This window comes from Roseobacter sp. N2S (assembly GCF_031454055.1).
In the GTDB taxonomy this organism is placed as follows: domain Bacteria; phylum Pseudomonadota; class Alphaproteobacteria; order Rhodobacterales; family Rhodobacteraceae; genus Amylibacter.
On sequence record NZ_JAVDQB010000001.1, the window covers coordinates 340461 to 800508 of the forward strand.

The following is a 460048-nucleotide window of genomic DNA, read 5'->3' on the forward strand; positions in this document are numbered from 1 at the left end:
GCCCAAGGGCCGCGCGGCCCTTTTCAGATTGGAAATAACCTTCCAGATCGTGGGAGGCGATGGCGGCCTGAATGCCGGGTTTTGCCAAAACATTGATTAAAACCAAACCTTTAGCCGTGCTTGTGTTCGACGTTGTATCGCAAGGCCCCATCACAACAAATGCACCCGTGGTAGAAGCCCCGCTTTGCGTGTTGTTGAAGCAATAGCCCGCAGCCTGCCCCAAAGTGACCGCCTGCCCCGCCACGGTGACGACTTTGGTGTCTTGTGCCACCTCTGACGCCGAGGCAGACAGGCCGAAATTATTCGCATCAACACAGCCACACAACAGGGCGGCTGTCAGGCAGGCAATGCCAAAACGCATCTGGCGCAAGCAGTTGATTGTCATGATGTCACCCTCTAAACCACAGGCATACAGCAGGATCGCTGACGGCACCGGCGGAGGAATACAGCAGATGCTGCCACAAATGAATGACAAATTTGACGCATTTATTGCGCCTGCCCGCGAACACAAAGGTGGTTTGCTGTTTCTTGGGGCCGTGCTGTTTTTGATGCTGGTCTATACGGAACTGACTTTTGGCATTGTGGGCCTGTTCGGACTAGGCCTGTCGGTGTTGGGCGGAACAGACGTAGCGCAGGGGTTATCCTCGGTTTCCACTAATATTTCGGACCCCGTCACACCGCAAAGCATGATTGTGCTGTTGGTGACTTTCGTCAGTATGCTGGCGGCGGTCTGGCTGACGGTTGGTCTGTTTCGCGGCCAATCCATTCGTACGCTTCTGGGGCCGGGGGCGGTGCTGCGGAATTTCTTGACCACTTGCGCCCTTATCGCGCCCGTTGTTGTTGTGTTCTTTGTGATTACGCTGGTCGGGACCAGTGCGACCCCCAATCTGTCGCTGTCCGAATGGGTTTTCTGGATGCTACCCGCCCTGCCGTTGTTGTTGCTACAGGTGTCTTCTGAAGAGCTGGTGTTTCGGGGATATCTGATGCAGGAACTGGCCTCGCGGTTTTCCTCCCGCTGGATCTGGATTTTTCTCCCTTCGGTGATCTTTGGCAGTTTGCATTTCGATCCCAGTAAATTTGGCGCAAATGGTTTCCTTGTGGTGGCGGCCACAACGCTGTTCGGGGTGATAGCGTCTGATCTGACGATCCGCACCGGCAACCTTGGCGCGGCGATCGGGCTGCACTTTATGAATAACTTTATGGCGATGATGCTGGTGTCACTGGATGGCACTATGAACGGGTTGTCCTTGTTCGTAACCGAAACACATGTGTCAGAACATTCTGAGGTACGGGGCTTTTTGCTGACGGACATCGGGTCCATCATCGTTTTATACGCGATCTACCTGCTGGTGATGCGCTGGTTGGAAAGACGCCGTAAACGCCAGTATGAATAGCGGTGATTGCAATCAGCGGCGCACAGACTTAAATATGGACAACAGGCAAATCAGGACCAACCCATGAACTGGATTTCGAACTACGTTCGCCCCAAGATCAATTCTTTGTTTTCGCGCCGCGAAGTGCCCGACAATCTGTGGACCAAATGCCCCGAGTGCGACACCATGTTGTTCCACCGAGAGCTGTCGGACAATCTGAACGTCTGCTCTAGCTGTGATCACCACATGCTGATTACGCCGCGGGACAGGTTTCATACGCTTTACGACGGAGGTTTGTTTACCGAGGTGAAAGTCCCCGTGCCAAACGCCGATCCGCTGGGGTTCAAAGACCAGAAACGCTATCCTGAACGGATGAAAACCGCGCTGAAACAGACCGGTGAAAAAGAGGCGATGTTGGTTGCCGAGGGTTTGATCGGCCGTACCGAGGTTGTGACTGCGGCACAGGACTTTTCCTTTATGGGCGGGTCGATGGGCATGTATGTGGGCAATGCGATTATTGCCGCGGCTGAACGGGCTGTAAAAAAGAAATGCCCGCTGATCCTGTTTTCCGCAGCAGGTGGCGCGCGGATGCAAGAAGGTATCTTATCCCTGATGCAGATGCCGCGCACCACTGTAGCGGTGCAAATGCTGAAAGAGGCGGGGCTGCCCTATATCGTGGTGCTGACCCATCCCACAACAGGCGGTGTGACGGCCAGTTACGCCATGCTGGGGGATGTGCAGATTGCCGAACCCAATGCGTTGATCTGTTTTGCAGGGCCGCGTGTGATTGAACAAACCATCCGTGAAAAACTGCCCGAAGGGTTCCAGCGCGCTGAATATTTGCTGGATCACGGGATGCTGGATCGGGTGACCCACCGCAAAGCCATGCGCGACGAATTGATCAGCATTGTGCGGATGCTGACCCGTCAAACGCCGCCTGTCGCGGCGGATCTGCCGGCCCCTGTGCCCGCTCCGAAAGAAGCTGCAACCACAGAGGTCGCGACCAAGTGACCTCTGCCCCATCCGAGCCTATTCACAGTGACATCGTACTTGAACGGTTGATGTCGCTGCATCCGAAAATTATCGACCTGACGCTGGATCGCATGACCCATCTGCTGGCCGCGCTGGGCCATCCCGAACGGCACCTGCCGCCTGTGATCCATATTGCAGGGACCAATGGCAAAGGTTCGACCCAAGCCATGTTGCGCGCAGGGTTGGAAGCCGAGGGAAACAGCGTTCACGCCTATACCTCGCCCCATCTGGCGCGGTTTCACGAACGGATTCGTGTGGCGGGTGAATTGATCAGCGAAGACGACTTGATCAAGACCCTTGAAGCCTGCGAAACCGCCAATGGCGAAACGCCAATTACCTATTTCGAAATAACCACTTGCGCTGCATTGCTTGCCTTTTCGCAAACTCCGGCGGATTACACCCTTTTAGAGGTGGGTTTGGGCGGGCGTTTGGACGCCACCAATGTGATCGACAAGCCGGAAATCTGTGTGATCACGCCGATTTCCATCGACCACGAGGCTTATCTAGGCGACACGCTGGCCAAGATTGCTTTTGAAAAAGCGGGCATTCTAAAGCGGAACACGTTTTGCGTGGTTGGCCCGCAACAGGACGAAGCCCTTGAAGTGATCGAGCGTCAGGCCGCCAAGGTCGGCGCGACGCTGAAAATCTATGGCCAGCACTGGCATGTCTGGGAAGAAAACGGCCGCCTGTTGTATCAGGATGAAAACGGTCTGTGGGATTTGCCGATGCCCGCGTTGATCGGGGCCCATCAGGTGCAAAATGCTGGGGCGGTCATCGCCACTCTGCGCAATCTGGGCAAATCCGAAGACGCCGCCATAGATGCCATGTTGAACGCAGAATGGCCTGCGCGGTTGCAGCAGTTGAAATTCGGCCCCCTGATTCAAGAAGCTGGCGCTTGCGAGGTTTGGCTGGACGGTGGCCACAACCCCGCCGCGGGCTCCGCTCTGGCCGAGGCATTGGCCCGCCTGCCAAACCGCCCGCTGCATATGATCACCGGCATGCTGAACACCAAAGACGTGACAGGCTATTTGCGCCCCTTGGCCCAAAGCGCGGTGTCTTTACACGGGGTGTCTATTCCCGGGGAATCCGCCACGCTGTCTGCACAAGAAACCGTTGATGCGGCGCTGTCTGTGGGGATGGATGCGCATGTGGCCGATAGCGTGTCAGCCGCCATTGCCGATATCACCGCCCGCGATCCCGCCGCGCGGATATTGATCTGCGGATCCCTGTATCTGGCAGGTCGGATTCTGCGCGACAACGGCTAGGGCCAATCACGCAAGTGCATTAAAAAAGGGGCGCAGATGCGCCCCGATTTTAGTCAATGCGGTCAGCAGATTAGATGCCTTCGTTGATCCAGCTTTGCAGCGCAGCCTTGGGTGCCGCGCCGGTTTTGTTGGATACGACCGCACCGTCTTTGAACAGGAACAGCGCTGGAATACCGCGCACGCCCAGTTGTGCAGGCGAACCAGGGTTTTCATCCACGTTCACTTTGACGATTTTCACTTTGCCGGCCAGCTCTTCTGACAGTTCTTCCAGTGACGGACCGATCTGTTTGCAAGGACCGCACCATTCAGCCCAAAAATCGACCACAACAGGCAGGTCGGAATTGGTGACTTCGGCTTCAAAAGTTGCGTCTGTTACAGCTACAGTTGCCATTTTCTTTCTCCATAAGGGGATTCTTCACGTTACCCGCAACCTAAGAAGCGCAGGCGTTGAGGTCAAGATGTGGTAGGTGATTGCAAGTAATTCATCACAATGTCGTGCGGCACCGCCATGATCTGGCGGTTTATCGTCCACAGCACCGCAACCTCTACGTCGTGGTTGGGATAGATTTGCACCAGTGCTGCGCGGTAGGCGGCAAGCTGGCGCAAGATGCCATCCGGGATGGTTTCTGGGCTGTCAGGAAGGGTTGCGTTGGTCTTGAAATCTATAGCCAAAACCCGATCTTTTGCCACGATCAGACGGTCGATAATCCCGTCAATCCGCTGCCCGTCCAATTCGGCGATTTCAGCAGAAACCCCGACTTCAGCCAGAACATCACTGGTAAAAATATGGGCCAAATCGGGATCATCCAACACAGCGCTTGCTTCGGCCAAAACGCGGGTGAATTCCCCGTCATCCAGCGGCGTGCAATCCCCAACCAGCAACTGCTGCGCCTTTGTATGGCGATTCGCTGGCGGCGTTTTAGCCAGATGTTCCAGCAATAAATGCACCTGCCGCCCCTTGCGCAGAGCCGTGTCCTTATCCGCACCATCCAAACCGCCAAAGACGATCTTTGCCCCGCCCAATTCAGACGGAGACAGCGTTGCGGGCGGCTTTTCAACCGTTGGCGCTTGGGTATTAGCCCAGTCGGGCAGGGATGGCAGATCCGCTGTCGCGGTTTGTTCTACTTTGACCGGATTTTCGAACCAGTTGTGATGCACCGTCAAGCAGGCACCTACCTGCGGGACGTCTTCGGTGGTGACGGGCATCCAGTCGCTTTGCTCCATCGCCTCGGCCACCAGATTGTACCAGCTTGCGCCCTCTTTCCCGCGATCCCCCGCACCGGCCACAACCAGCCATTGTTCCGCCCGCGTTAACGCTACATAAAGCAGCCGCATCCGTTCCTGATCGGCGAATTCCTTGGCGGCCTCTTTGGCGTCATTTTGAACGGCTGGGGCCAAATCTTCGGGCGATTTCCACAGAAAACCGCCTTCTTTCAAAGCCATAATCTGCGAGGAGTCACTGTTCCCCTTGCGTACTTCGGTGTCTGGCAGAATCACAATCGGCGCTTCAAGACCCTTGGACCCATGCACGGTCATCACACGGATTTGCCCCGCGCCACTGTCCATTTCCCGCTTGATTTCCACCTTGCCCGCTGCGAACCAGTTCAGGAACCCGGGCAGGCTCGGGGCCTCTAACTGTTCGTACCGCATGGCTTGGGACAGAAGTTCGTCGATCCCGTCCTCGGCCTCTGATCCCAGCCGCGCAAGGATGTTTTCACGACCCTTGTGCAGGGTTAAAATCCGCTCGATCAATTCATAGGGGCGCATGAAATCCGCCTGTTTCAGCACATCGCGTAGAATTGCCAGTTGCGCGGGATAGCGCGTTTCGGCGGCGCGCATGGCCTGCCACAAAGACTCTTTCTCGCGGGGTTGGGCGACGCGGAACAGGTCGTCTTCGGAAAAGCCGAGAAGGGGGGAGCGCAGTGCTTCGGCGAGGGAAAGATCATCCTCTGGCAGGTCGGCAAATTTCAATAGTGACAGCATATCGCGCACGGCCAGTTCTTGGCCCACGTCCAGCCTGTCGGCCCCTGCAACTGGCAGATCAAGAAGTTTCAGCTCCTTGATAATATTGTGGAAAATCGGTCGACGCCCCTGAACAAGGATCAAAAAGTCACTTGCCCGAACAGCCCGACCTTGGCCCGGTAGTTCCTGTTTACGATCCAGAATGTGTTTAATCCAGCCTGCAATCTTACGGGCCAGAACCGTCTGGGGATTGTCTGGCGCTGGGGTGTCCACGGGCTTGAACCAAGGGGTGTCATCCTTGGTTTTTTCGGTCTCTTCAAACGGCCATAAATCTACGCGCCCCGGCAATTCGGTTTTGAAAGGCCGGTGCAAGGCGCGTTTCAGGAAACCAGTTCCCGCAGGCCCGTCAAACACCTTATCCACTAGGCGCAAAATCGGATCGGAGGAGCGGAAGGAATAGGTTAACTCCACCTCCTCCAGCCGTTTTTCCACACTGTTCAGCCGTTCGGAAAACCGTTGGCGCATCACATCGAATTCGGCAGGGTCAGCCCCTTGGAAGGAATAGATCGACTGCTTTTCATCGCCCACCACAAACACCGTGCGATTGGTGTCTTTGCCCGCATCGCCTGCGGTGAATTCGTCGGTCAACAACTTGACCACGTCCCACTGGCTGGGGCTGGTGTCTTGGGCTTCGTCCACCAACACGTGATCAATGCCGCCGTCCAGTTTGTACAGCACCCACTCTGCCGCTTTTGACCCAGACAACAGCCGCCCCGCGCGGGCGATCAAATCGTCATAGTCCAGCCGCCCCGTTTGGGTTTTCAACAGGTCATAACGGTCCAGAAAGGCGGTGGAAAAGGCGGCCATCGCCTCGGCCCGTTCCAGTGCAAGATGGTTAACGTACAGCCAGTAAACCTCTTCTGTGCGTTCCATAATTTCATTCAGCGCCTCAACCAATTCGGGATGGGCTTCACGGGTCGGCTTTTGCGATGGTAACTTGTCGAGCTTAGCGGAATAGGGTCCTGCCTTGGCGGTTCCGCCATATAATAACAACCCGCCCGCCACTTTCAAAAACGCCTCGATGCTATTGGCGGTGGCCAGTTTTTCCAGTTTGGGCGCATCTGTCTTGGTGGTTTGCTCGGCTTGAATAACCCGCGCGGCTTCAAGCAAAACTTCGCGGCTGTCGCGATCCAGAACATGCCCCAACATGGCAGAGGTGTCTTCATCGTGGGCGGTCGGGAATAAGGCGCGCACAAGGTTAATATCAAGCGCTTTGCGTTTGGAGGCGATTTCCGCCAGCAAGGCATCAGGTTCCAAGCCAGACATGAAACGCGCCAGACGATCCACAGCCGTGACCCCCGTGCCATCGGCCAGTTCTTCGAGGATTTCAGCCCGCATCAATTTGGCTTGGCGGTCCTCTAGCACTTCAAACTGTGGCGATACGCCAGCTTCCAGCGGAAAGCGGCGCAAAAGTTTGTCACAAAAGGAATGGATGGTCTGGATTTTCAGCCCGCCCGGGGTTTCCAGCGCATTGGCAAACAGGGTTCGGGCCTTGCGCATGGCCACCGCGTCCAGCGCCATGCCTTCGCCCAATTCGGACAGGGCAGCACGCAAATCATCGTCGGGCATCATCGCCCATTCGCCCAACCGCTTGAACAGGCGGTTTTGCATTTCGGCAGCGGCGGCTTTGGTGTAGGTCAGGCACAGAATTTTCTGCGGTTGGGTGCCATTCAGCAGCAAGCGGGCCACACGGTCGGTCAGCACGCGGGTCTTGCCAGACCCCGCATTCGCCGCCACCCAAGTGGATGCCTCGGGATCAGCCGCACGCACCTGTGCAAGGGTCGCATCGTCCATCGGTTTCGGGGTCATCACAGATCCCCCCCGACTGGAATATCTACGGGCGCATCGCTTTCTTCCCATTCGCCTTTGCGGGAAAGGTGATCAAATTCATAGGCATAGCTCATTTGTTGCATCCGTGTTCGGGCGGGAAACCCTTTGGTGTCGGATTGATAGGATTGCACCAGTTCGACAAATTCCTGCCAGACCTGATCAATATCCGCAGGGGTTATTTCCAGATCAAGGGTCTTGCCCACCGTGTCCTGCGCCGATCCGCTAAGCCCGATATATTCCAGCGTGACAGCGGTGCCCCTGCCAATTTTTTCAAAGCCACCCACCGCGGCTATCGCGGCTTCAAGCTGAAGTTGTTTGTTGAAAAATTCGGTCTGCGGGCGCGTGGGCGGAGAGCCTGATTTATAGTCGTAGATCAGGAAATTTCCAGCCGCGTCGGTGTCAATCCGGTCAGCTTTGGCAACCAGTTCGAAATCCAGATTTTCGATTGCGCGCAGGCCTTTGATTTCCTGTTTTGGAGACCCGCCTTTTTTACGGCGTTTGGTTTCTTCTTCGACAAACCAACCTGCAATCCGCGCCAGTCGGGCCAACCAGATCCGTTGCATGGCGGGCCAAGGTACCTCGTTGCGCAGCACCTCTTCGGCAATGCGCAGCAGGGCGCTGCGCGCCTTTTCGGGCAGGGTATCAGGATAGGCGGTGACGAATTCTTCGACAACTTTATGCAGGGCAATGCCACGGATCAGCGCGTCAGGTTCACGCCCCAAAGGGTCCAGCTGTTTGAGATGCAAAATCTTTTGCGCATAGACGGCATAGGGATCGCGGATCAGCCGTTCGACCTGTGTCACAGACAGTTGTTTCAGCCGTTTATCGGCGGGCGGCACGGGGGCAGGGCGCGGCGCGGCAGGCAGTGTTTCGGCGGGGCGATCCATTTGGCGGGCCAGTTGGACCCAGTGATAGCCATTGGCAATAAGGGTCTTTACCGCCTCTTTTCCAGAGTCGCCAAGCCCGTTCATCAGGTTCAAAATCCGCACGATCCAACGGGACGCCACAGTGGGAGCATCCCCATCGCGCACTGAATGGCTAAGCACCAGTTCACGCGCGCCGCAGCCTTGTTGAAAGTCATGGGCGGACAGGCCGATCAGCCGTTCGGGGGGCGGCAGGCCGATCTGTTTGCGCATGGCGCGGTTCAGCCACGGATCGGGGCTTTCGACACCAGGCCAAATCGGGTCATTCAGCCCGCCAAGGATCACCACATCTGCGGTTTCAACGCGGGCCTCCAGCGTGCCCCAGATGGCGATGGTCGGGTGTGATGCGCGGGCTTCGCGGGCGGTTTCGCCGCCCAGAACGTTGGAAAATAACGCGCGGTAGTCGGAAACGGATAAGGGGCCAGCTGCATCTGCATCGGCTTGTAACTTTTTGAAAACCTGTGCAGATTTTTCACCGGTTTCCAGTTTCCACAATTCGTGTTCTGCGGTTGCTGACGGGCCAGCAGCTAGAGATTCAGCAGTGTGTAGATGCAGCGCCAGCATGTCGGCCAAGTCCCCACCTGCCATGGTTTCCAGCGGTGCAAAACACCGTTCGATCCAGTCGGCCCAAAGGCGGCGTTCGGGGTTTTTCGTGTCTTTATCCACCCAATCCCGCAGGGCGTCGAAATCTACAAAGGGTGCGCCGCCGCGCAGTTTTTTCTTTTCGTATTCGCGGGCAAAACGGCGGCTGTCCCCTGCGGAAATGCCGCTGTCTGTCAGCGGGTGTTTCAGCAGTGCAATCAGGTCCAGCGGGGTCAGACGTTGCCCCATACAATTGGCCACCAGTCGCAGAAAAATACCCGGAGGTGTCAGGTGCAGAGGCCGACCTGCACTGTCATCGGGCAGGATATTCCAACGGTGCAACACGGCTGTCACCCGCCGCGTCAAGGTGCGGTCAGGTGTGATTAGGACTGCGCGTTTGCCTTGTTCGGCGGCTTCGCGCAGACGCAGGGCCAACGCCATTGCCTCTTCTTTCGGGGTTTCAGCCTCTATCAGGGACCAACCTGTGATGGCATCCGTCAAATCGGGCGCAAGTTTCGGGCCTTCGTCAAGCCATTGATCGGTAAAAGGCGCGGGGCGCATGGCCAGTGAAATCAACGCGTTGCGGGCCGGGTTTGCGGGCGGGTGATCGGACCAATCGGCAATATCCGCCAGCGCGACGCCAGCCTGTTTACAAAAGCCCGCCAAGGCGGATTGCGGGTTGTCCACGGATACGTTTTCGCGGGTCAGCGCGTCCCAGTTTTCGTCAGTTAACGCACGATCAAGACCGGGAAGGACCACCGCCCCTTGGGGCAGGGCTGCCACCGCCCGCATGAACAGCGCAGTTTCGCCCCGCGATGCGGTCGATCCGATGGCAAGGATCGGATGGGTCGGCGGGGTTTCCGCCCATTTCGCGGCAAAAGCAAGCGCAGCGGCCCGTTGGCGATCTTGGGGATCGGTGGGGGTTTCTATGTCCCAATGCTGGGCCAGAATGTTCAGGAAATCCAATGACCGCTGCCAGTGGCCGGATTGATCATCCACAGAAATATCGGCGAGCGCTGAAAGCGGGACACCCTCGCCCTGCATTTCATCCATCACGGCAGCCAGTGATTGTGCCAGATCGAATTTGGCGGATTGCGGCGCGATTGACCCGTCTGCGGCCAGCAAACCGCCCACCAGTTGCGCTAGCGTAAGTTGGCGGCGCAGTTTGGACACGGGATCGGGCAGGGTGATCGGCAGATCGGGGTGGCTGGCGATATTGGTGATGACGCGGATTTTGGGCAACAGCAGCGCCCCGTCTGCGATCAGCAGCTCTTTCAAACGGCGGGCCATCCGCTGGGTGTTCACAAAAATCTCTGTCTGGCCCAGTTTTTCGGGGCCGAACCCTGCCAGCCGTGTTTGCAGGCCTGTCACAAAATTGCGCGAGAAATCACAGCCCACAGGAATGGCGAAAACACGGGGTTTGTCGGTTGGGTCAAACATCCGCTAAGGCCTTTTCTGCAGCGGTAATGCCTGCGGGGCGGCCCACATCAACCCATTTTCCATCGTAAACCAGCCCAAAGGCGCGACCCTCGGCGATCATTTGATCCCAGAGCAGGTTAAGCGAAAACGCGGTTTCTTTGATGGCGGCCAATCGGTCGGTTTTCAGGATTTGCACGCCCGTATAAACATAGGGTGCAGCTGGGTTTTTGCCCCTTCGGGACAGTTGGCCAGCCGAGTTACAAACGAAATCACCTGCGCCTTTATGTTCGATGGTGTTGGCAATGGGCACAAGGATCAGCAGCGCGTCCATTTTGGCGGGGTCCCAATGGGATAGCAGCGCAGGGATCGGGGAATCGCCCACAAAGACCGCATCAGAATTAAGCACGATTACAGGATCGGCCCCCAACAGCGGTAGGGCGTTTTTCAGGCCGCCGCCGGTTTCCAGAATGTCAGGGCTTTCGCGCAGGCAGGTCACATGGGGTGTATCGCGCAGATGGTTTTCCAGATGATCGGCCAGATAATGGGTGTTCACCACGATATTTTCGATGCCATCCAGCAGGTCTAAACTATGATTTATCAGCGGCTTACCTGCCACAGGCAACATGGGTTTGGGTGTGCGATCTGTCAGTGGGGCCATGCGGGTGCCAAAACCTGCGGCGAAGACCATTGCGGATTTGGGGGTCATGGTTGTGATCCTGCGATCCGCGCTTGAATTTCGGGTGTCGGTTCAGGAACGTGGCGGGCCGCCCAAGCTTGCAGGGGCTTTAAGGCAGGATCAGTGAGATCACGCTGCAAATGCGCCCAAACGCGGGGCATGTGTTTCAGGTAGGTGGGTTTACCATCGCGCACGCACAGGCGGGCGAAGATGCCGATGATTTTGATATTCCGCTGCATTCCCAGAACGTTATAGGCGGATCGAAAGGTGACAGGATCAACGCCAGATTGCGCCACATAATGGTCGAACATGGCGGTTTGCAAGGCAGGGCTGGTGTCGCGGCGGGCGTCTTCGAGCAGGGACACAAGATCATAGGCGGGGTGGCCCAGTAGCGCGTCTTGATAGTCTAGTTGCCCTACCCGTTTAATCCCGTCACGATCCGCCAACCACAGTAGGTTTTCGGAATGGTAATCCCGCAGGGCAACTGTGCTTTGTTCAAATTCTGCGCAAGCCTTTGTAATCATGCCGTTAAACTCGGAAATTAGTTCTGGCGAAGTGTCTTGCCCTGTGGCGGCAGGCAGATACCAATCCGTCAGCAACTGCGCCTCACGCAAGTAGGTGGCGGCATCATAGGGGGCGATATCGGTTGGGGCAGGCGCTTTGGCCAGTTGCACCAGAACATCCACGGCTGCGGTGTAAAGCGGGGTTTCCAGTGCTGCGTCCTTGGCACACAGCCGTGCATAAAGATCATCGCCAAAGTCTTCGAGCAGCAACAACCCCGCATCCGGATCAGAGGCCAGAATACGCGGAGCAGAGGCACCAGCATCCAGCAGCCAATGGGTCATTTTTACGAAAGGGCGGATATCCTCGCCTTTTTCAGGGGGGGCAATCATCAGCACCGCAGCGCCGCGCGTGGCATCTTGCAAGCGATCATAGCTGCGGTTTGACGCATCACCTGCCAGATTGGCGCGTTTGGCTTTGTCCCATCCGGCGTCTTTTAGGAAATGGGCGATCAGCTGGGAACGGTCGGTCAAATCAATAGCCTTAGGTCTTGGTTAAATAGGTGAGCAGCGGTGCCATATTGTCCCATTTGCTGTCAGTCCATTCAAGCGAAACCCGCCGTTGATCATCACCCAGAATATCAAACGTCAAAGACAGTGCCGTAACAGGGCGCAGCGGGCCAAGCCGTTCGGGCCATTCAATCAGGCAGATGCTGTCTTCGAACGCCTGATCCAGCCCCAATTCGTATAATTCATCCACCGAGGTCAGGCGATAAAGGTCCGCGTGCCAAATCTGCGTGTCATGCAGATCATAGACCTGTACCAGCGTAAATGTGGGCGAGGGAACATCTTCGAGCGCCCCGATTTCTTGCAGACGGGTCTGGATAAACATCCGCGCCAGTTCGGTTTTTCCAGCCCCCACAGGGCCAGACAACAGAACAGTATCGCCCGCCACCAAAGTCTCGGCGAGGATGTTGGCCAGAAAGCGGGTGTCGCGCAGGCTGGGCAGGTCAAAGGTGATTTTCATGGCGGGCCTGTGTGCAAAACTGGGCCCATGCATCCCCCAGCCACGGGCGAAATGCAACAGCGGATCAAAAAATCACCCCGCGTTGGCAAGCGGGGTGGATGTGGGGACTGTGCCGATCGGTCTGAATTCACAGAACACCCGCCCGTCAGCGATAGGCGAAACGGTCAGGCTAAGTTGTTGGCCCGAAACATGGGTGACTTGGGCCTGCCATTGGCTGCGTTCGTTCAGGTCGTGGACGAAGTTGCGGAAATCCCCCCAGACAGGCGTGGGCAGGCAGTTTTTCTGGAACAGGCGGCTGACATCATTCACTGTAGCGGGCGCAATAGCGTTGGAAAGAGTGCAATCCCACAATTCGTCAAAGGCGTCATTTGCGTAGGATAATTCGCCTGCTTGGTCGAAAATCGCAACGGCGTCTGACAGGCTTTCCAAGGCGGAATAAAGCTGGCGCAATTCGGCGCGATACTGGGCCTCAACCGCGGCAGATCGGGAAACATCTTCGAACAGCAAAGCCGCACCGCCTTGGGGATGGGGACGGCCCGTGACACGGTAGATCGCGCCCGTGGGCAGCACCCAGTCCACTTCGTATTTACCCGTGAACGCGCCGCTTTCCAGTTCGGCAAATTCATGGCGCAGGGTGGTGAAATCGCGGGGTTCGGGAATAGACCCGCTGTTGCGCAACCGATCCAGAAAAGACCGCATGCTAGGGCGCCGTGCCAGCCAGTCAGGGGCCAGCCCCAAAAGTGACGAGAGGGCGGGGTTGAACAGGGTCAAATCCCGCTCTTTGTCAAACACCGCCATGCCGATGGGCAGATGGGCAAAGGTAGAGGTCAGGGTCTGGATGAACCGTTTCAGTTCATTTTCAGTTTCGGTCAAAACAGTTGCGTCATGGGCGTAAAATATGGTTTTTGCGCCGTTTTTCTGGGTCTTGATCGAAAAGTTTGTCGGCCCCTCAGCGCGACCTTCTTTCAATTCAAACAGATCTTCGTCAGATCGTTTACCGTGTTGGGACAGTTTTCGAAATTCGCTAATCCCGGCAAAACCACGGTGCGGGCTGGACAGTTTGTCATGGCAAAAACTGTTGGCCCAAGCCACCTGCCCGCCCGATTCAATCCAGATTGCAAAAGGGGCGGAGTGGGCTATCGTCCCAAGCGCCCGCGTGGCGTGTTCGCGTTTTTTCGGGGAAAATCCATGCCGAGGAACAACCAAAGCCAGACAAGTTCCCAGCCCGAACAACAGAATGATAAGTATCATTGCAGAATGAAAGCTCATCTACGGGCCTTGCCTTTCCGACATCTGGTTAACGTCATGTTGACGAGACATCGGAAAGGTTAATTCAAGGTTAATTCCGCCTAAATATCAGCAGCAATCGGCCTGTTTGGCCCGACGATCGCGGCGCGGTCTACCTCTAGGTCGTCGCGGTTCCAGCGGACGTTTACGATGGCGCCGGTTGCGCCTTGCATGGCTTTCATCATGCCCGCCGCGCTGCCCATTGTGTACCCGTCAAGCGCTGCGTTGGTGAAGGTCAGCTCTGCGCCGGTGCGTTCCAGCATGGTTTTGGCGATGAACAGGCCAAGGCCCATGCCCTCGTATTCGGGGCGGCTGCTGCTGTGGCTGTCGGACGATTTGCGTTTGCTCAGGAACGGATCACCGATGCGGCCCAGCAGATCGGGCGGGTAGCCGCGCCCGTCGTCGCCCACCATCACGCGGATCGAGGTTTCGGTCCAGACAGTTTGCACCCAGACCGTGCTTTTGGCGAAATCCACCGCGTTTTGCACCAGATTGCGCACGCCGTGGATGAATTCAGGGTTGCGCAGGGCGTAGGGGATGTCTTCGAGCTTTGGGGTGTCGGGCGACCCGTTGGCCAGAAAATGGATCATTTTCCCCCTGTTTTCATGGGGTTCTGCGGCCTCTTGCACGATAGATGTCAGGGGGGCTTTTTTTAGCAACAGGTCGTCTTTGCCCGCCCGTCCCATATCGCGCAAAATATCGCGCAGGCGTTCGGCTTGGGACGAAATCAGCTCTGCGTCTTCGCGCAGTTCGGGGGAGTCGTGCAGTTCCTCGGCCAGCTCGGAAGCCACCAGTTTGATGGTGGCCAGCGGGGTTCCCATTTCATGGGCGGCGGCGGCAACCACCCCGCCAAGCAGGGTTAATTCATGTTCCCGCGCCAGCGCCATTTGGGTGGCGGCCAGAGCCTGGCTCATGGAAAATGTCTCGCTGGTGACGCGGCGCGCATAGCCGCCCAGAAACAGGATGCCAATGACCAAAGCCGCCCAATACCCCGCCACATACAATTGCGGCAGGGCGACGGTTTCACCTGTGACCATGCGCAAAGGCACATAGAAAAACGCCAAGGCGCTGATTGCCAGCAGGGCGATACCGCTGACCAGCAGGGTTGCGTTGACCCGCAATGCGGTGGCGGAAATGGTAACGGGGGCAAGGATCAGCAGGGCGAAAGGGTTGTTCAGGCCGCCGTTCAGATACAGCAGAAACACCAACTGGCCCAGATCGAACAGCAGTGTCAGTGTGGTTTCACCTTGGGACAGACGCTTGGTTTCAGGCAGGGTAAAGGTCGCGGCAAGGTTAAAGATCACCGAGGCGCCAATGGCGACAACGCTCAACCCCACTTGCAGGTCCAGTTCCAGCACATAATGGGCGACGGCAACAGCAACCGCCTGACCGAAAATTGCCAGCCAGCGCAGGTAGATCAAGGTGCGCAACCGGACCCATTCGCTGCGGGCAGAATTGTAAAATATCGTTTGGGTGGGGTCGGACATACGGGCGGCCTGTCTTTGTGCGGGGGTTGTGACGCTTTACCGTCTTTACGAATTTGGCACAGACGTCGTCTAAGGTGCAACATCTGACAGGTTCAAAGGATTCGCCCCATGACCAAAATGATTGCTTTGATTGCAAGTGCCGCCACGCTTGTGGGGTTGGCGGTGGCGCTGGCCTTTGTGATGCTGGCGCCCGCGCGCCAGTGCAGCACGGGCACTGTTGCTGGGGGAACAGCAGCAATTGGCGGGCCGTTCACGCTGGTCAATCATAAGGGCCAACAGGTCACAGATCGAGATGTGATCACAGGCCCGACGCTGGTTTATTTCGGCTTTACCTATTGCCCTGACGTCTGCCCGCTGGATCTGGCACGCAATGCCGAAGTGGTTGATATACTGGCGCAAAAGGGCATTGATCTGACCCCTGTGTTCATTTCTATCGACCCTGAACGGGACACGCCTATGGTGTTGGCGGATTATGTCAGCGTGATGCACCCCAAGATGATCGGCCTGACCGGCACAGCGGCGCAGGTCGATGTGGCCTCAAAGGCCTATAAAACCTATTACCGGAAAAATGGCGAGGGGGATGATTATGTGATGGACCACACCACATTTTCCTATCTTATGGGGCCAAATGGTATGTGGGAGTTTTTCCGCCGTGATGTCCCTGCCGAAGATATGGCCGAAACAATCGCCTGTTTTGTGGATCAAGCCTGATCGCGGGTTTGACCTGACTTCATGCACACTTTACAATAGTTCTAAGAAGTTACGAAGGGACAGACATGTCGCAAACTGAGATGCGGGAAATCGGCGCGGATAACTCGTTGATGATCCTTGACGACGATGAACCCTTTCGCCGCCGCTTGGCCCGCGCGATGGAAAAACGGGGCTTCAATCCCACAGCACTGGATTCCGTTGCGGCGGGGCGTGCCTTTTGCACTGCAACCCCGCCTGCCTATGCGGTGGTGGACCTGCGCCTCGAAGATGGCACGGGTCTGGATGTGGTCGAGGTGTTGCGCGCCAAACGGGCGGACGCCAAGATTGTTGTGCTGACAGGATACGGCGCCATTGCCACGGCGGTCGCTGCGGTGAAAATCGGTGCAACGGATTACCTGTCAAAACCAGCCGATGCCAAAGATGTCACCCATGCGCTGCTGGCGTTGCCCGGTGACAAGCCGCCGCCGCCGGAAAACCCCATGTCTGCGGATCGGGTGCGCTGGGAACATATCCAGCGGGTGTTTGAACTGTGTGACCGCAATGTTTCTGAAACCGCGCGCCGCCTGAACATGCACCGCCGCACCTTGCAGCGTATACTGGCGAAACGCAGCCCGAAGTAACGGGTTAGCTGGCTTGCAGGTATTGCAGGGTCACATTCGGGGCGATGGCGGATAACACGGCCTCGGTCGCGGAGCGTTGGCTGATTTTTGCGGCGGCCTCAACCAGCACTGCTGCGGTTATATCATAGGGTGTTTGGGGGGGCTGGCTCATGTTTAGCAGGGCCATAGCGGATTCCAGCGGGGAAAAGCTGGGGTTATAGGCCACGTTTTCGCCGTAGCGCCCAGTGTAGATTGTTCCGTCAGATTGCTGCACCGCCACGCCGCAAAAATTTGAGGTATACGGCGCATAGCTGGCGTTCGCTGCTGTCAAAGCCGCCTGTGCCAGTGGATCGCTGGATGCGATTTTCAGGCCGTGATCCACAGGTGTCATCAATCCGCCAGTCATGCCTAAATCCCAAGGTCCAAAGGACTCTGGCAGGTACGCGGCAAGCGGTTTTCTGGTGTAAGACAGGTCGGCGGGATCGGTTGCGGCCTTCATCAAAATAGTGAACCCCGCGTTGGCGGTGGCCAGTTCGTTCATAAACTGTCGGCAATAGCCACATGGGGCCGCGTTGACGGCCAGCGCTTGCAAGCCCGGTTCACCTTTTTGCCAAGCGTGATTGATCGCGGATTGCTCGCCGTGCACCGAAAAGCTAAGCGCGTGACCACTGAATTCCATATTCGAGCCAAGGTATAAATTACCCACAGATTGCCCCGCTGGCATCCCCAAAGCCACGGTCCCCACATGATAATTTGAAAGGGGCACCCGCGCAAAAGCGGCGGCGACAGGCAAAAGTCGGATCATCAATTCCCCGATATCAAGCCCGAGTGTATCCAGAATATGATGCACTGTTTGTGCCGGAATCATCGGCCCCTTGGACAGGATCGGGGCCATCAGATCCCGTAAATCTTGTGGGATGTCATCTGGGAAGGGAAAGTCGGTCATCGGATCGGTCCTTTTCAACGGGGATTCCCCTGTCTAACCTGAAATCAGGCGCTTTTGGCACCCTGCTTCAGCCATTTTCGCAAAACACGCAATCGCGCGCTGTCCCGTGCGGCGGGCCAGACCAGATAATAGCCCAGCTTTTCGGTTTCCAGTTCAAACAACAGGGTTAACTGGCCTGATTTCAACTCGCGCTCGATCAGGGATTTGGGTTGAACTGTTACACCCAACCCCGCCAGAACCCCCGATAAAACGATGCTGCTGGTGGACATCAAGGTCACATCCATCTTGTCCAGCGGCAGGCCTTCGTTTTCCAGAATGGCGCGGCGTTCCATCATGCTGTCTTCAAGCAGCCACGGCAGGTGTTCTGTGTCTTTCAAGGTCTGGATCGACAGGTTTTCCAGCAAATCGGGATGGGCGACCACACAAAACCCGCCATCGGTTAGCATATCCACCTCGGCGCCAGCCCAGTTTCCCTCGCCATAACGGATTGCCAGATCAAAAGGGCCGTGGGTCAGGTCGACCAGTTCGACGCTGGGATTGATGTTCAGCGCTATGTCAGGATGGGCCCGCCAGAATGACCCGATCCGTGGCATTAACCAGTTGGACGCAAAAGCGGGTGTGACCGAAATATTCAGCGGGCGGTCGTCATGCAATCGGCGCAGATCATCGACGCCAGCGGCGATTTCTTCAAACCCGGATTGCAGGCGGATCGACAGGGCATGGCCGCTGGGGGTCAGGGCCAGACCACGGCCTTGGCGGGTGACAAGCGGTTCGGAAAATTCCGACTCCAAAGCGCGCACATGCTGGGCGATGGCGGCGTGGGTCACGTTCAGTTCACGGGCGGCTTTGCTAAAGTTCAAATGCCGCGCCGTTGCTTCAAACGCCCGTAAAGCCGCCAGCGATGGGATGCTGCGCCAATCCATCAATATGTTAGCTGATCTATCATTTCAGAAATATTAGAGATTCGATTTGAAAAAGCAATCTTTCTAAAAAGGGGTAACAGAACCCGAAAAACCCCGAAAGGAAACGTCATGTTTAATTCTATTGCAGGCGCTTTGATGATCGCCACACGTCAAGAAAATAACCAGAAAGCGGAGCAATCCCATTTGCTAAGCGAGGCGTATCGCCACGAAGAACGCAAACGGCTGGAACTGGAACGCCAAGAGGCACAGGCCCGAATTTGGGCCAGACATCCTTGGCTAACCTTATAGATCAGATGTCTGTCAGGTCGGTAAAGACCTCCATAAACGCGCCCTTTGATTCCATCGGGGGGTGCGGACGCAGGCTGCGGTCAGGAATATCGTCAAACACTGGTTTGCCGAACAGCTTGTCGGCCTCTTCCTGTGAAAAACCTGCAATTTGCACGGCTTCCAGCCAAGCCGAAATCCGGTCGGCCCGTTTGATCTGCTTCTTGATCGCAGCGGGCAATTCTGGGGGCAGCCCGAACCGCAGATGGATCGCAGCGGTTAACCTTTTGTCCATGGCGGCGTAATCTGGCCCGATTGCAGCCTTTACCGGCGAAATCATATCCCCAATCACATATTCCGGTGCATCATGCAGCAAGGCCGCCAACTGCCATTTGCGATCTGCTTTAGGGTAGAGCCGGCGATAAAGTTCCAGCACAAACACCGAATGTTCTGCCACCGAATAGGGATAGTCCCCGTGGGTCTGCCCGTTCCAACGGGCCACAAAAGCGAGGCCATGGGCGATGTCCTCTATTTCAATGTCCAAAGGGGAGGGATCCAGCAGATCGAGCCGCCGCCCAGATAACATCCGTTGCCACGCACGTTGCGGTTTCATGGGGTCTCCTGCGGTTTGGAAGTCATATTTTCAGCTTTTTATGAAACATTTCAGCGAGTCGCGCGTTGGTGTCATGAAGGAGGCTACAATGAAACGCTTTTTTACCGTTCTGACAACCATTGCCCTGACAGCCACATCCGCGCAGGCCGCGACCTCTTGCATGGACTCCGAAGAAATGGAAGCCGCGCTGTTTGATTGGTATTCGGAAACCGCAGTAGGCCCGAAAGTCCACAGCGAAGACACGAATTTGCAGCTTTGGGCTTCAGAAGAAAACGGCACTTGGACCTTGGTCAGCTATTATGAAAGCGGTCAGTCCTGTGTGGTAGCCCAAGGGGAAAGCAATGCCTCCCAGCCGGATATATCCGATCAGACGGATCTCTATTCCATGATCATTGATCCGCGCAACAAATCGCTGTGAGTTGTTAAGTAATTTTGTTGCACGTTGAGCCTTTCGTTTTAAGGTGCTAATGCCCTTGGCAACAGTCTTGCTGAAAGGGTACATCATGGCGTCTGACTATATAGTTAAAGATATTTCACTGGCTGAATATGGCCGCAAAGAACTTGATATAGCAGAAACAGAAATGCCAGGGCTGATGTCCCTGCGCGAAGAATTCGGCGACAGCAAACCGCTGAAAGGGGCGCGGATTGTTGGGTCGTTGCATATGACGATCCAGACTGCGGTTCTGATCGAAACCCTGACAGCCCTTGGTGCCGATGTGCGCTGGGCGTCTTGCAACATCTTTTCCACCCAAGATCACGCGGCTGCGGCTATCGCGGCATCGGGTGTGCCAGTGTTTGCGATTAAGGGTCAAACCCTTACAGAACATTGGGATTATCTGGATAAGTCTTTCTTGTTCGAAGACGGCCCGAACCTGATCCTTGACGATGGCGGCGATGCAACGCTGTACATTCTGCTGGGCGCACGGATCGAAGGCGGCGAAGCTTTTGGTGCGCCAGGCTCTGAAGAAGAAGAAGCCATTCAGGCCCAAATCACCAAACGCATGGCGGCGTCCCCCGGTTGGTTCACAAAAATGCGCGAACAGATCGTTGGTGTATCCGAAGAAACCACAACAGGCGTTCACCGCTTGTATGAATTGCACAAAAACGGCGAACTGCCTTTCCCTGCGATTAATGTGAACGATTCGGTTACAAAGTCGAAATTCGACAATAAATACGGCTGTAAAGAATCGCTGGTCGACGGTATCCGCCGCGCAACTGACACAATGATGGCAGGTAAAACTGCTGTAGTTTGTGGCTACGGCGATGTTGGCAAAGGCTCGGCTGCGTCCCTGCAAGGGGCTGGCGCCCGTGTGAAAGTGACTGAAATCGACCCGATCTGCGCACTTCAGGCGGCAATGGACGGGTTCGAGGTAACCACACTCGAAGATTGCGTCAAAGACGCGGATATTTTTGTGACCACTACCGGCAACAAAGACATCATCCGCATCGAACACATGCGCGAAATGAAAGACATGGCGATCGTTGGTAACATCGGTCACTTTGATAATGAAATTCAGGTGGCCAACCTTGCCAACCTGAAAATGACCAACATCAAAGACCAAGTGGATATGTACGAAATGCCCTCTGGCAACCGTATGATCCTGCTGTCCCAAGGACGCCTTCTGAACCTTGGCAACGCCACGGGCCACCCGTCCTTTGTGATGTCTGCCTCCTTTACCAATCAGGTTCTGGCGCAGATCGAACTTTGGACAAAAGGCGATGAATACAAAAACGAAGTCTATATCCTGCCCAAACATCTGGATGAAAAAGTGGCGCGTCTGCATCTTGCAAAAATCGGCGTGAAACTGACGGAACTGTCCAAAGAGCAAGCCGACTATATCGGTGTTACAACCGAAGGTCCGTTCAAACCGGAACATTATCGCTATTAATCGGATCTTCCGATTTAGCATTCTGAACTGACACGAAAGCGACCGCCCCGGCGGTCGTTTTTTTGTGTTTAGGGTCTTGAAAAAGAACTGTCAGCCTGCGCTGTACGGTCGCGATTTGCGAGGGGCGGAATTTCACAGCCCCCCAGACCTGACCCGCCTATTTCCAAGGAATGTCAGATACCCCCTTTTTTTGCGTAGAAGCTTCCCCTAAGTTTCTCGAAAGAAAGGTCGCTGCACGCAGATTGGCTCTTTCTTTTTTACTTGGGACAACCCGGCACACGAAGGAGCTGAACATGGGAAAACGCGACGATTTGATTGCCAAATACGCGGACGATCTGAAAAATAAATGTGGTATGACACCGGATATGGACTTGCTGACCAAAGTCACCATCGGGTGTGGTCCGTCGATTTATGATGCGGATGCCGCGACTGTCGCTGCCAGCCAAGACGGGGAGCTGGAAACGGTTAAGAAGAACTTTTTGATCAAGAAACTGGGGTTGGCAGATGGTCCTGAACTGGATGCTGCACTTGCCAAAGCCATTGAAACTTATGGCAAATCAGAGCGGAACAAATACCGCGCTGTGATGTATTACATGCTGACCAAAGCTTTTGGTAAAGAATCTGTTTACGGCTGATTAGACACTAAAATCGGATTTCGGGCGCCCGATGTGGCGCCCTTTCTATGCGCAAAGGTCTTATTGGATGAAACACCGGGGCAGATTGGGACGCTGGATCGGTGGGTTGTTCCTGCCCGTGGTGGCGCTGGCTTTTGGTCTGGGCGTACTGATCTATCACCCGCAAACGCCGCTGCCGTCTGAATGGAATCCGACGACTCCGTTTGACCCCAAAGCGCCGATTACACGGATCACCGGATGGAAATTACTGCGCACAATTGCTGATCCCGCGCAGTGTGTGGCGGCTTTGAACCTGATTTCCAACCCGACCAGCCTGTTACCCGCCCGCGAACAGGATGATCAATGCCATATCCGAAATCGGGTGAAAATCTCGGCTATTTCGCAAGCATCACTGACGCCGGTTGAAACACGCTGTGGCATCGCCTTGCGGTTGGCTTTGTGGGAATATCACGGGCTGCAACCCGCAGCCCAAGCCCATTTTGGCAGTTCGATCCGCCGCATTCACCATTTTGGCAGCTATTCCTGCCGCCCCATTGCGGGGTCGTCGCGGATGAGCCAGCACGCCACTGCCAATGCGCTGGATATTTCGGGGTTTGATCTGGCGAACGGGCGTAAAATCCGCCTGCGCAGCGATTGGGATGGCGCAGCGGCAGACCAAGCATTTCTGCGTGCCGCCCGTGACAGCGCCTGCGACTGGTTTCGCATGGTGCTTAGCCCCGATTACAACGCCGCCCATCACGATCATTTCCATGTGGATCAGGGTCTGTGGATGGGTTGTCGTTAGGGTCTACAGCCCGCCCAAAGTGCAAATAATCTGCCATTCCTCGGCGGTTACAGGCTGCACGGACAGACGCGAGTTTTTGACCAAAATCATATCAGCCAGACGAGGGTCAGCTTTAACCATTTCTAAGCTAACGGGGGATTTCAACGGCTTAACCGCCTTTATGTCCACACAGTCCCAGCGCGGATCGTCGGTGCTGCTGTCAGGGTGGGCTAATGCGCAGACCTCAACAATACCCACAACCGCTTTTTCCTTGAGCGAGTGGTAGAAGAACCCGCGGTCGCCAATCGCCATGTCGCGCATGAAATTGCGGGCTTGGTAATTGCGCACGCCGTCCCATTCCTCGCCCAAATCGCCCTTGGCCACCTGCTGATCCCAGCCCCAAGTGTTCGGTTCCGATTTGAACAGCCAATAGTTCATAACACGCCTCCGCTTATGCTTCTGGTTTTAGGGGCCGCGACATTAAGGTGTGCAGCGCTTGTGCAATTTCTTGCCGTCCATCCAACACATCTGCAACCGCTTGTGCAATCGGCATTTCGACGTTTTGGCGGGCAGCCAGCGCCAGAACTGCCTGTGCTGTGGCGATGCCTTCAACCGTTTTGCCCGTGCCAAAGGCGCCTTCGCGGCCCAGTTTTTCGCCAAAGGCAAAGTTGCGGGATTGCAGCGATGTGCAGCTTAAAGCCAGATCGCCAAAGCCCGACAACCCCATCAGCGTTTCGGTTTTTGCCCCCATTGACGCGGCAAGTCGGGCCAGTTCGGCAAAGCCCCGTGTCATCAGGGCGGCCCGCGCGCTTTCACCCAGTCCCGCGCCCACAACCAGCCCGCAGGCGATGGCGTAGACGTTTTTCAACGCGCCCCCCAGCGCCACGCCCGTGGTGTCTTGCGTCAGATACAGCCGCAGGGTCTGGGATGACAGAACCCCTTGCAGCCAAGCACCTGTTTTTGGGTCATCACATCCCAGCGACAGGGCGGTGGGTTTTCCACGGGTCATTTCGCTGGCAAAGCCCGGCCCGGACAGTACGGCGATCGGTGTGTTTGGCAGGGATTCGGTAAGAATTTGTTGTTGTAACAGGCCCGTATCGCTTTCGATGCCTTTGGCACACAGCAAAACGGGGGCTTGTGTTGGCAGATCGGCACGGGCCAGAAAGCTGCGCAATTGTTGGGCGGGAAGTACCATCAAAATGATGTCTGATTGGGCCAGATCGCCCAGATCATTGGTCAGGTGCAAGCCTTCGGGCAGGGCCACATCTGGCAGGTATTTCGTGTTTTCGCCCTGCGCCTGCATGGCTGTAATTTGCGCAGGATCACGCCCCCATAGGGTCACGTTATTGCCGCCCAGACGCGCCACGCTGGCCAGTGCGGTGCCAAAAGCCCCCGCGCCGATCACACCAACCCGTGTCATGCTTTTGCCCCGCGTTTGCCGGACCCGAGCATGGGTGCAGCGGTTTTATCCAGTGGCCAGCGGGGGCGGGCGGACAGGCTCATGTCGTCGTGTTCGCCACTGGCAAAACGTTCCAGCCCCGCCCAAGCGATCATCGCGCCGTTGTCTGTGCAATATTTTAGCGGCGGGGCCAGAAAGCGAAATCCTTCCCGCTCGGCCACGTCTTGTAATGCGGCGCGGATCAGCGTGTTGGCCGCCACTCCGCCCGCGACGGCCAGAACAGGCGTTCCCACAGGTTTGCCAAAGGCAATACAGGCGCGGCGGGTTTTTTCGGCCAAAGTATCGGCCACAGCTTGTTGAAAGCTGGCACAAAGATCGGCGCGGTCTTGCACAGTCAGCCCGCCTTTTTCGGCCACCAACGTATCACGGGCGCGGCGCAGGGCGGTTTTCAGGCCAGAAAACGACATATCCAGATCGGGGCGGTCCAGCAACGGGCGGGGAAAGCGGAACCGTTTTGAATCGCCGCTTTTGGCCTCTTGCTCAATCAGGGGGCCACCCGGATAGCCAAGGCCCAGCAGCTTGGCGGTTTTATCAAACGCCTCGCCCGGGGCATCGTCGATGGTGCCGCCCATGCGGGTGAAACTATCGGGGCCGTAAACGCCGAGGAATTGGCAGTGGCCTCCCGATACCAGCAGCATCAGATAGGGATATTCCACGCCATCCGTCATGCGCGGGGTCAGGGCATGGCCTGCCAGATGGTTCACCCCCACGAGCGGTTTGCCTGACCCGATGGACAGACCCTTGGCGCACATCACGCCGCTGATTACGCCACCGATCAACCCCGGCCCTGCGGTGACGGCAATGGCATCCACGTCGGACAACCCCAACCCTGCCTGTTCCAACGCCTGTTCTACGCAAAGATCCAAGCGTTCTGCATGGGCGCGGGCTGCGATTTCAGGGACAACGCCGCCAAAGGCTGCATGTAAGGTTTCTTGGCCCCAGACAATGGATGACAGGACCTCGCCTTGACTATCACCCGTGCCGCGTACCACCGCAGCGGCGGTGTCGTCGCAACTGCTTTCCAGCCCTAAAACGGTGATACTCTGCGTGCGGTTCTGTGACATTGCCAATCCGTGCCTGACATGGTTTTGTTGTGTCGCAGGTAGCATTTGCGCCCCTCTACAGCAATGGTCACATGGTCCTTATGTCCGAACCCAGCCTATTGATGATCCGCCCACCCGCGCAAACGGATGACTTTTTGACAGCGTTTCGCGGTTCGACAGGCAAGACCCCGAAAGTGCTGGTCAGCCCCGTGCTGCGGATTGTGCCGTCAGAGGGTCCGGCTTTGCCTACGGACGGGACGCTGTTGTTGTTCACTTCGGTTAACGGTGTGGCGGCTTGGGCGGCGCGATCGTCCCAACGGGATATTCCAGCGCTGTGTGTGGGGGAAAACACCGCGCAGGCAGCGCGAACGTTGGGGTTTGCGGCGCAAAGTGCCGATGGCACGGGGGCAGATTTGTTAAAGCTGGCGCTGGACCGCGTGACCCCTGTGGATAAGATATATTATATCTCGGGGGAGGAAGCGGCCTTGGATCTTGCTGCGGGTTTGCGTGCGCAGGGATTTCAGGCACAGCGATTGGTGCTCTATGCCCAGCGTCAGGTTGATCTGACCGACGAGGCCCGTGCAGCCTTGGCACAGAACAGCGTAATAGTACCTGTGTTTTCGCCCAAAACAGCGGCGTATTTTAAGGCGCAAATTGAGGGGCTATCGCTGTTTGATTGCCACATCCTGTGCATCAGCGCCGCCGCTGCCGCCCCGTTTGCAGGGCTAAAACAGCCAAGCACGCGCGCCCCTGTGATTGCAGACTCCCCCACGCGGGCAGCGATGATCACCACTTTGGACCGTTTGTTGGGCCTTTGAACGGATAAAAGGTGATCTTGGTAGGCAATTTCATCGCAGTTTGCGCATTGGGCTTGAGACAGCGCCCCCAAGCCCCTAGTTTTAAGGGAAGGATTCCTCTTAGAACCAGAACAGGGCTTTCGGCACGTGGCAGATAAATCCAAAATCAAACCGGACATCGAAGACGCCGAAGTCGTTGACGGAAAACCGGTCAAAGATGATGCCGTCACAGACGGTGTTGCGAAAGATGTGGCAGATGTTGAAGCAGCTGCGCCAGCGGCTGCGGCGTCTGATCCGGAAGGCGTTGTTGACACTTTAGAGGGGGGCTTGGTCAAAGATGAGGTCGTGATCCTAAGCGAAGCGTCCGAAGATGACCCCATCGTTACGCCCGATCCTGAACCAGCCAGCGAATTTGCCGCCGATCCTAGTCCTGAAGCCATTGATGACAGTCCAGAGGATGAAGAGGACATCGGTTCGTCACTGTCCACCCGCGTTCTTCGCGGTTTGGCACTGATTTTTGTCGGCATCGTCATTGCCTTGTGGGGCGCACCAAAATTAGCGCCTCTGTTGCCTGCGGGCCTTGCGCCTGTGGCGGAATTTCTGATGCCGGGGCAGTCCGAAGCCAAGGCTGAAGTGGCAGCATTACGTGCGGAGATGGAGACTCAACTGGCCGCCCTGTCCAATGCGCCCCAAGACGGCGTGAACCAAGAAGCGGTCGACACTGCGATTGCTGCTTATGCAGACAGCCAAAAGGCGGAACTTGCAACAATTAAGGATAAATTAGCGGCAACAGACGGTGTTGAAATCGAATCCCGCATTGCAGCGCTTGAATCCCACATCGAAGGGGTGAACGCCGAACTGAAAGCCGTGGGCGAACGTCTGTCCATGCAGATAACCGAAAACGGCGCGGCCCTGTCCGAAGAAGCAGCGTCAAAACTGTCAGGCTATCAAGCTACGCTAGAGGGTTTGAAAGCCCAAGTCACCGATCTGGCCGCAAAAAACGGCGCGCTTAGCCAAAAGGTTGATGATGTGGCCAAAGCCTCGGCGCGGCGGGTTGAAGAAGCCCAGATTGAAGCCTCTCATCAGGTGGCCAATACCGCCACGAAAAAACTGCTGACCGATATTGCTGCGGCGCTGGACAGTGGCGCGCCTTTCCAAACCGCGCTGACAGGTCTGGTTGAGGTGGCCAATGTAGAAGCCCCCGCTGCCCTGAGTGCGATCGCAGATTCAGGCACCCCGTCCTGGACAACCCTGCGCAACGGGTTCTCGGATCAGGCTCATAAAGCTTTGCGTGCGGACACCACGGCCAACGCCAGCGAGGGCGTTGTCGGCAAGTTCAGCGCCTTTTTGAAAACGCAGGTGGGCACGCGATCTTTGGAACGTAAAGAGGGCGACAGCACTGATGCGATCCTGTCCCGCGTCGAGGATGACTTGGCAAACCGTCGCCTGTCTGCCGCGCTAAGCGAGGCAGACTCCTTGCCCGAAGCGCCGAAAACCGCCATTGCTGACTGGATTGCCAACCTATCCGCACTTAGCGCGGCGCAGACTGCGCTGGATGACCTGAACACCGCCCTTGGCGCAACCTGATAGAAAGCGCGACACATGCTGTGGTCCCTTATCCGTATTATCTTTTTCATCGCTTTAATCACGGCCGCTGCCTTTGCGGCCAGCTTCATGATCGAGGCTGGCGGTCAGGTGCATCTGTCCTTTAACGGGTCGGAATACACGTTTGAACCTTTGGTCGGTCTGTTGGGTTTGATGCTGGTGGTGCTTTGCATCTGGCTGGCGTTCAAGCTGCTGGGTCTGTTGATCGCGGTGTTCAAGTTTTTCAACGGCGACGAAACGGCCGTGTCGCGATATTTCACCCGCAACCGCGAACGCAAAGGCTTTGAGGCTTTGGCCGATGGCATGGTCGCGCTGGCCGCAGGCGAAGGCCGCATTGCTACGCAAAAGGCATCAAAAGCAGAACGATATCTGGATCGCCCCGAACTGACCCATCTGATCAACGCGCAGGCCGCTGAAATGTCGGGCGACACTAAGAAGGCGTTGAAATACTACAAGAATCTTCTGGAAAATGACCGTACCCGTTTTGTTGGTGTGCAAGGGATCATGAAACAGAAACTGGCGGAAGGCGATACAGACACTGCGCTGAAACTGGCCGAGAAAGCCTTTGCCCTGCGCCCTGCCCATGACGCCACACTGAACACGCTGTTTTCGCTGCAAACCGATAAACAGGAGTGGTCGGGCGCGCGCAAAACCATTGAAGCCAAGGTCAAAGCCAATACATTGCCCCGTGATGTAGGCCGTCGCCGCGATGCGGTTCTGTCGCTGGCCGATGCGCGGCGTTTGCTGGAAGCTGGCGAAATCCCCTCTGGTAAAGAGGCCGCTTTACAGGCCAACGCGCTGTCCCCCGATCTGGTGCCAGCGGCGGTTCTGGCGGCGGAAATGCATGTGCTGGACGGCACTAAAAAAGCGGCGGCCAAGGTTTTGAAAAAGGCTTGGGGGGCGACACCACACCCCGAATTGGCCAGTGCCTTTGCCGATATTGAACCGGACGAAGACGCGGCTGCCCGCCTGAAACGGTTCAACATGCTGCTGCGGATCAATGCCGACCACCCAGAAACCCGCATGTTACAGGCGGAACTGATGTTATCCGCCGAAGATTTCCCCGGTGCGCATCGTGCGCTGGGCGATCTGGTGGAAACCCATCCCACAGCGCGGTCTTTGGCGATTATGGCGGCGATTGCGCGGGGCGAAGGGGCCGAAGAAAAAGTCGTGCGCGGCTGGTTGTCCAAGGCCCTGTCTGCATCGCGCGGGCCCCAGTGGATTTGTTCGTCTTGCAATAAAATCCACGTTCAGTGGGCGCCGAAATGCGATAATTGCGGCAGCTTTGACGCGATGGATTGGAAAACACCGCCCCAAAGCGATGATCTGGCGGCCAATACCTCGGCGATGTTGCCATTGATGGCAGGGGCCTTGGAGGCGGACGGACCAGAGCCTAAGGCAGAAGAAACGCCAGAACCGCGCGATTGACCTGTTTGGCGTGGGTCGTCACCAGTGAATGACCCGCGCCGTCGATTTCAACAATCTGCGCGCTGCGGTTGATCCCGCGCAGGCGCATTGCGCAGTCGATCGGGATCACATCATCCGCTGTGCCAAACACCGCCAGAACCGGAACATCGCGATCCATCAGGGTGCGGTGTGTGGCTGTTTGATCTATGTAAATCACGTGGCGCAGACTGCTTAGTACCGCCGCGCCAAAACCCGCAAATCGGGTCTCACGGCATTGCAGCGCGATCATATCCGCATCAACACCTTCACGCGCACCAGCCCGTTTGCAGCCCCGCCGCAGGCTGATACCACCAAACAGAAACATGGCCAAATCACCGATCACGGGCCAGCGGGCAACCCAGTTGGGTTCGGATTTAAGCAAACCCGCAGGGGCCAGCAGGATCAGGCGGTTGATCCGGTCCCGCCGCAGGGCCCCGTAATGGGCGGCAATCCCGCCGCCCATGGAATAGCCGAGCAGATTAAACCCCGCAGGAACCGCCAGTTTTTCCAGCAGTTCGTCGATTTCCTGAACGTAGAAATCCATGTCATAGCTGGCGAAGGGTCTGTCGGAAAATCCGCGTCCAAAGTGATCAAAAGTCAGCACACGGTGCCCCGCCCCAGTCAGCGCAGACAGTTGATCGCGCCACACAAAAGACGGCGTGGTCAACCCGTGAACCATCACCAGAACCGGCCCGTTTTCCGGCCCGTGCCATTGGTAATGCACAGTCCCCTTTGAAAGCTGCACAAACTGCCCCGATGCTGCCCGCCGTACCCTTGCGGACATGGGGCGGCGCAGGAACCAAACGACAACTACAAACAAGATAAACGCCAGAAAAACCCATACTGGCGTCACGGCAATCATGTGCCGCAAAAAGTTTGCTGGACGACTTGTTCCAGCGTTGGCGGGGTTTCAAATGCGGCGTGTTCAGGTTGCTGGTCAAAGGGTCTTGTAACCACGGACACCAGTGTTTCAAACGGGGAGAAATCGCCGTTTAACGCACTTTGAATAGCCTCTTCAACGCGATGATTTCTAGGGATAAACACAGGGTTGGCGGCTTTCATCGCTGGGATAAGTTCGGCACTGTGTAGGCCACGCCACTCTGCCAGCCAGACCTGCGCGGCCATAGGTTCGACAAACAGGGCGGTGAAGGCGTCTTCGGTGCCACCTTCGGCGATGCGGGTGAGTTCGGTAAAGAACAGCGTAAAATCACAGCCCTGATCGGTCATCAGCTTAAAGGTGGATTGCATGAAATCGGCGTTAACGGGGATGCCCAGTTTGGCGGCAATCCCTTGGTTCAACGCCGTGTTAAACACATCTGAAAACTGCTGGACTGCGCTCTCGGCCAGTTTCAGCGCCGCATCTTGGTCAGGGTGCAGGATCGGCATCATCGCCTCGGCCAGTCGGGACAGGTTCCAGACGCCGATATTTGGCTGGTTCACCCAAGCATACCGCCCGTTGCGATCAATCGAGCTGAAGACCGTATTGGGGTGGAATACATCCATAAAGGCACAGGGGCCGTAATCAATGGTCTCGCCCGCGATCTGCACGTTGTCGGTGTTCATTACCCCGTGGATAAATCCCAGACACATCCATTGGGCTATCAGTTTGGCCTGACGCTCGGTCACCGCTTTCAACAGGGCCAGCGCGGGGTTTTCTGCGCTCTTTGCCTCGGGGTAGTGGCGATCAATCACGTAATCGGCCAGCGTTTGCAGGTTCTCTGTCTGCTCGCGGGCAAAGAAATACTGAAAGGTGCCGACGCGCACATGGCTTTGGGCGACGCGGGTCAGGACCGCGCCGGGAAGGCGGGTTTCCCGTTGCACCCTTTCGCCGGTGGCAACTGCCGCCAGCGCGCGGGTGGTGGGCACACCTGCGGCGGCCATGAATTCACTGACGATATATTCGCGCAGCACAGGGCCGAGTGCCGCTTTGCCATCACCGTTGCGCGAAAAGGGCGTCGCGCCGGACCCTTTCAACTGGATATCGCGGCGGATGCCATCGGGCGCGATGATTTCGCCCAAAAGATGCGCCCGACCATCGCCAAGCTGTGGTGACCAGCCGCCGAATTGATGCCCTGCATAAGCCATTGCCAACGGTTCAGACCCGTCAGCCACCGCAGCCCCAGACAGCATGGCAATTCCGTCAGCCGAGGCCAACCAATCCGCATCCAGACCCAGTTCCACCGCCAATTCCCTGTTCAATTTGATCAGTTCGGGGGCGGGGGCTTTATCAGGGTCCGCGCGCATGAAAAAGCCGTCAGGCAAGCGGGCATAGCTGTTGTCAAAGGCGATGCGGGTCATAGCTGGCCGTATTCCGACAGGATATATTTTGCTGTCATCAAGTCCAGATGCGCCCCGCCGCCGTTTTTGAACAGGGTGATGTCGTCGTCGCTTTGACGGCCTGCGGTGCCTGCGACCAATTCGTGAAAATCGCCCAGAATATCGCCTTCGGTAATCACACCTGCGGCCAGCGGGATTTTCAATTCGCCGATGTGCCCAATAGTTGTGGCGCGGCTGTCTACAAAGATGCGGCTGCGGGTCAGGGCGGTGTCATCGGCCTCGCGCATGTCGGGGCGATAGGCACCGATCAGGTCGATGTGTTGGCCCGCCTGCAGCCAGTCGCCGCGCAGCACAGGCTCGGTTGACATGGTGGCACAAGACACGATGTCGGCTTGGGAAACCGCATCTTCAAGGCCCTCTACTGCGCTGATACTATGGGTTTTGGACAAGTCATCAGCCATACCCACAGCCTTGGAATGGGTGCGGTTCCAGACCAGAAAGCGGGCATCCGAAAAGGCGGTGGAATAGGCGTGTACCAGATTGTGCCCAACAGTGCCTGCGCCCACAATCAGGATCACCTTACTGTCGGGACGCGCCAGAAGTTTCGCGCCCAACAGACTGTCGCCCGCGGTTTTCCATTTGGTCACAAGGTGGAAATCAACCAAGGCTTCGAGCGTGCCGAATTCATCGTCAAACAGCATCACCCCGCCCTGAACCATCGGTTTTCCCTTGGCCACATTGGCAGGCACGATAGTGGCGGATTTCACCGCAACACCCAGCCCGTCGATCCATGCCGCGCGGCTGAGCAGCGTGTCGTCGCCGCGATAGGCGAACCCGTCGGCAATGCTGGCGGGGGCCAACCTATGCCCTGCGGCCAGTGCCTCTGTCAGGCCGTTCCAGGTCAGGCGGCTGTCCATTTCGTCAAACTCGATGAACGGTATTTTCATGTCAGTAATCCTTCGTGTTTTAGCCGATCCGCCCAGCCCGCAGGCCCGTCAAACAGATGCACATTCCAGCCCCGTGCAGCGGCGGCGTCCAGATTTTCCTGTCGGTCGTCTGCGAACAACAGGTGTTCGGGGGCGATGCCGCAGCGGTCCTCGACGATCTGATAGATTTGGGGTTCGGGTTTCACTTCTTTAAGATAGCCCGAAACATAGCTTTGGTCGAATTCGGACAGAAACGGATAGACGGTTTGGGCGTATTCAAAGCTTTCGATTCCGAAATTTGACAAGGCAAAAACCGGCGTGCCTTGGGCACGCAGGCGGCGCAGAATGGCCACAGACTGGTCAATCGCGGGGGAGGCCATGTCGATCCAGCGGTCATGCCACAGGCGGATCATATCGCGGTATTCGGGGTAGTCCTCGGCGCAGGCATAGACCGTATCCCGCCAGTTGTGGCCGCGATCCACCTGATCATTCATGCGGTGCAAGTCTATGGTTTCAAACATTTTCATGCGGTCCGCCACAGGCATGATCGTGTCGTAAAACCGTTCGGGCTGCCATTCGATCAGCACATTGCCAATGTCAAAGATGACGGCTTTGATGGTCATTCTGAAACCTCTCGCAAGGCAAAGCGGAGTTCCCGTTCCAATACGTCCAGGAACCGTGATCTATCGGCTTTGCTAAAGGGTTTGCCGCCGCCCTGACGGAACGGGTCAGCGGCGCGCAGGTCGGCCATCAGATCACGTGTGGCCAATCGGTTGCCGATGTTGGCCTTGGTGAACACCTCGCCGTTGTGCTGGATCACACGGGCGTCAGACTCTAGGCATTTCGCGGCGAGCGGGATGTCCCCTGTGATCACCACATCGCCCCGTTTGCAACGGTCTGCGATCCACATGTCAGCCACATCCGGCCCATCGTCCACCACCACGGTTTCCACCAGCGGATGGGGGTTGGGGCGGATGCCGCCGTTGGACACCACAAAGACCTTTACCTTGTGGCGGTCAGCCACGCGCAGGGTTTCATCCTTTACGGGGCAGGCGTCGGCGTCGATGTAGATGCTGCTCACTTTGCGGCCTTTGGTTTCTTCTTTTTCGGGGTGACTTTGTATTGTTCGGGGATTGGCATCCGGTTGAATGCATTCAGACCCGCGATTTTGTAAGCCTCGGCAAGTGTCGGGTAATTAAAGGTATTTTCGATGAAATAATCCACCGTACCTTTCAAATTCAGCACCGCTTGGGCGATGTGGATCAGTTCGGTTGCGCCTTCGCCCATGATTTGTACGCCCAGCAGGCGGCGGGTTTTAAGCGACACCAGCATTTTTAGCATGCCCTGTTCGATCCCCATGATATGCCCGCGCGAGGTTTCAGAAAACCGCGCCACGCCGATTTCATAGGGGATGCCCCGTTCCTGAACCTCTTCCTCGGACATGCCACAGGTGGACATTTCAGGCACGGAATAGATGCCATAGGGAAACCACGGTGATTGGGGCAAGGTCGGGGTGTTCAGCGCATGACAGGCCGCTACGCGACCCTGTTGCAGGCTGGTCGAAGCCAAGGAAGGAAAGCCGATCACATCGCCCGCCGCATAAATATGGGGCACATCGGTTTGATAAGTGTCACGGTCCACTTTAATTCGCCCGCGGTGGTCTGTTTCCAGCCCCACAGCTTTCAGGTTCAACGCTTTGGTTGACCCCATCCGACCCGCCGCAAACAACAGCATTTCGGCCCGCACATGGCGGCCGTTCTCCATTGAGATCTCAACAAACTCGCCTTTGTCTTCGACCAGATCAATTTTGGACCCCAGCCTGAGGTCGATGCCCATTTCCCTGATTTGATGAGTAAATTCGGCAATCAGGGTGCGGTCGATGAAATCAAGGAAACTGTCGCGCGGTTCTACCAAAGTGACATGCACGTCCAGTGACGCAAGGATCGTAGCGTATTCCACCCCGATCACGCCCGCGCCGACCACAATCAGGCTGCGCGGGATGCTGGGCAGTTTCAGAATTTCGTCGCTGTCAAAAATCGTGGTGCCGTTAAACGGGATGTAATCAGGGCGGAACGGGTGGGTTCCGGTGGAAATAACAAAGCTGTCAGAGGTGATTTCACTGATCTCGCCCGTGGGGTTTGTCACCTCTATTGTGGTGTCCGATATGAACCGCGCCACCCCTTCAAGGGTTTCGACGCGGTTGCGGGTGAACTGGTGTTCCAGAACATCCACTTCGTAGTCTAATGTCTTGTGCAGGCGGGTTAAAAGGTCTTCGGACTTGATGCCTTCTTGGGCGCGGTAGGACCGCCCGTAAAAGCTGCGTTCGCGCCAGCCGGACAGGTTCAGTGCGGTTTCGCGAAGGGTCTTGGATGGGATGGTCCCCGTGTGAACAGACACCCCGCCGACCCGTGTGTTGCGTTCGACCACCAGAACTTTGCGGTGCAGTTTTGCGGCCTGAATTGCGGCGGATTTCCCCGCTGGGCCACTGCCGATAACAACCAAATCATAGTGGCTCATGGGTTATACTCCGTATAGGGCGTCAGCGTGAAAGGCGATGTGATCTTCCATAAAGCTGGCCACAAAGAAATAGCTGTGGTCATAGCCTGCTTGCATGCGAAAAGTGCCTGCTTGGCGGCGGGCGGCCATGGCTTGGGACAGGGCTTCGGGTTTGAGCAGGTCCAGGAAGTTATCCGCGCCGCCCTGATCCACCAGAATATGCGAAGGGTGGCCCTTTTCGCGCATCATCAAGGTGGCGTCATGGGTGGCCCAGTCGGATTCATCCGCACCCAGATAGGCGGTCAGTTGTTTGCGCCCCCAATCCGAAGCAGTCGGGTTTGCGATCGGGGCAAAGGCCGATACGGATGCGTATTGTTCAGGCCGTGCCATGGCCAAAGTCAGCGCGCCGTGGCCCCCCATGGAATGACCTGTGATGCCTTGGGCGTCTTGTTGCAGGGGGAATTCGTTGAACAGCAGGGCGGGCAATTCATCGGCGATATAGTCGAACATGCGATAGTTTGGCGCCCAAGGGTCTTGGGTGGCGTTCACATAGAAACCCGCGCCTTTGCCCAGATCATAGGCGTCGTCATCGGCCACATCATCGCCGCGCGGGGATGTATCGGGGAAAACCACCGCAACGCCTTGTTCCGCCGCCCAGCGTTGTGCGCCTGCTTTGGTCATGGCGTTTTCATGGGTGCAGGTCAGGCCAGACAGATACCACAACACCGGAACCGGTTGCACTTGGGCTTGCGGGGGCATGTACAGCCCGAAGGTCATATGGCAGCCAAGGCTTTGGGATGTATGGGAATAGACCCCCTGAACGCCTTCAAAGCACCTGTTTTCCGATTGCATTTCCATGGCGGTTCTCCGTTATTTTCTTAAGGGGTAGCCGAGAATCCGACCCGCCTCAACAGATCAATCGCGCGAAAAGGGCTTTCGTGCTAGACTGGGGCCATTGAAAACAATGGATACACAGAAGGATAGTGCGAATGCCCAATACTTCCGAAATTGTGAAGACTGTTATCGAGGATCTGAAAGGCAAAAAAGCCAAAGGGAAAAAGCTGGAGGCCGCGCCGACCGAGACCAAATTCAAAAAGCTGCCCAGTGATCTGGCGAAAGCGATGAAAGAGTCGTTCAAAGGCGACTTTCGCAAAATCCAATTACATACGGGCGGCAATATTAAGGACGTCAGCAAGCAGTTGAAGGCAAAGGTGTTTACCATTGATCAGAATATGTATTTTGCAAAAACCGGTGACGCCAAGGATCTGGGCCTGATCGCCCATGAACTGACCCATGTGGTGCAGCAAAATGGCGGGGCGATGCCGAAAACCACCAAAGGCAAGGCACTGGTGTCTAAGTAAGCCCGCCGCCCAAAATCCAGCCCAACACCACCGATAAAGTGGCGACGCTGATCACGGTGGAAATGAGGATGGTAGAGGACACCCGCGCCGGTGCGACCCCGTAATGTTGCGCCAGAATATAGATGTTCCCCGCCGTGGGCATGGCCGCCGTTGCGATCATAATACCTGCGGCGAAAGGGTCTACTTTGAACACATAAAGCGCGAAAAACGCGACTGACAGCGGGTGCAGCAGCAGTTTTCCGGTGCTAAGCCAGATTGCCGTGCCGGGGCGTTCTGCCGACTGGCCCGCCAATGATGCCCCAATGGCAAACAGCGCACAAGGCGTGGCCGCAGAGCCTAAAATCCGCAGGAAATCATCCGCCGCCCGTGGCACGGGAAACCCGAGCGAGGACCAGACCAGCCCCAGCGCCATGGACATCACCATCGGGTTTTTCAGCAGACCAACACCCACACGGCGCAGCGCCCCTAGGGACACCGCCCCTTCGCGGGACGCAGTTATAACGATCACCGCCAGCGACCCGAAAACGATCAGATCAATCGCCAGAACGAACAGAACAGGGGCCGCAGCCACATCGCCCATCAAGGCGATCAGCATGGGCAGGGCCAGAAACCCGTTGTTGCCGATCACGGCGCATTGGGCCTCAATCGCGGCTTCGGCCCAGCCTGTGCCGCGCATGACCGCAACGATAGTAAACAGCAGGTAAACCGCGCCGCAGCCCGCCAGATAGGCAAGACCAAAGTTCAGGTCGAACACCTCGGTAATGGGCAGGGTACTGGAAAACCGCAACAGCATGGCGCTTAGGGCAAAGTAAAAGACAAACTTCGTCAGATAGACGGTCGCTTCTTTGCCGAAAAAACCTGTGACAGCCGCCAGATAGCCGATTGCAATCAAGCCGAAAAACGGCAGGGTTTGCAGGAAGATTTCTAACATGTCAGCATCTTATAAAACGGTCATAATCTGTGAAAGCGGCTTTTTGTGTTTGGCCACCTCGGGCACGGTGGCTGTGTCGCTGGGATGGCCCACTGCGATGATCATTGTGGGTTTTTCGGACGCAGGGCGTTCACACATATCGTTTAAAAACTTCATCGGATTGGGGGTGTGGGTCAGGCTGACCAGACCCGCGTGATGCAGTGCTGCCAAAAGGAACCCAGTCGCAATGCCAACACTTTCCGGCACATAGTAATTCTTAAACTTCTCACCGCTGTCGGACATCCCGTAGCGTTCGGCAAAGACCACAATCAGCCAAGGCGCATCGGTCAGATGGGGCTTGTGTTTGTCCGTGCCGATGGGCTCAAGGGCGGCCAGCCATTCGTCGCCAGCACCGCCTTCATAAAACGTGTCTTCCTCTGCCTCGGCAGCGGCACGCACGCGGGATTTCATTTCAGGGTTCCGGATCGCCACAAAATGCCAAGGCTGATGGTTCGCCCCGCTTGGCGCGGTGCCTGCGGCGGCGATACAATCCTCGATCACGCCTTGATCCACAGCGCGGTTGGAATAGTCGCGCACCGTGTGCCGTTTGCGCATGAAATTCATGAACGACAGAGCGTGAAAGCGGGTTTCTTCATCGGTGTAATCAAAACGGTCGGGCAGCGGGATCGGCGTGTATTTTGGGGGCGTGGTCATTTGGGTTTCGCGATCTCTTGGACAAAAACGGCATTGCCCCGTTTGGTGACTTTGAATTTGCTGATTTCGTCGATCAAATCCAACAGCCGTTTTTTGCCGAAGGATCGCGGGTCGAAATCGGGGTAGCGTTTGTTCAATTCTTGCACGATCTGGCTCAGATGCACCTCGCCGCTGTCATCGTTAATGGCACGCAAGGCAGTGCGGATACGGTTGTAGGCAAAGTTCAGGTCGGCTTTGTCCTTGGCTGTACTTGGGGCGGGGCTTTCGGGTTTGGGCAGCAGGTTTTCGATGTAAATGAACCGCTTGCAGGCCATTCTGAAAGCTTCGGGTGTTTTGCGTTCGCCGATGCCGTAGACATGCACGCCTTCTTCGCGGATACGGTGGGCCAGACGGGTGTAATCCCCGTCTGACGACACAATGAAGAACCCGTCGTACAGACCCGAATGCAATTGGTCGATGGCGTCAATCACCAGTGCGATGTCGCTGGCATTTTTGCCTGTTGTGGTGCTGGGCACATGTTGGGCCACGATGCCGAATTGCACCTGATTCTCCGACCAGCGGTTCATTCTGGGGCTGGAAAAATCCCCGTAAATGCGGCGCAGGCTGATTTCGCCAAAGCTGGCGATTTCTTCCAGAATGGCCTCGGCATGGGCCGCACTTACGTTATCGCCGTCAATAAAAACGGCGAGTCTGGGGACGTTGTCTTCTATCAAAATTCAATCACCGCACGGATTGATTTTCCTTCGTGCATCAATTCAAACCCGTGGTTGATGTCTTCAAGTTTCAGCTTGTGGGTGATCATCGGGTCAATTTCGATTTTGCCGTCCATGTACCAATCGACGATTTTCGGCACGTCCGTGCGCCCCGATGCGCCACCAAATGCGGTGCCGCGCCAGCTGCGGCCTGTGACCAGTTGGAAGGGCCGCGTTGAAATTTCAGCGCCCGCAGGAGCCACGCCGATGATGATGCTTTCGCCCCAGCCTTTGTGTGCCGCTTCCAATGCGGTGCGCATGACGTTTACATTGCCTGTTGCATCAAACGTGTAATCCGCGCCGCCGCCTGTCAGTTCAACCAGATGGGCCACCAGATCACCGTCAACTTTGGACGGGTTCACAAAGTCGGTCATGCCGAAATGGGTGGCCATTTCCACTTTACCGTCGTTCAGATCGACGCCAACGATCTGATCCGCACCCGCAAGCCGCAGCCCTTGGATCACGTTCAAACCGATGCCGCCCAGACCAAACACGATGGCAGTAGAGCCGATTTCAACCTTGGCTGTATTGATCACAGCGCCGATGCCTGTGGTCACGCCGCACCCGATGTAGCAGATTTTGTCAAACGGCGCGTCTTTGCGCACTTTTGCCAGCGCGATTTCCGGCACAACCGTGTGGTTGGCAAAGGTGGAACAGCCCATGTAGTGATGGATCGGCGTGCCGTCCAACATGGAAAACCGCGTGCTGCCATCGGGCAGCAGGCCTGCGCCTTGGGTGCTGCGGATCGACTGGCACAGGTTGGTTTTCGGGTTAAGGCAGTATTCGCATTCACGGCATTCCGGCGTGTACAGCGGGATCACGTGATCGCCCACTTCCAGACTGGTGACACCCTCGCCCACTTCGATGACCACGCCAGCCCCTTCGTGGCCCAGAATGGCGGGGAAGATGCCTTCGGGGTCGTCGCCCGAGCGGGTGAATTCGTCGGTGTGGCAAAGGCCCGTTGCCTTGATTTCGATCAGAACCTCGCCAGCTTTCGGGCCCTCTAGGTTCACTTCCATGATTTCAAGTGGTTTTCCTGCTGCAACAGCGACGGCGGCGCGGGTTCTCATTGGCTTACTCCGTGTATGGTCTTTTGTAGGCACAGTGCAAAATCTGACGCAGTTTGACAATTCAATTCCCCCCACCGCTAGGAGTTTCTTAACCAATCTTAATCAAAATCAGGGGATGAGTCGCTTCTTCCTGTTTTTGCTTCTTTCGGTTTTCTGTTTGGCCCTGCCAGTGCAGGCCGATCCGTTTCGCCTGTTCGGGCGCAGCTATGATCGTTCGCTTGCGGTCTATGGGTCTTTTATCGCGCCGCCCGGTGTAACGGAATCGCCCACGGAAAATGCCAAGTTCGAATTGTACATCAAACCGTCGATTACCCTGCGCAAACTGTCGGATAAAACCTCGCTTGTGGCCTATGCGATTGTGGCTTTTCTGGGGGATAGCGAAGGATTTTCCTATAATAACAAGGTGACTTTCGCGCTGGGTACTGAAATTCAATACCAGCTTAGCAAAGCGGTGCGCCTGTCATTTGGCAGCCAATGGAAAATGGAACGGGAGTTTTCTACGGGCATGTTGCGCAGCGCGTTTATCCTGACGGCGGATGCGTCGGTTTATAAAACCTGGAAGCCCGATTGGTTGCAACGGCGCCAGGGGGCTGAACTGGTGCTTAGCGGTTGGGCGAATTACCGCGGGCCTGGGTCATTGCACGCGTCCGAGCGGAAAAACGGGCAGTTGCAGGCATCGTTCAAGCTGGCGGTGGCACTGCCATATCGGGAAACAAAGCTGAAACTTGCCCCCTTTATTTCCGTGATGGCCAAGGCGGATCAATTGGGGCGCGTGTTCAATAATACATTTGAACCCGCCATCGGACTGGACCTGAAAATCCCGATTTCGGGCGGCGGTAGCATCGCCGTCGGGGCCAAAACCGCCCATCAAATCCGCCATGCCACAGGTACGGCAAAAACAGGAACCTCGGCTTATGTGACATGGTACAAACGGTTTTGAGCCGTATTTCGCCGCTATATGTGGTATTTGGTCGGGGGAAGACACGTTTATGGTGACACAGCAACAGTATGTGCCATAGTTTACGGTGCAGGGGGAGTGAATGGGAAAACTGGCAACCATTGATTTTGATCTGGCCATTCTGGGTGGCGGGCCTTTGGCCTGTGCAATTGCCCGCGATGCGGCTGGTCGCGGTCTGCGGGTGCTGCTGACCGCGCCCGAGGATTTGGGCGGCTCGGTTGAGCAGCATATCCTCGCCAACGGGCTTGCGCTTTTGTTTCCTGAACAGGGGGCAAGTGCCTTTGAAATGGATGTGATGCAGCGGGTTTGCCCGCAATTCGGGGCAGATCTAGAACCGTCACCGGCTAAGCCGTCACTGCTGCAACGGGTTTTGGGGGCAGCGCCAGCGCCTGCGGCCTATTCGCTAAGCGCGACAGCCGCCAGCCGGTTTGCCTTGCTAAATGCCCGCGACGCAGCGGATCGCGGCGCTGTAATGCTACCGCTGACCACTGTTGAAATTCGCGCGGTTGGGGCCAGCTGCTGGCAGCTTGAGATTGCGTCAAAAGCGGGGGGTGCATTGAAATCGGTCACGGCAAAAATCCTTGTGGATACTTTGCAGGATGAAACCGAGATGCAACCCAATCAGGCTGCGCGGATCGGGGTGTATGCCCAAGCGGGGTCAGGCCGTGGCGAGGCGCAAAAAACGGGTCAAAACGCCTGTTTTAGGGTCGAATCCGATGCGGGAACGGTTGCCATTGGGGTCTTGGCGGCAACAGCCCCTTCGGCGGATGATCTGGCTATCGCGGCGCTGGCTTTTGGAATTTCCGCTGCGCCCACTTGGATGTCTGACGCGCTACCAGTGCCGCTGCCGCCCAAACCGCTTGAAATTTCAAACTCCCCACCCCGTCTGGTGATCCGTGATGGCGCGGCGGGTGACTGGCGTAAACAGGCCGAAGATGTAGTGGCCGAAATGGCCCCCTTCGCCCGTATGATTGGCAAGCGGTGGACCGCTTTTGCCACGCTACCGGGCGGTGATTTCCAGCGGGAATTGCGTTCAAACCTGATTGGCGACTTGCGTGCGGCCTTTCCCCATATCCCCCCTGACCACCTAGAGCGGCTTTTTTCCCATTACGGCACCGATTGCGCCGAGATTTTGCATTCTTCGGGGGGCTTGGGTCATGATTTCGGCGCTGGCCTGTTTGAGGCTGAGGTCCGTTGGTTGTTGATACATGAATGGGCCAGAACCGCGCGGGATATTTTGTGGCGGCGCACGGGGTTGGGCATGCGGATGACCGCAGACCAGATGCGCGCGCTGGATCAGTGGATTTCCCAGAACGGCGGTGGTTTGCGGCAAGCCTGACTTTAAATAGCTGTTGTAACTTGCGCGGCAGAGCCTATTTTCAAAATATAGACACTTAAAGCATAAAAATAGGGGTATTTAATGCGGCTTGCACGTCTGTTTCCGGCGCTTCTTGCGATGACGGCCTTTGCGTTTCCAGCCTTTTCGCAGGTGAATGTTCCCATCGAAAATGACAATCTTCAACTGCCCGTGGATCAGGTGGAAGACAGCGACACCCGCACGAATGTTTTGGGTGCTTATGTGTCTGAACGAGGCGTGTTGGATTTGCGCAATGTGCAGTCGGATGATTTTTCGGGACTCGATGGATTGGACGATGTGCGCGATCTGATCCTTGACGGGTCTTCGATCACCGATCTGTCGCCTTTGGCCCGCATGAAGGGTGTCGAAATGATCAGCATGTCCGGCACGGATGTGGTGGACCTGTCACCTTTGGCAGGGCTCACATCCTTGCGGCATCTTTACCTGAACGGCACGCCTGTTACCGATTTGACGCCGCTGGCGAAGATGATCTGGCTTGAAGACATTGGCGCGGATGACACGTTGATTGAGGATTTATCACCGCTCAAACGCCTGATCAACCTGCGCCGGTTAAGCATTCAGGGCACTTTAGTGTCTGATCTTGGCCCGTTGAAAGACCACAAAAATATGAGCTGGCTTAATCTGGCGGACAGTCTGGTGACCGATATTTCAGTGCTGCGCCAGTTTGAGGTGATGCACGAACTGTCACTCGGCGGGACCATGATTGAGGATATTTCCCCTCTGTCAGAGCTGTTTGTGATGAAAATCCTGCGGCTGGATGGAACTTTTGTTCATGATATCAAGCCGCTGCAAGATCTGGATCTGTTGGTAGAATTGAATCTTGGCCTGACCTCGGTAGAGGATATTTCCCCTTTAGCCAGTCTGGATAACCTTCGGTTTCTCGACCTTAGCGCGACGGCGGTAGAGGATGTATCCCCCCTGTCCAATCTGGAAAAGCTGCGTGAAGTACGGTTGCAAGGCGCTGCTGTTACAGATTATTCGCCCCTTGCAACTCTGGCAGAGCGCGGGCTCAAAATTGGGCAATAAGACTCTATTTTCGTGGTTTTTCAGCCTGCGCAGTGTCTGGCGTCAATAAGGGCCGCAATAACGCCATGGGGTGGGCGCGCAGGGTCAGCCGCATGGACACATAGTCTTCGACCACGTTCTCGCCTTCGGTCATTTCGGGCAGGGTGACGGGTAATTCTTGCAGACCTTCACCGTCCAATTCTTGCGCAAACAGCGGCAGGGGTTCGGCACCTTTGACAGCCTTGGCCTGCCACAAAGACTCTCTCCGGCCGGTGCCCAAAGCGGCGAAAGCGTCAGCCTCGGCCAGAACTTCTAGCACATGGGGCGGGGTTCCGGCGCGGCGCCAGAGGTCTTCCACCTCGGTATAGCCGTTGCCCCGTGCGGAACAAATCCACATGGACTCTTCCTCGCGCATCTTTTTGATTTGCCGAAACCCCAGCCGCAGTGCCAATCCGCCGTGCCCGTCCGGTTCCATCACATTGTCCCAATAACTGGCGTTGACACAAACGGGCCGCACGCTGACCCCGTGTTCGCGCGCATCCCGCACGATTTGGGCAGGGGCGTAAAACCCCATGGGCTGGCTGTTCAACAAGGCACAGGCGAAAATCCCCGGGTGGTGGCATTTCAACCAAGCGCTGGCATAGACCAGCAGGGCAAAGCTGGCTGCGTGACTTTCGGGAAACCCGTAAGAGCCGAAGCCCTCAATCTGGCCAAAGCAACGGGCGGCGAAGTCTTCGTCATAGCCGTTTTTCGCCATGCCAGTCATGAAGAGATCGCGAAATTCAGACACATTGCCATGCTTTTTGAACGTGGCAAGCGAACGGCGCAAACGATCGGCCTGTTCCGGGGTGAACCCCGCGCCGATCATGGCAATTTGCATGGCTTGCTCCTGAAACAGCGGCACGCCAAGGGTCTTGCCCAGCACCTCACCCAAAGCATCCGATGGGAAAGAGACTTCCTCCAGCCCTTGTCTGCGGCGGATGAACGGATGCACCATATCGCCTTGGATCGGGCCGGGGCGGATGATCGCCACTTCGATCACCAGATCATAGAAATTGCGCGGCCGCATACGGGGCAGAAAATTCATCTGCGCACGGCTTTCCACCTGAAAAACCCCCAGACTGTCAGCCTTGCACAGCATGTCGTAGACCTGCGGGTCTTCGGCTGGCAGGGTGGCGAGCGCGTATTCGGTTCCGTGATGATTTTCAATAAGATCAAAGGCTTTGCGGATGCAGGTCAACATGCCAAGGGACAGAACATCCACTTTTAAAATCCCTAGCGCGTCGATATCATCCTTGTCCCAACAAATCACCGTGCGCCCTTCCATCGCGGCGTTTTCGATGGGGATCAGCGCGTCCAGACGGCCCTCGGTCATGATGAAACCGCCCACATGCTGGGATAAATGACGCGGAAAGCCGATGATCTGATCTACCAGATCAAGGGTCTGTTTCAGGCGCGGTTCATTCGGGTCCAGCCCCAATTCCCGCAGCTGTTGTTCGGGCATTCCGTTGCTGCCCCACCCCCACAATTGCGAAGCCAGCGCCGAGATCGTGTCCCCCGACAGCCCCATCACCCGCCCCACCTCGCGGATGGCGCGTTTGCCGCGGTAGTGGATCACCGTCGCGCACAACCCCGCGCGGTGGCGGCCGTAGCGTTCATAGATGTACTGGATCACTTCCTCGCGGCGTTCATGTTCGAAATCTACGTCGATGTCAGGGGGTTCATCGCGGGCTTCCGATACAAAACGTTCGAACACCATCGTGCCCACCTCGGGGGAAACCGAGGTGACACCAAGGGCATAGCAGGTCACCGAATTAGCCGCCGAGCCGCGCCCCTGACACAGGATGTCACGGGAGCGGGCGAAATCCACCAGATCGTTTACTGTCAGGAAATAGGGCGCATACCCTAGTTTACCGATCAGGGTCAGCTCATGGGTCAACATATTTGCGACGCGATCCGGCACCCCCTCGGGATAGCGCCATTTCAGGCCCGCGCGCGCCAACCGGTCCAGCCGCGCCTGTGGCGGTTCCCCGACAGAGATTTCAGAGGGGTATTCGTATTTCAGCTCGTCCAAGGAAAAACGGCAGCGCGCGGCGATGTCTGCGCTGCGGTGTACGGCATCCGTGTGGCCTGCAAAAATCCGCAACATACCCGCCTCGTCGCGCATATGTCGCTCGGCGTTGGACAGGGCCTTGTGCCCGATGTCATCAATCCGCAGGCCTTCGCGGATGCAGGTCAATACATCGGTCAGCCGCCGGCGTGAGCCGCGGTGCATCATTGGCGTGGCCGAGGCAACGGGGGGGAGGCCAAGCCGTTTTGCCAGTATCGCCAGCCGATCAAATCGCGCCCTGTCTTGCCCGTCATAACAAGGCGCCATCAGCAGGGATACGGCGGTTCCAAAGCGGCGCGTCAACTGTTCTGCCTGTTGCAACCATCCACCCGCGCCGCGCGGATAGGTGATGCTGGTGGGGAGAATGAGCATTTCCAGCCCGTCCCCCCATTCAAGAATATCCTCAAACGAAAGGGCGCATTCCCCCTTGCCTGCCCGCGCTTTGGCCTGTGTCAGCATTTGGCACAGATGCCCCCAAGCGGTGCGATCCTGCGGTAGGGCCACCAGTGAAAACCCATCGACGGTTTCCAGTCGGGCGGCTGGTACCAGACGGGGCACAAGCGCATCTTCGCCCGTTTCGCGCAGTTTGCGGGCGATTTCACGCAGTTCCACATGGGCGCGTACGACCCCCGCCACGGAGTTGCAATCGGCCAGTGCGATGGCAGGCATGGCGAATCCAAAGGCCTGGCGTGCGTATTCCTCGGCGTGGGAACCGCCGCTTAGGAAGGTGAAATTTGATGTGGTACACAGTTCGACGAAGGCCATTCTGTAATATATTCACGTTTTGTTCTTTTTGCGAGTCCTCATGAAGGGGTTTGAAGGGAAGAGTTTTCTGCGGGGCCGGTATTGGATATTTGACCCAAAAAGAGCGGTCAGGCGTCCCGTGGAGAACCGACGGAACGCCCTCTTTTTGGACGGTCATCGCCTTCCCAGGCTGTACCGCATAGTCACTTTCGGGCAGTTCAGTTAAAAAACCGTAAAGAGCCTCTTTTTGGGTCAAATATCCAATACCAAAGCTGTCAGAACTGTTCCATCTTTTGCAGGTCGGATGCGGAACATTTACCCCGTTTCAGGCAGGATTGCAGCAGGTCAAGGCGGCTTTGTGTGACAGAAGACACGTTGCCTTCGGGGCAGGCGCCTAAGTCTAGGACGGGGCCGTTGTCTGACTGGCGCAGGAACAAAAGCTGCTCTGTGCCGGCATCATTCGGGATGCCGCCGCACCAGTGGGCCACGCAGTGGGTTTTAAGGGTCAGGGCGCGGGTTTGTGGTTTACCTAAGCCGTTTAACCCCATGAAACGGCCTGAAAATTCGGCGGGCACGCTTCGGGGTTTGCCTTCTACATAAGGTGGAATTTTCCCTGTTATCCGCAGGGTCCCCACTGCAATATTATAGATGTCATCCGAGGCTTGGAACCGGTTAAAGGTTTCGGCCAGATTGGGGCGCATGCAGCTGAGCGCACCTGCCTGTGACGCAGACAGGCAGGCAGACAGGATCAGCGCAGCGCCAAGTTTCATCCTGTGAATTCTTTGAATTCGCGGATCACCCGTTCGTAGGTGTCCCGTTTGAAGGGGACGATTTTTTCCAGCAGTTCTTGGGGATTGATCCAGCACCATTCGCGGAATTCAGGCTCTGCGGTGGCGATATTGACCAGACTGTCATCGCCGGTAAAGCGCAGCAAAAACCACTTTTGTTTTTGGCCCCGAAAGCGGCCTTTCCACAGTTTTGGCACCAGCGCATGGGGCAGGTCGTAGGGAATCCAGTCTTCGGATTCGGCCAGAACTTCGATTGCGCTGGCAGGGATGCCGGTTTCTTCTTCCAGTTCCCGCAGGGCCGCATCGCGGGGCGCTTCGCCTTTTTCAACGCCGCCTTGGGGCATTTGCCAGGCATCTTTGAAATTATCCAGCCGTTGCCCCGCAAAGACATGGCCTTCGCGGTTTACGACCATCAGCCCGACGCAGGGACGGTAAGGAAGATCAGCTATGGCTTCGGGGGTCATTCGCTGTCTTTCTCTAGAACCGACAAGCCTTTCAACACATCCAGCGCATAGGCCAGCTGTGCATCCTGATTGCGCAGTTCTGCGGCTTTTTGGGCCACGTTGCGTTCTTCTTCCAGCTGTTTGCGCTGATCGTCTGTCAGGCTGTCATTGGTCAAAGAGCCGCGCAAATCGGCTTCAAACCGTTGCTGGCGGGCGTCTTCTTCGGCGGCTACTTCGATGGGGGGGCGTTGTTCCACAATGATGTCAGGGGAAACGCCCAGCGCCTGAATGGAACGGCCAGATGGGGTGTAATAGCGCGCTGTTGTCAGGCGCATGGCCCCGTCGCCTTGAAGTGGCATAATTGTCTGGACCGAGCCTTTGCCGAAGGACCGTGTGCCGATCACAACCGCGCGGTGGTGGTCTTGCAACGCGCCTGCCACAATTTCAGAGGCCGAGGCAGAGCCGCCGTTGATCAGAACCACAACCGGTTTACCTTGGGCCAGATCGCCGGGCTGGGCGTTGATCCGCTCGCTGTCTTGGGCGTTGCGCCCGCGGGTGGATACGATTTCGCCCTTTTCAAGGAAGGCATCGCTGACCAGAATTGCTTGGTTCAGCAGGCCGCCCGGGTTGTTGCGCAGGTCGATGACAAAGCCGCTGACCTTGTCGATGCCGCCCAGTTCGGTGACTTTCTCGTTCAGGCCTGCTTCGAGGTTGGCATAGGTCTGATCCGAGAATGTGGTGATTCGCAGCACCACGCTATCGCCTTCGACCCTTGCGCGGGAGGCTTTGACTTTGATGGTGTCGCGTACAATCGTAACGTCAAACGGATCGTCGGTGCCTTCGCGCACGATGGTGATCACGATTTCGCTGCCAATTGGCCCGCGCATCAGTTCAACCGCATCGTCCAGCGTCATGCCCAGCGTGCTGTCACCGTCCACTTGGGTGATGAAGTCGCCTGCTTGAATGCCCGCATTGGCGGCGGGGGTGTCGTCGATCGGGCTGACGACTTTTACAAAGCCGTTTTCTTGGGTCACTTCGATCCCAAGGCCGCCAAATTCACCCCGTGTTTGCACTTGCATGGAATCAAAGTCTTCGGGGGGCAGATAAGACGAATGTGGATCAAGCGAGGTTAACATCCCGTTGATGGCTGACCGGATCAGTTCCTGTTCGTCCACTTCTTCAACATAGGCAGAACGGATGCGTTCGAAAATATCGCCGAACAGATCGAGTTGTTCATATGTGGATTTTGTGCGCGCGGCTTCTTGGGCGATCAGGGGGCCTGTCAGTTGTGCGGTTATCACAATGCCTGCCAGTGTTCCGCCAATTGCGGCCAATGCAAGTTTCTTCATCAATCCATCCTACCTGTCGTTTATGGCAAACCAGACGCCAGGGTCTACGGGTTTGCCGTTATATCTCAGCTCCATATAGAGCGTTTCTTGCGCAATTGCGCCACCGCCATCTGAAGCTTCGATCAAAAATTCTTGTGCGCCTGTCTGATTTCCACCCAGCAAACCGATAGGGGCCATTTGATCGACCACTTGGCCGATTTCTCCATAAACCTGTTCCATACCAGCGATCACCAGTAAATAGCCTGCTTGGGGTTCCAGAATAATCACGTTTCCGTAATCCAGAAAGGCGCCTGCATATCGTATGGTGGCGGCAACAGGGGCGCTGACCAGCGCAAGGGGCCGTGCAGCAATCACAAGGCCCGGGCGTTTTAGCCCTGCGGCGTCCACCTCGTTAAAGCCACGCAGTAAGGTTCCGTCCACAGGCAGGCGCAGGGTGCCGCGCATCTTTTCAAAGGGAATGCTGACAGCGGTTTGCGGTTGGGGGGGCAGAACACCGATGCTGCCTGCAAACATTTCCAGTGACGTGGCCCCGTCGGCCAGTATCTGGGTCTTAACCGGATCATCGGTCAGGCGCTGGGGCAGGTCGGTGCGGTCTGAAATTGCCTGACTTAGGGCGACGCGGGCCTGTTGCACCCCTGCCAGCCCCAAACGCAGCTTTTGTTCGGCCGTGGTTTGCAGCTGGCGCAGGGCTTGTAATTCTTCAAGCTGGCTGCGCAATTCTTCGGCTTGGCGCTGTAGGGATGGCGTCACTTCGGACATCATCATGCCGGATCGTGCGGTGCCGACCGGCCCTGTGGGGTGGATCAGCAGCATGGGCGTGGTGGCCCGTTCCAGCGTTTGCAGAATACCCAGTAAACGGCTGAGCTGATCGCGGCGGTTTTCGAATTCCAGCCGGATCACCCTTTCGCGGATGGTCGCGCCCCGCAGCCCGTCGCGCATGGCGCTAAGACCGGATTCATAGGCGCGCACGGTGTCTGTCAGGGCTTTGACACGATCTTTGGCGCTTTCGGCTTCGGTCAGTTCTTTGGAAGCAGCGGTAAGGGCCTCGGCGGCAAGCTGGGCTTGGATCACGGGATCGTCTTTGGCAAAGACAGGCCCACAGCCAAGGGCTGCGACCAGAATCGCCCCTAAAAATTTGCGTCCTGCGCTCATGCTTCTAGCAAACTCTTGCCTGTCATTTCTGGTGGTTGGTCCAGTCCCATCAGCGCCAGTAAGGTGGGCGCCAGATCGGCCAGACGGCCCTGTGCGCGCAGTTTTGCGCCTTTTGGCCCGCCAATCAAGGCCACAGGTACGGGGTTGGTGGTATGAGCGGTATGTGGCCCGCCCGTCACGGGATCAATCATGGTTTCGCAATTGCCGTGATCTGCGCAAAGAACCATCGCCCCGCCCGCTGTATCCAGCGCGGCCAGAACCTGCCCCAATCCCGCATCTACAGCGGAACAAGCGGCCATGGCGGCCTGCAAATCCCCTGTATGGCCGACCATATCGGGGTTGGCGTAATTCACTACGATCAGGTGATATTTGCCTGATTGGATCGCGCCCACCAGATGCTCTGTCACCTCGGCTGATGACATTTCGGGTTGCAGATCATAGGTGGCAACCTTGGGGCTGGGCGCGAGATAGCGATCTTCGCCCGATGCGGGAATTTCCACGCCGCCGTTCAGGAAAAAGGTCACGTGGGGGTATTTTTCAGTCTCGGCAATGCGGAATTGGGACAGACCCTTTTGTGCGACCCAAGACCCGATGGTGTTCACGATGTCTTCTTCGGGGAAAATCACATCCACATAGGCACTGTGGGCCTTGGAGTATTGGGTAAAGCCGCTGACCAGTGCCAGTTCGGGCCGTGGGCCTGTAGCAAAACCGTTAAAATCGGGTTCTGCGATGGCGGCAAGGATTTCACGGGCGCGGTCGGCGCGAAAGTTCAGGCAGACCAGCACATCGCCGTCCACCATACCCATATAATCGCCAAGCACGGCGGGTTTGAAAAATTCATCGCTTATGTCATTGGCGTAATTGTCTGAAATCACCATGTCTGCGGTGTCAAAGGCAGGGCCAGTGCCGTTCACCATAGCCTCAAAGGCCATTGCAACACGGTCCCAGCGATTGTCACGATCAAGCGCGTAATAGCGCCCTGACACAGTTGCGATAAACGCGTTTTCTGGCAGCGCGGCTTGCAGGGTTTCCAGATATCCGCTGGCCGATTTCGGGGCCACATCGCGCCCGTCTGTAAACAGATGCAGCGCGACTTTGCGGCCTGCGTCCACCAGCACGTTCACCATGGCAATCATGTGATCCAGATGGCTGTGCACCCCACCATCCGACAGCACGCCGCACAGATGAACCGTGTTACTGCCCGCATTGATAATCCGCTGCACCGCGGGCTGGTCCGCCAGTTCGCCCCGTTTGATAATGCCGTTGATCTTGGCCAGATCCATTTCCACCACACGGCCCGCGCCGATGTTCATATGACCCACCTCGGAATTGCCCATCTGGCCTTCGGGCAGACCCACATCAGGGCCAAAGGTGGTTAACGTATCATGGGGGCAGTCCTGCATGATGCGGTCAAAATTGGGTGTAGGGGCCAGCGCGACAGCATTGCCATCGGTTTCGGGGCGCAACCCCCAACCGTCCAGAATACACAGTACAACGGGTTTGATCGGGGTCATCTGTTTGCCTCTGGTCGGGTTATTGCCTTGTGGTTGCAGATAGCGGTGATGGGGCCAGATGGCAAGTTTTCGTGATCTGCAAAGGGGAAATCACACGCGATGGTACGGCGCATTCCCCAGAATTGACGCCGCACGGTAAAGTTGTTCGCTTAACATCACGCGGGCCAACATATGGGGCCAGACCATTTTGCCGAACGACAGGGCAAAATCCGCCTCGGCGCGCAAATCAGGGGCCAGACCATCGGCCCCACCAATAAGAATCGCCAGATCTTGCGTGCCTGTGTCGCGCCACTGGGCCAGTTTATCGGAAAAATCGATCGAGCTGATGAGCTTGCCACGTTCATCCATAATCATGGTTAACGCGCCCTTGGGCGTGGCTTTGCGCAGTAAATCCGCCTCGGCGGCCATGCCGCCGCCCTTTTTATCCTCGACCTCGATAATGGAAACAGGCCCCAACCCAAGGGCGCGGCCTGTTTTTTCATATCGGTCCAGATAATCGGAAATCAGCGTCAGTTCAGGCCCTTTTCGCAAGCGCCCAACGGCTATAATATGAAGCCGCATCAATGGTTTAGCTCGCGTCGTCCGCCATGCCCTGCCACATTTTTTCCAACTGGTAGAAATCGCGCACTTCGGGGCGGAACAGATGCACAATCACATCGCCTGCGTCCAGCAAAACCCAATCCCCAGAGCTTTTGCCCTCGGTCCGGGTGATCACGCCCATAGTCTGCTTCAGGCGGTCCGTCATTTTTTCAGCCATAGCCACAACTTGACGGGTGGACCGGCCAGAGGCCACCACCATGTGATCTGCAACGGATGATTTTCCCGCCAGATCAATTGTCACGATGTCTTCGGCCTTATCGCTTTGCAGCGAGTTCAAGATCAGGTCCAGCATCGACATCGCTGGAATGTTTTCTTCTTTTTCAGCCGCTTGGGCCTCAACACGTTCAGTCAGAACGATGTCCTCCGAATATACGACGCCCACACTCGGGCGCTGAGATACCCTTAGGGTATCAGAGCAACCGAGCAGTCTCAAGGCAGAAGAGGGGGCGGGTGTTTAGGTGCGCACCAGCGTTTCGTATTCTTGCGCGATGCTGCGCGCCAATTCGCCGACTTCAAAGGTATGTTCGCCGATTTGTCCCACAGGGGTCACTTCGGCGGCGGTGCCTGTCAGCCAGCATTGTTCAAAGCCGTCCAGTTCCTCGGCCATGATGTGACGTTCAATCACTTCGATGCCGCGGTCTTTCAACAGGCCGATGACGGTTTGACGGGTCAATCCGTTCAAAAAGCAATCGGGTTTCGGGGTGTGGACTGCGCCGTCTTTGACAAAAAAGATGTTCGCGCCGGTGGCTTCGGCCACATAGCCGCGATAATCAAACATCATGGCGTCCGAACAGCCTTTGGCCTCGGCCTCGTGCTTGGCCATGGTGCAGATCATATACAGGCCTGCGGCTTTGGCGAAACACGGGATGGTTTCGGGCGACGGGCGTTTCCAGCGGGAAATATCCAGCTTTGCGCCTTTCATTTTGGCGTCCCCGTAATAGGCACCCCATTCCCAAACAGCGACAGCCATGCGTACAGGGTTATTGGCAGATGCCACGCCCATGTCATTGCCCGACCCGCGCCAGCACACAACGCGCACATAGGCGTCTTTCAGGCCGCTGGCTTCAAGCGCCTGATATTTCGCAGCTTCGATTTCATCGACAGTATAAGGGATCGGGATGTCCAATTCCTTACCAGAAAACAACAAACGGGCGGAATGTTCGCGGCTTTTGAAGATTTTACCGTTATAGGCCCGCTCGCCCTCGAATACGGATGAAGCATAGTGCAGGGCATGGGTTAAAATGTGCACATTGGCGTCGCGCCAAGGCACCATTTCCCCGTCCAGCCAGATAAAACCATCACGATCATCATAAGCGCCGGCCATTGTATTTCCTCCAGTAGAGCAGTCTGTTTGCATAAAGTTGCGTAATTGCGTCGAAATAAGACATAAAATTACGCCAAAGTCGAAATTTGCTATCATTTGATTCTTGGAAAGTCAACAAGACTGACATAAATTGGCAGACACCAGTAAATTTTGTGATCGGATGAAATATCAAATATGCAGGATCGTTTGCAACCGGGCGGGGAAAACCTGCTGTTTCTGACCGATGACCAGCTTTTGCAGGGGATCGAACTGCTGTTCTTTGCCTATCGGGGGTTTACCTCTGATCCAGACCGGATTTTGGAAAATTACACCTACGGGCGGGCGCATCATCGGGCGATCCACTTTATTCACCGCCGTCCCGGCACCACGGTGAACGCGCTTTTAGATATTCTGGGGGTGACCAAACAATCCCTGAACCGCGTGTTGCGCCAGTTGATCGAGGATGGTTTGGTGGACAGTAAAGTCGGTGTCAAAGACCGCCGTGAGCGGCATTTGCACCTGACACCATCGGGCGAGGCGATGGAAGCCGACCTGTCCGCCACCCAGCGCAAACGTCTGCGCAAAGCCTATAAAGAGGCGGGTCCAGACGCTGTGCAAGGATTTCGTAAGGTTCTGGAAAATATAATGGACCCGGAAATGCGCCAGCATGTTAAGAAGCTGGTAAAGGATTGATGTTACATGAATGAACTGCTGGCCGACGCCCATATTTTGATCGTTGACGATGACGAACGTATCCGCACCCTATTGCAGAAGTTTCTGTCGCGTAATGGCTATTGGGTGACGGCGGCACGGGATGCGGCCCATGCGCGGCGGTTGCTGGGCGGACTGGAATTCGACCTGATCGTGCTGGATGTGATGATGCCGGGGGAGGATGGTCTGACCCTGACCCGCAGTCTGCGCGAAACCCTGACCACGCCGATCCTGTTGCTGACCGCCAAAGGCGAAGCCAGCGAACGGATTCTCGGGCTAGAGGCGGGCGCGGATGATTATCTGTCCAAGCCGTTTGAACCCAAAGAACTGGTGCTGCGGATCAATGCGATTTTGCGCCGCGTGCCGGTGGAACAGCCCAGCGTCGAGGTGCCAAAGACCCTGCAACTGGGCCCTGTACGCTATGATGTGACCCGCGGAGAGCTGTGGGAAGGCGATGCCTTGATCCGCCTGACGGCCACCGAAAGCGCGTTGATGCGGATCTTTTCCGCCAGCCCCCATGCCCCGATCAGCCGCGGTAAACTGGTAGAGGATTTGGGCCGTGACGATGATCAATCCCAAGAGCGCGCGGTGGATGTGCAAATCACCCGTCTGCGCCGCAAGATTGAGGCCGATCCCAAATCCCCCCGCTATCTGCAAACCGTGCGCGGCGCGGGCTATATGCTGGCGCCCGACTGATATAACTATCTGACTCTTCAGCAAGCAAGAAAGACGTGCCATGACCACAGCTTTCCTGACCCACAGTGATTGTTTGCAGCACCATAATCCGCAGGGGCATCCTGAATCTGTGGCACGGTTGCAAGCGATTTTGGACCGGCTCGACACGCCTGAATTTGACGCTTTGATGCGGCTGGATGCGCCCCTTGGCACGGATGAACAGGTGTTGCTGGCCCACCCTGCCGCCCATCTGGCCGCGATGAAAGCGGCGGTTCCGGACGATGGATTCCACTTTATTGACGGGGATACGTCGCTGTCGACAGGCACGCTGCGCGCGGCGCTGCGCGGGGTTGGGGCCAATGTGAATGCGGTTGATCTGGTGATGTCTGGGCAAGCGAAAAACGCTTTCTGCGCCACGCGCCCGCCCGGTCATCACGCGGAAAAACAGACGGCGATGGGGTTTTGTTACTTTGGCAACGTGGTCATCGGCGCGCGCCATGCGCTGGATCATCACGGCTTGTCACGGGTGGCGATTGTGGATTTTGACGTGCATCACGGCAATGGCACACAAGATCTGGTTTGGGATGATGCCCGTATTCTGTTCGCCTCTAGCCATCAGATGCCACTGTACCCGGGGTCAGGCGCAATTTATGAAACCGGCGCCCATAACAACGTGGTGAATGCGCCGCTGGAACCCCATGCGGATGGGCGGATGTTGCGCCGTGTCTTTGAGCAGGAAATCATGCCCGCGCTGGACCGCCACCAGCCCGAAATGATCTTTATTTCCGCAGGGTTTGACGCCCATGCCCGCGACCCACTGGCCAATCTGAACTTTACCGAGGACGATTTCGCATGGGCCACCCGCAGCCTGTGTGATTTCGCGCAAGCCAACTGTCAGGGCCGTGTGGTCTCGACTTTGGAGGGTGGATATGATTTGCAGGCTTTGGCTGCTTCGGTTGCGGCCCATGTAAGCGTTTTGATGGAGCAAGGCTGATGGCTGATACACCCGTTTCCGAAATGAATTTTGAAACCGCAATGGCGGAGCTGGAAAAGGTCGTGGGCCAGTTGGAAAGCAGTCAGGTGGCGCTGGAAGACAGTATCAAACTGTATGATCGCGGTGCTGCGCTGAAAAAACATTGCGAAGTGAAGCTGAAAGAGGCGGAAGAAAAAATCGCCCAGATCACCCTTGGCGCGGATGGCAATCCTGCGGGTTTGAAAGCCTTTGAAGGCTAGTCCCAGTGGAAGAATTTACCCATAGACTGGCCCGCATAGCGGCTGCCACAGAACGGGCGCTGCGCGAGTCTTTGCCCCCTGTTGCCGTCAACCCGATTGCCGCGCCAATGCACCACGCGGCCCTGAACGGGGGTAAGCGGTTGCGCGCCTATCTGGCTGTGGAATCGGCAGCATTGTTCGGGATCGACGTGATTAACACAGCGGCGGCGATTGAATGTATGCACGCTTATTCGCTGGTCCATGACGACCTGCCTTGCATGGATGACGACGATCTGCGCCGCGGTAAACCCACTGTGCATGTGAAATGGGATCAGGCAACGGCTGTGCTGGCAGGCGATGCACTGCAAACGCTGGCGTTTGAAATTCTGGCCGATCCGTTAACCTCGGCTAATGCTGTGGTTCGGGTGAAATTGGTTGCGGATATGGCCCGTGCCGCTGGCGCATCGGGGATGGTTTTGGGGCAGGTGCAAGACATCGCCGCTGAAACCGCGACGGCCCCTTTGACGCTGGATCAGATCACCGCGTTGCAGGCCAATAAAACCGGTGCTTTGATCGAATGGTCCGCCTGTTCCGGCGCAACCTTGGCGCAAGAAGATGCAAAGCCATTGGCGGCGTTCTCAACCGCTCTCGGCCTTGCGTTTCAGATACAGGATGACGTGCTGGATGTGATCGGCGACGCGGCGGTGGCGGGCAAGCGGCTGCAAAAGGACGCAGAGGCGGGAAAAGCCACGTTTGTTTCCATTCTGGGGCTTGAAGCGGCGCAAACGAAGGCCAAATCCTTGGTGGAAGACGCCTGCGATGCCCTGTCGGTCTATGGCTCCAGTGCAGAGCCATTGCGACAAGTGGCCCAATTCGTCATAAGCCGCGACTTGTGATAAAACCACCCACAAGAAGGAACACCTTGTGAGCGATAGACCAAAGACCCCCCTGCTGGATCAAGTGAAAACCCCCGAGGACCTGAAGCGGTTTTCGGATGTGCAATTGCGTCAAGTGGCCGATGAACTGCGGGCAGAAACTATTTCGGCAGTGTCTGAAACGGGCGGGCATTTGGGCGCTGGGCTGGGTGTGGTTGAACTGACAACGGCAATTCATGCGGTGTTTGATACCCCCAAGGACCGGCTGATCTGGGATGTAAGCCACCAGTGCTACCCCCATAAAATCCTGACAGGACGGCGCGATCGGATTCGCACCCTGCGGCAGGAAAACGGCCTGTCAGGTTTCACCAAACGCAGCGAAAGCGCCTTTGATCCCTTTGGCGCGGCCCATAGTTCTACGTCAATTTCTGCGGCACTCGGGTTTTCTGTTGCCCGTGATCTGGGCGGCGCACCAGACCACGGTCTGGGCGATGCCATTGCGGTAATCGGTGACGGCGCCATGTCTGCTGGCATGGCCTATGAGGCGATGAACAACGCAGGCCATTTGAAAAAACGGCTGTTTGTGATCCTGAATGACAACGAAATGTCCATCGCGCCGCCTGTGGGGGCCATGTCGGCCTATCTGTCAAAGCTGTATGCGGGCGAACCGTTTCAGGAATTGAAATCCGCTGCCAAAAGCGCGATTTCCCTATTGCCTGAACCGTTTCAGGATGGCGCAAAACGGGCTAAGGATATGGTCAAACACATGACCGTTGGCGGTACCCTGTTCGAACAGCTTGGCTTTTCCTATCTGGGGCCGATTGACGGGCATGACATGGATCAATTGCTAAGCGTGCTGCGCACCGTCAAGCAACGGGCCACGGGGCCGATGCTGATTCATGTGATCACCAAAAAGGGCAAAGGCTATGGCCCTGCCGAAGATTCCGCTGATAAATATCACGGGGTCGCCAAATTTGATGTGGTCAGCGGCAAGCAGAAAAAAACACCGTCCAATGCGCCGAGTTATACATCTGTTTTCGCCCAAAGTCTGATGGCGGAAGCGGAAAAAGACAGCAAGATCGTCGCTGTGACCGCCGCCATGCCTGATGGCACAGGGCTTGATAAATTCGCCGCCCGTTTCGGATCGCGTTGTTTTGATGTGGGCATTGCCGAACAACATGCGGTGACTTTTTGTGCGGGCATGGCGGCAGGCGGGATGAAACCGTTTTGCGCGCTCTATTCCACATTTTTGCAGCGGGGCTATGACCAAGTGGTGCATGACGTGGCGATTCAGCGCCTGCCTGTGCGCTTTGCCATTGATCGCGCGGGACTGGTTGGCGCGGATGGTGCCACCCATGCGGGCAGTTTTGACATTGGATTTCTTACGAACTTGCCGGATTTTGTCGTCATGGCCGCTGCCGATGAAGCAGAGCTGGTGCATATGGTCGCCACCGCCGCCAGCATCAACGACCGCCCCAGCGCGTTCCGCTTTCCACGCGGGGAAGGCGTGGGCGTTGATCTGCCTGCTGTGGGAATTCCGCTGGAAATTGGCAAAGGCCGGATCATCCAACAGGGCAGCCGCGTGGCACTTTTGTCGTTCGGAACGCGCTTGCAGGAATGTGAACAGGCCGCGATTTTGCTGGCCCGTAAGGGGATTAACCCAACCATTGTGGATGCCCGTTTTGCCAAACCGCTGGACGAGGATTTGATCCGCGATCTGGTTGCCAACCACGAGGCGCTGATCACGATTGAAGAAGGCGCAATTGGCGGTTTTGGATCACACGTGGCCCAGTTTCTGGCCGAAGAGGGCGTGTTTGATCGGGGTTTGAAATTCCGTTCAATGGTGCTGCCCGATACGTTTATCGACCAGAGCAGCCCGTTGAAAATGTATGATGTGGCGGGAATGAACGCCCCCCAGATCGAAGCCAAAGTGCTGGATGTTCTGGGGATTGCGCAGATCGGTCAGGCGCGGGCCTGACCGGTTATTTTTCCAGCTTGGCCAGTCTTTCGCTGATTTCATCCAATTTCGCCACTACATCGTCGCGGTAGGCATCCGTCGCCTCGGCGTTTTCGGATTGATGGGCGTCTTGCATGGAATTCACGATCAAACCCACCAACAGGTTCACCACGGCAAAGGTTGTGACCATAATAAACGGCACAAAAAACATCCATGCATAGGGGTACAGCACCATAACAGGCCGCACGATGCCCATGGACCAACTTTCCAGCGTCATGATCTGGAACAGCGAATAGGCCGAGCGCCCTAAAGTTCCGAACCAATCGGGAAAGGCAGGGCCAAACAGTTTGGTGGCCATCACCGACCCGATGTAGAAAATAATCGCCATCAGCAAAAAGACTGATGCCATACCGGGAAGGGCGGAAACGAACCCTTCAACTACACGGCGCAGGCTAGGGGCAAAGGAAATGACCCGCAGCACCCGCAAGATTCGCAGGGCACGCAACACCGACAGACCGCCACTGCCCGGTGCCAGCGATACGCCGACCACCAGAAAATCAAAAATGTTCCAAGGCACCAGAAAGAAGCGCCAGCCATAGGCGATCAGCTTGGCGGCCAGTTCGATCACAAAAATCAACAGGCAGATGTTATCAATGACCCCCAACAGGCCACCGGACATCCGTTTTGCCGTTTCCGAAGTGTCCAACCCTAGCACAATTGCGTTGAGCACAATCACGGCCAGCACAAAGTTGCGCACTAAAGAAGATTCGACCCAACGGGTCAGGGTATCGCGAAAACCGCTGGTGCCGATTGGCTGTGTAGAACTGTCCATAGTGATTTTATAAGAACTCTGATGTTAGGGGGCTAGGGTTAAGGGCGGGTAAATTTAGCGACCAATTCACAATGGCTTGACCATAAAAACTGATCCACGACCTGCACCCATTCAAGTGTGTAGCCGCCGTCAATCAAAGTGCGGGCATCGCGGGCAAAGGTTGCTGGATTGCACGACACAAACGCCAGTGTTTTCACTTTGCTGTCAGCGATTTGTCTGGCTTGTTCTTTGGCGCCTGCGCGGGGCGGGTCCATCACAATGGCGTCAAAGTTTTTCAATTCGTCGGGCTGCAACGGGTTGCGAAACAGATCACGGGTGAGTGTTTTTAACCGTTTCAGGCCGATGGCTTGCCGCCAGCCTTTATCCATTGCATCCAACATGGGTTTGCTGGATTCCACGGCCAAAACCTCAGCTTGTTTGGCTAGCGGGATGGAAAACGTGCCACATCCCGCGAACAGATCGACGACCGCTTTGGATTTCCCGACGATTTCAGTCACAGCGGACAGCAAAGCAGCCTCGCCCTCGGCGGTGGCTTGCAAAAAGGCCCCATTGGGCGGGGTGACCAGACCGCCGCCAAAATCCTGTTGTGCGGGTTGGCGTTCCAATACGATGTCGCCATTCCAGAAAACCCGTGCGAATCCATGGTCATGGGTGATTTTCACCACCTCTTGCAGGCTGGTGGTATCCATCGGTTTAGCGTCGGTTAGATCCACATCAAGCCCGCCCAGACTGGTGGAAACAGACAGGCGCACGGTGCCTTTACGGGTGGTGGCAAGTTTGACAAGCGCCTTTAGCCCATCAAATCCAGCCAGAATATCGGGATGAATCAAACTGCAATGGTCGATCATCACCAGTTGTTCGGAACTGCGCGCGTGAAACCCCAGCATCGCGCCGGTTTTGGTGCGTCTGCCCGTAAACACCGCACGCCGCCGTGAATTGGCGGGAGAGGTCTGGGTCGGGCGAAACGCAGCTTCAATCCCTTGGCGTTTCAGGGCGGTGGACACAATGGATTGCTTCCAATCGGCCAGAAAATCGCCGCTGATATGCTGGGTCGCACAGCCGCCGCAGGTTTTGAAATGGCTGCACGGTGCTTTGACCCTGATCGGGGAGGGTTCAAGAATTTTCACGTTTTCCAGCCGGTCGCCGACCAGATCGCCGCTGACTTTTTCACCCGGCACAGTGAAGGCCGCAAAAATTTCAGCGCCGTCCAGTGTGCTGGTGCCGTCGCCCTGACTGCCGAGTGTTTCGATGATAAGTTCTGTCATACCGTTGCCTTATAGAAAAACGCCCCGCGCCGAAAGTGGCAGGGTGGGCGATTCGCATCTTGGTTAATCGCCCAATAGGTCAGCTTTGGTTTTTGTGAAACCTGAACCGATCCAATTTGCTTCAACTTCCCGTAATTTAATCCCGAGCGCCTTACCTTCATAGTCTGGCAGGTCTTTGGCGGTCACAGGACAGACCGCAGCGGCGCCCTGTTCGGCCAGTTGCAGGACCTTTGGATCAACCGCGGCGCCAAGGCTCGCCGATTGCACGAGTGCCAGATCAAGGGCGGTTGCAGCCCCGAACCTGTAGGCTGTTTCGCGAATCGATGCCGCAGCCTCATTGGCCAATTTGAATTTTTTGATCCTAGCGGCGTCTGCATTGCTGAGCCGCAAGGCGGATTTCAACTCCCGCCCGCCCAGAACCAGTAAACGACGAAGCCAGTCTTTGGGCAGACCAAGCTGACTTTCCAAATGGACCAACGGGCCAAGGGCACGCGCCGAACAGCCTGGAAGAATCTGGTTCAAAACGCCCGTCTGTTCCATGGTCGCAACAGCGATTTCGGGATGATCCGCTGACAAAAGTTTCCGCATCTCCGCCCCGATACGCTCTTTTGACAATTGGTCCAGACCGTCCAGATTTGCGGTTATGGCGGACAGGGCATCTGGGTCCAGCCCTTCGGTTTGATCACCGTACCAAGCGAAAAACCGGAAATACCGCAGGATGCGCAAATAGTCTTCTTTGATGCGGGTGTCGGCGTCCTCGATAAATCGCAGCCGCCGCGCCAGCAGGTCAGGCAGGCCGTTTAACGGGTCTGTCACCACGCCGTTTGCATCGGCGTAAAGCGCGTTCATAGTGAAATCCCGCCGCCGCGCATCGTCGTGAATATCGCTGGAAAACGCCACAACAGCGCGCCGCCCGTGGGTTTCAACGTCTTTGCGAAAACTGGTGACCTCAAAACTTTGCCCGTCGATAATCACGGTTATCGTGCCGTGATCAAGGCCTGTGGGCACCGTGCGAAACCCCTTGGCCTGCATCAGCGCATCCACGTCTTTTGGCCGTGCGGATGTGGCCACATCCAAATCAGACACAGGCGCATTTAGCAGCGCATTGCGGACGCAGCCGCCAACAAAATAGGCCGCAAACCCCTGTTCTGAAAGTGCCGATAGCACAGCTTGCGAGGCGTCAGCGCGTAGCCAGTCAGCGGTGATCTGCATTGGATTGCCCAAGTTTTTCCGCAAAAAGCCGTAGCATCCGCGCAGTCGCACCCCAGATATAATAAGGCCCGTAAGGGACCACATAATAGCGGCGCGGCTTGCCCATCCAGACACGGCCTTCGATGAAATAATTCGCAGGATCAAGGACATGTTCCAGCGGAACCTGAAAAACTTCGGCCACTTCACCCGGATCAGAGCGCGAGATGAAATCGGGCGAAACGGTCGCCACAATGGGGTGAACCTCAAAGCCGGTCACGGTTTTATGAGGCGGCAAGGTTCCGATCCGACGGGTCTGTTTGCGCAGCAGACCGATTTCTTCATAGGCTTCGCGAAAAGCGGCGTCTTCGATGCTGGCGTCGCTGGCATCCACTTTGCCGCCGGGGAAAGCAACTTGCCCGGGGTGGTGTTTCAGATGGGCAGCACGTTTTGTGAGGATCAGTTTGGGCCCGTCCGGTGACAAAAACAGCGGTACCAGAACTGCAGCGGGGCGAAATTTCCACGAGGGATCCGCCCCATCCTGATTGAGGTCGAAATCCGACGAGCCCAAGTGTGTGTCTGGCGCGGCTAAAGCGGATTCAATCCGCGCCAGATCATCAAATTCACCCGCGATATCCGCTTCAAGTGGCATCGGGCGCGTCTTTCCCCAAAGTCTCGGGCGGGAGTTCGTAATGGGCGCCGCAGAATTGGCAATCTGCGGTCACCATACCGTTGTCTGCCGTCATGGATTTGATGTCTTTAGCGGAATAAATTGACATGGTTTGGCGGACTTTATCCTCACCGCAGGTGCAGCCGAAAGCCATAGGTTGGGCGGGGAAAACACGTGGTTCTTCCTCGTGAAACAGCCGCCGTAGCAGTTGTTCTTGCCCTACATGCGGACCGATTAACTCCATTTCTTCAACGGTGTTGAGCAAGATCATCGCACGGTTCCAGTTTTCCTCATCGTCATCGTGCAACAGATCTTGGGGTTGCAGCAATCCACCCTCCCCTGATCCGCCATCTTTGGCAAAAGGCGAGGCCTTGGGCATATGTTGTAACATTACCCCGCCCGCGCGCCACTTCGGGCCGGCTGGCTGGCCAAGGTCCTGCGCCGCATATGTCACAAAACGGGTTGGCAATTGTTCGGATTGGGCGAAATAGGTTTCCGCACAAGCCGATAGCGACCCGCCCGTCAAAGGCGTGATTCCCTGATAGGGTTGGGTGCCGCTGCCCTGATCAATCAAAATCGCGAACATGCCGCTGCCCAGCAAGTCAAACGGAGCAAGGTCGCTGTTGGCCACAGCTTCGTCATCAAAGCTGGCGTAGGCCCGAATTTCGGCTGGCTCGGTCGGGCTTTTGGGGGCGAAATAATCGGTTGCGATTATCCGTAAAGGTCCGCTTCCACGGATTTGGATGGACAGTTTCCACCGCAGATCAATGGTTTGGCCGATCAAGGCGGTCAGCAGTGCGGCTTCTGCCACCAAGCCAGAGATGATGGGTGGATATTTATGCTGGCTGAGTATTCGATCGAGTGTTTGGTCCAGTCGCGCGACACGGCCGCGCACATCGGCGCGGTCCAGTTGGAATGGCAGGATGGTATCATCCCAGATTTCGTGGTCATTTTCTGTTTGCATGGTTCTTACCCTTGTTACCGCGAGGAAATAGTGCTGTTTTCGGATAAGTGCAAATGCGGTCCTGATTTTGGCTGTAATTACTTTGTTGGAGCGTGCATGAGAAGGTTTGGTGAACCCCGAAAAAAAGGTGTTTTATACAGGCAACGTCCGGGTGCTTATGGGGTGATCCTTCAAGGACAGGATCTGCTGCTAACCTTGCAAAATGCCGAGGTGCCAGAGTTGCAATTGCCAGGGGGCGGTATGGATCCGGGCGAGACTCCGACGCGGGCCTTGCACCGTGAAGTGTTTGAAGAAACCGGCTATCACATCACGGGCCTTCGTCGCATTGGGGCGTATCAGCGCTATACTTACATGCCTGAATATAGCCTTTGGGCGCGAAAAATCTGTCATATTTACCTTTGTCATCCAACACTGCGGATTGGCGATCCAACGGAACCTGAACATACGGCAATCTGGATGCCCGTTGTTGATGCAATCCAACACTTGTCCAACAGCGGCGATCGGCATTTTACGGAACAGTTGCTAAGGGATTTATTGTGACGGGTGCGGGGATTGCACGGCGTAGCCTGTGAATTCAAACATTATCGCCGAGACGTCATCTTCAAACGGTCGACCGTTTGCAAATTCCGTCAATTCCCAAATAAGATCGGCCATAAATTCAGGGCCGCTGCCATTACTGTGTTTGTCGAGAATGCGTGTTAAGCCCTCATCATCCAGTAAATCATCCTCAAAGTTCTGGCATTCGGTTAAGCCATCGGAGTATAGGAGCAACCTGTCCCCCGGAATGATTTTCAGCATAAAGGTTTCAAATTCCAAGTCAGGCATTAAGCCGATGGGTGGTCCCCCACTACCATAAAAAGTTACACCGCTTGAAGGATTGAAAACCACAGGATGGGGGTGACCGGCTTGAACCATTTCCACTTGCCCTGTGGTTAAATTTACATCGGCAAAAGCCAGTGTGAAATAATGCTCTGTGTCCAGCTCCTCCATCATTAGTTGGTTCAGGGTGGCAGCAATTTCCGAGGGCGTTCGCTGCCTGTATTGCCCCGACGTCAGGCGTTCAAAAGCTACGTTTTGCTCCTTGTTGTGCGAGCTTAAATAACCCGCCAACCGCGCCGTCAACAAAGCGGAAGACACGCCATGGCCTGATACATCTATTGAATAAAGCCCAAGGCGCGTTTCCGAAAAATTGAAAAACCCTACCAGATCGCCCCCAACGTGGCTGCTGGACTGAAAAAGAACCGATAAATCGCCGCTGGAAATCTGCTTGTGACGGATGGGAATCAGCGATTGTTGAAGCTTTTCTGCCTCTACTAGGTCCTTATTGATCCCCTCATACAACCCTTGCAATTCTTCTAATGCATTCGCCAGCGTTTCATTCTGATCAATCAGAGTCTTTTCCATATCCAGAACGCGGGTCCCTGCGCGAATACGTGCTTTTAATTCGGCTGAATTTACGGGCTTTGACAGGAAATCATCCGCGCCAATATCAAGCCCTTGGGCCACATCATTTTTTTCATTTTTGGATGTCAGCAGAATGAAATATCCGTATCTGCTTCGGTCTAGTTTTCGGAACTCCTTGCAGAATTCCAGACCGTCCATTTCTGGCATCATCCAGTCGCTTAACACCAAGTCGATGTCCTGTTTTTTGCAAATCTCGAGCGCCTCAAGTCCACTGGCGGCCTCAGTAACGTCAAAGCCCCATTTTTTGAGGTTTAGCGAGACAATTCTGCGCTGCAACGTACTGTCATCAACCACCAGAACCCGCAACTGTGTTGCCAGTTGCGTCTGTGTCAGAACTTGCGATGACTCTTCATATTTAACGGCGATGTCCACATCCCACCTTTTGGCTGGTTGAGCATCACCTTGCGTTAAACCTCTTAATTTTTGGTGAAGTATAAAGTGTAAAAATAATTGGCGCGGCTAACCAAATGTTCAGACTTTTACGATGTAGTTGCAGGTCAGTAGTGTACGTTTAAAAGGTGTTTTATGATAGACTGGGCGCAAGTCAAACAGCTGGAAGCGGATGTGGGATCAGAGGATCTGGCCGATGTTGTGACCCTTTTCCTGTCTGAAGTTGATGAGGCTGTCGAGGCGTTGCAATCCCTGCCCAAAGACTCTGCGCCAGAAGTGGCAGCAGCGCTACATTTTCTAAAAGGCAGTGCGTTTAACCTCGGGTTTCAAGAGTTCGGGGACTATTGCGCAACGGGCGAAACACAGGCTCATGGCGGCGACACTGAATCTGTGTCTTTTCAAGCAGTAGAACGTTTGTACTTGGCTTCAAAGTCGTTGTTTTTAGACGAATTATCCAGCCATTGTTCTGTGCAGTTGTAAGATGATGTTATTTTTCATCTCCCTCATCAGGGCTGCGTTAGCTCTAGAAACTGTTTTACAGTTGATACAAATTCTTTCGGCTTTTCTGCGTGCAGCCAATGACCTGCGTCTGGAATGGTTTCGACTGTCAAATTTGGAAACATTTTCGTCATCTTATTCAGACCAGACTCGGTCACATAGTCCGATGCACCGCCCCGAAGGGCTAAAACGGGCCGTTCAAAGTGACCTTCCAGGTCTGGAAATCCGATTATCTGATCCATATAGGTCGCCAAAACATCAAGGTTTAACACCCAGCGCGCTTTACCATCGTCAATCTCAAGACTCTGAGAAAAGAAGGAGGCCAGGGCAGCATCTCCTGTTGCTTCTTGCAGCCATTTTTGTGCCTCGGATTTGCGGGAAATATCATCCAAAGGCAGGTTTTTCATGATTGCAATTTTGTCGGATTGGCTGTGCGCATAAGTGACCGGCGCTATGTCGGCAATAATCAAACGATCTAACAGCTCTGGCGTGGTTGTAGCCAGCGTCATAGCGGCTTTTCCGCCCATAGAGTGCCCAATAACATCGGCCTTTCCGCCGTTTGATTTGATCACTTTGGCAAGATCTTCGGCCATGTCGTGGTAGCTGTTGGTGTCTTCCCAAAAGCTGTTGCCGTGATTTCGTAAATCCACAGAAACAACCCAGCGGTCTCTGGCAAAATTTCGGGCCAGACTGTGCCAATTTCGGGCCGAACCAAAGAGGCCGTGCACAATTAGCAGAGGCGTACCAGTCTCTTCACCAAAGCTGTAAGAATTAAGAAGCATTTTAACAGTTTTCCACTATTTTAGTCGGGGTGACAGAGGCGCCAAGGCTATGGTGCGGACACTATCTCCACTTGTCGAGGGCGAAAAAACCAAATAGACGCGAAAAAAACCACGGTTTTAAGGAGATACCCCGATGGCGGCACCGAAAAAAGTAGTTCTTGCATATTCTGGCGGGCTGGACACGTCGATCATCTTGAAATGGCTGCAAACGGAATACGGGTGTGAGGTTGTAACCTTTACCGCAGATCTGGGGCAGGGCGAGGAGTTGGATCCGGCCCGCAAAAAAGCCGAGTTGATGGGGATCAAACCTGAAAATATCTACATTGAAGATGTCCGCGAAGAATTTGTTCGTGATTTTGTGTTCCCGATGTTCCGGGCGAACGCAGTCTACGAAGGGCTTTACTTGCTCGGTACCTCTATCGCGCGGCCGTTGATTTCCAAGCGTTTGGTGGAAATTGCTGCTGAAACCGGCGCTGATGCGGTGGCCCACGGGGCGACCGGTAAAGGCAATGATCAGGTGCGTTTCGAATTGTCAGCCTATGCGCTGAACCCCGATATTAAGGTAATTGCGCCCTGGCGGGAATGGGACTTGTCCAGCCGGACCAAATTGCTGGCATTTGCAGAAGAAAACCAAATTCCGATTGCAAAGGATAAACGCGGGGAAGCACCGTTTTCGGTGGATGCAAACCTGCTGCATACTTCCTCAGAAGGCAAGGTTCTCGAAGATCCTGCGCAAGAAGCACCGGATTATGTGTACCAGCGCACGGTTAACCCCGAAGATGCGCCGGATGTGGCCGAATTCGTTGAAATCACCTATGAAAAAGGGGATCCGGTTGCATTGAACGGGGTAGCGAAAAGCCCTGCGGAAATGCTTACAGCTTTGAATGAACTTGGCGGAAAACATGGGGTTGGCCGGCTTGATCTTGTGGAAGGCCGCTATGTCGGGATGAAGTCCCGCGGTGTTTATGAAACCCCTGGCGGCACCATCATGATTGAGGCGCACCGCGGCATTGAATCCATTACTTTGGATCGCGGCGCGGCCCATCTTAAGGACGAGCTGATGCCAAAATACGCCGAGTTGATCTACAACGGCTATTGGTTCAGCCCAGAGCGGGAAATGTTGCAGGCCTTGATCGACCAAAGCCAGTCATTCGTGAATGGCGTTGTGCGTGTGAAGTTGTTCAAGGGCTCTGTGCAGACCGTTGCCCGCTGGTCGGATGACAGTCTCTACTCAGAACAGCACGTAACGTTTGAAGACGATGCAGGTGCTTATGACCAAGCCGATGCCGCAGGTTTCATCAAGATTAACGCACTCCGCCTAAGGTTGCTGGCAGCCCGAAACAAGCGCTAAATACGTTGCCAGATTGCCGCAATCTGGCAGCAAAATCCCTTTTTCCACGTCGCCATTGCGTTGACGTGAACGTGAAACATGCGTAGCTTCTGGCGCAGATGTAGCGGCGTAAGATCGCTAGATATACCAAGGGTGGAAATTTAAGCGGTATCTAGGGTTTTTCCCGCATCGTGGTCAATTTATAGATTTTCAAATTTACCGACCTTGATGTGACTGTGAAATCAACCGTTTTGTGTTTCGCCTTTGTTCGGGGTGGATAGCGGAGTTATGAGTTGTGAGTAACAAATACGAACAACCGTTGGATTATGACGGCCAAGGGCATAAATCTGACCCTGATGCGGGTGATCCGGCGGGGAAAAGGGTTTCCTCCGGTTTGATCCGGGCGGGTATTTTCGGGATAATCCTGTTTCTGGCGATTGTCGGCTTTTCGAGTGTCATAAATAAGTGGTTATTCCTGACGGATGGCGCGCAACCACTGCCCCAAACCGTAATGGAAAATTCACCTCGGCTTGCGGGAGAGTCGTCGTATAAAAAGCTGGAGCTGTCTTGGGCGGATACCAGAAAAACGCTTGAGCAAGAGTTTAAAACCAAACGAAACCTTCTGACGGTTGTGTCAAAAACCGAGACCGATATTACGACTGAAAAGCAAGGTGTGGTTCGGTTTGAAAATGCCGTAAGCTTGGCAGAGGCTGCGGTTTCTACCGCCCAGAAAGACCTAGCTGACATCAAAGCCAAAGTCGCAGAACTGGAACAAAACACCCCCGAAGACGCGTTTGAGCAGGCGCAATTGGCGGCATTGGCCGCGACACAAGACGCAACCGCCGTGCAAAAAAGTTTTGAGCGGGCTAAAGCCGAAAAAAAACGCACGGAAATTACGGTAGACCAACTGCGCCGTGCGGCAAAAGCAGCGGATGCAGCGTCTTCTGCGTCCCGGCTGGTGGTGAGTGCTGCGCAGGCGGCGGAACAGGCGGTTTCTGACAATCGGGATGTGATGTTGGGTGCGGATGATGCCGCCATGAGCAATCTGGAAAACAACTTTTTCAAAGGTGCGGCATCCCAAGCGGATAGTGTTGAAAAATCAGCGCGCGCTGCGGGGAAGGCTGTTCTGGTTGCTGAAGCGCGGCTTCAAAGTTTGAATAAAAAAGAGCGAGAGCTTCAAGAGCGATTTGCAGTGGCTAACAAAGAAGAAATCGTCGCTAAAGAGGTTTTGGCTTCGGTTGATAAACAGATCACAGCGCATTTGGAAAAGCTGTCCCTGGCGCAGAAACAGCGTGATACGGCGCAGGCGCGGTTGAAAGCTGTGGAACGTAAAGCCGAAGATCAGCAAGCCGCGCTGGAAAAACAATCCCAGTTGGTTGCGTCTTTGCAGGCGACATTAATGTCCGCGAAAACACAGGTTAAGAATTCTGAAAAGTCGCTAGAGAAGGTGCAGAAAAATTTCCAAGCTACTGAAAAAGAACTGAAAAAATTGCATCACGCGAAGTCAGCGAAAAATGCTGTTGTGATTGCGGGGCTTAATGCGAAACTGAACGACCAGTTGCGCCAGACGCTTAGCGGGGCGACGCCTGACCATCCGATTTTCGACCGTTTGGTGTTTTCGTCGACTAAATTATTTGAGCCAGGCTCGGCTGTCTTGGGTAAAGGCGGTAAGGATATTCTGGTGGAAATTGTGCCGGTTTTGGAGCAGGTCGCGGCAGAATTACCCGGAGAATCTGATTGGGTATTGCGGGTGGACGGCCACACCGACGCCCAGCCACTAAGCGGCAACGGGCGGTTCAGGGATAATTGGGAACTGTCGCAGGCGCGGGCCTTGTCTGTGGTGCGCTTTTTGGTGGCGGCAACCAGCCTGCAACCGAGTCAACTGTCAGCGAATGGATATGGCGAATTTCAACCGCTCACGGACGGGTCGTCAGAGGACGATCTGGCGAAGAATCGCAGGATTGAGCTGACGCTCGCCTCGCGGTGATTAGGGGTTGATTTTGTGCAGGGCGATCCGATTGTAAATGTCGAGCGCGCTGTGCAAGACAGGTTGCAGGTTTTCTGAAACCTCTGGCAAAGGCCCTTCGGCGCCTGCGAAACCTGTGCTGTTCCAGACAGCCCCGTACCAATGGGATGCCCAAACGCCGTCTTGCGGGTGGCCGCCTTTGGCCCATGACAGCATTTCTGGATGAAATGCCATGCCGATTTTATCACAAAGCAAGCGTAGCATTTTTTCGGGATTGGCGCGAATGTCCGCACTGTCGATGATGAGCGGCGCAGTGCCTGAATGGGCTGTAACCAAATTAATCAATTCCGCTTGTTGTTGAAAGCCGATGTCATCCAGCGTCGGATTGCCCCGTTTTTTGTCATATGAGGCCAGAACCCGCGCAGGGTGGCGGATCAGGAACACGTTTGTCATCTGGGTGATCCAACTGCGATCCACATTGGGTGTCATGTGCTGGGTCATGTGTTTTTGGTAAAACACTGGCCTGCCTTGGGGCCCCTGCGCGGTGCATTTGGCGATCACAGTCTTTGGATCTTGGTCGCCTGCCAACAGGATTTCAGCACCCATAGGATGATCCAGACCCGTTTCTTTCAGGTAGGCGGCATAAAAGGGTTCGTCCCATACCTCGCAGTCGGGGTGTTGGGCGAAGGAATACATCATCGCCGTAGACAGATTGCGTGGGCCGGACCACATGGCGATTTTTAACGGGGTCTTATCTAAGGTCACGAATATCACCGAGTTGTTAATTGTAAGTGAACGCCTGAAATCGGAGTAACAAAGGCACGAGAAAAGAGAAAGAACTGTTGGGGGGTGTTGGCGATGAAAATAATATTGCGGTTGGTTCTGTTGTCCTGTGTGGTGAATGCTGGCCTGCTGCGGCCGGTTCTAGCTGAGGATGCAATCTTCGCTGGCGGGTGTTTTTGGTGTGTGGAATCTGATTTTGAATCGGTTCCGGGGGTGCTGGATGCACAATCGGGCTATATCGGCGGCTCCGCAGCGCAGGCAGATTATAAGGCGGTATCCAAAGGGGGAACCGGCCATTATGAGGCGGTGTTAATCCGTTTTGATCCGGCAAAAATCAGCTATGGGGCGCTGTTGTATAAATTCTGGCGATCGGTTGATCCGTTGGATGCAGGCGGGCAGTTCTGCGATCGCGGTGACAGCTATCGCACGGCGGTTTTCACGACCAGTACCGCACAGGCAGAAACGGCGCGTAAATCCAAAGCGGCGGCAGAATCCGCGTTAGGCCAGCGGATTGTAACCCCGATTGTGCCCGCAAAAGCCTTTTACCCAGCCGAAGCCTTTCATCAGGACTATTACAAAAGCACACAGAAAACCCTTACGCGCTTTGGCTTGGTCAAACGCAAAGACGCCTATAAAAAATACCGCGTGGCCTGTGGGCGGGACGCACGGATTAAGGCACTTTGGGGCGGGCAGGCCCATGCCTTGCCCGCAAGTTAGATCAATACAGCATGTTTTGCGTGATAATGATGCGCAGGACCACAATTCCTAAAAATACAACGATCGGCGAGAAATCCATTCCGCCAGCTGTCGGTAAGAAACGGCGGATCGGTTCATAGACCGGTTCGAGCAGACGATTCAGGCCGAAATAGATTTGCGCAACGATTGGTTGGCGCAGGTTCAGCACTTGAAAGTTTACCAGCCAGCCGATCACGATATGGGCGATCAGAATCCACCATGCAACGTTCAGGATGGCGAGAAGGATAAGTCCGAGAGTGGTCATGTGTGTTCCTATTCTGCTTTGCCACAGACCTAGTGCCTGTGTGACACCAAAGCAAGATCGCGGTTCAGGGTTCTGCGTGCGGATTGCATCAAAGATGCGTTAACCCTTGCGTGCCTTGGGGGAAACGGGTTCTAATCGGTCAAATCGAATATTTAAGGAACAGCCCTTTGACCACGCAATCCAATAAGAAATCAGTCTGGGGCTGGTACTTTTACGACTGGGCCGCGCAGCCCTATCATACGTTGCTGATTACCTTTTTCTTTGCCCCGTATTTTACCGATTTTGTCGCTGTAAACAAAGAAGTCGGCACCGCATACTGGAGCCTGATGCTGACAGTCACAGGGATTTCCATTGCGTTGGCTGCCCCGGTTTTGGGCGCAATTTCAGATACTACAGGCCCGCGTAAGCCGTGGATTTTCCTGTTTTCAATCTTTTACATCGTGGGGGCCGCAGGCCTGTGGTTCGCCGTGCCTGACATGAGCAGCGTTTTCTGGATATTGATTTCCTTTTCCATCGGTTTGATCGGTGTTGAACTATCGCAGATATTTGTGAACGGAATCTTACCAACCTTGGGATCGCGCGAGGACCTTGGACGGATTTCTGGCAGCGGCTGGGCTTTTGGCTATCTGGGCGGATTTTTCGCGCTGATCCTGGCAATTCTGTTTGTGGTTGTCCTGTCCGAGGGGAAAACCATCATCGGCCAAGACCCGATCCTGGGGCTTGACCCTGCACTCGGCGAAGATAAACGCGCCTTGGGGCCTTTAACGGCACTGTGGTATTTTATCTTTGTGCTGCCGTTCTTTTTCTGGGTGCCAGATGTAGAGCGGCGCAAACGGGCGGCAGGGGCTGTTACACAAGCCTTGCGCGCCCTTGGCAATACCCTGCGCACCCTACCCCGTCAGCGCAGTTTTGCGGTCTATCTGGCGTCATCCATGTTTTACCGTGATGCGCTGAACGGGCTTTATTCCTTCGGCGGTATTTATGCGACCGGGGTGCTTGGCTGGGAAATCGGCCAGTTGGGGGTTTACGGCATTGTGTCTATCGCGGCGGGGGCGCTTTTCTGCTGGTTGGGCGGTTATTTGGACAAATGGATGGGGCCGAAATTTGTGGTCGTTCTGTCGATTTCCGTGCTGATCGGGGTTTGTGTGCTGATTGCAGGAACAGGCCGCGACGCGGTGTTCGGTGTTACGCTGGTCGAAGGATCAAACCTGCCGGACATCCTGTTCATGATTTGTGGCGCATCCATCGGTGCGGCGGGGGGCACGATTCAGGCGGCATCCCGCACGTTACTGGTGCATCAGGTCAAAGACGACCGCCTGACCGAGGCGTTTGGCTTATACGCCCTGTCCGGACGCGCTACCACTTTTATTGCGCCGATGTTTATTGGCATCGGTGTGCTGGTCACAGGCAGCCAGCGGTTTGGCATTTCCCTGCCAATCATAGTATTGTTCGCTATCGGCCTGATCTTGTTGAAATGGGTTGATACGTCAAAGGAGTAGGATAAATGCGGTTTTCTGTTGCAAGTGTTGTTGTGTCACTGGCCTGTGCTTTCGGGGTGCCCTTAGGGGCGCAATCGGCACGGGACGGGGCTGTTGTGGGGGCCGCGCAGGCGCAAACCCAAAACCAAAACCAGCCGCAGATCATCCGCAAAAGCAGCTCTGGTACAAAGGCGAACCAGTTGTTCGGGGCAAAGAAAACCGCCTCGCGGCATAAACCGGCGGCGATTGGCACCTATGCCAAGGGCTGTCTGGCAGGGGCGGAACAATTGCCCGAAAGCGGGCCTACATGGCAGGCAATGCGGCTTAGTCGGAACCGCCACTGGGCCCACCCTGAAATGATTGATTTCCTCAAAGACCTCAGCGCTTATGCCGCCACACAACCCGGTTGGGCAGGGCTGTATATGGGCGATATTTCCCAAGCCCGCGGTGGCCCGATGGTATCGAGCCATCAATCCCATCAGTTGGGTCTGGATGCGGATATCTGGCTTTATCGGGCAAGTCGCCTGAACCTTAGCCGGAACGAGCGGGAAAAGCTGTCGTCCACCAATGTGCGGTCCAGCGACCAGCGCAATGTGAACAGCAACTGGACCCAGCAGCACGCCAATATCCTGAAACATGCAGCCGAAGATTCTCGGGTGGATCGCATCTTTATCACGGCCCCTGCGAAAATCTGGATGTGCAACAACACCAAAGGCAATCGCAAGTGGTTGCAAAAAATCCGCCCGATTTATGGCCATAACACCCATTTCCATGTGCGTCTGAAATGCCCCAAAGGGCAAGCGGGCTGCGTGACGCAAACGCCGACAGTTTCACAGCTTTCCAAAGGGAAAGACGGTTGTGATGCTACGCTGAACTGGTGGGTGACGGATTATCTGAATCCACCCAAAGTAACCGCGCCGAAAAAGAAGAAGCCTGCCAAGAAACAGCCTCGGAAGCGGGGCGCGCGGGATTATACGATGGCTGACTTGCCCAAGGCTTGTACAACGGTTTTGCAAAGCAACTAGGCACTGGCAGCGCTGGGATCTGCTATAAACGTTACAGAAATCAAAAATACTTACCCAAAACGTAACATTAATTTGCGTTTTGGCGAAACCGTGTTAAATTACCTTCCAACAAACAGGAGTCTTCCTTTGTCTGACGCTTTCATTTGTGACGCTGTGCGCACCCCTATTGGCCGCTTTGGTGGCAGTCTTTCGACTGTTCGGGCCGATGATCTGGCTGCGCTGCCGATTGCAGCCTTGATGGCGCGTAATCCTTCGGTGGATTGGGCGGCTGTGGACGATGTGATCCTTGGCTGTGCCAATCAGGCGGGTGAGGATAACCGCAACGTGGCGCGGATGGCGGCCTTGCTGGCGAAACTGCCAGTGGATGTGCCCGGCTCTACGATCAACCGCCTGTGTGCGTCTGGTATGGATGCGATTGCGCTGGGCGCACGGGGGATCCGGTCTGGCGATATGGATTTGGTGATTGCAGGTGGGGTCGAAAGCATGACCCGCGCGCCTTTTGTGATGCCCAAAGCCACATCCGCCTTTTCCCGCGCCAATGAGGTGTTTGACACCACCATCGGCTGGCGCTTTGTGAACCCCAAGATGCATGCCGAACATGGCACTGATAGCATGCCCCAGACCGGCGATAATGTAGCGGCGGATTATGGCGTGTCCCGCGCAGACCAAGACGCGATGGCCGCCCGCAGCCAAGCCCGCTGGGATGCAGCGGATCAGGCTGGGTTGTTTGCCGATGAAATCGTGCCGGTGACCATTCCCCAGCGCAAGGGCGACCCGATTACCTTTGCCAAAGACGAACATCCCCGCCCCGCCACCAGCGTGGAAAAGCTGGCAGGACTGCGCGGTATTAACGGCCCTGACCTAAGCGTGACGGCGGGCAATGCATCCGGTGTTAATGACGGGGCGGCGGCGGTTCTGCTGGCCTCTGACGCGGCTGTAAAGGCCCACGGGTTAACGCCGATTGCCCGTGTGGTTGGCGCGGCGGCAGCAGGTGTTTCGCCCCGTGTGATGGGCATTGGTCCTGTGCCTGCAGTGAACAAGCTGTTGGCCCGCACCGGCCTGACCATGGCCGACATGGATGTGATCGAATTGAACGAGGCTTTTGCCGCCCAAGGCATCGCTGTGCTGCGCGATTTGGGCGTTCCAGACGACAGCGACAAGGTAAATCCCAACGGCGGCGCCATCGCGATTGGCCATCCTTTGGGCATGAGCGGTGCCCGTTTGGTGGCCACGGCGGCTTATCAATTGAAACGCACAGGCGGGCGCTATGCGCTGTGCACCATGTGCGTGGGTGTGGGGCAGGGCTTTGCCCTGATTATCGAGCGGGTCTGACCCGTCGGGCTGATTTGCGGCGTAAAACGGAGAATACTAATGTATGCACAGATGGTAGAATCCACCGGAAAAACCGTGAAAACGGCAGCCGAAATGACGCCGCAGGAAGCGGCGTTTCAGGCGCGGATCGACGCAGGCGAAAAAATCGAGCCGAAAGACTGGATGCCCGACGCCTATCGCAAGAACCTGATCCGCCAGATCAGCCAGCACGCCCATTCCGAAATCGTTGGCCAGTTGCCCGAGGGCAACTGGATCACCCGCGCCCCAACGCTGGAACGCAAGGCGATCCTGTTGGCCAAGGTACAGGACGAAGCAGGTCACGGCCTGTACCTGTATTGCGCCGCAGAAACGCTGGGGATCAGCCGCGATGAAATGTACGACCAGTTGCATTCGGGGCGGGCGAAATATTCGTCGATCTTTAACTACCCCACGCTGACTTGGGCCGATATGGGCGCTGTGGGCTGGCTGGTGGACGGGGCGGCGATCATGAACCAAGTGCCGCTGCAACGGACCTCATTCGGGCCATATGCGCGGGCTATGGTTCGGGTCTGCAAGGAAGAAAGTTTCCACCAGCGGCAGGGCTTTGACATCATGATGAAGATGGCAAACGGCTCTGACGCGCAAAAACGTATGGCGCAGGATGCGCTGGATCGTTTTTGGTATCCCGCGCTGATGATGTTCGGCCCGTCCGACAAGGACAGCGTCCATTCCGCGCAGTCCATGGCTTGGCGGATCAAGATGAACAGCAACGACGAATTGCGCCAGAAGTTCGTCGATCAAACCGCTCCACAGGCGGATTATCTGGGGCTGACGGTGCCCGATGAAAACCTGAAGTGGAACGATGAAAAAGGCGGTTATGATTTTTCCCAACCTGATTGGGATGAATTCTATCAGGTGCTGAAAGGCAACGGCCCGTGTAACCGCGAACGGCTTGGCGCACGGGTCAAGGCCTGGGAAGACGGCGCTTGGGTGCGCGACGGTTTGATGGCCCATGCGGCGAAACAAGACACTCATTTGGCGGCGGAGTAAGCGATATGAGCAAGGAATTTCCACTGTGGGAAGTGTTTATTCGCGGCCAGCACGGCATGTCCCACCGTCACGTCGGCAGCCTGCACGCGCCAGACGCGGAAATGGCGATCAACAACGCCCGCGACGTCTATACGCGGCGCAATGAGGGCGTGTCGATCTGGGTGGTGAAAGCCATAGAAATCACCGCCAGCGCCCCCAGCGAAAAAGGCCCGTTGTTTGAACCTGCCAACGATAAAGTCTATCGCCACCCAACGTTTTTCGACATTCCCGAAGACGTAGGGCCCATGTGATGGACCAAGACCGCGCCTTATTCCAGTTCTTGTTGCGCATGGGGGACAGCACGCTGATCTTGGGTCATCGGGTGTCTGAATGGTGCGGCCACGGCCCGATGCTGGAAGAAGACATCGCAATGGCCAACATTGCGCTGGACCTGATTGGCCAGACGCAACTGTGGCTGGGGCTGGCGGGTGAGGTGGAAAACAAAGGCCGCAGTGCCGACGATCTGGCCTTTTTGCGGGATGCGTTTGATTTTCAAAACCTGCTGCTGGTCGAACGTCCCAATCAGGATTTCGCTCGTACTTTGATGCGGCAATTCTTGTTTGATGCTTGGCATAAGGGGATGCTGACAGGATTGACAGATTCCGCAGATGAGCGGGTAGCGGCAATTGCGCAGAAATCGTTGAAAGAGGTTAGCTATCATCTGGAACGGTCACGCGATTTGGTGGTGCGGCTGGGGGATGGCACAAAGGAAAGCCACCAACGGATGCAGGATGCGTTGGATATTCTGTGGCCCTACACAGGTGAAATGTTTGCAGGCGACGCTGTAGAGCAGGCTTTGACGGGTCTTGTTCCGGATCTGGCAACTCTGCGGCACGACTGGGATCACACCATCGGCGCGGCCTGTGCGCTGGGCAATCTGGCAATTCCCAAAGACGACTTTGCCCATCTGGGCGGTAAATCGGGACGCCACTCCGAACATCTGGGGTTTTTACTGGCAGAAATGCAGTTCTTACAGCGGGCCTATCCCGGGGCGACATGGTGATTGCCATGACACAGCTGCCAGATGTGGCGCAGATTTGGACGTGGTTGGGGGATGTGCCCGATCCCGAAATCCCCGTCATTTCCGTCACCGATCTGGGGATTGTGCGCGATGTGGCGCGGGACGGGGACGGGGTTGTTGTTACCGTGACACCTACCTATTCCGGCTGTCCTGCCACGGCGATAATCAGCATGGATATCCAGACCGCCTTGCGGGCCAAGGGGCTAGAAAACATCACAATAAAGACGCAACTCGCCCCGCCTTGGACAACCGATTGGCTGACCAAATCAGGGCGGGACAAGCTGCAAAAATACGGCATCGCACCGCCCACTGCTGCGGGCGGGCCGCAATCTTGCCCGCAATGTGGTTCAAAACAGACGGAAAAGATCAGCCAGTTCGGGTCTACCCCCTGTAAGGCCGCGTGGCGCTGCACATCCTGTCTGGAACCGTTTGATTATTTTAAGTGCATTTAGGGTCTGAATGATGGTGGATTTTCACGAACTAAAGGTCACCGATCTGCGCAAAACCACCCGTGATGCGGTGGTTGTCAGTCTGAAATCCAAGGACGGCACGGCGTTTGATTTCACCCAAGGCCAATACCTGACTTTTGCCAAAACCTTTGACGGTGTTGATCTGCGGCGGTCTTATTCCCTGTGTAACTCCCCGATTGATGGTGCCTTGCAAGTGGGGATCAAACGGGTTGATGGAGGCTGTTTTTCCACCTGGGCCAATACCGAAATGGCGGTTGGTGATACGCTGTTGGCCTTGCCACCTATGGGCAATTTCCATGTCCCGCTGAACGATCTGGCGCAGAAAAACTACATCCTGTTTGCGGTGGGATCAGGTATCACGCCGATCCTGTCCTTGATCAAAACCACGCTTCAAGCGGAACCGCTGTGCACAATGACGCTGGTCTATGCCAATAGAAACCTGAATTCCGTGATGTTCCGCGAAGAGCTGGAAGACCTGAAAAATTGCCACATGGGCCGGTTCAATACGGTGCATATTTTGAAACAGGATGCGCAGGATATTGACCTGTTCACGGGCCGTTTGGACGGGCAAAAATGTGACGATCTGTTTGCAGCTTGGGTGGATATCAAGACCATGGATCAGGCGTTTATCTGCGGGCCAGAGCCGATGATGCAGGAAATTTCCACTGCTTTGCAACGCCACGGTATGGCGAAGGAACGGATAAAATACGAATTATTCGCCAGCGCACAGCAGGGGCGGGTCAGTCGCAAAGTGATGGAAAAACTGGCCGCCGTTTCCGCGAAATCGGTGCAGGCGACAATCACCATCGACGGAACTGCGCGGGGGATCGAATTTCCGCTGGATGGCACAACCGTTTTACAAGCCGCAATCGACGCCAACCTAGGTGCGCCCTTTGCCTGCCGCGCGGGTGTGTGTTCCACCTGCCGCGCCAAAGTTCTGGAAGGAGAGGTTGAAATGCTGGCCAATCACGCCTTGGAGGATTACGAGGTCGCGCGCGGCTATATCCTGACCTGCCAATCCGTGCCTGTTTCCGAAAAATTGGTGCTAAACTACGACGAATAAGGGGTTATCTTCGGTCGATAACCCGCTGCGCCTTGCCCTCTGATCGCGGTGCAGACCCTGGATCGCCCACATTGATTTTGGCGGAAACCCCCACCACATCCTTGATCCGCCCCGCCAGCGCGCGGGCCAACTCTGCCCGATCCCCGCTAGAGTTTGCCAATTCAACGGTTATTGACATGGCATCCATCCGACCGTCTTTGAACAGTTCTATCTGATAGTGCGGCGCCAGCCCTTTGGTCGCCAAAAGCTGCTCTTCGATCTGGGTGGGGAACACGTTTACACCGCGCAAAATCATCATATCATCGCTGCGTCCCGTGATCTTTTCCATCCGCCGCATGGACCGCGCCGAACCGGGCAAAAGCCGCGTCAAATCCCGTGTGCGATAGCGGATGATCGGCAAAGCCTCTTTGGTCAGGGTGGTGAAAACCAACTCGCCCTCTTCGCCGTCGGCCACAGGCTCACCCGTGGTGGGATTGATGATTTCGGGGAAAAAGTGATCCTCCCAGATGTGCAAACCGTCTTTGGTTTCCACACATTCATTGGCGACCCCTGGTCCCATCACCTCGGATAATCCGTAAATATCAACGGCGTGCATATCAAAAGCGGTTTCAACCTCGGTGCGCATGGCGTTTGTCCAGGGTTCGGCCCCGAAAATCCCCACCTCAAGCGAGGTTTCGCGCGGATCAATGCCCTCGGCCTGAAACGCCTCCATGATGTTCAGCATATACGATGGCGTGACCATGATGGTGGTCGGTTTGAAATCCTGAATCAGGGTTAATTGCCGCGCAGTCATCCCGCCACCCACAGGAATGACGGTGCAGCCGAGTTTTTCTGCCCCGTAATGTGCACCCAACCCGCCGGTAAACAGCCCGTAACCATAGGCGATATGCACAATATCCCCCGCTTTTGTGCCGCTGGCCCGCATGGATCGCGCCACAAGATTTGCCCAATTGTCGATATCCCCCGCCGTATATCCCACCACGGTCGGCTTGCCCGTTGTTCCCGACGACGCATGCACCCGTGCCACCTGATTTTGCGGCACTGCGAACATGCCAAAGGGATAGTTGTCACGCAGATCGGATTTCACGGTGAAGGGGAATTTTGCCAGATCGGACAGGGTTTTCAGGTCATCGGGATGCACACCCGCATCATCAAAAGATTTGCGGTAAAACGGTACATTTTTATAGGCGTGGTTCAGGGTTTTGCGCATCCGCGTCAATTGCAATGCACTGATTTCATCGCGCGAGGCGATTTCGATCGGATCGAGATCCGCCCGCGCCGGTGTCAGGTCTTTCATGTTTCCTCCCTGTCAGGATGTTACTCCTGAAAATTCTGTCCCTTGATTGTGCGCGAACAACCGCGAAAGCTGGCGATGATGTCTCCCCCATCATTTTTCACCAGCACATCATAGATCCCACTGCGCCCGCTACGGCTGATTTCCTGTGCCTCGGCCGTAAGCAGATCGCCCAGTTTTCCCGCGGCCACATAAGAAATTGTGTTGTGCTGCGCGACAGTCGATTGATTGTAACTGTTGCAGGCAAATGCAAAGCAACTGTCCGCCAGCGTAAAGATAAACCCGCCGTGACAAATGCCGTGGCCGTTGCAGTGATTTTCGCTCACAGGCATCTGCATTTTTGCCACACCGGGGCCGACAGAAACCAGTGAAATCCCCAGAAACGCCGAGGCTTTATCATTGGCACCCATAGCCGCTGCGCTATATTCTGCACGCTGTTGTTCAGTGATACTCATTCAAGCTGATCCTACTGAAATTATTAAGAAAAACATTGCAATATAAAGGGTCGCAGGTCAAACTTTTCTGATGAATTTCACAGTTAAAAAACCGTTAAAAAGGGCCTTGATCAGACCCTTGTCCGGCCATTCGGGCGCATGTGAAAACATGGGGCCACTAAACGCGAAAGGATTCCTCCAATGACCTTGATCGAAGTGAATAGTTTTATCGGCGGGCAGTGGATTTCCCCTGCAAAAGACGCGACACAGATCAAAAGTGCGATCACGGGGCAACCCATCGCGTTGTGCGGTCATGGCGGACTGGACATGACCGCCGCCCGCGATTTTGCCGTGAACCAAGGCGGGCCTGCCCTGCGGGAGATGACCTTTCACGATCGCGCCTATAAGTTAAAGGATTTAGCCGCCTATCTGAGCGTGCGAAAACAAGAGTTGTACGAGCTGTCTTATGACACAGGTGGTACGCTTGCGGATCATAAGATCGACGTAGACGGGGGCATTGGAACGGTCTCTGTTTTTGCATCCAAAGGCCGACGGGACTTGCCGGATTCACAGGTCTATCTGGACGGCGAGGTTGAGCAGTTGTCGCGCAAAGGCAGCTTTCAAGGGGTGCATATTTACACGCCTTTACAAGGGGTTGCAGTACATATCAACGCGTTCAACTTTCCTGTTTGGGGGATGCTGGAAAAACTGGCACCGACCCTTTTGGCAGGTGTGCCCTGCATCGTGAAACCTGCCACGGCCACCAGTCAGGTTGCGGCGGCCTGTGTGCGGATGATCGTTGAAAGCGGGCTGTTTCCCGACGGGGCGGTGCAATTGATTTCAGGCTCTGCTGGGACTCTGCTGGATATTCTGGACTGTCAGGACGCGGTCAGTTTCACAGGGTCCGCCAACACTGCGCTTATGTTGCGCAGTACCCCTAATATCCTGCGAAATTCGGTGCGTTTTACCGCCGAACAAGACAGTTTAAATGCCTCGGTTCTGGGGCCGGATGCGGTGGTTGGATCGCCGGAATTTGACCTTTTTGTCAAAGAGGTTTTGACCGAAATGACCGTAAAAGCGGGGCAAAAATGTACGGCCATTCGACGGATTTTCGCCCCCGAAGCTGTTACACGCGATCTGTGTGATGCGCTGGCGGCGGCATTGGCGCAGGTCAAAGTGGGCGATCCCCGTTTGCCGGAAGTCGGCATGGGTGCTTTGGTGTCGGGCGCACAAAAGGCGGATGTCTTGGCGAAATCCGATCTTCTTGCGTCTGAATCCGAATTGGTTTTCGGCGACGGTCCTTTCACTCCGCTGGGTGTTGATCCTGATTTGGGGGCATTTATGGCGCCGCGATTGTATCACGCAACAGACGCCGACGCTGCCCGCCAGATCCATAAAACCGAGGCTTTTGGCCCTGTTTCCACGGTTCTGGGATACCGCGATACAAGTCATGCGGCGGCGTTGGTTAATCGGGGTGGCGGGTCTTTGGTGGCCTCGGTCTTTACGCATGATGCACAGTTTGCAGCAGAAATGGCTATAAAATCAGCCGCTTATCATGGGCGTTTGTATTTCAACAATCGCGACAGCATGGATGAAAGCACAGGCCACGGATCACCGCTGCCCCATATGGTGCATGGTGGCCCCGGACGTGCGGGCGGCGGCGAAGAACTGGGCGGCGTGCGCGGTGTGATGCATTACATGCAGCGCACGGCGGTTCAGGGCAGTCCGGAAATCCTGTCAGCGGTGGCACAAACATGGGTGCCGGGGGCGCCGAAACAGACCCTTGATCGCCACCCGTTTACCCTTGGTTTCAACGCCTTACAGCTTGGCGATACGCTGGAAACAGTCCCGCGCGTTGTGACGCTGGAAGACATCGAAACCTTCGCCCATTTCACAGGTGACACGTTTTACGCCCATATGGATGACACAGCCGCCCGCGCCAATCCGTTCTTTCCGGGGCGGGTGGCTCATGGCTATCTGCTTCTGTCCTTTGCGGCGGGGTTGTTTGTGCAGCCTGATCCGGGTCCGGTTTTGGCCAATACGGGTCTAAATGCGTTGCGGTTTCAAAAGCCCGTTAGTCCGGATGACAGCATCAAGGTGCAGCTTACGGTGCGCCACAAAACCCGCCGCAATCAAGACTACGGCGAGGTTCGTTGGCATGTTCTATTGATCAATCAGCACGGCGAACAAGTGGCCGAATATGAATTGATGACGATGAATGAATACTAAGCATTTACAGCGCGTTATTCGTGCGCTGTAAAGTAGTTTAGCGTTTGAAATCCTCAATGATAGACACGGCTTCGGCGGCGGTTTCTACAAAGTGGAACAGCTTGATATCATCGGCGGAAATTGTGCCAGCTTCGGCCAGAACCTCCCAGTTGATGATAGACCGCCAGAAGGCTTCACCAAACAACAACACAGGCATCCGTTCCATCCGGCCAGTCTGGATCAGCGTCAGGGTTTCGAACAATTCGTCCAGCGTGCCAAAGCCGCCCGGAAACACGGTGATCGCCTTGGCGCGCATCAGGAAATGGATTTTGCGTGTGGCGAAATAGTGAAAGTTAAAGCACAGATCAGGGGTGCAATATTCATTGGGCGCCTGTTCGTGGGGCAAAACGATGTTCAGCGACATGGACGCACCACCTGCATCGGCAGCGCCGCGGTTGCCTGCCTCCATCACGCCGGGTCCACCGCCTGTGACAATCACGTTTTCGCGGCCATAGCTTTCCATGCTTTTGATGGTCATCAGACGGGCGAATTCACGGGCTTGGTCATAGTATTTTGACAGCTCGGACAGGGTTTTGGTGCGGGCTTTATCCTTTTTAGCAGGTTCGGGGATTCTTGCGCCACCAAACATCACTACGGTGCTTTCGATGCCTTTTTCCGCCAGCACCAGTTCGGGTTTGAGCATTTCCAACTGGATTCGCGTGGCGCGCAATTCATCGCGGCACAGGAAATCATCATCGGCAAAGGCCAGCCGATAGGCCGGAGACCGCGTTTGCGGCGTGTCAGGCACGCCCGCTGCCTTGCGAATGTCATCTTCTGCGTTTGGAAATGTCTTTTGTTTTCTTGCCATTGATAAAGCCCTTTGGTTCTGTGGTTGCACCAGCATTGCCTGTCGTCTAGCGTTTTGCAACGTCCGTGTCAGGTCTGGAAATCGGGAAGAAAACATTATGAATTGGCAATCAGAAATTACCGCGGCCCATCAACGGGTGGCCGCCCATGTTGTGCGCACGCCAGTGCTGGATTTTAACGGCTTTGGTTTGGGTCATTCCATCGGCCTAAAGCTGGAGCAGATGCAACACACGGGCAGTTTCAAGGCACGCGGGGCGTTTAACACGCTGTTGTCGCTGGATGTTCCAAAGGCCGGGCTGGTTGCAGCATCTGGTGGGAATCACGGGGCGGCGGTGGCTTACGCGGCGCAAAAACTGGGGCATAAGGCCAAGATTTTTGTGCCCGAAATGGCAGGGCCAGCCAAGATCGCCCTGATCGAACGCTGTGGCGCTGATTTGCAAGTGGTCAGCGGTGTGTACGCCAATGCGCTGACTGCGGCGCAGGCCTATGAACAGGAAACAGGTGCCATGCAGGTGCATGCTTATGATGCGCCCGCCACTGTGGCAGGGCAGGGCACCGTGATGGCCGAATGGGAGGATCAGGGTCTTGACGCAGACACTGTCCTGATCGCCGTGGGCGGTGGCGGCTTGATCGCGGGGGCGATGGCTTGGTTGGGTAGGCGGCGCAAAATTGTGGCGGTAGAACCTGCGCTTGCCCCGACCCTGAATGAAGCTTTGGCGGCGGGTGAACCCACCCAAGTAGAGGTCAGCGGCGTTGCGGCCAATGCGCTGGGGGCAGGTAAAATCGGGCAGATTTGTTTCGATTTGGCCCAACAAACTCAGGTTCACAGTGTGGTAGTTCCCGATGATGCAATCACCGCCGCGCAGATCGCCCTGTGGAAAGAGACCCGCCAACTGGTGGAACCTGCAGGTGCAACTGCCCTGTCTGCGTTGATGTGCGGGGCTTATACTCCTGCAAAAGGTGAAAAGGTTGCGGTGCTTGTTTGTGGCGGCAACTTGTCCGACGATCCTTTTGGTTGATTGCGGTCCTTTGGGTGATTGTGCGAAGGGCGCTTAAACGGTATAGCGCCTTGGAACTTGAGACCAGCAAAACGGAAAATCCATATGTCAAACGCACAGCTTGAATCCGCAATCGAAGCCGCATGGGACGCGCGCGACGAAATTACGCCCGCCACAACAGGCGAAACCCGTGACGCAATTGAATCAACGCTGAACGCTTTGGATAGCGGTAAACTGCGTGTGGCTGAACGCCAAGACAACGGCGATTGGCATGTGAACCAATGGGCGAAAAAGGCGGTTCTGTTGGGCTTTCGCCTGAAAGACATGGAACAACAAGACGGCGGGCCGCAAGGGTCCAGCTGGTGGGATAAAGTTGACAGCAAATTCAAAGGCTGGGGCGATGACGAATGGAAACAGGCTGGTTTCCGTGCAGTTCCAAACTGCATCGTGCGTAAATCTGCCTATGTGGCACCCGGTGTTGTGCTGATGCCGTCTTTTGTGAACTTGGGCGCTTATGTGGACACAGGCACCATGGTTGACACTTGGGCCACCGTGGGCAGCTGTGCGCAGATCGGTAAAAACGTCCACCTGTCAGGCGGCGTTGGCATTGGCGGCGTATTGGAACCCATGCAGGCGGGACCGACCATTATTGAGGACAACTGTTTCATCGGTGCCCGTTCCGAAGTTGTTGAAGGCTGTATCATCCGCGAAGGGTCTGTTCTGGGGATGGGTGTTTTCATCGGCCAGTCCACCAAAATTCTGGACCGCGAAACCGGCGAAGTCATGTACGGCGAAGTGCCTTCCGGCTCGGTTGTTGTGTCTGGTTCCATGCCATCCAAAAACGGTGTGAACCTGTATTGCGCTGTGATTGTGAAACGGGTGGATGCGCAAACACGCTCCAAAACCTCTATCAACGAACTGCTGCGCGACTAAGCCATCGGTTAACAGAAACGGCGCACTGCCTGATGTGGTGCGCCAACAAAGGCAAGTCCTGTGGCAAAACCTGATTCCAAACAACAAGTCTTTACCCTGCTGGTCGAAGTGGGCCGCAGCGACGGCGATGGCCTGCCCAAAAACGCAACAGGTGCTGCCCTGATGTGTTTTGCCAGCGGCATAGACGAAGCCGAAGCCGTGCGCGAAACCGTGGCCATCCTGAAGCAGGCCGATATGGCACCGCTGGATGTATCGGGCTATGGCACCTTGGCCGAACGCCGCGCCGAGGGACATGACATCAACGAAGACGAAGAGGGCCTGATGCAACGGGCCTTGGATGAAAATTCGGTTATCGTCGCCCAAGTCACCCCGTTTTACGACTGATCCCCCCGATTTTCACCTTTCGGTGAACCCCCCGCGCTATTCGGTGGTATTTCGGTGCAAATTTACCGATAACGCTGGCAACACAATCAGCGACGGGGGCTTTCATGCTTACATTATTCTTCGATCTCGACGGGACGTTGATTGATCCCAAAGAGGGAATCACCCTCGCCATCCAGCACGCGCTGAAAGAAATGGGCATGACCGATATTCCCCATGCAGATGATCTGACATGGTGCATCGGCCCGCCTTTGTGGAACAGCTTTGACGTTCTGCTGGGGCCAGGTGCCGATCTGCAAGAGGCCGTGGACCATTACCGTAGCTTTTACACCGATGATGGCATGTATATGGCCGATGTTTATGACGGTGTGGGGGAAATGTTTGACGCGCTGCATCAGGTGGATGCAAAAATCTATGTGGCCACCAGCAAACCCCATATCTATGCGCAGGAAATCATCGAACATTTCGGCATTCATGCCCATGTGGAACGGCTGTTCGGCTCGGAACTGGACGGCACCAATGCGGATAAAACCGACCTGCTGAAATACGCGCTGGATGAAACCGGTGCGGAACCTGCGCAATCGGTGATGATCGGCGACCGGCGGTTCGACATCTTTGGCGCGCGCAACAATGACATCCCAAGTGTTGGCGCGTTGTGGGGCTACGGCGAACCCGATGAACTGCACCAGTCCGAAGCAGACGCATTGGCTGGCGCACCCGAGGAAGTTCCCGAAATTGTGTTTGATTTGCTCGGTTTAGATGCTGACTGACACCATAGCTTGTGACGTGCTGATTGTCGGCGGTGGCCCTGCGGGGCTGTCGGCGGCATCCCATCTTGGGGATGAAATTCACAGTATCGTCGTGCATCAGGACGCCGAAATCGGCCTGCCTGTGCGCACCAGCGGTGGCACATGGCAGCGCGATATGCGGGCGCTGGGCATTCCTGAAAACCTGTATCAGGTGATCGACCAGTTGGATTTCTTCTCGGATCATGCCGAGGCGCGGTTTGCGGTAAAAGACGACAAAATGGCAGTGATGGATGTGACAGGTGTTTATCAACATCTGGCCAGCCTGTCGGACGACAAACGCCGCGAATTGATGACAGGGGCCAAGTTTTTGGGCTGTGTTGAACAAGAAGACGGGCAGTTCCTGTCCGAAATCCGATCCCGAGAGCGGGGCACGTTTAGCATCCTGTCCCGTATGGTGATCGACGCTTCTGGCTGGCAGTCTGCGGTGCTGGAAAGCCTTGGTCTGGGGCAAAAGCCGGAACGTACCGGCGTGGGGATCGAATATGAATTCCCCCGTGGCGAATTTGCACAAAACCGCGCGGTTCTGTTTGTGGGGGCCACGGCGTTAACGGGATATGGCTGGATTTTCCCGACAGCCAACAACCGCTTGCGCTTGGGGGTTGGCGTGATCAATCCAGACACGGATTTAACACCCAGACAGGTAATGGATGCGTTTCAGGACGGTGGTTATGCAACCCGCTACGGCATTGAAATTCCTGAAGATTACGAAGTGAACGCGGGAATTATTCCTTCTGTGGCTTATGATCCTGAACTGGTGTTCGGCAATGTGGTGCGCACGGGCGATGCGGCCAATTTCGCCAGCCCAACCGTGGGTGAAGGCATCCGCATGGCGATCGCTTTCGGGCGGGTGCTGGGCCAGGAAGTCACGGCCCATCTGGACGGGGATGCCAAGGCATTGAAGCGCTATGAAACGGCTGCAAAGCGGGAATTTCAGCGGGATTATACCTTCGGGTTTATGATGAACCAGCGTATTGCAGGCTATACCCCGCAACGTTGGGATAAATCTGTACGCCGGCTTGCCCGCCTGTCAGAGCGCGAGATGACGGCGCTGGTGCGGTCGCGGTTCGGGTGGCAGACGATCTTGCGCACTGTCTGGTTAAGTTTGAAAGCCAAGATCACCGGATAAGGTGCTGATTTTTAGGCTCTATCTTGATTGCCTGATCCCACACAAAAAAAGGCCCTGCCACAAGGGCAGGGCTAGTCAGGCTTCGCGCTCGGGGGCGGCCCCGAACGTCGGCGGTAAACTTTTTATGCGCTTATTTACGCGGTCATTTCGGCGCGGATCTGTTCTCTGAGCAGGTCGATGGGCATGGTTTTGCCCTCTTTGCGAAAGCCCCAGTAAGTCCAACCGTTGCACGATGGCGCGCCTTCCAAAGCAGCACCAACTTGGTGGATCGACCCTTTGCAATCATTGCCGATCAGTGTGCCATCTGCGCGAACTTTGGCGGTGTGCCGTCCGTTCAACGCGTATAGCTTTTCGCCCGGATTCAGCATGCCCCGTTCGACCAACTGACCGAAAGGCACGCGCGGTGCAGCCCGTTTGGATGTAGAAACTTCCAGCGATTGATTGTCGAATTTACGAATGTCTGCGATCCGTTTCTCGGCAACGTCGCGGTAGGCGGCTTCCCGTTCGATGCCGATAAAGTTACGGCCCAGTTTTTTCGCAACAGCGCCCGTGGTGCCTGTGCCAAAGAACGGGTCCAGAACCACGTCACCCACATTGGTCGATCCGATTAACACGCGGTGCAACAAACTTTCGGGTTTTTGAGTCGGATGGGCTTTGTTGCCCTCGGCGTCTTTTAGACGCTCGTGTCCGTTACAAATTGGCAACACCCAGTCGGATCGCATCTGCACACCATCGTTCAAAGCCTTCAAAGCTTCGTAGTTGAAAGTGGGTTTGGATTTTTCCGATTTGGTCGCCCAGATCATAGTTTCATGGGCATTTGTCAGCCGCATGCCGCGAAAATTGGGCATCGGGTTGGATTTGCGCCAGACCACATCGTTCATGATCCAATAGCCGGCATCTTGCAAACAAGCACCCACGCGGAAGATATTGTGATAGGAACCGATCACCCAGATCGCCCCGTTCGGTTTCAGGATGCGGCGTGCGGCGCGCAGCCATTCGCGGGAAAAGTCATCATAGACCTTAAAGCTGGCGAACTGGTCCCAGTGGTCGTCAACTGCGTCCACTTTTGAATTGTCGGGGCGGTGCAATTCCCCTTTTAATTGAAGGTTGTAGGGGGGGTCTGCGAAGATCAGATCAACGGAATTCTCGGGAAGAGCGTCCATCGTTTCAATGCAATCACCAGACAAAATCTGGTTCAGCGGCAGGGAATCCCCGCCGTTGGTAGGTGTACTGTTCGTCATTTTACTGCCTCGTCATCGCGTGATTTTCACGTCGTTGTCCCTAGAATGAGTCATTCTGGATTCGAGGTCAATTTTATTCGATGGCAAGAATAAGACGTTTTTGAGGCAGCCTTATGAACACAATATGTTGTGTATTGGTTTAAAGGAACGCCGATGATGTTGTGTCACACCAAAGGCAGCCAATCCCTCCGAATGGGTCTTTGTTCCGTATCCCGCGTTGGTTTCCCAGCCGTAGCCAGGGAACTGTTGCGAAAGCGCCACCATTATCCGGTCCCGCGTCACTTTTGCCACAATGGAAGCCGCCGCAATCGACAGACAACGCCCGTCGCCTTTGATCAGGCATTCGGATGGGCAGGGCAGGTCGGGCGGCGTTTTGTTGCCGTCGATCAAGGCGAATTCGGGCGGGACAGACAGCGCACCAAGGGCGTTTTTCATCGCCAGTAACGAGGCCTGTAGGATATTGATCCGGTCGATGTCTTCCACGCTGACATGGGCGATGCCCACATCTGCTGTGGCAAGAATCTGGTCGAACAAAAGATCACGCCGTTTGGCGGACAGTTTTTTGGAATCGTTCAATCCCTCTGGAATGTTCAGCGGGTCCAGCACCACTGCGCAGGCGGTGACAGGGCCAGCCCAAGGGCCGCGCCCGACTTCATCAACCCCTGCAATTCGCAGGATGTTTCGCGATTGGCGCAGGGCGGGTTCAATTTCTGTATCTATCATATGCCGTAGGTGCCGTGCCTTGACCCCTATTGCAACCAAAACAAAACAGGCGACACTTGAACGTGCCGCCTGTTTTGTGAATGTCGCATTGTAGCCTGTTGATTTAGCGGCGGTAATGTCCGCCACGTGCAATCGGACGGTATTGGTTCACACAGGCCTGATTGTAGAACCGAACCCAGCCGCTGCGAGTCCATTTTTGGCGCAGACACTGTCTTGGGGGCACAGTCGCATGTTGTGGCGGGCGTACATAATGAACGCGGGGTTGGGGTCTTGGCTGAACATAGACGGGCCGTCTGTAGGTGTGGCTGGAACTGGATTTATTGCTATCATGGACGATAGCACCCAGAACACCCAAGGCCGCCAGACCGATCAGCAAACGGTCTCCGTCGTCACGGGCAAGAGCTGCGGGGGCGGTGAAAGGTGCCGCAACAAGGGCAAAAGCGAGAACACTGGTCAGGGTAAGTTTACGAAACATGGCGGTTTTCCTTTGATCGGGTTGTGCGGTGCGGGGGTGCATCGCGGCATGTCCCGAATGTGCGCCAAACCGCCGTGTCAGACAAAAACACCGCCGTGTTATGGGATAACAACGGGCAAATTTGCCTTTGATATTGTATTACCAGACAGGATTGCGCAGATATTTGCCTATGAAACACAGATTCAAAATTCGGATAGCGGCCCTGCTGCTGGCGTTTGTGGCCTCGGCGAATATCGCGGTGGCGCAGGACAGTTGTTATGCTGACTATAAAGCAAAGCGCTCTGCCTCGGGGTCGTTGCAGTTGCACTACGGTGTGATCCAGTTAAATGGCGGCGCCTGTCGCAATCCACAACGGGCCGCGCAGGCCGTTAGCCGCCGTATTGCATCGGATGGCTGGACATTGTTGCGGGTGGTCTCCACATTCGATCAACGCGGGCTGCAACAGAGACGGGGCAATGCCGGACAATTCTTCCTTAGATACTAACCCCAAGGCCAAGCCGCGTACGTTGTTGTCGCGATTAAAGCCGCGTAATGTTGTGGTGTCGGGATCGGTGCTGGTTCTGGTGCTGATCCTTGTCACGGCGGTTGTGCTGTTTATGGCGCTGCCGGATGCCAATGCGTTCAATGACCGTGTGGCGCGGATTTTTGCGGAAAACGATGCGCTGACCACCGGCGAGCAGATCAAACTGCTAGAGGTGTTGGCCCAATCCGGCACGGCTTTTGCAGATGTTCTGCAAAGTTATCGTCTGATTATTTTTATCCTGTTGCTGCTGGCCTCGGCCTTGTTGCTGTCTGCGCTTTACTTTTTGTTCACAAACTACGGCCTGTCCCGTCGTCTGGATGAGATCGAGCAATTCGGCATCCATATCACCAGTCTGATTGTCAGTCGGGATGAACGGGTGGTTTATATCAACAACATGGAATTCGAGCTGACCGAAAGCATCTGCGAAACCCTGTCTGTGTTGTGCGAGGCCCGTTTGGATGACGAGGTGGTGACCGGCGCAGAGCTGGAAGCGATGATTTCGGGCAAAAACGCCATTGATTGCGAAGAAGCCGCAGGGGCCACTCGCATCAAACGGCTGCGCGACCAGTTGGGCAATCAGATGGTATCCCATCTGTTGATCAAAAACATCAGCCGCAAGGGGTATATGCTATCCATTGATCGGGATGTGATCCGCATGCTGTAAAGCGTGGCGGTTCAGCTATTGGTCAGCGGCTTTTCAGACCGTTGGTTTTTTGTGCGCTAATGCACAGTTACGCCCTTGCCCATACGCTAAATTGCAACAAATTCGCTTTTATGAGAAGCTGTCGCCAGCACGCCGAATCCCATAGTTTTTCCCCGCGCGTCAGCTATTATAAGTTTACAAAGTTCAGGAGGTTTCATGTCATTTTCCTATAAGCATCTGTCCGCCGTGGTGCTGGCAACAGCGTCCTTTGGCGCACCGGTTTTTGCCCAAGATCTCGCCCAGGAAGTCGTCAACGAATATTTCGACGAGATGCGCGCCTCGGGGATGGCGGTCGCGCCGGGTGCGAAAGACGTGTCTGGAACAACAGTCGAATGGCGTGACGTGGTTATCGGCCTGCCCGACGCCAAAGGCAGCTATACGCTGGCCTTTATCAAGGCCGAGGAAATTGGCGGTGGTAAGGTTTCCATCAGCTATCCCGATGAGGTCATCATCAAGATCGACCCTGAAGGAGAACAGCCCAAGATGGATATGGTGCTGCGCACGGATGGGGTTGAACATATTGTGTCCGGCGTCAAAGGCGCACGTAATCACGATATGGCAGCGGATAAGTTGACGGTGATGATGTCATCGGCAGAGCCTGTGTTTTCGTTGAATATTGATGCCAGTGATATCGTGGGGCATCAAGTCAGCTCGGGTGCAGAGATGCTCCACTATAAGGGCGATTTTAAGGTGGCAGGTCTGGATGTGACCTATTCGCTTGATGACGGTAAGACGCAAATGTCTACCGTGGGAAATTACAGCGATCTGGCTGCAGATTTTGACATGGATGCCATCAGCAAGGAAACGCTGGGCCAGTTGTTTGACGGCACGCGCAATGTCTCGGTCAATTACACCATGGGGTCGGTTTCAGGCACCACGGATATGACAACGCCCGATATGGCGATGATTATCGACACCAAAGGGGGCAGCACGGTTGGCACGCTAACAGTGCAGGACGGCACCTTTGACATGGGCGGTACGGCACAGAACGTGGCCTATAACGCAAAGTTGAAGAACATGCCGATGCCGCCGTTTTCGGCGGAAATGGAAAATATGACCACCCATCTGAAGATGCCATTGAAAAAGGCCGATACGGCGATGCCGGCGCGGCTACAGTTGGGGTTTGACGGCTTGACGGTTTCTGACACGGTTTGGGGCATGTTTGATCCCACAGGCGCACTGCCCCGTGAAGCAGCTTTGCTGAACATTGATCTGACAGCACAAGTGAAATGGCTGATTGACGCGTTAAATGCGCCTGAGGCGAAATCCATGCCGATAGAGGTGGATAGCGTTGAAATTAATGATATTTCACTGGAACTGGCAGGGGCAAAACTGCATGGAACAGGGGCGGCTGATGTGAATAACGCCACCTTCCCACCGATGCCGGTGGGCGAGTTGAACCTTGATTTGAAAGGCGGCGTTGGTCTGTTGGATAAACTGGTGGCCCTTGGTTTGGTGCCACAGCAACAGGGTCAGATGGTCAAGATGATGTCTGGCATGTTCACGGTGCCGGGCGGCGATGGTGCGGATCATCTGATTTCCAAGATTGAAATGAAAGAAGGCGGTGCGATTCTGGCCAACGGTCAACGCATCCAATAACACCGATTTTCTAGGGTAAAACGAAACGGCAGGGTTTTGCAGCCCTGCCGTTTGTTCTAGAGATCACTAAAATTCTACAGGCGGAGCAGGCATGACAGGCAGATTGTCAGATTTGGCGGAACAAGTCCTTGAGGCAGCAAAGCGCGCAGGCGCAGATGCGGCGGATACGCTTGTGATGGACGGCACTTCTATTTCGATCGAGGTCCGTGCAGGGGCGTTGGAACACGCTGAACGATCCGAAGGGGTAGATCTGGGTTTGCGGGTTCTGTGCGGTGCTCGACAGGCTTGTGTGTCTATTTCCGATGACAGCGCCACCAGCATTGCCACAATGGCCGAACGGGCTGTTGCCATGGCACGCGAGGCCCCCGAAGACCCCACATGCGGTTTGGCAACGCCTGACCAATTGGCACAAAACTGGGATGTGGCAGCGCTTGATCTGTATGACGACAGTTCCGCCCCGTCCCCCGCTGATCTGGAACGGATGGCGCTGGAAGCCGAAGCCGCCGCACTGGCGGTTGACGGTGTGACACAGGCCCAGGGTGCAGGGTCCGGCTATAGCGAGACATCCTTGTTTCTGGCCACCAGCAACGGCTTTCGCGGAGGTTATCGACGCGGGTCTTATTCCACGTCTTGTGTAGCGATTTCTGGCGAAGGCCAAAAGATGGAGCGGGATTACCATGGAGAGGCCCGAAGCCATTACGCCGATTTGCCAGATGCGCGAAGCATTGGCCAATTGGCAGGGGAACGGGCCGTGGCGCGCTCGGGCGCAACCCGCCCGCCGACTGGCGCCTATCCGGTTCTGTTTGACGAACGCATTGCTGCATCGCTGATCGGGCATCTGGTGGGCGCGATCAACGGCACCGCCATTGTGCGCGGCGCCAGCTTTCTTAAGGATGCGCTGGGCCAACAGGTGTTGCCCAAAGGTCTGTCGCTGATCGAAAACCCGCACCGTCCACGGGTTGCAGGCAGCCGTCCGTTTGACGGTGAAGGTCTGCCGGTGAACCAGCGGGCGCTGGTTGAGGACGGTGTTTTGACGGGTTGGACCCTTGATCTGGCGACGGGGCGGAAACTGGGCATGGACAGCACAGGCAACGCCAGCCGCGGGGTGTCTGCACCGCCGTCGCCCTCGGTCGGGAATCTGGCGCTGACGCAGGGTGATGCCAGCCGTGATGATCTGATTGCACAGATGGGAACGGGGTTGGTTATCACCTCGATGATCGGGTCAACGATCAATCCCAACACAGGGGATTATTCCCGTGGGGCATCTGGGTTTTGGGTGGAAAACGGTGTGATCACCGGACCTGTCAATGAATGCACTGTGGCGGGTAACCTGCGGGATATGTTGATGAATATAACGCCTGCCAATGATGGTCGCGCCCATCTTAGCCGCGTTGTGCCCAGTCTGTTGGTGGAAGGCCTGACCATTGCCGGCGCGTGATCTGGACCTGCTGCTGGATGTGGCGGGCGATGCGGGTGACATCGCGCTGAAGTATTTCCAGCAAGACCCTGAACATTGGGATAAAGCGGGAGAACAAGGCCCTGTGTCTGTGGCTGATCTGGAAATCAACCGGATGTTGGAAACCCGCTTGCAGGCGGCGCGGCCGGATTATGGCTGGTTGTCCGAAGAAAGCCCCGACGATCTGGCGCGGCTGGATTGTGCCAAAGTGTTTATTCTTGATCCCATCGACGGCACACGGTCGTTTATTGCGGGTCATGAAAACTTTGCCCATTCCCTTGCAGTGGCTGAAAACGGCGTTGTCACGGCTGCCGTGGTGCATATGCCCGCCAAAAAACTAACCTTTGCGGCCACGTTGGGCGGCGGTGCGACCCTGAATGGCAAACCGATCACGCCCAGTGCGGAAACCCGGATCGCGCTGGCCGAGGCTTTGGTGGCCAAGCCCACTATGGACGCCAAACACTGGCGCGGCGGCATCCCGCCGTTTCGCCGCAATTTTCGCGCCTCGCTGGCCTATCGCCTGTCGCTGGTGGCATGCGGCCGGTTTGATGCGATGATCACCTTTCGCCCTGCATGGGAATGGGATGTGGCGGCAGGGGATTTGATCTGCACCGAAGCCGGTGCAAGTGTCTTTGACACGCTGGGCGCGGTGCCGCATTATAATTCACGCGGCGCAAAAACCGCAGGAATAATCGCCTGCGCCCCGGGACTGCGCACTGACTTGCTTGCCCATGTGATCGGGTGATTGCAAGCCGGGGTGCAAAGGCTTAAATTCAAATCGAAAGACTATCCCGAGGATCGAACCCCGATCATTGCCTGCGTCACCGGATGCGGGTTTGCAGATGAACTCTGGCGGAGCCGAACATGCCGAGCAAAAGCTTTGGTGAAACCCTGATCAGAAGCGCCGCGCGCATCACAGAACCGCTGGTCCAGCACGAGTTGGCCCGTCGCGTTGCCCGTGGGGACGAGGATGCCAGCCGTGCGACGGAGCGCCAAGGCATAACCGAACTACCCCGCCCTGACGGGTTGGTAATCTGGTGTCATGTCAGTGACATGCAAGGCGCGCTTAATCTGATTGGGGTGATCGGCCATATCCATGCGGAAATGCCGGAAATCTCTTTTCTGGTGACCACCCGGTTTCGGATTCAAGACTTTGTCTTTGCCATGCGGATGCCTGAAAACACCATACATCAATACGCACCTTTGGATAAGCTGGCAGCAGTCGAGCGGTTCCTCGACCATTGGCGGCCCGATCTGTGCGTCTGGGCGGATGATCTGCTGATGCCGGTGCTCAATACCAATACCAACAAACGCGAAATCCCGTCTGTGCTGGCCGATTTGGGCAATGTGGCCAGCGCTGGCCCGCAATTCCGCTGGTTGCCGCGTATTTCCAAATCAGCGCTGCATAGTTTCAGCCAGATTCTAACCGCTGATGAACCCACCGCACAGGCCGTTCGCAGTTTCGGGGCTGAAGCCTCGGTCATGGGGCGGTTGTGCGAAGAGGCGCTTGCCTTACCCCATGACGAAGCCCGCCGCGCCCGTCTTTCACGGCAAATGGATGGCCGTCCGGTCTGGCTGGCGGCCAAGGTCGCACGGGCGGAAATCGGGCAGGTTCTGGCGGCCCATCGACTGGCCATGCGCACCACGCACCGCTTGATGTTGATCCTGCTGCCAGAGGTGGTTGCCGATGTGGCGCAGGTGCAAAAGGCCTGTGATGATGCGGGGTTTGTGTGGAAATGTAGCGATGATCTGGCGGATTTGCCGCCCCGCGTAGACGTGATAATCGCCCGTGGTCTGGATGGTCTGGGCCTGTGGTATCAACTGGCGGCAGTGTGTTTTCTGGGCGGGTCTTTGGTGGAACGGGGCGGGCATACCCCGCTTGAAGCTGCTGGATTGGGGTCGGCCATTATCCACGGCCCCCATGTGGATAATTACGCCGATAATTACCTGCGTCTGCGCGATGCGGGCGCCGCAATTGAGGTGGCCACCGTGCCGTCTTTGGCCGAGGCTGTGGGCGAGTTGATCGTGCCTGACCGTGCCGCAGAAATGGCCCACGCAGGCTGGCAGGTGTGTTCCGAAGGGGCAGACGCCACCGATGCGCTGGTCGAGGTGTTATGGGAAATGATCCCGATGGGGGCCTCTTCATGAGACCCCCCGCTTTTTGGTTCGCCCCACAAAATGCGCCCGGGATCTGGCCCCGTTTACTGGCTCCGCTGTCCTTGATATGGCAAGCGGCCAGCGCGCGACGCAACAGGCATGGCAAACATGCGCGCGTGTCGGTGCCGGTGATTTGTGTCGGGAATATCAACATTGGTGGCACTGGAAAAACCCCAACGGTGATCGCCCTGATGGCTTTGCTGTCAGAAATGGGAAAACGCCCCCATGTGGTGTCTAAAGGGTACGGCGGGCAGGCGGTTGGGCCATTGTTGGTGGATGAAGTGGATCACACCGCCAATGACGTGGGCGATGAACCGCTGCTGCTGGCAGCTTTTGGGCCGTGCTGGGTGGCCAAAGACAGGTTGGCTGGTGCGCGTGCGGCGATTGCGGCGGGGGCGGATGTTCTGATTCTGGACGACGGTATGCAGAACCCCGATCTGGTGAAGGATTTCACCATTGTTGTGGTGGATGCGGCGGTTGGTTTTGGCAACGGACGTGTGCTGCCCGCAGGCCCGCTGCGTCAAACCTTACACAGCGGTCTGGCGCAGGCGGATATGGTTTTGTCGATCGGGCCAGAGGCAGGCCAGCAGCATTTTGTGCAAAACTGGCCGGATTTAAAGGGTCTTCCCCATCTGCGCGCCGCCCTAGAGCCGTTGGAAACAGGTATGCTGTGGCATGATCTGCGGGCCTTTGCCTTTGCGGGGATCGGGCGGCCTGCCAAATTCTTTGACACGTTGCGCGGGACAGGGGCGCAGGTGGTGGCGACGCGGTCTTTTGATGACCACGAGACCCTTTCCGATGCGTTGTTAAAGCGGATGGAGTTGGAGGCCGAGGGTCTGGGCGCACAGATGGTCACCACGGAAAAAGACGCCGTGCGCTTGCCGAAATCTTATCGGCATAAGGTGATTACCCTGCCGGTGCGCTTGCAATTGGACGCACCAGAGGCTTTGGGCGAAATTATCGAAAACGTGGTTGCAGACCGGAGTTGATTGATCCGTTTTTGGCACAGCGTTTTTTGGATATTTGGACCAAAAAGAGCTGTGGATTAGTCTTCGAGATACATGAAGGTTGCGGTGGATAGGGCGGCGGGCTTTGGGCTGTTATCAGCGAAAAAGGCAATGCGACAGACAGCCAGTTTGCGCCCGTTGCTTTCGATATCTACCAACACTTTTGTATCGCCCATGGGCAGCGGGCGCAGGAAATTGGTGGACAGATCGACCGTAGTGCAATTGCGAAACCGCCCGTTTGCACCTGCCAGCGCGATGACGGTGGCGGTATCGGCGGCAGCGGCGATGGCTTGGCCGCAGATCAGGCCTGCACCGGGGCCACCGCGCAGGGCAAGATCGTCATTTGCGGGCAGGATGAAGCAGGCTTGCGTTGTACTGAACGACACAGGCGTCAGGTTTTGGGCCAGTACCCAAGGGGCAAAGGCGCTTTGCAGCAGGGCTTTGGCGTCGTCGATTGAAAAGGCGGTTTGCGTCATATCTTCCCCGTGGTGATCTGGCGTTTTCTGGGTATAATCACGACCATGGAACAGGATAGCGCACAGGGCAAGCAGGCAATCGACGCTTTGGTCGGGCTGGGTCATATGCGGGTCTGGTCGGTGATCATCACGATTTTCGGCGATGCTGTTGTGGGGCGCGGCGGTAAGGTTGCCGCGACTACATTGGCCGCTTTGACAGAGCAGATGGGCGTGAAACCCGAAGCTTTTCGGGTGGCGCTGTCTCGGTTGGCAAAGGACGGCTGGATTGAGCGCAGCAAAAGCGGGCGGCTGAGTTTCTATCGTTTGTCTGCGCAGGGTGTGGCAGAGTTTGGCCCTGCCACCACGCGGATCTATGCCCCGAAAGCTGGCACAGAGGCGGGCTGGCATCTGGTGGTCTTGCCAACGGCCGCGGGCGAGTCGTCTTGGGGTGATGCTGTCAGTTTGGGCGGGCGGTGTTACTTAAGCCCCCGTCCCGTTACCGACACCGAAGCGCTAAGCATGACAGGCCCTATCGGCAAGGTGCCAGATTGGGTGAAGGACCGCTTGGGAGCAGCTGATATTGCAGCGGATTATGCGGCTTTGCTGCAGGTGCTTAAACAGCATTCGGGGGCGGGTGTATCGGATTTGCAGGCTGCGGTTATGCGGGTCTTGCTGGTGCATCAATGGCGCCGTTTGGTTCTGCGTCACGCCGATTTGCCACCGCGGTTTTTCCCCGATGACTGGCAGGGAGAAGCCTGCCGCACCGAGGTTCATCGCCTGCGCGCCGAACTGGCCCCTGCCGCAGACAGCTGGTTTAACGCGCAAATCATTTAGGCGGTGTTTTACCAAGGTGTGACGTAGGAAAGAGGCTTGCGCTTTGGACTGCGGGGCGTAGCTTACGGCAAAACGGGATAGCAAAAGGATTACAGCGATGAACAGCCAAGTTGACCCAGATGGTTTGATGGAATTTTCAGTGGTTTTCACCGACCGCTCGCTCAACCACATGAGCAAGGCGTTCCAGCAGGTGATGCTGGATATTTCCGGCATGTTGAAAGACGTCTATAACGCTGATGGTGTGGCGATTGTACCTGGGGGTGGCACCTATGGGATGGAGGCTGTGGCCCGTCAGTTTGCTGCGGGCAAACGGGCGATGGTGATCCGTAACGGCTGGTTTTCCTATCGTTGGACGCAGATTTTTGAAGCAGGCGGCATTCCTGAATCCGAAACGGTGATGAAGGCACGCCCTGTGGCGAACACCCCTGCCGCCCCTTTTGCCCCAGCACCCATTGACGAAGTTGTCGCCAAGATCGCGTCAGACCAGCCTGATATTGTCTTTGCGCCCCATGTGGAGACCTCCAGCGGGATGATCCTGCCCGATGACTATATCAAAGCGGTGACGGAAGCTGTGCATGCTTACGGCGGGCTGTTTGTGCTCGATTGTATCGCGTCGGGCTGTTTGTGGGTGGATATGAAAGCCACGGGCGTGGATATTCTGATTTCTGCGCCACAAAAAGGCTGGAGCGCGTCGCCCTCGGCGGGGTTGGTGATGATGGGCGCGCGTGCGCTTGCCAAGATCGGTGAAACGCAAAGCAGCTCTTTCGCTTGTGATCTGGGCAAATGGCATTCGATCATGCAGGCCTATGAAAACGGCGGTCATGCCTATCACGCGACCATGCCCACAGACGCGCTGCGCTGTTTCCGCGACACAATGTTGGAAACCAAAAACTATGGATTTGACAAAGTGCGCGATGAACAACTGGCTTTGGGGACTGCGGTTCGCGCCCTGCTGGCGGAAAAAGGCATCGTCAGTGTTGCGGCTGACGGGTTCGGCGCGCCGGGGGTTGTGGTGTCTTACACCGACGATCCAGACATCCAGAACGGCAGTAAATTCGCCGCTCAAGGCATGCAAATCGCAGCGGGTGTGCCGTTGATGTGTGACGAACCTGCCGATTACAAATCCTTTCGTTTGGGGTTGTTCGGGTTAGACAAATTACACGATGTGGACGGGGCGGTTGCTAAGTTGCGCAAGGCATTGGATGCGGTTTTATGATCGCCCTAACCTGCGCCCCATCACAGATTAAAGGAGGAGCGATATGAGTGCTGTACACATAGATGTTCTGGACGGTATCGCCGTTGTCACCGTGGATAATCCACCCGTAAATGCGCTGGGCCACGCTGTGCGCAGTGGCATTGCGGATGCGGTGGCGCAGACGGATAAAGATGCCAGCGTTCAGGCGGTTGTGCTGATCGCTGCGGGGCGGACCTTTATGGCGGGGGCGGATATCAGCGAGTTTGGCAAACCCATGGCCGATCCGGGTCTGCCCGATGTGGTGTTACAGATCGAAGCCGCGCAAAAGCCTTGGGTCGCGGCGATCCATGGCACGGCGCTGGGCGGCGGGCTAGAGGTGGCGCTTGGCTGTCATTACCGCATTGTAGATGCCCGCGCGAAATTGGGCGTGCCTGAGGTGCATTTGGGCCTGATCCCGGGCGCAGGGGGCACGGTGCGATTGCCCCGTGTGGTGCCTGTGGCCAAGGCCGCGGAAATGGTTGCAACGGGCCGCCCGATTGGCGCGGCAGAGGCGTTGCAGGTTGGGTTGGCGGATCGCAAATCCGACGGGGATTTGCGGGCCGATGCCATTGCCTTTGCAACGGAAATCGCCGGAAAACCATTGCCCGAGGCTTTGGTAAAACGCGCCCCTGTGGATGCCCCTGATGACGCCGCTTGGCACGAGATTGCTGGCAGTTTAGTGTCTAAAGCGCGGGGCCAAAACTCGGTCATACGTGCAGTGGACGCAGTGGGGGAGGCCGTGCGTTTGGACGGTGTCGCCGCGCTGGCGGTGGAACGGCAGGTTTTCACTGACCTGATGGCCGACCCGCAATCCGCCGCCCTGAGGCATATCTTTTTTGCGGAACGATCTGTAAGTAAAATCAACAGCTTGAAAGGTGTTGTTCCGCGCAAACTAGACCATGTGGGCGTTATTGGTGGCGGCACAATGGGCGCGGGTATCGCGGTTGCGCTGCTGTTGTCTGGCCTGCAAGTCACTATGATCGAGCGGGACGAAGATGCGCTTGCAACAGGACAGGGCCGCGTGGCCGATACCCTGATGGCCAGCGTGAAACGGGGTCTGATTTCCCCCGATAAACGAGAGGTTTTGCTGCAAGGTTTTATCGGTTCTACCAATTACGACGCGCTCGAAGATGTGGATTTGGTGATTGAAGCCGTGTTTGAAGACATGGGCGTCAAAAAGCAGGTTTTCGCTGCACTGGAATCCGCCACGCGCGCGGATGCGATCCTTGCGACGAATACGTCCTATCTGGATGTGAATGAAATTGCGGCCAGTGTTTCCGATCCGTCGCGGGTACTGGGACTACACTTTTTCTCGCCAGCCCATGTGATGAAATTGCTGGAAATCGTGCGTCCTGATCAGGTGGCCGATGATGTGCTGGCCACGGGTTTTGTGCTGGGCAAAATGCTGGGTAAAATCGCGGTGCCTGCGGGGGTCTGTGACGGGTTTATCGGCAATCGCATCCTGTCGGCCTATCGGCGTGAATGTGATTATATGGTCGAAGACGGTGCCACCCCGCAAGAGGTGGACACGGCGATGAAAGCCTATGGGTTTCCGATGGGGATTTTTGCCATGCAGGATATGGCGGGGCTGGATATCGGTTGGGCTGCGCGCAAGCGGCGTGCGCCGACCCGTGACCCCAAGGAACGCTATGTGGCCATCGCGGACCGGCTGTGTGAACTGGGGCGTTTTGGCCAGAAAACCGGCGATGGCTGGTATCACTATCCCGAAGGCGCGCGGCGGGGCGAACCAGATCCGCTGGTAAGCGAGATTATCGCTGACGAGGCTGCCAAGAACGGCATCAAACAGCGGGATTTCAGCGCCGAGGAAATCATGGATCGTATCTTGGGCGCTATGGTATCCGAAGGGCAGGCGATTCTGGACGAGGGCATTGCCGCCAGCGCAGCGGCAATTGATGTGGTGATGATCAACGGCTACGGCTTCCCCCGTTGGCGCGGTGGGCCGATGTTCGCAGCGCAGGCGGGCCAAAAGAATGGGTGAACCCGTTCATTCATCCCTTCAAACGGTGCGGTTTCAGCACTGCGATCCGGCGGGGATTGTGTTTTATCCCCGCTATTTCGAAATGCTGAACCTGACGGTTGAGCATTTCTTTGAACAGAAAATAGGACTGTCTTTCAACAGCTTGCCCAAAGAGTTGAATGTATCCGTGCCCACCGTTCACCTTGAGACTGATTTCGTTAAAGTGTCTTATCTTGAGGATCGTCTGGATTTTCAATTGCGGATTGAACGGATCGGGCGCAGCAGTTTGAACCTGTCGGTGATCAGCCTGTGTAACGGCGAAGAACGGTTAAAGGCAGCGATTACGCTGGTCTGTGTAAACTTTACCAGCAAACACGCCGTGCCTTGGCCGGACCTGCTGCGCAGCAAATTTGGAACCCTGATGGAGCAGTAAAATGACCCTGACACGGCGGCAGATGTTGGCACTGACGGGGGCGGGGATCGCCCTGCCGCAGGCTGCTGTGTCACAGGTGTTGCCAGCCTTTATTCCCACAGCCGTGATAGACGCTGCATTCGATATGACGCGGCGCAAAGGTATGATGGAAATGCTGGTGGCGCGCAAAGTGCGCACGGTGTTCCGCTATTACGCCTATAAGGATCAGCCCGAACGCAATCTGCCCCATAAAGTGCTGCGCAAACCCGAAGCTGACGCCCTGTGGGACGCGGGCATCAATATCGGTGCGGTGTTTCAATACAACAACGATAAACTGGAAAGTATCACGCCGGAACGGGGCAAGTCGGATGCCGAACACGCGCTGGACTATGCGCAGAATGTGATTGGCCAGCCCGCAGGATCGGCGATCTATTTCGGGGTGGATGGCAGCTGGAACGGGGCGGCACAACTGGCGGGTGTTATGGCCTATTTTCAGGCGGTGCGCAGCGCATTTCAGCGGGGCGGCGACCGCTACCGCGTCGGGGCTTACGGGTCTGGTCTGGTATTGGGGCGGTTGCTGGATGCGGGGCTTGTGGATCTGTCATGGCTGGCCCTGTCGCGGGGCTGGCCCGGCACGCGGCAGTTCTATAATTCAGAACGCTGGAACCTGTTCCAGTTTTCCCATCATCTGTGGTTTGGTAAAAATCAGGTGGATGGCAATGTGATCAACCCCGTGGCTGCGGATTTCGGGGATTTCGGTCGAAATTCAGTGGCCACACCGCAGGATTTTGGCACGTCTTTCCTGTTGAAAGACCAATTCTATTTTTCCAACCGGCGCAAGGCGGCGGTCTATGAGGCACCAGAGTCAGGGTCTAACGTGGTACAGACCCTGACCCTTGCCGATAATCCGATCATCTTGAAAAGCATCAAAAACTGGCATGCAGTTTCTTTGGACGGCACCGACCGGATCGCGGGCTATGTAGAGGCCGAGGTGCTTACGGATTCCGCGCAGATGCCGGAGTACAGGTGAGGTCAGGGCCTCCGGCGGGGATATTTGGGGAAAATGGACTTAGGTTTTGCGCAACAGTTCCGCCGTATGGGCGCCGAGTTTCGGGGCGGCGGTTTTTGTGGCGAGTTCCGAGCCGGAGAAGCGCATCGGTGATCGCACTGCGGGCAAGCCGTCCAGTTCGATTTGCATGCCACGGGACTGGATATGCGGGTCGTCGAACAGCTCTTTCAGGTTGTTGATCGGCCCTGCGGGAACTGTGTTTGCGTCACAGGCGGCCAGCAGGTCTGCTTTGGTGAATTTGACGGTTTCAACCTGTAGGATCGGCACCAAAACGTCGCGGTTCTGGACGCGCAGCGGGTTGGTGACATAGTCTTCCTGCGTGGCAAGATCATCGCGGTTCAGCACGGTGCAAAACCGCTGGTATTGGCCGTCATTTCCACAAGCGATAATCACGTGGCCGTCTGATGTTGGGAAGACCTGATAGGGGACGATATTGGGGTGGGCGTTGCCCGTCAGACCGGGTGCATTGCCAGAGGCCAGAAAGTTCCACGCCTGATTTGCGGTGACAGCGGTGGCCACATCCAGCAGCGACATGTCGATGTGCTGGCCTTTACCGGTTTTTTCGCGGTGGGCAAGGGCGGCCTGGATCGCGATAACGGAATACAAACCTGTGAACAGATCGGTGATGGCAATGCCACATTTTTGCGGCTCGCCGCCCATTTCACCAGTGACGGACATGATGCCTGACATGCCTTGCATCAGGAAATCATAGCCCGCGCGCGGGGCGTAGGGGCCGGTTTGGCCGAACCCCGTGACAGAGCAATAGACAAGGCGCGGATTGGCGGCTTCTAGGCTGTCATAATCCAGACCGTATTTCGCCAACCCCCCCACTTTGAAGTTTTCTATCAACACGTCAGCTTCTGCGATCAAACCCAACAGGTCTGCTTTGCCTTCGGGGGTGCGAAAATCCACCACAACCGATTTTTTGCCGCGATTGCAGGCGTGAAAATATCCCGCGGCCACATCGTCGCCGCGATCAATGAACGGGGGGCCCCATTTACGGGTGTCGTCCCCTTCGGGGGCCTCGATCTTTACGACCTCGGCACCCAGATCGGCAAGCGTTTGGCCGGCCCACGGGCCTGCTAGAATGCGGGCGAGTTCGACCACGCGCAGGCCGTGGAGCGGTGTATTTGTCATGGATTATTTGCCAAGTTCGGTTTCGATGATTTCTGCAAGCTCGGCATAGGGCAGGTTGCCATATTTGGTACCGTTCACCAAAATCGTCGGGGTGGAATTCACATCGTCTTGGGTCGAGGTTTCCTGAAAGCGGGCGACCATTGCTTCGGCTGTTTTCTGGTCGTTCATGCAGGTGTCTAGCTGTTCGTTCGACAAGCCGGCAACAAGGCCGATTTTGCGCATTGCCGCAACGATTTCAGCAGGTTCACCGGCGCGGGACCAATCGCCCTGACGGTCATACAGCATGTCAGCAATGCCAAAATATTTGGACGGATCACAACGGGCGATCATTGCGCCCCACAGGCCGAAGCGGTCAAAATAAACCTCGCGGTAGATAAAGTTGATCTTATCCGTGTCGATGTAATTGGCTTTCAACTGCGGATAGGTATTTGCGTGGAAATTCGCGCAATGGGGGCAGGTGAATGAGGCGTATTCCGTCACGGTGACTTTGGCCAGTTCGTTGCCAAGGCGCATTTCGGGAATGGTGATTGCGTCGTCTTGCGCAAAAGCAATGGACCCGGGAAGGGTGGTCGCGGCAAGTGTGGCCAGTGCGGTACGGCGGGTGATCATATCAAGAGCCTCTTGGGTTAGGATTTTGGTTTCGTGAGAATATTTTCGCCAAGGGCCGCAAGTGCGGCTTTCAGCCCGCCGTCTGACACGTCTGATACCGTGCGGGCAAGGGCGTCTTTGGCATCCGCAGAAAGCGGCGGTTTTTGGGGCGCGTCGTGGTGGAATTCGGCCTGTCCGTCAGCAAACCCCGTGGGCGAGGTCTGGGTGATATGGATACGGCTGATTGCAGCATAGCCATAAGTGGCATTTACGCGGTCTTTGATCTGGGGCAGTTGCATCTGCACCATCGGCGCATTGGCCCCCGTGGTCAGCAGGGTCAGCGTGGCCCCCATGCCTTGGCGGGTATAACCCACTTTGACCGGACGGGCGATTTTTGCGATGGCGCTGCCAGCGATTTCAGCCCAATGGGTCAGCAGACGGGTTTCCGAAAACCCCCGTTTTTCTGACGCGGTGCGGATTTGCGTGCTTAAAATACCGCCCGTTTGCAGGAACCCACGGCTTTTGCGCCGCGTAAAGGCGGATTTAGGCGTGTATTTCTGCGTTTTCATAGCGGCCATGGCTGTCTTAACCTTTGATTCAGGTTATCTTACGCAGGCAATGGGCGGATGCCAGCGAATTGGTGGTAAAGAGGCGATAAAACTTGTGTGAGAAACTGACACAACAGGCAGCAGATTTGCTGGATTGGTACGATGTGCATGCCCGCGATATGCCGTGGCGGGTTGCGCCGTCGGATGGGAAAAACGGGCACCGCCCCGATCCCTATCACATCTGGATGTCCGAGGTGATGTTGCAGCAGACCACTGTGGCGGCGGTGAAAGACTATTTCCGCAAATTTGTGACGCGCTGGGCCACAATCGATGATCTGGCCGCCGCGCAAGACGCGGATGTGATGGGGGCTTGGGCGGGGCTTGGGTATTACGCACGGGCGCGCAATCTGTTGAAATGTGCGCGTGTGGTTTCACAAGATTTCGGCGGTGTGTTTCCGGATACTTACGAGGCATTGCTAAAGCTGCCAGGTATCGGTCCCTATACAGCGGCGGCTGTGGCTTCTATTGCGTTTGATCGTCGTGCTGTGGTTCTGGATGGCAATGTGGAACGGGTTATGGCGCGGTATTACCGTGTTTTAGACCCTTTGCCCGCCTCAAAAGAGGCCCTTCGCGGGTTGGCAGACGGGTTGACGCCAGATCAGCGTTGCGGGGATTATGCGCAGGCGGTGATGGATTTGGGGGCGACGATTTGCACGCCCCGATCGCCAGCCTGCGGGATTTGCCCGTGGATGGCGGATTGTGCTGCGCGATTGGCAGGGGATGCGGCCAGCCTGCCGCGCAAGACCCCGAAGGCGGCGAAACCGATCCGGTTGGGCGTGGCCTATGTCGCGCAGCGTTCGGACGGAGCGGTTCTGTTAGAGCGCCGCCCTGATAAAGGGTTGCTTGGCGGCATGTTAGGTTGGCCTGGCAGTGTCTGGACTGAAGCTCCCCCTGTGGCAGCGCCCCCATTTGCCGCTGATTGGCAGACCCTCGGCGAGGTGCGCCACACTTTTACCCATTTCCACCTGCGCTTGCAGGTCTGTCTTGCCAAAGACGTGGATACGCGGCTGGATTTGGCGGCGCATAACGCGGAGTTCACGCCCCGCGCTGCCTTTTCCCCCGGCGATCTGCCCACAGTGATGCGCAAGGTCTGGGATTTGTGCCAATAGGGCTAAAACAGCATTGTCACTTCGCGGTTAACGGTGCTGCCGGACAGGGGATCCCCTAACAGGCTGCGTGCGATGCGGTGGCCGGAATGGACCGCGGCCTGAATTGTCGCGGGGGCTAAAGCATCCCCTGCAAGTGACAGGTTCTCAGCGCCAAGGGTCTGTTGGGCTTGCACATAAAGGCTATCCTCAGGCCTGCGTGCGCCGACAAATACCAGATTAGGGGCAAGCGAATAGGTCTCGCCGTTAAAGTTGTTTGTCAGCCCGTCACCATTCAGAACCGTGTTTATCCGCAAGGTAACATCCAACTCCCGCAGACGCGCCACAATCCGGTCCTGTTCCAGCGTTAGCGCCGTCCACGGGGCCAGCGTCGGCATGGGGGTGGCATAGGTCATCGGCAGACCAGCAGCGGCCAGCTTTTCGGCAACGGCGCTGGCCATATAGGAATGATCGTCGTCGTAAATTGTTACGGGGCCATCTGGCACTATGCCGTTCAGAATATCATCGACGCTATAGACCCTTACCTGCGCAGGTAAGCGCCGTGGAGTCTGGGCGCTGGCCCCTGTTCCGTCAACCAGCCAACTGGCCCCCGTAGCGATCACCACATGATCCGCGCCGAATTCGCCCAGATCCGAAACGGCCAGCGGGCTGTCTGTGTAAAGACTGGCATCCGCCGACTGGCCCAGTTGATAGGTGCGATAGTCGCGCACGCGGGACCATGCTGCCAGACTTGGTAAAGCGGATTCGCGGGTGACGCGGCCGCCCAAGACACTGCGGGACTCGGCTACAGTTACGGCATTCCCTGCACGCAGTAAGGTCCATGCACATTCCAAACCAGCAGGGCCGCTGCCCACAATCAAATAGGATTTGCGGCGTTTGACGATGGGCACGGTTTCTGGGTGCCAGTTGCGGCGGAATTCTTCGGCTATTGTCGGGTTTTGGGTGCAGCGCAGCGGCACGCCGTAGGAATCCATGCTGACGCAAACGTTGCAGCCAATACATTCGCGGATATCCTCAACACGGTTGTCGCGGATTTTGGCGGGAAGGAACGGATCAGCGATTGAGGGCCGCGCCCCGCCGATCAAATCCAGCCGTCCCTTGCGGATGTTGGAGACCATCGCATCGGGTGAGGTGAACCGCCCCACGCCCACAACGGGTTTGCTGGTGACGGATTTTACAAAGTCGGTGAAGGGCAGTTGATACCCTTCGTCAGCAAAACGCGAGGTCTGGCTGTCTGCGGGCCAGCCCGACAGGTTTACATCCCACAAATCGGGTAATTCGCCCAAGGCTTCGACCAGATCACGCCCTTCTGCATCGTGGTGCAATCCGTTTGGCTTGTCAGGTTCACAGACACTAAATCGCAGGGCTACGGCGCAGTCTCCGGCGGCGATTTCCAGCGTGTCTTCAAGGGTTTCGCGCAGCAGGCGGATGCGGTTTTCAAAACTGCCGCCATAGGCATCGGTGCGTTGGTTCATTCGCAGGGATACAAAATGGCTGAGCAGGGACAGGTCATGGGCGGCATAGACGTATAAAATGTCATAGCCCGCCTGTTTTGCCCGCCGTGCCGCAGCGCGGTGGCTGTCGCGAAAGGCTTTGATATCGGCCAAGTCCATCGCACGGGTCTGCATCGGAATTTCCGGTTTTAAGATCCGTCCTGAGGAGGGCGCAGGCACTGGCAGACCAGAATGAAAGTTCCGCGCCCGCGCCCCGCCATGGGCCAGTTCAATCCCGACCAACGCGCCGTGCCGCTTGATTGCCTCAACGTTTTTGATGTGGCGGGGGATGTCCGTGTCGTCCCACAGCCGATCCAGCGGGTGGTTCCCCATATCCGCATCGGGGGCTATTTCGGTCATCGGGTTGACCACCGTGCCCCAGCCGCCTTCGGCCTTCATGGCGCGAAGGGCAATTGATCCGTTGGGTTCATGCCAGCCGTGGCCCGTGGCATGGGGCACAGCGTAAAAGCGGTTGGGGGCGGTGACAGGGCCGATTTTTACCGGCTCGAACAGGATATCATAGGGGCTGGTCATTTGGCTGTAACGGTTCCGTCAGCCACCCACGTGTCAAAGATTTCTAGTGCCTTATCTGCGAAAGCGGCATCGTTAATATGGGCATCCACTTCGGAATAGCCAATGGGGGCCTTCATCACCTTACGCACTTCATCCGTAAAGGCGGCCAAACCTTCGGGGTCATGGGCTACATCGCCTTCTTTGTCCCATTCTTCAATGCCTTGCAGGGGCATGATAAAGTGAGCGGGTGTTGTGGATTGTGTCAAACGCGCGGCAACTTCGCGGGCGGATTCGCGGCGTTCTTCGGCGTTCAGCGCAGAAGATTTGATCAGGCGGTTGTGTTCATGAAACGGGCGGTCGCGGTAGCGTTCCGGTATGTCTTGCCAGCCTGCAAAATCAATTAGGTCGAAACACCCCGGCGCGATGATCTGCGGGATGCCGGCGCGCCCTGCGTTCAACATGCGCTGGCTGCCGCCATTGATCACTGATCCCGCCAGAAGATTGCCCAGTTCAGGCAAGGCGAAATCCATAACGCAGCAGAATTTACCTTGGGCGGCCAAGGATTCATAAGCCATGCCACCCATGCCCGTAGCGTGAAAAATTGCCACTTCGAACCCCCGTTGTTCCAACGCGGGTTTCAGCAGTTTCATGTATTTCAGGCAGGATGACCCAAGGGAGGTCATCCCCACAATCGGCCTGTCATCACTTGGCGGTTCCACGGCCCGCGCTGCGCCCAGAACCGCGCCTGCCGCTTGCGACAGTGAAGCTTTGCAGACCGAATTCAGGCCATAAAGCCCGCCCGCCCACAGGATCATCTGAATATCGGCGGACAGGCGTTCGGGCGGGATGATCGGGGAAAAAGACACGGTGGAGACTACATATTTTGGCACCCCCATCGGCAGCGCCTGACAGACATCCAGTGCCAGATCGGTGCCCATCGTGCCACCCAGAATGACCACACCGTCAAAGTTTCCATCGGCAAACAGCCGCGCGGCCAAGGTGGATGCGCCACGGGCCATGATCTGCATGGCGGTGTTTTCATCCCCAGACTCTATGGCGGCCTGAATGGAGTTGTCTGCGGCGCCTGCCACATCGTGTTTTGAATAATCACAAGGCGCGGAGGGATCGCCCAAGACACTTACATCCATAGTCAAAACGCCGCCGCCTTGGGAATTGATCCGCTCGGCCATATAATTCAATTCGTCGTCCTTGGTGTCATAGGTTCCGACGATCAGGATGGTTTTGTCAGACATGAGAAGCCTCGGATTCCAGCCAGTTTGCAACGATTTGCGTGGCGTTATTGATGTGATGGGTGTTACGCGAAGCCGCATTGGGGATTTCCATACGGGTTACGATCCAGCCTACATAGGTGCAGGCGCGCAAGGCGATGAACAGGGGCAAATGGGTGATGTTTATAGCGCGCTGCGATTGATAGCCGTCGATTAAGGCGGCTTGCAGTGCGGCGGTATTCGGCTCGTCCCTGATGCGGAAAATCGTGGTGGCCAGTTCGAACAGACGAAAGCCCGGGCCGCCGTCATCAAAATCAATCAAATGCAGATCAGCACCGTCGATCAGGATGTTCTCGCGCAGCAGATCAGCGTGGATCAGCCCGAAATCATGGTCACCTTCGCCAAGGGCCGCGCGGGCTTTGACGCGGAAGGTTTCAAACAGCTCTTTTTGCCCATGGGCCAGTGTCGGATTTTCCCAGAACCGCCCCCACAGCGGGGTCTCGCCCAGCAATCCGTCTGTATCCCAAGCGGGGCGCGTGAAATCCGCAGGCGGCGTCCAGTCATCCGAAACCCTGTGCAACCGCGCCATGGCCGCGCCTAGGGTCTGAAAACTGCCTTCGGGATCCGCCAGATCAAGAGGGGTGCCAAATGTGCCCAACTGCCGCCCGGGCAACCAGGTCAGCAGATCAAATTGCGCGTCTTCAACCCGTTGCAAATGTGCGCCGTCTTTTGCGGAAATGGGTTTGGGCACTGACAGGCCTGCCGATTGCACCGCAGCCATCCAAGCCAGTTCTGATTGCAGTTCCGCGTCGGTGCGATAGCCGCTGCGATGCTGGCGCAGGGCGAAAACGCCGCTGTTCGTGGTCACGCGGAACACGCGGTTTTCCCGTTCCGCCGCCAGTTCCAAGCCTGTAGGCGCAATGTCCCAACGCGCAATCGCCTGTTGTGCTAGCCCTAACGTCATGGCTGCACGTCGGTTAGCACTTGATCCAGCGTGTCGATCAGATGATCGGCGTTTTCGCGGGTGAATTGCAGGTTGGGGCGAATTTTCAGCGTGTTGTAATGAATGCCGATTTTATTCAGCAGGATACCCCGATTGCGCAATTCCTCGATCACACGCAGGATGTATTTTGTGGCGGGGGCTTTGGTGGTGCGGTCGGTCACCAGTTCCGCGCCAAAGAACATGCCGCGTCCGCGCACATCGCCTATAACTGCATGTTTTTCGGCTAGGTCTTGCATCCGCGCTTTGGCGTAAGCGCCCACATCGGCGGCTTGGGCCATCAGGTTTTCGTCGGCAATAACGTCCAGTACCGCCAATGCAGTGGCGCAGGAAACGGGATTGCCGCCAAAGGTGTTGAAATAGCGAAAGGCGGTTCGGAATTCGTGCATGATCGCGGCACTGGTCACCACACCCGCAATCGGGTGGCCGTTGCCCATTGGCTTGCCCAAAGTCACCACATCGGGTGTGATGCCCTGATATTGATGGCCCCACATATGGCTGCCAGTGCGCCCGAAACCGGGTTGTACCTCATCCGCGATCAAGATGCCGCCTGCGTCGTGGACGGCCTTTAGCGTGGCATCAAGGAAACCTGCGGGAAGGTCTGGAAAACCCTCATTTGCAAAGAATGGGTCGATCAGCAGTGCAGCGAACCCGTGTTCGGTTGCGTTCAGTTCCGCGATTTGGGCGCTGACCTGATCTGCAAAAGTTTGCGCCGGATCATCTGACGGCGGGCGGTAACTGTCGGGCGCGGGCACATGGCGAATGTGGCCGGATTTACCAAATTTTGACGGGTTGGTGGTAGAGAGCGCCGACACGGCAGTCGTGTTGCCGTGGTAGGTATGGTTTGTGACGATTATGCCGGTTTTACCCGTCACGGCTTCAGCCATGCGCAGGGCGACGTCGTTTGCCTCGGACCCTGTGCAGCATAGCAGCGCAGTGTTTAGCGGGGCGTTGAATGTTGCGGTCAGGCGCTCGGCGTAATCCAGAATACCTTCGTGCAGGTATCGTGTGTGGGTGTTCAGCGTGGACGCCTGATCGCACATGGCTTTGACCACTTTGGGGTGGCAATGGCCCACATGGGGGACGTTATTATAGCAATCGAGGTATTTTTTGCCGTCTGCATCCCAAACCCAAACGCCGTCGCCTTTCACCAGATGCACAGGATCGCTGTAGAAGGTAGACATATTTGGGCCAAGAACCGCATCGCGGCGGGCTAGAAGGGATTTGGTCAATGGGGTCACAGCTGAATCCATGCGGTTTTAAGGTTGGTGTATTTATCAAGCGCGTGCAGGGACTTATCCGATCCGTTTCCAGATTGTTTATGCCCTGTCAGCGGCACGGTATTGTCCGGCCCGCCGTAAGTGTTCACATGCACAACACCCGCATTGATCGCGCCGATCATGCGGTGGGCGCGGGACAGGTTGGCGGTCCAGACTCCTGCGGCAAGGCCAAGATCGCTGTCATTGGCCAATGCGACGGCGTGGTCTTCGCTGTCAAACGGGGTGACGGCAAGGACGGGACCGAACACCTCGTTTCGGAACACCGTGTTTGTGGGGGTGACGCCTGTCAGAATGGTCGGCGCCATATAGCTGCCGCCTGTCTGTTCCAAGATGCGTTTGCCGCCAGTGATACAGTCGGCACCATCCGAAATTGCGGCTTCGGTCAGACGCAGGTTGCCTGCCAGTTGGGTTTCAGAATTGACCGCGCCGATCTGGGTGGTCAGGTCCAGCGGGTCGCCCACTTTAAACGCCTCGGCGTGGGTTTTCAGTGCGGCGACGAAATCGTCGTGGATTGAACGCTCTACCAGCAGGCGCGACCCTGCGACACAGACTTGACCCGCATTGCGAAAAATACCTGCGGCAGAAACCGCGGCGGCTTTGTCCAGATCGGGGGCATCGGCAAAGACAACATTGGGGGATTTGCCGCCAAGTTCCAGATAGACCCGTTTCAGGTTCGACTGGGCCGATGCTTCCAGCAGTTTGCGCCCTGTCATGCCAGAGCCCGTAAAGGCCAGAACATCCACATCCATGGACCGCGCCAAAGCATCGCCCGCAACACGGCCATCGCCTGTGATGACGTTCAACACACCCGCAGGCAGACCCGCCCCCGCCGCGATTTCGGCCAGTCGCAACAGGGACAGCGATGCGGTTTCGGCGGGTTTTACGACGATGGAATTGCCAGCGGCCAAGGCAGGGGCAATCTTCCATGCGCCGATCATCAACGGGAAATTCCACGGGATGATCGCGCCGACCACACCGACAGGTTCATGGTGAACCAGCCCTAAGGTGCCAGGTGCTGTGGGGGCGATTTCGCCCGGGATTTTATCAACCGATTCAGCGTAATAGCGAAAGGTTGCGGCGGCAGAGCCTGCCTCGGCTTTATAGGCCATGCCAAATTCCGTGCCATTGTCGCGGATGCCAAGAACCGACAGGGCCAGCGCATCGGCTTCGATCGCATCGGCAATGGCGAACAGGGTTTTCTTGCGCGCGGCAGGGGCAAGACGGGACCAGCGGCCATCGGTGAATGCCGCGCGGGCAGATGCCACGGCAAGGTCCGCTTCGGCGGATGTGGCGTTGGCGATTGTGGTTAATGCACTGCCGTCAATGGGAGAGGTCACCGCCATAGGCTCTGCTGTGCCTGTAAGCTGTGCGCCGTCGATGAACAGGGCTTGCGGGGCAATGGTTTCACGCCGCAGCGCGTCGATATCAGCTTGTGTGGTCATGGTTTTTCCGTGGTTTTACGTTCGACCCACATGCGGCGGGCATGAGAGCCGAGCACCAGCAGGATCAAGAGGAACAGGATAAAGGCGATGGGGCGGTCGATCATATCGAAGGGGGTTTTGACCCGCATCATGGATGTGCGCAGTTTCGCCTCCATAATGCCACCAAGCACCATGCCAAGGATGATCGGCACAATCGGCAGGTGTAGGCGTTTCAGGATGAAACCCAGCACCCCGAAACAGGCGGCAATGGCGCAGTCGATGGTGGAATTGCGCAGGGAATAGACCCCGACAAAGGCCAGCGTCAGGATGATCACCCCCAGAAACCGCGTTGGGATCTGGATGATTTTCAACAGCAGGTTGGTGGAAAACAGCAGGAATATGATCACCATTACATTCAACACCAACAGGGCAATATAAAGCGCGACCACAAAATCCATCTGGTTCTGGAACAGTTGCGGGCCGGGCACCACGTTATGCACGTAAAATACCGAGAGCATCATGGCGGTCAGGGCCTCGCCCGGGATGCCAAGGGCCAGCAGGGGTATCATCGCGGCGGCGGGGACAGCGTTGTTCGAAGCCTCGGAGGCGATCAAACCTTCGGGCGATCCGTTGCCGAAAAGTTCGGGCGTTTTGGAACCGCGACGGGCTGCGGTGTAAGACATGAACTGCGCGGTAAATTCACCCACGCCCGGGATCATGCCCATCAAAACCCCAAAAGAAGCACTGACCGTGGCGACCCGTTTGTGGTTCAGTAACTCTTTGAACCCTTGGAATAATCCGCCTGAAACGGTCTCGGCGCGGGGGGCTTTGTCTTGGTCCACCAACAACAGGATCGCCTGTGAAATGGCGAACAGGCCCAGCACCACAACGATCAGGTCAATGCCGCCCGACAGCCAGCTTTGCCCAAAGGTGTAGCGTTTGGAGTATTGAATCGGTTCCAGCCCGATGGTATTCAGCCAGATGCCAAAACAGGCCAAAGCGCCCGCGATGAAAATCTGGCCACGGTGGGCAAGCACCACAAGGATGATACCCAAAAGCGAGGCGAGGAAGATTTCGCGGCTGCCGAAATTCGGGGCGATTGCGGCCAGTACGGGTGACAGGAAGATCAGGCAGAGAATAGCAAAAACACCGCCGAAAAAGCTGGCGGAATAAGCAAGCGAGAGGGCGCGGCGGCCTTCTCCGCGTTTGGTCATTGGATAGCCGTCATAGGTGGTCAGCGCGTTGACGGCGGTGCCCGGCGTGTTGATCAAAACGGCGGGAATTGCGCCGCCGTACATGGAACTACCGTAGATGCCCAGCAGGGCTGTCAGCCCCACAATCGGGTCCAGCGAAAACGTGGCGGGCAGCAGGATGGCGATGGCCACAGCCGCGCCGACCCCGGGAATCGCGCCGATAATCACACCTCCGACAGAACCGACGATCAGGGCGATCAGAACATCCCAGCGGGCAAGGATTTCGAGGCTTGAGAGGAAAAGATCCATGTTAGAAGTTCAATATCATAAAGCTGCGCATTCCGTCGGGCAGGTGCTCGTAGATCGCGCCGCCCGGGATTTTCACGCCAAGGATTGTTTTGAAGATCACCACAATCGCCAAACCCGATACGCCTGCGTAAAATAGGGTCGCGGGTTTGCGATACCCCATGCGCAGGGCCAAAAGGACGGTGAAAACGATGGTGCAAGGCAGATAGCCAATGCGCGGAACGGCGATGACGTAAATCATAAACCAGCCGACATATTCAAAGGCGCGTACCCAAATAGCAACTTCGGCCCCAAGACCGGATTTGGCGCGGTGACGCAGGGTGGTCAACAGGTGCAGACCTGTGAAAAGCACCATGCCAATCACCCCGACAGCGGGCCAAAAGGCCGGTTGTGCGAACAGTTTACCCTTGGCTGAAAACTTGGCCTGATCGCCAAGCTGGGTCAGCAAAAACAGCGCGGCTGCGAAAAACAAACCAACGAAAAGTATCTCGCCCGGTTTGGCTTTGGAAGGTTCAACACTCATCTGGGGGCCCTTTGTGTCTGGCAGAACCGGCCCGTGGGGGCCGATTCAGGTCTTTGTAGCAAAGGTTTATTCGACCATCCCGTTCAGGGTGGCCAGTTTGGCGCTGTCTGTCACAATCCGCGCGGCAGAGGTATCCGCATCCTGCCAATAAACCCCGGCGCCGGTTTCGGCTGCCAGTTTTTGCGCCCGCTCGGACATCATGGTTTTCTGGGCAACGGCGATGATTTTCTCACGCACGTCTTGGGGGGTGTCTTTGGTCACGAAAAGGCCGTTCCACAGGGAAATGCCCAGATCGGCGTTCACTTCGCCCATTGTTGGTGTGTCCGGGATCAGGCTGATCCGCTCATCCGTCATGGTGGCCAGAACAGTCACCTGGTCCAGACAGGGCAGGATCAGTTGCAGCGTTGTGTTGATCACATCCGCATCACCCGATGCCAGCGTGTTGCAATCAAGCGCGTCAAATGCGGCTTCGGACCCCCATTCAAACCCAGCGGTTTTGGCATAGGCCAAAGACACTTTGGTCGGGATCAAAGGCGCCCCGAAATGGCCGAGCGCAAGTTCGTTGGATTTGGCATATTCAGCCATCTCTGCAACGGTTTTGTAAGGTGCATCGCCTGATGTGGCCAAAACGAACGGGTAGGTCAGAAATATACCCAGCGGGTCGAATTTGGCGGGGGACAGTTCGTCGATGCCGATTTCATGGCCGATCAACGGCACGCCGATCACAAAGGAACCGATAGTATAGCCGTCAGCTGGAGCCATGGCCACGTCGATCGCACCCGGAAACGGGCCACCGCCGCCGCCCGGTTTGTTCACAACGGCTGCCGCAACGCCATATTCCTTTTGAAAATCCTCGGCAATCATGCGGGTCAACACGTCTTCCAGATCACCCGGAGGCCATGGCACGATGAAGTTAACGGGTTTTTCGGGGTATTCGGCCAGCGCTGGTGCAGCAAAACTGGCGGCCGTCAGAGCAGCAACGGCTGCTACGGTCAGAAATGGTTTCATTGGGGACTCCCTGTTGTCCGGTGTCACAAAGCCAATGGATCATTATTCAATCCATCGGTTGAAATAATGATTGCTTAAAAATGGGATCGGTGTCAAATAAAAACGGTGCAAATGCAACGAAAGGGCAGATTGTGAGTACGGTAGAAAATGCTTTGGAGGTATTGGACCTGTTCCACGAAGCCCGCCCGTCAGTTGGTCTTTCCGAAGCTGCGCGCCTGTTAAATCGCGACAAGGCGACGGTGCAACGGTATCTTTCCGCGCTGGAGGCGCAGGGGTTTCTGGAGCAAGATCCGCTCAGTCGCGTGTATCACCTCGGCCCGGCTGTGACCCGGCTGTCATCGGTGCGAAACCTGACCTATCCAATTGAAACTGCCGTAAAAAATGTGCTGTCCGATTTGGTGCAAAAAACCGGCGAAACCGCTCATCTGACCCATCATCAAAAGACAGGTCTGAGTGAGGTTGCGATTGTTGAAACCTCGCTGAAGGGCACGCGAGTCTATATTGATCCCGCCGAAATTTTGCCCTTTCACGCGACGGCCTCGGGTATAGCCTATCTAAGCCGCGTTGACGAAAAACAACTGCGGCGTCTGTTGGACCGCGCGTTCAAACAATTCACCGACACCACCCCGATTGCCCGCGAATCAGTGTTGGATCTGGTGACCAAAGCCCGCGAGATCGGCTATTCCCAGATGTTCGGAACCTTTGAAACAGATGTGGTCGGAATGGCTGCACCGGTGTTCAACATGGCAGATGAAGTTTGCGGCGCGGTGGCTGTTGCAACCCCTCGATCCCGATTTGACACGCAGGCGGGGGCAAATATTGCGGTTCATATGTGCGAAGCCGCACAGACAATTTCCAGAATTTATGGCGCACGGCGGATGCTGGCGTCCAAAGCGGCGGAGTAAGCCGAACTGAAAGGATCAAAGCTATGAAAGACGATAACTTCCTGAAGGAAAATAACGCCAAACACATGTGGCACCCGATGGCCCATCCAGGGGGGCAGCAGGCCAATCCTCCTGCGATTATCACGGGGGCTGCAGGTGTGCGGATCACTGATATTGACGGGCATGAAGCCATTGATGCTGTGGGCGGTCTTTGGAATGTGAACCTCGGTTATTCCTGCGATCCGGTGAAACAGGCGATTTCAGGCCAGTTGAACCAGTTGCCCTATTATTCGACCTTCGCCGGCACGTCCAATGATGCCGCGATTGAGCTGTCTTACATGCTGCGCGACTTTTTCACGCCCGAAGGCATGGGGCGCGCATTCTTTACCAGCGGCGGTTCGGATTCGGTGGAAACCAGCCTGCGACTGGCCCGCCAATACCATAAAATTCGCGGGGACAAGCAGCGCACAAAATTCCTGAGCCTGAAAAAAGGCTATCACGGCACCCATTTTGGCGGGGCATCGGTGAACGGCAACAACCGTTTCCGCACCGCCTATGAACCGTTGTTGCCGGGCTGTCGTCACCTGCCAGCGCCCTACACCTATCGCAATATGTTCAACGAAAGCGATCCTGCGAAACTGGCGCAACTGATTCTGCAAGCCGCCGAGGATGAGATCGCCTTTGAAGGCCCGAACACCATCGCCGCCTTTATCATGGAGCCGATCCTTGGCGCAGGCGGCATCATGGTGCCCCATGAAACCTTCATGCCGGGGATGCGTGAAATCTGTTCGCGTCACGGCATTCTGATGATCGCGGATGAGGTGATTACCGCCTTTGGCCGCACGGGCGATTGGTCCGGTTCACGCCATTGGGGGGTGCAGCCAGACATGATGTGTACCGCCAAGGCAATCACCAACGGCTATTACCCGTTTGGCGCCTGTATGATTGCCGAAGGCATGGCCGAAGTGTTTGAAAAAGCCGGGCCAGAAGGGTCTATCGGTCATGGCTACACCTATTCCGGCCATCCTGTTGGCGCGGCAGCGGCTGTTGCCTGTTTGAAAGAGACCCAGCGCCTGAACGTGGTGGAAAATGCAGCCGCGCGTGGCACGCAGATGTTTGAGGGCGTGACCCGCCTGAAGGAAAAACACAGCGTTATCGGGGATGTGCGTGGGGGGCATGGTTTGATGACGGCGATTGAATTTGTGTCGGATCAGGCCAGCAAAAAGCAGATGGACCCCAGTTTCGGGGCGCAAGTTGCCAAGGTTGCCTATGAACACGGGGCAATGTTGCGGGTGTCAGGCGCGAATATCCTGCTGTCTCCGCCGCTGATTATTTCGGAAGCGGATGTGGATGCGATCATCAACGCGATTGATGCGGGGGTTACTGCGGCAGGCTAACACCAACGGGCCACTTTTGACCCCATTGCCCTGCCGTTTGATTTGTTTGTCCCGGTTTTTCGTGCCAGATTGCGCAAAAAACCGGAGACATCCATGGCGGGTCACCCTATCCGAACCGATTTTCTAGCGGCGCTTCCGTTCTGGATCTCGCTTGCCTATCTGCCTGTGGTGGCTTTTGCGGGCTGGAATGGCGGGTGGTGGCTGTTGCTGACGCCGGTCTTTGGCTGGTGGGCCACGTCTTTGGTGGATTTCATCGGCGGGCTGCGCAGGGATAATCCAGACACAGAAACCAGCGATGAAAATCTGCGCTGGTACACGCTGATTACCCTGATTTGGCCATTTTTGCAGGTGGTCGTGGTGTTCGGCGCCTTGGCTTACGTCAGTTGGTCGGATCGGCTAAGCACCCGTGAAGGCTGGATCTTTATGGCCACAATCGGGATTGCCAGTGGCACCATCGGGATTAACTATGCCCATGAACTGATGCACCAGAAATCGCGGTTCGAGCGGTTTTTGGGCGATATGCTGATGACTATGGTGCTGTACGGCCATTTCCGCAGTGAACATCTGCTGGTGCACCACCGCTATGTGGGTACGCCGCGCGATCCTGTGACTGCACGCTACAACGAAGGCTTTCACCGTTTCTTTCGCCGGGTGTTGGTGTCTTGTGCGCGGTCTTCTTTTGCGGCGGAAAAGGCGATGTTGGCCCGCAAGGGGCTGGCGGCCAGCCACCTTAGCAATCCGTTCTGGAAATATGCAGCCTGGCAGTTCGGCTGGCTGGCGCTGGCGTTTCTGATTGGTGGTTGGGCGGGTGTTGGCCTGTTCTGTGCGCAGGCTTTGGTGGCGGTCTGGCAGTTGGAGCTGGTGAATTACGTGGAACATTACGGGCTGACACGGCGGTATTTGGGGGAGGGTAAGTATGAACACGTCCTGCCGCGCCATTCGTGGAATGCGGCGCATCGGTTAACCAATTACTTCCTGATCAATCTGCAACGGCATTCGGACCATCACTATAAACCGAACCGCCGTTTTCCGCTGTTACAGACCTATGATGCAGAGGAAGCCCCGCAACTGCCGTTCAGCTATCCGATCATGACCATATTGGCGATGATGCCTCCGTTCTGGCGGCGCTATATGAACCCCAAGGTGCGGGCGTGGCGGCGCAAGTATTATCCGGATGTGGAGGATTGGAAGCCTTACAATAAGGCGCTTAATCCGCTGCCGCGCTAGGGGTTTGGGGCGTTGGGATTAGGTATTTAGGCTCTGAAGAAACTGTGGGATTTGGCTATAAGACCCTGCGGGCGCATTTCGCTACGCCCGCAGGGGTTGGTTTAGGCTGCGCCTTAATTAACGTCGAATTCCAGCGGTTTAACCTGTTGGAACATGCCGGTAGCTTGCAGCTTGTCCAGAACAGAAGCAGGGGGCTGCGCGTCCAGATACAGCAATGCAATGGCGTTTGCGCCAGCTTCGGAACGGCCAAGGGTAAAGTTGGCGATGTTCACGTCGTTTTGGCCCAAGGTCTGGCCCAATGTGCCGATGATACCCGGCATATCGTCGTTTGTGGTATAAAGCATGTGACGGCCGATTTCCGCGTCGATGTTGATGCCTTTGATCTGGATGAACCGGGGTTTGCCATCCGAAAAGACCGTACCAGCAATGGAGCGGGTTTTCTTGGCGGTTTTCACGGTTAGTTTGATGTAGCTGTCAAACACGCCAGATTTTTCCTGCGTGGTTGTGGAGCACTGGATGCCCCGTTCAGCGGCAACAACCGGGGCGGAGACCATGTTCACCTCGGGGTTTTGCGCCTTCATCACGCCAGCAATCGCGGCAGAGGACAGGGCTTTGGTGTTCATTTCAGCCACTTTGCCATCATAAAGGATGTTCACGCTTTCGATGGCTTCTTCGGTCATCTGGCCGATGAAAGCCCCAAGGTGGGAGGCAAGCTGCACAAATGGCCCAAGGATCGGGGCTTCTTCGGCTGTAATAGAGGGCATGTTGATCGCGTTGGTCACAGCGCCGTTCAGCAAGTAATCTGAAATCTGCTCGGCCACTTGGATCGCCACGTTTTCCTGTGCTTCGCTGGTGGCCGCGCCAAGGTGGGGGGTGACAACCACGTTTGGCAGGTTAAACAGCGGGCTTTCAGTGGCGGGTTCTACTTCAAACACGTCGAAAGCCGCGCCTGCAACATGGCCGGACTTCAGCGCCTCGGCCAAAGCGTCTTCGTCCACCAGACCGCCACGGGCGCAGTTGATAATCCGCACACCTTTTTTCATTTTTGCGATGGCAGCCGCATCCAGCATACCTGCGGTTTTGTCGGTTTTTGGCACGTGCAGGGTGATGAAATCAGCGGCAGCGAGCAATTCGTCCAAGTCTACTTTTTTCACACCCAGATCGGCTGCGCGTTCTTCGGACAGGAAGGGGTCATAGGCGACAACCTTCATTTTCAGACCCAGCGCACGGCTGGCCACGATAGACCCGATGTTGCCGGACCCGATCAAGCCAAGGGTCTTGTTTGTCAGTTCAACGCCCATGAATTTGGACTTTTCCCATTTGCCTGCATGGGTAGAGGCAGAGGCCTCGGGGATTTGGCGGGCAACCGCGAACATCATGGCAATGGCGTGTTCGGCTGTGGTGATAGAGTTGCCAAACGGCGTGTTCATCACGATCACACCCTTGCGGGATGCGGCTTTCAGATCCACGTTGTCCACACCGATACCCGCACGGCCGATGACCTTTAGGTTGGTGGCATTTTCGAGGATTTTCTCGGTGACTTTGGTGGCAGAACGGATCGCAAGACCGTCGTATTCACCAATGCGTTTCATCAGTTCGACTTTGTCTTTGCCCAGATCCGGTTCGAAATCCACCTCGATGCCGTTGTCACGGAAGATTTGCACGGCAGTGGGGCTGAGTTTGTCTGAGACGAGTACTTTAGGGGCCATTTGGGGCGTTCCTTTTACAAAATGGGGCGGTGGCGGGCTGAAGGGCCCGCCGATTGTTTAGGGAGTTATTTAGGCAGCGATTTCAGCGTTGAACGCCCAATCGAGCCACGGCATCAGGGCCGCGATGTCGCTGGTTTCTACGGTTCCACCGCACCAGATGCGCAGGCCTGCAGGGGCGTCGCGATACGCGCCGATATCCAGTGCCACGCCTTCGGCTTCAAGCCGTTTTGCAACCGCTTTGGCAAAAGCCGCGCCATCCGTGATCCGGGCGTCGTTGAATTTCAAACAGACCGATGTGTTGGATAGGGTGGCGGGATCAACGGCAAGGAATTCGATCCAGTCGTTGGCGGCCACAAAGGTCGCGATTTCCGCCAGATTTGCGTCAGCGCGGGCCATCAGGCCAGCTTGACCGCCAACAGATTTGGCCCAATCCAGCGCAAACAGATAATCCTCGACACACAACATCGACGGGGTGTTGATCGTTGCACCGGTAAAGATACCGTCGATCAGTTTGCCGCCCTTGGTCATGCGAAAGATTTTTGGCAAAGGCCATGCAGGGGTGTATGTTTCCAACCGTTCCACAGCGCGTGGAGACAAAACGATCATGCCGTGAGCCGCTTCGCCGCCCAAAACTTTCTGCCAAGAGAATGTCGTAACATCCAGTTTGTCCCAAGGCAGGTCTTGGGCAAAGGCGGCGGAGGTTGCGTCGCAGATTGTCAGGCCCGCACGATCCGCCGGGATGAAATCACCGTTCGGGACGCGCACGCCGGATGTGGTGCCGTTCCATGTGAACACAACGTCATTGTCAAAGTTCACCGCAGCCAGATCAGGCAGCAGGCCGTAGTCGGCCTGATGGTGGGTGACGTCCAGTTTCAACTGTTTGGTCACGTCGGAAACCCAGCCTGCGCCGAAGCTTTCCCAGCTGAGCATGTCAACGCCACGTGCGCCAAGCAGGGACCAAAGTGCCATTTCAACAGCGCCAGTATCAGACGCCGGAACGATACCGATCTTATAATCGGCCGGAATTTCCAGAATGTCGCGGGTGGTCTCAATCGCCGCTTTCAGCTTGTCTTTGCCAACGGCTGCACGGTGTGAACGGCCTAAAGGCGCATCGTTCAACGCATCCAAAGACCATGTGGATGGTTTGGTGCAGGGGCCAGAGCTAAAACGGGGATTTTGCGGGCGTGTGCCCGGAGTTGATGTCGTCATCAGTGGTATCCTCACAGATATAAGCCTCTCGTTGGGGAGAGGTGTCCCACTGCTGCGTCTAGGGTAGAATTTTAAACGGTGCAACAGGAAACTCTGGTCTTTTTGACGTTTTTGGCGAATAAAGCGGCGCAAGCTGACCCTAGATCGAGTGTTCAAATGTACGTTGCTACCCTTATTTCCAAGCCCGAAGATGCACGTGTCACCCCTGAAATTGTGTCCTCGTTGAAGGCGCGATTAAACGGGTCTTCGGTGGACTGGCTGGCCGAAGGCATCGCTTGCGACATTTATTTTGACGCCGAGGCCACCGGATTTGACGTGTTCTGGCGCGGGTTGGAACGGATGCGAATCGACTTTTGTGTGCAGCGGGTTGCAGGGCGGCGCAAACAGGTGCTTTTGGCTGATATGGATAGCACGATGATCCAGCAGGAATGCATCGACGAACTGGCCGCGGAGGCAGGCGTGGGCGAACGTGTTGCAGGAATTACCGCGCGTGCAATGAACGGCGAACTGGATTTTGAAGCTGCCTTGAAAGAGCGGGTTAACCTGTTGAAAGACCTGCCTGTTTCAGTGATCGCAAAAGTTCTGGCGGAACGTATTACCCTGATGCCGGGCGGCGGTGAATTGGTTGCGACCATGCGGGCGAACGGGGCATATGCCGCGCTGGTGTCTGGCGGGTTTACCGATTTCACCTCTGCCATTGCGGCCAAACTGGGTTTCGATGAAAACCGCGCCAATACGCTGTTGCAGGCCGATGGCAAGTTGACGGGCGAACACGGGGTTCCTGTGCTGGGCAAACAGGCCAAGGTGGATGCGCTGAACGAAATCGTTGCCGCGCGGGGATTGACCGCTGCGGATGTGATTGCGGTCGGGGACGGGGCCAATGATCTGGGCATGCTGCATCTGGCGGGGTCTGGCGTTGCGCTTCATGCCAAACCCGTTGTGGCGGCCGAGGTGGATTTGCGGTTGAATTATGCCGATTTGACGGGTTTGTTGTATCTACAGGGCTATAAAGCTGCGGAGTTTGTGCAGGCTTAACACTGGCATCGCAAGGAGGCGTCATGCTGGAAGAGTTCGGAGAAAACATCTGGATTTCAGCAGGCGACACTGTTGCAGTGGCGGGCTTTCACTATCCGACCCGCATGGCCGTGATCCGTTTGGATGGCGGGGATTTGATGATTTGGTCGCCGGTAAAACTACAGGATGATCTGCGCGCGCAGGTGGATGCGCTGGGGACTGTGCGCCATATCGTGCCGCCAAATGCGCTGCACCATCTGTCAGTTGCCGAATGGGTCGCGGCCTATCCCCAAGCGAAACTTTATGCGCCCCCGGGTCTGCGTGCCAAACGCAAGGATTTGAAGTTCGACGAGGATTTAACCGATAGCCCCCAGCAGGCGTGGCAGGGAGAGGTGGATCAAACCATCGTCACAGGCAATTTGATCACCCATGAGGTGGTGTTTTTCCACCGTCACAGCGGCACGGTTCTGTTCACCGATTTGCTTCAGCAGTTTCCTGAAGGCTGGTACAGAGGCTGGCGCGGTGTGGTGGCCAAGCTGGACTTGATGGTTGCCCCAGAACCTGCGGTCCCGCGCAAGTTTCGTTTGGCCTTTGTGCGCCGCAAAGAGGCCCGTCAGGCGGTGGCGCGTATTCTGGACTGGCCGGCAAAGCGGGTGTTGATGGCCCATGGAACGCCCGTAACCGCAGACGCCAAAGCCTATTTGCAGCGGGCATTTCACTGGTTGACGGGCTGACGGGGATTGTTTCAAAAAATCGGGTTTTGTGAACTTTGCTGTGAAAAATCTTGACAGTAGGTCTGTATTCCTGACCTAAATAGTACAGGAGGACTTACCTATGCCCAAAACCGACTCTCCCCTTGACTGGGGCACCCGATACGCTGGGCGTATGGCGGGGATGAAAGCGTCTGAAATCCGCGAGTTGCTAAAGCTGTTGGATCAGCCGGATATCATTTCTTTTGCGGGCGGGATTCCCGACCCTGCACTGTTCCCCCAAGAGGAAATCGCCAATGTCTATGCGCAGATTTGCGGCGATCGTAAGGTGTTTGATGCGGCGTTCCAATATTCCGTATCCGAGGGCGATGCGGGGCTGCGGCGCTGGATCGTGGGCTATATGGCCAAAAGAGGTGTCACTTGTGACATGGATAACATTCTGATCACCTGCGGGTCGCAGCAAGGTTTGGAATTTCTGGGGCGTATGTTCCTAAGCGCGGGGGATACCGCGCTGGTCGAAGCCCCGACATATCTGGGGGCGCTCCAAGCGTTCAGCGCGATGGAACCTGTCTATGATACGCTGCCCACGGGGCAATCCAACCGCACTGTTGCGTCCTATCGCGACAATGCGGCGGCGGCAGGCGGGACAGCCAAATTCGCCTATCTGGTGCCTGATTTTGCCAACCCCACAGGCCGCACTTTAAGCGTGGCAGAGCGGGAAGAGCTGCTGTCTTTTGCGCGCGATCTGGATATCCCCGTGATCGAGGACAGCCCCTATGTTGCCTTGCGCTATGACGGTGTCGATGTTGCGATGATACAGGCCTTGGATTGCGCCGCCACAGGGTCGATTGAGGCGTCTCGCGTGATCAGTTTGGGGTCGTTTTCCAAGGTGTTTACTCCGGGTTTGCGGGTCGGTTGGATCTGTGCGCCCAAAGCTGTGATTGCAAAACTGACCCTGATGAAACAGGCCAGTGACCTTAGCAGCTCTGCGATCAATCAACGGGTGATTGCCACATTGGCAGAGGCGCGGTTTGACCGACAAGTGGCGCAGGGCGTGGAGCACTACCGTGTGAAACGCGATGCCATGCTGGCCGCTCTCGATACCCATATGCCTAAAGGGGTGCAGTGGACAAAGGCTGAGGGCGGCCTTTTTGTCTGGGTCACTTTGCCTGATCATCTGGATGCCACTGCCCTGTTGCAAGACGCCATTGAACAGGCCCGCGTCGCCTATGTGCCGGGCCACGCATTTTTTGCAGACGGCAGCGGGCGCAATACGCTGCGGCTTAGTTTCAGCCTGCCCTCTGTCCAGATGATCGAACAGGGCATCGCTAAACTTGGGGCTTTGGTGGCGCAGGCGTTATAGCCGCGTGGTCAGGTCGGCCGCCGCTGTGGCAGTGGTTCCACTCTTCTGGAATCATACGATGCACCATCTGGCCCTACAGTCGGTGGCGGGTTTGTCGCTTTAACTGAACCAAATCCAAAGGGTGCGATTTTATGTGCCTTTTCTGGTAGCGACACCGCCTATTGCGCGACAACTCAAGGAACCGCCCCATGAAAATGACCACCGAAGAAGCCTTTGTAAAAGTGCTGCAAATGCACGGGATCGAACATGCCTTCGGCATTATCGGTTCGGCTATGATGCCGATTTCCGATCTGTTCCCGCAGGCTGGCATCAAATTCTGGGACTGCGCCCATGAATGTAACGCAGGCATGATGTCTGACGGTTACACCCGCGCGTCTGGTAAAATGTCCATGATGGTTGCGCAAAACGGCCCGGGCATCACCAACTTTGTAACCCCAGTGAAAACCGCCTATTGGAACCACACACCGCTGCTGCTGGTCACGCCACAGGCTGCAAACAAAACAATCGGCCAAGGTGGTTTCCAGGAAGTCGAGCAGATGAAACTGTTCGAAGACATGGTGGCCTATCAAGAAGAAGTGCGCGATCCGTCACGGATTGCCGAGGTTCTGAACCGCGTGATCGAAAATGCCTTCCGCGCATCTGCCCCTGCACAGATCAACATTCCGCGCGATTACTGGACCCAAGTGGTTGATATCGAACTGCCCAAAATCGTCCGTCTTGAACGCCCTGCGGGTGGCGCTGACGCGCTGGGCGAGGCGGCGAAACTGTTGTCTTCGGCCAAATTCCCTGTGATCCTAAACGGTGCTGGCGTTATTCTGGCTGGTGCCATTGGTGACAGCGCCAAACTGGCCGAGGCATTGGACGCCCCTGTCTGTTCCGGCTACCAGCACAATGACGCATTTCCAGGGTCACACCCTTTGGCCGCTGGCCCGCTCGGCTATAACGGGTCCAAAGCCGCGATGGAGCTGATTTCACAAGCTGACGTGGTGCTGGCGCTGGGCACGCGGTTGAACCCGTTTTCCACATTGCCTGGCTATGGCATTGATTACTGGCCCAAAGACGCAGCGATCATTCAGGTTGATATCAATTCAGACCGCATCGGCCTGACCAAAGATGTGACCGTTGCGATTCAGGGCGATGCCAAGAAAGTTGCGCAGGAATTGCTGGCCCGTCTGTCAGATGGTGCAGGGGATACCAACCGCGCCGACCGCAAAGCAACCATCGCGAAAACCAAATCCGCTTGGGCGCAGGAACTGACCTCGATGGATCACGAAGACGACGATGTGGGCACCACATGGAATGAACGCGCCCGCGACCGTGAGCCAGCTAAAATGTCTCCGCGTATGGCATGGCGTGCAATCCAGTCAGCCCTGCCGAAAGAGGCGATTATTTCGTCTGACATTGGCAACAACTGCGCCATCGGCAATGCCTATCCTACCTTTGAAGATGGCCGTAAATATCTGGCGCCGGGTCTGTTTGGCCCCTGCGGCTATGGCTTCCCTGCGATTTGCGGCGCCAAAGTGGCCCAACCGAACGTGCCTGTTGTAGGGTTTGCTGGTGACGGTGCTTTCGGGATATCCATGAATGAAATGGTGTCTTGTGGGCGTGACGACTGGCCCCCGATCACCATGATCATTTTCCGCAACTACCAATGGGGCGCTGAAAAGCGCAACACAACCCTGTGGTTCGACGATAACTTTGTCGGCACAGAGCTGGACACCAACGTATCCTACGCCGCAATCGCGCAGGCCTGTGGTTTGGTTGGGGTGCAAGCCACGTCGATGGAAGACCTGACAGACAAGCTGGACGCCGCAATCAAGGCGCAGATGACCGAAGGCAAAACCACCTTTATCGAGGTGTTGCTGAACCAAGAACTGGGCGAACCCTTCCGCCGCGATGCGATGAAAAAACCGGTATCTGTGGCAGGCATCAGCAAAGACGACATGCGCCCACAAGCTGGCGCCTAAGTCAAAATCGACTTAATTATCAAGAAAGGGTCCCGTTTCGGGGCCCTTTTGCATTTGCAAAAGGGGCGGTTAGCTGCCCCAAATATCTGCACTTGCCAGATCGGCAGCGCTATAGCCCAATAAAATGATGGTGCTGTCCGCTGTCACCTCTAGCTGTACACCGCCGGAAAAATCCATGACAGCGCTGAAATCCGCCAGCGCGGTGATGCCTGGAATGGACAGCGTTTCCAGCAAGATATCAAAGTCCCGGATCGTGGTGGTATAGCTTTCAGTATCGAACAAAAACGTGTCGATCCCGGCGTTGCCCACCAACAGATTTCTGCCGCTGCCCCCGTTCAAAACGTCATCGCCGCCGCCGCCAAACAGTGTGTCATTGCCATTGCCACCCTGCAGGTCATCATGGCCGGTGCCGCCTTGCAGCATGTCATTGCCGCCGTCCCCAGCGATGTGATCGGATCCGCCGCCGCCCTGTACCAGATCTTTGCCCGCGCCCGCCGCAATCGTGTCATTGCCGCCTTCAGCATAAAGCAGGTCATTGCCCGCGCCGCCCAACAGGGAATCCGCCCCGCCCCCGCCGCGCAGCGTGTCATCCCCGCCGTTCCCGCCCAACAAGTCCCGTCCGCCAGCGCCTTTGATAAAGTCATTGCCGCCCCCGCCCGAGATCGCATCATGGCCCGATCCGCCGTTTATGGAATCCTTGCCTCCGTTGCCTTGAATAATGTCATTGCCCGCATCGCCTTCGATCCGGTCATTGCCGGTTTCGCCGTAAAGTGTGTCATGGCCGCGGCCCCCTGACAGGTAGTCCTTACCCGTGCCGCCTTTCAGCAGATCATCGCCATTCAAGCCGAAAATCCGGTCATTGCCGTCGAGCCCTGAAATACTGTCACTGAATTGCCCCATCTTGATCCGGTCATGACCTGCCAGAAATTCGGGCCAGGTCTGGGTCAGCAAGGTGTTCAAAGTCAGGTCCGGATGGGTGCCATTGGCGCTGGTGACAATACCGTCAATCAGAATGTTGATATCCCCCGAGGAAAACGACAAAATCCCGCGCACATCCAGTAAAGGCACATCCCCAAGGGCCGCGACCCCCAAAGGCGTTGTGCTGTTCGCCCCCGGATAAGACAGTTGCCACAAAACGCCGAAAAAGCCGTCAACAAGGTCTATATTGCCGGACGCATCGTTAAAGGAAAAGGACAGGTTGGTCGGCGAAATCACCGGAAACCCGTTGGTTAACGAGGGGAATAAATTCATTGCAGTGGTGCTGTTGGTGAAATCCAATTTGTAAGACATTGGGTACTCCTGTGGAAAAGAGTGACATGAAAAATGTGGTTTCAGCCTAAGTCCGGCGCAGATTCCTGTCAAATACGGTGTTTGGGGCTGAAATTTACGGAAAACCGCCGGAAATCCCCTTAAATCAGCCACACCATAAAGGTTTCCAGAACAGGCAATAAACGTCTTGTATCGCTGGCCTATTCCAAATAAACACGCCAACGGAGACGTGGCCGAGTGGTCGAAGGCGCTCCCCTGCTAAGGGAGTAACGTGCAAGCGTTCGAGGGTTCGAATCCCTTCGTCTCCGCCATCACCCCCCCCCAAAAAAACATCGCTTCGGCTTAGGGACATACGGCGGGGATTATTTAATTCAATGATCGCTTTGCGGCTTAGTTGTTTTTACTTCTGGTCCCTAGACCATCATTTATGCGCCTCTGACGAACTTAGGGTTTCTACTGGGCCGTTTGTCCATCGTTGATCGGTTTGCCGGTCGTTTCCCCTTGTTGCCGGTGTTTGATCTGATGGATTGGTTTGGGATTATGCGCTAAGGGTTGCTCCGGACAGGTAAGATCAAGCTGGGCGATAGGTTTATGAAATTGACACACCTCAGGGATATTGTCGCTGCGGCTGAATTGGGCAGTTTGCGGGCGGCGGCGCGGCATTTGGGGGTGTCTCAGCCCTCGATTACCCGCAGCATTCGCGAGGTGGAGCGGGAATTGGGGGTGCCGGTTTTTGAACGTCACCAGCAGGGTGTTCGCTTGACGGCCATCGGCAATGCCTTTTTGAAACGGGCGATTGCGGTGCAGTCCGAACTGCGCCGTGCCCGTGAAGAAATCGACCAGATGAATGGCCAGATGATTGGCGATGTGTCTGTGGCCATGTCTGGTGTGTCATCGCTGGCCTTGGTTCCGCGTGCGTTTCGCAGTTTTCATGCCAAATATCCAAAGGCCAATCTGAAGGTAGGCGAGGGGTTCTTTCACGCCGTAGAGCCACAGATTTTGAGCGGGCAGATAGATTTCTGTGTGGCCCCTTTCCGCGATGTCGCCAATGAATCCCGTTACATTGTTGAAAAACTGTTTGATCACAATTGGGTGGTGGTCGCGCGCAAAGGCCATCCGCTGGCCAAAAGCAAAAGCCTGACTGAATTGACGGATGCGGAATGGGTGCGCCCTACACTGTCTGATCGGGCGAATGAGGCTTATATTGCCAAGCCTTTTTTGTCCCAGGGGTTGATCCAGCCGAATGTGGTGCTGAACACGGCCTCGGCGACGACAACGCTGGTTGTGGTTGCCAGCAGCGATTTGTTGACGATTTTACCGCGCACTATGCTGGGCTCGCCGATTGATAGCGCGCTGTTTGATGTGCTCGATTTGGCGGAAACCATGCAGGGCACGCAGATCTGTCTGGTGCGCCGCAAAGACATGCCCTTGACGCCGCTGGCAGAGTATTTTGCCGATATGGTGAAACGGGCCGCGATCAGGTTTCAGTCCGAAATGCCTTGATAGATCGCTGCATTTTGAGTGATGCGTAAACTGTATCACACTCGGATAAATGCCATCTATTCAGTTCACCTTTCCCTGTGCAGAAATAGTCTCAGACGAAAAAACCGACACGCCCAGATGTAAACAATGGATCGGGCGGGCAATGGGAGAGACCACTATGACGCTGGACGCAACACGTTCTTTGCAAGACCTGATCGATGCAAATCCTGATCTGATCACCTATTTCAGAAACGAAACTCAAGCGCCGCACAGTCGCAACCGTCCGGGTCCATCGCCGGTGCCTGCTGAATTCACCAACTGGCGGGATGAACAGAAAGCATGGCGAGAAACGGCTGTGTTGTTTGACCAGTCCCACCATATGCCAGAGCTGTTTTTGAAAGGCCCTGATGCGCTGAAATTGCTGATGAAACTGGGGATCAACGGGTTTTCCACCTTTGGCCCCGGCAAGGCAAAACAATATATAGCCTGTAACCCACAGGGTCAGGTAATTGGTGAATCCGTTTTGCAATATCTGGCAGAAGACAGCTTTGAGCTGGTCTCGGGGATGCACCTGCAGGATTGGGTCCATTACAATGCGATCTGTGGGGATTATGATGTGACCGTGACGCGGGATTTGCAAACCTCGGCCAATACAGAAGGGCGTACGTTCTTTCGGTTTGGTATGGATGGCCCGAATGCAGAGACCATTTTCCAATCGGTTGTCGAAGGCGCGGCGCCTGACATCAAATTCTTCAACACCGCCAAAGTGCGCATCGCAGGCTGCGAGGTTATGGCCCTGCGCCACGGCATGGCAGGGCATAAAGGGGTGGAATTGTCCGGCCCTTATGCAGACGGCGACAAAGTTCGTGCAGCCTTGTTGGAAGCGGGGCGCGAACATGGGCTGAAACAGGCCGGGCGTCTGGCGTATTTCAGCACCCCAAGCGAGGGGGGCTGGTTGGCTTATCCGGTGCCTGCGGTCTATACCTCTCCGGAATTGCGCGGCTTTCGTGAATGGGTTTCGGCGGACTCTTGGGCTGGTAAGGCACAGTTAAGCGGCAGTTTCGTCGGGCAATCCATCGAGGATTATTACCTGACCCCCTATGACATGGGTCTTGGGCGTTTGGTCAAATTCGACCATGATTTCATTGGCCGCGAAGCCCTCGAAGCCTTGGCCGACGCGCCGCAGCGGCGCAAGGTTACGCTGGTGTGGAACAAGGCCGATGTGGCGACGATCCAAGGCTCTTTGTATCAGGCTGAAACGCCTTACAAATATCTGGAAATGCCGGTTGCGTCTTATGGGTTTCCACAGGCTGACGAGGTGTGTGATCAGAATGGCAATCTGGTGGGCATGTCCGGTTTCACCGGCTACAGCGGCAATGAAGCAGAACAACTGTCCATTGCGGTTGTTGATGCGGCCTATGCCGAAACCGGCACGCAAGTGACCATCGTTTGGGGGGAGCCAGACGGGGGAACCGCCAAGGCGCAGGTTGAAAAACACCGCCAATTCAAGGTGCGCGCAACTGTTGCGCAAGCGCCTTATGCTTTGGCCGTGCAGCAAATGAAACGCTCGGGCATCGGTAAAACCGCTGCCTGAGGTCAGCCCGCGTTGTCAACAACGGACGGGCCCCCAACCACTATCCTAAATTTTAATCCAGGGAGGAGTCTTAAATGAACAGGATTACAACAGCGGCCTTTGCCGCAGCAATGACACTGGGTGCCACATCTGTAGGTGCGCAAGTGATTACCCTATCCACCACAAATCCGGGTGGGCTGGCCCATTCAATCGGGTCTGCGGTTGCCAAATCGGTGACCCAGACCACAGACCTGCGCATGGTGGTTGTGCCTGCTGGCGGGTCTCCGATGCCAGCCGTCGCGGGGGGCGAGGCCGAATGTGGCATCAACGTCGCCTTTGATCTTGCCTATTTCGTCAACGGTACGGCCTATTATGAAAAAGACGGCGCTCATCCGTCCTTGCGCATGGTTGCTGCTGTGCTGCCTTCGCAACTGGCCATGTATGTGCGCAAGGATTCCGACATCAATTCGGTTGCCGATCTGAAAGGCAAACGGGTGCCAAGTGAATTGAACGCACAGCTTGCGATCGGGGCGGTTTATGAAACTTTCCTTGCGGTGGGTGGTCTGACACGGGATGACGTGACCTCCATCCCCGCACAAAGCATCGTTCAAGCCGCCGAGGATTTTTCAACGGGGCGCAATGATACATTTGCGTTTTCCATTGGCACTGCAAAAGTGCTTGAGGTGGACAGTTCCGTTGGCGGCCTAAAGGCGCTTCAGGCTGATGACACCGAAGAAACCCGTGCAATCATGAGCAAAAGCCTGCCGGGGGCCTATTTTTCCGTGGTAGAACCCAGCGCGAAAGCGCCCCAAATCGTAGAGCCGACCAACGTGATTACCTTTGATGTTATCATGTTCTGTAACGACACTGTTGCGGATGAAACTGTGGCCAAAATCACCAAAGCTGTGCATGACAACAAAGACATGCTGGCGGAAACCTATAAGGCGATGGCACGGTTTGAACCTGCAAACATGGCTCCGGAAATTCCCGGTGTGTCGTATCATCCGGGCGCGATCAGTGCCTATGATGCGCTTGGCATGACTGCGCCAAAAAACTAAATCTCCTGACCGGATGGCCCGCCTTTACGGGGCCATCCGGCACCTGCTGCCTTGCAGGCGGCACCCCCGCCCCCTGCGTACGGAGACCGTTTCCATGGAAAAAACCGATAGCACTCCCGAATCCGAATACCGCGCATCCCCAGCGATGTCCGTTCTGATCGCTTGCCTTGCCTCTGCCTTGCCAATTGGCACTATTGTCTGGGCCTTTGACCTGCTGCGCCGTGTGGGCGTGTTGATTTACCCCGAACAATTCGGCGCGGTGATGTTGGGTCTGGCCATCGCGCTGGTCTTTTTGCACACGCCCGCTGGGGCTGGCCGTGAACGTACCGGCCCTGTGCCGTGGTACGATATTGCGCTGGCTGCCCTTGGCCTTGCGGCCTGTGTGTTTGTGGCGCTGAAATTTCCTGAATTTTCGACCTCGTCTTTTAAATCGCCGCAAAGTCTGGCGGCGGGTTTTGTGTTGATCCCCTTGCTGCTAGAGGGCGCGCGGCGCACGGCGGGACTGCCGATCATGCTGGTGGCTACGGGGTTCCTGGTGCTGGGTCTGACGGCCTATATGTTGCCAGGGGAACTGATGGGGCGGCGGGTTTCTGTGAACAGCCTGACCTATTACCTGACGTGGAACACCAGTGCCATTCTGGGCACGCCGACGATGATTGTTGTGACGGTGGTTGTGGCCTTTGTTCTGTTCGGGCAGGGGTTGTTCCTGTCCGGCGGGTCGATGTTTTTCACCGATATTGCCATGGCCCTGATGGGGCGTTACCGCGGCGGCCAAGCCAAGATTGCGATCATTGCTTCGGCATTGTTTGGCACAATCTCGGGCAGTGTTGTGGCCAATGTGGTGTCTACAGGTGTGGTGACCATCCCGATGATGAAACGGGCCGGCTATCGCCCACATGTGGCCGCCGCGGTCGAGGCCGTGGCCTCTACGGGGGGGCAGTTGATGCCGCCTGTGATGGGGGTTGCCGCGTTTTTGATGGCGGAATTCTTGCAGGTGTCTTACGCCACCATCACCATTGCCGCGCTGATCCCTGCGGTTATCTATTTTGCCGCCCTGTTCATTCAGGTTGACCTAGAGGCCGCACGCCACGGCATCAAACGTGTTCCCGAAAGTGATATCCCGAAAACGGCCGATGTTCTAAAGGCAGGCTGGTTCATACCCATTCCGTTTATCATCCTGATCGCAGGGATTTTCTGGCTGAACTTCTCGCTTGATCTGGCGGCGATCTATGCGCTGGTGGCGGTGCTGGTCAGCGGTTTGGTCATCGGTTATCGGGGGCAACGGCTGAACACCAAAAGCCTGCTTGGGGTGTTTCGCACCACCGGCCTGGGGGTTCTTGATATCTTTATGATCGCGCCTTTGGCGGGGATTGTGATCGGGGTTTTGAACGTGACGGGGCTTAGCTTTTCACTGGCTTTGTCACTGGTTGCTTTGGCGGGTGGCAGTGTGATTGCACTGTTGTTGCTGACGGGCGGCGTCAGCATCGTGCTGGGCATGGGGATGCCAACCGTCGGGGTTTATATCCTGCTGGCGACCCTTGTGGCACCGGCTTTGATCGAAATCGGTCTTGATCCGCTGGCAGCGCATTTGTTCATCTTTTATTACGGGATGCTGTCGATGATCACCCCGCCTGTGGCCATCGGGGCCTTTGCGGCTGCGTCTATTAGTGGCTCCAGACCGATGCGCACCGGATTTGCAGCGGTTCGGTTTGGCTGGTCGGCCTTTGTGATCCCCTTCCTGTTTATCTTTTCGGATACGCTTTTGTTTCGCGGCGGTGTTGTGGAAACCGTCATTGACGTGGCCACCGCACTGATCGCTGTCTGGCTGATTGCGGCAGGATTCACAGGCTATTCGCTGCGTCTGATCCCGATCCTGCAACGGATTGCCTATGGGATTGCCGGGATCTGTTTGATCATTCCGGTAAATCTTTTTGGCGGTTCGCATATGCTGAACTTGCTAGGTTTGGCTCTGGGTGGCGGTCTGATTGTTCTAGACTGGACCAGACGGCGCGCAGGCCTGCCAGATACCGCCAGTGAAACGCCCCTCACACCCGAGGGGGCCTGACATCCCCGTCAGGCCCCCGCCCCCCTAAACACATAATGCCCAACTGCACGGGTAAGGACCAGATTGATGATTTCCTTTCTGAAACGCAAACCAGCTGTTGCGCTGGCGCCCCCTGCGATCCTGTCAAGATTTCTGGACGGCTGTTCGGTAGAAGTGATGCCAAAGACTTTGGCCAAACTGCCTGACATCGACGGGCTGTTCCCCAAAGGCACGCGGGTCTATATCGCGCATATAGCAGGCACGCCGATTGCGGATATGGTCGCCACTGCGAAACGTCTTCGGGATGCGGGCTATACCCCGATGCCCCATATTCCCGCCCGTTTGGTGCCCGACCAAAAGACGTTTGAACACTGGCTAAGTGCTTATGGAAATGAAGCAGGTGTTACACAAGCGTTGGTTCTAGCGGGCGGTGTGGCAGTGCCAGCGGGCGCATTCGACAGTTCGATGCAACTGTTGGACTCAGGGGCATTTGACCGTGCAGGCTTTACCCGATTGCATGTAGCTGGCCACCCTGAGGGCAATACAGATATCGACACAGATGGCGGCGATGAGCAGGTGATGCAGGCGCTGGCGTGGAAGCAGGCCCTGTCTGAACGAAGCGATGCGCAGATGGCAATTGTCACGCAATTCGTCTTTGACGCCGATCCTGTGGTGTCTTGGGCACGGCGCATTCAGGCGGCAGGAATCGACCTGCCGATCCATGTGGGGCTGGCGGGTCCGGCGAAACTGCAAACTTTGATAAAATATGCCATTGCCTGCGGCGTTGGGCCATCTATTGGTGTCTTGCGGAAACGGGCGGCTGATGTCACAAAACTGATGACGCCTTACGCGCCAACAGACCTTGCAACAGATTTAGCAGAGCACGCAACACACATACCCGGAATCCAACAAGCCCATCTGTTCCCACTTGGCGGCATTCCCGCCAGCGCAGAGTGGCTGTCCCATAACGCACCTCCCCCCCATGAAGGAAATTAATATGTCCCGCCATGTCCTTACCCTCTCTTGTAAGAACCGTATCGGTATTGTCGCCGCAGCAGCCCAAGCGCTTGCCGATGCGGATTGTAACATCGTAGACGCCCAGCAGTTCGATGACAGCACCACCGATAATTTTTTCATGCGGGTCGAATTTGACGGCGACGCAGGCGTTGCGGGTTTTGAAACCAGCTTTCAGGCCATCGCCACCCGTTTTGATATGGAATGGAGCCTGCGGGCTGCCAGCGAAAAACGTCGTGTTTTGATCATGGTGTCAAAGTTTGATCACTGTCTGGTAGACTTGCTGTATCGCGCCCGCATCGGAGAGTTGAACATCGAGGTTGTCGGCATCGTGTCGAACCACCCGCTGGAAGCAATCGGCCTGACCGAAGACCCTGCCATCCCGTTCCACCACCTGCCAGTCACCCGCGAAACCAAAGCCGCGCAAGAAGCGCAAATTCAGGCTTTGATCGAAGAAACTGGCGCTGAACTGGTGATCCTAGCCCGTTACATGCAGGTTCTGTCAGGCGAATTTTCTACCTATCTTTCGGGGCGCTGCATCAACATCCACCACAGCTTCCTGCCCGGGTTCAAGGGCGCGAAACCCTATCACCAAGCCCATGCTTTGGGCGCGAAAATGATTGGGGCAACGGCGCATTATGTGACAGGTGATCTGGATGAGGGCCCGATCATTTCCCAAGACGTAGAGCGGGTTTGCCATTCGGACACGCCAGAGGATTTGATCCGCATCGGGCGTGACATTGAGCGCCGCGTTCTGGCCCGTGCGGTCAGCAACCACCTTGAAGATCGCGTCTTGTTGAACGGCAACAGAACTGTCGTCTTCCGCCGCTAATCAAGGCACGGCAGCGCGGGTTCATCCCGTCTTGTTTTTGAGTAATCCTCATGTATGTTGCTAAAGTCAGCATACATGAGGATTCTATCAACATGCTATCACAGGATGTCGCCGCCTTTCGGGATTTCAACCGATTTCACACCCGTCTTGTGGGGGCTTTGAACGAACATTTACTCGCCTCGGATTACGCGCTGCCACAAGTGCGGGTCTTGTACGAAATCGCCACAGCCCCCCATGACACCCCCCCTTCCGCGCGGGATCTAGGGGCGGTCTTGCGAATGGATTCAGGCTATCTAAGCCGTTTGGTATCTGCATTGGCAGATGACGGGTTGATCAACCGTCTGCCGTCCAAAGACAATGCCAAGCGGTTGGCACTGACGCTGACGGATAAGGGGCAAACGGTCTATGCGGGCTTGAACGCCAATTCTGCCCAAGAAGCCGCTGCCCTATTGGACCCGTTATCGGATCCAGATCGCCGTGAATTGATCGGCGCAATGTCCAAAATCCGCCGCTTGCTGGATGATGCCCCCAAACCCGCCACCTTTATTCTGCGCGACCCTGAACCCGGCGATCTGGGCTGGATCATCTGCCAGCAGGCGCGCCTTTATACCAAAGAATACGGGTGGGATTGGACGTTCGAAGCCTTAGTGGCTGAAATCGTGGGACAATTCGTCAAAGAGTTTGATCCTGACAAGGAAAAATGCTGGGTCGCAGAACGGGAGGGCGAGATTATCGGGTCGGTTTTTCTGGTGAAACAGGACGGGGAAACCGCCAAATTACGTATGCTTTATGTAGAGTCTTCGGCGCGCGGGCTGGGTTTGGGTCGCCGCTTGGTTGAAGAATGTATTCGGTTCGCTCAAGCCAAAGGCTATCGGCGGATGGAGCTGTGGACCAACGATGTGCTGGTCGCCGCCCGCAAAATCTATCAGGCCACGGGGTTCGAGTTGTTAGAGGAAACCCCCCATCACAGCTTTGGTAAGGATTTGATCGGGCAGGTCTGGGGCCGCGATCTGTAACGGCGCGGCGCAAAAGCACGGCGCGGCGAAAGTGTTACCCCTGACCGGTCATATAAGACACCGTCAGGGGCAACTGGGGGGGGTTACAAATCAGGACAAGCCGCGCCGGTTTCGATCCATGCCAGTGTCAGCGCGCCAAAAATGTCCTGCGACCCGGGCGCGGGGGTGCGGCCCGTGCCAGGGGTCCAGGCCCATCCGACCAAAGGGTCTTCTGCGGTATGGTGTTGGACTTCGGCCAGAGTCTTGCCGCCGTTGCGTTCAGGGTCTTTCAACTGGGCGCAAATTTCGCCAAGGGTGCTGCCCTGCCACGCCATTGTTGCAGGGGCAAGATGCCAGTCGGGATTGCCCGGAATGCTGCGGGTGCCTTCGGGAAAGGTGACATTGGTGTCGCCGTGACAGGTGGAACATTCCAAGCCCGCAACACCATGCCCCGCAGGCCCGCGTGACACAGGCGGAACGTGCAACTGACCAAGGAATTGGGTCGGACTGTCGCCGCGCGGATGGCAATTCATACAGCGTGGGCTTTCAATGACTTTGCCCATTTCGGTGAACAACGCCTTGGAACGATCCTCGTCCTGCGTGATATGGTCAAAATCCGCAGGGCTGCGCAGATCGGGCGTAACAGTGTCCGCCAGGACGGGCCGCCCAAACGAGAGGAGCGCGACCGCGACCCAAAGGCCAAAGCTGTGTTTGGTGAAATCTTTCAGGCGGATGGTCATGCCAAAACCCCTTTGCTAAACGGTAAAACACGTAGGTTGGTCTGGGTCAGCGCGCGCCATGCGTTGGCAACGGCAGGGGCGACGGGCGGCACGCCCGGTTCCCCGACCCCCGTTGGATCAGCGGCGGATTTGACAATGGAGACCTCAACCTCTGGCATTTCAGACATACGCAAAGAGCGGAAACTGTCAAAGTTGCCTTGTTCCGGCCTGCCGCCTTTGCCGATGGTGACCTCGCCGTACAGGGCAGCGCCAAGGGCGAAACCGATGCCGCCTTCCATTTGGGCGCGGACCTGATCGGGGTTGATCGCAACACCGCAATCCACGGCGCACCAGATTTTATGCACCATTGGCAGGCCGTCTGGCCCCACTGAAACCTCGGCTATTTCGGCCACATAGCTGCGGAAACATTTGACCACAGCAACCCCTAAGGCGCGGTTGGGCTGGCTTTTAGCCCCTGCCCAATTGGCCATATCTGCCACCCGCAACAACACATTGCGCAACCGCGCGTTTTCATCCCCGATCAAGGCAATCCGCCCCGCAATCGGGTCTTGGCCGCCAAGCGCGAACAGATCGTCCAGAAAGGTTTCGACGGAATAACAGGTGTGACTGCTGCCCACCGAACGCCAGAAGTTTGACAAGACCCCGTTTTCCATCAGATGTAAGCCGATGTTTAGATTGGGAATATTATAAGGCATCCCGCGTGCGCCCTCGACTGCTGATCGGTCGATGCCGTCCCGTACAGCGCCGCCAAAGGCAGTGCCTTGCATGAAGGACTGGATGGCAATCACTTGATCCCAAGCGGTGATGTTGCCCTGTGCGTCGATGCCCCCGCGCAGGCGGTGCACGGACATGGGGCGATAGCGCCCGCCACGCAGATCGTTTTCACGGCTCCACAGGTGTTTGATCGGCCCTTTGCCCCATGCTTTTGCAGCCAAGGCCACTTCTTCGGCGAATTCGGCGTCGGGTGTGCCCAGCCGCCCGAAACTGCCCCCCGTAAGCATCGGATGCAGGTGGATTTTTTCCGGCGGCAGGCTAAGAACGGTTTCGATTTGTTGCTGGTCGCGGGTGACCAATTGGGTGCCCATCCAGATTTCCGCGGACTCGCTGTTGACCTCGGCCACAGCGCCCATGGGCTCCATCGGGGCGTGGGGCAGGAAGGGAAACTGATACTCTGCGGTGATCTGTTTGGTGGCGGTTTCCAGCGCGGCGGCGCCTTCGCCCCGCAGTTCAGCCTGTGCGCCCGGGGTCTGCGCCGCCTGCGCATAGGTTTGGAACATGTCTGCACTGTCGCGCAATTCGGCCTTGGTTGTATCCCAATCCACCTTCAGGGCCGCGACGCCTTTTTGGGCGGCATAGCGGGTTTTTGCGAAAACCGCGATGCCACGGGTCAGTTGATGCACCTCTAGGACGTCAGGTATTGCCAGCGTATCCGAGGAGTCCAGATCGGCAACAGTGGCCCCGAAAGCAGGGGGATGCAGGACTGCGCTTTGCACCATATCGGGGCGGACCAGATCAACGGTGTAAACGGTTTTGCCAGTGGATTTATCCAGCGCATCCACCCGCGTCACATCTGTGCCGATCAGTCGAAAGGTTTCAGGGTCTTTCAGCGGCGGGTCGATTGGCGCGGGCAATTGGGAAGCTGCCTGCGCAAAGGCGCCAAATCCTGATTTTCGGTTGCTGGGGCCATGGGCAATCACGCCGCGTTCCACGGTGATTTCGCTTTCGAGCACACCCCAAGCCTGTGCAGCGGCACTGACCAGCATAGCGCGTGCGGAGGCCCCTGCCTTGCGCATCTGGTAATAGCTGTTGGCCATAGAAGATGACCCCCCTGTGCCCTGCTGGCCCATGTTCAGGTTGGCATAAAGCGTCACATCCGCAGGGGACATTTCAACCTTCATCTGCGCCCAATCGGCGTCCAGCTCTTCGGCGGCAAGGGTGGCGAGACCAGTAAAAGTCCCTTGGCCAAATTCGATGTGTTTGGACAAAACGGTTACGCGGTCATCCGCACCAATGCGCAAAAAGGCGTTTGGCGTTGCGGGCACATCGCGCATTTCTTCGGGGCGCATCCGGCGCAGCGCCTGCCCCCGCGCCAGTGTGGGCAGGAACATCGAAATCACGAGTGCGCCACCAGTGGACGCCAGAAAAGAACGGCGGGAAATCGTGCGGGTCATATCAAGGGGTCCCTTTTGCGGCGGCTTGCGCGGCTTGGTGAATGGCTTTGCGAATGCGCACATAGGTTGCGCAACGGCAGATGTTGCCCGCCATTGCGCCGTCAATTTCAGCGTCCGTAGGGGTGGGGTTCAGGGCCAGCAAGCCAATTGCCGACATCACCTGACCGGACTGGCAATAGCCACATTGCGGCACATTGATATCGGCCCAAGCCTGCTGGACCGCATCGGCGATCTGGCCGTCCAGGCCCTCTATTGTGGTGACAGAGCGGTCTGCGACGCTTGCCACCGGGGCAACGCAGGCGCGGCGGTTTTTACCGTCTACATGCACAGTGCAGGCCCCGCATTGCGCCACGCCGCAGCCGTATTTAGTGCCCGTCAGCCCAAAATGATCGCGGATCGCCCAGAGCAAAGGCGTTTCAGGGTCGCCGTCAAAACTGACGGCTGCGCCGTTTAGGTCGAAATGGATAGCCAATGCGCGACTCCTTAAAATGATGATAAGCGCGCCGGTCCGAACCATTGGCTTGCTTTGCAGCCCCTAGGATAGCAGCGACCTGTCGCAAAGATGTGCCCGGATCAGGGAAAACTGTATCAAATTGTATCAGGCCTCGGCCCCGGCCGCCGATCCTGTGAAACTTTATTACACTTTTTGATGTGCATGGCGGGTGGCGGTGTACTATCCTTGGCCGACCCAAGCGCAAAGATTATCATGCCAGCCAAGCCCCATATTGTTGTCGTCGACGATCATCGCGACATCCGCGATCTTGTTGGTGCTTATCTGTCCCAGCACGATTTCCGCGTCAGTCTGGCGGACGGGGGGCCGACGCTGCGGGCGGTTCTGGAACAGGGGTCAGCGGATCTTATTGTGCTGGATATCATGATGCCGGATGAGGACGGTCTGGATATTTGCCGTAAAATTCGCGCGGAAACCCAAGTGCCGATCATCTTTCTGACTGCTTTGGCGGATGAAACCGACAGGATAATCGGGCTGGAACTGGGCGCGGATGACTATTTGGTTAAACCGTTCAATCCGCGCGAATTGCTGGCGCGGATCAGGGCGGTTTTGCGTCGCGTTAAGATGGTGCAGCAGGCAACGCCTGAAGCCAGCCACGCGGGGGTGGTGCAATTTGATCAGTGGACGCTAAACTTGGGACGGCGGGAACTGGAAAGCCGCGACGGGTTAAGCGTTGCGCTGAGCACTGCCGAATTCCGCCTGTTGCAGGTGTTCCTTGATCATCCACGGCGGGTTCTGACCCGCGAGGCATTGCTGGATCTGACCGTAGGGCGCACAGCCGATCCGTTTGACCGCAGCATTGACAATCAGGTCAGCCGCTTGCGCAAGAAAATCGAAACCGACCCGAAAAATCCGACCATCATTCAAACCCATTGGGGTGGCGGCTATAGTCTTGTGGCCGAGGTTGTGCCCAAATGACCGCGCGGTGGCGCAGAAGTCTGGGCGGGCAGGTTGTCAGCCTGATGTTGGTGGCGCTGATCATCGGTCAAAGCATCGGATTTGCCCTGTCCTGGAGCAGCCGTAAAAACGCTTTGAAAGAGGCCGCACAAAGCGAGTTTATCAGCCGCACAGCGACGCTCAGCAAAGTGGTTGCAGGCATGCCGGATGATCTGCGCCGCGATGTTCTGCTGGCCAGTGCCACCACCTATACGCGGTTCTGGACATCTGACACCGATCCCAAAGCCAAAGGGCGCGATTGGTATGTGGGGTCGCGGGCCTATCTGCTGGAACCCCTTTCTGACATCATTCATTACCGCTCGACCCCGGAGTCTCTGGCGCTGGATAAGGATCAGGACGCGTTCATCCAGACCAAGCCCTTTTTGGGATGGCAGCCGTTGCAGTCACCGCTGTGGATTTCTGGAACCCCTGCCAGTGTTCTGCCGTTTGAAAACCAGATCGGTCTGGGGCTTGTGATGCAGTTGCCGGATGGGGCGTGGCTGAACGCGGTTTTTTACAAGCGGCATCTGTCGGATACCGGCCTGATGCAGTCCTTACTAACGACCCTTATTACCGGGGTTGCCCTGTGTCTGATCGGGTTTTTTGCTGCCCAGCGCATTGCACGCCCCTTGCGGATGTTAACCACATCAGCCGAGTTGTTGGGCCGAGGAGAAACCCTTCCTGCGATGCCAGACAGCGGGCCGGATGATATTCGAAACCTGCAAATGGCCTTTAACACCATGCAAGACCGCCTGCACCGTTTCGTGGATGATCGCACGCGGATGCTGGCGGCGATTGGCCATGATCTGCGGACGCCGTTAACCACGTTAAGGCTGCGGGTTGAATTCATTAAAGACGCGGATTTGCGCCGTAAAATGACAGAAACGCTGGATGAAATGCAGCGGATGACAGAGGCAACTTTGGCTTTTGCCAAAGGCGAGGCCACCACAGAACCCACCCGCAACGTCGAACTGGGTGCCCTGTTAGAAAGCCTGTGTGACGATCTTTCCGAACTGGGGTTTGATGTGTCCTATGTGGACACGGGAAAATTCGGTTTTCGCTGTCGCCCGGACGCGCTGCGCCGTGCGGTGCGCAATCTGGTGGAAAATGCCGTGCGCTATGCCGGCAGTGCCACCGTAATCTTGAATGCCTCTGACCAGACAGTGACAATTCTGGTAGAAGACCACGGACCGGGCATTCCACAAACCGAGTCCGAGCGTGTGTTCTCGCCGTTTTACCGTTTGGAACAGTCCCGCAATCTGGAAACTGGCGGGGTCGGGCTTGGCCTGTCGATTGCGCGGGCAATTGCCAAACAACATGGCGGCGATGTGGTTCTATCTGCGAATAATCCGGGTTTGTGCGCGGCAATCGTGCTGCCGCGCGGCTGATTTAGGATTTTACCCTGTCCATCTTGGGATCATACAGCGGGGCGAGGGTTATTTTGGCGGGCACGCGCAGGGTCGCGACCTCTAGCTCATAGTCGCCCGCCATAACGTAGTCTTTGTCGATCACGCTATCGCTGCGTACATAGCCCATGCCGATGCTTTGCCCCAGCGTATGCCCGAACCCAGCCGAGGATAACCAGCCGCAGCTGACCCCGTTGCGATAGATGGTTTCGCGCCCTGACAGGATCACATCCCCGTCGCAGGTGAAGGTGGCCATGATCTTTTTGACGCCGCTCTCGCGCTGGGCCTGAACTGCCGCGCGGCCCCTGAACGGGATGTTGGATTTCAGCTTTACCGCCCAGCCAAGACCGGCTTCATCGGGGGTGTGATCCGGCCCGATGTCCGAACTCCATGCGCGGTAGCCTTTTTCCAGCCGCAGGGTTTCGATGGCGCGGTAGCCTGCGTTGCGCAGACCAAGGGGTGCGCCCGCCGCGTGCAGCGCCTGATAGACGGTCAATGCGTATTCCACGGGCAGATGCAATTCCCAGCCCAGTTCCCCCACATAGGTGATCCGCAGCGCCAGCACGGGGCAGCCCGCAATGCCGATTTTGCGGGACTGGCCAAAGGCAAAGCTGTCGTGGCTGATGTCATCACGGGTGCAAGCGGCGAGGATGTCGCGGGCTTTGGGGCCAAACAGGGACAGCACTGCGTTCGATGATGTCACATCCACCAGTTGCGCGTTCATATCTGCGGGAATGTTGCGGGCGATCCAGTCGAAATCATGGGTGGCATAGCCTGTGCCCGTGACGATGTAATATTCATCCTGCGCAATGCGCACGCAGGTTAGATCACATTCAATACCGCCCTTGTCGTTCAGCATCTGGGTGTAGATGATCGACCAAACAGGTTTGTCCACGCGGTTTGCGGCGATCCAGTTCAACGCGGCTTCGGCATCAGGCCCTTTGAGGATAAATTTCGCGAAGGATGTCTGGTCAAACAGCACCGCAGCTTCCCGTGCGGCCTTATGTTCGCGGGCCACGGCCTTGTGCCAGTTCGGGCGTTCAAAGGTGTAGATATCGCGGGCTTCCTCGCCGTCTTGGGCAAACCAGTTGGGGCGTTCCCAGCCCAGTTTTTCACCAAACACAGCCCCACCTGCCAGCAATGTGTCATAAAGCGGAGACCGGCGGCAGGGGCGGCCGCTGTCGTGTTCTTCAGACGGCCAGGCCATTGTGTAATGTTTGCCATATGCTTCCATTGTGCGGGTGCGCACCCAGTCTTCGTCGGCATGGGGGCGACCAAAGCGGCGGATATCTACAGGCCACATATCATAGGGCGGGGCGCCATTGGCCACCCATTCCGCCAGCGCCATGCCAGCGCCGCCGCCCGATGCGATGCCAAAGGCGTTGAACCCTGCGCCAATAAAAACATTGGTCATTTCGGGGGCTTCCCCAAGGATGAAATTGCCATCAGGGGTGAAACTTTCGGGGCCGTTGATCAGTTGTTTGATACCCGCCGTTTGCAAAGCAGGAACGCGGGGCAGGGCAAGGTCTACCAGTTGTTCGAAGTGATCGAAGTTCGATTCCAGCAGTTGGAAATCAAACGGATCGGGGATACCGTTCTTTGCCCAAGGGATGCCGTTCGGTTCATAACCGCCCATGACCAGCCCGCCAACCTCTTCCTTGTAATAGGTTAGGCGGTCGGGATCGCGCAGGGTGGGCAAGTTTGATGGCACGCCAAAGGGTTCGGTGACCATATACTGGTGTTCCACCGACACCAGCGGCACGGTGACACCGATGGTTTTGGCCAGTTCGCGGGTCCATTGACCACAACACAGCACCAGTTTTTCGCATATAACATCGCCCTGCGGGGTGCGCACGCCGATGATTTTACCCTTTTCCGTCAGGATTTCGGTCACGGGGGTATGTTCGACCAGTTTGGCGCCTTTGGCCCGTGCGCCTTTGGCAAGGGCTTGGGTAATATCGGCGGGGTTGGCTTGGCCGTCAGTGGGCAAAAACGCCGCGCCGACCACATCGCCGATGTCCATCAGGGGCCACAGATCTTGGGCCTCTTGCGGGGTCAATAGCTGCATATCCAACCCGAAACTATGGGCGGTGGTGGCCTGACGTTTCACCTCGGTCCAGCGTTCCGCGTTACAGGCCAGCCGCAGCCCGCCGTTCATTTTCCAACCCGTGGCCAGCCCTGTTTCAGCTTCCAGCGTGTTATACAGGTCGATCGAATAGCCCAGCAGCCGCGTGATATTGGCGTTAGATCGCAATTGCCCGACCAGCCCCGCGGCATGCCATGTGGACCCTGATGTCAGTTGTGCTTTTTCCAGAAGCAGAACCTCTTGGCCCATTTGCGCAAGGTGATAGGCAGTGGAGCAGCCGATGATGCCGCCACCGACGATGATGATTTTGGATGAGGACGGGAGTTTCATTTCGTGCCTTACGTGTTTGCAAAGTCTGACAAGGCTGCTGTTAGCCTGTCGAGGTTTTCGGAAGTGTATTGCGCATAGTCGAAATCCAGTTCTGAATGGATTTCCGATGTCATCGACCACAGGGTTTCGCGCATCAGTGACGCGCATTTCATCGCCTGATAGGGCCGCCAGTATTGGTCGGGCGCGGCGTTGAAATATTGCTCCAGCATGGCGCGCTCTTGGGGTTCGCTTAGACCGTTGTTGGATGCCAGCCCCGCCAGATCAAACAGGGGGGAATTATAACCGCCGTATTCCCAGTCGATCAGCCACAGACGGGTGCCGTCATCCAGAATATTGGCCGCCAGCAGGTCATTATGGCCGATCACCAGATCAACGGGGCCGGTAGCGAATTCTAGCCGTTTCACCTGTGCCAGCAGGTCGGGCAAAAGGGATTTATGGCGCGATCCAGACGCGTTAAGCCGTGTGATATAGGTGCGATTGACCTGATAGGGCCAAAAGGCCAGCACGGGTTGTGTTAACACCCTCCCTAATTCGTGATGAACGCGGGACATTAAATCTATGATGCGGGGCAGGTTCGCGGGGTTGGTCACATCCTGTTCGGTAAAGGTGGTTGCAGTCAGAAATTCCAACACCAGCACGCCGTGTTCATGGTGGATCACTTGCGGAGAAAACCCGGCCTGTGCTGCGGCCTGTGACAGGGCCAGTTCATTCCAGCGCATCACCCCGTGTTCGGGAATATCTGACCCTAACCGAACCACGTATTGTTTCCCCTCGTCTGTCACCGTCAGGTTCACATTGGTGATCCCGCCGCCCAGCAGTTTGATGTCTTTTGGGTTTTGAAAACAGCTTAGGCCTGCGGCCCGTGTGATGGCTTGTTCACTCATAGGCCCAACCTTTTGCGTTGTCCGTCTGCCAGGGCATTCACGATCCGGTCTGCGACGATGGCGATAAAGGCCACTGACAGGCCCGCGACAATGCCTTGGCCTGCGTTGGCTTTGGTCAGGGCGATATAGACTTCCTGCCCCAGATCCCGCGTGCCGACCAGTGCAGTGATAACCAGCATGGAAATCGCCAGCATGATGGTCTGGTTCAGCCCCAACAACAGTTGCGGCGTGGCCAGTGGCAGTTTGATCCGCCATAAAAGCTGGCGTTTGGTGCAGCCTGCCATGACACCGGCCTCGATCATCTGTTCGGGCACATCACGCAGGCCGTGGGCCGCATAGCGCACCGCAGGGGCCAGCGCGTATAACACTACCGCGATCATCGCGCTGAAATCGCCGACGCGGAACAGCATCACCACGGGGATCAGATAGACGAAACTCGGCAGGGTTTGCAGCGTGTCCATCAACCCGAGTATCACCCGCCCCGCATTGGGTTTTTCCGCCGCCCAGATGCCCAGCGGAATACCAATCACCGTGGCGATCAGAACGGACACACCGCACAGATAGATCGTCACCATCGCTTTGGGCCACAGCCCGCTGGCGGCGATAAAGCCCATCATCAAAGCGGCCATCAGGCCCAGCTTCCAGCCGCCAATGCGCCATGAAATCAGCCCCATGGCACAAATACCCCAAGCCCAAGGGATACCGCTAAAGAACTTCTTAACAGGCAGCAGCAAGCCTTGCAGGACCACCACTTTGATCGCTTCGAATGTGTCGTAGAAATTGATGTTGATCCATTTCATCGCATCCGCCCAGAACGGGCCTGTGGTCAGGGTCAGGCTGTCGGGGTAGGTTTGCAATGCGGGGATAATCATCCCCAAAACCAGATTGGCAAGGATCACCAAAGCTACGGTGCTGGCCCAAGGATGACGCTGTAGCAGATTGCCTGTGCGCTTTGGGCGCTGGCCGCGCGCGCCAAAGGCCTGACTGGCGCGATCCAGTGCGATGGCCATCACCACAATGGCCAAACCTGCCTCTATGCCGCCGCCAATATCCAGACGGCGCAGGGCTGCCAGAACGTCAAACCCAAGGCCCCCCGCGCCGATCATCGACGCGATAATCACCATGTTGAGCGACAACATGATCACTTGATTGACCCCCACCATCAACGTCGGCGTGGCAGAGGGCACCTGAACCTTCCACAAAATTTGCCGCCTTGTGCAGCCCGCCATGCGGCCCGCCTCAACGATTTCTTCGGGCACGGCGTGCAAGGCAAGGATGGTGATCCGCACCATTGGGGGCATGGCGTAGATCACGGTGGCCACCAGCGCGGCCACAGGGCCAAAGCCGAACAGGATCAGGATTGGCACCAGATAGGCAAAGACCGGAACGGTTTGCATCAGGTCCAGAACGGGTTGCAGCGCGCGGTTGACCCAGACAGAGCGAAACGCGGCGATCCCCAGAAACAGCCCGCCAATCGCGCCGATAGGCACCGCAATCAGGACCGAGGCTAGGGTGATCATCGCGCTGTGCCATTGGCCGAACACCGCCAGATACAGAAAACATCCGCCCACCAAAGCCGCCAGGCCCCAGTTGCGGGCGTAATGGCCAATGGCGATGACGCAGACCACCACCGCGACCCAGCCGAGCGACGGGGCTAGCAGAACGGCCGTGTCGCCGTAGCCTGTGGTAAAACCCTCGATCAGCAGGTTGCGCAGGATTTGATAGGGGGCCTCGATGATGGCGGCGATGCCACGGGTCAGGTCTTTGAAGGTGAAAAAGTAAAAATTGGCGCTTTCAACCAGCCAGTTCAAAAACCGGCTGATGTTGTCTTCTAACGGCAGTTCCCAGTGTTTGGGAAAGCGGATAATCCAGCGGGCATCAAAGGCTTTGTACAATTGGAACGACCATGTGGACAAAGCCCATGTGATGACAAACAACCCCAGCCAAAAGGCCCTGCCGGATGTAAGCAAACGTCCCATTCAGCGCCGCCCCACCAGCACGTCAATGACTGCGGCGCGGCTGATCTGGCCGATCACGGCCCCATCCTGTTCGACGCGGTGGGGCAGGTCTGACGCTTCGACCTGATCGCCGATGCTTTCGATCGTTGCGTTATGGACGACGGTGCCGGCAAAGCTGTCGCCTGACACCGGTTCAACCAGCGATCCCGCTGTGATCACTTTGGCGCGGTTCACGTGGCGGGTGAATTCGGCCACATATTGCGTGGCGGGGTTCAGCACCAGTTCTTCGGGTCGTGCCACCTGTTGGATCGCGCCGTCTTTCATCACGGCGATACGGTCGGCAAGGCGGATTGCTTCGTCGAAATCATGGGTGATAAAAACGATGGTTTTATGCAGCATATTTTGCAGCCGGATGAATTCATCCTGCATTTCACGGCGGATCAACGGGTCAAGCGCGGAAAACGGCTCGTCCAGAAACCACAGATCGGGTTCAACCGCCAAGGATCGCGCGATACCGACCCGTTGCTGTTGCCCGCCAGACAGTTCACGGGGGTAATAATCCTCGCGGCCTTTCAGACCGACCAGTTCCACCACTTCGCGGGCGCGTTTCAGGCGCGCCGATTTGCCAACCCCTTGTACATCCAGCGGAAAAGCGGCGTTTTCAAGCACGGTCAGATGGGGCAACAGGGCGAATTGCTGGAACACCATGCCCATTTTGGTGCGGCGGATGTTGATCAGTTCTTTGTCGGATTTGGTCAGCAGGTTTTCCCCTTCAAAGTGGATTTCCCCTGCGGTGGGTTCGACAAGTCGTGACAGACAGCGCACCAGCGTGGATTTGCCTGAACCCGACAGACCCATAATCACAAAAATCTCGCCCTGATAGATTTGCACATTGGCGGCCCGTACCGCGCCAATCAGCCCTGCTTTGCCCAAATCGCCTTTTTTAGGGCTCGGGTTTTTAGGTAAAAACGTTTCGGCATGGGGGCCGTAGAGCTTCCAGACATCGCGGCATTCTAGGATTACGGATCGGGTCATTCTGTCCTCAATAGGGCGTTACCCGGCGATGTGGCGCGGGCGGGCAGTATCGTGCAAGCGATGGGGGGAAGGGGAAGTCGGAGCGCGCCAAATTGTAGCGCACTCCGACAGGTTTAGCGGCTTACTTGACGATCCAGGCAGACCAGGTGTCTTTGTGATCTGTCATCCAAGCGGCCACGGTTTCATCCACGGATTTCCCGTTCAGGTCTACATCAGCTACCATAGCGCCCATGTCTTCGTTGCTGATTTTGAAGTTCTTGATGGCCTTTTCGGCATTTGGCCATTTGTCAGCCAGTCCTGCCCATGCGGCTTTCCAGATCGGACCCGAAGGTTTGCCACAGTCATAGGCCGCATTCGGGTTCACGCCGACGGAAGGGTCGTTGTAACATTCAGCGGAATAAGGCGGGAATTGCACATAGCTGCCTTTGAATTTCGCAGGTGCCCAATGGGGGGAATAAACCCACAGCATGATCGGATCTTCGCGCTGATAGGCGGCTTCCAGTTCGGCAAACAAGGCTGCATCGGTGCCCGCATGGACCACTTCGAAATCCAGACCCAGTGCCTCTACCCGTTCTTCGTCAAAGCCGCCCCATGTGACAGGGCCGCCCAGATACCGCCCCATGGGCGCGGTTTCCGGTGTGGAAAACGCATCGGCGCAGTCTTTCAGGGCTTCCCAGTTTGGCAGGCCGGGGCAGCGTTCTTCCATATAGGCGGGATACCACCATTCCTCGATGGCTTGCATGCCGGTTTCGCCCAGACTGACCACGTTGCCGGTGGCATAGGCCTCGTCCATTGCCTCGCGGGCGGTGGTTTCCCACAGTTCCATGGCCACATGCAGATCGCCGGTTTTCAGCCCTGCAAATTGCGCGATGTAATCGGCCTGTACGTATTCGACGTTATAGCCTGCTTCTTTCAGCACTTCGCCCATCAGGGTTGTGGTGATCAACTGTCCGGACCAGTCGTGCAGCGTCAATTTGATCGGATCAGTAGATTCTTGGGCCAGCGCGGGTGTGACCGCTAAAAATGCGGCGGCTGCCACGGATAAATACTTCATGGTTTAACTCCCTGATTGATAAGGCGTCCAAGTTTAAAGGTGGGTCGAAAGCCCTTGGATCACCGGTAATGATGCAACCATACAATAGGATTCGAAATCAATATCAACAAAAATCAACAAAATGTTTCAATTTATGTAGCTTTACGTCACAAATTGGGGAATACCGAGCAGTGAACCAGCCCTAACGCCTAAAGAAGGTGCAATGACAGATTTAGCAGACAGGCTGCGTATGGCCTTGGACATCACCAAAGATGCGGCGGCTGTGGCCATGTCCCACTTTCGCAACAGCCCTGATATTGCGACCAAATCGGATCAAAGCCCCGTGACCGTTGCCGATACCCAAACCGAGCAAGCAATCCGCGACGGGTTGGCCCGCGCCTTTCCGTCGGAAGCCATCTTTGGCGAGGAATTCGGACGCTCTGGTGATAGCCAAGACATCTGGATCATCGACCCGATTGACGGCACACGATCCTTTATCACGGGGCTGCCGCTTTTCGGCATGTTGCTGGGGTATCTGCAGGGCGGCCAGCCCCAGTTGGGCATCATCCGCATGCCCGCATTGAACGAGGTTTATGCAGGCGCAGTCGGGCAGGGCGCCCGTTGCAACGGCGCAGCGATTGCTGTGAGCGATTGCAAAACCCTGTCTACCGCTCGTCTGTTTGTGAACGAGGGCGACAAGCTGGCGGCCCATGAACCACAGGTATTTGCGCGTCTGATCCATTCGGGCGAGTTGCGCCGTATGGGTGCGGATTGCTATCCTCATGCGCTGGTGGCGCGGGGGCTGGTGGACGCCGTGGTGGACTATGATTTGCAACCCTATGATTACCTGCCCGTGTCTGCGGTGGTACAGGCGGCAGGTGGGGTTATGACCGATTGGCAGGGCAATCCCCTGACTATGGAGTCGGACGGACGTACCCTGACGGCGGCAACCCCGGAATTGCACGCAGAGTTACTGGCGCTGGTGAACGCTTAACCCTGTTTGACCGCCGCTACATGGTCCTGAAAGGCCGGGTCTTGCATCAGGGTCTTACACCGTTTGAACCGCTCCGAAGCATAGGCCCAGAAATCCTCGGCCGGATTGTCATCCGCGTGCTGGATCAGACCCCACAAGGTCCACAGCAGATCACACATGGCTTTGTAAATCACCATCCGTCCGGTTTCTGACGGGGTTGGTGCGCGGCCAAAATAGGCCTGCATCAATGCGGCGTCCTGTGCGGCTGTCATACCCGCCTCAACCGATAAATCCCCCAGATCCCAAAGGGGGTCATTCATGCCCGAATACTCCCAATCCACGATCCACATGATTTTGCCGTCATCCAGAAAATTTTCGCACAAAGGGTCACAGTGGCACGGCGCAAGGGGCAAATCCGCATCCGCCAGAACTTGTTTCACGGGCGCGGCAGCGGCAACCACTTCGGGATAGCCTTCGGGCAGATCCACGTCTTTGGTGGACAGGATTTTCAGGTAGTCGTCGATCATCGCAAACAGCTCGAAGCGGAATTGAAACACCTCGCCCGAGTTGTGCAATTTCGCCAGCGCCCGCCCCGCCCGCGCCGGTGCGCCTGCGCGGCTGGCGAATAAGGCAGGTGTCATGGTTTCGATGTTTGGCACCGTGCGGGAAATCATCAGGCCGGTTTCTGGGCGGGCATAAATCACCTCAGGCGACACGCCTGCGCGCGCCGCCGCCCGTGCGTTATGGGCCTCAACCGCGCGGTCGATGTAATCTTCGGTGCCATCGCCCGGGATGCGAACGATGACGGATGTATCGCCAATCTCAACACGGTGTACCAGATTGGTTAATCCGCCCAATCGGGTGATGCTGTTGGCTTTGGTGACATCGGCGAATTGGTTTGCTTCGCGCAGGGCGGTCAGGACGTTTTCGGCGTGTTCCGTCATCGGTGTGTTATCCTTTCAAAGCAGAGTTTTGCGGATCATAAAGCGGGCCGTCCACCTGTTGGATCGGGTGATGTTCGCCAAAGACCTCAAGCGTGAAATCGGTGGTGTCCCAGTGCTCTTTGGCCAGATAGCCGCGCAAGATTGTCTGCCCGACAGTCTGCCCGAACCCCACCGATGTTGCCAGCGATACAAGGGTTTCCCCCAGTAAAATCGCCTCCCCCCCTGTCAGCGGCAGGTTTTTGGGGGTGGTAAAGGTACACAGCTTGCGATCCAGTTGACCCGCTTTTTGGGCTTCCAGAACCGCGCGTCCGATAAAGTCTCCTTTGGATTTCAAATGGACCCGAAACCCCAGACCTGCCTCGATTGGGGTATAATCCGGCGTCACATCGCCCGACCAATAGACATAGCCCTTTTCCATCCGCAAACTGTCAATGGCGCGGTAGCCCACATTGGTAATGCCATGGGGCTGGCCCGCCTGCCACAGGGTGTCATAGACATGGGCGGCGAATTCGGTGGGGATGTGCAATTCATAGCCCAATTCGCCCACATACCCGATCCGCGCGGCGCGCACAGGGGCGGCGCCGATGATGATTTCGGCGGCGGTAGAAAACGGGATCGCGGCGTTGGACACATCGCTTTCGGATGCGGTGGCCAGCACATCGCGGGCCTTCGGGCCGACGATATTGATCACGGCGATACCGCTGGTAACCTCGATCAAATGAACCGATCCGTCGTTGGGTAGGTGGCGTTTGATCCAGTCGCTGTCATGTACGCCAAAGCCCGATCCTGTGACCATATAGAACTTGCCAGCTGCCAGACGGATAAAGGTCACGTCCGCTTCGGTGCCGCCTTTGGTGTTGCACATCTGGGTGTAGATGACCGACCCGATGGGCTTGTCCATATTGGACACACACAGGTGTTGCAGCAGGGCCAATGTGCCTGCGCCGATCAGCTCAAATTTGGCAAAGCTGGATTGGTCGATCAGGGCGACCCGTTCGCGCACGGCTTTATGTTCAAGTGCTGCAAATGTTTTCCAGCCGGGGTTCAGAAAATCGAGTTGGTCGACGGCAGGCACACCTTCAGGTGCAAACCAAAGTGGTCGTTCCCAGCCGTTTTTAGACCCGTAAACCGCGCCCTGATCTTTCAGCCGTTGATAAAGTGGGGACAGGCGCAACTGGCGGGCGGTTTCGTGTTCTTGGCCAGGATAGCGCATTTTGTAGTGATGGGCGTAATGTTCCACCGCGCGGGGATACATAAAGGCGCGGGTGCCGTGATGCGGCCCGAAGCGGCGCACATCCAGCGGCCATAGATCCAGCGAGGGCTGCCCGTCCACAACCCACTCCGCGATCATTTCCCCCGCACCGCCCCCCGCAGCGATGCCGTATAGAAACCCCGTGGCCAGCATCAGGTTTTTATAGTCGGGCTGCCATCCCATCACAAAATCCCCATCCGCAGAATAGGGGATCGGGCCGTTGATGACCTGACGGATGCCGACCTGATTTATCACGGGCGTGACCTTGCCCGCCAGTTCCGCCAAAGGCAGGAAACGGTCCAGATTTTCTGGCAGAAGCTGGCGGATAAATTTGCCGGGGATGCCTTGATCGCCAAAGGGTAAAGTACCCTCTTCATAGCCGCCCACAACCAAACGCCCGCCCACATCGGGCTTGTAATAGACCAGACGTTCAGGGTCCCGCAGGGTGGGATAATGGCCGATGTCACTGCCAGTGGATTCGGTGATGATATACTGGTGTTCCACGGCGCAGGCAGGAACCCTGATGCCCAGTTTCGCGGCGATTTCACGGCTCCACATGCCAGTGGCAAGGATGACAGTATCCGCCTCCCAACGCCCCTCGGTTGTTTCAACGGATGTGATCCGCCCGCCCGTGACGTTGAAATCCAGAACCTCCACGTTCTGGCGAATATCTGCACCTTGTTTGCGCGCAGCGCCTGCCACAGCCTGACACAGGGATGCGGGGTCTACATAGCCGTCTGACGGGATAAACGCCGCGCCTTCCAGCCCTTTTGCGTCGATCAGGGGGAACAGGTCTTTGGCTTCGGACGGGCTGATGATCTGCATGTCCAGATCGAAACTGCGGGCCATCGTGGCAAGGCGTTTTGCCTCAAGCATCCGTTCCTTGGTGGCGGCCAAACGCAGTGATCCGGTCTTTTTCCAATCAAATTGCAAGCCGTCCTCGTTTTGCAGACGGTCATACATTTCTACGGATTTCTTTAGCATCCGCGTGGTATTACGCGAGGATCGCAACTGCCCGACCAGACCCGCCGCGTGCCATGTGGCCCCTTCGGTCAGGCTGGCGCGTTCCAGCAGAACCACGTTTTTTTCGCCCATTCGGGTCAGGTGATACGCGATAGAGCATCCCAAAATACCCCCGCCAACAATAAGATGTTTCGCTGCCTGCTGTGCCATAATGCTGTCCGTAAGGTCATTTTCACCGCTCACACTACTTAAAATCAACAAAGTGACAATCATTTTGTTGATTTGTGTTGATATAAATCTCAAAATCAACACGGGCGGGCTGTTCCTCGCGGGAATTAGCGGTATAGGGTGGGGGAATGTCGAAATACGAAGCACATATTTTACACGCTGTTGATATGCGCGGCACAGTCTCTGTGGTAGAGCTGTCGCAGATGCTTGGCGTGTCGGATCAAACCATTCGCCGCGTGACCCAGCCTTTGGTTGAAGGCGGCAGATTAAGCAAGGTGCACGGCGCGCTGGTTTCCAACCGCATTGCCACCGACCCGCCGTTTCTGGCGCGGATGAACCTGAACCGTGACGCCAAGGTCAGTATCGCCAAACTGGCAGCCGAGATCATCGAGGATGGGGCCAGTATCGCGATTGATACGGGGTCTACATCCGGGTTCATCGCACAGGCGTTGCGGGCGCGTAAGCAGTTAACGGTGGTGACCAATTCTGCTTTTGTGGCCAGCACGCTGGCGATTATTCCGGGCAATAAAGTGTTCATGGCGGGCACCCAGTTGCGGGATCATGACGGGGCGGCGTTTGATCGGTCTGCCTTTGATGTGATTGAACGGATGCAGGTGGATTACGCCCTGTTGTCCGCATCCATGGTGGATGCGGTAAAGGGGTTCCTGGTGCATGAACAATGCGAAGTGGAAATCGCCACCGCCATGCTGAAAAACGCGGGTCGGGCGATTATGGCGGTGGATCATTCCAAGTTCACCCAACAAGACCGCAGGCCGGCTGTGCGCCAGCCTACGTTGAAATCAGGCGATATTGTCCTGACCGATCGCCGCCCCAGCCCCGAGTTTGACCGCCTGTTTACAGGGCTGGACCTTCGGATCGCTGCGGCGGCTTAACCGACAAAATACCTAACTTTTGACCCCAAGCGCCAGATTGCTAACCGCGGGCGGCTGGTCTGACAGGCGTTCGTTCTGGAGGCCTGCCTGCCGTTTGAATTCCAGCCGCGCAATCTGGTCGCGGTGAACTTCATCCGGACCATCAGCCAGCCGTAACAGGCGGGCGGTGGCATAGGCGGCGGCCAGTCCGAAATCATTGCTGGTGCCGCCACCGCCGAACAGTTGGATTGCCCAGTCGATCACCTGACAAGCCATATTGGGCACTGCAACCTTGATCATGGCGATTTCTGCCTTGGCCTCTTTGTTGCCAACAGTGTCCATCATATGGGCCGCGCGCAGGGTCAGCAGGCGGCATTGTTCGATCATGATGCGGGATTCTGCGATACGTTCGCGGGTGACCGATTGCTCGGATAGCAACTTGCCAAAGGCGGTGCGTTCGCCTGCACGGGCCACCATCTTTTCAAGGGTGCGTTCCGCCAGCCCGATCAGCCGCATGCAGTGGTGGATGCGGCCCGGGCCAAGCCGCCCTTGGGCGATTTCAAAACCGCAGCCTTCACCCAGCAGCATGTTTGATGCGGGCACGCGCACGTTTTCAAACACCACTTCGGAGGCGCGGTCCGGCATGCCGTAAAACCCGAACACGGGGATGGATCGTTTGACCGTGACGCCCGGGGTGTCTTTGGGGATCAGGATCATGGATTGCTGGCGATACGTGTCGGCGCTGGGGTCGGATTTGCCCATGAAGATGATGATCTTGCAGCGCGGGTCGGTGGCCCCTGTGGTGTACCATTTGTGGCCGTTGATCACATAGTCATCGCCGTCCCGCACAATTGCGCTTTCGATGTTGCGCGCATCAGATGATGCCACAGCGGGTTCGGTCATCGCGAAAGAGGACCGTATTTCGCCGTTCAACAGGGGTTCCAGCCACAGCTTTTTGTGCTCTTCTGTGCCGTAACGTTCCAGAACCTCCATGTTGCCCGTGTCAGGGGCGGAACAGTTGAACACCTCGGGGGCAAGATGGCTGCGGCCCATGATTTCGCACAGGCTGGCGTATTCCAGATTGTTCAGCCCCGCACCGCGATCCGAATTGGGCAGGAACAGGTTCCACAACCCGCTGTCCCGCGCGATGGCTTTCAATTCTTCTACAACGGGTTGCACAGCCCAAGGGCCAAGGTCTTCGGATTCCCGATAGTGGCGGGATTCATTGGGGTAGATGTGTGTGTCCATAAAGGCGCGCAGGCGGGTTTCAAGCTGTAAGGTTCTTTCGGATTTCTCGGGAATCATCAGTCTCTCGCTTATGTTCTTGGGTCTTTGGGGTCGTGCCGGGGGAAGCAGATTGACCCATTGAAAAAATCGACATAGTGACGTATTGTCAGACACTAATAACTACCATAGCCTCAGACGTGTGAAAAGCAGTATTCGCCCACACCTGACGCTGCGCAACCAAAGGAAAACACCATGACCCAAGCCTATATCGTAGACGCGCAGCGCACTGCTGGTGGACGCCGCAAGGGCGCGCTGGCAGGGTGGCACCCAGCAGATCTGGGCGCGGAAATCCTGAACGCGCTGGTGGATCGCACGGGGATTGATCCAGCGGCGATCGACGATGTGGTGATGGGCTGTGTCACCAAAGGCGGCGAGCAGGCGTTTAACGTGGGGCGTAATGCTGTGCTGGCGTCAAAACTACCCCAAACCGTGCCCGCAACCACCGTGGATCGGCAATGTGGCAGCTCGCAACAGGCGGTGCATTTTGCAGCGGCTATGGTGATGGCTGGTGTGCAGGATGTGGTGATTGCGGCAGGTGTCGAAAGCATGACACGGGTGCCGATGTTCGCAGACATGAGCAGCTTTGAAAAAGCAGGCATCGGGGCAAGCCCTGTAAGTGCGCGCATTGAGGACCGTTTCGGGGTAAAGAATTTCAGCCAGTTTGTGGGCGCGGAAATGATCGCGCAGAAGTACGGGTTTTCGCGGGACGATCTGGATGCTTATGCACTGGAAAGCCACCGCCGCGCGGCTGCTGCCACACAGGCTGGCGCGTTTGAGCGGGAAATCCTGCCACTGGCCATTGAAGGGGGTATGCACAGCCGCGATGAAGGCATCCGCGCTGATGCAACCCTGCAAAGCATTGGCGGTGTTGATCTTTTATCTGCCGACGGTGTGCTAAGCGCGGCCAATGCCAGCCAGATTTGTGACGGCGCATCTGGCGTTATGATCGTCAGTGAGCGGGCGTTAAAAGAGCATGGTCTTACCCCCATCGCGCGGATTGTGGATATGACGGTGACTGCGGGCGATCCGGTGATCATGCTGGAAGAACCCATTGAAGGCACCCGCCGCGCGCTGAATAAATCAGGTATGACGCTGGACCAGATCGACCTTTACGAGGTGAACGAGGCGTTTGCCCCGATCCCCCTTGCGTGGATGAAAGACCTTGGGGCCGACCCTGCGCGCACCAATGCAAATGGCGGTGCAATTGCGCTGGGCCATCCGCTGGGCGCCAGTGGCACGCGGTTGATGTCAACACTCATCCACGGGCTGCGGGCCAGCGGCAAACGCTATGGCTTGCAAACCATGTGTGAAGGCGGCGGCACCGCCAATGTCACCATACTGGAAGCGCTTTAAAAAGCCCTGCCCGTCTGTTCCATTTGGCGCGTGTCTTTCTCTCGTAAACAGAACCACATGCTGCTAAACAAATGGCAACGGCGGGCACACGTCGGTTAGGCCCTGAACAACGGCCCCCACAACGGAGATGAATATATGAGTTTGCGCGGACAGCATCTAAAGGTGAACTACGCTTATCGCCAGTTTGCCGATGAAATCGAAGCGCAAATCATGCAAGGCACCCTGAAACCTGGTGAACGCCTGCCCGGAGAGGTGGAATTGGCCCAGATGTTCGGCGTCACGCGGTCCACCGTGCGCGAAGGCTTGCGCCAGTTGGAAAGCGAAGGGCTGGTGCACCGCCCCTCGCCCCGCCGTCTGGAAGTAGCCTTGCCCCAAAGCGACAAACTGGCCACCCGCGCCAGCCGTGCCATGGTGCTGATGAACGTTACATTCCGTGAACTGTGGCAGGTGGCGCTGGAAACCGAGCCTTTGGCCGCTGAACTGGCAGCCCAAAAGGCGACGCCAGACACAATTGCCGCACTAGAAGACATCCACGCCCGTCTGATTGCAGCCAAACATGATGTGGCGGAAACCACGCGGCTGGACACACTGTTCCACACCCAAATCGCCGAGATGGGCGAAAACCGTGTCCTAAGCCTCGCCCGTGAACCGCTGGCGTTACTGCTGTATCAGGGGTTCTATCAGGTCACACCGAAAGTGCCCCAAGCGATTGACCGCCAGATCATCGCCCACGGCCATATTCTGGACGCGATCCGCGACAAAGACCCCGCCCGCGCCCGAGAATGGGCCCGCCGCCACATCGAAGACTTCTGGCGCGGCATCCAAATCGCAGGGCTACAGGACCAACCGTCGATTTCAAAAACCAATCGGTTGAAGTAGGGGCTAAGTGGCATTTTCGAGCCTCATCTTGAAGGCGTAATTCCGATTCATTGAAGCCAGTTTGAGGAAAAACCGACTTTGAATAAACCGCGGCTCATGTCCGCTTTACGGGACGTTTTCGCCGTTCACCGCGCCGTCAATTGTCAGGAAAACGGGAATCAGATGCGAACCGCCGAGATGACAACTGACGGAGCAGGGACAAAATAACCCTGTTCTTGCTTGGTGCCTTCAGTTCTTGTCCGCAACGCTAAATCACTTCGAATAGCATCTCGTTTTGAAGTGGGCTGTCGGCTAAGTAACGAAGCTGTCCGAACAGCACCTCCATCAAAAAGATCAAACAAAGCTTCGGGGCTTTGCAGACGCAATTCAGAGGCGATCTCAATCAACTTAACATCGGTGAAACCTGCACCTTCAACCATCGCTTTGGCCACTTCAAAGTCAACAAGTACGTGCGCATCGGGGCCTGCGGGTAGTGTAATCAATGGATCAGCCAAGCGCTCAACCGCGTCGAACAACCAACCGAACGAGCCGTTTGATCCTTTTCCATGCCAAATAGAAAACGCAATTTTCCCCCCTGTTTTCAATACTCTGGCAGCTTCAATCAACCCACGACGGGCATCGGGGAAATGTGGAACTCCAAACCCAATTGTCACGGCGTCGAAACTTTCGTTTGGGAACCCCGTTGCCATCGCATCACCCTGAACAAATGTGGCATTCGGGACAGAAGACTTTGCAAGCGAAATCATCGGTTCAGAGAAGTCCAACCCGGTTACTTTAGCGCCCCTTGTCACAAGTTCCTTGGCGACCACACCATGCCCTGTACACAGGTCAAGCACCTCAACATTCGGTTTGGCGCCAACCGACTCTGCCAGCTTTTCGGCCACAAGATGGGTCGCCATCTCGAAACCATCGGCATAACCTTTGGCAATGGACGGGTTACTCCAACCGTCACGTTCCATGTTCTCAAAATCACTTGTGCCTGTCATTTTCTCCTCCAATGAGGACAACCGTATATTCAATGCGTTCGGCGACAAAGAAAGAAAATGAAGGCGGTAAGTCGGAATGTCACCCCGCCCTTCACAACACTAGGCACAATCCTTTCCCCCAAAAAAACACCGACGGTGAGATATCTCACCGTCGGCTTGTTGCAACGAGGTAGGGATTCCTTTTGGCGTTCGGGGCGGGTTAATTCTTGTCAAACACGCCCTGATACTCCACCCGCAGGTCTTTCTTCAGGATTTTTCCACTGGCGTTTTTGGGCAATTGCTCGACGATTGCGATGTGTTTGGGGGATTTGAATCCTGCCAGTTTTTCGCGGCAATAGACCATCAGTTCATCCACCGTTACGCTTGATCCTGCCTTGGGGACGACGATGGCGGTCACGGCTTCGATCCATGTGGGGTGGGGGATGCCGAAGACGGCGACCTCGGCCACTTCGGGGTGGTGGAAAATCATTTCTTCGACTTCGCGGCTGGCCACGTTTTCACCGCCGGTTTTCACCATGTCCTTTTTGCGGTCCACTACATACAGATAGCCGTCTTCGTCAAAACGGCCCAAATCCCCACTGTGGAACCAGCCGTTTGCAAAGGCCTCTGCGGTTTTGGCGGTGTCTTTGTAATATTCAAGGATCAGATGCGGGCTGCGGTGGACGATTTCCCCGACCTCGCCAACTGCGACGGGCTGGTCGTTGTCATCCACAATGCGGGTTTCCACATTGATGGCAGGGCGTCCGGCAGACCCGAGTTTGCTTAGTTGTTCGCTGGGCTGCAGAATTGTGGCGATCGGGGCCATTTCGGTCTGCCCGTAGAAGTTCCACAGCTTGATATTGGGCAGTCGCTGCATCAGTTCTTCGATGATGGCGGTGGGCATGATGGCCGCGCCATAATAGCCCGCTTGCAGGCTGGAAAGGTCACGTTTGTCAAAGTCGGGATGGCGCAGCAGGGCGATCCAGACGGTGGGGGGGCAGAACAGTTTGGTCACGCCTTCGGCTTCGATTGCGGCCAGCATTTCGGCGGGGTCGGCCTTGTCATGCAGGATGCTGGTGGCACCAAGGTACAGGTCCGGGGATAAGAAGCAATCCAGTTGGGCGCAGTGGAACAGGGGCAGGCAGTGCAGGGACACCGCATCGCCTGTCATTTTGCCATCCACGATGCAGCTGACGTATTGCGCATAAAGCGCGCTAGAGGTCAGCAGCGCACCCTTGGGGCGGGATTCCGTGCCGCTGGTGTACATCATCTGGATCGGATCATCGGGGGCCACATCAACCCAGACATCGCTGTCGTCTGGATGATCCAGTAAGGTATCCACAGGCACCCAAGGGGCGGCGACTTCGACGCCTGCATGGGGGATGCAGAACCGCTGCATATCGGTCTTGCCAAGGGCCGCAAGGGCGATGTCAGCCGTGGCGCAAAGCGCGTCTTCGGCGGCAATGGCACAGGCGCCCGAATGGTCCAGGATATAGGCCACATCTTCGGCGTTCAGCATAAAGTTGACGGGTGTCGTCACCGCGCCAAGCCGTGCAAGGGCAAAGCGCAGAACCACAAAGGTGCGGTTGTTATGGCTAAGCAACGCGACGCGGTCGCCTTTGGTAATACCCTGTGCCGCCAAAGCGTTGGCGGCGCGGTTCACGGCGGTATTCAGGGCGCGAAACGTGTCTGACGCGCCGCGAAACACCAGCGCGATTTTATCAGGATCGCGTGCTGCGGATCTGTGCAGCAGATCCCCCAGTTGTTGACTGCGTGCGCGGCGCACAAGCGCCGTGTTTTCAGGTTTGGTTTCCATTTTATCCACCTTTGGTCAGATACCCGATTTTGGCCGGGTTTAAGATTTTGGATCGGGTCAGTTCAGCAGCTCGGGCAGTTTCAGCACCAGTATCGGGAAAGCAGACAGGACTGCCACAATGGCAAGGTCCATCACGATAAACCACATCACACCCCGGAAAATAACGGATGTTTTCACCAGATCGCCCACCACGCTTTTGATAACAAAAACATTCATCCCGATGGGTGGGGTGATCATTCCGATTTCCAGCAGTTTGGTCAGCACGATGCCGAACCACAGCAGGCTCCAGCCAGAGGCATCCACCACGGGCAGGATAATCGGCAAGGTCAGCAACATGGCCCCGATGGGTTCAAGGAACATGCCCATCAGCAGGTAGACCAGCACAATGCCAAACATCAGCAGAACCGGACTGGAAGCCATCGACATGATGCCAGAAGACAGGTAATCCCCCGCGCCGGACAGGGCCAGAAAACGGGTCAGCAGGCTGGCACCGATGGCGATGATCAGCAGGGAAGCCGTGGTCATGGTGGTTTCCCGCGCTGCTTGCAAAAAACGGCTGAGGGTTAACTCTCCACTGATAAAGGCCACCACACAGGCAAGGAATGCGCCAACGGCACCTGCCTCGGTCGGGGTGAAGACACCGCCGAACAGGCCACCAAAGATACCGATCATAATCAGGAAAATCGGCCATGTGTCTTTCAGCGCGATGATCCGTTCTTTCAGGCCGACTTTTTCATCCCGCTCAGGGGCAAGATCTGGGTTCAGTTTGACCCGGATCAGCACCACAAGGATATAGCCGATGGTGGTCAGAATACCTGCGCTGATGCCGCCCAGAAACAGCTTGGCAATGGAAACCTGCGCGATCACGCCGTATAGGATCAGGATGATCGAAGGCGGGATCAATGCGCCAATGGTGCCTGCAACCGCCACCGTGCCTGTGGCCAGCTCGGGGTGGTATTTGTGCTTCATCATTTCGGGAATGGCGATGCGGCCCATGGCGGCGGAACAGGCGATGGATGACCCTGACACAGCCGCAAAACCCGCCGACCCGAAGATCGCAGCAATGGCCAATCCGCCCGGTATGGCAGACAGCCAGATGCGCGCGGCGTTAAACATGCCTTTGGTCAGTTGGGTGTGATAGCTGATAAAGCCGAGGAACAGAAACATCGGGATTGAGCTGAGCACCCAGTTCGCGGTGAACTGATAGGGAATAACCCCAAGCGCACCCCAAGCCACCCGCGAGCCCATAAGGGACCACAGACCAACAAAAGATACCCCGATCAAAGACACGCCGATTGGAACGCGCAGGGCGATCAGGGCCATAAGGGTTCCAAGCCCAGTCAGGCCAATTGCAACATCAGTCATGAATTATCTCTGCATCTTCGATTGTTTCGTGAAGGCCGTTGCGGGTGTTAAAAACTTTGACCAGTATTTTATAGACTGCAACAAGGGCGAACAGCGCGGCGCCAATGGGGATCGCCCAATAGCTGGGCCAGATCGCGATCAGGCTGGACCCCTGTTCCATAGACGCGCCGGATTTGGTCTTTTTCATCGCTTCTATAAACCCGCTATAGGCCAGCAGGCCAAAAACCGCGACGGTCAGCGCGCCGGAAAAAACCGACAGCCAACCCTGAAGGGTGCGGGGCATCATATCGGTCAGAAACTCGACGGAAATATGGGCGTTTTTCTCTTCGGCCACGCCAAGGGCAATGAAAACCACAATGATCATGTAATAATGCCCGACAATCACAATTGTCCCCGTCAAAGGCGCGTTGAACACATATCTGCCAACCACATCTGCGGTGACATGCAGCATCATCAAAACGATGCTGATAGTCCCGAGCAACGACGCAATTCTTGTCAGTCCTGACAAGAATTTCCCAACATGAAGCATTGGTTTCCCCCTGAATTTTTTGTGTCGGGCGCCAGTGTTTCCACTGGCACCCATCCGGTCTTACTTGCCGTAGCTGTTGACGTCGATCTTGGAGTAGATCTCGTTCCAATACAGGTCGGTCAAGGCTGCAGATGTGTCAACATCAGCGGTCAGCTTTGTCCAGCGTCCCAGCAAGTCACGCAGCGTCGTTGCGGCTTCGTCGCCGTTTTTCAGACCGAAGCGTTCGGAATACACGCTTGCAACGGCTTTCACGTCGTTCGCAATGAATTCACGGTTCATGGCGATCAGGCTGTCAGATGCAGGGCCATATTCGATGCCACGATCCGGAGAAGCCTCTTTACCCGCGCGGGCTTCGTCAAGGTAAACCCAAGTCATTTCCGCGCCCAGTTTGGCACTGGCTTTCAGGATGGCAGATTTGCCATTGTCAGACAGGCCGTTCCAGCGGTCTTTGTTCATCATGGTTGGAACAGTGAATTGCGCACCTGGCAGGCCTGTGTACAGATATTTCACCGCGTCGATGAAGCTGAAGTTCACATAATCCGCAGTGTTTGACGCCGTACAATCCAGAACGCCTTGATTCAGCGCTTCAAAGGTTTCGTTCACTGACATAGACACAGGAACCGCGCCCATTGTTTCGGCCCAACGGGACCAGTAAGCACCCGCTGTACGAATACGCTTGCCCTTCAGGTCTTCGGGGGAATTCAGCGGTACAACACATTGCAGCGCATAAGATGTGGTCATGCCCGCACCCAGATAAACCTGATTTTGTGCAGCCGTTTCGACCATACAATCAGGGCAGTTCAGCATCACATATTCCGTCAGCGCACCGGCAAAAGCGGCAGAGCTGATGTCACTGGAAAACTCTTCCAATTCCACAAGCTGCGAAAATTCGGAAATCATGTTCAGATTTGGGAATTCCGCCGGGAAATATGGTGTCAGGATCGCTGCGGCATCGGCCAGACCGTCACGCACGCCTGCATTGCCTTCGGCAAAGCTGAGCAGGGACAAGGGGAAAACCCGCATTGTCAATTCGCCGCCGCTGTTCGCCTCGATGGCTTCGGCATAAGCTTCCAGAACCGCTGTGGGTTTGGAGTTTGGCGGCCAACCGCCTGCATAGCTGAGCTGATCCGCGTTTACTGCGGGGGCCAGAGCCAGCAGCGATGCGCCTGCTAGGATTGATTTGATTAAAGTACTCATGGTTTCTCCTCCTGTTGGTATTCCGAAAAACTGGAATGTCGAATTGAACGGTATTTAGGGTCTAAAGGGGGCCCGCGCGGCGCTTATTGCTGAAACCGCGGCGGGCGTTTTTCTTTGAAGGCGGCCAGACCTTCGGCAAAATCACGGGTCTCGCCCGCAGCTTTTTGCAACTGGCGTTCGGTGGCCAGCGCGGTTTGAAAATCACTGTCAGCCGCGCTCCATGCGGCTTTGCGGATCAGGCTGTAGCTTTGCGAAGGCCCCTGTGCCAGACGGGCGGCGATTTCAAATGCTACATCTTCTACCGCGTCATCTTCGGCCACGCGGGTGATCAAACCCCAGTCAAAGGCCTGCTGGGCAGGGATTTTTTCTGCCAATAACATCATTTCCATGGCGCGCACCCGCCCGACGGCTTTGGTAAGCAACCATGTGGCACCACCGTCGGGGATCAGGCCGATGCGGGCGAAAGCCTCTAGGAAATAGGCGGATTTGCCTGCCACGATTATGTCACAGGCCAGCGCGATGGACGCGCCCACCCCAGCGGCCGCGCCGCGCACAGCGGAAATCACCGGAACAGGCAGATCGCGGATCGCATTCATCAGCGGGTTGTATTCCGCTTCTAATGTTTGGCCCACGTCAAACCCTGTCATATCGTCCGGCATGGCCGCGTTCAGATTGGCCCCTGCGGAAAACGCCCGCTCGGTTCCAGCCAGAACAATGGCACGGGCGGTTTTGGATTCTGACAGCAGCAAGTTATGCAACAAAAGGGCCATATCCGGCGTAAGTGCGTTCATCGCGCCGGGGTCGTTCAGGCGCAGGGTGGTCACCCCGTCCTTGCGTTCTACTAAGATTTTATCCGTCATAATGTCTCCTCCCAGAACATCGGTTGTCAGGCCCAAGGGGGCTCGTTCCACCAAGGGAAAAACCCGGGCATATCGGTGCTGACACGGTCGGGGAATTCTGCGTTTCGTTTTTCAAAAAAGCTGGCGACGCCTTCGGAAGCGTCGGCCTGCGCGTTGCGGGCGGCCACAGCGCGGCTGTCAATCTGGTGGGCCATCATCGGATGGGGTGCGCCTGCCATTTGCCACAACATCTGACGGGTCATGGCGACAGAAACAGGTGCTGCATTTTGCACAATGTCTTTGGCGATTTCATAGGCGGCAGGCAGCAGGTCTTCGGGGGCGTGGATGGATCGGATCAATCCCGCCTCCAATGCTTCGTCGGCGCCGAAAACGCGGCCCGAAAAGCACCATTCCAGCGCTTTTGACATGCCTACAGCGCGGGACAGGAACCAGGACGAAGCGGCTTCGGGCACAATGCCGCGCCGTGCAAAGACAAAGCCGAATTTGGCATTTGTAGAGGCAAGACGGATATCCATAGGCAGTTGCATTGTGCTGCCGATTCCCACCGAGGGGCCGTTGACCGCCGCGATCACAGGTTTCAGGCATTGAAACAGACGCAGCGCCAGCATGCCGCCGGAATCGCGGTTTTGCGGGTTGGACCAAGAGGCGGCATCGGTGGATTTCGGATCAACCTCTGCAACCGAAAACGCCGCTGCATCATCCAGATCAGCACCGGCGCAGAATCCGCGGCCAGCACCTGTCACCACAATCGCGCGCACATTGTCATCAGCGTCTGCTTGATCCAGCGCAGTGATCATTTCCGCCATCATCGTATCGTTAAACGCATTCAGTTTTTCGGGACGGTTCAGCGTAAGGGTCATCACATTGTCTGCGATGTCGGTCTGAATGGTTTGAAAGCTCATCAGTCGGCCCTGCCCGCACAAAACCCGTTACCGCCGAACGGGCCAGAGCATAGGTCGACCAACCGGCACAGCGGACGATTCGGTGTTTTTATGCGGTAAGGCGGCGGGTTAAGGGGCATTGCGGCAATTCTTTATTAGTGTCTGACAATAATACACTGATGGGGTTTGCCTGAACTGTCAATATTATTGTCACCTGACGCTACGGAGCGGCGTAGCGGCGCATCTGATTTGCCTTTGATTACCGTGAATAATCAACGGCTCCCAGCCCAATTCAGCAGGTGATCCGTAGGGTCATTTTGCCCCGAACTGAAAAATGGTTGACCGACAGGTATAAGTGTTTATGTCCTAATGTCGGACACTAACGGCGCATTGCTCGCCAAAGCCCACGTCAGAACCAAACAAGAAAGAGCCCGATGGCGATTCAACCCGACTTTGATCCGCACCGACTCGAAACTCTGCTGGGGGAACCTGTGCAGCTTGCACCTGTGACCAGCGGCCAGTCCAATCCAACGTGGTTTGTGACCTGCGGCAACCGCGAGTTGGTGTTGCGCAAAAAACCAAGCGGCGTCACTGCCGCCAGCGCCCATGCGGTGGATCGCGAACATCGCGTCATGTCGGCCCTTGCAGACAGCGGCGTGCCCGTCCCCCGCATGGTGATGATGGAAGATGACGCTTCGGTTATCGGCACCCCGTTCTATCTGATGGAGCGTCTTTATGGGGATGTGTCGGATTCCAGCGCCTTGCCAGATGTAAAGGCAGCCGACAGGGGTGCGATTTATCTGGATGCAGCCCGCGTTCTGGCAGAGTTGCACCGTGTGGACTGGCAACAGGTCGGGCTTGGGGATTATGGCCGCCCGTCCGATTATTACACCCGTCAGGTGCGCCGCTGGTGCCGCCAGTGGGAGGCGGCAAAATCCAGCGCTCTCGATCCCCAGTACGCCGCGCGGATTGATGCGCTGGCCGCTTGGTTTGCCGCTAATATTCCTGCCGAAAGCCCCACAACTATCGTGCACGGGGACTTTCGTATCGGCAATGTGATGTACGGCCTGACCCCCGCAAGCATCGTCGGTGTGCTGGACTGGGAGTTGTCTACCTTGGGCGATCCGCTGTCCGATCTGTCCCATTGGTTGATGTTTTACGACCTGACTCCTGACCAGATGGGCGGGCTGGCAGGGCTGGATCTGGCGGCACTAGGGATTCCCTCGGCAGCGGCCTTTCTGGATCAATACCGCGCCAGTGGCGGCTGCACCGCGCCGTTAACCGTCTTTCACCGTGCCTTTGCCATGTTCCGTATGGCGGTGATCCTTGAAGGCATCACCGCGCGTGTTCAGTCAGGACAGGCGGCCCATGATGATGCCCGCGCAGTTGGGGCGCTGGCCCCCCAATTCGCCCGACTTGCCGAAACGCTGCTGGCCAGTGACACCGCCTTGCACCCTTAAAGGAACCGCTTATGAACTTTGAATACTCCCCCAAATCCCGCGAAATGCTGGCGAAACTTCAGGATTTCATGGATACCCATGTGCTGCCTGCCAACCACCGCTTTCATGAATTGGCCAACCAAGGCATCTATCCGCTTGAAGTGATCGAACCCCTGAAAGCCAAAGCCTTTGAAGCGGGATTGTGGAATCTGTTCACCCCAGAATTAGAAGATTCTGACCCCGGCACCCGCCTGACCAATCTGGAATACGCGCCCTTGGCCGAATGTATGGGCCGCGTCCCGTGGAGCCCTGAGGTGTTCAACTGCAACGCCCCTGACAGCGGCAATATGGAAATCCTCAAGCAATTCGGCACGCCCGCACAGAAAAAACGCTGGCTGGAGCCGTTGATGAAGGGGGAATTGCGGTCTGTTGTTGGATTGACGGAACCGGATGCGGCCTCGTCCGATCTGACCAATCTGGCGACGACCATCACGCGGGACGGCGATGAATATGTCATCAACGGGCGCAAGTGGTTTTCCACAGGGGCGAAACACCCCAACGCAAAACTGTGCATTGTTTTTGGTGTGTCCGACAGCGCGCCTGACGCCGATCCGCACCGCAAACATTCCTTCATTCTTGTACCGATGGACACCCCGGGGTTCGAAGTTGTACGCGACGTGGCGATCATGCATCACCACGCCCCCGAAGGCCACTGCGAGATCATGATGCGCGATGTGCGCGTGCCTGTTGACGCGATGTTGGGCGGTGAGGGCGACGGGTTTATGCTGGCACAGGCGCGGCTTGGGCCGGGGCGGATTCACCACTGTATGCGCACCATTGGCCAATGCGAACTGGCGTTGGAACTGTTGTGTGAACGGGCGCTGGAACGGCAAACCTTTGGCAAGCCAATCGCCGATAACGCCAATATTCAGGACTGGATTGCCCAGTCTCGGATGGAAATTGATGCCGCGCGGCTGTTGATGCTGCAAACCGCGTGGAAGATGGATCAAAACGGTGCCAAAGCCGCGCGGATTGACGTGTCAGCCATCAAAGTCATGGCCGCCCGTCTGCAAACCCAAGTGGTGGACCGCGCGATTCAGGTCTTTGGCGCGGCGGGGATCACGCCTGATACGCCGCTCAGTTATCTGTGGACTTGGGGCCGCGCCATGCGATTTCTGGATGGGCCGGATGAGGTGCACCTAAAGGTAATTGCCCGAAACGAGCTGAAGAAAGCCAAGGGCAGCATCGGCAAGAATTTGGCGCATTTTGTCCCGCCCCATATGGGAAAGTAACCTCCTGCGATTTGCACAGTTGAAACTTTCAGGCCCGGCTTTTAGCGTTCTAAGCTGGACCTGATCCTTTTAATCCTTAATCACGAATACAAGGCCAGACAGTCATGACAGCGGATTCCCTTCTTCGCACAGAGGTTCATTTCAACGATCGCATGCTGCACTGCTTTGCGGATCGTCCGAAATCGGTGATGGAAAAGGTGGACGGCATCATCGCCAAATACGGCGCGTCCGTTGCGGTTGTGGATGAAACCCAAAGCGTGACTTACGCTGACCTGTCGCAACGGGTGGATGCCTGTGCGCATCAGTTGCAAGCCCTTGGCCTGACTTGCGGCGACCGTGTGGGCCTGATCCTGGCCAACCGTCTGGAATTTGTGGTGTCCCTGTTGGCTGTCTGGCGCTTGGGGGCTGTCCCTGTGCCCATGAACATCCGCGAGGCTGCCCCCGAAACCGCGTTTATCCTGAACGATTGCAAGGCTGCGGGGATGATCTTTGATCCCGCCCATGAACGGGCGATTCCGTCTGAAACGGATGTCCCTGACCTGAAGTTTCGTCTTGAAGTCGGGCAAATTGAAACCGACCTGCCACAAGATACAGAATTCACCGCCCCGACGCTTGATCTGGCCGAGGATGACATGGCCTGCATCCTGTACACATCTGGCACCACAGGAAAACCCAAAGGCGCGATGCTGACCCATTTGGGGATCATCCATTCCATGCTGCACTATGAACACCACCTTGGTGTGGGGCCGAATGACGCCGCTTTACTGGTGGTTCCCGCCACCCATGTGACGGGTTTGATCGGCTTGGTGATGGTCAGTCTGGGCGCGGGTGCCAAGCTGGTGATGCTTGAAGATTTCAAAACCCGCGCGGTTCTGCAAGTGGCTGCCCGTGAAAAGGTCAGCTACACGATCATGGTGCCTGCCATGTACAACCTGTTGTTACTGCGCGAAGATTTGACCCAATTCGATCTGTCTGCATGGCGGGTCGGGGCCTATGGCGGTGCGATGATGCCTGTGGCGACCATCGAAAAGCTGGCCGATCTGTTACCTGATCTGCAACTGGCCAATGCGTATGGCGCGACTGAAACCACATCGCCTACAACGATCATGCCGCTGGGGGCGGATCAATCCTATTTCGATACAATAGGCAAACCCGTCGCCTGCGCCGAGGTGCGGATCATGAATGAGGATTTTGTCGAATGTGACACCGGAGAGGTGGGCGAAATCTGGATTCGCGGGCCGATGGTTGTGTCGGGGTATTTCAACCGCCCCGATGCCACAGCGTCCGAATTTGTGGCCGGGTTCTGGCGCTCAGGTGATATGGGCAGCATAGGCGCAGACGGGTTTATGCGGATTTTTGACCGCAAAAAAGACGTGGTCAATCGGGGCGGGTATAAGGTGTTCAGCTCTGAGGTGGAAAACATCCTGATGACCCATAACAACGTGGTCGAGGCCGCGATCATCGCCAAGCCTTGCCCTGTGCTCGGCGAAAGGGTGCATGCGGTTGTCTGCCTGAAAACCCCCAGCGCGGATGAGCCGGCCTTAAAGGCGCTGTGTTATGAAAAACTTAGCGATTACAAAGTGCCCGAAAGCTTTTCGTTTTCAGACACCCCGCTTCCCAGAAACGCCAATGGCAAGGTGCTAAAGCGCCAGTTGAAAGAGTTGTTTCTGTAAAGGTTACGGTAAATGAACCGAATTCCGTAAACTTGTTCTTTACAGCGCCTGTCAGTGTTCAATAGCGTGTTAACGCAAACCTGTGTAATACTCTGCGCAGTTGAATGGCGTTAATAGGCAAGGACCGGACACATGAATGCTTTAAAGCAAATCATTCTTTGTGCTGTGGCTGTTGTGGCTGCGGTTTATGTCTGGGCGACTTATGTGCCCTCGGCCGCGCCCTTTCTGGCGATGGTGGGGATTGAACAGACTGCCCCTGAAAAGCCCGCGCAGCAGGGCGGCGGGTTTAGTCGTGGGCCAACGCAGGTTGTCACTGCATTTGTTCAGGAAAAGGCCTTGGCTGATGTGATCAGCGCCATTGGCGACGGGCGCGCGCGCCATTCTATTGCGGTGCGGGCCAAGGCTGTGGGGTTGATCACCGAACTGTCCCTAGATGCGGGCGGTCATGTGGATGCAGGCACCGTGATCGCACGGCTAGAAGACGAGGCGGAATCCATCGCGCTGGAACAGGCGCGGGTCCGGCTGGAAGATGCCATAGCGGCGGCTGAACGCATTCAGCGGTTGGAAAACACTGGTGCCGTGACCGAGGTGCGTTTGCGCGAAACACAACTGTCCCTGCGTAATGCCGAACTGGCCCTGCGGCAGGCGCAATTCAACCTTGACCAGCGCCAGATCGAAACACCGATTTCTGGCTGGGTCGGGATTGTCGATATCGAAGTTGGCGACCGCGTCAGCGCGCAGGATATTTTGGTGACGATCACGGATCGGTCTTCCATTTTGATAGACTTTCGCGTGCCGGAACGGGTGATTGGTAAAATTGCCATCGGACAACCCTTTGAAGCGACGCCTTTGGGGCTGCGTAATACGGAATTGACTGGTGAAATCAGCGCCATAGACACGATAGTTGACCGCACCAGCCGCACCTTGCGGGTGCAGGGAACACTGGACAACGCGCAGGATTTTTTGCGTGCGGGTATGGCGTTTTCAGTCGGGTTGAACTTTCCGGGTGAGGTGCTGTTATCTATCGCGCCCCTGTCCTTGCAATGGTCCAGCGAAGGACCGTTTGTCTGGGTGGTGCGCGATGGCAAAGTCACCCGCGTTGCCGTCGAAATCCGACAGCGCAACAGTGACAGCGTGTTGGTGGACAGTGACGTGTTGAAGGCGGGGGATGAAATTGTCACCGAAGGCGTACAAACCCTGCGCGAGGGGGCCGAAGTGATCTTATCCCAAAAGGCAGCCGCAGCGGCCAAATCCGATAGAGATCACACATGACACCCGCTGAACCAGACAGCACACAGGGTGTTGGCGAGCCCGATGGATTGAAATCCGGTACGGCCCTTTTCGTACGCCGCCCGATCCTTGCTTTTGTGTTAAACGCGCTGATTGTTTTGGCAGGGCTGGCAGGGTTCTTTGGCGCAGAAATCCGCGAACTCCCCAATGTGGACCGCCCCGTGGTCACGGTAACTACCGAATTTTCAGGCGCCGCCCCTGAAACCGTCGATCAAGAGGTCACGGGCCGGATTGAAGGCGCTGTGGGGCGCGTGGCCGGGGTGCGTTCCATCTCCTCAAACTCGCGGTTCGGGCGCAGTCGGGTGACGTTGGAATTTGACGATAAGGTGAATATTGACATCGCCGCCACCGATGTGCGCGATGCGGTTGCGCGGATTTTGAACCAGCTGCCAGACACTGCCGAACAGCCGCAAATCGTTAAGGCGGATGCCAATGCGCAGGCGGTGATGCGGATCGCCGTGACCTCGGCGGGGCGCTCGCCACAAGATCTGACGCGGATCGTGCAGGACCGCGTTGAAGACCGCCTAATCTCGGTGGACGGGGTAGCGGATTTGCAAATCTACGGCGACCGCGAGCCTATTTTCCGCGTGGATATCGACCCTGTGGAACTGGCCAGTCGCGGCCTGACACTGGCGGATGTGCGCAATAATCTGGCGGATGTTGCTTACGATTCACCATCAGGCGATCTGGCGGGGGACAACCAATCCATCAATGTGCGCACCACGGCGACAGTGGCCACCACCCAAGCGTTTGAAGCTTTGGAAATCACCAAAGATGTGCTGCTGGGGGATGTGGCGCGGGTCACTTTGGGGCCAGCGCCGGGGGAAACCGTGCTGCGGGCCAACGGGCAGACCGGGCTTGGCATCGGGATCATTCGGCAAGCCACGTCAAACACGCTGGAAATTTCGCAAAACGTGCGGGCAGTGGTGGATGAACTCAGCCAGTCCTTGCCCGAAGACGTCAGCATTTTTGTCACCTCTGACGATGCGGTATTTATCGAAGGGTCGATCACTGAGGTGGTTAAAACCCTGCTGATGGCCGTGACGATTGTTGTGGTGGTGATCTTTATCTTCCTGCGGGATTTTCGCGCCACACTGATCCCCGCACTGACCCTGCCTGTGGCACTGATCGGGTCTTTGGCGGCGATTTATCTGGTGGGGTTTTCGATCAATATCCTGACCTTGCTGGCGCTGGTTCTGGCCACGGGGATGGTGGTGGATGACGCCATCGTGGTGCTGGAAAATATCGTGCGATTGCGCAGTCAAGGCATGGGGCCACGGGCGGCTGCGGTGCTGGGCACGCAGCAGGTGTTTTTTGCAGTGGTCACCACCACGGCGACGCTGGCGGCGGTGTTTATTCCGCTGTCGTTTTTGCCGGGTCAGGTAGGCGGGCTGTTCCGCGAATTCGGCTTTACCCTTGCGATTGCGGTGATGTTATCCTCGGTTGTGGCGCTAACGTTCTGCCCTGTTCTGGCCAGCCGTTTGTTGACCCGCAAATCCTATAACGCCAATGCCCGTGGGCCGATGATCTGGCTTGGGGATGTGCTGGCCCGCAGCTACGCCGCCACGTTGCGCGCGGTTTTGGCGGTGCCATTTGTGATCATTCTGCTGGCGGTCCTGTTCACCGCCACCGCCGCCTTTATGGCCGGTGGCATTCGTCAGGAACTGACCCCGCGAGAAGACCGCGCGGTGGCTTTGTTGCGGGTGACCGCGTCCCAAGGGGTGTCGCTGGCCTATACTCAAAGCAAGATGCAACAGATCGAAGACGCCGTGGCCCCCCTGCGCGAAAGCGGTGAAATCACCAATGTGTTTTCCATCAGCGGCTTTGGCGCGGACAATCGCGGATTTATGGTGTTTACATTGGCGAAATGGGAAGACCGCAGCCGCAGCCAGCAGGAAATTGTGTCCCAAATCAACCGAGAATTGGGGAATATCGTCGGGGTGCGCGCCTTTGCGATTCAGCCCAACTCGCTGGGTATTCGCGGTGCGGGGCGCGGGCTGGCCTTTGCCATTACCGGCGATAATTACGGCCAGCTTGCCGATGTGGCCGAGGTGATGGTGGATCAAATGAACACCGTGCCCGGCATGGGCAAAGTGCAGCTGGAATATGAAACCACCCAGCCGCAATTATTCGTACAGATTGATCGTGCCCGCGCCTCTGATCTGGGGATTGATATCACTGGTCTGGGACAGGCGTTGCAGGCGGTGCTGGACGGGCGCAAGGTGGGGTCGGTCTTTATTGATGACACCAGTTATGACGTGCAAATGCTGTCCACCGCCGATCCGGTGAATGATCCGGGTGATCTGGAAAATATCTTTGTGCAGACGGGTGATGGACAGATGGTGCCTATGTCCAGTTTTGTCACTTTGGAAGAACGCGCCGTTGCCCCCGAACTGGACCGCGAAGGGCAAAAACGTTCGGTTGAAATCACGGCGGGTCTGTCACCGGAACTGTCCCTTGGCGATGCGCTGGCACAAGTGCAGGTGATCGGCGATGCGGTGCTGTCCGAACAAAACTACATCGTCCCTTTGGCCGAGGCCGCGACTTTGGATCAGACCAACTCCGGCCTGTTTGTGACCTTTGGGTTTGCCATTCTGGTGGTGTTTTTGGTGCTTTCGGCCCAGTTTGAAAGCTTTATTTCCGCTGTTGTGGTGATGTCCACCGTGCCAATCGGGTTGGCCTGTGCGGTGTTTGCCTTGCTGCTGACGGGGTTAAGTTTGAACGTCTACAGCCAGATCGGGTTGGTTATGTTGATCGGGATTATGGCCAAGAACGGGATTTTGATCGTGGAATTTGCCAACCAGCTGCGGGATCAGGGGCAGGATGTACACAGTGCGATTCTGGATGCCTCGACCGTGCGGCTGCGGCCTGTGATGATGACCATGACCTCTACCGTGATCGGTGGCGTGCCGCTGATCCTGTCGGCGGGTGCAGGGGCCGAAGCGCGCGAAGCATTGGGCTGGGTGATTGTTGGCGGGCTGGGTTTGGCCACGGCTTCAACCCTGTACCTGACCCCTGTGGCCTATCTGCTGCTGGCGCGCTTTTCGACCCCGAAAGCTGCCGAAGAAGCCCGTCTTCAGACCGAATTGCGAGAGGCGAGCGCTATTTAAGCACTCGCCACCGCTGGTTTTTTCTTTAGCCGACCCGCTCACCCTGACGCCAGACGCCTTTGACCGATGGCAAAGTTTCGCACAGACCAAACCGCAGCAAGTCAGCCCGTTTGCCAATGGCAATTTCGCCACGATCCGCCAGATCAACAGCGCGGGCGGGGTGATGGGTGACGGTGCGCAGGCCGGTGGCCATATTACCCTGTTCCAGCCCCAAGCGCACCGCGCCCATCAGCAACGATGATGGCGCGTAATCGGAACTGAGAATATCCAGAACGCCGTTTTCCACCAGTTCATGGGCGGAAACATTGCCCGAGTGACTGCCGCCGCGCAGCAGGTTCGGAGCCCCCATCATCACGCCGATTTTCGCGTCGTTACAGGCCTTTGCCGCCTCTAGTGTTGTGGGGAATTCCGCCACACGCACGCCTTTGCCAACCGACATATCCACATCCGACGCTGTGGTGTCATCATGGCTGGCCAGCACCGCGCCAAGATCCTTGCCGATCCGTGCGGCGCCTTCTTCGTGCAGGGCCCCGAATTTTTCGCGCACCGCATAAAGGGCCTCGCAATGGGCGGCAATTTCGGGGCTGGTCATGCCGTATTTGCCTTGCAGGTATTCTTCCAGTTTGGAAATATCGCGGAACTGGCGCTGCCCGGGCGTGTGGTCCATCAGGCTGACAATGCCGATGCGATCTGCGGCGCTGAATTCTTCCATTTCCTCGATCAGGGTTTCAGAACAAATCTCGGCGCGCAGGTGCAAAAAGTGGCTGATCCGCATGGCGCCCGCGCCCTGTAGTTCCAGAATGTTATTGGCCAGTTCGCGGGCGTATTTGCGATACTTCCCCCGATCGCGGCTGGCAGATGACCCGACCCGCAGCGCATCAAACACGGTTGTAATTCCGACGGAGGCCAGTTCCGCATCATGGGCAATCGCGGCTGCTTTGGTGGGCCATGCCACACCCGGGCGCGGCTGCATGTGGCGTTCCAGATTGTCGGTGTGCAATTCCACCAGACCCGGTGACAGGAAGTCTCCGTTAAAATCAATCGCACCGCTGGCGGCCGAAGCGCCGTGGTCAATCGCGGTAATCACGCCGTTTTCCAGCCGCAGCGATCCGGTGATCACCTCGTCTTTCAGGACGATTCGGGCATTGGAGAGGGTTAGTGCGGTCTGGCTTTGCGCCGCGCAGTCTGTGTCTTTCATAGTCTTACCACCGATAGATGTTGCGATTTTGGGCTTTATTGTCATGAGGGTGTAACATTTTCATGTCTAAACCTGCGTCAGCACTGAAGGAGCACACATCACTATGTATGAGCGATATGCCGTTTATTTCACGCCGCAGGCGGATCATTCTTTGGCGGCTTTCGGGGCCGCGTGGTTGGGTTGGGATGTGCGCACTGGCCAGCCCGTAGACCATCAAGTGGTTCACGGATTGCCCCTGTCGGTGCAGGAAATCACCGCAACGCCGCGCAAATACGGCTTGCACGGTACGTTGAAAGCGCCGTTTTTCCTGCACAGCGATTTCAGCTTTGGCGATCTGTTGCAGGGGGTGCGGGCCTATGCCCAAGCGCAGGAACCGGTTGAAATCGGGCCGCTGCATTTGCAAAGTATTGGCAGTTTTCTGGCATTGACGCCGACCACGCCAAACCCTGAATTCGCCGAGTTGGTGGCGGATTGTGTCATGGCGCTGGATCGGTTCCGCGCCCCGATGAGCACGCAGGAATTGCAACGCCGCCGTGCGTCGAACCTGTCGCCGCGACAGGATGAACTGCTGCGGCACTGGGGGTATCCCTATGTGTTTGATGAGTTCCGCTTTCATGTGACCCTGACCGGACGGCTGAGCGAGTTGCAACAGGTGAAAACCCGCGAAGTGCTTGATGTGTTGTTAGAAAACCATCTGCGGGCGCCGTTCGAACTGACTGAACTTGTTTTGTGCGGCCAGATGGAAAACGGTTGTTTCAAGGTCATAGAACGGGCTCCGCTGGGCGGGTAAACACATCCACCATTTGCTGCACTGCCGTGTCGAGTGGGCCGGAGTTTTCAATTTCAATCAGCCGTGCTGTGGTGGTGAATTCCAGATTGGCCCGTGCAAGGCGGGCTTCAATCTCTGTCGGGGTTTCTCGGCCTCGTTCACACAGACGCTGGCGCAGAATAGCAGGGTCCACTGTGATCGCAAGCACCAGCACGTCAGGGTATTTCGCGACGATTTGAGGCATCGCTGCGCGTGACCCGTTGAACACCACCGATTGCCCCGTGGCCAGTAGATCATCCAGCCGTTTGGGAATACCATAAGACGTGCCATGGGCTGTCCAGTGCAGGGCAAAAGCGCCTTGATCCAGCAGGGTTTCAAATTCAATGGCGCTAACGCCTTCGATGTCTTCGCCCCCTGCATCACTGCGCCGCGTGATGACCCGTCGCAGGCGGCAGATATCAGGGCAGCGCAGCAGGGCGGCGTTCAGCACTGTGTCTTTTCCGGCCCCGGACGGGCCGACCACTGTAAACAACCGTCCCGCCATCAGGCCGCCGCTTTCGGTGCAAATTCGATCACGTCGATTTCGCGGGTGCAAACCAGTTTGCGCGCGGCTTCGTCGTGGAAAATCCCCACAATGGCGGTGCCACGTTGTTTGGCGGTTTCGATCAGACCCAGCACGGTTTCGCGATTCAACCCGTCCAGACTGGCGGTCGGTTCATCCAGCAGCAGCGCGGGATAGTCATAGGCAAAGCCGCGCGCGATATTCACCCGCTGTTGTTCGCCGCCTGAAAAGGTCAGGGGCGAGAGATCCCACAACCGTTCGGGAATGCGCAGCAGCGACAGTAATTCACGGGCACGTTCAAGGGCCTGATCGCGGGGGGTGCCCACTTGCAAAAGCGGTTCGGCAACCACGTTCAGGGTTGGCACGCGGGGCACAACCCGCAGGAACTGGCTGACATAGCCAAGCGTGTGCTTGCGCATCTGCAAAATCTCGCGGGGTTCGGCCTGTGCCACATTCAAATCGCCGACACGGACCTCGCCGCCTTGGGTCAGATAATTGCCGTAGATCATTCGCATCAAGGTGGATTTGCCAGACCCGGATGCCCCCGTCAGCCCGACACATTCACCCGGTTGCACAGTCAGATTGCCATTGCCCATCACGGGGATCACAGTGCCGCCCTGATTGTGCAACACAAAAGATTTCGACGCATTTTTCACAGTAATCATGGTTACACCTGCAAGACTGAAGAGACGAGAAGTTGGCTATAGCTGTGTTGCGGATCATCGAGCACCTGATCCGTCAGGCCGGTTTCCACCACATGCCCGTCTTTCATCACCATCAGCCTATCGGCCAACAGACGCACAACCGCAAGGTCATGGGTGACGATAATCGCAGACAGTCCCAGATCCCGAACCAGCTCGCGGATCATGTCCAGCAGGCGGGCCTGAACAGACACATCAAGCCCCCCCGTGGGTTCGTCCATGAATACCAGCCGCGGGCCTGTCACCAGATTGCGGGCGATTTGCAGCCGTTGTTGCATCCCCCCCGAAAAGGCGGTGGGTCGGTCGTCGACGCGGTCTTCATTTATTTCGACGCGGCCCAGCCAGTCGGTGGCCTGTGCGCGAATATCGCCGTAATGCCGCGCCCCCACAGCCATCAATCGTTCGCCGACATTTCCGCCCGCACTGACGCCCATGCGCAGCCCGTCGCGGGCGTGCTGGTGTACAAAAGCCCAGTCGGTGCGCCCCAGCATCCGGCGTTCCGGTTCGGACATGGTAACAGTGTCTTTCAGCCCGTCGGTTTTGGTATCAAACAGCACCTTGCCCTGATCCGGTTCCAGATGCCCCGCCAGACAGTTCAGCAAGGTGGACTTGCCTGACCCGCTTTCCCCGACGATGCCCATGACTTCACCGGGGTACAGGTCAAAAGACACATCCTTGCAGCCGATCCGCTGGCCGTAGTTTTTCGACAGGTTTTGTACGTCTAACAAAGGGGTCATGCCGCATCCTTTCCAAATGGGGTGCCTTGTTCCCCGATGTGGCCCGCCTGACGGCGGCTTTCGCAGTAATCTGTGTCTGAGCAGACGAACATCCGCCCGCCGTCATCATCCACAATCACCTCATCCAAATAGGTGTGATCCGCTGCGCACAGGGCGCAGGCGCCATCTGCCTTGCTGGCCACAAACGGGTAATCGTCAAAATCTAGGCTCACGACCCGCGTGTAAGGCGGGATGGCGTAAATGCGTTGTTCACGGCCTGCGCCGAACAGTTGGATCGCGGCCATTTCCATCTTTGGGTTGTCAAAGCGCGGGATCGGAGAAGGGTCCATCACATAGCGTCCTTCCACTTTCACGGGATAGGCATAGGCGGTGGCGATCTGACCATGTTGGGAAATATCCTCGAACAGTTTGACGTGCATCAACCCGTATTCTTCCAGTGCGTGCATCTTACGGGTTTCGGTTTCGCGGGGTTCCAGAAAGCGCAGGGGTTCGGGGATCGGCACTTGATAGACCAGTATCTGGTCCTCTGTCAGCGGTTCCTCAGGGATGCGGTGGCGGGTCTGGATAACGCTTGCCTGTGTTGTGGCTTGGGTCACATTTATCGCGGCGGTCTTTTCAAAGAAGCGTCGGATCGACACGGCGTTGGTGGTGTCATCCGCGCCTTGGTCGATCACCTTTAATGTATCATCCGGCGTCAGACAGGCCGCCGTCACCTGAACGCCGCCCGTGCCCCAGCCATAAGGCATGGGCATTTCACGGCTGGCAAAGGGCACCTGATAGCCCGGTATTGCCAGACCTTTCAGGATCGCGCGGCGGATCATGCGTTTGGTCTGTTCGTCCAGATAGGCGAAGTTATAGTCGCTCATCTCACTGGTCCTTGTGTTTTGGCGGATCATGGTCATTCTGCCGCGATTTTTGTGTCAGCTTGTGCCGCAGTGGCGGCAGCGCGAATGGATCGGATCAGTTCCAGTTCGGATTGGAAATCCACGTAATGGGGCAGTTTGATGTGTTCCAGAAATCCGGTGGCTTGGATGTTGTCGGAATGGCTGAGCACGAATTCTTCGTCTTGTGCAGGCGCGCCAACGAAATCTTCGCCCAGTTCTTTCCAGCGCAGGGCGCGGTCCACCAAGGCCATGGAAATAGCTTTGCGTTCGCATTGGCCAAACACCAACCCATAGCCACGGGTGAATTGCGGCGGCTCGGTTTTAGAGCCGTTGAACTGGTTCACGGTTTCACATTCCGTCACCGTCAATTCACCGATTTCAATGGAAAAACCCAGTTCGGGGATGTCCAGTTCCACGTCAACCGTGCCAATGCGTAATTCGCCCACAAAGGCATGGTTGCGGGCGTATCCGCGTTGGGTGGAATAGGCGAGCCCCAGCAGGAAACCCTCATCCGCGCGGGTCAGGTTTTGCAGGCGCAAGGCGCGGTTGGCGGGCAGTTCCAAGGGTTCGCGCGTCAGATCGGGGGGTGTTTCATCTGTCGCTTCGGCGGTTTCGATCAGCCCGTCCTTGTTTAGAAACTCCATCACATGGGGTTTGCGTTCAACGGCCAGATCAGGATTGTCTTGCGTTGGTGCATCTAGCGTCCCGCCTTCGGCTGCCAGTTTGAAATCCAGCAGGCGGTGGGTGTAATCGAACGTCGGCCCAAGGATCTGCCCCCCCGGCACGTCCTTGAACGTGGCAGAGACACGGCGCTGGCATTGCATGGTGTCGGTTTCAATCGGGTGGGATGCACCGAAACGAGGCAGTGTGGTACGATAGGCGCGGATTAGAAAGATCGCTTCAATCAAATCCCCACGGGATTGTTTGATCGCCAATGCAGCCAGATCAGCGTCAAACAAAGACCCTTCGGACATGACCCGATCCACCGCCAAGGCCATTTGTTCGCGGATTTGCGCCAGCGACAGTTCCGCCACCGCAGGGTCGCCGCGACGCACATCGGCCAGCCAGTCATGGGCGGCATCAATGGCTTTTTCACCGCCTTTTACAGCTACATACATGGGGTCGACTCCAGTTTTGTGGTGCGGGGCAGGGCGGCGATTTGATCGCCAGCGGTAAAGAAGAAATCACAGCCTAGCGGGAAGAGTGCTGCGTTCAATCGCAAGGGTTCAATGGCGGGCAGGGACAGCGCGGCGCTGGTCTGAATGCCCGGTCCCGTCAGGGTGACGCCCGATTGGGTCAGCGCGGGCAGTTCAACGATCAACGTGGCGGCCCGATCAGGGTATTGATCGGTGCCAATGGCATATTGCGTCAGGGGCATCAGGTCTTCCCAAGCGCCTATGGCGAAATCGGCCTGCGCGGCGGGTACAATCGGTGCGCCTGTGTGAAAGGTCAGCCAGTCGCGGATGATTTTAGTGTCTAATTCCCCTGCCAGATGCAGCTTGGTTTCCGGGTCACACAGGGTCAGCAACAGGCTGCCCGCCGCTATGGACAGACCCTTGGGCGGCACCGCGCCGGTGACAGTTTCGATCACACCGGGGCGGGCCATCACGTTCATAATCGCGCGAAAGGCGGTGGCGGATTGGTGGGCGGCGTTGTCAAATCCGCCGGATAGGGCTGAAAGCTCCATCAGTCGTCTCCTCTGACCATGGTGAAAAAATCCACCTTTGTGGCATTTGCGCGGGCCTGTATGGCGGCCTGCTGTTGCGCGCGTTTCTGGCGTAGGGGTTGCAGAACGTCGCTGTCGATCTGGTCAGCCCTGTCGGTCTGCATCAAAGCATCCACCAAAGCGGCGTTGGTGGCATGGGTCTTGTCGCGCCCCTGAACATAGCCGTGGCCGACCACGCCATCTGGTAATCGAAGCGAGCAACGGGTCACCGTGATCTCGCCCATGTTAAATGCGCTTCCGGTGCCGCCCATGCGTCCGCGCACCATGACGCCGCCCACTTCGGGTTGGCGCAACCAGTCATAGCTGCGGGCTTCGGCCAGGTTTTCACACAGTTGGTTCACAGTGTTCGGGCAGGATTTTGCCAGCAGTCCCAACCAGTTTTTGCGTCTCGTTTGATCATCCATCTAGACAAATCCCCAAGGTGTCTACTATACTATACAACTAGACAAGTGTTAGACCGATTCCGGCCCTGTTGCCAGATGAATTTTGTGAAGGTTTTGTGACGTGGTGAAACAAGCAATCTGGAAAGACATCGCGGCGCGGATCACGGCTGATATTGCCAAAGGCCACCACAAAGCGGGGGAAAAGCTGCCCACCGAGGCCGCCTATGCCGCCCGTTTCGGGGTCAACCGGCACACCATCCGCCACGCGATTTCCGCGTTGGTAGAACAGGGGTTGGTCTATACCAAACGGGGGGCAGGGGCCTTTGTTGCGGCAGATCCCGTGCGCTATTCTGTGGGCAAGCGGGTGCGGTTTCACCAGTCTGTTGCGGAAGCGGGGCATGAAGGATCAAAGCAGTTCCTGTCCCTAACCACCCGCCCCGCAGATGCAGTCGAGGCTAAGGCGCTTGGCACCCGTAAAGGCGTTTTGGTGCATGTGGTCGAAGGGCTGGCGCGGGTGGATGACATGCCTGTGGCGCATTTTATTTCGGTCTTTCCTGCCGCGCGCTTTCCCGAAATGTTAAATCATCTACAATCGTTGAATTCCGTCACCAAGGCTTTTGCCGCCTGCGGGGTGCAGGATTACACCCGCCATGAAACGCGGCTGGCGGCGGTGAATGCCAATGCAACCTCGGCGTCTTTATTGAACCTGAAAGCGGGGGCCGCGCTGTTGCGCAGCACCAATATTGATGTGGACCTGACCGGCAAGCCGATCGAATTTGGCCGCACATGGTTTTCGGGCGGGCATATTGAACTGACCATTGACGGTTAGGCCTGTTCGTATTTTTCCAGAAACGCGGCGCCTTGCAGGCTGCGGAAATCTTCAAGGGCTGCAAATAGGGCCGCGTGATCCCAATCCCACCACGCCAGCGCCATCATCCGGTCTGCAATGTCACGGGGGAACCGTTCGCGCAGCGGAACGGCAGGCACGCCCGCGACGATCATATAAGGAGCCACATCTTTGGTTACGACGGCCCCTGCGGCCACAACAGCGCCGGTGCCGATTGTGACCTCTGGCATCACGCAGGCCTGTGCACCGATCCATGTATCATGGCCTAAAACCACCCGCCGCGCCGCGCGTTTTTCAAAGAAATCATCCCAGCGCGGTGTGTCACCCCAATAATCGTCAGAGCGGTACAACATGTGGTGCATAGAGGCCAATTCCATCGGATGTGCCGTTGGCCCGATCCGTGAAAACGCCGCGATATTGGCGAATTTGCCAACCTCTGCGTTGGCCACATCCGCGTAGCGATCCGTGTAGGAATAATCCCCGAAATCCGTGTTCAACAGGCGGGTGCCCTTGCCCAGTTCCGTATAGGCCCCAAGCGTGCAGTTAGACACTTCACAGTCGGGATGGATGAAAGGTTCGGCTTGGGTCAGTCGGGGCATTGCAGGGTCTTTCGGGTCTTGTTCATATGGGTTCAAGAGTCTTTGTTGCCGATCAGCTTACTGCGCAGCCAGCCTGATAGGGTGTCCATCATCATCACCATAATGATGATCAGAATGATATAATAAGTGACCTCTTCCCAGTCTTTGCCAGTGATGATCGCCTGCGTCAGCAACAGCCCGATCCCGCCGCCCACAATCGCCCCGATGATGGTGGCGCTGCGGGTGTTGGATTCGAAATAATACAGCACCTGACTGATGAAGACGGGGGTGATTTGCGGGATCACACCAAAGCGGTAACGCTGGATGGGTTTCGCCCCTGTGGAACGGATGCCCTCTATCTGTTTGTCATCCACATTTTCCAACGTTTCCGAGAACATCTTGCCGAAGGTGCCTGTGTCTGTCAGCAGGATCGCCAAAGCCCCTGTCAGTGGTCCCGGCCCAAAGGCGCGGGACAGGATGATGGTCCAGATCAGCCCGTCCACACCGCGCAGAAAGTCAAAAGCGCGGCGCATGGAAAACCGCGCGATCCAGTTTTTGGTGAAATTCTGCGCCGATAAAAACGCCAGCGGCAGTGCAATCAAAGCCGCCCCCGCTGTGCCCAGAAAGGCCATCAGAATGGTTTCAAAGATCGCCCAAGCCACATCGCCGTGACGCCACATGGCGTTGTTCCAGAACCCGTCCCACATGGCGGCGAAGTTGCCGGTTTCCGGCGACAGGCGCGGTGCAGAGGTGGCCAGATAAGCCAGTTGCGAGGCACTTTTGCCATAGAACGGGCTGTCGAGTGTGAAGAAAAACATCTCCCATCCGGTGAAATAGCGAAAGATTTCGGTCTTGGATTTGGTGACGGAAATACGCCCACCCTCAGTTGTGATGGCCACGCGGTTGCGTGAGGCAGAGATGAAATCAGGCACGTCGCTGGTGGGCAGTTCAAGGTCGATACCGCTGGTGCGCGTGGTGATCTTCACGGGGCCGTAGTTGGGGATGTCGTAAAAGACAGTCTTGCCTTTCAGTTCTACAATGCTGCCATCGCTGAGCGTGACAAAGGCGTCTGACCCATCGGCGCTGACCCAATCGGGGTAGGTGCCTTCGGGATAACGGCCCTTCTTTTCGCCCTCAATCGCGGCAGATAAATTGCCAGCACCCCGGTTCGATTTGGTGATATGGGTTTTGTAGGAATAGCTGTCAGCCACCAGTGTTTTGGCATTGGTCAGGCTGGCGCGTTCGCTTAACCCCATAATATCAAAGGAAAAGAAAATGTAGATCAGATAGAGCGCCACAGCCCCCAGCAGGGCGAAAGACAGGGTTGCCTTGCGATTGACCAGTCTTGCAGTGTCGGCCTTCAGGGTTGCGGTAGTCATTTTGATGTCCCCACCAGTTTGTTGCGCAGCAGGCTTGAAATTTGATCCACCGCGACAATGGCGAGGAAAAGCAGGATGAAAATGGCGGCGGCCTCGTCATACTTGCCCTGGCCCCAACTGATCGCATTGCGCAGGTCATAGCCAATGCCGCCAGCGCCCACGAACCCCAGAATGGCAGAGGCGCGGATGTTGATTTCAAAGCGCAGAAGGGCATAGCTGATAAAGTTGGGGGAAACTTGCGGGATCACACCCAGCCACATCCGTTGCAACCAGCCAGCGCCAACCGATGCCAGCCCTTCAACAGGTTTCAGATCGGCGTTTTCGGTGACTTCGGAAAATAGTTTGCCAAGGGCGCCCACTGTGTGAAAGGCGATGGCGATCATGGCAGGGACGGGGCCTCCGCCAAGCACAAAGATCAGCACCAGCGCGATGACGATTTCGGGGATCGCGCGCATGATGTCGGACATGCGGCGAAAGACAGGGATCATGCGGGGCCAACGGGCCAGTCCGCGTGTGGACAGCAGTGCCAATACCACGGCAATCAGCGCGCCAAACAGAGTGGCTGCGGCGGCGATGTTGATGGTTTCCATCAGGCTGGGGAAAAACGTCACCAGATGGGCGGGCAGCAGGGTGATTTTTTGGGCAGCCTCGGTGACCACCTCGGCGGGGAAGTCCAGAACATGGGGCAGGCCATTCCAGAACCCGCCGGCGTTTCGATCGTCGGCGGTGATAAACCCGCCGCAAAGCATGGCAACCAAAAGCACCAGCAACAGGCCACTATAGAGTCTTTTTCGGTGGGTTTGGGCCAAATAAGTGGCGCGGGTATCCAGTGCGGTGGGCGTCATGTGGTTTCCTGCAAAAATTGGCCGAGCGGAACAAAGTTCGGCTCGGCCAGATGCGGTTTGAAAAGGGATTTAGTTAGATTTCAACTGACGGGCTTTGATGATTACGTCATAGGCGTCATGGGTGATCGGAGCAAAGGCCTTGGCCTCGCCGTTGGCCACACCGTAGGCACATTCAGGGTCCATGGCGTGCAAAGAGGCAACCAAGCCTGTCATCTTAAGCTTAACATCTGCTGGCAGGGATTTGCGCAGAACAATCGGGCCTTCGGGGATGGTTTTGGACTGCCAGATTTTGACCATGTCGTTCATATCCACCAGACCTGCATCCACAGCTTTGCGCAGGGCACCGGAATTATAACCGTCTTCCCATTCGCCCAGACCATCGGCCCAAGTCACGCCTGCGTCGATGTCGCCATTGGCAACAGCAACGATTGTTTGCTCGTGACCGCCAGTGAATTTCACTTCACCAAAGTAATCCCCCGATTCCATCGACGCGCCAGTTGCAGCAGGGATTTCGATGGATGGGATCAGGAAGCCAGAGGTCGAGTTTGGATCGCCAAAGCCAAAGACTTTGCCTTTTACACCTTCCAAAGATGTGATGCCGCTGTCTTTGCGCGCAAAGCCGATAGAGTAATAGCCGTAGCCGCCATCTGCGTTGTATTTCACCAATACGGGTTCAACCGCTTCGGGATCGGACAGATAGGTTTTTGCATAGCCAGAAGCGCCGAGCCAAGCCATGTCGATGGTGCCGCCCAGCAGGCCCTGAATCACGCCGTTGTAATCGGCAGGGGCGAACAATTTGGTTTCCACACCTAGCAGGGCAGTGGTTTTGTCAGCCAGACATTGGTAGCTGTTCATACGGTCTTGGGCGTTTTCGCCGCCCAGAATTCCGATGCGGAATTCGGAAATGTCTTGGGCCTGTGCAGCACCGCACAACGCGGATGTCGCTAGGATCGCTGCGATCAGTTTTTTCATCGGTTTTCTCCAGTAGAAAAACCCGCCGGTATTGGCGGGTTCGGGTTGAATTGTCAGGCGATGGCCAGTTCCGGTATCCGGTGGTCTTCCAGCACATCGACGCTGGTGGATGTGGCGGCTTCGGAAAAAGAACTGTCCGCGCCGTAAATGTCGCGCGCAGCACTCAGGGTCAGTTCGTCACCTGTGCCGTCAAACACAACGCGGCCAGCGCGCATGCCGATGATCCGGTCGCAATAGCGCCGCGCGGTATCAAGGGTGTGCAGGTTGCAGATGACCAGTTTGCCGTCTTCGTCGTGAATGGATCGCAAGCTGTCCATCACGATCTGCGCATTCATCGGATCAAGGGATGCAATGGGTTCATCCGCCAGTACAATCTTGGGGTCTTGCATCAAGGCCCGAGCAATGGCCACACGCTGTTGTTGCCCGCCCGAGAGGGCCTGTGCGCGCTTAGAGGCGTGTTCAGAAATGCCCAGACGTTCCAGAATATCAATCGCATGATGGATGTCCTTTTCAGGATAAATGTTGAACATCGTGGCCAATGTATTGCGGCGGTTCAGCGTGCCGTGCAGGACGTTTGACACCACATCCATGCGAGGCACCAAATTGAACTGCTGGAAAATCATCGCGCACTCGGATTGCCATGCGCGTTTTTGTGCACCCTTTAACGCTGAAATATCGCGCCCCTGGAAAACGATCTTACCGCTTGTCGGATCGCTGAGGCGATTCAACATACGGAGCATGGTGGATTTCCCCGCACCCGAGGCGCCGATGATCCCGATGAACTGGCTGTCCTTTACGTCCAGATGGACATTGTCCACAGCGGTTGATGCTGCGAATTTTTTGGTCAGTCCTGATAGCTCTAATAACATGTGGTCACCCGTGTTCAGTCAAGGCGGGGAATAGGGGGGGTATGATTCAGAAGATTGTCAGTTTTCTAAAAGTTTTGTAAAATTTGCTTTTTCTATACAGGACTGGAATGGGGCGAACAGACATCTGTGCTGTGCCCTATTTGCTGTCTTGCACGCCGCTTTTTAAACCAGTGGTTTTTGTAAAGCGGCGACAACCCGCATTGGGTGCAGAGCCTGTGTTGACTTCTCCGACAGTTTTTGTCAGGTAATAGACACAGCCACCCCACCGCAGAATCATGCTGCGGAATCAACGGGCAGCCAGAACGGAACTGAAACAGGAAAGTAGGCTGTCTATGGCTGACCGTAAAACACTCAACGACCGACATCGCGTCCTGACTATGGCCGAAGCGTATTCTTTTGCCGGACAGGAACTGACGTTCAATATCGACTGGCTTCTCGATTTTTACCAATGCGACGAACGGATGACATCATGGGTATAGTACATAAAACAATCACCGCGGCGGATTTGCAACTGGACGCAAGCCAGTACATCAGCCCCGAAAACCGCACGCCGGTTCATATGGCCGCAAAACTGACGCAGGACGGGCCAACGGCGCATATCCGTCATCTGGATCAGATCTATACCCTGCGGATTACCCGTGCTGGCAAGTTGATCCTTACAAAATGACGGATCAAGAGCCACATCGCGGCGGCGCGCCTGTGGGCTATGTCTCGGAACTGGGCCCGATCGAGGCCGCAGCCGTGATTTATCTGCGCTTGTGGTGCAACAGCGCAGAAACCCAAGCCCGCGCTGTGCATGATTTTGAGGCCATGTTAGGCCCTGAATACGGCGGCGGCGTTGCTGCGGCGCTTGCCCAAATCTGCGAGGCCTGTGTCCAACACGGGCGTCGTCCGTTGATGCGCCACCATGTGGATTGCAAATGCCTTGGCGGAGATGAGGCCTGTTTCGCCAATTTCATTGCCGCTGCAGCAGACGGAGAGCGTGAGGACGCTTTCCTTTTTGCATCCAATATTGTGCGTCCCGATATTGCCATGTGTTTGGTAAATTCGGCACAAAGCTTTGGCCTCGGCCTAAGACAAATGGGGTTACAGCCACGTGCAACGCCCCAGACTTCACCCAAAACACTTCACTGAAAAGGAAGACACGACAATGATATCCCTTACACGAACGGCAAGCCTTTTGGCTGTTGCTGCTGGCCTTGGCACCGTAGCGCAGGCCGATGAAACAGCGACTAAAGCAGCTGTTATCGGCACTTATGCTGACATTGCACAGGCCACCTACGGGGATAGCTTGCAGACTGCAAAAGCACTGCAAGCCGCAGTTTCGACCTTGATCGCAAAGCCTTCAGCGGAGCATTTGCAAGCCGCCAAACACGCGTGGCTGGTGTCTCGGGTTCCGTACCAGCAAAGCGAAGTCTATCGTTTTGGCAATGCGATTGTGGATGACTGGGAAGGTAAAGTGAACGCCTGGCCCCTAGATGAGGGTCTTATCGACTATGTAGATGCCTCATATGGTGGGGCAACGGATGAAAACGCATCTGCTGCGCTGAATGTTATTGCCAACCCAAAGTTCCAATTGGGCGGTACCGAGGTTGACGCAACCAACATCACCCCGAGCCTGCTGGAAGAGACCCTGCAAGAAGCGGACGGTGTTGAGGCGAATGTGGCCACAGGTTATCACGCCATTGAATTTCTGCTCTGGGGGCAAGACCTGAACGGCACAAACCCGGGTGCTGGCAACCGTCCTTGGACCGATTACGCCAAAGGCGATGATTGCACAGGCGGCAACTGCGACCGTCGTGGCGCGTATTTGCAAGCGGCCACAGATCTGATGGTCAGTGATCTGGAATGGATCACAGCGCAATGGGCGACGGATGGCGACGCACGCACTTCCTTGCTTGCAGATGAAAACGCCGGCATTTCCGCAATGCTGACTGGCATGGGCTCTTTGTCTTATGGCGAACAAGCGGGCCAGCGCATGCGTCTTGGTCTGATGTTGAACGACCCCGAAGAAGAGCATGACTGCTTTTCCGACAACACACACAACAGCCACTATTACGATACGCTGGGCGTGCAGAATATCTATCTGGGTGAATATGTGCGCATAGATGGCACAGTGGTTGGTGGCGCGTCTTTGTCCGATCTGGTCAAAACCCAGAACGCCGATCTGGACGCCGAAATGCGCGGCAAACTGTCGACAACCATGATGGCAATGGGGCGGATCAAATCCGTGGCCGAGGCTGGATTTTCCTATGACCAGATGTTGGAACAAGGCAACGAAGCTGGCGAGGCTTTGGTTATGGGTGGCGTCAACGGTTTGATCGACCAAACCCGCACAATCGAGCGTGTGGTCACCGAATTGGGCCTGAACGACATCGCGTTTGAAGGTTCTGACAGCCTTGATAATCCGGGCGCTGTTTTCGAATAAACCCTGTAACGGATCGCCAGCAGCCGCCAGAAAATCCCGACACTTAATTGGAAATGAAATGAACAAATATTTGTCGGGCGCTGCATCAGCCAGTGCATTTTTTCTGGGCTGTGCAAGTACTGCACAGGCTGATGGCGATCCGCGTTTTATCTATGAAGCAGAACTTGAAATCGGTGTCGAACGCGTGTTTTCATCCGATGATCCATTGGGTGAAATCACCAACGCCTTTGCCACTGCCGAGGTCGCTGTTGAATATGCCGTAAGCGAAGTGATGTCGGTTTTCGCAGCCCTGACGCTGGAATCCATCACCGACCCGACAGATGACCGCGCGTTTGAAGATATGGGTCTTTATGTCAGCGATCTGGGTGTCAATCTGACCTTTGATCAACTTACCCTAACCTTTGGTAAATTCGCCCCCTCTTTCGGGTTGGCGTGGGATTTGGCGCCCGGGTATTTCGGAACCGCCTTTGCCGAAGACTATGAACTGTCAGAAATGATTGGTGTCGGCGCAACGTTTGCGCTGGGCGCAGGTACGGTATCGGCGGCTGTGTTTTACCAAGACGATTCCGCGCTCAGCCGGTCTTGGGGCACGGATCGGGGGCGCAATACTGTGGCCGCCGGTGGTGTGGGCAACACGGGCGAATTGAACAATGTCGCGCTGCACTACGCTTTGGAAACCGACGCTACAATATATAGCGCCAGTGCCAGCCTGTTGTCAGCAGGGCTTGGTGATGTCGAAGACCAGAAAGGTCTGACTTTCGGCGTGGTCCACGCGTTAAACGATCAAATTGTCCTGATCGGAGAACTCGCGGCTTTTGGCGGTTATGGCGGTACAACCGACAGTGCCAACTATTTGACTTTGGGCGGTGCCTATAGCCAAGGCGCTTTCACCTATTCAGCCGCCTACACCCGTCGCGACGTGTCCAGCGCGCCTGTCGATCATTTGATCGGTCTTGGGCTGGACTACACATTCGAAAATGATATCACCCTGTCATCGGGCTATGCCTATGCAAAAGAGGCCGGCGTCGGATCGCATAATCTGGGTCTGTCTGTCATCATTCCGTTTGGTGGGTAACACCCCTTTGGAATGGGCAGCAGCCATTTGTTGCCCATCCGGTTCTCAAGCCTCCGCCAGAGAGTAACTATATGACCTTTCGACATAATCCGTGGCATTTGTCCTGCCTCTCGCTTGTTGTTGCACTGTTTCCCGCGTTCGCTACGGCTGAAAGTTTCGATGACCGCCACCTGAATGTTGTGCCCCGCACCAAAGCCGAATCAAAACGGATTAAGGCGGTCACACAAGCCCCGACAGATTTTACCAAACCCCAGAAATTCGAAGAAAACGCCGCAGGCGCAGCAAGCGTTCGCGTGCGCCACAGCAGTGATGCGTTTTCGTCCATGTCAGGGAATATCAGTTTCGAAAAGGAACTGGATTTCAACGTGGGCAACGGTATTTTCACCAAACTTTGGGTGTCTTCGCCCAGTTCCACGCTGGCTTCTGACGGATTGGGGCCGCTTTACAATGCCCGCTCCTGCCAGCGGTGCCATCTGAAAGACGGACGCGGCCATCCGCCTGTAAATGATCAGGACAATGCGATTTCTTTCCTGATGCGCATTTCCATTCCCACACCGGAACGGGCCAGGTCAGACCTGGAAAGCTATCTCAGCAGCATCCCTGATCCGGTTTATGGGGGCCAGTTGCAGGACGAAGGCGTGGCGGGTCATCAGGCCGAGGTGAAGATCAAAGTCGCCTATTCCGAAACGGAAATCCCCTTGTCGGGCGGTGAAACCGCTTCGCTTCGGATGCCGACCTATAAACTGGAAGACCTTGGCTATGGTCCGATTGACCCCCGCGCGGTAACAAGCCCCCGTGTGGCGCCGCAAATGATCGGTCTTGGCCTGCTCGAAGCAATTCCCGCGCAGGATATTCTGGCAAAAGCAGACCCTGAAGATGCCGATGGTGATGGTATTTCGGGACGGCCGAACATCGTCTGGTCTGCACAATACAATCGACGGATGCTGGGCCGTTTCGGATTGAAGGCGGGCAAAGTCAGTGTGCATGAACAGGCCGCAGCCGCCTTTTTGGGCGACATCGGCATTTCCTCATCGCTGCATCCGGCACCTTTTGGGGATTGCACTGATGCGCAGGCCGCTTGCCGCACAGCACCCCACGGCGATAAAGACGAGCGTGTTTTTGAAATTGACGACGAAGCCCTTGATCTGGTGACGTTTTACAGCCGCAATCTGGGCGTCCCAAAGCGCCGCGATGTGGGCGATCCAACGGTGTTACGGGGTAAACAAGTGTTCTATGAATCAGGCTGCACCGCCTGTCACACGCCGTCTTTTGTGACCAATCGACTGGTTGATCAGCCTGAGCAAAGTTTCCAGTTAATCTGGCCCTACACCGATATGTTGCTGCACGACATGGGCGAAGGTCTGGCCGATTACGCCCCCGAATACAGTGCGGATGGGTATGAATGGCGCACCCCGCCGCTCTGGGGGATCGGCATGACCGAACAGGTCAGCGGTCACACCCTATTCCTGCACGACGGCCGCGCGCGATCCCTGCTAGAGGCCGTGCTGTGGCATGGCGGAGAAGCCGCTGCCGCCAAAACCAAAGTTGTCACCATGCCCCCCGCCGACAGGGCCGCCCTGATCCGTTTCCTAGAAAGTCTGTAACCATGAAAAAACTCCGCGCCTTTCCCTGTGCCTTTCTGTTTGCTCTGATCCTGCCCTTTGGGGTTGCAGCGGATACCGCGCTGGTGGACCGCATTGTCAGTGATCACATCATCCCGCGGTTTCAAAAGCTGGCAGACACGACGGAACAGCTGGCGCAAACAGCGGCGCAGACCTGTGATTTGACCAACGGCCAATTGCTGACGGATTATAACGCGGCTTTTGATGCTTGGGTCGGGGTTAGCCACATGCGGTTCGGCCCGACCGAGCAAGAAGACCGTGCCTTTGCACTGGCGTTCTGGCCCGATACGCGGGGCAAAACCCCCAAAGCCCTGCGCCAGATGATCTCCGAAGAAGACCCGATTGTGGGCGTTGATGGCGGCTATAAAGACGCCTCTATCGCGGTGCGCGGCTTTTATGCGATGGAATTCCTGCTGTATGACGGGCCGACACAGGCGTTGGGGCACCCGGATTATCAATGTGCCTTGTTACGGGCGATGACCAAAGATAGCGCCAGAATAAGCCGTGACATTCTGGATGACTGGCAGCCGGATTACGCCGCGTTGATGCTCTCGGCAGGGCAAAATACCCGCTATCAGACCGAAAAAGAAGTCCTGCAAGAGCTGTATAAAGCGGTTAACACGGGGTTTGAATTCACCAAAGACATCCGCCTTGGGCGCCCGCTTGGCACGTTTGACAAACCCCGTCCCAAACGGGCCGAGGCCCGCCGCGCGGGACGATCCCTGCGCAATGTGGAATTGGCCACCTATGGGCCACTGGAACTCGCCCGTCTGTTGGCCGGATCAAACCAAGGTCTTCAGGAACGCTATGACGTGCTCGAAGAATATTTCGCCAAAGCTGTGGCCAAAGCGGATGACCCTGTTTTTGCGGGCGTGGCTGACCCACAGCACCGCATTAAGGTCGAAATCATCCAGCAGTCAGTGGATCGTTTGATGGAATATACCCAAAGCGATCTTGGCCCGTATTTGGGCGTTTCCGAAGGCTTTAACGCATTAGACGGAGACTGATATGACCAGTCGCAGGCTGTTTCTGGCAGGATTGATGAGTGCAGGGCTAACCCCGACCACAACATGGGCCAGTGCGGGGGGGCCGTCTTTTCTGGCGGCTGCAAAAACTGATGGGGGCGATTATGTGTTATGCGGGCTTTCGGGGGCGGGGCTGATTGTGTTTCAAATCCCGCTGCCCGCACGCGGCCACGCCGCCGCCGCCCATCCCTACCGCGCGCAAGCGGTTGCTTTTGCCCGCAGGCCGGGTCGCTTTGCCCTGATCCTGAACTGCGCCACAGGCAATGTTAGCGCAGAATTGACCAGCCCCGCGGGGCGGCATTTCTATGGCCATGGGGTCTTTGACCCAGACGGGCGGTATTTGTTCACATCCGAGAATGATTTTGAATCCGCGCAGGGTGTGATCGGCGTTTGGGACAGTGCGCAGGACTATAAACGCATTGGTGAATTTGCCTCGGGCGGGGTTGGTCCCCATGACATCAAACTGCTGCCTTCTGGTAATCTGGTGGTGGCCAATGGCGGGATTGAAACCCATCCGGAAACCGGACGGGCCAAGCTGAATATTGCCATGATGGAACCCAATCTGACCTATCTGTCCCTGTCAGGTGATCTGCTAGAACAGGTGGAGTTGGGCGCTGATTTGCATAAGAATTCCATCCGTCATCTGGCAATTTCTGGCGATGGTTTGGTGGCCTTCGGGATGCAGTGGCAGGGCGACAAAGGGCAGGTGGTGCCGCTGATCGGAACCCATCAAATGGGACAAGATGCGGAAATTCTGGACCTTGGCGATGGCATTTACGACCAGATGAACGGCTATGTCGGCAGCATCGCAATCAGCGCGGATGGGGCCGAGGTCGCCGCCACCTCTCCGCGGGGCAGTGTTGTGGTGTCGGCGGATCTGGCGCGACGGGAGTTGATTAAGGTCACACCGCAGGCGGATGTCTGCGGAGTGGTGTTTGGCGGCGGCGGCATGGTTGTAACCACGGGCATGGGGCAGGTGATCGGCGGCTGGCTTGGCGGGCAGGAATCCTATCCAAACCTGCATTGGGACAATCATCTGGTGGGGTTGTAGCCGCTTACAGCCCTTTCAAAAACGCCGCCATAACCGCGATGGCCTGATCCATATCCGCGCTTTCTGCGTGTTCTTCAGGGGAATGGCTGATGCCATCTTTACAGCGCACAAACAGCATAGTGATCGGACACAAATCCGCCATCGCCGAGGCATCATGGGTCGCGCCTGACACCAAAACAGGCGCTGTAATTTTCACCCCCTCTGCGGCCTGTGACAAGGACGCTGCCAGATCGGGATCACAGGCGACTGCCGCTTGCTCATAGGTTTTGCTGAACTTTGCTGGGGTTCCCAGTTCCTGTGCCAAATCCTGCACAAAACCCTCGATGTTGGCAGCAAAAGACTGGCGCAGATCGTCTTTTTCGCTGCGGATTTCCAGCGTCAGGGTTACATCAGACGGGATCGCATTCACCACATTGGGTGCGCAGGTGATATGCCCGACAGTGGCGCGAATATCGGTTGCGGCAATGGCTGCGGCGTTGACATGGGCGATGATATGGGCGGCTGTTACCAGCGCGTCGTGGCGCATATCCATCGGAACGGTGCCCGCATGCCCTGTGGTGCCGGTGATGTGAATCGTATTGCGTTCAATTCCGCAAATTCCCGACACGATTCCGACGGCGGCATCAGCGGCCTGCAACACGGGGCCTTGTTCGATATGGGCTTCAAGATAGCCTAAAATCTCGTTGCCCGAACGTTTCAGGCTGGGCAAAGCCGCTGCATTTCCGCCTGCGCCGTTCAAGGCATCGGCAAGGGTGATGCCCTGCGCGTCCGTCATCGACAGAACCGCTGGGTTATAGCTGCCCGCCAAGGCCCGTGGCCCTAAAAGTGCCGTTGGAAAGCGTACACCCTCTTCATCGGCAAAGGCCAGAACCTCTACTGCGAAAGGCAGGGTCACGCCCTCCTCTTGCAGTTTTTGCAGGGCTAGACAGCCCAGAGCCACGCCCATGATCCCGTCATAGGCTCCGCCAGAGCGTACCGAATCCTGATGGGAACCGATCAGAAATGTGGGCGCATCTGCGTGTTCATCAAGGGGCCCGCCCAAACGCCCCACCAACGTACAGGCGGCGTCCAGATGAACGGTCATTCGCGCCTGTTCCATCCAGCCGGTGATGGTTTCAATCGCGGCCTTATGTTGCGGTGTGAACGGATAGCGTGTAACCCCTGCACCTGCTTCGGACAGTTGCGCGATGCTGTGCAGGCGGGTCTGGGCTTCTTGCCCCCAGTTTGTCATTCAACTCTCCGAACTATCATGATAAATGGAGGGCTACTCTTTTTGGGTATCATAATCTAGAAGAAAATCATGACATCTCGGAAATCAGAAACCGTCCCGACCAAAGCCAAAACAGGGGAGCCGCGCCGCAGCCGTCCTGTGCAGGTTGCCGATGCGATCAAGGATTGGGTGGTGTCCCAAGGGCTGCGCAAAGGGGCGCGTTTGCCCAGCGAAACCGAGATGATCGCCCGTTATGCCCGATCCAAAGGCACCATCCGCGAGGCGATGCGAATCCTGGAAGCACAGGGTCTGATTGAAACGCGCACTGGCCCGGGCGGCGGCAGTTTTGTCGGTGAAGTCTCGGTCGAGCGGGCGCGGGCGTTGTTGGGCAATTATTTTTATTTCAAGAACCTTAGCATCCGTGACATCTATCAAATCCGCCGTGCGTTGGAACCCGAATTGGTGGCGACTTTGGCGGGGCAACTGGCTGAACCTGCGCTGGTAGAATTGGAAACGCTGATTGATCAATACCCTGAACCCGCCGCGACGCCGGATGAAGAACGGGAACAGCACATTGCCTCGCTTAAATTCCATTCCAGATTGGCGGATCATGCAGACAATGAATTGCTGGGATTTCTGATCGGATTTATGGCGCAAATCCTGTCTGATCTGACAGTCTCTCGCCAGTTGTATAGCCCGCCCAATGTTGAACTTTGGCAGCGCGGGCGGGCCTATCAGATGGATCTGGTCAGGGCCTTGCGGGCCGGGGACGGTGGGCTGGCACGGCGCATTATGGCGGATCATATGGAAACCGCGCAGACCCTTATGGAAGGGCAGGAAGAACAGGTTTTAACGCGTTTTTTCGCCGAATAAGACTCTTGTTTCCGCACCACGGGCCTAACCCGTCGTGCCGTCCTGATACGGATCATCAAGGGTCGGGACCATTTTGATCCACGAATGATACGGTTCTGATCGGGAATGATCCAGCAGCGCGCCAAGGCTGGTCAAAGGGTCTGTTGCATAGTCGATGCGCAGCGTCAAAGGCGCGGCTGTGCGCGACACCACCAACAGCGCGGCAGACAGCAGGCCACGACTGTCACCGCCTGCGGATTGTCCTGCATTTAGTGCAGCCAACAAACGGTCTGGCATCGCGCCACTGGCGGCGTCATAGGCAGATAGGATCGTGGGCAACACGCGGGGATTGTCCAGCATATTGCCTGCAACCACCGCCTGCGTGCCGTGAACCGACGCCGCCACCTCTATGCTTTGCGCGCCCGTGAATGACGCCACATCGCCCCGTGGGGACACGGCGCTTAACTGGCGAAAGTCGCGTCCTTTATCCGCTTGTGTTACCGTTTCAACAGCCTGTTGCGCCGACTGTCCGTCTTTCATCAACGCCAGAACATCACTGCCCCAAAAGGTGCTTGGGGCGGTGCCTTGGGAGGCGGATAGCCCTGATTCTGCGTCCCCGCGCAGCACCCAGCCCCCTACACACAGGCTGCCTGTCGCGGCTGCCGCACCATAAATGCCTGCTTTTTGGTCATAAACCAGAATCGAGAACGTCATTTAGTCATCCTTGCACATAGGTCTTGTATTTATCATGAAAATTTGGCCTCATGCAATTAATCATGATAAATAATGACAGTCTTCAACGGAGAGGTAAACAGATATGACACTAATAGATTGGACAAGACGCAGCCTTTTGGTGGCGGGGGCGGCAGTGGCGCTGACCTTGAACATGACAGCACCCGTTGTGGCGCAAACCCCGCCGGGTGTTTTGATTGTGGGACAGATTGCCGAGCCTAAGGCGCTTGATCCGGCGGCGGTCACGGCAGTGAATGACTTTCGGATTTTGATGAATGTGTACGACGGGCTGGTGCGCTATAAAGGCGGCACTTTAGAAACCGAACCCGCGTTGGCCACAGGCTGGGACATCAGCGAAGACGGCACGGTTTATACGTTCCAACTGCGCGAAGGTGTGAAATTCCACGATGGCAGTGATTTCAACGCCGAAGCGGTAAAGTTCAACTTTGACCGCATGTTGAAAGAGGATCACCCCTATCACAACACCGGCCCCTTCCCGCTGTCCTTCTTCTTTTCAGCGGTGCAAAACGTCGAAGCGATCGACCCGCTGACAGTGAAGTTCACCCTGAACGCGCCTTATGCGCCGTTTCTGTCCAATCTTGCCTATCCGACAGGTCTGATCGTTTCGCCCGCTGCGGTGGAAAAATTTGGTGCGGAATTCGGGCGCAATCCGTCTGGCACAGGTCCGTTCAAATTCGCCGAATGGCGCAGCAATGAAGCCGTGGTGGTTGAGGCAAACCCAGATTATTGGGACGGCGCCACAGAGTTGCAAGCGGTTGTGTTCCGTCCGATCACTGACGCCAACACCCGCACTGCCGAAATGCTGGCAGGCGGTATCGACATGATGGTCGAGGTGCCCCCCGTTGCCCTGTCCAAATTTGAAGGCGATGCTTTTCATCTGGTGGAACAGGCAGGCCCCCACGTCTGGTTCCTGATCCTGAACGCCAAAGAAGGCCCGTTTGCGGATAAACGTGTGCGCCAGGCCGCCAATTACGCCATCAACAAAGAAGCTTTGGTGAATGACGTTCTGGAAGGCACCGCCGCCGTTGCGGCCGGGCCAACGCCGCCCGCCTTTGCCTGGGCCTATAACAAGACATTGCAGCCCTATGCCTATGACCCTGAAAAAGCCAAAGCGCTTTTGGCCGAGGCCGGTGCCGAAGGAGCCGAGCTGACCTTTTATGTAACCGAGGGCGGGTCTGGCATGTTGGACCCGATTGCCATGGGCACTGCCATTCAGGCAGATTTGCAGGCGGTCGGGCTGAAGGTTAAAATCGAAACCTATGAGTGGAACACCTTCCTTGGCCAGGTGAATCCGGGCCTAGAGGGTAAGGCGGATATGGCGGAAATGGCGTGGATGACCAACGACCCTGACACGCTGCCTTATCTGGCGCTGCGCACCGAAGCCTGGCCAGACAAAGGGGGCTTTAATTCAGGCTATTATTCCAATCCGAAAGTGGATGAACTGCTGGAATCCGCCCGTGCTGCGACGGATCAGGGCGAACGGGCCAAGCTGTATCAGGAAATGCAAACCATTGTGCAAGACGACGCGCCTTGGGTGTTTGTGGCAAACTGGAAGCAGAATGCTGTAACCAGCGACAAGGTTGAAAATTTTGCCCTGCAACCGTCGTTTTTCCTGCTGCTAAAAGACGTGGTAAAGAATTAACCAAACCAGCGGGCCGCGCAAACGGCCCGCTGATCTGGTCATAAGATCTAGGGTGGGACGCGATGCTTGGATATATCCTGAAACGGCTGGTGTCAGCGGTGCCCGTGTTGTTGGGTATCACTGTTATCGTGTTCCTGATTATGGCGATGATCCCGGGCGATCCCGCGACGGCGATCCTTGGGTCGTATGCGACGCCTGAAAATGTTGAAAAACTGAACCGCGATCTGGGGTTGGATAAGCCCTTGGTCGCGCAATATTTCATCTGGCTGGGCAATATGCTGCAAGGGGACTTCGGGCAAAGCTTTGCCCTGAACCGCCCCGTTCTGGACGAGGTTCTGGAACGGTTCAGCGCCACGCTGGTTCTGGCGGGAACGGCATTTGTGCTGTGTTCCTTGCTGGGGATTTTAGCAGGCGTAGTGTCTGCCGCGCGGCAATACGGGTTTGCGGATAAGGCGATTACTTTTGTTGTGCTACTGGGAATTTCCATCCCGTCGTTCTTTCTGGGGATGATGATGATCCTGCTGTTTGCGGTGCAACTGCGCTGGCTGCCTGTGTCTGGCATGTACGCGATTTACGGCGGTGGGGACCTACCTGATTTGCTGAACCATCTGGCCATGCCTGCCTTTGCACTGGCCGTAGTGGCCACGGGGGTGATTGCACGGCTGTCCCGCTCTGCCATGCTAGAGGTGCTGCGTCAGGATTTTATTCGTACCGCACGGGCCAAAGGCGTGGGCGAACGGGGGGTGATCTGGCGCCATGCCCTGCGGGCTGCCATGGTCAGTATCATTCCGGTATTGGGTATTCAGGCGGGCTTTGTGCTGTCAGGGGCGGTTTACATTGAGATGGTGTTCCAGTGGCCCGGCGTAGGGCGGATGCTGGTGGATGCCATTTTAAAGCGGGATATTTTGCTGGTGCAGGGCGGCGTGGTCTTTGTGGCGGCCTGTTATGTGATGTTCAACATCATTGTGGATGTGGCGCAAAGCCTGCTGGACCCGAGGATCAAGACATGACCGCTTTTCTGGCGCTGCTGGCCCGTAACAAACTGGCACTTTGGGGCGGCGTGGCACTGGCCGTCGTGGTGCTGCTGGCCCTTTTGACACCGATCCTGCCACTGGCTGATCCGGATGTGATCGACACGGCCAACCGTTTCAAACCAGCCTTTGGCGATGGTGGCTGGCTTGGCACCGATCATCTGGGGCGTGATCTGCTTAGCCGGTTGCTGTGGGGCACCCGCCTGTCCTTGGCGGTGGGATTTGCCGCAGCGATTGCGGCGGCGACATTGGGCGCGGGGATCGGGATCATTGCAGGATATTACGGCGGGCGCACGGATAATCTTATCATGCGCGGCGTGGATATGTTGATGGCCTTTCCCTATATCCTGCTGGCGCTGGCGATTGTGGCGGCCCTTGGCCCCGGCTTGATGAACGCGCTGATTGCGGTGGCGGCGGTGAATATCCCATTTTTCGCCCGCAACATTCGCGGCATTACGGCGGGGATAGCCCATAAGGAATTTGTCGATGCAGCGCGGCTGGCGGGTATGAAGGACGGGCGGATTATTCTGACGGAAATCCTGCCCAATGTTATTCCGGTGATTGTGATTGCCATGTCCACCACCATCGGCTGGATGATCCTTGAAACGGCGGGGCTGTCGTTTCTGGGGCTCGGCTCGCAACCGCCGCAGGCGGATTTGGGGTCTATGCTGGGCGAGGCGCGGTCGGCATTGATCACCAACCCGCATACATCAATTGTGCCGGGTGTGATGATCCTGATTATCGTGATGGCGATTAACCTTTTGGGGGACGGGGTACGCGATGCACTGGATCCACGGTTGAAATCAGGCGCGCTGACACGGCCCATGGCGGCAACGTTGGTGGATCGCACTGATGTGCCAAAGCCCGAGGACGATGGCGTGCTGGCCATGCAGGATTTAAAAACCGAATTCCGCCTGAAAAACCGTGTCTACAAAGCTGTGGGCGGCGTCAGCCTGTCTGTGCGCAAGGGCGAATGCCTGGGGATCATCGGCGAAAGTGGCTCTGGCAAATCTGTCACGGCGCTTAGCGTGATGGGGCTTGTGGCCTCTCCGCCCGGCGTGATCACGGGCGGGGCTGTGCGCTTTGAAGGCACGGATATTATCGGTGCCCCGTACGAGGATTTGCGCCAGTTGCGCGGCAACCGCGTGGCCTATATTTTCCAAGATCCGCTGGCCACGTTACATCCGTTGTACAAAGTCGGCGATCAGTTGATCGAGGCCATTTCCGCCCATCGTAAAATTTCTAAATCCGAGGGTCGCGCCAAGGCAATCGCGCTGTTGCAATCCGTGCGCATTCCCAATCCCGAAAGCCGGATAGACAGCTATCCCCATGAAATGTCAGGGGGAATGCGGCAGCGGGTGGGGATCGCTATGGCGCTGGCAAATGATCCTGATGTGATCATCGCGGATGAACCCACAACCGCACTGGATGTGACGGTGCAGGCGCAAATCTTGGCGCTGTTGAACGATCTGCGGCGCGAACGGGGGGTGGCGATTATCTTTATCACCCATGATTTCGGCGTTGTGGCGCAGCTTTGTGACCGTGTGGCGGTGATGTATGCGGGGCGGATCGTCGAAGAAGGCCCGACCGACGCGATCCTGACCGCACCCGCCCATCCCTATACCAAACGGCTGATCGACTGTGTACCGGAACTGGGCGGCGGGCGCCGCCGCTTGGCGGCAATTCCAGGCTTGCCGCCAATGGTGGACGATCTGCCTACGGGCTGTGCCTTTGCCGAACGCTGCGATAAATCCACGCCCGCATGCCGCGCTGGCGAGATTGCGTTTGATCGCAGCGGGCTGCGGGCGGTGCGGTGTATTCACCCTGAACCCCAAGGGGGTGCGCTATGACGACGGCTTTGAAACTGAACGACCTGTCCAAAACCTTTCTTGTGGGTAAATCCCTGTTGGGTGCGGCCAAAGGCAAGGTCCATGCGGTGCAATCCCTGACATTAACGGTAGAGCAGGGCGAAACACTTGGGATTGTCGGGGAATCCGGTTGCGGAAAATCCACATTGGCGCGGATGCTGGTGGGGCTTTTGCCTGCCTCCACTGGCAGCATCGAAATCGAAGGGGCCGCCCTTGATACCGCTGATCCTGCTCTGTTCGGGCGCAAAATCCAGTATGTGTTTCAAGACCCGATCAGCAGCTTGAACCCGCGTAAAACCATACGTCAGGTGATGGAAACGCCGCTTAAACAGTTGCATAAAATGCCAAAGGCGGCGCGGGACAAGCGGATCGCAGAAATTTTTGCTGCCGTGAACCTGCGCGAGTCGTTTCTGGACCGCTACCCCCATGAATTTTCCGGCGGTCAGGCCCAGCGGATCGGTATTGCCCGCGCCCTTGCCGCCGAGGCGCGAATCCTGATCCTTGATGAACCCGTGTCGGCCCTTGATGTATCGGTGCAGGCGCAGGTTTTGAACCTGTTGGCGGATTTGAAGGCGGAATTCGGGCTGACCTATCTGTTCATCAGCCATGACCTTGCGGTGGTTGAAGCAGTAAGTGACCGTGTTGCCGTGCTTTACTTCGGGGCGGTGGTCGAAGTAGGGCGCGCCACAGATATCTTCGCCAATCCGCGTCACCCCTATACCAAACTTTTGGCCGACAGCGCCCCTGTGGTTGGTCGCCCCCTTAGCGCACCCGAAGGGCGTGAAACCGAGTTGCCAAACCCGCTGGACCCGCCGATTGGCTGTGCCTTTCGTGCGCGCTGTGCCTATGCCACCGATATATGCGCCAGTAAGGTTCCGTCCCTATCAGATGCAGGTGACGGACCCCAAGTTGCCTGCTTCAACCCGTTGTAACCCGCATTGGGTTGTTGAAACTGGCATTTAGGCGCTTTGGCGCACCACAATTGCAGGTATTCCTTGGGTTAAAATCAACTTACGGGAGAAAAACTGCCATATTAATCACAAAATTGTTTAGCGTTGCCCGTGACTATGATATTTGCTGGCCAATCGGATGATAAGGCGTTTCTACTCTAAGTCGAAAGGCTGATAACAAGCCGAATAAATAAACGAGCAGGCGTTAAATGGTCCAGTTTCACCCCCGGCATAGACTCTTTTGCACGGCCAATTTGCGTATTGCACGCTGTGTGAGGACCATGCGCAGCAGTGCTGTTTTACGCGCTAAAATGCTGTTTTCGGGTTCTGTTCTGGCAGCTTTGGCTATGACGGCTTCCCCAAGCGTTGCCCGTACATTTACCAGCGCGGACCATTCTGTTTTTGTCAAATTTGTGGATACCTACTATTGGTTCGTCGTGTCTGGCGGCATGCTTTTTCTGTCGTTGTTGTTCGCGTTAATCGCGGTCACCTTTCGCAACATCCATCTGCTGAAACACCGCCGCCATACGATCATCGAACAAGGCGCGGAACTGCAATTCCAGAAACTGGCGATGGATCACCACGCTATTGTCAGTATTTCCGACCACAACGGTATTATCACCTATGTGAATGATAATTTTAAGAAAGTGACCGGCTACACATCCGAAGAAGTCATCGGTCAGGACGTTAAGATCCTTTGGGCGGGCAAGATTCTGGACGACACCAGAGGCCATCTGCAATACGCCGTTGATCACAAAGAACCCTGGTCAGGTGAAATCCCAACCAAAAAGAAGAACGGTAATTTCTTTTGGGCGCAGGCCACTATGGTGCCGTTTTATGATGCCAACGGCACCTTTGTGAACACCACCTCTATTCGCACCGACATCACCGCCAATAAAATGGCCGAAGCCAAGCGGCAGTTAACCTCGTCTTTGGATTTGTTGCAGGATGAAGTTTCGATGTTCTGGCCTGATACGCTGCAATTCATCTATATGAACAAGGCGGCGCGGGAAACCAACAACTGGTCGGAACAGGGCTATCGTGCGAAAACCGTTCTGGATGCAAATATTCCCATTGATCGCAAACGCTTTCCCAGCCTGCTGAAATCGCTGAAATCCAGCAAAAGCGGGTTGGCAAGTTTTGAAATGCCCTCTGGGGATCGCGTACTGGATGTGACCCTGCAATATGTGACGCCCCCCAATGAAAACCCGCGTTATGTGTCGGTGATCCGCGATGTGACAGAGGCCTCCCGGTCCAAGCGGGAAGTGGCCAATATGCGTACCGTTCTGGATCTTGCAGAATATGAGGTGTTCATCATGAAGGAAGGGACGCTTGAATACACCTATCTGAACAAGGCCGCGCTGCGGTCTGTGGGCTGGAGAGAAAACGAATATCGCGGTAAATCGCCGTTGGATGATGACGAGAATTTCGATCGGGCGCGGTTTGAAAAACGAGTGGCGGCGCTGCGCTCGGGTGAAAAGAATGTGGTGACCTTTGAACGCAGAAGCCTGCACCGTCGCCCGACCGAAGTGACCATTCAAAAGCTGCGCATGAACGAGCAGGGCGATCATTTTGTGGCGATTGTGCGCGACATCACCGAACGGGCCACCGCCGAGCGGGAAATCCGCCGCTTTAAAACCGCGCTCGATCTGAGCACGGATGCGGTGCATATGTTCTGGCCGGAAACCCACCGCTATTTCTATGGTAACGAAGAAGCCCTGCGCCGGTCTGGCAACACCTTTGAGGAGTTTCTGGAACACGGCCCGATTGATACCAACCCCTCGCTGACCCGAGAGATATTTCAGAAGCGGCTGGATGAGTTGATCCTGGGCGACAGCCAATCCACGATTTATGAAACCGAACACTATTTGGCAGATGGCTCGATTCTGCCAGTTGAGGTGAACCTTCAATATATTGAACCCAAATACCACCGCCCGTATTTTCTGGCGACTGTCCGCGATCTGACCCTGTCAAAAGCTGCGGATAAGGCGAAGTCGGAATTTGTTGCGACGGTCAGCCATGAATTGCGTACGCCTTTAACCTCGATCAAAGGCTCGCTTGGTCTGGTGCGCACCGGAGCGATGGGCGTATTGCCGGACAAGCCCAAGGCGATGATCGAAATCGCCTATAACAACTGCGAACGTTTGGTGCGTTTGATCAACGATATTCTGGATATCGAAAAGATCGAAGCGGGCAAGATGGACTTTCAGTATGAACGGACCGAACTGATCGGTGTGCTGGATGACGCGCTGGAGGCCAATAAATCCTATGGCGAGGATTTGGGCATCACCTTTAATGCGATCCATTCAGGCGGTCCTGTCTATGCCAAGGCCGACGCGGGGCGCCTGTTGCAGGTTATGGCCAATCTGATGTCCAATGCAGCCAAATTTTCGCCCAGCGGAAATACGGTGGATATTCGTTTGGAAACCATCGGGCCAAAGGTGCGCATCACAGTATCTGACAAAGGCACCGGGATTCCCGAAGCCGCCCAATCCACCATCTTTGAAAAGTTCACCCAGGCGGATTCATCGGATGTGCGCAAAAAGGGCGGCACCGGTTTGGGGTTGAGCATTTCGAAGATGATTGTGGAAAACCACGGTGGGCGGCTGAATTTTCACAGTGTTCCCGATGAGGGGACTGATTTCTGGTTCGAGCTGGACCTGCTTGAAGAGGTTAAATCTAAGTCAGAACCCACTTTACGCCCCGCGTTGCCGCAAATTCTGGTCTGCGAGGATGATAAAGATGTCGCGCAAACCCTGAAAAATACTTTGGAATTCGAAGGTTTCGATGTGTCTATTTCCGCCACTGTGGGCAGTGCGCGCGAACGGCTGGAACATATGAATTTCGACGCCATGACGCTTGATATCGGCTTGCCGGACGAAGACGGGTTGAACCTGCTTTATGAATTACGCAACAGCCCGCAGCACGGCAATCTGCCCGTTGTCATTGTGACCGGCAGTCAGGTCCAGATCGATGATCCTGCTCCGACCAATCTGAAAGGTCTGTTCCGCAAGCCGCCAAACAGTCGGGAACTAATTTCGCTTTTACAATCGGTTGTCAGCAAAACCGGCGTAGATAAGCCGCGTATTCTGCATGTGGAAGACGATGCCAGCACGCGGGAAGTTGTGAAAAACATCGTGGCGGATTTGGCCGTGATTGACACAGCCGCCACCCTGACGGCGGCGCGGGCGCTGTTGGATAACGGGGTATATGACCTAATGTTGCTGGATTTGAACCTGCCAGACGGCAGTGGTCTGGACCTTTTGCGCAATATAAGGCAAGACACCTCCAAGACGCTGCCTATTATCGTGTTTTCGGGCGATGAAACAGCAGACTTACGGCATGAAAATGTCTCGTCTGTGTTGTTAAAATCAAGGGTTACAAACGAGAAAATCCTTGCAGAGATCATGGATACCATGAAAAACAAACTCACCTTCTCGTAAAACAAGTGACGTTATCATTGTGCTGAATAAAATACTCCACGTCGAAGACGATGCAGATATCCGCGAAATTGCGAAGATCGCTTTAGAAGTGATTGGCAACTTTGAAGTGAACCAATTCTCTTTGGGTCACGATGCAATTGCCGAAGCTGAAAATTTTGCGCCTGATCTGTTTTTGTTGGACGTGATGATGCCGGCCATTGGCGGGGAAGAAACCTTGCAAGGATTGCGCAAGATCCCCAGTCTGGAAACGGTTCCGGCGATTTTTATGACGGCCAAAGCCCATGATCGAGAGAAGCAGGCCTTGATGGAAGCTGGTGCTATTGCTGTGATTGTAAAGCCGTTTGATCCAACCACTTTGGCCGAAGAAATTCAGGCGATCTGGGATGAGTACTCAGCTTAAACGCGGTTGCTAACCTACAAAAATCTACCAGAAAACTGCTGCGGCTGGCCTGTGCAAAACAGGGTGGCGTTGCAGCTTCGGACACCCCTGATATCAGGGGTGCAGCGGTTTCAGGTATCCATCGCGCCTTGAATGAAATCAATCAGTTGCTCGACGCCTTCGCACATGACGGAGGTGTAGCCACCGGTTTGGATGGCATCTGCGATCTGTAATTCCAGAACTGCAGCATTTTGACCCAAGGCAGCAAAGCCAAGGGTGCCTGCCAGTCCGTGGATCTTATGCACAATGAAGCGCAACTCTTCCATATCCTCGGCAGTGCACTGCCCGTTGGACAGCTTTCCAGACAGAACGATCAACCGCTCTTTGCGTTCCGGCAGGCTGGCCACGAACTTCTCGCGGATTTCCCGAAGTTTATCTGACAGGCCCGCGCTCATTAGAAGCCCAATTCCATTTTAGAAACGTGCTTTGCTGAAGGATGCTTCAGACGGTTCCGGATTGTATTGATCTTTGAAGACCAGCCAGAGCTTGCAGGCCGGCGTTGCATGGATTGCGCCCGCAGTTCCACGGAATCAACCGCTTTCCACAAAGGTTCCAGCGTATTGGTCGGGTTAAAGAAGCCACATTTCACAGGTTGCCCCATGACCATACGCACATCCATTTTGGCGCCATTGTCATAGACCAGTTCCATATCCCGAATGCTCAGGGCGATTTCGGCAGGAAGATCGGTGAAGGAATCCGCAACCGCCTTATGGCAAATCGCCACAAAAACACCGTTGCCACGATAGGCGAGGAAAAACTCTGTACGGCGCAGGTTATCGGAAATGGCTTCTGCCACATCAACGATTGTATTGGTGAAGTCAGCGGCAGAGCTGTGCTGGTGGATGGTCGAAATATTTGCGATCTGGAAGGCAACTAGGCTGGACCCGAACAAGCCGCCGCGGGACAATTGCAGCAGATAGTTTTCAAAGGCCAGCTTGCCAATCACACCGGCCACGCCTTCGATCTGAACCTCATCCGCGACATGGATGGATTGAACGGTTTCAATCTGGTCGCGCAGGGCTTCAAGTGCGAAGTCTTTGTCTTCGACGGCATGTTGTTCCTTGATCAGGCGGGCGGCAAGTTTCACCCGTGTGCCCAGTTCCAGAACGTCGAACGGCTTGGTCACATAGTCCGACGCGCCAGCAGCAAAGGCGCGGTCGATGTATTGCCTGTCAGCCATCGCCGTGATCATCAGCACCGGTGTTGATCGGTAGGCCGGAATTTTACGAATTTTGTCACACAGTTGGATCCCGTCCATTTCGGGCATCTGGATGTCCAAAAGGAAGCAATCAAATCGTGTCGGGCTTTGTTCGATGGCCTTCAGGGCAGCAGCACCGGAATCCACCAACGTGATGTCCGGAAAGCCTGCGGCCGCAACCACCTCTTTCAAAAGCTCCAGGATGATTTCGTCATCATCAACCGCGAGTATCTTCATAGTCCCCACCAGTATATTCTTGTTCGCAAGGCGCCCATATTTTGATCCATCCACGGGACGCCTAGGATTAGTTTCATCTTCTGGTAGTATTCTGGAAAAATATGGCGCGTTTGTGGCGTGTAGTTGTTAAGTGTCAGAATATGTAAGGGAAAAACTGTGTCAGGGGCGGAAATCCGATGTAAATCTGTCACGTTTTGCCAGAATTGACTTTCCTCGGGAAACAAAGCCCACTGTTTTTTAACGATTAACTTGGGTTTGCGGGACAGTCGACGATAGAGAGCCCCTGTTTTCGTGGAATTGTTCGGTTTGTGTAGCCATAAGCTCAGAATCAGAGACTTCCCTAAACAATTCCACCCATTTTCGAATCATATCTGTTGATTTTCAGAGAGGTACACGGACCTTAGGTTGCCTTGATCAAAAGCGGATTTCTGCAAGAAAACGCCTGCCTGCGTTTCGCTGTAACAGGCGAGTTGTGGTTGGAAACGTGCTGGTTTGGAATTTCGGACTCAACCCGAGGGGATTCATCGTTGCGCTGTAGAGGGAAAGAAAAGCGCCCTACCGATTGTTTTTGTGTTCAAGCGATCCCTCTTAGGGGAGCATTGAGCGAGCGGGATCGGGGCAGAAAAACACCCGATTTGGTTGGAATCCCTAGACCCAATACAATTCCTGCACTAGGTTTAAATGGATTTCATCGCAATCCAGCCAACGATCTGGAGCGCGTTAACCAATCGGGAGTTACTATGAAAATCAACGCACTACTGACCGGAACCATTCTGTCCGGATTTCTTGCCGCATCTGCTGCTGTCGCTGGCGACGAACTGATTGTCTTTGATTGGTCCGGCTATGAGGATGAGGGCTTTTTCCAAGCCTATATTCAGAAACATGGCGGCCCACCGACCTTTGCTTTCTTTGGTGACGAAGAAGAAGCCTTCCAAAAACTGCGCTCCGGTTTCAAGGCCGATGTATCCCATCCGTGCAGCCAATCCGTGTCTAAATGGCACGAAGCCGGGCTGATTGAACCGCTCGACACCAGCAAGATTACCCGCTGGGATGAAGTGAACGATACAATGAAAGAGGCGTTCAAGGTTGGCGATGATTATTATCTGCTGCCTGCGGATTGGGGATCCACTGCGCTGACTTATCGTACTGATTTGGTAGATGAATCAGCGATGAACACACTCGAAGTATTCCGCGACCCGAAATACGCGGGCCGTATTTCGCTGCCAGACAATGTGGATGATGTATACGCACTGGCCTATCTGGCGACGGGCGTGACTGATTGGTCCAAGGCGACGGATGAAGATTTTGTAAAAGCCAACGCTTGGCTGCGCGAAGTTCACCAATACGTGCGGGCCTATTGGGCGGATGGTGCGGAATTGGGGCAGTTGATGACCAGCGGCGAGGTGATCGTGGCTTGGGCATGGAATGAAACCCCGACCACACTGGCCGCCGAAGAGGTCCCCGTTGCGGCGAACCGGTCCACCAAAGAAGGGTCTTCCACATGGTTCTGTGGCTATGTGAACCTGAAAGACGGACCAAATGACGAAGCCGCCATGTATGACTTTTTCAACGCATGGATGGAACCGGAGTCCACACAGTATATTGTGAACGAATGGGGCTATGGCAGCGGCAACCAAGCGCAGATGACTGCCCTTGGCGCAGAAGCACTGGATGGTGCGGGTCTGGGTGACGTGGAGGTGCCGGTTCTGGCGCAAATCCCGATGGATCAACAACTGCGCGAGAAGATGATCGCGGAATTTGAAAAGATTAAAGCAGGCTTCTAATCCTGTCAGAGATTACAAAAAGGGCGCTGGTTTCAGCGCCCTTTTTTATGCCCGATGGGGCGGGTTTATTTCAGCAGCAGCACGGATTCAGCGCCCCAGCCGACTCGTGCGCGGTCATCGCGGCCCAGCACTGTGCGCCCTGCGGTGTTACGCATGGAAATGGTGACGGGTTTGTCCACGCCGTCCAGCTTCACATCGTAGTAGGTCATATCGCCAAAGTAATAGACATCCGAAACCGTGCCTGCGGCCTCGCGCTCGGTGCGGGAGTTTTCGCCTGACAGGATGGTTAACATTTCAGGGCGCACGCCTGCGGTCACAGATGCATCAACACCGCCTGGGGCTTGCTCGGCGGGTACAGTAACCTGACCCAAGCCATTGATGTCACAATCGAAAGCGCCGTTTGCGCCTGCGGTATAAGACACATCCAGAAAGTTCATTACCCCGATAAACTCTGCAACTTTGCGATTGACCGGACGGCGGTACAATTCTTGGGGCGATGCCAGTTGCCCGATCCGCCCGTCAAACATCACCGCAATGCGGTCTGACATGGTCAGGGCTTCTTCTTGGTCGTGGGTGACAAGGATAAAGGTAATGCCAACCGCCCGTTGCAGGTGGCGCAGTTCGGATTGCATTTGTTCGCGCATCTTTTTGTCGAGCGCGGACAGGGGTTCATCCAGCAGCAGCACCTTTGGCTTTAACACCAGCGCACGGGCCAGTGCCACACGTTGCCGCTGGCCCCCTGACAGCGCATGAGAGGCGCGATCACCATAGCCAGCCAGTCCGACCATTTTAAGGGCAGATGCAACCTCGGTTGCGATCTGGTCTTTGGGCATTTTACGGGCCTTCAACCCGTAGGCTACGTTTTCGGCCACGGTCATATGGGGAAAGATCGCATAGCTTTGGAACACCATATTGGTCGGGCGTTTGTTGGCGGGGACATCCTCCATCGACTGTCCGGCGATTTCGACAGTGCCTTTGGAGACGTCTTCAAACCCTGCGATGGTACGCAAAAGCGTGGTCTTGCCGCAGCCTGAGGGGCCAAGGAGGGAGAAAAACTCGCCCTTTTGGATTTCGGCGTTCACGTCATAAAGCGCCTGAAAATCACCGTAGAATTTGTCGATGCCGGAAAGGCGGATGATCGGTTCGGTCATAGAAATCCTCCGGCATCTTCGATGCCTGTTTTACGTGCGCTGCGGCGGCGGAAATATTCGGCGGTGGCCAGCAAAGTCATCGACAGGACCAGCAGCACCGTACCAAGGGCCATAAGGCTTGGCAGTTTTTGCGGGAAGCGGAGTTGCCCCCAGATATAGACAGGCAGGGTCGGTTCGGTGCCCGCAAGGAAGAAGGCGATGATGAATTCATCCAGCGAAATGGTGAAGGATATCAACATCGACGACACAATACCGGGCAGCACCAGTGGCATGGTCACCAACCAGAAAGTGGCGAATTTGGTCTGGCCCAGATCGAAAGACGCTTCTTCAAGGCTTTGATCCAGATTCAGAAAGGCTGAAGACAGGATTGCCACACAAAACGGGGTGCAGATCAGCACATGGCCCAACACAATCGACCACAGCGACAGATCAAACCCCAATTGCAGGATCACCACCAGCAAGGACACACCGACGATGATTTCGGGCAGCACCAGCGGGATCATGATAAAGCCCATGACGCCCTTTTGCCCCGGAAATTTATACCGCGCAGACGCCCGCGCCGCCAAAGTGCCAAGGGTGGTGGCAATCACGGCGGTACTGAGAGCGATAATCAGGCTGTTCTTGGCCGACGCATGCAGCGCTTCGGTTTCCCACAAAACTGTGAACCAGTTGAAGGTAAAGCCTTTCAGCGGGAAGGCCACGATTGAACTGTCGTTAAACGCAAACACGGGCAACAGAAGGGCAGGCGCGTAAAGAAAGACCAGAAAGATCGCGATGTAGAATTTAAACCACTTGGACGGTTTCATTTTTGCCCCACCAGATATTTACGGTTCATCCAGACGAAGACCAAAGAAATCACGGATACAAGGAACATGGCCGACAAGGCCAATGCAGCCCCAAGGGGCGCGTTATTGGCCTTTTTGAACTGCAATTCGATCATGTTGGATATCATTAATCCGTTTGGCCCCCCCACAAGGCGGGGCGTCACATAATCCCCGATGGTGGGGATAAAGACGATCACCGTTGCCGCCACCACACCGGGCATGGCCAGTGGCAGGGTCACGCGGATAAAGCGGCGTAGCGGGCCATCACCCAGATCCTCGGCGGCCTCTAGTAGGGAACGGTCGATTTTTTCCAGTGCCACAAAGATCGGCAGGATGGCAAAAGGCACCCAAGCATGGGCAAGAGTCAGCACCACGGCGTTCTGGTTGTACAGGATAAAGGTCAGCGGTTGTTCGATCACCCCAAGCCCCAGCAGCGATCCGTTGATCACGCCATTATAGCCCAAAATCACCTTCCACAGAAAAATCCGCATCAGATAGCTGGTCCAAAACGGGATGGTGATCATAAAAATCCATAGCGGTTTACGCTTTTGGGGCACGTAGAAGCTGACGTAATAGGCCACCGGAAAGGCCAGCGCGATGGTCAGGGCTGTGACCAGCGCCGACAATTTCAACGAACGGGCCATCAGGGTCTGGTAAATCGGCTCGGACCACGCCTCGACATAGTTCTTCAGGGTGAAGGTTTTATCGAGATCCAGATAATCCTGCGTCCAAAAGCTGAGCGCGATAACCATGGCCAGTGGTGCTGCCAGCAGCAAAACAGCGTAGATGAATGTTGGACTGACAAGGAGAAGCCCCTGCGCGGCGTCCGACCTGCGCCATTTTGCAAATGTGGTCATCGGGATCCTTCCAGAAGTTCCGCGTTGCGCGCGGCCATTGTGCCAGCGGCGGGTTCCTTGGTGTCGTTCAAAACAGGCAGGAACTGCCGCAATTGATCGTGATAGGTTTTTAATCCGTATTCAAGGTCTGACAGGGTAATCCCGTCATAAGCCGATGATTTTGTTGCCTCGCATGACCAGATTGTCAGCATTTTGTCTTCTTGAATGGTGTCGCGGTCGATCCGCTGTGCCAAATAGCGGGCGGCGCGTAATTCGCGGCTTTCGTCGGGGTATTTGAACCCGCCGCCGCGCTGCCATGTTTCGGTCGCGGAAATCGGGATTTCCTGATAATAGATCATGCTGTCGGGGTATAATCCGATCACCACATTGGGGAACATGCCAATATACAGCCAGCATTTTTGGTGGCTTTCGGGCAGGTTGTCACGATGGGGCAGGAATTTGCGGTAGTTGCGCACGCTCCACAGCTTTGACGGGCCTTGGTTGAACGGCCCGACGGTGCGGGACGCGCCCTCGATGTAGGGTTCGTCGAAGTAATCCACGCCGTACAGATCATGCAGGCCGGGGTGGGCTTGGCGGACGTGATAGCCCTCATTGTCCACATCGCGGATGGATTTCCAGTTTACATCGGATTTTTCATAGACCCCGCCTTCATAAGACGGGACCATTGTGTCTGTGGCATAGGGGCGGATTTCATCCTCGAACCGTTTCATCACGGTGGCCACCGCTGGCTGGGGGCCTTTTTGAAAACGAATGAACACAAAGCCCATCCAGATTTCCATTTCCAGCGGCTTTAGCCCCCATTTTTCAGGGTCCATCGGTGGAAACGTATCTTTGTTGGCCACACCGCGCATGGACCCGTCCAGATTATAGGCCCAACCGTGATAGGGGCAGATCAACGCCTTATTGCACTGGCCCCGTTCATCGGCCACAACCCGTGATCCGCGGTGGCGGCACAGGTTGTGAAAGGCGCGAATTTCGAGGTCATGGCCTTTGATCACCAAAGCCCGTTCGTTGGCCACATCAAGGGTCACATACTGGCCGGGGTCGGCGACCTCGCTGATGTGGCAGACAAGTTGCCAGTGGGTGCGGAACAACATGTCCCGTTCAAGGGCCAACAGCTCGTCCGAAAAATACGCCCAGCCCGGCAGACCCGAGCGATCCCAGTCAGTTGGTATTTCAATTTTATGGTCGAGCATGTGATGCCTCTTTCCCTTGGTTTATGGAACTTTGGATTTGGATTCAGAGCAAGTTAAAAAACGTTACAAATGGCCTTCCTTGTGCAATTCGGCGGTGACAATGGTGATGGCCTTGCGCAGGGTTGTTACCAGAAAGTCCACGTCCTTGCGGGTCAGGGTCAGGGGCGGCGACATCACGTTCAAATGACCAATCGGGCGCACCAGCAGGCCCAGTCCCTCGGCCACATGGGAAATGCGTTTGCCGATGTTTACCTCATCTGGCAGCAGTTCTTTGGTGGCTTTGTTTTTGACGTTTTCCACACACATCATCATCTTGCGCCCGCGCACATTGCCAACGATTTCCAGATCGTTCAATCTGTGCAACTGCTGTTCAAAATAGGCCCCCACATCGGTGGCGTTTTGCATCAGCTTTTCGCGTTCCATGATTTCGATGTTTTTCAAAGCGGCAGCACAACAGACGGGATGCCCGCTGTAGGTGTACCCACTGGTGAACCAGCGGTTTTCATCGCCTTGGGAAATCACTTCGTGGATGCGATCCGAATAGATCATCGCACCCATGGGCAGGTAGCCCGAGGACAGGCCTTTGGCGGTGGTGATAATGTCAGGCACCACGCCGAATTCATCCTCAATGGCAAAGAAATGCCCCAAACGTCCGAAGGCGGTGACCACTTCATCAGCGACAAACAGGATGTCGTGCTTTTTGCAGACCTCCCAAATGCGTTTCAGATAGCCTTTTGGCGGCACCAGCACCCCGCCCGAGGCCTGAATAGGCTCGGCAAAAAACGCGCCAACCTTATCGGCCCCGATTTCGGCAATTTTCGCTTCAAACTCGGCAATCAACTGATCGGTGAACGCCTCTTCTGACAGACCGTCCTCTGCGCGGTAGTAATGGGGCGCGGAAATATGGTGGATGCCATCGCGCAGATACTGGAATTCGGTCACTTTGTCGGCAGCTTTGTTGCCGATGGACATGGTGACAAATGTGGACCCGTGATAGGCCTGATCCCGCGCGATAACATGAGTCTTTTCAGGCAAGCCCCGACAATAGTTGTAAAACCCGATCAGCCGGTAGGCACTGTCCACAGCCGTCGATCCGCCCGTGGTGAAATGCATCCGGTTCAGATCGCCCGGCGTCAGGCTGGCCAGCTTTTGCGCCAGCAACGCGCTGGGTCCGTTGGTCATATCCACAAAGGTGGACGAATAGGCCAGTTGTTCCACTTGTTCCGCAATGGCCTGTGCCATTTCCTTGCGACCAAGACCGATGTTGGTACACCACATCCCGCCCACAGCATCCAGATAGGTCTTGCCGTTGGCATCCGTCAGATAGCAGCCCTCGCCGCTTTCCACGACCATCGCGCCGTCCCGTTCAAAGCTGTCAAAATGCGCCCAAGGGTGCAGTAAGTGACGTTGGTCCAAGGCACGCAAATGGGCTTCTGCATCGTTCTGGCCTTTTTCGGTAAGCATGTGGTTTCCTTAATGGTTAAAGTCTAAAACAGGTTGTTATTTGGGCCTGTGCGCGGGTCAGCGCCCTTTCCAGACAGGATCGCGCCCCTCGGCAAAGGCTATTGCGCCTTCCAGTTGATCCTCGGAAGAATACAGCCGCGCCACTGAATCCAGCTGGCTGGTGGTGATCCGGTTCAGTGCATCCTGAAACTTGCTGTCCTCGGCATCGCGCACGATTTCCTTGATCGCAGCATAGACCAGCGGCGGGCCGGTTTCCAGCATCCGCGCCATTTCCCAGGCTTTGGCCATCAGATCACCCGCGGGGTGGATCTGGTTCACAAAACCCCAGCGGTGGGCCTCGGCCACGTCCAGCCAGCGACCTGTGAACAGCATTTCCATGGCCACGTGATAGGGAATGCGTTTGGGCAGTTTGATGCTGGCCGCATCCGCCACGGTGCCAGAGCGGATTTCAGGCAGGGCAAACGACGCATGTTCCGCCGCCAGAATAATATCCGCGGACAGGGCCAGTTCCAGCCCGCCACCACAGCAAATGCCGTTCACAGCGGCGATCACGGGTTTGTTCATGCCGCGCAATTCCTGCAATCCGCCGAAACCGCCAACACCGTAATCGCCGTCCACCGCATCGCCGTCGGCAGCGGCTTTCAGATCCCAGCCGGGGCAAAAGAATTTTTCACCAGCGCCGGTGATAATGGCCACGCGCAATTCGGGATCGTCGCGGAAATCGGCAAACACCTGCCCCATGATGCGGCTGGTGGCCAGATCAATGGCATTGGCTTTGGGGCGGTCCAGCGTCACTTGCAAAATGCCGCCTTCGCGGTGGGTTTTGATCGGGTTTGTCATGTCTCGGCCTTTGGGTTTAGGTCTGTTTTGGTCTGCGTCTGTCTGTGTCATCACTGCCTGCGCAACAAAGCATCCGCCGCGATGGCGTCCGTTGGGGTGCAGATCAAAGGATTGACCTCAACTTCTTCCAGGCCTTGGGCATTGGCAAGCACGTAGTTTTGAACCGCCTCGATTGCATCCAGAATGGCGGGCATATGGGCGGCTGGCCCGTTGCGATAGCCCCTTAGCAGGGCGCTGATTTTCAGGGTGCCAAGCGCGGTTTCGATTTGATCGCGCGGGGATGGGATCAGCAGGGATGCGGTATCCCCCAGCAATTCGGTCAGCGTCCCCCCCGCGCCAAGTGTCAGGACAAAGCCGTGGGCAGGGTCTTTGACCACGCCTACCAGCAGTTCTGCCACCGCACCTGTCACCATTTCCTCAACCAGAAAACGCTCGGTCGGCATGGCTTGGGCAGCATCTGCCACGGCTTGGGGGGAGGCAAGGTTCAAAACCACCGCGCCAGCTTCGGATTTATGGGCAATACCTTCGCCTTTTAACACAACCGGAAACCCGATGGCGCTGGCAAGATCTGCGGCTTGGCTTGGGGCAGCGGCTTGCGCCGATATCGGGATGCGCAATCCGTAGCCGTGCAATGCAGCTTTCGCATCAGCCTCGTTCACCGTCTGCGCGGGCGCTGTGGGCGTTGGCATTAAAACCGGCGTACTGGCAGGGGCCGTGAAACTGGCCGCCGCCGCCACTGCTTCAACCGCTTCTCGCAGGCCAAGCATGGGGACCACCCCTTTGGCAATCAACCGCGCAGCGATGGTTTCTGACAGGTTTTCAGGCAGCGTTGTGACCATGGCCACCACAGACCCGCTACGGGATTTGGCCAGACCGGCCGCGTCAATGGCGCAGTCCCAATCGGCATCCGAGCAGCGATCCGCGCGGGGGAAATCCACCACCAACAGGGTCAGCGCCAGATGGGGTTCCATCATCGCGGCCCAAGCCGTCGCCATGGCCTCTGTGTCGCGCCAGATGTAGGTGTGATAATCCAGCGGATTGGCCAGCGCCACCATCGGCCCAAGGGCGTTGCGCAGGTTGGTTTTTTGACTGTCGCTCAAAGGCGGAAAATTGACAGGCGTGCCAAAAGCGGTGTCAGCGGCAAGGCTGGCCTCGCCCCCTGAACAACTGATGGATGCGATCTTGGTTGATGCCAAAGGCCCTGCAAAATGCAACAGCTTCAGGGTTTCCAAAAACGTGGGTAGGCTGTCTACCCGCGCCATGTTCAACCGCTTCAAAAGGGCCGAGGCCCCGGCGTCATTCCCAGCCACAGACGCGGTATGGGATACGGTCGCGGCCTTGGCTTGATCTGATTTCCCAACCTTCAGCGCCACAATCGGCTTACCCAACCGCGCCGCGTCCTGCGCTAGGGATTCATAGGCGCGGATGTCGTTAAACCCTTCGATATGCAGGCCCAAAGCTGTGACACGGGGATCGGCCAGCAAATGCGCGCCAATTTCAGCCATGCCAGTCTGGGCCTGATTGCCCGCACAAACGATGGCGGCAATCGGCAGGCCGCGCTGCTGCATGGTGACGTTGATCGCCATGTTGGACGACTGCATGACAATCGCCACGCCACTGTCCACACCTGCGCCGCCGTGCTGGTCGGGCCATAAAACCGCCCTGTCCAGATAGTTGATCATGCCATAACAGTTCGGCCCGAGGATCGGCATATCTCCCGCCGCAGCCACCAATTGCGTCTGTAAATCCGACCCACTGCCGTCTTCCTGATCCGACTCGGAAAATCCCGAAGCGAAACAGATGGCACCGCCCGCCCCAACTGCGCGTAATTCGGCCACTACATTCAGTGTAGCATGACGGTTCACACCGATGAAACAAGCATCAGGCGGCTCTGGCAGATCAGCGATAGAGGCATAACTCGGCAATCCTGCCAGTGGTTTCTGCTTGGGGTGAACCGCGTAAATCGCCCCTGCAAACCCCATCTTCCGGGCCTGTTCCGCCACAGACACACACCACGCGCCGCCGCCGATGATGGCGATGGTTTTGGGCGAGAGTAATCGGTCTAACGTCATGAATTGCACTTTCGTTGCGCAAAGATTTTTGTGCCTGCGGCGCGGATATTTTCAGAAAGAAGAAGCAACGGTTTATTAAACAGAATCGGGTCTTCTAATCCCACGGTACAGGCGGGGACGCCGATGACCGTGGAAGGAGAAGGCCCTCTGTCTGTCTTAACCGACACAGAGGGCTGGACCACTTTCGCCCCGCTTCTTCTTTCTGAAAATATCCGCGCCGCAGGCATGTTCATTTAAGCCCCAAGGGCGCGTAATAATTCACGACTGATGATGTGGCGCTGGATTTCAGAGGTGCCATCCCAGATGCGTTCCACACGGGCATCGCGCCAGAAGCGTTCCAGCGGGTAGTCGTCCATCAAGCCCATGCCGCCGTGAATCTGGATTGCCGTGTCGGTCACGCGCCCCAGCATTTCTGATGCGTAAAGTTTCGCACTGGCGATTTCCCGGTTGGCGGGCAGGCCTTTGTCTAGCCGATCTGCCGCTGCAAGGGTCAGCAGGTCGGCGGCGTCGATTTCGGTGATCATATCGGCGATCTGAAAGCTGACCCCTTGGAATTTGCCGATGGGTTGGCCGAATTGTTCCCGTTCGGCGGCGTAGTTCAGGGCATAGTCAAACACGCGGCGGGCGCGGCCTACGGACATGGTAGCAACTGTGATCCGCGTGGCGTAAAGCCATTCGTTCATGACCGCAAAGCCGCCGTCCACCTCGCCCAGCACTTGGGCGTCTGGCAGGCGGCAGTCGTCGAATTCAAGGATCATGTTTTTGTAGCCACGGTGGCTGACCGATTTATAGCCGTCGCGGATGGTGAACCCCGGTGTGCCGCGATCCACCAGAAATGTGGTGATGCGTTTTTTGGGGCCTTTGGGGGTGTCGTCTTCGCCTGTGGCGATAAAGACGATGATGAAATCAGCGTGATCGGCGCCTGAAATGAAATGTTTGGTGCCGTTCACAACCCAGTCGCCGCCGTCGCGCACCGCAGAGCATTTCATGCCGCGCACGTCTGATCCAGCCCCCGGTTCGGTCATGGCCAGCGCGTCCATCCGTTCGCCGCGCATGGCGGGCATCAGGTAGCGTTCGCGTTGTTCTGCGTTACAGGCCATCAGAATGTTTTGCGGACGTCCGAAAAAGTGGTTGAGCGCCATAGACCCGCGCCCGAGTTCCCGTTCCACCAAAGCGAATTCCATGTGGTTCAGGCCTGCGCCGCCTACTTCTTCTGGGAAGTTGCAGCCGTAAAAGCCCAGATCAAGGGTCTTGCGTTTGATCTCGTCAGCGATTTCCTGTGGCACTTCGCCCGTGCGTTCGACCAGTTCCTCGTGGGGGTAAATCTCTTTTTCGACAAAGGAACGAACGGTTGAAACGATCATTTCCTGTTCTTCGGTCAGGCCGTATTGCATGGCAGAGTCCTTTAAGGGGGTCGGGTAAGGAGGTCGGGTAGGTGTGTTGGCCAAGTCTATTCCACTTGCTTTGGCTGATCTTGCTGAATTAGTGTTCGATCATGCCGTTTTGGAAAAAATCATCTGCACCGACCCTGCATGTTGGGGTTCTTCTGTTCGATCATTTCTCGAATCATTGCCTTGCCAATGCCATTGAACCGCTGCGTGCCGCCAACGATCTGACGGGGGAGCATCTGTTCGAGTGGCAGTTTTTGTCGCTGGATGGCAAGCCGGTTGTCAGTTCCAGCGGCTTGCAGATTGCGCCCCATGGGCGATTGGGAGGGCATCGGGGGGATATGGTTTTTGTGATGCCCAGCTATGCCTATCACAGCCATGCGGGGGCAGCGACACGAGCGGCTTTGCGCGCGGCGTCCCATCGCTACCGCGTTATGGCGGGGTTTGATACAGGGGCTTGGTTGATGGCGGCGGCGGGGCTGTTGGCGGGGCGACGGGCAACGATCCACTGGGACGAGTTGACCGCCTTTGCCGAGCGGTTTCAAGATGTGGAGGTCCTGCGTGAACGTTTTGTCATCGACGGGGATCGCATCACGTGCACGGGGGCTATGGCGGCGTTTGATCTGGTGATGACCCTGATTGCCGAGAAAAAAGGTGAAGCCTTGCGTCAGGATGTGGCGTCTTTGTTTATGTCTGACGCGCGGGCGCGGGGGATTTCGGGGCGGGCCAAGGATCGACTGGTGGCACAGGCGCTGGATCTGATGCAGGAACATGTGGAAACACCACTGCGGATTGGCGAACTGGCGCGGCGCATCGGGGTTTCGCAAAAGACGTTAGAGGCGCGGGTCAAAGCGGTTTTAGGGGCCACCCCCCAGCAGGTGTATCGCCGTCAGCGGATGATCGTGGCGCGCAATCTGGTCAGCGACACTGCGCTTGGCATTGCCGAAATCGCCGTGCGCTGTGGCTATCAAGACGCCACGGCGCTGACGCGGGCGTTTCAGGTGGAATTTGGCACCTCCCCCCGCGCCCTGCGGGGAGAGGTGCAGTGACTCATGTGGCGTAATTCGAGCCTTCGTCATCCAGAATCAGCTTCAGTTCCGCCAGATGGCGGTCGGCTTGTTCAGGATAGGCTTCAGTTTCTTGCGCGGTTTTTTCGGCGATTTCATCGGAAAGAACCCGCAACTCGCGGCCAGTTTGCAGGGCGCGGATAAAGGTTTCGGCGGATCGTTCGAAATAATACAGGCGGTTGAAGGTATCCGCCACTGTATCACCGATGATCATCACGCCGTGGTTGCCCATGATCATCACTTTGACCTTGGGGTCGGCAAACAATTGGGCGCAACGTTCGCCCTCGGCTTCAAAGGCAAGCCCGCCGTAATTGTCGTCGATCACATAGCGGTTAAAGAATGTGGCAGTGTTTTGGTCGATGGGCAGCAGGCGGCTGTCTTTCAGGCTGGCCAGAACCGTGGCGTGGACCGAATGGACGTGCATGGCGCAGCGGGCGTGGGGGCAGTGGCGGTGCAAGGCGCCGTGCAATCCCCAAGCGGTGGGGTCCGGAGCACCCGGTTTTGACAGAACATCGGGGTCATTGGCATCCAGCAGCAACAGATCGCTGGCTTTGATGCGGGCGAAATGCATCTGGTTGGGGTTCATCAGGAACTGTGTGGCGTCATCATTCACCGCAAATGAAAAATGGTTTGCCACCGCTTCGTGAAAGTTCAGACGCTCTGTCCAGCGAAAGGCCGCGGCAAGGTCTACGCGGGATTCCCAATGTTCCATATTGGCAGGGGAGAGGTTCTGGATGGTAGCAGTCATAGCAGGGTTCCTTGTGTTCCGTTTCGGCGGGGTGTTCGGTTCCGCGCAAGGTGGCGGGTTTGAACGGATAAGGCCAGCCCCGAGTTGCAGAAGCGAACGCCGGGCCGGTGCCATGAAAAAAGCCGGACCCTAAGGCCCGGCTTTCACTAGAACGCGGTGGTTCCAGATTTAGTTTTGCGCGAATTCGGGATAGGCTTCCATCCCCAGCTCGGACATGTCCAGACCGGTGATTTCGGCTTCTTTGGAAACGCGGATGCCCATTGTGGCCTTCAGGATGAACCAGACCACCGAAGAGGTCACGATGACAAAGACAGCTACAGTGATGATACCGTAGAGCTGTGCACCGATGGATGCGTCGCCGTTTGTGAAGACAACTGCGATGGTGCCCCAGATACCAGCAACCAAGTGCACAGGGATGGCGCCAACCACATCGTCGATGCGGAATTTGTCCAGCAGAGGCACTGTGAAGACGACGATGATACCACCGACAGCACCGATCAACGTTGCGGCACCAATGGAGGGTGTCAGAGGTTCAGCTGTGATGGCAACCAGACCGGCAAGTGCGCCGTTCAGGATCATGGTCAGGTCAGGTTTTTTGTACATGATTTGTGTCAGTGCCAGTGCGGCAACCACACCACCAGCAGCGGCTGCGTTGGTGTTCACAAAGATGCGGGAAACGTCTGCGATATCGCCAACAGTGCCCATCGCCAATTGCGAGCCACCGTTAAAGCCGAACCAACCCAGCCACAGGATGAATGTACCCAATGTAGCAAGTGTCAGGTTGGAGCCGAGCATAGGTGTTACACGGCCGTCTTTGTATTTGCCGATCCGTGGGCCAAGGATGATGGCGCCGGTCAGCGCAGCCCAGCCACCCACAGAGTGGACAACGGTGGAGCCAGCGAAGTCAAGGAAGCCAGCTTGGTCAAGGAAGCCTGCGCCCCATTTCCAAGATGCTTGGACTGGATAGATCAGGGATGTCAGCACGATTACAAAGATCAGGAAGGGCCATAGTTTGATCCGCTCAGCCAAAGCACCAGACACGATGGATGCTGTTGCAGCACAGAACATCAGCTGGAAGAAGAAGTCAGACCCGACAGAAGCGTAAGACAGGTCGGCATCCGCAGCGGCAAGACCAACAGGTTCAAGGCTGGTTGGGGAAAATGCGCCAAGAACGTTTGGAATGGCCCAAGCATCGCCCGGGTACATCAGGTTAAAGCCGATCAGGTAGTAGAAAATACAGGCCAGCCCGAACAGCGCCATGTTTTTTGTCAACTGCATGGCCACGTTTTTGGACCGTACAAGACCGGCTTCCAGCATGGCAAAACCAGCGGCCATAAAGAACACCAGAAAGCCGCCAACCAGAAACAACAGAGTGGTGAGGATAAAGTTAACTTCGGTGGGAACCGCAGTGGGGGCGGTCTCCTGTGCGAATACCGCCACGGGCAGTGCGGAAATGGCCGCTGCCAGCAAGGGGGTTTTAAGGGAATACTTCATAGTTTTGTCCTTGTTCATCATCATTGCAGGGCGATCAGATCGCGTCGTCGCCAGTTTCGCCGGTGCGCACGCGAACCGCCTGTTCTACGTCCAATACGAAGATTTTGCCGTCGCCGATTTTGCCGGTCTTCGCGCTTTCCTCGATGGCCGCAACCGCTTGCTCGGCCATGTCGGCGGTCACAACGATTTCCAGTTTCATCTTGGGCACGTAGTTAATGTCGTATTCTGCGCCGCGATAAATTTCTGTGTGGCCGGACTGAACGCCGTAGCCTTTGATTTCTGTAACCATCATCCCTTTGACGCCGATGTCTGTCAGCGCAGTGCGGACTTCCTCAAGCTTGAAAGGTTTGATTGTCGCTATGATAAGCTTCATGTGTCCCTCGTAGATTTCATACCAACCGGATCGCCCAGCCGTTGCCACCTATGAGGCCAGATGGGGGCAAGCTGACAAGTTTCTGGTTTTTCTGCGGCGCAGAAAAGTTGTGCTTTGCTTAAAATTTAATCAAAAGGGGCGAAATGGTGCAAATATATGCACAAAAGAATCTGGCAATCGTGCTTTCTAGGCACTCTACAAATCGGGTGGGAAATACTATCTTGTAAAAAACGACCTCAATCAGGCACGAGCAGTAATGGCAGACAATGGTAAGCGGCGCCCTCTCGTGGCGCCTAAGAAGGTATTCAAGACTCCAAAGGCAAAGCCTGCGAAAACGGCGGGGGTTGCCGCGAGTCTGGCAGCTAAAATGATTCCGGGATTTGGCGCGTCGAAAAAGCCAAAGAAAAAGCCGGCTGCGAAAAAGAAACCCAGCGGCAATATTCTGGTGCGGGCGCTGAAATGGTTTTTCGGCGGTATCTTGCGGATCATCTGGTGGGTGACCTTCCGCGTGGCTGTTGTGCTGACTTTGGTGATCGGCAGCTCTACCGCCTATTATTTCGCAAAACTGCCAGATGCGACGGCATTGATGGATGACCGTCAAAAAGGCTCGGTGACGCTCGAAGACGAAACCGGCAAGGTTTTTGCTTGGCGCGGCGATCAGTTTGGCGGTTTGGTACATGCGAAATCCGTAGCTCCGCAATTGCGCAACGCCGTGATCGCTACCGAGGATAAACGGTTTTACCGTCACTTTGGCTTGTCTCCGCGTGGCATTGTCGGCGCGATCCGCACCAACCTGCGCGAAGGGCGCCACCCGCTGAAGGGCCACGGGGGTTCCACGATCACCCAACAGGTGGCAAAGCGGGTTTTCTTTTCTGATATGGGCTCTATCGAGCGCAAGCTGAAAGAAGTGCCCATGTCACTGGCGATGGAGTTGAAATACACCAAAGACGAGATCATGACGATCTATATGAACCGCGCTTATTTGGGGGCGGGCAGTCACGGGTTTGAGGCCGCAAGCCAACGCTATTTCAGTAAATCCGCCGCCGAGGTCAGTGTGTCCGAGGCCGCGATGCTGGCAGGGTTGCTAAAAGCACCGTCGTCCAACGCGCCGACCCGTAACATCGGGCGCGCGCAGGACCGTGCGGATCTGATCATAGATTTGATGCAGGATCAGGGCTATTTGACTGCCGCACAAGCCGCAGATGCCCACGCCCATCCCGCGCAATTGTCCGAAGTGGCCAAAGCCCGCGCGGGCGGTTATTTCGCCGACTGGATCATGGAAAGCGGGCCGGAATTCATTCTGAAAGACAGCACCGAAGACATCGTTATCCAGACCACTTTTGACAAACGGGTACAAAAAGCAGCCGAAGACGCGATGAATTTTATCTTTGAAAATAAGGTAAAAGAGGGGTCCAAGGCGCAGGCTGCGATTATTGTTCTGTCCCCGGACGGGGCGGTGCGTGGTATGGTGGGGGGCAAAAAATCCGGCAATGCTGGCGGGTTTAACCGCGCCACACAGGCGATCCGCCAGACCGGTTCCTCGTTCAAGCCCTTTGTCTATGCCACTGCGCTAGAAGACGGCTGGCGCTGGGATACGCGGGTGGTGGATGAAAGTTTTACAATCAATGTGCCCGGCTCGGGGCCTTACACGCCCAAGAATTACACCAAGAATTTTCTGGGTGAGATTTCCATGACCACTGCCTTGGCCAAATCCATCAATACGGTGGCAGTTAAGGTCGCGGTGGCCGTTGGGCTAGAACGGGTTCGCGCCACGGCGCAAGGTTTTGGCATCAAGAACGAGCTGGCAAACGGCCCTGCCTTGGCGCTGGGCGCGTCAGAATCGAGCCTTTTGGAAATGACGGGCGCTTATGCGGGCATCCTTAATCAGGGCGTTATGGTGGAACCTTATGGCATCGAAAAACTGACCCTACAGGGCGACACCCAGCCGCTGTTCGCCAAGACCACCCAACCCGGTGAGCGGGTGATTTCCGAACGGGCCGCACGGCAGTTGATTTATATGATGAACCAAGTAGTCGAGCGCGGCTCTGGCGGTCGGGCGAAAATCAACGGCGTAGAGATCGCGGGTAAAACCGGCACCACACAAGGCGCACGGGATGCGTGGTTCATCGGGTTTGATTCCGATTATGTGATCGGTGTCTGGATGGGCTATGACGATAACTCTAAACTGTCAGGGGTGACAGGCAGTGGCCTGCCTGCTGAAATCTGGCACGAAACCATGACACGGGTTCTGGATGGTAAAATTCCGGCACCGCTGCCAATGGATATCCCCGCCCAGCAGGTCGAACAGCCAAGGGTTTCCGATGGCACGCAGCGCAACCCCAACGACAGTCTGCGCGACATTGCACGCAAGATCGAACAGGATGTGAAGCGGTTGGATAAAGAGGCCGAGAATGTTCTGGAGAAGGTGATCAACGGGATCTTCGGGAAGCGCAACAACTAGCGGAGTAGTGGTGCTGGTGGGCGGTGATCCCTGTGTGGGACACGCGCCGAGCGTACGCACATTAGCGGCTTGTCGTGAGCGGTTTGTCGTGTTCGGCAAGGCCCGCTCACCACTGACGCATTCTGGAACGGGCAGCACAATAGAACAGAAAAACGGCACAGGATTGTTTGATCCTGTGCCGTTTCAATCTGTCAGTTTCTGCGGCCTGTAGCTGTTGGTCCGCTTATCGGTTTAAGATGCGGTTTTCAGATGGGCGATCAGCTTGTCGATGTCACCGCCACGGCGATCCAGCATGGACCCGATTTCTTCGCGTTCCAGTTTCAACATCGAAATGCCTTCGATAATGATGTCGAACATTTTGTCCCGACCCGAAGCATCTGAAACCTGCCATTCCACAACAAAAGGCTTTTGCCCTTTAAAGGTCACATCGCTGGTCACAAGATAGCCCCGTTGGGTCTTGCGAGAGCGTTTCACTTCGATTGTGGCGCCGATAAATTCGCGGAACCGCTTGCCGTATTTGCGCGACACATAGCCTTGGAAGGCTTTGGAATAGGCGTTGATCTGTGCTGGCGTCGCACTGCGCCGCGCCACACCCAGTGACGAGGTCGCAATCACCGGAACATCGGCGTATTTCACAAAGATACCTTCAAAGTCCCGAAACAGCGATGCCTCGGATTTGCCCGAGTTGATCGAGCGGAAAATATCATTGGTCAGGGAATTGATCAGCTTTTCCGCATCCGCTTGGGACAGGGCAGCCGCTGGACCTGCCAGAAACAGGCCAGCCATCAGGCCAAGCAGGCCGCGACGGGTGAATAGGGATTTAATTCGCATAAGGATCCTCCAAATTGTCTAGATCAACAGTGCCGCCGATCGAGAACCTGCGGTTTTGCAGATAAATCGAGCGCGCAGTGGCATAGCTGTCTTCGGATTCGTATAAGATGCCATTGATCGCATCATCATATTCGTTGCGGTCACCAACCTTGTCCACGACATATAGCGGGAAAGTGACCTTGCGTGCGCTGGATGGCAAAAGATTGCCGACAGGGTCAAGAAAGAAGTCGACCACAATGCCGTAGGTCTCGCGCTCTGTGCGGGGGCCATAGATCGGCACTTCAAGGTAGCGGCCTTCGGGGACACCATAAACCGCAAGGGTTTTGCCGAAATCAGTGTCCACATCCTGCTTCATGCCGGCGGCGGTGGCGAAATCGAACAGACCGCCCAGACCAAAGACCGTGTTGGTGGCAAAACGGATGGTGTTGATTGTCACATCCTTAAAGTTCAGCTGTAAAGCACTGTTCACCACCTCGCCCGGGATGGCCAGATGGGATGCAAGATTGCTGATGGCGCGATCGGCCCGTAGGGGCACGGTCTTGCCATAGCCACGGGCAACAGGCGCCACAAGATTGCGATCCAGTGCTTTGTTGAAGTTATGCACCTTACGGTTCGCGGCCTCATCCGGATCATAGATACCCTGACTGGGCGGCGCAGCTGTGCAGGCTGTCACTAAGGCAAGGCTGAGGAGGGCAGTTAATTTACGGGGCAAGCAGATTTTCATATCGGATACGTCAACGCATTAAGGGCTGGTCAGTCGAGTTGACCTTTTAGGGCTATAGCAAAGGGCTGTACACCAACCGCGAAAAAAAACGGCGGCTTTGTGCCCTTTGAGCACTTAGTTTTTAATTAACCTGTGTCAATTGAACCATAATAGCACAAAACAAACTACTGTATGGGCCTGCTTTGATGTTTTTTTTACCTTTTATGCGTCTATAAGTGATTTGAAAATTGATTGGCACGAAAAGATTGGGATTTAACAATGGCCGGCGAAAAATTGCACTATCCAGTTGGGCTTGCGGAGTTGCGAGAGGTGCGCAGCCGCAGTCGCGGGTTATTTATTTCAGTAGGTTTTTTCAGTATTTTTGTGAACCTTTTGATGCTGACAGGCCCATTGTTCATGTTGCAGGTCTATGACCGCGTTCTTGGCAGCCGGTCCGAGGCAACGCTGGTCGCCCTTTCTGTTCTTGTTGCCGCCCTTTATGCCCTGTTCGGGGTGCTGGATTGGGCACGCGGGCGTGTTTTGGCCCGTGCAGGGGCGCAATTTCAGACTGATCTGGACGAACGGGTGTTCAAAGCCCTGCTGAAAGTGCCGTCGCAACCCGGCCGTGCGGATAAAGTGCAAAGCGGGTTGCGGGATTTGGAATCAGTGCAAAAGCTGATGACCTCGCCCGCGTTGTTCGCCATTTGTGATATGCCGTGGACGCCGATCTTTGCCTGTGCGATCTTTATGTTCCATCCGTTTCTGGGCTATCTGGCGCTGCTGGGCGGGGCCTTGTTGATTGTCACGACGATTATCAACCAGAAGGTCTCTAAAAAGGGCGTGATTGACGCGCAGGTTCAAAGCTCTCGGGCGGATAGTTTTGCGGATAATGTCCGCGATGACCGCGAGGTTGTTCAGGGTCTTGGCATGCGCGGCGCCGTGATGTCGCGCTGGCGCAAGACGCGGGATAAATCTCTTGCTTCCAATATCCGCTCTAGCGATGTGACGGGTGGTTTTTCGTCTTTTACCAAGGCCTTCCGCCTGTTTCTGCAATCCGCCATGCTGGCCCTTGGCGCCTATCTGGTGTTGCAAAATGAACTGACAGCGGGTGCGATGATTGCGGGTTCCATCCTGATGGGGCGTGCTTTGGCACCGATTGAAATGGCAATTGGCCAGTGGCCGCTGGTACAGCGGGCCAGCAGTGGTTGGTTCAACCTGTCCAAACTGTTGGAAATCGTGCCGGATGAAACTGTACGCACTGCCCTGCCGCGGCCCAAAGCCCTGCTTTCGGCGCAAAACCTGACGGCGGTTCCCCCCGGTGAATCCCAAGCCAGCCTGAAAATGGTCTCGTTTGAGGTGCAACCCGGCACGGCGCTTGGTGTGATCGGGCCCAGTGCGGCGGGCAAATCCTCGCTCGCGCGGGTGATCTGTGGCATCTGGCGGCCTGCCTCGGGGCGGATCAGGCTGGATGGGGCATCGCTGGACAATTATGATCCGGACGTTCTGGGCCAATACATCGGCTATCTGCCGCAAACTGTGACCCTGTTTGACGCAACCATCGCCGAAAACATCGCGCGGATGTCTGAAACGCCCGATGCGGCCGCTGTTGTGGCTGCTGCGAAAAAAGCCGGCGCCCATGAGATGATTCTGGAACAGCCCGAGGGGTATGATACCCCGATTGGCAACTTCGGCGGGCGTCTGTCTGGCGGGCAACGTCAACGACTGGGGCTGGCCCGCGCACTATACGGCGATCCGCTGATTCTGGTGCTGGACGAGCCGAATTCAAATCTTGATTCCGTCGGCTCCAATGCGTTGAACGACGCCATCCGCACTATGAAGGCCGAGGGAAAATCGGTCATCATCATGGCTCACCGCCCTGCGGCGATTGCGGAATGTGAAAACCTGCTGGTGCTGGAAAATGGTATGCGCAAAGCCTTTGGCCCGCGCGACGAAGTTTTGAAAGATCAGGTGCGTAACGTGGCGCAGATTACTGACGCGCTGCAAAAAGGACGGGCATCATGAGCATGCAACAACTTTCCATGGCAGGGGGGCCATCTGGCGCGGCCCCTGCACCGGCTCGGGCCAAGTGGTCAGCGGGGAAACCCATGTTCGCAGGCATGTTTGCCGTTGCGCTGTTGGTGGGTGTTCTGGGGGTTTGGGGCACATTGGCCACGATTTCCGGCGCAATTATTTCCAGCGGCATGATTCAGGTCGAAAGCTTTCGTCAGGTTGTCCAACACCCCCAAGGCGGTGTTGTGGGCGAAATTCTGGTGAAAGAAGGCGACAGGGTCGAAGCGGGCGATGTTATGATCCGGTTTGACGACACTTTGCTGAGTTCCGAATTGGCGACCGTGAACGGGCAGTTGAACGAAATCCTGTCCCGTCGGGCGCGGTTAGAGGCAGAGCGGGACAATGCTGATACATTGACCTTTGCCCCCGAATTGATCGAAGGCGCAAAAGAAAGCCCTGAAATTTTGGCCCTGATCCAAGGCCAGACACGCCTGTTCGAAGCCCGTCGTGAGTCTTTGGATAAACAGGTGGAGCAGTTGAACGAACGCAAGCAACAGATCCGGCTGCAAATCAAAGGGGTGCAGGCGCAGCTTGCATCCTCAGAGCGGCAGGTGGAACTGATTGGTCAAGAACTGGTCGATCAGCAGGGTCTGTTGGCCAAAGGTCTAGCCCAAGCCAGCCGCGTACTATCGCTGGAACGGGAAGCCGCACGGTTGAACGGCTCGATCGGGGAATTGGAAAGCTCGGCGGCGCGGGGCGGAGCCCAGATTGTTGAAACGGACATCCAGATTTTGCAGCTCAGCAGTCAACGCCGCGAAGATGCAATCACCACGCTGCGGGATTTGAGCTATTCTGAAATTGAAATGCAGGAGCGTAAGTTAAGCCTGCGTGAAACCCTAAGCCGCATGGACGTGCGCGCGCCCATGTCAGGGATCGTTCACGGGCTGACAGTACACGCCATCCGTTCGGTTGTACGTGCGGCAGATCCAATCCTCTATGTGGTGCCAACCGACAGCCCGCTGGTGATCACCACCAAGATTTCAGCGCTGCATGTGGATCAGGTTCATGTGGGGCAGGACGCAAGTTTGCGGTTTTCAACCTTTGACCAGCGCACCACGCCTGAAATATTTGGCAAAGTGGCCAAGGTGTCAGCAGATGTGTTTCAGGATGAAGTGACGGGGATGTCTTATTACTCGGCTGAAATCCTGCCCAATGATGGAGAGATGGCCCGTTTGGGCAGTGTAGAACTGTTACCGGGCATGCCGGTTGAGGCTTATATCAAGACCGAGGACCGCTCTCCGCTCAGCTATTTGACCAAACCTTTCACCGACTATTTCAACCGGGCATTCCGCGAGTAATCTATGCGGATAGCTTTGGCCGGTGGTTCGGGTGGCGGGCTGAGTATTTGGGGAACATTGAAGCTGGTTTGGTGATCTTTGTGGTTGCGGGGCGGCTGTGGTCTTGTAGCGTGGCGGGAACTGGTTTTGGAGAATGTTATGGTTGGAAGAATTGACGCGGTGCTTGCTGAGCTGGGGGAAACCTTGCCTGATGCCCCCGCCCCTGCGGCGAATTATGTGCCTTATGTGATTGTGGGCGATCTGGTGTTTGTATCGGGTCAAGTATCCAAAGGTACCGATGGTTTGATCTGTGGCAAGCTGGGCGACGATATGGACGTCGCAGCAGGGCAAGCGGCAGCAAAGGTCTGTGCGTTGAACCTGATTGCGCAAGTGAAAGCGGCTTGTGGTGGTGATTTGGATCGGGTGACACGGGTGGTCAAGCTGGGCGGATTTGTGAATTGCACGCCTGATTTTGGCGATCACCCTGCGGTGATCAACGGTGCATCTGATTTCATGGGCGCGGTTTTTGGCGATGCGGGGGCTCATGCGCGTGCGGCCGTCGGATCTTCGTCCCTGCCCTTTGGCGTGGCGGTTGAAATCGAAGGCATCTTCCAGATTTCGTGATGCTTGACGCTTTCCTGAAAACCCCGCTGGCCCATCGCACCCTGCATGATGTTCGTGCAGGGCGGCCTGAAAACTCGCTGATCGGCACCCGCGCGGCGATTGAGGCCGGTTATGGCATTGAGGTGGATTTGCAACTGTCGTCGGACGGGGTGCCGATGGTGTTCCACGACGATTATTTGCAGCGTCTGACCCGTCATTTTGGCCCGGTTCGCGAACATACCGCCGCTGAATTGGGGGCGATGCGCCTGACCCACGGGGACGAGTGTATCCCGACGTTTGCCGCCCTGTTGGATTTGGTGGCAGGCCGTGTGCCTGTGCTGGTGGAAATCAAGGATCAGGATGGCGCACTTGGCCCAAACACTGGTGACATGGAACAGGCGGCTTGTGATGTGTTGGCGGGCTATCAAGGGCCATTGGCGCTGATGTCCTTCAACCCCCATTCCATTGCCAAATGCGCCGAATTTGCACCGGATGTACCCCGTGGTCTGGTCACGGACCCGTTTTGGGCCGCTGACTGGCCTGATGTTCCTGCCGAACGCTTGGCGGAGCTTGCAAGGATTCCGGATTACGGGCGGATTGGTGCCACGTTCATTTCCCATAATGTGAAAGATTTGCACAGTCCTGTGGTTGCGGACCTTGTGGCGCAGGGCTGTAAACTGCTGTGTTGGACCGTGCGCAGCCCCGAAGTTGAGGCTGAAGCGCGCAAATTGGCGCAGAACATAACCTTTGAGGGGTATCTGGCTTGACGCTCAAGCCTGCACGCCCATGTGTTGCCTGACATGGAAAACGACACCGCAATAGATGACGCACAGATAGAAGTGACGGTCATCGGCAGTCTCGATCAGATCGAGGCCGCCGAATGGGATGCCTGCGCCTGCCCTGAAGGCGCTGAGGGGCGTCCGATTGACCCGTTCACCACCTATCGGTTTTTGCAGGCGTTGGAACGCAGCGGCTCGGTCGGAGAGGGCAGCGGCTGGACGCCCCGTCATATTCTGGCACGCCAGGGCGGCAAGCTGATCGGGGTGATGCCCTGTTATGCCAAGGGTCACAGTCAGGGCGAATACATCTTTGATTTCAACTGGGCCCACGCCTATGAAAACGCAGGCGGGGCCTATTATCCGAAACTTCAGGCAGCGGTGCCGTTTACGCCTGCTACGGGGCGGCGGTTTCTGACAGCGGTTGGGCATGACGAACAGGCGGTGGGCGCTTTGGTGCAGGGCGCTGTACAACTCGCCGCGCAAAATGAACTGTCCTCGCTGCACATTACCTTTTGCACCGAGGCCGAAGCCTTGGCAGGGGCTGCCATGGGCCTGCTGCACCGCACGGGCCAGCAGTTTCACTGGTTCAACGACGGCTATGTGGATTTCGACGGATTCCTTGGGGCGCTGTCTTCACGCAAACGTAAGAACATCCGCAAGGAACGCCGCACCGCGCAGGATTTCGGCGGCACGATCCACGCGTTTACGGGGGATCAAATCCTGCCCGAACATTGGGATGCGTTTTGGGCGTTTTATCAAGACACCGGCATGCGCAAATGGGGTTCGCCCTATCTGACGCGTGCGTTTTTTGACATTGCACAAGACACTCTGCGGGATGACATTCTGCTGGTGATGTGCGAACGGGACGGGCATTGGGTGGCTGGTGCCCTGAACTTTATCGGGCGCGACACGCTTTATGGGCGCTATTGGGGCTGTATGGAAGACCACCCCTGCCTGCATTTTGAGGTGTGCTATTATCAGGCCATCGACTATGCCATCGCCCACGGGATGCACCGTGTCGAGGCGGGGGCGCAAGGCCCCCATAAACTGGCGCGGGGGTATCTGCCCACAGCCGTCCATTCCCTGCACTGGATCGGAGATCCGGGGTTTCGCGATGCGGTGGCACGGTTTGTCGAAGCGGAACGGGATGCGGTGGACGAAGAAATCGAAGTGATGACGGCATATGGGCCGTTTCGCAAAGGGAAAGGCGAAGACGATGGCTGAGAAATTACAAAATGATGATGCGCTGGCAGAGTTGTTTGATGCAGGTTGGGCGCGGGTTGAAGGACGCGATGCGATCCTGAAAACCTTTAAGTTCAAGAACTTTATTGATGCTTTCGGGTTTATGACACGGGCCGCGATCTGGGCTGAAAAATGGAACCACCACCCGGAATGGTTCAATGTTTACAACCGGGTCGAGGTGACGTTAACCACCCATGATGTGGATGGCCTGTCTGATCTGGACGTAAAGCTGGCCCGTAAAATGAATGTTCTAGCAGGCTAATAAGGGGATAATAAGAATGACTATGGCTTGGATTTTCGCACTGGCAATTAATGTGCTTTACGCAGCAGCGATCCTGCTGGCGGCTGTTTGGTTGGGCGGCGTGTTGCAACGCTACATTGCCAGCTATTCAAAGAAACACGAAAAAATCGACGATATGCTGTTCTCGTTTCTGGGCAGCGTGGCGCGTTATGCGCTGCTGGCCTTTGCGGGCGTGTTTGTTCTGGCACGCTTTGGCATCCAAACAGCGTCTTTGGTGGCGGTTATCGGTGCCGCAGGTTTGGCAATCGGTCTGGCCCTGCAAGGCACGCTGGCCAACCTGGCCGCTGGCGTCATGCTGGTAGTGTTCCGCCCGTTTAAAATCGGTGACTTTGTGGAAATCGGTGGTTTTTCGGGCACTGTAAAAGACGTCAGCCTGTTCACTACCGAACTGGCCACCCCCGATAACGTACAGATCATCCTGCCCAACGGCGAGGTGTTCGGCACAGCGATCAAGAACTACTCGTTCCACACAACCCGCCGCGTGGATCTGGTGCTGGGTGTGTCTTACGGCAGCGACCTGAAAAAAGCCGAAGGCATCATCAACAAACTGGTCGCAGCGGATGACCGGATTAACGAACTGCCTGCGCCGTTTGTGAAGGTGACCAATCTGGGTGACAGCTCGGTTGATTTCACAATTCGGGCTTGGGTTGATGCGCCGGATTATTGGGACGTCAAATTCGCCCTGACCCGCGCTGCCAAAGATGCCTTTGACAAAGGCGGGATCGACATTCCCTTCCCGACCACCACCGTTGTGCGTGCCGAAGGCTAAACACTCGCACCGGCTTTTTGTTTGGGAAATATCCCCGCCGGAGGCACCGGAATCAAAAAGGCCCCGCCTGTTCGGCGGGGCCTTTTCGTATCAATCAGTGCGAAAGCTTACAGCGCTGCCAGCAAAGCCTCGCCGCCGGAAACTTCACAAACGCCGGGGTTTTCTTCTTCTTGCAAAGTGGTGATCTTGCCGTCTTCAACGATCATCGCATAGCGTTTGGACCGGTCGATCAACCCTACTGGGGCGGCAGTAAATGCGCGGCCCATGGCTTTGGTAAACGATCCGTCGCCGTCTGCCAGCATTTCGATGCCAGCGGCAGTTGCGCCGGTTTGCTCGCCCCAAGCTTGCATCACGAACACATCGTTCACGGACACACAGATAACCGAATCCACGCCTTTGGCTTTGAAATCGTCGATTGTGCGGATGAAGCTTGGCACATGGGCGGTAGAACATGTGCCGGTAAAGGCGCCTGGCAGCGCAAAGATCGCCAGTTTCTTGCCTGCGCCTTTTGCGTTTACATCTACCACTTCGGGGCCATCAGCGCCCATTTTTGCGAGTTTTGCTTCAGGAAGCGCGTCGCCTGTTCCGATAACCATTGAAGTTTCCTTTCGAGTTCGTTTTATCTTGACCCTGACTATAGTGCGGTGTCGCCAAGGTGCCAGCCCGATTTGGAGAATTGTCATGGGTCATGTTGTTGTTATCGGGGCTGGGCAAGCGGGCAGTTCTTGTGTGGCCAAACTGCGCAATTCGGGGTTTGACGGGAAAATCACCTTGATCGGTGCCGAAACCGCCCCGCCGTATCAACGCCCGCCCCTGTCCAAGGCCTATCTGCTGGGCGAAATGGAACTGGAACGTCTGTATCTGCGGCCCCTGTCGTTTTACCAAGATCAGAATATTACGATGATTCTGGGCGATCCTGTTCACAGTGTGGATGCCAGTTCCAAGACAGTGATTGTTGGTAAACAAGTGCTTACCTATGATGATCTGGTGCTTGCCACAGGATCGAACCCGCGTCGCCTGCCCGCCAGCATCGGTGGGGATTTGGGCGGGGTTTATGTGGTGCGCACCCTGAACGACGTGGATTCCATGGAACCGGAATTTACCGAAGACAAACGGGTCCTGATCATCGGCGGCGGCTATATCGGGCTGGAGGCCGCGGCTGTGGCTGCCAAAAAGGGCCTTAAGGTCACGCTGGTTGAAATGGCTGACCGCATCCTGCAACGGGTGGCTTGTCCTGAAACCTCGGATTTTTTCCGCAATCTGCACCAGTCCCACGGCGTTGAAATTGTCGAAGGTGTCGGGCTGGACCGTTTGACGGGCGACGGCCGCGTCAGCGGGGCTGTCCTGTCTGACGGGCGCGAAATAGAGGTGGATTTTGCCATCGTCGGTGTGGGCATTACCCCTTCGATAGAACTGGCCGAAATGGCGGGGTGTACCATCGAAAACGGCATCAGGACCGATGCGCAGGGGGCCACCTCGGTTGACGGTATCTGGGCTGCGGGTGACTGCGCCTCTTTCCCCTATCGCGGCGGGCGCATCCGTCTGGAAAGCGTACCAAATGCCATTGATCAGGCCGAACTGGTGGCGGAAAATATCATGGGGGCCGCCAAAGACTATGTGGCCAAGCCGTGGTTCTGGTCCGATCAATTTGATGTGAAATTGCAGATCGCAGGGCTGAACATCGGCTATGACAGCGTTGTCACCCGCGCGGGCGACAAAGCAGGCGATGCGTCTTTCTGGTACTATAAAGGCGATGAATTGCTGGCGGTGGACGCGGCCAACGAACCCCGCGCCTTTATGGTGGGCAAGCGCCTGATCGAAAGCGGCAAATCCCCTGCGAAAGAACGGGTTGGTGATCTGTCGGTGGAACTGAAATCCTTGCTGAAATGAGGATTATCTCGGGGCGTTTCAAAGGCACTGCGCTGGCTTCGGTTGGGAAGGGTGATGCGGGGGCGCATTTACGCCCAACCACGGATCGGGTGCGCGAAAGTATCTTTAACCTGCTGGTGAACGGCGGTTATGGCGATCCGATCCGCGATGCGCGGGTGCTTGATCTGTTCGCAGGTACAGGCGCGCTGGGGTTTGAGGCATTATCGCGGGGTGCGGCGTTTGCACAATTTGTCGATGACGGGGTAAAGGCGCAAAAACTGATCCGCGAAAACGCGGGAATCCTGCGGACTGACTCCGAAATCAAACTGTTTCGCCGTGATGCCCGCAAGCTCGGCCCATTGGACGGCGCGCCGTTTGATCTGATTTTTCTGGATCCGCCCTATGGCAAATCTATGGGGCAAAAAGCGCTGTCGGCGGCGCTGGCGGGTGGCTGGATTGCCCCGGGCGCATTGATCGTTTGGGAAGAAAACGCAGCGCAAGTCCCGCCCGAAGGGTTCGAGCAATTGGACATGCGCAAATACGGCGATACCTTTGTGCATATGCTGGCGCCTGCCTGATTTCAGGGTCGTTTAATAGGCGGCAGCGGCGCGGGCAGCTTGGTCGTAATGGCCTGACATCATCCGCAGCAATGCGGCCAGCCGGCTGATCTGATCGGGTTCTATCCCCAATTCATCCAGTGCGCCCAGCAGCAGTTTTTCGCGGGTTTCCGCATAGTCGCGACAGGCTTTTGCACCTGTCTCGGTTGCCTCAACCGTTTTTTCCTTGCCTTGTCGTCCTGCCCGCACCAACCCCGCTTTGGTCAGTTTCTTGATGGCATAATTCACCGTGTGGGTGTCTTCGATGTTCAGCACAAGACAGATGTCAGCCAGCGTTTTGGGCCGCTCGCGGTGATGGGCGGAATGCAAAACCTGTACTTCAAGCGGGGACAGATCAATGGTTCCAGCCGCTGCCATGCCGCGCACGGTCCAGCGCTGAAACGCGTTGCTGGCGATGGTCAGGCCAAATTCCAGCTCTGACAGTTCGGGGAAACTGCCTTGGGCAAGATGGGCAGAGGAAACAACGGGGCCGAGATTTTTCATAGAGCTATCCTGAGTTTTCGTTGACAAAATGTCAACAAAATGTTGATGTTTGAGCAACTCAAAGTGACGAGACTCAGATAAGGGATGGATTTACGATGACACAGGGCAAATGGGATTTCTGGATTGATCGCGGCGGCACTTTTACCGATCTGGTGGCGCGCAACCCTGACGGGGTCATCACGACCCATAAACTGCTGTCCGAAAACCCCGAGGCTTATCCCGATGCCGCCATCCAAGGCATCCGCGATTTTCTGCAAATCGGTCAAGGTGATCCTGTCCCGAACGAGCTGATCGCCACCGTCAAGATGGGCACCACGGTTGCCACCAATGCGCTGTTGGAACGTAAAGGCGATGCAACAGGCCTGTTGACTACCAAGGGTTTCCGCGATGCGCTGGCCATTGGCGATCAGGGGCGCAAGGATATTTTCGCCCAGAACATCATCAAGCCCGAATTGCTGTACACCAAAGTGGCCGAGGTGAACGAGCGTATCCGCGCAGATGGTACAGTTGAAACTGCCGCGCAGGATGATGATATCCGCGCCGCCCTGCAAACCATCTATGACAGCGGCATCCGTGCTGTGGCGATTGTGTTCATGCATGCCTATGCCTATCCACAGCATGAAATTCAGGCCGCAAAAATCGCGCAGGATGTGGGCTTTACCCAGGTTTCCACCAGCCATGAGGTTTCCCCCCTGATGAAATTTGTCGGGCGCGGCGATACCACTGTGGTCGATGCCTATCTGTCGCCAATCCTGCGCCGCTATGTGCAACAGGTGGCGGATGAGTTGGGACTGGATGAAACCAGCGACACGCGGTTGATGTTCATGATGTCCTCTGGCGGGTTGACGGCGGCGGATCGGTTTCAAGGGAAAGACGCCATTCTGTCAGGCCCTGCGGGGGGTGTTGTCGGGGCGGTTGAAACCTCGCGCCTTGCCGGATTTAACGAAATTATCGGCTTTGATATGGGTGGCACGTCAACGGATGTGTCCCATTATGCGGGCGATCTGGAACGGGCTTTTGACACCGAGGTTGCCGGCGTGCGGATGCGGGCACCGATGATGCGGATACACACGGTTGCGGCGGGCGGCGGGTCTATTCTGCACTATGAAAACAACCGCTATGTTGTGGGACCGGACAGTGCGGGTGCCAACCCCGGCCCTGCCTGTTACCGCCGTGGCGGGCCGCTGACGGTGACGGATGCCAACGTGATGGTCGGCAAGTTGCAGGCGCAGAATTTCCCTGCGATATTTGGCCCCAATCAGGACCAGCCGCTGGACGTGGATGTGGTGAAAGCCAAGTTCGAAGCGTTGACAACCCAGATCGACGACGGGCGCAGCGCCGAAGAAGTGGCCGCAGGGTTTCTGGCGATTGCGGTGGAAAACATGGCCAACGCAATCAAGAAAATTTCAGTCCAGCGCGGCTATGACGTAACCCCCTATGCGCTGACCTGTTTTGGCGGCGCAGGGGGGCAGCACGCCTGTTCCGTGGCCGATGCGTTGGGCATGAAGACCGTGCATGTGCATCCCCATTCAGGAATCCTCAGCGCCTATGGCATGGGGCTGGCGGATATTCGCAGCACGCGCACGGCGTCTATTGTTAAACCGATGTTGGCGGAAAATCTGGCGGGGGTAGAGGCCGAGGCCGACACGTTGGCGCAGGCCACGCAGGCCGAATTGTTAGATCAAGGGGTGATGGATGCACAGACCGTAAAACGGGTGCATTTGCGCTATGACGGAACAGATACACCGTTGCAGGCGCTGTTGGGTGATGTTTCCGCCATGAAAGCGGAATTTGAAGCGGCCCATAAATCCCAGTTCGGATTTGTCTATCCTGACAAGCAGATCGTGATTGAAGCGATTGAGGTTGAAAGCGCAGGCGGTGGTGCAGCCATTGACGAACCCGAACAGGCCGAGGTTGACGCACAAGCCACAAGCAGTGGTACAACGCGGCTGTTTTCTGGCACCGACTGGCATGAGGCAGGGGTGTACACTGACCGGGCCGCGCTGACAGCGGGGCAGGTTATTCCTGGCCCTGCGCTGATTGTGGAACCCCATCAGACCATCGTTGTGGAACCCGGTTGGGAAGGGCGGATCACCCGTCACGACCATATCGTTTTGAAGCGGATCGAAGCACTACCCTCTGCCCATGCCATCGGCACCACCGCCGATCCGGTGATGCTGGAGGTGTTCAACAACCTGTTCATGTCCATTGCCGAACAGATGGGGCTGACCCTGCAAAACACCGCCTATTCGGTGAACATTAAGGAACGGCTCGATTTTTCCTGTGCCGTGTTTGCAGCGGACGGCTCGCTTGTGGCCAATGCGCCCCATATGCCGGTGCATCTGGGGTCGATGGATCGCTCGGTCGAAAGCATCATTGCGCAGAACAAGGGTAAGATCCGCCCCGGCGATGTGTTCTGCCTGAACGCGCCCTATAACGGCGGCACGCACCTGCCAGACATCACCACAGTGACGCCAGTGTTTGACGATGCAGGGCAGGAAATCCTGTTCTACACAGCGTCGCGCGGGCATCATGCGGATGTGGGCGGCACTGCGCCGGGGTCAATGACGCCGCTCGCCACAAATGTGGATGAAGAGGGCGTCTTGTTTGATAACTTCCTGATCGTGGATCAGGGGGAATTCCGCGAAGACGCCTTGCTGCATCTGCTGACGGATCACAAATACCCCTGCCGCAATCCCTATCAGAATGTGGCCGACCTGAAGGCTCAGATTGCATCCGAACAGATGGGCGCGCGTGAATTGCGCAAGATGGTGAAACATTTTGGGCTGGATGTGGTGCAGGCCTATATGAAGCACGTTCAGGACAATGCCGAAGAAAGCGTGCGCCGTGTGATCGACGCGCTGCACGACAGCAGCTTTGAAACCCACACCGATCAGGGAGCGGTCATCAAGGTTGCGATTTCCGTGGATAAGGAAAAGCGCGAAGCCACGGTGGATTTCACGGGAACATCACCCCAGCAAGGCACCAACTTTAACGCGCCCGAACCTGTGACCCGTGCGGCGGTGCTGTATGCGTTTCGGGTGATGGTGCAAGGCAACATCCCGATGAATGCGGGCTGTTTGCGCCCCATTAACATCATCATACCCGATGATTGCATGCTGCGCCCGAAATATCCGGCCGCTGTGGTGGCGGGGAATGTGGAAACCTCGCAAGGGGTGACAAATACGCTGATGGCGGCTTTGGGTGTGATGTCCAACAGTCAGGGCACCATGAACAACCTGACCTTTGGGAATGACAAATACCAGTATTACGAAACCATCTGTTCGGGTGCGCCAGCGGGTGAAGGATATAACGGAACCGATGCGGTGCAGGTGCATATGACCAACAGCCGTATGACCGATCCCGAGATTCTGGAGTTCCGCTTCCCCGTGCATCTGGAAGAATTTGTCATCCGCGAGGGTACAGGGGGTAAAGGCAAATGGCACGGGGGCAGCGGCACGCGGCGCACGGTTCGCTTCCTTGAGGAAATGGAAATGGCGATCCTGTCGGGCAACCGTCAGAACCGCCCAAAGGGCATCAAAGGCGGTGAGGATGGCCTTAGCGGCAAGACCGAAGTGCGCCGTCAGGATGGCAGCATCGAAGTGCTGAACGGTTGTGATCAAACGATCCTGAAAGCAGGTGAGGCCGTCATTGTCACGACACCAACACCGGGCGGATATGGCGCTGTTTAGGCAGGGCTTGAAAAAATAATGAACGTAAAAAGGCGGCAGAGGTCGCCTTTTTCTTTGGAATTTGCACTACTCAACTTAAGCACCCAAACTCCCCGCGGTGGCGGGCTAAGCGCAAGATATTGCAAATTTTATTTTTGCTGCAATCGTGATTCTTTTCGATAAACCAACTGCTATATCGGGATGTCGGCGCGGGATTTGAACCCCTGCTCTCGTTTTCGTGATGGAACTGTTTGTGATCCACTGTGATCCGTGCCGCGTACCCTTCATACGGTGGTTGACGCAAAGTCACTGCGCTGCCCCGCCGCCAGATCGCCAATGGTCTGATGATATTTTTGGAGGGAACCAAATGAAATTCAAACGACACATTCTTACCAGTGGGCTGGTCGCGACTGCGCTGGCGGCTTCCGTCGGCATGGTCGGCGCATCTTCACACCGCGAAGCGCCAGCAATTACAAAAACGCCGAAAGTTGATGCGACGGATTTCTATATGTTCCGCTCTTACGAACGGGGCCGGAAGGGCTATGTCACCTTTATCGCCAACTACCAGCCGTTGCAGGCGCCCTACGGGGGCCCGAACTATTTCACTATGGACGAAGATGCGCTGTATGAAATTCACATCGACAACAATGGCGATGCCAAAGAAGACCTGACCTTTCAGTTCCGTTTTGACAACACACGGGTTAAGAACGGCAAGCATATTCGGGTGCCTGTTGGCGACAAAAAACTTGCAATTCCCCTGCGCGCCGCTGGCCCGATCAGTGCCGGTGACACTGGCAATTTGGGTGAAAACGAAGCCTATTCCCTGACACTGGTTCGCGGAGACCGCCGCACGGGCAAATCCCGCGTTCTGAAATCCACCTCTGGGTTGGACAGCTTTACCAAGCCTGTGGATAACATCGGAAAAAAGACCATTCCGGACTACGATGCCTATGCCAATCGTTATATCTATGATTTCAAAATTCCGGGCTGTAAAAAAGACGGTCGGGTGTTTGTCGGCCAGCGCGCCGAAGCCTTTGCTGTGAACTTGGGCGAAATCTTTGATCTTGTGAACCTTGTGCCACTGGACGGCGCATCCTTCCCCGGTGGGATTATGCAATCCCGTGACAATGACGATTTGGTGGGGAAAGCCAACGTGACATCGCTCGCGCTTGAGGTGCCGACAAATTGTGTGACCCAAGGCGACGAGACTGTAATCGGGGCTTGGACCACGGCCAGCATCAAACATGACAATAGATATGGCACAAGACAGGTTTCGCGCTTGTCTAACCCGCTGGTGAACGAAGTGGTGATCGGCCTGCCGGATAAAAACAAATTCAACCGCAGTTCGCCAACCGATGACGGTGCCTTTGCAAAATATGTGACCAATCCAACGCTGCCATTTTTGCTGGACGCCTTGTTCCGCGATGCGGTTGGTGCAGACGACAATATCGCGCCGTCGAACTTTCCACGCCAAGACTTTGTGACAGCGTTTCTGACGGGCTTTCCTGGGTTCAATCAACCCGCGGGTGTTGTCGGCTCTGAAATGATGCGTCTGAATACGGCTGTGCCACCGAGATTGCGGAACTTGCAGCATTCCTACGGTGTGGTTGCCGAAGATCTGGCGGGCTTTCCAAACGGTCGTCGCCCCGGTGATGACGTGGTGGATATTGCCCTGCGTGTGATGATGGGGGCCTTGTGTCATCCAGTGCCACTTGGAGCTGAACTGGGTGTTGACGGTGCGGTCGAGGACGAAGACAGCGACCTGATCAATCTGGGCCTGTGTGATCCAGAAGATGCGCCTGTTGGCAATGCGCCTTTCACCGATGGTGCGCCGATCAGTGCTGCTGAATTGCAAAACGTGTTCCCTTACCTGAACACACCTTTGGCTGGTTCTCCGAACTAAAGCTGACAGTTCAGACTATTGAAACATTAAAAACGCCCCGATTGTGTCGGGGCGTTTTGTCGTTTCTGAAAGCCGTTAGGGTAAGGGTTATCCCAGCCAGCCTTTCGGCGCAGGGGCAGAACCGCGAATGATCAGCGGGCCGTCGATTTTGATGTTCTCAGGGGCACAGCCTTCTGCGCCGATAGCCTCCATCATCACCTTAACGGTTTGCGCAACCATCTGGTTGGTGGGCTGGCGTACAGTGGTCAGGCTATAGGCGGCCCAAGCGGCAGGGGGGACATCATCATAGCTGACGACAATCACATCCCCCGGCACTGACAGGTGTAATTCGTGACGCAGCACATCCATCACTGCAAAGGCCATGTGATCATTGGCCACAAAAACCGCGTCGGGATGATGCGGCGCTGAAAACATGGCAAGCGCAGCGGCCCGTGCGGAATCTGTCTGGAAATTCCCGACGGTGCGGCTTTGAATTTCAAGTCCGGCCTCTTGCAGCCCGTCGCGAAAACCCGCCTCGCGGTCGCGCTGTGTTGAAGCGCCCTCCCAGCCTGCAATATAGCCGATGCGCTCAGGGTGGTGGGCGGCCAGAAACGCGGCCACTTTGCGCCCGCCTGCGTAGTTGTCAGCCGTGACACTGGTCAGATTATCGCCATCCTGCGAGCGGTTGAAAAACACCAGCGGAATGCCTGCCGCGCGGCACCGCCCCGCCAGATCAGACGATAAGGGAACCGAGGCCGCCACAATGCCATCTACCTGATAATCCAGAATTTCATCTACAACCTGTTCGATGTTTTCTGTGGTGTCCGAGGCCATAAATACCATCACATGATACCCCTGATCCTGCAGGGCATTTGACAGTTTTTCCAAGGCAACAGGGTAAAAGTAATTGTCGAGATAAGCCACCACCAAGCCGATAATCCGTGACCGCCCCGTGATCAGCGAGCGGGCAAGCACATTGGGGCGGTATCCCAGTTCATCGGCTGCCTTTTTCACCTTATCAATGGTTTTCTGGCTGGCCGAAGCCCCTTTGGTAAACACGCGGCTGACAGCGGATTGCGACACACCGGCGCGTTTTGCAACGTCTTGCGATGTAACCTTGTCGTTTGGCATGGGGCGGGCCTTTTATGAGTATTTGGGGAACATTGAAGCAGGCGGTTGGGGGTTAATCGGCGGTCCAGCCGCCATCCACCAACAAAGAGGTGCCCGTGATCAGGGCGGCGGCATCCGAGGCGAGGAATACGGTGGCGCCCATGATGTCTTCGACCTCTCCGATGCGACCGAGTTTGATTTTGTCTTCGATCCACGCCACCAGCTCGGGGCGTTTGAAGGTTTGCTCGGTGAGCGGCGTGCGGATGAAAGTGGGGCAGATGGTGTTGACGCGGATGCCGCTTGGTCCCCATTCAATGGCTTGGGCCTTGGTGTAGCCCTCGACTGCATGTTTTGATCCGCAATAGACCGCCCGCTCTTGCCCGCCCACATGGGCCATCTGGCTGGAGATCTGGATGATTGATCCGGGTTTTCCAGCCGCAACCAGACCCTTGGCCACGGCTTGGGCGATGAAATACGCGCCTTTGGCGTTAAGGTCGGTCATCGCGTCGAAATCGGACTCGGTGGTTTCAAGGGCCGGTGCGTGGCGGGCAAATCCGGCAGAGTTGACGAGGATGTCATAGGGGCCGGATTGGGCGACTTTACTTTGGGTGTCTGCGATGTCGGACACATCAAGGGAGAGCGTGTCAACGGCCCAGCCCTCGGCCCGCATTTTGGCGGCGGCGGCGGTCATGCGGTCAGTGTTGCGGGCGGCCAGCGTGACCGAAGCACCGTGTTCGGCCAGTGCAACCGCGCAGCCCAGCCCGATGCCCGATGTTCCCCCTGTCACAAGGGCGCGTTTGCCATCAAGGCGAAAAGAAGGGGTGCGGGGAAGGGTCATGTTTACAGTCCTTGGTCGAGTCTGTGGGCATTATACCACGAAGGGCGTGGCGGGTGTTTGTGGATATTGCAGGGCGCGAAATTTCGGAAAATCGGCGTAGCGCTTTTGGCGTTCGGGCAGGGGTTCGGGTGGTTCTGCGTGGGGGGCAACCAGTTTGCCGCGCGGGGCGATATAGCTGAGGATGCGTTTGTCGGGGTTTTCCCGCCACGTCAGGTTTAGCGCCGCCAGTTTCGGGAAATAATACTGTTCGTGATAGTTTAGGTGGTCGTGAATCCAATAGGCCAGATCGCGCCAGTCTCGGCCCTGATCGTATTGATCAGCGAACCACGGCACCACAATCGTCACGCAAGCGCCCATATTGCCTGCAGCGTCGCGCTGGTCCCACATACGTGAGGCGGCGTTCACAGCATTGCGCGAGCAGTTGAGGTTATTGTCATTGCCGTATTTGTTCAGCGTCGGCGATCGGTATCCTGCACGGATCGCAATGGGGCCAAAGGTTTCCACCAGCGGGTCCAACAGGTTTTGCGCCAGCGCGCAGCCAGCTGCGATCATCAAGTCAGGGTGATCGGGCACGTTGGGGATGCCGTGAAAAGCGCTGATTTCGGAAAACATGAAATCGCGCAGAAAGAAATACCGCGACAGGCGGGTGCGCCCCAAGGTTTCAAGGGACCACATGGATTTTGGCGCCTGTCGCATGATCATTGCTCCTATGGTTCGCGGTGGGGGGCGCCTTCACCGTAGGGGATGTTCAGACCGCCATAGCGCCTGACACGGATGTTACATTGTTCGGCGTGGCCGACAAAGCCTTCTAACATGCACAGCCGCGACCCGTATTCGCCGATGTAGGTTGCTGCGGCGTCTGTGGTGATTTTTTGGTAGCTGTGGGTTTTCAGGAATTTGCCAACCCACAGCCCGCCTGTGTAACGGCCCGCTTTCATGGTGGGCAGGGTGTGATTGGTGCCGATCACCTTATCCCCGTTTGACACATTGGTGCGCGGCCCCAAAAACAACGCGCCGTAGCAGGTCATGTTTTCCAAGAACCAGTCATCGCGGTCGGTCATCACCTGCACATGCTCGGAGGCGATGTCATCGGCGACGGCCAGCATTTCATCGTAGGTGTCACACAAGATCACCGCGCCGTAATCTTGCCAGGACACGCTTGCGGTATCGGCGGTGGGCAGGATTTTTAGTAAGCGGTCGATTTCGGACATGGTATCATTTGCCAGTTTGCGCGATGTGGTCAGCAGGATTGAAGGCGAGTTGTAGCCGTGTTCGGCCTGTCCCAGCAGATCGGTGGCGCAGAGTTCTCCGTCGACTGTATCGTCAGCGATGACCATGGTTTCGGTTGGGCCTGCAAACAGATCAATCCCGACGCGGCCAAACAACTGGCGTTTTGCTTCGGCGACAAAGGCGTTTCCGGGGCCAACCAGCATATGCACAGGGTCGATGGTTTCAGTTCCAAGGGCCATGGCCCCAACCGCCTGAATGCCGCCCATAACATAGATTTCATGGGCGCCGCCAAGGTGCATGGCGGCGATCACGGCGGCGTTCGGTTTGCCGTTGAACGGCGGGGTGCAGGCGATGATGCGTGGCACCCCCGCAACGCTGGCCGTGGCCACTGACATATGGGCGGAGGCCACCATAGGGAATTTCCCGCCCGGTACATAACAGCCCACCGATTGCACGGGGATTGTTTTATGGCCAAGGATCACACCCGGCATCGGTTCCACCTCTATGTCCAGCAGAGAGTCGCGCTGGGCTTGGGCGAAATTGCGCACGTTGGTTTGTGCGAAAGTGATGTCTGCCAGTTCCCTTTCGCTGAGTGACGCAATCAAGGCGTCGATTTCATCCTGTTCCAGCTTGAACGCAACAGGGGAATAATTATCGAATTTTTCCGAAAGCTCCCGCAGAGCGGCGTCGCCCCCCGTTTCGATCTGTTTCAGCGTGGATTCAACAATGGCGCGGGTTTTGGTGTCGTCGTCTGCCCGCTCTGCATCGGATTTGCCGCGTTTTAAATATGTAATTGCCATTATTTGGTCCTAACTAATGCGTTTCCCCAAGGTTAATCACCGCACAGAGCAGAGTGCAAGTGTCGTTTGCAAGCGTATGCAAAAATAATGAAAGAGAAAGCGGGCTGGTTTTCACCATCTTTTAGCTGTGCAATTACCCCTGCATTTTGCGGTGGACAGTTTTCCTGCCGCCCCGCACACTCGGCCAAAATCAATCAGACGGGAGACGGCAATGGCCGAGTTTACAGGACCAGAAATCTGCGCGAAATCAGCACGGGACGTGGTTGGCATGTTGAAACGCAAAGAGGTGTCGTCCAAAGAATTGCTGGACGCGGCCTACGCGCGGATTGATGCGGTGGGGCCTTCGATTAATGCCACTGTCACCCAATGCCGCGAACGCGCCTATGCGCAGGCTGAAACCGCTGGAAACGCAGATCAAAGCGACCCCGGTTGGCTGGGCGGGCTGCCTGTGGGCATCAAGGATCTGAACGAGGTTGGCGGTGTTGTTACCACTATGGGGTCAGTTGGGATGCGCGATTATGTATCCCCCGTCAGCAGCCCGTTGGTGGATATGATGGAAAAACGTGGTGCGGTGATAACAGGGAAAACCAACACGCCGGAATTTGGCGCGGGGGGCAATACCTTTAACGAAGTGTTCGGCTACACCCGCAACCCATGGGACACGCGCAAGAATGCAGGCGGGTCTTCGGGTGGGGCGGCGGCGTCTTTGGCGGCGGGGGAAACCTGGTTAAGTTCGGGGTCCGATCTGGCGGGATCGCTGCGCACTCCTGCGGGCTATTGCGGGGTTTGCGGGTTTCGCCCAACGCCCGGACGTGCGGGCGGCGGGCCGGGTCCGGCGGGGTTCCTGAACGAAGGTATCAACGGGCCGATGGCGCGGGATGTGGAAGATGTGGCGCTGTTTCTGGACGCGATGTCAGGGTTTGATCCACGGATGCCGATCAGCCTGCACGCCCCTGACGTGTCTTTTCAGGATGCGGTACAGCAGGAAAAGAAAAACATCCGCATCGCCTTTAGTCCTGATCAGGGCGGCTTTGCCCCTGTTGAACAGGAAATCCGTGATATTCTGGCAAGTGCGATGACCACGGCGCAGGGCGCGGGGATGGTTGTCGAAGAAGCCTGCCCCGAAACGCCCGCACTTTATGACAGTTACGTGGCCCTGCGCGGGATGCATTACGGGGCGGTGAACAATTTTGTGCCCGATGCGGTGAAGGCGCATTTCAAGCGAACCTTGCAGGAAAACATTGACGTAGGCGTGCGCCAGACCAGCCATGATATTTATCTGGCGCAGCGGGGACGGACCGAAGTCTATCATCAGATGCGGGAATTCTTGCAAGGTTTTGACGTGCTGGCGATCCCTGTTGTCGGGCTGGAGCCGACTTTGGTGGAACAGGAATATCCAACAGTGGTGGATGGTCAGGAGTTAACCGATTATGTGGAGTGGCTGCGGTTCTCTTTCCTTGCCACAACGGCGGCTTTGCCGGCTTTGGCCCTGCCTGCGGGGTTCACCAAATCAGGGATGCCTATCGGGATTCAGCTGGTCGGGCCACCCAAAGGCGATGCTTTGGTGTTGCAGGTTGGCTTGGCATTGGAGCGGGCTTTGAACCTGCCAAAGGGGCCGATTGATCCGAATGTTCTGCATTTGTGAGTATTTGGGGAACATTGAAACAGGAGGGTGCTTTGGACCCATCAGAGGCAGAGGCGCGTTTGGCATTTTTAGAGCGGGCGGAGGCGTTGAAAGATGTCTTCCGGTCCGGCTTTACGGGGGAGGGGCGGCCAGAGAGTACCGCCGCCCATACCTGGCGGTTGTGTCTGTGGGTTCTGGTGTTTGAGGATCAGTTGGACGGGCTTGATCTGGCGCGATTGTTAAAACTGGCGGTATTGCACGATCTGGGGGAGGCTGTGTCGGGGGATATTCCTGCGACCGCACAGCAGACCGATAAAGGGGCTGCGGAGCGAGCGGATTTTGTCAGCCTGTTGGGCGGGTTACCGTCAGATCAGGCAGCAGATTTTTTGCAGTTGTGGGATGAGTATGAAAATGCAGCCTCCCCCGAAGCGCGAGTGATTAAGGGGCTGGATAAGTTGGAAACGATTTTACAGCACACCCAAGGTAAAAACCCTGATGATTTTGATTACGGGTTCAATCTGGATTATGGGCAAAAATACATGGGGGGGCATCCATTGTTGGCAGTTTTGCGGCCGTTACTGGATGCAAAGACCCGTGCGCGGATGCCGGATTAGGCACCCGCTTTGGCTATTTATGATAGGGCTGGCCGATTGCGGCAGGGGGGCGTGGTTTGCCGATAAACCCTGCCAACAACAGCACCGTCAGCACATAGGGCATGGCCAACATCAATTGGGCGGGGACTTCTCCGATGAAGGGCAGCTCGACGCCTTCCAAGCGGGTTGTTGCGGCCTCTAGGAAGCCGAACATCAGGCAGGCGAAAAACGCGTTCAGCGGTTTCCAGTTGCCAAAGATCACCGCAGCCAGTGCGATGTAACCCTTGCCCGCAGACATTTCACGTACGAAATTGCCGCCTTGGCCGATGGATAGATAGGCCCCTGCGATGCCGCAGAGTGCGCCGCCGACGATCAGAGCGCGGTAGCGCAGCCATGTCACCGAGATACCAGCGGAATCAACAGCTTGGGGAACCTCGCCCACAGCGCGCAGGCGTAGACCAAATCGGGTGCGGTAGAGGATGAACGCGGTGAGCGGGACGGCCAGAAGGGCAACATAGACCAGCATGTTGTGGCCTGAAATCAATTGGCGGTAGATGCTGCCCAGCACGGGGATGTTGTCCATCATATCCACGCCCCACCATTCAATCGGGGTGAAGCGGTCACTGCGGGGCAGGGAGGGTGTTTGCCCGCCCCGTTTGAACAGGGCGATGCCAAGCACTATGGTTAAACCACTGGCGAGGATGTTGATCGCTACGCCAGACACCACCTGATCGCCTCTGTGGGTTATGCAGGCAAAGCCGTGGATCAGGGACATGAATATGCCTGCGAGCATAGCGCAGCCAAGGCCAAGCCAAGCAGAACCTGTAAGCGCGGCTATGGTCGCAGCGACGAAAGCGCCAGACAGCAGCTTACCTTCAAGTGAGATGTCAACAATGCCCGAGCGTTCAGAGAAAATACCCGCCATGGCGCAGAGCATCAAAGGGGTTGCGATGCGCAATGTGGCGTCAAAGGCGAGCAGCAGTTGGTACAGGAAATCAGCCATTCGCGGGCTCCTTCGGGGCGACAATCCTTGCGATCAAACGCGCCAGTGGCGGGTTGAACATATAGGCGAGCGCGCCGGAAAACAGGATGATCATGCCTTGGATCAGCAGCACCATTTCGCGGGTGATGGACTGGAATTCAAAGTCCAACTCTCCGCCGCCTTGGGTTAATGCGCCAAACAGCAATGCGGCCAGAAAGATACCGATGGGGTGGTTGCGGCCCATCAGGGCGACGGCGATGCCGGTGAACCCGTAGCCTGCGGTAAAGTTCAGCACCACCTTATGGTTAAAGCCGAGGATTTCATTGGTGGCCAATAGTCCTGCAAACCCCCCCGAAATCGCCAGTGTGATGATGATGGTGCGGGGCACGTTGATGCCCGCGTATTGGGCGGCTTCTTGGTTTTGACCGACAGCGCGGATGTTATAGCCCAGCCGCGTGTGCCAGACCAAAACATAGAACACAGCCATCGCACCAAGGGCGATCAGGAAAGCGGCATTCAGGGGTGTGCTGGCGATATCAAACCCCAGGGGCCGTAGCATATCGGCCATTTTCGGCAATAGGGTGCTGTCTGCCAGCTTTGCGGTTTGGGGGGATTGCTGGCCTGCTTCCAACAGAGGGCCTGCCAGCAGCCAGACCATCAGGGATGCGGCCAGAAAGTTGAACATTATTGTGGTGATCACGATATGGCTGCCCCGTTTGGCCTGTAGATAGCCCGGAATAATGCCCCACAACCCGCCTGCAATAAACGCGCCCAGCACGCAGATCGGGATCGCAAGCACAGCGGGCAGGTAAGCGCCAATCGCAAAAGATGCCAGCGCCGCGCCAAGCCCGCCCACATAGGCCTGACCTTCACCGCCGATGTTGAACATCATGCAGTGAAAGGCGATGCCGACTGCTAGGCCTGTGAAGATGTAATTGGTGGTGTAAAACAGTGTGTAGCCCAGCCCACCCGAATAGACGAAAGCGCCTTTGATCATGACGCCCATGGCCTCTATCGGGTTTTCGCCAATGGCCAGAACGATCAGCCCGCAGATAAAAAACGCGGCGAACAGGTTGATAACAGGCAGTAAAAACAGGTCAGCCCAGCGGGGAAGGGGTGGGGTTGGCGTGCTCATGCGGCGGCCTCTTGTCGTTGACCGGCCATCATCAGGCCAAGGGTTTGTCTGTCTGCGTCGGCACTGTTGATGATGCCAACGTTTTGCCCGTCACACAGCACCATGATGCGGTCCGACAGGGACATGATTTCATCCAGTTCAACCGATACCAGCAGGATTGCGCAGCCTGCATCGCGCAGTTCCAACAGTTGTTTGTGGATGAATTCGATCGCCCCCACATCGACGCCGCGGGTGGGTTGACCCACCAGAAGCACACCGGGGTTGGCGGAAAATTCCCGCGCGATGACGATTTTCTGTTGGTTGCCGCCGGAAAAATTCTTGGCGTTCAGGCGCGGATTGGACGGGCGCACATCGTAATGGGCCATCTTGTCTTCGCAGTTTTTCTGGATGGCTTTATAGTCAAACAGGGTGCCGCTGCCCGCAAGGTCTGTGTCGTGAAAGCCAAGGATCATGTTTTCGCGGGCTTCAAAATTCAGGATCAGCCCGTGGGTGTGGCGGTCTTCGGGGATGTGGCCTACGCCCAGATCGCGAATGATGCGGGGATTGGTTTGATCGGCAGCGGTGACTTTGGTGCCCAGAATGTTCAGGTTGCCTGTGGTCAGATGGCGCATACCTGCAAGGGTTTCCATCAACTGGGTTTGCCCGTTACCAGACACCCCCGCCACCCCGAGGATTTCCCCTGCGCGCACTTCAAAATTGATGTCTTCCAGTTCGACAACGCCCTGGCTGTTGGTATAGCCCAGATTGGTGGCGGAAAAACGCACCTCGGCTGGTGAGGCGGGCTTACGATCGACCTCTAGCAGAACCTCGCGGCCGACCATCAGTTCTGCCAGTTCTTGGGGCGAGGTTTCCGCCGTCTTGCGATGGCCGACCATTTCGCCCTGACGCATGATCGACACGGTGTCGGTGATATCCATGATTTCGGTCAGCTTATGGGTGATCAACAGGACGGAAACCCCGTCATCGCGCAGAACCTTCAGGATTTCAAACAGTTGGTCGGCTTCTTGCGGGGTCAGAACGCCTGTGGGTTCGTCCAGAATCAGCACTTTGGCGCCGCCCTTCAGGGCTTTGATGATCTCTACGCGCTGGCGTTGACCCACGTTCAGATCAGACACCAGCGCGTGTGGATTGACCTGCAGATTATAGGTCGAGGACAGGTTGGTCAGCCGTTCCAGCGCGGTGGCGCGGCCCTCGGTCAGGGTAAAGCCGCCCTCAGACCCAAGCATGACGTTTTCCAGTACGGTAAAGGTCGGGACCAACATAAAATGCTGATGCACCATGCCAATGCCGTGTTCAATCGCATCCGCCGAAGAGCGCACGTCGACCTGCGTGCCGCCAAAAGAAATAGTGCCGGTATCTGCGCGGTGCATCCCGTAGATGATGTTCATCAGCGTGGATTTCCCCGCGCCGTTTTCCCCGATGATGCCGTGAATCGATCCCGGCGCAACGGCCAGATCAATGTTTTTATTGGCCTGCACAAGGCCGAATGACTTGCTGACGTTTTTCAGTTCCAGCGCAGTGTTCATGTGCGTCCCTCACCCTGTTGAAGGCGTTTTGCCCGGGTCTTTTGCTGCCCGGCTTACGTTTTGGCTCTGGTCGCAGACCCAAAACGAAAACCTGTGAATATGCGATGGGGACAGCCGTCAAGCTGCCCCCGAAAGTGGTTAACGCCTGCTTACATTGTGCAGGTGTTGTCAGCGCGATAGTCGTGCACGACGATTTCACCGGAGGAAATTTTCGCAGAAGCCGCATCCAGCGCTGCCTTCATTTCCGGAGTGATCAGGTCGGCATTGTATTCGTCCAACGCCCAGCCAACGCCACCGTCAGCCACGCCCAGAACCCGAACGCCAGCTTCGAAATCGCCGGACATCGCGTCTTTCATGGTTTCATAGGCCGCAACATCCACGCGTTTCAGCATAGATGTCAAAACATTGCCCGGCGCCATGTAGTTCTGGTTGGAATCAACGCCGATTGCCAGTTTGCCAGCATCCGCAGCGGCTTGGATCACACCAACGCCAGTGCCGCCAGCGGCCTGAAAGATCACGTCTGCGCCACGGTCCATTTGGGCCTGTGTCAGTTCAGATCCTTTGGTCGGGTCATTCCATGCGGCAGGGGTTGTGCCGGTCATGTTTTGCAGAACTTTTGCATCGGCGTTTGTGGCGTGAACGCCTTGTTCAAAGCCACAAGCAAAGGCGCGGATCAGCGGGATGTCCATGCCGCCAACAAAGCCGACGGTGCCGGTTTTTGACGCCATAGCCGCCGCAACACCAACAAGGTACGACCCTTCTTGTTCTTTAAACGCGTATTGGCGCAGGTTCGGGTGGTCCAGCCATGACACGTCAATGATGGAAAATTCAACGTCAGGGTTGGCCGCTGCAACCGCGGAAATCGCGTCTGCTTGGGCAAAGCCTACACCCAGCACAACGGTTGCGCCGCGCTGAACCATTTTCTCCATGGCTTGTTGGCGCTGGGCTTCGTTGGTGACTTCGAATTCCATCACTTCAACGCCAGTTTCATCCTGAAACTTTTTGATGCCCGCATAAACGCCTTCGTTGAAGGATTTGTCGAATTTACCGCCCATATCGTAGATAACGGCAGGTTTGAAATCGCTGTGGCTTTCGGCAACGGCAAATGATGCCACTGCTGTAAACGCACCAGCAAGAACTGTTGTGAATACTTTTTTCATCAGAGTCTCCTTGTTGTCGGCACCACAAGTGTGCCTTGGTTATTCACGGCTTAATATGCGGGATTACCCCCGTTGGCCGATCTCTTTTAAACGTTCTTCCAGAAATTCGCCTGCGGTCTGGTGGTCCAGTTGCACATCGGGGCGCGGGTGCATGAACAGCGGCAGCGAGTAGCGGGATTTGTTTTCCTGTTTGGGCGGGTTTACCACGCGGTGGATCGTTGACGGGTAAAAGTTGCGCGAGGCCCGTTCCAGCATATCGCCCGCATTCACGTTGATATAGCCGGTGCCGCAGGGAATATCATGCCAGTTGCCATTCACATCCTGCGCCTGAAGACCGGGTTCCGATCCAGTCACCAGAAGGGTGATCAGGTTGATGTCACCGTGGGCAGCCGCGCGCACTTCGCCGGGTTGCACGTCTTCGGGCAGGGGCGGATAGTGCAGGACGCGCAACAGGTGGCTTTCGCTGTCTTTGATCATGTCCTGAAATGGCATGGAAAGCTGGTCTTTCACGTCTTCTGGCGTGACTTCATCCAGCCAACCCAGCAACATTTTACCCATGCCAACCATTTTGGTGTGGAAATTCTTGGTCACCGCTTCAACGCCTTCGGGCAGAGCGTTCTTTTGATAGACGTGGTAGAATTCTTTCAAATCCTTTTGGGCCGCACCTTTGGCGTTTTCGGATTTATACCCGAAATAGCCTGCAGGATCGCCCATATCCGTGGCATCCCCCAGTTTGGCGTCATCGGCAAAGTATTTCGGCCAGACGTCATACATGGCTTCGATTTCGGCCATGTCGATGTCGTGATCCTTGATCACGGCAAAGCCGGTTTCGCGCAGGGATTTGGCGAATTTTTCAGGGGCATCCGGATCGGACGGGCTGACGGCGAGTACGGCGAATTCTGTCATGGTACAGTCTCCTTTTAAAAGCCGGTTTCAATCATAGTTAAAAACCGTTGTTTCACACCATCAATGTCCACGCCCATGGGAACTTTGTGTTTGGGTCGGGAAGGATCGGCAGAGCGGATCGTCTGGCCAATGCGAGCGCCGTCCACGATAACCTCTAGCGCGTGGTTTTCAATGGTAAAATATTGGGGATCAGTGATGGCAATAACTGCCGTCGGGTCATGCATTTGCGACCCCAGAACCCCGTAGTGGGATTCGTAGAATTTAAAGTAATATTGCACCGCTTCGTTGAGAAAACCGCCCAAAACAGGGCTGGCTGCCGCGATACGGGCGAAATCTGGCGGGTGGCAGATCACTTGGGTGGTGACATCCAGCCCGACCATGGTGACAGGCCAACTGGCGGCAAAAACCGCGTCTGCGGCGTGGGGGTCGTTCCAGATATTGGCCTCGGCGTGGTCGGTGACATTGCCCCGATCCAAACCGCCGCCCATGATCACCACGTCCTTTACCTTATCCGCAATGGACGGGTCATGGCGCAGGGCCAATGCGATGTTGGTCAGCGGGCCAATCGGGCAAAGGGTGATTTCACCGGGGTTTTCATTGATCAGGCGGCAGATGAATTCATGGGCAGGTTCATCCACGGGCTGCGCGCTGATCGCTTGGGCTGGCATATCGCCAAAACCTTCGACGCCGTGCACGTAATCGGACACGGGGTTAGGCGTTTGCACCAGTGGTTTGTCGGCCCCTTTGGCCACAGGAATGGCTTGCTGCGCCCGTTCTGCCAGCACGATTGCATTGCGTGCCGCGATGTCTGATGTGACGTTGCCAAAAACGCTGGTCATGCCGATGATTTCAATGTCGGGGTGCAAGGCGGCATAAAGAATCGCCATTGCGTCGTCGATGCCAGGATCGGTGTCGATGATGATTTTATGGGTCATGAATGGTCTTTCAGAAATTCGAGAACCGTGTCGCGCATCGGAATTGCAGGGGCGGCGCCTGCGCGGGTCACTTGGATCGCAGAGGCTGCAGCGGCAAAACGCAGGGCCTTGGCGGGATCATTTGACAGGGTGAATTCGGCCATAAAAGCGCCCAGAAACGTATCGCCCGCGCCTGTGGTATCCACAGGGTCGACGGCGAAACTGGTCTGGCTGTAGCTGTCTGTGGCGGTGAAAAGATCAGCGCCTTTGCTGCCTTTGGTGACCAGCAGAAAGGGCAGGCCAAGGCTGCGGGGATCTTTGCCAAGGGCGGTTTGCAGGGCAGCAGCCTCGCCTTCATTCACGGCCAGAAGGTCGATGTGATCAAGCATCGGCACCGCATGATCCGCATCAAAAGGGGCGGCGGAATAGGCAACGCGCAGACCTTTGGCTTTGGCCGCTTTGGCCAGTTCGGGCACGGCATTGGTTTCATTCTGGCAGAGCACCCAGTCGCTCGCGGGGTCGGCTTTGGCAAGCACCGCGTCGAACTGGCTTCGGGTGAAGGCGTGGTTTGATCCGCCAAACAGCACAATCTGGTTTTCAGCTGCATCATCCACAAAAATCACCGCATGGCCTGTAGGGGTATCCACCGATTGCAGACCGTCCAGCGGCAGGCCGAAATCAGCAATCTGGTCGCGCAGCCAATCCCCGTCAGGACCAAGGCAACCGATGTGCAAGGTCTGTGCCCCCGCACGGTGGGCAGCGATAGATTGATTGATGCCCTTGCCCCCGAGGTATTTTTCAAAAGAGGCCGAGGCGAGGGTTTCCCCAGCGCTAGGCAGATGGGGCACGCGGTAGACCAGATCAAGATTTATGGAGCCGAAATTCAGGATCATGTGGAAGGTTTTTGCCGTTGGTGGATAAAGATAAAGAGCAACGCTAGCGGGTTTATCTTGGGTTCTCTAGTGTTATTTTTGGCTTTCTTGACCGAATGGACAAGTTTTTTGGGCGTGTTCTAGGGCAAATGCGCTCCGCGCGGGGATATTTGGGGAAAATGGAAAATGTGGCAGGTCAGGGTTTGGTCAGAATTTCCGAGACCTTGAGCGCGCGTATGTTAGAGCCGTCTACTTTCAGCTTTCCCGACATAAAGGCCATGGCGGGGTTTTGATCGCCGGACAGGATGTTGCGGAAGGTTTTTTCACTGGCGGTGAGGGTCACATCGGCGGGGCCGTCCCCTGCAACCGCACCCTGATCGGTGAGCAGGACGCTGCCCACATCAAGGATCACCAGTTTGGCGCTGCCGTGCAAAGTGCCGGTCACGCGAGGGGACAGATGGGTGATGAACTCTTGCAGGACTGCGGACATGAAAAAGCCTCCGGTGTGATGGCCGGAGGCTTAGCTTTCTGGTCCTGCCTGCGGCAAGGGTGCCGTGGCGGCAGCTTATTTGGTGATCATTTCCGGACCCATGATCAGATTGGGCAGGAAGGTGGAAATAATCGGGATGTAGGTGACCATAATCAGGAACACAAACAGGATCGCAAGGAACGGCAGGGCGGCGCGCACTACTGCCATCATCGGCATGCCCGCTACGCCTGATGTAACGAACAGGTTCAGACCAACGGGGGGGGTGATCATGCCGATTTCCATATTAACCACCATGATGATGCCCAGATGGATCGGATCAATGCCCAGTTCTATAGCGATGGGAAACACCAGCGGGGCCACGATGACCAGCAGGCCCGAGGGTTCCATAAACTGCCCGCCGATCAGCAGGATCACATTCACAACAATCAAGAAGGCAACGGGGCCAAGGCCCGCAGCCAGCATGGCTTTGGTGATTTGCTGGGGGATTTGTTCATCGGTCAGCACGTGTTTCAGGATCAGCGCGCAGGCGATGACAAACAGCAGGGTGACGGTCAGTTTGCCAGCATCAAACAGGGTATCAACCGTGTCTTTATGCCAGATCGCGGTAAAGATCGCTTGGGGCTTTTTCAGCAGCGATGTGTTGGATTGACCCTCGGCAGTGGCCAGTGGGCCCATGTCGCGGTAGACGAAACAGGCGATGAACCATGCGTAGATTGCGGCAACGGCTGCGGCCTCGGTCGGTGTGAAAATGCCGCCGTAGATGCCACCCAGGATGATGACGATCAGGAAAAGGCCCCAACCTGCTTCGCGGGCAGCTGACAGGCGTTCGGACCAAGGGGCGCGGTCGCCTTTGGGCAGACCTTTGACGCGGGCCATCACATAGATGCCGATCATCAGCATGGTGCCTGCCATCAGGCCGGGAATGACGCCTGCCAGAAACATGCGGCCGACTGATACTTCAACCGCGGCGGCGTAGACCACCATAACGATGGAGGGCGGGATCAGGATGCCAAGCGTACCTGCATTACAGATCACGCCCGCGGCGAATTCTTTGGTGTAGCCCACTTGCCGCATCCCCGCGATCACGATGGAGCCGATGGCGACCACAGTGGCAGGGGACGATCCCGACAGGGCGGCGAACATCATGCAGGCAAACACACCCGCGATGGCCAGACCGCCGTGAAAATGGCCGACGCAAGCGATGGAGAACCGGATGATCCGTCGCGCTACGCCACCTGTGGACATAAACGACGATGCAAGGATGAAAAACGGGATGGCCAACAGGGTGTAGTGGCCTTCAAACGCGTTAAACAGGGTTTGCGCAACAGAGGCGAGTGAACTGTCAGAGAACCACAACAAAAACAGCACCGACGAAAACCCGAGCGAGACTGCGATGGGTACACCGATCAGCAAAAGGCCGATCACCATGGCGAATAGAAGGACGACTTCCATGATTAATTATCCTTCACGTATTGGGCTGCGTCTTCGATTGAGTCTTCGGCTTCGTGGCTGACAATCAGCATGGTGATTTCGCCACGCCACAGTTTTAATCCGGCCTGACAAAAGCGGAACAACAGTAAGGCCATTGAAACCGGCAGGACCATATAGGGGATCAAACGGGGCAGTTTTTCGTATTCATCCCCGTCGTTAAAGATGTTTTCCATAAACCCGAGGATTGCAGGCATCGGCACGTCGTCGGTTTCATACCAGCCCTTGGGGCGGTAGTTTTCTTCAAATCCTGTGGGGAACCAGCGCCCTGTTGTGGCGGGCAGATTGGCGAAATTGGCCCAGTAATCCCAAGCGCCTTTCAACAGAAGAAAAGCAAAGATGATACAGACCGTGACGGATATCATCCCAAGGGTCTTGCGCGCCTGTGGGGATACGATGTTCAGCACTGCATCCACCCCAAGATGGGCGTTGATTTTCACGGCATATGATGCGCCCAACAGAACCAGCCAGCCGAACAGGAAGACGGTGAATTCCACGGCCCAAAGAATGTTTGAATTAAAGCCGTAGCGGGCGACGACATTGGCGAATGTCACGATGGTCATAAACCCGAGGATGGCCGCGATCAGCGTTTCCTCTATTCGGTCAGTCCAACTGGTTGCCTGTTTTGACATTTGCAAATCCCCCCGAAGTTTTGTTGATTTTCAAAGGGCGGGCCCCGTTAGGCCCGCCCGATTATAAGCGGTGATCCCGTTAGACGGGGATCAGTTGCTCATGGACATGTTGATCTTTTGGGCGGCTTCGATGTTGGACGCACCAACGTCGCCTTCAAATTTTGCCCAAACAGGTTTCATGGTTTCAACCCATGCCGCACGCTGTTCTGGTGACAGTTGGCGCACAACGCCGCCTGCATCAATCACGGCTTGTTTGGCCGCTTGGTTCACGGAATAGGCTTCGCCGTTGCGGGCTTCGGTAACTTCGTGAACGATGGTCATAAACTGGTCGCGCACGTCTGCATCCAGACCGTCCAGCCAGTCAACCGAGGCCACCAGCAGGTAGTCGATGATGCCGTGGTTGGTTTCTGTGATACCGTCCTGAACTTCAAAGAATTTCTTGCCGTAGATGTTGGACCAGGTGTTTTCCTGACCATCCACAACACCCGTTTGCAGGGCGCCATAAACTTCGGCAAATTTCATCTTTTGCGGGGAACCGCCAATGGCTTCCATTTGGGCAACCAGCACGTCGGATGATTGCACGCGGAATTTCAGACCGTTGGCATCTGTTGGCAGCAGCAAGGGTTTGTTTGCCGACATCTGTTTCATGCCATTGTGCCAGTAGGCCAGACCCTGCAGGCCGCGTTTTTGCATGGAATCCAGCATGCCCTGACCTGCGTCGGATGCTTGATAGGCGTTCACAGCTTTCATGTCGGTGAACATGAACGGCAGGTCATAGATGCGGAATTGTTTGGTGAATTTTTCGAACTTGGACAGCGAAGGCGCAGCCAGTTGAACGTCGCCCTGAAGCATGGCTTCCAGAACTTTGTTGTCGTCATACAGGGTCGAGTTCGGGAACACTTCGACACACATCTTGCCGTTCATTTCCTCGTTTACACGTTTTTCCAGCAAGGACGCTGCGATGCCTTTGGGGTGCTTGTCTGTGTTGGTGACGTGTGCGAATTTTACGACCACTTCGCCGTCTTCGCAGGATGCGGCGGCGATAGATGGTACAAATGCGACGGCTGCAATGCAGGCCGCTTTCAAGAGCGTTTTCATGGTTTCCTCCCAGTGGGTCACTTTTCGGACGGTTATCCGGCCAACTATAGGGGAGCGTAGTGCCAAACTTTGCGCAAAGGTTTATTTGCCTTGTTGAAAAATGCTTAAAATTTAGCAGGTTAAACAGCGTGTGATCCCGAAACTTCCGGTTTGTGCGGATTTTCGGACAAGTTGCCTTGCCATTCCCCGCCCTGCGCGGCCTATTGAAACAAAGGGATTCGCTGCCCTAAAACCCGCATCACAGGAGCCTGATCTGAAACGCTTTCTGCCCGCTTTAGGCTTTTGTGCTGCGGCTGTTTTTGTGGCTTTGGCGGTGTTTGTGCTGGCCTATCGTGCCAATCTGAACCAGCTGTCGCGCACAGGCGCGGTACAGTTGGATCAAGCCTCGGATCGGGTTCTGGCGCAGTTGGCCAGATTTCAACAACTGCCCAATTTGCTGGCGCGACATCCGGTTGTTGTGGGGGCAATGACAGGGACAATCCCGCCACAGCAGGTGCATGATTTTCTGGAAAGTACTGCGCTGACTGTGGGGGCCGAAGAAATTCTGGTGTTAAACCGTTTTGGCCGTGTGATTGCGGCCTCTGATCTAGAAGGGTCCGAAACCGCAGTGGGCCAGGACCTAAGCCAGACCGCTTATGTGCGGCGTGCGTTGACGGGCGGGCTGGGCGTGGATCATGCGTTTGAACCCCGCGACGGGGGGCGCGATTTCTTTTTCGCCCGTGGCGTGATTGACGGTATGGCCCCGCCTACGGGTGTAGTGGTGGTGCGCGCCGATGTGGAACAACTGGAATTCGAATGGGAAGTGGACGCCACGGTGGTGGCGTTTCTGGATGCGTTTAACGTGGTATTTCTGTCCAATCGCGTCGAATTGGTGCTGCGATCTGACGGGCAGGGGGCGATGCCGCTTTCGGCTGCGCGGGTCTATCCGCTGCCTGTAGTCCAGCCGTTTTATCCCTATAGTGAATCCTATTGGTTCGGTCATCGCCTGCAACGGTTTGGCAAAACCGATGTGATGCCGGAACGGGCGATGGTTCTGTCTGAATTCCTGCCCCGCCTTGATTTGACCACGCGGGTCTATCTGAACGTCAAGGATGCCGCCCAAAACGCGCGGGTTCTGGGGTATCTGGCGCTGGCGATTATGGGGCTGATTGGTGCAGGTTTGATCGCACTGGGACAACGCCGCCGCCGTCTGGCAGACCGCCTGATGGTAGAGGCCGCGGCCAATGCACGGCTGGAAGCACGGGTTGAAGAGCGCACCGCGCAATTGCAGCAGGCGCAGGATCAACTGGTGCAGGCAGGAAAATTAACCGCTCTTGGGCAGATGTCCGCAGGAATCAGCCATGAGGTGAACCAGCCCCTTGCCGCGATCCGTAACTTTGCCGCAAACGGGATCAAACTGATCGAACGGGATCGCATCCCCGAGGCACAAGACAATCTGACCCAGATCACCGAACAGGTGGATCGTATCAACCGGATCATAAAAAATCTGCGTGGCTTTGCGCGCAATGAATTCGAAGGGGTCGAACCCGTAGACCTGATCGCTGTGCTTTCTGATGCGGTGCGGCTGGCCGAAACCCGATTGCGCGCCGAAGGCGTGACGCTGAACCTGAGCGCGCCTAAAACAGCAGTAATGGTCGCGGGCGGGCCTGTACGCTTGCAACAGGTGATTGTTAATTTGATAACCAACGCCATTGACGCCATGTCTGGACAGCCCGAAAAAATCTTGTCGCTGAAAGTTGAGGAAAACACAGATGTGGTGCGCTTGCGGGTGGCGGATACTGGCAGCGGTCTGGCAGACCCTAGCCGTGTGTTTGAACCGTTTTACACCACCAAAGACGTCGGTGCCAGCAAGGGGTTGGGTCTGGGCCTGTCGATTTCCTACGGGATTATCGGCACGTTTGGCGGGTCTTTAAACTGCCGCAACCTTGACCCCGTCGGGGCAGAGTTTTGTGTGGAATTGCTGCGGACAAAGGCGGACAAATGACCAAACAAGTGTTGTTAATCGAAGACGATGACGCCCTGCGCGCATCATTGGCCCAGACGTTGGATCTGGAAGGCATCGACGTGATTTCCACCGCCCATTACGTGCAAGCCCGCCGCACTTTGCGGGCCAATTTTGCTGGCGTGGTGCTGACAGATATCCGCATGCCTGACAAAGACGGCTTTGACATTCTAGCGCTGGCCCAAAGCATTGACGCCGATCTGCCTGTGGTGATGCTGACGGGCGAAGGTGATGTGCCAATGGCGATACGCGCCATGAAAGAAGGTGCCTATGATTTTCTGGAGAAACCCTGCGATACATCCCATCTGATCGGCGTGTTGAGCCGCGCGCTGGAACACCGCGAACTGGTTTTGCACACGCGGCGGATGGAACATCGGATGCGGCGCAGTGATCCGGCCTCGGTCAATTTTCCTGGGGACAGCGCTGCCAGCCGTGACTTTCGCGATGCCTTGCGCCGCGCTGCGGACTCGGGGCGTCACATCCTGCTGATTGGTCCGGATGGGGCGGGGAAAAAACTGGCCGCCCACACGATTTTCGCCATGTCCGAGGGGCGCGGTGCCTTTGTTCTGGTGCGCACGCCTGAAATTGATCCCGCCAGCTTCAAGATTGAAACTGGCGCTGTGGATTTATCGGTGAAGAGGATGCATCTTGCCTCGCGGGTTCAGATCGATTGTGTGATGGATGCCGTGGACCAACAACCGGACGCACGGTTCATCGGGTCCAGCGAAAACGCGCTTCCCGATGTGGCGGACCACCTGAATTGTGTCACCGTTGCCGTGCCCGATCTGGCCGCCCGTCGCAGCGATATCGACGTGATATTTGAGGTGCTTTTGCGCCACGCGGTGCGCTATGCCAATACTGAAATGCCCGATATTCCACCGGATACGCTAGCCCAGATTAAGGCGCGGGACTGGCCTGGAAACCTTGCGGAATTGCGTGCTTTTGCAAATGGGTTTCTGGCGGAACAGCAGCGCGGCGGCGCGGTGGCGCAAACGCTGGCGGAACAGATGGACGGTTATGAACGTCTGGTTCTGGAAAATACCCTGCGCAGTTTTGATGGCAAAGCAGCGGTGGTGGCGGAACATTTGGGGCTGCCGCGCAAGACCCTGTATGATCGGCTGGCGCGTTACGGGTTGCGGCCCCGCGATTTTCAGTGACCCACGCAGATGTGAACAGCCGGTGGCGCTAAACGTTTTGTCCTGTGACAAAGTTTGAGTAAACCCGCAGAGGTGCCCGCAAAACCGGAGAGAGCCGATGAACAAACCCAGCGACCCAAGTCTTAGCCGCCGTCATCTGATGCTGTTTTCGATGTATGCCGCCGGTGTGTCATTGGCCATGCCAGGTGTTGCTGGGGCGGCGGGGCTGGTGGCAAAAGACCCTAAATCGGGCGTGGCGATCAAAGGTTATGACACTACCGCCTATTTCCAAAAGTCGGCGCCAACAAAAGGGACACCTGAAACAACGGTCGATTGGAACGATGCCACATGGCAGTTCGAAACAGAGGCTGAGGCCGCGCTGTTTTCCCAAACGCCAGAAGCCTTTGCCCCCCAGTTTGGCGGCTTTTGCACCCGTGCGATGTCCATGCGGATCAAAGTGCCCTCGGACCCGGAAGTCTGGCGGTTGCACAAAGGCAAGCTGTATCTTTTTGCACGGCCCGTCGGCGGAACCTATTTTGACAAAACCCCCGATGCGATGATCGCGGCTGCCCAAATTTTTTGGGATACTCTGACCTAACGGCGCGATTGGTTAAAAAGTTGGACCGAAAATCTGTTTCCCGATAGGATCGCGGAAATCTTGATGCCGTGTCGTCGTTTTTCGCTGCGGAATCATCCCTGAATGCGAAAACGAGCCGTGCCAATGACTCTCCCCTTTGCCCCGATTGACAACACAATCACCATCGACGCGCTGACCCGCGATCCCTACAGCATTTACAAGACCCTGCGGGCGCAGACCCCTGTGTTGCGGGTGAAATCGCTTGGACGGACCTTTCTGACCAAAGCGGCCGACACTAAAATGGTCAAGGATACGCCCGAAATCTTTAGCTCGAATGACCCGAATACGCCAATGGAACGGGCGTTTCGCGCCCACACGTTGATGCGAAAGGATGGCGCGGATCACGCCCGCGAGCGGGGGGCGATGGCGCCGACTTTCATGGCGAAACTGGTGCGCGATGTCTGGATGCCTTTGTATCAGGAAATTGCCGAAGAATATGTCAGCCAGTTGCCGCGCGGTGAAACGGTTGAGCTGTTCAGCGCTTTGGCAGGGCCGTTTTCTGCGCGATGTCTGGCCCATTTGTTGGGGATTCCCAAGGCCTCGGACGCCGAAATGCAACTGTGGTCACAAGCGCTGATTGACGGTGCTGGCAATTTTGGCTGGCGCGATGATCTGTTTGCCAAAAGTGATATGGTGAACGATCAGGTAGACGCCGAAATCGCCGCGATGAAGCCGCTGCACCTGTCCGAACAGGGGCCAAGTGCGCTGTCTGTGATGCTGAACGCGGAAAATCCGATTTCCTATAGCCAGATTATTTCAAACATAAAAATCGCCATTGGTGGTGGCATAAACGAGCCACGGGATTCCATGTTAACGGCGATTTACGGGCTGCTGATCAACCCCGAACAACGCGATCAGGTGTTGCGCGACGGGCTGTGGGATCAAACCTTTGACGAGTCGATCCGCTGGGTTGCGCCGATTCAGGTCAGTTCTCGACTGGTGATGCAGGATACGGATATTCGCGGGTTTGCCATTCCAAAAGGCGATGTGGTGATGACGATCCAAGCCTCGGCCAATCATGACGAAGACATTTACACGGATGGGCATTTGTTTGACGCCTTCAGGCCAAAAGCGCCCCATCAGGCTTTTGGCAACGGGCCGCATTTTTGTCAGGGCACCCATGTGGCGCGCCGGATGGTTGGGCAGATCCTGCTGCCTGTGTTGTTCGACCGGTTCCCAAATATGCACCTTGCCGACCCGGAAGCCGTTGAATTTACAGGATTTGGCTTTCGCGGGCCTGCCCGTCTGGATGTGGTTCTGTCCTAGCGTGTTGCGTATTGGAGTGTTCGTTGGGTACTGGTTGGAGTCGTTTTTCCAGCCCGCCTTTAAAGGCACCTGAAAAGTGATCGAACCTGATGCGGTGTTAAATCAATAATTTACGGTAACAACTACGCTGTCTGAATAAGTGCCGAAATAGGCGGATTGGTTGGCGGGGATGCGGCCATAGATTGTAAAGGCTTGGTTACTGCCGATGCCTGTTGAGTCTACATCGTTGGACAGGCTTTCACCCCAAGGGGCGGTACGGCTGGCATCCTGATATAACCCGTAACGCAATTCATGGCTGCCGTTTTTCATCCGCCGGTCGGTCGGGCCTGTGCCACCACCACTGCCTTGGGACAGGGTGACGGAATAATCCGTGCTATCTGTGCAGCGTACATTGACCGTGGCGTTTTGATCGACGGGGGCCAAAACTTGTGTGTTCAGATTGCCAAAGTTCATGGCAGTGACATCCAGTTCGCAACTGGGAACCACATCTGCGGAAACTGAAAAATCCGGAATGGGATTTTCGCTTCCTAAAATCGCACAGGACGCGACGCCATAGGTGATTGAGGCATCAGACACCCCCGAAAAAATCGAGGAATAGCTGCCAGTGTCAACAGCCACAGTGTTCGATGTAATGCTGGCGAAAATGGGAATGGTCCATGACACCGTGCCAACGCTAATTATAGACAGGTAATACTGTTGGTTCCACGTGCCATTGATCGGGCCGTTGCCATTGGGACGCAGCTCATAATTTAGTCTGTCGCCCGTGGCATTTACCAAATAGCGGGGGGAATTGCTGCCACTGCCCCCGCCACTGCCAGTGCCGATTTTGACACAAACGCCCACAGCAAGCCCAAGCAATCCGGTGCAAGTGATCGTGACAACGCCAGAGGTTTGGTTAACCGCTCCTGCGCGCACGGAAATGGACCCGAAGTTGATCGACGAAATTGTCGCGTTACAGTTGACCGCTTGGGCCGCGCTGGCCTGTAAAAAGAACCCCAAAACCAGCAGCAAGGCGCGTATGTAAGAGGGCAGGCTCATTTGCAAGTAAACGGCCCGAGAGATTGTTGAAACTCTCCGGTCTCGTGATAGGTGAAGCTAACCCTGCAAGACCCGTTTTCGGTTGTGATGTGCAGAGTGTTTGCGGATTTGACGTTTTCCACCCAGATCAGCCCGTCATACCCTACAAAGAATTCGGATCGGGTGCCGTTCAATTTGGCCACAGCCCCCGCAGGGATCGGTTTGCCGCGTGTATTTTGCACTGTCACAAGTACAGAATTTTCACTGTCGCTGCCAAATTTAACCAAACTACCGGACCGCCTTGCGGGGATCACCTCCATCGCAGAGGCGTTAAGAGTTACGTCATCGGGAAGGTCTTCCAGTTCAACCGAAACACGGTTCCGGCGATAGGCCGAAAGCCCCGTGACAAGTGCGCGCCCGAAGCGTCCGGTCTTGGTTACGGGGCGGTTTTGCAGGTTCACGTCCACATTCGGGGCCCCTACATCCACGATGGCAAAACTGTCATTGATGACATTGCCCGCCGCGATTTGTCCGCCTGCCAGAACCAGCGATCCTTCGGCAGAGACGCGCGCGAAACTTGATCTGCCGGATTGGTATAGCTCGGCACCCAGTTTGGCGTATCGAGACCTGTAAGATCCGCGCAATCCTGCAAATCGATTGGTGCCATTGTCGTCAATTTGCGCCTGATACCCGTAGTCGCCCACCCTGTCGCCCAAGGGGCGCGAAAGGGAAACTGCGGTGTTCAAGCTGCCTCTTGCATCTGTTGTTGCAGAAACCCGGCTTTGGACGGTTTTGCCAAGGGGGATAGCGAAGTTGACGGCAAGGCGGGTGGTGTCATCTTTTACATTGTGCGATCCAAACAGGCTGAACGAGGATTTTCGAAACCCCAAATTTCGGGCGTAAGATGCTGATATTATAAGATCTTCAGAGTTGGCCCTTTGCGATCGGACCAAGCTCAGTCCCAAATCCTGATCGGATTTGAAAAGCGGAATGCCAAGTGACAGAACTTCGTTTGCGGTGGGGAATTCCAACAAAGACGCGCCCGAGGTAATGACCCCCGCGCCCAGAAAATCCACCCCTGTGGCATAGGCTAAATCAGCGAATCCGGGTTCGGCACGCAGTATGTTTAACTGTACATCCACATCCTTAATGGTTGTGCGCAACGCGGTTTGGGCGAAGGCGGCGACGTTTTTTTTGTAGCGGCTTAGCCCGGCCGAAAAGCTGAATTCCGCAATGTTGAACGGGATTGTTGTAAAGCCGATCCCCCCAAGGATCAGATCGCTTTTACCCTCAACATGGGCTTCTAGGGTGATTTTTTCACTGAAGCCGTATTTGAGGCTGGCGGAATAGGCGGTGTCCGAGGCGTATTGATTGCTTTGTGTCCCATAATCCTCGCGCGGTTTTCCGATTTCCACCGAGAAATCCAAAGTGCCTTTTTTGAGAAGGTTTTGGGCGGCGAAAAAGGATACCTCTTGCAGGCGCTCATTGCCGTTTGCATCGCGGATGACAACAACAGCATCGCCGGAACCGGTAAAAAAGGGGATGTCTTCGAGTCGGAAACGGCCTTGGCCAACCCTGCCCGTATAGGCGCGGCTGTTTTCGATGAAAACGTCGACGGTTGACGGGACCGCCGCCGCGCCATCAAAGGAAAATAGTTGTTCGGTCACAATGTCCGAGCGGAGGCTGAAATCGCGACGAAACTGAATGCCACCCATGCGGATGGGTCTGCTCCATGAGACAGAAGAGGTTTGAAAATCACCAAAAGACAGGTTTACGGCGTGTTTTGTGTTGTTGAATTCAAGTTTGGTTTCCTGTCGGATAAAGTCGGTGTTTCCCAGTCCCCCGCTTGGTGTGTGGAAGAAACCGGTGCTGGAAAGGGCTGCGAAAGGGGTAAAGACCCAACCGCTGAGAGAGCCGGATAATCCGTTGAAATTTAAACCTGTTTGACCGTTTTTTGGACCGAAATTAGCGGTAAGCGCATAGTTTAAAACTGCGCCATAGCTGCGTTCGGGGGCGATCATTTCACTTTTATACCGGGCCGAGGTGACGCGGGGCAAAAGTGATTGATACGGCACTGATATATAAAGGGCCTGTGCTTGCAGATTATAGCGAAAGGTCAGGCCTTCGATTGTATCCAGATAGACGTTTTTTGACACACCAAGTGGGGGGCGAATGCCCACTTCTATCAATTCAGAGCGGGGAGACGAAAAGCGGTTGTCTGTGTGGTGGGTGAATTCTGCAATCAGTTGGGTACTGGCACGGTTGATCACCACCTCTAGGAAAAGCGGCGTGTCTTCGGGCGGCGCAATCAGTTCATAGGGATGTTCTGAAGCATCGATTTCTGCTGAAATTTCCAGATCGGTGCTGACAGCCTGTGCAAGAGCGGTGCCGCAGGTGACGCATATAACAGCGCTGCAATGGATCAGATTTCGCAGAATACCCATTTCGAGTGATTGGTCATCCTTTTGGGGGGGTCTTACGAGGAAAAGCACAGCGGCAAAGAATGCCGCACCTGTAGTTTGACGACCTGCCCGTTTGTTCTGCGATCTGGCAGGCGGTCAACTAATACCCTGTAGCATTCCCGTCTGCGCACAGCGCGTTTCTTGGTGCGCACGATACGCACTGTCAGTTCTTGTCGGGGTTTCAGTTTGGCCACTGGGGGGCTGACAACCACATCGCGGGTTGGTTTCAATTTGTTGGGGTCCTGTCCCTCTCTCCACGACATAACGCGCATTTGAAGCACGGCAGCGCCGCCGCCATCGGCCTTAACCGTCAAGCTGGTTTGTGAAGCACCAGTGGGCACTTCCAGTTTGGTGGGCGAGACCGCAAGCGACTGTGCGGCAACGATATTCGGCAAGAAAAGAAGCAATATCCCTGCAAGACTGTGTAAAATCAGTTTCATCTTTGGCCTGCTTTTTGAACCGGTTGGCCCGGTTCTAATAGTTTAAGGTAACCGTAATTGTGTCTGTATAAGCCCCGAGAGAATAAGAGCCGCTTGGGATCTGGCCGTATACGCTGAATTGTTGGGGCACGGCGGCTACCACATCAAAATCTGCGCCAAACTGGCCGTCGATCGCGACGGCAGTGACATGGCCTGAATCAGAATGGATGTTATAGGGGAGATAGGCCGAAACGCCGTCATACATGCGCCGTTGTCCGCTGGAAGCATTGGCACTGCCACCCATATCAAGGGAAAGTCCGGTTTTGACTGTGGTGCAGGACACTGTGATCACACCTGCGACGGTTTCGTCCGTAGTGGTAGAACTGTCGATGGTCCCGAAGGCAAGGCCCGGAGTTGCTGCGATGATGCAGGTATCTGCCACTGCGGCAGTTACCGTTAGAACAGCTGTTGTTGTGGCTGTAAGCCCCGGTGAGGCGCAGAGTACGAAGAGTAGACTGGCGGTGCTTAGTCTTTTGAAATTCGGTTTCATATGTTTTCCTTTACCGTCTAATCCTGATGCCATTGAGTTAACAAAAGGTTATTATTCGGTTAAATAAGGTGTCTATTGCCCCGCCTCGTTTAAGGAGTGGTTGGGAATTGATTTCGCGATTCGGGAAGAGACGGCTAAGGACGGCTGGTAGGATTTATGAAGTTAATAAATATATAAGTTATTGAAATATATTGAAAATAATGTGATTCCACAGCGATTTCTAAAGCGGTGATCCCTTTGTCTGAAAAGTAAAAAATCTTTTCCTAGGGCAGTAGAAAATAATAATCTGTAAACTTGAGTATATTCGCTGGGCGCGGGCGGCAACCATCACCTTGCAGAACTCATCGGCGCGATGCTCCGTTCTGAGTTGAAGTGCGCAAAAAATCCGCAATTTTTGAGTAATTAGTAATTATTCCCAAATTGGCGGAAGTCTTGTTGCGCAGGCTGTCGTTCCAAAGTGTTTAATGCGGGGAGACAGTTCACAAAATCAAAAAGGCCTGACAATCGCTTGTCAGACCTTTTGAATTTTGGTGAGCCCTGATGGGTTCGAACCATCGACCTACTGATTAAAAGTCAGTTGCTCTACCAACTGAGCTAAGGGCCCTCACTGTGGGGGCGTATTAAGGGGGCTGGGGGGTGTGGTCAAGGGAGAAAATTCGAAATAATGACACGTCTGGAATGATCGGGCCGAAAGGGCTATATGGCGGGTATGAATATGATGGACTCACAGACAAACGGGTTGCCGTTTTTAAAGATGCACGGGTTGGGCAATGATTTCGTCGTTCTCGATGCGCGTAAGACGGAATCACCCATGACAGCAGACATGGCGCGGGCTATCGGGCACCGCTATTTCGGCGTGGGATTCGATCAGTTGGTGGTTTTAACGACCAGCGACGGGGCGGATGTGGATATCGAGTTCTGGAATACGGATGGGTCCACCGCGGGCGCCTGCGGCAATGCAACGCGCTGCGTGGCGCGGTTGATCATGGATGAAACCGGCAAATCCGAACTGACCCTGCGCACGGAGCGGGGGCTTTTGTCTGCTGTTGAGGCGGGCAATGGGCTGGTCAGCGTTAATATGGGTATGCCGCAGCTGGATTGGCAGGATGTGCCGCTGGCCCATGCGGTTGACCTGAACGCCCTGCCAATTGACGGCGCACCTGGTGCGGCTGGCATGGGCAACCCCCATTGCGTGTTTGTGGTGGAGGACGTGGAATCGCTGGATCTGCCGAAACTGGGGCCGATCTATGAACATCACGCGCTGTTTCCTGAACGCACCAATGTGGAATTCATTCAAATACTGGATCGCAACACCATTCGCATGCGTGTGTGGGAGCGGGGCGGTTTGTTAACGCTGGCCTGTGGATCAGGGGCCTGTGCCTCTGCGGTTGTGGCCCATCGCAAGGGTCTGACAGAGCGCAAGGTGACGATCCATCTGGATGGCGGCGATCTGGGGATAGACTGGCGCGACGATGGGGTTTGGATGACAGGACCGACGCAGCTGGTGTTTTCCGGTATGTTGTCCCGTGATTTTCTGGATACAATAAAATGACCACCCCCCCAGTTTTTGCCACTTTCGGCTGTCGGTTGAACACTTATGAAACCGAGGCGATGAAAGAACTGACGGCCGCTGGCGGTTTGGAAAACGCAGTTGTGGTAAACACCTGCGCTGTAACCGCCGAAGCCGTGCGCCAGTCCAAGCAATCCATCCGCAAGCTGCGTCGCGAACACCCCGATGCGCGGATCATCGTAACAGGCTGCGCCGCGCAAACCGAACCCGCCACCTATTCCGCCATGGCCGAGGTTGATCTGGTTCTGGGCAATACCGAAAAAATGCAGGCGGAAACCTGGCAAAAGCTGGGGAAAGGTGCTGATTTCATCGGTGAAACCGAAGGTGTGCTGGTGGATGACATTATGTCCGTCAAACAGACCGCTGGCCATCTGATTGACGGATTCGGTACCCGCAGCCGCGCCTATGTTCAGGTGCAAAACGGTTGTGACCACCGCTGTACTTTTTGCATTATCCCCTATGGTCGCGGCAATTCCCGCTCGGTTCCTGCAGGAGTGGTGGTGGAACAGATCAAACGTCTGGTAGCTACGGGATATAACGAGGTGGTTTTGACGGGCGTTGATATCACCAGTTGGGGCGATGACCTGCCGGGGAACCCTCCGCTGGGGGATTTGGTGCAGCGCATCCTGAAACTTGTGCCTGACCTGCCGCGCTTGCGGATATCCAGCATTGATTCGGTCGAGGCCGATGGTGCTTTGGTCGATGCCATTGCCGATGAACGCCGCTTGATGCCCCATTTGCATCTGTCTTTGCAGGCGGGCGACAATATGATCCTGAAACGGATGAAACGCCGCCACTTGCGCGACGATGCCATCGCGTTTTGTCAGGATATGCGCAAGGCCCGCCCTGATATTGTGTATGGCGCGGATATTATCGCAGGTTTCCCCACCGAAACCGAAGAGATGTTCGAAAACTCGCTAAAGCTGGTCGAAGACTGCGGCCTGACGTGGCTGCATGTATTTCCGTTTTCGCCCCGCCAAGGCACCCCCGCCGCGCGGATGCCGCAGCTGGAAAAATCTGTGATCAAAGCGCGGGCCAAACGGTTGCGCGCAGCAGGTGTGCTGCGGGTGGACAGCCATCTGGCGGCGCAGCTGGGCAAGCAACATTCCGTGTTGATGGAAAACCCCCGTATGGGCCGCACCGAAGGTTTTACCGAGGTGATGTTTGCATCGGATCAACCCGAGGGCCAGATTGTTTCGACCCTGATCAGCGGCATTGACGGATCAAAACTGACCGCTGCGTAATTATGGTTAGGGCGTGCCTGCCATAGGGGTGCGTTCGCCAAGGGCATACCGGGCCACATCCACCACATCAAAGGCCAAAGACACCAGCAAGGTGGCGACGATCATGAACAGGATGCGCCATGGCCATTTTGTAACCTCTGGGCGGCGCATCTGGGCGATCAGATAAACCACCAGCGGCCCCCAAAGAATAATATGGGGTAGTCCCAGCAGTTTGACGTATCCAAGTTTGGTATACATCCAGTTGATGCTTATTCCCGCAATGATCCCAGCGGCCAACGTCAGCAGCGCGGCCACGCGGGTGGGGCGCCAGATCAACAGTGCCAGTGGCAGAATAAAAGCGCCAAACAACAGGCAGTTCAGCCACAATCCAACCCATGTGGGTTGCAGGGCAATAGCTTCGGCAAAACTCATGGCTTTGGTCCTTTCGCAGGTTGCCCAACTATAAGGCGGCTTGACGATCCGGCAAGCCCGCTATTTGTTGGGCAAAACCCGATGACATCCCCGATGCTGAACAGGAGTACTTTGTGCCGCCGATTTTTTATTCCTTCCGACGCTGCCCCTATGCCATGCGCGCACGCTTGGCGGTGGCGTCCAGCGGTCTGAACACCGAACTGCGTGAAATTGTTTTGCGGGACAAAGCGCCTGAATTCCTTGCGGCCTCGCCCAAGGGCACGGTGCCTGTGATGGTGGTGGACGGGGAAGTGATTGAAGAAAGCCTCGACGTGATGCGCTGGGCCTTGGGGCAAAACGACCCCGAAGGTTTATGCTATGCGGGGGAAGAGGCGGTGGATTTGGTGAAACGTTGCGAGACCGATTTCAAAGGTCATCTGGACCGCTTCAAATACGCCGTCCGTTATGAAGATGTGGACCCTGAACAGGAACGGGTGCTGGCGTCTGTCTTTTTGCGGGAGCTGGAGGGGCGGCTTGTGGATCAGGCCTATCTGTTCGGGGATCGCATCGGCTTTGGTGACATCGGCATCGCGCCTTTCGTGCGTCAGTTTGCCAATACGGATCGTGCGTGGTTTGACAGGCAAGACTGGCCAAACCTGATCCGCTGGCTCGATGATTTTGTGACCAGCCCGCGTTTCCTGTCGATCATGACGAAATACCCGAAATGGCAGCAGGGCGACGGGGTGACAGTTTTCCCGCCGCAGCCCTAGGCCTAACCACTTTAAAGGACTGTTCCAATGCATCCCAACCCAGTTTACCGCAAAGCGGAGCATGCGCAAAATTTGACCTTTGCACGGGCGCGGGGCTTTGGTGTTTTGGCTGTGAATGCGGACCAAGGTCCGCTGATCAGCCATATTCCGTTCCAATTGTCCGAAGATGGCACAGCACTTGAGGGCCATCTGGTGCGCTCTAACCCGATTCTGCGGGTATTGGGGGATGACGGCCCACAGCAAGCGGTGATCGCCGTCAGCGGGGCAGACAGCTATGTTTCGCCCGATTGGTACGGGGTGGTCGATCAGGTGCCCACTTGGAACTATGTAGCGGTGCATCTGCGCGGCACATTGCGGGTCTTACCCCAAGACGCGCTGGGCGGTGTGTTGGAACGTCTGTCAGAGGCGATGGAAACGCAACTGCTGCCCAAACCGCCTTGGACCATGGATAAGATGGGCGAGGGGGTTGCGCAAAAGATGATGCGGATGATTGTGCCGATTGCCTTGGATGTGGCCGAGGTGACGGGCACGTGGAAGTTAAGCCAGAACAAACCCGATGCTGTGCGGTTGGGCGCGGCAGACGGCGTGGCCGCGCACGGGATCGGCCAGGAATTGTCTACGCTTAGCCAATGGATGCGCGAACCACCCTGTTAACGCAGCTATTGTCACAAAGCACGAACAGCTTTGGTTGACGCCAGCCCAGAGGTGCGCAAGGTTCGATTTGCGCCGCAGGCACTGCGGCCGCGTGCGTTATCAAAACGCGGGTGGAAATCGGCGTGGCGGCTCAACAGTGGGGCTGCGCGCCCAAGGAAAGTTGTATGACATGAAATTGCATTGGGCCCCGGCAAGTCCTTTTGCGCGCAAATGTGTGGTTTGCGCGGCAGAGGCAGGTGTGGAACTGGAACTGTTTTTACGGGGCGGCACGCCGATTCTGACGGCGAACATGCCGTTGGAACAAAATCCGCTGGGTAAGATCCCTGCGCTGGAACGGGCAGACGGGCCTGCGATCTATGACAGCCGCGTTATCACGCGCTATCTGGACAGTATGGGCAACGGCGGCCTGTACCCTGACGCGCGGATTTGGGAAGTTCTGACCCTAGAGGCCACGGCCGACGGGATCATGGATGCCGCCATTATGATGGTCTACGAGGGTCGCGTGCGTCCCGAAGCGATCCAATACCCTGATTGGGTCGAAGCCCAATGGGCCAAGATCACCCGTTCTCTCGACGCGCTAGAGGCCCGTTGGATGAGCCATCTGTCAGGGCCGTTGGATGCGGCGCAGATCGCCGTGGGCTGTGCGCTGGCCTATCTGGATTTCCGCCTTGGCGCGCGGAACTGGCGCGAAGGCCATGCCGTACTGGCCGCATGGGAAGCTGAATTTGCCAAGCGTGAAACCATGGTTGCCAGCATGCCGAAAGACGCCTGATCCTGTATTCAGGGGCAGACACGGCCCCCGAAAGAAAGACGGCAACACAACAAAAAAGGGCGGGGAAATCCCCGCCCTTTTTCTGTCGATTTGGTGCCGATCAGGCTGTTTTGTCTTTACGTTTGATCGGAGCCCAGAGTTTCTTATTTGTCAGGTACAGCAGGAAGGCCAGCAACCCGAGGAAGAACAGAGACACAAAACCAAGCCATTTACGGGCCATCATTTTGGGTTCCGCTGCCCACATCAGGAAGGCTGCAACGTCTTCACCCATGTGGTGAATGTCGTTTTGGTGACCATCTGCATATTCTACACGACCGTCTTCCAGTGGCGGTGCCATTGAAATCCAGCCGCCCGGAAAGGCGCTGTTGGCATAAAGGGTCACGCCAGCTTGGGTTTTTTCTTCGCCGGTGTAGCCGTTCAGGATCGCCACGATGTATTCAGGACCGCCGATGCCGTACAGCAGTTGGTTGATCCCCAGACCGGATGGTCCGTGGAAGCCGGCGCGGGCTTTGGCCATCAGGCTAAGGTCCGGTGCGCCAACAGCAGTGTTTGCGGGGAACTTGTCAGATGGTTTCGCCGGACGGGTGTCGTCCAGTTCTGCATCATACACATCGTAGTTCGCCGCATAGGCTTTGACCTGATCTTCTGAATAATCCGGTCCACCTTCGTCCCCCAAGGTGCGGAAGGCAACCTGACGCAGACCGTGACAGGCGGCACACACTTCGGTGTAGACCTGTAGGCCCCGTTGCAACTGGTTCTGATCGAACGACCCGAATGGTCCGTCAAACGAGAACGGGATGTTCTCGATGTGGCCACCTTCGCCGCCAGCGGCAAATGCTGCGCCGCTGGACAGGCCAAATGCGACAGCGATGGAAAGAAGTATCTTTTTCATTTTGTCTCTCCTTAGCTCTCTTATTCGGCCGCAGACGCTTTGGCGTCTTTTGGCGGGTAATGGGCATCGAAATCGGCTTCGATGGTTTCAGGTTGTGGCAGTGGTTTTTCCAGAACGCCCAGCAATGGCAGAATGATCAGGAAATACGCGAACCAGTAGATGGCACCGATCAGCGAGATCAGCGGTACCAATCCTTCGGCAGGCTGCGAACCGCACCACATCAGGATCATGAAATCCAGACCCAAAATCCAGAACCACCATTTGAACGACGGGCGATAGCGGCCGGACCGAACGCTTGATGTGTCTGTCCAGGGCACAATCGCCATTACTGCGATAGAGCCGAACATGGCCAACACGCCGAGGAATTTCGCATCCAGGAACCAGATGTCAAAGGTGATCGCCCGCAGGATCGCATAGAACGGCAGGTAGTACCATTCGGGTACGATGTGCGCAGGTGTGGAAAGCGGGTTTGCCTCGATGTAGTTGTCAGGGTGGCCAAGGTAGTTTGGCATAAATCCGACAACCGCCATAAAGATCGCAAGGATCAGAACCAGCGCGAACATGTCCTTGATCACAAAGTAGGGCCAGAACGGAACGGTGTCCTTTTCAGCGTCTGCTTTGGATGTGCGGCGCACTTCAACACCTGTGGGGTTGTTGTTGCCTGTTGTGTGGAACGCCCAGATGTGGACGATAACCAGACCGGCAATCACAAACGGCAGCAGGTAGTGCAGCGAGAAGAACCGGTTGAGCGTGGCGTTGTCTACAGCAGGCCCGCCTAGCAACCAGGTTTGCAGGATCTCACCAATGCCCGGGATCGCGCCGAACAGACCGGTGATCACTGTGGCACCCCAGAAGGACATTTGACCCCAAGGCAGAACATAACCCAGGAAACCAGTCGCCATCATCAGCAGATAGATCAACATACCGATGATCCATGTGATTTCACGAGGCGCTTTGTAAGAACCGTAGTACAGGCCACGGAAGATGTGGGCATAAACAGCAATAAAGAACAGGGACGCGCCGTTTGCGTGCATATAACGCAGCGCCCAGCCACCGTTCACATCGCGCATGATGTGTTCAACACTGTCAAACGCCATGTCAACGTGCGGGGTATAATGCATCACCAGAACGATACCGGTGACAATTTGCAACGCCAGACAGAATGTCAGGATAATGCCCCAGATCCACATCCAGTTCAGGTTCTTTGGAGTGGGAAGCATAAGTGTGTCATACAGCAAGCCAACAACAGGCAGGCGTGAATGAAGCCATTTTTCGATGCCGGTCTTCGGCTCGTAATGATCGTGTGGAATTCCAGCCATGATCTTTTCTCCTTAACCGAGCTTCAGCGTGGTGCCGTCAAGAACGGCGATTGGCACAGGCAGGTTTTCTGGTGCTGGACCTTTGCGAATACGGCCAGCCGTATCGTAGTGGGACCCGTGACACGGGCAGAACCAGCCGCCAAAGTCACCCGCGTCGCCCAAAGGCACACAGCCAAGGTGCGTACACACACCCATCATCACCAGCCATTCGCCGTCTTCATCCAGCGTGCGGTTCTGGTCTTCGGCGTCCAGGCCGGGCTTGTTGGCGTTGCGATCGCTTGTATCGCGCAACTCATCCATGGAGACGGCCCGACCGGCTTCGATCTCTTCGGGGGTCCGTCGGCGGATAAAGACCGGTTTACCGCGCCATTTGACGGTAATCTGTGTACCGGGTTGAACATCGGCTATATCTACCTCGATAGATGCCAACGCTTGTACGTCGGCGCTTGGGTTCATTTGATTGATCAACGGCCAAACCGCGGCACCGGCGGTTACCGCGCCTGTTGTTGCCGTTGCAACATACAGAAAATCGCGGCGAGTGCCTGCGGGTTCATCAGCATGAGACACGTGCTTTTCTCCTTGCCAGGCCCGACTGTCCGGCGGGCTTGTTAACTGGGTCTGTCCAAAAGGGATTCCAGACAGTCTTGGCGGGTATTACACATAGGTTTAGTCTTCGTCTAGCGGACTTTAGGCCGCAGACTGCGACTTATGGGCTGTGTGTTGGCTCAGGCAACATTTTTTTCGCAGTGTTGCAGGGATCGTACGCTTTGGGGGGAAAGATATCCCAGAAGGACCGCGCAGGCGTTCTGGCGCGCGCGATTTTACGCGACGAGTCGAAGGGGCAGCAGACCGGATTCGGTCAGGAATGTGCGGGCCTAACGGATGTCAGGCCCGCAAGCGGCGTGCCTTTACAGGCAGGCGTTGAACAAAGCAGTTACATTTTCTTTGGTCAGGGTGACAGGATTGCCACCACAGCTTGGGTCTTGCAGCGCCGAGGCCACAAGCGCGTCGATGTCCGGGTCTTTTACTCCCAGTTCCGTCAGATTGGCTGGAATCCCCAGATAGGCGTTCAATTCACCCACATAGGCATAAAATCCGTCAAACCCGCCTTCGATACCCAGATAGGCAGCGGCATGGGCCAGACGCTCTTCGACTACGGGGCGGTTTAACAGCAACACCTGTTGCATAACCACCGCATTGGTTGTGCCGTGGTGGGTGTGATGCACTGCGCCGATCGGGTGGGACATGGCGTGAATCGCGCCAAGGCCTTTTTGAAAGGCTGTCGCCCCCATGGCCGCCGCAGACATCATATGGGCGCGGGCCTCGATGTTGGAGCCGTCTTTATAGGCGATGGGCAGGTTCTCTTTGACCAGCCGCATGCCTTCCAGCGCCATGCCTTGGGACATGGGGTGGTAATGGGGCGAACAAAATGCCTCTAGGCAGTGTGCAAAAGCATCCATGCCAGTGCCTGCGGTGATCATCGGCGGCATGCCCACGGTCAGCTCGGGATCGCAAATTACCACTGTTGGCAGGAATTTAGGATGGAAGATGATCTTTTTCTCGTGGGTCACGCTGTTGGTGATCACGGAAGCACGGCCCACTTCGGAGCCGGTGCCAGCGGTTGTCGGCACAGCCACAATCGGCGCGATGGCATCTGCGTCGGCGCGGGTCCACCAATCGCCAATGTCTTCAAAATCCCAGAGCGGACGGGTTTGACCGGCCATAAACGCCACCAGCTTGCCCAGATCCAGCCCCGAGCCGCCACCAAAGGCGATCACACCGTCATGGCCCCCGTCGCGGTACATTTTGATACCTGCTTCGGCGTTGATTTCGGTCGGGTTCGGGTCCACATCGGCGAACATGGCACGGCCCAGACCAGCGGCTTCCAGCAGATCAAGCGTGGATTGGGTGATGGGCAGGTAGGACAGGCCCTTGTCGGTCACCAACAAGGGCTTTTTGATACCGGCAACAGCGCAGGCATCGGCGATTTCAGCGATTCGGCCAGCGCCGAAACGGATAGCGGTCGGATAGGACCAATTTGCAGTCAGAGACATTGGCTCAGGCCTTTTTCAGATGGTAGGATTTTGGTCGGGTCAGGTTGTGGTAGCCGATCACAGACAAGCCACCGCCGCGCCCAGTATCTTTGCAGCCCGTCCAGCACAAGCCGGGATCGAGGTAATCTGCGCGGTTCATGAACACGGTGCCGGTTTCGATCTGATCCGCAATGGATTCAGCGCGTGCTGTGTCCTGAGTCCACAGGGATGCGGTCAGGCCAAAGCTGCTGTCATTCATCAGGGCAATTGCTTCGGCGTCGTCCTTGACCGACATGATGCCGACCACGGGGCCAAAGCTTTCGTCCTGCATGACGCGCATGTCATGGGTCACATTGGTCAGGATTTGCGGCATCAGATAGGCGCCACCGTCCTGTGGGAAGTCTGCGGGGTCGATGTGCGCCTTCGCACCGGCGGCAATGGCTTCGGCGGTTTGGGCACGGACTTCATCCGCGAACCGCACATGGGCCATGGGCCCAAGGGTGGTTTCAGAGTCTAGCGGATTGCCCAGCTTGTAGCCCTTCACAATCGCTACGGCTTTTTCAACAAAGGCGTCGAACAGGGACTCGTGTACGTAAATCCGTTCAATGCCACAGCAGCACTGGCCCGAATTGAACATCGCACCGTCAATCAGCGTATCAATGGCAGCGTCCAGATTGGCGTCTTCCATCACATAGCCCGGGTCTTTGCCGCCCAGTTCCAGACCGATGCCCGTAAACGTGCCCGCCGCCGCCTGTTCCATCGCCTTGCCGCCGCCCACTGAACCCGTGAAATTCACAAAGCCAAAGGCGCGATCCGCGATTAGATCAGACGTGGTTTGGTGATCCAGAAACACGTTCTGGAATACATCCGCTGGGATGCCAACGGAATGGAAAGCCTTCGCCATACGTTCGCCCACCAGCGGGGTTTGGGAGGCGTGTTTCAGCATCACCGCATTGCCTGCGATCAGGGCAGGGGCCACGGTGTTGATTGCGGTCATGTAGGGGTAGTTCCACGGCGCAACCACCAGAACCAACCCGTGGGGCACCCGTTTGATCACGCGGCGGAAGGCGTCGGAATCTTCCACTTCGATCGGGGCGAGTGCTTCTTGGGCAATGCTGGCCATATAGCTGGCCCGCTCGTTAAACCCGCCGAATTCACCGCCATAGCGTACCGGACGACCCATTTGCCACGCGATTTCGGGAACGATTTCATCGTTCATCGCGCCCACAGCGGCAACGCCTGCTTCCACCAGTGCGATACGGTCTGCCAAGGGGCGTGCGGCCCATTCTGCCTGTGCGGATTTCGCCCGTTGCACTGCTGAGTCCGCTTCGGCGCGGGTCAGGGTTTCCCGTTCGGCATAGACCGACCCGTCAATCGGTGAGATACATTTGATAGTCATGGATTAAGCCCTTTCAAAGCCGCGTGCGATTTCCCAATCGGTTACAACACGGTCGAATTCTTCTTGTTCCCATTCCGCAGCGCGGGTGTAGTGATCGACAACATCGTCCCCCATTACCTCGCGCAGGAAGGTTGATTTGCGCAGCAGCTCTGTGGCGTCGCGCAGGGTTTGAGGGATGTCGGCGGCCTTGGCGTCTTCATAGACATCGCCTTTTGTGGGGGCGGCCAGTTCCATTTTATCTTCAATCCCTTTGATGCCAGCGGCCAGCATGGCGGCCTGTGCCAGATAGGGGTTCAGGTCGGACCCGCCGATGCGACATTCCACGCGGATGCCTTTGGTGCCGTCGCCGCACAGACGGAAGCCTGCGGTGCGGTTGTCGACGGACCAGACGGTTTTGGTCGGCGCGAAAGTGCCTTTGGCAAAACGTTTATAGCTGTTCACATAAGGCGCAAGGAAATAGGTGTAATCCGGCGCATAGGCGATCAGACCGGCCATATAATGGCCCATCATTTCTGACATGCCCAGATCTTTGTCCTTGTCAAAGAAGGCCGCTTCGCCGTCTTTCCACAGGGATTGATGCACGTGCGAAGAAGACCCCACACGGTCCTTATGCCATTTAGGCAGGAAAGTCGCGGCATGGCCGTTCTGCCATGCAATTTCCTTGATCGCGTGTTTGGCGATGGAGTGGTAATCGGCACAATCAAGGGCTGGAGAATAGCGGATGTTCAGCTCTTCTTGTCCTGCCTCGGCCTCGCCTTTGGAATTTTCAATGGGCAGGCCCGCCGCGAACAGATGGTTGCGGATCGGGCGCATGATGCCCTCTTCCTTGGTGGTCTGGAAGATGTGGTAATCTTCGTTATAGCCGCTGATCGGTTTGAGGGTGCGGAACCCGTCCTTGCGCAGCTCGTCCAGCGTGTTTTCGAACAGAAAGAATTCCAGCTCGGTCGCCATCATCGCATCAAAGCCCAGCTCTTTCAGGCGGGCGATTTGTTTTTTCAGCATTGCACGGGGGGAATGGGATACAGGAGCGCCGTGGTGATCCAGAATATCGCAAAGCACCATTGCGGTGCCCTCCAGCCAAGGCACATGGCGGATGGTGTCCAGATCGGGCTTCATCACGTAATCGCCGTACCCGCTTTGCCAACTGGTAGAGGCATAACCCTCGGGTGTGGCCATTTCCAGATCGGTGGCCAACAGGTAGTTGCAGCAGTGGGTTTCCTTGTAGGAATTTTCCACAAAATTGACTGCGTGGAATCGCTTGCCCATCAGGCGGCCTTGCATATCCACAAAACAGACAAGAACGGTATCAACGGTTCCGTCTGATACGCGGGATTTGAGGTCATCAAAACTTAGGGTCGCAGGCATGGTGTTTCCACTTTCAAATGGGACCGAGGGCGGCAGGACGCCGCCCTCGAAAGAAGATTTGGCTCAGGATCAGGTGTAGCGGTAGGGGCGGCCCGCTTTAACCATGTCGGCGTTGTATTTCTTGATGATATCCACAACGCGGCGTTTGGTATCGGATTCGGCTGCGATCTCTTCCCAGAAATCCTGTGCCGCGGCTTCAACCGTTGCCCATTCCGCGTCCGGAATTGAGGTCAATTCCATTTTCGGACCGTTGACACGCAGGTCTGCTTCGCCACCCCAGTACCACCACTGACGATAGTAGTGGGATTGGTCACAACATACACGGAACAAGGCTTGCAGGTCTTCTGGCAGTTCGTTCCAGCGATCCATATTGGCAAAGAACGACCCCGCCCAAGCGCCTGAAATGTTGTTGGTCAGGAAGTAGTTGGTCACATCAGCCCAGCCTACTGTGTAATCCTCGGTGATGCCCGACCATGCGATCCCGTCGAGTTCGCCTGTCTGAACAGCAACTTCGATATCTTCCCATGGCAGGTTCACTGGAACCACGCCGAACTGGGACATAAAGCGGCCCGCTGTCGGGAAGGTGAAGATGCGCTTGCCTTTGAGGTCTTCAAGACTGCGGATCGGGTCTTTGGTGGCAAAGTGGCACGGATCCCAAGCGCCTGCGGAAATGTGCTTCACGCCGACTTTGGAATATTCTTCGTCCCAGATTTCGTTCAGGCCATATTGGTTGAACAATACAGGCACATCCAGCGAGTAGCGGCTGGCAAACGGAAAGTAGCCACCAAACACGGTCACTTCGGTCGGGGAGGCCATAGAGTCATCATCGGATTGCACCGCGTCGATGGTGCCGCGCTGCATGGCTTGGAACAACTCGCCTGTTGGGACCAATTGGTCTGCAAAGAACAGTTCGATCTGCATGCGGTCGCCTGCGATCTTGTTGAACATTTCAATGGCAGGCACGATCACATGCTCGGCCAATGCAGCACCGGCATAGGTCTGCATCCGCCATTTGATGGTGCTTTGCGCCAGTGCGGGCGATGCCAGAGCCGCCGCAGGTGCAACGGCGGCACCCTGAATAAATTTACGTCTTGTTGTCATGTTTTCTCTCCTTTTGGGTGGGTGAGGCCGTTTGGCACGGCTCTTTGGGTTAGTTGTAAACGAAATTTGGCAGCCATGTGGCAATTTGCGGGAATACCATCACCAGCACCAAAGCCAGAATCATCACCAGAACAAACGGGGTGATCGACGCGTAAATATCACGGATCGAGATTTCAGGCGGGGCCATGGCGCGCATCAGGAACAGGTTATAGCCAAAGGGCGGCGTCATATAGGCGATCTGCGTGGTGATCGTGTACAAGATTCCGTACCAGATCAGATCAAAGCCCAACTCGCCCACCAGCGGCACGTACAGCGGTGCAACGATGACCAGCATGGCTGTGTCATCCAGAAACGTCCCCATCAGGATAAAGCTAAGCTGCATCAGGATCAGGATCATCCACGGGCTGAGGTTCAGTTTCTCGGTAAAGACGCTTTCAATGGCTTTGACCGCGCCCAGACCGTCAAACACGGCGCCAAAGGCGAGGGCGGCAAGGATGATCCACATGAACATACAAGTGATGCCAAGGGTATTGCGGACCGAGTTTTCAAAAACTTCGCGGGTCATGCGCCCCTTTAGAACAGCCGCCGCAAATGCTGCCAGCGCGCCAATGGCTGAACTTTCCACCAGTGATGTCCAGCCGTTCACAAACGGCACCATCATCACCGCAAAAATCCCGATGGGCAGCACACCGGCCCAAAGCAGTTTCAGCTTTTCATCGCGGGGCATATCCCGTTCGGATTGATCCAGAATAGGCCCCAAAGCAGGGTTCATTCGACAACGGATCACGATATAGGCGATGAACATCCCCGCCATCATCAGCCCCGGCACAACCCCCGCCAGCCACAACTGGCCCACAGGTTGCCGCGCGATCATGGCGTAAAGCACCAGCACCACCGAAGGGGGCACCAGAATCCCCAGCGATGATCCCGCTTGGATCACCCCCGTAACCATCCTTTTGTCATATCCCCGCTTTAACAATTCAGGCAGCGCAATGGTGGACCCGATGGCCATACCTGCCACTGACAGGCCGTTCATGGCGGAAATCAGCACCATCAGGCCAATGGTCCCGATGGCCAGCCCGCCGCGCAATCCGCCCATCCAGACGTGGAACATTCTGTACAGATCATCGGCGATTTTAGATTCCGACAGCACATAGCCCATGAAGATAAACATCGGTAACGTCAGCAGCGGATACCATTTCATCAGCTTCATACTGGCCGAAAACCCGATATCAAACCCGCCTTTGTCCCCCCACAGCAGCAAAGCCGCGACCACGGCGATAAAGCCGATGGCGCCAAACACCCGTTGGCCCGTCAACAGCATCAGCATCATGGATGAGAACATCAATGTGGCGATTAATTCATAGGACATCAGATTTCTTCGCCTCTTAGCCGCAGCACGTCTTTCAACAGCTCGGATACGCATTGCAGTAACATCAGGGTCAGTCCCAATATCATGATGGATTTGATCGGCCACAAATAAGGGCGCCAGGCCGAAGAGGATCGTTCCGCGCGGCCAACTTCCTCGGCCCCTGTGACAAGTCCACCCAAGAAGGAGAACGGCTCGCTCCCCCAATATCCGAGGGAATAGGCCGTAGAACTGACTGCGCCGTAGATCATCACGGCCAGATAAAAGATCAAAAACAGCACGGTGATCAGGTCGGTCCAAGCCTTGCGCCGCAATGACCATTCCCCATAGAGCAGATCCATCCGCACGTTTGATCCCAATTGGATCGAATACGGCCCGCCCAGAATATAATAGGCCACCATACAGAATTGCGCCATTTCCAGTGTCCACAGCGAGGGCAGGAAAAACGTTTTGCTGATCGAGGACCACAGCAAAATGCCCATCAGTGCAAAGATACCGTACATCATGACGCGGCCAATCCGGTAATTCACCGCATCTACCGCGCGAATATATCCGTAAGCCAACCCGTTCATGCCATCTGTCCCTTTTGATCCAGCTCCAGTACCGCCGCTTCCAGCCAGTCGCCGATAATGGCAGCAATATCGGCCTGTTGCCGTTCCGTTGCAATCAGATCGTTTCGGATTTCCAGCATCACATTGGCAAAGCCTTGGGCAATTGCATGCTCTTTTAAAGTGTGGGTGACACCGTCTTCGGGCCCGTAAGGCGCATTGCGCCGCACGTCCAAGGGGCTGCCATTGGCGGCGTTTAACATGGCATCGGCCAGTCGCGTATCATTGTCATGTAAAATCCCGATTTCCACGGGGCGGTGGGTGCCATGATAGATCGGGGTAAAGCTGTGCACGGTCACTAGGATCGGCTGGTGCGTCGCCTGCATGGTGTCCCGCACCGCCGCTAGAAACGGTTGGTAATAGCGCGCAGTGCGTTGATCCCGCGCGGCGGTATCTAGGGCTACATTGCCCGGCACGACGATAACCTCAGAGCGTTCGGGCATAGCGTCGGGCGCGCTGGGCGGGCGGTTGCAGTCATAAACCAGACGCGAAACCTGGCTTGCCACCAATTTTGCATCCAGCCGTTGTGCCAGAATTTCCGCCACAGCCAAAGCGCCCGGATCCCAAGCGGCATGGCTTAGGCGGTCAGCTTCTGCCAGACCCAGATGGTTCAAATCGTCGGGAATAAAAGACGAGGCATGTTCACAGACCAGCACCACAGCACTGCCACCATTCCCATTCAACACCCGCACCACAGTTGGATCGTCTTTGGCCGTCATAACAAATTTATCTTCCCTGTTTGTGCTAAACCTCTTGCGCAAAACGGATTCTGTCAACAGAATTGTGTAACGAAAAACAACAGAACGCGTTACGGTGTAATATTAGTCGTCAAAAAGGGTCAGCATGCCTGAAAGCCAGCCAACAATCTCGGATCGTATTCAACGAGAGTTCGACTCTCTGACACGGGCAGAGCGGCAGTTGGCCCATTCGATCCTTGAAAACTATCCCGCCTCTGGCTTGGGGCCGCTGGCCACTTTGGCTAAAGATGCAAATGTGTCTGCCCCGACGGTGGCGCGGATGGTGCATAAGCTGGGCTTCAAAGGCTATCCCGAATTCCAGACCGAACTGCGCGAGGAACTAAAGGCCAAGGCGAAAAGCCCCATCGCCAAACATGACACCTGGGCCGAGGGTGCGCCGTCAGGCCATGTGTTGAACCGTTTTACCGACGCGGTGATCGACAACATCCGCCACACGCTGGGCCAGATCGACCCCGATGATTTTGACGCCGCCTGCGGGTTAATCGCTGATCCAACCCGCGCGCTTTATATTGTGGGCGGTCGGATAACCCACACGATGGCGGAGTATCTGTTCCTGCACGCCCAAGTGATCCGCGCCGATGTCACCCACATCCAGTCCACATCCAACGCATGGCCCCATTACCTGCTGGACGTGAAACAGGGTGATGTCTTTGTCATCTTTGACAACCGCCGCTATGAAAACAACACGCTAAAACTGGCGGAGATGGCCCATGCCAAAGGGGCCAAAATTATCCTGTTCACCGATCAATGGCGTTCACCCGTGCATACATTGGCGGATATGTGTTTCAGCAGCCGGATCGTGGTGCCCTCGGCCTGGGATTCCGCCGCGACCACATTGTTGCTGATCGAAACGGTGATTGCCGCGATCCAAGACCGCAATTGGACCGAAACCAAAGATCGGATGGAACGGCTGGAAGACATGTTCGACCAAACCAAATTATTCCGCAAATTCACCTGATGAACCTGTTTAATCAAAGCGGGAAATAACGCCGATGGTACATTTCGTCCTCTTCCATTCGTCCCGATTTTCCCCTATCGCACAGGCATGAGACTTGCCGCCTATCAACCCGATATCGCCCCCAATCTGGGCGCCATGATCCGCTTGTCGGCCTGTTTCGGCGTGCCCTTGGACATTATCGAACCCTGCGGCTTTCCCCTGTCGATTAAGTCTCTGAAACGATCGGCGATGGATTATGCAGATATTGCGGATTTGACACGGCATGACAGCTGGACCAGCTTTGCCAGCGCACCCCGTTCGGGCCGCATTGTTTTAATGACCACACGGGCGGAGCAATCCCTGTGGGATTTCGAATTCCAGCAGGGTGACACCATCCTGATGGGCCGCGAAAGTGCGGGCGTCCCCCAAACGGTGCATGATTTTGTAGATGCGGGGGTAAAACTGCCTATGTTCGGTCAGGCGCGCAGTCTGAACGTGGCCATGAGCGCTGGCATGGCCGTCAGCGAGGCGTTACGCCAAACACACAAAGGATCAAAGCTATGATGTGGGTGTATCTGATACTGGCGATCGCCGCCGAAGTGGTGGGGACATTGTCGCTTAAAGCGTCGGATGGGTTAAGTAAGTGGTCTTATGTGGGGCTAACAGTGGTCAGCTATGCGGTTTCGTTTTATTTTCTGGCTATTGTGCTGCGCAGCTTCCCAGTGGGCCTTGCCTATGCGGTCTGGTCCGGTGCTGGTGTGGCCGTAGTCACAGTGGCAGGTGCGTTGCTGTTTGGCGACCGGATCGACACCGCAGGATTTATTGGTATCTCGATGATCGTTCTTGGCGTTCTGGTGATCAATATATTCTCAAATTCGGTCCCCCATTAGGCCGTAAATTAATTGGCCGAAACCGGCTCTCAAAGTGAATTGGAAGGAAAAGAAAATTACTATCGACTGGAGCAGTCTTATTCGTGAGTTTATCACGCTTTTTGTGTCTATCGACCCGGTTGGCACGATCCCTGTGTTCCTGTTTGCAGCGTCCCGCGTTCCGTCCAATCTGCACCGGTTGCTGGCGATCCGCGCTGTTGGTATCGCGGGACTGGTGCTGCTGGCGTTTCTGGCGGGCGGGCAGGTGTTGATGGAAAGCCTCGGCTTGCGTCTTGGCGCATTCGAAGTGGCCGGCGGAATCATTCTGTTCCTGTTCGCGCTGACAATGATCTTTGGCGAATCCAAATCCGAAGCCGAAATTGCAGCCTTCAAAGGTGACCCCCTTGCAGGCGCGGTCTTCCCGCTGGCCATGCCCTCTATTGCCTCGCCAGGCGCGATGCTGGCGGTGGTGGTGCTGACAGATAACCACAGCCAATCCGTTTCAGAACAGGCCATTACGGCGGGGATGCTGGTGGTCGTATTGGTGTTCACGCTTGTGTTGTTACTGGCTGCGTCATGGATCCACCGCTTTATCGGCAACACCGGGGCCAGTGTAATCAGCCGGGTGATGGGCATCATTCTTGCCACCATCGCCGTGGATGCGGTCGTCGGCGGGTTCGAAGGTTTAGGCCTGCTGAACGTCACTTCGTAGCCCGATCTTTTTTGGCGCGGCAGGGGGCATTCTGCCCCCAAACCCCCTGAGGATATTTGTCCCAAAAAGAGCCTTTTTGTTTTTCAAATATCCCCGCCGGAGGCCTGTTACATTTGCGCCAAACGCGGGACTTCGCTGTTTGGAACGGGCCTAGGCCCCTGCTTTGTACAACCGCGCAGCCTGAACCAATCCGTCGAACAGTTTTTGCTGGCTGGCATCTTGATGGGCCGAGACTTCGGGGTGCCATTGAACGCCGATGAAATAGGGGTGTTTTGGGTCTTCAAGGGCCTCGATGATGCCATCAGGGGCGGTTGCAACTACCCTTAGGTCTGCGGCAACGATGCGCACTGCTTGGTGGTGGCCGGAATAGGTTGCGACTTGGGTGGTTTCCATGACTTTTGCCAGTATGGAGCCGCTGTCTACAGCCACAGGCTGCACGGTCCAGCAGCCTTTATCATCGCGGTGGATGTCGGTGGCTTGAATGTCTGGGATATGTTGGTGCAGATCGCCACCAAGCCCCACGTTCAAAAGTTGCATGCCACGGCAAATGAACAGAGCAGGGATAGAGCCCTCGGCCCTGACCAACTGAAGCAGGGCCAGTTCGGTGGCATCCCGCTCGGCGGATGGCTGCAGCTGCTGCGGGTGGTTTACCTCTCCGTTGTAGTGCTGCGGGGCGATATCGGTGCCGCCGGTAAAGATAAACCCGTCCACAAGGTCCAACCAGTCTGCGATATTGGGTTCACCCGGGGCCAACTGCACAGGCAACCCTCCTGCACGGCGCACGGCATCGGTGTAAAACGCAGGACTGGAGTAATAGTCATCGTAGTGGAAATTATCCACGGCCACGTCCCTGCGCCCATAAGTTAAAATGCCGATTACGGGTCGCGTTTGTGTCATTGGGAAAGCGCCTTGGTTGTCGTGCTGGATCGCCGCCAAAGACCCCGCTATGCGGGACGTGTCAAGTTCCAAGATAGGCGCGTAGAACCGCGGGTGGGTCGGCCATCAGGGTTTTGGTGTCTTGGGGGGCGTGGGCCTCTCCATCAGCGATCAGGACGGTTTGATCGCTGATCCATAGGGCGTCTTCGGGTTGGTGTGTGACCATTAGCAGGGTGGCATTGGCTGCATCCACAATTTCGGCCACCAGATCCAACATTTCGTGTTTCAGCGCGGGGCCGAGGGCCGCAAAAGGTTCATCCAGCAGCAGGATCGGCTTATCGCGCAGCAAGGCCCGCGCGATGGCCACACGTTGCTGCTGACCGCCTGACAGTTGCGCGGGGTGTTTATCGCCCTGACCGTCCAGCCCGACACGGGCCAGTGCCTCGGCCACGATCTGGTGTTCGTTGGCCGACAGGCGCAGGTTCGGACGCAGCCCCAGCCCGATGTTTTGCGCCACGCTCAGGTGGGGGAACAGGTTATGATCCTGAAACAACAGCGTGACAGGGCGTTTGGCGGGGATGGTCTGGCTGATGTCGTCGCCATTCCACAAGATGCGCCCTGTTGTCGGGGCGATGAACCCTGCCAGTGCAGACAGCAGCGTGGATTTCCCGCCGCCCGATGGGCCGAGCAGGGCGATCTTATGGCCCTCTTCGATTTGTAAATCGGCGCGCAGGGTGAATTCGCCCTGTGTCAGGGTCAGGTTATCGAATGTGATGGTCAAGGCGACCTCCGCGATCAAAGGTCCAGAACAGGGCGAGGGATGAGGCCACCAGCAGCAGGGCGGTTCCCGCAGCGGCCTCCATCTGGTAGGCGGCCATCAGACGGTACATGGTCAGGGGCAGTGTGGCAAAATCAGGCGGCGCAAACAGCGTAACCACGCCAAGATCCCCCATGCTGAGCGCCGCCGACAGCCCTGCGGCAAAACCGGCGGCCCGTTTGATACGGGGCCAGATGGCGATGCGGAACAAGGTGAACCCCGTCATGCCTAGGGAGGCACCAAGGCGGCCGTAGTGATCCTCGGCGCGGTGCAGGGCGGGCAGGATGATGCGCAGGGCAAATGGCAGGGACATGGTGGCGTTGACGGCAATGGTGATGGGCAGCGCCAGTTTGAACGGGTCGATCACAGGGTTCAGCAGAATGAACAACCCTGTGCCAATCACAAAGGGTGATGCTGCAAGCGCTAGAAACCCGATAGATTCCAGCAGGGCGGCGGTTTTGCGGCGGCGGGACAGTTCGGTGATGAAAGCCGCCAGCGCCAGTGCCATTGCAGTTGCAATCAGCGCGGCGGGAATTGCGATGGTCAGGGAATTCAGCAGGGCGGGCCAGACTTGGCGGGGCAGGGACAAGAGCGGTGGCAGGCCGCGCAGAATGACAGAGATCAGCGGTGAAAACAGGAACAGCGCGACGGCGACCAGAAGGGCGGTGTCGATCAGGCGGGTGTAGCGTTCTGTGCCATCCCAGCGGGCGGGCGGGTGATCCAGCCCCAGTGAAAACGCGGTGGGGCGGGCGATGGTCAGTGTGGCAGCAGCCGTGGCGGTACACAGGGCAAATTGGATGATCGACAGCAGGGCAGCTTTGGACAGGTCGAAATCAAACCGCAACGCCTGATAGATCGCCAGTTCCACTGTGGTGGCTTTTGGCCCGCCCCCAAGGGACAGGGCCACGGCAAAGCTGGTGATGCACAGCAGGAAAATCAGCAGGAATGCCCCGGGAATTGCAGCGCGCAGCATGGGGCGTTCCAGCTGGCGATTCACATCGCGGGTGGTGAACCCCAGTTCAGCCGCAAGGCGGAAATGTTCGGAGGGGATCGACATCCAGCCTTGCAGGATTAACCGCGTGGCCAGCGGCAGGTTGAAAAACACATGGGCTAGCACGACGCCGCTAAAGCCATAGATGTTCAGGGGTTGCAGCCCAAAGGCGGTAAGCCCGTCTGAAATCAAACCGGACCGACCCCAGATGGAAATGATCCCCAAAACAGCTACAATGGCGGGCAGGATAAACGGCGCGCCGAGCAGGGCGACCATGACCTGCCGCCCGCGAAATTTCCGCCGCGCCAAAGCCCGCGCCGTGGGGATTGCGATGGCGACGCTGACGCTGGCAGACACAAGGGCCTGAACTATGGTAAAGCGGATCGCGGCCCAATCGGCGGGGGACAGCCCCCGTTGAAAGGTCGCTTGCGACCAGACCGCCAAGACGGTGCCAAGGGTCAGCACCAGCAGCACAGCAAGGGCCGCGCTGCCAGTTATGGCTTTGAACACAGACACCCCGGCAGGGCGCATGGGTGTTACTTGCTGAGTGCGGTCAGCCATTCGGCCAAGGCTTCTTCACGGATATTTTCGGCGTCCACATCAGATACTATCAAACTGTCCACAGGGGTTATCAGGGTGTTGAACCCCTCTGGCAGGCCATCTGCCGGAAATTTTGCAGGGTACATCCAGTTGGTTGTGGGAATAATAGACTGAAACGCATCCGAGGTCATGAAGGCCAGAAAGGCATCGGCCAATTCCGGCTGGTCGGTCGCTGCCAGTTTGCCTGCTACCTCGATCTGCATGTAATGGCCTTCCTCAAAGGATGCCGCGGATTTGGTGTCATCGCCCTCGGCGACGATGTGATAGGCGGGGGAGGTGGTATAGCTTAACACCATGTCTGCCTCACCCTCTAGGAACATACCGTAGGCCTCGGACCAGCCTTTGGTGACGGTCAGGATGCGCGGGGACAGGGCTTCCCATATTTGATCGGCTTTGTTGGGGTAGGCGGTTTTGACCCACATCAACAGACCCAGACCGGGGGTCGAGGAACGCGGGTCCTGGATCACGATTTTCAGGTTGTCGTCGGCCTCGATCAACTCCTTGAAGCTGCCAGGAACGTTTTCCAGTTTGGTGTTGTCATAGACAAAGGCGAAATAGCCCCAGTCGTAGGGGGCGAAAGTGTCGTCGGTCCAGTCCACCGGAACATCCAGACCCGAAGGCGGGGGCGAGAGTTTGGCGAACAGACCCGTGGCCTTGGCCCGCGCGGTGATGTTGGTGTCCAGCCCCAACACGATATCCGCCTCAGTGCGCGCCCCTTCAAGTTGAAGACGTGACAACAAGGACGCACCGTCCCCCGCGTTCACCAGTTGCAAATCGCAATTGCAGGTTTCCTCAAACGCTTTTTCCACCAGCGGGCCAGGCCCCCATTCGGTGACAAAGCTGTCATAGGTGTAAACGGTAAGAACGGGTTTATCCTGTGCAAGGCCAGCAGTGGCAGCAACAGACAGGCCCGCAGCGAGTATCAGAGATTTCATATCATCAAATCCTATGTGCTACAGACGGGTGGCAGGTTTGGGAGTGATGTCCGCACCTTCCCTCCGCCGGTTTGATCCGGTTCAGGTTCGACGGGTCACGCGAATGCGTATCTCAGGCCACAGAACAGGCCTCCCCGAGGTAGGCAGAGGTGTAGCAGTGCAGGGCTAAATTGCAAGTGAATCCGTGGGTTTGCCCTTTATTCCGACAGGGTATGGTCCCTACAAAATCAAATTTGAGACAAATTTTTGACCAATTGTCTGAATATCCCTTTCCCTAAGTTGAGCAGCTTTTAGAGCATGAGGAATGTAGCAATGGCTTTGAATTATGAGTTTGATGTATTTTCAGTAACTGCCGATAAAAGACCATCCGCTCCTGTTATGCGCGAGATGCTGACTGAGCTTGATCTTAAGATGGAAAACAAGATCGCACGGTTCCGCAGCCATGCCACAGTCGAAGCATTACAGGCTGCCGACCGCCGCGTGCGCGGCATCTTTCGCACCGCTGGTTTTGAAGTAGACCCAAGTGTGCGCAACCCCAAAGACAAGCTGTTCGTAGACCAAGAAGCCCATGCCGTGTTTCTGGTGCGTGTAACCGACGGGATCGAAAAAACCTTCTCTGAAAAAGAGTTGGATAACGATGATATTCTAGCCCTGCCATCCATTGATGCTGCCTACGACGAATGCATCGAGCCGGATGGCGCCTTTGTGGTGCTGGACTGGCTGAATGACACCATTGCCATGCATGAAATGGCGGATGGGGACATTGGCGAAGACGACGAATTTGACGATGATGTCGATGACCTGGAACTTTCGCAAGAAGTCGCGGCGGAACCCGTTGCAGCCCCGGAAGAAGCGGCTAGCGTGCAGGCCGAGCCCGACGTGCTTGCCCTGTCCCCTGCTGATGCCACGGTTCGCCGCGGTGTTGCGGGCGAAATCCGCAAATACAAACTTTTGTCAGACCCAGCAGAGGCAAAATCGCCAGCCGAGGTCCGTGACACCCCCGAGACTTTTGATCTGGGCGTTCTGGAAACCGAAATGGCCGATGTTATGGCTAAAGAGTCCGATGCACCCCAAGCAGAGGTTGCGGCAGAAACCGTTGAAGCGACAAAACCTGCCGCACCTGCCACTCGCTTTACAATCATCCCCAGCGCCTTTGTCGCAAAAGCTGATGATGATGAAGCCGCTGACACTGAAATCATGGATGGTTTCGCAGAATCCGATCTGGGTCTGGCCTTGATGGCAGACAACCACGAACTAGAGGTTCCACAAGAGCAGATCGACCAAACCTGTGACGAGCGGAACGAAACGGATGTGCTGGAAGTCCAAGCCAGAGCGATTGAAAAACCCGCCGCGCCCGCGTTGCACTTTGAAGATGGCGCGCGGCGTCCTCGTAAACCTGTCTCAGCACGCCGCGTTCGGGTTCTGGATCTGGAACAGATTGAAGCCGCCAAAGACTCGCAAAATGACGCGCACACAGATGACGCCATCACGGCACTGGTCCCCCATGCCGCACAGATTGCCCCCCGTGGCATGTCGTTTCTGGCTCGGCTGAATTCGCCTGCAATGGGCGTTTTGGCTGGGGTGGTGTTTTCCGGCGCAGGTATTTTGGCGATTTCCCAAGTGCTCGCATAAGAAGAAATGCGTTGGGCTTTCGGGGCTAACGCGCAGCCTGCCGTCAAAATCTAGGCCATGGTTTGGGGCCACAAGCCGCGTTCAGCCAGCTTTAGCGAAGCGAAACACCATAAATGGGGTTTTCTAGGGGGCGGGGTTGAACTATCAGGCTTTCACAAGGAGAAAGCCCATGTCGATCAATTCCTTTGGCCGTTTGTTTACTGTGACCACTTGGGGCGAAAGCCATGGGCCTGCTTTGGGCGCGACAGTGGACGGGTGCCCTCCGGGGGTGCCGCTGGATGCTGGGATGCTGCAACACTGGCTGGACCTGCGTAAACCCGGACAGAATAAATACACCACACAGAGGCGGGAAGCGGATGAAGTGGAAATCCTGTCGGGCGTGTTTGAAGGTGTCACAACCGGCACACCGATCCAGTTGATGATCCGTAACACAGATCAACGCAGCAAAGATTACTCTGACATCATGGAAAAATTCCGCCCCGGTCATGCGGATATCACCTATTGGCAAAAATACGGCATCCGCGATTATCGCGGTGGCGGGCGGTCCAGCGCACGGGAAACTGCGGCGCGTGTGGCCGCAGGCGGCGTGGCACGTGAAGCGTTGAAAATGCTGGTGCCCGATCTGGAAATCATCGGCTGTATGGTGCAGATGGGCCCCCATAAAATCAACCGCGAGGCTTGGGACTGGGATCAGATCAACCAGAACCCGTTCTGGACCCCAGATGCTGGTGCGGCGCAGGATTGGGCGGCTTATTTGGATGAATTGCGCAAATCGGGCAATTCTGTTGGCGCTGTGATCGAGGTTGTGGCCAAAGGCGCGCCGGCTGGGCTGGGTGCGCCGGTTTATGGCAAGATCGACACGGATATTGCCACAGCGATGATGTCGATCAACGCGGTCAAAGGCGTCGAGATCGGCGCTGGCATGGGTGCTGCGGAACTGACAGGCGAAGACAACGCAGACGAGATTTTCATGGGCAACGACGGCAAGCCTGTCTATTCGTCCAATCACGCTGGTGGTGTTCTGGGCGGTATTTCCACAGGTCAGGATTTGGTCTGTCGTTTTGCGGTCAAACCCACGTCCTCGATCCTGAAGCCCCGCCAGACCATCACCAAAACGGGGCAATCTGCCGAAATTATCACCAAGGGTCGTCATGATCCTTGCGTTGGTATTCGCGCGGTTCCTGTGGGCGAGGCGATGATGGCCTGTGTGCTGCTGGACCACGTTTTACTGCACCGCGGGCAGATCGGCGAAAATCGCGGCAAAATCGGTTAAGTCGGGGTTCGCCCGAAAAACCGTTGATTTATTGCAACACTGGCGGTGTTTACGCCGCGTAATTGGGCGATCTTTGGCTTAACTTGACCATTTGGTCGAGAAATTACTTGTGACTTTGGAAACGATCCTTACATAGCCGCTCAACAATGTTCAGCGGATCGCTCGCGTTTCGGTTGTGCAAATAGCCAAACCCAAATACCTATTTTTTTCAGTTATGGAGGCCACAAGCCTGCTATGGATTACACTTCTATTTTTCAGTATATGGCGGATCGCCATATCGAAGGGCATGACATTATCATGGCGCGGAATTTTAAGTTTCCGCTGCCGATTTTCATTAAGGATCGCGTGTCTTTGGTCCCTTCCGAAGAAAAGTTTTGCAATATTCTGGCGGAATTTCGCGCCACGTTGGAACTGGCGGGCGCTGTCAGCGTCGAGGTGAAGCAAGTCGATGCACAGCACCAAAAAGGCGAAGGTGTGAGCATTTCAATCGTGAAGCGCTTCTTTAACCCGCAGGGTGTGAATGTGTGCACCACCCATGTGACCTATTTTGGTAAGGTCATTGCGAATAAACCGACTTTCCACATGGTCGAATGTACCGAGTTCACGTCAATGAACATGGAAGAACCCGTGATGGATTGCCAGAACGCATAGAATACTCGGACGGTCTAGGCGCCGGTTCGGGCGCTGGTGCGTGACGATTGTACCGCCAGAATACCTGCCATCACGACGGCAACCCCGATTACATCTGTTAGACTCAGGCTTTCACCCAAAATGACCGAGGCGATGGCCACGCCGAAAAACGGGTTCAGAAAGTGAAACGTACTGGCACGGGTGGCGCCAATCCGTTCCACTAGTAGAAACCAGATGATTGTGGCGACGATGCCAGGCATGATGACGGTATATAAAAACGCCCCCAGCAGCGATCCGGTCCACGTAAAACTGTGGTCTTCCAGCAGCATAGCCGGAACCGCCAGTGCGGCACTGCCGATCAGCATTTGCAGGCCGACGACCATCAGCACGTTGCCTTTGGACGATGTGGCCCGCACCGCTAGGGTGGCAATCGCCAGCGCAGTCACACCGACCAGACACAGCAGCACGCCGATCAGATCCACGCCGCCCGACAGCCGCGCGCCCATAATCAGGGCCACACCTGCAAAGCCGATCCCAAGGCCCGTCCAGCCCAACCAGCCCACACGCTCGCCGCGAATGGCAGAGGCAAATCCGACAATCAGCGGCACGGCCGATGCGATGATCGAGGCGAGGGAGGCCTCTATCCTTTGCATCGCCGTAAAAAACAGACCCAGATACAGCGCGTTCTGGCACACACCGAAAATGGCCACGGCCCGCCAGTTTTTACGGTCCAGCCGAATCCGCTGGCCCATCAGGTAGGCGATGGTAATGGCGATCAGACCTGCCAGTAAAAACCGCAAAGCAGAGATGGTTAATGGCGGCGCCTGCAACACAATGATCCGCGCCGAGGTAAAGGCACTGGACCAGATCAAGGCGAAAAACAGCCCCATGAAAATTGCTTTGATATCCAATGGGGCAGTCCTTTAAGTGATACGGCTGTTCGCCGTCATTCCTGCCTGAGGATTATGGGAATGAAAAGGACCCGCCGTGTATTTTGATAGATAGGGTACACCGCTGATCGCGTCAGCCCCAGTCGTAAAACACAAAATCGTCGATGGTAACATCTTGGCGGTCTTGGATCGCGGCGAATTTCACCCATTCGGTATTGTCATAATACCGCAAGGTGCCAAAATCCCGCCGATAGGAAAATTCGTGGGTTTCTATCGTGTCAAAGACCGTTGTGATTTCAAGCGTAAAACGCAACGCCTCGGCGTCGTCTTTTTCGACGACAACAGTGGTATCATCGAGGGATTTTAGGTGATCCCTTGGGTTATCTGTGTCTAGAACATAGCCGAAAGTGAAATCCAAAGCGATTTTATCAATGCCGGTTTTGAAAGAATAGACCCTCGAAAAATAATCAATGTTCGACCCATGAGCCAGCACAAATATGTCAGAGCCTTGCCCGCCGCGCATATAGGCAGTGCCTTCACCCATTACTTTCTTGCTGCCAGTGAACAGGATATCATCGCCCGTGCCGCCGTACAGATAATCCTGCCAGCCCGCTGTCTGCCCGCCTGCGCCAGTGATGATATCATCACCCGCGCCGCCGCGAATAAAGTCGGCCTTGTTGTCGTAACTGCCGATAATAACGTCGTCGCCCCCGTGGCCATTTATCGTAAGGTCTTTGGTGCGGGAGTTTGTGCTGTCCAACCATTCGATATGGTCATCAAACTTTCCACCGTGCAGTTTGGTAACAGAGCGCGCGCCGATGTTTAGGCTGAAGGCCTCAAAATCGGTAAAGCTGGCATTGGCGATGGTCATTTCGCCTGTATTGGCATCGCGAAAATCCAGAACCTTTTCAGAGGTCAGTTGCAAGCCGACCTGATTGGTGTTCAGGAACAGACGGTCCCAGCCCTTGCCGCCATCCACATGCAGGCTGCGGTCTTCCCAGTGGTGACCTTCAGGGCCGAACGTGTCGCCAAACGTGATGTTTGCCTGATCTGCGCCGCGCCCCAAAAAGACCCGATCCACATCACCTTCATCGCTGTTGGTCAGCAGACGGGCATTGGTGAAAAAATCCCCCTGTGCGCCGCCATAATAGTCCGTCGATCCAAAGGTGTCATAAAAGACATCCGTCCCGCCCTGACCTTTCAGCTCGTTGGCCCGACCGTAGGTGTCATCCATTGCGGTGCCGCTGCTTAGGAATACATCCGCGCCGCGCCCGCCATAGATATCCGCAGTGTCCCCGCTGAACATATCCGCCTTTGCGCCGCCGATTACTTTGAAAATCGGGCGGTCCATATAGCTGTAAATATAGCTGTTTATGCCAAAGTCATTTTCACGGCTGGAGGACAGCTCTATGCTGGGTTGATCCGGGTCGGCAGCAATGTCTTTGCCGTTCAGATAGTGGTATCCGTAATCGCCCACAGCCATGGGTATCTCTCTCAAATAAAAGGGTTTCTTTGGAGTAATAGCCTAATCTGAAAGCCGCGTTCAAACAACAAAAAAGGCCACCTGTGATCAGGCGGCCTTTTGAAAAAATACGGGTGCGGGATCAGGCGTTGATCACGTCTTTCAGGGCTTTCGCGATGGTCACTTTTGCAACGCGGTCAGCTTCTTTTTGCATCTGTTCGCCAGTTGCAGGGTTGCGAACCATACGCTCTGGACGGGCGCGGCATGCGAATTTGCCAAGACCCGGGATCGTTGCTGCGCCACCGGCTGCAACTTCTTTGGTGATCACGGCAGCCAGGGCTTCCAGAAATTCGTTTGCGGTTTTTTTGTCGGATTCAGTTGCGTCGGCCAATGCGGCAACGAGCTGAGTTTTGGTCATAGGTTTTTGCGTCACGTGACTGCTCCTCAATGTTCTTATGACATGCCCACGATTGGGGCCCCTAGTGGGTGTCCTGCGGCATTTAACAAGATATTGAGGTGCAGCACAATGATAGAGAGCCCTGAAAAAGCTAAAAAATGCCTATTTTTATGGGTATTTCGCGTTTTCTGAGGATGGCAGCAGGCAAGGTCGAAAATATCCGCTGCACAGGCGGCGGAACAATGGGCGGAACTGGGCAACAGATTGCGTTTGATTTTCTTACGCTGTCATCCCTGCTATAAAAAGGCGGTCTCGTCAAAGCTGCGCAGCTTGCGGGAATGCAGCCGTTCCAGTGGCATGTCGCGCAGGGATTCCATGGCACGAATACCGATTAGCAGGTGGCGCGTCACCTGAGTGCGATAAAATTCGGATGCCATTCCGGGCAGTTTCAATTCGCCGTGCAGGGGTTTGTCAGATACGCAGAGCAACGTGCCGTAGGGGACGCGAAAGCGAAAGCCATTGGCGGCGATTGTGGCGCTTTCCATGTCCAGTGCGATGGCGCGGGATTGGGACAGACGCTGCACGGGGCCGGATTGCTCGCGCAACTCCCAGTTGCGGTTGTCTACGCTGGCCACAGTGCCGGTGCGCATGATGCGTTTCAGGGCGTAGCCTTCTAATTCGGTCACATCCGCAACCGCTTGTTCCAGCGCAATCTGGATTTCCGCGAGAGCAGGAACCGGCACCCAAAGCGGCAGGTCGTTGTCCAGCACACTGTCTTCGCGCACATAGGCATGGGCCAGCACATAATCCCCAAGGCTTTGGGAATTGCGCAGACCTGCACAATGGCCCAGCATCAGCCAAGCATGGGGGCGCAGCACCGCAATGTGATCGGTGGCGGTTTTGGCATTGGATGGACCCACGCCGATATTGACCAGCGTAATCCCAGACCCATCGGCCCGTTTCAGATGATACGTGGGCATTTGGGGTTGGCGATAGGTGGTTTCCACATGAGGGTTTTCAGCCGTCGCAATAGAATTGCCCGAAGCGACAAAAGACGTGTAACCGCTTTTGGGATCCTGGATTGCCTGCATGCCAAAGGCGACAAATTCATCCATGTAAAACCCGTAGTTGGTAAACAGGATATGGTTCTGAAAATGTTCAGGGTCAGTTGCCGTGTAATGGGCCAGCCGCGCCAGTGAATAATCAATCCGCTGGGCGGTAAACGGGGCCAGCGGGCGGATGCCATCAGGGCCGGGTTCTGCATCGCCGTTGGCGATGTCATCATTGGTGGTTTTCAAATCCGGCACATCAAAAATGTCCCGCAAGGGTCGGGCATCGGCGCGGACTTTTCCTTCGGCCAGACGCAGTTCATCTGTCAGGGCGAAATGCAGCGGGATCGGCACATCGGATATGGAAACCGTAACCGGCACCTGATGGTTTTCCAGTAGCAGTTCAATTTGTTGAAGCAGATAGTTGCGGAATAATTTCGGGCGGGTCAGCGTGGTGGTATAGGTGCCCGGCTCCCCCACATGGCCAAACGACAGGCGGCTGTCCACTTGGGTATAGGTTGATGTGGTGATCGAAAGCTGTGGGTAATAGGCGCGGTAATGGCCTTGGGGTGGGGTGCCAGAGTGGTATTCGGCAAACCGCGCGCATAAGAAATCAGTGGCGGTGCTGTACAGGTTTTCAATGGCATCAACCGCTTCAGAGGCCGAGAGATAGCTGCGCGGAGCAGGGGTATCTGGCTCGATCAGGTTGGTCAGAATGGGCGTCGGAGTATGCATTTCGGCTCGTTTCGGTTTTAATCTGGTGGCGCCCCACAGGGGCGGCGAAAAAGGGGTTAATCTACAAAAAGCGGTGTCATTTCAAACTTTACCACATCTACCAACCCAAGGTCTGAAATCCGCAGTTCGGGAATAACCACAAGGGCCAGCAGGGAATGTTGCATATAGGCGTTGTTCAGGGTGCAGCCGCAGTCCGCCATGGCCGCGACCATCTGATCGGCGGCTTTGGCCACCTCCTGTGCGGGCATATCAGACATAAGCCCTGCGATCGGCAGTTCAACCATCGCCAGTTCCTTGCCGTCTTTAAACACACAGATACCGCCGCCCACTTCGCCCAAGCGGTTCGCCGCCAGCGCCATATTGGCGCGATCCGTACCGACAACAATCATATGGTGACTGTCATGGGCCACGGTCGAGGCCATGGCCATTTTGCCCGAATAGTTAAAGCCAGACACAAAACCGTTGGTCACATCCCCCGTGGCGCGGTGGCGTTCCACCAGCGCGATTTGGCACACATCCTGCGCCGGATCACCCGCAACTTGGCCGTCAATCACGTCCAGCTCGGCCGTTAGGGCTTTGGTCGGGGCTTGGTTTTCCACCACGCCAATCACCCGCGCCGTGACGGTGTTTGCATCCTCGGGAGCATCAACGGCGAAGTCATCCGCGCCAAGGGATTTGCCCAGATGCACGGTCTGGCGGGTATCAGCAGGCCAGTCATAAGCGGTGGGCGCCGTGGTGTTCACACCGTTTTCCGCAACGATTTCCCCCCGTGCCATCACCAGTTCGATGGGCAGGGTCGTCAAGTCAGAGGTCAGGATAATATCTGCACGCCGCCCCGGTGTGACCGACCCTATATCCCGTTCCAGCCCGAAATGGGTGGCGGTGTTGATCGTCGCCATTTGCAGGGCAATCAGCGGGTCGCAGCCACAGGCTATCGCATGGCGCACCACGCGGTTCATATGGCCGTCATTGACCAGCGTGCCCGAATGGCTGTCATCGGTGCACAGAATAAAGTTGCGCGGGTCCAGCCCCTTTTCCGTCACCGCCGTAATCTGCGTTTCCACATCATACCATGCCGACCCCAGCCGCATCATGGACCGCATGCCCTGACGCACACGGGCGATGGCATCGGCCTCGCAGGTGCCTTCATGGTCATCGGCAGGACCACCCGCCACATAAGCCGCAAAATTCGGCCCCAGATCGGGTGAGGCATAATGCCCGCCCACGGTTTTCCCCGCCCGCTGTGTGGCGGCGATCTCGCCCAGCATCTTGGGGTCTCCGTGGATCACACCCGGAAAGTTCATCATCTCACCCAGACCGATGATATTGGGCCAGCTCATCGCCTCGGTCACGTCTTCGGGGCCAAGTTCGGTGCCTGTGGTTTCCAGACCCGGTGCCGAAGGCGCGCAAGAGGGCATCTGCACAAAGACGTTGATCGGCTGGGCCAAGGCTTCATCGTGCATATGGCGCACGCCCTTCATGCCCAGCACATTGGCCACTTCGTGCGGGTCAACAAACATGGTGGTTGTGCCATGGGGAATCACCGCCTCGGCAAAGCGGGAAACTGTTAGCATGCCGCTTTCGATATGCATGTGGCCATCACATAGACCCGGCATGATGTATCGGCCGTTGGCCTGAATGATCCGAGTGTCTTCGCCGATACAATGGCTGGCATCCGGTCCGCAAAAGGCAATCCGCCCGTGGCGAATGGCGATGTCATGGTCTGGCAACAATTCGCGGGTGTGCACATTTACCCAGATGCCCCCTTTGATCACCGTATCCGCAGGTTCGCGTCCTGCGGCTGTAGCGATAAGATGGGGGGCGACGTCGGGCCAAGAGGGGAAGGTTGTTTTCATGACCAAGTGTTTCACCGCCCGCGCTTTGGTTCAAGTAGAATTTGACCATATGGTCATGTTTCGCAAAGGTTTGCCGGATTTTTGAATAACGGACTGGGAATCCCGCCGCTGGAATCGAGGGCGTTGCCCCCGCCGCCAAGGGCGACTCCCCTAGGGTAGTTGACCAAAAAGAGGCACGAATCACGCTGGCTCAGGGGCGGTGCATAAAGTTTTAGGTAACTGTTTCGGGCTGGAAAGGATTTGGTAGGGGTTTTGTGAAAATCTCGGGGCAATGGGGGTCGGATCAAAGGGCCGCAATCAGTGAAACGGGAATCTAAAAGACATGGAAATTGAAGCCAAAGTGGTATCGGGAATTACAGTCGTGAAACTTTGTGACAAACGGTTGGATGCGGCGCAGGCGGTGCGTTTCAAGGAAAGCGTGCGTGAATTATCAGACGCGGGCGCGGATCACATCTTGCTGGATTTGAGCGAAATTCACTTTATGGACAGTTCTGGCCTGGGTGCCATTGTCACTGTGATGAAACAGATGGGGCGCGAAAAGACGTTGGAACTGGCAGGGCTTTCATCAACCGTCGCAAAGGTTTTTGCGCTAACACGGATGGACAAAATCATTGGAATCTATCCGAATGTTGATGCAGCACTGGCACAAGAGGTGAAGGCCGCGGGATGACAGAACCGGAAAAAACTCCGCTGCGGGCGTCTCATAGCTATGAATTACGCCTGCAGTTGGCAATAAAAAGTGTTCAATCCGAAGTTAGCAATGTTCTGTGCGCAATCACAAAATGGCTTGAAAGTCATAAGGTAGAGCCCGCAACAGTCTGTGATCTTGAACTGGTTATGGCAGAGGCGCTGAACAATGTGGTCGAGCATGCCTACCTCTATGCAGAAGACGGGGAAATCGACATTCTGGTCACCCTGCGTCCCGCTGAATTAAAGGTTTTGATCACAGATAGCGGGCGGAAATTTGATGGTCCGCCTGAATTTCGGGAGATGGACGTTGAAAACTTCTCGTTTGAAGAACTGCCCGAAGGTGGTTTTGGCTGGAACCTGATCCGATCACTGACCGATGTGATCGAATTCGAACACGCCGATAAGAAGAACCGCCTGACGTTGACGCGAAATTTACAAGATCCGGCAATGGCTGAATAAGAGAGCCGCTTATTTACGGTTTTTGTCAGGGATAGGGCCCTTCGAAGAACCACAGGGCCCGACCAGTGGTGCAGCAATCTTTCCATTCTGTGCAGCGGTGAATTGCGCAAACACACAGGCTCTGTCATTCTTAACCCAGTTTCATTTTTTTTCGGAGTTGGGTTATGGCATTTGGCAAAGCAATTGGGTTCGGATTAGCGGTTTTTGTCGCTGCATGGGCTGTAACCCCCCCCGTTAACGCGCAAACCCAGAAGCAGGTGATTCCCGAACGCCGCATTGAACTGTCTGAAAAAACGGATTTTTATGGCTCTGATATTCGTAATGTTTTTGACGTAACTTTTGACGATTGCGTTGCAGTATGTCTGGCCGACAAGGCCTGCCGCGCCTTTACCTATAACACCAAATCCTCTGCGTGTTTCCCGAAATCAGCCATTGGGGAACGTTCCGCTTTTGACGGGGCCACCTCGGTTGAGGTTTTTGATGTGCCGGCAACAGATCTGGAATACGCCCGCGCCCAAGCCGCCAAACTGGATTTTCTGCCCGAGGGGTTTTTAACCAACGCACGAAAGATCGCCGCGCGCAATGGCGCGTGGTATCCCACGAATGGCTGGACCTATGACCTGCTGCGCGAGGAAGCGCGCAAAGTCGAATCGGACAATCGTAAAATACGCGCTATAGAGCTGACATTAGCCGCGTTGAATGATTCTGATCGGGCCGAGGGTTGGATCGAAGCAGCGCGATTGGCCAATGACGCCAAGCCAAACACCAACGACGGCCGCAAACTGATCCGCGACATCAACACCGCTGCGGCGATCAACGGATTTTTGCGTGCCCGTTCAACAGCCGAGCAGGTGAACGCGCTACAGGAACTCGCGCGCGGATTAGAGGCGACCAAGAATGGCCGCCTGATGATCCCTACCCTGCGGTTGGCACAGGACATTACCCCGCGCAAAGACAGTGAGGATGCGTTGGACCGCGCGATAAATCTGTATGGTTTTCGTATTACGGACCACCGCGTTGATCACAATGCAGCCGTGCCCCGTGTCTGCGCTGAATTCACCGAAGAGCTTGCGAAAGGCACCGTGGAATACAGCGATTTCATTCGTTCTGACATCAACGGTCTGGTGGCCGAGGCGGAGGGGCGTCAATTGTGTATTGAGGGTATGAACCACGGTGAAACCCATCGCATTTCCTTTCGCCAAGGCCTGCCTGCGGCCAGCGGAGAGAGCCTTGCCAAAACCATAGACCTCGAAGTTTACATCCAGGATCGCGATCCCGCGGCGCGGTTTGCGGGCCGCAGCTATTTACTGCCCCAACGGGACGGCGCGACGGTGCCTTTGATCACGGTGAACTTGGATCAAGTGGATGTGAAAATCTACCGCGTTGGTGATCGTAACCTGTTGCGCAGCCTGCAAGAGGGGTTGTTTTCCAAGCCAATTTCCCGCTGGGACTTGGATTTTGTGTCAAATGACCTGGGTCAAGAGGTTTGGACCGGCACTGCAGATGTGTCCCGAGAGTTGAACCGCGAGGTCACAACGGCCCTGCCCATAGGCGATGCGTTAACCAAATTTGACGCCGGTGTTTATGCAATGACTGCGCGGGTTCCCGGCAAAGAACAGGACGAAGACACCGTCGCGACACAGTGGTTTATCGTGTCTGACATCGGGATCGCGTCCATGACGGGCAACGATGGACTGCATGTTTTTGCAAAATCCCTCCGCTCGGCTGGCGCGATTGACGGGGCTAAGGTGCGCTTGATTAGCAAATCCAATGAGGTTCTGGCAGAAGAGACAACAGATTCCCAAGGCCATGTGATGTTTTCCAGAGGTTTGGCGCTGGGCACTGGTGGCGCGTCCGCTGCTTTGGTGACGGTGGAAACGGCTGCGGGGGATTATGCGTTTCTGGATCAGGCGGCTGCGGAATATGACCTGTCTGATCGTGGCGTGGAAGGCCGCGATGCGCCGCCACCCATAGATGTATTTTTGGCTACGGATCGGGGGGCGTATCGCCCCGGAGAGGTGATCCACACCACGCTTTTGGCACGCGATCATAAAGTTGACGCGCTTCAAGGAGTGCCGATGACGATGGATCTGATCCGTCCGGACGGCGTGCGATATGCCCGCCAACTTGCGCAGGCGACAGGGGCTGGCGGGGCTGTAACCTCGTTTGATCTACCGCCAAATGCGGCGCGGGGGACGTGGAAACTGCGGGTCTATGCGGATCGCGATGCGCCCGCATTACTGGAACGGCGCCTGCTGGTTGAAGATTTTGTGCCAGAGATAATCGACTTTGATCTGGCACTGGATGATGGTCCTTTCAAAGTAACAGACAGGCCTGAATTGAACATTGATGCCCGCTATTTGTTCGGCGCGGTGGGCGCAAATCTGGCCATTGAAGGAGAGGTCAAACTGGCAGCGGCCCGCGAATTGGCAGGTTATCCGGATTTTGTTTTTGGCGCGGCGGACGATGTGTTCAGCACCCGCTATGAAACCATTTCAAATGCAGGCCAGACCGGGGCGGATGGCACTAAGGTGTTGAATCTGAACATGCCTTTTGTGGATGACGTGTCAAAGCCGCTGGAAATGACCGCCGTGATCCGTCTGCGCGATGGATCTGGCCGACCCGTGGAACGGCGCGTGTCTGCGCCGGTTTCGCCGGGGCGTGCTATGATCGGGATCAAGGCGATGTTCGATGGAAATCTTGCTGAAGGGTCAGAGGCAGGGTTCCAGATCATCGCGGTGGGCGCGGATGGGGCGCGTATTGCCATGCGGGATGTGCGTTGGGAAATCAACCGCCTGCACACTCGCTATCAGTGGTATCAGCAATACGGCAGTTGGAATTATGAACCCACCACGCGGCGTGAGCGGATTGCGGCTGGCAACGGGGAGATTGGGGCGCAAGCGGCGTTGAAGGTGGCCTCGGCTGTAGAATGGGGAGAATATGAACTGAAGCTGACCCATAAAGCCGTGCCTTTTGCCGCCAGCAGTCTGCGGTTCAATGCGGGGTGGTACGCCAGCGGCAACGGGGATGACACGCCAGACCTGCTGGACGTTGCGATGGATCAGGGCAGCTATGCGGTTGGCGATGCGGCCAAGCTGCGGATCAATGCGCGGTTTGACGGGGTGGCACAGGTCTCGGTTTTGTCGGATCGGTTAATTGAAACCCGATCGGTTCCGGTAAGCCAAGGCGCGAATGAAGTGTCGTTCGAGGTCACCGCTGATTGGGGGGCGGGGGCTTATGTCACGGCTTCGGTGTTGCGGCCGATGGATGGCGGGCAAAATCCGTCCCGCGCGCTGGGACTGGCGTTTGCCAAGGTTGATCCGGCTGAAAAACTGCTCAAGGCAGATTTTGTAAGCGAGTCCGAGGCGTCGCCGCGTGCTCCGCTGGATGTATCGCTGCAGATCGACGGGCTGGCGGCAGGGCAGACCGGATATGTCACCATCGCTGCTGTGGATGTGGGCGTTTTGAACCTGACGGGGTTCCAAACGCCGTCGCCCGATGATCATTATTTCGGTCAACGCAAACTGGGCGTGGAATTACGCGATGTTTATGGACGTTTGATCGACGGATCGGGTGCGGCCGGGCGTTTGCGCTCGGGCGGGGACAGTCAGGCGCAGGCAGGGATGCAAGGCCCACCGCCTGCCGAAGAGGTGTTGGCGCAATTTTCAGGTGTCTTGACGGCTGATAGAGATGGCATGGTGCATCACAGCTTTGACATGCCCGATTTTAACGGCACCGTGCGTTTGATGGCTGTGGTCTGGTCAGACACGGGTGTTGGCCATGCGGAACAAGACGTTCTGGTGCGTGATCCGGTGGTTTTGGCGGCTCATGCGCCACGTTTTTTGACGCCGGGTGACGAAAGTCGGGTGCGGCTGGAATTGACCCATGCCTTTGGTCCTACGGGTGATTTTGCGGTGACTTTATCCAGTACTCTGGGGCTGTCCCTTGGGGATGAAGGGACGCAGACAGTCGTGCTGGATCAAGGCGGGCGGGTTGTTCTGACCCTGCCGATCTTCGCAGATTCTGTGGGAACGCCACGGTTCGAGGTGTTGGTGAAAACCCCCGATGGTAAGGAACTGAGCAAGTCGATCAATGTTCCTGTACAATGGAACGATCCGGAAATTTCCCGTCAAACCCGTGTTACCCTGAACGCTGGGAACGCGCTAACGCTAGATGCAAATACGCTGGCGGGGCTGCATGAAGGTACGGTCCACGCCACGCTGGCGGTGGGGCCGCTGGCACGGTTCGATGCGCCTGGGTTGCTGACTGCGCTCAATCGCTACCCCTACGGCTGCACCGAACAGGTGACCAGCAAGGCGATGCCGTTGTTGTATTTCGATCAACTGTCCGAAGCATTGGGTTTGGGCGAAAAACAGCAGGTGAAAAAGCGTATTGATCAGGCAATTGCCCGTGTGTTGAGCAATCAGAGCAGTAACGGGGCGTTTGGTCTGTGGTATCCGGAATCAGGCGATCTATGGCTTGATAGTTATGTGTCTGATTTCCTAAGTCGTGCGCGGGCGCAGGGATATGATGTGCCTGATTTTGCCTTCGAACAGGCGCTTAGCAATCTGCGCAATCGGGTGAACTATGCAGCCGATTTCGAAAAAGGTGGCGAGGATGTGGCCTATGCGCTGATGGTTCTGGCCCGCGAGGGCTATGCCGCCATTGGCGATCTGCGCTATTATGCGGACACGCGATCAGGAGCGTTCGCCACCGCGCTGGCACAGGCGCAGCTTGGCACGGCGCTGGCCTCTTACGGCGATCAAAGCCGTGCGGACCGCATGTTCCGCCTTGCGGGGGCGCGGCTTGAAGCGGGCGAAGCCTCACAAAGCTGGCGGTCTGACTATGGGACGGGCCTGCGCGACCGTGCGGCGGTTCTTTCCCTTGCTGTGGATGCCGGTAGTGATGCCGTGGACCGCGTGGCATTGGCCGAACAAGTCAGCCGCGCCCCAGTGTCGCGACGGTCAACTCAGGAAAATATGTGGTCCTTGATGGCGGTTAAAGCATTGCTACAAAATGGCGGTGCTGACGGGATTACCCTGAATGGCGCCCCAATGGCAGCCCCGCTGGTGCGCAGTCTGGAAGAATCGGATTTGCGCGGGGGCACCACGGTGACAAACGGCGGAGCACAAGACACAATCGCGGTGGTATCGGTGTTTGGCGTGCCGTCTGAACCGGAACCTGCAGGGGGCAACGGCTATAGCATCGAGCGGATGTATTTCACCCCCGAAGGCGTGCCCGTGACACTGGAACAAGTGGCGCAGAACGCGCGGGTTGTGGCGGTGCTGAAGGTCACGCCTTTGCGCGATCAACAAGCCCGTTTGATGGTGAATGATCCGCTGCCTGCGGGATTGGAAATCGACAATCCCAACCTGATTTCAGGGGGTGATATCAAGGCGCTCGACTGGTTGGATTTGAACGCGAATGTGCAATCCAGTGAATTCCGCACGGATCGGTTTCTTGCGGCGGTGAATTGGTCGGGGCGCACGCCATTCCAACTGGCCTATATGGTGCGCGCCGTGTCGCCGGGGTCATTCCATCATCCCGCTGCCGTGGTCGAAGACATGTACCGTCCCGATTTCCGCGCCCGCACTGATGTGGGTCGCGTTGTGGTGACAGGCCCATAAATGCGCCGGCGTTTTGCCACTGTTGGGCTGGGCCTGATCGCAGCGGTTTTCGTTGCGCAATACGGTCTGCGGGATTGGGTGGCGCGCACAGTTCTGCCCGATCTTACCCCCGAAACCTCGGTGGTGGTAGAGGCGAACGACGGCCAGTTACTGCGCGCCTTTACCGTGGCAGACGGGCGCTGGCGGCTGCCTGTTGAGGTTTCCGAAGTCTCGCGTGCGTATCTGTCCCAGTTGATCGCCTTCGAAGACAAACGGTTTTACAGCCACAAAGGCGTAGATGGACTGGCGGCTCTTCGTGCGGTCGGGCAGGCGATTTGGAACGGCGGCGTGGTGTCTGGCGGGTCCACTCTGACCATGCAGGTGGCGCGCCTGCTGGAAGACAGCGGCACGGGATCATGGGGCGGCAAGCTGCGTCAGGTCCGCGTGGCTTGGGCCTTGGAACAGGTTGCCAGCAAAGACGAAATCCTGCGGCTGTATCTGCAATTAGCCCCATTTGGCGGGAACCTCGAAGGGGTGCGGGCCGCGTCGTTAAGTTATTTTCGCAAGGAACCTGCACGGCTGACCGATGCAGAATCCGCGCTGCTGGTGGCATTGCCCCAATCCCCCGAGGGGCGCCGCCCTGACCGTCATTTCAAACGGGCCAGCGCTGCGCGGGATCGTGTCTTGGCACGCGGGGTGAAGGCAGGTGTCTTATCGGCAGAGGCAGCTGTAGCGGCGCAGCGGGAAACCGTTCCATCGCGAAAGTATCCATTTGAATTCCTAGCCCCCCATCTGGCAGAACGTGTGGTGGCAGAAAACCCCCAAGCCCTGCGCCATCGGTTGACGCTGGATCGCGCGCTACAGGCCAAAGCCGAGGCTTTGTTGCGTGCTCATGTGCGTGGCAAACATGCGGCTTTGTCGGGGGCGGTCATGGTAATGGATCATCAGACTGGGGCGGTTCTGGCCTCTGTCGGGTCGCCTGATTATCTGGATGCGGGCCGGCAGGGATTTGTGGATATGACCCGCGCCCTACGCTCGCCCGGATCAACCTTGAAACCGCTGATTTACGGGTTGGCATTTGATGCGGGGAAAGCCCATCCGGAAACCGTGATTGATGATCGGCCCATCCGGTTTGGCAGTTATGCACCGCAGAATTTTGACAACCAGTTTCGCGGGCAGGTGCGGGTGCGCGAAGCCTTGCAAATGTCCTTGAACATTCCCGCTGTCAGCCTGCTGGATGCCGTCGGTCCCAGCGTTCTGATGGCCCGTATGCGCCGTGCGGGGGCTGATCCGGTGTTGCCGAATGAACGTCCTGCCGGGCTGGCCATCGGGCTTGGAGGGCTCGGGCTGCGCCTACAGGATTTGATGGTCATTTACGCCAGTATCGCGCGGGGCGGGCAGGCGATCCCGCTGGTTTGGCGGGCTGATGTGGCGGAAGAACCCGCCTCCCGTCCCCCTGTTCTAAGCCCTGTGGCAGCTTGGTATGTCGGTGACATGCTTTCGGATGTGCCCGCGCCCCCGACTGCGCCGCAACACGCTGTGGCGTATAAAACCGGCACGTCTTATGGGCATCGGGATGTTTGGGCAATTGGTTTTGACGGGCGACACACGGTCGGTGTTTGGATGGGGCGTGCGGACGGGGCGGCTATGCCCGGGCAATTGGGGGTCGGTCTGGCCGCGCCTTTGTTGTTTGACCTGTTCGCCGCAATTAAGCCTGCGCTTGACCCACTGCCTGCTCCGCCTGATGCAGCTTTGACCGTCAGTACGGATCAGCTGCCCGCGAGTTTGCAGCAGTTTCGCAGGCCAGGTGTGCTGGACGGACGGGATAAGCCTGAAATCACTTTCCCACCCGATGGTGCGCATATTGCGCTGGGGGGAGATCCCGTTTTAGTGGCTAAAGTAGATCGCGGTGTGCCGCCGTTTACATGGCTGGCCAATGGGGTGCCGGTTGAAGTAGGCAGCTTTGAACGGCAGGTAGAGTTGGATACCAAAGGCACGGGGCATTTGGCCTTGTCGGTGATTGATGCAACCGGTGTGTCACAAGCAGTGCGGGTGTTTATCGAGTGATTGGCGCAGTGGCTTTCGGGGCGCTGCCCCGGACCCCGGGATATTTATAAACAAAAAGAATCTGGCGTGTGGGTCGATCTGTTGGGCTGTTTTGCGCGACTTAGTGGGGCGCGAAACGGTCTGGGTGAAAGGCAGAGAGCAGGGGGTCACGTTGCCCTGTGGTGATTTCTGTTGTGACCAGTTCGCCCACGGCAGGGGCCAAAGTTGCACCAGAGTGCATGACCGTAAGGTAGAGGCCTTTTGTCGGGCTGCCGATGATGGGGAAGCCGTCTTTGGGGGTGGGACGCAGGCCGAGTGTGTGGTGGCTGAATTCCAGCGGGTGTTCGGATTTTAGGGTGTTTTTCAATCGTTCGAACAGGATTTCGGAGCCTTTGATCGGGTCGTCGTTAACTGCCCCGCCACCGAAATCTCCGCCTGCTGAAATGCTGCCGTCTGGCCATTGGGCCATGTGCAAATCCTCGGTTAGGATGGTGCGGGTGATCAGGCGTGGGGCGGGCTTTGTGTGGATCAACAAGCCTGCAGGGGCGGTGAGCGGCACGTCGAGATTTGCCGTTGCAGCAAGGGTTGCGGTTTCAGTGCCAGCGGCCAAGAGCGTGATATCGGCTGTGAGTGGGCCTTGATCGGTGTTTGCGCCAATGATGGCGTCACCCTTGCGGATGAGTGAGGTTGCGTGGGGTTTTATGAATTCTGCGCCAGTCTTTATCGCTTGGGTACGGAAGAATTTGGCGGCGTGGTGGGGGGCGACATGACCTTCGATATCACAGAGCAGGCCGCGTTCTGGAAGGGCCGCGAGGTTTGGTTCCAGACTTTGCAATTCCGCAGTGTCGGCCCATTGGAACGGGTAGCCCCAAGTGCTGTGCTCGGCGAAAACGGTGTCTAGGGGGATGCCGTAAAAGCTGGTGTAAAGTGTGCCGTTGCGGGTGTAGGGCAGGTCTGGGTGGGCGGCTTTGATGGCGTCCCAGCGGGTCATGGAAAACAGGCGCAGGTCGTAATAAAAGCGCGGGTTTTCATAGGTGGCGTTGGTCCAGCCCAAAGACACTGCACTGGCCGTTCCGCCTGTGTCTGACGGGTCGATCAGGGTGACCTTGCACCCTGCATTCGCCAGCCGCCATGCGAGTATGGAACCGATGATGCCCGCGCCGATGATCAGAATTTTCTGTGCCATTGTATTTGCCTTTTTGCCCAAGGGATGGGTGGCATGGATGGCGCTGAGGTGCAAATTATTTGTGGAGTTTGGGGCGCGGGCCGTGACCTGTTTTCAGCAAGTCTCGTTCGTAAGGGTCTGGCAGAAACTGTGCATAAAACGGATACGTTCGGCGGCGATTTCGCGGGCTTTAGGGGTGCACAGGGTTTGTGCGATGGGGAAGAGCTTGGTCTGGAAGTGATCAAGCGCGTAGGTGGATTCGTCAAGCGGGCGGTCGGTGGCCATAGGGTCCGTGGGATGAAACAGAGTGCGGCCCAACTGGCCAGATACAGCAAAGCAGCGGGCGATGCCGATAGCGCCAAGCGCGTCGAGCCGGTCGGCGTCTTGGAGCACTTGTGCTTCGAGGGATTCAGGCCGGATTTTGGCCGAAAAGCTGTGGGCGTGGATCGCGTGATGCACCTGTGGGATCAGCGCGTGGGGGTAGCGGGTGGTTTTCAGGAATTCAATGGCATAATTGGCCGATAGCAATGATGCTTCGGCCCGTTTGGGCGAAGATTTCGGCGGGTTTATGATGTCATGCAGCAAGGCGGCAGGGTGCAACACTTTGAGGTTTGCACCTTCGGCCGCAGCGATGGTCTGGCAGGATTGCCAAACCCGCTGGACATGGGGCAGGTCATGGGCGCTGTCCGTCTGCCCCGCCCAGACGCGGCGCAATTCGGACAGGTATAGCGTATCGGTGGCCGTGGCCACGGTTATACGATCCCGGCCACGATGGCGCGCAGGGTTTCGAGACCTTCGCCCTTGGCAGAGCTGGTTTGCACCAGTTCGGGGTAGGCCGCGGGGTATTTGCGGATTTCTGTAATGGTGCGTTCGGTCACTTTGGCCAGATCATCAGATTTCAATTTGTCGCATTTGGTCATAACAACCTGAAAGGTGACGGCTGATTTGGACAGCATTTCCATGATTTCCACATCGACCTTTTTGGGGCCGTGACGGGCATCAATCAGCAAAAACACACGGCGCAGGGACGGGCGGCCTGACAGGTAGGCTTTTAGCAGGCGTTGCCATTTTTCCACCACTGGCAGCGGCGCATTGGCATAACCATAGCCAGGAACATCGACCAGATAGTGATCTTCGCCCATGGTGAAGAAGTTGATTTCCTGTGTGCGCCCAGGGGTGTTTGACGTCCGTGCCAGTGCCTTGCGGCCTGTCAACGCGTTGATCAGAGAGGATTTCCCGACGTTGGAGCGGCCTGCAAAGCAAACCTCGATGCGGTCGGAGTCGGGCAGGCCGGACATGGCCACCACACCTTTCAGGAAATCGGTATTACCCGCGAACAGCAGACGGCCTTTTTCAAGCGCGTCGTGATCCGGTGTTTCGGCCAGTGTGAATTGCATGTCCATTACAGGAGTTCCAGCTTATCGCCGAGTTTTACGTCGCCGGTTTCTATGACTTCACCGTAGACGCCGAAGTCTTTGTGACCCCAACCCTCGGTTAGAATGTTTAACGTGTCCAGATCGCGCGCGCCTGTGTCGGGGTTTGCGGTGGTGGCCGGGCAACGTGTGATGCGTTCGCGGATTATCAGGCGGGCGGTGCCGATTTGGGCTTCGCGGCCGATCCAGTCAAATTCGGCCCAAGGGTCCAATCCGTCGATCCAGATATTGCCGCGCCAGCGCAGGGGGGAAACCTCTTGCCCTGCTTTATCGCTTAGCGCGCGCAATGAGGCGTGTGAGTTGATCGCGATTGACGGAAACGGCGTATCGGTCATGCCCCTATCTGGTGCGCGCACTACGCGATCTGATGCGGCGCGGTCTGCGGGCATGATCGGTTTTGTCCAAGCCACCAGTTCGGCGGCTTGGTCAGGGATGTCGGGGTTGATCGTCAGGGTCGGAAGATCAGGATGGGTGAAGGTCAGGGTATTGGCCTGTTCATCCATCCTGACGCTGATCGCCATCAGACTTGGGGCTTTGGCCCCGCGAGAGAAGTTCACGCAATGGGCCCACTCTGGGGCCGCATCGTCAAACTTGCTCATCTCGTGGGCTACGGCCCAGACGCGATCCCATGGCATGGTTTTGCCAGCCGTCAGCGTAACCTCGGACAGAGCTTCGCGTCCGTGGGCTTTCACGGGGTGGCGATAAAGCTCTGTGACCGTGATCATTTTTCCACTGCTTTCTTGCGTTTAAGGCGGCCGCCTAGGATGTTGCCAAAGATATCGGGTTTAACCCCCTGAATCCGCATGATGGAATATTGCTGGATAAAGGTGATCGTGTTGTTGGCAACCCAGTATACCACCAGACCACTGGCAAAGCGGCCCAGCATGAACATGAATACCCAAGGCATCCACGCGAAAATCTGCGCTTGTGTTTTGTCTGTTGGGGCTGGGTTCAGCTTTTGTTGCAGCCACATGGTGATGCCCATCAGGATCGGGAACACCCCGATAGAGAGGATCGCCAGAAACGAAGTTGCATCTGGTGCAGGCCAAGGCAACAGGCCAAACAGGTTCAAAAGCGAGGTCGGGTCTGGTGCGGAAAGGTCTTTGATCCAGCCAAAGAACGGCGCGTGGCGCAATTCGATCGTCACAAAGATAACCTTATACAGCGAAAAGAAGATCGGGATCTGCAAGAGGATCGGCAAACACCCAGCGGCAGGGTTCACTTTTTTCTCTTTGTAGAGCTTCATCATTTCCTGCTGCATTTTCTGGCGGTCGTCGCCTGCACGCTCTTTCAGCTTTTCCATTTCCGGCTGTAGTTCTTTCATCCGCGCCATAGAGGAGTAGGATTTATAAGCCAGCGGGAACAGGATGGCCTTGATGATAAAGGTCAGGCCGATGATGGACCAACCCATGTTGCCGATTTGGGCGTTCAGCCAGTGCAGTACGCGGAAGATCGGTTTGGTCAGGAAAAAGAACAGGCCCCAGTCGATGGAATCAACGAATTGTTTGACGCCATTATCGTTTTGGTAATGGCTGATCGTGGCCCATTCTTTGGCCCCTGCAAACATGGATGACGTGGCCTCGGCTGTGGTGCCCGGAGCAACGGTCATAGTGGGTTGGCGCATATCTGTTTGGTAAACGTCATTGGCTGGTGTGTATTTCGCAACCGATGTGAAAGGCGAACCGGGTGTCGGGACCAGTGTGGTCATCCAGTATTTATCGGTAAAGCCGATCCAGCCGTCATGTTCGACTTTGATCTTATCCACATTGCCGCCTTCAGAAGGATCGGCCTCTTGATCGGGCATGTCGTCATAGTCTATTTCTTGAATCTCGCCGTCAGAGGCGCGAACCACGCCTTCGTGCAGGATGTAAAAGCCGATGGTGTCCGGCTCGCCTTCACGGGCAACGATGCCGTAGGGTTGAACCTTAATCGGCTCGGCTGTGGTGTTTTCAACAGTTTGAGTGATCGAGAACATATAGTTTTCGTCGATCCCGATGGTGCGATGAAAGATCAGACCCTTGCCGTTGTCCCATTTCAGGGTGACGGGGGTGGATTCTGTCAGAACCTCGCCTGATTCGACCTGCCACGGTGTATTAGCACCAGGAACATCAGCAAAATCCAGACCGCCTGCGGGGGCCCAACCATAAAGCGCATAGTATGCTTTGGGGCCACCTGCGGGGGATAGCAGGGTCTCTTTTACCGACGGGTCGTTTAGTTTCACGTTATACTTCAAAAGACGCAAATCATCGAACCTGCCGCCAACCAGTGACAGCGATCCTTCGACCTGAGCGGTCTTGATCTGGACGCGGGCTGTCTTGCCAAGCGCCACGGCGCGGCTGTCAGCGGGTTGTCCGTCAACCGTCGGAACCGCGGTGCCACCCTCTGCCGAGGGGGTGATCGCAACACCCTGCGCGGTTGTTTGCGTCGCCGTTGGCGCTGGGGGAACGGGGTCTTGCGGTGGGAAAAGAGCGAACCACCCAAGGATCACAAGCATACTAAGCCCGGTTGCAAGGATAAGATTCTTGTTTTGATCGTCCATGATCTGCCTTGAAAACGTTTGGAAATGTGTGAGGCGGTTCAATAGAAACGAGGGGCAAAGGTCAAGGGATAAGGGCCGGATTGATGCTTTTGGGCGCAGGGGTGGTTTGGCTTTGGTGTCACTTGGGGCTGCTTGTGCAGATTAATGTGGTGACAGAAGAACAGGTTAGGCCTGATTTCGGGGTGGTCGGGCTGTGATTTGCCGATGTCCGTGTAAAGTCAAGTTTTGGTGAAACGGTTCAGCTTATAGGGTTAAACAGGGCGCCGGGATTCGCAGGTGTGAAACGAATAGCACTCCCCGAAACAACGCATCTTAGGTTTCAGGTTAGACCGATGTGCGGGCCGCCAGTTTTTCGCGGGTCTCTTTGGTCTTCAGCGCCCCTGCCTCGGCGAAAATCCGTTCCAGTTCAACGCTGTCCATGGTTTTTTCCATATGGATTTTAGTGACAAAGGAAATGTTGCGTTCCGGTTCGGGCGGCGCGATGCGCAACACGGCAAGCGGGCCTTTGAATTCAGTGTCTTGAAAGGCGATTTCCGGAATCAGCGTCGCACCATAGCCCGCCGCAGCCAGTCCTGCCAGTGTTTGCAGGCTGCTGGCTCCGATCTGGTTCAGGGTCTCTTGGGTTGCATATTGGCAGAAACTTTTGGCCTGATCGCGCAGGCAATGGCCCTCGGACAGCAATAACAGCTTTAGCGGCGCTATATCGCTAAGCGCAATCTGGCAGTCTTTCAGACCCAGCGCATCGGCCTGTTTTGCCTGTATGGCCAGTAGGAAACGATCGGCAAACAGGTCGGTTTGTTGCAATTTATCCGATTGCACCTCGGTGGCGATGACACAGGCGTCCAGTTTGCCTTGGTCCAACTCGTCCAGCAGCTCATCTGTCGTGCCCTCGCGGATTTGCAGATCGAGTTGGGGCAAACGGCTTTGGATCAACGGAATGGCAGCGGGCAAAAGATAAGGCGCGACTGTGGGAATGACCCCAAGGGCAAAAGGGCCTTCAACCCCGCGCCGCAATTGTGCGCTGTCTTCAAGTGCCTGCACATCGGCCAGAATACGATTGGCACGATCCAGAATACGGTTGCCATAGGGGGTTGGGCGAAACGGGCGGGTGGTGCGGTCAATCAACGGCGCTTGCAGGATATCTTCGAGTTCTTGAATCTTAACCGATAAAGCGGGCTGCGAGACATTGGCCGCGTCCGCAGCGTGGCCGAAATGGCCGTGCTGGCACAGGGCGCGGAAATAGCTGAGGTGGCGAAGCGATATTTTCATAAGCCCCAGTTATCAAAAAGCTGGAGCTTTGCAAATTTGGATTATGACAGGATCGGTGGCTGGTCGCTGTCAGTGTTGTGCCCGGTACTTTGGGTTCCGTCGGTGCCGTCACGCATCAGGCCAGCGAAATCAAACAGTTTCGGGTCCAGCAAATGGCTTGGCCTTGCGTTCATCAGGCTGCGGAACATTACTTGGCGGCGGCCGGGGCTGTTCTTTTCCCAACCGTCCAGAATTTGTTTCACCTGCTGGCGCTGTAAGCCGTCCTGTGATCCGCACAGATCACACGGGATTATCGGGTAATTCATCGCGCTGGAAAACTTCTCGCAATCGGCCTCTGCTACAAAAGCCAGCGGGCGATAGACGAACAAATCGCCTTCCTCGTTCAACAGTTTGGGGGGCATGGTGGCCAACCGCCCGCCGTGGAACAGGTTCATCATAAAGGTTTCAAGAATATCGTCGCGGTGATGGCCCAGCACAATCGCAGTACAACCTTCTTCGCGGGCCACGCGGTACAGATTGCCGCGACGCAGGCGCGAACACATGGCGCAATAGGTGCGGCCTGCGGGAACCTTGTCTTTCACGATGGAATAGGTGTCTTGATATTCAATCCGGTTCGGCACGCCCATCTTTTCCAGAAATTCCGGCAAAACGGTGGCAGGAAAGTTCGGCTGCCCCTGATCCAGATTACAGGCGAGAATTTCTACAGGCAGCAACCCGCGCCATTGCAGTTCTGTCAGCGCGGCGAGCAGCGTGTAGCTGTCTTTGCCCCCCGACAGACAGACCAGCCATTTCGCGCCCCGTTCAACCATGCCGTATTGCTCTACGGCCTCACGGGTTTGGCGGATGATCCGTTTGCGCAGCTTTTTGTACTCGGTGGTCGAGGGTGCGCCGTAAAACAGGGGGTGAATGTCTGTGGGTGTGTCTAGCATGAGGCTGAGATAGCCAAAGCCGATATGAAAAACAAGCAGTGATCCAATAAGCTGGACGATCCGTATCACATACATAAGTCCCACCAAAGGGGCGGTGAAAGAAGAAAGCAGTGAAATGCCAAAGGTTCTGATTGGCCTGCGTGGATGGGTCCAAAAAATGTTGCGGTCCTATCAGGAGTCCGAAGAGCGGATGTTACCATAGTAGGGGGTATCCGGTTTCGGCTTTGGGGATCTGCGATAGGGCCTTGGCGGCAACGTCAGGGCCCGTTTCTTTGGGCGCTGTAACTATTCCGGCAAAACGTGCAAAAAATCACCGTTCGAATATAAAAACTCGCTAGGCTGATCCTTTTAAGGGGACGGTTATGTCAGACGTATCGGCTTTGGATATGAAGGTGCGCAAAGCCGTGTTAGAGGCTGATAAAGCCCTGCGCGCGCTGGCCAAAGAGGTTTCGCCCACCGCGTTCAACATCAAACTGGATAAGCTGGACAAAGGTAAAATTCTGGCCGCACGCAAGAAGGTTACAGCGTTTATGGGGAAATATACCCCGTTAACCCAACTGCAAGGGTCTGCTGTTTATGACAAACTGAACGCGCAAAGTCAGGCCTATGTGGACTGGATGGACGGGGTGATGGGCCGCTTGTTAAAGCTGGTTGTCGATCTGGATAAATCCGCGAAACTGGCGGGCAAAGACCCTGAAAAGAACCTTAAAATTCTGGTGGACACTTCCGTGCGCCAGTTCAAGAAGATGCGCAAGGCACCCCAGGGCGTGGGGACTTTGGTGAAGGAAATTCAAAAGGATTTCGGGCCGGATTCCCACGGGTTTACAGGTGTCTCGATCCTGCCCGCGCTAATCATGTTGTTCCTGATCTATGAAACAATCGCCACATGGTTCAAGCAGCGGCCCAAGCTGAAAGACTAAGGCCGCTGGCGGTTTTTGATTAGGCCGCGATGATATTGTGTTCGGGTCCGTAGGGGAATTTGGTAATATTTTCAGCACTATCTGCGCCAACCACCAGAATGTCATGCTCGCGGTAGCCCCCAGCGCCCGCCATGCCTTCGGGGATGGTTAACATGGGTTCCATAGACACAACCATGCCCTCGGTCAGAACTGTGTCGATGTCTTCGCGCAACTCAAGCCCCGCCTCGCGCCCATAATAATGAGACAAGACGCCAAAAGAATGGCCATAGCCAAACGATCGGTATTGCAGCAGGTCGCGGGCGGCGAACAGCTCGTTTATTTCGGCGCAAATGCCAGAACAAGTGGCGCCCGGTTTGATCAGGGACAGGCCCAGTTCATGGGCGTCCACATTGGCCTGCCACAGCTTTAGGGATGCGGCGTCCGGTTCCCCGATGAACAGGGTGCGTTCTAGCGCGGTGTAATAGGCGCTGATCATCGGGAAGGTGTTCAGGGACAGAATATCCCCCTTTTCCAGCTTGCGTGTGGTCACAGGATTATGCGCCCCGTCGGTGTTCAGGCCGGATTGAAACCAGACCCAACTGTCACGGATTTCAGAGTGCGGGAAGGCCCTTGCGATTTCCAGTTCCATCGCATCCCGCCCTGCCATGGCGATTTCGATTTCCGAGGCACCCAGTTTGATCGCGTCGCGAATAGCATAGCCTCCATGGTCGGCCACCCGTGCGCCTTCGCGGATCAGGGCAATTTCAGCGGGGGATTTGATCATCCGCTGCTGCATAGATGCGGGCGCGATGTCGGCCATGTGATCCACTTCAAAAAACGCGCGTAGCTTTTCCAATTGGGCCAGCGTCAGGTGATCACCTTCAATGCCGATGTGTGTGGCCCCCGCAGCACAGGTTTTCACCGCCCGCCAGTAATTATCCCGTTTCCAGTCGGTATAGACCAGATTTTCACAGGCCGAGCGCCGCGCAGGTTGGCCGCCGTCAATATTGGCCGAAACGGTGGTGGCGCGGTCTTGGGTGACGACACAGGCATAGGGGCGGCCAAACGAGCAATAGAGAAAACCCGAATAATAGGCGATTCCATGCATCGAGGTCAGGATCACCGCATCGAGGTTTTGCGCGGCCATAATGGCACGCAGCCCTGCAAGGCGGGCGTCATATTCCGATTGGGCAAACGGCAGCGGGGCCTTATCGCCATTGGCAAAGGTAAAGTGTTCGGGGCGGAGGATTGGGGAATGTTGGTTCATTAAGGTCTCCTTTGACAGGAGCCTGATTTGAACCCCTGCAACATGTTCCGGCGTTCAGAACAGGTTTGAGAAGCACACGCAGGTGTGTGAGGCGACGCCATCGCCCTTATCAGGGTCTTAGCAAAGCGGCATGGAAATGCAAAAGGAATTTTAGGGGCTGGGTTAGTCGGGCACGTTGTCGATACCAGATCCCCCCAGGGGGTGGCAGCGCGCAATGCGCCACGCGGCTAGCCAACTGCCTTTGATACCGCCGTGTTTTTCAAGGGCTTCCAGTGCATAGGCGGAACAGGTGGGTTGAAAGCGGCAGCCGTGGCCGACGTAAGACGAGAATGTCTTGCGGTAGGCGTGAACGGGCAGGGACAGGACGAAGGCAAGTGGGGTCATCTGCGGGAAATAGCACGCGGGGTGGTGTGCGACCAGTGTGTGTCAGGCTGGGGGTGGTGGTTGGATTGGATATTTGGACCAAAAAGAGCGGGTGGGGCGGAAAATCTGGGAGAACGTTGAATAAGGGGCGGCGTTATGGGGATACTTTGGTCAGGGCCCATCGCAGATCGCTAGTCATTTGGGTGAATTCGCGGGTGGCGGTCACGTCTTTGCGCCCGATCAGCACATAGTCCCATCCGGGTTGACCGTGGTCCGGCAGCGCAAGGCGTGCGATTTCGCGCAAGCGGCGCTTGGCGCGGTTGCGGGCCACCGCATTGCCAACTTTTTTGGAACAGGTGAACCCCACGTGAATAGTCGGGTCATCGTCGTGGCGATTCCGAGCCTGAAGCAGAAACGCTTTAGTGCCCTGACGCCGCTTATTGTTGCAGGCAAGGAACTGTTTGCGTGTCTTCATGTTTTGGACGGGTTTGGACACCGCGCAAACGGAAACCGCCGGTGGCGTTGCACCGGCAACCATTGGGGTGCCCTGTGTCGCCTCCGGCGGGTTCAAAACTGAAAACCGAAAGTCTTATGCAGACAGGTCTTTACGACCCTGTGCCCGACGACGGTTCAGAATCTTGCGGCCTGCTTTAGTGGCCATGCGCGAACGGAAGCCGTGGCGGCGTTTGCGAACGAGGTTGCTCGGCTGGAAAGTACGTTTCATTTCGGTTCTCCTGATCGGGTAGCCCAAATCCGGAAGATTCGAGGGCCAGTCTATTCGAGAGTTGGCTTCTAGGGGCTGCGGTTGGGTAAGTCAATTCGCTAGAGTCGAAAAAATCTGCAATAATTCGCGGCATTCGGCGCGACCCTGTTCGTCTTTATAAAGAATACTATCGAACAGGTCCAGAAACCTGAAACAATTGTTAACGCGCGATCAACCACCCGTGAGTGGGGTATCTTTGCGCAGGCGGTTCCCTCAAATAGGGCGCAGGATGTGAAATTGCCCTGTGAACGGGCCTAAGGACGGCTGATATTTATGAAATCCACCACTGTTGAAACGCGGCGTTTGTGGCCGATTCTCGGGATTGCGCTGGTCGCTATCATCGGCTTTTTCGCACTGCGCGATGTGCTGAGCTTTGACACATTGCGCGACAATCGCATGGCACTTATCGCGTGGCGGGATAGCAACTATATGCTGGCTGCCTTGGTTTTTACGGCGGTTTATGTGGCCGTTGTGGGGTTTTCCCTGCCCGGTGCCGCAGTGATGACGCTGGCGGGGGGCTTTCTGTTTGGCATTTTCCCCGGGGCATTATTCTGTGTGATTGGCGCTACATTGGGGGCGATGGCGATCTTTCTGGCGGCGAAAACGGGGCTGGGGGATGCGCTGCATGCCAAATTGACCGAACGCCCCGGTTTGATTCGCCGTATGGAGTCGGGTCTGCGCGAAAATGAGATCAGCTATCTGTTCCTGATGCGCTTGGTGCCTGCGATTCCATTCTTTCTGGCCAACCTAGCGCCTGCCTTTCTCGGCGTGGGTTTGCGCAATTTCGCCCTAACAACATTTTTTGGCATCATGCCGGGGTCGATTGTCTATACGTCGGTTGGCTCGGGGTTGGGGGCGGTCTTTGCCAGTGGCGATTCGCCTGATCTGGGGCTGATCTTCGAGCCGTGTATTCTGGGGCCGATTCTGGGGCTTTGTGCCTTGGCAGCGCTGCCGATTGTGCTGAAACGCTTTGTTAAGAAAAAGGATGTAGTGTGATGGGGGCGCAGGTTAAAAAACGGATCAAAACGGACCTTTGTATCCTTGGCGGCGGGTCGGGCGGGCTGTCGGTTGCGGCGGGCGCTGTGCAGATGGGCGCGGATGTGGTGCTGGTCGAAGGCTATAAAATGGGCGGCGACTGTTTGAACTATGGTTGCGTGCCGTCCAAGGCGCTGATTGCGGCGGGCAAACATGCCCATGCCATGACCACAGGGGCTGCTTTCGGGGTGAAACCCGTGGTGCCAGAGGTGGATTATGCCGCTGCCAAAGATCATGTTTCCCGCGTAATTGCAGGGATTGAACCCCATGACAGCGTGGCGCGGTTCGAAGGTTTGGGGGTGAAGGTCATCCAAGACTATGGCACCTTTATTTCCCCTACCGAGGTTCAGGCGGGCGATACACTTATCACCGCGCGGCGCTTTGTGATTGCCACGGGATCATCGCCTTTTGTGCCACCGGTTCCGGGGTTGGACAGCGTGCCCTATTTCACCAATGAATCGATATTTGATCTGCGGGATCGACCCGACCATCTGATTATTATCGGTGGCGGGCCGATCGGCATGGAGCTGGCGCAGGCGCACCGGCGGTTGGGCTGTTCGGTGACAGTGCTTGAGGGCGCAAAGGCGCTGGGTAAAGATGATCCTGAACTGGCAGCCATCGTGCTGGAGAACATCCGCGCCGAAGGGGTCGATGTGATTGAGGGGGCTTTGGCCAAGGCCGTGCGCAGTGTCGCGGGCGCCATCGAGGTAGAGACCGAGGAAGGCGCTGTGTTTAAAGGCACCCATCTTTTGATGGCCGTCGGTCGCAAGCCGAACGTGGAGCGTCTGGATCTGGAAGCGGCGGGCGTGGAACCTGTAAAGGGGGGCATAAAGGTGGATGCCAGTCTGAAAACCACCAACAAACGGGTCTACGCCATTGGCGATGTGGCCGCGGGGCTGCAATTCACCCATGTGGCGGGCTATCATGCGGGGGTGATCATTCGCTCTGCGCTGTTCGGATTGCCGTCAAAACAACGTAGGGATCACATCCCTTGGGCAACATATACCGACCCCGAACTGGCCCAAGTCGGCCTGACCGAGGCCGAGGCCCGCAAGACACATGGCGACAAGTTAGAAGTGGTGCGGTTCGATTTTGCCGAGAACGACCGGGCGCGGACAGAATTACAGACCCGCGGTCTGGTTAAGGTGATGGTGGTCAAAGGTCGCCCTGTGGGGGCATCGATTGCAGGGCCGCAGGCGGGGGAATTGATCCAGATTTGGGCGCTGGCCATCGCCAACAAGTTGAAAATGGGGGCCGTGGCAGCAATGGTGTCGCCCTATCCGACCCTTGGTGAGGTGAATAAACGGGTGGCTGGGGCCTATTTCACACCGCGCCTGTTTGACAACCCTTGGGTAAAGCGCGTTGTTCGGTTTGTGCAAAGGTTTTGATCTGATATTAAAACGCGTGCGTATCTACTATAGGGCGGCCGTAATGCGGGGCTCGGTACAGGGGACAGGATGTTTCTAAGGTCACTTTCTGGGCGGTTTTTGCTGCTGACGATTATTTTCGTCATGCTGGCCGAGATCCTGATCTTTGTCCCTTCGGTGGCGCGATTCCGGTTGGACTTTTTGCAAGAACGGTTGGAACGCTCGCAGATCGCGTCCCTATCGCTGTTGGCCACGACCAACGATATGGTCGAGCCGGAACTAGAGGCAGAATTGCTGGAAAACGCTGGGGTTTTGAACATCGTTTTGCGGCGCAACCAGATGCGGGAACTGATCCTAAGCTCTCCGATGACGGCAATGGTGGATCAGACCTATGATTTGCGCGATGCGTCGCCGCTGACCCTGATCAGTGATGCTTTTGCCACCATGTTGCGGCGCGAGGATCGGGTGATCCGTGTGATGGGCGCCCCTGTCAAAGGTGCGGGCCTGCTGATCGAGGCAGCCATGCAGGAACCCCCGTTGCGGGCGGCTTTGTGGGATTATGGCCTGCGGATTTTGACCCTCTCGGCGGTGATTTCCTTCATCACGGCTTGTCTGCTGTTTATCGCAGTGCGCCGTTTTATGGTGCGCCCGATGGAACGGCTGGTGCGCCAGATTAAAAATTACGGCGATGCACCCGAAGATTCCCGCAGGATCATTCAGCCCAAAGCCACCGTAACAGAGCTGTTTGAGGCAGAAACCGCACTGCAAAGCATGGAAATCCAGCTGAGCCAGTCCTTGCGCCAAAAGGAACGGCTGGCCGCATTGGGTGGGGCGGTTTCAAAAATCAGCCATGATCTGCGCAATATCCTGACGACTACACAATTGCTGGCGGACCGGATGGAACACAGCAACGACCCGAGCGTGCAAAAGATCGCGCCTAAGCTGCTGAACAGTCTGTCGCGTGCGGTGAACCTGTGCGAAAGCACGCTGGCTTTTGGCAAGGCCGAGGAAGCCGCCCCCAGCCTGCGTTCTTTTGCGATGGAGCATCTGTTAGAGGACGTGGTCGAGGCGGAAACTCTGGCGTTGAGTAACGGCGCGATTGAAATCGTCGCACTGCCTGCGGCTGGCATCCACGTGACCGCAGATGAGGATCAGATCTATCGTGTGGTCAGCAATCTGGTGCGCAATGCCCGTCAGGTTCTGGAATCCGCCAAAGGCGGGCGGATCGAACTTGAAGCGTCGGAACAAGACGATGGTTGGGTGATTTTGGTGCGCGACAACGGGCCGGGGTTGCCTGCGCGCGCGCTTGATAAAATATTCAAACCGTTTGAAGGAAATGTGCGCAAAGGCGGCACAGGGCTGGGCCTCGCCATATCATCCGAGCTGGTCACGGGGCATGGGGGCACCTTGAATTTAGCGGATAATTCCAGCGCGGGCGCGGTGTTCCGCATTTGGTTGCCTCGCGGCGATGTCTAGGGCTTCGGGGGCTTGATACGCCAGTTTATGTCGTATTTTAGGGTTTAACGCGCCCCACCCTATGTTAGCGCTGGCCCATGATAAGAGCGATTCGTGATAATTGGGCCCTGTTTGCAGGGATGATGATGCTGATGATGGCCAATGGGCTGTTGTCCACTTTGCTGTCCATTCGCGGCAGTGCCATCGGCTTTTCCGAAACGGTGATCGGGATCATGCAGGCGGGTTATCCTGTAGGGGCGCTTGCAGGTTGTGTGATTGCACCCCGTCTGGTGGAACGCGTCGGCCATGTGCGGGCGTTCGGGGCGCTGGCGTCATTGTGTTCGGTGGCAGCGGTAATGCATCTGGTCACCGATGATGCGATCAGCTGGACTGCGATGCGGATGCTGGCGGGATTTTGTTTCCCGGGCCTTTATGTAATTTCCGAAGGCTGGCTGAACGCCAAAGTGGATAATTCACAACGCGCAGCGGTGCTGTCGATCTATTTTGTGGTGCAAACCGGCGGCGCGGCTGCGGGGCAGGCACTGGTGGGGTTTGGCGGGTCCACCGTGCTGTTTGCTATCACATCCGTGCTGATTTCCCTCTCGTTGATCCCGCTATTATTGTCGGTGAAACCCGCGCCGGATTACGTGGTGCCCGAACGGTTGCCTTTCGCCAAATTGCTGGGAGTTTCGCCCACGGCGGTGCTTGGCGCGGCGCTGAACGGGGTGTCACAGGCGGGGTTTTATGTGGCACTGCCGCTTTATGGCTTGGCGCTTGGCAAATCCGTGGCCGAGGCGACTGCCTTGCTGGTTGTGGGCACCATATCAGGCGCGGCGGTGCAATTCCCTGTGGGCTGGCTGTCGGATCGGATTGACCGCAGGTTGGTGATGCTAGGCCTGTCCGTGCTGGCAACTTTTGCGGCACTTGCAGGGGCTGTCGGGGTGTTCTCTGGGGGCGAGGTGGTGCTGGTTGCCATCCTTGCCGCGACGGTTTTGCCGATTTACGGGCTTTGTGTTGCCCATTGTAATGACCAGTTGCGCCCCAGCCAGATCGTGCCTGCCAGCGGGACTTTGGTGCTGGTGTTGAACGCGGGCATTCTGATCGGGGCCTTTGGCGGGGCGTTCATTCTGGGGGTCGCTGGTCCTGCGGGGTTCATGTCAGGGTTGGCGGTGATTGCTGCGCTGACTGCTGCGGTGGCGCTGATCCGTCGCGTGCAAACCGATGCGCCCGAGGATACAGGCCACGCGCAGGCGATCAGCGCACAGGGCACCCAAATGGCCGCGATGTTGCACCCTGATGTGGATGACACCGCAGGCGACGACAGATAGGCGTCAACGATACCTCTTGTCGAAGAATATTCGAGAGGATGGATTATTTGTCGAAGATAGTTGCTAAGATGGTGGCTCTCGCGCCGAATTAACCAATTTAATTCCCCGCGATTTCGCGTAAGTTTTGCGCGATAGATTCGAAGGAAGACCGCTATGATCGAAACACCGTATTTGTTGTTCTTGGGCGATGCGCCCGATGGCCTGGCTGCGAAAGTTGCGCAAGGTATCAAAGACTGGCGCCCCGAGGCGTCTTTGGGCCAGTTCCGCATGGACGGCTGTAAGGCCGACATGGGCTTGCCCGACCTGACCATTGCCGAGGCCGTGGACGCAGGCTGTAAAACGCTGGTGATCGGCGTGGCCAATCGCGGCGGGATTATTTCTGCGGCGTGGAAAGAAGTGCTGGTCGAGGCGCTGAACGCAGGCATGGATATCGCCAGCGGTTTGCACAATTTGTTGCGCGCCGAACCTGAACTGGTGGCCGCTGCCAAAGCCAATGGGCGCACCCTGCATGATGTGCGGATTCCAACGGTGCAATATCCCATCGCAAACGGCAAAAAACGCACTGGCAAACGTTGCCTGGCAGTTGGCACCGATTGCTCGGTCGGTAAAATGTACACCGGCATCGCGATGGAGCGGGAAATGCTGGAACGGGGCATGAAAGCCACATTCCGTGCCACAGGCCAGACGGGTATCCTGATCACTGGCCACGGTGTGCCGCTGGATGCTGTGATTGCCGATTTCATGGCGGGTTCTGTTGAATATCTGACACCTGACAATGACGCAGACCATTGGGACCTGATCGAGGGCCAAGGCTCGCTGTTTCACGTGTCTTATTCCGGTGTGACAATGGCGCTGGTGCATGGCGGTCAGCCTGATGCGCTGATCCTGTGTCACGAACCTACTCGCACCCATATGCGCGGCCTGCCAGAATATCAGCAACCGAGCCTTGCAACTTTGCGCGATACGGCTTTGCCGCTGGCCCAAGTGGCCAATCCCGACTGTAAAGTTGTCGGTATTTCGGTGAACACGCAGCATATGTCCGAGGATGAGGCCAACGCCTATCTGGCGAAGGTTGAGGCCGAGATGGGCTTGCCAACGGTTGACCCTTTCCGCCATGGTGCGGCACGCTTGGTTGACGCGCTGGACGCTGCTTAATCACAGCACCGATTACTTGAACCCAATACCTGACGGCCCCGGGCTTGATCCGGGGCGGTCACCGAAAGGAACCCCCTGTGGAAATCACTGTAACCCCTGATATTTTCAAACTCGCGCAAGTCTTTACCATCGCGCGGGGATCGCGCACAGAAGCCAAGGTTCTGACAGTGCGGATTTCGGACAAAGGGGTGACAGGCTGGGGCGAATGTGTGCCCTATGCGCGCTACGGTGAAACGCTGGAAAGTGTGACAGATCAGATCAACGGCCTGTCAGGCGCATTTGATCGCGAGACTTTGCTGGATCTGCTGCCAGCAGGGGCGGCACGCAATGCGGTGGACTGTGCGCTGTGGGATTTGCAGGCAAAACAGGCCGGAAAACGGGTGTGGGAACTGGCAGGCCTGCCTGCGCCAAAGCCCGAAATCACCGCCTATACCCTGTCGCTGGACACCCCCGAAAAGATGCAGGTGCAAGCCGCTGAAAACGCTTTCCGCCCGCTGTTGAAAACCAAACTTGGTGGCGGCGAAGAAGATGTTGCGCGGATAGAAGCGGTGCGTCGCGGGGCCAAAGACGCCCGTATCATCGTGGATGCGAATGAAGGTTGGACGCCTGAATTGTATCAGACCCTCGCCCCTGTGCTGGTGCGTTTGGGCGTTGAAATGGTGGAGCAACCCCTGCCAGCAGGGGCGGATGATGCGTTGCTGGAACTGGAACGGGTGCTGCCGGTTTGTGCGGATGAAAGCTGTCACGATTCCGCCTCTTTGCCCCATCTGGCGGGGAAATATGACATGGCCAATATCAAGCTGGATAAAACCGGCGGCCTGACCGAGGCTTTGCGCCTGCGTGATGCGTCCTTGGCGGCCGGGTATAAGGTGATGGTGGGCTGTATGGTCGGCTCGTCGCTGGCGATGGCCCCTGCGACTTTGGTGGCCCAAGGCGCGGCTGTGACCGATTTGGACGGGCCGCTGTTGCTGGCGCAAGATCGCCCCGAACCGTTGTTCTTTGACGAGTTTGGCGTCCACGGACCCTCTGTCGGATTGTGGGGCTAAGGCCCGTGGGCTTGACAGTTAGGGTTGGAGTTCTGTCGGATGTGGCGGAACATGATCCCGAATTTTTGCCCGAAGTGGCGGGCGATTTTCTGGCGATCAATGATGTTTTGGCCGCCAAGAGCCTGTCGGCCCATGGCGAGCCAACCGATTGCGATGTTTGGTCAGCGCATTTTTTTGGCTACAGCGGGTTGCACGCCCTGCGCGAAGCGGCTGGCTTTGTGCATGCGGGTTTGGACATTCCGCGCAACCTGTTGCTGGATGGCAAAGACACCACCCAATCGGATGAACTGGTAAAAACCTTTCTGGAACATGTATCGGGCAAGGGTAATTTTACCCTTGTGGGGCGGGCTTTGCGCAGCATTTTCAAAACCAAGGAAAAGCCCAAACTGCCACCGTTTATCCATTTGATCGTACATTCCGACTGCGATGGATATTACGTGCCCGTAGCTTTTGAAACGCCTTTGGTGCCGAAGAAAACAACCGATGAAACTGCGCATCTATGGCCTTTGGGGTCGGTGATGCGGCTGGAAACCGAAATGAACGCCTTGGCAGATCATTTGCAGATACCAGTAGATCTGGCCCCTGATGACCCGTTGCTAATGGAACGGGTTGAATCCCCTGACCGCAACCCTTCTGCGCCCATATGGCACGCCCAACCCATCGCGGCGCACAGTTGCGTTGTTTTGCGTGCGGCCTGCGCCCGTTCACTTGCCACTGGTGCTGCGATACAATTTTGTTAGAACACGAAAGACGGGGCCACTCGCGGCCCCAAATGGAGAAAATATAATGCGCACTGTGTATCTGAACGGGGAATATCTGCCCGAAAACGAAGCCAAGGTTTCCATCTTTGACCGTGGGTTTTTGATGGCCGATGGTGTCTACGAAGTGACCTCGGTTCTGGACGGCAAGCTGCTGGAATTTGACGGGCATTTGAAACGGCTGGAGCGGTCTTTGTCCGAATTGGATATGGACAAGCCTGAAGGATTTGATGACCTGCTGGAAATTCACCGCGAGCTGGTAAAGCGCAATGATGTGGATCAGGGCGGCGTCTATTTGCAGATCACCCGTGGGGCTGCGGATCGGGATTTTGTATTCCCCAAAGACGCCAAGCCGACGCTGGTTCTGTTCACCCAGTCAAAGCCCTTGCTGGATACCCCTGCGGCGCAAAACGGGATCTCGGTAATTTTTGCCGATGACATTCGTTGGGGCCGTCGCGACATTAAAACCGTGCAGCTGTTGTATCCGTCCATGTGTAAAATGATGGCCAAAGCGGCGGGTGCGGATGATGCTTGGTTGGTGGAAGACGGGTTTATCACTGAAGGGTCGTCCAACAACGCCTATATCGTCAAAGGCAATAAGATCATCACACGCGGGTTGTCTTCGGATATTTTGCACGGGATCACGCGGGCGTCTTTGCTGAAATATGCTGCCGAAGCGCAGATGGAAATCGAAGAGCGTAACTTTACCCCCGATGAAGCCCGCGATGCGGATGAGGCGTTTATCTCCTCGGCCTCGACCTTTGTGATGCCTGTGGTCAAGGTGGATGGTGTAGAGATCGGCGAGGGTAAACCTGGAGCCGTGTCCAAGCGTCTGCGCGAGATTTACATTGATGAAAGCCGCAAGCGGGCGATCTGATCGCGCTGCGGGTGATTTCGATGTTTCTTTGAGTATTTGAGGAACATTGAAGACTGGGAAAATGGGAACAACCGTCTGTTTTGGCAGGCGGTTGTTTTGCTTTAGCCGTGGCTTTCTTTGAAGGCGGCTTGTTGGTCTGGCGTTGCTTCGGTCTGGTGTTTGGCTTTCCAGTCGTCAAAGGGCATGCCGTAAAAGACTTCGCGGGCTTGGGCTTTGTCCATTTGGATGCCCCGTTCATTTGCGGCCTCTTGGTACCAGCGGGACAGGCAGTTGCGGCAAAATCCTGCGAGATTCATCATGTCGATGTTTTGCGCATCGGGGCGGTCTTGCATCAGGTGCTGTTGCAGGCGGCGAAAGGCGGCGGCTTCGATTTCCAGTTTTGTTTGGGCGTCCATGTCAGATGTCCTTTGATGTGGTTGCCTTTGATATGGCTGATTCTAGATGCGGGGCAAGGTGTTCTGCCCAGTCCTGTTGGCCCTGAACGCTGGCGATCAGGTCTTGGCGCAGTTCAATCAATGTGTGCAGCAGACCGTTTTGCAAGGCGTGTTGGTCCATCGTGTCGCCTTGCAGGTAGCCCGTGTAAGGCACGTTATCGCCCGTGGTGAAGCGCGTGTCTTGGGCCAGTTCCGCAAGCAGTGGGTCGGACAGGCGGCGGTCATCGTTGGACAAGATGCCGATCTGCCACGGGCGGGGCGGGCGGCCGCGTAATTGGGGTGTAAAGCTGTGGACGGAAATCAGCACGGGGCGGTGTTTTTTGGCGACCAGTCGCGCCAGTTCGCTGTGATAGGGGCGGTGGCACAGGGCCATACGCTGTTCCAGATCGGTCGCATCTGCGTGGCGGTTGGCGGGGATCAGCGTGCCGTCATAGAGTCGCATCAACAGGGTGGGATCATCCGCACCCCGGTTCGGGTCAATCACCAGACGTGAAAAGTTGGAGCAGATCACCGGCGCATCCAGCAGCATCCCCAGATGGTTGGAAACCCCCGCAGCGCCAATATCATAGGCGATGTGGCGATCCATATCCGCCGCTGGCAGACCTAGATCGCCGTCTGCGATCTCTGCGGGCACCGTATTGGCGGCATGATCGCAGATTACGATCACATTCGCCCCGCGGTTTTCGCCGGTTGTTACAAAAGGATAATAAGTCATATACAGTTGCCCGATAATGTGCCCGATATTGGTTTGAATCGAGAAATACGCGGGCTGCGCCCAAAGTGCCAGAGCAGGATGGGCTTTTTCGATATGGATTTGGGGTGTGGATTTGAGCAGACATGGAATTTCAACCTGCTATAGAAGATGCGCAAAGAAAGAGGAAATATAATGCGACGGATGAGAAGCGTAAAGATTGTAGCAACATTGGGTCCGGCATCAGAGACCTATGACGTCATTCGGGCCTTGTTCGAGGCCGGGGCCGATGTGTTCCGTTTGAACATGAGCCATGGCTCGCATGAAGAAATTCGGGAAAAACACCAGACAATCCGCGATATCGAGCGGGATTTGGGCCGTCCGATCGGTATTTTGGCCGATTTGCAAGGGCCTAAGCTGCGCTGTGGTGTGTTTGCCAATAGTGACGGGGAAAATCTGGTTGAAGGCGCGTCCTTCCGCTTTGATCTGGATGAAACACCAGGGGATGCGACCCGTGTGTGTTTGCCCCATACCGAGATTTTTGAAGCCTTAGAGGTCGGATCGACCCTGTTGGTCAATGACGGAAAAATCAGCCTGAAGGTTACGGAATGTGGCGCGGATCATGCCACATGCGAAGTGACGGTGGGCGGGCAAATTTCCAACCGCAAGGGCGTGAACGTGCCTGATGTTGTGCTGCCTTTGGCAGCCCTGTCTGAAAAAGATCGCGCCGATCTGGAATTCGTTTGTGAATTGGGTGTGGATTGGTTGGCGCTGTCTTTTGTGCAGCGTCCCGAGGATGTGCTGGAAGCCCGTGAACTGGCGGCGGGGCGTGCCTCGTTGATATCCAAGATTGAAAAGCCGGCGGCTGTGAAGTCGTTTGAGCAGATTTTGGAAGTAAGTGACGGGATCATGGTGGCGCGGGGCGATCTGGGGGTTGAACTGCCTGTCAGTCAGGTGCCGCCGATCCAGAAACGTCTGGTACGGCGCTGTCGGTCTGTCGGTAAGCCGGTGATTGTGGCGACACAGATGATGGAAAGCATGATCACGGCACCGCTGCCGACCCGTGCCGAAGTGTCTGATGTGGCGGCTGCCATTTATGAAGGTGCGGATGCGGTGATGTTATCTGCTGAATCCGCGGCTGGGGCTTATCCGGTTGAAGCTGTGCGCACCATGAACAATGTGGCTGAAGAGGTTGAGTTGGATCCGACCTTCCGTCAAATCCTTGAAGCGTCGCGCACGGCGTCGCGGACCTCGGTCGCAGAGGCGATTACCGTGGCAGCCCGCGAGGTTGCGGAAACAACGGATATTAAAGCAATTTGTTGTTTCACCCATTCGGGCACCACAGCCATGTTGGCCGCCCGCGAGCGCCCTCAAGTGCCGATTCTGGCGCTGACACCGCTGGTTAATACCGCCCGCAAGTTGACGCTGGTTTGGGGGCTGCATTGCGTGCAAACCAGCGAAGTTGGCCGGTTTAAAATGGCCGTGGTCAGCGCGGCCCGTGCGGCGCGGAACTATGGGTTTGCCCAAGACACCGATATGATTGTGGTCACAGCGGGGGTTCCGTTTAACCAACCCGGATCCACAAATATCTTGCGTGTTGCGCCAGTTGAAGAAAAACTGATCTTTGGTAGCGAAGAAGACTAGGAACTGCGTGCATGCCTTATGATTATCAACTGGTAAGCGGCACGGTTCTGATTCTGTTAGGGCTGGTGGGCGTGACCAACGCGATGGTGGAAAAGCGGTCGCCGCTTTTCGGGATGATTGGAACCTTGGCGGGGATCGGGCTGGTTATTTGGGCCTGGTTTTTATCGGGTCAGACATTGACATCAAGTGACCTGACCAGCGCGGTTTATCGTATGCTGGCAGAGTGGAAATAGGGGCCTGTCCCATCGCACCGATCACTCTGTGACCTTTCTGACGGTCTTTGATGGTCGGTGCGCAAATTGATCGGTGCTTTGTGCTTGCAAAGCGGGCGGGCTGCCCCTAAAAGCCGACATTCACCGCGCGTCCGGCCGAAGGGCTGCCGAGTCGCGTGTCCGACCAACTTCTAGACTGGAGACGGAAATGCCCAAGATGAAGACCAAATCAAGCGCGAAGAAGCGCTTCAAAGTGACGGCCTCTGGCCGTGTTGTGGCGGCCCAAGCTGGCAAACGTCATGGTATGATCAAACGCTCACGCAAGTTTATCCGGAATGCACGCGGTACAAACGTACTGTGCAAAGCGGATGAGAATATCGTGAAATCATACATGCCATACGCGCGCTAAGGAGATCTGAACCATGTCACGTGTAAAAGGGGGCGCAGCGTCCCACGCCCGTCATCGTAAAGTCATTAAAGCGGCAAAAGGCTACTATGGCCGTCGTTCAACCGCTTTCCGCACAGCTACACAAGCTGTCGATAAAGCAAACCAATACGCAACACGCGACCGGAAGAACCGCAAACGGAATTTCCGTGCATTGTGGATCCAACGGATCAACGCGGCTGTGCGTGCCCATGACGAAGCTTTGACATATTCGAAGTTTATCAACGGCCTGTCGCTGGCTGGCATCGAAGTTGACCGTAAGGTTCTGGCTGATCTGGCCGTTCATGAACCAGATGCGTTTAACGCGATTGTTGACCAAGCCAAAGGTGCAATGGCCTAAATCGCCATTCGGTTTTGAGAATTCAAAAGCCCTGCACCGATGGTGTGGGGCTTTTTTGTTGGGCTGGGGGTTGGAATTGGGGCCACTGGCGGGGATATTTGGCGAAAATGGAAACCTGATGTCGGGTTGCAAAAGCGGCGTGATATGGTAGCCATGCGGCGAAAGTTTGAAGGATAAAGTCGATGGACGGTTTAGACGCTGTTAAGGCAAAATACCTTGGTGGAATCGCAGCGGCGACGGATGAATCCGCGCTGGAAGATTTGCGTTTGGCCGCTGTTGGCAAAAAGGGCGAAGTGTCCTTGAAGATGCGCGAATTGGGCAAGATGACCGCCGAGGAACGGCAGGTTGCGGGCCCCGCGCTGAACGCGCTGAAGACCGAGATCAACTCGGCTTTGGCGGCCAAGAAAGAGGCCTTGGAAGATGCCTCGCTGAATGAACGTTTGCAGGCGGAATGGATTGACGTGTCGCTGGCAGGGCGTCCACGGCGCGAAGGTACAATCCATCCGGTGTCACAAGTAAGCGAAGAAGTGATCGCGATTTTCGCCGATCTGGGATTTGCCGTGGCCGAAGGGCCGCAGATTGAAAGCGACTGGTATAACTTTGATGCGTTGAATATCGCGCCAGAGCATCCTTCGCGTCAAGAACATGACACGTTTTACATGAACCGCGGTGAGGGCGACGAGCGCCCTCCGCATGTGTTGCGCACGCACACCAGTCCTGTGCAAATCCGCCACATGGAAAAACACGGCGCGCCTTGTCGCATCATTGCGCCTGGCCGAGTTTACCGCGCCGACTATGACCAGACCCATACGCCGATGTTCCACCAGCTTGAAGGTCTGGCGATCGACAAAGATATCTCCATGGCCAACCTGAAATGGGTTCTGGAAGAATTCTTTGCAGCCTTCTTTGATCTGGACGGGATCAAAACCCGTTTTCGCGCGTCCCATTTTCCGTTCACCGAACCCTCTGCCGAGGTGGATATCCAGTGTTCCTGGGTCGATGGACAACTGCGCATCGGTGAAGGTGACGGCTGGATGGAAGTGCTGGGGTCCGGTATGGTGCATCCAAATGTGTTGAACGCGGCAGGGGTGAACCCTGACGACTGGCAAGGTTTTGCCTTTGGCATGGGCATCGACCGTCTGGCCATGCTGAAATACGGTATCCCCGATCTACGCGCGTTTTTTGACAGCGACCTGCGCTGGCTGCGCCACTACGGGTTTTCATGCCTTGACCAGCCCAGCATTCATGGCGGCGTGAACCGCTAAAGCCGCTTGGCACTTTTAATTTTGACCCGCTTTGGGATATTTGGGCGGGGCGCTGATATACGGACGATAGACCTATGAAATTCACACTGTCTTGGCTGAAACACCATCTGGACACAGATGCTTCGTTGGATGACATTCTTTACGCGCTGACCGATTTGGGGTTGGAAGTGGAAGATGTCGTGAACCCTCTGGACAAGCTGAAGGATTTCACGGTCGCTTTTGTCAAAGAGGCGGAAAAGCATCCGGATGCGGATAAATTGCGGGTCTGTCAGGTGGAAACCGACGACGGCATGCAGCAGATCATTTGCGGCGCGCCCAATGCGCGGGCGGGTATTAGGGTGGTTCTGTGTAAGCCGGGCATGTATGTGCCGGGGATTGATACGACCATTGGCGTTGGTAAAATCCGTGGCATCGAAAGCTTCGGGATGATGGCTTCGGAGCGAGAGTTGGAGCTGTCCGAAGAGCATGACGGTATTATCGAACTGACGGGAGAGCCTGCTGTCGGTTCGAAATTCGTGGATTGGCTGGCGGTGAATGCGCCTGAAAAGATTGACACGATGATTGAAATCGCGATCACCCCGAACCGCCCTGACGCGCTGGGCGTGCGGGGCATTGCGCGGGATTTGGCGGCGCGCGGGCTTGGTACGTTGAAACCTTGCCCGACCCCTGAAATCAAAGGCGGCTTTGCCAGCCCGATTTCCGTGTCCATCGACGGAGACACGCTTGCGGGCTGTCCGGTGTTTTATGGTCGCGTGATCAAAGGCGTGAAAAACGGCCCGTCCCCGGATTGGTTGAAATCCCTGCTCAAGGCTGTGGGCCTGCGTCCGATTTCCATGTTGGTGGATGTGACCAATTTTTTCACCATGGATCAGAACCGTCCGTTGCATGTTTTTGATGCGGATAAAGTGGCTGGAAACCTGCGGGTGCATCGCGCCCAAGGGGGCGAAACGATCATGGCGCTCGACGATAAGGAATATGCCTTTGACGCTGGGATGATGATGATTTCCGACGACAATGGCGCGGAAAGTATTGCGGGTATCATGGGCGGCGCGGTTACGGGGTGTACCGATGATACCGTGAATGTGTTTGTGGAAAGCGCCTATTGGACACCCAAAGAAATCGCTATTGCGGGCCGCAAGTTAAAGATCACATCGGATGCGCGCTTCCGTTTTGAACGGGGCGTAGACCCTGCGTTCACGCCGGATGGTGTGGATCATGCGGTGCAGATGATTTTGGATCACTGCGGGGGTGAAGCCTCTGAACTGGTGATTGCAGGGGCGGTGCCTGACGTGTCGCGCCAGTACAAGCTGGACACAGACCGCGTGCAGTCTTTGGTGGGGATGGAAATCCCTGCCGCGACCCAAGTGGCCACTTTGGAATCGCTGGGTTTTGTGGTGGAGGGCGATCAAGTCACCCCACCCACATGGCGCCCTGATGTTCTGGGCTCGGCCGATCTGGTGGAAGAAGTGGCGCGGATTGCGTCCCTGACCAAGCTGGAACCAAAACCTTTACGTCGCCTGAATGCAGGTGTTAGCAAATCTATCCTGACACCGATGCAAAAGCGGGAATCGACGGCGCGGCGCACGGTTGCGGCGCTGGGGTACAATGAATGTGTGACCTATTCCTTCGTGGATAAAGCCAGCGCCGAACTGTTCGGCGGTGGTTCGGATGCGGTGATGCTGGCCAATCCGATCAGCGCGGATCTTAGCCACATGCGCCCGTCTTTGCTGCCGGGGCTATTGGCCGCCGCAGCGCGCAATCAGGCCCGCGGCATCGCCGATATGGCCCTGTTCGAGGTCGGCCCTGTGTTTCACGGCGGCGAGCCTGAAGAGCAAGAGGTTCTGGCAACCGGCCTGCTGGTGGGGCACACTGGCCCGCGCGACCCTTACGGCGCGCGGCGTGCGGTGGATGCTTATGACGCCAAATCGGATGCCGAGGCTGTCTTGTCCGCCATCGGTGCGCCCGACAAGCTGATGGTGCTGCGCGGTGCAAATACGTGGTGGCACCCAGGGCGCTCGGGTAAGCTGTCGCTTGGGCCAAAGAACGTGCTGGCAGGCTTTGGAGAAATCCACCCCAAGGTGTTGAAAGCGATGGGCGTTAAAGGCCCCGCCGTGGCCTTTGCGGTTCATATTGCCAAGCCGCCGTTCCCAAAAAACAAATCCACCACGCGCACGGCTTTGAACTTCTCTGATCTGCAAGCGGTTGATCGGGATTTCGCCTTTGTTGTGGACGATAAGGTAGAGGCTTTGACCCTGCTGAATGCCGCCAAAGGCGCGGATAAGGCGCTGATTGTCGATGCGTCTGTGTTTGATCTGTTCAGCGGCGCCAAAGCGGAATCGCAAATGGGGGCGGGCAAGAAATCTGTGGCGATCACAGTGCGCTTGCAACCCAAAGACACAACCCTGACCGATAAAGACATCGAGGCTGTTTCCGCCAAGATTATCGAAAAGGTCAGCAAGGCCACAGGCGGCGTTCTGCGCGGCTAAACCTTGTTTTCATGTGATAAATTCCCGTCAAAGGCCTGAACTCATGTTCGGGCCTTTGTTTTATGGCGCGCCGTTAAAGTTGCGTTTCGCAAGATGGCTTCTAGGATCAAGGTGATTCTGGGAGGATGACATGGACTTTGATTACGTGATCGTGGGGGGCGGCTCTGCGGGCTGCGTCATGGCCAATCGGTTAAGCGCCGATCCAAAGGTTTCCGTTTGTTTGCTAGAGGCGGGGGGCGGGGGCAATAGCATTTTCATTCGTGCACCCGCGATGGTGGCGGCCACGATTTCAGGGCGGCCACCAATTCACAATTGGGCGCTGCACACAGAGCCGCAAAAAGAACTGAACTACCGTCGCGGATTTCAGCCCCGTGGCAAGGCGCTGGGCGGGTCAAGCGCGATCAACGCTATGTTATACGTGCGCGGGCATCACAAAGACTACGACGAATGGGCTGATCTGGGTTGCGAGGGGTGGGACTGGAACAGCGTCCTGCCCTATTTCCTGAAGGCCGAGGGCAACCAGCGTGGCGCGTCCGACCTGCATGGCGACAAAGGGCCATTGCAAGTGGGCGACCAGTCGGAGCCCCGCGCGATCACATCCGCATTTCTTGAAGCGGCAGAGGCGGCGCAGATTGTACGGAACGATGATTTCAACGGCCCAAGGCAAGAAGGCGTGGGCCTGTATCAAGTCACCCAGCACCATAGCGGAAAACAGCGGGGAGAGCGCTGCTCGGTCGCCTCCGCCTATCTGTTTCCGGTGATGAAGCGGCCCAATTTAACGGTGGTCACAGGGGCGCGGGCGCAGCGGGTTGTTTTCGAAAACGGACGGGCCACAGGGGTGGAATACGCCCGCCGTGGCATCCTGCAAGTCAAGGCACGACGCGAGGTTTTGCTGTGCGGTGGTGCGCTGCATTCCCCGCAATTGTTGATGCTGTCAGGCATTGGCCCCGTTAAAGAGCTCCGCGCTAACGGCATTGCCATTACCCACGAGTTGAACGGGGTCGGGCAGAACCTGCAAGACCATCTGGATTACATCGTCAGTCATCATTCCAAGCGGGATGACGTGATCGGGCTGAACCCTGCGGGGCTGGTGCGTCTGACCAAAGCCGCACTGCAATGGCGACGCGATGGCAGCGGCATGTTTGCCACCCCCTTTGCCGAGGGTGCTGGCTTTTTGCGCAGTGACCCGACGCTCGATCGCCCTGATTTGCAACTGCATTTTGTACCGGGGATCGTCGATAATCACATGCGCACGATCCATCTGCGGGACGGGTATTCCTGTCATGTCTGTGTGCTGCGCCCCAAAAGTCGTGGGCGGGTGGGGTTGCAGGACGGGCGGGCCAGTTCCGCCCCGTTGATTGACCCGAAGTACCTAAGCCATCCCGATGATCTGGCGGCGCTAAAAGCAGGCGCGCGATTGTTGGACCAAATCATGGAGTCCGCCCCTTTGGCTCCTTGGCGTGGTAAGCGGCTGTACGCCCATGACGGCAGCGATGCGGCGCTGGAGGCAGATATTCGAAACCGCGCGGATACGATCTATCATCCGGTGGGCACCTGCAAGATGGGGCAGGACGATCTGGCGGTTGTAGATCCCGAGTGCCGCGTGCAGGGTGTAACGGGGTTGCGGGTTGTGGATGCCTCGGTCATGCCGCGTCTGGTGGGGGGCAATACCAATGCGCCCACAGTGATGATTGCCGAAAAGATTGCGGCTGGCATGGTTGGTGTGATGGCTTAACTTGCCATAAAAGGGGCGCTATGGACGAAATTGAAACGGTTGTCGTGGGCGCGGGTGTCATTGGCTTGGCGGTGGCCCGACACTTGGCACGCGCGGGCCAAGAGGTGCTGGTGCTAGAGGCAGAGACCCGCATCGCACAGCACACATCTTCGCGCAACAGTCAGGTTATTCACGCGGGCATCTACTACCCGCAGGGGTCATGGCGGGCGCGGTTGTGTGTGGCGGGTAAGCGGATGCTCTATGACTATTGCGCAGACCGTCATGTGCCGTTCGAAAACACCCAAAAGCTGATTGTTGCAACCGATGCGTCCCAGCTGGCGAAACTGCCGCGATTGATGGAAAACGCGGCGGCCAACGGCGTGGGGGACCTGCACCAGATCAGCGCGGCAGCTGCGGCAGCGATGGAGCCTGCACTGGCCTGTCACGGCGCACTTCTGTCGCCGAGCACGGGGATCGTCGATGCCCCCGCCTTTATCCTGTCCCTGTTAGGAGAGGCCGAGTCCGCTGGCGCTTCTTTGGCGCTTGGGGCGCCGTTGGAACGGGTTTTCCCGACGGACAGCGGATTTATTTTGCATATTGGTGACGCTGACGGAACGCAGTTGAAATGCCGCAATCTGGTCAATGCGGCGGGGTTGGGGGCGTGGGATGTGGCGCGCGGGATCGCGGGGTTGCCTGCCACGGCCGTGCCGAACCAGTCTTACGCCAAGGGCAGTTGGTTTTCTGTTTCAGGGGCCGCGCCATTCCAGCGGTTGATCTATCCGGTTCCCGATGATGAAAGCCTTGGGGTGCATTACGTGCGCGATACGGGCGGCGGATTCCGGTTTGGCCCCGATTTGCGCTACCTTGATCCGCCACGTGTGGATTACAGTCTGGACGACAAACAGGCAGCGCGGTTTGAACAGAGCGTGCGGCGCTGGTGGCCGGATTTACCTGCGGGCGCGATGCGGCCTGACAGTTGTGGCATCAGACCACGCGTGCTGAACGACGGGGGGGTGCAATCGGATTTTGTGTTTTCCACTGCCGCCGATCACGGGATCAAAGGGCTAGTGCAATTGTTCGGGATGGAAAGTCCGGGGCTGACGGCATCCTTGGCCATTGCGCAGGTCGTGGCGGCGCAGTTGAACGGGGCTGGCCGCAGCTGAAACCGGATAATCCGGATGAAAACCCAAACCAAACAGCGGGTTTCCCATAAGTTAACCTTGTTTTTTCGCCTCTTTTTGCAAGATACTACACCCACGCCGACAAACGGCAGATTTTAAAACAGCATTTAGGGGGACACCATGCTGAAAGAATTTAAGGACTTCATTGCCAAAGGTAATGTGATGGATATGGCCGTTGGTATCATCATCGGTGCTGCATTTACCGCAATCGTGAAATCTATGGTCGATGACCTGATCAACCCGATCATCGGGCTGTTTATGGGCGGCGTAGATTTTACCAATAAATTCGTGGTTCTGAACGGCGACGGCACAGCTTATGCCAGTCTGGCCGATGCACGCGAGGCTGGGGCGGCAACCTTTGCTTATGGCTCTTTCATTATGGCTGTGATCAACTTTTTGATCATTGCCTTTGTGGTGTTCCAACTGGTGCGTGCTGTGAACAAAGCCAAAGAGGCGACCGCAAAAGAAGAGGCTGTGGTCGAAGAGGCGGTTGCTCCAGCAGGCCCAACCGAATTGGAAGTGCTTTTGGAAATCCGCGACTCGCTTGCCAAATCCTAAAAGCCTTGGCGCGTGAACGGAAAAACCCGCCTTTGCAGGCGGGTTTTTTATGTCTGCGGTCAGGGGGCGTTAGACTTTTAGCGCCATTTTGGGGGACATGACATCCATGCCAAGGGCTTTGCCCACAGCATAATAGGTCAGTTTGCCCGCGTGGGTGTTCAACCCGTTCAACAGGTTCTCATCGTCTTCGCAGGCTTGCCGCCAACCTTTGTTGGCCAGCGCCATCATGAAGGGCATGGTGGCATTGCCAAGCGCGATGGTGGATGTGCGGGCTACAGCGCCCGGCATATTGGCGACGCAGTAATGCACGATGCCGTCCACATCATAGATCGGTTCATCATGGGTGGTGGCCTTTGAGGTTTCAAAACACCCGCCTTGGTCAATGGCCACATCCACCAGCACCGACCCCGGTTTCATCAGGCCCAATTGGTCGCGGCTGATCAGCTTAGGCGCAGCAGCCCCCGGAATCAAAACCGCACCAATGACCATATCCATAGTCGGCAACAGATCAACCATCGCGCCTTTGTCAGAATATTGCGTGGTCAGGCGCCCCATAAACACATCGTCCAGATACGACAGCCGCGCGATAGAACGATCCAGCACCGTTACATTCGCGCCCATACCTACAGCCACACGGGCCGCCGCTGTGCCCACAACGCCACCCCCGACGATTGCGATATTGGCGGGGCGCACACCTGGAACACCGCCCAGCAGAACTCCGCTGCCGCCATTGGCTTTTTGCAAGGCCCATGATCCGGTTTGCGGTGCCAACCGGCCCGCAACCTCGGACATGGGGGCCAGCAGGGGCAGGCCGCCTTTGTTGTCGGTGACGGTTTCATAGGCGATGGCAGTGACGCCGCTGTCCAGCAGGTCTTTGGTCTGTTCGGGATCGGGCGCAAGATGCAGATAGGTGTACAGGATCTGCCCTTCGCGCAGTTGTTTGCGTTCAACGGGCTGGGGCTCTTTCACTTTGACGATCATTTCCGCGCGGGCAAAAATCTCTTCGGCAGTATCCACAATTTCTGCACCAACAGCCGCATAGGCGTCATCTGGAAACCCAGCGCCTGCACCTGCCATGGTCTGGACGATAACCGAATGCCCCCGTGCAATGGCTTCAAGTGCGGCAGAAGGGGTTACGCCGACACGATATTCCTGATTTTTGATTTCTTTAGGGCACCCGATTAACATGAAGAGATCCTTAGGTTGGCGGTTAGAGATGCCCAATTATTAAGCAAAAAATAAATTCGTTGAAATCAATCTCTTGTGTATTTCGGATGGTTTTTCGAATAATCCTCTAAGAAAGCCGCCATAAACAGAGAAGCCTTCGAATTTTATGAAACTTGATGAAATAGACCGTCGAATCCTGAATGCGCTGCAAAAGAGCGGACGCATGTCCAATTCAGAGCTGGCGGATAAGATCAATCTGTCGGCCTCGGCCTGTCATCGTCGTGTACAGCGGCTGGAAACGGACGGGGTGATCAAGAACTATGTGGCCATGCTGGACCCTCGTGCCGTGGGGCGGCGCACCACCGTTTTTGTAGAGATTTCGCTCAGCGGGCAGGCCGATGAAACTCTGGCTGCCTTTGAACGGGAAGTCGCCCGCGTACCTGATGTGCTGGAATGTCATTTGATGGCGGGAACGGCGGATTACCTGTTAAAGGTGGTTGCGGCGGACACGGATGATTACGCCCGTATTCATCGCCAGTATCTGGCGCGCTTGCCAGGGGTGGCGCAATTGCAGTCCAGTTTTGCCCTGCGCACCGTGTTCAAAACCACGGCGCTGCCGCTTTAGGCCAGCAGGTATTGCAGCGCGTAGAGCGTGACCAATCCGCTGAAAATCGTCGCAATCGCCGATTTGCGCCATGTGCCAACGGCAAAGGCCACAAGTGCTGCGATCAGGCGGGCGGGATCGGTATTGCCGCCCGTTGCAGATGGCCACAGGATCAGCGGTGCGATCAGGCCGGGCAGGATGGCCACAGCCGTGTAGCGCAGGTGGCGCAGCGCCCATTCGGGCAGTTCACGATCGCCAAGCAGGCCCAGAAAGGACCAGCGGATGAAGAACGTTCCTATGGCCAGACCGATGATGACAAGCCAGATTTGTGTCGGATCAACGGTCATTTCTTGCGCCGCTCCAGCCAGAGTTCCGCCTGTGCGCCCACCAGCATCGCGATGATTGCCGCGACGATCAGGCCAAGGGAAAACGGAATCCAGCTAAACGCCAGCGCACAAATAACCGAGGCCCCCGCCGCCAGAATATGGGGCAGGCTGCGCAGGGCTGGCGCTATAATGGCGAGAAAACAGATCGGCATCGCAAAATCGAGCGAGAATTCAGGCGGGATCGCCGCGCCAAAGGCCGCGCCGATAAAGGAAAACGTTACCCAGAAGGGGGTGATCGACAGGGCGGCACCGATAAAATACAGGAACCTGTCCCGCACACTCCAGTCCGGTTCAACAGGATAGCGGGTGCTGGCCAGACCAAAGGTCTGATCCATGTTGAAATAGGCCACCAACAGCTTCATCCCCGGCGAGGCTTTGCCAAGATAAGGCACCAGTGCCGCTGCATACATCGCCATTCGCAGGTTCACCGCAAGGGCTGTGACAATGACGATCAGGGTCGGGGCGTGGTCTTGCAGCAGGATCAGGGCGGTGAATTGCGCCGCTCCTGCGATCACCATCACGGTCATCGTCATGGTTTGCACCAGCGACATGCCCAGTTCGGTTGCGGCCACGCCGAAAAGCATGGCAAACGGCGCTGCAACCAAAATAAACGGGGCGCAGTCGCGATAGCCTGCCCAGAAGGCGGATTTGGATATGGTTTGTTTTGAAGTCATGATGTTACTGTGGGACCAGTAAGGGAGTTCCGCACAAGTGGCAAATGCTAGATGACTGAAATCAGTTCAAAATATTTGATAGGCCCCAGCACCGGTGGTGATGGGTTGACGCGGGTTGTGACGGGGCGCGATCACACGGGCGCTGTGCAGGATATTTCCGTGGTCGAGGAACGGCCCCTGACGATCTTTCTGAACGGTCAGGAAATTGTCACCGCTATGACCATTGGCGACTATCCCGAATATCTGGCGTTGGGGTTTTTGCGGAATCAGGGCATGTTGGCGCTGGACGAAACCGTTCTGGGTGTTGATTTCGACGAAGAACTGGAAACTGTCGTGGTGCGTACGGATGGCGGTACGGTTTACGAAGAAAAGCTGAAGAAAAAGACCCGCACCAGTGGGTGTGCGGTGGGTACAGTTTTTGGCGATATGATGGAGGGTCTGGATCAGGTGGTTTTGCCACAGGTGCAAGTGCGCACAAGCTGGCTTTACTCCCTTGCCCATCAGATCAACCAAACGCCAAGCCTGTATCTGGCGGCGGGGGCGATTCACGGGTCTGTCCTGTGCCAAGAAGACCGCCCGCTGGTCTATATGGAAGACGTGGGCCGCCACAATGCGGTGGATAAAATCGCGGGGTGGATGCTGTCTGAAAAGGCAACGGCGGGGGATAAGATTATGTACACCACGGGGCGTCTGACGTCGGAAATGGTGATAAAATGCGCGCTGATGGGGATTCCCGTTTTGGCGTCCCGCTCTGGCTTTACGGCTTGGGGGGTGGAAATCGCCCAAACGGTGGGGTTGACCCTGATCGGGCGGATGCGGGGCAAACGGTTTATGTGCCTTAGCGGTGCGGATCGGCTGATCTGGGATGCCGATCTGGATGCAGTGGCCGATGATACAGGAAAGCGAAGGTCCAAAGATGATTGAACCCGTAGGTGTGATCCTTGCTGGCGGCCTGTCGTCGCGCATGGGCGGTGGCGATAAGGGATTGTTGGCGCTGGGCGGAGTGTCACTTGTGGGCCGTGTGCGGGTGCGCCTTCAGCGGCAAGTGGGTTCTGTGATCCTGAACGCAAACGGCGATGCGGATCGCTTTGACGGGCTTGGCCTGCCGGTGGAACCTGACAGTATCGCAGGTTTTGCAGGACCTTTGGCAGGAGTTCTGGCAGGCATGGATTGGGCGGCGAATGCGGGGGCCAGCCATATCGTGACCGTGGCCGCGGATACGCCGTTTTTCCCGACCGATCTGGTAGAACGTTTGTTGGCATCGGGGGCTGATCTGGCAATGGCGGTGACGCCTGATCCAGAGCGGGGGCAGGCGCGGCATCCTACTTTCGGGCTGTGGCCTGTGGCTGCGCGTACGGAACTGCGGGCGGCGCTCAACGACGGTCTGCGCAAGGTGGTGCAATGGACCCAGCCGCGCGGCTGCGTGCATGTGGAGTTCGCCGCCAGCCCGTTTGACCCGTTTTTCAACGTCAATACCCCTGCGGATCTGGCCAAAGCCGAAGCCATGGTTGCGGAGTATGATCTGTGAAGGTTTTTGGCATAACCGGCTGGAAGAACACCGGAAAAACCGGCTTGATGGAACGTCTGGTCACCGATTTCACCGGGCGGGGGCTGACGGTTTCGACGGTGAAACACGCCCATCACACCTTTGACGTGGATCATGAGGGCCGCGACAGCTATCGCCACCGCGCAGCGGGTGCGCAAGAAGTGCTGCTGTGTTCAGGCAATCGCTGGGCCTTGATGCATGAATTGCGCGATGAATCAGAACCTCCGTTGACAGAGTTGTTGGCCAAGCTGACGCCTGTTGATCTGGTGCTGATCGAAGGGTTCAAAACCGAAAGTCACGCCAAGCTGGAATGCCACCGCGCGGAAACTGGCAAGCCTTTGCTGGCGCGGGACGATGCGTCTATCATGGCGGTTGCCAGCGATGTGGCGCTGGATTTGGACCGTCCTGTGCTGGGGTTGGATGACACCAAGGCTGTGGCGGCGTTTATTCTGGAAAAAGTGGGATTGTCATGAAGCCTCCTCCGCTGAAAGACGATTGTTTTGCCATGCCGGCTGGCGTGGATTGGACCCCTGTTGACAGTGCGCTGGCCCAGTTGCGAGCTCGTTTGCACAGCGTCACGGGGGCAGAGACCCTGCCGCTGGCACAGGCGGGCGGCAGGATTCTGGCGCAGGATGTGGTGGCCGCGCGCGCAAACCCGCCCTACGCAAATTCCGCAGTGGATGGTTACGGGTTTGCCTTTGAAACCTTGCCCGAAGGCGCGGTTTGCACCCTGCCTTTGGCCACAGGACGCTCTGCTGCTGGCGCGCCGTTTGACGGGGTTTTACCCGCAGGTCAGGCGCTTCGCATTCTGACGGGGGCGGCCCTGCCCGAAGGCGTGGACACGGTGGTTCTCGAAGAAGACTGCAGCGTTGAGGGCGATAAACTCGCCTTTCGGGCTGGCCTGAAACACCGCGCCAATACGCGCAATGCGGGCGAGGATTTGGGGGCTGGGGCAGGCGTGCTGGCGGCGGGGCATCGGCTGCGACCACAGGATTTGGCGCTGTTGGCCTCTGTCGGGGTGGCAGAGGTGTCTGTGCATCAAAAACTGCGGGTGGCGGTGTTCTCCACAGGCGATGAAGTCGTGGATATTAATGCTGGCAGTGCTGGGCCGTCGCAAATCTATGACGCCAATCGCCCGATGTTGTTGGACCTGATCCGCACTTGGGGATTTGAGGCCATTGATCTGGGGAAGGTGGCTGATGACGCGGAACTGGTCGCTGCGGCCTTGGATCAAGGCGCGGCATCGGCGGATGTGATCCTGACCAGCGGCGGGGCCTCGGCGGGGGATGAGGATCATGTTTCGGCGGTATTAGGCGCACAGGGTAATCTGCAAAACTGGCGGATTGCGATGAAGCCGGGGCGGCCTTTGGCGCTGGCGCTCTGGCAGGGTATTCCGGTGTTCGGTCTGCCAGGAAACCCTGTCGCCGCTTTGGTCTGTACCTTGGTTTTCGCCCGCCCTGCGCTGGGTGTGTTGGCGGGGGCGGGGTGGTCTGCACCACAAGGGTTTGAACTGCCTGCGGGGTTTCACAAACGCAAAAAAGCGGGTCGGCGCGAGTATTTGCGGGCGCGGGTGCGGGACGGTTTGGTTGAGGTGTTCCGCTCTGAGGGATCGGGGCGAATTTCGGGATTGAGCTGGGCCGAAGGGCTGGTCGAGCTTGGCGATGGCGCGCAGGAGATCGACCACGGGGATCGGGTGATGTTTTATCCCTATGGGGCTTTTGGGGTTTAAGCTGAAACGCCTGTTATTGGTGCGGCATCAGGGATTGGATATTTGAAAAAAAAAAGCCGATGGTTGGTTTGTGATTTGATTAGTCAAAAGATCCTGCAACGCGGCCCAGCAGCATGAAGGCGCGGGCGGTGCGGGTTTGGGACATTTCCAGCAGCTCGTTGTCTTCGGCGGACTCTTCGAATTCGATCAGGATCTGGTCGAATTTACGCAGGAAATGATGGGTGGCATCGCGAAAAACCGGATCGTTTTTCAGCCGTGTTTTGGCCAAAGTCAGGGCCGAGCGATCCCGAATGCCGCCAAGGGCTGAAACCGTCAGGCCTCGTTGGCCGTTGGCAAAACGGCGCCAGACTGCGGGCAGGGGTTTGTCTGGCGTAAGGTCATCCATGTAGATGCCGTCTTGGGACAGCAGGGTCAGCACGTCTTGGGAGGCTTGCAGCAGTTTGCCCAATTCCCGTTCTTCAAAGGCGCGGCGCAGCACGCGAAAGCCTTCGCGGTCGTCGGCGTTGTCGGGGAAATTCAGTGCCTTGATGAATTCGGTAACCGTGATCGGCATCCGCTCTGGCCCCGTGGGCGATTGCAGTGGCAGTGAGGTTTGACTGACGTCTTCGGGGGCGGCGTGTTTTTCAGCTAAGGCTGCCGCATCGCTGCGCGGGCTTGCCAGTTCAGAAGTTGAGGTCAGTGCTTTGGCGGTCAATTCATTGAGCCGCTTGTCTGTGTGCTGGGTCAGGGCCGCGATTTCGTTCAACTGCTCTTGCAGTTTTGTATTCAGGCTTTGGTCTGCTTCGGGTTTTTCCGAGATCACCGCTCTGATCTGATCCATCGAGTTGCGCAGCACATTGGTTTCCGCGCGCATTCCGCGCAGGGAGTTCGATACGTAGGCCACGGTCCAGATCACAATCACCGGAAAGAACATGGCGATGAAGGCGATCATCAGGGTCAGGATATTTGTGGTGATTTGTTCAAGTGCACCGGGCACCCCAAACACATAAAGCGTGCAGGCCAGCAGCCAGAAAATGCTAAGCGCCAGCGCGATCCGCGTTTCAGCGCCGCTGTTGGCTGGCACTGTTGGCGCAAGCGATGTATTTGCATTAGACATGTAACGGGCCTTTGTGACCTTAGATGAACTTAATGCTCACCACTTCGTAGTTCTTGGTGCCGCCTGGAGTGCGCACTTCGACACTGTCACCTTCCTCTTTTCCAATCAAGGCCCGCGCAATGGGGGACTTGATATTGAGCAGGTTTTTGTCGATATCAGCCTCGTTCTCGCCGACGATCTGATAGGTTTTCTCTTGTTCGGTGTCTTCGTCGTATAATTCGACAGTGGCCCCGAATTTGATCGAGCCTGACAGTTTTGTTACGTCGATCACATCGGCCAGACTGATCAAGCCTTCCAACTCTTTGACACGGCCTTCAATGTGGCTTTGCTGCTCGCGGGCGGCGTGGTATTCGGCGTTTTCCGACAAGTCACCATGTTCGCGTGCTTCCGCGATCGCTCTGATCACTGCAGGGCGTTCCACTGATTTCAGCTGTTTCAGCTCTACCTGTGCAGCATTATAGCCGCGCGGTGTCATCGGGATTTTTTCCATTAGGCCTGTCCACTCAACTTTTCCGAAAACTGACCTTAAAAGTGGATGCGGTTCTCTGCAAGGGGCCATTCGCCCCAGAGTGCGGCTGTTTTTTATGCAAAATTGCTGTGTTACGCGCCGTGACGGGGGAATTTATAAGGCTGAACGCATGGTAAGGCTTTCAATATTGCCCAACCGTTGCAATGTCAGTAGAACAACGCAGATGATTTTCCGCCAGATTAGGCGAGTTGAGGGGAGAAGTGACCATGTCCGATATTGAACGCGAGTCTATGCCGTATGATGTAGTAATTGTGGGGGCTGGGCCTGCGGGTCTGTCTGCTGCGATCCGTATCAAACAGCTTGACCCTGATCTGGACGTGGTTGTGCTGGAAAAAGGATCAGAGGTCGGGGCGCATATCCTGTCAGGCGCGGTTTTGGATCCTTGCGGTCTGGATGCGCTGATCCCGGATTGGAAAGAAAAAGGTGCGCCGATCAAAGTGCCTGTTAAGAAAGACAACTTTCTGGTGCTGGGCGAAGCCGGCAGCATGCGCATCCCGAATTTCCCGATGCCGCCATTGCTGAACAATCATGGCAATTACATTGTATCCATGGGCAACGTCTGTCGCTGGATGGCGGAACAGGCCGAAGAACTGGGGGTCGAGGTTTTCCCCGGCATGTCTTGTTCAGAACTGATTTACGGCGAAAACGGCGAAGTCAAAGGCGTAGTCGCAGGCGAATTCGGTTTGAACCCCGATGGCACGCAGGGGCCCAGCTATGAACCCGGCATGGAATTGCACGGTAAATATGTGTTGCTGTCCGAAGGCGTGCGCGGGTCACTGTCCAAACAGATCATCGAAAAATTCGATCTCGCCAAAGATTCAGAACCGCAGAAATTCGGTCTGGGCATGAAAGAAATCTGGGATATTGATCCGGCAAAACACAGCGAAGGCACTGTGACCCACACGATGGGTTGGCCTTTGGGCAGTGCTGCAGGCGGCGGGTCTTTCCTGTATCATGCAGAAAACAATCAGGTTTTCATCGGTTTCGTGGTGCATCTTAACTATAAGAACCCGCATCTGTTCCCCTACATGGAATTCCAGCGGTTCAAACAGCATCCTGAAATCAAAAAACTGCTGGAAGGCGGTAAACGTGTGGCCTACGGCGCGCGTGCCATTACCGAAGGCGGCTGGCAGTCGATCCCGAAAATGGTCTTCCCGGGGGGCGCGCTGTTGGGCTGTTCCGCAGGGTTGGTCAACGTGCCGCGGATCAAGGGCAATCACAACGCCATGCTGTCTGGCAAAGCCGCCGCCGAGGCTGCGGTTGCCGCGATTAAAGCGGGGCGTGAAGGCGACGAACTGACAGAGTATGAGACAGAGGTGCGCACAGGACCGATTGCCAAAGACTTGAAAAAAGTGCGCAACGTCAAACCGATCTGGTCAAAATACGGCCTGATTGCCTCGCTTGCGCTGGGTGGTTTGGACATGTGGGTCGCCAGTCTGACAGGGTGGAACCCGCTGGGCACTTGGAAGCACGGAAAATCGGATGCGCAAGCCACTGAAAAAGTTAGCAAACACAAGCCGATCGACTATCCAAAACCGGATGGGGTGATCAGCTTTGATCGTCTGACCAACGTCAGTTTCTCGGCGACGAACCACGCCGAAGACGAACCGTGCCATCTGCAATTGAAAGACCCGAGCATTCCGATTGCAGTGAACCTGCCGGAATTCGCGGAACCTGCGCAGCGCTATTGCCCTGCGGGTGTGTACGAAGTGTTGCGTGATGACGACGGGTCCAATCCTCGGTTCCAGATCAACGCGCAAAACTGTGTGCATTGTAAAACCTGCGACATCAAAGACCCCAGTCAGAATATCAACTGGGCGACGCCGCAAGGTGGCGAAGGTCCGAACTACCCGAATATGTAACATCCCAAAACCCCGGCCATGCGTCGGGGTTTTTGCTTGTAGATCGGCGGATTTCTACAGGTTGGGTGAAATTCCAACAAAGATGTGACCCCAAAGCGCAGGTCATTCATTGTCAAAACCGGGGTCTGGGGCTAGGTTTTGCTCAAAGCTGACAAAGATTGGATGAAACGTGGCAGGGTTTACCAAAAGTATCGCGGTTGTGATGGGGCTCGCCGTTGCGCTGGGCGCGACGACAGGGGGCGGTGCTCCGGTGCAGGCCCAAGGGCTGGCGGGGGCATATCTTGCAGGGAATCAGGCCAATCGGGACAATAACTACGAACAAGCTGCCCGTTTTTACACCGAAGCATTGGCCCGCGACCCAAGCAATCCCTACCTGTTGCAAAACGCGTTATTATCCTTTGTTGCCAAAGGGGATGTAGACCGCTCCATTGCGATTGCTCGCAAGATTCAAAGTGGCCAATTTGCCAGCCAGCTTGCCGATCTGGTAGTGATTGCCCAGGATATTCGCGACGGTGATTTTTCCGAAGCACAGACGGTTCTGACCGATAGCGCCGATATTTTCAGCCCGCTTTTGACCGGCCTTTTGTCCGGTTGGGTCGCGCTGGGCGACGGGCAAATGACCGTTGCTGCGGATCGTTTTGATTCGATGGACAACCCGCCTGCCATGCGGTTGTTCGGGCAATACCACAAAGCACTGGCGCTGGCCTCGGTTGGGGATTTCGCTACGGCGGATAAAATCCTGACAGGGGATGAAGACGGCAATCTGCGCCTGAATCGCGGCAGCCTGATTGCCCATGCCCAGATCATGACCCAGTTGGATCGCAAAGACGAGGCCTTGGCGCTGCTGGACAATGCGCTGCGGGGGACATCCGATCAGGGTGTGTCTGATTTACGGGACCGGATTGCGGCACAAGGTGTGGTGGATTACGATTTTATCACCGATGCATCCCAAGGTGCGGCCGAGGTGTTCTTGACCCTTGCCAGCGTGTTGGAGCGGGAACAGGACGAACGTTATGCGCTGGTTTATGCCCGTTTGGCGGAATATCTGCGCCCCGGTTACACCGAAGCGATTCTTCTAACAGCTGAAATTTTGCAAGACCAAGACCAGTTCGATCTGGCCACCCGCACCTATTCCCGTGTCAAACAGGACGACCCGATGTTCCTGAATGCCGAACTGGGACGGGCTGATGCGCTGGTGGATGCCGGTAAACACGATGCCGCGATTGAGGTTCTGCGCAACCTGACCCGCAGCTACGGTGACGTGCCACGGGTCTATATTTCACTAGGAGATGTGCTGCGCGGGCAAGAAGATTATGCCGAGGCGGCTGAGGCGTATAATACCGCCGTTGATATGATCCCCGAACCTGCGCCGAACCATTGGTTCTTGTTTTACGCGCGCGGCATCGCGAACGAACGGGAAGGCAGTTGGGAACAGGCCCAGAAAGACTTCCACAAAGCGCTAGAACTCAGTCCCGACCAGCCCCTTGTGCTGAACTATCTGGGGTATTCGCTGGTAGAGGCAAATGAACGGCTGGATGAAGCCCAGGACATGATCGAACGCGCTGTGACGGCCCGCCCAAATGACGGCTATATTACTGACAGCCTTGGCTGGGTTCTGTACCAAGTTGGCAAATACGAAGAAGCCCTTGCCCCGATGGAGCGGGCGGTGGAACTGGTGTCAAATGACGCGATCATCAATGACCATTTGGGCGATGTGTATTGGAAGGTGAACCGCAAGCGCGAGGCTGAATTCCAATGGCGTCGGGCTTTGTCGTTCAAGCCGGACGAAAAAGACGCGATACGGATTCGCCGGAAGCTGGAAAAAGGTCTGGATGCTGTTCTGGACGAGGAAAAGACCCGCGAAACCGCGTCCGGCAATGGCAATAATTAGGCAGGTCGCACGGGCAAAGATTAACCTTTGCCTGCATGTCACGGGGCAGCGTACTGACGGTTATCATCTGCTGGACAGCATCGTCGGTTTTGCCGAATACGGCGATGTACTGACCTTTGAACCTGCCGACTCTGTGTCCCTGTCCATCAGTGGACCATTCGGCGCGGGGCTTGGCGGGGCTGATGATAATCTGATCCTGAAAGCTGCCCGCTGCTTTGGAAAAACCGCAGGGCAGGGTGCTGCGATCCATCTGGAAAAGAACCTGCCTGTGGCATCGGGCATCGGCGGCGGCTCGGCGGATGCCGCAGCCACGTTGCACGGGCTTTCTGAACTGTGGGGCTTGCCGCTGCCCGATGCGGCTAAACAACTGACGCTGGGGGCGGATGTACCTGTCTGTGTGAGCGGAAAAACCGTCCGAATGCGCGGTATAGGCGAGGTGATTGACCCGCTGCCAAACCCGCCTGACTTGCCGATTGTTCTGATTAATCCAGGCGTATCTGTCGCAACGCCTGATGTGTTTAAGGCGCTGGCATGCAAAGATAATCCTGCGATTGATAACAATGACGCGGCGGATTGGGTCCGTTGGCTTATTACGCAACGCAACGACCTGCAAACCCCTGCAATCGCTAATGCGCCCGAAATTTCTCTGGTTCTGAATGCCTTGGCCGAAACCGGTGCGGTGTTGCACCGGATGTCCGGGTCAGGGGCCACTTGTTTTGGGATTTATGACAGTGATTTATCCGCCACGGCAGCGGCGGATAAAGTGATCGAATCTCACCCTGATTGGTGGGTTCAAACCACGCGGCTGACCACGTAATCGGACAGGTCCATCAACAGTTTGCGCAGTTCGCTTTCGGGCAAGGGTTGCAACGCGGCGCGGGCCTTGCCAGCCCAGTGCAGCGCGTCCTGACGGGTTTCTTCCATAGCGTTGTGTTTGGCCAATAAGGCCATCGCCTGTTCCAGATCGCCGTCTTGCTGATCGCCTTTTTCGATGGTGCGTTTCCAGAAAGCGCGTTCGGTTTCATCGGCCTTGGCCACTGCCTTGATCACCGGAAGGGTTAATTTCCGCTCGCGGAAATCGTCACCGGTGTTCTTGCCCAAACTGGCCGATGCCCCGCCGTAGTCCAGCAGGTCATCTACAATCTGAAAGCTGATCCCAAGGGCATCCCCGTAGTCGTAGAGCGCCTGTGTGACGGTTTCATCGGCGTCTGCGATCACGCCGCCGACCTCGGTCGCCGCAGAAAACAGCGCCGCGGTTTTGCCACGCACCACTTGCAGATAGACAGCTTCATCCGTAGCCAGATTGCTGGCTGCGGTCAGTTGCAACACCTCGCCCTCGGCAATGGTGGCAGAAGCATTTGCCAGAATATCCAGCACCCGCAAATTGCCAGTTTCCACCATTAACTGAAACGAGCGGGAGAACAGGTAATCCCCCACCAGAACCGAAGATTTATTATCCCACAACAGGTTCGCCGTCGGCCGCCCGCGCCGCTTTGCGCTTTCGTCCACCACATCATCGTGCAGCAGCGTGGCGGTGTGGATGAATTCCACCGTGGCCGCCAAATGGATGTGATAGGGACCGTCATAGCCACACAACCGCGCTGCCGCCAAAGTCAGCATCGGGCGCAAACGTTTGCCGCCTGCCTCGACCAAATGGGCGGTGACTTCGGGAATCCGGGGCGCGTGTTTTGACGCCATCCGGTTGCGGATATGGTCGTTCACCAGCGCCATGTCATCGGCCAGCATTGCGGCCAATTGTTCATGTGGTTTAAGGGGGCTAATGTTGTTCACCGTTTATTCATTCCCTTTGGCTCGACATCCGATACCAATTGGCCGTATGCCTTTGGTATGAAAGAATTGTTGCGCACGAATGACCCGACTATTGTGGCCTTTACCCACGCATTGCTGCGTGCCGAGGATATAGAGTGCTTTGATCTCGACGTCCATATGAGCATATTAGAAGGCTCGATTGGTGTGATGCCAAGGCGTGTTATGGTCGCGGATGCACATTATTTCCGCGCTTGTGCCATTTTACGCGACAATGAAATTGAATTGCCGGATTGACGATGACCGACCGCGATGGGGCTACAACGCTTGACGGTTTTCTGGGCGGGCGTTTGCAGGTGCGCCAGCCGCAGGACGGCTATCGTGCGGCCACTGATCCCGTATTTCTGGCCGCATCTGTGATAGCAAAAGCGGGGGATCGTGTGCTGGAACTGGGGTGTGGCGTTGGCGTGGCCAGCCTGTGCCTTGGGGCGCGGCAGTCCGGATTGATGCAGATCGGGTTGGAGCTTCAGCCCGACTATGCAGCGCTGGCCCGTGAAAATGCAGCGCAAAATAACATTTCTTTTCATGTGGTCGAGGGGGACCTGACCCAGATGCCGATGGTGTTGAAAGAGCAGGCCTTTGATCATGTGATCGCCAACCCGCCATTTTTCACCCAAGGCAGTGTCAGCCAACCCGTTGATGACGGCAAGCGGCTTGCTCATGTGGATGGCACCGGAACAAGCGTCTGGATTGACGCGGGGCTACGGCGCCTGCGGGCCGGTGGGGTGTTCACTATGATCCATCTGAGTGACCACTTGGGTGAGATCTTGACCGGATTTTCCGGCCGCGCGGGGGATATTCAGGTGCTGCCGATTGCGGCGCGCAGTGGCAAACCTGCGAAACGGGTTCTGGTGCGCGCTCGCAAAGGCGCACGGGGGGCGCTGCAACTTTTAGCGCCATTTGTGGTACATTCCGGCAGCGAACATGTGCAAGGCTCCCCCGATTTTGCCCCTGATGCCGAATCCATTCTGCGCCACGGGGCGGCCTTGAACTGGGCCTGATTCGGCTGCGAAAAGGCGTTTAGTTGGGCCGCTCGCAAAATTGTGCGATAATTATTGAATAATGCGTTGGTTGGATTCTTGGGGACTCTGGCCAGCTATCGAGGCTGAAATGCTCGATATTTTGACTCAACCAATGATTGTTCTGTCGTTTTTGCCATTGGCGAGGCGCCGCTTTAATCAAACCCAACGAAACATTTTGATGACAGGATTGAAATCTTGTGCTGCAATGGACTTACGAAACCAAACGGAGGTGTACTATGAGCGTAAGTTCCCATATTTCTGAACTGAAAAGAAAACACGAAGAACTCTCTGAAAGAGTCAAAATGACTCAGCGCCGGCCCGGAGTGGATGCTCTGGAGATCGTAACCCTCAAAAAAGAAAAACTCCGCCTTAAAGAAGAAATTTCCCGACTGACGAATTAGTCGGGGTGAATAAAATAAGGGCCGCTTGATTAAGCGGCCCTTTCTGTATCCAGCGATCCGTCGCCGTTTAGGTCATGTATTGGCCGCCATTTGCGGTCATTGTTGAACCAGTTACAAATCCAGCCTCGTCCGAGGCTAAAAATGCCACGCAGCGTGCAATATCTTCGGGTTCGCCAAGGCGTCCAACGGGGATTGTTGCAATAATGCTGTCGCGTACTTTTTCAGGGACAGCCATTACCATGTCGGTGGCCACATAGCCGGGGCAAATCACGTTCACTGTGATGCCAGCGCGCGCACCTTCTTGTGCCAGTGCTTTGGTGAAACCGATGTCGCCCGCTTTGGCCGCGGAATAGTTGACCTGTGCAAACTGGCCTTTTTGGCCGTTGATGGAAGAAATGTTAATGATACGGCCGAATTTACGCTCGCGCATGCCATTCCACAGCGGATGGGTCATGTTGAACACGCCAGACAGGTTAGTGTCCATTACATCGGACCACTGTTCGCGGGTCATTTTATGGAACGGGGCGTCGCGGGTGATACCGGCGTTGTTTACCAGCACATCAATCGGGCCAAGTTCGGCTTCTACTTTGGCGATGCCCTCAACACAGCCATCATAGTCAGCCACAGACCATTTATAGGTTGGAATGCCTGTTTCGGCAGTAAAGGCAGCGGCGGCGTCTTCGTTCCCTGCGAAATTTGCCGCTACTGTGTAACCTTCAGCCTTTAGGTGTTTTGCAATTGCCGCGCCAATCCCACGGGACCCGCCCGTTACCAATGCAACTCGTGCCATATTGTCTCTCCCTGTTTATATTTTTTGGCCCCCACCGTTTGGGTGGGGCCGTAATGTTACGAACGTTCTACGCACATGGCAACGCCCATGCCGCCACCGATGCACAAGGTTGCCAAACCGCGCTTTACATCGCGGCGTTTCATTTCGAACAACAGTGTGTTCAGAACGCGACAGCCGGATGCGCCGATCGGGTGACCGATTGCGATTGCGCCGCCGTTTACGTTTACAATGGATGGGTCCCAGCCCATATCTTTGTTCACGGCACAGGCCTGCGCTGCAAATGCTTCGTTGGCTTCAACCAGATCAAGATCGGCAACGGTCCAGCCTGCTTTGTCCAATGCCTTGCGCGAGGCAAAGATCGGGCCGACACCCATGATTGATGGGTCCAGACCCGCTGTTGCATAAGAAACGATGCGGGCCAAAGGTTCGATCCCGCGGCGCTCAGCCTCGTCAGCAGACATCAGCAATGTGGCTGCAGCCCCATCATTCAGACCCGATGCATTCGCGGCGGTAACAGAGCCTTCGCGGTCAAAGGCAGGGCGCAGTTTCTGCATGGCTTCCATTGTGGCGCCGTGACGGATGTATTCGTCTGAGTCTACAATGATATCGCCCTTGCGATTTTTCACTGTGAAAGGTGTGATTTCATCGGCAAATTTGCCAGCTTTTTGCGCGGCTTCAGCCTTGTTTTGGGAGGCGACGGCAAATTCATCCTGCATGTCGCGGCTGATCTGCCATTTATTTGCAACGTTTTCAGCAGTTTGACCCATGTGATAGCCGTTGAAAGCGTCCCAAAGGCCGTCCTTGATCATGGAGTCGACAAATTGCATGTCGCCCATTTTTTGGCCTGGGCGCATGTTGGCAACATGGGGGGACAAAGACATGCTTTCTTGGCCACCAGCAATAACAATGCCTGCATCCCCAAGTTGAATGTGTTGCGCACCCAGCGCAACAGCGCGCAGGCCGGAACCACACACTTGATTGATGCCCCAAGCGGCTGCTTCTTGGGGCAGACCTGCGTTGATATGCGCTTGGCGTGCTGGGTTTTGACCTTGGCCAGCGGAAAGGACTTGGCCTAAAATGGTTTCAGACACATCAGCCGCATCAACACCGGACCGTTCCAAAACGGCTTTGATAACAGTAGCGCCCAGATCATGTGCCGGAGTATTGGCGAAACTTCCAAGGAAAGAGCCGACTGCGGTACGGGCGGCCGAAGCGATTACAACATTGGTCATGATTTAGTCCTTATACAAAGCGCATTGCGCAGGCCGGAAAATCGGGTCCTATGGCACAATCACGCGGTTGGTTCACCAGTGAATTTACCATTTCGTATAAAGCGGGTTGGGCATGAAGCAAGAGGAATGATGTCGCAATTTTCCTTATGATTGACGATTCCAGCCCAAACTGTGTAGATCAGTACGGTGCCAAAGGTGCCCTGCTAATGCTGCTTAAATATAGCCCTCGAGCGAAGTTTCGTCTTCTTTCCAGACTGGTACGGTTTCCGGACGCCCCAACAGATACCCTTGTAAACAGTCGATACCTGCCTCCTGCAGGTAGGATAATTCTTCTTTCTTTTCAACGCATTCCGCAACGGTGAACATATCAAACTGTTGGGCGATAGAGATGAGCGCCGCCGTTAATACTTGGTTATCCGCATCCTTGTGGATATTGCGGATGAATTGACCGTCGATTTTTACAATGTCGAACTGGAAGTCGCGAAAAAAGCGGAAAGCGGTATAGCCCGCGCCAAAGTCATCAAGGGCAAAAGAAATTCCACGTCGATGCAAATCCCCCATGAAAACATTGACGATATCTGGCATTAACATTGCCGAACTTTCAGTGATTTCAAGAATCAGCCGTTCGGCAATTGTTGGATCAAGGGCCAACCCGTGGTTCAATGTGTCCATCCAGCGGGGATAGCCGATGGAACGTGCTGACATGTTGATGGCCAGTCGCAGGCTAGGCTCTTCGGCAAGGGCCACAAGGCCGAGTTCCAGCGCCAGACAGTCGATCACCCGCCCGATTTCCATGGTTTCAACGACCTCAATGAACTCTTTTGCGGGAATGATCCTGCGCTTGTCATCAAGAATGCGAATGAGTCCTTCGTAATAGGCTGGGCGGGTCGGGTTTTTGCTGTGTACAATGGGCTGGTAAGCCAAAAGAACATTTTTCCGTTCAATTGCGGAGCGCACCATTTCAATGATTGAACTTTGCTGCGTGTTATCGTCCGAACTTACATAGCCACGCTCCTGGCTACGGCCCTGACCCCGGTGCGGTTTATTCAAATCTGGCCCGTTTAGATGTGTCACGCGGCAATCCTCCGAATCGTGTGAGTGTTGTGTCTATCATCAGGGTGAATATGCTAAGGCGAAGTTAAGGTTCCCATTTTGTTCCAAATTGTGTTAACTTTTCGGTAAATTGCTAAGGTTATGAAAGTAGGCGTAAATAATGGAAAAAACCCGATGTGACTGGTGTGGTTCTTTACCAATTTATGTAAATTATCACGATGAAGAGTGGGGCGTTCCGGAATATGACAGCCGCGCTTTGTGGGAAAAGTTGGTTCTCGACGGGTTTCAGGCAGGGCTAAGCTGGCTTACGATTCTTAAAAAGCGCGACGCGTTTCGCAGTGCTTTTGCAGAGTTTAATCCCGAAAAAGTTGCAGCCTTTACGCAAGCCGACGTACAGCGGTTGCTGGGTGATGCGGGGATTATCCGCCACCGCGGTAAGATTGAGGCGGCGATTTCCGGCGCTCAGGCGTGGATAAAGCTGGAAGAACGACAGGGTTTTGACGCGCTTATGTGGGATTACGTCGGGGGCCAGCCTTTGGTGAACCGGTTTGAAACCATGGCGCAGGTGCCGCCCTCTACGGAATTTTCCGAACGGATTTCGAAAGATTTAAAGAAACTGGGATTCAAATTTTGCGGCCCCACTATTGTATATGCCTGGATGGAGGCAACCGGCTTGATCAACGACCACCTGATAACCTGTCATCGCCACGAAGAGGTGGCGCGTTTGGCAAGGTGACGTTCCTGAAACCGCCACAGAAATTCGCGCAATTTTAGACACTCACAAAATTACCCTATTTTGGAAACCGTTCCTTAAGACCTTGAGCCGCAATAAGAAAGGGATGCGACTATTGGGGCTTTTGTGAACGTAAAATGGCAGATCACTACCTGAAAACCGAACTTGAACATGAGATGAGCGTGAACCCTGCCATGTGGCAGTTTGTGCAAGAAGCCTCTTTGGATGGCGTATGGTACTGGGATCTGGAACAACCGGACCAAGAGTGGATGAGCCCGGAGTTTTGGAAGCTGTTCGGGATAGATCCACGGGAGAAGACCCATAATCCGGCGGAATGGCAGGATATTATCAATCCGGACGACCTGAAACTTGCACTGATAAACTTTGAACAACATTGTGCGGATTCAAATCACCCCTACGATCAGGTTGTGCGCTATAAACATGTGGACGGCTCAACGATCTGGGTGCGCTGCCGTGGGCAGGCCATACGCGACGGCACTGGCAAGGCGATCCGCATGTTGGGGGTCCACAACGAAATAACCGCGGTGAAACGGCGCTATGAAACAGGTCGGGAATTGGCGGCTGCCAATAGTGAATTGCGCTCATTTGCTTATGCGGTCAGTCATGATTTGAAATCGCCGGTGAATACGGTCAGCATGTTGTTGGCTGAATTGTTAGAGAATGAACGTCATGCCCTTTCCAAAGATGGATTGGATCTGGTGGACTTGGCGGGAACCTCAATCAAGCGGATGCAGGTGCTGATTGAGGATTTGCTCAGCTACACAAGTGTCATCGGCGAGGTTGTGGAGTTCGAGCCTGTAGCGCTGGATGTTCTGGCACAGGATGTGCTGGATGATCTGCGCCAAGACATTGAAAACTCGGGTGCTGAGGTCGACGTAAGCAGCCTGCCAAAAGTCATCGCCCATAGAACGCAGATGCGATTGTTGCTGAAGAACCTGATCGGGAATGCGGTCAAATATGGAAAGAAAGAAGGCGGCAACAAGATAAAACTTTTCGCGACTGTGGTGGATGGGAATCAGGTGGAAATTAATGTGCAAGACAATGGCATCGGCATTGACGAAGCCGATTTTGACAAGGTCTTCGCGGTGTTTGGCCGGTTACATCGGTACGAAGAATATGACGGGGTTGGTTTAGGATTGGCGCTGTGCCGACGTATCGCCATGAACCACGGAGGGACGATTACCCTACAGTCAAAATCAGGCCAAGGGTCGTGCTTCGCGGTAAGATTGCCGCTGATGCAAAACTGAAGCCATTAACAGAGGAAGACACGATGACTTTTGAAGTACATAAGTTCATTCCCGAGGGTGAGACCCCCGCTATAACCAATTTGATGGTGGTGGATGACAATAAGGTGGATCAGATGATCTATCGCCGGATCATCAAACGTTCAGGGTTGGTGGGCACGGTTTACCAATTTTTATCCGCCGAAGAGGCGTTGAAACATTTGCGCCGCAAAGATCGCTCCTCGGTGGATGCGATTCTTCTGGATATTAATATGCCACGTATGGACGGGTTTGAATTTTTGTCAGCTGCCACGGATGAAATGGGTGACAGCTTTACCGCGATGGTGGTGATCATGTTGACCACCTCTCTGGACCCAAGCGATGAACATCGGGCGTCACAATATTCTGTGGTAAAGGAATATCTGAACAAACCCTTGGTTGTGCAGCATTTGTATGAAATATCCGAATACCTTGCTCGAAAAGCGCAATCCACTGCTGAACAGGGGTAAGGCCGAGATTTCCGCCTCTCCCCTGCGCCACATCCGTCTAACCCACTTGTTAAGACCCTTGTTTTTTTGACTCGATCAGGGTTCGAATGATCGCTTGGGCATCTTCACCAAACCAATCCGCATCACCCCGCAATCGGGCAATTTCCTGACCTTGCGGGTTCAGGATCATGGTCATGGGCAGACCCAGCACTGACATTTCGCGGGCCAGCTTTTGTTTTGGGTCGCGGTAAATCGCTATATTTTCCACCTCTGCTTTTTCAAAAAAGGCTTCGATCGCAGGCAAGGGATTATGCCCCGTTGCGATCGCCACTACCTGAAAATCGTCCCCGCCATAAGTTTTTTGCAACGCATCAAGCGTTGGCATTTCATGTCGACAGGGCGCACACCAAGTGGCCCAAAAATTCACCAGCAGGTATTTCCCTTGAAAATCCGAAAAAGAAAACGGCGCATCGGCTGCATCGACAAATCCGGTTTCCACCGCATCTGCAGGCGTTTCGGTGAAGGCCAGTTTCTTCATATCCCCCTGACGCATTTCGATCAGTGCCGCGATATCCGGCTCTGCGGCCAAGACAGGATTTGCGATTGTTGCACCAGCGGCGTATAGCACTGCGGCAGCGAGAGCTTTCTTCAGGGTCATATCAGGCCTTTTCACATCGGGTTAACTTCGGACGTATTCATCATGTCAGACAAAAAATCATCCTCCACGAAATCTTCTAATGCCATGTGGGGCGGGCGTTTTGCCAGCGGTCCGGATGCCATTATGGAGGCAATTAACGCCTCAATCGGTTTTGACAAGCGGATGGCCCGACAAGATATCGAAGGATCACGCGCCCACGCAGCAATGCTCGCCCAGCAGGGCATCATTACTGATAGTGATGCAAAGGCGATCAGGGAAGGCCTGCTCACGGTCTTGTCAGAAATTGAGGGCGGAAGTTTTGAATATTCTGCGGCGCTGGAAGACATTCACATGAATGTGGAATCCCGCCTGAAAGAAATCATTGGCGAACCAGCGGGGCGTTTGCACACAGGGCGCAGCCGGAATGATCAGGTTGCGACAGATTTCAAACTGTGGGTGCGTGACCAGCTGGATGCGGCCATCAGCGGATTGGACGCGTTGATTGCAGCGCTTTTGGATCAGGCCGAAGCAGGGGCAGATATTGTGATGCCCGGATTTACCCATTTACAAGTGGCCCAGCCGGTTACTTGGGGGCATCACATGATGGCCTATGTGGAAATGTTCGCCCGTGACAAAAGCCGGATGACGGATGCACGGGTGCGGATGAACGAATCTCCGCTGGGGGCTGCGGCGCTGGCGGGCACCTCATTCCCGATTGACCGTCACGCCACAGCAGAGGCGCTGGGTTTTGACCGGCCAAGCGCCAACAGTCTGGATGCGGTCAGTGATCGGGATTTCGCGCTGGAATTCCTGTCCTCTGCGTCGATCTGCGCCACACATCTTAGCCGTTTTGCCGAAGAACTGGTAATCTGGTCGTCGGCCCAATTCCGTTTTGTGATCCTGTCCGACCGGTTCTCGACAGGATCCAGCATCATGCCACAAAAGAAAAATCCCGACGCAGCAGAACTGATCCGCGCCAAAGTCGGTCGCATCAACGGCAGTCTTGTTGGTTTGCTGACGGTGATGAAGGGTCTACCACTGGCCTATTCCAAGGACATGCAGGAAGATAAGGAACAGGTGTTTGATGCCGCCGATAGCCTGATGCTGGCGCTGGCGGCGATGGCTGGCATGGTGGCGGATATGCGCCCAAACGCGCCAAGTCTGGAAGTGGCGGCGGCCAGCGGGTTTTCCACCGCCACCGATCTGGCTGACTGGCTGGTGCGTGCGCTGGGCATGCCGTTCCGCGATGCCCACCATGTTACTGGCGCTTTGGTGAAAATGGCCGAGGATCGGGGCTGCGATCTGCCCGATCTGTCACTGGCAGACATGCAATCGGTACACGGCGAGATTACACAGGACGTGTTTGGTGTGCTTGGGGTGCAGAATTCGGTGGCCAGCCGTGTCAGCTTTGGCGGCACAGCCCCGGATCAAGTGCGCAAGCAGATTGCTGCTTGGCGGGAAAGGATCGGGTGATGCGGGTTTTTATCATTTGTCTGTCTCTAGCTGTGGGCCTTTCGGCCTGCGGCATCAAAGATGACCCTTTGCCCGTCAGTGAAACCAGCGAATAGCGGGTTTCTGACCTGCGGAATTGGATGCCAGAATGTCCGGATTGCGTGTGATTTACCTGTTGTTGACTGTGGCGGGCACCATCCTGCCCATGCGGTATTTTCTGGCATGGTTCGGCGAAAACGGCTTTGATTTAATGGGCATGGTGGATGCTTGGCATGCGAATGCGGCCTCCTCCGGTCTGGTTTGGGATCTGACAGTTTCAGCGCTGGCGCTGGTGATCTGGATGCTGGCCGAGGTCTATCAGCGCAAGGATTATTGGGTGTTGGCCTTTTGTATTCCCGCGACCTTTTGTGTCGGAGTGAGTTGCGGCTTGCCGCTCTACCTGTTTTTGCGGGCACGGCCCGTTACGTGATTGACCCCACCCGATCTGCCCTGACGGATCGGGTCGAAGAAGGTATCTATCTCAAAAGAAGGGTGGTTCGGCGCTTGGATTCGGTTTAAGCGGATCAGGCTTTAAGTAAGGACTGCGCTATGGACCATTTTTTGTACCGCGACGGGGTATTGCACGCCGAAGACGTGCCGCTGACGGAAATTGCGGCGGCTGTTGGCACGCCATTCTACGTCTATTCCAGCGCGACGCTGGCCCGACATTTCACCGTATTTGATGAGGCGCTGGCGGGTATGCCCCATCTGGTTTGTTACGCGATGAAGGCCAATTCCAATCTGGCGGTTCTTAAGCTGTTGGGCGACATGGGCGCTGGGATGGATGTTGTGTCTGTCGGGGAATATTTGCGCGCCAAGGCTGCGGGTGTTCCAGGGGAGCGGATCGTCTTTTCCGGCGTGGGTAAAACCCGTGCCGAGATGGAGGTGGTTCTGGCAGGCGGTATTCGCCAGTTCAACGTAGAAAGCGAACCCGAACTGCATTTGCTGTCCAAAGTGGCCACTGAAATGGGTGTTGTGGTGCCGATCACCGTGCGGGTGAACCCCGATGTGGACGCGAAAACCCACCCCAAGATTGCCACGGGCATGTCCGAGAATAAGTTCGGGATTCCGATTGCGCGGGCCCGTGAAGTCTATGCACTGGCGGCGGGTTTGCCGGGGATCAAGGTTGTCGGCATTGATGTGCATATCGGTAGTCAGTTGGTTGATCTGATGCCCTACCGCGCGGCTTTTCAAAAAGTGGCTGAACTGACAGAACTTTTGCGCGCGGACGGGCATGAAATCTCGCGGCTGGATTTAGGCGGCGGTTTGGGGATTCCCTATGAGCGCAGCAATGCAGCGCCGCCTTTGCCGTTGGACTATGGGCAAGTGGTGCGTGAAACCGTGGGTCATCTGGGCTGTGAGATTGAAATCGAACCGGGCCGCCTGATAGCAGGCAACGCTGGCTTGATGGTGTCGTCGGTTATTTTCCGCAAATCTGGTGACGGGCGGGATTTCCTGATCGTGGATGCGGCGATGAACGATCTGATCCGCCCTGCCATGTATGACGCTTATCACGATATTGTCCCCGTCATCGAACCTGCTGCCGGTGCTGCATTGGCGCCCGTTGATATTGTCGGGCCGATTTGCGAATCGGGTGACACATTTACCAAACAACGGCAGATGCCCCATTTGGACGACGGGGACATGATCGCATTCCGTTCCGCAGGTGCCTATGGCGCGGTGATGTCATCCGAGTATAATTCGCGCCCGATGATCCCCGAAGTTCTGGTTCATGGCGATCAATATGCTGTCATTCGGCCACGTCCGACATTTGACGAAATGTTAAATCGGGATAAGCTACCAGAGTGGATGCAGGAGTAACCTTGCAGACCTGAACCGCGAAAGGCGGGTAAAGGCATTGGATGGCTGACTATGAAATCGACGTCAAGAAACTGACACGCAAGGCGATGCGTGCTTTGACATGGCGGCTGCGGTTGACCCGCGGCTCGCTTGCGGTTGAGCGGGTAATGACCCAGTTTTGGTTGTTGATAACATGGACGCTGGCGCTTTTGGCGATTGTTCGGCTGGGGCTGTTGATTGACATGCCGCAAGCTGTGGCAATCGCTGTTTTTGCGGTTGGGGCGCTGGTGTGGCTGTGGTTGTTTGCCCGTGGAATACGGCGATTTCGCTGGCCGACGGTTCTTGATGCCAAGGCGCGTTTGGATGCGGATATTCCCGGGAGGCCTTTACAGGCGCTTGATGATTCTCTGGCAATTGGCAGCGCGGATGCAGGTGCACGGTATCTTTGGGCGCGGCATTTGCAGAAAATGGCCGATCTGGCCCGCGGGTCGCAGGCGGCACGCCCCCATGTGCGGCTGGCACGGCGCGACCCTTGGGCCCTGCGCCTGATTGCGGTGTTTGTGTTTGGCGGCGCGGTGCTGTTCGGGCGGTCTGATCCCGTGCAATCCTTGGTGCAAAGCCTGACCGCTGACGGGCCTATTGTGGCCACAGGGCCAAGCTGGGAAGGCTGGGCCGAACCGCCTGCCTATACGGGAAAACCAGCGGTTTATCTGAACGACATTGCCAAAGGCGATACGCTGGAATTGCCCGAAGGCACGCGGATCACCTTGCGGATTTACGGTGCGACCGAAGGGGCGACATTAAGCGAAACCGTCACGGGCGGCACAGATCGCGATGGGAATGTCGCCATTGAAGCGGGCGAAAACGGCTTTGGCGAAACCACGCTGGAAGTGGTGAAATCGGGTAGCCTGTCCTTGGTGCCACCGCAGGGGCCTGACGCAGGCTGGGATATCGCGATGATCGCCGATGAAGACCCGCAGGTGGCCCTGACAGGGGAAATCACCCGCACAGTTCAAGGTGCGCTGCAAATGCCCTTTGAAGCACGGGATGATTACGGGGTTGAAGGCGGCTCGGTGAAGATAGAGCTGGCACTGGATGCTGTGGATCGCCGATACGGGCTGACGTTGGACCCTGAACCCCGTGATATGGTGTCTCTGGATTTGCCTTTGCCATTTACCCGCAAAACAGCCGCTTTTGAAGAAACATTAGTTGAGGATTTGGCCGAGCATCCTTGGGCTGGTCTGCCCGTGCGCATTGTGATGACGGTTGTGGATGAGTTGGGCCAGACGGGCACAGTTGTCCCTGAAATCGGCCCAATGCCTGGCAAGCGGTTTTTTGATACGATGGCAGCCGCAGTGGCTGAACAGCGGCGCGATCTGTTGTGGAACCGTGAAAACGCCAAGCGGATCACTATGGTTCTGAAAGCCATCACCTATCAGCCCGAAGTGGCGTTTGAACGGCGGGGGCAAAAGGCCTATTTGATCATCCGCACGGCGTTGCGGCGGATGGAATATAACGCGGGCGCCCCGCTGACGGACTCTGTGCGTGATGAAGTGGCTGAAATGCTGTGGAAAGCGGCGCTGCTGATTGAAGATGGCGATCTGGCCGATGCGCGCGAGCGGTTGAAACGTGCGCAAGAGCGTCTGTCCGAGGCGATGAAAAACGGCGCGACCCAAGATGAAATCCAGCAGTTGATGGATGAGTTGCGTCAGGCGACCAATGAATACATGCGTCAGTTGGCCGAAGAACAACGCAATGATTCAGACCAGCAACAGGCTGAAAACGGGCAAACCCGTGAGATGTCACAGGATCAGTTGCAACAGTTGATGGATCGCATTCAGGAGCTGATGGAGCAGGGGCGTATGGACGAAGCCCAGGCCCTGATGGAGCAGCTTCAGCAAATGATGGAGAACATGCGCGTCACCGAAAGCCAGAACGGGCAAGGCGGGCAAAACCAGCAAGCCATGGAAGGGCTGGGCGATACATTGCGCGAACAGCAGGATCTGGCGGATGACACCTACCGCGATCTACAAGAGCAGTTTGACCAGAACCGCCAGCAGCAAAATGAATCCCCTGATCCGCAACTGCCCGACGGCAACCAGCAGGGTGAAAATCAGGGCGAGGGCCAACCGCAAGATCGCGATGGACAAGGCCAGAGCCAGCAACAACGTCAAGGACAAGGCGGTCAAAGCCCCGGAATGACACCTGGTCAGTTGGCGGACCGCCAGCAGGCGCTGCGCCAAATGCTGGAGCAGCAGCGTCAGGGATTTGATCAAAACGGTGTTCAAGGGGGCGAAGAGCTGTCGGAAAGCCTGAACGAGGCCGAGCGTCAGATGGGCGAGGCCGAGCGAAATTTGCAAGAAGGCAATTCGGCGGATGCGCTGAACAATCAGGCGGATGCCATGGAATCCCTGCGCGAAGGCATGCGCCGTTTGGGTGAAGCTCAACGGCAGGCCCAGTCTGACCAAAGCGGGCAACAGGGAACTGAACCTGGTCAAGGCGAAGACGATGCCCGTGATCCATTGGGTCGCCCCTTGTCTGAAACAGGCCGCATCGGCACAAACGAACGTCTGGTTCCGACCGAGGAACAATACCGTCGGTCCCGTGAAGTGATGGATGAAATCCGCAAGCGGTCAGGCGACAGAACCCGCCCGTCGCTAGAGTTGGAGTACCTCAAGCGCTTGTTGGATCGCTTTTAAATCAACACTTTATGTGGGGTTAGCTGCCCGTAATCTTGTCAATCAACAGCCGCAGGCTGTCGATGGCTGCGGCGTATGGATCGAGCACCACCGCCGCGCCTGGCAGGGCAGCGACGATCATTGGCCGCAACAGATACAGTGCAAAAAGCACAGCAAACACAAAGACCGTCCACACGAAAGCCCGACGGAATCCGCCTGAAGTGCGGGAAATTTCCTCTTCATGAGCTTCGCGCATTTCGCGGTCACGGCGGCGGGGATGGTCAGCCTCGCTGCGCAGGGATGCGTCCAGCTCATCAACATCTGGCAGCAGGGACTTGCGTTCCGCTTGTGTAGGTTCTGGTAAGTCCGCCGCGTCAAAAGATTCTGGCGCGTCGTCAAGCGCCGGATCAAACTCCGGATCCTGACCACCTTCACTCAATCCGAAACCTTGCATGATGCGGGCGCGTGGTTGGGTGTTTTTGGCCCGTGGGCGGGACATGCCCAATGCGGCAGACACAGATGCAGCGGTGGCGGCAGCGGCGCTTGTATGGGCTACGGCGTCCTCGTCCAAGTCGTCATCTTCGCCGTCATCGTCGTCGTCGGGATCCAGATCGTCCTCGTCCGGATCGGTGTCTTGTGATTTTGCCCCATCCGCACGGTAAGCATGGCGTGGGCGGTCCTCGTCAAGTTCGTCGAGATCGTCAAATTCATCTTCAAAGTCGTCGTCTGATTCTGCTTCCGCGTCAGCACTTTGACTGCGCACTGAAGCGAGCAGGTCTGATGTGTCATCCAGCTCTGATAAATCCAGATCATCCGTGACGCTGTCATCGGTTTCCAGAGAATCCTCTTGGTCGTAGGGATTTTCTTCCTCATCAGACAGATTAGAAATCGGGTCGTCTGACGGCAGGATCGGAGTGTAGTCGATCCCGTCGTCGTCTTCATCTTCGTTTGCCGCTCGCTCCGCACCGATGGTGTCAAGCTGGCTGCGGATTGCGTCGAGATCGGACAGAGGATCGAACGTGGGGGTGCCATCGTCTTCTTCGTCCAGATCTTCGTCGTCTTCAACTTCGGGCTCTTCCTCTGGTTCTTCGGATTGCTCCGCGTCGGAATGGGCATCCAAAAAGGCTGTGAGGTCGGCAAAATCCAGATCACTGTCATCCGTGTCAGCCGGGGTATCAACTGGCGCGCTGTCTTCTGGGTCTTCTACCGCAGTTTCAGTCGTTTCCTCGCGGTCCGGTTCTTCGCCTTCATCTACTTTGGCAGCGTCCTCAAGCTCAACAGCCTCTTGCGGGTCTTCGGTCTCTTCGGGCTCGACTGTTGTTTCAGTCTCTTCGCGCTCGGCAAAGGATTGATCGGCGGCCAGTTTGCGTTCTTCGCCGTCGCCGTCAATTGCATTGGCTGCTGCTGCGTCTAATTGTTCCCGCGCCGCAGAGGCAGAGGAAAAGGCCGCCTCGGATCGCAGCACGTTCAGAACGTCTTCGTTAACCGGAGTTAGCGGAATGTTTGTTGCAGGTTGATCGTCGCCGTCGTCTTCATCCTCGTCATCATAAAACGAGTCGATTTCATCCTCGTCCGATGTATCCGCAAGCAGATTTTCGACCTCTTCATCATCGGATGTTTCGATGGCAGACGGTCGCGCGGCAGGGGGCTCTGGCGCCTGGCTGCGTTGGGAATGGAAATTCACCTCGGATGCGTCATCCAGATCGTCGAACACACTTTTGCTGTCTGCGTTAGGACTGATTTCGCCGGCCCGATCGGGCAGCATTTCAATATAGTCCTGAAACCAGATGTTTTCACAATTCGCGCATTGCACTTCACGCCCCGTTGCCGGGATCGCTGACTCATCTACTTCATACTGCGCGACGCATCTTGGGCATACTATCCGCATGGCACCCTCGCTGAATTTTTTTGTGCCGCTCGCCCAGCAGCGAATCAGCGTTTTTACTAGTTTTAGCGGCGGAACCTCGCCTTTCCAAGTATCTGTTCAATTTTGTAAAGATTGCATGTAGATGCGGGATGAGCGAAAACCTACAAAACAGGTTCCTGAACCGCAAGTGAGGCACACAATGATAGAGCTGAAAAACGCTGGTTTTAACTATGGCGGGCGCGATATTCTAAGCGATATGTCTTTGCGGCTGTCCCCGGGATCGTTCCATTTTCTGACGGGGCCGTCGGGTTCGGGCAAAACCACATTGTTGAATTTGTGCTATCAGGCACTGATGCCGACCACCGGAATGGTGCGGATTTTCGAACAGGACGTCCGCGCGATGACGCGGGATGACGTCGCCCGCGTACGGCGGCGAATCGGGGTAGTACATCAGAACTGTCAGTTTCTGGATCATATCAGCGTACGCGATAACCTGACCCTGCCACTGGCAGTGTCAGGGCGTGACGCAGAGGTGGATCAGGGAAATGTAGATGATCTTTTGAGCTGGGTCGGGCTGACGGAACGGGGCGATGCCCTGCCAGCCGAACTGTCGGGCGGAGAGCGTCAACGGGCGGCGCTGGCACGGGCGATTATCATGTCGCCAGACCTTATTCTTGCGGATGAGCCGACTGGGAATGTGGATTGGGAAATGGCGCAACGGCTTTTATCACTCTTGGTTGAGTTGAACAAAATGGGCAAGACGATCCTGATCGCCACCCATGATTTGAACCTGATCCGCGCTACAAAATCCGAAGTCTCGGCGCGGGTATTGCGGATCAGTAACAGCAAGCTGCAACTTGCAGGGGCGGATTTATAATGGAGCATTTGCGCAGTATATTTGACGTTTTTAGCGGTGACACCAATGCGGACCGTGTTGTTCCCCCTAGCGGGTTTACGTCTCGGCTGACCTCTTTCACGGCGGGGGCGATGGCGTTTCTGACAGTGTTCGCGCTAGCCTTGTCATTGGCGACAGGACGGCTGGCGGATAGATGGGATGCAGAACTGGCGCGTACTTCGACCATTCGCATTTCTGCGCCCGAAGGCCAGATGGCCGCGCAATCCGAAGCGGTCCTTGAGGTGCTGCGTACCACGCCGGGTATTGCCAGCGCGCGGGTGATGTCGGACGGGGAGCAACGCAAATTGCTAGAGCCTTGGTTCGGTCCCGACCTGCCGCTTGAAACCTTGCCTGTTCCGCGGTTGATTGAGGTTCTGGAGGATGGAAAGGGCCCGGACATGGCCGGGTTGAAATTGCGGCTCAGCGCCGAAGCACCGGGCGCCGTGTTGGACGACCACACGCGCTGGCGGCGTCCTTTGGTGGCTGCGGCCACGCGGTTACGGATTTTGGGGTTGGTGTCGATCTTGCTTATCGCGGGGTCTACGGCGGCGATGATTACGCTGGCTGCGCAGTCTGCTTTGGCAGCCAACGGGCAAGTGATTGGCGTGCTGCGGCTGATCGGTGCACGGGATGTTTATATCGCCCGTGCATTTGTGCGCCGCTTTACGTTGCGGGCCTTGATCGGGGCAGCGTTGGGCACTGCTATTGCCATGATAGGTGTTGCATTTATGCCTGCCCCAGCCGAAGAAGGAGCCTTCCTAACGGGGCTTGGTTTTGTGGGATGGCACTGGATTTTACCGCTGGCGATTCCCTTTCTGGCAGCGATGGTCGCTTTCTGGGCCACACGTTTAGCGGCGTTCCGCGCCTTGTCGAGGTTAAGCTGATGTATGCATTTCAATGGCTCCGTTCGCTGCTGTTTATCGGCCAGATGTATCTGGCGATGTTTGTGATGGCATTGTTTTTCATACCGCTGACGCTGATAAAACGAGAGAATTCCTATTGGGCGGTGCGCACTTATTGCCGCTGGGTCCGTTGGACAGCCGCGTGGATGGTTGGTCTGAAATCCGAAATGCGCGGGGCGATCCCCTCAGATGAAGTGCTGATCGCCTCCAAACATCAAAGTTTTTTTGACATCATCATGATCGTTTCTGTCGTGCCGCGTCCGAAGTTCATTATGAAAGCGGTGCTGAAATGGGCACCGATCCTTGGGTGGTTCGCATTAAAGATCGGCTGCGTTCCCGTGGAGCGGGGCAAACGGGGCGCTGCTATTAAAAAGATGGTCGCCGATGTGAAATCCGGGGCGCAGTTGCCTGGACAGTTGATTATCTTCCCCCAAGGCACTCGCGTGGCCGCCGGGGCGTATCTGCCCTATAAGGTCGGCGCAGCAGTTCTGCACCAGCAAACGGGGCAGGCGGTGGTGCCAGCCGCCACAAATGTGGGTGTGTTTTGGCCACGCCATGGCATCTACCGAAAACCGGGGCTGGCGGTGGTAGAATTCTTACCAGTTATCGATCCCGTGAACGTAAACGATCTGGACACAGGTGCTTTTACAAAGCAGCTGGAAGAAGTGATTGAGCCTGCTTCAAAACGTCTAATGGCAGAGGCGGGGTTTCAGACGGATTAACGGGGTAAAATGATCCATGACCATTTTGAAAACTATTGAAGAACTGGAAGCGATCTACGGCCAGCCCGGAGCGGCGGCGATGCGGAAAGTTGTGGATCATATAACCCCCGAATATCGCGCTTGGATTCAGTCCAGCCCGTTTTGTGCCATTGCCACGGTCGGCCCCGAAGGCGCAGACGCCAGCCCCCGCGGGGATCGCGGTGAAGTGGTTTTCGAACTTGATCCGCAAACTCTGGCAATGCCCGACAGACGGGGCAACAATCGCATGGACACGTTGCGAAATATCGTGCGCGACGGTCGCGTTGCGCTGATGTTCCTGACGCCCGGGTCCCCAACAGTGATACGTGTAAACGGTAAAGCCGAGGTTTCAATCGACCCCGATTTGATCGCCCGCTTTTCTGTGGACGGCAAGCCACCCCGATCCGTTATTATTGTTCATATTTCCGAGGTATACTTTCAATGTGCTCGCGCAGTCATGCGGGCTGGTCTGTGGGATGCAAAGACCTGGCTAGATTTAGTTTCACTCCCCACCCCAGGTGATATTTTGGCGGCGCAAACGGCTGGCAAAGTGGGTGGTGCGACATACGATCAGGACTGGCCAGAACGCGCCAAGGCATCAATGTGGTAACCAGTTTGCGATGATATTCATATGATCTGCTGGGAATTTTGGGGCCAGCGCCTTTCTGAAAGAACCTTCGACCAGAAAGCGTTCACAATTCGTAAATAGCGGCCAAAAAAAGAGGCACCTAAAGTGCCCCTGAAAAATGATTGAAAAATCATCTGGGTTAACTGTTCGGAAAGAAATGCAGCACTATAAAAGCCAAGTGCTGCATTCTTACCTAAAGGAATTTCCCCATTGCTACAGCTGTATCCGCCATCCGGTTGGAAAACCCCCATTCGTTGTCATACCAGCTTAATACGCGGCCCATGCGCCCCTGAACTTGCGTTTCCGCCGTTGCGACAATGGATGAGCGCGGGTCGTGGTTTAGGTCGATCGACACTAAGGGCAGGGTCTCGATCCCCAGAACACCAGCCATCGGACCGTTAGCAGCCTCGGTCAGAGCGGTATTAATAGAGTCGACGCTTAGCGGTTTGGTTGTGTTGAACTTAAAGTCGACGCAAGACACGTTTGGGGTTGGAATGCGAATGGCAACACCGTCGAGCTTGCCGTTCAATTCTGGCAATACCAATCCCAAAGCCTTGGCTGCGCCCGTTGAAGTGGGAACCATGGACAATGCCGCGGCGCGCCCCCGTTCCCAGTTCTTGCTGCCGCGGTCAAGCGTGGGTTGGCTGCCGGTATAGGCGTGCACTGTGGTGATCAAGCCGTCTTCAATCCCGAAGCTGTCGTGCAAAACGCGGGCCAACGGGGCAAGGCAGTTGGTGGTGCAAGATCCGTTCGAAACAATGATGTCGTCTGCGGTCAGCGTGTCGTGGTTTACACCAAAGACGATGGTATTATCGACATCTTTCCCAGGCGCTGACACAAGCACCCGCTTGGCACCTGCTTGCAGGTACATCTGTGCTTTGTCTTTATCTTTAAACAAGCCAGTGCATTCCAGCGCGATATCTACGTGGCCCCAATCCAACGCCGACGGATCGCGCAGGGCTGTAACCGGGATCGGGCCATAACCCACATCGATAGAATTTTCCGTATGGGTTACGGTGCCCGCAAATATTTTGTGAACACTATCGTATTTGAACAAATAAGCCGAGTTATCTACAGGCGTCAGATCGTTGATTGCCACCACCTGAATGTCACTGCGGCCACTTTCTACGATGGCCCGCAGAATATTGCGGCCAATCCGACCAAAGCCATTGATCCCCACTTTGATAGTCATTTGCGTTCTCCGATCCCAAAAGCCTTCGCCCGTTGCGAAGTTTCGTTAGCGATAACGTAAATTGGCAAAAGGTTCAACCACCTTTGAAACAGGTCGCTTTAAAGGAGCCAGACAATCAGAGAGATAAGGGCAAAAAATCCGGTCATGGCGATCCAGCTTCGGTTCAATGCACGCACAGCATCCAGAATGTCTGTACTGGTCAGGTCACGTTTGCCCCGTGAATTTACGAACAGATCGTTGCTCATCTCGCCGCCATAACTGCGTGGTCCAGCGAGCGAAACATCGAGCACGCCGGCCATAGCAGCCTCGGGCCAGCCCGCATTTGGGGAGCGGTGCAGGTCAGCATCTTCGAAAACCACATCAAGTGCGGTGCGATCAAAATGGGCAAAACAGATCAGAAACGCGGTAATGCGGGCGGGCAGCCAGTTCAGCAGGTCATCCAGTTTGGCCGCGGCATATCCGAATTCTGCGTATTCCTCGTTCTGATAGCCGATCATACTGTCAGCGGTGTTGATGATCTTGTAGATCAGAATGCCCGGCAGACCGAGGATTAAAAACCAGAAAACAGGCGCAACCACACCATCTGAGAAATTCTCAGCGGCGCTTTCGATCGCGGCGCGGGACACGTCCGTCTCGTTCATGGCGCCCGTGTCGCGACCGACGATCATCGACACAGCATTGCGCCCCTGCGGCACCCCGTTTTGCAGGGCGGCAGCGACGTCGCGCACATGATCTATCAGGCTTTTATGGGCGATCAGAACGGCGGCGATCAGAACCTCAACCGCGTTAACGGCGATCCCGATGTAGGAGAAATCATTCAGTGTTTCAAACACCATTCCGATCACCAAGGCGACCAAAACCAAGGCAGCCACTGCAACAAATCCCTTGATCCGCCGCGCCGCGCCTTTGTTCAGCATCTCATCCAGCCAATTCACCAGCCGTCCCATCAGGGTCGCAGGATGCGGATAACGGTCCCAGATTTTTTCAGGTTCCCCCAGAAAGAAATCCAGCAAAAGCGCCAGAAGAACCATCAGAAAAATGCTCATAGCTTACTCCAGAACCTGTTGTAATCGCGCCCAATCGGCGGTGGGGCCGGGAAGCCCCAGCCGGATCAGTTTTTTTGAATAAGGAAAAATCCGTGAAAGTATACGGGCCCGTGCCAGTTTTTCAAAACAGGCTTGCGCGTCCGCCACATCATACAGACGAAACAGGGTGGTGCCGCGCGGGTATACGCCAAATTTTTGCGTCACAATCTGGTCTAGTCGTGCGGCATCTTGGGAAAGTTGTATGCGGGTTTCATCAGCCCAAGATGTATCCGACAAAGCCGCGCGCCCGATGTGTTGGGCTGGACCCGAAACCGCCCAAGGGCCAAGCATCTGTTCCAAAGCTATGATGGTTTCGGGACGCGCCGCAGCAAACCCCAGACGAACGCCCGCCAGTCCCCAAAATTTGCCGAGCCCTTTGAGAACAACAAATCCCGAACGTTGGGCCAAGTCTATATGGCTGTCTTTTGGGGAAATGTCACAAAAACTCTCGTCAATGATTGTCAGTGTTTTGTGGTTGGCAAGTATGGTTTCACGCGCCCACAAACGGCCATCGGGATTGTTGGGATGCACGTAGACATTTGCTTGAGCAGGGCGCGTTTCGACGTCCCAACCGAAGGCCGCAAAGCTGGCGGCGTGTTCATTGTAGGTGGGGTGGGCGATCCCTACGCTGGCCGGTTTTTCCAGTCGTGGAAGGGCTGCGATCAGGGCAGAAACCCCGGATGCGGCCGCTATTTCTGCCCTGTCAGGAATCGACCAGAACTGCCGCGCGGCGGCTTTCAGGGCCATTTGATCCCCACTGTCGGGTAGAGCTTGCCAGAAACGGGCAGGGATTTCGGGTAAGGGGAAAGGTGTCGGATTTATGCCGGTTGAAAGGTCGATCCAATCGCCCCGCAGCCCGCCAAACTGCGCCATGGCGGCATCTAAACCACCGCCGTGGTCCCGCTTTTGATCAGGCGGGGTTTTCGTCATTCGGTGGTAGGTAAGGTCGGAATGCGTGACACGAAATGACCTTTGACCGCTTGGGGCCACTCGCGGAACGGGACTTGGCCTTTTTCGCTGGCCGCGTGTTTTTCTGCATATTCAACAATGCCTTGTGCAGAGTCCGCATCGGGTTCAAAGCGGCCCATGACATAGGTTAACTTGCCCTCGGCTTGAATGGCGATGTTGCAGCCTTGATTGCAGCCCATCAAGCAAGAGTGGCGGCGCGTCTGTACATCTGTGGCGTTTAGGGCCGCGGATTCAATCGCCTCTGCCAGCAATTCACCGTCGGTTTGGGATTGGGTTTCTGCGTCCCAGCCTTCGCGTTTGCAGGTGTCGCAGATGGTAATCGTCGTCGTCATATCGGGCTTCCAGCAAGTTTCCGCTCGTTTCATCACCAAATTACCGAAAATACAATTGATATCGCAGTGCGGCCGAAAAATTAGTAATTTGTTAATAATTCAGGCAGATTCTTAAAATTGGGTAAATAAGGGTGTGTTATGAAAATTCTGGTAGTCGAATCCGATGCAGAACTTGGGCGATGTTGGTGTCAGCATCTTGAACGACAAGGTGGGAAAACCAGCCTGTGTTTGACCGAAAAACATGCGATTGAGGCGCTGCGTTTCCTGCCTTTTGATGTGCTAGTTCTGGACGTGGGAATGGAAAACACTAGCGTTCTGGCGATCAGTGATTATGCCACTTATAAAAACCCCAAGGTCGCGATTATTGTTGTGACAGCGAACAGCTTCTTCTCGGACGGGTTGATTTTTGAACTGATCCCGAATGCACGGGGCTATTTGCACACGCCGGTTCAGCCCGATGATTTGGCGGCTATGGTAGATCATTATGGCCGCGTCCCTGCGCTGCGCAGTGCGTAACGCCTTCGGAGGTTTCTCGCGTCTTAGTTTTTGATGAATTTCGCGCTGGTGTTTTGTCGGTCAGAGCCAACAGAAATGCGGGTGATGGTTTTGGCTGTTTGGCGCGGCGCGGCGCGCAGTGCCTGTTTCAAATCAGCGATGTTTTCTGGCAGGTCCATGCCAAATGCGACGGTTTCGCCGTGGGCATTGCGACCAGAGGACACCAATGACACGATCCGCGCGCGGTTGCCCTCTTTTACAAAGACTGGCGCACCAGAAGAGCCGAAGGTCACATCGCAATTGAAGGCGATTAACCCTTTTCCGCGGGCCAAGACATCACATTTTTTCTGCCAAGACAGCACGTCATCGCGGCCTTTGCCGTAGGAGACAACGCTGACCATATTGCCGGGTTTGATGCCGGAATGAATGGCAAAAGGCGCAGCGGTGAAGGCTGAAATCGGGGTTTCCAGTTTTAAAAGTGCAACGTCATGGCGGATGTTTGATGTGATCGGCCCAAGCGCTGCGCGATAGTTTTCATGGGCCACCACCTGTTTGACCGACCGGCTTTCGATGGCATTTCCGTCCTGAAACCCGGCAGAAAAGGTAAATGTGCCAGCTTCGTAAAGCTGATTTTTACTTTTATTGAATACACAATGGGCGGCGGTTAAAACCAGATCATTGGCGATTAAGACGCCCGTGCAATAGCCTGTGCCGCCAATGTCAATTCGGCCCACGGCTTCCCAGCCCAGCATGTCTGTGCGGTCGGTCAGTGGGATAAGCCCGCTTGCGCCAATGCTTTGCGGGATCAATAGCAACAGTGTTGCCAACGTGGTTTTGAAGGAAGCCAATGCCTGTCTCCGATGGGGTCAGAAACAGGCTTGCATCCCAGTAGGGCAAAATTATGACCCGCGATTGTGGGGTTTTAACCAATCCAGCGTCGGGTTGATTGGAATGATCCGGTGCGGGTTAATGTTTTCATGGCTGTAATGATAGTGCCGCACGATGTGATCCAGATTCACCGTGGGCGCGATTTTGTCCCATTGATACAGCTCGCGGGTATAGGCCCAAAGGTTGGGCATATCGATGATCCGGCTGCGATTGCATTTGAAATGCAAATGATAGGCGGAATCGAAACGAACCAACGTGGGAAACAACCGCCAGTCAGCCTCGGTGATCCGATCACCCATCAGGTAGCGGCTTTTTGACAGGCGGTCTTCAAGCCAGTCGATTGTGTCAAACAGGGTGTGAACCGCCTCGTCATAGGCGGATTGGCTGCTGGCAAAGCCGGATTTATAGACGCCATTGTTCAGAGTGTTATATATCCGGTCGTTCACAGGCTCGATTTCTGCGCGCAGCTCATTAGGCCAATAATCGTCGGTATTGCCAGTGATTCCGTTGAATGCAGAATTGAACATGCGGATAATTTCAGAACTTTCGTTTGAAACAATCCGGTTTTGCATCTTGTCCCACAGGATCGGCACGGTGACGCGGGTTGTCACCGTCGGGTCGGCTTTTTGATAGATCTGATACGCAAAATCCGAGCCGAACAGACTGTCCCCCTGCGCGGGGCCATTATCGGTTTTAAACGTCCAGCCGTTGTCGAGCATATCGGGATGCACCACATCTACGCTGATGTGGTCGGTCAAACCTTTCAGCGCGCGAAAGATCAAAGTGCGATGTGCCCAAGGACAAGCCATTGAAACATAAAGATGATAGCGCCCGCTTTCAGCCTTGAAGCCGCTTTCGCCCGTTGGCCCGGCCGCACCGTCAGCGGTGATCCAGTTGCGAAAGCTGGCGTCCTGACGCACAAACTTGCCGCCTGTTGATTTTACGTCGATGCCTTCAACAGACCAGATGCCGTCGATCAAACGTCCCATAGTGTCATCCTCCGAATTTCTAAGGCAGCGTAACAAGCGCGGGGGGTAAAGTCAGGTCGCAACTGACGTTTGCAGTGTTGCGGATCGCCGAACGGGTATTTCTTTGAAAGCTGCGGGAAACGGGCTAGGTTTCGGGAATAATAACTCAACACGGAGGTTAAAATGACACAGTCTCGCAGAGGTTTCTTAAAGACAGGCGTCGCTGCTTCGGGCGTGGTTTTCCTGCCTTATGTGGTCGGCGCTGCCGCACATGGGGGCGATGAATTCCCAATGAACGGGGGCGCCGTTTCTGTGCATCCGGTGGCCCATGCTTCGGTGGTTTTGGAAACGCCGGTGGGAACGATCTATGTGGATCCAGTGGGTGAGGTGGCGCAATATGCTGATCTGCCTAAACCCGATCTGATCCTGATCACCCATCATCACGGCGACCATTTTAACGTGGACACGCTGAAAGGTTTGGTTGCGGAAAACACGCCCCTGATCACCAATCCCGAAGTTATGGGCATGTTGCCGGATGAGCTGAAAACCAACGCCAGCCAATTGGCGAATGGGGAATCCAGCGCGTTTAACGGGGTCAGTATAGATGCGATCCCTGCTTACAACACCACCGAGGATCGGGCGCAGTTCCACCCCAAAGGCCGCGACAACGGCTATGTTCTGGGGTTTGACGGGCTGCGTGTGTATATATCGGGCGATACCGAGGACATCCCCGATATGCGCGCGTTGAAAGACATTGACGTGGCTTTTGTCTGTATGAACCTGCCGTTCACAATGGATATCGAAGCCGCGGCCTCTGCTGTGGCGGAATTCAAGCCGAAGTATGTCTATCCTTACCATTATCGCGGTCGCGATGACGGCACCCAAGACCCAGCCGAATTCGCCAAACTGATCGGCGATGCTGTAGAGGTGAAGATGGGCAATTGGTACAGCTAAGTCTTTGCTAAAATCCTTAAAAGCCCGCTGTTTTTGGAAGGAAACAGCGGGCTTTTTTGCCCCTGCATCAATCAACGTATCTGTGCCTGTGCCGTTTCCAGCCTGTTATCCGCCGCGAATCCCGTTGCGTGGCTGGGTCTGGCTGTTATACCCGTTCCCAACGATGCCCCACAGGGGCCGGAAAGGTGTCTCGGAATGGGCTGACCCAAATAGGGGGTCAATTTCGAAATCGTTTGTGCGCTGCTGCTGTGGTGGCCTTTCCGTTTTGTTAAAGGAAGGGAACAGCAATGCGTTTTTCAACTTTTTTAGCTGGCTTGATGGCCGCCTCTGGGGCCAATGCCCATGTGGGGCATGTGGGTGAACTGGCCTCGCACGACCATTGGGTTGCGGCGGGTGCGATCGGGGCGGCTGTGGCAATAGCAGGATGGAACATCCTGAAAGGCCGCAAGAAAGATAAAACAGCCGAGGCTGAAACCGTCGAAGCCGACGAAAACCCGCAAGAGGCTTGATTCTATGACGCAAAAAATTGGTGTGATGATTTGCGGCCACGGGTCGCGCAGTCAGGCTGCGGTGGATGAATTTTCCGTTCTGGCGGAAAAACTGCCCCCACTGTTGCCGGACTGGCAGGTGGAATACGGCTATCTCGAATTTGCCAATCCGGTGATCCGTCTGGGTGTGGACAAGCTTCGCGAAGCGGGGTGTGAGAAAATCCTTGCGGTGCCGGGCATGTTGTTTGCGGCTATGCATTCCAAAAACGATATTCCGACCGTGTTGAACACTTATGCCGCGAAACACGGGATTGAAGTGTCTTACGGGCGCGAATTGGGTGTGGACCCCAAGATGATCGCCGCTGCGGGTGCGCGGGTGCAGCAAGCTGTGGATGCGGCCAATGCCGAACATGGTGAACTGCCGCTGGAAGAGACTGCACTGGTGGTGATCGGTCGCGGGGCTTCTGATCCTGACGCCAATTCCAACGTGTCCAAAATCGCGCGGATGTTGTGGGAGGGCATGGGATTTGGCTGGTGCGAGGTTGGCTATTCCGGCGTGACTTTCCCGCTGGTAGAACCCTGTTTGGATCACGTCAGCCGACTGGGTTACAAACGCGTCATCGTCTTTCCCTACTTCCTGTTTACGGGCATTCTAATCGACCGCATTTACGGGTTTACCGATAAATGTGCTGCGAAATACCCCGATATCCAGTTCGTGAAGGCGGGCTATCTGAACGACCACCCGCTGGTGCTGGAAACCTTTGCCGAGCGGGTTAAGGAACAGTTGGGCAGCACGCCGATCCCGAATTGTGGCATCTGCCAATACCGCACGCAGGTTCTGGCGATTGAAGGCGAAGACACCCGTGTGATTTCCCCGGCAGATCGCGCGACGCTGGCGGCGGCATCTGGCAAAGATCACCCAGCCACCAGCGATGTGCCGCCCCCGACCTGTGTGCTGTGCAAATACCGCGCGCAAATCATCGGGTTTGAATCCGAAGTGGGCGCGATTCAGGAAAGCCACCATCACCACGTCGAAGGTCAAGGCGCGCAGGCGCCCGGATCAAACGTGTCTGATTGCGGGTTGTGTGGTGATTGGTGTACGGGCGAGTGCCGTCTGGATCTGGATCATCACCACGACCACGGGCATGACCACGATCATTCGCATGGACATGGCCACGACCATCATCACGACCACAGCCATGACCATAATCACACACACGATCATAACCACGGGCATCACCACCACCACGGGCATGACCACACACACGATCATGTGCACGCCATCTATCCCCACGCAAAACACCCGCTTGGCCCTGAAAGTGCGCGTCGGAAATGAGCAGTGATCCGAAGCCGAGTGTCCCGTTGCGCTATGAACGGGTGCCTGCGGATATTTACGCCCAGTCGTTTGCGACCGTGCGGGCCGAAGCAAACCTAGATCGTTTCCCAGCCGAAATGCGCCCGATGGTCATTCGCCTGATCCATTCCTGCGGCATGGTGGAAATCGCGGATCGTCTGGCCTATTCGCAGGGTGCTTTTGCGGCAGGGCAAGCGGCTTTGCAGGCGGGTGCGCCTGTGCTGTGTGATTGCGAAATGGTCGGGGCGGGCATCATCCGCCGGTATCTGCCTGCGGGGAATGACGTGATTGTCACGCTGAACGATCCGTCGGTTCCTGACCTTGCAAAACAGATCGGCAACACCCGTTCCGCGGCAGCGGTTGAACTTTGGCGCGATCGTATCGAAGGTGCGGTGGTGGCCATTGGCAACGCCCCGACAGCCCTGTTTCACCTGTTGGAACTGCTGGATCAAGGCTGGCCCAAACCAGCCTGTATTCTTGGCTTTCCTGTGGGATTTGTTGGCGCGGCAGAAAGCAAGGCTGAACTGGCTGCACGGCCTCGGGGCTGTGATTTTGTGGCTTTGCGGGGGCGCAAGGGCGGTTCGGCGATGGCGTCATCTGCGGTGAATGCTTTGGCGGCTGGATTGATTGAGGAAACGCGATGACACCCTGGCTTCATATTGTAGGAATCGGCGAGGACGGGCTAGAGGGTCTGGTCCCGACGGCCCGTGCGGTGGTGGAAGCCGCCGAAGTAATCATTGGCGGCGATCGCCATCATTCCCTGTCGGATCATGTGACGGCAGAGCGGGTGGCGTGGCCATCCCCCTTTGATGCGCTGATCGACACTTTGCAGGGGTATAAGGGCAAGCGAGTGGTGGTTTTGGCCACAGGTGACCCGCTGTGGTATTCGGTTGGGGCGCGGATCGGGCGATCCATTCCGCCGTCTGAAATCACGTATCACCCGCAGCTTAGCGCCTTTCAACTGGCTGCCGCGCGGATGGGTTGGTCGATGCCCGATGTTGAAATGCTGACGGTGCATGGCCGCCCCGTTGAACAGATGATCGCCTTTATCCAGCCCGACCAGCGGCTGTTGATCCTGACCACAGGCGCACAAACCCCTGCGCAGATTGCAAAATTTCTGACCGAGCGCGGCTTTGGCAAATCACAGATGACGGTTCTTGCGGCCATGGGCGGCAAGGATGAGCTGCGCTTTGACGGGCTGGCCGAAAGCTGGGCCCACAAAGTGCCTGCCTTTAACACTTTGGCCGTTGAATGCGTTGCCGCCGAAGACGCCGCCCTAATGCCCCGCGTACCGGGACTGGCGGATGAACTGTTCCAGCACGACGGCACCATGACCAAACAAGAGGTCCGCGCCGTCACATTGGCCAAGCTGATGCCCATGCGCGGTGCATTGTTGTGGGATGTGGGCTGCGGCTGCGGGTCGGTCGCGGTGGAATGGATGCGGGCGGCACGGTTCAGCCATGCCATCGGCATTGAACCCCGCGCAGACCGCCGCCTGTTCGCTGCCCAAAACGCCGCAGCACTGGGCGCGCCCAAGCTGGAGCTGGTCGATGGCTCGGTGCCAGCCGCGCTTGACGGGTTGAAATCCCCCGATGCGATTTTCATCGGCGGTGGCTTGTCGCGCGAAACCTTTGACGCCTGTTGGCAGGCGCTGCGCCCGCTGGGCCGTCTGGTCTGTAACGCCGTCACACTGGAAAGCGAAGGCCTGCTGATCGCGCTGCACAAGGAACACGGCGGGCAGTTGGTGAAACTACAAGTAAACCGCGCCGAACCCATTGGGGGACCAGACACCGGCCTGACCGGATGGCGGCCTTTGATGCCTGTGACCCAGTGGAGTTTGGTGAAGCGATGACGGGCAAACTTTATGGTGTGGGGCTTGGTCCGGGTGATCCCGAACTAATGACCCTGAAGGCTGCACGACTGATTGCGGCGGCAGATGTGGTGGCCTATCCCACGCTCGAAGGTGGCGCCAGTTTCGCCCGTGCCATCGCCGCGGATGTGATCCGCGATGGGGTTGAAGAAATCGCCATTTCCATTCCGATGTCAGTGAAACGCGAACCTGCCCAAGCCGCCTATGACGCGGGGGCTGCGGCCTTGGCCGATTGCCTGAGTGCAGGCAAAACCGTGGTGGTTCTGTGTGAAGGTGACCCGTTTTTCTATGGCTCTTTTATGTATCTGTTTTCCCGCCTGTCTGATCGGTTTGATGTGGATGTGATCCCCGGTGTGACCAGCGTCACCGCCTGCGCCGCTGCCCTGCGCGCGCCGCTGTCTGCGCGAAACGAGGTGTTAACTATCATCCCCGGCCCGATGGAAGAAGCGGCAATGGAACAGCGTATTGCTGCGGCCCAAGCGGTTGCTGTGATGAAGGTCGGACGGCATCTGCCAAAAATCCGCCGCGTGCTGGATCGTTTGGGGCTGATGGATCACGCGGGCTATGTGGAACGGGCGACCTTGCCGGAACAAAAGGCGATGCCGTTGGCAGAGGCCCCCGAAACCGCCCCGTATTTTTCGATGATTTTGGTGACCAAGGGCGAAGACCCCTGGTTGTGAGTATGATGGCGCGCTGCGGTCCGCCCAAGAAAAGGTTTGATGGATGGTTGATCCAGTAGTCGTATGTTTGTCCCGCTCGGGCGAAGAAACTGCCCACCGTGTGGCAAAGGTTCTGGGGGCTGTGGTGCATGGCCGCGAAGGCCGCGTAGACCGCGCCGATGCGTTTTTCGCCAATGCGCTGGATCACGTGCGGGTTCTGTTCGCCAGCGGCACCCCTGTTGTGGGTGTTTGTGCGGCGGGCATTCTGGTTCGGGCGGTCGCGCCTTTGGTGAACGATAAAAAATCCGAACCGCCTTTACTGGCCGTGCCCGATGACGGTTCAACCGTGATCCCGCTGCTGGGTGGGCATCGCGGTGCAAACCGGCTGGCGCGCAAGATTGCCGAAGGTCTGTCGGCCCATGCGGCTGTGACCACGGCGGGCGACGTGGCTATGGGCGTTGCGCTGGATGAACCACCGCTTGGCTGGCGTCTGGCCAACCCACAAGACGCCAAGGCTGCGATGGCTTTGATGTTGTCAGGGGGCGGCGTCACAGTTGAGGGGGAAAATACTTGGGACATCGACACGGTTGAAAACGGCGCTGTGACCCTGACCACCAGTGACGGGCCTGTTGAGGGCAGTGAAACGCGGCTGGTCTATCACCCGCAACGCTTTGCACTGGGGCTTGGCTGCGCGCGGGGCTGTGATGTAGATGAAATGTGGACCTTGGTGCAAGAAACGCTGGCAGAAAACGGCATCGCGGCAGGGGCGATCGCCTGTGTCGGTTCGCTTGATCTGAAGGGCGACGAGCCTGCGATGATCGAAACTGCCGCCCGACTGGGCGTTCCGTTCCGTGTGTTTACAGCGGCTGAGTTAGAGTCTGAAACACCCCGTCTGGCCACCCCAAGTGACGTGGTTTTCGCCGAAGTTGGCTGCCACGGCGTATCCGAAGGCGCGGCATTGGCGCTGGGGCGCGCGGCTGGCACGTTGACCGTCGAAAAGCAAAAAACCGCGAATGCCACATGTGCCGTAGTGCGCTGCGATCAACCGATCACCGAATTTGCAGGCCGTTCGAGGGGCAAGCTATCAATCATCGGCATTGGCCCCGGGCAACACAGCTGGCGCACGCCAGAAGCCAGCGCCTTGGTGGCAGAGGCCGAAGAACTGGTGGGATATGGACTGTATATCGACCTGCTTGGCGCATTGGCCCATGGCAAGGAACGCTCGGATTTCCCGCTAGGGGGCGAGGAAGACCGTTGCCGCTATGCGCTGGAGCAGGCGGGTAAGGGCAAGAATGTTGCGCTGATCTGTTCCGGTGACGCAGGGATCTACGCCATGGGGGCGCTGGTGTTCGAGCTGCTGGATCGCGGTCCAAATGAAATGGGTGTGTCTGATGCCGCCCACCGCGTCGAGGTTGTCTCGACCCCCGGTGTCAGTGCCTTGCAAGGCGCTGCGGCCCGTGCGGGTGCCCCGCTGGGGCATGATTTTTGCGCCATTTCCTTGTCTGATCTGCTGACCCCCCGCGCGGATATTGTCAAACGGCTGAAAGCGGCAGCAGAAGGCGATTTCGTCATCGCCTTTTACAATCCCGTATCGTTGCGCCGCCGCACCCTGCTGGCCGAGGCGCGGGATATTCTGCTGCAACATCGCCCTGCCGATACGCCCGTGATGCTGGCGTCGTCCCTTGGGCGGCCCGAAGAACATGTGCGCTATCGCAAGCTGTCCGAACTGGAAGTGGATGAAGTGGACATGCTGACGGTGGTGCTGGTGGGGTCCAGCCATTCCAAACTGGCACAACTGGGCGAAGGCCCGCGCATGTACACGCCGCGCGGCTATGCCCGCAAGATTGACGGGGATTTGGCGTCTTAAGCGGCGCAGATAGGAAACGATATGACAGTCTATTTCATTGGTGCAGGGCCGGGCGATCCGGATTTGATCACGGTTAAAGCCAAAGCACGGATCGAGGCCTGCCCTGTGTGTCTGTTCGCAGGGTCACTGGTTCCCGAAGCGGTTGTGGCCTGTGCGCCAGACGGGGCCAGGGTGATGGATACGGCAGCGATGACGCTGGATGACACCCACCGCGAAATCAAAGAGGCCCACGGGCGCGGCGAAGATGTGGCGCGGGTGCATTCCGGCGACCCGTCGCTTTACGGTGCCATTGCCGAACAAATCCGCCGCCTGCGCGCTGATGATATTCCTTTTGAAATCATTCCCGGTGTCCCCGCCTATGCGGCGATGGCCGCGACCATCGGGCAGGAATTAACCATTCCTGAAATCGCGCAATCTATCGTGCTGACACGGATGTCCATGCAATCCACTTCCATGCCCGCAGGGGAAACGCTGGAAAACTTTGGCCGCACAGGTGCCACATTGGCGATCCATCTGGCCGTGCGTAACATGCGAGAGATCGAACGCCAACTGGTGCCCCATTACGGCGCGGATTGCCCTGTGGTTGTGGGCTACCGCGTGGGCTGGCCCGATCAGGAAATCATTCGCGGCACCCTGTCAGATATCCGCATGAAAGTGCGCAAGGCCAAGATCACCCGCACCGCCCTGATTATGGTCGGGCCAGCGCTGGCCGAAAGCCATGATTTTGTGGATAGCGCTTTGTATGACCCCGCCAAGCCCCATGTACTGCGCCCTGTCACTGGCGTTGATCTGGTAGAGCCGAACAACACCTGATTGCCTAGCGCATTAGGAATAAAAAAAGGCCGGTGTTTTCATCAAACACCGGCCTTTTTTATGAATTTTCAAGCTAAGAGGCCGTGATGGGCCTTATTTATTGGTCGTGGGGTGGCCCTTGGCGCGGCGGGCTTTGTTTTTCTTGCTGTTGGCTTTCCCCACAGCAGGGGCAAGGTTTTTGCCGCCTCTGGGTTTCAGCGCGGTGACTACACCTTCGGGGCGGTTATCCTCGGGGCGGGAGCGTTTGCTGAACTTGGGTTTGCCCTTGTCTTTGGTCGGGGCAGGTTTCGGCTTTTTACGGCGTGGGGTCGGATCATCGTTCCAATCCACAGGTTTGCTGGACGTTTTTGGCTGAAATTTCGGTTTCGGCCCCCGTTGCGCGGCGCTGGGCGCGTCAATCCGTGTGATCGGCGAGTCTTTGTCCAGTTCCGAACGCGGGCCGAGTTTGGCAAGAAAGCTTTCAACACTGCCTGCGCGGATTTCCACAAGGCTGACATCATGTTGCACGCGGATCGCGCCCACATCGTCTTTGGTGATGCCACCCGCTTTACACAAGCGTGGCAACAGGCGGCGCACTTCGGCACCGGCATTCTGGCCACCGGCAATGGAAAACCACACGCTTGGACCAAAGGCGGCTTTGGCATCACGCGGATCAAAAGGCTGCGCCTCGCCCAGTTCTTCGGGGGCTGTCTGGCGTGAACGGTACAAGCGCAAATAGGCAGCGGCGATTTGTTCGGGGCTGTGCAGATCCAGCAGCTTTGCCACACCGTCGGTTTCTTTCTCGCCAACAGGCGTATGCCAAGCGTCATCCGCCAACATGCGGGCTTCGTCCTGCGCGTTCACTGCATCGGCTGATGGGGCAGGGCCTTTTTCAGCGGTCAGTTTGGCAGTGCCCAGCAGACGCTCGGCTTTGCGCACGGCTTTGGGGTTGGCGATCAGGATCGAAACCCCTTTGCGCCCCGCACGGCCTGTGCGGCCTGAACGGTGCAGCAGGGTTTCGCTGTTGGAGGGCAGGTCCGCGTGGATCACCAGATCGAGATTGGGCAAGTCGATGCCCCGCGCGGCCACATCGGTGGCCACACAGACGCGCGCACGCCCGTCGCGCATGGCTTGCAGCGCGTGGGTGCGTTCGTTTTGCGACAGCTCACCCGACAGGGAGACAACCGAAAATCCACGGTTGGACAGGCGGGTGGTTAAGCGGTTTACCGTGGCGCGAGTGTTGCAGAACACCAAAGCGCCCGGGGATTCGTAAAACCGCAGGGCGTTGATGATGGCTTTTTCCTCGTCGCGATTGGCAACGGACATCAGGTGATATTCGATGTCTGAATGCTGTTCGCGTTCGGCCAAGGTAGAAACGCGCACCGCATCGTTTTGATATTTCTTCGCCAGATTGCCGATGCTGCGCGGCACAGTTGCAGAAAACAACAGGGTGCGGCGGGATTCGGGTGATGCTTCGAGGATGAATTCCAGATCTTCGCGAAAGCCAAGGTCCAGCATTTCATCGGCTTCGTCCAGAACCACGGCGCGGATGCCGGACAGATCAATGGAACTGCGCATAATATGGTCGCGCAAGCGGCCCGGTGTGGCCACAACAATATGCGCGCCCTTGCCCAAAGCCCGACGTTCGTCGCGCATGTCCATACCGCCGACGCAAGACGTAACGGATGCATTGGCTTTACCGTAAAGCCAGGTCAATTCGCGCATGACCTGCATGGCCAGTTCACGGGTCGGGGCGATCACCAACGCCAGTGGTTTGCCCGCCGGGCCAAAGGTTTCGGCATCCCCGAGAAGGGTCGATCCCAGCGCAAGGCCGAAGCCTACGGTTTTACCCGACCCGGTTTGGGCCGAGACCAACAGGTCGGATTCACCAAGATCGGCGGCGGTAACAGCCGTCTGTACTGGGGTAAGGGTTTCATAACCACGCTCTGAAAGCGCGTCGGATAGGGCTTGTTTCATAGGTCATTTCTTTTCGGGGTAAGCCCCGAAGGCGGTCACGCGCGGCAGGGAGGTTTGGGCCGCAGCTACGCGGTTGAGGGCTGTGTGTAAAGGTCGTTTTAAGCAAGGCAGGGTTGCAAAATAGTGCATGGAAACGAATTGTCTCCATAAATTTCATTGAAAATACATAATAGTTTGCCACACTACGGGTAACCTTGGGAGGATTCTTATGGACGTTCACATGTCACCCGAAGTGCTGGAAGGGCTGCGCCGCGCCCGAAATCAGGACTTGAAACGCACCGCGCGATTGCGCGTTGTTGTGGGGGGCGATGTGTTTCCTGTGCTGCGCAGTTGGGAGGGTGGCTTTGCCCTATCCGCCGATGCGCCCCATTTGCGGGGAACGGTCGAATTTTGTGACGGTTCCAAGTTGCTGCATGAATGTCTGATCGTTTGTTCTTCCGAAGATGGGCCTGAAATGGTCTATGAATACAAACGTTTATCCCGTGTCACGGATGGGCGTGTGCTGGATTTCGAACAGGTGGATGATGCGCCAGTAGCCTATCTTTCGGGGCCTTTGGGATAGGATCTAGCCCGCTCCGCTGGGGGATATTTTTAGAAAGAAGAAGGGGGCGGCTGTTTTGGGCCGCCTTTTGTTGTTTTGCGCGGGCGTTTAATACAGCGGTTCTTCGTAGATTTTTTCACCGTCGATTGTCAGGCCTTTGATCATGGCGCTGCCGTCATTTGCGACGGATAAGATCACGCCCAGTTTTCGGTCTGCTTGCAGGTTTTCCAGTTCAAGGGCGCGGTCTTTGGCAGCAAAAAATCTGTCAAAGGGGAACGTAATGCGCAGAGAATCGCTGTTACTGTGTGATGTGAACTGCGTTCGACCCTTTAAAACGGGGCCATTGGCGGCGGTGGGATAGCTGCTGTGCAGGCTGACGGCTTGGGCAAACGGCCCAGAGGTATCAAGCACCATATAGACCGGATCGCCCCAATCGAATGTACCTTCAAGGGTAACATCTGCCCGTTGCACGGTGCTGATCAACAGTCTGAGCCGCGTGTAATGGCCCCGAAACAGGTCTCGGGGGTCGATAAAACCGGTTTCCACCAAAACTTCTTGGCCTGCGTTCAGGGCGGTGGCGCGGTCGGTGATGATTTTAGCAAGTACACCGGTTTGAAAAACCGCGGCCAAGACTGTGCCAAGGATCAGGAGACGCGGGGTCATTGTCTGGCTCCTTTCATGCGGGTCATACGCGGGACGACGAAGACGCCCGCTAACAGCAGCACCCCTGCCGCCAGATAGAACATGCTTGTGCCCAATAGCGTGCCCACCGTTTCAAAGTAGATCACGAGCATAGCGTTGCCAAAGGCTACAAAGCCACCGACAGCAATGGGGCGGTTTTCCAGCCGCCAGCCCATGCGGATCAGCCAGATCGAGCCGATCAGCATCAAAGACTCGGTTGCCACGGGCAGATTGGAGGCCAAGAGGCTGGTGCCAAAGGTCAGGGTTGCGAATAATGGGGTAACCACCAGATCATAGGTATTGGGGTGTGTTTTGCGCGAGGCGAGGACGGCCAGGGCTGTGCAAATTGCAACGGATATCAAGGCAGGAACGACGAAGGCTGTAACGATGACTGGATAATCTGCCATGCGCCATTCATAGCGCACCAAATCATGCCATGCGAAGATCATCACCGCGAGATAGCCTGTGGTGTATAGGATAAATGCGCGTTCAAAGCCGCCTAGCAAGGCCAGTTTGCGATCGGAAAAGAGCGCGGCAGACAGAACGATGAATGCTGTGGCGAAAGTTATGGCCAGCAGGGTCAAAGATTGGTCATTGGCGAAGCTGATGGCTGTGCAACCGGCCCAGATATAGGTTGTCAGGGTAATCAGATGTGCTGCGAACCGGCTGCGCATCCAATAGGCCAGCCCCGCGCAGGCGATCATATAAAGGGGGAAATCCAGTTGCACGAAATGGGTGCGGCTGTACAGGCTGGGGGATAAGAACAACCAAACCAGCAACAGGGCTATAGTCAGGCATAAAGCGGGTATTGAACGGGTCAGCGCGGCGGCGATCATCGTGCCGATGGCCCACAGCCATGTGGCGTCTTTGGGGCTGCCCTGGATGTGGTAAATCTGGCTGATCAGCATGATCCCCGCGCCGAACATGGCGCAGGCGCCCAATGTAAAAACCTGTGCGAACCAGCGGTGATTGCGCAGGTTCAGCAGCACTGAGCCGCACCAAAATCCCCACATGGCGGCAAAGATCAGCCCGACACGGGTGAGACGGGTCATGTCTTCCCAGTTTGCGGCGACAAAGGTCATGGCGGCAAAACCAAGGCAGATAACGGCCAGCAGGATCAGGATGTTGCGAAAGGCAAATCTGGTGACGTTGGCCTGTGTATCGGCGCTGAGTGTTGCCGCTGTGCTGGCTGTGATCAACCCACGGGACTGCCAATCAGTGATGGCGTCGGCGAGTACCGCTTTGCGAGTCCAGATGACCATAAAATGCCCTTTCTGTTTCGCGACAGATTAACATGAACGGCGTTCATGTAAAGGGCTTTATGAAATGCGCCCTACCTCAGTCCGACATTCAGCCAGACATTCAGAATGGGCGGCATTTTTTAGCGGCGCGACCGGACCATGCCGACGATGTCGTAGGTTTTGCCGAGGATCGGTTCCGCAATTGCAGCGGCGCGGTCGGCCCCGTTGCCAAGAATCCGGTCGATTTCGGCAGGATCGCCCATCAGCCGGTTCATTTCCTGCGTGATCGGTGCCAGATGATCCACGGCAAGGTCGGCGAGCGCGGGTTTGAACTGGCCGAACTGCTGGCCGGCAAACTCGGTAATGACGCTATCGGCGGTCCGGCCTGACAGGGCGGCGTAGATATTCACCAGATTGCGCGCTTCGGGGCGGCCTTCCAGCTCCTTCAGGGTTTCGGGCAGCGGCTCTGCATCGGTTTTGGCCTTGCGGATTTTCTTGGCGATTGTGTCGGCATCATCGCGCAGGGTGATACGGCTTTGATCCGACGGGTCGGATTTCGACATCTTCTTGGTGCCATCGCGCAGGGACATGACACGAGTAGCCTCGCCTTCGATCAGGGGTTCGGGCGCGGGGAAGAAATCCGTGTCGTAATCGTGGTTGAACTTGGCAGCGATGTCGCGGGCCAGTTCGAGATGCTGTTTCTGGTCTTCGCCCACAGGCACATGGGTCGCCTGATAGATCAGGATATCCGCTGCCATCAATGCGGGATAGGCCAGCAACCCCAGCGAGGATTTTTCAGCGTTCTTGCCCGCCTTATCCTTGAACTGGGTCATGCGGTTCATCCAGCCGATGCGCGCGACGCAGTTGAAGATCCACGCCAATTGCGCGTGGGCGGGCACTTGGGACTGGTTGAACAGAATGGATTTCGCCGGATCCAGACCGCAAGCGATATAGGCTGCCGCCACTTCGCGGGTGTTGTGGCGCAGGTCGGCCGGGTCTTGCCAGACGGTAATGGCATGCATGTCGACCATGCAGTAAACGGTTTCGATGCCGGATTCCTGCATCTCGACAAAGCGTTTCAGCGCGCCAAGATAGTTTCCCAACGTCAGATTTCCTGATGGCTGAATGCCGGAAAAGACGCGCGGTGTGTGTATTGTCTCGCCCATTGCGAAAACTCCGTCTGGTGTTGCTGGGGGGGTTATCGCTATATGGGCGGGTATCGTCAAGCGATGGAGCCTTTTGATGTATGACGCCGATGGGAATGCCGCCCCGATTAACCCTTTGCCGCCGGTTGTGGTTTTTCTGGTAGTGCTTGTGGTTGCGGTTGAGGCGATCTTCCAATTGGGTGAGGCTGGCATCATCGGCGGGGCCACGGGGCCTGCATGGCGGATCATGATTGCGGATCAGTTCGGGTTTTCAAATGCGGCGGTCTATTTGATGTGGGACACGGGGCAATATCCGGCGGATTTGCTGGTGCGGTTTGTGACCTATATGTTCATCCACACCAGTTTCATCGCGGCCTTGTTCAGCGTGGTTTTTATACTGGCCTTGGGAAAATTCGTTGGCGAACGGGTGCATTGGCTGGTGTTTCTGACGATCTTTTTTGGCAGCGGTATTCTTTCGGCTTTGGCGCAAGCGATTGTGATGGGGCCGACTATGGCTATGTTGGGTGCGGGGGCGGCCTCTTATGGTCTGATCGGGGCGCTGAGCTGGATATTATTCACCGAACAACGGGCAGCAGGGCAAAACGGCTTGCGGGCGTTTCGGCTGATTGCCGCGCTGGGGATTTTGCTGGCGGTGTTTTCGGTGATGTTTGGCGGTCATGACTGGTTTGAACGGGTGGCGGGATTCGCCATAGGATTTGTGATTTGCGCCGTGTTACGTCCGGTTGAGGGTGCGGGCCTGTTGTATTGGCGCGATCGGCTGCGGCGGGGAAATTCCTGACGCGGTGCGGTTCTCGCTGGGTCAGGATTTGGATATTTTACCCAAAAAGAGCCATGGGTTCCCTTATCTGCGCACGAAGTTGCGCAGGCCTTGTTTGGTAAAAGCACCAAGGCTGAGGCAGGCGGCAAAGTAAATGCCAGTGCCGCCGCAAACCAGAATGGCAAGAGCAGGGTAGCGCAGGCCAGCGGTGGACAGCCAGTCTTTCAAAAGCAGTTCCAAGCCGTAGGTACAGACCCCCATGATGACGCTGGCGATTAACATGCGCGGAATAGCGTGTTTCAGGCGGTCATCAAAGGATGCGGCTAATCCCATGCGCCGCGTGCCGAAATACAGCAGCACAGCCAGCGCGACAGAAGACAATGTGGTGCCGATAGCCGCTGCCAGATAGCCGAAATGGGCGGCCAGTCCGATGGCAAGCCCCGCGTTTAGCACCATAGAGACGATGGCGAAATAGAACGGGGTCTTTGTGTCTTCGCGGGCGAAATACAACGGTTGGAACACTTTTTGCAGCACAAATGCGGGCAGGCCGATGGCGTAAATTGACAGGGCGGCGGCGGTGTTATGGGCATCCGCTGCGGTAAAGGCCCCCCGTTCAAACAGCACAGATACAACCGCTTGGGGAACCACCAGAAGGCCGACGGCGGCAGGCAGGGTCAGGGCCAGCGCAAATTCGGCGGCGCGGTTAAAGGCATAGCGGCCACCGTCTTCATCGCCTGACTGCAACTTGCGTGACAGATCAGGCAGCAGCACCACGCCGATGGCAATGCCGACAACCCCGAGGGGCAGTTGGTACAGGCGGTCTGCCACAGCCAGCCACTGGATCGCGCCATCAAAATAGCTGGCCACCTGACGCCCCACCAACAAGTTGACCTGAACCACGCCCCCCGCAAGGGCCGCAGGGGCGGCAATCATCGCAAGGCGACGCATTTCAGGGGTGAAGCGGGGGAGTTGGGGTAAAAGGCGGATCCCCGCACGCGACGCGGCGATCCAGACTAATGCCAACTGGGCAATGCCTGCCGCAGGAACCCCCCAAGCCAGCGCAAGGGCTACGTTCCCGTCCAGTGCCCAAGTCACGGCCATGGCGGCAATCAGGATGATGTTCAGAACCACAGGGGCGGCAGCGGCGGCGGCAAAGCGACCCATAGAATTCAAAACGCCCGAAAGCAGCGCCGCCAGCGAGATGAACAGGATGTAGGGAAAGCAGATGCGGGCGAAATCGGTAGACAGATCAAACCGTTCGTCGCCTGCAAAGCCGCTGGCCATGGCGAGAACGAACCACGGCATGAACAGTTGCGCGATCAGGGTCAGGGCGATCAACAAGCTGGCCAGTCCTGCCATGGCGTTCTGGGCAAACTGTCGGGCGTCCTCGCCTGATTCCAGTTTTTTGGAAAACATCGGCACGAAGGCCATGTTGAACGCGCCTTCGGCAAAGAAGCGGCGGAACATGTTGGGCAGGGCAAAGGCAACCTGAAATGCCTCGGCTACGGGGCCTGCGCCAAAAAAGGCGGCGATCATGATGTCGCGTACAAAACCCATGATGCGGCTGGCAAGGGTCCAACTGCTGACGGTAAAGAAACTGGCAAGCAGGCGGATGTTCCGCGGCTTGGTCGCGGTTGTCAAAGCAAGGCTCCGGCAGCGCTTTTTTCAATGGCGGCGCGCAGGGCGTCGCCGATCTTTTTGCGTTTGGCCTCGCCGTGCAATTTCAACCCGAACATATCTTTCACGTAGAACACATCCACCGCCTGTTCGCCGTATGTGGCGATCACGGCACTGGCGATGTAAATATTGTTATTGGACAGGGTTCTGGTCAGATCATACAGCAAGCCCGGGCGATCGCGGGTGTCCACCTCGATGATGGTGTAGATGTCCGAACCCTTGGTGTCGAAAGAGATCACTGTTGGCACCACAAAATCCCGTTCGCGCTTTTTGATCTTGTCGCGGGATTTCAGACCGTCCTGCGCGCTGACCTCACCTTTCAGGGTTTTGGTGATCATCGAACGCAGGCGGGTCAGGCGGGATTTTTCGTATTGTTTGCCATTGGCGTCCTGAATCCAGAACACCGCCGTGGCATAGCCATCAGACGAGGTATAGGTCCGCGCATCCACCACATTGGCGCCCACAAGTGCCAGCGCCCCCGCCAACCGCGAGAAAATACCGGGGTGGTCCTGCAGCACAAAACACGCCCGCGTTGCGTCATGGTCTTTGTCGGGTTTGATGTCGGTTTGAATTTCCGAGGTTGAGGCTTTTTGCATCAACTTGGCGAAAATTTTATGGGTTTCTGTGTCCAGACCCTGCCAATATGACGGATAATGCCGCTCTATTTCCAGTTCCAGCGCCTTGCGACTCATTTTAGGTAGGGCGGCGCGCAGGGCATCCTGTGCTTCGCTGGAGGATTGTAATTCGAGAACTTTGTCGAAACCCTCTTGCAGGGCCAATTTGGTGAAGCGGTACAGATCGCGGATCAGCTGGGCTTTCCAGTTGTTCCACGTGCCCGGCCCGACACCGCGAATATCGCAGACGGTCAGTACGGTTAACAGATTCAGGCGGGAGGTGGTTTTCACCACCTTGGCAAATTCCCGCACGGTTTTCGGGTCTGACAGATCCCGTTTCTGGGCCACATCAGACAGCAGCAAGTGGTGACGCACCAGCCAGACAACCGTGTCGGTTTCCCCCTCTGACAAGCCAAGTTGCGGGCAGATGACACGGGCCAGCCGCGCCCCCGCGATAGAGTGGTCTTCGGGCAGGCCTTTACCGATGTCATGCAGCAGCATCGCCACATACAGCACCTTGCGATCCACACCGTCTTTCAGAATGCCCGAGGCCACAGGCAGGCTTTCTTTAAGTTCGCCTTTTTCGATTTTGGCCAGATGGGAAATACATTGGATCGTGTGTTCGTCCACCGTGTAATGGTGATACATATTGAACTGCATCAGGCAGACAATCCGTTGGAATTCAGGGATAAACGCGCCCAGAACCCCCAGCTCGTTCATCCGTCGCAACGCCCGTTCAGGATTGCCGTAGTCCAGCAGCAGCGACAGGAACAGGTCTTGGGCTTTGGGGTTGGTGCGCAGTTTATTGGTGATCAGTTCCAGATTGGCCACGATCAGACGCATGGCATCGGGGTGGATCAGTATGTCGGAATCCAGCCCCTGTTCAAAGATGCGCAGAAAGTTGATCGGATCGGTAAGGAAGTCTTCCTCGTCTTCGATCGCCAGTCTGCCGTGAACGATTTTATACCCTTTCGGGGCGACAAGGGAATCGCTGCGCCATGGCATCGCTTTGAGCAGCCGCGCCCCGAAAGAGGGCTGCTGTTTGACGTGCTGGGCTTCAAGTGCGGTCAGAAAAATTCGGGTCAGATCGCCCACATGGGTGGCGTGGGTGAAATATTCCTGCATAAACGCCTCGACCCCGCGCAGGCCTTTGGTGTCTTTGTAGCCAAGCGCTGCGGCGATGGCCACTTGGTTGTCAAAGGTCAGTTGTTCGGCGGCGCGCCCCACCACCAGATGCAGGTGGCAGCGTACGGTCCACAGGAAATTCTCGGCTTGATCGAAATTGGCGTATTCGGTTGTGGTAAAATACCCCTGATAGATCATTTCAGAGGGCAGTTTTGCCCCGCTGAGGTATTTGGTGATCCAATACAGGGTCTGCAGATCGCGCAGGCCGCCTTTGCCCTCTTTTACATTGGGTTCCAGCAGGAAACGGGTCGCCCCCTGTTTCTTATGGCGGGCTTCACGCTCTTCCAGTTTTTGGGCGACAAATTCAGGGCCGGTGGATTTGAACAACTGCTTCCACAGTTGGGCGTCCAGTGTCTCGGCCAGTTCCGCGTCACCTGACAGAAACCGCGCTTCCAGCAGGGCTGTGCGGATGGTCAGATCACCGCGCCCCAGCCGGATACATTCCTCAACCGTGCGGGTGGCGTGGCCCACTTTCAGTTTCAAATCCCACAACACATAAAGCGTGCTTTCTACGACGCTTTCGGCCCAAGGGGTCAGTTTGTAAGGCGTCAGGAACAACAGATCCACATCGGAAAACGGCGCCATTTCCCCGCGGCCGTAACCGCCCACGGCGACGATTGAAATCTTTTCCGCGCTGGTCGGGTTGGGCAGAGGATGCAGGTATGTCTGCACCATATCCATCGCCGTTTTCACCAGTTGATCGGTCAAAAACGTGTAAGACCGAATGGTGCGGCTGGTTTTGAACGGGGTCTTCAAATAGGCCGTTTTGATTTTCTCGCGGGACTCTTTGTTCACGCGATCCAGAACGGTTCCAATCACGGTCCGTTTTGCGAAATTATCGGTGCAAGATGCAATCTCGGTTGCGATTTCGGCGCGGATACGTGGCGCGTCAAACAGTGCTCCCGACGCACAGATCAGCGCGCCGGGAGCACCCGAACCGGTTTGTCTGCTTTTAAGTTTACGAGCCGGCGCCACCAAAACTCCTCGGTGCTGGATCAAGGACAACAACCTGCCCTTCGCGGAAGGTTGCAACGGCCAGCGCACGCTGGTTTGTCCCGTCAGGTCGCAGGCGGAATACACCGTTTGCACCGCTAAAGCCAGCGGGTCGTGTGAGTTTATTGCGGGATAATGCATCGCTGGAACCGGACTGCAACAATGTGCCAACCGCGCGCATTGCGTCATAGGCTTTGCCTGCCAGCAAATGTGGCCCAACCCCGTTGGCAGCGCCATAGCGCTGGTTAAAGGCACTGGTCGCGCTGGTGTCGTTCAGCGCAAAAAGTGATCCCTGCATGCCGGGGTTTGCCCGCACGCTATCGGCTGTTTTATCCCAGCGGGTCAGGCCGATAAACTGTGTGTTGGCAGCGCTGATGCCGTTTTCAGGCAGCAATTGCGCAAAAACAGGCAAGGCCCCAGCCGCATCGGCGTCCATCACCAGCGCGGTGGCGCCGCTTTGCTGGATCAGGGATTTGGTGGCGCTTACGGCGGCAACCGCGCTTTCGGTGGTCAGTTCGTATCTTGCAACACCGGCAAAGCTGGCCCCGTTGTTCTGGGCGGCAGCTTTCACGGCTGCGGCGGCGACTTCGCCCGCGGCATCAGATTTGACCAATGCGGCAATGGAACGGCTCCCTTGGCGTGCAGCATAACCGACAACGCGGTCAGCGGTATTGGCGAAAGTGTCGCCCAGAATAAAGACGTTGCCCCCTGCAATGTCAGGGTTGTTGGAAAAGCTCAGAACATTGATCCCTTGGGACGCAACCGCCGCACCTGCCGCATTGGCAGCTTGTGCAAACAGCGGCCCGACCAGCACTTTTGCCCCGTCTTTCGCCGCTTGTTGCGCGGCGGCGGCGGCGCGATTCGGATCACCTGCGGTGGAATAGACCCGCAAATCAATCTGGACATCGCTCATTTCAGCTACAGCCAGTTTGGCCGCAGCCACCAGACTGCCAGCCAAGGCCTCTTGCTGCTGAACTCCTGAACCAGAGGGCACCAGAATGCCAACAACAACAGGTTTATTGGTGTTCACACGGGGTCCTTGCGATCCGCCGCCTGTTTCCGTACAGCCCAAAAGCACCGTGGCAACCGCAACAGCGCCCGCCGCTTTGATCCCGAAATTTCTGATCCGTTGAAACACGACAGTCCCCCTTAGTGACTTGACTGGTCATAACAGACCATTATGTGCAAAAAGTTATGTGTTGGGCACTTGGAAATCAACGCCTGTTGAACAAAGAAATGGAATTAAGCAAATGCACGCTGGAAAAATAGCTGCTGGCCTGCATTTGGTGGCAACGCCTATCGGGGCAGCGCGCGATATAACACTGCGGGCGTTGGATATTCTAACCCACGCCGATGTGCTGGCCGCCGAAGACACCCGCAACACCCGCCGCTTGCTGGATATTCACGGGGTTAAACTCGGGGATCGACGGCTGCTGGCCTATCACGATCACAATGGTGCACAAGTCCGCCCGCAATTGCTGGCAGCCCTGAAAGAGGGTGCCTCGGTGGCTTATGTTTCAGATGCCGGAACGCCCATGGTGGCAGACCCGGGGTTTGATTTGTCTCGGGCTGTGATTGCAGCAGACTTGCCGGTTTTTGCCGCGCCCGGTGCCTCGGCGCTGTTGGCCGCTTTATGTGTGGCAGGACAACCCACAGACAGGTTTTTCTTTGCAGGCTTCGCCCCCAATAAGCCTGCTGCGCGAAAACGGTTTTTTGCAGAATTCGCCCAGATAGAAGCAACCTTGGTGTTTTACGAATCACCCAAACGCGCCGCCGCCAGCCTGAAAGACATGTGCGACGTGTTTGGGGCCGAGCGTCCTGCCTCTTTTTGTCGGGAACTGACCAAGAAGTTCGAAGAAACCGTTCGCGGATCATTAGCACAAGTCGCAGCAGATATTGCAGCCCGCAGTTCAATTAAGGGCGAAGTCGTGGTGGTTTTAGGCCCGCCCCCACCAAAAACCATCTCAGAAGAAGACGTGGATGAAGCCCTAAGCGAGGCGCTCGGCCGTTTACGCGTGAAGGATGCGGCAGGTGAAGTGGCTCTGCGGTTCGGATTGCCTCGCAAAGACGTTTACAATCGTGCCCTGACCCTGAAAGACCATTTACCCTAGTTTAACACCTTGTCGATAAACCTAATCTGACAATCAAAAAAGGGTTTAGCATGGATCGCGCCACAAACGGGAAACTGTCTTATTTGAAAGGGCAAGCTGCTGAACATCAGATTGCCTTGGCCTATGAACGCAATGGGTTTGAAATTGTGGATCGCCGGTGGAAATCCAAAGACGGTGAAATTGATCTTGTTGCACGGCACGATCAGAAACTTTATTTCATCGAAGTGAAAAGCAGTAAAACGTTCGACAGTGCGGTTCAGCAGATAACGCCTCGGCAGCAACAGCGTATTCATGATTGTGCATTACAGTATCTTGCCGAAAAAGCTGGCCACTTGGATGTGGATTGTCGGTTCGATGCGGCGCTTGTGGATGGCACGGGGCGCATCAAGGTTCTGCCGGGTGCATTGCTTGCCGCTTGATTTCCTTCAAATCTGAACCTCAAATTAACAGTTCTTTGTAGATAGATTTATGCGGGGTCATTGAAACCCGCGCTGCTCTGCGTCATGTATTTATAAACGCAATTTGTGCAGCAAAGCTGCTCTCTAGAAAGAACCCACCGTTATGAGCTTGAAGGTCGCCTTCCAAATGGACCCGATCGGGGACGTTGATATTAACGCAGACAGCAGTTTTCGCATTGCCGAAGAGGCGCAGGCCCGTGGGCATGAACTGTTTTACTACACGCCTGACAAACTGGCCTTTGAAGAGGGACGTGTGACCGCGCGTGGCCATCGCATGGAACTTCGCCGTGTAAAAGGCGATCACGTGACATTGCAACCCGAAGAGAAAATTGATCTTGCGGATTGGGATGTGGTCTGGCTGCGTCAGGATCCGCCTTTTGATATGGGCTATATCACCACCACCCATATTTTGGACATGATCCACCCAAAAACCTTGGTGGTGAATGATCCTCAATGGGTGCGGAACTACCCTGAAAAACTGTTGGTTTTGCAGTTTCCCGATCTCACTCCGCCCACCACAATCGCGCGGGATTTGAACACTTTGAAGGAATTCAAGGAACGCCACGGCGATATCATCCTCAAGCCGCTGTACGGCAACGGTGGTGCTGGGGTGTTTCGTCTGGAGCCAGGTGATCGCAACCTGAATTCCTTGCATGAACTGTTTTGCGGCATCAACCGAGAGCCTTTGATCGCCCAGAAATTTCTGCCGGATGTTGCTGCTGGCGATAAGCGGGTGATTTTGGTGGACGGGGAACCTGTCGGGGCCATCAACCGCGTTCCTGCCAAGGGCGAAACTCGCTCGAACATGCATGTGGGCGGGCGGCCTGAAAAAGTGGCACTGACGGATCGGGATCGCGAGATTTGCGCTGCGATTGGCCCGTTGTTGCGGGAAAAAGGGCAGATTTTTGTCGGAATTGACGTGATCGGTGGTAACCTGACCGAAATCAACGTCACCTCGCCCACGGGAATTCAGGAGTTGGAGCGGTTTGACGGGATCAACGTGGCCGAAATGATTTGGCAAGCTATTGAAAGGCGAATCCCAAAATGAACTCTCTGCGCCTTTGCCTGTACAGTGCGTTTACCCGGCTTGTGATCAAGCCTTGGGTGGCGCGTGTTCAAAACCCGGCAGAGGCGCGACAAGCCTTTGAAAACCATGCAAAACGCATGCATGTTCATCCTGCTTTTGCGGATTATCGCAATGGCGCGATTGCGGATGTGCCTGTGACTTGGGTGTCTCGCGGCGCAATAAAACGCGAAGATGTGCTGCTCTACATTCACGGGGGCGGTTTTATTGTGGGCAGTCCGGACACCCACAAACATATGGTGGCTGAAATCGCGGGCGACCTTGGCATACAAGCGGTGATGCCGCGATATCGTTTGGCACCTGAACATCCGTTTCCTGCGGGGTTCGATGATGTGGTGGCCACCTACGAAGGGCTGATCGGGCGGGGCCTGCGTGCGGATCAGATTATTCTTGGCGGCGATAGCGCCGGGGGAAATCTGGTTCTGGCTTTGTTGGCGCATTTGTCTGATTCTAAAGCGGATTTACCCCAATCTGCCTTTGTCCTTAGTCCCGTCGTGGATATGTCGGGTGGGTTTGATAGCCTGAAATCCAACGCAAAAAGTGAAGTTTTACTAAGTTCTGACCGGTTCGACGAATTGGGAACAATGTATCTGGGGGATCAGGATCGTAAACAGCCCTATGCCTCCCCTTTTTATGCCAAATTTGAACGATGCCCGCCGATCCTGTTACACCACAGCGACGGGGAAATGTTGCGTGATGACACGTTGGAAATGCAAAGCAAACTGGTGTCGCAGGGGCATGATGTTCTGGTGCGCAGTTGGCCCAATGCCTTTCATGTGTTCCAAATTATGACCGGCCACTTCCCTGAAGCCCGCGCCGCAATTAACGATATTGTAGCCTTTATCAAGGCGCGCCGGAGCCCAAACGATAGCTGATCGCCTCGGCTACATGAGGCAGGCGAACCCTGTCAGATCCCGCTAAATCCGCGATTGTACGGGCGACCCGCAGGATGCGATGATAACCCCGCGCTGATATTTGGAACCGATCCGCTGCTTTTTCCAACATCGCTGCGCCCTCGGGATCAGGCGTGGCGATCTCTTGTAAAATGGTCCCTTCGGCATCTGCATTCTGGCGCAAATCGGTATGATCTTGAAACCGGACACATTGAATTTTTCGCGCGGCAGCAACCCGTTCGGCAATGGAAAAGGACGAATCCCCTGTGTCAGGTAGTGTAAGATCTGTCATGGAAACTGGCGGGACGTCGACCCGCAGATCGAAGCGGTCCATCAAGGGGCCGGATATTTTTCCGAGATAATCCTGCCCGCACAATGGCACACGGGCGCAGGCGCGCGCGGCATCTGCCATATAACCGCAACGGCAGGGGTTGGCGGCAGAAATCAGCATGAAACGGCAGGGATATGTTACATGGTTGTTGGCGCGGGCCACCATCACGGTGCCGGTTTCCAAGGGTTGGCGCAGGGTTTCCAGCACTTGCCGAGAGAATTCCGGCAGTTCATCCAAAAACAAAACGCCATTATGGGCGAGCGAGATTTCCCCCGGTTTCGCACCGCGCCCCCCCCCGACAATCGCCGCTTTTGATGCGGTGTGATGGGGGTCGCGGAACGGGCGGGTTTTGGAAATACCGCCAGAAGACAACAGCCCGGCGAGCGAGTGGATCATCGAGGTTTCCAGTGCTTCTTCCGGTTCCAACGGGGGTAAAAGGCCGGGAACGCGTGCGGCCATCATGGATTTCCCTGAACCGGGTGCGCCGACAAAAAACAGATGGTGCCGCCCCGCCGCTGCGATTTCCAAGGCGCGTTTGGCCCGTACCTGGCCTTTCACATCTCTTAGGTCGCGGGTTTGCGGATCGGCAATGACTTCTCCTGGTTGGGCGGGGGTTAGAATGTGGCGGCCCCGAAAATGGTTCATACATTCCAGCAGGGACGCGGGCGCGATCACCTGCACAGCCCCGACCCACGCCGCCTCGGCACCGCAATCGGCAGGGCAGATCAGGTTGCAATCCTCTTGGGCCGCTGCAAGGGCCGCAGGTAAGGTGCCGATCACAGGAATAAGCCCGCCATCCAGTGAAAGCTCCCCCAAGGCCACTTGCCGTTCCACGTCTTCGCGGGGGATCACATCCATCGCCGCCATCAACGCCAGTGCGATGGGCAGGTCAAAATGCGACCCCTCTTTTGGCAGATCCGCAGGTGACAGATTGATGGTGATGCGTTTTGACGGCAGGGCCAGTGCAAGGCTGTTCATGGCGGCGCGCACTCTTTCTTTCGCCTCGGACACGGCTTTGTCAGGTAGGCCGACAATCTGGAACGAAGGTAAACCCGGGGAGAGGGAACATTGCACCTCTACAATGCGGGCCTCGACCCCATGAAACGCAACTGTATAGGCGCGCGCGACCATTGATTCCCCGATCCCGTTAAGATTGGTTAACGATACGGGGGCGATGGTTTATTTTTGGTAAATTTGTATAAACCGATCCCAAGCCGCAGCATCCGCTACGGTTTTGTCGCGGCAGAATGTATTGCAAAAGCCAAAGATACGTCCGTCGAGTTCCAGAAAATCCGTCACGGGTTTTCCGGAATAAGGGCAGGTTTCGTTTTCAGACGGGCCCGCGTCGACTGCACGGGCGGGCAAGGGGGCTGGACCAGGCCAGTTGCCTTCAATCAGGTCTTTGTCATAGCCGTTTTGGATATAGTTCTGGGCCAACCCCATGGCGCGCCAGCGGCGGAATGCTGGATCGGCCAGATGTGCGGCTATATAGGCGTCGGCTGCGTCGCTGCGGGGCAGGTTATAGGTGGCAAAACGTGTGACAGCTGGGGCGTAAAAGGCATCGGCGATGGTGTATTGGCCGAAAAGCCACGGGCCGTCCTGCCCGAATTCTGTGCGGCACATATCCCAGAGGTCCATCATGCGCTGCGTATCAGCCAGCACGGCGTCCGAGGGTTTGTAATCTGGATAATGACGCCGCAGATTCATGGTGCAATCGTTGCGCAGCGCCCCGAAGGACGCGTGCATTTCCGCCGTAACAGACCGCGCCATGGCACGGGCGGCAGGATCGCTGGGCCACATGGTTTTGTCCGGGTTCTGTTCGGCCAGCGTTTCAGCAATGGCGATGGTTTCTTGTACCACCACACCGTCGAATTTCATCGCGGGCACCAAACGGGCGGGCTTGAACTGTTCCAACATCTGTTGGAATTCCGGTAGATACATGCGCGCAGTGTGCTGTTTGAACGGGATGTTGAAACGTTCAAACAGCAGCCAGCCACGCAGGGACCAGCTGGAATAGGTTTTATCGGCTATGGCGAGTTCATATTTCATAGGGCGAGTATTCCGGTTGCTGGAAAAAACGCAAATCGTCTTTTGTGATCAATTGCGTCACGGATTGTGATTGACCCCCAGCACACGCCACGCCTTGCCCATATGTTCAAGTCGGGTAACGGACAGGTTGTCGATTTTGAACGAGAGCGCGGATTTCGCGGGCATCCCTGCGGCCCGTTGAACCTGCGTCAGAATCGCGCCGAAATGGGCGACGACGATGATATCGGTGTCGGGATGTGCGCTTAACAATCGGTCTACGCCGCGGCTGACCCTTTGTCCTGCGGCATCCCAGCTTTCGCCGTTTGGGGGCGCGTGGGGGCCGGGGTCGGACCAATAGGCGCGGGACAGATCGGCGTCGGTTTTAGATACTTGGCCAAAGGTTTTATCTTCCCAATCGCCGAAATGCAGCTCGCGCAAATCAGGGTCGTGGGGCAGGCGGGTGCGGCCTGCGGACAGGGTGTCGGCGGTGGCGACACAGCGGATCAGGTCTGATGAAATTACCACAGCCTGTTGCGGCAGATAGGCGTTCAACCGATCCAGCGCGGGCTGATCAGACAGATCGGCGGGCGCATCGGTCCAGCCGATCAACCCGTCGCGGTGGGTCGGGCCATGGCGGACAAACCAGAAACGGCTCATGTCAAACCCTCGGGCAATTGGCCTTTCAGGACTTGGGGCAGGCCGGCCGTCACCATCACAACCAGATCGGCATGTTGGGCGATTCTGGCGTTCAATCGGCCTTGGGCCCGTTGGAACCGCCGTCCCAAAGCTGATTCTGGAACAATGCTGTGCCCGACCTCGTTTGAAACTGTAACAATTGGGAAATTGCATGCGCTTGCAGCGGCCAAAAACAGGGTCGCTGGGTCCTCGGCGGGCGGATTTGTGCCGTTTTCCGCCAGAATTAAATTGGTGAGCCACAATGTCAGGCAATCTACCAGTGTGATTTGGTGATCTGGCAGGGTTTGCAAAACCTCAGGGACAGCGATGGGGGCTTCGATCGTGTTCCAGTCGTTGCCGCGATCCTTTTGATGTTCAAGGATTTTTTCGCGCATTTCTGAATCGAAAGCCTGTGCTGTTGCGATATAGCTGCGCGGTAAGCCGCTGTGGGACACCAATTGTTCTGCAAAGTGGGATTTGCCAGAGGCAGCCCCCCCTAGAACAAGGGTTAATTTAGGGAAAGTTAAAATAAGTGCACTCCATTGTGATCGGACACTCCCGTTCCTACGTAGTATATTGTGAGCAAAGCTTACTAAAGCTCAAGCACAGATTGGATTAGGAGATCTCAATATGCCTCTTGATGACATCACAAATCATGACTTTCGCCGTCAGGCGATGAAAGCCGAATTACTGGATGCAGAAACCGAAATCGCCTTGGCGCGGGCATGGCGGGATGACCGCGATGAAAAGGCGCTGCACCGATTGATTAACGCCTATATGCGATTGGCCATTTCCATGGCGTCGAAATTCCGACGCTACGGGGCCAATACACAAGACCTGATTCAGGAAGCGGGCGTTGGCCTGATGAAGGCAGCGGATAAGTTCGACCCCGAACGGGGCGTGCGGTTTTCGACCTACGCGCAATGGTGGATCAAAGCTGCCATTCAGGACTATGTCATGCGCAACTGGTCGATGGTGCGCACCGGATCCACCAGCAGCCAGAAGGCGCTGTTTTTCAACCTCAAGCGGGTGCAAGCCACGCTAGAGCGCGAGGCGACTTCGGCGGGTGTGGAACTGGACGGGCATCAACTGTCCGAAATGATTGCGCAGGAAATCGGCGTGCCGTTGCGGGATGTGGAAATGATGCAGGGGCGGTTGTCCGGCTCTGACTTTTCACTGAATGCCCAGCAATCCGCCGAGGATGAAGGTCGCGAATGGCAGGATACGCTGGCGGATGATGGCCCGCAGGCGGCAGAGGTTGTGGAACGCAACCACGATCTGGGCCAGCTGCGCAACTGGTTGAACACAGCCATGGAAGGCCTGAATGACCGCGAACGCTATATTCTGGCACAGCGGTTGTTGATCGAAGACCCGCGTACGTTGGGATCAATTGGCGAAGAGCTTGGCCTGTCCAAGGAACGGATTCGTCAGGTCGAAGCGGCAGCCCTTGGCAAGTTGAAGAAACTGCTGGAGAAAAACACTGGCAACTCGGCAGAATTGATGGCTGAATTGATGTGATACCATCCGGCGCTGGCGTCGGAATTGGATATTTGACCCAAAAAGAGGGCGGTTTCAGGTTTTGCTGGAACCGCCCTTTGCTTTGCGGGCGAAGCTGGCTAAGTCTGGTGCAAGAGCTATCTGGAGTTTGCCATGTTGAACGGGCGCAGAGTGTTGTTGGTGATCGGGGGCGGGATTGCGGCGTATAAGAGCCTCGATCTGATCCGGCGGTTGCAGGATCGGGGGGCCAAAGTGGTGCCAGTAATGACCAAAGCCGCAGAGGAGTTTGTGACGCCTTTGTCTGTGGCGGCTTTGTCAGGGTCCAAGGTGTTTCGCGAATTGTTTGATCTGACGGATGAGGCAGAGATGGGGCATATCCAACTGTCCCGCTCGGCGGATCTGGTGGTGGTTGCCCCTGCGACGGCGGATTTGATGGCGAAGATGGCCCATGGGATTGCGGGTGATCTGGCCAGCACCCTGTTGATGGCCACGGACAAGCGGGTGTTGATTGCGCCTGCGATGAATGTGCGCATGTGGGATCACGCAGCGACCCAGCGGAATTTGACCACACTGACGGATGACGGCGTGTTGGTGGTGGGGCCGGATAGCGGCAATATGGCCTGCGGCGAATATGGGCCGGGTCGTATGGCCGAGGTGCCCCAGATTGTTGCGGCTGTTGAAAATGCGCTGTTGAACGGGCCGTTGCGGGGCAAGCATGTTTTGGTGACCAGCGGGCCGACCCATGAACCGATTGATCCGGTGCGCTATATCGCGAACCGATCCAGCGGGGCGCAGGGCACTGCGATTGCGCAGGCTTTGGCGGGGCTGGGCGCGCGGGTGACTTTTGTGACGGGGCCAGCGGACCACCCGATGCCTGAAGGCGTGGATGTGGTACGCGTACAGACGGCGGCAGAGATGTTGGCGGCGGTTCAATCCGGTTTGCCTGCGGATGCGGCCGTGTTTGCAGCGGCTGTGGCGGATTGGCGGGTGGCCAGTGCTTCGGGCAGCAAGATCAAGAAAGACGGCAGCGGGGCCTTGCCAGTTTTGGAATTTGCCGAAAACCCCGATATTCTGGCAACGGTCAGCCAGTTGACGCAGGGGCGTCCGCCTTTGGTGGTTGGCTTTGCGGCGGAAACCGATGACGTGATTGCCCATGCCACAGCCAAGCGGCTGCGCAAGGGCTGTGACTGGATTGTCGCCAATGATGTGTCACCTGAAACGGGAATCATGGGCGGGTCTGAAAATGCGGTAACCTTGATTTCGGATACGGGATCAGAGCCTTGGCCCCGAATGGGGAAACAGGCGGTTGCGGATCGTCTGGCGGCAAAAATAGCGGAGGTGATCGGTGGCTGATCTGGCGGTGAAAATTATCTATCTGGACGATGCGGACCGCGAAATTCCGCTGCCCGCCTATGAAACCAGCGGGGCTGCGGGAATGGACCTGCGGGCCAATCTGGCGGATCGCGGCCGTGTCGAAATCGCGCCCAATGCGCGGGCACTGGTGGCCACGGGGCTGGCGCTGGAAATTCCGCGCGGGTTTGAAGCGCAGGTGCGACCTCGGTCCGGTTTGGCGTTGAAACATGGTGTCACGGTGGCCAATGCGCCCGGTACAATCGACAGCGATTATCGCGGGCCTTTGGGGGTGATCCTGATCAATCTGGGGGACGCGCCCTTTGTGGTGAACCACGGTGACCGGATCGCGCAGATTGTCTTTGCGCCGGTCATGCAAGTGGGGTGGGATTTGAACCATCCGCTGGGGGAATCCGAGCGGGGCACGGATGGTTTTGGATCGACTGGTCAGGGCTGATGGTCTTTAGCCTGATTATCATCTGTGCGGCGGCTTTCGGGCTGCGGCTTATGGGCGGCTCTCGGGGGGCGCAGGGGGCGATTGTGGCCCTTGGGCTGGCCTTTGTGCTGTTGGTGCAGGTGACCTTACCTGCCGGGAATAGTTTGCGGATTGCGACGGGTGGGTCTGTGTCGAACTGGTTAATCCTACTGGCAGTTTTCGCGGTTGTCGGGGGATACGCCTTTGGCATCAAAAAGCTGAAAGCGCGGGCTGGCGGTGCCGAAGAGATCGCCGTAAAATCCGACAAGATGTCTGAAACCGAATTGGACCGTTATGCCCGCCATATTGTGCTGCGTGAAATCGGCGGACCGGGCCAACGCAAGCTGCGCAAGGCGCGGGTTTTGGTGGTGGGGGCAGGCGGTTTGGGTGCGCCTGTGCTGCAATATCTGGCGGCGGCAGGCGTCGGGACTATCGGGGTGATTGACGATGATGTGGTCAGCCTGTCCAACCTGCAACGTCAGGTCCTGTTCCGCGAAGACGACATGGATAAGCCCAAGGTTTTTGCAGCCCAGGCGGCTTTGAAAGGGCTTAATCCATTTGTAGAGGTTCTGCCCTACAACCGAAAATTTACCGCCGAACAGGGGGCTGATCTGGTGGCAGAGTTTGATTTGGTGCTGGATGGCACCGACACCTTTGCCACCCGTGCGCTTGTAAATAAGGCCTGTGTCGCCGCAGCTAAACCGCTGGTTTCAGGCGCAATTGGCCAGTGGGAAGGGCAAGTCACCGTGTTTGATCCCGCCCGTAATGATCCTTGCTACGCCTGCCTGTTTCCCGACCAACCCGCTGACGGTCTCGCCCCAAGCTGTGCCGAGGCTGGCGTGGTTGGCGCTTTGCCCGGTATCATCGGGTCGATGATGGCGGTTGAGGCGATTAAGGAAATCACCGGAGCAGGGCAGGTTTTGCGCGGCTCCATGTTGATTTTTGATGCGCTTTATGGCGAAAGCCGCAAGATACAAATTGAACGGCGCAGCAGTTGCACCGTCTGTGGAGGACTTTGACATGGCTCATGTAACCCTAGCCGAATGTGACGCGGCACTGGCGCATATTCTGGCCGCCCCGAAAGAAGCGGCGATCGAAACCCTGTGCCACCGTCCTGATTTCGGCCAGCGGGATTTCCGCGAAGCGTTGGAATTGCGCGTGGCCACAGGTATTGAAAATGAACGTTGGATGAAACACCCGTGGATGAAGCTGGAAGACGGCTCTCCCGATCCGCGCATTCAGGTTTCTATTCTGCAACGGCGGGTGCTTGATCTGTGCTGGCGGGATCGCGATAGCGTGGTTTACCCCGGTGATACGATGATTGCGGATATGGATCTGGGAGAGGAAAACCTGCCCGCTGGCACGCGCTTACAGGCGGGAACCGCGATTCTAGAAGTGTCGGATGTGTTCAACACCGCCTGCGCTAAATGGAAAGTCCGTCACGGGCGCGAAAGTTTTGACTGGATCAACAGGCCGGAAAATGTGCAGCACCGTCTGCGCGGGGCGCTGTGTAGTATCGTGCAGGATGGCGTAGTACGCAAAGGCGATGTGCTGACCAAAATCTAGGTCAGCACCTTGATATCATTTATTTTTTAAACGGGCGTTTGGCCGTAATCCGCATCGTTTACGTGTTCCAGCCAGTCGGCAACGCTGCCGTTCAGGGCCTCTTGCATGGCGATGTGGATCATGGCGCAATCGGCTGTGGCACCGTGCCAGTGTTCCTCATTCGGGGCGAAAAACACAGTGTCGCCTGCGCGGATAATCTCGGGCGGTTTGCCCCGTAGACCGACCAACCCCGTGCCAGACACCACATACAACGTCTGCCCCAACGGGTGGGTGTGCCATGCGGTGCGCGCACCCGGTGCAAAGTGGACTTTTAAGGCGCGCAGGCGGGCGGGCTCGGGGGCCTCGACGATCGGGTCTTGCCAGACGTCACCTGTAAACCAGTCGGCGCTGGCCTTTTTTGTGGGCCTGCTGCCGCTGCGTTTGATGTCCATCTTGGGTATCCTTAAAAAGGGGTTTTGAGTGGCGGCGCGCTTACAGCATGCTTGGAACAACCTGATCCGGTGGGCGGTGACCATCGGCGAAGGTCTTGATGTTGATGATAACTTTCTCACCCATTTCCACCCGCGCTTCTTCGGTCGCCGAGGCCATATGGGGCAACAGCATCACGTTATCCAGCCCGCGCAGACGAGGATTGATTTCATTGCCGTGTTCAAACACATCCAGACCCGCACCCGCCAGTTCGCCAGCCCGCAACATACGGGTCAGGGCGTTTTCATCCACCACTTCCCCGCGCGAGGTGTTGATGACAAAGGCGCTGGGTTTCATCAGCTTCAAGCGGCGGGCATTCAGCAGATGAAAGGTGCTGGGCGTATGGGGGCAGTTGATTGAAATCACATCCATCCGCGCCAGCATTTGGTCGAAACTTTCGCAATAGGTGGCCCCAAGTGCTGTTTCCACGTCTTTGTGAACCCGTTTGCGGTTGTGATAAAACACCTGCATCCCAAAGGCATTGGCGCGGCGGGCAACGGCTGTGCCGACCTGCCCCATGCCCAGAATCCCCAGACGTTTGCCGCCCAGACGCGCGCCCAGAAACGCGGATGGGGACCATCCTTGCCAATCGCCAGATTGCAAATGGCCAGACCCTTCGCGAAAGCGGCGCATCACCGCCAGCATCAAAGCCATGGTCATATCAGCCGTGTCATCGGCCAGCACACCGGGTGTGTTGGATACCAAAATCCCCCGCTGGCGGGCGGTGGCCACGTCGATGTGATCGACGCCCGAACCGTAGTTGGCAATCAGCCGCAGATTTGCGCCTGCCTGTGCCAACATTCCCGCGTCGATTGTATCGGTCAGGGTTGGAACCAGCACATCCGCAGTGCGCAGGGCTGCCGCCAATTGTTCGCGGGTCATGGGGGTGTCTGTCTCGTTCAATTTTACGTCAAACAGCTCTGACAGACGGTTCTCGACTGTGGCAGGTAACCGTCGCGTAACAACAACACTTAATTTACTTGAGGGCATTTGATGTAACCAACTCTGGATTTGTTTTCCCTATTCTGCCAAGGATTCGCCTAATGGGGCAAGGTTAAAGACCCCGACTGAGGCAAAAGATTACAACGGCGGGTCAAGATGGCACGGGCGGCTTTCATAATACTGGTTTTCAGCGTTCTCTTTGCGGTTGCAGGGGGCGGGGGTTCAGCTATGGCCTCGGGCAAGCGGGGTCCAGTGACGAATCTGCCGATGCCGCGCTTTGTTTCGATGAAATCCGAAGAAGGCAACGTGCGGCGCGGCCCTTCGCTAACGCACCGTGTGGACTGGGTGTTCAAACACGCCAATCTGCCCTTGCAGATCGTTGCGGAATACGGTCATTGGCGGCGGGTTCAAGACGCCGAGGGACAGGGCGGCTGGATGCATTACTCGCTGCTGTCAGGATCACGCTATGTGATTGTTCAAGAAGACAAAGTCAGCCTGTACCTGACCCCGAATGATGCCGCTGCTACGCGGGCTTATGCCGAACGGGGCGCCTTGGCGCGATTGGGATCATGTGAGCTGAATTTCTGTGAAATCAGCGCCCAAGGGGCCAAAGGCTGGGCCAAAAAAACCGATCTTTGGGGCGTAACCCCGGATGAGGTTCGCGACTGATCTTGCGACCAGCCGCGCCTTTTGCCCCGCTTAAAGGGTAATCACCACCGACCCCATTTTATCCGCGCTTTCCACCAGTTCATGGGCCTCTGCCACATGATCCAGCGCGAAAGTTGCGGCCACAGAATGGGTCATGCGCCCTGTGGCCAGCAGTTGGGTCAGCCCATCCACCGCAAAGCGGCGTGCTTCGGGCGTCAGGATATAGACCAGCACCATGCGCAGGGTCAGGTCTTTGAACATCATCGGCATAAAGGGGATTTGCGGCGCGGGATTGGCCGCAGAGCCATAGGCGGCAATCGTCCCGTTCGGACGCATCACTTCGGCCAGCAGATTTGCGTTTACACCAAATTCCAGCTCGACCGCGCGGTGGACCCCACCCGTCAGATCAAGAATCTGCTCGGCGGCATTTGCATCGCGATAATTCACCACGTGATCTGCGCCAGCTTCACGCACATAGGCGGCCTTTTCTTCAGAGGATACGGTGGTTATCACCTCTGCGCCGCCCATTTTTGCCATTTGAATTGCGTAGCGGGCCACGGTGCCTGCCCCGCCCGACACCAGGACTTTGTCCCCCTCAACAGGGCCATCCGCGAACATGCAGCGAAAGGCGGTCAGGGCAGGGATGCCCAGACAGGCGGCGGCGTCAAAAGACGTGCCTTCATCCAGATCAACCGCCTGTTCGGACGGCAGTGCGATGTATTCGGCGCAGGTGCCAAAGGGGCGTTGCCATTGGCCGTTCCAGATCCAGACCCGCTGGCCGACGCGCGCAGCGTCAACGCCCGCGCCCACAGCCTCGATCACGCCAGCGCCATCGGAATGGGGGATGATCAGGGGCACAGTCATCGGTCGCGATCCCGCGCGGGATTTCACATCCGAAGGATTGGCACCGGATGTGGCAAGCCGAACAAGGACTTCGCCTGCTTGGGGTGTGGGGGTTGGCAACTCGCCGATTTGTAAAACGTCATCGGCATGGCCTTGGGCGGTATAAAAGGCTGCTTTCATATTGGGTTCCTTGAGCTGAAGTCAAAAGGACCGCCCCGTTTGGCGGGCCAGATTTAGGGAAAAGGGAGGGGATCAGAGTGCTGTGTCCAAACCGCGGCCTTTCAGCAAGGCGTCCACTTTGGGCATACTGCCCCGAAACGCTTGGTACAGTGCGGCACCCTCGGCACTGCCCCCTGCGGAATAGATATGATCGTGCAGTTTGGCCGCCAAATCGGCATCAAACGGATCGCCGACCTCTTCAAAGGCGGCGAAAGCGTCAGCGTCCATCACCTCGGACCACATATAGCTGTAATAGCCGGACGAATATCCGTCACCCGAAAACACATGGGCAAAATGAGGCGTGGCATGGCGCATACGGATGGCTGCTGGTATATCCAGTTCCGCCAGAATTTCCGCCTGTCGGGCCAGCGGATCAGCGGGGGGCGGGCCGGAATGGAACGCCAGATCAACCAGCGCAGATGCTGTATATTCCACCGTGGAAAACCCCATGTCAAAGTTTTCAGCCGCCAGCAATTTATCCAGCAAGGCCTTTGGCATCGGCGCATCTGTGTCTGCATGACGGGCATATTTTTCCAACACGCTTGGCACCGACAGCCAGTGTTCATACAGTTGGCTGGGCAGTTCAACAAAGTCCCGCGCGACCGAAGTGCCCGAAATCATGGAATAATGCACGTCCGACAACATAGAATGCAGCGCATGTCCGAATTCATGGAACAGGGTGCGGGCATCATCAAAGGTCAGAAGATTGGGCTGGCCTGCGGGCGCTTTGGCAAAGTTGCAGACGTTGACGGTGATGGGGCGTACTTGCGTGCCAAGGTTGGATTGCGCGCGGAACCGTGAACACCAAGCGCCCGAGCGTTTTGAGGACCGCGCGAAATAATCCCCGATGAAAACCGCCATGTGACGGTCGCCTTTGCGCACCTCCCATGCGCGGGCGTCTTTGTGGTAGAGCGGCACATCAAGGCGGTGAAAGGTCAGCCCGAACAGACGGTTGGCACAGTCAAAGGCGGCCTCGATCATCTGGTCCAACTGGAAATAGGGCTTCAACTCTGCCTCATCCAGATCATATTCAGCCGCCCGCAGTTTTTCCGCGTAATAGCGCCAGTCCCAAGGTTCCAAATCGCCGTTCACGCCATCGTTGTGCATCATTTCCGTCAAACGCGCCGCATCGGCATTGGCAGCGGCTTTGGCAGGTTCCCAAACCGCCATCAGCAAATCGCGCACCGCTTCTGGTGTTTTGGCCATTTCCGGTTCCAGCTTGAAATCGGCGAATGTGTCATAGCCCAGCAGGTTGGCCCGTTCCTGACGCAGGCTCAGGGTTTCACGGACAATGTCGATATTGTCGGTTTTACCACCGTTTTCACCCCGTTTCCCCCAAGCAGTATAGGCTTTTTCCCGCAGGTCACGGCGCGCGGAAAACTGCAAAAACGGCACAATCAAAGAGCGGGACAGGGTGATGACATAGCCGTCCAGATCCCGTTCCTCAGCAGCAGAACGGGCGGCGGATTTCAGGAACTCTGGCAGGCCATCCAGATCGGCTGCGCCCAGTTCCATGAACCAGTCCCGTTCATCCGCCAGCAGGTTTTGCGAAAACGCAGTGCCCAGTTCGGCCAAGCGTTCAGTCACAGCGGGCAGACGGGTTTTGGCGGTCCCCGTCAACTGCGCACCTGCGCGCACAAACATGCGGTGATACAGGTCCAATACGCGGGATTGCTCGGCACTTAACCCCAGACTGTCACGGGTTTGAAACAGCGTATCCACACGGGCAAACAATGCCGCATTCATCATGGTTTCCGAACCAAAGGCGGCAAAACGCGGGGCGAGATCCCGTTGCAACGCTTCTCGCGTCGGGTTGCTGTCTGATCCGGACAGGTTAAAAAACACCCCCGCAACCTTGTCCATCAGTGCGTCGGCCTGCTCCATCGCGTCAATGGTATTGGCGAAACTGGCTGGCGCGGGATTATCGGCAATCGCGTTGATGGCCGCGCGGGATTGGGTGAAAGCAGCCTCAAAGGCGGGGGCAAAATCGGCGTCGGTGATCTGGTCGAACGGGGGCAGGGCAAAGGGGCCTGACCAATCGGAAAGAAACGGGTTTGTCGCGGACATGAATAGGGCTCCAAAAGGGGTTTGGCGTAGCTTAGGCGCTGGCGCTGCGGGTTTCCATAGCTTGCAAACAATCTGTCTTGGCCAAGCGCGCCGTCAACCGGATTTCGCACCCCGATTTGTGTCCTACGGGTCGCAGATTTTTCTGAAATCCCGCTGGGGTTGTCACAGTTTGGCCCATTTCAAACCGTATCCCGAAGCCAACTTTTGAATCGGGCAGACAGAATGAACAAACAATTCGCAATGGGGATCGTTGGGGCCTGCATGGCCTTGGGCGTCGGAGGTTATATGCTGGCAGGCTCTGTCACGGAATACGAGCAGAGCGCCGTTGTGAAACAATCGACAAGCCCCGCAGAGCAATTGGTCTATAAAATCGGCGACGAGGAAATTGAGATGGCTAAGGATGCCATCCCCGAAGCCTCTGCCAGAAACTTGCTGGGCGTGTTGCTAAGTGGCGGGGCCGAAATTGCCAAGAAAGACAGCCGCAAACCAACCGAAAGCGCGTTCCGGAAAGTGGGCAGTTTCAGCTCTGAATGTCATGCGGATGCGGGCGCTAAGAAATGCAGCGTCTTGGAATAGGTGCGATCCCGGGTTTTGGATATTTGACCCAAAAAGAGCCTTTTAGGGTGTTATCCATGCCATACAGGCTCTTTTTGGTCTAAATATCCAATTCCACTCCATGCCATGTGACCTGCTGCACATGGGGATTTGCATCCGCCAACACACGTATAGCGCTGTGGAAAGGCCACAGCCGCAGGGTAAGCTGGGCCTGTCCTTGGGCATTCAGTTCAAAAGCCAACCATGCCAGTGGGGAATTCTGCGTGGCTGATTTCCCCGCTTCTTCCATCGCTTGTGTGATCCGTGTTTGAACTGTGTCGGGCATATATTGCCAAGCGATGGAGTGCATTAACACGCGGGTTTGGCCAGTATCTGGCGGCGCGGCACATAGGGATTCAACCCAATTGGCTGCATCTGCGGCGGTCAGTTCGGGCGGGTGGCGTTGCGCCACATCAATTGCGGCGCGGGTGCGGGAGAGGCGGTCAGGTTGATCAGGCCAGATGTAAGAAAGCAGTCGGGTGGCCTGTGCGGGTGCGGTCACATCAATCGGGTTCAGGTCACATCCACCGCGCGCGATAATTGTGGGGGGCAGGGTTGGGGCGCTGCCCTGCCAGCGCGGTGTCAGGCGCAAGGCAGAGGCCGGATCGCCCAGACGGGCGCTGCCCAACTGGTGTGAAAATCGGTCAAGGTTCAGGTTCAGCCCGCCCGAAGCCCCGATTTCATAAAGCGCAAGCGGCAGGTTTGTGTCTGCCGCGATCACTGAGAGCCCTGCCATTAACAGGCTGGCGCGGGCGACCTCGTTGGTTTGGGGGGCGAATTGCAGGAAGGCGCAGATTTGTGCGTCGCAGTTTTTAACCGTGGCACTTATGGCTTCGGTAAGCTGCGCCTGCGCAGGCATTGGATTGGGCGGATAGAGCGCGGCCAGTTGCGGGCTTTGGCCGGACAACACCATGGCATGCAGCGCCCCGCTCAGGCGCAGGGGCACCACGTCTTTCAACGGGCCCGCCGCACCGGGCCAGTCTATCACCTTACGCCCCGTGGCTGTGCTGGCGTCCAGCGTAGCCACCAATGCATCCAGAACAGCGGCAGTGAATTGTGATCCCAACTGGCGGCACCATGTAGCTTGTTGTTCAAAAGCGTCGCGATCCAGCGGCATTGTCCCCTCCATGTCGTTTTCGCCCCCGCCACCGTCGATTGACAGTGGATTGGCGGCGTAAATTTTGGCTATTTGGCTGCAACATATCCTCAATAGAAGAGTCGTGCTATGAAATCCCACGTAAAAGCCTGTGTTGTCGGCGGCGGTGCTGTCGGGGCCTCGATCGCCTATCATCTGGCGAAAGCTGGTTGGAAAGACGTTATCCTGCTGGAGCGGGACGAGCTGACGTCAGGATCCACATGGCACGCGGCGGGATTGTTGCCGCTGTTCAACATGTCTTATGCGACCACGCATATTCACGATTACTCGGTGAAATTCTATAAGACACTAGAGGAAGAAACCGGTCTGAACGCTGGGTTTTCGGTGGTGGGCAATCTGCGGATGGCTCAGACCAAGGACCGGATGGACGAGTATATGCTGTACGGTGCAACCGCTGAATCTGTGGGCGTGCCGTTTGAAAGCCTGACCCCTGCGCAGATTAAGGAACGCTGGCCCTTGATCCGCACTGAAGATCTGAAGGGGGCGATTTATCACCCGACCGACGGCTATATCAATCCTGCGGATGTGACCATGGCCATGGCCAAAGGCGCGCGGCAACGGGGCGTGGAAATCATCCGCAAACGTCAGGTGGACAGCTATGAATGGACCGGCTCCGAATGGATCGTGCGCGGGACTGTGATGATCGAGGTGGGCGGCAATCTGGTGCCTTCCGAGGAAACCTTTGAAATTCACGCGGAACATGTGGTTACAGCCACGGGAAACCACGCGCAGCGCACGGCGAAATTGCTGGGGATCAAAATCCCTGCCATCCCCGTTGAACACCAGTTCATCGTCACCGATGCTGACCCTGCGCTGCAAGCCTATCGCGCGGCTGGGCATGCGGAACACCCCGTGATCCGCGATGCGGATGCGCAATCCTATGTGCGGGAAGAACGAGGCGGCTGGATTTTGGGGGTCTATGAAAAGAACGCCCCAGCGCGGTTTGAATATGGCGTGCCTGACAGTTTCCGTGCCGACCTGTTCCAGCTTGATCTGGAGCGGATCGAAGAGCAGTACATGGCGATGATCCACCGGATTCCGTCCTGCGAAAACTCCGGCCTGAAAGACGATTTCAACGGTCCGATCTGTTACACGCCGGATGGCAATCCGCTGGTTGGTCCTGCACCCGGTCTGCGCAATATGTGGCTGGCCGAGGGCTTTTCTTTCGGGATCACTGCGGCGGGTGGTACGGGCTATTACATGGCGCAGATGATGGTTGAGGGCGAGGCCGAGATCGACATGGCATCGCTGGACCCGAAACGTTATGGCTCTTGGATGACGACCGAGTTCGCTGCCCGCAAGAACGAGGAATGTTACGACCACGTTTATATCCTTCACCACCCCGATGAGGAACGCCCCGCTGCGCGGCCACTGCGCACAGCACCTGCTTATGATCGTCAAAAGGCGCTGGGCGCACAGTTCGGTTTTGTGAACGGCTGGGAGCGTCCGAATTATTATGGCCCGCTGGATGCGCCGGAGAATTTCGATCATGACGGGCGGTCTTTCCGCCGTGGTACATGGTGGAAATACGCGGTGGAAGAAGCCAAAGCCATCCGTGAAGGGGTTGGCCTTGTGGATGCCACGGCCTTTACCAAACACGTGGTCAAAGGACCGGGTGCAACCGCATTTCTGGACTGGTTCACCTGTAACAAACTGCCCAAGATCGGCCGTATCAACCTGACTTATGCGCTGACCGATGCAGGCACGACCCGCACCGAATACACCATCGTGCGCAACGGCGAGGATTCCTATTACCTTGTTTCCGCAGGGGCGTGGACAGATTATGACGCCGATTTCCTGCGCAAAGCCGCTGAAGATAAAGCTGGCGAATTCGGCTATATCGAAATCCAGAACGTGACCAACCAATGGGGCGTTTTTGCCATCGCTGGCCCGAAATCCCGCGATGTTCTGAAGAAGATCATCAAGGACGCCGACCCTGATACAGCCCTGTCAAACAAGCGGTTTCCTTGGCTGTCTGCACAGCAAATCGAACTGGGCATGTGCCCTGTGAACGCGATCCGTGTGGCCTATACAGGGGAATTGGGCTGGGAATTGCACCACCCGATCGAAATGCAGAACTACCTGTGGGATCTGATCCTGAAAGCGGGCGCGGAGCACGGTCTGAAGCTGGTCGGAGCGCGGGCGCAAAACTGGCTACGGCAGGAAAAATCCTACCGAGCATTCGGCAACGAATTGGGCCGCGATGCCACCCCCGCCGAAGCCGATTTGCCCCGCTTTATCGACCTGAGTAAGGAATTCAACGGCAAGGCCGCGATGGAAGCCAAAGGCATCCGCGCCCAATGTGTCACCCTGCTGATTAACGGGCCAAACGATGCCGACCCATGGGGCCGCGAGGCGCTGCTGTTGGATGGCAAAAAAGTCGGGCGACTGACATCGGGCGGCTATTCGGTACATTTCGAGAAACAGATCGGAATGGGATATGTGTCCCCTGAACTGGCGAATGTCGGGCAGAAATTGCAGGTGCGGATGCTTGGCGAGTTGTGGAATGCCGAGGTGGTTGAGGACAGCCCCTATGACCCCACAAACGCCAATATTCGTGTAAGCGGATAGGTTCGATCCAAAGTTGTAGCAAACGCAAGCGCTGTCATTTTAAATGGCAGCGCTTTTTTTGCCCGCACACAATTTCCCGCACACAATTCTTCATTTGATGTACAATTGTTGTGCTACTAAAGTGTGAATATCCGGAACTTGGCGCAGAAAATGCGCTGAAAATATTTTAAGCAATAGGTAAAAGGAATTTTTAATGGAACTGAAATATAACGGCGGCGACACTGATTTTTTTAGCGCCCCATTCGACGAAGCCGGCGGGTTTTCGTTGATTAAAACCAAAAAAGTTATCTATTCGACAAGCGGAACGACAACGATCATTCAAGGCTCCGGATTTTCTGTCGGATCGGGTGGATTGCCCGGCACCACGGGAAAAGTGGAGTCCATTACCTACAAACAGGGCGGCAAGGTTATCGGAAAATTCACCGATCTGGGGTGGGCCATGTCGGCCCTGCTGCCCGCGTTGATTGCGCTGGATTCAGATGATTACGCGCAGGCCAACGCCCTGCTGTCGAGCGATGGGCTCACCATTAAAGCACTGGCTGCATCAGATGGATTCGTTCTACCATCGGCGCTGGAACTGGATGGCGGTGTCACTTTGACGGGGTCAAAGTTCAGTGATGTTGTGGCCACGGGCAGTAGCGCGGACAAGCTGGTTGGGCGCGGCGGCGCAGATACACTGGACGGTGGCGCTGGCAACGACGTGGTTGACGGCGGCGGTGGCAGTGACGAACTGATGGGCGGTTCGGGCAACGATAAAGTGAATGGCCGTGCTGGCAATGACCTGATCTATGGCGGCGAAGGCGATGACGTGCTGAACGGTGACGGGGGCCGTGATGAGGTCTCTGGCCATGACGGCGACGACACGATCAAAGGCGGCGGCGGCGCAGATTCGCTTTATGGTGATGGCGGCAATGACAAGATTTCAGCAGGCGGTGGCAGCGATCTGGTCTATGGCGGCATCGGCGACGATGAAATCGACGGTGACGGTGGCAAGGATTCCATTGAAGGTGGGGATGGCAATGACATCATCCGCGGTGGCGCTGGCAGTGACAGGATTGACGGCGAGGATGGCGATGACATCCTTGGTGGTAACAGTGGCGCCGACACGATCTATGGCGGCGCGGGCAATGACTTTATCGTCGGGGGCAGCGGACGGGATATTCTGTACGGCGGAACCGAGGCAGATCAGTTTATCTTTAACGCGGCCTCTGATAGTGGCAAAGGTGCTTTTGCAGATGTGATTGCAGATTTCGAACAAGGAATTGATTTTATAGATTTTTCCGTCTTTGGTTTGGCGTTTATCGGGGATGGTAAATTCTCGGGCACGGGCGCAGAACTGCTGGTTAAAAACGACGGTCCGAAAAGCCAGATCATTCTTGATCTAGACGGTGATGGCAAAGGCGACATGAGGGTGGATGTTTCGGGTGTGAACGACCTGACCGAAGATAGTTTCGTCTTGGTGGCAGACTCTCCCGAAATTGCATAACCCCAAAGCCCGGCCAACGCGCCGGGCTTTTCTTTGGCCCAAACACAGGCCGTTTACGAACAACAGTTGTGTTTTTTCCGCGTCGGGTGTGAAGTGATCGCAGTTCAATCCCCTTTCAGCGGAGCAACCGGATGACCCAAAGACTGGCCCACACTGCCCTTGTCGTTCAGGACTATGACGAGGCGATTGCCTTTTACGTGGATGTTCTGGGATTCGATCTGGTGGAAGACACCTATCAACCCGAACAGGACAAACGCTGGGTTGTGGTGCGGCCCAAAGGCGAAGGATCGGCGTCTTTGGTTCTGGCGCGTGCTTCATCCGAGGCGCAACAGGCGTTTATCGGAAATCAGGCTGGCGGGCGGGTGTTTCTATTCCTGCAAACCGATGATTTCTGGCGGGATTACAAGCTGTATCAGGAGCGCGGCGTAGAGTTTACCCGTGACCCTTTGGTGGCCGAATATGGCACAGTGGCGGTCTTCAAAGATCTGTATGGCACGCTCTGGGATTTGGTCGAGTTTTCCACCGAGTCCTGAAAGCGAAACGCCCCAATCCCCTTTGGATCGGGGCCAATCGGCTATTTCATGAATTTTCCAAGGATGTCATTCAGCGGCGACCCATCGCCATCTGCATCCAGCATCTGGGACAATGCACCCAGATCAGGGCCTTTGCCACCTGCACCGCCCAGAAAACCGCCGACCATCCCCATAATGCCGCCACTGCTGTCTGCACCGGAAAACTGGCCCATCAGGTTTTCGATGTTGCTATCAGGCATTTGTTTTTGCATCCCACCTTGCAGCATGGCGGCAAGGGCAGGCAGGAATTGCATCACCGTGGACAGATCAATCCCCGTCTGGTTAGCGGCCTCGGATGCGATTTCTTGGGGGGCTTGTTGGCCGCCCATCAGGGTTTCCAGAAAGGCCATGCCTTGGGCCTGCCCTGTGGGGGCGGCGGCTTGTGTGGCGTCTTCGAAAAACGCGCCCTGGCTTTCGCCGTGCAAAGAGGCCAGCAAATCCTGCAACCCGCCGCTTTCAGCCTTTTCTTTGGCAGCCTGACCGATGGTCGGCGTCAGCAGTTCCGAAAGTTTCGCAGCCTGATCTTGGTTCATGCCGAACTGACTGGCAAGCTGTGACAGACCTTGGCCCCCTTGGGCCTGTTGTAAAAGGGTCATTAGGGACATGGCGGTTCTCCGTTTGGGGCGCAAAATGCTTGGAGAATTATGCGGGGAGGAACCCGCGCGGGTCAAGGGAATGGGGGATTTTTTGCAGGCGGGACCTGCGTGGGGCGGCTGCGCAGGCCCTTGGACCCGCGCAACTGCCTATGGCTTAGCCGTTTTCCATATCCCAGCCCAAATGTTTGGCCACGGTGAAAATGTCTTTGTCACCGCGCCCGCACATGTTCATCACCATGATGTGGTCTTCGGGCAGGGTCGGGGCCAGTTTGCGCACATGGGCCAATGCGTGCGAAGGTTCTAGCGCTGGGATGATGCCCTCGGTGCGGCAGCTGAACTGGAACGCTTCCAATGCCTCGGCATCTGTCACGCTGACATATTCCGCGCGGCCCGTATCATGCAGCCAGCTGTGTTCCGGCCCGATGCCAGGGTAATCGAGCCCGGCCGAAATGGAATAGCCTTCCAGAATTTGCCCGGCGTCATCTTGCAACAAATAGGTGCGGTTGCCGTGCAGCACACCGGGTTTGCCACCCGTCAGGGATGCACAATGTTCCATCTTGTCATTCACGCCTTTGCCGCCAGCCTCGACCCCGATAATCCGCACGGATTTATCGTCTAGGAACGGAAAGAACAGACCCATCGCGTTGGACCCGCCGCCGATGGCCGCAATCACGCTGTCAGGCAAAGTGCCTTCGCCTTCTTGTTCGGCCAGTTGTTCGCGGACTTCTTTGCCGATGATGCTTTGGAAATCGCGCACCATCGCGGGATAAGGGTGCGGCCCCGCAACGGTGCCGATGCAATAAAACGTGTCGTCTACATTGGTGACCCAATCCCGCAAGGCGTCGTTCATAGCGTCTTTCAACGTGCCACGGCCACTGGTGACGGGCACAACCTCGGCCCCGAGCAGCCGCATGCGGAACACGTTGGGGGCTTGGCGTTCAACGTCATGGGCCCCCATATAGACCACACATTTCAACCCGAATTTCGCACAAACAGTCGCCGTAGCCACCCCGTGTTGCCCTGCGCCTGTTTCCGCGATGATCCGCGTCTTGCCCATGCGCCGCGCCAGCAGGATTTGCCCCAGCACGTTATTGATTTTATGGGCGCCTGTGTGGTTCAGCTCGTCCCGTTTGAAATAGACTTTCGCCCCGCCCAGTTCTTCGGTCACGCGGCTGGCGTAATACAACGGGCTGGGGCGGCCCACGTAATGTTTCCACAGGTAATCCATTTCGGCCCAGAAATCCGTATCCACTTTGGCTTTCTCGTATTCTGCTTCCAGATCGAGGATCAGCGGCATCAGTGTTTCTGACACAAACCGCCCGCCAAAATCGCCAAACCGACCGTTTTCATCAGGGCCGGACATAAAGGAATTGAGCAAATCGTTCATCAGGGTTCTCCTTGGGTCGAGAAGTGATCTAGCCCGTCTCTACAGGCAGGTAAACCCTGCGCACGGGCGGGCGATACGAATGGGGTAGAAAACACTGCACAGAAGCGGGGTTAGGTATGTTCTAAAGCTTCAACCGCCAGAATTGTGGGCAGGTGACGGATCAACTCGCCCCATGTGTCGCCCCCATCCAGACTGCCAAAGACCGAGCCGCTGTTGGTGCCGAAATAGACCCCCGCCGGATCGCGGGTATCGCCCGCCATCCCTTGGCGCAGCACGGTGAAGAAACAGCCCTCTTGGGGCAGCCCTGCGCGCATGTCCTGCCATGTGTCACCCCCATCGGATGACCGCCAGACCGCCGCTGCCGCATCGGGGGGAAACCGCCCTGCGCTGTCGCCGTTCAGCGGGATCGTCCACAGGGTTTTGGGATCACGGGGATGCACGCGGATCGGAAAGCCAAAGGTCGACGGCAGCCCCGCTGTGATGTCATCCCAACTGCGCCCGCCATTAGTGGACCGCCAGACCCCGTGGTGGTTTTGTTGATAAAGCAGGTCCTCGGATCCGGCGGCACGCATGATCGAATGGACACAATGGCCGGTCTCCCCGTCGCGGGGGGCGGCAGGGTGGTCGTGATGGGCGCAGGCTTGGGCTTTGGACAACCGATTGCGCCGTTCCCAGCTTTGTCCGCCGTCTTCGGTTGCAAAAACACCAGCGGCTGAAATGCCGATCCACAGTTTTTTGGCATCCGCAGGGTCGGCCACAATCGTGTGCAGCGTCAGCCCCGCCGCACCCGGGTTCCAACTGTCTGCTGATGGATGATTGGTCAGGCTGTCAATGCACTGCCATGTGTCACCCCGATCATCGCTTTTCAACAGAGTTGCAGGTTTAGCGCCCGCATAAAGCCTGTCGCCCACCAGCCCCAGCGACCAGACTTGTGTGAAACTGTCGCCGAAGGGTGGGGGCGTATCGGTCCAACCGATCATCGCCGCGAAATCGGGGTCGTTTGCAGCCCATTCGTCCATCTGGCCTGTGGTTAAACGGGTCAGTTGCCATGTGTCGCCGCCGTCATCAGACCGCCAAATACCAGCTCCGTGGAAATCTCCGCCACCGCCAGCCCAAAGGGTGCCGGTTTTCGGGTCACCGATAACGTGGTTGATCGGCCAGCCATCGCAAAACGGCCCCTTAACGCGCCAGCCGCTGCGGTCTTGCCCGCCAGAGGCCAGAAACACGCCTTTGGTTGTTCCAATCAGTAAAGTTGTTTGAAGCGAATCCATAATTGAACCTCCCCTAATGGGGGGAGGTTAGCATAAAACAGAGGATTTGGGGCGATCAGATTTTTGGCGGCTCGCCTTGCCGCGCGGTTGCGGCGCAAAACGCAGCGATCTTGGCGTTATCTTTCACGCCCGGCGCGCTTTCGACACCGCTGGATACATCCACTTGTTGCGCACCAGTCATCTGCATGGCCTGCGCGACATTTTCAGGGGTCAGCCCGCCTGCCAGCATCCACGGCACGGCCCAACGGCGTCCTGCGATCAGGCGCCAGTCAAAGGCCAGCCCGTTGCCGCCGGGCAGGGCGGCGTTTTTGGGTGGCTTTGCATCCACCAGCAATTGATCCGCCACCTTTGCATAGTCATTCAGGGCTGGCAGGTCATCCGCATCGGCCACGCCCACAGCTTTCATCACGGGCAGGCCGTAACGGGCTTTCACCTGGGCCACGCGCGCAGGGGATTCCGTGCCGTGTAGTTGCAGCATGTCGATGGGCACTTCGGCCAGAATAGCATCAAGTTCGGCGTCGCTGGCGTTTACGGTCAACGCGACTTTGCACAGGCCATCAGGCACGGCCAAAGCCAGCTCTCGGGCCTGTTCAATACTGACATTTCGGGGGGATTTTTCGAAAAAGACAAAGCCCAGATAGGCGGCCCCTGCTGTCACAGCGGCATCCAGCGATGCGCGTGTGGACAGCCCACAGATTTTGGCACGCATGATATTTACTCGATCAGGGCCAGAACATCGTCCGTGCCTTCGCCGGACTTGGCTTTCAGCACGTTGACTTCCCGTTCCAGACGGTGAACCTCTTTGCCCTTTTTGGACAGATCGTTGCGGTATTTGAATTCCCGCATCCATTCCCAGACAAAGCCGATCAACAGACCCGCAACAATGCCAAGAAAAATCACCAGAAACAGCGGCAGGGTCACGCTGCCGGATATTTGAAAGATCGAAGCCAGCTCTTCGGGCATCAGACGTAAAGTCACCATGCCACGATTGGCCAAGGCTACGATGATCAGGCACAGGCCGATCACAGCTAGAAAAAGATATCGAATATAACGCATCATGGGCCCAAACTCCTGCACAGGGTCACATCTAATCCGAACGGACCTAAATGCAACCAGACTTTGTCAGTTCTTAGTCTATGCAAACCAGTGGCACACCGCGACCAAAGGCATCAGCCGTCGTTCAAACGATCACGCAGCAGTTTACCGGTCTTGAAAAAGGGCACGTGTTTTTCGTCCACTTGAACGGATTCCCCTGTGCGGGGATTGCGCCCGACCCGGGCATCCCGTTTCTTGACTGAAAAAGCCCCGAAGCCGCGCAGCTCAACACGATCACCGTTTGCCAGTGCTTCGATGATTTCGTTGAACACCGTGGACACTATGCGTTCAACATCCCGCTGGTAGAGGTGCGGGTTTGCTTCTGCAATTTTATCCACTAATTCGGAACGTATCATAGACATTAGTCCTCCCAAGGGTGCGGCCTTATAATGGCTCTGCTTGAGTCTGACTTTACAGAATTTACTTTGCGATGGAATAGAGCCGTGGCCCCGTTTGCCCCGAAATTCGCCCTAACATGCCGTTTTCGGCGAGAAATTTCCCAACCGGAGCGAAAATTCCATCCTCTCGATAGTCCAAAGCGTAACTATCAACCGGAAGGTCGGCTTTTAGCGAATCGAGCGAATCAAGGTAATCAGTCGCTGTATCCAAGCCGCCGATGGCGTCGATCAACCCCAGATCCAGCGCTACGCGGCCGGTGAAAACCCGCCCATCTGCAACTTTATCCAGTGCCGCCCCTGTCAGATTACGCCGCTGCTCAACCAATCCGCGAAACCACTGGTAGCTTTCGTCGATCAACTCTTGCTCAACAGCAAGGCCCTTCGGGCTGGCTTTGCGGTAGGGGGTCAGGTCGGCCTTAAGTGGGCTGGACCGGATGGTTTGCATGCTGATGCCAAGAGTGGACATCAGGTCGGTTACATCGGGGTATTCCATAATCACACCGATGGAGCCGGTGATGGTATTGCCCCGTGCTATGATGTAATCGCTGCCGATTGCGGCGATATAGCCCCCGGATGCGGCCACTTCACCCAGCACTGAAACCACCGGTTTCACCTTGGCGATACTGCGCAACCGTTCAAATACGGCTTCAGAACCAACAGTGGTGCCGCCCGGGCTGCTGATCGTCAAAATCAAAGCTTTGGCACTGTCGTTCTTTTCAACCTCACGGAGAGTCGCGTCTAATGCAGGATCGTTATAGATAACGCCTGACAGGTCCACATGGGCAATGTGATCGCTGAAACGTGGCGTACCGGACAACCAGACAGATCCGACTGCAAGCACAAGTAAAAGCCCCAGCGTGGCAAACACACCGCGCCAGAACGCAGAGCGGCGCCACTTACGGCGCCGCTCCTCATAGAAGTCACGTTCAAAACCAGTCATTTCAGTTCCCAACGCGCGTTCCTTTTATCAATCGTCTTGGCCTTTCAGGGCCGCACCGAGGATATCGCCAAGCGATGCACCGGAGTCGGAAGAACCGTACTGTTGTACTGCTTCTTTCTCTTCTGCAATTTCGCGTGCTTTGATCGACAGACCAAGGCGACGGGATGCTTTGTCGATATTTGTGACGCGTGCGTCAATCTTATCGCCAACGCTGAACCGCTCTGGGCGCTGCTCTGCACGATCACGGGACAAGTCGGAGCGACGGATGAAGGATTTCATGCCGTCATATTCAACTTCGATGCCGCCGTCTTCGATGGAGGTCACGTTAACAGTCACAACCGCACCGCGTTTCACGCCAGCTGTTGCATCTGCGAACGGGTCGCCGTCCAGGGCTTTGATCGACAGGGAGATACGCTCTTTTTCAGCGTCGATGTCGGTCACAACAGCTTTAACGATGTCGCCTTTGGCGTAATCAGCCATAGCTTCTTCGCCGGAACGATCCCAATCCAGATCGGACAGGTGAACCATGCCGTCGATTTCGCCTTCCAGACCAACAAACAGACCGAATTCAGTGATGTTCTTAACTTCACCTTCAACTTCTGTGCCGATTGGGAATGCTGTTTCGAAGTTTTCCCACGGGTTGCCCTGAGTTTGTTTCAGGCCAAGGGAAACACGACGTTTCACGCTGTCGATTTCCAGAACCATCACGTCTACTTCTTGTGAAGTGGACACGATTTTGCCCGGGTGGACGTTCTTTTTGGTCCAAGACATTTCGGACACGTGAACCAGACCTTCGACACCGGCTTCCAGCTCTACAAATGCACCGTAATCGGTGATGTTTGTAACGCGGCCCTTGTGTACGGATTCCAAAGGATACCGTGCTTCAACATCGCCCCAAGGATCGTCCTGCAGCTGTTTCATGCCCAAGGAGATACGGTGGGTTTCTTTGTTGATCTTGATAACCTGAACTTTGATCGTTTCACCGATTGTCAGGATTTCAGATGGGTGGTTCACACGACGCCATGCCATGTCAGTCACGTGCAACAGACCGTCTACGCCGCCCAGATCAACGAACGCACCGTATTCGGTGATGTTCTTAACGACACCATCAACGGTTTCGCCTTCGGACAGGTTGCCAACGATTTCCGCACGCTGTTCAGCACGGGATTCTTCCAGAATGGCGCGACGGGATACAACGATGTTGCCACGACGACGGTCCATTTTCAGGATTTGGAACGGCTGCGCCATACCCATCAGAGGGCCGGCATCGCGTACTGGGCGTACGTCCACCTGAGAGCCTGGCAGGAACGCAACTGCGCCGCCCAGATCCACAGTGAAACCACCTTTTACGCGGCCAAAGATTGCGCCTTCGACGCGCTCTTCTGCTTCGTATGCTTTTTCCAGACGGTCCCAAGCTTCTTCACGACGGGCTTTGTCGCGTGAAATAACGGCTTCGCCACGGGCGTTTTCAACGCGCTCGAGGTAAACCTCTACGCTGTCGCCAACTTCTACTTCTGCGGCTTGACCTGGGGCTGCAAATTCTTTGAGGTCAACACGGCCTTCCATTTTATAGCCGATGTCGATGATAGCTTGGCCAGCTTCAATCGCCAGTACCAAACCCTTAACAACCGAACCCTCGTCCGGTGTGTCAATTTCAAAGCTCTCTGCCAAGAGGGCTTCAAAGTCTTCCATTGTCGCGTTAGCGCTCATATATACGTTTCCTTTTTCGTCGTTTTTACTGGCCACGCGGTTGGTCCCACGGGTCTTTGGGTTTCATTGCTCACGTCAAACAAACGGGTTTCGCTCAAACACACAAAGGGCCGGAGTGTGTCCAGCCCTGCTCTTCCCGTCGGCGTTATATCCGCCACCACTTGTCGTGATTGCTCGCGCTATAGATCAGATTTCGCCAGATCACAAGGGGAAAGGGGTCTTGTTCCCTTGTATTGAGCCAATGGCACGGCTAACAGAGAAGGCAAGGTATCACGGCGTAGCGACGGGGAAGACCCATATTCAAGTCGTTGTGTTGATAGGTAAACTGGCTTAAGTTTTTAGACGTAACACTGACATCACTTCTTTTTCATTCGTGAAGGTCTGACCATGATTGCAAGATTTATTAAAACCACATGTTTCGCGGCTCTTGCTGCAACAGTTTCGATCGGGGCGGCAATTCCAGCCGCTGCGCAGGGCAACCCATTCGCCAAGGGCTGGACCCTGCAAAACGAACAATCCGCGCTGGATTTCCAGTCGGTGAAAAACCAGACCAAAGTGGAAAGCAGCAGCTTTGCAACTTTTAGCGGCGGGATTGATGAAAACGGCGCGGCCCATGTGACGGTGATGCTGGAAAGCGTTGATACAAAAATCGACCTGCGCAATGTGCGGATGCGGTTCTTGTTCTTTGAAAGCTTTCAATTTCCCGAGGCGACAATCACCGCCCAACTGGACCCTGCCTTGCTGGCCGATCTGCCTACTGTGCGGCGCAAGACTATTGAAATGCCCTATGCAATGAACCTGCACGGAGTTCTGAAAACCGCCAAGGCGGATGTTGTGGTGACATTACTCAGTGACGATCTGGTGTCGGTTGCAACGAAAACCCCGATCTCTGTCGCCGCGGCCGATTTCAACCTGATGGGGGGCATCGAAAAACTGGAAGACGCCGCCAAGGTGGATATCATCCCGTCAGCCAGTGTGACATTCGACTTCATGTTCGCCCGCAACGCTGACCCTGTGGCCGAACCAGAGGCTGCACCTGCAACAGACACCGAAGAAGAAAAACCCGCCCAAGTGGCGTTGGAACCCACAGGCAATTTCTCAACCGAGGCTTGTGAGGGGCGCTTTGAAATTCTGTCCCGTTCAAATAACACTTATTTCACCTCGGGCAATTCGATCCTTGATGGCAAAAGCGAACCGTTTTTGATCAGCATCGCAGATATCGTCAAACGCTGCCCCGACATGACGATTGAGGTCGGTGGCCACACGGATAACATCGGATCTGACGCGGCGAACATGCGTCTCTCAGAGCGCCGTGCTGCTTCGGTGGTTCAAAATCTGGTGGCCAAGGGGGTTCCTGCCGCCAATCTGACCAGCGCGGGCTATGGGGAAACCCAGCCAAAGGCCGATAACGCCACCAAAAAAGGCCGCTGGGACAACCGTCGGATCGAATTTCGTGTGATCAAGGGTGCATCTGAATGAAGTCTAGCCGTTTTGCCACTACGCTTGGTCTGTGTCTGATCTGTAGCGCGGCTTTCGCTGCGCGCCCGTCCATATCCCCGCCTGTATCACCGGTTGCATCCTCCGATGCGCAACCCGCGCCACAGGTTTTTATCCGTCTGGCTGCGCTGGAAATAGTTGGCGGTGATGCGGAAAAAGAACCGGAAGTTCAGGAAGAGCCAGCAAAAGAAACCTTTGCAGAGCCTGCAACACCGGTAACTTTCACAGCTCCATTAACCACGGGTGGCAAGGCGGTCGAAGGCCTAACCCTAGAGCAGTTGATCGAAGGCTCGCCCCTGTTTCCGCCAATCGACGGACTGCCCGCAGCCCTGTGGGAAGGCAAAGCCTGCTCCACCTGCCATCAATGGAGCCGCGAAGATCTGTGTGAACAAGGCACCCGCTATCTGCCCGATTCAGCGGCAGAGTTTCTGGACAAGCAGCACCCCTACGGCGGTGGCTTTAAAAGAAACGTAAAGGCTTGGGCCGAAAACGACTGTAAGTAAGCGGTTCGCGTGAAAGCGCGGCGTGGGCTTATCGTTTTGCGTGAATTGCTGCGATGGCTTGGGCCACCGCTTCGTCAATGGACAGATCGGACGTATCCAGCAAAATCGCATCAGCAGCGGCAATCAAGGGGGCAACGTCCCGTTCTGAATCCCGTTTGTCCCGTGCGATCACATCGGCCAGCACCGTGTCATAGCTGGTATCCTCGCCGCGCTGTTCCAATTCTTTGAACCGCCGTTCTGCGCGGCGTTCCGCGCTGGCGGTGACGAAGAGTTTCACATCCGCATCAGGGCAAATCACCGTACCAATGTCACGCCCGTCCAGAACTGCGCCACCTGCGCGTTGTGCAAAATCCCGTTGAAACGTCACCAGATTTTCCCGCACTTCAGGAATGGCTGCAACCTTGCTGGCAGCCTGTGCCACAGCAGCGGTGCGCAGATCGTTGCGATCCAGATCATCGGCGCTGACTTCGGTGGACAGGGCAATCACCCGTTCAGGGTCCAGTGAGGGGCCAATTTTGGCAAGGGCCGCACGGCCAACAACACGGTACAAAAGGCCGGTGTCCAGATGCGCAAAGCCGAAATGGGCGGCAACTGCCTTTGACACAGTACCCTTGCCTGCGGCTGCAGGTCCGTCGATTGCTACAATAAAGCTCATGACGTGTCCTTTTCTTAAAATGAATAAGTCACCACGCCCCCTTTTAGCAAGGGGCAGGGTGCAGCCTAGCGATTGTCGCGGGTAATCTGCGCGCCCAAATCGCCCATCAAACGTTCAAAAACAGGGAAACTGGTGGCAATTGCGCCGCCATCATCCACCGACACAGGTTTGGCGCTGGCCATCCCCATGCACAGAAATGACATGGCGATACGGTGATCAAGATAGGTCTTGGCTGTGCCGCCGCCCTTTACCGCGCCGTCCCTGCCGTGAACGATCAGGAAATCGGGGCCTTCTTCGATGGTGACGCCCATTGCTTCCAGCCCGCGGGCCATGGCGTCAATGCGGTCACATTCTTTGACCCGCAATTCTGCAATGCCGCGCATGACGGTTTTGCCGCTGGCGAATGCCGCCACCACCGACAGGATCGGGTATTCGTCGATCATGCTGGGCGCGCGCGCAGGCGGAACCTCGATCCCTGTCAGGCTGCTGGCTTTGACCCGCAGATCAGCCACCGGCTCGCCTCCTTCTTCGCGGCGGTTTTCAAAGGCGATATCAGCGCCCATTTCAACCAAAGTATCCAGCAATCCCGCGCGGGTCGGGTTCAGGCCGATGTTTGGCAAAACAACTTCTGATCCTTCGACGATCAGCGCCGCACAGACGGGAAAAGCAGCGGAACTTGGGTCGCGGGGCACAGCGATTGACTGGGCAAGCAACTCGGGCTGGCCTTGCAGAGTAATCTCATACCCTTCGGCAGTTTTCACAGTTTCGATCTGGGCACCAAAGCCGCGCAACATGCGTTCGGAGTGGTCCCGTGTCGCCTCTTTTTCAATCAACACGGTTTCACCGGGTGCATTCAACCCCGCCAACAAAACCGCAGACTTAATCTGCGCCGAGGCATGGGGGCTGGTATACCGCACCGGCACCGGGTTTTGCGCCCCGACCAGCGTCAAGGGCAACAAGCCTTTTTGCCGTCCCACAGCCTGCGCCCCGAACAGGGCCAAAGGATCGGTGATCCGCCCCATCGGGCGCGACCGCAAACTGGCATCGCCGGTAAAGGTCGCCGTAATCGGGGAGGTGGCCATCGCCCCCATGATCAGCCGCACGCCTGTGCCCGCATTGCCACAATCAATCACGTCTTCGGGTTCGGCAAAACCGCCAACCCCGACACCGTGAACCGACCAGGCCTGTTCGCCCGTGCGAATAACTTCGGCCCCGAACGCGGCCATGGCTTTGCCAGTGTCCAACACATCCTGACCTTCCAAAAGGCCGGTGATTTTGGTTTCTCCCACAGACAACGCCCCAAGGATCAAAGACCGGTGGGACACGGATTTATCGCCAGGAATCACGGCAGTTCCGCGCAACGGGCCGGATTTGCGGGACGTCATTGGAATTGGGTCGCCGTGGCCAGACATTATACAAACCTCTTCACTGTTCTGCTTCAGCCTATACGCAACCCTGTAACAGATTGCTATGGCTTGCGTCTTTGTCGTTCAAATACCTGAAAAGCCTGACGCTTACAGCTTGCGAAACGTCATGTAATGGGGCGTGCGCCCTTCACGTAGCGCCTTTTGTTCATAGCGCGTCGAAAGCCAGTCAGCCCATGGTTCGCGCCAGTCGTTCGGGCCTTCGGCCAGCCATTCAAAATCATCCCGCGCAAGAACCTGTTCCAGCGTTTGACGCACGTAATCGGGAATATCGGTGGCGACCCGAAAGATCGCACCGGATTTCAGACATTTCGCCAGTGGATCCAGATGCTCTGGCGTCACAAAACGCCGACGGTGGTGGCGGGATTTAGGCCAGGGATCAGGGTAGAGCAAAAACGCGCGGTCAATAGACCCTTCGGGCAGCACATCCATCATATCGCGTGCATCCCCGGGGTGTACCGCCAGATTGGTCACACCCGCCTTGCGGATCTTGCCCAGCAGTGTGGCCACGCCGTTGATGTAAGGTTCACAGCCGATAATCCCCACATCGGGATTGTTAACGGCCTGATGCACCACATGTTCCCCGCCGCCAAAACCCACTTCCAGCCAGACAGGTTTCCCGCCGAACAGCGCATTCAAATCCAGCGGTGTGCGGTCGGGGTTTTCTTCCCAGCTCACGCCTTTCGGGGCCAACCCCTCCAGATCCTCGGCCAGATAGCGTTCATGGGACTGGTGCAAGCCCTTGCCCTTGATGCGCCCATAAAAGTTGCGCCACGGGGCGCCGGATACGTGTTTTTCTCTCATGGCGTGGCCCTAAAACAAAAAGGCTTCAGATGCAATCCGAAGCCTTGTTCGTGGGGCGGGGGCTGCCCCGCCGTCACAGTTTCAAACAGCTTGGATCAAACCGCGCGTTTCAACGCGTCGGCCAGATCGGTGCGTTCCCAGCTAAATCCGCCATCAGCCGTGGCTTCACGGCCAAAGTGACCATAGGCCGCCGTGCGCTGATAGATCGGGCGGCGCAGTTGCAGATGTTCGATAATGCCGCGCGGGGTCAGATCCATTGCCTGTGCCACAGCTTTTTCGATGGCAGCTTCGTCCACTTCGCCGGTGCCGTGGGTATCGCAATAGATCGACAGTGGTTTGGCAACACCAATGGCATAAGACAGCTGGATTGTGCAGCGTTTGGCCATGCCAGCAGCGACAACGTTTTTCGCCAGATAGCGGGCCGCATAGGCTGCGGAACGGTCTACTTTGGTCGGGTCTTTACCAGAAAACGCACCGCCACCGTGGGGGGCTGCACCGCCGTAAGTATCCACAATGATCTTGCGTCCTGTCAGACCTGCATCCCCGTCCGGCCCGCCGATGACAAATTTGCCAGTCGGGTTCACATGCCATTCGGTATCAGCAGAAATCCAACCCTCGGGCAGGGTTTTGCGGATGTAGGGCTCAACCACATCACGCACATCTTGGGATGACATTTTGTCATCCAGATGCTGCGTGGACAAAACAATTGACGTCACGCCAACGGGTTTGCCATCGACATATTTCACGGACAACTGCGATTTTGCATCAGGGCCAAGCTGGGGGACGATCCCTGCGTGACGGGCCTCGGCCAGATCGCGCAGGATGGCGTGGCTGTAATGGATCGGGGCGGGCATCAGTTCGGGGGTTTCCGAACAGGCATAGCCGAACATGATCCCCTGATCGCCAGCGCCGTCTTTGTCGACGCCTTGGGCGATATGGGCAGATTGTTCGTGCAGCAGGTTTTCGATTTCAACAGTTTCCCAGTGAAAGCCGTCCTGTTCATATCCGATTTGTTTGACGCAATCCCGAACGATACCGTCAACGTTGTTCATAACGCCTGCCAGTTTCTCTTTTGAGGAAAGGCCGATTTCGCCACCAATGACAACGCGGTTGGTGGTGGCAAATGTTTCACAGGCCACGCGGGCCATGTCTTCTTCGCTGAGCAGTGCATCAAGAATAGCATCTGAAATACGGTCACAAATTTTATCGGGGTGGCCTTCGGAAACGGATTCCGAAGTGAAAAGATAGTTATTACGGGTCATGAAGTGCTCCAGTTTATACGTAATTGCCACGCCAGGAAGCCGTTGTGACAGTGTTTCCGATTTGGTCTATGGGGGTAGCCGGAGGAGGTCAATCCCTAATAGAGCGTTCGGAACGGACACGGTGGAGACTGGCCGGGCGAAAGCAGCCTGATCAAGCACTTGTGCGGCGGCGGGCCACTGCGGCACTGCCCACCAACAACAGCGCCAGAATAATCCAAGGCAGTTCACCATATTTGCTGTAAAGCGTTGCAGCCAGAGGCTCGGGTAGGCGCACATCGGCAAAGCCGTCGGTGTTCAAGGGCAGGGCCTGCAAGATCTGCCCATATGGATCAATCATCGCAGATACACCTGTGTTTGCTGCGCGGGCCAGCGGTAGACCTTGTTCGATAGCGCGGGCGCGGGATTGGACAAGGTGCTGATAAGGCCCTGAAAAATTGCCAAACCATGCGTCATTGGTGATGTGCAGCAGCCAGTCGGGGCGCGCGCCTTTGACCTGTGCCAGACCTGGGAAGATTGCTTCATAGCAGATCATCGGCAGATAGGGCGGCAGGCCGGGGACGCTGATGATCCGTGGCCCTGGACCAGCGGCAAACCCGGTTCCGTCTTTCGCGGCCATTCCGTAAATCCCGATCTTTGCGGCCAGATGGGCCAGCGGCACATATTCGCCAAATGGCACCAGATGGTGTTTGTCATAGGTGGCTGCAATATTGCCCGCGCTGTCCAGATGCATCAGGGTGTTAAACAGTTTTAAATCATCAGGCCGTTGAATACCGCCGATAAATTGGGCATTTCCCACAGCATTGTGGAGCATTTCCATACCGCGCGGATGTTCTCCGTAAGCGAAAGGCAAGGCCGTTTCGGGCCATATCACCACGTCTACAGGGGTGTCATACCCCGCTGACAGGGACAGACCGCGCTGAAAAAAACTTGCCACGTAATCGGGGTGCCATTTCAGCCGTTGGGGGGCATTGGGCTGCACCAGACGCAGGGTCACATCGCGCAGCGGTACAGGCGTATCGGGCAGGCGCAGTGTACCAACGCTCCAGACCATAGCCAGAGCAGCCACTAGAATACCACCTTTTAGCCAGCGGTTCGGGGCGATCAGGGGCAGCACGCCAATGGCAACCGTCACCATTCCCAGCCCGTGCGGTCCGATCCAAGCCAGCAGTTGAAACACCGGCGTGGCGGACCAGACATAGCCAAGCAAGCCCCACGGAAAACCAGTAAACACATGGGCGCGCGCAAATTCCGCCAGCGTTAGTGTTGCGACAAGCGCCACCAGCCGCATCTGTCCGCGATAGCGCGCGGCCCAGCCAAAGCCGACGGCCCAGAACAGGGCCAGCCCCACAGACAGGAAAATCAGCGCGAAAGGTGCCATCCAGCCATAGACTTCGGGTTCAACAAAAAACGGCTCGACGATCCAGAACATGGAACCTGCGAAATAGGCCGAACCCGCCAGCCAGCCCAGCATGAATCCGGCGCGCATGTCGGGCACGCGCCGCAACAAACCGCCCAAAATCGGCAAGCCAAGCACCACACCTATTGGAAAGGAAAACGGCGCCTGTCCAAGGGCGAGCAACAGGCCCGCACACAGGATCAGCGCGCGGGTTTGCCAAACTGTCAGGCGATCAGCCACCCGCAGGGTCGCGGGTGATACGCAACCGCTTGATGCGGCGCGGATCGGCATCGACGATTTCAAATTCTATGCCGCTGGGGTGGGGGATGATTTCACCTTTGGCCGGAACCCGCCCGATCATCATAAAGACCAAGCCGCCAAGCGTGTCGACCTCTTCAGCGTCGGTGTCGGCAAGAGCCCCCATGTTCAACATGGTTTCAAATTCGGTCAAAGATGCGCGGGACTGGGCCAGAAACACGCCGGGTTTTTCTTCAACCCACATGGCGTCTTCTTCGGTGTCGTGTTCGTCGACGATTTCCCCCAAGACGGTTTCCACAAGGTCTTCGATGGTCAGCAACCCGTCGACGCCGCCATATTCATCAATCACCAAAGCCATGTGAATCCGGTCAGCCTGCATTTTTTGCAACAGAACCCCGATCGCCATGGAAGGCGGCGCGAACAGCAAGGTGCGCAGCATCGGCTTGATCGAGAATTCGGAGCTGTTTCCGTTAAACCCGTATTCCAGCGCGAAATCTTTCAGGTGGATGAACCCCACGGGGTTATCCAACTGGTCTTTGTAGACAGGCAAACGGGAATAGCCGCTGTCTTTGAACACAGCAACCAAGTCTGCCAGTTCGATGTCTTGTGACACCGAAGTGATATCCGCACGCGGCACCGCGACATCTTCGAGTCGCATGAATTGCAGATTGCGCAGATCACCTGTGGGCAGATTTGACTGCTCCATGGTTTCTGGTGTTTCGATAAGGTCTTGGGCCTTGGCCCCTGAAAAAAGGCGTTTGAAAAAACCGCCTGTCTGGTCCTGATCCTGCCCGTCTATCGGGTCCTGTTCGTCGGACTGCGCGCCATGCGCTGCCCCAGAAGATCCGTCTATTGTGTCGCCCATGGCTCCTATCCGAAAAATGCGCCCTAAATGCGACGCGGGGTTAATATGGGTCGGCAATGCCCAAAGATGCAAGTATCTTTGTCTCTAAACCTTCCATTCGTGCTGCATCTGCATCGGTTTCATGGTCGAACCCCAGCAAATGCAGGCAGGAATGCGCCAATAGATGTGTCAGGTGGTCTTCAAAGGCGATTTTGCCTGCCTCGGCTTCGCGCAGGCAGGTGTCATAAGACACAGCAATATCACCCAGTTCCGTGTCCATCGGATTGGCCAGAACATCGGGCGGCGGGGCAGGGTCGTCGCCCGCATTCAGCGGGGCCAGTTCGAAAGCTGGCCATGACAGCACATTTGTCGGGGTCGGCTTGTCGCGGAATTCGGCGTTCAACTCGGCAATGCGGGCATCGTCGCAGGCCAGCACGGACACTTCATAACCTTTGCCTGAAATCCCGCGTGCAGCAAAGACTGCGCCAAAGGCACGGTTGCACAGCGGGGTCAGTTTTACCGTATCCCAGCGCGCATCTTCGATCAGCACATCAATAGAGGATGGCATGTTCAGCGGTCGGATTTCGTGTGTTTGTCATAGGCTTTAATGATCCGTGCAACCATCGGGTGCCGCACCACGTCTTCGACCTTAAAGTGGGTCATGCCCACGCCCTTGACGCCTTTAAGCACTTTTTCCGCTTCAACCAGACCACTGGGCACGCCGCGCGGCAAGTCGATCTGGCTGGTGTCGCCGGTGATCGCCATGTGGCTGCCTTCGCCCATTCGGGTCAGGAACATTTTCATCTGCATGGTGGTGGCGTTCTGGGCTTCATCCAGCACAACAAAGGAATTTGAAAGGGTGCGCCCGCGCATAAAGGCCAAGGGCGCGATCTCTATCCGCTTTTCCTCGATCAGTTTGGCCACCTGTTTGGCCGGCAGAAAATCGTTCAGAGCATCATAAAGCGGCTGCATGTAGGGATCGACTTTGTCTTTCATGTCGCCGGGTAAAAAGCCGAGCCGTTCCCCTGCTTCAACAGCCGGACGGCTGAGCAGGATGCGATCTACATGGCCCTCGATGAACATGGACACACCTGCGGCAACAGCCAGATAGGTCTTGCCCGTCCCTGCGGGGCCCAGACCAAAGACCAGTTCGTTTTTGAACAGACTTTGGACATAGGCGCGCTGGGTCACTGTGCGCGGTTCAACGGTCTTTTTGCGGGTGCGGATTTCAAAGTCACCCCCGGGGAACATTTCTTTTTGGTCCCCCGAACGGGCACCAGTGTCCTGTTCGGAACGGCCCAAGCGGATAGAGGCGTCAATATCACCCGGTTCCACCTCTCGGCCCGTTTCAAGCCGGTGATAAAGCGTTTGCAAAGCTTCGCGGGAGCGAGCGACTGCATCAGCTTTGCCAAGCACCGCCAGCTCGTTTCCGCGTCGTACGATCTGCACGCCAAGGGCTGATTCTATATGGGTTAGGTTTTTGTCAAATTCGCCGCACAGATCAATCAGCAGGCGATTGTCAGGGAAAATCAGACTGTTTTCGGGGTCTCCGGCCGAAACTTCCGGCTGGGTCGGGGCGCTTGTCGCCAAAGAATTCTCCTAGGGCACAGAGTGAACCAATTGCGCCCATCGTGCAAAAACCCACCCGCCGCCGCAAGAGCCAATTCCGGTTTTCAGCTAAAAATCCAAACAAAAAGGCCGACGCAGCGGTCGGCCTTTTAACAGTTCTGTAACAGCGCCTTTAAATCGGGTCGCTGCCCTTTTTAAAGTCACCCACGGCTGTGTTTGGTGGCGCGATGCCCGAACACACCGGTTTGCCGTATTTGTCCAGTCGTGCGGACAGGTAGCCCTCGACGCCATCGTCGATGATCCACTGGTCGCAACCTGTTGGATCAACCCAGATGCCTGCATTCAGCTTGCTGATAGGGTGGGAGTCAAAGCCACGGTCCACCGTTTTGTCGATCTTGTCCGAACAGCCAGCGATGGCCACTGCGGCACCAAGGATCATCATGCTTATTTTGATCGTCATAATCCTAACCTTCCTCAGCGCACGCAGGTGATTTCAACGCGGCGGTTTTGTTTTTTACCCGCAGCGGAACTGTTGGATGCAACCGGAACCCGTTCGCCATACCAGCGGACCTGTGCCCGTTTGCCAACTTGTGCAGCCACTTTGGCCACCGCACGGGCGCGATTTTCGGACAGACGCATGTTGTAAGCATCGCTTGCATCGCTGTCTGTGTGACCGTCGATAATAAATGCTGTTGCGTTTGCCGTGTTAAAGAATTCCGCCAGCCGGTTGCGGCCTGCGGTGCTGATTGCATATTTGTCTACGGCGAACAATTGGTCGGTGTTCATCACGGCACAAGGGTTACCCCGACGACAAACAGGGATACCGTCCCGTGTGACGTGTGGCGTCATGTAACCTTCGGCGCCATCATCCATGACCCAATGTTCGCAACCGTCCGGATCAACCCAGACGCCTGGTACGTATCGTTCTCCGGTGGCTTGGGTGGATTTGCGAACCACAGTTTGGTCGGCAATGGCCGCCCCCGCAAACACAAGACACCCGATTGCTGCAATTACTAATTTTACAGATCGGTTAAACACTGCAATTTCCCTTCACTTCCATCTAATACAAAAGCCCAGATTGCGTAAAAAATGCCGCAACTCTCCCGCCTGAGTGTAAAGGTATCAAATTTCTACAAATTGTGAAGGTAAAAATTGCAACCACTAGGTCTAGTTTTGGAAACAATGCTCGGGATCAACCGCAGCATTGGTTCCGTAATGTGCAAAATGATCGGTTTTCGAACGTTAAGCCAGTTCTGCCGCTAACGAGTTTCTTTCAGACCAAAGCACCTTTGCCTGCACAATCTGGCCAACCTGATCGGGGCGAGCGTCCATATGAACGGCGTGCAAAAACTCTGATTTTCCAATCATCTGGCCGGGGTTTCGCCCTGGTTTTTCCAGCAGAACCGGCAGGGTTTTTCCCACCATAGACTGTTGGAATTCCGCCTGATGCTGGCTTAGCAACGCTTGCAGCCGCGCCAGACGATCGGTTTTTTCGGCTTCATCCACATGGGCGCGATCCGCCGCAGGGGTTCCAGGACGTGGCGAATATTTAAAGGAATAGGCCTGCCCGTAGCGCACTTGTTTGCATAAATCCAAAGTGGCCTGAAAGTCTTCTTCGGTTTCACCGGGGAAGCCGACGATAAAATCGCCAGACAATGCAATATCGGGCCGTGCGGCGCGAATCCGTTCAATCAACGCCAGATATTCAGCCGCCGTGTGTTTGCGGTTCATCGCCTTTAGCACCTTGTCGCTGCCCGCTTGCACAGGCAAGTGCAGGTAGGGCATCAGCTTTTCGCAGGTGCCATGGGCGTCAATCAGATCGTCGGCCATGTCGTTGGGATGGCTGGTGGTAAAGCGGATGCGTTTCAACTCGTCGATCTTGGCCAGCTCGTGGATCAGCTGCGCCAATCCCCATTCGCTGCCCTGATGGGTGCCATGATAGGCGTTCACATTCTGCCCCAGCAGATTGATTTCAACCACACCCCGTTCCACCAGATCACGGGCTTCAGCCAGAATTTGCGCGACCGAGCGGGAAACTTCGGCCCCCCGCGTGTAAGGCACCACACAAAAGGCGCAAAACTTGTCGCAGCCTTCTTGTACGGTCAAAAAGGCCGAGGGCGCACGGCGCGCTTTGGGGCCACGGGGCAGGTGATCGAATTTGTCTTCGGTCGGGAATTCAGTGTCCACCTGTGCTTTGACCTGACCGATCTTGGCCTCCATTTCGGGCAGGCGGTGATAGGCTTGCGGCCCGACCACCAGATCGACCATAGGCTGGCGGCGGATGATTTCTTCGCCTTCGGCCTGTGCGACACAGCCTGCAACGCCGATTTTCAGATCTGGATTGGCCAGTTTGAACGGCTTGTAGCGCCCCAGTTCGGAATAAATCTTCTCTGCAGCTTTTTCGCGGATGTGGCAGGTGTTCAGCAGGATCATATCCGCGCCTTCGGGCGTATCTGTTTCCACATAGCCCTGCCCGCCAAGGGCGGTCACCATCCGTTCGCTGTCATAGACATTCATCTGACAGCCATAGGTTTTGACAAACAGTTTTTTCGGTTCGGACATCTTAACACCACATGAAAAAGGGCGCAGGCCCCGTCAAAACGAAGGCTCTACACCCAATTGTTCAAATCATCAACGGCTGCGGGTTACCTGTTGCGGCCCAAACCGCTAGCTTTGGCCAGTTCCTGACGTTTTACCGCATAGTTCGGCGCCACCATCGGATAATCCATCGGCAGCCCCCATTTGGCGCGGTATTCTTCGGGCGACAGGTCATATTTTGTTTTCAGATGTTTTTTCAACATTTTGAAGGCTTTGCCATCTTCCAGACAGATGATGTGGTCGGGGGTGATGCTATCTTCAACAGGTACAGCAGGCATGGTATCATTGGCATGGCCAACCCGTTCCTGATAAATTTGTGTAATTTTTTCATGTACCACGTCCATCACCGTGGCGATTTGTTCAACAGCAACCTTATTGCCCTGCACATAGGCAGCCACAATTTGTGTTGTGTGATGCATCATATCCGAATCCATCCGGTCAGCATTCAGCTTCATTTCATTCCCCTTACAGAACTTTAGGCCCATCCAGCCCCATTACCCCCTCCCGCAATGTCGCTATTGTCTTTAATTACGCGATTAACGGGCGGTTTCAAGGCAACACAACAAGAAGTTGCTCTGAAAATCATCACGATTTACTGAGTTTGTCCCCCCCCGAATTGGGAGCCTTGTGATTTCGGCTTATTTCCGCCATTTTAACTGAAAAATAACACAGCTTGCGCAGATTGCAGGCTCGGGTCATCGCAGTATTCAAGGCATCCCATGAAAGCACCCTCTCTGGACGCATTCCTTAAAAAACAAGGGGGATCTTTACCCAAAGGCCCCGTGGCGTTGGTGTTTGCAGAGGATGAAATCGGCCTCGGATCAACCCTGCGCCATCACGCGCGGATCGGGTTCGAAAATATCCTGCTGCTGGCTCGTGACGACGTTGTTTTGCCGACGGATTGCGTAGATCTATGTCACCATATTGTGAAGGACCCGTTTAATCAGGACAGCCTGACCGCGGTAGTGAACAAAGCCATTGCCGCGCTGCCGGGGCGCTGGCTTTATTATTGCTACAATGGCGAATATTTGCACTTTCCATTTTGTGAAAACCGTTCGGTGTCGGAACTGATCACATTCATCACCGAAGAACGTCGCAACTCGGCCTTTACCTATGTGATCGACCTTTATGCGGCTGATCTGGATAATAACCCTTACGGCTATTCCCTTGAAAACGCCCATCTGGATTCATCCGGCTATTACGCACTGACCCGTTGGAAAGACGGCGGCGTGATGGATCGGCAATTGTCGATCTATGGCGGCTTGAAATGGCGGTTTGAGGAACATCTTCCTTGGACAAAGCGGCGCATCGACCGTGTCGCGCTGTTTCAGGCGCAAAGCGGGCTGCAACTGGACGAAGACCAGATGTTCAATGTGGAAGAGTACAACACCTATCAGTGCCCGTGGCACCATTCCGTAACCATCGCCATTTGCTCGTTTCGCACCGCGAAATACTTGAAATCCAACCCCGGATCGACCTTTGATGTGGAAAGCTTTGCTTGGGCCAAGTCAGAGAGGTTCCATTGGAATTCCCAACAGCTGATGGATCTCGGCCTGATGGAACCCGGCCAGTGGTTTTAAAGAGAAGTGGTTTAAATCAGCCAGTCCCCAAAACTCCAGCCTGACATCCAACCTCTTTTTGGTCCAAATATCCAAATCCCGACACCCCCGCCCGTACTGAAGCGGGCAAGTCAGTCACTTTTCGAAAAATCTGCGGTATTTACCCGTTCTTCGACAGACGGATCACAACATCCACGCGGGAAATCGTGGTGCCAACAGGGGCCTCTGGCTCTTTGGCGAAAGCCACTGCCGCCTTGGGGGCGTCCGTCAATGTGCCCGTGTCTTCCCAATAGTAATGGGGATGTTCATCTACACGGGTGTCAAAATAGGACCGATGCCCGTCAACTGTGACCTCGTTCATCAGGCCTGCATCACAAAAGGCACGTAATGTGTTATAGACCGTGGCCAAAGACACTTGTGCGCCGTGATCGCCCGCAGAACCATACAGGCTTTCTGCGGTGACGTGGCGGTTGCGCCCGTCGCCGACCAACAGCTCCGCAAGGGCCAACCGTTGTTTGGTGGGCCGCACGTCCGCGCTCAACAGCCACTTGCGGCCAAGGCTTTCGCCTGTGTCGCTTGGGGTCATGTCTGTCGGGCCCATGTCGGTTGGGCCCATGTCGGTTGGGAATGTGTCTTGCATACCTGCCTCTGGATAAATCCGTGGATTTCAGGGGATTATGCCCTGAAATGCCTGCCAATTCAAACGCAAAAGCAAATCGCCGTTTTTGAACGGGTGGAATACACCGCATTTACAGGGCGCTTGGCCTATTGCCAGCCCCAAGGCCTCAATGATAATAGCACTTATACGACACTGAAAAACCATCGGAGACCGGCCCTTTATGACAGATAGACCCACCAGCTTTGGATACGAAGATCTGCTGCAATGCGCACGCGGAGAAATGTTTGGACCCGGCAACGCCCAGTTGCCCTTGCCGCCAATGCTGATGATGGACCGGATCACCGAAATCTCGGCGGATGGTGGCGAACATGGCAAGGGCCATGTGGTTGCGGAATTCGACATCAAGCCGGACCTGTGGTTCTTTGACTGCCATTTTCCAGGCAATCCGATCATGCCGGGCTGTTTGGGCCTTGATGGCCTGTGGCAGCTGACGGGGTTCAACCTTGGCTGGCGCGGCATGCTGGGGCGCGGTATGGCGCTGGGCGTGGGCGAAGTAAAACTAACAGGCATGGTCAAGCCCGACCGCAAAATGCTGACCTATCATGTTGATTTCACACGGGTCATTGACCGGAAAATCAAAGTCGGCGTTGCAAATGGCAAGGTTTTTGCCGATGGCGACCCTATATATACCGTTACAGACATGAAAGTTGGCTTGTCAGACGCCTGATTTGCCAACACACACGAATATAGTGAATAGGAGAGCACCATGCGTCGGGTAGTTGTCACAGGGCTGGGAATCGTTTCCTCAATCGGGAACAGCGCAGCAGAGGTTACGGCCTCGCTGAAAGCGGGCAAATCGGGTATCGTTGCCGCACCAGAATACACAGAACGGGGCTTTCGCAGCCAAGTTCACGGCAAAGTGGATATTGATGTGGCCGAACACATCGACAAACGCGCCCTGCGCTTTATGGGGCCGGGTTCTGCCTATGCCCATATCGCCATGCAGCAGGCGATTGCCGATGCGGGGCTGGATGAAGATGCCATTTCTAATATCCGTACTGGGCTGATTGCTGGCTCGGGCGGCCCGTCCACCTCGGCAATGTTTGCCGCGCACCAGACCGTACTGGAAAAAGGTGCGCCCAAGCGGATTGGCCCCTTTGCTGTGCCAAAATGCATGGGATCGACCGTTTCAGCGAACCTTGCAACAGCCTTTAAAATCAAAGGGATCAACTATTCGATCACATCGGCCTGTTCCACATCCTTGCATTGCATCGGCTCTGCATCCGAACAGATAATGATGGGCAAACAAGACATCATGTTTGCGGGCGGCGGCGAAGAACTGGACTGGACCCTGTCCTGTCTGTTTGACGCCATGGGCGCCATGTCGTCGAAATACAACGACACCCCAGAACTGGCCTCCCGCGCATTTGACGCGGATCGCGACGGGTTTGTAATTGGCGGCGGCGGCGGCATCGTTGTGTTAGAAGACATGGATCACGCCATTGCGCGCGGTGCCAAAATCTATGCCGAAGTCACAGGCTTTGGCGCAACCTCCGACGGTCATGACATGGTTGCACCATCCGGCGAAGGCGGAGAGCGGGCAATGCGTCTGGCTGTCAGCACCCTGCCAGAAGGACGCAAAGTCAGCTACATCAACGCTCATGGCACATCCACGCCTGTCGGAGACGTGGGTGAGGTCGAAGCCGTGCGCCGTGTCTTTGGCGAAGGCAGCACCCCGCCGATCAGCTCGACCAAATCCATGACCGGCCACGCCCAAGGCGCAACCGGCGCGATGGAGGCGATCTTTTGTCTGCTGATGCTGGAACATGATTTCATCACGCCGTCGATCAACGTGGTGAACCTTGATCCCGCCATCAACCCCGATGAAATCGCCACTAAACTGGTGGAAAACGCGGGGCTTGATACTGTTATGACCAACTCTTTCGGGTTCGGCGGCACCAACGGCTCTATTCTACTGAGCAAGTTCAAAAACTGATACTCTAGGAGAGAGCATGAGCGGCCAATTACAAGGAAAGCGCGGTCTCGTTATCGGGGTCGCCAATGAAAAATCTATCGCTTGGGGCATTGCTAAAGCAGCAGCCGATGCTGGTGCCGAGCTGGCCTTCACCTATCAGGCAGAAAATCTGGGCCGCCGCGTGATTCCGCTGGCAGAATCTGTCGGGTCTGATCTGGTGGTGCAAGCAGATGTGACGGATGAGGCATCGCTTGATGCCCTGTTCGCCACGTTGAAGGAAAAATGGGGCACGTTCGATTTTCTGGTCCACGCGGTGGCTTATTCCGATAAGGATGAGTTAACGGGACGTTTCATCAACACAACCCGCGCGAATTTCGCCAATTCGATGGATATTTCCTGTTTCTCGCTGATTGATCTTAGCAAACGCGCTGCCCCGTTGATGCGCGATGGCGGCACAATCCTGACGCTGACGTTTCAGGGCGCAACAAGTGTGATGCCCAACTACAACGTCATGGGCGTGGCCAAAGCCGCCCTTGAAAGCGCTGTGCGGTATCTTGCCAATGATCTTGGCCCCGAGGGAATTCGCGTCAACGCCATTTCCCCGGGTCCGATGCGCACCCTTGCAGGGGCAGCCATCGGCGGTGCGCGCAAAACCTATCGCGCCACCGAGGCAAATGCGCCTTTGCGTTCCAATGCAACACTAGAGGCTGTGGGCGGCACCGCAGTCTATCTGGCGTCAGACGCAGGCGCATTCACCACGGGTGAAATTATTTTTGTTGATGGCGGCTACCACGCAATCGGCATGGCCCAGCCTGAAAACCTATAAATACTCTAAGCCCCTAGCGTTGCCGGGGGCTTAAGATGCTTGTGTCATCAAGGCGAGTTTCGCGCCCCCTGCATCCGTGATCACTGCCACGCGTCCCACATCGGGGATGTCAAACACCGGGCGGTGCAATGTGCCTCCTGCTGCAACGGCTGCGCTGACAGCATCATCTACATCTGCCACCCCGATATAGGTCAACCAATGGGTGGGCACGCCGTCTAGATGGGGCATCATCCCCATGTCCAGAAATCCTGCGATCGGGCGCCCGTTCTGTTTTGCTACCACATAGTCACCTGATCCGTTGGCCAAGGGCATCGTGTCAAAGCTCCATCCCGCCACAGCGGAATAAAACGCCTGTTGGGCGGCCATATCGCGCAGATGTAATTCTGACCAGACAATGGTTCCGTGGTGATTTTTTGCGGCGTCTTGTGCCATGGTGTCCTCCTGTTTGGTGGGGATGTGGGGGCAGTTTATCACAAGCCCTTCAGTTTGCCAAAAACCGTTTCCCCCCAGCGGTTCAAAATGCCAGTGTTGGCAAAAGGAGACTTCTATGCCCATTACCACCGCCGTTTTCGACGCCTATGGCACCCTGTTTGACGTATCCGCCGCCGCCCGCACGGCTGCGGGTGAAGCGGGGCGTGATGCCCTTGCGGCCTGTTGGCAAAAGCTGGCTACGGACTGGCGGCTTAAACAATTGCAGTATTCATGGCTGCGGGCTGTGGCCGATGCTCATGGGGATTTCTGGGATGTAACCCAGAACGGGTTGGACTGGGCGCTGGAAAATAACGGTCTGCAAGGTGACGCAGAATTGCGTGCAAGGCTCTTGCAGCTGTATTGGGAACTGGCCGCCTATCCCGAAGTTCCAACCATGTTAAAACAGCTCAAAGACGCAGGGATCAACACGGCGATCCTGTCAAACGGGTCGCCCAAGATGCTGGACGGGGCCGTGCAATCTGCTGGGATTGGTGATTTGCTGGATGACGTTCTGTCGGTTGAATCCGTGGGCGTGTTCAAGCCTCACAAGTCGGTCTATGATCTGGTGGGAAAGCGGTTTTCGACCGCGCCGGATCAGGTTCTATTTGTGTCGTCAAATGGCTGGGACGCGGGCTGTGCCACAGGCTACGGGTTTTACACCGCTTGGGTCAACCGCGCAGGCGAGCCGATGGATCGCTTGCCTTGGACACCGCAACAAACCCTGTCAGACCTGACATCCATCCCGGAAATCGCAGCGCAAAACTAGGCGTTTCAAACGGCGGCTATCCCGCTTAGAAAGGGCCAAACACTCCCAGTCCAAGAACGGAACACCCATGTCTACGATCCAAATGCTGAAAGCTGCCGAAAAACGTCTTAAAGGCCATGCGCGACGCACGCCGATGCTGACCTCTCCGTTTCTGGATGAAATTGCGGGGCGTAAGGTTCTGGTGAAAGCGGAATGTCTGCAACACACCGGATCGTTCAAATTTCGCGGGGCGTGGTCGGCGATTTCGGCCATGCCCAAAGAGGTGCGCAAAAACGGGGTGATCGCGTTTTCGTCGGGCAACCACGCGCAGGGGGTGGCGCTGGCAGCGCATATGCACAAGACCTCTGCCGTGATTATCATGCCATCTGATGCGCCACAGATCAAAATTGACAACACCAAAGCATTGGGCGCAAAGGTTGTGCTCTATGATCGTGCAACCGAAGACCGCGATGAAGTCGCTGAAAAAGTGAATGCAAACCGTGGTTTGGCGCTGGTTAAACCCTTTGATGACCCCGAAGTTATCGCAGGCCAGGGCACTACAGGCATCGAAATCGTCTTTCAGGCCAAAGACCTGCGCGTCAAAGATGCCGAGGTTCTGGTCCCCACAGGCGGCGGCGGTTTGGCGGCTGGCATCGCACTGGCCCTAAAGGAATATGCCGAACTGCTGCGGGTGCGCACCTGTGAACCGCAAGATTTTGATGACTACGCCCATTCCCTGCGCGCGGGGCGTCCGGTGGTGAATAAACGTCTGTCGGGATCTTTGTGCGATGCGATTATCACGCCGACGCCGGGTCTGTTGACCTTTCCGATCCTCAACCGTCTGGCAGGGCCGGGCATGGTGGTAACCGAGGACGAATGCCTGCATGCAATGGCACTGGCCTTTCACCGCCTGAGAATCGTTCTGGAACCAGGTGGCGCGGCCGGCCTTGCCGCGGCACTGTTCCACGGCGATCAGATTGACGGCGATGCCGTGATTGCAGTGGCCACAGGTGGCAATGTAGACAAAGCTGTGTTTGAAATGGCTTTGGACAAATTCGGAGACATCTAATGCCCTATCCTGACCCGAACAATGATTTCACAATTGCCAGTTTCAACGTGAAAAACTTGATCGGGCCGGATCAGGAATATTACCGTTTTGAAAGCTACACCCCCGAAGAATACGCTTGGAAAGAGGATTGGTTGGCGGATCAACTGCTGACCATGAATGCGGATATTGTCGGGTTTCAGGAAATCTTTGAACGCCCCGCGCTGCAAGATGTGGTAGATGAAACCAACAGGCGGGGCGCGGCGATCAATGCCGATGTGATCCCGAGCAAAGACAAACGCTATCACCGCAAAGCTATCTTCAAAAAGCTGCGCTACGAAGAGTATAGCAACGAAAGCCTGTTTTTCGCCCCCAATCTTTTTGATGGCGAAGCAGGCAACCGCCGCCCTGGGCTGGCCATGTTGTCGCGGTTTGGTTTTGACGACATCCCCCAAGTGGTGCAGGATTTACCGGTGCCTCTGGTTATCGAATTTCCTCATATCGGCGGCGGCGATGCGGGCAGCTTTACCCTGACCCGTCTGTCCCGACCGATCATCAAGGCGCGGATTCCGATTAATGGTAGGGTGGTGACTGTGTTCAATTGCCACCTGAAATCCAAGCTGGGGGAATTTATCCGCCCCGAAGGTGCGCCCTTCGCGCCTGAGGCGAATCTGCTGTCTTATGACCCTGTTGGCCGCGCTATTGGCGAGTTGCGCTCTATGCTGCGCCGCACGGCCGAGGCTGCAGTCCTGCGCGAAATGATTGTGGCGGAACTGCAAGCTGATAATCCGGTGTTCGTGCTGGGCGATTTCAATGACGGCGATCATGCGGTGTCTTCTGCTGTGGTCACGGGTGAACGGCCATTCAAGAATTATTCATGGATGCGCCGCCACGATGCGCAGAACCGCAGCGAACGGTATACGGATGCAGAAAATATTCAAATAACCGAGTCGATTGAAGCAGTGCGTCTGACCAGCGCGGAAAAACTGTTCGTGCGCAAATCCCTGCGTGATATGGTTTATACATCGGCTTTTGGCGGGGTGTTTGAAAGCATTGACCAGATCCTGATGTCCCGCCATTTCAATCCTGACAACGCGGATGCAATTGGAAACATGGAATATTTTTCCGTGTTCAACGATCACCTGACCGATGGCAGTCACGCCGAAGCGCCCTATAACAAGCTGGCCTCTGATCACGGGCAGATCATGGCGCATATGCGTTTGAACGGGTGACATCCGGAAATTCCCGCTCTTTTGAGGGTGTTACGAAACGGGCAACCCCTTGAGGATTGCCCGTTTTTTGTGCGTATTGTAAAAAATTTACCAATTGATAAATAAAAAGACCTGTGCAAGAGTTTAATCCTACCGAGGTTTTAACAGGGACTAGGCATGGGAAACTCTCCGAATACGGATGGCATTGTGGCAGGCCGCGTCAGCGCGGATGCTTTGGCCGACAACTTCAGCGATTTACATCCGCCGCTGGATGATCACGAGGCATTGGTGGCCGCAGACAGATGCTATTTCTGCTATGATGCGCCGTGTCAGACGGCCTGTCCCACATCCATCGACATTCCGTTATTTATCCGCCAGATCGCAACCGGCACGGCGGAATCCGCGGCGCAAACGATCTTTGACCAGAATATTCTGGGCGGCATGTGCGCAAGGGTCTGCCCGACTGAAACACTGTGCGAAGAAGTCTGCGTGCGCGAAGTAGCCGAGGGCAAGCCTGTCCTGATCGGCCAGTTGCAACGCTACGCCACTGATAAATTGATGGCCCAGGGCAAACATCCCTTCACCCGTGCTGCATCCACCGGAAAATCCGTAGCAGTTGTGGGGGCAGGGCCAGCAGGCTTGGCCGCAGCACACCGTCTGGCGATGTTGGGCAATGAGGTTGAAATCTATGATGCGCGTCCCAAAGGTGGCGGTCTGAACGAATACGGCATTGCCGCCTATAAATCCGTAGACGGATTTGCGCAGGCCGAGGTGGACTGGCTGCTGGAAATCGGCGGCATCGACGTGAAATACGATCAAAAGCTGGGTGAAAACCTGACGCTGGAATATCTGCAAGGCCGTCACGATGCGGTTTTCCTTGGGGTTGGTCTGGGTGGCGTAAATGCGCTGCGTGCAGATGGCGAAGACAAAGACGGCGTGCGCGATGCGGTAGATTTCATAGCAGAATTGCGCCAGTCCGATGATCTGACCGCACTGCCTGTTGGGCGCCGTGTGGTGGTGATCGGCGGCGGCATGACCGCAATCGACGCGGCTGTGCAATCCAAAATGCTGGGGGCACAGGATGTGACTGTCGCTTATCGGCGGGATAAATCAGCCATGGGGGCGTCTGAGTTTGAACAAGTTCTGGCCACCAGCCACGGGGTGCGGATTGAATTTAACGCCCAGCCCGTCAAGGTTCTGGGCAACGGCAAGGTGACAGGCGTCGAATTCGCCCGCACCACCAGCGCAGGCGGTGAATTGACACCCACGGGAGAGACCTTTCAGATCGCGGCGGATCAGGTGTTTAAAGCCATCGGCCAGACGCTGACACTAGAGGCTGGCTTAACGGTTGAACGGGGTAAAATTCTGGTCACCGATGCGGGCCGCACATCAGTTGCGGGCATCTGGGCGGGTGGCGATTGTGCCAGCGGCGGCGATGACCTGACCGTCACGGCCGTGGCCGAAGGCCGTGATGCGGCGATGGATATTCATGCAAATCTTACGGGTAAGGGAGCGTAATTATGGCTGATCTCAGAAGCAATTTCATTGGCATTAAATCCCCGAACCCCTTCTGGCTGGCCTCGGCCCCGCCAACAGACAAGGAATACAACGTACGCCGCGCCTTTGAAGCAGGCTGGGGCGGCGTGGTCTGGAAAACTTTGGGCGAAGAAGGCCCGCCTGTGGTCAACGTAAACGGTCCTCGGTACGGGGCGATTTTCGGGGCGGACCGGCGCTTGCTGGGCCTGAACAACATCGAGTTGATCACCGACCGCCCGTTGCAACAAAACCTGCGCGAAATCAAATCGGTTAAGAAAGACTATCCGGATCGCGCGCTGATCGTGTCCCTGATGGTGCCCTGCGAAGAAGACGCATGGAAAGCAATCCTGCCTGTGGTCGAAGAAACCGGTGCGGACGGGATCGAGCTGAACTTCGGGTGTCCCCACGGCATGGCCGAACGGGGTATGGGCGCGGCGGTCGGGCAGGTTCCTGAATACATCGAAATGGTCACACGCTGGTGCAAACAATACACGCGGATGCCCGTTATTGTGAAGCTGACGCCAAATATCACTGATGTGCGTTATCCAGCCCAAGCCGCCAAACGGGGCGGGGCGGATGCGGTTAGCCTGATTAACACGATCAATTCAATCACCAGCGTCAATCTGGACAACTTTTCACCCGAGCCGTCCATTGATGGCAAAGGATCCCACGGCGGCTATTGCGGCCCTGCGGTAAAGCCGATTGCCATGAATATGGTTGCGGAAATAGCGCGCAGCCCTGAAACGGCGGGTTTGCCCATGTCGGGTATTGGCGGCATCACCACTTGGCGTGATGCGGCAGAGTTTATGTCGCTGGGCTGTGGCAATGTGCAGGTTTGCACAGCAGCGATGACCTACGGGTTCAAGGTGGTGCAGGAAATGATTTCGGGTCTGGGCCAGTGGATGGATGAAAAAGGCCACGCAAGCATTGATGATGTTGTGGGGCGGGCTGTTCCAAATGTCACCGACTGGCAGAATCTGAACCTGAACCACATCACCAAAGCGCGGATCAGTCAGGATGATTGCATCAAATGCGGGCGCTGTTTTGCGGCGTGCGAAGATACCTCCCATCAGGCGATCTCTATGTCTGCGGATCGTGTGTTTGAAGTGCAAGACGACGAATGCGTGGCCTGCAATCTGTGTGTGAATGTGTGCCCTGTTGAAGGCTGCATCACCATGGAAACCCTGCAGCCGGGCATGATGGACGAACGCACGGGCAAAGTGGTTGAGGCGGATTTTGCGGATTGGACCACCCATCCCAACAACCCGAGCGCGGTTGCTGCCGAATAAGGACCGAGTATTTTTGGAACATTGAAGGCAGGGCGTTTAGGCGTCCTGCTTTCTACGTTTCCGGTGGGTTCCAGCGAAGATTACTGGGGTGTTTAAGGGCGGTGCGCAGTGTGATTGCGATGAATACAAGGCTGATAGCCAGCCAGAGTGCGCCCCAAAGTAGGGTTGCGCCGCCGAATTCTTCGGCCAGCATACGGGCGTCTGATCTTTGCGCGGCCCCGCGAATTGTGTCTGAAAAGATGTCATAGGGGACGTAGATCATGCTGGTGGCGCCAATGATGCGCAGGCAGAAATCGCTGGCGGCGGGGCGCAGGGCATAGGCTATGGCAATCAGGATGGCGGCGGTGCCAAGGCCGAACATCAGAGCGAAGGGGCTGCGGATATACAGTACCGTGATCGCGGCTATCCCTATGCCCAATGCGCCGAGAATCCATTGATCCCAAGTGCTGCGCAGCGCCAGGGCGAACATCATCGCCCCCATGAGGAGCGAGCCGAGGTAACCAGCGGACAAGGTTAGAAAACGGTTTCCGCCAAGGCTGGTGACATGGCCGGATTCATTTGCGCTGACCGAAAAATCCAAGACGGTTCCCCCCGTCAACAAGGTCATCACCGCATGAGACATCTCGTGTAGAAAGACGATCAGGATGCGCAGGGGCTGGATGATCTGCGTGGGCCAGAGCGCAAAAATCACAACGATCAGTGCGATCATCTGCCAATGGTTTTGCAAGTGTCGCTGGGCAGCCTTAGCGGGTGAGTTTTGCATGTGTATCCCCTGAGTTGCGATCGGTTTAGGGCGAGCGGGTGGAAAGGAACAAATACAGCGGGTTTTCAGAGACGGAATTTGGGCTGCAACGCGTTTGACAGGGGTACTACAAGTCTAAGGAATGACAAAATGATACGGAAGACAACAGCGCTGATTGCGACTTTGGGGTATTTATCCGCCGCGGGCTATGCCGTCGCGCAGCAACAAAGTGGTCGTATGCCAGAGCCGCCCTTTGCTGCGATTGGTGCAGAGTTGAATCTGGGTGCGCAAGCGGTGAAAAACTGTTTCCCCGAGCCGTCAAAGGCCGGCGGAGCAAACGGAGCGCGACCTGCACGTCCCGATATGTCAGCGGTCAGCGCCTGTTTGGTTAAGGCAGAGCCGTCTTTAACACAGGCGCAGGTGCGTGTGGCCTTGGATAATAATCGCCCCGAAACTTCGAAAAGGTAAGCGAATTCACACAGGCTGCACAGGCCGCGCGGTGGGGTTTGCCCTGCCGTGCGGGCATTTCAGGCTCATTTTTTTAGCACGGCGCGGAACATTTTGTTCAGGTGATCGGCTGCTATTTCAAACCGCTGTTCGGATTTAACCCCCAGAACAGATTGCACCTGAACGTCGAAATCCGCGTAATGCTGGGTTGTGGACCAGATCGAGAAAATCAGGTGATGGGGATCGACAGGGGCGATTTTTTCCTTGTCGATCCAATGCTGGATCAGCGTGGCTTTTTCGTCGGTAAGCGTCTTGAGAGATCCGGTCAGCTGCTCATGGATGCGCGGCGCGCCTTGCAGGATTTCATTGGCAAACAGTCGGCTTTCGCGGGGAAAATCACGGGCCATTTCCAGCTTGCGCATGACGTAATCGCAAATTTCACGGGTGGGATCATCGCTGTCGGTAAGCTGGTTCAACGGTTCCAGCCATTTGTGCAGCAGCCTGTCCAGAAGCACCCCGTGGATCGCCTCTTTTCCGTCGAAATAATACAGGATGTTGGGTTTGGACAGGCCAGCCTCGGCAGCGATCTGGTCGATGGTAGAACCGCGAAAACCGTAGGTGGAAAACACCTCTAGGGCGGCATCCAGGATTTGTTCGGTCTTTTCCCGTTGAATACGGGTCTTGCCCTTGGTGGATGCTGCGCGTGCCATGGTCTTTTGCCTTGTCTTGAAAAAATACGCCGCTTAGATCGCGACGCCAATGCCTTTGAGGATAATCTGTTTGACCGAGGCTTTCGCCGCGTCCCACTGATCGTCTGACAGGGGGGCGCTGTTGTTCAAGGTCTGGATTTGATGCCCGAAATCCGCGTAATGCTGGGTGGTAGACCAGATCATATACAGCAGATGGCGCGGGTTGATCGGGTCCATCAATCCTGCTTCGATCCAGGCGTTAATTGCGGTCACGCGGGAATTTGTCCATTCCACCAATGTGGTTTCCAGATAGTCCTGAATGATTGGCGCACCGTGCATGACCTCGGACGCCCAGACCTTGGAACCGGCCGGATGGGTGCGGCTGATTTCCATTTTTGCGTCGATATAAGCCCCGATTCCATCGGCAGGCCCTGCGGCTTCTTCAAAGCTGTCGGCGGCCTGAAGCCAGACGTCAAAAATGTTCGAAACCACCTGCCGGTACAGGGATTCTTTGGTTGAGAAATAATAGTGCACATTGGCCTTTGGCAGCCCCGCCGCATCAGCAATCAATTGCATGGTTGCGCCGCCAAACCCCAGATCTGCAAAGACTTTTTCTGCTGCCTTTAAAATAATCACTTCGTTTTCACGGCGCTTATTTTGTTTGCGAATAGGGGCGGCGTTAGATTTCATACAAGGCGCTTTCAGAAATTTCTTGACCGAATGGTCAACGTGCATCCATAGTCCTGACCATATGGTCAGAAATCGGCCAGCGCAAGATGCATGACAGGGAGAAGACTCATGGCGGCACCAGCAAGCAACCTTCGGATCAACGCTGATCGGCTGTGGGACAGCCTGATGGAGATGGCCAAAATCGGCCCTGGCGTTGCGGGTGGCAACAATCGACAAACCCTGACAGACGAAGACGGCGAAGGCCGCGCCTTGTTTCAGAAATGGTGCGAGGCAGCGGGCTGCACCATGGGGCTGGATACAATGGGCAACATGTTCGCGCGACTTGAGGGCACAGACCCCGACGCGCTGCCGGTTTATGTGGGATCGCACCTTGATACGCAGCCGACTGGCGGGAAATATGACGGGGTTCTCGGGGTGCTGGGCGGCTTGGAAATCCTGCGCTCGATCAACGATCTGGGCGTGAAAACCAAACACCCGATTGTGGTCACCAACTGGACCAATGAAGAGGGCACACGCTTTGCCCCTGCCATGCTGGCCTCGGGCGTTTTTGCGGGAATGCACACGCAAGACTGGGCCTATGACCGCGAGGATGCCGAGGGTTTGAAATTCGGCGATGAACTGGCGCGGATCGGCTGGAAGGGGGACGAGCCTGTGGGCGAACGCAAGATGCACGCCTTCTTTGAACTGCACATCG

The 460048-nt window shown here is 56.3% G+C and carries 436 protein-coding genes, 2 tRNA genes and 2 riboswitches (2 of these 440 only partly in view); of the genes, 212 read left to right on the forward strand and 226 right to left on the reverse strand.

Annotated features, from left to right (window positions below; translation table 11 throughout):
- A protein-coding gene (locus tag GGE09_RS01690; protein ID WP_309743224.1) for a hypothetical protein crosses the window boundary here: on the reverse strand, positions 1–385 show its 5' portion. 251 nt of this gene lie to the left of the window's left edge; the window shows 385 of its 636 coding nt (coding positions 1–385); its start codon is at positions 383–385; the stop codon falls past the left edge of the window.
- Between the two features lie 67 nt (positions 386–452).
- Here GGE09_RS01690 and GGE09_RS01695 point away from each other — a divergent pair, with 67 nt between their 5' ends.
- The 3 genes from GGE09_RS01695 (at position 453) to GGE09_RS01705 (ending at position 3670) form a co-directional block, all read left to right on the forward strand.
- On the forward strand, positions 453–1394 hold the full coding sequence (locus tag GGE09_RS01695; RefSeq protein ID WP_309743226.1) for a type II CAAX endopeptidase family protein: 942 nt from the start codon (positions 453–455) through the stop codon (positions 1392–1394).
- Positions 1395–1457: 63 nt separating this feature from the next.
- Complete coding sequence (gene accD, locus GGE09_RS01700; protein ID WP_309743228.1) at positions 1458–2384, forward strand: acetyl-CoA carboxylase, carboxyltransferase subunit beta; 927 nt, start codon at positions 1458–1460, stop codon at positions 2382–2384.
- A 50-nt stretch (positions 2385–2434) separates the two neighbouring features.
- On the forward strand, positions 2435–3670 hold the full coding sequence (locus GGE09_RS01705; RefSeq protein WP_309744809.1) for a folylpolyglutamate synthase/dihydrofolate synthase family protein: 1236 nt from the start codon (positions 2435–2437) through the stop codon (positions 3668–3670).
- Between the two features lie 70 nt (positions 3671–3740).
- Here the strand turns inward: GGE09_RS01705 and trxA are convergent, their stop codons facing one another.
- From trxA to regB, 8 genes are all read right to left on the reverse strand, one after another.
- On the reverse strand, positions 3741–4061 hold the full coding sequence (trxA, locus tag GGE09_RS01710) for a thioredoxin (RefSeq protein ID WP_309743229.1): 321 nt from the start codon (positions 4059–4061) through the stop codon (positions 3741–3743).
- A 62-nt stretch (positions 4062–4123) separates the two neighbouring features.
- Positions 4124–7501, reverse strand: coding sequence for a double-strand break repair helicase AddA (gene addA / locus GGE09_RS01715; RefSeq protein ID WP_309743231.1), 3378 nt, complete (start codon positions 7499–7501; stop codon positions 4124–4126).
- Positions 7501–10467: a double-strand break repair protein AddB gene (gene addB, locus GGE09_RS01720; RefSeq protein WP_309743233.1), complete on the reverse strand. Its 2967-nt coding sequence runs from the start codon at positions 10465–10467 to the stop codon at positions 7501–7503. Before addB ends, addA begins: the two co-directional genes overlap by 1 nt.
- Complete coding sequence (locus GGE09_RS01725; RefSeq protein WP_309743235.1) at positions 10460–11152, reverse strand: nucleotidyltransferase family protein; 693 nt, start codon at positions 11150–11152, stop codon at positions 10460–10462. Before GGE09_RS01725 ends, addB begins: the two co-directional genes overlap by 8 nt.
- The gene (locus tag GGE09_RS01730) at positions 11149–12156 is read right to left on the reverse strand and encodes a phosphotransferase (protein WP_309743237.1); all 1008 of its coding nucleotides are present in this window, start codon (positions 12154–12156) and stop codon (positions 11149–11151) included. Before GGE09_RS01730 ends, GGE09_RS01725 begins: the two co-directional genes overlap by 4 nt.
- A gap of 10 nt (positions 12157–12166) precedes the next feature.
- A complete protein-coding gene (tsaE, locus tag GGE09_RS01735; RefSeq protein WP_309743239.1) occupies positions 12167–12649 on the reverse strand; it encodes a tRNA (adenosine(37)-N6)-threonylcarbamoyltransferase complex ATPase subunit type 1 TsaE in 483 nt (160 codons plus the stop codon).
- A 72-nt stretch (positions 12650–12721) separates the two neighbouring features.
- Positions 12722–13918: a PAS-domain containing protein gene (locus tag GGE09_RS01740; protein WP_309743241.1), complete on the reverse strand. Its 1197-nt coding sequence runs from the start codon at positions 13916–13918 to the stop codon at positions 12722–12724.
- An 80-nt stretch (positions 13919–13998) separates the two neighbouring features.
- Complete coding sequence (regB, locus tag GGE09_RS01745; RefSeq protein ID WP_309743243.1) at positions 13999–15423, reverse strand: sensor histidine kinase RegB; 1425 nt, start codon at positions 15421–15423, stop codon at positions 13999–14001.
- 108 nt (positions 15424–15531) lie between these two features.
- On the opposite strand from regB, the gene GGE09_RS01750 reads away from it, so the two are divergent.
- Positions 15532–16134: an SCO family protein gene (locus GGE09_RS01750; protein WP_309743245.1), complete on the forward strand. Its 603-nt coding sequence runs from the start codon at positions 15532–15534 to the stop codon at positions 16132–16134.
- 65 nt (positions 16135–16199) lie between these two features.
- Complete coding sequence (locus tag GGE09_RS01755; protein ID WP_309743247.1) at positions 16200–16754, forward strand: ActR/PrrA/RegA family redox response regulator transcription factor; 555 nt, start codon at positions 16200–16202, stop codon at positions 16752–16754.
- Between the two features lie 4 nt (positions 16755–16758).
- On the opposite strand, the gene cdd is transcribed toward GGE09_RS01755, so the two are convergent.
- Both cdd and GGE09_RS01765 read right to left on the reverse strand, forming a co-directional pair.
- A complete protein-coding gene (gene cdd / locus GGE09_RS01760) occupies positions 16759–17679 on the reverse strand; it encodes a cytidine deaminase (RefSeq protein ID WP_309743249.1) in 921 nt (306 codons plus the stop codon).
- Between the two features lie 44 nt (positions 17680–17723).
- The gene (locus tag GGE09_RS01765) at positions 17724–18602 is read right to left on the reverse strand and encodes a LysR substrate-binding domain-containing protein (protein ID WP_309743251.1); all 879 of its coding nucleotides are present in this window, start codon (positions 18600–18602) and stop codon (positions 17724–17726) included.
- 108 nt (positions 18603–18710) lie between these two features.
- Here GGE09_RS01765 and GGE09_RS01770 point away from each other — a divergent pair, with 108 nt between their 5' ends.
- On the forward strand, positions 18711–18890 hold the full coding sequence (locus GGE09_RS01770) for a hypothetical protein (protein ID WP_309743253.1): 180 nt from the start codon (positions 18711–18713) through the stop codon (positions 18888–18890).
- Position 18891: 1 nt separating this feature from the next.
- Here GGE09_RS01770 and GGE09_RS01775 read toward each other — a convergent pair whose 3' ends face one another.
- A complete protein-coding gene (locus tag GGE09_RS01775; RefSeq protein ID WP_309743255.1) occupies positions 18892–19479 on the reverse strand; it encodes an HD family hydrolase in 588 nt (195 codons plus the stop codon).
- 88 nt (positions 19480–19567) lie between these two features.
- Between GGE09_RS01775 and GGE09_RS01780 the strand changes: the two genes are divergently transcribed.
- The 4 genes from GGE09_RS01780 (at position 19568) to GGE09_RS01795 (ending at position 22787) form a co-directional block, all read left to right on the forward strand.
- Positions 19568–19897, forward strand: a complete 330-nt coding sequence (locus tag GGE09_RS01780) for a hypothetical protein (protein ID WP_309743257.1) — start codon at positions 19568–19570, stop codon at positions 19895–19897.
- An 85-nt stretch (positions 19898–19982) separates the two neighbouring features.
- The gene (gene ahcY, locus GGE09_RS01785) at positions 19983–21368 is read left to right on the forward strand and encodes an adenosylhomocysteinase (RefSeq protein WP_309743259.1); all 1386 of its coding nucleotides are present in this window, start codon (positions 19983–19985) and stop codon (positions 21366–21368) included.
- Between the two features lie 293 nt (positions 21369–21661).
- Positions 21662–22003, forward strand: a complete 342-nt coding sequence (locus tag GGE09_RS01790) for a DUF2853 family protein (RefSeq protein WP_309743261.1) — start codon at positions 21662–21664, stop codon at positions 22001–22003.
- Between the two features lie 67 nt (positions 22004–22070).
- Complete coding sequence (locus tag GGE09_RS01795) at positions 22071–22787, forward strand: extensin family protein (RefSeq protein WP_309743263.1); 717 nt, start codon at positions 22071–22073, stop codon at positions 22785–22787.
- Positions 22788–22790: 3 nt separating this feature from the next.
- Here GGE09_RS01795 and GGE09_RS01800 read toward each other — a convergent pair whose 3' ends face one another.
- From GGE09_RS01800 to tsaD, 3 genes are read right to left on the reverse strand one after another with little or no spacing between them, the layout of a single operon-like run.
- Entirely contained in the window at positions 22791–23204 is a 414-nt protein-coding gene (locus GGE09_RS01800; RefSeq protein WP_309743265.1) for an EVE domain-containing protein, read from the reverse strand.
- 13 nt (positions 23205–23217) lie between these two features.
- Positions 23218–24186 carry an NAD(P)H-dependent glycerol-3-phosphate dehydrogenase gene (locus tag GGE09_RS01805; RefSeq protein ID WP_309743267.1) on the reverse strand — a complete coding sequence of 323 codons (969 nt, stop codon included), beginning with the start codon at positions 24184–24186 and terminating at the stop codon, positions 23218–23220.
- Positions 24183–25289: a tRNA (adenosine(37)-N6)-threonylcarbamoyltransferase complex transferase subunit TsaD gene (tsaD, locus tag GGE09_RS01810; protein ID WP_309743269.1), complete on the reverse strand. Its 1107-nt coding sequence runs from the start codon at positions 25287–25289 to the stop codon at positions 24183–24185. Before tsaD ends, GGE09_RS01805 begins: the two co-directional genes overlap by 4 nt.
- A gap of 80 nt (positions 25290–25369) precedes the next feature.
- Between tsaD and GGE09_RS01815 the strand changes: the two genes are divergently transcribed.
- From GGE09_RS01815 to GGE09_RS01825, 3 genes are all read left to right on the forward strand, one after another.
- A complete protein-coding gene (locus tag GGE09_RS01815; protein WP_309743271.1) occupies positions 25370–26086 on the forward strand; it encodes a uroporphyrinogen-III synthase in 717 nt (238 codons plus the stop codon).
- Between the two features lie 126 nt (positions 26087–26212).
- The gene (locus GGE09_RS01820) at positions 26213–27652 is read left to right on the forward strand and encodes a hypothetical protein (RefSeq protein WP_309743273.1); all 1440 of its coding nucleotides are present in this window, start codon (positions 26213–26215) and stop codon (positions 27650–27652) included.
- A gap of 15 nt (positions 27653–27667) precedes the next feature.
- A complete protein-coding gene (locus GGE09_RS01825) occupies positions 27668–29098 on the forward strand; it encodes a heme biosynthesis HemY N-terminal domain-containing protein (protein ID WP_309743275.1) in 1431 nt (476 codons plus the stop codon).
- On the opposite strand, the gene GGE09_RS01830 is transcribed toward GGE09_RS01825, so the two are convergent.
- From GGE09_RS01830 to fghA, 7 genes are read right to left on the reverse strand one after another with little or no spacing between them, the layout of a single operon-like run.
- Complete coding sequence (locus tag GGE09_RS01830; RefSeq protein ID WP_309743277.1) at positions 29064–29936, reverse strand: alpha/beta hydrolase; 873 nt, start codon at positions 29934–29936, stop codon at positions 29064–29066. The genes GGE09_RS01825 and GGE09_RS01830 overlap by 35 nt on opposite strands.
- 38 nt (positions 29937–29974) lie before the next feature.
- Positions 29975–31414, reverse strand: a complete 1440-nt coding sequence (locus GGE09_RS01835) for a protein adenylyltransferase SelO family protein (RefSeq protein ID WP_309743279.1) — start codon at positions 31412–31414, stop codon at positions 29975–29977.
- A complete protein-coding gene (locus GGE09_RS01840) occupies positions 31411–32340 on the reverse strand; it encodes an ornithine cyclodeaminase (protein WP_309743281.1) in 930 nt (309 codons plus the stop codon). The genes GGE09_RS01835 and GGE09_RS01840 overlap by 4 nt, the downstream gene beginning before the upstream one ends.
- Positions 32337–32942: an HAD family phosphatase gene (locus GGE09_RS01845; protein WP_309743283.1), complete on the reverse strand. Its 606-nt coding sequence runs from the start codon at positions 32940–32942 to the stop codon at positions 32337–32339. The genes GGE09_RS01840 and GGE09_RS01845 overlap by 4 nt, the downstream gene beginning before the upstream one ends.
- Complete coding sequence (locus tag GGE09_RS01850) at positions 32939–33400, reverse strand: YaiI/YqxD family protein (protein WP_309743285.1); 462 nt, start codon at positions 33398–33400, stop codon at positions 32939–32941. Before GGE09_RS01850 ends, GGE09_RS01845 begins: the two co-directional genes overlap by 4 nt.
- Positions 33397–34836 carry a Si-specific NAD(P)(+) transhydrogenase gene (gene sthA / locus GGE09_RS01855; protein WP_309743288.1) on the reverse strand — a complete coding sequence of 480 codons (1440 nt, stop codon included), beginning with the start codon at positions 34834–34836 and terminating at the stop codon, positions 33397–33399. The genes GGE09_RS01850 and sthA overlap by 4 nt, the downstream gene beginning before the upstream one ends.
- Before the next feature lie 3 nt (positions 34837–34839).
- On the reverse strand, positions 34840–35673 hold the full coding sequence (fghA, locus tag GGE09_RS01860; RefSeq protein ID WP_309743290.1) for an S-formylglutathione hydrolase: 834 nt from the start codon (positions 35671–35673) through the stop codon (positions 34840–34842).
- A gap of 131 nt (positions 35674–35804) precedes the next feature.
- On the opposite strand from fghA, the gene GGE09_RS01865 reads away from it, so the two are divergent.
- On the forward strand, positions 35805–36176 hold the full coding sequence (locus GGE09_RS01865; protein WP_309743292.1) for a DUF4157 domain-containing protein: 372 nt from the start codon (positions 35805–35807) through the stop codon (positions 36174–36176).
- Here GGE09_RS01865 and GGE09_RS01870 read toward each other — a convergent pair.
- Genes GGE09_RS01870 through GGE09_RS01885 form a run of 4 tightly spaced genes read right to left on the reverse strand, consistent with a single transcriptional unit; the run spans position 36169 to position 39622 of the window.
- Entirely contained in the window at positions 36169–37107 is a 939-nt protein-coding gene (locus GGE09_RS01870) for an AEC family transporter (protein WP_309743294.1), read from the reverse strand. The two genes, GGE09_RS01865 and GGE09_RS01870, sit on opposite strands and share 8 nt — an antisense overlap.
- 9 nt (positions 37108–37116) lie before the next feature.
- Positions 37117–37800 (reverse strand): nitroreductase family protein, encoded by a 684-nt coding sequence (locus tag GGE09_RS01875; protein ID WP_309743296.1) that lies wholly within the window; start codon positions 37798–37800, stop codon positions 37117–37119.
- Positions 37797–38513, reverse strand: a complete 717-nt coding sequence (locus GGE09_RS01880) for an NYN domain-containing protein (RefSeq protein WP_309743297.1) — start codon at positions 38511–38513, stop codon at positions 37797–37799. Before GGE09_RS01880 ends, GGE09_RS01875 begins: the two co-directional genes overlap by 4 nt.
- On the reverse strand, positions 38510–39622 hold the full coding sequence (locus tag GGE09_RS01885) for an S-(hydroxymethyl)glutathione dehydrogenase/class III alcohol dehydrogenase (RefSeq protein ID WP_309743299.1): 1113 nt from the start codon (positions 39620–39622) through the stop codon (positions 38510–38512). Before GGE09_RS01885 ends, GGE09_RS01880 begins: the two co-directional genes overlap by 4 nt.
- A gap of 115 nt (positions 39623–39737) precedes the next feature.
- Between GGE09_RS01885 and GGE09_RS01890 the strand changes: the two genes are divergently transcribed.
- From GGE09_RS01890 to GGE09_RS01900, 3 genes are all read left to right on the forward strand, one after another.
- Complete coding sequence (locus tag GGE09_RS01890) at positions 39738–40562, forward strand: hypothetical protein (RefSeq protein WP_309743301.1); 825 nt, start codon at positions 39738–39740, stop codon at positions 40560–40562.
- A 100-nt stretch (positions 40563–40662) separates the two neighbouring features.
- Positions 40663–41919, forward strand: coding sequence for a glycerol-3-phosphate dehydrogenase C-terminal domain-containing protein (locus tag GGE09_RS01895; protein WP_309743303.1), 1257 nt, complete (start codon positions 40663–40665; stop codon positions 41917–41919).
- Between the two features lie 81 nt (positions 41920–42000).
- Entirely contained in the window at positions 42001–42984 is a 984-nt protein-coding gene (locus GGE09_RS01900; RefSeq protein WP_309743305.1) for a hypothetical protein, read from the forward strand.
- 4 nt (positions 42985–42988) lie between these two features.
- Here GGE09_RS01900 and GGE09_RS01905 read toward each other — a convergent pair whose 3' ends face one another.
- The 9 genes from GGE09_RS01905 to GGE09_RS01945 form a co-directional block, all read right to left on the reverse strand.
- A complete protein-coding gene (locus GGE09_RS01905; protein WP_309743307.1) occupies positions 42989–45838 on the reverse strand; it encodes an error-prone DNA polymerase in 2850 nt (949 codons plus the stop codon).
- A gap of 254 nt (positions 45839–46092) precedes the next feature.
- A complete protein-coding gene (locus tag GGE09_RS01910) occupies positions 46093–46587 on the reverse strand; it encodes a hypothetical protein (RefSeq protein ID WP_309743309.1) in 495 nt (164 codons plus the stop codon).
- The gene (locus tag GGE09_RS01915; RefSeq protein WP_309743311.1) at positions 46584–47069 is read right to left on the reverse strand and encodes an RNA pyrophosphohydrolase; all 486 of its coding nucleotides are present in this window, start codon (positions 47067–47069) and stop codon (positions 46584–46586) included. The genes GGE09_RS01910 and GGE09_RS01915 overlap by 4 nt, the downstream gene beginning before the upstream one ends.
- Positions 47066–48397: a S41 family peptidase gene (locus GGE09_RS01920; protein WP_309743313.1), complete on the reverse strand. Its 1332-nt coding sequence runs from the start codon at positions 48395–48397 to the stop codon at positions 47066–47068. The genes GGE09_RS01915 and GGE09_RS01920 overlap by 4 nt, the downstream gene beginning before the upstream one ends.
- Positions 48398–48406: 9 nt before the next feature.
- Positions 48407–49549, reverse strand: a complete 1143-nt coding sequence (locus GGE09_RS01925; RefSeq protein ID WP_309743315.1) for a peptidoglycan DD-metalloendopeptidase family protein — start codon at positions 49547–49549, stop codon at positions 48407–48409.
- On the reverse strand, positions 49546–51063 hold the full coding sequence (gene gpmI, locus GGE09_RS01930) for a 2,3-bisphosphoglycerate-independent phosphoglycerate mutase (RefSeq protein ID WP_309743317.1): 1518 nt from the start codon (positions 51061–51063) through the stop codon (positions 49546–49548). Before gpmI ends, GGE09_RS01925 begins: the two co-directional genes overlap by 4 nt.
- Before the next feature lie 90 nt (positions 51064–51153).
- Positions 51154–51624, reverse strand: a complete 471-nt coding sequence (rlmH, locus tag GGE09_RS01935) for a 23S rRNA (pseudouridine(1915)-N(3))-methyltransferase RlmH (protein ID WP_309743319.1) — start codon at positions 51622–51624, stop codon at positions 51154–51156.
- Between the two features lie 7 nt (positions 51625–51631).
- The gene (rsfS, locus tag GGE09_RS01940) at positions 51632–52045 is read right to left on the reverse strand and encodes a ribosome silencing factor (RefSeq protein ID WP_309743321.1); all 414 of its coding nucleotides are present in this window, start codon (positions 52043–52045) and stop codon (positions 51632–51634) included.
- A gap of 72 nt (positions 52046–52117) precedes the next feature.
- Positions 52118–52987, reverse strand: a complete 870-nt coding sequence (locus GGE09_RS01945; RefSeq protein ID WP_309743323.1) for a branched-chain amino acid aminotransferase — start codon at positions 52985–52987, stop codon at positions 52118–52120.
- Positions 52988–53161: 174 nt separating this feature from the next.
- On the opposite strand from GGE09_RS01945, the gene GGE09_RS01950 reads away from it, so the two are divergent.
- From GGE09_RS01950 to dxs, 6 genes are read left to right on the forward strand one after another with little or no spacing between them, the layout of a single operon-like run.
- The gene (locus GGE09_RS01950; protein WP_309743325.1) at positions 53162–53659 is read left to right on the forward strand and encodes a MarR family transcriptional regulator; all 498 of its coding nucleotides are present in this window, start codon (positions 53162–53164) and stop codon (positions 53657–53659) included.
- A gap of 6 nt (positions 53660–53665) precedes the next feature.
- The gene (locus GGE09_RS01955) at positions 53666–54373 is read left to right on the forward strand and encodes a response regulator (RefSeq protein ID WP_309743327.1); all 708 of its coding nucleotides are present in this window, start codon (positions 53666–53668) and stop codon (positions 54371–54373) included.
- Between the two features lie 40 nt (positions 54374–54413).
- Positions 54414–55346, forward strand: coding sequence for a histone deacetylase family protein (locus GGE09_RS01960; RefSeq protein WP_309743329.1), 933 nt, complete (start codon positions 54414–54416; stop codon positions 55344–55346).
- Positions 55346–55585: an exodeoxyribonuclease VII small subunit gene (locus tag GGE09_RS01965; RefSeq protein ID WP_309743331.1), complete on the forward strand. Its 240-nt coding sequence runs from the start codon at positions 55346–55348 to the stop codon at positions 55583–55585. The genes GGE09_RS01960 and GGE09_RS01965 overlap by 1 nt, the downstream gene beginning before the upstream one ends.
- A gap of 5 nt (positions 55586–55590) precedes the next feature.
- Positions 55591–56460, forward strand: coding sequence for a polyprenyl synthetase family protein (locus GGE09_RS01970; protein ID WP_405048518.1), 870 nt, complete (start codon positions 55591–55593; stop codon positions 56458–56460).
- 28 nt (positions 56461–56488) lie between these two features.
- Positions 56489–58417 (forward strand): 1-deoxy-D-xylulose-5-phosphate synthase, encoded by a 1929-nt coding sequence (gene dxs, locus GGE09_RS01975; RefSeq protein WP_309743333.1) that lies wholly within the window; start codon positions 56489–56491, stop codon positions 58415–58417.
- 4 nt (positions 58418–58421) lie between these two features.
- Here dxs and GGE09_RS01980 read toward each other — a convergent pair whose 3' ends face one another.
- The 5 genes from GGE09_RS01980 to GGE09_RS02000 form a co-directional block, all read right to left on the reverse strand.
- On the reverse strand, positions 58422–59228 hold the full coding sequence (locus GGE09_RS01980) for an ion transporter (protein ID WP_309743335.1): 807 nt from the start codon (positions 59226–59228) through the stop codon (positions 58422–58424).
- 38 nt (positions 59229–59266) lie between these two features.
- A complete protein-coding gene (locus tag GGE09_RS01985) occupies positions 59267–60493 on the reverse strand; it encodes a class I SAM-dependent RNA methyltransferase (protein WP_309743337.1) in 1227 nt (408 codons plus the stop codon).
- 63 nt (positions 60494–60556) lie between these two features.
- Positions 60557–61705 (reverse strand): CCA tRNA nucleotidyltransferase, encoded by a 1149-nt coding sequence (locus tag GGE09_RS01990; RefSeq protein ID WP_309743339.1) that lies wholly within the window; start codon positions 61703–61705, stop codon positions 60557–60559.
- Positions 61689–62333, reverse strand: a complete 645-nt coding sequence (locus GGE09_RS01995) for a CoA pyrophosphatase (RefSeq protein WP_309743341.1) — start codon at positions 62331–62333, stop codon at positions 61689–61691. The genes GGE09_RS01990 and GGE09_RS01995 overlap by 17 nt, the downstream gene beginning before the upstream one ends.
- Positions 62323–63315: an Hsp33 family molecular chaperone HslO gene (locus GGE09_RS02000; protein WP_309743343.1), complete on the reverse strand. Its 993-nt coding sequence runs from the start codon at positions 63313–63315 to the stop codon at positions 62323–62325. Before GGE09_RS02000 ends, GGE09_RS01995 begins: the two co-directional genes overlap by 11 nt.
- Positions 63316–63411: 96 nt before the next feature.
- Here GGE09_RS02000 and GGE09_RS02005 point away from each other — a divergent pair, with 96 nt between their 5' ends.
- The gene (locus tag GGE09_RS02005; protein WP_309743344.1) at positions 63412–63855 is read left to right on the forward strand and encodes an NUDIX hydrolase; all 444 of its coding nucleotides are present in this window, start codon (positions 63412–63414) and stop codon (positions 63853–63855) included.
- Here GGE09_RS02005 and GGE09_RS02010 read toward each other — a convergent pair.
- On the reverse strand, positions 63847–65151 hold the full coding sequence (locus tag GGE09_RS02010) for a SpoIIE family protein phosphatase (protein WP_309743346.1): 1305 nt from the start codon (positions 65149–65151) through the stop codon (positions 63847–63849). The genes GGE09_RS02005 and GGE09_RS02010 overlap by 9 nt on opposite strands.
- A gap of 153 nt (positions 65152–65304) precedes the next feature.
- Here GGE09_RS02010 and GGE09_RS02015 point away from each other — a divergent pair, with 153 nt between their 5' ends.
- Positions 65305–65649 carry an Hpt domain-containing protein gene (locus GGE09_RS02015; RefSeq protein WP_309743348.1) on the forward strand — a complete coding sequence of 115 codons (345 nt, stop codon included), beginning with the start codon at positions 65305–65307 and terminating at the stop codon, positions 65647–65649.
- A 26-nt stretch (positions 65650–65675) separates the two neighbouring features.
- Here GGE09_RS02015 and GGE09_RS02020 read toward each other — a convergent pair whose 3' ends face one another.
- A complete protein-coding gene (locus tag GGE09_RS02020; RefSeq protein ID WP_309743349.1) occupies positions 65676–66449 on the reverse strand; it encodes an alpha/beta fold hydrolase in 774 nt (257 codons plus the stop codon).
- A 133-nt stretch (positions 66450–66582) separates the two neighbouring features.
- On the opposite strand from GGE09_RS02020, the gene GGE09_RS02025 reads away from it, so the two are divergent.
- Together GGE09_RS02025 and GGE09_RS02030 are read left to right on the forward strand one after the other, a co-directional pair.
- On the forward strand, positions 66583–67800 hold the full coding sequence (locus GGE09_RS02025; protein ID WP_309743351.1) for an argininosuccinate synthase: 1218 nt from the start codon (positions 66583–66585) through the stop codon (positions 67798–67800).
- A 274-nt stretch (positions 67801–68074) separates the two neighbouring features.
- Positions 68075–69766 (forward strand): OmpA family protein, encoded by a 1692-nt coding sequence (locus GGE09_RS02030; protein WP_309743353.1) that lies wholly within the window; start codon positions 68075–68077, stop codon positions 69764–69766.
- Here the strand turns inward: GGE09_RS02030 and GGE09_RS02035 are convergent, their stop codons facing one another.
- Complete coding sequence (locus GGE09_RS02035) at positions 69767–70477, reverse strand: HAD family hydrolase (RefSeq protein WP_405048528.1); 711 nt, start codon at positions 70475–70477, stop codon at positions 69767–69769.
- Positions 70478–70603: 126 nt separating this feature from the next.
- Between GGE09_RS02035 and msrA the strand changes: the two genes are divergently transcribed.
- Positions 70604–71245 (forward strand): peptide-methionine (S)-S-oxide reductase MsrA, encoded by a 642-nt coding sequence (gene msrA / locus GGE09_RS02040; protein ID WP_309743357.1) that lies wholly within the window; start codon positions 70604–70606, stop codon positions 71243–71245.
- A gap of 1 nt (position 71246) precedes the next feature.
- Here msrA and GGE09_RS02045 read toward each other — a convergent pair whose 3' ends face one another.
- Positions 71247–71528, reverse strand: coding sequence for a YggT family protein (locus tag GGE09_RS02045; protein WP_309743359.1), 282 nt, complete (start codon positions 71526–71528; stop codon positions 71247–71249).
- 167 nt (positions 71529–71695) lie between these two features.
- Between GGE09_RS02045 and GGE09_RS02050 the strand changes: the two genes are divergently transcribed.
- The 8 genes from GGE09_RS02050 to GGE09_RS02085 all read left to right on the forward strand — a co-directional run bounded on the left by GGE09_RS02050 (position 71696) and on the right by GGE09_RS02085 (position 78985).
- Complete coding sequence (locus GGE09_RS02050) at positions 71696–73027, forward strand: MFS transporter (RefSeq protein ID WP_309743361.1); 1332 nt, start codon at positions 71696–71698, stop codon at positions 73025–73027.
- Between the two features lie 5 nt (positions 73028–73032).
- On the forward strand, positions 73033–74031 hold the full coding sequence (mepA, locus tag GGE09_RS02055; protein WP_309743363.1) for a penicillin-insensitive murein endopeptidase: 999 nt from the start codon (positions 73033–73035) through the stop codon (positions 74029–74031).
- Positions 74032–74157: 126 nt separating this feature from the next.
- Positions 74158–75363: a 3-oxoadipyl-CoA thiolase gene (pcaF, locus tag GGE09_RS02060; protein ID WP_309743365.1), complete on the forward strand. Its 1206-nt coding sequence runs from the start codon at positions 74158–74160 to the stop codon at positions 75361–75363.
- Between the two features lie 39 nt (positions 75364–75402).
- Entirely contained in the window at positions 75403–76392 is a 990-nt protein-coding gene (paaA, locus tag GGE09_RS02065; protein ID WP_309743367.1) for a 1,2-phenylacetyl-CoA epoxidase subunit PaaA, read from the forward strand.
- A 5-nt stretch (positions 76393–76397) separates the two neighbouring features.
- Entirely contained in the window at positions 76398–76682 is a 285-nt protein-coding gene (paaB, locus tag GGE09_RS02070) for a 1,2-phenylacetyl-CoA epoxidase subunit PaaB (RefSeq protein WP_309743369.1), read from the forward strand.
- Entirely contained in the window at positions 76682–77434 is a 753-nt protein-coding gene (gene paaC / locus GGE09_RS02075) for a 1,2-phenylacetyl-CoA epoxidase subunit PaaC (RefSeq protein ID WP_309743371.1), read from the forward strand. The genes paaB and paaC overlap by 1 nt, the downstream gene beginning before the upstream one ends.
- Positions 77435–77439: 5 nt before the next feature.
- Positions 77440–77904 carry a 1,2-phenylacetyl-CoA epoxidase subunit PaaD gene (paaD, locus tag GGE09_RS02080; protein ID WP_405048519.1) on the forward strand — a complete coding sequence of 155 codons (465 nt, stop codon included), beginning with the start codon at positions 77440–77442 and terminating at the stop codon, positions 77902–77904.
- 10 nt (positions 77905–77914) lie between these two features.
- Positions 77915–78985: a 2Fe-2S iron-sulfur cluster-binding protein gene (locus tag GGE09_RS02085; RefSeq protein ID WP_309743375.1), complete on the forward strand. Its 1071-nt coding sequence runs from the start codon at positions 77915–77917 to the stop codon at positions 78983–78985.
- A gap of 4 nt (positions 78986–78989) precedes the next feature.
- Here the strand turns inward: GGE09_RS02085 and paaK are convergent, their stop codons facing one another.
- Together paaK and paaI are read right to left on the reverse strand one after the other, a co-directional pair.
- Positions 78990–80282: a phenylacetate--CoA ligase PaaK gene (gene paaK, locus GGE09_RS02090; RefSeq protein WP_309743377.1), complete on the reverse strand. Its 1293-nt coding sequence runs from the start codon at positions 80280–80282 to the stop codon at positions 78990–78992.
- 20 nt (positions 80283–80302) lie between these two features.
- Positions 80303–80734, reverse strand: a complete 432-nt coding sequence (gene paaI / locus GGE09_RS02095; protein ID WP_309743379.1) for a hydroxyphenylacetyl-CoA thioesterase PaaI — start codon at positions 80732–80734, stop codon at positions 80303–80305.
- Positions 80735–80914: 180 nt separating this feature from the next.
- On the opposite strand from paaI, the gene paaZ reads away from it, so the two are divergent.
- A complete protein-coding gene (paaZ, locus tag GGE09_RS02100) occupies positions 80915–82942 on the forward strand; it encodes a phenylacetic acid degradation bifunctional protein PaaZ (protein ID WP_309743381.1) in 2028 nt (675 codons plus the stop codon).
- Positions 82943–82979: 37 nt separating this feature from the next.
- Here the strand turns inward: paaZ and GGE09_RS02105 are convergent, their stop codons facing one another.
- The gene (locus tag GGE09_RS02105; protein ID WP_309743383.1) at positions 82980–83789 is read right to left on the reverse strand and encodes a TIGR00730 family Rossman fold protein; all 810 of its coding nucleotides are present in this window, start codon (positions 83787–83789) and stop codon (positions 82980–82982) included.
- Positions 83790–83886: 97 nt separating this feature from the next.
- Between GGE09_RS02105 and GGE09_RS02110 the strand changes: the two genes are divergently transcribed.
- The 5 genes from GGE09_RS02110 (at position 83887) to GGE09_RS02130 (ending at position 88035) form a co-directional block, all read left to right on the forward strand.
- On the forward strand, positions 83887–84807 hold the full coding sequence (locus GGE09_RS02110) for a threonine/serine dehydratase (RefSeq protein WP_309743386.1): 921 nt from the start codon (positions 83887–83889) through the stop codon (positions 84805–84807).
- Positions 84808–84891: 84 nt separating this feature from the next.
- Entirely contained in the window at positions 84892–85719 is an 828-nt protein-coding gene (gene dapD, locus GGE09_RS02115; protein ID WP_309743388.1) for a 2,3,4,5-tetrahydropyridine-2,6-dicarboxylate N-succinyltransferase, read from the forward strand.
- Between the two features lie 60 nt (positions 85720–85779).
- Positions 85780–86103 carry a hypothetical protein gene (locus GGE09_RS02120; RefSeq protein WP_309743390.1) on the forward strand — a complete coding sequence of 108 codons (324 nt, stop codon included), beginning with the start codon at positions 85780–85782 and terminating at the stop codon, positions 86101–86103.
- Positions 86104–86207: 104 nt separating this feature from the next.
- Positions 86208–86870, forward strand: coding sequence for an HAD hydrolase-like protein (locus tag GGE09_RS02125; protein ID WP_309743391.1), 663 nt, complete (start codon positions 86208–86210; stop codon positions 86868–86870).
- Positions 86860–88035, forward strand: a complete 1176-nt coding sequence (locus tag GGE09_RS02130) for an NAD(P)/FAD-dependent oxidoreductase (protein ID WP_309743393.1) — start codon at positions 86860–86862, stop codon at positions 88033–88035. Before GGE09_RS02125 ends, GGE09_RS02130 begins: the two co-directional genes overlap by 11 nt.
- Before the next feature lie 134 nt (positions 88036–88169).
- Here the strand turns inward: GGE09_RS02130 and GGE09_RS02135 are convergent, their stop codons facing one another.
- The 3 genes from GGE09_RS02135 to GGE09_RS02145 form a co-directional block, all read right to left on the reverse strand.
- Complete coding sequence (locus GGE09_RS02135; protein WP_309743396.1) at positions 88170–89276, reverse strand: site-specific DNA-methyltransferase; 1107 nt, start codon at positions 89274–89276, stop codon at positions 88170–88172.
- Between the two features lie 111 nt (positions 89277–89387).
- Positions 89388–89999 carry a ribonuclease HII gene (locus tag GGE09_RS02140; RefSeq protein ID WP_309743398.1) on the reverse strand — a complete coding sequence of 204 codons (612 nt, stop codon included), beginning with the start codon at positions 89997–89999 and terminating at the stop codon, positions 89388–89390.
- A gap of 103 nt (positions 90000–90102) precedes the next feature.
- Complete coding sequence (locus GGE09_RS02145) at positions 90103–90474, reverse strand: hypothetical protein (protein WP_309743400.1); 372 nt, start codon at positions 90472–90474, stop codon at positions 90103–90105.
- Between the two features lie 169 nt (positions 90475–90643).
- Here GGE09_RS02145 and GGE09_RS02150 point away from each other — a divergent pair, with 169 nt between their 5' ends.
- The 7 genes from GGE09_RS02150 (at position 90644) to lpxK (ending at position 97901) form a co-directional block, all read left to right on the forward strand.
- The gene (locus GGE09_RS02150; protein WP_309743402.1) at positions 90644–90958 is read left to right on the forward strand and encodes a hypothetical protein; all 315 of its coding nucleotides are present in this window, start codon (positions 90644–90646) and stop codon (positions 90956–90958) included.
- A complete protein-coding gene (locus GGE09_RS02155; RefSeq protein WP_309743403.1) occupies positions 90930–91661 on the forward strand; it encodes a hypothetical protein in 732 nt (243 codons plus the stop codon). Before GGE09_RS02150 ends, GGE09_RS02155 begins: the two co-directional genes overlap by 29 nt.
- A gap of 195 nt (positions 91662–91856) precedes the next feature.
- Positions 91857–93299, forward strand: a complete 1443-nt coding sequence (locus tag GGE09_RS02160; protein WP_309743405.1) for a DUF2125 domain-containing protein — start codon at positions 91857–91859, stop codon at positions 93297–93299.
- A 91-nt stretch (positions 93300–93390) separates the two neighbouring features.
- On the forward strand, positions 93391–94737 hold the full coding sequence (locus GGE09_RS02165; RefSeq protein WP_309743407.1) for a TldD/PmbA family protein: 1347 nt from the start codon (positions 93391–93393) through the stop codon (positions 94735–94737).
- Complete coding sequence (locus tag GGE09_RS02170) at positions 94724–95500, forward strand: 3'(2'),5'-bisphosphate nucleotidase CysQ (protein ID WP_309743409.1); 777 nt, start codon at positions 94724–94726, stop codon at positions 95498–95500. Before GGE09_RS02165 ends, GGE09_RS02170 begins: the two co-directional genes overlap by 14 nt.
- 119 nt (positions 95501–95619) lie before the next feature.
- Positions 95620–96903 (forward strand): glycosyltransferase N-terminal domain-containing protein, encoded by a 1284-nt coding sequence (locus GGE09_RS02175; protein ID WP_309743411.1) that lies wholly within the window; start codon positions 95620–95622, stop codon positions 96901–96903.
- The gene (gene lpxK / locus GGE09_RS02180; RefSeq protein ID WP_309743413.1) at positions 96900–97901 is read left to right on the forward strand and encodes a tetraacyldisaccharide 4'-kinase; all 1002 of its coding nucleotides are present in this window, start codon (positions 96900–96902) and stop codon (positions 97899–97901) included. Before GGE09_RS02175 ends, lpxK begins: the two co-directional genes overlap by 4 nt.
- A gap of 56 nt (positions 97902–97957) precedes the next feature.
- Here the strand turns inward: lpxK and GGE09_RS02185 are convergent, their stop codons facing one another.
- Positions 97958–98395, reverse strand: coding sequence for a hotdog domain-containing protein (locus tag GGE09_RS02185; RefSeq protein ID WP_309743415.1), 438 nt, complete (start codon positions 98393–98395; stop codon positions 97958–97960).
- Here GGE09_RS02185 and GGE09_RS02190 point away from each other — a divergent pair.
- The 5 genes from GGE09_RS02190 (at position 98387) to GGE09_RS02210 (ending at position 103862) form a co-directional block, all read left to right on the forward strand.
- Positions 98387–99208, forward strand: a complete 822-nt coding sequence (locus GGE09_RS02190) for a PaaX family transcriptional regulator C-terminal domain-containing protein (protein ID WP_309743416.1) — start codon at positions 98387–98389, stop codon at positions 99206–99208. The genes GGE09_RS02185 and GGE09_RS02190 overlap by 9 nt on opposite strands.
- Before the next feature lie 97 nt (positions 99209–99305).
- Positions 99306–100424 (forward strand): aminotransferase class V-fold PLP-dependent enzyme, encoded by a 1119-nt coding sequence (locus tag GGE09_RS02195; protein WP_309743418.1) that lies wholly within the window; start codon positions 99306–99308, stop codon positions 100422–100424.
- A 43-nt stretch (positions 100425–100467) separates the two neighbouring features.
- Positions 100468–102441 carry a 3-hydroxyacyl-CoA dehydrogenase NAD-binding domain-containing protein gene (locus tag GGE09_RS02200; protein ID WP_309743420.1) on the forward strand — a complete coding sequence of 658 codons (1974 nt, stop codon included), beginning with the start codon at positions 100468–100470 and terminating at the stop codon, positions 102439–102441.
- Complete coding sequence (locus GGE09_RS02205) at positions 102434–102853, forward strand: thioesterase family protein (RefSeq protein WP_309743422.1); 420 nt, start codon at positions 102434–102436, stop codon at positions 102851–102853. Before GGE09_RS02200 ends, GGE09_RS02205 begins: the two co-directional genes overlap by 8 nt.
- 1 nt (position 102854) lies before the next feature.
- Positions 102855–103862, forward strand: a complete 1008-nt coding sequence (locus GGE09_RS02210) for a glycoside hydrolase domain-containing protein (protein WP_309743424.1) — start codon at positions 102855–102857, stop codon at positions 103860–103862.
- Positions 103863–103901: 39 nt separating this feature from the next.
- Here GGE09_RS02210 and GGE09_RS02215 read toward each other — a convergent pair whose 3' ends face one another.
- The 3 genes from GGE09_RS02215 to GGE09_RS02225 are packed head-to-tail and all read right to left on the reverse strand — an operon-like array spanning position 103902 to position 106204.
- A complete protein-coding gene (locus GGE09_RS02215; RefSeq protein ID WP_309743426.1) occupies positions 103902–105038 on the reverse strand; it encodes a CaiB/BaiF CoA-transferase family protein in 1137 nt (378 codons plus the stop codon).
- Positions 105039–105041: 3 nt separating this feature from the next.
- The gene (locus GGE09_RS02220; RefSeq protein WP_309743428.1) at positions 105042–105647 is read right to left on the reverse strand and encodes a DsbA family protein; all 606 of its coding nucleotides are present in this window, start codon (positions 105645–105647) and stop codon (positions 105042–105044) included.
- A 17-nt stretch (positions 105648–105664) separates the two neighbouring features.
- On the reverse strand, positions 105665–106204 hold the full coding sequence (locus tag GGE09_RS02225; RefSeq protein WP_309743430.1) for a DciA family protein: 540 nt from the start codon (positions 106202–106204) through the stop codon (positions 105665–105667).
- Between the two features lie 149 nt (positions 106205–106353).
- Between GGE09_RS02225 and GGE09_RS02230 the strand changes: the two genes are divergently transcribed.
- Complete coding sequence (locus GGE09_RS02230) at positions 106354–107343, forward strand: A/G-specific adenine glycosylase (RefSeq protein WP_405048529.1); 990 nt, start codon at positions 106354–106356, stop codon at positions 107341–107343.
- A gap of 2 nt (positions 107344–107345) precedes the next feature.
- Here GGE09_RS02230 and GGE09_RS02235 read toward each other — a convergent pair whose 3' ends face one another.
- The 8 genes from GGE09_RS02235 to GGE09_RS02270 form a co-directional block, all read right to left on the reverse strand.
- Positions 107346–109367: an FAD-dependent oxidoreductase gene (locus GGE09_RS02235; protein WP_309743434.1), complete on the reverse strand. Its 2022-nt coding sequence runs from the start codon at positions 109365–109367 to the stop codon at positions 107346–107348.
- Positions 109364–110599, reverse strand: a complete 1236-nt coding sequence (locus GGE09_RS02240) for a Tm-1-like ATP-binding domain-containing protein (protein WP_309743436.1) — start codon at positions 110597–110599, stop codon at positions 109364–109366. Before GGE09_RS02240 ends, GGE09_RS02235 begins: the two co-directional genes overlap by 4 nt.
- Positions 110592–111539: a phosphotransferase gene (locus tag GGE09_RS02245; RefSeq protein WP_309743438.1), complete on the reverse strand. Its 948-nt coding sequence runs from the start codon at positions 111537–111539 to the stop codon at positions 110592–110594. Before GGE09_RS02245 ends, GGE09_RS02240 begins: the two co-directional genes overlap by 8 nt.
- Positions 111536–112816, reverse strand: a complete 1281-nt coding sequence (locus GGE09_RS02250) for an aminotransferase class III-fold pyridoxal phosphate-dependent enzyme (protein WP_309743440.1) — start codon at positions 112814–112816, stop codon at positions 111536–111538. Before GGE09_RS02250 ends, GGE09_RS02245 begins: the two co-directional genes overlap by 4 nt.
- Complete coding sequence (locus GGE09_RS02255) at positions 112813–114297, reverse strand: aldehyde dehydrogenase family protein (protein WP_309743441.1); 1485 nt, start codon at positions 114295–114297, stop codon at positions 112813–112815. Before GGE09_RS02255 ends, GGE09_RS02250 begins: the two co-directional genes overlap by 4 nt.
- Positions 114294–115778, reverse strand: coding sequence for a tripartite tricarboxylate transporter permease (locus GGE09_RS02260; RefSeq protein ID WP_309743443.1), 1485 nt, complete (start codon positions 115776–115778; stop codon positions 114294–114296). The genes GGE09_RS02255 and GGE09_RS02260 overlap by 4 nt, the downstream gene beginning before the upstream one ends.
- 1 nt (position 115779) lies before the next feature.
- Positions 115780–116298, reverse strand: coding sequence for a tripartite tricarboxylate transporter TctB family protein (locus GGE09_RS02265; protein ID WP_309743445.1), 519 nt, complete (start codon positions 116296–116298; stop codon positions 115780–115782).
- A gap of 66 nt (positions 116299–116364) precedes the next feature.
- On the reverse strand, positions 116365–117306 hold the full coding sequence (locus GGE09_RS02270; RefSeq protein ID WP_309743447.1) for a tripartite tricarboxylate transporter substrate binding protein: 942 nt from the start codon (positions 117304–117306) through the stop codon (positions 116365–116367).
- A gap of 131 nt (positions 117307–117437) precedes the next feature.
- Between GGE09_RS02270 and GGE09_RS02275 the strand changes: the two genes are divergently transcribed.
- From GGE09_RS02275 to GGE09_RS02285, 3 genes are all read left to right on the forward strand, one after another.
- A complete protein-coding gene (locus GGE09_RS02275; RefSeq protein WP_309743449.1) occupies positions 117438–118211 on the forward strand; it encodes an IclR family transcriptional regulator in 774 nt (257 codons plus the stop codon).
- Between the two features lie 23 nt (positions 118212–118234).
- Positions 118235–119587 carry an aminotransferase class III-fold pyridoxal phosphate-dependent enzyme gene (locus GGE09_RS02280; RefSeq protein WP_309743450.1) on the forward strand — a complete coding sequence of 451 codons (1353 nt, stop codon included), beginning with the start codon at positions 118235–118237 and terminating at the stop codon, positions 119585–119587.
- Positions 119588–119680: 93 nt separating this feature from the next.
- Positions 119681–120814 carry an alkane 1-monooxygenase gene (locus tag GGE09_RS02285; protein WP_309743452.1) on the forward strand — a complete coding sequence of 378 codons (1134 nt, stop codon included), beginning with the start codon at positions 119681–119683 and terminating at the stop codon, positions 120812–120814.
- A gap of 113 nt (positions 120815–120927) precedes the next feature.
- On the opposite strand, the gene serA is transcribed toward GGE09_RS02285, so the two are convergent.
- Together serA and GGE09_RS02295 are read right to left on the reverse strand one after the other, a co-directional pair.
- Positions 120928–122523 carry a phosphoglycerate dehydrogenase gene (gene serA / locus GGE09_RS02290; protein ID WP_309743454.1) on the reverse strand — a complete coding sequence of 532 codons (1596 nt, stop codon included), beginning with the start codon at positions 122521–122523 and terminating at the stop codon, positions 120928–120930.
- 69 nt (positions 122524–122592) lie between these two features.
- Positions 122593–123732 carry a phosphoserine transaminase gene (locus GGE09_RS02295; RefSeq protein WP_309743456.1) on the reverse strand — a complete coding sequence of 380 codons (1140 nt, stop codon included), beginning with the start codon at positions 123730–123732 and terminating at the stop codon, positions 122593–122595.
- A 156-nt stretch (positions 123733–123888) separates the two neighbouring features.
- On the opposite strand from GGE09_RS02295, the gene serB reads away from it, so the two are divergent.
- The 4 genes from serB to xsc all read left to right on the forward strand — a co-directional run bounded on the left by serB (position 123889) and on the right by xsc (position 128786).
- Positions 123889–124767 carry a phosphoserine phosphatase SerB gene (serB, locus tag GGE09_RS02300; RefSeq protein WP_309743458.1) on the forward strand — a complete coding sequence of 293 codons (879 nt, stop codon included), beginning with the start codon at positions 123889–123891 and terminating at the stop codon, positions 124765–124767.
- A 23-nt stretch (positions 124768–124790) separates the two neighbouring features.
- Positions 124791–125480, forward strand: coding sequence for a DUF4336 domain-containing protein (locus GGE09_RS02305; RefSeq protein WP_309743459.1), 690 nt, complete (start codon positions 124791–124793; stop codon positions 125478–125480).
- A 100-nt stretch (positions 125481–125580) separates the two neighbouring features.
- Positions 125581–126819, forward strand: a complete 1239-nt coding sequence (locus tag GGE09_RS02310) for a PLP-dependent aminotransferase family protein (RefSeq protein ID WP_309743461.1) — start codon at positions 125581–125583, stop codon at positions 126817–126819.
- Between the two features lie 188 nt (positions 126820–127007).
- Positions 127008–128786 (forward strand): sulfoacetaldehyde acetyltransferase, encoded by a 1779-nt coding sequence (gene xsc / locus GGE09_RS02315; protein ID WP_309743463.1) that lies wholly within the window; start codon positions 127008–127010, stop codon positions 128784–128786.
- A 69-nt stretch (positions 128787–128855) separates the two neighbouring features.
- Here xsc and GGE09_RS02320 read toward each other — a convergent pair whose 3' ends face one another.
- Positions 128856–130076, reverse strand: a complete 1221-nt coding sequence (locus GGE09_RS02320; protein WP_309743465.1) for a calcium-binding protein — start codon at positions 130074–130076, stop codon at positions 128856–128858.
- A gap of 202 nt (positions 130077–130278) precedes the next feature.
- On the opposite strand from GGE09_RS02320, the gene GGE09_RS02325 reads away from it, so the two are divergent.
- The 8 genes from GGE09_RS02325 (at position 130279) to GGE09_RS02360 (ending at position 139074) form a co-directional block, all read left to right on the forward strand.
- Positions 130279–130366 (forward strand) — tRNA-Ser (locus GGE09_RS02325).
- A 280-nt stretch (positions 130367–130646) separates the two neighbouring features.
- Entirely contained in the window at positions 130647–131558 is a 912-nt protein-coding gene (locus GGE09_RS02330) for a LysR substrate-binding domain-containing protein (RefSeq protein WP_309743467.1), read from the forward strand.
- A 142-nt stretch (positions 131559–131700) separates the two neighbouring features.
- Positions 131701–133131: an aminomethyl transferase family protein gene (locus GGE09_RS02335; protein ID WP_309743469.1), complete on the forward strand. Its 1431-nt coding sequence runs from the start codon at positions 131701–131703 to the stop codon at positions 133129–133131.
- Between the two features lie 74 nt (positions 133132–133205).
- Positions 133206–134168: a TAXI family TRAP transporter solute-binding subunit gene (locus GGE09_RS02340; protein ID WP_309743471.1), complete on the forward strand. Its 963-nt coding sequence runs from the start codon at positions 133206–133208 to the stop codon at positions 134166–134168.
- 94 nt (positions 134169–134262) lie between these two features.
- Positions 134263–136233 (forward strand): TRAP transporter fused permease subunit, encoded by a 1971-nt coding sequence (locus GGE09_RS02345; RefSeq protein WP_309743473.1) that lies wholly within the window; start codon positions 134263–134265, stop codon positions 136231–136233.
- Positions 136234–136299: 66 nt separating this feature from the next.
- A complete protein-coding gene (locus tag GGE09_RS02350; RefSeq protein WP_309743475.1) occupies positions 136300–137208 on the forward strand; it encodes a methylenetetrahydrofolate reductase in 909 nt (302 codons plus the stop codon).
- A gap of 1 nt (position 137209) precedes the next feature.
- Complete coding sequence (gene purU, locus GGE09_RS02355) at positions 137210–138058, forward strand: formyltetrahydrofolate deformylase (protein ID WP_309743477.1); 849 nt, start codon at positions 137210–137212, stop codon at positions 138056–138058.
- 92 nt (positions 138059–138150) lie between these two features.
- A complete protein-coding gene (locus GGE09_RS02360; protein WP_309743479.1) occupies positions 138151–139074 on the forward strand; it encodes a bifunctional helix-turn-helix transcriptional regulator/GNAT family N-acetyltransferase in 924 nt (307 codons plus the stop codon).
- 83 nt (positions 139075–139157) lie between these two features.
- On the opposite strand, the gene GGE09_RS02365 is transcribed toward GGE09_RS02360, so the two are convergent.
- From GGE09_RS02365 to GGE09_RS02375, 3 genes are read right to left on the reverse strand one after another with little or no spacing between them, the layout of a single operon-like run.
- Positions 139158–139793, reverse strand: coding sequence for an Isoquinoline 1-oxidoreductase subunit (locus GGE09_RS02365; RefSeq protein WP_309743481.1), 636 nt, complete (start codon positions 139791–139793; stop codon positions 139158–139160).
- A complete protein-coding gene (locus GGE09_RS02370) occupies positions 139790–141964 on the reverse strand; it encodes a xanthine dehydrogenase family protein molybdopterin-binding subunit (RefSeq protein WP_309743483.1) in 2175 nt (724 codons plus the stop codon). The genes GGE09_RS02365 and GGE09_RS02370 overlap by 4 nt, the downstream gene beginning before the upstream one ends.
- Position 141965: 1 nt before the next feature.
- Positions 141966–142481: a (2Fe-2S)-binding protein gene (locus GGE09_RS02375; protein WP_405048520.1), complete on the reverse strand. Its 516-nt coding sequence runs from the start codon at positions 142479–142481 to the stop codon at positions 141966–141968.
- A gap of 162 nt (positions 142482–142643) precedes the next feature.
- Between GGE09_RS02375 and GGE09_RS02380 the strand changes: the two genes are divergently transcribed.
- Positions 142644–143393, forward strand: coding sequence for a response regulator (locus GGE09_RS02380; protein ID WP_309743487.1), 750 nt, complete (start codon positions 142644–142646; stop codon positions 143391–143393).
- Positions 143390–144799: a HAMP domain-containing sensor histidine kinase gene (locus tag GGE09_RS02385; RefSeq protein ID WP_309743489.1), complete on the forward strand. Its 1410-nt coding sequence runs from the start codon at positions 143390–143392 to the stop codon at positions 144797–144799. The genes GGE09_RS02380 and GGE09_RS02385 overlap by 4 nt, the downstream gene beginning before the upstream one ends.
- 1 nt (position 144800) lies before the next feature.
- Here the strand turns inward: GGE09_RS02385 and GGE09_RS02390 are convergent, their stop codons facing one another.
- From GGE09_RS02390 to GGE09_RS02410, 5 genes are all read right to left on the reverse strand, one after another.
- Positions 144801–147233: an FAD-dependent oxidoreductase gene (locus tag GGE09_RS02390; RefSeq protein ID WP_309743491.1), complete on the reverse strand. Its 2433-nt coding sequence runs from the start codon at positions 147231–147233 to the stop codon at positions 144801–144803.
- An 8-nt stretch (positions 147234–147241) separates the two neighbouring features.
- On the reverse strand, positions 147242–148117 hold the full coding sequence (locus GGE09_RS02395; RefSeq protein WP_309743493.1) for a phosphotransferase: 876 nt from the start codon (positions 148115–148117) through the stop codon (positions 147242–147244).
- Entirely contained in the window at positions 148114–150096 is a 1983-nt protein-coding gene (locus tag GGE09_RS02400) for an ABC transporter permease subunit (protein WP_309743495.1), read from the reverse strand. The genes GGE09_RS02395 and GGE09_RS02400 overlap by 4 nt, the downstream gene beginning before the upstream one ends.
- On the reverse strand, positions 150097–151110 hold the full coding sequence (locus tag GGE09_RS02405) for a betaine/proline/choline family ABC transporter ATP-binding protein (protein ID WP_309743497.1): 1014 nt from the start codon (positions 151108–151110) through the stop codon (positions 150097–150099). It abuts the gene before it with no gap.
- Between the two features lie 121 nt (positions 151111–151231).
- The gene (locus GGE09_RS02410; protein ID WP_309743499.1) at positions 151232–152164 is read right to left on the reverse strand and encodes an ABC transporter substrate-binding protein; all 933 of its coding nucleotides are present in this window, start codon (positions 152162–152164) and stop codon (positions 151232–151234) included.
- A gap of 202 nt (positions 152165–152366) precedes the next feature.
- Here GGE09_RS02410 and GGE09_RS02415 point away from each other — a divergent pair, with 202 nt between their 5' ends.
- Entirely contained in the window at positions 152367–153137 is a 771-nt protein-coding gene (locus GGE09_RS02415; RefSeq protein ID WP_309743501.1) for an inositol monophosphatase family protein, read from the forward strand.
- Here the strand turns inward: GGE09_RS02415 and GGE09_RS02420 are convergent.
- Positions 153134–154060 (reverse strand): phosphotransferase, encoded by a 927-nt coding sequence (locus tag GGE09_RS02420; RefSeq protein ID WP_309743503.1) that lies wholly within the window; start codon positions 154058–154060, stop codon positions 153134–153136. The genes GGE09_RS02415 and GGE09_RS02420 overlap by 4 nt on opposite strands.
- A 7-nt stretch (positions 154061–154067) precedes the next feature.
- Positions 154068–156485, reverse strand: coding sequence for an FAD-dependent oxidoreductase (locus tag GGE09_RS02425; RefSeq protein WP_309743505.1), 2418 nt, complete (start codon positions 156483–156485; stop codon positions 154068–154070).
- Between the two features lie 146 nt (positions 156486–156631).
- On the opposite strand from GGE09_RS02425, the gene GGE09_RS02430 reads away from it, so the two are divergent.
- Positions 156632–157396, forward strand: coding sequence for a DeoR/GlpR family DNA-binding transcription regulator (locus GGE09_RS02430; RefSeq protein WP_309743507.1), 765 nt, complete (start codon positions 156632–156634; stop codon positions 157394–157396).
- A 12-nt stretch (positions 157397–157408) separates the two neighbouring features.
- Here GGE09_RS02430 and GGE09_RS02435 read toward each other — a convergent pair whose 3' ends face one another.
- The gene (locus tag GGE09_RS02435) at positions 157409–158680 is read right to left on the reverse strand and encodes an acyl-CoA dehydrogenase family protein (RefSeq protein ID WP_309743508.1); all 1272 of its coding nucleotides are present in this window, start codon (positions 158678–158680) and stop codon (positions 157409–157411) included.
- A gap of 174 nt (positions 158681–158854) precedes the next feature.
- Between GGE09_RS02435 and GGE09_RS02440 the strand changes: the two genes are divergently transcribed.
- Positions 158855–160015, forward strand: a complete 1161-nt coding sequence (locus tag GGE09_RS02440) for an acetyl-CoA C-acetyltransferase (RefSeq protein WP_309743510.1) — start codon at positions 158855–158857, stop codon at positions 160013–160015.
- 135 nt (positions 160016–160150) lie between these two features.
- Positions 160151–160894 carry an FCD domain-containing protein gene (locus tag GGE09_RS02445; RefSeq protein WP_309743512.1) on the forward strand — a complete coding sequence of 248 codons (744 nt, stop codon included), beginning with the start codon at positions 160151–160153 and terminating at the stop codon, positions 160892–160894.
- Between the two features lie 158 nt (positions 160895–161052).
- Here GGE09_RS02445 and GGE09_RS02450 read toward each other — a convergent pair whose 3' ends face one another.
- The 7 genes from GGE09_RS02450 to GGE09_RS02480 form a co-directional block, all read right to left on the reverse strand.
- Positions 161053–161880 (reverse strand): methyltransferase domain-containing protein, encoded by an 828-nt coding sequence (locus GGE09_RS02450; RefSeq protein ID WP_309743514.1) that lies wholly within the window; start codon positions 161878–161880, stop codon positions 161053–161055.
- Between the two features lie 199 nt (positions 161881–162079).
- A complete protein-coding gene (locus GGE09_RS02455) occupies positions 162080–163675 on the reverse strand; it encodes a fatty acyl-CoA synthetase (RefSeq protein ID WP_309743516.1) in 1596 nt (531 codons plus the stop codon).
- Positions 163676–163732: 57 nt separating this feature from the next.
- Positions 163733–165040, reverse strand: a complete 1308-nt coding sequence (locus tag GGE09_RS02460; RefSeq protein WP_309743518.1) for a TRAP transporter large permease — start codon at positions 165038–165040, stop codon at positions 163733–163735.
- Positions 165033–165569 (reverse strand): TRAP transporter small permease, encoded by a 537-nt coding sequence (locus GGE09_RS02465; RefSeq protein ID WP_309743520.1) that lies wholly within the window; start codon positions 165567–165569, stop codon positions 165033–165035. The genes GGE09_RS02460 and GGE09_RS02465 overlap by 8 nt, the downstream gene beginning before the upstream one ends.
- Positions 165570–165629: 60 nt before the next feature.
- Entirely contained in the window at positions 165630–166766 is a 1137-nt protein-coding gene (locus tag GGE09_RS02470) for a C4-dicarboxylate TRAP transporter substrate-binding protein (RefSeq protein WP_309743522.1), read from the reverse strand.
- Between the two features lie 83 nt (positions 166767–166849).
- Positions 166850–167626: an enoyl-CoA hydratase-related protein gene (locus GGE09_RS02475; protein ID WP_309743524.1), complete on the reverse strand. Its 777-nt coding sequence runs from the start codon at positions 167624–167626 to the stop codon at positions 166850–166852.
- 26 nt (positions 167627–167652) lie between these two features.
- The gene (locus GGE09_RS02480; RefSeq protein ID WP_309743527.1) at positions 167653–168528 is read right to left on the reverse strand and encodes a crotonase/enoyl-CoA hydratase family protein; all 876 of its coding nucleotides are present in this window, start codon (positions 168526–168528) and stop codon (positions 167653–167655) included.
- Positions 168529–168941: 413 nt separating this feature from the next.
- Here GGE09_RS02480 and GGE09_RS02485 point away from each other — a divergent pair, with 413 nt between their 5' ends.
- From GGE09_RS02485 to GGE09_RS02505, 5 genes are all read left to right on the forward strand, one after another.
- Positions 168942–169967, forward strand: a complete 1026-nt coding sequence (locus tag GGE09_RS02485; RefSeq protein WP_309743529.1) for a phosphotransferase family protein — start codon at positions 168942–168944, stop codon at positions 169965–169967.
- 11 nt (positions 169968–169978) lie between these two features.
- A complete protein-coding gene (locus GGE09_RS02490; protein WP_309743531.1) occupies positions 169979–171238 on the forward strand; it encodes an acyl-CoA dehydrogenase family protein in 1260 nt (419 codons plus the stop codon).
- Between the two features lie 104 nt (positions 171239–171342).
- Complete coding sequence (locus GGE09_RS02495; protein ID WP_309743532.1) at positions 171343–172911, forward strand: class I adenylate-forming enzyme family protein; 1569 nt, start codon at positions 171343–171345, stop codon at positions 172909–172911.
- Positions 172912–173043: 132 nt separating this feature from the next.
- Positions 173044–174183: an efflux RND transporter periplasmic adaptor subunit gene (locus GGE09_RS02500; RefSeq protein WP_309743535.1), complete on the forward strand. Its 1140-nt coding sequence runs from the start codon at positions 173044–173046 to the stop codon at positions 174181–174183.
- Complete coding sequence (locus GGE09_RS02505; RefSeq protein ID WP_309743537.1) at positions 174180–177311, forward strand: efflux RND transporter permease subunit; 3132 nt, start codon at positions 174180–174182, stop codon at positions 177309–177311. Before GGE09_RS02500 ends, GGE09_RS02505 begins: the two co-directional genes overlap by 4 nt.
- Positions 177312–177336: 25 nt before the next feature.
- On the opposite strand, the gene GGE09_RS02510 is transcribed toward GGE09_RS02505, so the two are convergent.
- Positions 177337–178509 (reverse strand): alpha-D-ribose 1-methylphosphonate 5-triphosphate diphosphatase, encoded by a 1173-nt coding sequence (locus GGE09_RS02510; RefSeq protein WP_309743539.1) that lies wholly within the window; start codon positions 178507–178509, stop codon positions 177337–177339.
- 103 nt (positions 178510–178612) lie between these two features.
- On the opposite strand from GGE09_RS02510, the gene GGE09_RS02515 reads away from it, so the two are divergent.
- Complete coding sequence (locus tag GGE09_RS02515) at positions 178613–179299, forward strand: DUF1045 domain-containing protein (RefSeq protein WP_309743541.1); 687 nt, start codon at positions 178613–178615, stop codon at positions 179297–179299.
- Here the strand turns inward: GGE09_RS02515 and phnN are convergent.
- Genes phnN through phnG form a run of 7 tightly spaced genes read right to left on the reverse strand, consistent with a single transcriptional unit; the run spans position 179271 to position 184292 of the window.
- Positions 179271–179822 (reverse strand): phosphonate metabolism protein/1,5-bisphosphokinase (PRPP-forming) PhnN, encoded by a 552-nt coding sequence (gene phnN / locus GGE09_RS02520; protein WP_309743543.1) that lies wholly within the window; start codon positions 179820–179822, stop codon positions 179271–179273. The genes GGE09_RS02515 and phnN overlap by 29 nt on opposite strands.
- The gene (gene phnL / locus GGE09_RS02525) at positions 179822–180505 is read right to left on the reverse strand and encodes a phosphonate C-P lyase system protein PhnL (protein WP_309743545.1); all 684 of its coding nucleotides are present in this window, start codon (positions 180503–180505) and stop codon (positions 179822–179824) included. The genes phnN and phnL overlap by 1 nt, the downstream gene beginning before the upstream one ends.
- Before the next feature lie 2 nt (positions 180506–180507).
- Positions 180508–181278: a phosphonate C-P lyase system protein PhnK gene (phnK, locus tag GGE09_RS02530; RefSeq protein WP_309743547.1), complete on the reverse strand. Its 771-nt coding sequence runs from the start codon at positions 181276–181278 to the stop codon at positions 180508–180510.
- Entirely contained in the window at positions 181275–182144 is an 870-nt protein-coding gene (locus GGE09_RS02535) for an alpha-D-ribose 1-methylphosphonate 5-phosphate C-P-lyase PhnJ (protein ID WP_309743549.1), read from the reverse strand. Before GGE09_RS02535 ends, phnK begins: the two co-directional genes overlap by 4 nt.
- A gap of 32 nt (positions 182145–182176) precedes the next feature.
- Positions 182177–183280 (reverse strand): carbon-phosphorus lyase complex subunit PhnI, encoded by a 1104-nt coding sequence (locus GGE09_RS02540; protein WP_309743552.1) that lies wholly within the window; start codon positions 183278–183280, stop codon positions 182177–182179.
- Positions 183271–183849 (reverse strand): phosphonate C-P lyase system protein PhnH, encoded by a 579-nt coding sequence (phnH, locus tag GGE09_RS02545; RefSeq protein WP_309743555.1) that lies wholly within the window; start codon positions 183847–183849, stop codon positions 183271–183273. The genes GGE09_RS02540 and phnH overlap by 10 nt, the downstream gene beginning before the upstream one ends.
- Positions 183849–184292, reverse strand: coding sequence for a phosphonate C-P lyase system protein PhnG (gene phnG, locus GGE09_RS02550; protein WP_309743558.1), 444 nt, complete (start codon positions 184290–184292; stop codon positions 183849–183851). Before phnG ends, phnH begins: the two co-directional genes overlap by 1 nt.
- A gap of 100 nt (positions 184293–184392) precedes the next feature.
- On the opposite strand from phnG, the gene phnF reads away from it, so the two are divergent.
- Entirely contained in the window at positions 184393–185100 is a 708-nt protein-coding gene (gene phnF, locus GGE09_RS02555; protein ID WP_309743560.1) for a phosphonate metabolism transcriptional regulator PhnF, read from the forward strand.
- On the opposite strand, the gene GGE09_RS02560 is transcribed toward phnF, so the two are convergent.
- From GGE09_RS02560 to phnC, 5 genes are all read right to left on the reverse strand, one after another.
- Positions 185097–185717 carry a DapH/DapD/GlmU-related protein gene (locus GGE09_RS02560; RefSeq protein ID WP_309743561.1) on the reverse strand — a complete coding sequence of 207 codons (621 nt, stop codon included), beginning with the start codon at positions 185715–185717 and terminating at the stop codon, positions 185097–185099. The two genes, phnF and GGE09_RS02560, sit on opposite strands and share 4 nt — an antisense overlap.
- 32 nt (positions 185718–185749) lie before the next feature.
- Complete coding sequence (gene phnE, locus GGE09_RS02565) at positions 185750–187075, reverse strand: phosphonate ABC transporter, permease protein PhnE (RefSeq protein WP_309743563.1); 1326 nt, start codon at positions 187073–187075, stop codon at positions 185750–185752.
- On the reverse strand, positions 187072–187920 hold the full coding sequence (gene phnE / locus GGE09_RS02570) for a phosphonate ABC transporter, permease protein PhnE (RefSeq protein ID WP_309743565.1): 849 nt from the start codon (positions 187918–187920) through the stop codon (positions 187072–187074). The genes phnE (GGE09_RS02565) and phnE (GGE09_RS02570) overlap by 4 nt, the downstream gene beginning before the upstream one ends.
- Before the next feature lie 69 nt (positions 187921–187989).
- Positions 187990–188892 (reverse strand): phosphonate ABC transporter substrate-binding protein, encoded by a 903-nt coding sequence (phnD, locus tag GGE09_RS02575; protein ID WP_309743567.1) that lies wholly within the window; start codon positions 188890–188892, stop codon positions 187990–187992.
- A gap of 53 nt (positions 188893–188945) precedes the next feature.
- Positions 188946–189761 (reverse strand): phosphonate ABC transporter ATP-binding protein, encoded by an 816-nt coding sequence (gene phnC / locus GGE09_RS02580; RefSeq protein WP_309743569.1) that lies wholly within the window; start codon positions 189759–189761, stop codon positions 188946–188948.
- A 332-nt stretch (positions 189762–190093) separates the two neighbouring features.
- Here phnC and GGE09_RS02585 point away from each other — a divergent pair, with 332 nt between their 5' ends.
- The 8 genes from GGE09_RS02585 to GGE09_RS02620 all read left to right on the forward strand — a co-directional run bounded on the left by GGE09_RS02585 (position 190094) and on the right by GGE09_RS02620 (position 196962).
- Positions 190094–190240 carry a hypothetical protein gene (locus GGE09_RS02585; RefSeq protein WP_309743571.1) on the forward strand — a complete coding sequence of 49 codons (147 nt, stop codon included), beginning with the start codon at positions 190094–190096 and terminating at the stop codon, positions 190238–190240.
- Positions 190231–190428 (forward strand): hemin uptake protein HemP, encoded by a 198-nt coding sequence (hemP, locus tag GGE09_RS02590; RefSeq protein WP_309743573.1) that lies wholly within the window; start codon positions 190231–190233, stop codon positions 190426–190428. The genes GGE09_RS02585 and hemP overlap by 10 nt, the downstream gene beginning before the upstream one ends.
- Positions 190425–190895 (forward strand): hypothetical protein, encoded by a 471-nt coding sequence (locus GGE09_RS02595; protein WP_309743575.1) that lies wholly within the window; start codon positions 190425–190427, stop codon positions 190893–190895. Before hemP ends, GGE09_RS02595 begins: the two co-directional genes overlap by 4 nt.
- A 16-nt stretch (positions 190896–190911) precedes the next feature.
- On the forward strand, positions 190912–192189 hold the full coding sequence (locus tag GGE09_RS02600) for an imelysin family protein (RefSeq protein WP_309743577.1): 1278 nt from the start codon (positions 190912–190914) through the stop codon (positions 192187–192189).
- 58 nt (positions 192190–192247) lie between these two features.
- Positions 192248–193264: a hypothetical protein gene (locus tag GGE09_RS02605; RefSeq protein WP_309743579.1), complete on the forward strand. Its 1017-nt coding sequence runs from the start codon at positions 192248–192250 to the stop codon at positions 193262–193264.
- Positions 193265–193335: 71 nt separating this feature from the next.
- The gene (locus GGE09_RS02610) at positions 193336–194868 is read left to right on the forward strand and encodes a di-heme oxidoredictase family protein (protein ID WP_309743581.1); all 1533 of its coding nucleotides are present in this window, start codon (positions 193336–193338) and stop codon (positions 194866–194868) included.
- Positions 194869–194870: 2 nt separating this feature from the next.
- Complete coding sequence (locus GGE09_RS02615; protein WP_309743583.1) at positions 194871–195893, forward strand: imelysin family protein; 1023 nt, start codon at positions 194871–194873, stop codon at positions 195891–195893.
- Between the two features lies 1 nt (position 195894).
- On the forward strand, positions 195895–196962 hold the full coding sequence (locus GGE09_RS02620; RefSeq protein ID WP_309743585.1) for a DUF1513 domain-containing protein: 1068 nt from the start codon (positions 195895–195897) through the stop codon (positions 196960–196962).
- 4 nt (positions 196963–196966) lie between these two features.
- Here GGE09_RS02620 and GGE09_RS02625 read toward each other — a convergent pair whose 3' ends face one another.
- Positions 196967–198193: a Zn-dependent hydrolase gene (locus GGE09_RS02625; RefSeq protein WP_309743587.1), complete on the reverse strand. Its 1227-nt coding sequence runs from the start codon at positions 198191–198193 to the stop codon at positions 196967–196969.
- Positions 198194–198262: 69 nt separating this feature from the next.
- Between GGE09_RS02625 and GGE09_RS02630 the strand changes: the two genes are divergently transcribed.
- The gene (locus tag GGE09_RS02630) at positions 198263–199045 is read left to right on the forward strand and encodes an FCD domain-containing protein (protein WP_309743589.1); all 783 of its coding nucleotides are present in this window, start codon (positions 198263–198265) and stop codon (positions 199043–199045) included.
- Between the two features lie 24 nt (positions 199046–199069).
- On the opposite strand, the gene GGE09_RS02635 is transcribed toward GGE09_RS02630, so the two are convergent.
- Entirely contained in the window at positions 199070–199738 is a 669-nt protein-coding gene (locus tag GGE09_RS02635) for a DUF1028 domain-containing protein (RefSeq protein ID WP_309743591.1), read from the reverse strand.
- A 103-nt stretch (positions 199739–199841) separates the two neighbouring features.
- Between GGE09_RS02635 and GGE09_RS02640 the strand changes: the two genes are divergently transcribed.
- The 6 genes from GGE09_RS02640 (at position 199842) to GGE09_RS02665 (ending at position 209111) form a co-directional block, all read left to right on the forward strand.
- On the forward strand, positions 199842–201419 hold the full coding sequence (locus tag GGE09_RS02640; RefSeq protein WP_309743593.1) for an ABC transporter substrate-binding protein: 1578 nt from the start codon (positions 199842–199844) through the stop codon (positions 201417–201419).
- A gap of 62 nt (positions 201420–201481) precedes the next feature.
- A complete protein-coding gene (locus GGE09_RS02645) occupies positions 201482–202429 on the forward strand; it encodes an ABC transporter permease (protein ID WP_309743595.1) in 948 nt (315 codons plus the stop codon).
- Positions 202426–204300, forward strand: coding sequence for a dipeptide/oligopeptide/nickel ABC transporter permease/ATP-binding protein (locus GGE09_RS02650; RefSeq protein WP_309743596.1), 1875 nt, complete (start codon positions 202426–202428; stop codon positions 204298–204300). Before GGE09_RS02645 ends, GGE09_RS02650 begins: the two co-directional genes overlap by 4 nt.
- Positions 204297–205250: an oligopeptide/dipeptide ABC transporter ATP-binding protein gene (locus GGE09_RS02655; RefSeq protein WP_309743598.1), complete on the forward strand. Its 954-nt coding sequence runs from the start codon at positions 204297–204299 to the stop codon at positions 205248–205250. The genes GGE09_RS02650 and GGE09_RS02655 overlap by 4 nt, the downstream gene beginning before the upstream one ends.
- 299 nt (positions 205251–205549) lie before the next feature.
- Positions 205550–208711 (forward strand): PAS domain S-box protein, encoded by a 3162-nt coding sequence (locus tag GGE09_RS02660; protein WP_309743600.1) that lies wholly within the window; start codon positions 205550–205552, stop codon positions 208709–208711.
- 19 nt (positions 208712–208730) lie between these two features.
- Positions 208731–209111, forward strand: a complete 381-nt coding sequence (locus GGE09_RS02665; protein ID WP_309743602.1) for a response regulator — start codon at positions 208731–208733, stop codon at positions 209109–209111.
- A gap of 110 nt (positions 209112–209221) precedes the next feature.
- On the opposite strand, the gene GGE09_RS02670 is transcribed toward GGE09_RS02665, so the two are convergent.
- Positions 209222–209545 carry an Hpt domain-containing protein gene (locus GGE09_RS02670; RefSeq protein ID WP_309743604.1) on the reverse strand — a complete coding sequence of 108 codons (324 nt, stop codon included), beginning with the start codon at positions 209543–209545 and terminating at the stop codon, positions 209222–209224.
- Positions 209545–210585, reverse strand: coding sequence for a response regulator (locus GGE09_RS02675; protein ID WP_309743606.1), 1041 nt, complete (start codon positions 210583–210585; stop codon positions 209545–209547). Before GGE09_RS02675 ends, GGE09_RS02670 begins: the two co-directional genes overlap by 1 nt.
- A 740-nt stretch (positions 210586–211325) precedes the next feature.
- Between GGE09_RS02675 and GGE09_RS02680 the strand changes: the two genes are divergently transcribed.
- Positions 211326–212369: an extracellular solute-binding protein gene (locus GGE09_RS02680; protein ID WP_309743608.1), complete on the forward strand. Its 1044-nt coding sequence runs from the start codon at positions 211326–211328 to the stop codon at positions 212367–212369.
- A 65-nt stretch (positions 212370–212434) separates the two neighbouring features.
- On the opposite strand, the gene GGE09_RS02685 is transcribed toward GGE09_RS02680, so the two are convergent.
- From GGE09_RS02685 to GGE09_RS02720, 8 genes are all read right to left on the reverse strand, one after another.
- A complete protein-coding gene (locus GGE09_RS02685) occupies positions 212435–213520 on the reverse strand; it encodes an ABC transporter ATP-binding protein (protein WP_309743610.1) in 1086 nt (361 codons plus the stop codon).
- Positions 213517–214326 carry an ABC transporter permease gene (locus tag GGE09_RS02690; RefSeq protein ID WP_309743612.1) on the reverse strand — a complete coding sequence of 270 codons (810 nt, stop codon included), beginning with the start codon at positions 214324–214326 and terminating at the stop codon, positions 213517–213519. Before GGE09_RS02690 ends, GGE09_RS02685 begins: the two co-directional genes overlap by 4 nt.
- Entirely contained in the window at positions 214323–215201 is an 879-nt protein-coding gene (locus GGE09_RS02695) for an ABC transporter permease (protein WP_309743614.1), read from the reverse strand. The genes GGE09_RS02690 and GGE09_RS02695 overlap by 4 nt, the downstream gene beginning before the upstream one ends.
- Entirely contained in the window at positions 215198–216397 is a 1200-nt protein-coding gene (locus GGE09_RS02700) for an aromatic ring-hydroxylating dioxygenase subunit alpha (protein ID WP_309743616.1), read from the reverse strand. The genes GGE09_RS02695 and GGE09_RS02700 overlap by 4 nt, the downstream gene beginning before the upstream one ends.
- A gap of 63 nt (positions 216398–216460) precedes the next feature.
- On the reverse strand, positions 216461–217861 hold the full coding sequence (locus tag GGE09_RS02705; protein ID WP_309743618.1) for an aminotransferase: 1401 nt from the start codon (positions 217859–217861) through the stop codon (positions 216461–216463).
- A 57-nt stretch (positions 217862–217918) separates the two neighbouring features.
- Positions 217919–218701 carry a carnitinyl-CoA dehydratase gene (locus GGE09_RS02710; RefSeq protein WP_309743620.1) on the reverse strand — a complete coding sequence of 261 codons (783 nt, stop codon included), beginning with the start codon at positions 218699–218701 and terminating at the stop codon, positions 217919–217921.
- Positions 218702–218751: 50 nt separating this feature from the next.
- The gene (locus GGE09_RS02715) at positions 218752–220773 is read right to left on the reverse strand and encodes an acetate--CoA ligase family protein (RefSeq protein WP_309743622.1); all 2022 of its coding nucleotides are present in this window, start codon (positions 220771–220773) and stop codon (positions 218752–218754) included.
- A gap of 233 nt (positions 220774–221006) precedes the next feature.
- A complete protein-coding gene (locus GGE09_RS02720) occupies positions 221007–222167 on the reverse strand; it encodes an acyl-CoA dehydrogenase family protein (RefSeq protein ID WP_309743623.1) in 1161 nt (386 codons plus the stop codon).
- A 101-nt stretch (positions 222168–222268) separates the two neighbouring features.
- On the opposite strand from GGE09_RS02720, the gene GGE09_RS02725 reads away from it, so the two are divergent.
- Positions 222269–223210 (forward strand): helix-turn-helix domain-containing protein, encoded by a 942-nt coding sequence (locus tag GGE09_RS02725; protein WP_309743625.1) that lies wholly within the window; start codon positions 222269–222271, stop codon positions 223208–223210.
- A 1-nt stretch (position 223211) separates the two neighbouring features.
- On the opposite strand, the gene GGE09_RS02730 is transcribed toward GGE09_RS02725, so the two are convergent.
- The 3 genes from GGE09_RS02730 to GGE09_RS02740 form a co-directional block, all read right to left on the reverse strand.
- Positions 223212–223976: a class II aldolase and adducin N-terminal domain-containing protein gene (locus tag GGE09_RS02730; RefSeq protein WP_309743627.1), complete on the reverse strand. Its 765-nt coding sequence runs from the start codon at positions 223974–223976 to the stop codon at positions 223212–223214.
- Between the two features lie 168 nt (positions 223977–224144).
- Positions 224145–225470: an ammonium transporter gene (locus GGE09_RS02735; RefSeq protein WP_309743629.1), complete on the reverse strand. Its 1326-nt coding sequence runs from the start codon at positions 225468–225470 to the stop codon at positions 224145–224147.
- A 34-nt stretch (positions 225471–225504) separates the two neighbouring features.
- Positions 225505–225843, reverse strand: coding sequence for a P-II family nitrogen regulator (locus tag GGE09_RS02740; RefSeq protein ID WP_309743630.1), 339 nt, complete (start codon positions 225841–225843; stop codon positions 225505–225507).
- A gap of 256 nt (positions 225844–226099) precedes the next feature.
- Between GGE09_RS02740 and GGE09_RS02745 the strand changes: the two genes are divergently transcribed.
- Positions 226100–228304, forward strand: a complete 2205-nt coding sequence (locus GGE09_RS02745) for a PBP1A family penicillin-binding protein (protein WP_309743632.1) — start codon at positions 226100–226102, stop codon at positions 228302–228304.
- Between the two features lie 231 nt (positions 228305–228535).
- Here GGE09_RS02745 and GGE09_RS02750 read toward each other — a convergent pair whose 3' ends face one another.
- On the reverse strand, positions 228536–229135 hold the full coding sequence (locus GGE09_RS02750; protein WP_309743634.1) for an ABC transporter substrate-binding protein: 600 nt from the start codon (positions 229133–229135) through the stop codon (positions 228536–228538).
- Complete coding sequence (locus tag GGE09_RS02755; RefSeq protein WP_309743636.1) at positions 229125–229847, reverse strand: VacJ family lipoprotein; 723 nt, start codon at positions 229845–229847, stop codon at positions 229125–229127. The genes GGE09_RS02750 and GGE09_RS02755 overlap by 11 nt, the downstream gene beginning before the upstream one ends.
- A gap of 270 nt (positions 229848–230117) precedes the next feature.
- Between GGE09_RS02755 and GGE09_RS02760 the strand changes: the two genes are divergently transcribed.
- From GGE09_RS02760 to GGE09_RS02790, 7 genes are all read left to right on the forward strand, one after another.
- Positions 230118–231860 (forward strand): type I secretion system permease/ATPase, encoded by a 1743-nt coding sequence (locus tag GGE09_RS02760; protein ID WP_309743638.1) that lies wholly within the window; start codon positions 230118–230120, stop codon positions 231858–231860.
- Positions 231857–233206 (forward strand): HlyD family type I secretion periplasmic adaptor subunit, encoded by a 1350-nt coding sequence (locus tag GGE09_RS02765; RefSeq protein ID WP_309743640.1) that lies wholly within the window; start codon positions 231857–231859, stop codon positions 233204–233206. Before GGE09_RS02760 ends, GGE09_RS02765 begins: the two co-directional genes overlap by 4 nt.
- A gap of 138 nt (positions 233207–233344) precedes the next feature.
- The gene (locus GGE09_RS02770) at positions 233345–233809 is read left to right on the forward strand and encodes a RidA family protein (protein ID WP_309743642.1); all 465 of its coding nucleotides are present in this window, start codon (positions 233345–233347) and stop codon (positions 233807–233809) included.
- A complete protein-coding gene (locus GGE09_RS02775; protein ID WP_309743644.1) occupies positions 233809–234555 on the forward strand; it encodes a glycerophosphodiester phosphodiesterase family protein in 747 nt (248 codons plus the stop codon). Before GGE09_RS02770 ends, GGE09_RS02775 begins: the two co-directional genes overlap by 1 nt.
- 33 nt (positions 234556–234588) lie before the next feature.
- Positions 234589–235791: a GNAT family N-acetyltransferase gene (locus GGE09_RS02780; RefSeq protein ID WP_309743646.1), complete on the forward strand. Its 1203-nt coding sequence runs from the start codon at positions 234589–234591 to the stop codon at positions 235789–235791.
- On the forward strand, positions 235784–236071 hold the full coding sequence (locus GGE09_RS02785) for a 4a-hydroxytetrahydrobiopterin dehydratase (RefSeq protein WP_309743648.1): 288 nt from the start codon (positions 235784–235786) through the stop codon (positions 236069–236071). The genes GGE09_RS02780 and GGE09_RS02785 overlap by 8 nt, the downstream gene beginning before the upstream one ends.
- A 16-nt stretch (positions 236072–236087) precedes the next feature.
- Positions 236088–236879: a mechanosensitive ion channel domain-containing protein gene (locus tag GGE09_RS02790; protein WP_309743650.1), complete on the forward strand. Its 792-nt coding sequence runs from the start codon at positions 236088–236090 to the stop codon at positions 236877–236879.
- Between the two features lie 107 nt (positions 236880–236986).
- Here the strand turns inward: GGE09_RS02790 and GGE09_RS02795 are convergent, their stop codons facing one another.
- Positions 236987–237475, reverse strand: a complete 489-nt coding sequence (locus GGE09_RS02795; RefSeq protein WP_309743652.1) for a peroxiredoxin — start codon at positions 237473–237475, stop codon at positions 236987–236989.
- Between the two features lie 85 nt (positions 237476–237560).
- Between GGE09_RS02795 and GGE09_RS02800 the strand changes: the two genes are divergently transcribed.
- Together GGE09_RS02800 and rsmD are read left to right on the forward strand one after the other, a co-directional pair.
- A complete protein-coding gene (locus GGE09_RS02800; RefSeq protein WP_309743654.1) occupies positions 237561–238769 on the forward strand; it encodes an FAD/NAD(P)-binding oxidoreductase in 1209 nt (402 codons plus the stop codon).
- Positions 238766–239326: a 16S rRNA (guanine(966)-N(2))-methyltransferase RsmD gene (gene rsmD, locus GGE09_RS02805; protein WP_309743656.1), complete on the forward strand. Its 561-nt coding sequence runs from the start codon at positions 238766–238768 to the stop codon at positions 239324–239326. The genes GGE09_RS02800 and rsmD overlap by 4 nt, the downstream gene beginning before the upstream one ends.
- 12 nt (positions 239327–239338) lie before the next feature.
- Here the strand turns inward: rsmD and GGE09_RS02810 are convergent, their stop codons facing one another.
- A complete protein-coding gene (locus tag GGE09_RS02810) occupies positions 239339–239848 on the reverse strand; it encodes a winged helix DNA-binding protein (RefSeq protein ID WP_309743658.1) in 510 nt (169 codons plus the stop codon).
- Between the two features lie 95 nt (positions 239849–239943).
- Here GGE09_RS02810 and GGE09_RS02815 point away from each other — a divergent pair, with 95 nt between their 5' ends.
- Together GGE09_RS02815 and GGE09_RS02820 are read left to right on the forward strand one after the other, a co-directional pair.
- Complete coding sequence (locus GGE09_RS02815) at positions 239944–243540, forward strand: hydantoinase B/oxoprolinase family protein (protein WP_309743660.1); 3597 nt, start codon at positions 239944–239946, stop codon at positions 243538–243540.
- 346 nt (positions 243541–243886) lie between these two features.
- Positions 243887–245422, forward strand: coding sequence for a DUF4331 domain-containing protein (locus GGE09_RS02820; protein ID WP_309743662.1), 1536 nt, complete (start codon positions 243887–243889; stop codon positions 245420–245422).
- Between the two features lie 87 nt (positions 245423–245509).
- Here the strand turns inward: GGE09_RS02820 and GGE09_RS02825 are convergent, their stop codons facing one another.
- Genes GGE09_RS02825 through hisD form a run of 4 tightly spaced genes read right to left on the reverse strand, consistent with a single transcriptional unit; the run spans position 245510 to position 249379 of the window.
- On the reverse strand, positions 245510–246532 hold the full coding sequence (locus GGE09_RS02825) for a LacI family DNA-binding transcriptional regulator (protein WP_309743664.1): 1023 nt from the start codon (positions 246530–246532) through the stop codon (positions 245510–245512).
- A gap of 52 nt (positions 246533–246584) precedes the next feature.
- Complete coding sequence (locus GGE09_RS02830) at positions 246585–247349, reverse strand: SDR family oxidoreductase (RefSeq protein WP_309743666.1); 765 nt, start codon at positions 247347–247349, stop codon at positions 246585–246587.
- A gap of 30 nt (positions 247350–247379) precedes the next feature.
- On the reverse strand, positions 247380–248024 hold the full coding sequence (locus GGE09_RS02835) for a hypothetical protein (protein ID WP_405048530.1): 645 nt from the start codon (positions 248022–248024) through the stop codon (positions 247380–247382).
- 32 nt (positions 248025–248056) lie between these two features.
- The gene (hisD, locus tag GGE09_RS02840; protein ID WP_309743669.1) at positions 248057–249379 is read right to left on the reverse strand and encodes a histidinol dehydrogenase; all 1323 of its coding nucleotides are present in this window, start codon (positions 249377–249379) and stop codon (positions 248057–248059) included.
- 211 nt (positions 249380–249590) lie between these two features.
- Here hisD and GGE09_RS02845 point away from each other — a divergent pair, with 211 nt between their 5' ends.
- Positions 249591–251024, forward strand: coding sequence for an amidase family protein (locus GGE09_RS02845; protein ID WP_309743671.1), 1434 nt, complete (start codon positions 249591–249593; stop codon positions 251022–251024).
- A 32-nt stretch (positions 251025–251056) separates the two neighbouring features.
- Positions 251057–251617: an HD domain-containing protein gene (locus tag GGE09_RS02850; protein WP_309743673.1), complete on the forward strand. Its 561-nt coding sequence runs from the start codon at positions 251057–251059 to the stop codon at positions 251615–251617.
- Between the two features lie 13 nt (positions 251618–251630).
- Here the strand turns inward: GGE09_RS02850 and GGE09_RS02855 are convergent, their stop codons facing one another.
- The 11 genes from GGE09_RS02855 to GGE09_RS02905 all read right to left on the reverse strand — a co-directional run bounded on the left by GGE09_RS02855 (position 251631) and on the right by GGE09_RS02905 (position 262799).
- On the reverse strand, positions 251631–252599 hold the full coding sequence (locus GGE09_RS02855; RefSeq protein ID WP_309743675.1) for an ABC transporter permease: 969 nt from the start codon (positions 252597–252599) through the stop codon (positions 251631–251633).
- Positions 252592–253713 carry an ABC transporter permease gene (locus GGE09_RS02860; RefSeq protein ID WP_309743677.1) on the reverse strand — a complete coding sequence of 374 codons (1122 nt, stop codon included), beginning with the start codon at positions 253711–253713 and terminating at the stop codon, positions 252592–252594. Before GGE09_RS02860 ends, GGE09_RS02855 begins: the two co-directional genes overlap by 8 nt.
- On the reverse strand, positions 253710–255239 hold the full coding sequence (locus tag GGE09_RS02865; RefSeq protein WP_309743679.1) for an ABC transporter ATP-binding protein: 1530 nt from the start codon (positions 255237–255239) through the stop codon (positions 253710–253712). Before GGE09_RS02865 ends, GGE09_RS02860 begins: the two co-directional genes overlap by 4 nt.
- Positions 255240–255388: 149 nt before the next feature.
- Positions 255389–256399 (reverse strand): BMP family ABC transporter substrate-binding protein, encoded by a 1011-nt coding sequence (locus tag GGE09_RS02870; RefSeq protein ID WP_309743681.1) that lies wholly within the window; start codon positions 256397–256399, stop codon positions 255389–255391.
- A gap of 63 nt (positions 256400–256462) precedes the next feature.
- On the reverse strand, positions 256463–257305 hold the full coding sequence (locus GGE09_RS02875; protein WP_309743683.1) for a 2OG-Fe(II) oxygenase family protein: 843 nt from the start codon (positions 257303–257305) through the stop codon (positions 256463–256465).
- 14 nt (positions 257306–257319) lie between these two features.
- Complete coding sequence (locus GGE09_RS02880) at positions 257320–258240, reverse strand: nucleoside hydrolase (RefSeq protein ID WP_309743685.1); 921 nt, start codon at positions 258238–258240, stop codon at positions 257320–257322.
- Positions 258237–259112, reverse strand: a complete 876-nt coding sequence (locus tag GGE09_RS02885) for a ribokinase (RefSeq protein ID WP_309743687.1) — start codon at positions 259110–259112, stop codon at positions 258237–258239. Before GGE09_RS02885 ends, GGE09_RS02880 begins: the two co-directional genes overlap by 4 nt.
- A 175-nt stretch (positions 259113–259287) precedes the next feature.
- Entirely contained in the window at positions 259288–259581 is a 294-nt protein-coding gene (locus GGE09_RS02890; RefSeq protein ID WP_309743689.1) for an SCP2 sterol-binding domain-containing protein, read from the reverse strand.
- A gap of 75 nt (positions 259582–259656) precedes the next feature.
- The gene (locus GGE09_RS02895; protein WP_309743691.1) at positions 259657–261033 is read right to left on the reverse strand and encodes a TRAP transporter large permease; all 1377 of its coding nucleotides are present in this window, start codon (positions 261031–261033) and stop codon (positions 259657–259659) included.
- 2 nt (positions 261034–261035) lie between these two features.
- A complete protein-coding gene (locus GGE09_RS02900) occupies positions 261036–261701 on the reverse strand; it encodes a TRAP transporter small permease (RefSeq protein ID WP_309743692.1) in 666 nt (221 codons plus the stop codon).
- Between the two features lie 90 nt (positions 261702–261791).
- Positions 261792–262799 (reverse strand): DctP family TRAP transporter solute-binding subunit, encoded by a 1008-nt coding sequence (locus tag GGE09_RS02905; RefSeq protein ID WP_309743694.1) that lies wholly within the window; start codon positions 262797–262799, stop codon positions 261792–261794.
- Positions 262800–262929: 130 nt separating this feature from the next.
- On the opposite strand from GGE09_RS02905, the gene GGE09_RS02910 reads away from it, so the two are divergent.
- The 4 genes from GGE09_RS02910 to GGE09_RS02925 all read left to right on the forward strand — a co-directional run bounded on the left by GGE09_RS02910 (position 262930) and on the right by GGE09_RS02925 (position 267840).
- On the forward strand, positions 262930–264783 hold the full coding sequence (locus GGE09_RS02910) for an ATP-binding protein (protein WP_309743696.1): 1854 nt from the start codon (positions 262930–262932) through the stop codon (positions 264781–264783).
- Entirely contained in the window at positions 264780–265958 is a 1179-nt protein-coding gene (locus GGE09_RS02915) for a response regulator (protein ID WP_309743698.1), read from the forward strand. The genes GGE09_RS02910 and GGE09_RS02915 overlap by 4 nt, the downstream gene beginning before the upstream one ends.
- A gap of 97 nt (positions 265959–266055) precedes the next feature.
- Positions 266056–266535 (forward strand): YHS domain-containing (seleno)protein, encoded by a 480-nt coding sequence (locus GGE09_RS02920; RefSeq protein WP_309743700.1) that lies wholly within the window; start codon positions 266056–266058, stop codon positions 266533–266535.
- A gap of 123 nt (positions 266536–266658) precedes the next feature.
- The gene (locus GGE09_RS02925) at positions 266659–267840 is read left to right on the forward strand and encodes a cytochrome P450 (RefSeq protein ID WP_309743702.1); all 1182 of its coding nucleotides are present in this window, start codon (positions 266659–266661) and stop codon (positions 267838–267840) included.
- Between the two features lie 102 nt (positions 267841–267942).
- Here GGE09_RS02925 and GGE09_RS02930 read toward each other — a convergent pair whose 3' ends face one another.
- The 5 genes from GGE09_RS02930 to GGE09_RS02950 form a co-directional block, all read right to left on the reverse strand.
- Complete coding sequence (locus GGE09_RS02930; protein ID WP_309743704.1) at positions 267943–268878, reverse strand: spore coat U domain-containing protein; 936 nt, start codon at positions 268876–268878, stop codon at positions 267943–267945.
- Positions 268875–271301, reverse strand: a complete 2427-nt coding sequence (locus tag GGE09_RS02935; RefSeq protein WP_309743706.1) for a fimbria/pilus outer membrane usher protein — start codon at positions 271299–271301, stop codon at positions 268875–268877. The genes GGE09_RS02930 and GGE09_RS02935 overlap by 4 nt, the downstream gene beginning before the upstream one ends.
- 32 nt (positions 271302–271333) lie before the next feature.
- Positions 271334–271759 carry a fimbria/pilus periplasmic chaperone gene (locus GGE09_RS02940; protein ID WP_309743708.1) on the reverse strand — a complete coding sequence of 142 codons (426 nt, stop codon included), beginning with the start codon at positions 271757–271759 and terminating at the stop codon, positions 271334–271336.
- 34 nt (positions 271760–271793) lie between these two features.
- On the reverse strand, positions 271794–272288 hold the full coding sequence (locus tag GGE09_RS02945; protein WP_309743710.1) for a spore coat U domain-containing protein: 495 nt from the start codon (positions 272286–272288) through the stop codon (positions 271794–271796).
- A gap of 528 nt (positions 272289–272816) precedes the next feature.
- Positions 272817–272892 (reverse strand) — tRNA-Lys (locus tag GGE09_RS02950).
- 111 nt (positions 272893–273003) lie between these two features.
- Between GGE09_RS02950 and dapF the strand changes: the two genes are divergently transcribed.
- On the forward strand, positions 273004–273840 hold the full coding sequence (gene dapF / locus GGE09_RS02955; protein WP_309743712.1) for a diaminopimelate epimerase: 837 nt from the start codon (positions 273004–273006) through the stop codon (positions 273838–273840).
- Positions 273837–275102 carry a tRNA (N(6)-L-threonylcarbamoyladenosine(37)-C(2))-methylthiotransferase MtaB gene (mtaB, locus tag GGE09_RS02960; protein ID WP_309743714.1) on the forward strand — a complete coding sequence of 422 codons (1266 nt, stop codon included), beginning with the start codon at positions 273837–273839 and terminating at the stop codon, positions 275100–275102. Before dapF ends, mtaB begins: the two co-directional genes overlap by 4 nt.
- A gap of 6 nt (positions 275103–275108) precedes the next feature.
- On the opposite strand, the gene GGE09_RS02965 is transcribed toward mtaB, so the two are convergent.
- Complete coding sequence (locus tag GGE09_RS02965) at positions 275109–275513, reverse strand: hypothetical protein (RefSeq protein WP_309743716.1); 405 nt, start codon at positions 275511–275513, stop codon at positions 275109–275111.
- A 113-nt stretch (positions 275514–275626) separates the two neighbouring features.
- On the opposite strand from GGE09_RS02965, the gene GGE09_RS02970 reads away from it, so the two are divergent.
- The 3 genes from GGE09_RS02970 (at position 275627) to GGE09_RS02980 (ending at position 277688) form a co-directional block, all read left to right on the forward strand.
- Positions 275627–276262 carry a glutathione S-transferase gene (locus GGE09_RS02970; protein WP_309743718.1) on the forward strand — a complete coding sequence of 212 codons (636 nt, stop codon included), beginning with the start codon at positions 275627–275629 and terminating at the stop codon, positions 276260–276262.
- 27 nt (positions 276263–276289) lie between these two features.
- A complete protein-coding gene (locus tag GGE09_RS02975) occupies positions 276290–276916 on the forward strand; it encodes an FMN-binding negative transcriptional regulator (protein WP_309743720.1) in 627 nt (208 codons plus the stop codon).
- Between the two features lie 169 nt (positions 276917–277085).
- The gene (locus GGE09_RS02980) at positions 277086–277688 is read left to right on the forward strand and encodes a glutathione S-transferase C-terminal domain-containing protein (protein ID WP_309743722.1); all 603 of its coding nucleotides are present in this window, start codon (positions 277086–277088) and stop codon (positions 277686–277688) included.
- Positions 277689–277788: 100 nt separating this feature from the next.
- Here the strand turns inward: GGE09_RS02980 and GGE09_RS02985 are convergent, their stop codons facing one another.
- The 10 genes from GGE09_RS02985 to GGE09_RS03030 form a co-directional block, all read right to left on the reverse strand.
- Positions 277789–278580 (reverse strand): cytochrome c1, encoded by a 792-nt coding sequence (locus GGE09_RS02985; RefSeq protein ID WP_309743724.1) that lies wholly within the window; start codon positions 278578–278580, stop codon positions 277789–277791.
- 20 nt (positions 278581–278600) lie between these two features.
- Positions 278601–279899, reverse strand: coding sequence for a cytochrome b N-terminal domain-containing protein (locus tag GGE09_RS02990; RefSeq protein ID WP_309743726.1), 1299 nt, complete (start codon positions 279897–279899; stop codon positions 278601–278603).
- A 12-nt stretch (positions 279900–279911) separates the two neighbouring features.
- On the reverse strand, positions 279912–280466 hold the full coding sequence (gene petA, locus GGE09_RS02995) for a ubiquinol-cytochrome c reductase iron-sulfur subunit (RefSeq protein WP_309743728.1): 555 nt from the start codon (positions 280464–280466) through the stop codon (positions 279912–279914).
- Positions 280467–280807: 341 nt separating this feature from the next.
- Positions 280808–281953 (reverse strand): iron-containing alcohol dehydrogenase, encoded by a 1146-nt coding sequence (locus tag GGE09_RS03000; protein ID WP_309743729.1) that lies wholly within the window; start codon positions 281951–281953, stop codon positions 280808–280810.
- A 4-nt stretch (positions 281954–281957) separates the two neighbouring features.
- A complete protein-coding gene (locus GGE09_RS03005) occupies positions 281958–283331 on the reverse strand; it encodes an aldehyde dehydrogenase family protein (RefSeq protein ID WP_309743731.1) in 1374 nt (457 codons plus the stop codon).
- A 3-nt stretch (positions 283332–283334) separates the two neighbouring features.
- Positions 283335–284696: a glutamine synthetase family protein gene (locus GGE09_RS03010; RefSeq protein WP_309743733.1), complete on the reverse strand. Its 1362-nt coding sequence runs from the start codon at positions 284694–284696 to the stop codon at positions 283335–283337.
- Positions 284697–284765: 69 nt separating this feature from the next.
- A complete protein-coding gene (locus GGE09_RS03015) occupies positions 284766–285797 on the reverse strand; it encodes a TRAP transporter substrate-binding protein (RefSeq protein ID WP_309743735.1) in 1032 nt (343 codons plus the stop codon).
- 49 nt (positions 285798–285846) lie between these two features.
- Positions 285847–287169 carry a TRAP transporter large permease subunit gene (locus tag GGE09_RS03020; RefSeq protein ID WP_309743737.1) on the reverse strand — a complete coding sequence of 441 codons (1323 nt, stop codon included), beginning with the start codon at positions 287167–287169 and terminating at the stop codon, positions 285847–285849.
- Entirely contained in the window at positions 287169–287738 is a 570-nt protein-coding gene (locus GGE09_RS03025; RefSeq protein ID WP_309743739.1) for a TRAP transporter small permease subunit, read from the reverse strand. Before GGE09_RS03025 ends, GGE09_RS03020 begins: the two co-directional genes overlap by 1 nt.
- Positions 287735–288493 (reverse strand): N-formylglutamate amidohydrolase, encoded by a 759-nt coding sequence (locus GGE09_RS03030; protein ID WP_309743741.1) that lies wholly within the window; start codon positions 288491–288493, stop codon positions 287735–287737. The genes GGE09_RS03025 and GGE09_RS03030 overlap by 4 nt, the downstream gene beginning before the upstream one ends.
- A gap of 124 nt (positions 288494–288617) precedes the next feature.
- Here GGE09_RS03030 and GGE09_RS03035 point away from each other — a divergent pair, with 124 nt between their 5' ends.
- The 4 genes from GGE09_RS03035 to GGE09_RS03050 all read left to right on the forward strand — a co-directional run bounded on the left by GGE09_RS03035 (position 288618) and on the right by GGE09_RS03050 (position 291050).
- A complete protein-coding gene (locus GGE09_RS03035; protein WP_309743743.1) occupies positions 288618–289490 on the forward strand; it encodes a MurR/RpiR family transcriptional regulator in 873 nt (290 codons plus the stop codon).
- Between the two features lie 87 nt (positions 289491–289577).
- Positions 289578–290033, forward strand: coding sequence for a tRNA (cytidine(34)-2'-O)-methyltransferase (locus tag GGE09_RS03040; RefSeq protein ID WP_309743745.1), 456 nt, complete (start codon positions 289578–289580; stop codon positions 290031–290033).
- The gene (locus GGE09_RS03045; RefSeq protein ID WP_309743747.1) at positions 290030–290359 is read left to right on the forward strand and encodes a multidrug efflux SMR transporter; all 330 of its coding nucleotides are present in this window, start codon (positions 290030–290032) and stop codon (positions 290357–290359) included. The genes GGE09_RS03040 and GGE09_RS03045 overlap by 4 nt, the downstream gene beginning before the upstream one ends.
- Before the next feature lie 34 nt (positions 290360–290393).
- Complete coding sequence (locus tag GGE09_RS03050; RefSeq protein WP_309743749.1) at positions 290394–291050, forward strand: MarC family protein; 657 nt, start codon at positions 290394–290396, stop codon at positions 291048–291050.
- A gap of 150 nt (positions 291051–291200) precedes the next feature.
- Here GGE09_RS03050 and GGE09_RS03055 read toward each other — a convergent pair whose 3' ends face one another.
- The 4 genes from GGE09_RS03055 to thiB all read right to left on the reverse strand — a co-directional run bounded on the left by GGE09_RS03055 (position 291201) and on the right by thiB (position 295269).
- Complete coding sequence (locus GGE09_RS03055) at positions 291201–291947, reverse strand: gamma-glutamyl-gamma-aminobutyrate hydrolase family protein (RefSeq protein ID WP_309743750.1); 747 nt, start codon at positions 291945–291947, stop codon at positions 291201–291203.
- A gap of 61 nt (positions 291948–292008) precedes the next feature.
- The gene (gene thiQ / locus GGE09_RS03060; protein WP_309743752.1) at positions 292009–292707 is read right to left on the reverse strand and encodes a thiamine ABC transporter ATP-binding protein; all 699 of its coding nucleotides are present in this window, start codon (positions 292705–292707) and stop codon (positions 292009–292011) included.
- The gene (locus GGE09_RS03065; RefSeq protein ID WP_309743754.1) at positions 292688–294295 is read right to left on the reverse strand and encodes a thiamine/thiamine pyrophosphate ABC transporter permease ThiP; all 1608 of its coding nucleotides are present in this window, start codon (positions 294293–294295) and stop codon (positions 292688–292690) included. Before GGE09_RS03065 ends, thiQ begins: the two co-directional genes overlap by 20 nt.
- A complete protein-coding gene (thiB, locus tag GGE09_RS03070; RefSeq protein WP_309743756.1) occupies positions 294271–295269 on the reverse strand; it encodes a thiamine ABC transporter substrate binding subunit in 999 nt (332 codons plus the stop codon). The genes GGE09_RS03065 and thiB overlap by 25 nt, the downstream gene beginning before the upstream one ends.
- A gap of 41 nt (positions 295270–295310) precedes the next feature.
- Positions 295311–295416, reverse strand: a riboswitch (TPP riboswitch).
- A gap of 165 nt (positions 295417–295581) precedes the next feature.
- Here thiB and GGE09_RS03075 point away from each other — a divergent pair.
- The 3 genes from GGE09_RS03075 to GGE09_RS03085 all read left to right on the forward strand — a co-directional run bounded on the left by GGE09_RS03075 (position 295582) and on the right by GGE09_RS03085 (position 298825).
- Positions 295582–296901, forward strand: coding sequence for a hypothetical protein (locus GGE09_RS03075; protein WP_309743758.1), 1320 nt, complete (start codon positions 295582–295584; stop codon positions 296899–296901).
- A 169-nt stretch (positions 296902–297070) separates the two neighbouring features.
- Positions 297071–298174: a chorismate synthase gene (gene aroC, locus GGE09_RS03080; RefSeq protein WP_309743760.1), complete on the forward strand. Its 1104-nt coding sequence runs from the start codon at positions 297071–297073 to the stop codon at positions 298172–298174.
- Positions 298175–298408: 234 nt separating this feature from the next.
- Positions 298409–298825 (forward strand): hypothetical protein, encoded by a 417-nt coding sequence (locus tag GGE09_RS03085; RefSeq protein WP_309743762.1) that lies wholly within the window; start codon positions 298409–298411, stop codon positions 298823–298825.
- Positions 298826–298839: 14 nt separating this feature from the next.
- Here the strand turns inward: GGE09_RS03085 and GGE09_RS03090 are convergent, their stop codons facing one another.
- The 5 genes from GGE09_RS03090 to ade form a co-directional block, all read right to left on the reverse strand.
- Positions 298840–299715, reverse strand: coding sequence for a DMT family transporter (locus GGE09_RS03090; protein WP_309743763.1), 876 nt, complete (start codon positions 299713–299715; stop codon positions 298840–298842).
- Between the two features lie 112 nt (positions 299716–299827).
- Entirely contained in the window at positions 299828–301177 is a 1350-nt protein-coding gene (locus tag GGE09_RS03095) for a hypothetical protein (protein ID WP_309743765.1), read from the reverse strand.
- Positions 301178–301298: 121 nt separating this feature from the next.
- The gene (locus GGE09_RS03100) at positions 301299–301574 is read right to left on the reverse strand and encodes an HU family DNA-binding protein (RefSeq protein ID WP_309743768.1); all 276 of its coding nucleotides are present in this window, start codon (positions 301572–301574) and stop codon (positions 301299–301301) included.
- Positions 301575–301849: 275 nt separating this feature from the next.
- The gene (locus GGE09_RS03105) at positions 301850–303337 is read right to left on the reverse strand and encodes an AMP nucleosidase (RefSeq protein ID WP_309743769.1); all 1488 of its coding nucleotides are present in this window, start codon (positions 303335–303337) and stop codon (positions 301850–301852) included.
- A 56-nt stretch (positions 303338–303393) separates the two neighbouring features.
- A complete protein-coding gene (gene ade / locus GGE09_RS03110) occupies positions 303394–305193 on the reverse strand; it encodes an adenine deaminase (protein ID WP_309743771.1) in 1800 nt (599 codons plus the stop codon).
- A 322-nt stretch (positions 305194–305515) separates the two neighbouring features.
- On the opposite strand from ade, the gene GGE09_RS03115 reads away from it, so the two are divergent.
- The 4 genes from GGE09_RS03115 to pbpC all read left to right on the forward strand — a co-directional run bounded on the left by GGE09_RS03115 (position 305516) and on the right by pbpC (position 314015).
- Positions 305516–305863, forward strand: a complete 348-nt coding sequence (locus tag GGE09_RS03115) for an STAS domain-containing protein (protein ID WP_309743773.1) — start codon at positions 305516–305518, stop codon at positions 305861–305863.
- Positions 305860–306342 carry an ATP-binding protein gene (locus GGE09_RS03120; protein ID WP_309743775.1) on the forward strand — a complete coding sequence of 161 codons (483 nt, stop codon included), beginning with the start codon at positions 305860–305862 and terminating at the stop codon, positions 306340–306342. Before GGE09_RS03115 ends, GGE09_RS03120 begins: the two co-directional genes overlap by 4 nt.
- Before the next feature lie 164 nt (positions 306343–306506).
- On the forward strand, positions 306507–311969 hold the full coding sequence (locus GGE09_RS03125) for an alpha-2-macroglobulin family protein (protein WP_309743777.1): 5463 nt from the start codon (positions 306507–306509) through the stop codon (positions 311967–311969).
- Positions 311970–314015, forward strand: coding sequence for a penicillin-binding protein 1C (gene pbpC, locus GGE09_RS03130; protein ID WP_309743779.1), 2046 nt, complete (start codon positions 311970–311972; stop codon positions 314013–314015).
- A 100-nt stretch (positions 314016–314115) separates the two neighbouring features.
- Here the strand turns inward: pbpC and GGE09_RS03135 are convergent, their stop codons facing one another.
- From GGE09_RS03135 to ttcA, 7 genes are all read right to left on the reverse strand, one after another.
- Entirely contained in the window at positions 314116–315180 is a 1065-nt protein-coding gene (locus GGE09_RS03135; protein WP_309743781.1) for an FAD-dependent oxidoreductase, read from the reverse strand.
- 93 nt (positions 315181–315273) lie between these two features.
- Positions 315274–315909: an HD domain-containing protein gene (locus GGE09_RS03140; RefSeq protein ID WP_309743783.1), complete on the reverse strand. Its 636-nt coding sequence runs from the start codon at positions 315907–315909 to the stop codon at positions 315274–315276.
- A gap of 2 nt (positions 315910–315911) precedes the next feature.
- On the reverse strand, positions 315912–316562 hold the full coding sequence (gene yihA, locus GGE09_RS03145) for a ribosome biogenesis GTP-binding protein YihA/YsxC (protein WP_309743785.1): 651 nt from the start codon (positions 316560–316562) through the stop codon (positions 315912–315914).
- Positions 316562–317317 (reverse strand): MOSC domain-containing protein, encoded by a 756-nt coding sequence (locus tag GGE09_RS03150; protein WP_309743787.1) that lies wholly within the window; start codon positions 317315–317317, stop codon positions 316562–316564. The genes yihA and GGE09_RS03150 overlap by 1 nt, the downstream gene beginning before the upstream one ends.
- Complete coding sequence (gene yidC, locus GGE09_RS03155) at positions 317314–319131, reverse strand: membrane protein insertase YidC (protein WP_309743789.1); 1818 nt, start codon at positions 319129–319131, stop codon at positions 317314–317316. The genes GGE09_RS03150 and yidC overlap by 4 nt, the downstream gene beginning before the upstream one ends.
- A 324-nt stretch (positions 319132–319455) precedes the next feature.
- Positions 319456–320400, reverse strand: coding sequence for a LysR substrate-binding domain-containing protein (locus tag GGE09_RS03160; RefSeq protein ID WP_309743791.1), 945 nt, complete (start codon positions 320398–320400; stop codon positions 319456–319458).
- Positions 320401–320441: 41 nt separating this feature from the next.
- A complete protein-coding gene (gene ttcA, locus GGE09_RS03165; protein WP_309744813.1) occupies positions 320442–321329 on the reverse strand; it encodes a tRNA 2-thiocytidine(32) synthetase TtcA in 888 nt (295 codons plus the stop codon).
- Between the two features lie 362 nt (positions 321330–321691).
- On the opposite strand from ttcA, the gene GGE09_RS03170 reads away from it, so the two are divergent.
- The gene (locus GGE09_RS03170; protein WP_309743793.1) at positions 321692–322249 is read left to right on the forward strand and encodes a hypothetical protein; all 558 of its coding nucleotides are present in this window, start codon (positions 321692–321694) and stop codon (positions 322247–322249) included.
- 19 nt (positions 322250–322268) lie between these two features.
- Here GGE09_RS03170 and GGE09_RS03175 read toward each other — a convergent pair whose 3' ends face one another.
- From GGE09_RS03175 to rpmH, 4 genes are all read right to left on the reverse strand, one after another.
- Positions 322269–323495 (reverse strand): aminopeptidase P family protein, encoded by a 1227-nt coding sequence (locus tag GGE09_RS03175; RefSeq protein WP_309743795.1) that lies wholly within the window; start codon positions 323493–323495, stop codon positions 322269–322271.
- Positions 323496–323657: 162 nt separating this feature from the next.
- Positions 323658–323879, reverse strand: coding sequence for a membrane protein insertion efficiency factor YidD (yidD, locus tag GGE09_RS03180; RefSeq protein WP_309743797.1), 222 nt, complete (start codon positions 323877–323879; stop codon positions 323658–323660).
- A gap of 133 nt (positions 323880–324012) precedes the next feature.
- Positions 324013–324429 carry a ribonuclease P protein component gene (rnpA, locus tag GGE09_RS03185; RefSeq protein ID WP_405048521.1) on the reverse strand — a complete coding sequence of 139 codons (417 nt, stop codon included), beginning with the start codon at positions 324427–324429 and terminating at the stop codon, positions 324013–324015.
- A gap of 18 nt (positions 324430–324447) precedes the next feature.
- The gene (gene rpmH, locus GGE09_RS03190; RefSeq protein WP_309743802.1) at positions 324448–324582 is read right to left on the reverse strand and encodes a 50S ribosomal protein L34; all 135 of its coding nucleotides are present in this window, start codon (positions 324580–324582) and stop codon (positions 324448–324450) included.
- Between the two features lie 312 nt (positions 324583–324894).
- Between rpmH and GGE09_RS03195 the strand changes: the two genes are divergently transcribed.
- The 8 genes from GGE09_RS03195 to GGE09_RS03230 all read left to right on the forward strand — a co-directional run bounded on the left by GGE09_RS03195 (position 324895) and on the right by GGE09_RS03230 (position 333642).
- On the forward strand, positions 324895–325617 hold the full coding sequence (locus GGE09_RS03195) for a TVP38/TMEM64 family protein (RefSeq protein ID WP_309743804.1): 723 nt from the start codon (positions 324895–324897) through the stop codon (positions 325615–325617).
- Positions 325617–327044: an FAD-dependent oxidoreductase gene (locus GGE09_RS03200; RefSeq protein WP_309743806.1), complete on the forward strand. Its 1428-nt coding sequence runs from the start codon at positions 325617–325619 to the stop codon at positions 327042–327044. Before GGE09_RS03195 ends, GGE09_RS03200 begins: the two co-directional genes overlap by 1 nt.
- A 69-nt stretch (positions 327045–327113) precedes the next feature.
- Positions 327114–328499 (forward strand): HAMP domain-containing sensor histidine kinase, encoded by a 1386-nt coding sequence (locus GGE09_RS03205; protein ID WP_309743808.1) that lies wholly within the window; start codon positions 327114–327116, stop codon positions 328497–328499.
- 77 nt (positions 328500–328576) lie between these two features.
- Positions 328577–329806, forward strand: a complete 1230-nt coding sequence (locus GGE09_RS03210; RefSeq protein WP_309743810.1) for an MFS transporter — start codon at positions 328577–328579, stop codon at positions 329804–329806.
- A 153-nt stretch (positions 329807–329959) separates the two neighbouring features.
- Positions 329960–330961, forward strand: a complete 1002-nt coding sequence (dgcN, locus tag GGE09_RS03215; RefSeq protein WP_309743812.1) for an N-acetyltransferase DgcN — start codon at positions 329960–329962, stop codon at positions 330959–330961.
- A gap of 77 nt (positions 330962–331038) precedes the next feature.
- Positions 331039–332007: an N-acetyl-D-Glu racemase DgcA gene (dgcA, locus tag GGE09_RS03220; RefSeq protein WP_309743814.1), complete on the forward strand. Its 969-nt coding sequence runs from the start codon at positions 331039–331041 to the stop codon at positions 332005–332007.
- 11 nt (positions 332008–332018) lie between these two features.
- Positions 332019–332747, forward strand: coding sequence for a hypothetical protein (locus GGE09_RS03225; protein ID WP_309743816.1), 729 nt, complete (start codon positions 332019–332021; stop codon positions 332745–332747).
- 46 nt (positions 332748–332793) lie between these two features.
- Positions 332794–333642 carry a D-amino-acid transaminase gene (locus tag GGE09_RS03230; protein WP_309743818.1) on the forward strand — a complete coding sequence of 283 codons (849 nt, stop codon included), beginning with the start codon at positions 332794–332796 and terminating at the stop codon, positions 333640–333642.
- A gap of 101 nt (positions 333643–333743) precedes the next feature.
- Here the strand turns inward: GGE09_RS03230 and GGE09_RS03235 are convergent, their stop codons facing one another.
- Together GGE09_RS03235 and GGE09_RS03240 are read right to left on the reverse strand one after the other, a co-directional pair.
- Complete coding sequence (locus GGE09_RS03235) at positions 333744–334037, reverse strand: DUF1244 domain-containing protein (protein WP_309743820.1); 294 nt, start codon at positions 334035–334037, stop codon at positions 333744–333746.
- Between the two features lies 1 nt (position 334038).
- Positions 334039–334791, reverse strand: coding sequence for an N-formylglutamate amidohydrolase (locus GGE09_RS03240; protein WP_309743822.1), 753 nt, complete (start codon positions 334789–334791; stop codon positions 334039–334041).
- Between the two features lie 171 nt (positions 334792–334962).
- Between GGE09_RS03240 and pyk the strand changes: the two genes are divergently transcribed.
- The 9 genes from pyk (at position 334963) to mscL (ending at position 344612) form a co-directional block, all read left to right on the forward strand.
- On the forward strand, positions 334963–336411 hold the full coding sequence (pyk, locus tag GGE09_RS03245) for a pyruvate kinase (RefSeq protein ID WP_309743824.1): 1449 nt from the start codon (positions 334963–334965) through the stop codon (positions 336409–336411).
- Positions 336412–336422: 11 nt separating this feature from the next.
- A complete protein-coding gene (locus tag GGE09_RS03250) occupies positions 336423–336644 on the forward strand; it encodes a hypothetical protein (protein WP_309743826.1) in 222 nt (73 codons plus the stop codon).
- A 187-nt stretch (positions 336645–336831) separates the two neighbouring features.
- Positions 336832–337032, forward strand: a complete 201-nt coding sequence (rpmI, locus tag GGE09_RS03255) for a 50S ribosomal protein L35 (protein WP_309743828.1) — start codon at positions 336832–336834, stop codon at positions 337030–337032.
- A gap of 13 nt (positions 337033–337045) precedes the next feature.
- Positions 337046–337408 carry a 50S ribosomal protein L20 gene (rplT, locus tag GGE09_RS03260; RefSeq protein WP_309743830.1) on the forward strand — a complete coding sequence of 121 codons (363 nt, stop codon included), beginning with the start codon at positions 337046–337048 and terminating at the stop codon, positions 337406–337408.
- A gap of 182 nt (positions 337409–337590) precedes the next feature.
- Positions 337591–338673, forward strand: coding sequence for a phenylalanine--tRNA ligase subunit alpha (pheS, locus tag GGE09_RS03265; protein WP_309743832.1), 1083 nt, complete (start codon positions 337591–337593; stop codon positions 338671–338673).
- A 74-nt stretch (positions 338674–338747) separates the two neighbouring features.
- On the forward strand, positions 338748–341159 hold the full coding sequence (gene pheT, locus GGE09_RS03270) for a phenylalanine--tRNA ligase subunit beta (RefSeq protein ID WP_309743834.1): 2412 nt from the start codon (positions 338748–338750) through the stop codon (positions 341157–341159).
- Between the two features lie 130 nt (positions 341160–341289).
- Positions 341290–342894 carry a GMC family oxidoreductase N-terminal domain-containing protein gene (locus GGE09_RS03275; protein ID WP_309743836.1) on the forward strand — a complete coding sequence of 535 codons (1605 nt, stop codon included), beginning with the start codon at positions 341290–341292 and terminating at the stop codon, positions 342892–342894.
- A gap of 20 nt (positions 342895–342914) precedes the next feature.
- Positions 342915–344036 carry an NAD(P)/FAD-dependent oxidoreductase gene (locus GGE09_RS03280; RefSeq protein WP_309743838.1) on the forward strand — a complete coding sequence of 374 codons (1122 nt, stop codon included), beginning with the start codon at positions 342915–342917 and terminating at the stop codon, positions 344034–344036.
- A gap of 138 nt (positions 344037–344174) precedes the next feature.
- Positions 344175–344612, forward strand: coding sequence for a large conductance mechanosensitive channel protein MscL (mscL, locus tag GGE09_RS03285; protein ID WP_309743840.1), 438 nt, complete (start codon positions 344175–344177; stop codon positions 344610–344612).
- Between the two features lie 69 nt (positions 344613–344681).
- Here the strand turns inward: mscL and ald are convergent, their stop codons facing one another.
- Complete coding sequence (ald, locus tag GGE09_RS03290; protein ID WP_309743842.1) at positions 344682–345800, reverse strand: alanine dehydrogenase; 1119 nt, start codon at positions 345798–345800, stop codon at positions 344682–344684.
- Between the two features lie 145 nt (positions 345801–345945).
- Here ald and GGE09_RS03295 point away from each other — a divergent pair, with 145 nt between their 5' ends.
- On the forward strand, positions 345946–346404 hold the full coding sequence (locus GGE09_RS03295; protein ID WP_309743844.1) for an Lrp/AsnC family transcriptional regulator: 459 nt from the start codon (positions 345946–345948) through the stop codon (positions 346402–346404).
- Here GGE09_RS03295 and GGE09_RS03300 read toward each other — a convergent pair.
- Entirely contained in the window at positions 346401–346730 is a 330-nt protein-coding gene (locus GGE09_RS03300; protein ID WP_309743846.1) for an AzlD domain-containing protein, read from the reverse strand. The genes GGE09_RS03295 and GGE09_RS03300 overlap by 4 nt on opposite strands.
- Positions 346727–347443 (reverse strand): AzlC family ABC transporter permease, encoded by a 717-nt coding sequence (locus GGE09_RS03305; protein ID WP_309743847.1) that lies wholly within the window; start codon positions 347441–347443, stop codon positions 346727–346729. Before GGE09_RS03305 ends, GGE09_RS03300 begins: the two co-directional genes overlap by 4 nt.
- A gap of 51 nt (positions 347444–347494) precedes the next feature.
- On the opposite strand from GGE09_RS03305, the gene GGE09_RS03310 reads away from it, so the two are divergent.
- Genes GGE09_RS03310 through glp form a run of 4 tightly spaced genes read left to right on the forward strand, consistent with a single transcriptional unit; the run spans position 347495 to position 350718 of the window.
- Positions 347495–348367, forward strand: a complete 873-nt coding sequence (locus tag GGE09_RS03310) for a formate dehydrogenase accessory sulfurtransferase FdhD (protein WP_309743850.1) — start codon at positions 347495–347497, stop codon at positions 348365–348367.
- Positions 348360–348971 (forward strand): molybdenum cofactor guanylyltransferase MobA, encoded by a 612-nt coding sequence (mobA, locus tag GGE09_RS03315; RefSeq protein WP_309743852.1) that lies wholly within the window; start codon positions 348360–348362, stop codon positions 348969–348971. Before GGE09_RS03310 ends, mobA begins: the two co-directional genes overlap by 8 nt.
- A 47-nt stretch (positions 348972–349018) precedes the next feature.
- On the forward strand, positions 349019–349462 hold the full coding sequence (gene mobB, locus GGE09_RS03320; RefSeq protein WP_405048531.1) for a molybdopterin-guanine dinucleotide biosynthesis protein B: 444 nt from the start codon (positions 349019–349021) through the stop codon (positions 349460–349462).
- A complete protein-coding gene (glp, locus tag GGE09_RS03325) occupies positions 349459–350718 on the forward strand; it encodes a gephyrin-like molybdotransferase Glp (RefSeq protein ID WP_309743856.1) in 1260 nt (419 codons plus the stop codon). Before mobB ends, glp begins: the two co-directional genes overlap by 4 nt.
- Before the next feature lie 79 nt (positions 350719–350797).
- Here glp and GGE09_RS03330 read toward each other — a convergent pair whose 3' ends face one another.
- Both GGE09_RS03330 and greA read right to left on the reverse strand, forming a co-directional pair.
- Positions 350798–351814, reverse strand: a complete 1017-nt coding sequence (locus tag GGE09_RS03330; RefSeq protein ID WP_309743858.1) for a hypothetical protein — start codon at positions 351812–351814, stop codon at positions 350798–350800.
- Between the two features lie 19 nt (positions 351815–351833).
- Entirely contained in the window at positions 351834–352304 is a 471-nt protein-coding gene (gene greA, locus GGE09_RS03335; protein ID WP_309743859.1) for a transcription elongation factor GreA, read from the reverse strand.
- A gap of 245 nt (positions 352305–352549) precedes the next feature.
- Here greA and GGE09_RS03340 point away from each other — a divergent pair, with 245 nt between their 5' ends.
- The 3 genes from GGE09_RS03340 (at position 352550) to GGE09_RS03350 (ending at position 356913) form a co-directional block, all read left to right on the forward strand.
- Positions 352550–354205 carry an electron transfer flavoprotein-ubiquinone oxidoreductase gene (locus GGE09_RS03340; protein ID WP_309743861.1) on the forward strand — a complete coding sequence of 552 codons (1656 nt, stop codon included), beginning with the start codon at positions 352550–352552 and terminating at the stop codon, positions 354203–354205.
- Positions 354206–354374: 169 nt separating this feature from the next.
- Positions 354375–356096, forward strand: a complete 1722-nt coding sequence (locus GGE09_RS03345) for a tetratricopeptide repeat protein (RefSeq protein WP_309743863.1) — start codon at positions 354375–354377, stop codon at positions 356094–356096.
- Complete coding sequence (locus GGE09_RS03350) at positions 356083–356913, forward strand: 4-(cytidine 5'-diphospho)-2-C-methyl-D-erythritol kinase (protein WP_309743867.1); 831 nt, start codon at positions 356083–356085, stop codon at positions 356911–356913. The genes GGE09_RS03345 and GGE09_RS03350 overlap by 14 nt, the downstream gene beginning before the upstream one ends.
- Here GGE09_RS03350 and GGE09_RS03355 read toward each other — a convergent pair.
- Positions 356889–357842: a polyprenyl synthetase family protein gene (locus GGE09_RS03355; RefSeq protein ID WP_309744815.1), complete on the reverse strand. Its 954-nt coding sequence runs from the start codon at positions 357840–357842 to the stop codon at positions 356889–356891. The two genes, GGE09_RS03350 and GGE09_RS03355, sit on opposite strands and share 25 nt — an antisense overlap.
- Before the next feature lie 102 nt (positions 357843–357944).
- Here GGE09_RS03355 and GGE09_RS03360 point away from each other — a divergent pair, with 102 nt between their 5' ends.
- The 3 genes from GGE09_RS03360 to GGE09_RS03370 all read left to right on the forward strand — a co-directional run bounded on the left by GGE09_RS03360 (position 357945) and on the right by GGE09_RS03370 (position 359346).
- Positions 357945–358160: a DUF2007 domain-containing protein gene (locus GGE09_RS03360; RefSeq protein WP_309743869.1), complete on the forward strand. Its 216-nt coding sequence runs from the start codon at positions 357945–357947 to the stop codon at positions 358158–358160.
- A 2-nt stretch (positions 358161–358162) separates the two neighbouring features.
- Positions 358163–358924, forward strand: a complete 762-nt coding sequence (locus GGE09_RS03365; RefSeq protein WP_309743871.1) for a methyltransferase — start codon at positions 358163–358165, stop codon at positions 358922–358924.
- Between the two features lie 257 nt (positions 358925–359181).
- Positions 359182–359346, forward strand: coding sequence for a DUF465 domain-containing protein (locus tag GGE09_RS03370; RefSeq protein WP_309743872.1), 165 nt, complete (start codon positions 359182–359184; stop codon positions 359344–359346).
- Positions 359347–359413: 67 nt separating this feature from the next.
- Here GGE09_RS03370 and GGE09_RS03375 read toward each other — a convergent pair whose 3' ends face one another.
- From GGE09_RS03375 to GGE09_RS03385, 3 genes are all read right to left on the reverse strand, one after another.
- Complete coding sequence (locus GGE09_RS03375) at positions 359414–360136, reverse strand: beta-ketoacyl-ACP reductase (RefSeq protein WP_309743873.1); 723 nt, start codon at positions 360134–360136, stop codon at positions 359414–359416.
- 56 nt (positions 360137–360192) lie between these two features.
- On the reverse strand, positions 360193–361368 hold the full coding sequence (locus GGE09_RS03380) for an acetyl-CoA C-acetyltransferase (protein ID WP_309743874.1): 1176 nt from the start codon (positions 361366–361368) through the stop codon (positions 360193–360195).
- 213 nt (positions 361369–361581) lie between these two features.
- Positions 361582–362328, reverse strand: coding sequence for an EAL domain-containing protein (locus GGE09_RS03385; protein ID WP_309744817.1), 747 nt, complete (start codon positions 362326–362328; stop codon positions 361582–361584).
- A 253-nt stretch (positions 362329–362581) separates the two neighbouring features.
- Here GGE09_RS03385 and GGE09_RS03390 point away from each other — a divergent pair, with 253 nt between their 5' ends.
- The 3 genes from GGE09_RS03390 (at position 362582) to GGE09_RS03400 (ending at position 364907) form a co-directional block, all read left to right on the forward strand.
- Positions 362582–363157, forward strand: coding sequence for a DNA-3-methyladenine glycosylase I (locus tag GGE09_RS03390; protein WP_309743875.1), 576 nt, complete (start codon positions 362582–362584; stop codon positions 363155–363157).
- 134 nt (positions 363158–363291) lie between these two features.
- Positions 363292–364422, forward strand: a complete 1131-nt coding sequence (locus tag GGE09_RS03395; protein WP_309743876.1) for an ATP-binding protein — start codon at positions 363292–363294, stop codon at positions 364420–364422.
- Between the two features lie 23 nt (positions 364423–364445).
- Positions 364446–364907, forward strand: a complete 462-nt coding sequence (locus tag GGE09_RS03400; RefSeq protein ID WP_309743879.1) for a response regulator — start codon at positions 364446–364448, stop codon at positions 364905–364907.
- Positions 364908–364956: 49 nt separating this feature from the next.
- Here the strand turns inward: GGE09_RS03400 and GGE09_RS03405 are convergent, their stop codons facing one another.
- Positions 364957–365544: a TlpA disulfide reductase family protein gene (locus GGE09_RS03405; protein ID WP_309743881.1), complete on the reverse strand. Its 588-nt coding sequence runs from the start codon at positions 365542–365544 to the stop codon at positions 364957–364959.
- 42 nt (positions 365545–365586) lie between these two features.
- Here GGE09_RS03405 and argH point away from each other — a divergent pair, with 42 nt between their 5' ends.
- The 4 genes from argH (at position 365587) to GGE09_RS03425 (ending at position 371513) form a co-directional block, all read left to right on the forward strand.
- A complete protein-coding gene (argH, locus tag GGE09_RS03410) occupies positions 365587–366996 on the forward strand; it encodes an argininosuccinate lyase (RefSeq protein WP_309743882.1) in 1410 nt (469 codons plus the stop codon).
- Positions 366997–367123: 127 nt separating this feature from the next.
- Entirely contained in the window at positions 367124–367444 is a 321-nt protein-coding gene (locus GGE09_RS03415; RefSeq protein WP_309743884.1) for a DUF2834 domain-containing protein, read from the forward strand.
- 119 nt (positions 367445–367563) lie between these two features.
- Positions 367564–368835 (forward strand): diaminopimelate decarboxylase, encoded by a 1272-nt coding sequence (gene lysA, locus GGE09_RS03420; protein ID WP_309743885.1) that lies wholly within the window; start codon positions 367564–367566, stop codon positions 368833–368835.
- 41 nt (positions 368836–368876) lie between these two features.
- Positions 368877–371513, forward strand: a complete 2637-nt coding sequence (locus GGE09_RS03425; protein WP_309743886.1) for a TIGR02302 family protein — start codon at positions 368877–368879, stop codon at positions 371511–371513.
- Positions 371514–371532: 19 nt separating this feature from the next.
- On the opposite strand, the gene GGE09_RS03430 is transcribed toward GGE09_RS03425, so the two are convergent.
- A complete protein-coding gene (locus GGE09_RS03430) occupies positions 371533–373380 on the reverse strand; it encodes a zinc-ribbon domain-containing protein (protein ID WP_309743891.1) in 1848 nt (615 codons plus the stop codon).
- Between the two features lie 178 nt (positions 373381–373558).
- Here GGE09_RS03430 and GGE09_RS03435 point away from each other — a divergent pair, with 178 nt between their 5' ends.
- Genes GGE09_RS03435 through GGE09_RS03450 form a run of 4 tightly spaced genes read left to right on the forward strand, consistent with a single transcriptional unit; the run spans position 373559 to position 376506 of the window.
- Complete coding sequence (locus tag GGE09_RS03435) at positions 373559–374236, forward strand: ATP-binding cassette domain-containing protein (RefSeq protein WP_309743893.1); 678 nt, start codon at positions 373559–373561, stop codon at positions 374234–374236.
- Positions 374236–375138, forward strand: coding sequence for an FtsX-like permease family protein (locus tag GGE09_RS03440; protein WP_309743896.1), 903 nt, complete (start codon positions 374236–374238; stop codon positions 375136–375138). The genes GGE09_RS03435 and GGE09_RS03440 overlap by 1 nt, the downstream gene beginning before the upstream one ends.
- Positions 375135–375878 carry a lysophospholipid acyltransferase family protein gene (locus GGE09_RS03445; protein WP_309744819.1) on the forward strand — a complete coding sequence of 248 codons (744 nt, stop codon included), beginning with the start codon at positions 375135–375137 and terminating at the stop codon, positions 375876–375878. The genes GGE09_RS03440 and GGE09_RS03445 overlap by 4 nt, the downstream gene beginning before the upstream one ends.
- A gap of 16 nt (positions 375879–375894) precedes the next feature.
- Entirely contained in the window at positions 375895–376506 is a 612-nt protein-coding gene (locus tag GGE09_RS03450) for a pyridoxamine 5'-phosphate oxidase family protein (RefSeq protein ID WP_309743897.1), read from the forward strand.
- A gap of 211 nt (positions 376507–376717) precedes the next feature.
- Here GGE09_RS03450 and gap read toward each other — a convergent pair whose 3' ends face one another.
- The 4 genes from gap to GGE09_RS03470 all read right to left on the reverse strand — a co-directional run bounded on the left by gap (position 376718) and on the right by GGE09_RS03470 (position 380102).
- Complete coding sequence (gene gap, locus GGE09_RS03455) at positions 376718–377716, reverse strand: type I glyceraldehyde-3-phosphate dehydrogenase (protein WP_309743898.1); 999 nt, start codon at positions 377714–377716, stop codon at positions 376718–376720.
- A 98-nt stretch (positions 377717–377814) separates the two neighbouring features.
- The gene (gene cbiB, locus GGE09_RS03460) at positions 377815–378762 is read right to left on the reverse strand and encodes an adenosylcobinamide-phosphate synthase CbiB (RefSeq protein WP_309743899.1); all 948 of its coding nucleotides are present in this window, start codon (positions 378760–378762) and stop codon (positions 377815–377817) included.
- A gap of 3 nt (positions 378763–378765) precedes the next feature.
- A complete protein-coding gene (locus GGE09_RS03465; protein ID WP_309743900.1) occupies positions 378766–379731 on the reverse strand; it encodes a pyridoxal phosphate-dependent class II aminotransferase in 966 nt (321 codons plus the stop codon).
- Positions 379728–380102, reverse strand: a complete 375-nt coding sequence (locus GGE09_RS03470) for a DUF1636 domain-containing protein (RefSeq protein WP_309743902.1) — start codon at positions 380100–380102, stop codon at positions 379728–379730. Before GGE09_RS03470 ends, GGE09_RS03465 begins: the two co-directional genes overlap by 4 nt.
- A gap of 138 nt (positions 380103–380240) precedes the next feature.
- Here GGE09_RS03470 and GGE09_RS03475 point away from each other — a divergent pair, with 138 nt between their 5' ends.
- Complete coding sequence (locus GGE09_RS03475; protein ID WP_309743904.1) at positions 380241–380618, forward strand: response regulator; 378 nt, start codon at positions 380241–380243, stop codon at positions 380616–380618.
- 23 nt (positions 380619–380641) lie between these two features.
- Here the strand turns inward: GGE09_RS03475 and GGE09_RS03480 are convergent, their stop codons facing one another.
- Together GGE09_RS03480 and GGE09_RS03485 are read right to left on the reverse strand one after the other, a co-directional pair.
- On the reverse strand, positions 380642–381445 hold the full coding sequence (locus GGE09_RS03480) for a trypsin-like peptidase domain-containing protein (protein ID WP_309743906.1): 804 nt from the start codon (positions 381443–381445) through the stop codon (positions 380642–380644).
- 51 nt (positions 381446–381496) lie between these two features.
- Positions 381497–382474, reverse strand: coding sequence for a glutathione S-transferase family protein (locus tag GGE09_RS03485; RefSeq protein ID WP_309743908.1), 978 nt, complete (start codon positions 382472–382474; stop codon positions 381497–381499).
- Positions 382475–382636: 162 nt separating this feature from the next.
- Between GGE09_RS03485 and GGE09_RS03490 the strand changes: the two genes are divergently transcribed.
- From GGE09_RS03490 to cobM, 8 genes are all read left to right on the forward strand, one after another.
- Positions 382637–383407: an MBL fold metallo-hydrolase gene (locus tag GGE09_RS03490; RefSeq protein WP_309743910.1), complete on the forward strand. Its 771-nt coding sequence runs from the start codon at positions 382637–382639 to the stop codon at positions 383405–383407.
- Positions 383408–383694: 287 nt separating this feature from the next.
- Positions 383695–383916: a DUF6732 family protein gene (locus GGE09_RS03495; RefSeq protein ID WP_309743912.1), complete on the forward strand. Its 222-nt coding sequence runs from the start codon at positions 383695–383697 to the stop codon at positions 383914–383916.
- Positions 383917–383920: 4 nt separating this feature from the next.
- Positions 383921–385231: a sirohydrochlorin chelatase gene (locus GGE09_RS03500; protein WP_309743914.1), complete on the forward strand. Its 1311-nt coding sequence runs from the start codon at positions 383921–383923 to the stop codon at positions 385229–385231.
- On the forward strand, positions 385228–385893 hold the full coding sequence (locus GGE09_RS03505; RefSeq protein ID WP_309743915.1) for a precorrin-8X methylmutase: 666 nt from the start codon (positions 385228–385230) through the stop codon (positions 385891–385893). Before GGE09_RS03500 ends, GGE09_RS03505 begins: the two co-directional genes overlap by 4 nt.
- Positions 385890–387101, forward strand: a complete 1212-nt coding sequence (gene cbiE / locus GGE09_RS03510) for a precorrin-6y C5,15-methyltransferase (decarboxylating) subunit CbiE (protein ID WP_309743917.1) — start codon at positions 385890–385892, stop codon at positions 387099–387101. The genes GGE09_RS03505 and cbiE overlap by 4 nt, the downstream gene beginning before the upstream one ends.
- Positions 387098–387799 (forward strand): precorrin-2 C(20)-methyltransferase, encoded by a 702-nt coding sequence (cobI, locus tag GGE09_RS03515; protein WP_309744821.1) that lies wholly within the window; start codon positions 387098–387100, stop codon positions 387797–387799. The genes cbiE and cobI overlap by 4 nt, the downstream gene beginning before the upstream one ends.
- Before the next feature lie 43 nt (positions 387800–387842).
- Positions 387843–389645: a precorrin-3B C(17)-methyltransferase gene (gene cobJ, locus GGE09_RS03520; RefSeq protein WP_309743919.1), complete on the forward strand. Its 1803-nt coding sequence runs from the start codon at positions 387843–387845 to the stop codon at positions 389643–389645.
- A gap of 21 nt (positions 389646–389666) precedes the next feature.
- Positions 389667–390458 carry a precorrin-4 C(11)-methyltransferase gene (cobM, locus tag GGE09_RS03525; protein ID WP_309743921.1) on the forward strand — a complete coding sequence of 264 codons (792 nt, stop codon included), beginning with the start codon at positions 389667–389669 and terminating at the stop codon, positions 390456–390458.
- A gap of 93 nt (positions 390459–390551) precedes the next feature.
- Here cobM and GGE09_RS03530 read toward each other — a convergent pair whose 3' ends face one another.
- On the reverse strand, positions 390552–392414 hold the full coding sequence (locus GGE09_RS03530) for a DEAD/DEAH box helicase (protein ID WP_309743923.1): 1863 nt from the start codon (positions 392412–392414) through the stop codon (positions 390552–390554).
- Positions 392415–392622: 208 nt separating this feature from the next.
- Between GGE09_RS03530 and GGE09_RS03535 the strand changes: the two genes are divergently transcribed.
- Positions 392623–392976: a hypothetical protein gene (locus GGE09_RS03535; protein ID WP_309743925.1), complete on the forward strand. Its 354-nt coding sequence runs from the start codon at positions 392623–392625 to the stop codon at positions 392974–392976.
- Positions 392977–393063: 87 nt separating this feature from the next.
- Here the strand turns inward: GGE09_RS03535 and GGE09_RS03540 are convergent, their stop codons facing one another.
- From GGE09_RS03540 to trpS, 3 genes are all read right to left on the reverse strand, one after another.
- Positions 393064–393618, reverse strand: coding sequence for a GDYXXLXY domain-containing protein (locus GGE09_RS03540; protein ID WP_309743927.1), 555 nt, complete (start codon positions 393616–393618; stop codon positions 393064–393066).
- A complete protein-coding gene (locus tag GGE09_RS03545; protein ID WP_309743929.1) occupies positions 393615–394898 on the reverse strand; it encodes a DUF2157 domain-containing protein in 1284 nt (427 codons plus the stop codon). Before GGE09_RS03545 ends, GGE09_RS03540 begins: the two co-directional genes overlap by 4 nt.
- A gap of 119 nt (positions 394899–395017) precedes the next feature.
- Entirely contained in the window at positions 395018–396043 is a 1026-nt protein-coding gene (gene trpS, locus GGE09_RS03550) for a tryptophan--tRNA ligase (protein WP_309743931.1), read from the reverse strand.
- Between the two features lie 76 nt (positions 396044–396119).
- Here trpS and GGE09_RS03555 point away from each other — a divergent pair, with 76 nt between their 5' ends.
- The gene (locus GGE09_RS03555; RefSeq protein ID WP_309743933.1) at positions 396120–396821 is read left to right on the forward strand and encodes a rhomboid family intramembrane serine protease; all 702 of its coding nucleotides are present in this window, start codon (positions 396120–396122) and stop codon (positions 396819–396821) included.
- Between the two features lie 63 nt (positions 396822–396884).
- Here the strand turns inward: GGE09_RS03555 and murJ are convergent, their stop codons facing one another.
- Genes murJ through GGE09_RS03570 form a run of 3 tightly spaced genes read right to left on the reverse strand, consistent with a single transcriptional unit; the run spans position 396885 to position 402407 of the window.
- Positions 396885–398441: a murein biosynthesis integral membrane protein MurJ gene (gene murJ / locus GGE09_RS03560; RefSeq protein WP_309743935.1), complete on the reverse strand. Its 1557-nt coding sequence runs from the start codon at positions 398439–398441 to the stop codon at positions 396885–396887.
- Positions 398438–401254 carry a [protein-PII] uridylyltransferase gene (locus GGE09_RS03565; protein WP_405048532.1) on the reverse strand — a complete coding sequence of 939 codons (2817 nt, stop codon included), beginning with the start codon at positions 401252–401254 and terminating at the stop codon, positions 398438–398440. The genes murJ and GGE09_RS03565 overlap by 4 nt, the downstream gene beginning before the upstream one ends.
- Positions 401235–402407, reverse strand: coding sequence for an ABC transporter substrate-binding protein (locus GGE09_RS03570; RefSeq protein ID WP_309743939.1), 1173 nt, complete (start codon positions 402405–402407; stop codon positions 401235–401237). Before GGE09_RS03570 ends, GGE09_RS03565 begins: the two co-directional genes overlap by 20 nt.
- 112 nt (positions 402408–402519) lie before the next feature.
- Here GGE09_RS03570 and rsmI point away from each other — a divergent pair, with 112 nt between their 5' ends.
- The 4 genes from rsmI to GGE09_RS03590 all read left to right on the forward strand — a co-directional run bounded on the left by rsmI (position 402520) and on the right by GGE09_RS03590 (position 405797).
- Positions 402520–403380, forward strand: coding sequence for a 16S rRNA (cytidine(1402)-2'-O)-methyltransferase (gene rsmI, locus GGE09_RS03575; protein WP_309743940.1), 861 nt, complete (start codon positions 402520–402522; stop codon positions 403378–403380).
- Between the two features lie 50 nt (positions 403381–403430).
- The gene (locus GGE09_RS03580; RefSeq protein ID WP_309743942.1) at positions 403431–403799 is read left to right on the forward strand and encodes a YraN family protein; all 369 of its coding nucleotides are present in this window, start codon (positions 403431–403433) and stop codon (positions 403797–403799) included.
- A gap of 142 nt (positions 403800–403941) precedes the next feature.
- Positions 403942–404886, forward strand: a complete 945-nt coding sequence (gshB, locus tag GGE09_RS03585) for a glutathione synthase (RefSeq protein WP_309743944.1) — start codon at positions 403942–403944, stop codon at positions 404884–404886.
- Positions 404883–405797, forward strand: coding sequence for an alpha/beta hydrolase (locus tag GGE09_RS03590; RefSeq protein ID WP_309743946.1), 915 nt, complete (start codon positions 404883–404885; stop codon positions 405795–405797). Before gshB ends, GGE09_RS03590 begins: the two co-directional genes overlap by 4 nt.
- Here GGE09_RS03590 and GGE09_RS03595 read toward each other — a convergent pair.
- From GGE09_RS03595 to cobU, 4 genes are read right to left on the reverse strand one after another with little or no spacing between them, the layout of a single operon-like run.
- The gene (locus tag GGE09_RS03595; RefSeq protein ID WP_309743948.1) at positions 405766–407277 is read right to left on the reverse strand and encodes a YifB family Mg chelatase-like AAA ATPase; all 1512 of its coding nucleotides are present in this window, start codon (positions 407275–407277) and stop codon (positions 405766–405768) included. The two genes, GGE09_RS03590 and GGE09_RS03595, sit on opposite strands and share 32 nt — an antisense overlap.
- Positions 407278–407325: 48 nt before the next feature.
- The gene (locus tag GGE09_RS03600; RefSeq protein WP_309743950.1) at positions 407326–408195 is read right to left on the reverse strand and encodes a glutathione S-transferase; all 870 of its coding nucleotides are present in this window, start codon (positions 408193–408195) and stop codon (positions 407326–407328) included.
- 57 nt (positions 408196–408252) lie between these two features.
- Complete coding sequence (locus GGE09_RS03605; RefSeq protein ID WP_309743952.1) at positions 408253–408831, reverse strand: histidine phosphatase family protein; 579 nt, start codon at positions 408829–408831, stop codon at positions 408253–408255.
- The gene (gene cobU / locus GGE09_RS03610) at positions 408828–409424 is read right to left on the reverse strand and encodes a bifunctional adenosylcobinamide kinase/adenosylcobinamide-phosphate guanylyltransferase (protein WP_309744823.1); all 597 of its coding nucleotides are present in this window, start codon (positions 409422–409424) and stop codon (positions 408828–408830) included. The genes GGE09_RS03605 and cobU overlap by 4 nt, the downstream gene beginning before the upstream one ends.
- Positions 409425–409479: 55 nt before the next feature.
- Between cobU and GGE09_RS03615 the strand changes: the two genes are divergently transcribed.
- The 5 genes from GGE09_RS03615 to GGE09_RS03635 all read left to right on the forward strand — a co-directional run bounded on the left by GGE09_RS03615 (position 409480) and on the right by GGE09_RS03635 (position 413737).
- Positions 409480–410367, forward strand: a complete 888-nt coding sequence (locus GGE09_RS03615) for an RNA polymerase factor sigma-32 (RefSeq protein WP_309743954.1) — start codon at positions 409480–409482, stop codon at positions 410365–410367.
- Positions 410368–410499: 132 nt separating this feature from the next.
- The gene (gene coaBC, locus GGE09_RS03620) at positions 410500–411699 is read left to right on the forward strand and encodes a bifunctional phosphopantothenoylcysteine decarboxylase/phosphopantothenate--cysteine ligase CoaBC (protein ID WP_309743956.1); all 1200 of its coding nucleotides are present in this window, start codon (positions 410500–410502) and stop codon (positions 411697–411699) included.
- Entirely contained in the window at positions 411692–412153 is a 462-nt protein-coding gene (gene dut, locus GGE09_RS03625; protein ID WP_309743958.1) for a dUTP diphosphatase, read from the forward strand. Before coaBC ends, dut begins: the two co-directional genes overlap by 8 nt.
- Positions 412153–413190, forward strand: coding sequence for a HesA/MoeB/ThiF family protein (locus GGE09_RS03630; protein WP_309743960.1), 1038 nt, complete (start codon positions 412153–412155; stop codon positions 413188–413190). Before dut ends, GGE09_RS03630 begins: the two co-directional genes overlap by 1 nt.
- A gap of 1 nt (position 413191) precedes the next feature.
- A complete protein-coding gene (locus GGE09_RS03635) occupies positions 413192–413737 on the forward strand; it encodes an MOSC domain-containing protein (protein WP_309743962.1) in 546 nt (181 codons plus the stop codon).
- 26 nt (positions 413738–413763) lie between these two features.
- On the opposite strand, the gene GGE09_RS03640 is transcribed toward GGE09_RS03635, so the two are convergent.
- The gene (locus tag GGE09_RS03640) at positions 413764–414168 is read right to left on the reverse strand and encodes a cupin domain-containing protein (protein WP_309743964.1); all 405 of its coding nucleotides are present in this window, start codon (positions 414166–414168) and stop codon (positions 413764–413766) included.
- A 40-nt stretch (positions 414169–414208) separates the two neighbouring features.
- Complete coding sequence (locus tag GGE09_RS03645; protein ID WP_309743966.1) at positions 414209–415195, reverse strand: D-glycerate dehydrogenase; 987 nt, start codon at positions 415193–415195, stop codon at positions 414209–414211.
- 204 nt (positions 415196–415399) lie between these two features.
- Here GGE09_RS03645 and GGE09_RS03650 point away from each other — a divergent pair, with 204 nt between their 5' ends.
- Positions 415400–415816 (forward strand): SH3 domain-containing protein, encoded by a 417-nt coding sequence (locus GGE09_RS03650; RefSeq protein WP_309743968.1) that lies wholly within the window; start codon positions 415400–415402, stop codon positions 415814–415816.
- Positions 415817–415846: 30 nt separating this feature from the next.
- Here the strand turns inward: GGE09_RS03650 and GGE09_RS03655 are convergent, their stop codons facing one another.
- Together GGE09_RS03655 and GGE09_RS03660 are read right to left on the reverse strand one after the other, a co-directional pair.
- On the reverse strand, positions 415847–416818 hold the full coding sequence (locus GGE09_RS03655; protein WP_309743970.1) for an NADPH:quinone reductase: 972 nt from the start codon (positions 416816–416818) through the stop codon (positions 415847–415849).
- Between the two features lie 72 nt (positions 416819–416890).
- A complete protein-coding gene (locus GGE09_RS03660; protein ID WP_309743972.1) occupies positions 416891–418924 on the reverse strand; it encodes a M3 family metallopeptidase in 2034 nt (677 codons plus the stop codon).
- Between the two features lie 222 nt (positions 418925–419146).
- Between GGE09_RS03660 and GGE09_RS03665 the strand changes: the two genes are divergently transcribed.
- Positions 419147–419500, forward strand: coding sequence for a hypothetical protein (locus tag GGE09_RS03665; protein ID WP_309743974.1), 354 nt, complete (start codon positions 419147–419149; stop codon positions 419498–419500).
- A gap of 79 nt (positions 419501–419579) precedes the next feature.
- Here GGE09_RS03665 and GGE09_RS03670 read toward each other — a convergent pair whose 3' ends face one another.
- Positions 419580–420635: a DUF2332 family protein gene (locus tag GGE09_RS03670; protein ID WP_309743976.1), complete on the reverse strand. Its 1056-nt coding sequence runs from the start codon at positions 420633–420635 to the stop codon at positions 419580–419582.
- A gap of 108 nt (positions 420636–420743) precedes the next feature.
- On the opposite strand from GGE09_RS03670, the gene GGE09_RS03675 reads away from it, so the two are divergent.
- From GGE09_RS03675 to GGE09_RS03685, 3 genes are all read left to right on the forward strand, one after another.
- A complete protein-coding gene (locus tag GGE09_RS03675) occupies positions 420744–423245 on the forward strand; it encodes an FAD-dependent oxidoreductase (RefSeq protein WP_309743978.1) in 2502 nt (833 codons plus the stop codon).
- A gap of 193 nt (positions 423246–423438) precedes the next feature.
- Positions 423439–424731: a calcium-binding protein gene (locus tag GGE09_RS03680; RefSeq protein WP_309743979.1), complete on the forward strand. Its 1293-nt coding sequence runs from the start codon at positions 423439–423441 to the stop codon at positions 424729–424731.
- Positions 424732–424862: 131 nt separating this feature from the next.
- The gene (locus GGE09_RS03685; protein WP_309743981.1) at positions 424863–425264 is read left to right on the forward strand and encodes a VOC family protein; all 402 of its coding nucleotides are present in this window, start codon (positions 424863–424865) and stop codon (positions 425262–425264) included.
- A 41-nt stretch (positions 425265–425305) separates the two neighbouring features.
- On the opposite strand, the gene GGE09_RS03690 is transcribed toward GGE09_RS03685, so the two are convergent.
- The 8 genes from GGE09_RS03690 to rpsA form a co-directional block, all read right to left on the reverse strand.
- Positions 425306–425908, reverse strand: a complete 603-nt coding sequence (locus GGE09_RS03690; RefSeq protein WP_309743983.1) for a DUF937 domain-containing protein — start codon at positions 425906–425908, stop codon at positions 425306–425308.
- A gap of 145 nt (positions 425909–426053) precedes the next feature.
- On the reverse strand, positions 426054–427286 hold the full coding sequence (trpB, locus tag GGE09_RS03695) for a tryptophan synthase subunit beta (protein WP_405048522.1): 1233 nt from the start codon (positions 427284–427286) through the stop codon (positions 426054–426056).
- A gap of 110 nt (positions 427287–427396) precedes the next feature.
- The gene (locus GGE09_RS03700) at positions 427397–428557 is read right to left on the reverse strand and encodes a sialidase family protein (RefSeq protein ID WP_309743984.1); all 1161 of its coding nucleotides are present in this window, start codon (positions 428555–428557) and stop codon (positions 427397–427399) included.
- A gap of 55 nt (positions 428558–428612) precedes the next feature.
- Positions 428613–429266, reverse strand: a complete 654-nt coding sequence (locus tag GGE09_RS03705; protein ID WP_309743986.1) for a phosphoribosylanthranilate isomerase — start codon at positions 429264–429266, stop codon at positions 428613–428615.
- Between the two features lie 5 nt (positions 429267–429271).
- On the reverse strand, positions 429272–429616 hold the full coding sequence (locus GGE09_RS03710) for a LapA family protein (RefSeq protein WP_309743988.1): 345 nt from the start codon (positions 429614–429616) through the stop codon (positions 429272–429274).
- A 110-nt stretch (positions 429617–429726) separates the two neighbouring features.
- The gene (ihfB, locus tag GGE09_RS03715) at positions 429727–430008 is read right to left on the reverse strand and encodes an integration host factor subunit beta (RefSeq protein WP_309743990.1); all 282 of its coding nucleotides are present in this window, start codon (positions 430006–430008) and stop codon (positions 429727–429729) included.
- 64 nt (positions 430009–430072) lie between these two features.
- On the reverse strand, positions 430073–430990 hold the full coding sequence (sppA, locus tag GGE09_RS03720) for a signal peptide peptidase SppA (RefSeq protein WP_309743992.1): 918 nt from the start codon (positions 430988–430990) through the stop codon (positions 430073–430075).
- 27 nt (positions 430991–431017) lie between these two features.
- Entirely contained in the window at positions 431018–432700 is a 1683-nt protein-coding gene (rpsA, locus tag GGE09_RS03725; protein ID WP_309743994.1) for a 30S ribosomal protein S1, read from the reverse strand.
- 387 nt (positions 432701–433087) lie between these two features.
- Here rpsA and GGE09_RS03730 point away from each other — a divergent pair, with 387 nt between their 5' ends.
- Positions 433088–434179, forward strand: coding sequence for an OmpA family protein (locus tag GGE09_RS03730; protein ID WP_309743996.1), 1092 nt, complete (start codon positions 433088–433090; stop codon positions 434177–434179).
- Positions 434176–434700, forward strand: a complete 525-nt coding sequence (locus GGE09_RS03735) for a hypothetical protein (protein ID WP_309743998.1) — start codon at positions 434176–434178, stop codon at positions 434698–434700. Before GGE09_RS03730 ends, GGE09_RS03735 begins: the two co-directional genes overlap by 4 nt.
- 28 nt (positions 434701–434728) lie before the next feature.
- On the opposite strand, the gene cmk is transcribed toward GGE09_RS03735, so the two are convergent.
- The 12 genes from cmk to GGE09_RS03795 form a co-directional block, all read right to left on the reverse strand.
- Entirely contained in the window at positions 434729–435355 is a 627-nt protein-coding gene (gene cmk, locus GGE09_RS03740; protein ID WP_309744000.1) for a (d)CMP kinase, read from the reverse strand.
- Positions 435356–435420: 65 nt separating this feature from the next.
- Positions 435421–436767 carry a 3-phosphoshikimate 1-carboxyvinyltransferase gene (aroA, locus tag GGE09_RS03745; RefSeq protein WP_309744002.1) on the reverse strand — a complete coding sequence of 449 codons (1347 nt, stop codon included), beginning with the start codon at positions 436765–436767 and terminating at the stop codon, positions 435421–435423.
- 102 nt (positions 436768–436869) lie between these two features.
- Positions 436870–437583 (reverse strand): tRNA (guanosine(46)-N7)-methyltransferase TrmB, encoded by a 714-nt coding sequence (gene trmB, locus GGE09_RS03750; protein WP_309744004.1) that lies wholly within the window; start codon positions 437581–437583, stop codon positions 436870–436872.
- A 95-nt stretch (positions 437584–437678) separates the two neighbouring features.
- Positions 437679–438845: a methionine adenosyltransferase gene (gene metK / locus GGE09_RS03755; RefSeq protein WP_309744006.1), complete on the reverse strand. Its 1167-nt coding sequence runs from the start codon at positions 438843–438845 to the stop codon at positions 437679–437681.
- A gap of 4 nt (positions 438846–438849) precedes the next feature.
- A riboswitch (SAM-SAH riboswitch) is annotated at positions 438850–438899 on the reverse strand.
- A 97-nt stretch (positions 438900–438996) separates the two neighbouring features.
- Entirely contained in the window at positions 438997–440544 is a 1548-nt protein-coding gene (lnt, locus tag GGE09_RS03760; RefSeq protein ID WP_309744008.1) for an apolipoprotein N-acyltransferase, read from the reverse strand.
- Positions 440474–441364: a hemolysin family protein gene (locus tag GGE09_RS03765; RefSeq protein ID WP_309744010.1), complete on the reverse strand. Its 891-nt coding sequence runs from the start codon at positions 441362–441364 to the stop codon at positions 440474–440476. Before GGE09_RS03765 ends, lnt begins: the two co-directional genes overlap by 71 nt.
- Before the next feature lie 40 nt (positions 441365–441404).
- Complete coding sequence (gene ybeY / locus GGE09_RS03770; protein ID WP_309744012.1) at positions 441405–441911, reverse strand: rRNA maturation RNase YbeY; 507 nt, start codon at positions 441909–441911, stop codon at positions 441405–441407.
- A 2-nt stretch (positions 441912–441913) separates the two neighbouring features.
- Complete coding sequence (locus tag GGE09_RS03775) at positions 441914–442933, reverse strand: PhoH family protein (RefSeq protein ID WP_309744014.1); 1020 nt, start codon at positions 442931–442933, stop codon at positions 441914–441916.
- A gap of 151 nt (positions 442934–443084) precedes the next feature.
- Positions 443085–443372 carry a hypothetical protein gene (locus GGE09_RS03780; protein ID WP_309744016.1) on the reverse strand — a complete coding sequence of 96 codons (288 nt, stop codon included), beginning with the start codon at positions 443370–443372 and terminating at the stop codon, positions 443085–443087.
- Positions 443373–443386: 14 nt separating this feature from the next.
- Complete coding sequence (locus GGE09_RS03785; protein ID WP_405048523.1) at positions 443387–443950, reverse strand: OmpA family protein; 564 nt, start codon at positions 443948–443950, stop codon at positions 443387–443389.
- A 204-nt stretch (positions 443951–444154) separates the two neighbouring features.
- Positions 444155–445474, reverse strand: a complete 1320-nt coding sequence (miaB, locus tag GGE09_RS03790) for a tRNA (N6-isopentenyl adenosine(37)-C2)-methylthiotransferase MiaB (protein ID WP_309744017.1) — start codon at positions 445472–445474, stop codon at positions 444155–444157.
- Between the two features lie 83 nt (positions 445475–445557).
- On the reverse strand, positions 445558–445965 hold the full coding sequence (locus GGE09_RS03795) for a MucR family transcriptional regulator (RefSeq protein WP_309744019.1): 408 nt from the start codon (positions 445963–445965) through the stop codon (positions 445558–445560).
- 264 nt (positions 445966–446229) lie between these two features.
- Between GGE09_RS03795 and GGE09_RS03800 the strand changes: the two genes are divergently transcribed.
- Positions 446230–447090, forward strand: a complete 861-nt coding sequence (locus GGE09_RS03800; RefSeq protein ID WP_309744021.1) for a hypothetical protein — start codon at positions 446230–446232, stop codon at positions 447088–447090.
- Between the two features lie 139 nt (positions 447091–447229).
- On the opposite strand, the gene irr is transcribed toward GGE09_RS03800, so the two are convergent.
- On the reverse strand, positions 447230–447655 hold the full coding sequence (gene irr, locus GGE09_RS03805; RefSeq protein ID WP_309744829.1) for a Fur family transcriptional regulator Irr: 426 nt from the start codon (positions 447653–447655) through the stop codon (positions 447230–447232).
- Between the two features lie 253 nt (positions 447656–447908).
- Here irr and fabA point away from each other — a divergent pair, with 253 nt between their 5' ends.
- Genes fabA through GGE09_RS03820 form a run of 3 tightly spaced genes read left to right on the forward strand, consistent with a single transcriptional unit; the run spans position 447909 to position 450489 of the window.
- Entirely contained in the window at positions 447909–448415 is a 507-nt protein-coding gene (gene fabA, locus GGE09_RS03810; protein WP_309744023.1) for a bifunctional 3-hydroxydecanoyl-ACP dehydratase/trans-2-decenoyl-ACP isomerase, read from the forward strand.
- 39 nt (positions 448416–448454) lie between these two features.
- Positions 448455–449684 carry a beta-ketoacyl-ACP synthase I gene (fabB, locus tag GGE09_RS03815; RefSeq protein WP_309744025.1) on the forward strand — a complete coding sequence of 410 codons (1230 nt, stop codon included), beginning with the start codon at positions 448455–448457 and terminating at the stop codon, positions 449682–449684.
- Positions 449685–449700: 16 nt separating this feature from the next.
- The gene (locus GGE09_RS03820) at positions 449701–450489 is read left to right on the forward strand and encodes an enoyl-ACP reductase (RefSeq protein ID WP_309744027.1); all 789 of its coding nucleotides are present in this window, start codon (positions 449701–449703) and stop codon (positions 450487–450489) included.
- Between the two features lie 30 nt (positions 450490–450519).
- Here GGE09_RS03820 and GGE09_RS03825 read toward each other — a convergent pair whose 3' ends face one another.
- Positions 450520–450921, reverse strand: a complete 402-nt coding sequence (locus GGE09_RS03825) for a VOC family protein (RefSeq protein ID WP_309744029.1) — start codon at positions 450919–450921, stop codon at positions 450520–450522.
- Between the two features lie 115 nt (positions 450922–451036).
- Here GGE09_RS03825 and GGE09_RS03830 point away from each other — a divergent pair, with 115 nt between their 5' ends.
- The 5 genes from GGE09_RS03830 to preA all read left to right on the forward strand — a co-directional run bounded on the left by GGE09_RS03830 (position 451037) and on the right by preA (position 456786).
- Complete coding sequence (locus GGE09_RS03830; RefSeq protein ID WP_309744031.1) at positions 451037–451726, forward strand: haloacid dehalogenase type II; 690 nt, start codon at positions 451037–451039, stop codon at positions 451724–451726.
- 67 nt (positions 451727–451793) lie between these two features.
- Positions 451794–452774, forward strand: coding sequence for a threonine/serine dehydratase (locus GGE09_RS03835; protein ID WP_309744033.1), 981 nt, complete (start codon positions 451794–451796; stop codon positions 452772–452774).
- Positions 452774–453982, forward strand: a complete 1209-nt coding sequence (locus tag GGE09_RS03840) for an endonuclease/exonuclease/phosphatase family protein (RefSeq protein ID WP_309744035.1) — start codon at positions 452774–452776, stop codon at positions 453980–453982. The genes GGE09_RS03835 and GGE09_RS03840 overlap by 1 nt, the downstream gene beginning before the upstream one ends.
- A gap of 156 nt (positions 453983–454138) precedes the next feature.
- Entirely contained in the window at positions 454139–455479 is a 1341-nt protein-coding gene (locus GGE09_RS03845) for an NAD(P)-dependent oxidoreductase (RefSeq protein ID WP_309744037.1), read from the forward strand.
- Between the two features lie 2 nt (positions 455480–455481).
- Positions 455482–456786: an NAD-dependent dihydropyrimidine dehydrogenase subunit PreA gene (gene preA, locus GGE09_RS03850; protein WP_309744039.1), complete on the forward strand. Its 1305-nt coding sequence runs from the start codon at positions 455482–455484 to the stop codon at positions 456784–456786.
- A 52-nt stretch (positions 456787–456838) separates the two neighbouring features.
- Here the strand turns inward: preA and GGE09_RS03855 are convergent, their stop codons facing one another.
- Entirely contained in the window at positions 456839–457549 is a 711-nt protein-coding gene (locus tag GGE09_RS03855) for a M50 family metallopeptidase (RefSeq protein WP_309744041.1), read from the reverse strand.
- 129 nt (positions 457550–457678) lie between these two features.
- On the opposite strand from GGE09_RS03855, the gene GGE09_RS03860 reads away from it, so the two are divergent.
- Complete coding sequence (locus tag GGE09_RS03860) at positions 457679–457996, forward strand: hypothetical protein (RefSeq protein ID WP_309744043.1); 318 nt, start codon at positions 457679–457681, stop codon at positions 457994–457996.
- Between the two features lie 65 nt (positions 457997–458061).
- Here the strand turns inward: GGE09_RS03860 and GGE09_RS03865 are convergent, their stop codons facing one another.
- Both GGE09_RS03865 and GGE09_RS03870 read right to left on the reverse strand, forming a co-directional pair.
- On the reverse strand, positions 458062–458685 hold the full coding sequence (locus GGE09_RS03865; protein ID WP_309744045.1) for a TetR family transcriptional regulator C-terminal domain-containing protein: 624 nt from the start codon (positions 458683–458685) through the stop codon (positions 458062–458064).
- 33 nt (positions 458686–458718) lie between these two features.
- Entirely contained in the window at positions 458719–459354 is a 636-nt protein-coding gene (locus GGE09_RS03870; RefSeq protein ID WP_309744047.1) for a TetR/AcrR family transcriptional regulator, read from the reverse strand.
- A 108-nt stretch (positions 459355–459462) separates the two neighbouring features.
- Between GGE09_RS03870 and GGE09_RS03875 the strand changes: the two genes are divergently transcribed.
- Positions 459463–460048 carry the start of a Zn-dependent hydrolase gene (locus tag GGE09_RS03875; protein ID WP_309744049.1) on the forward strand. The gene runs 665 nt beyond the window's last position, so the window shows 586 of its 1251 coding nt (coding positions 1–586); its start codon is at positions 459463–459465; its stop codon lies off the right edge, out of view.

Coding starts and splice junctions, on each gene's coding strand:
- GGE09_RS01695 (WP_309743226.1), top strand. CDS start 453: ATGCTGCCACAAATGAATGACAAATTTGACGCATTTATTGCGCCTGCC.
- accD (WP_309743228.1), top strand. CDS start 1,458: ATGAACTGGATTTCGAACTACGTTCGCCCCAAGATCAATTCTTTGTTT.
- GGE09_RS01705 (WP_309744809.1), top strand. CDS start 2,435: ATGTCGCTGCATCCGAAAATTATCGACCTGACGCTGGATCGCATGACC.
- trxA (WP_309743229.1), bottom strand. CDS start 4,061: ATGGCAACTGTAGCTGTAACAGACGCAACTTTTGAAGCCGAAGTCACC.
- addA (WP_309743231.1), bottom strand. CDS start 7,501: ATGACCCCGAAACCGATGGACGATGCGACCCTTGCACAGGTGCGTGCG.
- addB (WP_309743233.1), bottom strand. CDS start 10,467: ATGTTTGACCCAACCGACAAACCCCGTGTTTTCGCCATTCCTGTGGGC.
- GGE09_RS01725 (WP_309743235.1), bottom strand. CDS start 11,152: ATGACCCCCAAATCCGCAATGGTCTTCGCCGCAGGTTTTGGCACCCGC.
- tsaE (WP_309743239.1), bottom strand. CDS start 12,649: ATGAAAATCACCTTTGACCTGCCCAGCCTGCGCGACACCCGCTTTCTG.
- GGE09_RS01740 (WP_309743241.1), bottom strand. CDS start 13,918: ATGAGCTTTCATTCTGCAATGATACTTATCATTCTGTTGTTCGGGCTG.
- regB (WP_309743243.1), bottom strand. CDS start 15,423: ATGTCCGACCCCACCCAAACGATATTTTACAATTCTGCCCGCAGCGAA.
- GGE09_RS01750 (WP_309743245.1), top strand. CDS start 15,532: ATGACCAAAATGATTGCTTTGATTGCAAGTGCCGCCACGCTTGTGGGG.
- GGE09_RS01755 (WP_309743247.1), top strand. CDS start 16,200: ATGTCGCAAACTGAGATGCGGGAAATCGGCGCGGATAACTCGTTGATG.
- cdd (WP_309743249.1), bottom strand. CDS start 17,679: ATGACCGACTTTCCCTTCCCAGATGACATCCCACAAGATTTACGGGAT.
- GGE09_RS01765 (WP_309743251.1), bottom strand. CDS start 18,602: ATGGATTGGCGCAGCATCCCATCGCTGGCGGCTTTACGGGCGTTTGAA.
- GGE09_RS01770 (WP_309743253.1), top strand. CDS start 18,711: ATGTTTAATTCTATTGCAGGCGCTTTGATGATCGCCACACGTCAAGAA.
- GGE09_RS01775 (WP_309743255.1), bottom strand. CDS start 19,479: ATGAAACCGCAACGTGCGTGGCAACGGATGTTATCTGGGCGGCGGCTC.
- GGE09_RS01780 (WP_309743257.1), top strand. CDS start 19,568: ATGAAACGCTTTTTTACCGTTCTGACAACCATTGCCCTGACAGCCACA.
- ahcY (WP_309743259.1), top strand. CDS start 19,983: ATGGCGTCTGACTATATAGTTAAAGATATTTCACTGGCTGAATATGGC.
- GGE09_RS01790 (WP_309743261.1), top strand. CDS start 21,662: ATGGGAAAACGCGACGATTTGATTGCCAAATACGCGGACGATCTGAAA.
- GGE09_RS01795 (WP_309743263.1), top strand. CDS start 22,071: ATGAAACACCGGGGCAGATTGGGACGCTGGATCGGTGGGTTGTTCCTG.
- GGE09_RS01800 (WP_309743265.1), bottom strand. CDS start 23,204: ATGAACTATTGGCTGTTCAAATCGGAACCGAACACTTGGGGCTGGGAT.
- GGE09_RS01805 (WP_309743267.1), bottom strand. CDS start 24,186: ATGACACGGGTTGGTGTGATCGGCGCGGGGGCTTTTGGCACCGCACTG.
- tsaD (WP_309743269.1), bottom strand. CDS start 25,289: ATGTCACAGAACCGCACGCAGAGTATCACCGTTTTAGGGCTGGAAAGC.
- GGE09_RS01815 (WP_309743271.1), top strand. CDS start 25,370: ATGTCCGAACCCAGCCTATTGATGATCCGCCCACCCGCGCAAACGGAT.
- GGE09_RS01825 (WP_309743275.1), top strand. CDS start 27,668: ATGCTGTGGTCCCTTATCCGTATTATCTTTTTCATCGCTTTAATCACG.
- GGE09_RS01835 (WP_309743279.1), bottom strand. CDS start 31,414: ATGACCCGCATCGCCTTTGACAACAGCTATGCCCGCTTGCCTGACGGC.
- GGE09_RS01840 (WP_309743281.1), bottom strand. CDS start 32,340: ATGAAAATACCGTTCATCGAGTTTGACGAAATGGACAGCCGCCTGACC.
- GGE09_RS01845 (WP_309743283.1), bottom strand. CDS start 32,942: ATGACCATCAAAGCCGTCATCTTTGACATTGGCAATGTGCTGATCGAA.
- sthA (WP_309743288.1), bottom strand. CDS start 34,836: ATGAGCCACTATGATTTGGTTGTTATCGGCAGTGGCCCAGCGGGGAAA.
- fghA (WP_309743290.1), bottom strand. CDS start 35,673: ATGGAAATGCAATCGGAAAACAGGTGCTTTGAAGGCGTTCAGGGGGTC.
- GGE09_RS01865 (WP_309743292.1), top strand. CDS start 35,805: ATGCCCAATACTTCCGAAATTGTGAAGACTGTTATCGAGGATCTGAAA.
- GGE09_RS01870 (WP_309743294.1), bottom strand. CDS start 37,107: ATGTTAGAAATCTTCCTGCAAACCCTGCCGTTTTTCGGCTTGATTGCA.
- GGE09_RS01875 (WP_309743296.1), bottom strand. CDS start 37,800: ATGACCACGCCCCCAAAATACACGCCGATCCCGCTGCCCGACCGTTTT.
- GGE09_RS01885 (WP_309743299.1), bottom strand. CDS start 39,622: ATGAGAACCCGCGCCGCCGTCGCTGTTGCAGCAGGAAAACCACTTGAA.
- GGE09_RS01890 (WP_309743301.1), top strand. CDS start 39,738: ATGAGTCGCTTCTTCCTGTTTTTGCTTCTTTCGGTTTTCTGTTTGGCC.
- GGE09_RS01895 (WP_309743303.1), top strand. CDS start 40,663: ATGGGAAAACTGGCAACCATTGATTTTGATCTGGCCATTCTGGGTGGC.
- GGE09_RS01900 (WP_309743305.1), top strand. CDS start 42,001: ATGCGGCTTGCACGTCTGTTTCCGGCGCTTCTTGCGATGACGGCCTTT.
- GGE09_RS01905 (WP_309743307.1), bottom strand. CDS start 45,838: ATGGCCTTCGTCGAACTGTGTACCACATCAAATTTCACCTTCCTAAGC.
- GGE09_RS01910 (WP_309743309.1), bottom strand. CDS start 46,587: ATGAAACTTGGCGCTGCGCTGATCCTGTCTGCCTGCCTGTCTGCGTCA.
- GGE09_RS01915 (WP_309743311.1), bottom strand. CDS start 47,069: ATGACCCCCGAAGCCATAGCTGATCTTCCTTACCGTCCCTGCGTCGGG.
- GGE09_RS01920 (WP_309743313.1), bottom strand. CDS start 48,397: ATGAAGAAACTTGCATTGGCCGCAATTGGCGGAACACTGGCAGGCATT.
- GGE09_RS01925 (WP_309743315.1), bottom strand. CDS start 49,549: ATGAGCGCAGGACGCAAATTTTTAGGGGCGATTCTGGTCGCAGCCCTT.
- gpmI (WP_309743317.1), bottom strand. CDS start 51,063: ATGACCCCGATCAAACCCGTTGTACTGTGTATTCTGGACGGTTGGGGG.
- rlmH (WP_309743319.1), bottom strand. CDS start 51,624: ATGCGGCTTCATATTATAGCCGTTGGGCGCTTGCGAAAAGGGCCTGAA.
- GGE09_RS01945 (WP_309743323.1), bottom strand. CDS start 52,987: ATGGCCGGCGCTTATGATGATCGTGATGGTTTTATCTGGCTGGACGGG.
- GGE09_RS01950 (WP_309743325.1), top strand. CDS start 53,162: ATGCAGGATCGTTTGCAACCGGGCGGGGAAAACCTGCTGTTTCTGACC.
- GGE09_RS01955 (WP_309743327.1), top strand. CDS start 53,666: ATGAATGAACTGCTGGCCGACGCCCATATTTTGATCGTTGACGATGAC.
- GGE09_RS01960 (WP_309743329.1), top strand. CDS start 54,414: ATGACCACAGCTTTCCTGACCCACAGTGATTGTTTGCAGCACCATAAT.
- GGE09_RS01965 (WP_309743331.1), top strand. CDS start 55,346: ATGGCTGATACACCCGTTTCCGAAATGAATTTTGAAACCGCAATGGCG.
- GGE09_RS01980 (WP_309743335.1), bottom strand. CDS start 59,228: ATGGACAGTTCTACACAGCCAATCGGCACCAGCGGTTTTCGCGATACC.
- GGE09_RS01985 (WP_309743337.1), bottom strand. CDS start 60,493: ATGACAGAACTTATCATCGAAACACTCGGCAGTCAGGGCGACGGCACC.
- GGE09_RS01990 (WP_309743339.1), bottom strand. CDS start 61,705: ATGCAGATCACCGCTGACTGGCTACGCGCTGACGCCTCGCAAGCTGTG.
- GGE09_RS01995 (WP_309743341.1), bottom strand. CDS start 62,333: ATGCCACTTGAAGCGGATATCGCGGGTGAATTTGATGATCTGGCGCGG.
- GGE09_RS02000 (WP_309743343.1), bottom strand. CDS start 63,315: ATGCAAACAGAAAATGACCACGAAATCTGGGATGATACCATCCTGCCA.
- GGE09_RS02005 (WP_309743344.1), top strand. CDS start 63,412: ATGAGAAGGTTTGGTGAACCCCGAAAAAAAGGTGTTTTATACAGGCAA.
- GGE09_RS02015 (WP_309743348.1), top strand. CDS start 65,305: ATGATAGACTGGGCGCAAGTCAAACAGCTGGAAGCGGATGTGGGATCA.
- GGE09_RS02020 (WP_309743349.1), bottom strand. CDS start 66,449: ATGCTTCTTAATTCTTACAGCTTTGGTGAAGAGACTGGTACGCCTCTG.
- GGE09_RS02025 (WP_309743351.1), top strand. CDS start 66,583: ATGGCGGCACCGAAAAAAGTAGTTCTTGCATATTCTGGCGGGCTGGAC.
- GGE09_RS02035 (WP_405048528.1), bottom strand. CDS start 70,477: ATGTGGTCCGGCCCACGCAATCTGTCTACGGCGATGATGTATTCCTTC.
- msrA (WP_309743357.1), top strand. CDS start 70,604: ATGAAAATAATATTGCGGTTGGTTCTGTTGTCCTGTGTGGTGAATGCT.
- GGE09_RS02045 (WP_309743359.1), bottom strand. CDS start 71,528: ATGACCACTCTCGGACTTATCCTTCTCGCCATCCTGAACGTTGCATGG.
- mepA (WP_309743363.1), top strand. CDS start 73,033: ATGCGGTTTTCTGTTGCAAGTGTTGTTGTGTCACTGGCCTGTGCTTTC.
- paaA (WP_309743367.1), top strand. CDS start 75,403: ATGTATGCACAGATGGTAGAATCCACCGGAAAAACCGTGAAAACGGCA.
- paaB (WP_309743369.1), top strand. CDS start 76,398: ATGAGCAAGGAATTTCCACTGTGGGAAGTGTTTATTCGCGGCCAGCAC.
- paaC (WP_309743371.1), top strand. CDS start 76,682: ATGGACCAAGACCGCGCCTTATTCCAGTTCTTGTTGCGCATGGGGGAC.
- paaD (WP_405048519.1), top strand. CDS start 77,440: ATGACACAGCTGCCAGATGTGGCGCAGATTTGGACGTGGTTGGGGGAT.
- GGE09_RS02085 (WP_309743375.1), top strand. CDS start 77,915: ATGGTGGATTTTCACGAACTAAAGGTCACCGATCTGCGCAAAACCACC.
- paaK (WP_309743377.1), bottom strand. CDS start 80,282: ATGAAAGACCTGACACCGGCGCGGGCGGATCTCGATCCGATCGAAATC.
- paaI (WP_309743379.1), bottom strand. CDS start 80,734: ATGAGTATCACTGAACAACAGCGTGCAGAATATAGCGCAGCGGCTATG.
- paaZ (WP_309743381.1), top strand. CDS start 80,915: ATGACCTTGATCGAAGTGAATAGTTTTATCGGCGGGCAGTGGATTTCC.
- GGE09_RS02105 (WP_309743383.1), bottom strand. CDS start 83,789: ATGGCAAGAAAACAAAAGACATTTCCAAACGCAGAAGATGACATTCGC.
- GGE09_RS02110 (WP_309743386.1), top strand. CDS start 83,887: ATGAATTGGCAATCAGAAATTACCGCGGCCCATCAACGGGTGGCCGCC.
- dapD (WP_309743388.1), top strand. CDS start 84,892: ATGTCAAACGCACAGCTTGAATCCGCAATCGAAGCCGCATGGGACGCG.
- GGE09_RS02125 (WP_309743391.1), top strand. CDS start 86,208: ATGCTTACATTATTCTTCGATCTCGACGGGACGTTGATTGATCCCAAA.
- GGE09_RS02130 (WP_309743393.1), top strand. CDS start 86,860: ATGCTGACTGACACCATAGCTTGTGACGTGCTGATTGTCGGCGGTGGC.
- GGE09_RS02135 (WP_309743396.1), bottom strand. CDS start 89,276: ATGACGAACAGTACACCTACCAACGGCGGGGATTCCCTGCCGCTGAAC.
- GGE09_RS02140 (WP_309743398.1), bottom strand. CDS start 89,999: ATGATAGATACAGAAATTGAACCCGCCCTGCGCCAATCGCGAAACATC.
- GGE09_RS02145 (WP_309743400.1), bottom strand. CDS start 90,474: ATGTTTCGTAAACTTACCCTGACCAGTGTTCTCGCTTTTGCCCTTGTT.
- GGE09_RS02150 (WP_309743402.1), top strand. CDS start 90,644: ATGAAACACAGATTCAAAATTCGGATAGCGGCCCTGCTGCTGGCGTTT.
- GGE09_RS02155 (WP_309743403.1), top strand. CDS start 90,930: ATGCCGGACAATTCTTCCTTAGATACTAACCCCAAGGCCAAGCCGCGT.
- GGE09_RS02160 (WP_309743405.1), top strand. CDS start 91,857: ATGTCATTTTCCTATAAGCATCTGTCCGCCGTGGTGCTGGCAACAGCG.
- GGE09_RS02165 (WP_309743407.1), top strand. CDS start 93,391: ATGACAGGCAGATTGTCAGATTTGGCGGAACAAGTCCTTGAGGCAGCA.
- GGE09_RS02175 (WP_309743411.1), top strand. CDS start 95,620: ATGCCGAGCAAAAGCTTTGGTGAAACCCTGATCAGAAGCGCCGCGCGC.
- lpxK (WP_309743413.1), top strand. CDS start 96,900: ATGAGACCCCCCGCTTTTTGGTTCGCCCCACAAAATGCGCCCGGGATC.
- GGE09_RS02185 (WP_309743415.1), bottom strand. CDS start 98,395: ATGACGCAAACCGCCTTTTCAATCGACGACGCCAAAGCCCTGCTGCAA.
- GGE09_RS02195 (WP_309743418.1), top strand. CDS start 99,306: ATGAACAGCCAAGTTGACCCAGATGGTTTGATGGAATTTTCAGTGGTT.
- GGE09_RS02200 (WP_309743420.1), top strand. CDS start 100,468: ATGAGTGCTGTACACATAGATGTTCTGGACGGTATCGCCGTTGTCACC.
- GGE09_RS02205 (WP_309743422.1), top strand. CDS start 102,434: ATGGGTGAACCCGTTCATTCATCCCTTCAAACGGTGCGGTTTCAGCAC.
- GGE09_RS02210 (WP_309743424.1), top strand. CDS start 102,855: ATGACCCTGACACGGCGGCAGATGTTGGCACTGACGGGGGCGGGGATC.
- GGE09_RS02215 (WP_309743426.1), bottom strand. CDS start 105,038: ATGACAAATACACCGCTCCACGGCCTGCGCGTGGTCGAACTCGCCCGC.
- GGE09_RS02220 (WP_309743428.1), bottom strand. CDS start 105,647: ATGATCACCCGCCGTACCGCACTGGCCACACTTGCCGCGACCACCCTT.
- GGE09_RS02225 (WP_309743430.1), bottom strand. CDS start 106,204: ATGGCCGCTATGAAAACGCAGAAATACACGCCTAAATCCGCCTTTACG.
- GGE09_RS02230 (WP_405048529.1), top strand. CDS start 106,354: ATGCCGTGGCGGGTTGCGCCGTCGGATGGGAAAAACGGGCACCGCCCC.
- GGE09_RS02235 (WP_309743434.1), bottom strand. CDS start 109,367: ATGACCAGCCCCTATGATATCCTGTTCGAGCCGGTAAAAATCGGCCCT.
- GGE09_RS02240 (WP_309743436.1), bottom strand. CDS start 110,599: ATGTCTGACAAAACCATCCTGATCGTCGGAACCTATGACACCAAGGAC.
- GGE09_RS02245 (WP_309743438.1), bottom strand. CDS start 111,539: ATGACGTTAGGGCTAGCACAACAGGCGATTGCGCGTTGGGACATTGCG.
- GGE09_RS02255 (WP_309743441.1), bottom strand. CDS start 114,297: ATGACCACACAAGCTGATATCGACGCGCTGCGGCGTGAAACCATTGCC.
- GGE09_RS02260 (WP_309743443.1), bottom strand. CDS start 115,778: ATGGATCTTTTCCTCTCAAGCCTCGAAATCCTTGCCCGCTGGGATGTT.
- GGE09_RS02265 (WP_309743445.1), bottom strand. CDS start 116,298: ATGAGTGTTGAACCTTCCAAAGCCAAACCGGGCGAGATACTTTTCGTT.
- GGE09_RS02270 (WP_309743447.1), bottom strand. CDS start 117,306: ATGAAACCATTTCTGACCGTAGCAGCCGTTGCTGCTCTGACGGCCGCC.
- GGE09_RS02280 (WP_309743450.1), top strand. CDS start 118,235: ATGAAAGACGATAACTTCCTGAAGGAAAATAACGCCAAACACATGTGG.
- GGE09_RS02285 (WP_309743452.1), top strand. CDS start 119,681: ATGGCGGGTCACCCTATCCGAACCGATTTTCTAGCGGCGCTTCCGTTC.
- serA (WP_309743454.1), bottom strand. CDS start 122,523: ATGGCCCCTAAAGTACTCGTCTCAGACAAACTCAGCCCCACTGCCGTG.
- GGE09_RS02295 (WP_309743456.1), bottom strand. CDS start 123,732: ATGACGACATCAACTCCGGGCACACGCCCGCAAAATCCCCGTTTTAGC.
- serB (WP_309743458.1), top strand. CDS start 123,889: ATGTACGTTGCTACCCTTATTTCCAAGCCCGAAGATGCACGTGTCACC.
- GGE09_RS02305 (WP_309743459.1), top strand. CDS start 124,791: ATGCTGGAAGAGTTCGGAGAAAACATCTGGATTTCAGCAGGCGACACT.
- GGE09_RS02310 (WP_309743461.1), top strand. CDS start 125,581: ATGCCCAAAACCGACTCTCCCCTTGACTGGGGCACCCGATACGCTGGG.
- xsc (WP_309743463.1), top strand. CDS start 127,008: ATGAAAATGACCACCGAAGAAGCCTTTGTAAAAGTGCTGCAAATGCAC.
- GGE09_RS02320 (WP_309743465.1), bottom strand. CDS start 130,076: ATGTCTTACAAATTGGATTTCACCAACAGCACCACTGCAATGAATTTA.
- GGE09_RS02330 (WP_309743467.1), top strand. CDS start 130,647: ATGAAATTGACACACCTCAGGGATATTGTCGCTGCGGCTGAATTGGGC.
- GGE09_RS02335 (WP_309743469.1), top strand. CDS start 131,701: ATGGGAGAGACCACTATGACGCTGGACGCAACACGTTCTTTGCAAGAC.
- GGE09_RS02340 (WP_309743471.1), top strand. CDS start 133,206: ATGAACAGGATTACAACAGCGGCCTTTGCCGCAGCAATGACACTGGGT.
- GGE09_RS02345 (WP_309743473.1), top strand. CDS start 134,263: ATGGAAAAAACCGATAGCACTCCCGAATCCGAATACCGCGCATCCCCA.
- GGE09_RS02350 (WP_309743475.1), top strand. CDS start 136,300: ATGATTTCCTTTCTGAAACGCAAACCAGCTGTTGCGCTGGCGCCCCCT.
- purU (WP_309743477.1), top strand. CDS start 137,210: ATGTCCCGCCATGTCCTTACCCTCTCTTGTAAGAACCGTATCGGTATT.
- GGE09_RS02360 (WP_309743479.1), top strand. CDS start 138,151: ATGCTATCACAGGATGTCGCCGCCTTTCGGGATTTCAACCGATTTCAC.
- GGE09_RS02365 (WP_309743481.1), bottom strand. CDS start 139,793: ATGACCATCCGCCTGAAAGATTTCACCAAACACAGCTTTGGCCTTTGG.
- GGE09_RS02370 (WP_309743483.1), bottom strand. CDS start 141,964: ATGACCCGCACGATTTCCCGCCGTTCTTTTCTGGCGTCCACTGGTGGC.
- GGE09_RS02375 (WP_405048520.1), bottom strand. CDS start 142,481: ATGGTTCGGACCGGCGCGCTTATCATCATTTTAAGGAGTCGCGCATTG.
- GGE09_RS02385 (WP_309743489.1), top strand. CDS start 143,390: ATGACCGCGCGGTGGCGCAGAAGTCTGGGCGGGCAGGTTGTCAGCCTG.
- GGE09_RS02390 (WP_309743491.1), bottom strand. CDS start 147,233: ATGAAACTCCCGTCCTCATCCAAAATCATCATCGTCGGTGGCGGCATC.
- GGE09_RS02395 (WP_309743493.1), bottom strand. CDS start 148,117: ATGAGTGAACAAGCCATCACACGGGCCGCAGGCCTAAGCTGTTTTCAA.
- GGE09_RS02400 (WP_309743495.1), bottom strand. CDS start 150,096: ATGGGACGTTTGCTTACATCCGGCAGGGCCTTTTGGCTGGGGTTGTTT.
- GGE09_RS02405 (WP_309743497.1), bottom strand. CDS start 151,110: ATGACCCGATCCGTAATCCTAGAATGCCGCGATGTCTGGAAGCTCTAC.
- GGE09_RS02410 (WP_309743499.1), bottom strand. CDS start 152,164: ATGAAGTATTTATCCGTGGCAGCCGCCGCATTTTTAGCGGTCACACCC.
- GGE09_RS02415 (WP_309743501.1), top strand. CDS start 152,367: ATGACAGATTTAGCAGACAGGCTGCGTATGGCCTTGGACATCACCAAA.
- GGE09_RS02420 (WP_309743503.1), bottom strand. CDS start 154,060: ATGACGGAACACGCCGAAAACGTCCTGACCGCCCTGCGCGAAGCAAAC.
- GGE09_RS02425 (WP_309743505.1), bottom strand. CDS start 156,485: ATGGCACAGCAGGCAGCGAAACATCTTATTGTTGGCGGGGGTATTTTG.
- GGE09_RS02430 (WP_309743507.1), top strand. CDS start 156,632: ATGTCGAAATACGAAGCACATATTTTACACGCTGTTGATATGCGCGGC.
- GGE09_RS02435 (WP_309743508.1), bottom strand. CDS start 158,680: ATGATTCCCGAGAAATCCGAAAGAACCTTACAGCTTGAAACCCGCCTG.
- GGE09_RS02440 (WP_309743510.1), top strand. CDS start 158,855: ATGACCCAAGCCTATATCGTAGACGCGCAGCGCACTGCTGGTGGACGC.
- GGE09_RS02445 (WP_309743512.1), top strand. CDS start 160,151: ATGAGTTTGCGCGGACAGCATCTAAAGGTGAACTACGCTTATCGCCAG.
- GGE09_RS02450 (WP_309743514.1), bottom strand. CDS start 161,880: ATGACAGGCACAAGTGATTTTGAGAACATGGAACGTGACGGTTGGAGT.
- GGE09_RS02455 (WP_309743516.1), bottom strand. CDS start 163,675: ATGGAAACCAAACCTGAAAACACGGCGCTTGTGCGCCGCGCACGCAGT.
- GGE09_RS02460 (WP_309743518.1), bottom strand. CDS start 165,040: ATGACTGATGTTGCAATTGGCCTGACTGGGCTTGGAACCCTTATGGCC.
- GGE09_RS02465 (WP_309743520.1), bottom strand. CDS start 165,569: ATGCTTCATGTTGGGAAATTCTTGTCAGGACTGACAAGAATTGCGTCG.
- GGE09_RS02470 (WP_309743522.1), bottom strand. CDS start 166,766: ATGAGTACTTTAATCAAATCAATCCTAGCAGGCGCATCGCTGCTGGCT.
- GGE09_RS02475 (WP_309743524.1), bottom strand. CDS start 167,626: ATGACGGATAAAATCTTAGTAGAACGCAAGGACGGGGTGACCACCCTG.
- GGE09_RS02480 (WP_309743527.1), bottom strand. CDS start 168,528: ATGAGCTTTCAAACCATTCAGACCGACATCGCAGACAATGTGATGACC.
- GGE09_RS02485 (WP_309743529.1), top strand. CDS start 168,942: ATGGCGATTCAACCCGACTTTGATCCGCACCGACTCGAAACTCTGCTG.
- GGE09_RS02490 (WP_309743531.1), top strand. CDS start 169,979: ATGAACTTTGAATACTCCCCCAAATCCCGCGAAATGCTGGCGAAACTT.
- GGE09_RS02495 (WP_309743532.1), top strand. CDS start 171,343: ATGACAGCGGATTCCCTTCTTCGCACAGAGGTTCATTTCAACGATCGC.
- GGE09_RS02500 (WP_309743535.1), top strand. CDS start 173,044: ATGAATGCTTTAAAGCAAATCATTCTTTGTGCTGTGGCTGTTGTGGCT.
- GGE09_RS02505 (WP_309743537.1), top strand. CDS start 174,180: ATGACACCCGCTGAACCAGACAGCACACAGGGTGTTGGCGAGCCCGAT.
- GGE09_RS02510 (WP_309743539.1), bottom strand. CDS start 178,509: ATGAAAGACACAGACTGCGCGGCGCAAAGCCAGACCGCACTAACCCTC.
- GGE09_RS02515 (WP_309743541.1), top strand. CDS start 178,613: ATGTATGAGCGATATGCCGTTTATTTCACGCCGCAGGCGGATCATTCT.
- phnN (WP_309743543.1), bottom strand. CDS start 179,822: ATGGCGGGACGGTTGTTTACAGTGGTCGGCCCGTCCGGGGCCGGAAAA.
- phnL (WP_309743545.1), bottom strand. CDS start 180,505: ATGATTACTGTGAAAAATGCGTCGAAATCTTTTGTGTTGCACAATCAG.
- phnK (WP_309743547.1), bottom strand. CDS start 181,278: ATGACCCCTTTGTTAGACGTACAAAACCTGTCGAAAAACTACGGCCAG.
- GGE09_RS02535 (WP_309743549.1), bottom strand. CDS start 182,144: ATGAGCGACTATAACTTCGCCTATCTGGACGAACAGACCAAACGCATG.
- GGE09_RS02540 (WP_309743552.1), bottom strand. CDS start 183,280: ATGTATGTAGCTGTAAAAGGCGGTGAAAAAGCCATTGATGCCGCCCAT.
- phnH (WP_309743555.1), bottom strand. CDS start 183,849: ATGGAGCTTTCAGCCCTATCCGGCGGATTTGACAACGCCGCCCACCAA.
- phnG (WP_309743558.1), bottom strand. CDS start 184,292: ATGGATGATCAAACGAGACGCAAAAACTGGTTGGGACTGCTGGCAAAA.
- GGE09_RS02560 (WP_309743561.1), bottom strand. CDS start 185,717: ATGCCCCGACTGACCCAAGCCGAACCTTTCATCCATCCCGACTGTGAA.
- phnE (WP_309743563.1), bottom strand. CDS start 187,075: ATGACTACCGCAACCCTGAAGGCCGACACTGCAAGACTGGTCAATCGC.
- phnE (WP_309743565.1), bottom strand. CDS start 187,920: ATGACGCCCACCGCACTGGATACCCGCGCCACTTATTTGGCCCAAACC.
- phnD (WP_309743567.1), bottom strand. CDS start 188,892: ATGAAAAAACTGATCGCAGCGATCCTAGCGACATCCGCGTTGTGCGGT.
- phnC (WP_309743569.1), bottom strand. CDS start 189,761: ATGTTATTAGAGCTATCAGGACTGACCAAAAAATTCGCAGCATCAACC.
- GGE09_RS02585 (WP_309743571.1), top strand. CDS start 190,094: ATGGCTGACCGTAAAACACTCAACGACCGACATCGCGTCCTGACTATG.
- hemP (WP_309743573.1), top strand. CDS start 190,231: ATGGGTATAGTACATAAAACAATCACCGCGGCGGATTTGCAACTGGAC.
- GGE09_RS02595 (WP_309743575.1), top strand. CDS start 190,425: ATGACGGATCAAGAGCCACATCGCGGCGGCGCGCCTGTGGGCTATGTC.
- GGE09_RS02600 (WP_309743577.1), top strand. CDS start 190,912: ATGATATCCCTTACACGAACGGCAAGCCTTTTGGCTGTTGCTGCTGGC.
- GGE09_RS02605 (WP_309743579.1), top strand. CDS start 192,248: ATGAACAAATATTTGTCGGGCGCTGCATCAGCCAGTGCATTTTTTCTG.
- GGE09_RS02610 (WP_309743581.1), top strand. CDS start 193,336: ATGACCTTTCGACATAATCCGTGGCATTTGTCCTGCCTCTCGCTTGTT.
- GGE09_RS02615 (WP_309743583.1), top strand. CDS start 194,871: ATGAAAAAACTCCGCGCCTTTCCCTGTGCCTTTCTGTTTGCTCTGATC.
- GGE09_RS02620 (WP_309743585.1), top strand. CDS start 195,895: ATGACCAGTCGCAGGCTGTTTCTGGCAGGATTGATGAGTGCAGGGCTA.
- GGE09_RS02625 (WP_309743587.1), bottom strand. CDS start 198,193: ATGACAAACTGGGGGCAAGAAGCCCAGACCCGCCTGCACAGCATCGCG.
- GGE09_RS02630 (WP_309743589.1), top strand. CDS start 198,263: ATGACATCTCGGAAATCAGAAACCGTCCCGACCAAAGCCAAAACAGGG.
- GGE09_RS02635 (WP_309743591.1), bottom strand. CDS start 199,738: ATGACGTTCTCGATTCTGGTTTATGACCAAAAAGCAGGCATTTATGGT.
- GGE09_RS02640 (WP_309743593.1), top strand. CDS start 199,842: ATGACACTAATAGATTGGACAAGACGCAGCCTTTTGGTGGCGGGGGCG.
- GGE09_RS02645 (WP_309743595.1), top strand. CDS start 201,482: ATGCTTGGATATATCCTGAAACGGCTGGTGTCAGCGGTGCCCGTGTTG.
- GGE09_RS02650 (WP_309743596.1), top strand. CDS start 202,426: ATGACCGCTTTTCTGGCGCTGCTGGCCCGTAACAAACTGGCACTTTGG.
- GGE09_RS02655 (WP_309743598.1), top strand. CDS start 204,297: ATGACGACGGCTTTGAAACTGAACGACCTGTCCAAAACCTTTCTTGTG.
- GGE09_RS02660 (WP_309743600.1), top strand. CDS start 205,550: ATGCGCAGCAGTGCTGTTTTACGCGCTAAAATGCTGTTTTCGGGTTCT.
- GGE09_RS02670 (WP_309743604.1), bottom strand. CDS start 209,545: ATGAGCGCGGGCCTGTCAGATAAACTTCGGGAAATCCGCGAGAAGTTC.
- GGE09_RS02675 (WP_309743606.1), bottom strand. CDS start 210,585: ATGAAGATACTCGCGGTTGATGATGACGAAATCATCCTGGAGCTTTTG.
- GGE09_RS02680 (WP_309743608.1), top strand. CDS start 211,326: ATGAAAATCAACGCACTACTGACCGGAACCATTCTGTCCGGATTTCTT.
- GGE09_RS02685 (WP_309743610.1), bottom strand. CDS start 213,520: ATGACCGAACCGATCATCCGCCTTTCCGGCATCGACAAATTCTACGGT.
- GGE09_RS02690 (WP_309743612.1), bottom strand. CDS start 214,326: ATGAAACCGTCCAAGTGGTTTAAATTCTACATCGCGATCTTTCTGGTC.
- GGE09_RS02695 (WP_309743614.1), bottom strand. CDS start 215,201: ATGACCACATTTGCAAAATGGCGCAGGTCGGACGCCGCGCAGGGGCTT.
- GGE09_RS02700 (WP_309743616.1), bottom strand. CDS start 216,397: ATGCTCGACCATAAAATTGAAATACCAACTGACTGGGATCGCTCGGGT.
- GGE09_RS02705 (WP_309743618.1), bottom strand. CDS start 217,861: ATGCTTACCGAAAAAGGCCAGAACGATGCAGAAGCCCATTTGCGTGCC.
- GGE09_RS02710 (WP_309743620.1), bottom strand. CDS start 218,701: ATGACAAACCCGATCAAAACCCACCGCGAAGGCGGCATTTTGCAAGTG.
- GGE09_RS02715 (WP_309743622.1), bottom strand. CDS start 220,773: ATGACGTTAGACCGATTACTCTCGCCCAAAACCATCGCCATCATCGGC.
- GGE09_RS02720 (WP_309743623.1), bottom strand. CDS start 222,167: ATGCAATACGGCCTGACCGAAGAACAGGAAATGATCGTTTCAACCGTT.
- GGE09_RS02725 (WP_309743625.1), top strand. CDS start 222,269: ATGCCGTTTTGGAAAAAATCATCTGCACCGACCCTGCATGTTGGGGTT.
- GGE09_RS02730 (WP_309743627.1), bottom strand. CDS start 223,976: ATGACTGCTACCATCCAGAACCTCTCCCCTGCCAATATGGAACATTGG.
- GGE09_RS02735 (WP_309743629.1), bottom strand. CDS start 225,470: ATGAAGTATTCCCTTAAAACCCCCTTGCTGGCAGCGGCCATTTCCGCA.
- GGE09_RS02740 (WP_309743630.1), bottom strand. CDS start 225,843: ATGAAGCTTATCATAGCGACAATCAAACCTTTCAAGCTTGAGGAAGTC.
- GGE09_RS02745 (WP_309743632.1), top strand. CDS start 226,100: ATGGCAGACAATGGTAAGCGGCGCCCTCTCGTGGCGCCTAAGAAGGTA.
- GGE09_RS02750 (WP_309743634.1), bottom strand. CDS start 229,135: ATGCGAATTAAATCCCTATTCACCCGTCGCGGCCTGCTTGGCCTGATG.
- GGE09_RS02760 (WP_309743638.1), top strand. CDS start 230,118: ATGGCCGGCGAAAAATTGCACTATCCAGTTGGGCTTGCGGAGTTGCGA.
- GGE09_RS02765 (WP_309743640.1), top strand. CDS start 231,857: ATGAGCATGCAACAACTTTCCATGGCAGGGGGGCCATCTGGCGCGGCC.
- GGE09_RS02770 (WP_309743642.1), top strand. CDS start 233,345: ATGGTTGGAAGAATTGACGCGGTGCTTGCTGAGCTGGGGGAAACCTTG.
- GGE09_RS02775 (WP_309743644.1), top strand. CDS start 233,809: ATGCTTGACGCTTTCCTGAAAACCCCGCTGGCCCATCGCACCCTGCAT.
- GGE09_RS02780 (WP_309743646.1), top strand. CDS start 234,589: ATGGAAAACGACACCGCAATAGATGACGCACAGATAGAAGTGACGGTC.
- GGE09_RS02785 (WP_309743648.1), top strand. CDS start 235,784: ATGGCTGAGAAATTACAAAATGATGATGCGCTGGCAGAGTTGTTTGAT.
- GGE09_RS02790 (WP_309743650.1), top strand. CDS start 236,088: ATGACTATGGCTTGGATTTTCGCACTGGCAATTAATGTGCTTTACGCA.
- GGE09_RS02795 (WP_309743652.1), bottom strand. CDS start 237,475: ATGGTTATCGGAACAGGCGACGCGCTTCCTGAAGCAAAACTCGCAAAA.
- GGE09_RS02800 (WP_309743654.1), top strand. CDS start 237,561: ATGGGTCATGTTGTTGTTATCGGGGCTGGGCAAGCGGGCAGTTCTTGT.
- rsmD (WP_309743656.1), top strand. CDS start 238,766: ATGAGGATTATCTCGGGGCGTTTCAAAGGCACTGCGCTGGCTTCGGTT.
- GGE09_RS02810 (WP_309743658.1), bottom strand. CDS start 239,848: ATGAAAAATCTCGGCCCCGTTGTTTCCTCTGCCCATCTTGCCCAAGGC.
- GGE09_RS02815 (WP_309743660.1), top strand. CDS start 239,944: ATGACACAGGGCAAATGGGATTTCTGGATTGATCGCGGCGGCACTTTT.
- GGE09_RS02820 (WP_309743662.1), top strand. CDS start 243,887: ATGAAATTCAAACGACACATTCTTACCAGTGGGCTGGTCGCGACTGCG.
- GGE09_RS02825 (WP_309743664.1), bottom strand. CDS start 246,532: ATGCCAAACGACAAGGTTACATCGCAAGACGTTGCAAAACGCGCCGGT.
- GGE09_RS02830 (WP_309743666.1), bottom strand. CDS start 247,349: ATGACCCTTCCCCGCACCCCTTCTTTTCGCCTTGATGGCAAACGCGCC.
- GGE09_RS02835 (WP_405048530.1), bottom strand. CDS start 248,024: ATGTGGTCCCTTGAAACCTTGGGGCGCACCCGCCTGTCGCGGTATTTC.
- hisD (WP_309743669.1), bottom strand. CDS start 249,379: ATGGCAATTACATATTTAAAACGCGGCAAATCCGATGCAGAGCGGGCA.
- GGE09_RS02845 (WP_309743671.1), top strand. CDS start 249,591: ATGGCCGAGTTTACAGGACCAGAAATCTGCGCGAAATCAGCACGGGAC.
- GGE09_RS02855 (WP_309743675.1), bottom strand. CDS start 252,599: ATGGCTGATTTCCTGTACCAACTGCTGCTCGCCTTTGACGCCACATTG.
- GGE09_RS02860 (WP_309743677.1), bottom strand. CDS start 253,713: ATGAGCACGCCAACCCCACCCCTTCCCCGCTGGGCTGACCTGTTTTTA.
- GGE09_RS02865 (WP_309743679.1), bottom strand. CDS start 255,239: ATGAACACTGCGCTGGAACTGAAAAACGTCAGCAAGTCATTCGGCCTT.
- GGE09_RS02870 (WP_309743681.1), bottom strand. CDS start 256,399: ATGAAAAAAGTATTCACAACAGTTCTTGCTGGTGCGTTTACAGCAGTG.
- GGE09_RS02875 (WP_309743683.1), bottom strand. CDS start 257,305: ATGACAGAATTCGCCGTACTCGCCGTCAGCCCGTCCGATCCGGATGCC.
- GGE09_RS02880 (WP_309743685.1), bottom strand. CDS start 258,240: ATGACCCATAAAATCATCATCGACACCGATCCTGGCATCGACGACGCA.
- GGE09_RS02885 (WP_309743687.1), bottom strand. CDS start 259,112: ATGATCCTGAATTTCGGCTCCATAAATCTTGATCTGGTCTACCGCGTG.
- GGE09_RS02890 (WP_309743689.1), bottom strand. CDS start 259,581: ATGTCCGCAGTCCTGCAAGAGTTCATCACCCATCTGTCCCCTCGCGTG.
- GGE09_RS02895 (WP_309743691.1), bottom strand. CDS start 261,033: ATGGAAGTCGTCCTTCTATTCGCCATGGTGATCGGCCTTTTGCTGATC.
- GGE09_RS02900 (WP_309743692.1), bottom strand. CDS start 261,701: ATGTCAAAACAGGCAACCAGTTGGACTGACCGAATAGAGGAAACGCTG.
- GGE09_RS02905 (WP_309743694.1), bottom strand. CDS start 262,799: ATGAAAACGCTCTTGAAAGCGGCCTGCATTGCAGCCGTCGCATTTGTA.
- GGE09_RS02915 (WP_309743698.1), top strand. CDS start 264,780: ATGACCAAACAAGTGTTGTTAATCGAAGACGATGACGCCCTGCGCGCA.
- GGE09_RS02920 (WP_309743700.1), top strand. CDS start 266,056: ATGAACAAACCCAGCGACCCAAGTCTTAGCCGCCGTCATCTGATGCTG.
- GGE09_RS02925 (WP_309743702.1), top strand. CDS start 266,659: ATGACTCTCCCCTTTGCCCCGATTGACAACACAATCACCATCGACGCG.
- GGE09_RS02930 (WP_309743704.1), bottom strand. CDS start 268,878: ATGAGCCTGCCCTCTTACATACGCGCCTTGCTGCTGGTTTTGGGGTTC.
- GGE09_RS02935 (WP_309743706.1), bottom strand. CDS start 271,301: ATGGGTATTCTGCGAAATCTGATCCATTGCAGCGCTGTTATATGCGTC.
- GGE09_RS02940 (WP_309743708.1), bottom strand. CDS start 271,759: ATGAAACTGATTTTACACAGTCTTGCAGGGATATTGCTTCTTTTCTTG.
- GGE09_RS02945 (WP_309743710.1), bottom strand. CDS start 272,288: ATGAAACCGAATTTCAAAAGACTAAGCACCGCCAGTCTACTCTTCGTA.
- dapF (WP_309743712.1), top strand. CDS start 273,004: ATGATGGACTCACAGACAAACGGGTTGCCGTTTTTAAAGATGCACGGG.
- mtaB (WP_309743714.1), top strand. CDS start 273,837: ATGACCACCCCCCCAGTTTTTGCCACTTTCGGCTGTCGGTTGAACACT.
- GGE09_RS02965 (WP_309743716.1), bottom strand. CDS start 275,513: ATGAGTTTTGCCGAAGCTATTGCCCTGCAACCCACATGGGTTGGATTG.
- GGE09_RS02975 (WP_309743720.1), top strand. CDS start 276,290: ATGCATCCCAACCCAGTTTACCGCAAAGCGGAGCATGCGCAAAATTTG.
- GGE09_RS02980 (WP_309743722.1), top strand. CDS start 277,086: ATGAAATTGCATTGGGCCCCGGCAAGTCCTTTTGCGCGCAAATGTGTG.
- GGE09_RS02985 (WP_309743724.1), bottom strand. CDS start 278,580: ATGAAAAAGATACTTCTTTCCATCGCTGTCGCATTTGGCCTGTCCAGC.
- GGE09_RS02990 (WP_309743726.1), bottom strand. CDS start 279,899: ATGGCTGGAATTCCACACGATCATTACGAGCCGAAGACCGGCATCGAA.
- GGE09_RS03000 (WP_309743729.1), bottom strand. CDS start 281,953: ATGTCTCTGACTGCAAATTGGTCCTATCCGACCGCTATCCGTTTCGGC.
- GGE09_RS03005 (WP_309743731.1), bottom strand. CDS start 283,331: ATGACTATCAAATGTATCTCACCGATTGACGGGTCGGTCTATGCCGAA.
- GGE09_RS03010 (WP_309743733.1), bottom strand. CDS start 284,696: ATGCCTGCGACCCTAAGTTTTGATGACCTCAAATCCCGCGTATCAGAC.
- GGE09_RS03015 (WP_309743735.1), bottom strand. CDS start 285,797: ATGACAACAAGACGTAAATTTATTCAGGGTGCCGCCGTTGCACCTGCG.
- GGE09_RS03020 (WP_309743737.1), bottom strand. CDS start 287,169: ATGTCCTATGAATTAATCGCCACATTGATGTTCTCATCCATGATGCTG.
- GGE09_RS03025 (WP_309743739.1), bottom strand. CDS start 287,738: ATGAACGGGTTGGCTTACGGATATATTCGCGCGGTAGATGCGGTGAAT.
- GGE09_RS03030 (WP_309743741.1), bottom strand. CDS start 288,493: ATGACGGCCAAAGACGATCCAACTGTGGTGCGGGTGTTGAATGGGAAT.
- GGE09_RS03035 (WP_309743743.1), top strand. CDS start 288,618: ATGCCTGAAAGCCAGCCAACAATCTCGGATCGTATTCAACGAGAGTTC.
- GGE09_RS03040 (WP_309743745.1), top strand. CDS start 289,578: ATGAGACTTGCCGCCTATCAACCCGATATCGCCCCCAATCTGGGCGCC.
- GGE09_RS03045 (WP_309743747.1), top strand. CDS start 290,030: ATGATGTGGGTGTATCTGATACTGGCGATCGCCGCCGAAGTGGTGGGG.
- GGE09_RS03055 (WP_309743750.1), bottom strand. CDS start 291,947: ATGACACAAACGCGACCCGTAATCGGCATTTTAACTTATGGGCGCAGG.
- GGE09_RS03065 (WP_309743754.1), bottom strand. CDS start 294,295: ATGGCTGACCGCACTCAGCAAGTAACACCCATGCGCCCTGCCGGGGTG.
- thiB (WP_309743756.1), bottom strand. CDS start 295,269: ATGAAATCTCTGATACTCGCTGCGGGCCTGTCTGTTGCTGCCACTGCT.
- GGE09_RS03075 (WP_309743758.1), top strand. CDS start 295,582: ATGGCTTTGAATTATGAGTTTGATGTATTTTCAGTAACTGCCGATAAA.
- aroC (WP_309743760.1), top strand. CDS start 297,071: ATGTCGATCAATTCCTTTGGCCGTTTGTTTACTGTGACCACTTGGGGC.
- GGE09_RS03085 (WP_309743762.1), top strand. CDS start 298,409: ATGGATTACACTTCTATTTTTCAGTATATGGCGGATCGCCATATCGAA.
- GGE09_RS03095 (WP_309743765.1), bottom strand. CDS start 301,177: ATGGCTGTGGGCGATTACGGATACCACTATCTGAACGGCAAAGACATT.
- GGE09_RS03100 (WP_309743768.1), bottom strand. CDS start 301,574: ATGACCAAAACTCAGCTCGTTGCCGCATTGGCCGACGCAACTGAATCC.
- GGE09_RS03105 (WP_309743769.1), bottom strand. CDS start 303,337: ATGCATACTCCGACGCCCATTCTGACCAACCTGATCGAGCCAGATACC.
- ade (WP_309743771.1), bottom strand. CDS start 305,193: ATGAAAACAACCTTCCCCTCTTGGCCCGACGTCGCCCCCCATCTTATC.
- GGE09_RS03115 (WP_309743773.1), top strand. CDS start 305,516: ATGGAAATTGAAGCCAAAGTGGTATCGGGAATTACAGTCGTGAAACTT.
- GGE09_RS03120 (WP_309743775.1), top strand. CDS start 305,860: ATGACAGAACCGGAAAAAACTCCGCTGCGGGCGTCTCATAGCTATGAA.
- GGE09_RS03125 (WP_309743777.1), top strand. CDS start 306,507: ATGGCATTTGGCAAAGCAATTGGGTTCGGATTAGCGGTTTTTGTCGCT.
- pbpC (WP_309743779.1), top strand. CDS start 311,970: ATGCGCCGGCGTTTTGCCACTGTTGGGCTGGGCCTGATCGCAGCGGTT.
- GGE09_RS03135 (WP_309743781.1), bottom strand. CDS start 315,180: ATGGCACAGAAAATTCTGATCATCGGCGCGGGCATCATCGGTTCCATA.
- yihA (WP_309743785.1), bottom strand. CDS start 316,562: ATGGACATGCAATTCACACTGGCCGAAACACCGGATCACGACGCGCTT.
- GGE09_RS03150 (WP_309743787.1), bottom strand. CDS start 317,317: ATGATCACGGTCACAGAGCTTTATCGCCACCCCGTGAAAGCCCACGGA.
- yidC (WP_309743789.1), bottom strand. CDS start 319,131: ATGGACGATCAAAACAAGAATCTTATCCTTGCAACCGGGCTTAGTATG.
- GGE09_RS03160 (WP_309743791.1), bottom strand. CDS start 320,400: ATGAAAATATCGCTTCGCCACCTCAGCTATTTCCGCGCCCTGTGCCAG.
- ttcA (WP_309744813.1), bottom strand. CDS start 321,329: ATGCTAGACACACCCACAGACATTCACCCCCTGTTTTACGGCGCACCC.
- GGE09_RS03170 (WP_309743793.1), top strand. CDS start 321,692: ATGTCAGACGTATCGGCTTTGGATATGAAGGTGCGCAAAGCCGTGTTA.
- GGE09_RS03175 (WP_309743795.1), bottom strand. CDS start 323,495: ATGAACCAACATTCCCCAATCCTCCGCCCCGAACACTTTACCTTTGCC.
- yidD (WP_309743797.1), bottom strand. CDS start 323,879: ATGACCCCACTTGCCTTCGTCCTGTCCCTGCCCGTTCACGCCTACCGC.
- rpmH (WP_309743802.1), bottom strand. CDS start 324,582: ATGAAACGTACTTTCCAGCCGAGCAACCTCGTTCGCAAACGCCGCCAC.
- GGE09_RS03195 (WP_309743804.1), top strand. CDS start 324,895: ATGAAATCCACCACTGTTGAAACGCGGCGTTTGTGGCCGATTCTCGGG.
- GGE09_RS03200 (WP_309743806.1), top strand. CDS start 325,617: ATGGGGGCGCAGGTTAAAAAACGGATCAAAACGGACCTTTGTATCCTT.
- GGE09_RS03205 (WP_309743808.1), top strand. CDS start 327,114: ATGTTTCTAAGGTCACTTTCTGGGCGGTTTTTGCTGCTGACGATTATT.
- GGE09_RS03210 (WP_309743810.1), top strand. CDS start 328,577: ATGATAAGAGCGATTCGTGATAATTGGGCCCTGTTTGCAGGGATGATG.
- dgcN (WP_309743812.1), top strand. CDS start 329,960: ATGATCGAAACACCGTATTTGTTGTTCTTGGGCGATGCGCCCGATGGC.
- GGE09_RS03230 (WP_309743818.1), top strand. CDS start 332,794: ATGCGCACTGTGTATCTGAACGGGGAATATCTGCCCGAAAACGAAGCC.
- GGE09_RS03235 (WP_309743820.1), bottom strand. CDS start 334,037: ATGGACGCCCAAACAAAACTGGAAATCGAAGCCGCCGCCTTTCGCCGC.
- GGE09_RS03240 (WP_309743822.1), bottom strand. CDS start 334,791: ATGACTTATTATCCTTTTGTAACAACCGGCGAAAACCGCGGGGCGAAT.
- pyk (WP_309743824.1), top strand. CDS start 334,963: ATGCGACGGATGAGAAGCGTAAAGATTGTAGCAACATTGGGTCCGGCA.
- GGE09_RS03250 (WP_309743826.1), top strand. CDS start 336,423: ATGCCTTATGATTATCAACTGGTAAGCGGCACGGTTCTGATTCTGTTA.
- rpmI (WP_309743828.1), top strand. CDS start 336,832: ATGCCCAAGATGAAGACCAAATCAAGCGCGAAGAAGCGCTTCAAAGTG.
- rplT (WP_309743830.1), top strand. CDS start 337,046: ATGTCACGTGTAAAAGGGGGCGCAGCGTCCCACGCCCGTCATCGTAAA.
- pheS (WP_309743832.1), top strand. CDS start 337,591: ATGGACGGTTTAGACGCTGTTAAGGCAAAATACCTTGGTGGAATCGCA.
- pheT (WP_309743834.1), top strand. CDS start 338,748: ATGAAATTCACACTGTCTTGGCTGAAACACCATCTGGACACAGATGCT.
- GGE09_RS03275 (WP_309743836.1), top strand. CDS start 341,290: ATGGACTTTGATTACGTGATCGTGGGGGGCGGCTCTGCGGGCTGCGTC.
- GGE09_RS03280 (WP_309743838.1), top strand. CDS start 342,915: ATGGACGAAATTGAAACGGTTGTCGTGGGCGCGGGTGTCATTGGCTTG.
- mscL (WP_309743840.1), top strand. CDS start 344,175: ATGCTGAAAGAATTTAAGGACTTCATTGCCAAAGGTAATGTGATGGAT.
- ald (WP_309743842.1), bottom strand. CDS start 345,800: ATGTTAATCGGGTGCCCTAAAGAAATCAAAAATCAGGAATATCGTGTC.
- GGE09_RS03295 (WP_309743844.1), top strand. CDS start 345,946: ATGAAACTTGATGAAATAGACCGTCGAATCCTGAATGCGCTGCAAAAG.
- GGE09_RS03300 (WP_309743846.1), bottom strand. CDS start 346,730: ATGACCGTTGATCCGACACAAATCTGGCTTGTCATCATCGGTCTGGCC.
- GGE09_RS03305 (WP_309743847.1), bottom strand. CDS start 347,443: ATGACTTCAAAACAAACCATATCCAAATCCGCCTTCTGGGCAGGCTAT.
- GGE09_RS03310 (WP_309743850.1), top strand. CDS start 347,495: ATGACTGAAATCAGTTCAAAATATTTGATAGGCCCCAGCACCGGTGGT.
- mobA (WP_309743852.1), top strand. CDS start 348,360: ATGATTGAACCCGTAGGTGTGATCCTTGCTGGCGGCCTGTCGTCGCGC.
- mobB (WP_405048531.1), top strand. CDS start 349,019: ATGGAACGTCTGGTCACCGATTTCACCGGGCGGGGGCTGACGGTTTCG.
- glp (WP_309743856.1), top strand. CDS start 349,459: ATGAAGCCTCCTCCGCTGAAAGACGATTGTTTTGCCATGCCGGCTGGC.
- GGE09_RS03330 (WP_309743858.1), bottom strand. CDS start 351,814: ATGTCTAATGCAAATACATCGCTTGCGCCAACAGTGCCAGCCAACAGC.
- greA (WP_309743859.1), bottom strand. CDS start 352,304: ATGGAAAAAATCCCGATGACACCGCGCGGCTATAATGCTGCACAGGTA.
- GGE09_RS03340 (WP_309743861.1), top strand. CDS start 352,550: ATGTCCGATATTGAACGCGAGTCTATGCCGTATGATGTAGTAATTGTG.
- GGE09_RS03350 (WP_309743867.1), top strand. CDS start 356,083: ATGGCAATAATTAGGCAGGTCGCACGGGCAAAGATTAACCTTTGCCTG.
- GGE09_RS03355 (WP_309744815.1), bottom strand. CDS start 357,842: ATGCTGGCCGATGACATGGCGCTGGTGAACGACCATATCCGCAACCGG.
- GGE09_RS03360 (WP_309743869.1), top strand. CDS start 357,945: ATGAAAGAATTGTTGCGCACGAATGACCCGACTATTGTGGCCTTTACC.
- GGE09_RS03365 (WP_309743871.1), top strand. CDS start 358,163: ATGACCGACCGCGATGGGGCTACAACGCTTGACGGTTTTCTGGGCGGG.
- GGE09_RS03370 (WP_309743872.1), top strand. CDS start 359,182: ATGAGCGTAAGTTCCCATATTTCTGAACTGAAAAGAAAACACGAAGAA.
- GGE09_RS03375 (WP_309743873.1), bottom strand. CDS start 360,136: ATGGCACGAGTTGCATTGGTAACGGGCGGGTCCCGTGGGATTGGCGCG.
- GGE09_RS03380 (WP_309743874.1), bottom strand. CDS start 361,368: ATGACCAATGTTGTAATCGCTTCGGCCGCCCGTACCGCAGTCGGCTCT.
- GGE09_RS03385 (WP_309744817.1), bottom strand. CDS start 362,328: ATGGTGCGCTCCGCAATTGAACGGAAAAATGTTCTTTTGGCTTACCAG.
- GGE09_RS03390 (WP_309743875.1), top strand. CDS start 362,582: ATGGAAAAAACCCGATGTGACTGGTGTGGTTCTTTACCAATTTATGTA.
- GGE09_RS03395 (WP_309743876.1), top strand. CDS start 363,292: ATGGCAGATCACTACCTGAAAACCGAACTTGAACATGAGATGAGCGTG.
- GGE09_RS03400 (WP_309743879.1), top strand. CDS start 364,446: ATGACTTTTGAAGTACATAAGTTCATTCCCGAGGGTGAGACCCCCGCT.
- GGE09_RS03405 (WP_309743881.1), bottom strand. CDS start 365,544: ATGACCCTGAAGAAAGCTCTCGCTGCCGCAGTGCTATACGCCGCTGGT.
- argH (WP_309743882.1), top strand. CDS start 365,587: ATGTCAGACAAAAAATCATCCTCCACGAAATCTTCTAATGCCATGTGG.
- GGE09_RS03415 (WP_309743884.1), top strand. CDS start 367,124: ATGTCCGGATTGCGTGTGATTTACCTGTTGTTGACTGTGGCGGGCACC.
- lysA (WP_309743885.1), top strand. CDS start 367,564: ATGGACCATTTTTTGTACCGCGACGGGGTATTGCACGCCGAAGACGTG.
- GGE09_RS03425 (WP_309743886.1), top strand. CDS start 368,877: ATGGCTGACTATGAAATCGACGTCAAGAAACTGACACGCAAGGCGATG.
- GGE09_RS03430 (WP_309743891.1), bottom strand. CDS start 373,380: ATGCGGATAGTATGCCCAAGATGCGTCGCGCAGTATGAAGTAGATGAG.
- GGE09_RS03435 (WP_309743893.1), top strand. CDS start 373,559: ATGATAGAGCTGAAAAACGCTGGTTTTAACTATGGCGGGCGCGATATT.
- GGE09_RS03440 (WP_309743896.1), top strand. CDS start 374,236: ATGGAGCATTTGCGCAGTATATTTGACGTTTTTAGCGGTGACACCAAT.
- GGE09_RS03450 (WP_309743897.1), top strand. CDS start 375,895: ATGACCATTTTGAAAACTATTGAAGAACTGGAAGCGATCTACGGCCAG.
- gap (WP_309743898.1), bottom strand. CDS start 377,716: ATGACTATCAAAGTGGGGATCAATGGCTTTGGTCGGATTGGCCGCAAT.
- cbiB (WP_309743899.1), bottom strand. CDS start 378,762: ATGAGCATTTTTCTGATGGTTCTTCTGGCGCTTTTGCTGGATTTCTTT.
- GGE09_RS03465 (WP_309743900.1), bottom strand. CDS start 379,731: ATGACGAAAACCCCGCCTGATCAAAAGCGGGACCACGGCGGTGGTTTA.
- GGE09_RS03470 (WP_309743902.1), bottom strand. CDS start 380,102: ATGACGACGACGATTACCATCTGCGACACCTGCAAACGCGAAGGCTGG.
- GGE09_RS03475 (WP_309743904.1), top strand. CDS start 380,241: ATGAAAATTCTGGTAGTCGAATCCGATGCAGAACTTGGGCGATGTTGG.
- GGE09_RS03485 (WP_309743908.1), bottom strand. CDS start 382,474: ATGGGACGTTTGATCGACGGCATCTGGTCTGTTGAAGGCATCGACGTA.
- GGE09_RS03490 (WP_309743910.1), top strand. CDS start 382,637: ATGACACAGTCTCGCAGAGGTTTCTTAAAGACAGGCGTCGCTGCTTCG.
- GGE09_RS03495 (WP_309743912.1), top strand. CDS start 383,695: ATGCGTTTTTCAACTTTTTTAGCTGGCTTGATGGCCGCCTCTGGGGCC.
- GGE09_RS03500 (WP_309743914.1), top strand. CDS start 383,921: ATGACGCAAAAAATTGGTGTGATGATTTGCGGCCACGGGTCGCGCAGT.
- GGE09_RS03505 (WP_309743915.1), top strand. CDS start 385,228: ATGAGCAGTGATCCGAAGCCGAGTGTCCCGTTGCGCTATGAACGGGTG.
- cbiE (WP_309743917.1), top strand. CDS start 385,890: ATGACACCCTGGCTTCATATTGTAGGAATCGGCGAGGACGGGCTAGAG.
- cobI (WP_309744821.1), top strand. CDS start 387,098: ATGACGGGCAAACTTTATGGTGTGGGGCTTGGTCCGGGTGATCCCGAA.
- cobJ (WP_309743919.1), top strand. CDS start 387,843: ATGGTTGATCCAGTAGTCGTATGTTTGTCCCGCTCGGGCGAAGAAACT.
- cobM (WP_309743921.1), top strand. CDS start 389,667: ATGACAGTCTATTTCATTGGTGCAGGGCCGGGCGATCCGGATTTGATC.
- GGE09_RS03530 (WP_309743923.1), bottom strand. CDS start 392,414: ATGAAACAAGCCCTATCCGACGCGCTTTCAGAGCGTGGTTATGAAACC.
- GGE09_RS03535 (WP_309743925.1), top strand. CDS start 392,623: ATGGACGTTCACATGTCACCCGAAGTGCTGGAAGGGCTGCGCCGCGCC.
- GGE09_RS03540 (WP_309743927.1), bottom strand. CDS start 393,618: ATGACCCCGCGTCTCCTGATCCTTGGCACAGTCTTGGCCGCGGTTTTT.
- GGE09_RS03545 (WP_309743929.1), bottom strand. CDS start 394,898: ATGGTCATCTGGACTCGCAAAGCGGTACTCGCCGACGCCATCACTGAT.
- trpS (WP_309743931.1), bottom strand. CDS start 396,043: ATGGGCGAGACAATACACACACCGCGCGTCTTTTCCGGCATTCAGCCA.
- GGE09_RS03555 (WP_309743933.1), top strand. CDS start 396,120: ATGTATGACGCCGATGGGAATGCCGCCCCGATTAACCCTTTGCCGCCG.
- rsmI (WP_309743940.1), top strand. CDS start 402,520: ATGCACGCTGGAAAAATAGCTGCTGGCCTGCATTTGGTGGCAACGCCT.
- GGE09_RS03580 (WP_309743942.1), top strand. CDS start 403,431: ATGGATCGCGCCACAAACGGGAAACTGTCTTATTTGAAAGGGCAAGCT.
- gshB (WP_309743944.1), top strand. CDS start 403,942: ATGAGCTTGAAGGTCGCCTTCCAAATGGACCCGATCGGGGACGTTGAT.
- GGE09_RS03590 (WP_309743946.1), top strand. CDS start 404,883: ATGAACTCTCTGCGCCTTTGCCTGTACAGTGCGTTTACCCGGCTTGTG.
- GGE09_RS03595 (WP_309743948.1), bottom strand. CDS start 407,277: ATGGTCGCGCGCGCCTATACAGTTGCGTTTCATGGGGTCGAGGCCCGC.
- GGE09_RS03600 (WP_309743950.1), bottom strand. CDS start 408,195: ATGAAATATGAACTCGCCATAGCCGATAAAACCTATTCCAGCTGGTCC.
- GGE09_RS03605 (WP_309743952.1), bottom strand. CDS start 408,831: ATGAGCCGTTTCTGGTTTGTCCGCCATGGCCCGACCCACCGCGACGGG.
- GGE09_RS03615 (WP_309743954.1), top strand. CDS start 409,480: ATGCCTCTTGATGACATCACAAATCATGACTTTCGCCGTCAGGCGATG.
- coaBC (WP_309743956.1), top strand. CDS start 410,500: ATGTTGAACGGGCGCAGAGTGTTGTTGGTGATCGGGGGCGGGATTGCG.
- GGE09_RS03630 (WP_309743960.1), top strand. CDS start 412,153: ATGGTCTTTAGCCTGATTATCATCTGTGCGGCGGCTTTCGGGCTGCGG.
- GGE09_RS03635 (WP_309743962.1), top strand. CDS start 413,192: ATGGCTCATGTAACCCTAGCCGAATGTGACGCGGCACTGGCGCATATT.
- GGE09_RS03640 (WP_309743964.1), bottom strand. CDS start 414,168: ATGGACATCAAACGCAGCGGCAGCAGGCCCACAAAAAAGGCCAGCGCC.
- GGE09_RS03645 (WP_309743966.1), bottom strand. CDS start 415,195: ATGCCCTCAAGTAAATTAAGTGTTGTTGTTACGCGACGGTTACCTGCC.
- GGE09_RS03655 (WP_309743970.1), bottom strand. CDS start 416,818: ATGAAAGCAGCCTTTTATACCGCCCAAGGCCATGCCGATGACGTTTTA.
- GGE09_RS03660 (WP_309743972.1), bottom strand. CDS start 418,924: ATGTCCGCGACAAACCCGTTTCTTTCCGATTGGTCAGGCCCCTTTGCC.
- GGE09_RS03665 (WP_309743974.1), top strand. CDS start 419,147: ATGAACAAACAATTCGCAATGGGGATCGTTGGGGCCTGCATGGCCTTG.
- GGE09_RS03670 (WP_309743976.1), bottom strand. CDS start 420,635: ATGCCGCTGGATCGCGACGCTTTTGAACAACAAGCTACATGGTGCCGC.
- GGE09_RS03675 (WP_309743978.1), top strand. CDS start 420,744: ATGAAATCCCACGTAAAAGCCTGTGTTGTCGGCGGCGGTGCTGTCGGG.
- GGE09_RS03680 (WP_309743979.1), top strand. CDS start 423,439: ATGGAACTGAAATATAACGGCGGCGACACTGATTTTTTTAGCGCCCCA.
- GGE09_RS03685 (WP_309743981.1), top strand. CDS start 424,863: ATGACCCAAAGACTGGCCCACACTGCCCTTGTCGTTCAGGACTATGAC.
- GGE09_RS03690 (WP_309743983.1), bottom strand. CDS start 425,908: ATGTCCCTAATGACCCTTTTACAACAGGCCCAAGGGGGCCAAGGTCTG.
- trpB (WP_405048522.1), bottom strand. CDS start 427,286: ATGAACGATTTGCTCAATTCCTTTATGTCCGGCCCTGATGAAAACGGT.
- GGE09_RS03700 (WP_309743984.1), bottom strand. CDS start 428,557: ATGGATTCGCTTCAAACAACTTTACTGATTGGAACAACCAAAGGCGTG.
- GGE09_RS03705 (WP_309743986.1), bottom strand. CDS start 429,266: ATGCGTGCCAAAATCTGTGGGCTGTCCACACGCGCATCGCTGGATGCC.
- GGE09_RS03710 (WP_309743988.1), bottom strand. CDS start 429,616: ATGATGCGTTATATTCGATATCTTTTTCTAGCTGTGATCGGCCTGTGC.
- ihfB (WP_309743990.1), bottom strand. CDS start 430,008: ATGATACGTTCCGAATTAGTGGATAAAATTGCAGAAGCAAACCCGCAC.
- sppA (WP_309743992.1), bottom strand. CDS start 430,990: ATGACTGGTTTTGAACGTGACTTCTATGAGGAGCGGCGCCGTAAGTGG.
- rpsA (WP_309743994.1), bottom strand. CDS start 432,700: ATGAGCGCTAACGCGACAATGGAAGACTTTGAAGCCCTCTTGGCAGAG.
- GGE09_RS03730 (WP_309743996.1), top strand. CDS start 433,088: ATGATTGCAAGATTTATTAAAACCACATGTTTCGCGGCTCTTGCTGCA.
- GGE09_RS03735 (WP_309743998.1), top strand. CDS start 434,176: ATGAAGTCTAGCCGTTTTGCCACTACGCTTGGTCTGTGTCTGATCTGT.
- cmk (WP_309744000.1), bottom strand. CDS start 435,355: ATGAGCTTTATTGTAGCAATCGACGGACCTGCAGCCGCAGGCAAGGGT.
- aroA (WP_309744002.1), bottom strand. CDS start 436,767: ATGTCTGGCCACGGCGACCCAATTCCAATGACGTCCCGCAAATCCGGC.
- trmB (WP_309744004.1), bottom strand. CDS start 437,583: ATGAGAGAAAAACACGTATCCGGCGCCCCGTGGCGCAACTTTTATGGG.
- metK (WP_309744006.1), bottom strand. CDS start 438,845: ATGACCCGTAATAACTATCTTTTCACTTCGGAATCCGTTTCCGAAGGC.
- GGE09_RS03765 (WP_309744010.1), bottom strand. CDS start 441,364: ATGGGCGACACAATAGACGGATCTTCTGGGGCAGCGCATGGCGCGCAG.
- ybeY (WP_309744012.1), bottom strand. CDS start 441,911: ATGCCATCCTCTATTGATGTGCTGATCGAAGATGCGCGCTGGGATACG.
- GGE09_RS03780 (WP_309744016.1), bottom strand. CDS start 443,372: ATGACGATCAAAATAAGCATGATGATCCTTGGTGCCGCAGTGGCCATC.
- miaB (WP_309744017.1), bottom strand. CDS start 445,474: ATGTCCGAACCGAAAAAACTGTTTGTCAAAACCTATGGCTGTCAGATG.
- GGE09_RS03795 (WP_309744019.1), bottom strand. CDS start 445,965: ATGAAGCTGAATGCTGACCGGATGGATTCGGATATGATGCATCACACA.
- GGE09_RS03800 (WP_309744021.1), top strand. CDS start 446,230: ATGAAAGCACCCTCTCTGGACGCATTCCTTAAAAAACAAGGGGGATCT.
- irr (WP_309744829.1), bottom strand. CDS start 447,655: ATGACCCCAAGCGACACAGGCGAAAGCCTTGGCCGCAAGTGGCTGTTG.
- fabA (WP_309744023.1), top strand. CDS start 447,909: ATGACAGATAGACCCACCAGCTTTGGATACGAAGATCTGCTGCAATGC.
- fabB (WP_309744025.1), top strand. CDS start 448,455: ATGCGTCGGGTAGTTGTCACAGGGCTGGGAATCGTTTCCTCAATCGGG.
- GGE09_RS03820 (WP_309744027.1), top strand. CDS start 449,701: ATGAGCGGCCAATTACAAGGAAAGCGCGGTCTCGTTATCGGGGTCGCC.
- GGE09_RS03825 (WP_309744029.1), bottom strand. CDS start 450,921: ATGGCACAAGACGCCGCAAAAAATCACCACGGAACCATTGTCTGGTCA.
- GGE09_RS03830 (WP_309744031.1), top strand. CDS start 451,037: ATGCCCATTACCACCGCCGTTTTCGACGCCTATGGCACCCTGTTTGAC.
- GGE09_RS03835 (WP_309744033.1), top strand. CDS start 451,794: ATGTCTACGATCCAAATGCTGAAAGCTGCCGAAAAACGTCTTAAAGGC.
- GGE09_RS03840 (WP_309744035.1), top strand. CDS start 452,774: ATGCCCTATCCTGACCCGAACAATGATTTCACAATTGCCAGTTTCAAC.
- GGE09_RS03845 (WP_309744037.1), top strand. CDS start 454,139: ATGGGAAACTCTCCGAATACGGATGGCATTGTGGCAGGCCGCGTCAGC.
- preA (WP_309744039.1), top strand. CDS start 455,482: ATGGCTGATCTCAGAAGCAATTTCATTGGCATTAAATCCCCGAACCCC.
- GGE09_RS03855 (WP_309744041.1), bottom strand. CDS start 457,549: ATGCAAAACTCACCCGCTAAGGCTGCCCAGCGACACTTGCAAAACCAT.
- GGE09_RS03860 (WP_309744043.1), top strand. CDS start 457,679: ATGATACGGAAGACAACAGCGCTGATTGCGACTTTGGGGTATTTATCC.
- GGE09_RS03865 (WP_309744045.1), bottom strand. CDS start 458,685: ATGGCACGCGCAGCATCCACCAAGGGCAAGACCCGTATTCAACGGGAA.
- GGE09_RS03870 (WP_309744047.1), bottom strand. CDS start 459,354: ATGAAATCTAACGCCGCCCCTATTCGCAAACAAAATAAGCGCCGTGAA.